Annotated in this window: 421 protein-coding genes, 4 tRNA genes and 7 pseudogenes (2 of these 432 running past the window's edge); 232 read left to right on the top strand and 200 right to left on the bottom strand. The window is 68.3% G+C overall.

What is annotated here, in order from left to right; translation table 11 throughout:
- Positions 1-2,542 carry the 5' portion of an ATP-dependent RNA helicase HrpA gene (hrpA, locus tag NMI01S_RS18015; RefSeq protein WP_062998571.1) on the bottom strand. The gene continues 1,565 nt to the left of window position 1, outside the view, so 2,542 of the gene's 4,107 nt are visible here — the first part of the coding sequence; its start codon is at positions 2,540-2,542; its stop codon lies off the left edge, out of view.
- 138 nt (positions 2,543-2,680) lie between these two features.
- Between hrpA and NMI01S_RS34935 the strand changes: the two genes are divergently transcribed.
- From NMI01S_RS34935 to NMI01S_RS18000, 4 genes are all read left to right on the top strand, one after another.
- Complete coding sequence (locus NMI01S_RS34935; RefSeq protein ID WP_157126236.1) at positions 2,681-2,860, top strand: hypothetical protein; 180 nt, start codon at positions 2,681-2,683, stop codon at positions 2,858-2,860.
- Between the two features lie 125 nt (positions 2,861-2,985).
- Positions 2,986-3,618, top strand: coding sequence for a Pr6Pr family membrane protein (locus NMI01S_RS18010; RefSeq protein WP_157126235.1), 633 nt, complete (start codon positions 2,986-2,988; stop codon positions 3,616-3,618).
- A gap of 127 nt (positions 3,619-3,745) precedes the next feature.
- The gene (locus tag NMI01S_RS18005) at positions 3,746-4,969 is read left to right on the top strand and encodes an aminotransferase family protein (RefSeq protein ID WP_062998569.1); all 1,224 of its coding nucleotides are present in this window, start codon (positions 3,746-3,748) and stop codon (positions 4,967-4,969) included.
- Between the two features lie 125 nt (positions 4,970-5,094).
- Positions 5,095-5,745: a DUF5134 domain-containing protein gene (locus NMI01S_RS18000; RefSeq protein WP_157126234.1), complete on the top strand. Its 651-nt coding sequence runs from the start codon at positions 5,095-5,097 to the stop codon at positions 5,743-5,745.
- A 10-nt stretch (positions 5,746-5,755) separates the two neighbouring features.
- On the opposite strand, the gene NMI01S_RS17995 is transcribed toward NMI01S_RS18000, so the two are convergent.
- The 3 genes from NMI01S_RS17995 to NMI01S_RS17985 all read right to left on the bottom strand — a co-directional run bounded on the left by NMI01S_RS17995 (position 5,756) and on the right by NMI01S_RS17985 (position 7,688).
- Complete coding sequence (locus NMI01S_RS17995; protein ID WP_062998565.1) at positions 5,756-6,451, bottom strand: PhzF family phenazine biosynthesis protein; 696 nt, start codon at positions 6,449-6,451, stop codon at positions 5,756-5,758.
- A gap of 85 nt (positions 6,452-6,536) precedes the next feature.
- On the bottom strand, positions 6,537-7,076 hold the full coding sequence (gene ahpD, locus NMI01S_RS17990; RefSeq protein WP_036503144.1) for an alkylhydroperoxidase, AhpD family: 540 nt from the start codon (positions 7,074-7,076) through the stop codon (positions 6,537-6,539).
- Positions 7,077-7,100: 24 nt separating this feature from the next.
- The gene (locus NMI01S_RS17985) at positions 7,101-7,688 is read right to left on the bottom strand and encodes a peroxiredoxin (RefSeq protein WP_030517257.1); all 588 of its coding nucleotides are present in this window, start codon (positions 7,686-7,688) and stop codon (positions 7,101-7,103) included.
- A gap of 134 nt (positions 7,689-7,822) precedes the next feature.
- Here NMI01S_RS17985 and NMI01S_RS17980 point away from each other — a divergent pair, with 134 nt between their 5' ends.
- The 3 genes from NMI01S_RS17980 (at position 7,823) to NMI01S_RS17970 (ending at position 10,246) form a co-directional block, all read left to right on the top strand.
- The gene (locus tag NMI01S_RS17980) at positions 7,823-8,731 is read left to right on the top strand and encodes a hydrogen peroxide-inducible genes activator (protein ID WP_062998563.1); all 909 of its coding nucleotides are present in this window, start codon (positions 7,823-7,825) and stop codon (positions 8,729-8,731) included.
- 60 nt (positions 8,732-8,791) lie between these two features.
- Positions 8,792-9,586: an MBL fold metallo-hydrolase gene (locus NMI01S_RS17975; protein ID WP_062998561.1), complete on the top strand. Its 795-nt coding sequence runs from the start codon at positions 8,792-8,794 to the stop codon at positions 9,584-9,586.
- 207 nt (positions 9,587-9,793) lie between these two features.
- Entirely contained in the window at positions 9,794-10,246 is a 453-nt protein-coding gene (locus NMI01S_RS17970) for a gamma-glutamylcyclotransferase family protein (protein WP_062998559.1), read from the top strand.
- 164 nt (positions 10,247-10,410) lie between these two features.
- Here the strand turns inward: NMI01S_RS17970 and speD are convergent, their stop codons facing one another.
- The 4 genes from speD to NMI01S_RS17950 all read right to left on the bottom strand — a co-directional run bounded on the left by speD (position 10,411) and on the right by NMI01S_RS17950 (position 16,516).
- Positions 10,411-11,628, bottom strand: coding sequence for an adenosylmethionine decarboxylase (gene speD, locus NMI01S_RS17965; protein ID WP_062998557.1), 1,218 nt, complete (start codon positions 11,626-11,628; stop codon positions 10,411-10,413).
- A gap of 8 nt (positions 11,629-11,636) precedes the next feature.
- Entirely contained in the window at positions 11,637-12,698 is a 1,062-nt protein-coding gene (locus NMI01S_RS17960; RefSeq protein WP_062998555.1) for a type III PLP-dependent enzyme, read from the bottom strand.
- Between the two features lie 287 nt (positions 12,699-12,985).
- Positions 12,986-15,493 (bottom strand): DEAD/DEAH box helicase, encoded by a 2,508-nt coding sequence (locus tag NMI01S_RS17955; RefSeq protein ID WP_062998553.1) that lies wholly within the window; start codon positions 15,491-15,493, stop codon positions 12,986-12,988.
- 90 nt (positions 15,494-15,583) lie between these two features.
- A complete protein-coding gene (locus tag NMI01S_RS17950) occupies positions 15,584-16,516 on the bottom strand; it encodes a PAC2 family protein (RefSeq protein ID WP_036503134.1) in 933 nt (310 codons plus the stop codon).
- A 322-nt stretch (positions 16,517-16,838) separates the two neighbouring features.
- Between NMI01S_RS17950 and NMI01S_RS17945 the strand changes: the two genes are divergently transcribed.
- A complete protein-coding gene (locus NMI01S_RS17945) occupies positions 16,839-17,552 on the top strand; it encodes a DUF5642 family protein (protein ID WP_062998550.1) in 714 nt (237 codons plus the stop codon).
- Between the two features lie 1,025 nt (positions 17,553-18,577).
- Entirely contained in the window at positions 18,578-19,753 is a 1,176-nt protein-coding gene (locus tag NMI01S_RS34930; RefSeq protein WP_157126233.1) for a DUF4192 domain-containing protein, read from the top strand.
- Positions 19,754-19,788: 35 nt separating this feature from the next.
- Here the strand turns inward: NMI01S_RS34930 and galE (NMI01S_RS17935) are convergent, their stop codons facing one another.
- Together galE (NMI01S_RS17935) and NMI01S_RS17930 are read right to left on the bottom strand one after the other, a co-directional pair.
- A complete protein-coding gene (gene galE, locus NMI01S_RS17935) occupies positions 19,789-20,769 on the bottom strand; it encodes a UDP-glucose 4-epimerase GalE (RefSeq protein WP_062998546.1) in 981 nt (326 codons plus the stop codon).
- A 3-nt stretch (positions 20,770-20,772) separates the two neighbouring features.
- Positions 20,773-21,459: an iron-dependent transcriptional repressor DtxR gene (locus NMI01S_RS17930; RefSeq protein ID WP_036503122.1), complete on the bottom strand. Its 687-nt coding sequence runs from the start codon at positions 21,457-21,459 to the stop codon at positions 20,773-20,775.
- Positions 21,460-21,711: 252 nt separating this feature from the next.
- Between NMI01S_RS17930 and NMI01S_RS17925 the strand changes: the two genes are divergently transcribed.
- The 3 genes from NMI01S_RS17925 to ppc all read left to right on the top strand — a co-directional run bounded on the left by NMI01S_RS17925 (position 21,712) and on the right by ppc (position 28,503).
- On the top strand, positions 21,712-22,944 hold the full coding sequence (locus NMI01S_RS17925; RefSeq protein WP_062998544.1) for an acetoin utilization protein AcuC: 1,233 nt from the start codon (positions 21,712-21,714) through the stop codon (positions 22,942-22,944).
- The gene (locus NMI01S_RS17920; protein ID WP_062998542.1) at positions 22,937-25,636 is read left to right on the top strand and encodes a bifunctional acetate--CoA ligase family protein/GNAT family N-acetyltransferase; all 2,700 of its coding nucleotides are present in this window, start codon (positions 22,937-22,939) and stop codon (positions 25,634-25,636) included. Before NMI01S_RS17925 ends, NMI01S_RS17920 begins: the two co-directional genes overlap by 8 nt.
- An 80-nt stretch (positions 25,637-25,716) precedes the next feature.
- Positions 25,717-28,503: a phosphoenolpyruvate carboxylase gene (gene ppc / locus NMI01S_RS17915; protein ID WP_062998540.1), complete on the top strand. Its 2,787-nt coding sequence runs from the start codon at positions 25,717-25,719 to the stop codon at positions 28,501-28,503.
- A 187-nt stretch (positions 28,504-28,690) separates the two neighbouring features.
- Here ppc and NMI01S_RS17910 read toward each other — a convergent pair whose 3' ends face one another.
- From NMI01S_RS17910 to NMI01S_RS35930, 3 genes are all read right to left on the bottom strand, one after another.
- The gene (locus NMI01S_RS17910; protein WP_030517242.1) at positions 28,691-29,659 is read right to left on the bottom strand and encodes a sigma-70 family RNA polymerase sigma factor; all 969 of its coding nucleotides are present in this window, start codon (positions 29,657-29,659) and stop codon (positions 28,691-28,693) included.
- A 123-nt stretch (positions 29,660-29,782) separates the two neighbouring features.
- Positions 29,783-31,357 carry a DUF7782 domain-containing protein gene (locus NMI01S_RS17905; protein WP_245716912.1) on the bottom strand — a complete coding sequence of 525 codons (1,575 nt, stop codon included), beginning with the start codon at positions 31,355-31,357 and terminating at the stop codon, positions 29,783-29,785.
- Between the two features lie 66 nt (positions 31,358-31,423).
- A complete protein-coding gene (locus tag NMI01S_RS35930) occupies positions 31,424-31,780 on the bottom strand; it encodes a DUF3099 domain-containing protein (protein ID WP_062998797.1) in 357 nt (118 codons plus the stop codon).
- Between the two features lie 337 nt (positions 31,781-32,117).
- On the opposite strand from NMI01S_RS35930, the gene NMI01S_RS17895 reads away from it, so the two are divergent.
- Complete coding sequence (locus tag NMI01S_RS17895) at positions 32,118-32,351, top strand: DUF3039 domain-containing protein (RefSeq protein ID WP_030517239.1); 234 nt, start codon at positions 32,118-32,120, stop codon at positions 32,349-32,351.
- 99 nt (positions 32,352-32,450) lie between these two features.
- Here the strand turns inward: NMI01S_RS17895 and NMI01S_RS17890 are convergent, their stop codons facing one another.
- Entirely contained in the window at positions 32,451-33,650 is a 1,200-nt protein-coding gene (locus NMI01S_RS17890; protein ID WP_084513056.1) for a YihY/virulence factor BrkB family protein, read from the bottom strand.
- 182 nt (positions 33,651-33,832) lie between these two features.
- On the opposite strand from NMI01S_RS17890, the gene NMI01S_RS17885 reads away from it, so the two are divergent.
- On the top strand, positions 33,833-35,554 hold the full coding sequence (locus tag NMI01S_RS17885) for a DEAD/DEAH box helicase (RefSeq protein WP_245716911.1): 1,722 nt from the start codon (positions 33,833-33,835) through the stop codon (positions 35,552-35,554).
- 60 nt (positions 35,555-35,614) lie between these two features.
- On the opposite strand, the gene NMI01S_RS17880 is transcribed toward NMI01S_RS17885, so the two are convergent.
- Positions 35,615-36,229 carry a TetR/AcrR family transcriptional regulator gene (locus NMI01S_RS17880; protein WP_062998538.1) on the bottom strand — a complete coding sequence of 205 codons (615 nt, stop codon included), beginning with the start codon at positions 36,227-36,229 and terminating at the stop codon, positions 35,615-35,617.
- 102 nt (positions 36,230-36,331) lie between these two features.
- Here NMI01S_RS17880 and NMI01S_RS17875 point away from each other — a divergent pair, with 102 nt between their 5' ends.
- Positions 36,332-37,069, top strand: coding sequence for an SDR family oxidoreductase (locus NMI01S_RS17875; protein ID WP_062998536.1), 738 nt, complete (start codon positions 36,332-36,334; stop codon positions 37,067-37,069).
- Positions 37,070-37,139: 70 nt separating this feature from the next.
- Here NMI01S_RS17875 and NMI01S_RS17870 read toward each other — a convergent pair whose 3' ends face one another.
- Both NMI01S_RS17870 and NMI01S_RS17865 read right to left on the bottom strand, forming a co-directional pair.
- The gene (locus NMI01S_RS17870; RefSeq protein WP_062998534.1) at positions 37,140-37,730 is read right to left on the bottom strand and encodes an SWIM zinc finger family protein; all 591 of its coding nucleotides are present in this window, start codon (positions 37,728-37,730) and stop codon (positions 37,140-37,142) included.
- Between the two features lies 1 nt (position 37,731).
- Positions 37,732-39,528, bottom strand: coding sequence for a DEAD/DEAH box helicase (locus tag NMI01S_RS17865; RefSeq protein ID WP_062998532.1), 1,797 nt, complete (start codon positions 39,526-39,528; stop codon positions 37,732-37,734).
- A gap of 41 nt (positions 39,529-39,569) precedes the next feature.
- On the opposite strand from NMI01S_RS17865, the gene NMI01S_RS17860 reads away from it, so the two are divergent.
- Entirely contained in the window at positions 39,570-40,340 is a 771-nt protein-coding gene (locus NMI01S_RS17860) for a TetR/AcrR family transcriptional regulator (RefSeq protein WP_062998530.1), read from the top strand.
- A gap of 64 nt (positions 40,341-40,404) precedes the next feature.
- Here NMI01S_RS17860 and NMI01S_RS35925 read toward each other — a convergent pair whose 3' ends face one another.
- A complete protein-coding gene (locus NMI01S_RS35925) occupies positions 40,405-40,599 on the bottom strand; it encodes a DUF7455 domain-containing protein (RefSeq protein WP_030517230.1) in 195 nt (64 codons plus the stop codon).
- A 430-nt stretch (positions 40,600-41,029) separates the two neighbouring features.
- Here NMI01S_RS35925 and NMI01S_RS17850 point away from each other — a divergent pair, with 430 nt between their 5' ends.
- Genes NMI01S_RS17850 through NMI01S_RS17840 form a run of 3 tightly spaced genes read left to right on the top strand, consistent with a single transcriptional unit; the run spans position 41,030 to position 43,085 of the window.
- Positions 41,030-41,404, top strand: coding sequence for a DUF952 domain-containing protein (locus tag NMI01S_RS17850; RefSeq protein ID WP_062998794.1), 375 nt, complete (start codon positions 41,030-41,032; stop codon positions 41,402-41,404).
- 15 nt (positions 41,405-41,419) lie between these two features.
- Positions 41,420-41,902 (top strand): cation:proton antiporter regulatory subunit, encoded by a 483-nt coding sequence (locus NMI01S_RS17845; protein WP_062998528.1) that lies wholly within the window; start codon positions 41,420-41,422, stop codon positions 41,900-41,902.
- Positions 41,903-41,906: 4 nt separating this feature from the next.
- Positions 41,907-43,085, top strand: coding sequence for a cation:proton antiporter (locus tag NMI01S_RS17840; RefSeq protein WP_062998526.1), 1,179 nt, complete (start codon positions 41,907-41,909; stop codon positions 43,083-43,085).
- Here NMI01S_RS17840 and NMI01S_RS17835 read toward each other — a convergent pair.
- From NMI01S_RS17835 to ppgK, 5 genes are all read right to left on the bottom strand, one after another.
- Positions 43,050-44,039 carry a rhomboid-like protein gene (locus NMI01S_RS17835; RefSeq protein WP_174554531.1) on the bottom strand — a complete coding sequence of 330 codons (990 nt, stop codon included), beginning with the start codon at positions 44,037-44,039 and terminating at the stop codon, positions 43,050-43,052. The genes NMI01S_RS17840 and NMI01S_RS17835 overlap by 36 nt on opposite strands.
- 10 nt (positions 44,040-44,049) lie before the next feature.
- Entirely contained in the window at positions 44,050-44,901 is an 852-nt protein-coding gene (locus tag NMI01S_RS17830) for an MHYT domain-containing protein (protein ID WP_063920764.1), read from the bottom strand.
- 220 nt (positions 44,902-45,121) lie between these two features.
- Positions 45,122-46,711 carry a Na+/H+ antiporter gene (locus NMI01S_RS17825; RefSeq protein WP_062998525.1) on the bottom strand — a complete coding sequence of 530 codons (1,590 nt, stop codon included), beginning with the start codon at positions 46,709-46,711 and terminating at the stop codon, positions 45,122-45,124.
- Positions 46,712-46,807: 96 nt separating this feature from the next.
- Positions 46,808-48,190: an RNA polymerase sigma factor gene (locus tag NMI01S_RS17820; RefSeq protein WP_062998524.1), complete on the bottom strand. Its 1,383-nt coding sequence runs from the start codon at positions 48,188-48,190 to the stop codon at positions 46,808-46,810.
- A gap of 152 nt (positions 48,191-48,342) precedes the next feature.
- The gene (gene ppgK, locus NMI01S_RS17815) at positions 48,343-49,101 is read right to left on the bottom strand and encodes a polyphosphate--glucose phosphotransferase (RefSeq protein ID WP_062998523.1); all 759 of its coding nucleotides are present in this window, start codon (positions 49,099-49,101) and stop codon (positions 48,343-48,345) included.
- A gap of 118 nt (positions 49,102-49,219) precedes the next feature.
- On the opposite strand from ppgK, the gene NMI01S_RS17810 reads away from it, so the two are divergent.
- Positions 49,220-50,131 (top strand): inositol monophosphatase family protein, encoded by a 912-nt coding sequence (locus NMI01S_RS17810; protein WP_062998522.1) that lies wholly within the window; start codon positions 49,220-49,222, stop codon positions 50,129-50,131.
- A gap of 7 nt (positions 50,132-50,138) precedes the next feature.
- Here the strand turns inward: NMI01S_RS17810 and cei are convergent, their stop codons facing one another.
- Complete coding sequence (gene cei / locus NMI01S_RS17805; RefSeq protein ID WP_062998792.1) at positions 50,139-50,816, bottom strand: envelope integrity protein Cei; 678 nt, start codon at positions 50,814-50,816, stop codon at positions 50,139-50,141.
- Between the two features lie 548 nt (positions 50,817-51,364).
- Here cei and NMI01S_RS17800 point away from each other — a divergent pair.
- Positions 51,365-51,667, top strand: coding sequence for a DUF4193 domain-containing protein (locus NMI01S_RS17800; RefSeq protein ID WP_025351469.1), 303 nt, complete (start codon positions 51,365-51,367; stop codon positions 51,665-51,667).
- A gap of 77 nt (positions 51,668-51,744) precedes the next feature.
- Here NMI01S_RS17800 and NMI01S_RS17795 read toward each other — a convergent pair whose 3' ends face one another.
- Positions 51,745-52,188, bottom strand: a complete 444-nt coding sequence (locus NMI01S_RS17795; protein ID WP_039779414.1) for a DUF3093 domain-containing protein — start codon at positions 52,186-52,188, stop codon at positions 51,745-51,747.
- A gap of 228 nt (positions 52,189-52,416) precedes the next feature.
- Here NMI01S_RS17795 and dut point away from each other — a divergent pair, with 228 nt between their 5' ends.
- Entirely contained in the window at positions 52,417-52,914 is a 498-nt protein-coding gene (dut, locus tag NMI01S_RS17790) for a dUTP diphosphatase (protein ID WP_062998790.1), read from the top strand.
- A gap of 1,487 nt (positions 52,915-54,401) precedes the next feature.
- A pseudogene (locus NMI01S_RS34925) lies at positions 54,402-55,232 on the top strand (DUF3710 domain-containing protein); the annotation flags it as partial.
- 42 nt (positions 55,233-55,274) lie between these two features.
- Here NMI01S_RS34925 and NMI01S_RS17780 read toward each other — a convergent pair.
- Complete coding sequence (locus NMI01S_RS17780; protein WP_062998520.1) at positions 55,275-56,003, bottom strand: alpha/beta fold hydrolase; 729 nt, start codon at positions 56,001-56,003, stop codon at positions 55,275-55,277.
- A 266-nt stretch (positions 56,004-56,269) separates the two neighbouring features.
- Between NMI01S_RS17780 and NMI01S_RS17775 the strand changes: the two genes are divergently transcribed.
- From NMI01S_RS17775 to NMI01S_RS17765, 3 genes are all read left to right on the top strand, one after another.
- A complete protein-coding gene (locus NMI01S_RS17775; RefSeq protein WP_051756768.1) occupies positions 56,270-56,692 on the top strand; it encodes an OB-fold nucleic acid binding domain-containing protein in 423 nt (140 codons plus the stop codon).
- A 3-nt stretch (positions 56,693-56,695) separates the two neighbouring features.
- Positions 56,696-57,481 (top strand): DUF3159 domain-containing protein, encoded by a 786-nt coding sequence (locus NMI01S_RS17770; protein WP_439956269.1) that lies wholly within the window; start codon positions 56,696-56,698, stop codon positions 57,479-57,481.
- A gap of 173 nt (positions 57,482-57,654) precedes the next feature.
- Positions 57,655-58,314, top strand: a complete 660-nt coding sequence (locus tag NMI01S_RS17765) for a sigma-70 family RNA polymerase sigma factor (protein ID WP_369689915.1) — start codon at positions 57,655-57,657, stop codon at positions 58,312-58,314.
- A gap of 7 nt (positions 58,315-58,321) precedes the next feature.
- Here the strand turns inward: NMI01S_RS17765 and NMI01S_RS17760 are convergent, their stop codons facing one another.
- Together NMI01S_RS17760 and NMI01S_RS17755 are read right to left on the bottom strand one after the other, a co-directional pair.
- Positions 58,322-59,026 (bottom strand): potassium channel family protein, encoded by a 705-nt coding sequence (locus NMI01S_RS17760; RefSeq protein WP_062998518.1) that lies wholly within the window; start codon positions 59,024-59,026, stop codon positions 58,322-58,324.
- Positions 59,023-59,694 (bottom strand): potassium channel family protein, encoded by a 672-nt coding sequence (locus NMI01S_RS17755; RefSeq protein WP_062998516.1) that lies wholly within the window; start codon positions 59,692-59,694, stop codon positions 59,023-59,025. Before NMI01S_RS17755 ends, NMI01S_RS17760 begins: the two co-directional genes overlap by 4 nt.
- A 168-nt stretch (positions 59,695-59,862) precedes the next feature.
- Here NMI01S_RS17755 and NMI01S_RS17750 point away from each other — a divergent pair, with 168 nt between their 5' ends.
- Together NMI01S_RS17750 and NMI01S_RS17745 are read left to right on the top strand one after the other, a co-directional pair.
- Entirely contained in the window at positions 59,863-61,851 is a 1,989-nt protein-coding gene (locus NMI01S_RS17750; protein WP_062998783.1) for an APC family permease, read from the top strand.
- Positions 61,848-63,170: a class I SAM-dependent RNA methyltransferase gene (locus tag NMI01S_RS17745; RefSeq protein ID WP_062998514.1), complete on the top strand. Its 1,323-nt coding sequence runs from the start codon at positions 61,848-61,850 to the stop codon at positions 63,168-63,170. The genes NMI01S_RS17750 and NMI01S_RS17745 overlap by 4 nt, the downstream gene beginning before the upstream one ends.
- A 45-nt stretch (positions 63,171-63,215) precedes the next feature.
- Here the strand turns inward: NMI01S_RS17745 and NMI01S_RS17740 are convergent, their stop codons facing one another.
- Positions 63,216-63,956, bottom strand: coding sequence for an SIMPL domain-containing protein (locus tag NMI01S_RS17740; RefSeq protein ID WP_062998512.1), 741 nt, complete (start codon positions 63,954-63,956; stop codon positions 63,216-63,218).
- A gap of 174 nt (positions 63,957-64,130) precedes the next feature.
- Here NMI01S_RS17740 and dxs point away from each other — a divergent pair, with 174 nt between their 5' ends.
- Both dxs and NMI01S_RS17730 read left to right on the top strand, forming a co-directional pair.
- Positions 64,131-66,026 carry a 1-deoxy-D-xylulose-5-phosphate synthase gene (gene dxs, locus NMI01S_RS17735; protein ID WP_062998510.1) on the top strand — a complete coding sequence of 632 codons (1,896 nt, stop codon included), beginning with the start codon at positions 64,131-64,133 and terminating at the stop codon, positions 66,024-66,026.
- 43 nt (positions 66,027-66,069) lie between these two features.
- The gene (locus tag NMI01S_RS17730) at positions 66,070-66,873 is read left to right on the top strand and encodes an enoyl-CoA hydratase (protein ID WP_062998508.1); all 804 of its coding nucleotides are present in this window, start codon (positions 66,070-66,072) and stop codon (positions 66,871-66,873) included.
- On the opposite strand, the gene NMI01S_RS17725 is transcribed toward NMI01S_RS17730, so the two are convergent.
- Positions 66,861-68,174 (bottom strand): HRDC domain-containing protein, encoded by a 1,314-nt coding sequence (locus NMI01S_RS17725; protein WP_084513030.1) that lies wholly within the window; start codon positions 68,172-68,174, stop codon positions 66,861-66,863. The two genes, NMI01S_RS17730 and NMI01S_RS17725, sit on opposite strands and share 13 nt — an antisense overlap.
- A gap of 21 nt (positions 68,175-68,195) precedes the next feature.
- Complete coding sequence (locus tag NMI01S_RS17720) at positions 68,196-68,834, bottom strand: DUF3000 domain-containing protein (RefSeq protein WP_081879712.1); 639 nt, start codon at positions 68,832-68,834, stop codon at positions 68,196-68,198.
- A gap of 119 nt (positions 68,835-68,953) precedes the next feature.
- On the opposite strand from NMI01S_RS17720, the gene hemE reads away from it, so the two are divergent.
- The gene (gene hemE / locus NMI01S_RS17715; RefSeq protein ID WP_062998506.1) at positions 68,954-70,021 is read left to right on the top strand and encodes a uroporphyrinogen decarboxylase; all 1,068 of its coding nucleotides are present in this window, start codon (positions 68,954-68,956) and stop codon (positions 70,019-70,021) included.
- Between the two features lie 41 nt (positions 70,022-70,062).
- On the opposite strand, the gene NMI01S_RS17710 is transcribed toward hemE, so the two are convergent.
- Positions 70,063-70,425 carry a hypothetical protein gene (locus NMI01S_RS17710; RefSeq protein ID WP_062998504.1) on the bottom strand — a complete coding sequence of 121 codons (363 nt, stop codon included), beginning with the start codon at positions 70,423-70,425 and terminating at the stop codon, positions 70,063-70,065.
- Between the two features lie 166 nt (positions 70,426-70,591).
- Between NMI01S_RS17710 and NMI01S_RS17705 the strand changes: the two genes are divergently transcribed.
- Positions 70,592-71,932, top strand: a complete 1,341-nt coding sequence (locus NMI01S_RS17705; RefSeq protein WP_062998502.1) for a protoporphyrinogen oxidase — start codon at positions 70,592-70,594, stop codon at positions 71,930-71,932.
- A 219-nt stretch (positions 71,933-72,151) separates the two neighbouring features.
- Positions 72,152-72,847, top strand: a complete 696-nt coding sequence (gene hemQ, locus NMI01S_RS17700; RefSeq protein ID WP_062998500.1) for a hydrogen peroxide-dependent heme synthase — start codon at positions 72,152-72,154, stop codon at positions 72,845-72,847.
- A 186-nt stretch (positions 72,848-73,033) separates the two neighbouring features.
- Here hemQ and msrB read toward each other — a convergent pair whose 3' ends face one another.
- The 4 genes from msrB to NMI01S_RS17680 form a co-directional block, all read right to left on the bottom strand.
- The gene (gene msrB / locus NMI01S_RS17695) at positions 73,034-73,489 is read right to left on the bottom strand and encodes a peptide-methionine (R)-S-oxide reductase MsrB (protein ID WP_062998498.1); all 456 of its coding nucleotides are present in this window, start codon (positions 73,487-73,489) and stop codon (positions 73,034-73,036) included.
- 57 nt (positions 73,490-73,546) lie between these two features.
- Entirely contained in the window at positions 73,547-74,881 is a 1,335-nt protein-coding gene (locus NMI01S_RS17690; protein WP_245716909.1) for a glycosyltransferase family 87 protein, read from the bottom strand.
- 118 nt (positions 74,882-74,999) lie between these two features.
- On the bottom strand, positions 75,000-76,565 hold the full coding sequence (locus tag NMI01S_RS17685) for an alpha/beta hydrolase (protein WP_062998496.1): 1,566 nt from the start codon (positions 76,563-76,565) through the stop codon (positions 75,000-75,002).
- A gap of 32 nt (positions 76,566-76,597) precedes the next feature.
- Positions 76,598-77,389, bottom strand: coding sequence for a pyrimidine reductase family protein (locus NMI01S_RS17680; protein ID WP_062998494.1), 792 nt, complete (start codon positions 77,387-77,389; stop codon positions 76,598-76,600).
- A gap of 35 nt (positions 77,390-77,424) precedes the next feature.
- Here NMI01S_RS17680 and zapE point away from each other — a divergent pair, with 35 nt between their 5' ends.
- The gene (gene zapE / locus NMI01S_RS17675; protein ID WP_062998492.1) at positions 77,425-78,444 is read left to right on the top strand and encodes a cell division protein ZapE; all 1,020 of its coding nucleotides are present in this window, start codon (positions 77,425-77,427) and stop codon (positions 78,442-78,444) included.
- Positions 78,445-78,523: 79 nt separating this feature from the next.
- The gene (locus NMI01S_RS17670; protein WP_062998490.1) at positions 78,524-79,330 is read left to right on the top strand and encodes a tyrosine-protein phosphatase; all 807 of its coding nucleotides are present in this window, start codon (positions 78,524-78,526) and stop codon (positions 79,328-79,330) included.
- Between the two features lie 48 nt (positions 79,331-79,378).
- Here the strand turns inward: NMI01S_RS17670 and NMI01S_RS17665 are convergent, their stop codons facing one another.
- Both NMI01S_RS17665 and NMI01S_RS17660 read right to left on the bottom strand, forming a co-directional pair.
- A complete protein-coding gene (locus tag NMI01S_RS17665) occupies positions 79,379-79,918 on the bottom strand; it encodes a GNAT family N-acetyltransferase (protein ID WP_062998488.1) in 540 nt (179 codons plus the stop codon).
- A complete protein-coding gene (locus tag NMI01S_RS17660) occupies positions 79,915-81,153 on the bottom strand; it encodes an MFS transporter (RefSeq protein ID WP_062998486.1) in 1,239 nt (412 codons plus the stop codon). The genes NMI01S_RS17665 and NMI01S_RS17660 overlap by 4 nt, the downstream gene beginning before the upstream one ends.
- 268 nt (positions 81,154-81,421) lie before the next feature.
- Between NMI01S_RS17660 and NMI01S_RS17655 the strand changes: the two genes are divergently transcribed.
- Positions 81,422-82,363, top strand: coding sequence for a hypothetical protein (locus tag NMI01S_RS17655; RefSeq protein WP_157126232.1), 942 nt, complete (start codon positions 81,422-81,424; stop codon positions 82,361-82,363).
- Between the two features lie 6 nt (positions 82,364-82,369).
- On the opposite strand, the gene NMI01S_RS17650 is transcribed toward NMI01S_RS17655, so the two are convergent.
- The 3 genes from NMI01S_RS17650 to NMI01S_RS17640 all read right to left on the bottom strand — a co-directional run bounded on the left by NMI01S_RS17650 (position 82,370) and on the right by NMI01S_RS17640 (position 85,439).
- Positions 82,370-83,554: a hypothetical protein gene (locus NMI01S_RS17650; RefSeq protein ID WP_063920781.1), complete on the bottom strand. Its 1,185-nt coding sequence runs from the start codon at positions 83,552-83,554 to the stop codon at positions 82,370-82,372.
- Between the two features lie 102 nt (positions 83,555-83,656).
- The gene (locus tag NMI01S_RS17645; protein WP_063920763.1) at positions 83,657-85,072 is read right to left on the bottom strand and encodes an MFS transporter; all 1,416 of its coding nucleotides are present in this window, start codon (positions 85,070-85,072) and stop codon (positions 83,657-83,659) included.
- Between the two features lie 121 nt (positions 85,073-85,193).
- Entirely contained in the window at positions 85,194-85,439 is a 246-nt protein-coding gene (locus tag NMI01S_RS17640; RefSeq protein WP_157126231.1) for a hypothetical protein, read from the bottom strand.
- A 149-nt stretch (positions 85,440-85,588) separates the two neighbouring features.
- Between NMI01S_RS17640 and NMI01S_RS17635 the strand changes: the two genes are divergently transcribed.
- Positions 85,589-86,356 carry an ArsR/SmtB family transcription factor gene (locus tag NMI01S_RS17635; RefSeq protein WP_062998480.1) on the top strand — a complete coding sequence of 256 codons (768 nt, stop codon included), beginning with the start codon at positions 85,589-85,591 and terminating at the stop codon, positions 86,354-86,356.
- 11 nt (positions 86,357-86,367) lie between these two features.
- On the opposite strand, the gene NMI01S_RS17630 is transcribed toward NMI01S_RS17635, so the two are convergent.
- From NMI01S_RS17630 to NMI01S_RS17615, 4 genes are all read right to left on the bottom strand, one after another.
- On the bottom strand, positions 86,368-86,826 hold the full coding sequence (locus NMI01S_RS17630) for an SRPBCC family protein (protein WP_157126230.1): 459 nt from the start codon (positions 86,824-86,826) through the stop codon (positions 86,368-86,370).
- A gap of 126 nt (positions 86,827-86,952) precedes the next feature.
- Positions 86,953-87,027 (bottom strand) — tRNA-Val (locus tag NMI01S_RS17625).
- A gap of 17 nt (positions 87,028-87,044) precedes the next feature.
- Positions 87,045-87,115, bottom strand: a tRNA-Cys gene (locus tag NMI01S_RS17620).
- Positions 87,116-87,138: 23 nt separating this feature from the next.
- Positions 87,139-87,211, bottom strand: a tRNA-Gly gene (locus NMI01S_RS17615).
- 548 nt (positions 87,212-87,759) lie between these two features.
- Between NMI01S_RS17615 and NMI01S_RS17610 the strand changes: the two genes are divergently transcribed.
- Positions 87,760-87,831, top strand: a tRNA-Val gene (locus NMI01S_RS17610).
- 545 nt (positions 87,832-88,376) lie between these two features.
- Here the strand turns inward: NMI01S_RS17610 and NMI01S_RS17605 are convergent.
- The 3 genes from NMI01S_RS17605 to NMI01S_RS17595 form a co-directional block, all read right to left on the bottom strand.
- Positions 88,377-89,723: an NAD(P)/FAD-dependent oxidoreductase gene (locus NMI01S_RS17605; protein WP_062998478.1), complete on the bottom strand. Its 1,347-nt coding sequence runs from the start codon at positions 89,721-89,723 to the stop codon at positions 88,377-88,379.
- A 48-nt stretch (positions 89,724-89,771) separates the two neighbouring features.
- A complete protein-coding gene (locus NMI01S_RS17600; RefSeq protein WP_062998773.1) occupies positions 89,772-91,241 on the bottom strand; it encodes an MFS transporter in 1,470 nt (489 codons plus the stop codon).
- A gap of 187 nt (positions 91,242-91,428) precedes the next feature.
- Complete coding sequence (locus NMI01S_RS17595; protein ID WP_245716908.1) at positions 91,429-92,271, bottom strand: alpha/beta hydrolase; 843 nt, start codon at positions 92,269-92,271, stop codon at positions 91,429-91,431.
- Positions 92,272-92,575: 304 nt separating this feature from the next.
- Here NMI01S_RS17595 and NMI01S_RS17590 point away from each other — a divergent pair, with 304 nt between their 5' ends.
- From NMI01S_RS17590 to NMI01S_RS17580, 3 genes are read left to right on the top strand one after another with little or no spacing between them, the layout of a single operon-like run.
- A complete protein-coding gene (locus NMI01S_RS17590) occupies positions 92,576-93,244 on the top strand; it encodes a hypothetical protein (RefSeq protein WP_062998474.1) in 669 nt (222 codons plus the stop codon).
- Complete coding sequence (locus tag NMI01S_RS17585) at positions 93,237-94,604, top strand: glutamine synthetase family protein (protein ID WP_062998472.1); 1,368 nt, start codon at positions 93,237-93,239, stop codon at positions 94,602-94,604. The genes NMI01S_RS17590 and NMI01S_RS17585 overlap by 8 nt, the downstream gene beginning before the upstream one ends.
- Positions 94,601-95,392: a gamma-glutamyl-gamma-aminobutyrate hydrolase family protein gene (locus NMI01S_RS17580; RefSeq protein ID WP_062998470.1), complete on the top strand. Its 792-nt coding sequence runs from the start codon at positions 94,601-94,603 to the stop codon at positions 95,390-95,392. The genes NMI01S_RS17585 and NMI01S_RS17580 overlap by 4 nt, the downstream gene beginning before the upstream one ends.
- A 144-nt stretch (positions 95,393-95,536) precedes the next feature.
- Here NMI01S_RS17580 and NMI01S_RS17575 read toward each other — a convergent pair whose 3' ends face one another.
- Positions 95,537-96,217 (bottom strand): TetR/AcrR family transcriptional regulator, encoded by a 681-nt coding sequence (locus NMI01S_RS17575; RefSeq protein WP_062998468.1) that lies wholly within the window; start codon positions 96,215-96,217, stop codon positions 95,537-95,539.
- Positions 96,218-96,394: 177 nt separating this feature from the next.
- Between NMI01S_RS17575 and NMI01S_RS17570 the strand changes: the two genes are divergently transcribed.
- The 4 genes from NMI01S_RS17570 to NMI01S_RS17555 all read left to right on the top strand — a co-directional run bounded on the left by NMI01S_RS17570 (position 96,395) and on the right by NMI01S_RS17555 (position 101,443).
- Positions 96,395-98,017: a class I adenylate-forming enzyme family protein gene (locus tag NMI01S_RS17570; RefSeq protein ID WP_245716907.1), complete on the top strand. Its 1,623-nt coding sequence runs from the start codon at positions 96,395-96,397 to the stop codon at positions 98,015-98,017.
- An 86-nt stretch (positions 98,018-98,103) separates the two neighbouring features.
- Positions 98,104-98,820, top strand: coding sequence for an enoyl-CoA hydratase/isomerase family protein (locus NMI01S_RS17565; RefSeq protein WP_245716906.1), 717 nt, complete (start codon positions 98,104-98,106; stop codon positions 98,818-98,820).
- Between the two features lie 8 nt (positions 98,821-98,828).
- Positions 98,829-99,926 (top strand): Zn-dependent alcohol dehydrogenase, encoded by a 1,098-nt coding sequence (locus tag NMI01S_RS17560; protein ID WP_062998464.1) that lies wholly within the window; start codon positions 98,829-98,831, stop codon positions 99,924-99,926.
- 53 nt (positions 99,927-99,979) lie between these two features.
- Positions 99,980-101,443: an aldehyde dehydrogenase family protein gene (locus NMI01S_RS17555; protein WP_062998462.1), complete on the top strand. Its 1,464-nt coding sequence runs from the start codon at positions 99,980-99,982 to the stop codon at positions 101,441-101,443.
- 160 nt (positions 101,444-101,603) lie between these two features.
- On the opposite strand, the gene NMI01S_RS17550 is transcribed toward NMI01S_RS17555, so the two are convergent.
- Complete coding sequence (locus tag NMI01S_RS17550) at positions 101,604-102,320, bottom strand: DUF8020 domain-containing protein (protein WP_062998460.1); 717 nt, start codon at positions 102,318-102,320, stop codon at positions 101,604-101,606.
- A gap of 410 nt (positions 102,321-102,730) precedes the next feature.
- Here NMI01S_RS17550 and NMI01S_RS17545 point away from each other — a divergent pair, with 410 nt between their 5' ends.
- The 25 genes from NMI01S_RS17545 to NMI01S_RS17430 all read left to right on the top strand — a co-directional run bounded on the left by NMI01S_RS17545 (position 102,731) and on the right by NMI01S_RS17430 (position 126,389).
- The gene (locus NMI01S_RS17545) at positions 102,731-104,404 is read left to right on the top strand and encodes a flavin-containing monooxygenase (RefSeq protein ID WP_062998458.1); all 1,674 of its coding nucleotides are present in this window, start codon (positions 102,731-102,733) and stop codon (positions 104,402-104,404) included.
- Positions 104,401-104,775, top strand: a complete 375-nt coding sequence (kal, locus tag NMI01S_RS17540; RefSeq protein WP_062998456.1) for a 3-aminobutyryl-CoA ammonia lyase — start codon at positions 104,401-104,403, stop codon at positions 104,773-104,775. Before NMI01S_RS17545 ends, kal begins: the two co-directional genes overlap by 4 nt.
- Positions 104,776-104,833: 58 nt before the next feature.
- Complete coding sequence (locus NMI01S_RS17535) at positions 104,834-105,535, top strand: hypothetical protein (RefSeq protein ID WP_062998454.1); 702 nt, start codon at positions 104,834-104,836, stop codon at positions 105,533-105,535.
- Positions 105,536-105,620: 85 nt separating this feature from the next.
- Entirely contained in the window at positions 105,621-106,979 is a 1,359-nt protein-coding gene (locus NMI01S_RS17530; protein ID WP_062998452.1) for a flavin monoamine oxidase family protein, read from the top strand.
- 738 nt (positions 106,980-107,717) lie between these two features.
- Entirely contained in the window at positions 107,718-108,092 is a 375-nt protein-coding gene (locus tag NMI01S_RS17525) for a hypothetical protein (RefSeq protein WP_157126228.1), read from the top strand.
- Positions 108,093-108,628: 536 nt separating this feature from the next.
- The gene (locus NMI01S_RS17520; RefSeq protein ID WP_062998448.1) at positions 108,629-109,813 is read left to right on the top strand and encodes an LLM class flavin-dependent oxidoreductase; all 1,185 of its coding nucleotides are present in this window, start codon (positions 108,629-108,631) and stop codon (positions 109,811-109,813) included.
- Positions 109,814-109,888: 75 nt separating this feature from the next.
- Entirely contained in the window at positions 109,889-110,746 is an 858-nt protein-coding gene (locus tag NMI01S_RS17515) for a mycofactocin-coupled SDR family oxidoreductase (protein WP_062998446.1), read from the top strand.
- 87 nt (positions 110,747-110,833) lie between these two features.
- Positions 110,834-111,667: a mycofactocin-coupled SDR family oxidoreductase gene (locus NMI01S_RS17510; protein ID WP_062998444.1), complete on the top strand. Its 834-nt coding sequence runs from the start codon at positions 110,834-110,836 to the stop codon at positions 111,665-111,667.
- A 7-nt stretch (positions 111,668-111,674) separates the two neighbouring features.
- Entirely contained in the window at positions 111,675-112,199 is a 525-nt protein-coding gene (locus tag NMI01S_RS17505) for a flavin reductase family protein (RefSeq protein ID WP_369689914.1), read from the top strand.
- Positions 112,192-113,433: a bifunctional 3,4-dihydroxy-2-butanone-4-phosphate synthase/GTP cyclohydrolase II gene (locus NMI01S_RS17500; protein WP_062998442.1), complete on the top strand. Its 1,242-nt coding sequence runs from the start codon at positions 112,192-112,194 to the stop codon at positions 113,431-113,433. The genes NMI01S_RS17505 and NMI01S_RS17500 overlap by 8 nt, the downstream gene beginning before the upstream one ends.
- 92 nt (positions 113,434-113,525) lie before the next feature.
- A complete protein-coding gene (locus tag NMI01S_RS17495; RefSeq protein ID WP_062998440.1) occupies positions 113,526-115,262 on the top strand; it encodes a sigma-54-dependent Fis family transcriptional regulator in 1,737 nt (578 codons plus the stop codon).
- A 184-nt stretch (positions 115,263-115,446) separates the two neighbouring features.
- On the top strand, positions 115,447-116,268 hold the full coding sequence (locus NMI01S_RS17490; RefSeq protein ID WP_062998438.1) for an N-acyl homoserine lactonase family protein: 822 nt from the start codon (positions 115,447-115,449) through the stop codon (positions 116,266-116,268).
- On the top strand, positions 116,261-116,614 hold the full coding sequence (locus NMI01S_RS17485) for a VOC family protein (RefSeq protein WP_062998436.1): 354 nt from the start codon (positions 116,261-116,263) through the stop codon (positions 116,612-116,614). Before NMI01S_RS17490 ends, NMI01S_RS17485 begins: the two co-directional genes overlap by 8 nt.
- A gap of 28 nt (positions 116,615-116,642) precedes the next feature.
- Positions 116,643-118,127 carry an MmgE/PrpD family protein gene (locus NMI01S_RS17480; protein WP_157126227.1) on the top strand — a complete coding sequence of 495 codons (1,485 nt, stop codon included), beginning with the start codon at positions 116,643-116,645 and terminating at the stop codon, positions 118,125-118,127.
- The gene (locus NMI01S_RS35340; protein WP_062998433.1) at positions 118,117-119,034 is read left to right on the top strand and encodes a DUF6282 family protein; all 918 of its coding nucleotides are present in this window, start codon (positions 118,117-118,119) and stop codon (positions 119,032-119,034) included. Before NMI01S_RS17480 ends, NMI01S_RS35340 begins: the two co-directional genes overlap by 11 nt.
- Complete coding sequence (locus tag NMI01S_RS17470) at positions 119,031-120,401, top strand: MmgE/PrpD family protein (RefSeq protein WP_062998431.1); 1,371 nt, start codon at positions 119,031-119,033, stop codon at positions 120,399-120,401. Before NMI01S_RS35340 ends, NMI01S_RS17470 begins: the two co-directional genes overlap by 4 nt.
- Positions 120,402-120,482: 81 nt before the next feature.
- A complete protein-coding gene (locus NMI01S_RS17465) occupies positions 120,483-121,241 on the top strand; it encodes an SDR family NAD(P)-dependent oxidoreductase (protein WP_062998429.1) in 759 nt (252 codons plus the stop codon).
- 13 nt (positions 121,242-121,254) lie between these two features.
- Entirely contained in the window at positions 121,255-122,163 is a 909-nt protein-coding gene (gene prpB, locus NMI01S_RS17460; protein ID WP_062998767.1) for a methylisocitrate lyase, read from the top strand.
- A gap of 88 nt (positions 122,164-122,251) precedes the next feature.
- Entirely contained in the window at positions 122,252-123,163 is a 912-nt protein-coding gene (locus NMI01S_RS17455) for an NAD(P)-dependent oxidoreductase (protein ID WP_062998427.1), read from the top strand.
- Positions 123,160-123,954: an N-acyl homoserine lactonase family protein gene (locus NMI01S_RS17450; protein ID WP_062998425.1), complete on the top strand. Its 795-nt coding sequence runs from the start codon at positions 123,160-123,162 to the stop codon at positions 123,952-123,954. Before NMI01S_RS17455 ends, NMI01S_RS17450 begins: the two co-directional genes overlap by 4 nt.
- A 258-nt stretch (positions 123,955-124,212) precedes the next feature.
- Positions 124,213-124,731, top strand: coding sequence for a hypothetical protein (locus tag NMI01S_RS17445; RefSeq protein ID WP_062998423.1), 519 nt, complete (start codon positions 124,213-124,215; stop codon positions 124,729-124,731).
- Entirely contained in the window at positions 124,732-125,526 is a 795-nt protein-coding gene (locus NMI01S_RS17440) for a 2,3-bisphosphoglycerate-dependent phosphoglycerate mutase (protein WP_062998422.1), read from the top strand.
- The gene (locus NMI01S_RS34920; RefSeq protein WP_157126226.1) at positions 125,492-125,914 is read left to right on the top strand and encodes a hypothetical protein; all 423 of its coding nucleotides are present in this window, start codon (positions 125,492-125,494) and stop codon (positions 125,912-125,914) included. Before NMI01S_RS17440 ends, NMI01S_RS34920 begins: the two co-directional genes overlap by 35 nt.
- Positions 125,914-126,141, top strand: coding sequence for a hypothetical protein (locus NMI01S_RS34915; protein ID WP_157126225.1), 228 nt, complete (start codon positions 125,914-125,916; stop codon positions 126,139-126,141). The genes NMI01S_RS34920 and NMI01S_RS34915 overlap by 1 nt, the downstream gene beginning before the upstream one ends.
- Before the next feature lie 29 nt (positions 126,142-126,170).
- Positions 126,171-126,389 (top strand): SNIPE associated domain-containing protein, encoded by a 219-nt coding sequence (locus NMI01S_RS17430; protein WP_157126224.1) that lies wholly within the window; start codon positions 126,171-126,173, stop codon positions 126,387-126,389.
- A gap of 89 nt (positions 126,390-126,478) precedes the next feature.
- On the opposite strand, the gene NMI01S_RS17425 is transcribed toward NMI01S_RS17430, so the two are convergent.
- A complete protein-coding gene (locus NMI01S_RS17425) occupies positions 126,479-126,844 on the bottom strand; it encodes a hypothetical protein (RefSeq protein ID WP_157126223.1) in 366 nt (121 codons plus the stop codon).
- Between the two features lie 421 nt (positions 126,845-127,265).
- Here NMI01S_RS17425 and NMI01S_RS36550 point away from each other — a divergent pair.
- The 10 genes and pseudogenes from NMI01S_RS36550 to NMI01S_RS17390 all read left to right on the top strand — a co-directional run.
- Positions 127,266-127,669 (top strand): annotated as a pseudogene (locus NMI01S_RS36550) (acetyl-CoA C-acyltransferase); the annotation flags it as partial.
- 21 nt (positions 127,670-127,690) lie between these two features.
- On the top strand, positions 127,691-128,050 hold the full coding sequence (locus NMI01S_RS36545) for a site-specific integrase (protein ID WP_439956276.1): 360 nt from the start codon (positions 127,691-127,693) through the stop codon (positions 128,048-128,050).
- Between the two features lie 334 nt (positions 128,051-128,384).
- Positions 128,385-129,512 carry a DegT/DnrJ/EryC1/StrS family aminotransferase gene (locus NMI01S_RS17420; RefSeq protein ID WP_062998418.1) on the top strand — a complete coding sequence of 376 codons (1,128 nt, stop codon included), beginning with the start codon at positions 128,385-128,387 and terminating at the stop codon, positions 129,510-129,512.
- 19 nt (positions 129,513-129,531) lie between these two features.
- Positions 129,532-130,470 carry an NAD-dependent epimerase/dehydratase family protein gene (locus tag NMI01S_RS17415; RefSeq protein ID WP_218021037.1) on the top strand — a complete coding sequence of 313 codons (939 nt, stop codon included), beginning with the start codon at positions 129,532-129,534 and terminating at the stop codon, positions 130,468-130,470.
- A gap of 2 nt (positions 130,471-130,472) precedes the next feature.
- The gene (locus NMI01S_RS17410) at positions 130,473-131,585 is read left to right on the top strand and encodes a glycosyltransferase family protein (protein WP_062998415.1); all 1,113 of its coding nucleotides are present in this window, start codon (positions 130,473-130,475) and stop codon (positions 131,583-131,585) included.
- On the top strand, positions 131,582-132,499 hold the full coding sequence (locus tag NMI01S_RS17405) for a DMT family transporter (protein ID WP_062998413.1): 918 nt from the start codon (positions 131,582-131,584) through the stop codon (positions 132,497-132,499). Before NMI01S_RS17410 ends, NMI01S_RS17405 begins: the two co-directional genes overlap by 4 nt.
- Entirely contained in the window at positions 132,496-133,482 is a 987-nt protein-coding gene (galE, locus tag NMI01S_RS17400) for a UDP-glucose 4-epimerase GalE (RefSeq protein ID WP_062998411.1), read from the top strand. The genes NMI01S_RS17405 and galE (NMI01S_RS17400) overlap by 4 nt, the downstream gene beginning before the upstream one ends.
- Entirely contained in the window at positions 133,437-134,246 is an 810-nt protein-coding gene (locus NMI01S_RS17395; RefSeq protein ID WP_369689913.1) for a polysaccharide deacetylase family protein, read from the top strand. Before galE (NMI01S_RS17400) ends, NMI01S_RS17395 begins: the two co-directional genes overlap by 46 nt.
- Positions 134,219-134,352 (top strand): annotated as a pseudogene (locus NMI01S_RS34910) (acyl-CoA desaturase); the annotation flags it as partial. The gene NMI01S_RS17395 and the pseudogene NMI01S_RS34910, both read left to right, overlap by 28 nt.
- Positions 134,353-134,666: 314 nt before the next feature.
- The gene (locus NMI01S_RS17390) at positions 134,667-136,391 is read left to right on the top strand and encodes a serine/threonine-protein kinase PknD (RefSeq protein WP_439956268.1); all 1,725 of its coding nucleotides are present in this window, start codon (positions 134,667-134,669) and stop codon (positions 136,389-136,391) included.
- A gap of 512 nt (positions 136,392-136,903) precedes the next feature.
- On the opposite strand, the gene NMI01S_RS17385 is transcribed toward NMI01S_RS17390, so the two are convergent.
- Both NMI01S_RS17385 and NMI01S_RS17380 read right to left on the bottom strand, forming a co-directional pair.
- The gene (locus NMI01S_RS17385) at positions 136,904-137,284 is read right to left on the bottom strand and encodes a hypothetical protein (RefSeq protein ID WP_062998765.1); all 381 of its coding nucleotides are present in this window, start codon (positions 137,282-137,284) and stop codon (positions 136,904-136,906) included.
- Between the two features lie 53 nt (positions 137,285-137,337).
- Positions 137,338-139,659: an FdhF/YdeP family oxidoreductase gene (locus NMI01S_RS17380; protein WP_062998407.1), complete on the bottom strand. Its 2,322-nt coding sequence runs from the start codon at positions 139,657-139,659 to the stop codon at positions 137,338-137,340.
- 425 nt (positions 139,660-140,084) lie between these two features.
- On the opposite strand from NMI01S_RS17380, the gene NMI01S_RS17375 reads away from it, so the two are divergent.
- From NMI01S_RS17375 to NMI01S_RS17340, 9 genes and pseudogenes are all read left to right on the top strand, one after another.
- Positions 140,085-140,984, top strand: coding sequence for an alpha/beta fold hydrolase (locus tag NMI01S_RS17375; protein WP_062998405.1), 900 nt, complete (start codon positions 140,085-140,087; stop codon positions 140,982-140,984).
- A gap of 28 nt (positions 140,985-141,012) precedes the next feature.
- On the top strand, positions 141,013-141,444 hold the full coding sequence (locus NMI01S_RS17370) for a pyridoxamine 5'-phosphate oxidase family protein (protein ID WP_062998403.1): 432 nt from the start codon (positions 141,013-141,015) through the stop codon (positions 141,442-141,444).
- 332 nt (positions 141,445-141,776) lie between these two features.
- The gene (locus tag NMI01S_RS17365) at positions 141,777-142,229 is read left to right on the top strand and encodes an SRPBCC family protein (protein WP_062998401.1); all 453 of its coding nucleotides are present in this window, start codon (positions 141,777-141,779) and stop codon (positions 142,227-142,229) included.
- A 217-nt stretch (positions 142,230-142,446) separates the two neighbouring features.
- Positions 142,447-142,799 (top strand): annotated as a pseudogene (locus NMI01S_RS34180) (helix-turn-helix domain-containing protein); the annotation flags it as partial.
- Positions 142,800-143,408: 609 nt separating this feature from the next.
- Entirely contained in the window at positions 143,409-143,864 is a 456-nt protein-coding gene (locus tag NMI01S_RS17360) for a pyridoxamine 5'-phosphate oxidase family protein (RefSeq protein WP_062998399.1), read from the top strand.
- 57 nt (positions 143,865-143,921) lie between these two features.
- Positions 143,922-144,917, top strand: coding sequence for an NADPH:quinone reductase (locus NMI01S_RS17355; protein WP_084513025.1), 996 nt, complete (start codon positions 143,922-143,924; stop codon positions 144,915-144,917).
- A 252-nt stretch (positions 144,918-145,169) separates the two neighbouring features.
- A complete protein-coding gene (locus NMI01S_RS17350; RefSeq protein WP_062998397.1) occupies positions 145,170-148,205 on the top strand; it encodes an ATP-binding protein in 3,036 nt (1,011 codons plus the stop codon).
- Between the two features lie 45 nt (positions 148,206-148,250).
- Positions 148,251-149,462 (top strand): FAD-dependent monooxygenase, encoded by a 1,212-nt coding sequence (locus tag NMI01S_RS17345; protein WP_062998395.1) that lies wholly within the window; start codon positions 148,251-148,253, stop codon positions 149,460-149,462.
- Between the two features lie 60 nt (positions 149,463-149,522).
- A complete protein-coding gene (locus NMI01S_RS17340) occupies positions 149,523-150,032 on the top strand; it encodes a VOC family protein (protein ID WP_062998393.1) in 510 nt (169 codons plus the stop codon).
- Between the two features lie 157 nt (positions 150,033-150,189).
- Here NMI01S_RS17340 and NMI01S_RS17335 read toward each other — a convergent pair whose 3' ends face one another.
- On the bottom strand, positions 150,190-150,495 hold the full coding sequence (locus NMI01S_RS17335; RefSeq protein WP_062998391.1) for a hypothetical protein: 306 nt from the start codon (positions 150,493-150,495) through the stop codon (positions 150,190-150,192).
- A gap of 333 nt (positions 150,496-150,828) precedes the next feature.
- Between NMI01S_RS17335 and NMI01S_RS17330 the strand changes: the two genes are divergently transcribed.
- A complete protein-coding gene (locus NMI01S_RS17330; RefSeq protein ID WP_062998389.1) occupies positions 150,829-151,353 on the top strand; it encodes a hypothetical protein in 525 nt (174 codons plus the stop codon).
- 340 nt (positions 151,354-151,693) lie between these two features.
- Here NMI01S_RS17330 and NMI01S_RS17325 read toward each other — a convergent pair whose 3' ends face one another.
- Entirely contained in the window at positions 151,694-153,115 is a 1,422-nt protein-coding gene (locus NMI01S_RS17325) for an amidase (protein ID WP_062998387.1), read from the bottom strand.
- Positions 153,116-153,196: 81 nt separating this feature from the next.
- Between NMI01S_RS17325 and NMI01S_RS17320 the strand changes: the two genes are divergently transcribed.
- From NMI01S_RS17320 to NMI01S_RS17310, 3 genes are all read left to right on the top strand, one after another.
- Entirely contained in the window at positions 153,197-153,877 is a 681-nt protein-coding gene (locus NMI01S_RS17320) for a TetR/AcrR family transcriptional regulator (RefSeq protein ID WP_062998384.1), read from the top strand.
- Between the two features lie 246 nt (positions 153,878-154,123).
- Entirely contained in the window at positions 154,124-155,197 is a 1,074-nt protein-coding gene (locus NMI01S_RS17315; RefSeq protein WP_062998382.1) for an oxygenase MpaB family protein, read from the top strand.
- A gap of 18 nt (positions 155,198-155,215) precedes the next feature.
- Entirely contained in the window at positions 155,216-155,443 is a 228-nt protein-coding gene (locus NMI01S_RS17310; RefSeq protein WP_369689912.1) for a hypothetical protein, read from the top strand.
- A gap of 74 nt (positions 155,444-155,517) precedes the next feature.
- Here NMI01S_RS17310 and NMI01S_RS17305 read toward each other — a convergent pair whose 3' ends face one another.
- From NMI01S_RS17305 to NMI01S_RS17265, 9 genes are read right to left on the bottom strand one after another with little or no spacing between them, the layout of a single operon-like run.
- On the bottom strand, positions 155,518-156,090 hold the full coding sequence (locus tag NMI01S_RS17305) for an Rv1363c family protein (RefSeq protein WP_062998380.1): 573 nt from the start codon (positions 156,088-156,090) through the stop codon (positions 155,518-155,520).
- 31 nt (positions 156,091-156,121) lie between these two features.
- Complete coding sequence (locus tag NMI01S_RS17300; protein ID WP_084513024.1) at positions 156,122-157,378, bottom strand: MCE family protein; 1,257 nt, start codon at positions 157,376-157,378, stop codon at positions 156,122-156,124.
- A complete protein-coding gene (locus NMI01S_RS17295) occupies positions 157,375-158,457 on the bottom strand; it encodes an MCE family protein (RefSeq protein ID WP_062998378.1) in 1,083 nt (360 codons plus the stop codon). Before NMI01S_RS17295 ends, NMI01S_RS17300 begins: the two co-directional genes overlap by 4 nt.
- Positions 158,454-159,551 (bottom strand): MCE family protein, encoded by a 1,098-nt coding sequence (locus NMI01S_RS17290; RefSeq protein WP_062998757.1) that lies wholly within the window; start codon positions 159,549-159,551, stop codon positions 158,454-158,456. Before NMI01S_RS17290 ends, NMI01S_RS17295 begins: the two co-directional genes overlap by 4 nt.
- Positions 159,551-160,645 (bottom strand): MlaD family protein, encoded by a 1,095-nt coding sequence (locus NMI01S_RS17285; RefSeq protein WP_439956267.1) that lies wholly within the window; start codon positions 160,643-160,645, stop codon positions 159,551-159,553. Before NMI01S_RS17285 ends, NMI01S_RS17290 begins: the two co-directional genes overlap by 1 nt.
- Positions 160,636-161,658: an MCE family protein gene (locus tag NMI01S_RS17280; RefSeq protein ID WP_062998376.1), complete on the bottom strand. Its 1,023-nt coding sequence runs from the start codon at positions 161,656-161,658 to the stop codon at positions 160,636-160,638. Before NMI01S_RS17280 ends, NMI01S_RS17285 begins: the two co-directional genes overlap by 10 nt.
- A gap of 1 nt (position 161,659) precedes the next feature.
- A complete protein-coding gene (locus NMI01S_RS17275; protein ID WP_062998374.1) occupies positions 161,660-163,057 on the bottom strand; it encodes an MlaD family protein in 1,398 nt (465 codons plus the stop codon).
- Positions 163,058-163,065: 8 nt separating this feature from the next.
- Complete coding sequence (locus tag NMI01S_RS17270; RefSeq protein ID WP_062998371.1) at positions 163,066-163,926, bottom strand: ABC transporter permease; 861 nt, start codon at positions 163,924-163,926, stop codon at positions 163,066-163,068.
- A gap of 1 nt (position 163,927) precedes the next feature.
- Complete coding sequence (locus NMI01S_RS17265; protein ID WP_084513023.1) at positions 163,928-164,806, bottom strand: MlaE family ABC transporter permease; 879 nt, start codon at positions 164,804-164,806, stop codon at positions 163,928-163,930.
- A gap of 160 nt (positions 164,807-164,966) precedes the next feature.
- On the opposite strand from NMI01S_RS17265, the gene NMI01S_RS17260 reads away from it, so the two are divergent.
- Entirely contained in the window at positions 164,967-165,644 is a 678-nt protein-coding gene (locus NMI01S_RS17260; protein ID WP_245716905.1) for a TetR/AcrR family transcriptional regulator, read from the top strand.
- A 44-nt stretch (positions 165,645-165,688) separates the two neighbouring features.
- Here the strand turns inward: NMI01S_RS17260 and NMI01S_RS17255 are convergent, their stop codons facing one another.
- Positions 165,689-166,324 carry a TetR/AcrR family transcriptional regulator gene (locus NMI01S_RS17255; protein ID WP_063920760.1) on the bottom strand — a complete coding sequence of 212 codons (636 nt, stop codon included), beginning with the start codon at positions 166,322-166,324 and terminating at the stop codon, positions 165,689-165,691.
- A gap of 131 nt (positions 166,325-166,455) precedes the next feature.
- Here NMI01S_RS17255 and NMI01S_RS17250 point away from each other — a divergent pair, with 131 nt between their 5' ends.
- Both NMI01S_RS17250 and NMI01S_RS17240 read left to right on the top strand, forming a co-directional pair.
- Positions 166,456-167,190, top strand: a complete 735-nt coding sequence (locus NMI01S_RS17250) for a nuclear transport factor 2 family protein (RefSeq protein WP_062998751.1) — start codon at positions 166,456-166,458, stop codon at positions 167,188-167,190.
- Positions 167,191-167,892: 702 nt separating this feature from the next.
- Positions 167,893-168,477 (top strand): TetR/AcrR family transcriptional regulator, encoded by a 585-nt coding sequence (locus tag NMI01S_RS17240; RefSeq protein ID WP_062998363.1) that lies wholly within the window; start codon positions 167,893-167,895, stop codon positions 168,475-168,477.
- A 12-nt stretch (positions 168,478-168,489) separates the two neighbouring features.
- On the opposite strand, the gene NMI01S_RS17235 is transcribed toward NMI01S_RS17240, so the two are convergent.
- Genes NMI01S_RS17235 through NMI01S_RS17220 form a run of 4 tightly spaced genes read right to left on the bottom strand, consistent with a single transcriptional unit; the run spans position 168,490 to position 172,841 of the window.
- Positions 168,490-169,197 (bottom strand): type 1 glutamine amidotransferase domain-containing protein, encoded by a 708-nt coding sequence (locus NMI01S_RS17235; RefSeq protein WP_062998361.1) that lies wholly within the window; start codon positions 169,195-169,197, stop codon positions 168,490-168,492.
- A gap of 40 nt (positions 169,198-169,237) precedes the next feature.
- Positions 169,238-169,978, bottom strand: coding sequence for an alpha/beta fold hydrolase (locus NMI01S_RS17230; RefSeq protein ID WP_062998359.1), 741 nt, complete (start codon positions 169,976-169,978; stop codon positions 169,238-169,240).
- Positions 169,975-171,492, bottom strand: coding sequence for a flavin-containing monooxygenase (locus NMI01S_RS17225; RefSeq protein ID WP_062998357.1), 1,518 nt, complete (start codon positions 171,490-171,492; stop codon positions 169,975-169,977). The genes NMI01S_RS17230 and NMI01S_RS17225 overlap by 4 nt, the downstream gene beginning before the upstream one ends.
- Before the next feature lie 56 nt (positions 171,493-171,548).
- The gene (locus tag NMI01S_RS17220) at positions 171,549-172,841 is read right to left on the bottom strand and encodes an NADH:flavin oxidoreductase/NADH oxidase family protein (protein WP_062998355.1); all 1,293 of its coding nucleotides are present in this window, start codon (positions 172,839-172,841) and stop codon (positions 171,549-171,551) included.
- 104 nt (positions 172,842-172,945) lie between these two features.
- Here NMI01S_RS17220 and NMI01S_RS17215 point away from each other — a divergent pair, with 104 nt between their 5' ends.
- The 3 genes from NMI01S_RS17215 to NMI01S_RS17205 all read left to right on the top strand — a co-directional run bounded on the left by NMI01S_RS17215 (position 172,946) and on the right by NMI01S_RS17205 (position 175,077).
- Complete coding sequence (locus NMI01S_RS17215) at positions 172,946-173,518, top strand: TetR/AcrR family transcriptional regulator (protein WP_062998353.1); 573 nt, start codon at positions 172,946-172,948, stop codon at positions 173,516-173,518.
- A 141-nt stretch (positions 173,519-173,659) separates the two neighbouring features.
- Positions 173,660-174,106, top strand: coding sequence for a nitroreductase family deazaflavin-dependent oxidoreductase (locus tag NMI01S_RS17210; RefSeq protein ID WP_245716904.1), 447 nt, complete (start codon positions 173,660-173,662; stop codon positions 174,104-174,106).
- Between the two features lie 122 nt (positions 174,107-174,228).
- The gene (locus NMI01S_RS17205) at positions 174,229-175,077 is read left to right on the top strand and encodes an SDR family NAD(P)-dependent oxidoreductase (RefSeq protein ID WP_062998351.1); all 849 of its coding nucleotides are present in this window, start codon (positions 174,229-174,231) and stop codon (positions 175,075-175,077) included.
- A 133-nt stretch (positions 175,078-175,210) separates the two neighbouring features.
- On the opposite strand, the gene NMI01S_RS17200 is transcribed toward NMI01S_RS17205, so the two are convergent.
- Positions 175,211-175,534, bottom strand: coding sequence for a hypothetical protein (locus NMI01S_RS17200; protein WP_062998349.1), 324 nt, complete (start codon positions 175,532-175,534; stop codon positions 175,211-175,213).
- A 256-nt stretch (positions 175,535-175,790) separates the two neighbouring features.
- On the opposite strand from NMI01S_RS17200, the gene NMI01S_RS17195 reads away from it, so the two are divergent.
- From NMI01S_RS17195 to NMI01S_RS17180, 4 genes are all read left to right on the top strand, one after another.
- Positions 175,791-176,423, top strand: a complete 633-nt coding sequence (locus NMI01S_RS17195; RefSeq protein ID WP_062998347.1) for a helix-turn-helix domain-containing protein — start codon at positions 175,791-175,793, stop codon at positions 176,421-176,423.
- A complete protein-coding gene (gene cutA, locus NMI01S_RS17190) occupies positions 176,402-176,734 on the top strand; it encodes a divalent-cation tolerance protein CutA (RefSeq protein ID WP_062998345.1) in 333 nt (110 codons plus the stop codon). Before NMI01S_RS17195 ends, cutA begins: the two co-directional genes overlap by 22 nt.
- Before the next feature lie 357 nt (positions 176,735-177,091).
- Positions 177,092-177,670 carry a hemerythrin domain-containing protein gene (locus tag NMI01S_RS17185; RefSeq protein WP_062998343.1) on the top strand — a complete coding sequence of 193 codons (579 nt, stop codon included), beginning with the start codon at positions 177,092-177,094 and terminating at the stop codon, positions 177,668-177,670.
- Between the two features lie 139 nt (positions 177,671-177,809).
- Complete coding sequence (locus tag NMI01S_RS17180) at positions 177,810-178,859, top strand: FAD-dependent oxidoreductase (protein WP_157126222.1); 1,050 nt, start codon at positions 177,810-177,812, stop codon at positions 178,857-178,859.
- A gap of 115 nt (positions 178,860-178,974) precedes the next feature.
- Here the strand turns inward: NMI01S_RS17180 and NMI01S_RS17175 are convergent, their stop codons facing one another.
- Complete coding sequence (locus tag NMI01S_RS17175; protein WP_157126221.1) at positions 178,975-179,919, bottom strand: alpha/beta fold hydrolase; 945 nt, start codon at positions 179,917-179,919, stop codon at positions 178,975-178,977.
- Positions 179,920-180,095: 176 nt separating this feature from the next.
- On the opposite strand from NMI01S_RS17175, the gene NMI01S_RS17170 reads away from it, so the two are divergent.
- Positions 180,096-180,938 carry an HpcH/HpaI aldolase/citrate lyase family protein gene (locus tag NMI01S_RS17170; protein ID WP_062998337.1) on the top strand — a complete coding sequence of 281 codons (843 nt, stop codon included), beginning with the start codon at positions 180,096-180,098 and terminating at the stop codon, positions 180,936-180,938.
- Here the strand turns inward: NMI01S_RS17170 and NMI01S_RS17165 are convergent.
- Both NMI01S_RS17165 and NMI01S_RS17160 read right to left on the bottom strand, forming a co-directional pair.
- A complete protein-coding gene (locus NMI01S_RS17165) occupies positions 180,921-181,664 on the bottom strand; it encodes a maleate cis-trans isomerase family protein (RefSeq protein WP_062998335.1) in 744 nt (247 codons plus the stop codon). The two genes, NMI01S_RS17170 and NMI01S_RS17165, sit on opposite strands and share 18 nt — an antisense overlap.
- A 34-nt stretch (positions 181,665-181,698) precedes the next feature.
- A complete protein-coding gene (locus NMI01S_RS17160; protein WP_062998333.1) occupies positions 181,699-182,265 on the bottom strand; it encodes a TetR/AcrR family transcriptional regulator in 567 nt (188 codons plus the stop codon).
- Between the two features lie 81 nt (positions 182,266-182,346).
- Here NMI01S_RS17160 and NMI01S_RS17155 point away from each other — a divergent pair, with 81 nt between their 5' ends.
- On the top strand, positions 182,347-183,240 hold the full coding sequence (locus tag NMI01S_RS17155) for a DUF4437 domain-containing protein (RefSeq protein ID WP_062998331.1): 894 nt from the start codon (positions 182,347-182,349) through the stop codon (positions 183,238-183,240).
- Between the two features lie 45 nt (positions 183,241-183,285).
- Here NMI01S_RS17155 and NMI01S_RS17150 read toward each other — a convergent pair whose 3' ends face one another.
- The 8 genes from NMI01S_RS17150 to NMI01S_RS17115 are packed head-to-tail and all read right to left on the bottom strand — an operon-like array spanning position 183,286 to position 190,988.
- Entirely contained in the window at positions 183,286-184,029 is a 744-nt protein-coding gene (locus NMI01S_RS17150) for a maleate cis-trans isomerase family protein (protein ID WP_062998329.1), read from the bottom strand.
- A gap of 24 nt (positions 184,030-184,053) precedes the next feature.
- Positions 184,054-184,821 (bottom strand): SDR family oxidoreductase, encoded by a 768-nt coding sequence (locus NMI01S_RS17145; RefSeq protein WP_062998327.1) that lies wholly within the window; start codon positions 184,819-184,821, stop codon positions 184,054-184,056.
- The gene (locus NMI01S_RS17140; RefSeq protein WP_062998325.1) at positions 184,818-185,732 is read right to left on the bottom strand and encodes a hypothetical protein; all 915 of its coding nucleotides are present in this window, start codon (positions 185,730-185,732) and stop codon (positions 184,818-184,820) included. The genes NMI01S_RS17145 and NMI01S_RS17140 overlap by 4 nt, the downstream gene beginning before the upstream one ends.
- The gene (locus NMI01S_RS17135; protein ID WP_062998323.1) at positions 185,729-186,418 is read right to left on the bottom strand and encodes a hypothetical protein; all 690 of its coding nucleotides are present in this window, start codon (positions 186,416-186,418) and stop codon (positions 185,729-185,731) included. Before NMI01S_RS17135 ends, NMI01S_RS17140 begins: the two co-directional genes overlap by 4 nt.
- Positions 186,415-187,536, bottom strand: a complete 1,122-nt coding sequence (locus tag NMI01S_RS17130) for an aromatic ring-hydroxylating dioxygenase subunit alpha (protein WP_062998321.1) — start codon at positions 187,534-187,536, stop codon at positions 186,415-186,417. The genes NMI01S_RS17135 and NMI01S_RS17130 overlap by 4 nt, the downstream gene beginning before the upstream one ends.
- Positions 187,537-187,546: 10 nt before the next feature.
- A complete protein-coding gene (locus NMI01S_RS17125; RefSeq protein WP_062998319.1) occupies positions 187,547-188,488 on the bottom strand; it encodes an alpha/beta hydrolase family protein in 942 nt (313 codons plus the stop codon).
- Between the two features lie 2 nt (positions 188,489-188,490).
- Positions 188,491-189,300 carry an oxidoreductase gene (locus NMI01S_RS17120; protein WP_062998317.1) on the bottom strand — a complete coding sequence of 270 codons (810 nt, stop codon included), beginning with the start codon at positions 189,298-189,300 and terminating at the stop codon, positions 188,491-188,493.
- Positions 189,297-190,988 (bottom strand): carbon-nitrogen hydrolase family protein, encoded by a 1,692-nt coding sequence (locus NMI01S_RS17115; RefSeq protein ID WP_062998316.1) that lies wholly within the window; start codon positions 190,986-190,988, stop codon positions 189,297-189,299. The genes NMI01S_RS17120 and NMI01S_RS17115 overlap by 4 nt, the downstream gene beginning before the upstream one ends.
- A gap of 254 nt (positions 190,989-191,242) precedes the next feature.
- Between NMI01S_RS17115 and NMI01S_RS17110 the strand changes: the two genes are divergently transcribed.
- The 4 genes from NMI01S_RS17110 to NMI01S_RS17095 are packed head-to-tail and all read left to right on the top strand — an operon-like array spanning position 191,243 to position 194,043.
- Positions 191,243-192,454 (top strand): hypothetical protein, encoded by a 1,212-nt coding sequence (locus NMI01S_RS17110; RefSeq protein ID WP_157126220.1) that lies wholly within the window; start codon positions 191,243-191,245, stop codon positions 192,452-192,454.
- The gene (locus NMI01S_RS17105; protein WP_062998311.1) at positions 192,451-193,029 is read left to right on the top strand and encodes a neocarzinostatin apoprotein domain-containing protein; all 579 of its coding nucleotides are present in this window, start codon (positions 192,451-192,453) and stop codon (positions 193,027-193,029) included. The genes NMI01S_RS17110 and NMI01S_RS17105 overlap by 4 nt, the downstream gene beginning before the upstream one ends.
- Before the next feature lie 18 nt (positions 193,030-193,047).
- A complete protein-coding gene (locus NMI01S_RS17100; protein ID WP_084513021.1) occupies positions 193,048-193,455 on the top strand; it encodes a neocarzinostatin apoprotein domain-containing protein in 408 nt (135 codons plus the stop codon).
- 9 nt (positions 193,456-193,464) lie between these two features.
- A complete protein-coding gene (locus tag NMI01S_RS17095; RefSeq protein WP_062998307.1) occupies positions 193,465-194,043 on the top strand; it encodes a neocarzinostatin apoprotein domain-containing protein in 579 nt (192 codons plus the stop codon).
- A gap of 57 nt (positions 194,044-194,100) precedes the next feature.
- Here the strand turns inward: NMI01S_RS17095 and NMI01S_RS17090 are convergent, their stop codons facing one another.
- Genes NMI01S_RS17090 through NMI01S_RS17070 form a run of 5 tightly spaced genes read right to left on the bottom strand, consistent with a single transcriptional unit; the run spans position 194,101 to position 199,778 of the window.
- Positions 194,101-195,507 carry an aldehyde dehydrogenase family protein gene (locus tag NMI01S_RS17090; protein WP_062998305.1) on the bottom strand — a complete coding sequence of 469 codons (1,407 nt, stop codon included), beginning with the start codon at positions 195,505-195,507 and terminating at the stop codon, positions 194,101-194,103.
- A complete protein-coding gene (locus NMI01S_RS17085; RefSeq protein WP_062998303.1) occupies positions 195,504-196,646 on the bottom strand; it encodes an FAD-dependent oxidoreductase in 1,143 nt (380 codons plus the stop codon). The genes NMI01S_RS17090 and NMI01S_RS17085 overlap by 4 nt, the downstream gene beginning before the upstream one ends.
- Entirely contained in the window at positions 196,643-198,031 is a 1,389-nt protein-coding gene (locus NMI01S_RS17080; RefSeq protein WP_062998301.1) for an aldehyde dehydrogenase family protein, read from the bottom strand. The genes NMI01S_RS17085 and NMI01S_RS17080 overlap by 4 nt, the downstream gene beginning before the upstream one ends.
- On the bottom strand, positions 198,028-199,302 hold the full coding sequence (locus NMI01S_RS17075; protein ID WP_245716903.1) for an acyl-CoA dehydrogenase family protein: 1,275 nt from the start codon (positions 199,300-199,302) through the stop codon (positions 198,028-198,030). Before NMI01S_RS17075 ends, NMI01S_RS17080 begins: the two co-directional genes overlap by 4 nt.
- Positions 199,299-199,778: a flavin reductase family protein gene (locus NMI01S_RS17070; protein WP_062998299.1), complete on the bottom strand. Its 480-nt coding sequence runs from the start codon at positions 199,776-199,778 to the stop codon at positions 199,299-199,301. Before NMI01S_RS17070 ends, NMI01S_RS17075 begins: the two co-directional genes overlap by 4 nt.
- Positions 199,779-199,902: 124 nt before the next feature.
- Between NMI01S_RS17070 and NMI01S_RS17065 the strand changes: the two genes are divergently transcribed.
- The gene (locus tag NMI01S_RS17065; protein WP_063920759.1) at positions 199,903-200,688 is read left to right on the top strand and encodes an IclR family transcriptional regulator; all 786 of its coding nucleotides are present in this window, start codon (positions 199,903-199,905) and stop codon (positions 200,686-200,688) included.
- On the opposite strand, the gene NMI01S_RS17060 is transcribed toward NMI01S_RS17065, so the two are convergent.
- From NMI01S_RS17060 to NMI01S_RS17050, 3 genes are read right to left on the bottom strand one after another with little or no spacing between them, the layout of a single operon-like run.
- Positions 200,685-201,392, bottom strand: a complete 708-nt coding sequence (locus tag NMI01S_RS17060) for a hypothetical protein (RefSeq protein WP_062998295.1) — start codon at positions 201,390-201,392, stop codon at positions 200,685-200,687. The two genes, NMI01S_RS17065 and NMI01S_RS17060, sit on opposite strands and share 4 nt — an antisense overlap.
- A 45-nt stretch (positions 201,393-201,437) precedes the next feature.
- On the bottom strand, positions 201,438-202,064 hold the full coding sequence (locus NMI01S_RS17055; protein ID WP_062998293.1) for an isochorismatase family protein: 627 nt from the start codon (positions 202,062-202,064) through the stop codon (positions 201,438-201,440).
- An 11-nt stretch (positions 202,065-202,075) separates the two neighbouring features.
- Complete coding sequence (locus NMI01S_RS17050) at positions 202,076-203,287, bottom strand: CaiB/BaiF CoA transferase family protein (protein ID WP_062998291.1); 1,212 nt, start codon at positions 203,285-203,287, stop codon at positions 202,076-202,078.
- Between the two features lie 68 nt (positions 203,288-203,355).
- Between NMI01S_RS17050 and NMI01S_RS17045 the strand changes: the two genes are divergently transcribed.
- A complete protein-coding gene (locus tag NMI01S_RS17045; protein WP_062998289.1) occupies positions 203,356-204,309 on the top strand; it encodes a hydroxymethylglutaryl-CoA lyase in 954 nt (317 codons plus the stop codon).
- Between the two features lie 126 nt (positions 204,310-204,435).
- On the opposite strand, the gene NMI01S_RS17040 is transcribed toward NMI01S_RS17045, so the two are convergent.
- Genes NMI01S_RS17040 through NMI01S_RS17030 form a run of 3 tightly spaced genes read right to left on the bottom strand, consistent with a single transcriptional unit; the run spans position 204,436 to position 207,865 of the window.
- Positions 204,436-205,866, bottom strand: a complete 1,431-nt coding sequence (locus tag NMI01S_RS17040) for an MmgE/PrpD family protein (protein ID WP_062998287.1) — start codon at positions 205,864-205,866, stop codon at positions 204,436-204,438.
- On the bottom strand, positions 205,863-206,681 hold the full coding sequence (locus NMI01S_RS17035; protein WP_062998285.1) for a cyclase family protein: 819 nt from the start codon (positions 206,679-206,681) through the stop codon (positions 205,863-205,865). The genes NMI01S_RS17040 and NMI01S_RS17035 overlap by 4 nt, the downstream gene beginning before the upstream one ends.
- Positions 206,678-207,865, bottom strand: coding sequence for a CaiB/BaiF CoA transferase family protein (locus NMI01S_RS17030; RefSeq protein ID WP_062998283.1), 1,188 nt, complete (start codon positions 207,863-207,865; stop codon positions 206,678-206,680). Before NMI01S_RS17030 ends, NMI01S_RS17035 begins: the two co-directional genes overlap by 4 nt.
- Positions 207,866-207,963: 98 nt before the next feature.
- Between NMI01S_RS17030 and NMI01S_RS17025 the strand changes: the two genes are divergently transcribed.
- Complete coding sequence (locus NMI01S_RS17025) at positions 207,964-209,475, top strand: dihydroorotase (RefSeq protein ID WP_245716901.1); 1,512 nt, start codon at positions 207,964-207,966, stop codon at positions 209,473-209,475.
- A 123-nt stretch (positions 209,476-209,598) separates the two neighbouring features.
- The gene (locus NMI01S_RS17020; RefSeq protein ID WP_062998281.1) at positions 209,599-210,150 is read left to right on the top strand and encodes a dihydrofolate reductase family protein; all 552 of its coding nucleotides are present in this window, start codon (positions 209,599-209,601) and stop codon (positions 210,148-210,150) included.
- Between the two features lie 27 nt (positions 210,151-210,177).
- On the opposite strand, the gene NMI01S_RS34905 is transcribed toward NMI01S_RS17020, so the two are convergent.
- Positions 210,178-210,327, bottom strand: a complete 150-nt coding sequence (locus NMI01S_RS34905) for a VOC family protein (RefSeq protein WP_218021035.1) — start codon at positions 210,325-210,327, stop codon at positions 210,178-210,180.
- 202 nt (positions 210,328-210,529) lie between these two features.
- On the opposite strand from NMI01S_RS34905, the gene NMI01S_RS17015 reads away from it, so the two are divergent.
- Positions 210,530-211,381 carry an SDR family oxidoreductase gene (locus tag NMI01S_RS17015; RefSeq protein WP_062998279.1) on the top strand — a complete coding sequence of 284 codons (852 nt, stop codon included), beginning with the start codon at positions 210,530-210,532 and terminating at the stop codon, positions 211,379-211,381.
- A 12-nt stretch (positions 211,382-211,393) separates the two neighbouring features.
- On the opposite strand, the gene NMI01S_RS17010 is transcribed toward NMI01S_RS17015, so the two are convergent.
- Both NMI01S_RS17010 and NMI01S_RS17005 read right to left on the bottom strand, forming a co-directional pair.
- Positions 211,394-212,752 carry a flavin monoamine oxidase family protein gene (locus tag NMI01S_RS17010; protein ID WP_062998278.1) on the bottom strand — a complete coding sequence of 453 codons (1,359 nt, stop codon included), beginning with the start codon at positions 212,750-212,752 and terminating at the stop codon, positions 211,394-211,396.
- A gap of 159 nt (positions 212,753-212,911) precedes the next feature.
- On the bottom strand, positions 212,912-214,279 hold the full coding sequence (locus NMI01S_RS17005; RefSeq protein WP_245716900.1) for an MFS transporter: 1,368 nt from the start codon (positions 214,277-214,279) through the stop codon (positions 212,912-212,914).
- Between the two features lie 279 nt (positions 214,280-214,558).
- On the opposite strand from NMI01S_RS17005, the gene NMI01S_RS17000 reads away from it, so the two are divergent.
- Positions 214,559-216,553 carry an APC family permease gene (locus NMI01S_RS17000; protein WP_062998277.1) on the top strand — a complete coding sequence of 665 codons (1,995 nt, stop codon included), beginning with the start codon at positions 214,559-214,561 and terminating at the stop codon, positions 216,551-216,553.
- A 19-nt stretch (positions 216,554-216,572) separates the two neighbouring features.
- Here the strand turns inward: NMI01S_RS17000 and NMI01S_RS16995 are convergent.
- The 4 genes and pseudogenes from NMI01S_RS16995 to NMI01S_RS16980 form a co-directional block, all read right to left on the bottom strand.
- Positions 216,573-217,831, bottom strand: a pseudogene (locus NMI01S_RS16995) (cytochrome P450).
- Positions 217,832-217,844: 13 nt separating this feature from the next.
- Complete coding sequence (locus NMI01S_RS16990) at positions 217,845-219,236, bottom strand: NAD(P)/FAD-dependent oxidoreductase (protein WP_062998276.1); 1,392 nt, start codon at positions 219,234-219,236, stop codon at positions 217,845-217,847.
- On the bottom strand, positions 219,233-219,451 hold the full coding sequence (locus tag NMI01S_RS16985) for a ferredoxin (protein ID WP_062998274.1): 219 nt from the start codon (positions 219,449-219,451) through the stop codon (positions 219,233-219,235). The genes NMI01S_RS16990 and NMI01S_RS16985 overlap by 4 nt, the downstream gene beginning before the upstream one ends.
- A gap of 179 nt (positions 219,452-219,630) precedes the next feature.
- Positions 219,631-220,128, bottom strand: a complete 498-nt coding sequence (locus tag NMI01S_RS16980; RefSeq protein WP_062998272.1) for a MarR family winged helix-turn-helix transcriptional regulator — start codon at positions 220,126-220,128, stop codon at positions 219,631-219,633.
- Between the two features lie 116 nt (positions 220,129-220,244).
- On the opposite strand from NMI01S_RS16980, the gene NMI01S_RS16975 reads away from it, so the two are divergent.
- Positions 220,245-221,189: an NADP-dependent oxidoreductase gene (locus tag NMI01S_RS16975; RefSeq protein ID WP_062998270.1), complete on the top strand. Its 945-nt coding sequence runs from the start codon at positions 220,245-220,247 to the stop codon at positions 221,187-221,189.
- Positions 221,190-221,235: 46 nt separating this feature from the next.
- Here the strand turns inward: NMI01S_RS16975 and NMI01S_RS16970 are convergent, their stop codons facing one another.
- Positions 221,236-222,039 (bottom strand): SAM-dependent methyltransferase, encoded by an 804-nt coding sequence (locus tag NMI01S_RS16970; RefSeq protein WP_062998268.1) that lies wholly within the window; start codon positions 222,037-222,039, stop codon positions 221,236-221,238.
- Positions 222,040-222,254: 215 nt separating this feature from the next.
- On the opposite strand from NMI01S_RS16970, the gene NMI01S_RS16965 reads away from it, so the two are divergent.
- On the top strand, positions 222,255-223,067 hold the full coding sequence (locus NMI01S_RS16965; RefSeq protein WP_062998266.1) for an alpha/beta fold hydrolase: 813 nt from the start codon (positions 222,255-222,257) through the stop codon (positions 223,065-223,067).
- A gap of 74 nt (positions 223,068-223,141) precedes the next feature.
- Entirely contained in the window at positions 223,142-224,308 is a 1,167-nt protein-coding gene (locus NMI01S_RS16960; RefSeq protein WP_062998745.1) for a PP2C family protein-serine/threonine phosphatase, read from the top strand.
- Positions 224,309-224,353: 45 nt separating this feature from the next.
- Here the strand turns inward: NMI01S_RS16960 and NMI01S_RS16955 are convergent.
- Positions 224,354-224,629, bottom strand: a pseudogene (locus NMI01S_RS16955) (aldo/keto reductase); the annotation flags it as partial.
- 242 nt (positions 224,630-224,871) lie between these two features.
- On the opposite strand from NMI01S_RS16955, the gene NMI01S_RS16950 reads away from it, so the two are divergent.
- Positions 224,872-227,073 (top strand): acyl-CoA dehydrogenase family protein, encoded by a 2,202-nt coding sequence (locus NMI01S_RS16950; protein WP_063920758.1) that lies wholly within the window; start codon positions 224,872-224,874, stop codon positions 227,071-227,073.
- Between the two features lie 10 nt (positions 227,074-227,083).
- Here NMI01S_RS16950 and NMI01S_RS16945 read toward each other — a convergent pair whose 3' ends face one another.
- Entirely contained in the window at positions 227,084-228,427 is a 1,344-nt protein-coding gene (locus tag NMI01S_RS16945) for a cytochrome P450 (protein ID WP_062998263.1), read from the bottom strand.
- Positions 228,428-228,526: 99 nt separating this feature from the next.
- Here NMI01S_RS16945 and NMI01S_RS16940 point away from each other — a divergent pair, with 99 nt between their 5' ends.
- Positions 228,527-229,138 carry a TetR/AcrR family transcriptional regulator gene (locus NMI01S_RS16940; protein ID WP_062998261.1) on the top strand — a complete coding sequence of 204 codons (612 nt, stop codon included), beginning with the start codon at positions 228,527-228,529 and terminating at the stop codon, positions 229,136-229,138.
- Here NMI01S_RS16940 and NMI01S_RS16935 read toward each other — a convergent pair.
- Positions 229,129-229,713, bottom strand: coding sequence for a TetR/AcrR family transcriptional regulator (locus tag NMI01S_RS16935; RefSeq protein ID WP_062998259.1), 585 nt, complete (start codon positions 229,711-229,713; stop codon positions 229,129-229,131). The two genes, NMI01S_RS16940 and NMI01S_RS16935, sit on opposite strands and share 10 nt — an antisense overlap.
- Positions 229,714-229,812: 99 nt before the next feature.
- On the opposite strand from NMI01S_RS16935, the gene NMI01S_RS16930 reads away from it, so the two are divergent.
- Entirely contained in the window at positions 229,813-230,952 is a 1,140-nt protein-coding gene (locus NMI01S_RS16930) for an acyl-CoA dehydrogenase family protein (RefSeq protein ID WP_062998257.1), read from the top strand.
- Between the two features lie 195 nt (positions 230,953-231,147).
- The gene (locus NMI01S_RS16925) at positions 231,148-231,765 is read left to right on the top strand and encodes a DUF1345 domain-containing protein (protein ID WP_063920777.1); all 618 of its coding nucleotides are present in this window, start codon (positions 231,148-231,150) and stop codon (positions 231,763-231,765) included.
- Between the two features lie 20 nt (positions 231,766-231,785).
- On the opposite strand, the gene NMI01S_RS16920 is transcribed toward NMI01S_RS16925, so the two are convergent.
- The 3 genes from NMI01S_RS16920 to NMI01S_RS16910 all read right to left on the bottom strand — a co-directional run bounded on the left by NMI01S_RS16920 (position 231,786) and on the right by NMI01S_RS16910 (position 234,465).
- Positions 231,786-232,289 carry a nuclear transport factor 2 family protein gene (locus tag NMI01S_RS16920; RefSeq protein WP_167669912.1) on the bottom strand — a complete coding sequence of 168 codons (504 nt, stop codon included), beginning with the start codon at positions 232,287-232,289 and terminating at the stop codon, positions 231,786-231,788.
- A gap of 29 nt (positions 232,290-232,318) precedes the next feature.
- Positions 232,319-233,692, bottom strand: coding sequence for a flavin monoamine oxidase family protein (locus tag NMI01S_RS16915; protein WP_062998251.1), 1,374 nt, complete (start codon positions 233,690-233,692; stop codon positions 232,319-232,321).
- Between the two features lie 122 nt (positions 233,693-233,814).
- Complete coding sequence (locus NMI01S_RS16910; protein ID WP_062998249.1) at positions 233,815-234,465, bottom strand: TetR/AcrR family transcriptional regulator; 651 nt, start codon at positions 234,463-234,465, stop codon at positions 233,815-233,817.
- Positions 234,466-234,572: 107 nt separating this feature from the next.
- Between NMI01S_RS16910 and NMI01S_RS16905 the strand changes: the two genes are divergently transcribed.
- The gene (locus NMI01S_RS16905; protein ID WP_062998247.1) at positions 234,573-235,928 is read left to right on the top strand and encodes a flavin monoamine oxidase family protein; all 1,356 of its coding nucleotides are present in this window, start codon (positions 234,573-234,575) and stop codon (positions 235,926-235,928) included.
- A gap of 13 nt (positions 235,929-235,941) precedes the next feature.
- Here the strand turns inward: NMI01S_RS16905 and NMI01S_RS16900 are convergent, their stop codons facing one another.
- The gene (locus NMI01S_RS16900) at positions 235,942-236,685 is read right to left on the bottom strand and encodes a patatin-like phospholipase family protein (RefSeq protein WP_062998246.1); all 744 of its coding nucleotides are present in this window, start codon (positions 236,683-236,685) and stop codon (positions 235,942-235,944) included.
- A gap of 224 nt (positions 236,686-236,909) precedes the next feature.
- Here NMI01S_RS16900 and NMI01S_RS16895 point away from each other — a divergent pair, with 224 nt between their 5' ends.
- From NMI01S_RS16895 to NMI01S_RS16820, 17 genes are all read left to right on the top strand, one after another.
- On the top strand, positions 236,910-237,287 hold the full coding sequence (locus tag NMI01S_RS16895) for a hydrogenase maturation nickel metallochaperone HypA/HybF (RefSeq protein WP_062998244.1): 378 nt from the start codon (positions 236,910-236,912) through the stop codon (positions 237,285-237,287).
- On the top strand, positions 237,242-238,174 hold the full coding sequence (hypB, locus tag NMI01S_RS16890) for a hydrogenase nickel incorporation protein HypB (protein WP_062998242.1): 933 nt from the start codon (positions 237,242-237,244) through the stop codon (positions 238,172-238,174). Before NMI01S_RS16895 ends, hypB begins: the two co-directional genes overlap by 46 nt.
- A gap of 82 nt (positions 238,175-238,256) precedes the next feature.
- Complete coding sequence (locus tag NMI01S_RS16885) at positions 238,257-239,312, top strand: NADH-quinone oxidoreductase subunit B family protein (protein ID WP_062998240.1); 1,056 nt, start codon at positions 238,257-238,259, stop codon at positions 239,310-239,312.
- Positions 239,313-239,324: 12 nt separating this feature from the next.
- On the top strand, positions 239,325-241,121 hold the full coding sequence (locus NMI01S_RS16880; RefSeq protein WP_062998238.1) for a nickel-dependent hydrogenase large subunit: 1,797 nt from the start codon (positions 239,325-239,327) through the stop codon (positions 241,119-241,121).
- Between the two features lie 32 nt (positions 241,122-241,153).
- Complete coding sequence (locus tag NMI01S_RS16875; RefSeq protein ID WP_062998236.1) at positions 241,154-242,053, top strand: NifU family protein; 900 nt, start codon at positions 241,154-241,156, stop codon at positions 242,051-242,053.
- Positions 242,050-242,694, top strand: a complete 645-nt coding sequence (locus tag NMI01S_RS16870; protein ID WP_062998234.1) for a DUF5947 family protein — start codon at positions 242,050-242,052, stop codon at positions 242,692-242,694. Before NMI01S_RS16875 ends, NMI01S_RS16870 begins: the two co-directional genes overlap by 4 nt.
- Complete coding sequence (locus NMI01S_RS16865) at positions 242,691-243,338, top strand: DUF6084 family protein (protein WP_062998232.1); 648 nt, start codon at positions 242,691-242,693, stop codon at positions 243,336-243,338. The genes NMI01S_RS16870 and NMI01S_RS16865 overlap by 4 nt, the downstream gene beginning before the upstream one ends.
- A complete protein-coding gene (locus tag NMI01S_RS16860; protein ID WP_062998230.1) occupies positions 243,335-244,666 on the top strand; it encodes a hypothetical protein in 1,332 nt (443 codons plus the stop codon). The genes NMI01S_RS16865 and NMI01S_RS16860 overlap by 4 nt, the downstream gene beginning before the upstream one ends.
- Before the next feature lie 26 nt (positions 244,667-244,692).
- Entirely contained in the window at positions 244,693-244,812 is a 120-nt protein-coding gene (locus NMI01S_RS36540; RefSeq protein WP_373862256.1) for a DUF6893 family small protein, read from the top strand.
- Positions 244,809-245,285 carry a hydrogenase maturation protease gene (locus NMI01S_RS16855; protein ID WP_062998228.1) on the top strand — a complete coding sequence of 159 codons (477 nt, stop codon included), beginning with the start codon at positions 244,809-244,811 and terminating at the stop codon, positions 245,283-245,285. Before NMI01S_RS36540 ends, NMI01S_RS16855 begins: the two co-directional genes overlap by 4 nt.
- A gap of 2 nt (positions 245,286-245,287) precedes the next feature.
- Positions 245,288-245,527, top strand: a complete 240-nt coding sequence (locus NMI01S_RS16850) for a HypC/HybG/HupF family hydrogenase formation chaperone (protein WP_062998744.1) — start codon at positions 245,288-245,290, stop codon at positions 245,525-245,527.
- A 65-nt stretch (positions 245,528-245,592) separates the two neighbouring features.
- The gene (gene hypF / locus NMI01S_RS16845; RefSeq protein WP_062998743.1) at positions 245,593-247,869 is read left to right on the top strand and encodes a carbamoyltransferase HypF; all 2,277 of its coding nucleotides are present in this window, start codon (positions 245,593-245,595) and stop codon (positions 247,867-247,869) included.
- 20 nt (positions 247,870-247,889) lie between these two features.
- Positions 247,890-248,225, top strand: coding sequence for a HypC/HybG/HupF family hydrogenase formation chaperone (locus NMI01S_RS16840; protein ID WP_036510658.1), 336 nt, complete (start codon positions 247,890-247,892; stop codon positions 248,223-248,225).
- Entirely contained in the window at positions 248,222-249,334 is a 1,113-nt protein-coding gene (hypD, locus tag NMI01S_RS16835; protein WP_062998226.1) for a hydrogenase formation protein HypD, read from the top strand. Before NMI01S_RS16840 ends, hypD begins: the two co-directional genes overlap by 4 nt.
- Positions 249,327-250,412: a hydrogenase expression/formation protein HypE gene (gene hypE, locus NMI01S_RS16830; RefSeq protein ID WP_062998224.1), complete on the top strand. Its 1,086-nt coding sequence runs from the start codon at positions 249,327-249,329 to the stop codon at positions 250,410-250,412. Before hypD ends, hypE begins: the two co-directional genes overlap by 8 nt.
- A gap of 43 nt (positions 250,413-250,455) precedes the next feature.
- Positions 250,456-251,517 carry a Nickel transporter NicT gene (gene nicT, locus NMI01S_RS16825; RefSeq protein ID WP_218021034.1) on the top strand — a complete coding sequence of 354 codons (1,062 nt, stop codon included), beginning with the start codon at positions 250,456-250,458 and terminating at the stop codon, positions 251,515-251,517.
- A complete protein-coding gene (locus NMI01S_RS16820; RefSeq protein WP_062998222.1) occupies positions 251,514-252,269 on the top strand; it encodes a DUF6390 family protein in 756 nt (251 codons plus the stop codon). The genes nicT and NMI01S_RS16820 overlap by 4 nt, the downstream gene beginning before the upstream one ends.
- A gap of 12 nt (positions 252,270-252,281) precedes the next feature.
- Here NMI01S_RS16820 and NMI01S_RS16815 read toward each other — a convergent pair whose 3' ends face one another.
- Together NMI01S_RS16815 and NMI01S_RS16810 are read right to left on the bottom strand one after the other, a co-directional pair.
- The gene (locus tag NMI01S_RS16815; RefSeq protein WP_062998739.1) at positions 252,282-253,112 is read right to left on the bottom strand and encodes a YihY/virulence factor BrkB family protein; all 831 of its coding nucleotides are present in this window, start codon (positions 253,110-253,112) and stop codon (positions 252,282-252,284) included.
- Positions 253,113-253,390: 278 nt separating this feature from the next.
- Positions 253,391-255,331 carry a serine/threonine-protein kinase gene (locus NMI01S_RS16810; RefSeq protein ID WP_084513018.1) on the bottom strand — a complete coding sequence of 647 codons (1,941 nt, stop codon included), beginning with the start codon at positions 255,329-255,331 and terminating at the stop codon, positions 253,391-253,393.
- Between the two features lie 273 nt (positions 255,332-255,604).
- Here NMI01S_RS16810 and NMI01S_RS16805 point away from each other — a divergent pair, with 273 nt between their 5' ends.
- The gene (locus NMI01S_RS16805) at positions 255,605-256,546 is read left to right on the top strand and encodes a pentapeptide repeat-containing protein (RefSeq protein WP_218021032.1); all 942 of its coding nucleotides are present in this window, start codon (positions 255,605-255,607) and stop codon (positions 256,544-256,546) included.
- 115 nt (positions 256,547-256,661) lie between these two features.
- A complete protein-coding gene (locus tag NMI01S_RS16800; protein WP_062998218.1) occupies positions 256,662-261,284 on the top strand; it encodes a cation-translocating P-type ATPase in 4,623 nt (1,540 codons plus the stop codon).
- A 15-nt stretch (positions 261,285-261,299) separates the two neighbouring features.
- Here the strand turns inward: NMI01S_RS16800 and NMI01S_RS16795 are convergent, their stop codons facing one another.
- From NMI01S_RS16795 to NMI01S_RS16780, 4 genes are all read right to left on the bottom strand, one after another.
- Positions 261,300-261,791 (bottom strand): DUF2231 domain-containing protein, encoded by a 492-nt coding sequence (locus NMI01S_RS16795; protein ID WP_062998216.1) that lies wholly within the window; start codon positions 261,789-261,791, stop codon positions 261,300-261,302.
- A gap of 106 nt (positions 261,792-261,897) precedes the next feature.
- Positions 261,898-262,116 carry a hypothetical protein gene (locus tag NMI01S_RS16790; protein ID WP_062998214.1) on the bottom strand — a complete coding sequence of 73 codons (219 nt, stop codon included), beginning with the start codon at positions 262,114-262,116 and terminating at the stop codon, positions 261,898-261,900.
- 243 nt (positions 262,117-262,359) lie between these two features.
- The gene (locus NMI01S_RS16785) at positions 262,360-262,566 is read right to left on the bottom strand and encodes an Rv3202a family protein (RefSeq protein ID WP_062998212.1); all 207 of its coding nucleotides are present in this window, start codon (positions 262,564-262,566) and stop codon (positions 262,360-262,362) included.
- A 190-nt stretch (positions 262,567-262,756) separates the two neighbouring features.
- Positions 262,757-263,194: an Hsp20/alpha crystallin family protein gene (locus tag NMI01S_RS16780; RefSeq protein ID WP_157126216.1), complete on the bottom strand. Its 438-nt coding sequence runs from the start codon at positions 263,192-263,194 to the stop codon at positions 262,757-262,759.
- A gap of 133 nt (positions 263,195-263,327) precedes the next feature.
- On the opposite strand from NMI01S_RS16780, the gene NMI01S_RS16775 reads away from it, so the two are divergent.
- On the top strand, positions 263,328-263,681 hold the full coding sequence (locus NMI01S_RS16775) for a MerR family transcriptional regulator (protein ID WP_062998210.1): 354 nt from the start codon (positions 263,328-263,330) through the stop codon (positions 263,679-263,681).
- 20 nt (positions 263,682-263,701) lie between these two features.
- Here NMI01S_RS16775 and NMI01S_RS16770 read toward each other — a convergent pair whose 3' ends face one another.
- Positions 263,702-264,316 (bottom strand): hypothetical protein, encoded by a 615-nt coding sequence (locus NMI01S_RS16770; protein WP_062998208.1) that lies wholly within the window; start codon positions 264,314-264,316, stop codon positions 263,702-263,704.
- 269 nt (positions 264,317-264,585) lie between these two features.
- Between NMI01S_RS16770 and NMI01S_RS16765 the strand changes: the two genes are divergently transcribed.
- From NMI01S_RS16765 to NMI01S_RS16745, 5 genes are all read left to right on the top strand, one after another.
- Complete coding sequence (locus NMI01S_RS16765; protein WP_369689911.1) at positions 264,586-265,632, top strand: RNA polymerase subunit sigma-70; 1,047 nt, start codon at positions 264,586-264,588, stop codon at positions 265,630-265,632.
- The gene (locus NMI01S_RS16760) at positions 265,632-265,889 is read left to right on the top strand and encodes a hypothetical protein (protein ID WP_062998204.1); all 258 of its coding nucleotides are present in this window, start codon (positions 265,632-265,634) and stop codon (positions 265,887-265,889) included. The genes NMI01S_RS16765 and NMI01S_RS16760 overlap by 1 nt, the downstream gene beginning before the upstream one ends.
- Positions 265,890-265,951: 62 nt before the next feature.
- Entirely contained in the window at positions 265,952-266,689 is a 738-nt protein-coding gene (locus tag NMI01S_RS16755; RefSeq protein WP_062998202.1) for an SDR family NAD(P)-dependent oxidoreductase, read from the top strand.
- Between the two features lie 17 nt (positions 266,690-266,706).
- Entirely contained in the window at positions 266,707-267,420 is a 714-nt protein-coding gene (locus NMI01S_RS16750) for an SDR family NAD(P)-dependent oxidoreductase (RefSeq protein WP_062998201.1), read from the top strand.
- 42 nt (positions 267,421-267,462) lie between these two features.
- The gene (locus tag NMI01S_RS16745) at positions 267,463-268,038 is read left to right on the top strand and encodes a dihydrofolate reductase family protein (RefSeq protein ID WP_062998199.1); all 576 of its coding nucleotides are present in this window, start codon (positions 267,463-267,465) and stop codon (positions 268,036-268,038) included.
- Between the two features lie 62 nt (positions 268,039-268,100).
- Here NMI01S_RS16745 and NMI01S_RS16740 read toward each other — a convergent pair whose 3' ends face one another.
- Positions 268,101-269,342: a fatty acid desaturase family protein gene (locus NMI01S_RS16740; protein ID WP_062998197.1), complete on the bottom strand. Its 1,242-nt coding sequence runs from the start codon at positions 269,340-269,342 to the stop codon at positions 268,101-268,103.
- An 8-nt stretch (positions 269,343-269,350) separates the two neighbouring features.
- Positions 269,351-270,463, bottom strand: a complete 1,113-nt coding sequence (locus tag NMI01S_RS16735) for a ferredoxin reductase (RefSeq protein WP_062998195.1) — start codon at positions 270,461-270,463, stop codon at positions 269,351-269,353.
- Between the two features lie 256 nt (positions 270,464-270,719).
- On the opposite strand from NMI01S_RS16735, the gene ilvD reads away from it, so the two are divergent.
- Both ilvD and NMI01S_RS16725 read left to right on the top strand, forming a co-directional pair.
- Entirely contained in the window at positions 270,720-272,411 is a 1,692-nt protein-coding gene (gene ilvD, locus NMI01S_RS16730) for a dihydroxy-acid dehydratase (protein ID WP_062998193.1), read from the top strand.
- A gap of 86 nt (positions 272,412-272,497) precedes the next feature.
- Positions 272,498-273,292, top strand: coding sequence for a PIG-L family deacetylase (locus NMI01S_RS16725; RefSeq protein WP_062998191.1), 795 nt, complete (start codon positions 272,498-272,500; stop codon positions 273,290-273,292).
- A gap of 134 nt (positions 273,293-273,426) precedes the next feature.
- On the opposite strand, the gene NMI01S_RS16720 is transcribed toward NMI01S_RS16725, so the two are convergent.
- Positions 273,427-275,073, bottom strand: a complete 1,647-nt coding sequence (locus tag NMI01S_RS16720) for a flavin-containing monooxygenase (protein ID WP_062998189.1) — start codon at positions 275,071-275,073, stop codon at positions 273,427-273,429.
- Positions 275,074-275,400: 327 nt separating this feature from the next.
- Here NMI01S_RS16720 and NMI01S_RS35335 point away from each other — a divergent pair, with 327 nt between their 5' ends.
- Entirely contained in the window at positions 275,401-275,556 is a 156-nt protein-coding gene (locus NMI01S_RS35335; protein ID WP_167669911.1) for a DUF6131 family protein, read from the top strand.
- Between the two features lie 136 nt (positions 275,557-275,692).
- Here NMI01S_RS35335 and NMI01S_RS36395 read toward each other — a convergent pair whose 3' ends face one another.
- Together NMI01S_RS36395 and NMI01S_RS16710 are read right to left on the bottom strand one after the other, a co-directional pair.
- The gene (locus NMI01S_RS36395; protein WP_218021030.1) at positions 275,693-276,133 is read right to left on the bottom strand and encodes a pentapeptide repeat-containing protein; all 441 of its coding nucleotides are present in this window, start codon (positions 276,131-276,133) and stop codon (positions 275,693-275,695) included.
- A gap of 42 nt (positions 276,134-276,175) precedes the next feature.
- Positions 276,176-276,664 (bottom strand): hypothetical protein, encoded by a 489-nt coding sequence (locus tag NMI01S_RS16710; RefSeq protein WP_062998187.1) that lies wholly within the window; start codon positions 276,662-276,664, stop codon positions 276,176-276,178.
- A gap of 190 nt (positions 276,665-276,854) precedes the next feature.
- Between NMI01S_RS16710 and NMI01S_RS16705 the strand changes: the two genes are divergently transcribed.
- The 6 genes from NMI01S_RS16705 to NMI01S_RS16680 all read left to right on the top strand — a co-directional run bounded on the left by NMI01S_RS16705 (position 276,855) and on the right by NMI01S_RS16680 (position 283,064).
- Entirely contained in the window at positions 276,855-278,801 is a 1,947-nt protein-coding gene (locus NMI01S_RS16705; protein ID WP_063920756.1) for a glycoside hydrolase family 15 protein, read from the top strand.
- A 9-nt stretch (positions 278,802-278,810) separates the two neighbouring features.
- Positions 278,811-279,182 carry a DUF4186 domain-containing protein gene (locus tag NMI01S_RS16700; RefSeq protein WP_245716896.1) on the top strand — a complete coding sequence of 124 codons (372 nt, stop codon included), beginning with the start codon at positions 278,811-278,813 and terminating at the stop codon, positions 279,180-279,182.
- Between the two features lie 54 nt (positions 279,183-279,236).
- Positions 279,237-280,568, top strand: a complete 1,332-nt coding sequence (locus NMI01S_RS16695; RefSeq protein WP_062998731.1) for an APC family permease — start codon at positions 279,237-279,239, stop codon at positions 280,566-280,568.
- Between the two features lie 155 nt (positions 280,569-280,723).
- The gene (locus tag NMI01S_RS16690; RefSeq protein ID WP_062998185.1) at positions 280,724-281,215 is read left to right on the top strand and encodes a beta-class carbonic anhydrase; all 492 of its coding nucleotides are present in this window, start codon (positions 280,724-280,726) and stop codon (positions 281,213-281,215) included.
- Positions 281,216-281,287: 72 nt separating this feature from the next.
- A complete protein-coding gene (locus NMI01S_RS16685; protein WP_084513017.1) occupies positions 281,288-282,124 on the top strand; it encodes a helix-turn-helix domain-containing protein in 837 nt (278 codons plus the stop codon).
- A 124-nt stretch (positions 282,125-282,248) separates the two neighbouring features.
- Positions 282,249-283,064, top strand: a complete 816-nt coding sequence (locus tag NMI01S_RS16680) for a sterol desaturase family protein (protein WP_084513046.1) — start codon at positions 282,249-282,251, stop codon at positions 283,062-283,064.
- 11 nt (positions 283,065-283,075) lie between these two features.
- On the opposite strand, the gene NMI01S_RS16675 is transcribed toward NMI01S_RS16680, so the two are convergent.
- From NMI01S_RS16675 to NMI01S_RS16665, 3 genes are all read right to left on the bottom strand, one after another.
- The gene (locus NMI01S_RS16675) at positions 283,076-283,504 is read right to left on the bottom strand and encodes a DUF427 domain-containing protein (protein ID WP_062998181.1); all 429 of its coding nucleotides are present in this window, start codon (positions 283,502-283,504) and stop codon (positions 283,076-283,078) included.
- Between the two features lie 37 nt (positions 283,505-283,541).
- Positions 283,542-284,450: an acyl-CoA thioesterase gene (locus NMI01S_RS16670; RefSeq protein ID WP_084513016.1), complete on the bottom strand. Its 909-nt coding sequence runs from the start codon at positions 284,448-284,450 to the stop codon at positions 283,542-283,544.
- Positions 284,451-284,516: 66 nt separating this feature from the next.
- On the bottom strand, positions 284,517-286,025 hold the full coding sequence (locus NMI01S_RS16665; RefSeq protein WP_062998177.1) for a WS/DGAT/MGAT family O-acyltransferase: 1,509 nt from the start codon (positions 286,023-286,025) through the stop codon (positions 284,517-284,519).
- Positions 286,026-286,324: 299 nt separating this feature from the next.
- Between NMI01S_RS16665 and NMI01S_RS16660 the strand changes: the two genes are divergently transcribed.
- Complete coding sequence (locus tag NMI01S_RS16660) at positions 286,325-287,359, top strand: hypothetical protein (protein WP_062998175.1); 1,035 nt, start codon at positions 286,325-286,327, stop codon at positions 287,357-287,359.
- Positions 287,360-287,374: 15 nt separating this feature from the next.
- Here NMI01S_RS16660 and NMI01S_RS16655 read toward each other — a convergent pair whose 3' ends face one another.
- Both NMI01S_RS16655 and NMI01S_RS16650 read right to left on the bottom strand, forming a co-directional pair.
- Positions 287,375-287,713, bottom strand: a complete 339-nt coding sequence (locus NMI01S_RS16655; protein ID WP_062998173.1) for a histone-like nucleoid-structuring protein Lsr2 — start codon at positions 287,711-287,713, stop codon at positions 287,375-287,377.
- A gap of 712 nt (positions 287,714-288,425) precedes the next feature.
- A complete protein-coding gene (locus tag NMI01S_RS16650; RefSeq protein WP_245716895.1) occupies positions 288,426-289,208 on the bottom strand; it encodes a hypothetical protein in 783 nt (260 codons plus the stop codon).
- Positions 289,209-289,345: 137 nt separating this feature from the next.
- Here NMI01S_RS16650 and NMI01S_RS16645 point away from each other — a divergent pair, with 137 nt between their 5' ends.
- Both NMI01S_RS16645 and NMI01S_RS16640 read left to right on the top strand, forming a co-directional pair.
- A complete protein-coding gene (locus NMI01S_RS16645) occupies positions 289,346-289,792 on the top strand; it encodes a Zn-ribbon domain-containing OB-fold protein (protein ID WP_439956266.1) in 447 nt (148 codons plus the stop codon).
- Positions 289,785-290,984, top strand: coding sequence for a lipid-transfer protein (locus NMI01S_RS16640; protein ID WP_062998170.1), 1,200 nt, complete (start codon positions 289,785-289,787; stop codon positions 290,982-290,984). Before NMI01S_RS16645 ends, NMI01S_RS16640 begins: the two co-directional genes overlap by 8 nt.
- Before the next feature lie 87 nt (positions 290,985-291,071).
- Here the strand turns inward: NMI01S_RS16640 and NMI01S_RS16635 are convergent, their stop codons facing one another.
- A complete protein-coding gene (locus tag NMI01S_RS16635) occupies positions 291,072-291,422 on the bottom strand; it encodes a hypothetical protein (RefSeq protein WP_062998168.1) in 351 nt (116 codons plus the stop codon).
- Positions 291,423-291,572: 150 nt separating this feature from the next.
- On the opposite strand from NMI01S_RS16635, the gene NMI01S_RS34900 reads away from it, so the two are divergent.
- Positions 291,573-291,734 (top strand): hypothetical protein, encoded by a 162-nt coding sequence (locus tag NMI01S_RS34900; RefSeq protein ID WP_157121778.1) that lies wholly within the window; start codon positions 291,573-291,575, stop codon positions 291,732-291,734.
- A 92-nt stretch (positions 291,735-291,826) separates the two neighbouring features.
- Here the strand turns inward: NMI01S_RS34900 and NMI01S_RS16630 are convergent, their stop codons facing one another.
- The 10 genes from NMI01S_RS16630 to NMI01S_RS16585 all read right to left on the bottom strand — a co-directional run bounded on the left by NMI01S_RS16630 (position 291,827) and on the right by NMI01S_RS16585 (position 300,675).
- A complete protein-coding gene (locus tag NMI01S_RS16630) occupies positions 291,827-292,513 on the bottom strand; it encodes a hypothetical protein (protein WP_062998166.1) in 687 nt (228 codons plus the stop codon).
- Complete coding sequence (locus NMI01S_RS36535; protein ID WP_305793869.1) at positions 292,510-292,920, bottom strand: cold shock domain-containing protein; 411 nt, start codon at positions 292,918-292,920, stop codon at positions 292,510-292,512. The genes NMI01S_RS16630 and NMI01S_RS36535 overlap by 4 nt, the downstream gene beginning before the upstream one ends.
- An 88-nt stretch (positions 292,921-293,008) precedes the next feature.
- A complete protein-coding gene (locus tag NMI01S_RS16620; protein ID WP_062998164.1) occupies positions 293,009-293,956 on the bottom strand; it encodes an ABC transporter substrate-binding protein in 948 nt (315 codons plus the stop codon).
- Between the two features lie 35 nt (positions 293,957-293,991).
- Complete coding sequence (locus NMI01S_RS16615; RefSeq protein ID WP_062998162.1) at positions 293,992-294,699, bottom strand: class II aldolase/adducin family protein; 708 nt, start codon at positions 294,697-294,699, stop codon at positions 293,992-293,994.
- Between the two features lie 7 nt (positions 294,700-294,706).
- Positions 294,707-295,876, bottom strand: coding sequence for an LLM class flavin-dependent oxidoreductase (locus NMI01S_RS16610; RefSeq protein WP_062998160.1), 1,170 nt, complete (start codon positions 295,874-295,876; stop codon positions 294,707-294,709).
- Positions 295,873-297,003 carry an LLM class flavin-dependent oxidoreductase gene (locus NMI01S_RS16605; RefSeq protein ID WP_062998158.1) on the bottom strand — a complete coding sequence of 377 codons (1,131 nt, stop codon included), beginning with the start codon at positions 297,001-297,003 and terminating at the stop codon, positions 295,873-295,875. Before NMI01S_RS16605 ends, NMI01S_RS16610 begins: the two co-directional genes overlap by 4 nt.
- The gene (locus tag NMI01S_RS16600) at positions 297,000-298,025 is read right to left on the bottom strand and encodes an ABC transporter substrate-binding protein (RefSeq protein ID WP_062998156.1); all 1,026 of its coding nucleotides are present in this window, start codon (positions 298,023-298,025) and stop codon (positions 297,000-297,002) included. The genes NMI01S_RS16605 and NMI01S_RS16600 overlap by 4 nt, the downstream gene beginning before the upstream one ends.
- Positions 298,026-298,041: 16 nt before the next feature.
- The gene (locus NMI01S_RS16595; RefSeq protein ID WP_062998725.1) at positions 298,042-298,794 is read right to left on the bottom strand and encodes an ABC transporter ATP-binding protein; all 753 of its coding nucleotides are present in this window, start codon (positions 298,792-298,794) and stop codon (positions 298,042-298,044) included.
- Positions 298,791-299,630 (bottom strand): ABC transporter permease, encoded by an 840-nt coding sequence (locus NMI01S_RS16590; RefSeq protein ID WP_062998154.1) that lies wholly within the window; start codon positions 299,628-299,630, stop codon positions 298,791-298,793. The genes NMI01S_RS16595 and NMI01S_RS16590 overlap by 4 nt, the downstream gene beginning before the upstream one ends.
- Position 299,631: 1 nt before the next feature.
- Positions 299,632-300,675 (bottom strand): NrtA/SsuA/CpmA family ABC transporter substrate-binding protein, encoded by a 1,044-nt coding sequence (locus tag NMI01S_RS16585; RefSeq protein ID WP_062998152.1) that lies wholly within the window; start codon positions 300,673-300,675, stop codon positions 299,632-299,634.
- 281 nt (positions 300,676-300,956) lie between these two features.
- On the opposite strand from NMI01S_RS16585, the gene NMI01S_RS16580 reads away from it, so the two are divergent.
- Positions 300,957-301,703, top strand: coding sequence for an IclR family transcriptional regulator (locus NMI01S_RS16580; RefSeq protein WP_062998150.1), 747 nt, complete (start codon positions 300,957-300,959; stop codon positions 301,701-301,703).
- Between the two features lie 125 nt (positions 301,704-301,828).
- Positions 301,829-302,638 carry an alpha/beta fold hydrolase gene (locus tag NMI01S_RS16575; RefSeq protein ID WP_062998724.1) on the top strand — a complete coding sequence of 270 codons (810 nt, stop codon included), beginning with the start codon at positions 301,829-301,831 and terminating at the stop codon, positions 302,636-302,638.
- Positions 302,639-302,641: 3 nt separating this feature from the next.
- Here NMI01S_RS16575 and NMI01S_RS16570 read toward each other — a convergent pair whose 3' ends face one another.
- On the bottom strand, positions 302,642-303,619 hold the full coding sequence (locus NMI01S_RS16570; RefSeq protein WP_062998723.1) for an adenylate/guanylate cyclase domain-containing protein: 978 nt from the start codon (positions 303,617-303,619) through the stop codon (positions 302,642-302,644).
- Positions 303,620-303,755: 136 nt separating this feature from the next.
- Here NMI01S_RS16570 and NMI01S_RS16565 point away from each other — a divergent pair, with 136 nt between their 5' ends.
- Both NMI01S_RS16565 and NMI01S_RS16560 read left to right on the top strand, forming a co-directional pair.
- On the top strand, positions 303,756-304,607 hold the full coding sequence (locus NMI01S_RS16565; RefSeq protein ID WP_062998722.1) for a SigB/SigF/SigG family RNA polymerase sigma factor: 852 nt from the start codon (positions 303,756-303,758) through the stop codon (positions 304,605-304,607).
- A gap of 129 nt (positions 304,608-304,736) precedes the next feature.
- A complete protein-coding gene (locus NMI01S_RS16560; protein ID WP_062998148.1) occupies positions 304,737-305,219 on the top strand; it encodes a hypothetical protein in 483 nt (160 codons plus the stop codon).
- On the opposite strand, the gene NMI01S_RS16555 is transcribed toward NMI01S_RS16560, so the two are convergent.
- A complete protein-coding gene (locus NMI01S_RS16555) occupies positions 305,195-305,992 on the bottom strand; it encodes a hypothetical protein (RefSeq protein ID WP_062998721.1) in 798 nt (265 codons plus the stop codon). The two genes, NMI01S_RS16560 and NMI01S_RS16555, sit on opposite strands and share 25 nt — an antisense overlap.
- Positions 305,993-306,081: 89 nt before the next feature.
- Between NMI01S_RS16555 and NMI01S_RS16550 the strand changes: the two genes are divergently transcribed.
- The 4 genes from NMI01S_RS16550 to NMI01S_RS16535 all read left to right on the top strand — a co-directional run bounded on the left by NMI01S_RS16550 (position 306,082) and on the right by NMI01S_RS16535 (position 309,212).
- The gene (locus tag NMI01S_RS16550; RefSeq protein ID WP_062998146.1) at positions 306,082-306,684 is read left to right on the top strand and encodes a DUF4232 domain-containing protein; all 603 of its coding nucleotides are present in this window, start codon (positions 306,082-306,084) and stop codon (positions 306,682-306,684) included.
- Positions 306,685-306,841: 157 nt separating this feature from the next.
- A complete protein-coding gene (locus NMI01S_RS36385; RefSeq protein WP_369689910.1) occupies positions 306,842-307,792 on the top strand; it encodes a hypothetical protein in 951 nt (316 codons plus the stop codon).
- A gap of 21 nt (positions 307,793-307,813) precedes the next feature.
- On the top strand, positions 307,814-308,149 hold the full coding sequence (locus tag NMI01S_RS16540) for a PQQ-binding-like beta-propeller repeat protein (protein WP_062998144.1): 336 nt from the start codon (positions 307,814-307,816) through the stop codon (positions 308,147-308,149).
- A 7-nt stretch (positions 308,150-308,156) separates the two neighbouring features.
- Entirely contained in the window at positions 308,157-309,212 is a 1,056-nt protein-coding gene (locus NMI01S_RS16535) for a glycoside hydrolase family 183 protein (protein ID WP_062998142.1), read from the top strand.
- On the opposite strand, the gene NMI01S_RS33750 is transcribed toward NMI01S_RS16535, so the two are convergent.
- The 3 genes from NMI01S_RS33750 to NMI01S_RS16525 are packed head-to-tail and all read right to left on the bottom strand — an operon-like array spanning position 309,140 to position 311,262.
- Positions 309,140-309,361, bottom strand: a complete 222-nt coding sequence (locus NMI01S_RS33750) for a hypothetical protein (protein WP_063920755.1) — start codon at positions 309,359-309,361, stop codon at positions 309,140-309,142. The genes NMI01S_RS16535 and NMI01S_RS33750 overlap by 73 nt on opposite strands.
- Before the next feature lie 34 nt (positions 309,362-309,395).
- Positions 309,396-310,355, bottom strand: a complete 960-nt coding sequence (locus tag NMI01S_RS16530) for a DUF5996 family protein (RefSeq protein WP_062998140.1) — start codon at positions 310,353-310,355, stop codon at positions 309,396-309,398.
- Positions 310,356-310,389: 34 nt separating this feature from the next.
- The gene (locus NMI01S_RS16525) at positions 310,390-311,262 is read right to left on the bottom strand and encodes an NmrA/HSCARG family protein (protein WP_062998138.1); all 873 of its coding nucleotides are present in this window, start codon (positions 311,260-311,262) and stop codon (positions 310,390-310,392) included.
- Between the two features lie 145 nt (positions 311,263-311,407).
- Here NMI01S_RS16525 and NMI01S_RS16520 point away from each other — a divergent pair, with 145 nt between their 5' ends.
- Positions 311,408-311,944, top strand: a complete 537-nt coding sequence (locus tag NMI01S_RS16520; RefSeq protein WP_062998136.1) for an NUDIX domain-containing protein — start codon at positions 311,408-311,410, stop codon at positions 311,942-311,944.
- Here NMI01S_RS16520 and NMI01S_RS16515 read toward each other — a convergent pair.
- Positions 311,928-313,292 (bottom strand): NsdA family TPR-like regulatory protein, encoded by a 1,365-nt coding sequence (locus NMI01S_RS16515; protein WP_062998720.1) that lies wholly within the window; start codon positions 313,290-313,292, stop codon positions 311,928-311,930. The two genes, NMI01S_RS16520 and NMI01S_RS16515, sit on opposite strands and share 17 nt — an antisense overlap.
- 101 nt (positions 313,293-313,393) lie before the next feature.
- Here NMI01S_RS16515 and NMI01S_RS34895 point away from each other — a divergent pair, with 101 nt between their 5' ends.
- From NMI01S_RS34895 to NMI01S_RS16510, 3 genes are read left to right on the top strand one after another with little or no spacing between them, the layout of a single operon-like run.
- Positions 313,394-313,726: a hypothetical protein gene (locus NMI01S_RS34895; protein ID WP_157126215.1), complete on the top strand. Its 333-nt coding sequence runs from the start codon at positions 313,394-313,396 to the stop codon at positions 313,724-313,726.
- Positions 313,723-313,869 carry a hypothetical protein gene (locus tag NMI01S_RS34890; RefSeq protein ID WP_157126214.1) on the top strand — a complete coding sequence of 49 codons (147 nt, stop codon included), beginning with the start codon at positions 313,723-313,725 and terminating at the stop codon, positions 313,867-313,869. Before NMI01S_RS34895 ends, NMI01S_RS34890 begins: the two co-directional genes overlap by 4 nt.
- Positions 313,870-313,886: 17 nt before the next feature.
- Positions 313,887-314,252, top strand: a complete 366-nt coding sequence (locus NMI01S_RS16510) for a hypothetical protein (RefSeq protein ID WP_062998134.1) — start codon at positions 313,887-313,889, stop codon at positions 314,250-314,252.
- 151 nt (positions 314,253-314,403) lie between these two features.
- On the opposite strand, the gene NMI01S_RS34885 is transcribed toward NMI01S_RS16510, so the two are convergent.
- The 5 genes from NMI01S_RS34885 to mftA all read right to left on the bottom strand — a co-directional run bounded on the left by NMI01S_RS34885 (position 314,404) and on the right by mftA (position 318,037).
- Positions 314,404-315,192, bottom strand: a complete 789-nt coding sequence (locus tag NMI01S_RS34885; RefSeq protein WP_062998132.1) for a mycofactocin-coupled SDR family oxidoreductase — start codon at positions 315,190-315,192, stop codon at positions 314,404-314,406.
- On the bottom strand, positions 315,192-316,364 hold the full coding sequence (gene mftD / locus NMI01S_RS34880; protein ID WP_062998130.1) for a pre-mycofactocin synthase MftD: 1,173 nt from the start codon (positions 316,362-316,364) through the stop codon (positions 315,192-315,194). Before mftD ends, NMI01S_RS34885 begins: the two co-directional genes overlap by 1 nt.
- 92 nt (positions 316,365-316,456) lie before the next feature.
- Positions 316,457-317,635: a mycofactocin radical SAM maturase gene (gene mftC / locus NMI01S_RS16495; RefSeq protein ID WP_062998128.1), complete on the bottom strand. Its 1,179-nt coding sequence runs from the start codon at positions 317,633-317,635 to the stop codon at positions 316,457-316,459.
- A complete protein-coding gene (gene mftB, locus NMI01S_RS16490) occupies positions 317,632-317,937 on the bottom strand; it encodes a mycofactocin biosynthesis chaperone MftB (RefSeq protein WP_245716894.1) in 306 nt (101 codons plus the stop codon). Before mftB ends, mftC begins: the two co-directional genes overlap by 4 nt.
- Positions 317,927-318,037 (bottom strand): mycofactocin precursor MftA, encoded by a 111-nt coding sequence (gene mftA, locus NMI01S_RS34165; protein ID WP_081879272.1) that lies wholly within the window; start codon positions 318,035-318,037, stop codon positions 317,927-317,929. Before mftA ends, mftB begins: the two co-directional genes overlap by 11 nt.
- Before the next feature lie 50 nt (positions 318,038-318,087).
- Between mftA and mftR the strand changes: the two genes are divergently transcribed.
- The 4 genes from mftR (at position 318,088) to NMI01S_RS16470 (ending at position 345,116) form a co-directional block, all read left to right on the top strand.
- A complete protein-coding gene (gene mftR / locus NMI01S_RS16485; RefSeq protein WP_369689917.1) occupies positions 318,088-318,735 on the top strand; it encodes a mycofactocin system transcriptional regulator MftR in 648 nt (215 codons plus the stop codon).
- A gap of 109 nt (positions 318,736-318,844) precedes the next feature.
- The gene (locus NMI01S_RS34875) at positions 318,845-319,171 is read left to right on the top strand and encodes a hypothetical protein (RefSeq protein WP_157126212.1); all 327 of its coding nucleotides are present in this window, start codon (positions 318,845-318,847) and stop codon (positions 319,169-319,171) included.
- Positions 319,172-319,938: 767 nt separating this feature from the next.
- Positions 319,939-344,331: a non-ribosomal peptide synthetase gene (locus NMI01S_RS16475; RefSeq protein ID WP_157126211.1), complete on the top strand. Its 24,393-nt coding sequence runs from the start codon at positions 319,939-319,941 to the stop codon at positions 344,329-344,331.
- Positions 344,325-345,116 (top strand): FkbM family methyltransferase, encoded by a 792-nt coding sequence (locus NMI01S_RS16470; RefSeq protein ID WP_062998120.1) that lies wholly within the window; start codon positions 344,325-344,327, stop codon positions 345,114-345,116. The genes NMI01S_RS16475 and NMI01S_RS16470 overlap by 7 nt, the downstream gene beginning before the upstream one ends.
- Positions 345,117-345,120: 4 nt before the next feature.
- On the opposite strand, the gene NMI01S_RS16465 is transcribed toward NMI01S_RS16470, so the two are convergent.
- The gene (locus tag NMI01S_RS16465) at positions 345,121-345,606 is read right to left on the bottom strand and encodes a DinB family protein (protein ID WP_062998118.1); all 486 of its coding nucleotides are present in this window, start codon (positions 345,604-345,606) and stop codon (positions 345,121-345,123) included.
- 99 nt (positions 345,607-345,705) lie between these two features.
- On the opposite strand from NMI01S_RS16465, the gene NMI01S_RS16460 reads away from it, so the two are divergent.
- A complete protein-coding gene (locus tag NMI01S_RS16460; RefSeq protein ID WP_062998718.1) occupies positions 345,706-346,305 on the top strand; it encodes a helix-turn-helix domain-containing protein in 600 nt (199 codons plus the stop codon).
- A 128-nt stretch (positions 346,306-346,433) separates the two neighbouring features.
- Complete coding sequence (locus NMI01S_RS16455) at positions 346,434-347,288, top strand: DUF5995 family protein (protein WP_245716892.1); 855 nt, start codon at positions 346,434-346,436, stop codon at positions 347,286-347,288.
- Between the two features lie 24 nt (positions 347,289-347,312).
- Here NMI01S_RS16455 and NMI01S_RS16450 read toward each other — a convergent pair whose 3' ends face one another.
- Together NMI01S_RS16450 and NMI01S_RS16445 are read right to left on the bottom strand one after the other, a co-directional pair.
- Positions 347,313-347,915: a maleylpyruvate isomerase family mycothiol-dependent enzyme gene (locus NMI01S_RS16450; RefSeq protein ID WP_062998717.1), complete on the bottom strand. Its 603-nt coding sequence runs from the start codon at positions 347,913-347,915 to the stop codon at positions 347,313-347,315.
- A 38-nt stretch (positions 347,916-347,953) separates the two neighbouring features.
- Complete coding sequence (locus NMI01S_RS16445) at positions 347,954-348,976, bottom strand: RNA polymerase subunit sigma-70 (protein WP_245716891.1); 1,023 nt, start codon at positions 348,974-348,976, stop codon at positions 347,954-347,956.
- Between the two features lie 63 nt (positions 348,977-349,039).
- On the opposite strand from NMI01S_RS16445, the gene NMI01S_RS16440 reads away from it, so the two are divergent.
- On the top strand, positions 349,040-349,825 hold the full coding sequence (locus NMI01S_RS16440; RefSeq protein ID WP_062998114.1) for an alpha/beta fold hydrolase: 786 nt from the start codon (positions 349,040-349,042) through the stop codon (positions 349,823-349,825).
- A gap of 352 nt (positions 349,826-350,177) precedes the next feature.
- Positions 350,178-351,170, top strand: a complete 993-nt coding sequence (locus NMI01S_RS16435; RefSeq protein ID WP_062998112.1) for an LLM class F420-dependent oxidoreductase — start codon at positions 350,178-350,180, stop codon at positions 351,168-351,170.
- 10 nt (positions 351,171-351,180) lie between these two features.
- Here the strand turns inward: NMI01S_RS16435 and NMI01S_RS16430 are convergent, their stop codons facing one another.
- Entirely contained in the window at positions 351,181-351,552 is a 372-nt protein-coding gene (locus NMI01S_RS16430) for a nuclear transport factor 2 family protein (protein ID WP_062998110.1), read from the bottom strand.
- A gap of 160 nt (positions 351,553-351,712) precedes the next feature.
- Between NMI01S_RS16430 and msrC the strand changes: the two genes are divergently transcribed.
- Positions 351,713-352,213 carry a free L-methionine (R)-S-oxide reductase MsrC gene (gene msrC / locus NMI01S_RS16425; RefSeq protein WP_062998108.1) on the top strand — a complete coding sequence of 167 codons (501 nt, stop codon included), beginning with the start codon at positions 351,713-351,715 and terminating at the stop codon, positions 352,211-352,213.
- Positions 352,214-352,282: 69 nt separating this feature from the next.
- Here msrC and NMI01S_RS16420 read toward each other — a convergent pair whose 3' ends face one another.
- Positions 352,283-352,531, bottom strand: a complete 249-nt coding sequence (locus tag NMI01S_RS16420) for a hypothetical protein (protein ID WP_062998106.1) — start codon at positions 352,529-352,531, stop codon at positions 352,283-352,285.
- Between the two features lie 312 nt (positions 352,532-352,843).
- Here NMI01S_RS16420 and NMI01S_RS16415 point away from each other — a divergent pair, with 312 nt between their 5' ends.
- Both NMI01S_RS16415 and NMI01S_RS16410 read left to right on the top strand, forming a co-directional pair.
- Positions 352,844-353,329, top strand: coding sequence for a GAF domain-containing protein (locus tag NMI01S_RS16415; RefSeq protein ID WP_062998104.1), 486 nt, complete (start codon positions 352,844-352,846; stop codon positions 353,327-353,329).
- A gap of 183 nt (positions 353,330-353,512) precedes the next feature.
- Entirely contained in the window at positions 353,513-354,949 is a 1,437-nt protein-coding gene (locus NMI01S_RS16410) for a glyceraldehyde-3-phosphate dehydrogenase (RefSeq protein WP_439956275.1), read from the top strand.
- Positions 354,950-354,959: 10 nt separating this feature from the next.
- Here NMI01S_RS16410 and NMI01S_RS16405 read toward each other — a convergent pair whose 3' ends face one another.
- Complete coding sequence (locus NMI01S_RS16405) at positions 354,960-355,496, bottom strand: hypothetical protein (RefSeq protein WP_062998100.1); 537 nt, start codon at positions 355,494-355,496, stop codon at positions 354,960-354,962.
- A 333-nt stretch (positions 355,497-355,829) separates the two neighbouring features.
- Between NMI01S_RS16405 and NMI01S_RS16400 the strand changes: the two genes are divergently transcribed.
- The gene (locus tag NMI01S_RS16400) at positions 355,830-356,186 is read left to right on the top strand and encodes a hypothetical protein (protein ID WP_157126210.1); all 357 of its coding nucleotides are present in this window, start codon (positions 355,830-355,832) and stop codon (positions 356,184-356,186) included.
- 19 nt (positions 356,187-356,205) lie between these two features.
- On the opposite strand, the gene NMI01S_RS16395 is transcribed toward NMI01S_RS16400, so the two are convergent.
- The 3 genes from NMI01S_RS16395 to NMI01S_RS16385 all read right to left on the bottom strand — a co-directional run bounded on the left by NMI01S_RS16395 (position 356,206) and on the right by NMI01S_RS16385 (position 360,086).
- Complete coding sequence (locus tag NMI01S_RS16395) at positions 356,206-357,744, bottom strand: acyl-CoA synthetase (protein WP_062998096.1); 1,539 nt, start codon at positions 357,742-357,744, stop codon at positions 356,206-356,208.
- An 82-nt stretch (positions 357,745-357,826) separates the two neighbouring features.
- The gene (locus NMI01S_RS16390; protein ID WP_062998094.1) at positions 357,827-358,897 is read right to left on the bottom strand and encodes an alcohol dehydrogenase catalytic domain-containing protein; all 1,071 of its coding nucleotides are present in this window, start codon (positions 358,895-358,897) and stop codon (positions 357,827-357,829) included.
- Positions 358,898-358,901: 4 nt separating this feature from the next.
- Entirely contained in the window at positions 358,902-360,086 is a 1,185-nt protein-coding gene (locus NMI01S_RS16385; protein WP_062998713.1) for an LLM class flavin-dependent oxidoreductase, read from the bottom strand.
- 198 nt (positions 360,087-360,284) lie between these two features.
- On the opposite strand from NMI01S_RS16385, the gene NMI01S_RS16380 reads away from it, so the two are divergent.
- From NMI01S_RS16380 to NMI01S_RS16365, 4 genes are all read left to right on the top strand, one after another.
- On the top strand, positions 360,285-360,929 hold the full coding sequence (locus NMI01S_RS16380) for a TetR/AcrR family transcriptional regulator (RefSeq protein ID WP_062998092.1): 645 nt from the start codon (positions 360,285-360,287) through the stop codon (positions 360,927-360,929).
- Between the two features lie 112 nt (positions 360,930-361,041).
- On the top strand, positions 361,042-361,353 hold the full coding sequence (locus NMI01S_RS16375; RefSeq protein WP_063920754.1) for a carboxymuconolactone decarboxylase family protein: 312 nt from the start codon (positions 361,042-361,044) through the stop codon (positions 361,351-361,353).
- Complete coding sequence (locus tag NMI01S_RS16370; RefSeq protein ID WP_062998090.1) at positions 361,353-361,934, top strand: carboxymuconolactone decarboxylase family protein; 582 nt, start codon at positions 361,353-361,355, stop codon at positions 361,932-361,934. Before NMI01S_RS16375 ends, NMI01S_RS16370 begins: the two co-directional genes overlap by 1 nt.
- A 188-nt stretch (positions 361,935-362,122) precedes the next feature.
- Positions 362,123-363,658: an aldehyde dehydrogenase family protein gene (locus NMI01S_RS16365; RefSeq protein WP_062998709.1), complete on the top strand. Its 1,536-nt coding sequence runs from the start codon at positions 362,123-362,125 to the stop codon at positions 363,656-363,658.
- Between the two features lie 9 nt (positions 363,659-363,667).
- Here the strand turns inward: NMI01S_RS16365 and NMI01S_RS16360 are convergent, their stop codons facing one another.
- Positions 363,668-364,561 carry a LysR family transcriptional regulator gene (locus NMI01S_RS16360; RefSeq protein ID WP_062998088.1) on the bottom strand — a complete coding sequence of 298 codons (894 nt, stop codon included), beginning with the start codon at positions 364,559-364,561 and terminating at the stop codon, positions 363,668-363,670.
- An 82-nt stretch (positions 364,562-364,643) separates the two neighbouring features.
- On the opposite strand from NMI01S_RS16360, the gene NMI01S_RS16355 reads away from it, so the two are divergent.
- Positions 364,644-365,129 carry a GNAT family N-acetyltransferase gene (locus NMI01S_RS16355; protein ID WP_218021026.1) on the top strand — a complete coding sequence of 162 codons (486 nt, stop codon included), beginning with the start codon at positions 364,644-364,646 and terminating at the stop codon, positions 365,127-365,129.
- Positions 365,130-365,144: 15 nt separating this feature from the next.
- On the opposite strand, the gene NMI01S_RS36380 is transcribed toward NMI01S_RS16355, so the two are convergent.
- A complete protein-coding gene (locus NMI01S_RS36380; RefSeq protein ID WP_439956274.1) occupies positions 365,145-365,357 on the bottom strand; it encodes an LppP/LprE family lipoprotein in 213 nt (70 codons plus the stop codon).
- Between the two features lie 317 nt (positions 365,358-365,674).
- Between NMI01S_RS36380 and NMI01S_RS35910 the strand changes: the two genes are divergently transcribed.
- Positions 365,675-365,980 carry a response regulator transcription factor gene (locus tag NMI01S_RS35910; protein WP_439956265.1) on the top strand — a complete coding sequence of 102 codons (306 nt, stop codon included), beginning with the start codon at positions 365,675-365,677 and terminating at the stop codon, positions 365,978-365,980.
- A 15-nt stretch (positions 365,981-365,995) separates the two neighbouring features.
- Here the strand turns inward: NMI01S_RS35910 and NMI01S_RS16345 are convergent, their stop codons facing one another.
- The 3 genes from NMI01S_RS16345 to NMI01S_RS16335 are packed head-to-tail and all read right to left on the bottom strand — an operon-like array spanning position 365,996 to position 368,891.
- Positions 365,996-366,988, bottom strand: a complete 993-nt coding sequence (locus NMI01S_RS16345; protein WP_063920773.1) for a DUF8320 family protein — start codon at positions 366,986-366,988, stop codon at positions 365,996-365,998.
- A 44-nt stretch (positions 366,989-367,032) separates the two neighbouring features.
- Positions 367,033-368,253 carry a sensor histidine kinase gene (locus tag NMI01S_RS16340; RefSeq protein WP_062998084.1) on the bottom strand — a complete coding sequence of 407 codons (1,221 nt, stop codon included), beginning with the start codon at positions 368,251-368,253 and terminating at the stop codon, positions 367,033-367,035.
- On the bottom strand, positions 368,223-368,891 hold the full coding sequence (locus NMI01S_RS16335) for a response regulator transcription factor (protein ID WP_062998081.1): 669 nt from the start codon (positions 368,889-368,891) through the stop codon (positions 368,223-368,225). The genes NMI01S_RS16340 and NMI01S_RS16335 overlap by 31 nt, the downstream gene beginning before the upstream one ends.
- 239 nt (positions 368,892-369,130) lie before the next feature.
- Here NMI01S_RS16335 and NMI01S_RS16330 point away from each other — a divergent pair, with 239 nt between their 5' ends.
- A complete protein-coding gene (locus NMI01S_RS16330; protein ID WP_157126209.1) occupies positions 369,131-369,523 on the top strand; it encodes a hypothetical protein in 393 nt (130 codons plus the stop codon).
- A 29-nt stretch (positions 369,524-369,552) separates the two neighbouring features.
- Here NMI01S_RS16330 and NMI01S_RS16325 read toward each other — a convergent pair whose 3' ends face one another.
- The 3 genes from NMI01S_RS16325 to NMI01S_RS16315 form a co-directional block, all read right to left on the bottom strand.
- Positions 369,553-370,989: a lipase family protein gene (locus NMI01S_RS16325; protein ID WP_157126208.1), complete on the bottom strand. Its 1,437-nt coding sequence runs from the start codon at positions 370,987-370,989 to the stop codon at positions 369,553-369,555.
- 88 nt (positions 370,990-371,077) lie between these two features.
- Positions 371,078-372,235: a PucR family transcriptional regulator gene (locus tag NMI01S_RS16320; protein ID WP_062998077.1), complete on the bottom strand. Its 1,158-nt coding sequence runs from the start codon at positions 372,233-372,235 to the stop codon at positions 371,078-371,080.
- Positions 372,236-372,379: 144 nt separating this feature from the next.
- Complete coding sequence (locus NMI01S_RS16315) at positions 372,380-373,588, bottom strand: erythromycin esterase family protein (protein WP_062998700.1); 1,209 nt, start codon at positions 373,586-373,588, stop codon at positions 372,380-372,382.
- A gap of 114 nt (positions 373,589-373,702) precedes the next feature.
- Here NMI01S_RS16315 and NMI01S_RS16310 point away from each other — a divergent pair, with 114 nt between their 5' ends.
- Both NMI01S_RS16310 and NMI01S_RS16305 read left to right on the top strand, forming a co-directional pair.
- Positions 373,703-374,398 carry a MerR family transcriptional regulator gene (locus NMI01S_RS16310; RefSeq protein WP_062998698.1) on the top strand — a complete coding sequence of 232 codons (696 nt, stop codon included), beginning with the start codon at positions 373,703-373,705 and terminating at the stop codon, positions 374,396-374,398.
- Positions 374,399-374,485: 87 nt separating this feature from the next.
- Positions 374,486-374,956 carry a hypothetical protein gene (locus NMI01S_RS16305; RefSeq protein WP_245716890.1) on the top strand — a complete coding sequence of 157 codons (471 nt, stop codon included), beginning with the start codon at positions 374,486-374,488 and terminating at the stop codon, positions 374,954-374,956.
- Between the two features lie 87 nt (positions 374,957-375,043).
- On the opposite strand, the gene NMI01S_RS16300 is transcribed toward NMI01S_RS16305, so the two are convergent.
- The 3 genes and pseudogenes from NMI01S_RS16300 to NMI01S_RS35900 all read right to left on the bottom strand — a co-directional run.
- The gene (locus NMI01S_RS16300) at positions 375,044-375,379 is read right to left on the bottom strand and encodes a hypothetical protein (RefSeq protein ID WP_062998075.1); all 336 of its coding nucleotides are present in this window, start codon (positions 375,377-375,379) and stop codon (positions 375,044-375,046) included.
- 412 nt (positions 375,380-375,791) lie between these two features.
- Entirely contained in the window at positions 375,792-376,625 is an 834-nt protein-coding gene (locus tag NMI01S_RS35905; RefSeq protein ID WP_245716917.1) for an MSCRAMM family protein, read from the bottom strand.
- 144 nt (positions 376,626-376,769) lie between these two features.
- Positions 376,770-378,488, bottom strand: a pseudogene (locus tag NMI01S_RS35900) (MFS transporter); the annotation flags it as partial.
- Positions 378,489-378,775: 287 nt separating this feature from the next.
- On the opposite strand from NMI01S_RS35900, the gene NMI01S_RS16290 reads away from it, so the two are divergent.
- The gene (locus tag NMI01S_RS16290; RefSeq protein ID WP_062998073.1) at positions 378,776-379,738 is read left to right on the top strand and encodes an acyl-ACP desaturase; all 963 of its coding nucleotides are present in this window, start codon (positions 378,776-378,778) and stop codon (positions 379,736-379,738) included.
- Between the two features lie 12 nt (positions 379,739-379,750).
- Here NMI01S_RS16290 and NMI01S_RS16285 read toward each other — a convergent pair whose 3' ends face one another.
- The 13 genes from NMI01S_RS16285 to NMI01S_RS16220 form a co-directional block, all read right to left on the bottom strand.
- Entirely contained in the window at positions 379,751-380,455 is a 705-nt protein-coding gene (locus tag NMI01S_RS16285) for an MBL fold metallo-hydrolase (protein ID WP_062998071.1), read from the bottom strand.
- Between the two features lie 265 nt (positions 380,456-380,720).
- A complete protein-coding gene (locus NMI01S_RS16275; RefSeq protein ID WP_157126207.1) occupies positions 380,721-383,021 on the bottom strand; it encodes a glycoside hydrolase family 65 protein in 2,301 nt (766 codons plus the stop codon).
- 86 nt (positions 383,022-383,107) lie between these two features.
- A complete protein-coding gene (locus tag NMI01S_RS16270; protein WP_062998064.1) occupies positions 383,108-383,911 on the bottom strand; it encodes an acyl-CoA thioesterase domain-containing protein in 804 nt (267 codons plus the stop codon).
- Positions 383,912-383,953: 42 nt separating this feature from the next.
- On the bottom strand, positions 383,954-384,586 hold the full coding sequence (locus NMI01S_RS16265; protein WP_063920753.1) for a hypothetical protein: 633 nt from the start codon (positions 384,584-384,586) through the stop codon (positions 383,954-383,956).
- Between the two features lie 40 nt (positions 384,587-384,626).
- Positions 384,627-385,583 (bottom strand): MlaD family protein, encoded by a 957-nt coding sequence (locus NMI01S_RS16260; RefSeq protein WP_062998062.1) that lies wholly within the window; start codon positions 385,581-385,583, stop codon positions 384,627-384,629.
- Positions 385,580-386,677, bottom strand: coding sequence for an MlaD family protein (locus tag NMI01S_RS16255; protein WP_063920752.1), 1,098 nt, complete (start codon positions 386,675-386,677; stop codon positions 385,580-385,582). Before NMI01S_RS16255 ends, NMI01S_RS16260 begins: the two co-directional genes overlap by 4 nt.
- The gene (locus tag NMI01S_RS16250; RefSeq protein WP_062998061.1) at positions 386,674-387,777 is read right to left on the bottom strand and encodes an MlaD family protein; all 1,104 of its coding nucleotides are present in this window, start codon (positions 387,775-387,777) and stop codon (positions 386,674-386,676) included. The genes NMI01S_RS16255 and NMI01S_RS16250 overlap by 4 nt, the downstream gene beginning before the upstream one ends.
- A complete protein-coding gene (locus NMI01S_RS16245) occupies positions 387,777-388,820 on the bottom strand; it encodes an MlaD family protein (protein WP_245716889.1) in 1,044 nt (347 codons plus the stop codon). Before NMI01S_RS16245 ends, NMI01S_RS16250 begins: the two co-directional genes overlap by 1 nt.
- A complete protein-coding gene (locus tag NMI01S_RS16240) occupies positions 388,808-389,812 on the bottom strand; it encodes an MlaD family protein (RefSeq protein WP_062998059.1) in 1,005 nt (334 codons plus the stop codon). The genes NMI01S_RS16245 and NMI01S_RS16240 overlap by 13 nt, the downstream gene beginning before the upstream one ends.
- Complete coding sequence (locus tag NMI01S_RS16235) at positions 389,813-390,871, bottom strand: MlaD family protein (protein WP_062998057.1); 1,059 nt, start codon at positions 390,869-390,871, stop codon at positions 389,813-389,815. It abuts the gene before it with no gap.
- Between the two features lie 4 nt (positions 390,872-390,875).
- A complete protein-coding gene (locus NMI01S_RS16230; protein WP_062998056.1) occupies positions 390,876-391,739 on the bottom strand; it encodes an ABC transporter permease in 864 nt (287 codons plus the stop codon).
- The gene (locus tag NMI01S_RS16225) at positions 391,739-392,596 is read right to left on the bottom strand and encodes an MlaE family ABC transporter permease (RefSeq protein WP_062998687.1); all 858 of its coding nucleotides are present in this window, start codon (positions 392,594-392,596) and stop codon (positions 391,739-391,741) included. Before NMI01S_RS16225 ends, NMI01S_RS16230 begins: the two co-directional genes overlap by 1 nt.
- Positions 392,597-392,744: 148 nt before the next feature.
- Complete coding sequence (locus NMI01S_RS16220; protein ID WP_063920751.1) at positions 392,745-393,644, bottom strand: phosphotransferase family protein; 900 nt, start codon at positions 393,642-393,644, stop codon at positions 392,745-392,747.
- 207 nt (positions 393,645-393,851) lie between these two features.
- On the opposite strand from NMI01S_RS16220, the gene NMI01S_RS33745 reads away from it, so the two are divergent.
- The gene (locus NMI01S_RS33745; RefSeq protein WP_063920750.1) at positions 393,852-396,161 is read left to right on the top strand and encodes an MFS transporter; all 2,310 of its coding nucleotides are present in this window, start codon (positions 393,852-393,854) and stop codon (positions 396,159-396,161) included.
- A 1-nt stretch (position 396,162) separates the two neighbouring features.
- Here the strand turns inward: NMI01S_RS33745 and NMI01S_RS16210 are convergent, their stop codons facing one another.
- The 7 genes from NMI01S_RS16210 to NMI01S_RS16185 form a co-directional block, all read right to left on the bottom strand.
- A complete protein-coding gene (locus tag NMI01S_RS16210; protein WP_062998054.1) occupies positions 396,163-398,103 on the bottom strand; it encodes a YhgE/Pip family protein in 1,941 nt (646 codons plus the stop codon).
- 3 nt (positions 398,104-398,106) lie between these two features.
- Positions 398,107-398,784 carry an ATP-binding cassette domain-containing protein gene (locus tag NMI01S_RS16205; protein WP_062998052.1) on the bottom strand — a complete coding sequence of 226 codons (678 nt, stop codon included), beginning with the start codon at positions 398,782-398,784 and terminating at the stop codon, positions 398,107-398,109.
- A 56-nt stretch (positions 398,785-398,840) separates the two neighbouring features.
- Positions 398,841-399,005 carry a hypothetical protein gene (locus NMI01S_RS34870; RefSeq protein ID WP_157126206.1) on the bottom strand — a complete coding sequence of 55 codons (165 nt, stop codon included), beginning with the start codon at positions 399,003-399,005 and terminating at the stop codon, positions 398,841-398,843.
- Between the two features lie 66 nt (positions 399,006-399,071).
- The gene (locus NMI01S_RS16200) at positions 399,072-399,770 is read right to left on the bottom strand and encodes a PAS and ANTAR domain-containing protein (protein ID WP_439956273.1); all 699 of its coding nucleotides are present in this window, start codon (positions 399,768-399,770) and stop codon (positions 399,072-399,074) included.
- Positions 399,771-399,882: 112 nt separating this feature from the next.
- The gene (locus NMI01S_RS16195) at positions 399,883-400,830 is read right to left on the bottom strand and encodes a helix-turn-helix transcriptional regulator (RefSeq protein WP_062998048.1); all 948 of its coding nucleotides are present in this window, start codon (positions 400,828-400,830) and stop codon (positions 399,883-399,885) included.
- A 173-nt stretch (positions 400,831-401,003) separates the two neighbouring features.
- On the bottom strand, positions 401,004-401,672 hold the full coding sequence (locus NMI01S_RS16190; RefSeq protein WP_245716888.1) for an HAD family hydrolase: 669 nt from the start codon (positions 401,670-401,672) through the stop codon (positions 401,004-401,006).
- A 132-nt stretch (positions 401,673-401,804) separates the two neighbouring features.
- On the bottom strand, positions 401,805-404,024 hold the full coding sequence (locus tag NMI01S_RS16185; protein ID WP_062998045.1) for an MMPL family transporter: 2,220 nt from the start codon (positions 404,022-404,024) through the stop codon (positions 401,805-401,807).
- 543 nt (positions 404,025-404,567) lie between these two features.
- Here NMI01S_RS16185 and NMI01S_RS16180 point away from each other — a divergent pair.
- From NMI01S_RS16180 to NMI01S_RS16130, 10 genes are all read left to right on the top strand, one after another.
- Positions 404,568-411,011 carry a type I polyketide synthase gene (locus tag NMI01S_RS16180; protein ID WP_062998044.1) on the top strand — a complete coding sequence of 2,148 codons (6,444 nt, stop codon included), beginning with the start codon at positions 404,568-404,570 and terminating at the stop codon, positions 411,009-411,011.
- 42 nt (positions 411,012-411,053) lie between these two features.
- On the top strand, positions 411,054-412,460 hold the full coding sequence (locus tag NMI01S_RS16175) for a condensation domain-containing protein (protein ID WP_062998043.1): 1,407 nt from the start codon (positions 411,054-411,056) through the stop codon (positions 412,458-412,460).
- 15 nt (positions 412,461-412,475) lie between these two features.
- Positions 412,476-413,177, top strand: coding sequence for a hypothetical protein (locus NMI01S_RS16170; RefSeq protein ID WP_245716887.1), 702 nt, complete (start codon positions 412,476-412,478; stop codon positions 413,175-413,177).
- Complete coding sequence (locus tag NMI01S_RS16165; protein WP_084513008.1) at positions 413,174-414,700, top strand: MFS transporter; 1,527 nt, start codon at positions 413,174-413,176, stop codon at positions 414,698-414,700. The genes NMI01S_RS16170 and NMI01S_RS16165 overlap by 4 nt, the downstream gene beginning before the upstream one ends.
- Before the next feature lie 109 nt (positions 414,701-414,809).
- Positions 414,810-415,754 (top strand): ADP-ribosylglycohydrolase family protein, encoded by a 945-nt coding sequence (locus NMI01S_RS16160; protein ID WP_062998040.1) that lies wholly within the window; start codon positions 414,810-414,812, stop codon positions 415,752-415,754.
- Between the two features lie 1,198 nt (positions 415,755-416,952).
- Positions 416,953-418,296 (top strand): lipase family protein, encoded by a 1,344-nt coding sequence (locus NMI01S_RS16150; protein WP_245716885.1) that lies wholly within the window; start codon positions 416,953-416,955, stop codon positions 418,294-418,296.
- 189 nt (positions 418,297-418,485) lie between these two features.
- Complete coding sequence (locus tag NMI01S_RS16145) at positions 418,486-419,670, top strand: NAD(P)/FAD-dependent oxidoreductase (protein WP_062998034.1); 1,185 nt, start codon at positions 418,486-418,488, stop codon at positions 419,668-419,670.
- A gap of 187 nt (positions 419,671-419,857) precedes the next feature.
- Positions 419,858-420,682, top strand: coding sequence for a DUF1684 domain-containing protein (locus tag NMI01S_RS16140; protein ID WP_062998033.1), 825 nt, complete (start codon positions 419,858-419,860; stop codon positions 420,680-420,682).
- The gene (locus tag NMI01S_RS16135; RefSeq protein ID WP_062998031.1) at positions 420,679-421,701 is read left to right on the top strand and encodes an LLM class flavin-dependent oxidoreductase; all 1,023 of its coding nucleotides are present in this window, start codon (positions 420,679-420,681) and stop codon (positions 421,699-421,701) included. The genes NMI01S_RS16140 and NMI01S_RS16135 overlap by 4 nt, the downstream gene beginning before the upstream one ends.
- Positions 421,702-421,899: 198 nt before the next feature.
- The gene (locus tag NMI01S_RS16130; RefSeq protein ID WP_157126205.1) at positions 421,900-422,310 is read left to right on the top strand and encodes a hypothetical protein; all 411 of its coding nucleotides are present in this window, start codon (positions 421,900-421,902) and stop codon (positions 422,308-422,310) included.
- On the opposite strand, the gene NMI01S_RS16125 is transcribed toward NMI01S_RS16130, so the two are convergent.
- Together NMI01S_RS16125 and NMI01S_RS16120 are read right to left on the bottom strand one after the other, a co-directional pair.
- Positions 422,297-422,908 carry an MATE family efflux transporter gene (locus tag NMI01S_RS16125; RefSeq protein ID WP_167669910.1) on the bottom strand — a complete coding sequence of 204 codons (612 nt, stop codon included), beginning with the start codon at positions 422,906-422,908 and terminating at the stop codon, positions 422,297-422,299. The genes NMI01S_RS16130 and NMI01S_RS16125 overlap by 14 nt on opposite strands.
- Before the next feature lie 86 nt (positions 422,909-422,994).
- Entirely contained in the window at positions 422,995-423,612 is a 618-nt protein-coding gene (locus NMI01S_RS16120) for an MATE family efflux transporter (protein WP_084513006.1), read from the bottom strand.
- A gap of 240 nt (positions 423,613-423,852) precedes the next feature.
- Between NMI01S_RS16120 and NMI01S_RS16115 the strand changes: the two genes are divergently transcribed.
- Positions 423,853-424,281 (top strand): GtrA family protein, encoded by a 429-nt coding sequence (locus NMI01S_RS16115; protein ID WP_084513041.1) that lies wholly within the window; start codon positions 423,853-423,855, stop codon positions 424,279-424,281.
- A gap of 192 nt (positions 424,282-424,473) precedes the next feature.
- Here NMI01S_RS16115 and mug read toward each other — a convergent pair whose 3' ends face one another.
- Positions 424,474-425,037 carry a G/U mismatch-specific DNA glycosylase gene (gene mug / locus NMI01S_RS16110; protein WP_062998024.1) on the bottom strand — a complete coding sequence of 188 codons (564 nt, stop codon included), beginning with the start codon at positions 425,035-425,037 and terminating at the stop codon, positions 424,474-424,476.
- Between mug and NMI01S_RS16105 the strand changes: the two genes are divergently transcribed.
- From NMI01S_RS16105 to NMI01S_RS16070, 8 genes are all read left to right on the top strand, one after another.
- Complete coding sequence (locus tag NMI01S_RS16105; protein ID WP_439956264.1) at positions 425,031-425,924, top strand: alpha/beta hydrolase fold domain-containing protein; 894 nt, start codon at positions 425,031-425,033, stop codon at positions 425,922-425,924. The two genes, mug and NMI01S_RS16105, sit on opposite strands and share 7 nt — an antisense overlap.
- A 161-nt stretch (positions 425,925-426,085) precedes the next feature.
- A complete protein-coding gene (locus NMI01S_RS16100) occupies positions 426,086-427,432 on the top strand; it encodes a family 1 glycosylhydrolase (protein ID WP_062998020.1) in 1,347 nt (448 codons plus the stop codon).
- 99 nt (positions 427,433-427,531) lie between these two features.
- Complete coding sequence (locus tag NMI01S_RS16095) at positions 427,532-428,371, top strand: SAM-dependent methyltransferase (protein WP_218021025.1); 840 nt, start codon at positions 427,532-427,534, stop codon at positions 428,369-428,371.
- Positions 428,372-428,463: 92 nt separating this feature from the next.
- Positions 428,464-429,033 carry a dihydrofolate reductase family protein gene (locus NMI01S_RS16090; RefSeq protein ID WP_062998018.1) on the top strand — a complete coding sequence of 190 codons (570 nt, stop codon included), beginning with the start codon at positions 428,464-428,466 and terminating at the stop codon, positions 429,031-429,033.
- Positions 429,034-429,047: 14 nt separating this feature from the next.
- A complete protein-coding gene (locus tag NMI01S_RS16085; protein WP_062998679.1) occupies positions 429,048-429,404 on the top strand; it encodes a YciI family protein in 357 nt (118 codons plus the stop codon).
- A gap of 4 nt (positions 429,405-429,408) precedes the next feature.
- Complete coding sequence (locus NMI01S_RS16080; protein ID WP_062998016.1) at positions 429,409-430,707, top strand: RNA polymerase sigma factor; 1,299 nt, start codon at positions 429,409-429,411, stop codon at positions 430,705-430,707.
- Positions 430,708-430,964: 257 nt separating this feature from the next.
- On the top strand, positions 430,965-432,173 hold the full coding sequence (locus NMI01S_RS16075) for a Cmx/CmrA family chloramphenicol efflux MFS transporter (protein ID WP_062998677.1): 1,209 nt from the start codon (positions 430,965-430,967) through the stop codon (positions 432,171-432,173).
- A gap of 107 nt (positions 432,174-432,280) precedes the next feature.
- Positions 432,281-433,129 (top strand): 3-hydroxybutyryl-CoA dehydrogenase, encoded by an 849-nt coding sequence (locus tag NMI01S_RS16070; RefSeq protein WP_062998675.1) that lies wholly within the window; start codon positions 432,281-432,283, stop codon positions 433,127-433,129.
- Between the two features lie 147 nt (positions 433,130-433,276).
- Here the strand turns inward: NMI01S_RS16070 and NMI01S_RS34865 are convergent, their stop codons facing one another.
- Entirely contained in the window at positions 433,277-433,432 is a 156-nt protein-coding gene (locus NMI01S_RS34865; RefSeq protein ID WP_157126203.1) for a hypothetical protein, read from the bottom strand.
- Between the two features lie 393 nt (positions 433,433-433,825).
- Here NMI01S_RS34865 and NMI01S_RS16065 point away from each other — a divergent pair, with 393 nt between their 5' ends.
- Both NMI01S_RS16065 and NMI01S_RS16060 read left to right on the top strand, forming a co-directional pair.
- Positions 433,826-434,743, top strand: a complete 918-nt coding sequence (locus NMI01S_RS16065; RefSeq protein WP_084513004.1) for a cutinase family protein — start codon at positions 433,826-433,828, stop codon at positions 434,741-434,743.
- A 7-nt stretch (positions 434,744-434,750) separates the two neighbouring features.
- Positions 434,751-435,185: a hypothetical protein gene (locus NMI01S_RS16060; RefSeq protein WP_157126202.1), complete on the top strand. Its 435-nt coding sequence runs from the start codon at positions 434,751-434,753 to the stop codon at positions 435,183-435,185.
- On the opposite strand, the gene NMI01S_RS16055 is transcribed toward NMI01S_RS16060, so the two are convergent.
- Positions 435,182-436,828, bottom strand: coding sequence for an acyl-CoA synthetase (locus NMI01S_RS16055; RefSeq protein WP_245716884.1), 1,647 nt, complete (start codon positions 436,826-436,828; stop codon positions 435,182-435,184). The two genes, NMI01S_RS16060 and NMI01S_RS16055, sit on opposite strands and share 4 nt — an antisense overlap.
- A gap of 176 nt (positions 436,829-437,004) precedes the next feature.
- On the opposite strand from NMI01S_RS16055, the gene NMI01S_RS16050 reads away from it, so the two are divergent.
- Positions 437,005-437,865 carry an oxygenase MpaB family protein gene (locus tag NMI01S_RS16050; protein ID WP_084513002.1) on the top strand — a complete coding sequence of 287 codons (861 nt, stop codon included), beginning with the start codon at positions 437,005-437,007 and terminating at the stop codon, positions 437,863-437,865.
- 47 nt (positions 437,866-437,912) lie between these two features.
- On the top strand, positions 437,913-438,086 hold the full coding sequence (locus NMI01S_RS16045) for a hypothetical protein (RefSeq protein WP_157126201.1): 174 nt from the start codon (positions 437,913-437,915) through the stop codon (positions 438,084-438,086).
- Between the two features lie 190 nt (positions 438,087-438,276).
- Here the strand turns inward: NMI01S_RS16045 and NMI01S_RS16040 are convergent, their stop codons facing one another.
- Positions 438,277-438,504 carry a hypothetical protein gene (locus NMI01S_RS16040; protein ID WP_157126200.1) on the bottom strand — a complete coding sequence of 76 codons (228 nt, stop codon included), beginning with the start codon at positions 438,502-438,504 and terminating at the stop codon, positions 438,277-438,279.
- Between the two features lie 166 nt (positions 438,505-438,670).
- On the opposite strand from NMI01S_RS16040, the gene NMI01S_RS16035 reads away from it, so the two are divergent.
- The gene (locus tag NMI01S_RS16035; RefSeq protein WP_062998005.1) at positions 438,671-439,432 is read left to right on the top strand and encodes a hypothetical protein; all 762 of its coding nucleotides are present in this window, start codon (positions 438,671-438,673) and stop codon (positions 439,430-439,432) included.
- On the top strand, positions 439,416-439,889 hold the full coding sequence (locus NMI01S_RS16030; protein WP_062998004.1) for an NUDIX domain-containing protein: 474 nt from the start codon (positions 439,416-439,418) through the stop codon (positions 439,887-439,889). Before NMI01S_RS16035 ends, NMI01S_RS16030 begins: the two co-directional genes overlap by 17 nt.
- A gap of 57 nt (positions 439,890-439,946) precedes the next feature.
- Here NMI01S_RS16030 and NMI01S_RS16025 read toward each other — a convergent pair whose 3' ends face one another.
- From NMI01S_RS16025 to NMI01S_RS16015, 3 genes are all read right to left on the bottom strand, one after another.
- Positions 439,947-440,507 carry an NUDIX hydrolase gene (locus tag NMI01S_RS16025; protein WP_062998002.1) on the bottom strand — a complete coding sequence of 187 codons (561 nt, stop codon included), beginning with the start codon at positions 440,505-440,507 and terminating at the stop codon, positions 439,947-439,949.
- A 39-nt stretch (positions 440,508-440,546) separates the two neighbouring features.
- Complete coding sequence (locus tag NMI01S_RS16020) at positions 440,547-441,473, bottom strand: endonuclease/exonuclease/phosphatase family protein (protein WP_062998667.1); 927 nt, start codon at positions 441,471-441,473, stop codon at positions 440,547-440,549.
- Positions 441,474-441,745: 272 nt separating this feature from the next.
- Entirely contained in the window at positions 441,746-442,321 is a 576-nt protein-coding gene (locus NMI01S_RS16015) for a TetR/AcrR family transcriptional regulator (protein ID WP_245716915.1), read from the bottom strand.
- A 163-nt stretch (positions 442,322-442,484) separates the two neighbouring features.
- Between NMI01S_RS16015 and NMI01S_RS16010 the strand changes: the two genes are divergently transcribed.
- The 6 genes from NMI01S_RS16010 to NMI01S_RS15985 all read left to right on the top strand — a co-directional run bounded on the left by NMI01S_RS16010 (position 442,485) and on the right by NMI01S_RS15985 (position 447,296).
- Positions 442,485-443,219, top strand: coding sequence for an SDR family oxidoreductase (locus NMI01S_RS16010; RefSeq protein ID WP_062997998.1), 735 nt, complete (start codon positions 442,485-442,487; stop codon positions 443,217-443,219).
- Positions 443,220-443,315: 96 nt separating this feature from the next.
- Entirely contained in the window at positions 443,316-443,594 is a 279-nt protein-coding gene (locus NMI01S_RS36530) for a hypothetical protein (RefSeq protein WP_062997996.1), read from the top strand.
- Between the two features lie 90 nt (positions 443,595-443,684).
- Positions 443,685-445,361, top strand: coding sequence for a steroid-22-oyl-CoA synthetase (gene casI, locus NMI01S_RS16000; RefSeq protein ID WP_062998665.1), 1,677 nt, complete (start codon positions 443,685-443,687; stop codon positions 445,359-445,361).
- Positions 445,362-445,492: 131 nt separating this feature from the next.
- Positions 445,493-446,107, top strand: coding sequence for a DUF4203 domain-containing protein (locus tag NMI01S_RS15995; RefSeq protein ID WP_062997994.1), 615 nt, complete (start codon positions 445,493-445,495; stop codon positions 446,105-446,107).
- 99 nt (positions 446,108-446,206) lie between these two features.
- The gene (locus NMI01S_RS15990; RefSeq protein WP_062997992.1) at positions 446,207-446,629 is read left to right on the top strand and encodes a DUF7144 family membrane protein; all 423 of its coding nucleotides are present in this window, start codon (positions 446,207-446,209) and stop codon (positions 446,627-446,629) included.
- 7 nt (positions 446,630-446,636) lie between these two features.
- Positions 446,637-447,296 carry a GAP family protein gene (locus NMI01S_RS15985; protein ID WP_062997990.1) on the top strand — a complete coding sequence of 220 codons (660 nt, stop codon included), beginning with the start codon at positions 446,637-446,639 and terminating at the stop codon, positions 447,294-447,296.
- Positions 447,297-447,310: 14 nt separating this feature from the next.
- Here the strand turns inward: NMI01S_RS15985 and NMI01S_RS15980 are convergent, their stop codons facing one another.
- Positions 447,311-447,535 (bottom strand): LapA family protein, encoded by a 225-nt coding sequence (locus tag NMI01S_RS15980; protein WP_062997988.1) that lies wholly within the window; start codon positions 447,533-447,535, stop codon positions 447,311-447,313.
- 190 nt (positions 447,536-447,725) lie between these two features.
- On the opposite strand from NMI01S_RS15980, the gene NMI01S_RS15975 reads away from it, so the two are divergent.
- On the top strand, positions 447,726-449,621 hold the full coding sequence (locus tag NMI01S_RS15975; RefSeq protein WP_084513000.1) for an alkyl/aryl-sulfatase: 1,896 nt from the start codon (positions 447,726-447,728) through the stop codon (positions 449,619-449,621).
- Positions 449,622-449,654: 33 nt separating this feature from the next.
- Here the strand turns inward: NMI01S_RS15975 and NMI01S_RS15970 are convergent, their stop codons facing one another.
- The 3 genes from NMI01S_RS15970 to NMI01S_RS15965 form a co-directional block, all read right to left on the bottom strand.
- Positions 449,655-451,121, bottom strand: coding sequence for an FAD-dependent oxidoreductase (locus NMI01S_RS15970; RefSeq protein ID WP_062997985.1), 1,467 nt, complete (start codon positions 451,119-451,121; stop codon positions 449,655-449,657).
- A 37-nt stretch (positions 451,122-451,158) separates the two neighbouring features.
- Complete coding sequence (locus NMI01S_RS36275) at positions 451,159-451,281, bottom strand: hypothetical protein (protein WP_281186711.1); 123 nt, start codon at positions 451,279-451,281, stop codon at positions 451,159-451,161.
- Between the two features lie 173 nt (positions 451,282-451,454).
- The gene (locus NMI01S_RS15965) at positions 451,455-452,393 is read right to left on the bottom strand and encodes a GlxA family transcriptional regulator (protein WP_062997983.1); all 939 of its coding nucleotides are present in this window, start codon (positions 452,391-452,393) and stop codon (positions 451,455-451,457) included.
- A 201-nt stretch (positions 452,394-452,594) separates the two neighbouring features.
- Here NMI01S_RS15965 and NMI01S_RS15960 point away from each other — a divergent pair, with 201 nt between their 5' ends.
- From NMI01S_RS15960 to NMI01S_RS15945, 4 genes are all read left to right on the top strand, one after another.
- A complete protein-coding gene (locus NMI01S_RS15960) occupies positions 452,595-453,287 on the top strand; it encodes a DJ-1/PfpI family protein (RefSeq protein ID WP_062997981.1) in 693 nt (230 codons plus the stop codon).
- A 43-nt stretch (positions 453,288-453,330) separates the two neighbouring features.
- Positions 453,331-453,648, top strand: a complete 318-nt coding sequence (locus NMI01S_RS15955; RefSeq protein ID WP_062997979.1) for a hypothetical protein — start codon at positions 453,331-453,333, stop codon at positions 453,646-453,648.
- Entirely contained in the window at positions 453,645-454,094 is a 450-nt protein-coding gene (locus tag NMI01S_RS15950) for a hypothetical protein (protein ID WP_062997977.1), read from the top strand. The genes NMI01S_RS15955 and NMI01S_RS15950 overlap by 4 nt, the downstream gene beginning before the upstream one ends.
- Before the next feature lie 82 nt (positions 454,095-454,176).
- Positions 454,177-454,659 (top strand): hypothetical protein, encoded by a 483-nt coding sequence (locus tag NMI01S_RS15945; RefSeq protein WP_062997976.1) that lies wholly within the window; start codon positions 454,177-454,179, stop codon positions 454,657-454,659.
- A gap of 336 nt (positions 454,660-454,995) precedes the next feature.
- Here the strand turns inward: NMI01S_RS15945 and NMI01S_RS15940 are convergent, their stop codons facing one another.
- On the bottom strand, positions 454,996-455,487 hold the 3' portion of the coding sequence (locus NMI01S_RS15940) for an SAM-dependent methyltransferase (protein ID WP_062998661.1). The gene runs 387 nt beyond the window's last position; the window shows 492 of its 879 coding nt (coding positions 388-879); its start codon lies beyond the right edge, outside the window — the gene reads right to left on this strand; it ends in the stop codon at positions 454,996-454,998.

The raw sequence follows: 455,487 nt of genomic DNA, 5'->3' as shown, positions 1-455,487 counted from the left end.
CGCGCCGGCGCGCCCGATGCTCCAGGTCGGCCACGTCGTCGAGCAGTTCGCGGTTGCGGTGGAAGAACCCGTGCCGGGTCTGCCATTCGCCCTGGACCAGTGCGTGCCGGATGAACAGTTCCCGCGACAGCTGCGCATCGATGCGGCCGAAGTCGACGCGGCGCTGGGTGACCAGCGGAATGCCGTAGAGGGTGACCCGCTCATAGGCCATCGCCGCGCCGCGCCGGGAGGACCAGTGCGGTTCCGAGTAGTTGCGTTTGACCAGGTCACCGGCGAGCCGTTCGGCCCATTCGGGCTCGATCCGCGCGGCCATCCGGCCCCACAGCCGCGAAGTCTCCACCAGTTCGGCCGCCATCACCCAGCGCGGCGGCTTCTTCGCCAGGGCCGATCCGGGGAAGATCATGAACTTCGCGCCGCGGGCGCCGAGGAACTCCCGCGATTCCGCCTCGCGCACACCGATATGCGACAGCATGCCCGCCAGCAGCGCGCGATGGATCCCCTCGCCGTCCCACGGCAGCGCTTCCGGATTCTGTTGCGGGGCGATCGATTCCGCGGCGGACCAGCCGAGGCTCTTGGTGATGGTGCGCAGCTGCCCCTGCAGATCCTGCCATTCCCGGATGCGCAGATAGTGCAGGAACTCGTCGCGGCACAGCCGCCGGAACTGATTGGACGACAACGATTTCCGTTGAGCGCGCAGGTAGTCCCACAGTCGCAGATAGGCGAGGAAATCCGAGCCCTCGACGGTGAACCGGGCGTGTTTGGTATCGGCGGCCTGCTGGAATTCGGCCGGCCGCTCCCGCACGTCCTGGATCGACAGTGCCGCGACGATGACCAGCACCTCGGACAGGCAGCCATTGGCCTCGGCGGCGACGAGCATGCGCGCCATCCGCGGATCGACCGGGAGCTGGGCCATCTGCCGCCCCACCGCGGTGAGTGCGAGTTCGTCTCCGCTCTCCGGCGCGCGCACATGACCCCCGGCGGCGTCGCTGCCGCGTCCGCGGCGCCGGCGAGCACCGCGTGCGGGCGCGGGCGTCTCGCCGGGGCGCCCGAGTGCGCCGAGTTCCAGCAGCAACGCGATACCGTCGCGGATCGCCCGCCGGTCCGGTGCCTCCACGAACGGAAAGCTCTCGATGTCGCCGAGCCCCAGCGCGGTCATCTGCAGGATGACCGCGGCCAGGTTGGTGCGCAGGATTTCCGGTTCGGTGAACGCCGGGCGGGACTCGAAGTCCTCCTCGGAGTAGAGCCGGATGCAGATACCGTCGGCCACACGTCCGCAGCGCCCGGACCGTTGCCGTGCGGAGGCCTGTGAGATCGGCTCGATCGGCAGGCGCTGCACCTTGGTGCGCATCGAATAGCGGGAGATGCGCGCGGTGCCCGGATCGACCACGTAGCGGATGCCCGGCACGGTGAGCGAGGTCTCGGCGACGTTGGTGGCCAGCACCACACGACGGCCGGTGTGCGGCTGGAAGACCCGATGCTGTTCGGCCGCGGACAGTCGCGCGTACAGCGGAACGATCTCGGTCCGTGGCAGTTTCAGCTCGCGCAGGGTGTCGGCGGTGTCGCGGATCTCGCGTTCGCCGGACAGGAAGACCAGCACGTCGCCGTCGCCTTCGGCGAGCAGTTCGCGCACCGCGTCGCCGATGGCATCGGTCTGGTCGCGAGCGTCCTCGGCGGTGGCGCGTCCGCTCGGCCGGCCGCGCCGCGGCGCCGGCTCCTCCTCGAACTCGGCCTCGTCGTCGGTGTCGGTCATCTCGGGAGCCAGCGGGCGATACCGGATTTCGACCGGATAGGACCGCCCCGACACCTCGACGATCGGCGCGGGCTCCCCGGAGACCGGATCGGCGAAATGGCGGGCGAACAGCTCCGGGTCGATGGTCGCCGAGGTGATGATCACCTTGAGGTCCGGACGCTTCGGCAGCAGCGACCTCAGGTAGCCGAGCAGGAAGTCGATGTTGAGGCTGCGCTCGTGCGCCTCGTCGATGATGATCGTGTCGTAGCGGCGCAGCAGCCGATCGCGCTGGATTTCGGCCAGCAGGATGCCGTCGGTCATCAATTTGATCAGGGTGCGATCGGAGGCCTGATCGGTGAAGCGCACGGTGTAGCCGACGACGTCGCCGAGTTCGGTATCGAGTTCGGCCGCAATGCGTTCGGCCACCGTCCGCGCCGCCAGCCGCCGAGGCTGGGTGTGCCCGATGGTGCCGCGGATCCCGCGCCCGAGTTCCAGGCAGATCTTCGGGATCTGCGTGGTCTTACCCGAGCCCGTCTCCCCGGCGATCACCACGACCTGATGGGCGGCGATCGCGGCGGCGATATCGTCGCGATGGGCGGACACGGGCAGTTGTTCGGGATAGCGAATGGCCGGGACGGCGGCGCGGCGGGACTCGATACGGGCCTGCGCGGCGGTTATCTCGCGCTCCAGCCGCTCGATCTCACCGTCGTTGCCGTGGGCCTTGTCCAGCCGTCGGCGCAGCCGGTGTTCGTCGCGGAGGGAGAGGTCGGCCAGGCGAGCGCGCAGCTCGCGGGTGGTGGCAGTCGAGGTCATTGCATCGACCAGCGTAGCGAAACCGGCCGTCCGGCCCGTTCCCGCGCTGGTCGGGACGCCGAATCGTGAAGATAACCGAATCGTTGCTATTGGATGATCTTGGTTCCCGGCCGGGGCCGGATATGTCACCATCGGGCCATGACTGCTGGTTCCGGAACGCCGATGTGGGTCCGTGGACTGCGCGTGGTGTCGGTGCTGCTGGGCATTGCCGCACTGGTTCGCGAGGGCGTGCACGCGGTCGCGACGACCGCGTCGCACACGCTGCGCCGGCCGGTGGCGGAGGCCGCGACGAGGCAGCGCACCTCGCCGATCGGATAGGCCTAGGCCCGGAGAACTTCTCGTGTCACCGGATGACGCCGGTGGCAGAGGTCGTCGTCTGCCCGCGGCCCCGGTGCCGGTGATGAAATCGCCTCGCCGGCCGACCGGTATGCGAGGATCGTACGATGATGGCCCGTGCGGGGACGCCGATCTGGATCCGGATCCTGCGGATCGCCGTCGGCGTGCTGGGAATTGTTGCACTGCTGTGGATTCCGCTCCGCGACCACGGATCGCCGGGCTTCTCCCTCGGTAACTACCTCAGCTACTTCACCATCGAATCCAATATCGCCGGCGTCCTGGTTCTGCTGGGCGGCGGCCTGCTGGATCCGGCCGCGCGGCGCTGGCAGGTGGTGCGCGGCGCGGCGACGCTGTATCTGCTGATCACCGCGGTGATCTACGCGGTGCTGCTGGCGAACGTCGATGTGATGCTCACCGACAAGTGGATCAACGACACACTGCATCGGGTGCTGCCGATCGTGGTGGTCGCCGACTGGATTCTGGTGTCGGCGCGGCTGCGGGTCTCGGCCGCGCTCATCGGCGGGTGGCTGGTCTATCCGATCGTCTACTGCGGCTACAGCCTGATCCGCGGCGAGATCGTGGACTGGTATCCCTACCCGTTCCTGGATCCGCGAGTGCAGGGCTACCCGTCGCTGCTGATCGGGGTGGTGGTGCTGGCCGCGGTGATCACGCTGCTGGCGATCGCGGTGGCGTGGCTCGGGTCGCTGCACCACCGTCGCGACGCTCCCGTACCGGTCTGATCACGCAGTTGCCGGTGGATTGCGGGGGTTCGGCGACCAGGCCCGCTCGGGCGCGGCGCGGGTAGTCTGACGGCGCGGGCGATCGGGTGTTCCCATCGCCACCGGACGACGGGGAGAGGAGCCGAGCATGGGCTCGCTGTGGCACGGGTTCGCGGATATGGGCGCGGTGGAGCGCGACGGCGCCTTCGTGGTCGCCCGCGGTGAGGGCGCCTACATCTGGGACGAGGCCGGGCGGCGCTATCTCGATGCGACGGCGGGGCTGTGGTTCACCAACGTCGGTCACGGCCGCCGCGAGATCGCCGACGCGGTCGCGGCGCAATTGTCGACGCTGGCCCACTATTCGAACTTCGGCGACCTGACCGCGCCGGTGACGCAACGGCTGGCCGAGCGGTTGTCGGAGCTGGCGCCGGTACCGGGCAGCAAGATCATGTTCACCTCCGGCGGGTCCGATTCGGTCGACACCGCCGCGAAACTCGCCCGCCGGTTCTGGCGTGAACAGGGCCGTCCGGACAAGACGCTGCTGGTCGGCCGCCGGCTGGCCTATCACGGAATGCACGTCGCCGGAACGGCGCTGGCCGGCATCGAGGTCAATCACGAAGGCTACGGCGAGCTGATGGCCGATACCCGCACGGTGGAATTCGACCAGTCGCAGGCGCTGCGGACGCTGATCGACGAGGTGGGCGCCGACCGCATCGCGGCGTTCTTCTGCGAGCCGATCATCGGGGCGGGCGGGGTGTATCTGCCGCCGGAGGGATATCTCACCGAGGTGCGCCGCCTCTGCCGCGACAACGACATCCTGTTCGTCGCCGACGAGGTCGTCACCGGCTTCGGGCGGATCGGCGGATCCTGGTTCGCCTCCACCCGATTCGGGCTCGAACCGGATCTGATGACCACCGCGAAGGGCCTGACCTCCGGCTATCTGCCGATGGGCGCGGTCTTCGTGGCGCCGCGGGTGGCCGAACCGTTCTTCGGTGGCGGGGTGTGGTTCCGGCACGGCTACACCTACGGTGGCCACGCCGGATCGGCCGCCGCCGCGATGGCCAATCTCGACATCATCGAACGCGAGCATCTGCTCGACGCCAGCAAGAACATCGAATCGCTGCTGCACGAACACCTCGCGCCGCTGGCCGGACATCCCCGCGTGGCGCAGGTACGCAGTGGGCTGGGCGCGGTGGCCGGGGTCCAGCTCGCCGATCCGTCCGAAGGACCGGCCATGGTGAAAGCGCTCCGCGCCGAAGGGGTTTCCACCCGGTCGGCCGGGCAGGGCGCGCTGCAGATCTCGCCCGCGTTCGTCATCACCGGCGAGCAGATCGCCGAGCTCGCGGCGGCGATAGGCCGCGCGCTGGGCTAGTACGCGCTCTGCCCGTCAGCTGCCTCTTCGATGCCCCCGGCCGCCCGGACAGCGGTGCCCGATGCCTCGCCGTGCGAGCATGGTGTGCGAAGGCGGACACGCCGCGCGTCGGAAGGTGGTGGGGTGTGGGCTCTTTCGTGACCGAGCACGAGGTGTTGCGCTGGGGCGTGATCGTGGCGTTCGTCGCCGCGGCGGGCATCGTCCTCGTGCGGCACGTGGCGGTGCCGGTGGCGCCGGGAGGATCGGGTGGACCACGGCCGGGGACGTGGCCGATCGGAGTCGACGAGCACGAATCCGATGCGGCTCATCTGCTGATGTGCCTGGTCATGCTCGCGATGTTGCTGTTCCCCGCGGCTGCCGCGCCCGATGCGATCCGCGCGGTGCTCATCGCGATGATCGTCGTGTACGCGGGCCTGTCGATCGTGCGCATCGCGCACTGGCGGATCACATCCGGGGACGGCGGCGCCGAATTCCGCCTTCCGGCGGTGGTCTATCACCTGGTCGCGGCCGCGGCGATGCTGTGGGTGATGGCCGGGCATCACCACGGTATGGGGCATGCGGAGATGCGCGGGACGGGTGGCCCGCCCGTCGTGCCCGTCGCGATCGTGGCCGCCCTGTTCGCGCTCGACGGTCTCCTGCTGCTGTTCCCGCGGACGAGAACCGCACTGCGGCACAGTATTTCGCATCCAGCCGGTGCGCCGGGCGCGATCGGCGCCATCCCGCACGTGGTGATGGACCTCGGCACCGCGTACATGTTGATCGCCGCCGTCGCCTGAGCTCGTCTCCTCAGAGGAGCACGGGGTGGTCGGCCACGACCCGCCCGCCCAGGCGCACCCAGCCGTCGGAATCCCATTCGGTGAACAGTTGCGAGCCCGCGCCCTGAGTGATGATCAGGCTGCGGCGCAGCTTCGCGGTGAGTGCGATCGCGGCCGCGCCCGTCGCCTCGTCCTCGGCGATTCCCAAGGCGGGAGCGAACATTCGCGCGTGGACGGCACCGCGCGCCTCGTTCGTCCAGGCCCATACGTAGTGCTGGCCGTCGGTGAAGTGGCGGGGGTCGACCGTGTCGAGAAAGGCGGCATCGGAGAATTCGTCGAACGTGAATTCGGGTGCCCACTCGGCGCGGGCACGAATCCAGACCAGTCCGTCGTCGAGCATCTGGATTTCGACGGGACCGGCGGGGACGTCGATGATCTTCACGGGATGCCCCTGATCGGCCAGCCACCATGCCGCCCCGACCGTCGGATGTCCCGCGAACGGCAGCTCCCGCGCCGGGGTGTAGATGCGCATCCGGGTGCGGCCGGATACCGGATCGTCGAGGACCACCGTCTCGCTGTGACCGATGCGGGCTGCCAGCAACTGATGATCGACCTCGGTCACCGCGTCCGCGCGCACGATGCCCAGTGGGTTACCGAGCCTGCCGCTGACGTCGGTGAAGACCCGAACCACCTCGACCTGCGTGCCGTCGCTTTCCCATTGGCTCATGCTGTCCCAGCGTACCCGTAGCAACACCCACGATGCCCCGCCCCGATGGACGGGACGGGGCATCGTGAGAGAGGCGTTTCGAGTGTCAGACCGCGGCGGCGGCCAGGGTCTCGCTGGCCTGAACGGCCTGGCCGACGCCGGCGACGATCGCGGCCACGCGCAGGGCCTCGAAGATCACCTCGCGCGACACACCGGCCTCACGCAGCGTGTGCTCGTGGGCCTCCAGGCAGTGCTGGCAGCCGTTGATCGACGACACCGCGAACGACCACAGCTCGAAATCGGCCTTGTCGACGCCCGGATTGCCGATGATCTGCATGCGCAGTCCGGCCCGCAGGTCGTCGTAGCGACCCTCGAGGAACGCCCGGCCCCGGTAGAACACGTTGTTCATGCCCATGATCGAGGCCGCACCCAGTGCCGCGTTGTAGGCCTCCGCGGACAGCGTGTCGGCGGCCTCCTCGCCGATCTCGCGCAGGGTGGTGGCCGACCGGGTGGCGGCCGCCGCGGCGAGCAGGGTGCCCCACAGCTGCTGTTCGTTCAGCACGGTCGACCGCGCGATGGACGACAGGTTGAGCTTGAGGTCCTTGGCGTATTCGGGAAGCGAATTCTTCAGGTTTTCAACAGACACGGGCAGGCACTTCCTTTTCGGTGATCAGACGCTCGCGGACAGCAGTTCACCGGCGTCGATGGTCGGGTCGCCCTTCTTCCAGTTGCAGGCGCACAGCTCGTCGGACTGCAGCGCGTCGAGCACGCGCAGCACCTCGTCGACGTTGCGGCCGACCGAACCGGCGGTGACGGAGACGAACTGGACCTCGTTGTTCGGGTCGACGATGAAGGTCGCGCGGTCGGCGACACCGTCGGCGTTCAGCACGCCGGTCGCGGTGACGAGCTCACGCTTGAGGTCGCTCAGCATCGGGAAGGGGAGGGTCTTGAGGTCCTCGTGCTGGGCGCGCCACTGGAAGTGCACGAACTCGTTGTCGACCGACACACCCAGGACCTGGGCGTCGCGATCGGCGAACTCTTCGTTCAGCTTGCCGAAGGCGGCGATCTCGGTCGGGCACACGAAGGTGAAGTCCTTCGGCCAGAAGAAGACGATGCGCCACTTGCCGGCGTAGTCGTCACTCGAGACCTGGGTGAAGTAGTCGTCGGGCTGCTGCGCGTTCACCTTCGACAGGTCACCGCCGATGACCGCTGTCAGGTTGTAGGCGGGGAACTGGTCGCCGATGGTCAGCAGAGCCATGTTGTCTCCTTCGTCGTAGTGGGGCACGGGTGACGGGTCGCCCTGGTGCGGGACACCGTCGAAGCATTTCGCTGTCGATCATGCCCAAAACCCAGTAAAAGGTAAAGGTGATCAGTTGCACTATACTGATAGGCGTGACTGATCAGACTTATCAGCCCACCCTGTCACAGCTGCGTGCGTTCGTGGCGATTGCGGAATATCGCCACTTCGGGACCGCTGCGGCTCACCTGAATGTGAGCCAACCCACGTTATCGCAGGCGCTGGCATCACTGGAAAACGGACTGGGCCTGCAGCTGATCGAGCGCAGCACCCGCCGGGTCTTGGTGACCGCCGCGGGGAAAAGGCTTTTGCCGCAGGCGATGGCGACCCTCGAGGCCGCCGATCGCTTCGTCGCCACCGCGGCCGGCGACGGCCTCGGCGGCACCCTGCGTATGGGCATCATCCCCACCGTCGCGCCCTATGTGCTGCCCGCGTTGCTGCCCGAGCTGCGCCGGCGGCTGCCCGCCCTGGTGCCGCACGTCATCGAGGATCAGACCGCGCGGCTGCTCGACGGATTGCGCAGCGGCGTCCTCGACGTGGCGATGATGGCGTTGCCGTCCGAGGCCACCGGCATGGTCGAAATCCCGCTCTACACCGAGGAATTCGTGCTGGTCACGCCCCTCGGGCACGAATTGGCCGGGCGGGGCGACATCGCGCCCGCGGCTCTGGACGAGTTGCCGCTGCTGTTGCTCGACGAGGGGCATTGCCTGCGGGACCAGACGCTGGATCTGTGCCGGTCGCAGGACGTGCGTCCGGGACCGGTCGGCGATACCCGCGCGGCCTCACTGACGACGGTGGTGCAGTGTGTGGGCGGTGGGCTCGGGGTGACGCTGATTCCCGAGATGGCCGTGACGGCCGAAACCTCCCGTGGCACATTGGATATCGCCCGTTTCGCGGCGCCGGCGCCGGGGCGCACCCTCGGCCTGGTGTTCCGGGGTTCGACCGCGCGCGTGGAGGACTACGAACAGCTGGCGGAAATCATTCGGGCACAACGCCCGATATGAGAAATTCCATGGTCTCCCATCCCAATTGACCGGCCGGTGGGCGTCTGGAACGCTCGTCGCGTGCGGATTCATCACCTCAACTGCGGCACCATGGCCATGGGCATGGTGGACCACTGCCTGCTCATCGAGACCAGGACCGGGTTGGTGCTGGTGGATACCGGATTCGGGCTCGACTGCGTGCGCGATCCCGGCCGCTTCGTCGGACCGGGCCGCTTTCTGCTGGGCATCCGCCCCGCCGAGCACCACACCGCGATCCGGCAGATCCAGGCGCTGGGCTACGACCCCGCCGACGTGCGCCACATCATCCTCACCCATCTCGATCTCGACCATGCCGCGGGACTGGCGGATTTCCCGGAGGCCACGATTCACGTGCACGGCCCCGAATTTCGCGCGGCGACCGCCGGCCGGACGCTGTCGGAGCGGCTGCGCTACCGCGCGGCCCAGTGGTCGCACGGTCCGCGCTGGATGGTCAACGAACTCGACGGCACCGACGAGTGGTTCGGTTTCCGCGCGGTACGCGACCTGCCGGGCCTGCCGCCGGAAATCCTGGTCGTCCCGTTGCCCGGCCATACACGCGGCCACGTCGGGGTCGCCGTCGACACGGGATCGGGCTGGCTGCTGCACGCCGGTGACGCGTTCTACGTCGCGAGCGAGATCGACCCGGCCGGGCCGAAGACGCCGCTGTTCTGGTGGTCGTTCGAGCTGGGCTCGATCGTGCGCGGCGCGTATCTGGAGAACCGCCGGCGACTGGTGGAACTGGGCCGCGCGCACGGCCACGCGATCACCATCGTCAACTCCCACGACGCGGACCTGTTCGCCCGGGTCACCGGGAATTCGGTGCGGCCCGTCGGATAGCTTCTCCCGGCATGGCCACTTCTCGGCAACCGTGACCAGCGAGGACGCGCTGTGATGTAGGCCATGTTTACCCGGTGGGAGACGCCGCCCGCGCATTCGGCACAGTGGAGGGATGCGAAACGGGTGTGCGAGTAGGAACGGATGGTTCGACGTAACGACGGATAGGCGCGCGGAAGGCGGCGCCGGAGATACCGGGCGGGTGATCCGATGACCGCGGCGAAGAAGCCCGCGCCGCAACGGCGCGCGCGCCCCGACGATCCCGGCCCGGACCTGTTCGCCTACGGCACCTTGCAATTCGGTCCCGTGCTGGAGGTGCTGCTGGGCCGCACTCCCGACATGGATGTCGCGGTCGCGCGAGGCTGGCGGGTCGCGGCCCTGCCGCAGCGGCTCTATCCGGGGCTGGTGGCCGAGCCCGGGCGAATGGCGGGCGGGCTGGTCCTGCGCGGCCTGACCGCGGCCGACTGGCGGATCATCGAAGCCTTCGAGGATCCGGAATACGATCTGCGCCCGATCGAGCTCATCGGATGTGAGGAGCCCGTGCGGACCTTCGTCTGGTCGTCGGCGGTCACCGGCAACGACTGGTTGCCCGAAGTGTTCGTCTCCCACCACCTCGACCGCTACGTCGAACGCGCCGCCCAGTGGCGCCAGGAGCGCGCCTGAGCGCCGGTGGTCGTCCACCGAGCGTCAGACGCCCAGGGGGCTGCGCGGCCGTTCGGTGGCACCGGTTACCGAGACGCGGACCGCCCGGGACGGTTGTCCCGGGCGGTCCTTCTCGTATTCGATTGCCGCGCAAGACGATCCCCGCGCGGTGCATGCCGGCCGGGTCAGGCGCGAGCGGCGATCTCCCGCAGTGCGTACGGTTCGACGGCGCCGCGCACCAGCGCGCGTTCGTCGACAGTCTCCGCACGGTAGGGCAGCTTCGGCAGCTTCTCGCACATCACCGCGACCGGATCGTCGATCCGCTCGGCGACACCGAACAGGAACGTCCACTCGTGCTCGTCGCTGCCGTAGGGCACCACGGTGTCGAACAGATCGGTGAACCGCTGCCACGACCGCTTCAGCGTCTCGTTGCGCCACATCGTCGGGCAACCGGCCTGAGCGGCCAGCACGCCGCCCTCGGCCAGCAACGCCTTACATCGGGTGAGGAACTCCTCCTCGTAGAGGCGGTTGTGCTGGGCGTCCTCGACCCGCTCGTCGGGCAGGTCGATGACGATCACGTCGTAGCGCACACCGGCGGATTCGGCCTCGGCCAGGAAATCCCAGCCGTCGGCGTAGTGCATCCGGATCGCGCCGTCACCGCCGACCGCGGCCTCCAGATCGGCCGGGGTGTACCCGTAGGGCAGATGCCGGGCGCACAGCTCGACCTCCATCCGGTCGATATCGACGTGGTCGACCCGGGTCGCGCCCGCGGCCACCGACATCTGGCTGGCCACACCCTCGCCGGAACCGATGATGAGGACGTTGTCGAGCTTGGCCGCCAGCGCGTAGGCCGGGACCAGCATCGCCTCGTGATAGGTCAGCTGGGAGAACTCGGTGGACTGCCGATCGTCGTCGGAGAACAGCGACACACCTTGCGCGGTGCGCGCGATCACCATGTGCTGGAACGGAGTTCGCGCATCGACGATCACCTCGGACAGATCCCAGACGCGCGTCAGGCCCTCGCCGACCGGCTCGTGCACCCGGCGTGCGTGATGCCCGCGCTGCACGACCTCCATGTGCACCGATTCCGGCTGCAGCGCATCCTGCAGCAACTCGACCGCCTTGGTGGCGCCGGCGCCGATGCTGCCGCAGGTGAACACGTCGACGAAGATGTCGCCGGACTCCGGATAGGTGTGGATCGACGCGTGCGATTCCGACAGCAGCGCCAGCACCGTCACCCCGTGTGGCTCGAACTTCTTGTGCACCACCTCGCAGATCGTCACTCCCGCGGCGAGCAACGATTGTCGAAGCGCTGTTTCGAGTCGTTCGAGATCGTCGCAGAGGGCTACGTCGACACCACCGAACTCGGCCAGCACGTGCCAGCCGGTGAATTCTGCCGTCATGGGCAAACTCACTCTCGCTCAGCGCCGATGACATGCACAGTCAAAGGCGGAAAACCGTTGAAGGACACCGACGAATAGCTCGCCGTATAAGCGCCGGTATCGAGGATCCGAACGGGATCACCGGCTCGCAGCGTGGTCGGCAGAAGGACTCGCGTGCGTTGATACAGTACATCGTCTCCATCGCAGGTCGGGCCCGCGATCACCGCCTCGTCGGCGGGGTCACCGTCGCGGTCGGTTTCGATCCGGTAGGCGATGTACTCGTTCTCGGTCTCGGCCATACCGTTGTAGCGGCCGATGTCGAGATACACCCAGCGCCGCCCGTCCGGCGCGATGCGCACATTCACGACCTCGGCGTGGATCACACCGGCATTGCCCACCAGGGCGCGGCCGGGTTCCACCACCAGGTCGGTGTGCTCGGGAAGGTGCCGCGTCGCCGACTCGGCGATCACGACACCCAGGTCGGCCAGCTCCGGCGCCGGATCGGCGTACGAAATCGGCAGGCCCCCACCGATATTCACCGACGCCACCGGGATGTCCTTGACCGCCAGCGCTTCCGTGATGGCCGCGGCCTGCTCGATGCCGATCTGCCACGCCACCGGATCCAGCTGCTGGGAGCCCACGTGGAAGTAGGGGCCGGCCACCCGCAGGCCCAGGTCGCGGGCGCGCACCAGCAGTCGCACCGCCTCACCGGGCGCGCAGCCGAATTTGGTGCCGAACGGGGTCTGTGACTGCGGCGCCGAGGCCAGGAACCGGCACTCCACCTCCGAGCCCGGCGCGAGTTCGGCGATCCGCTCCAAGTCGTCCTCGGTGTCGAAGGCGAACCGGCGGACGCCCGCGGCGTAGGCGGCGGCGATGTGGGCGGCCTTCTTGATCGGGTTGCCGTAGCACAGCGCTGCCGGGTCGACGCCCAGCGCCACACACATCTCGATCTCGCCGATACTGGCGACGTCGAATTCGGCGCCCTCGCAATCGAGCAGCCGGATGATCTCCGGCATCGGAGATGCTTTGACAGCGAAGCGAATTCGTGCCGACGGGAAGGCCGCACGGAAAGCGTGGAAGTTGCCGCGCACCCGATCGAGGTCGATGACGAGACAGGGCGACTCGGGCGCGTTTGTACCGGTCAATCTAAGGGAACTCTCTTTCTTCTGGGCAGCCTCCCGCTGCAGGCAGCGAGCGAGAGAGTATCAGCGCGAGGGCACGGGAAACGAACCGGAACGAGGGTCGGCTTGATCACGCTCGAGTGAGCGGGGCCCGCACCGGGGACGGTGGCCGGATCAGATCAGCGCGTCGGCACCGGGTTTTCGGCGGCGTACGAGCGTCGTGGCGGGATCGCGGCGGAGGTCGAGGACGATCGTGCTCATCCGGCACGCACCGTCATCTCGTCGAAGACCACCTCGCCGGCGGCATCGGATTCGGCCAGATCGACGACGGCCTCGAGCGCCCAGCCGTGATCACCGGCCGGGTCGTCGAGCACCTGGCGCACTCGCCAGAAGCCCGGTCGGGTCTCCACGGCGAACAGGGCCGGGCCGCGCGCGTCCGGGCCGGTGCCGATCGCGCCGTATTCGTCGAAGTACGGGGCCAGATCGTCGGCCCAGTCCGGACCGTCGTCGAATTCGGCGAGTTCGTCCCAGCGCTGCCGGGCGGCCAGCTCGACCCGGCGAAACATACTGTTGCGCACCATGACCCGGAACGCGCGTTCGTTCGCGGTGATCGGCCGCACGGTGTCGGCGCCGAAGGCGAGTTGATCGTCGTCGGTCTCGGCGCCCGGATTGGTGAGTTGTTCCCATTCGTCGAGCAGGCTCGAATCGACTTGGCGGACAAGCTCACCCAGCCATTCGGTGATGTCCTCGAGTTCCTCGGTGCGCGCCGACTCGGGGACGGTCCGGCGTAGTGCGCGATAGGCGTCGGCGAGATAGCGCAGCACCAGGCCCTCCGAGCGCGCCAGCTCGTACTGGGACACCAGTTCGGCGAAAGTCAGTGAGCGCTCGATCATTTCGCGCACCACGGCCTTGGGGGAGGGGGTGAATTCCGAGACCCACGGATGGCCGGCGCGATAGGTTTCGAAGGCCGGTTCGATCAGCTCGGCCAGCGGTTTCGTCCAGGTGATCTCCTCGATCAGCTCCATGCGCTCGTCGTATTCGATGCCGTCGGCCTTCATCTCGGCGATCGCCGCGCCCCGCGCCCGGTGCTGCTGGGCGAGCAGCAACTGGCGCGGATCCTCCAGTGTGGATTCGATGATCGACACCACATCCAGTGTGTAGCTGGGAGCCGACTTGTCAAGCAGCTCCAGCGCGGCCAGCGCGAACGGCGACAGCGGCTGGTCGAGCGCGAAGTCGCGCTGCAGGTCGACGGTGAGCCGGGCCCGGCGGCCGGTGGCATCCGGTTCGTCGAGTTGCTGGACCACTCCCGCATCGCGCAGCGCGCGGTAGAGCCGGATCGCCTTCAGGATGTGTTTGCGCTGCGCAGGCCGGGGTTCGTGATTGTCCTCGAGCAGATGACGCATCGCGTCGAAGCAGTTACCGGGCCGGGCGATGACATTGAGCAGCATCGAATTGGTGACCCGGAACCGCGACACCATCGGTTCCGGCTGTGCGGCGACGAGCCGGTCGAAGGTGTCCTCGGACCAGGACACGAAACCCTCCGGCGGTTTACGCCGCTGGATTTTGCGCAGCTTCTTCGGATCGTCGCCGGCCTTGGCGACCAGCCGGGCGTTCTCCACTTCGTGCTCGGGCGCCTGGACCACCACGGTGCCGACGGTGTCGTATCCGGCGCGCCCGGCCCGGCCCGCGATCTGATGGAATTCGCGCGCCTTCAAACGCCGGGTGCGCACCCCGTCGAATTTCGTCAACCCGGTGAGCAGCACCGTGCGGATCGGCACGTTGATGCCCACGCCGAGGGTGTCGGTGCCGCAGACGACCTTCAGCAGCCCGTCCTGGGCCAGCCGCTCCACCAGACGCCGGTACTTCGGCAACATCCCGGCGTGATGGACGCCGATGCCGTGGCGGATCAGCCGTGACAGTGTTTTGCCGAAGCCGGTCGCGAACCGGAAACCACCCAGCGCCTGGGCGATCGCGTCCTTCTCCGCCTTGGACGCGAAGTTCACACTCGTCAGCGCCTGGGCGCGCTCCAATGCGGCGGCCTGGGTGAAGTGCACGACGTAGACCGGGGCCTGGCTGGTGGTCACCAGGTCTTCCAAGGTTTCCGTGATGGGGGTGCGGACATAGGAGAACAGCAGCGGCACCGGGCGCTCGGACCCGGTGACGATCGCGGTGGGTCGTCCGGTGCGCCGTTCCAGATCCCGCGCGAAATGGTCCACCTCACCCAAAGTGGCCGACATCAGCAGGAATTGGGCGCGCGGCAGTTCCAGCAGCGGCACCTGCCAGGCCCAGCCGCGATCGGGATCGGCGTAGAAATGGAATTCGTCCATCACCACCTGGCCGATATCGGCGTCCGCGCCCTCCCGCAGCGCGAGATTCGCGAGGATCTCGGCGGTGGCGCAGATAATGGGGGCCGTCGGATTCACCGCGGCGTCGCCGGTGACCATGCCGACCTTGTCGGCGCCGAACACCTCGCACAACGCGAAGAACTTCTCGCTGACCAGTGCCTTGATCGGCGCGGTGTAGTAGCTGCGCTCACCCCGGTTCAACGCGGCGAAGTGCGCGCCGACGGCGACCATCGATTTTCCCGAGCCGGTGGGTGTGGCGAGGATGACGTTCGCGCCGGTCATCAGCTCGATCAACGCCTCTTCCTGCGCCGGATACAGCGTCAGCCCCTGGGCGGAGGCCCATTCGGCGAAGGTTTCGTACAGCCAGTCGGCATCCACGTCGGGCACGGCACGGTCGGGAACCAGTTCGGACAGCTGCACGTGCGTCCACGTTACCGACGAACCGTCGCGGGTACCGCATCGCCCGGCGGCACGGCGGTGAGCCGTGCGCGCCGGGCGATGGGGTGCGGGTCAGTCCCGGGGTTCGTCGCCGTCGCCGAATTCGGTCTGCTCGGCGAGGAAGCGCTCGAACTCCGCGCCCAGTTCCTCACCGGTCGGCAGGTCGGCCTCTCCGGCGAGCAGGCTGGAGCGGCGCTCCTGCGCGGTGACGAAGCTGTCGTACTGACGCTCGAGCGCCTGGACGACCGTCTCCACCTCGGCATTTCCGGCGATGTGCTCGTTGACCTGTTCGCGTACGCGGGCCGCGGCTTCACCGAGCGCCGCCAGCGGAAGTTCCAGGCCGGCGTTGTCGGCGACGTTCTCGAGCAGCGTCTGCGCGGCCTCCGGATACGCGGTCTGCGCCAGATAGTGCGGGACGTGCACCGAGAATCCGATGGATTCGTGACCGTGCTGTCCCATGCGGTACTCCAGCAGCGACGACGCGCTGCCCGGCACCTGCAGCTCGCCGGGCCAGCGCTGATGTTCACCGATCAGATCGCGGTCGCTGGCGTGGGCGGTGATACCCAGCGGGCGGGTGTGCGGAATCGCCATCGGGATGGCGCTCAGGCCGATGCTGCGGCGCACGCCGAGCTGTTCGGCCAGCAGGCGCACGGCCGTCACGAACTTCTCCCAGCGCAGGTCCGGTTCGATGCCGGACAGCAGCAGGAACGGGGTACCGGCGGTGTCGCGCAGCGCCCACAGGTTCAGTTCCGGATCGGCGTAGTCCGAGAAATGGTCGGTCTTGAAGGTCATCAGCGGCCGCCGCGAGCGATAGTCGAGCAATTCGTCGACGTCGAACGAGGCGACGAGCTCGGATTCGAGGCTTTCGCGCAGATGGGTCGTCGCCAGCCGTACCGCGTGGCCCGCGTCGGTGAAACCTTCCAGGCCGTGCACCAGCACCGGACCCTCGCCGTCGGCCGAGGACAGCTGCGGAGCGGGGAACTCCAGCTCGTACATACTGCTCATTTGCCAAACTCCCTGGTCAAGCCCTGTCCGCCTCAGTCGTTTTCAGTAGTGGTCCGGTGCCGGATCTCGCCACCTCGCCACCGTCCAGGATACGCGCGGGGGTGTCGCGTACCGGTCGGCGTGCGGGCGGTGACATCCGACGGAAACCGCCGGTCCACCGGGGGATGTAACCCCCGCAGAGTAGCGGTCGCGGAGCGTACCCGGCGGAGGTAGGCCACGCTCATGCCCTACCGGAGAACACAACTCCGGATCGGCGCCGGGTATTCCCGCCGGGTCGGCGTGGCAGATTCGCAGGGACGGCGGCATCGGCCATAGTGGGGGAGTGAGCGTCCCGAATCCGCCGGCCTCGCGGAAGCGCCGCGGGTTCGGCCACACCGTCGGGTACGCGGCCTTGAGTTGTCTGCTCGCCGCGTGCGGTTCCACGGTGTCGGGGCATCCGACGGCGATGCGGCAGAGCGTGGTCACCCGGCATATCGACGGCGATCTGACGGCGATGCTGCCCGGTCAGGACCGATTCCCGGCGGGATATACCACCGTCGTCGCCTCCGGTGATCGCGCCGCGGCGGCGGCCGCGGACCTCACCGCGATTCCGCCGGGGGCGCAGATCGATCCGCCCGGCTGCGCACCCGCCCCGCCCGATCCCACCGGGATCGCGGCGACGGTCGGGACCGACGACCGGACCCGAGCCACGATCACCGTGGTGCTGAGCCGTACGAACGAGCCGTTGTCCTCTCTGGGAGACCAGCTTTCGCGCTGCCCCACGGTGCACGCCCGGCACGCCGCGATCGATCGCACGATCAGCACGCGGCTCCTGCCGCCCCCGCCGGTCGATGCCGACGAGACCCTGGCCTTCGGCCGGACGGTGACCGGCGCTCCGCCCGGCACCTCCGCCGATCCAGCCCTGCGCACGCTGCTCGGGCAGGTCGGTGACATCCGAATCGAAACCACGGCAATGACTTTCGGTGCCGCCGCACCGGATACGACCGGCCTCGACCAGGTCTTCACGGCCTCGGTCGCCAAGGTCCGCGCCCGCTGAGCCCTCTGGCGACTGTGCTCTCCCCGGCGCAACCGTAACAGCAGCCACCGACATCCTCGCCCGGTTCCACCGCGTGTCGCGGCCGCGATCCCCAGTTCTCGGCGGGCTCCCCAGACGAAATGAAAGCCCAGCTCAGCCCGGTGGGCCTGTGGTGATGCCCGGGCAGGGTGAATGCCATGACCACGCACACGGACCCCAGCCTGCCCAGCACCGACCGCCCCGATGCCGTGCGGACGCCCTCGCCCTCGCCCTCGCCCTCGCGCGCTGCCGCGCATCCAGACGCGGCCTCACCGGAGGCGGACACGATACGAGTCGTGACCGGCCCCGGCACCCCGCCCCCGCCCGAGTCGGCGGTGCGGGAGGGCACGCCGGGCCGGGAGGGCCGCTCTGCCACCGCGGGCCATGTGCCGAAGGCGGTGGAGGCTTCGGAAGCCGCGCAGGCCGTGGCGGACGACGCCGCTACCGACAGTGAGTGCGGCACGGTGTCGTCGCCTTCTTCGCGGCGCACCGCCGCGCGCGCGAACCGGATCTGTCGCTCACAGGTCGGAGGCACTCGCGCGGCGGGTGGAGCGACGGGCACCAGGCCGGCGGCCGGGGCGGGGTCAGTTTCGTTGCACTGCGGCGCTTTTCGTAGGGACACACGGGTGGACGCGCCGCGAGACACGTGTGCCGGCACCCGATGCGCGGCTGTGCGCCAATGCGTCGGCGCCGCATACGGATGCGGCGACTCGACGGGGCGGGAGCGTCGTGGGCGTTGTGAGGCCGCCCAGGTGTTGCGGCCACGTGCGGATATCCGCGGAAGCGACAGCGATGACGAGGAGTGCGGTGCTGTGCACAACGCGGACGAGAGGGTGGACCCCGGTGGTGATAGGTCGAAACCGCTGCCGCCGCAGGGTGGTACGCCGCCGGAGCCCACGGAAAGCGTGGCGGACGCCCAGATCCCCGGACCCGGTTCGACACCGCCCGGCAAGGATTGTCTCGAGAGCGGGGCCGAACCGGGTTTGCCCGGCGCGGGCGGCGATGGCATGTCCAGGGAGGGGGGCGAAGACGTGGTGAACCATGCGGGGGCACAAGGCGCCGAACAGCTGTGGACGGCGAAGGCGTTGACCATGAACGCGCCGGCGGAGTTCATCGCGGCCGTGCCCGCACTGCTGGGATTTCGCCCGCAGCGTTCGCTGGTGGCGTGCCTGCTGCTGCGGTCGCAGAAGTATCCGGGCGCGGTCTATCTCGGCGCGGTGGCCCGGCACGATCTCGATGTGGCCGGATGCGGGGCGTGGGTGCGGCTGGCCGCGCAACTGGCCGCCATCTGCGGGCAGGAGCAAGCCGTCGGTGTGGTGGCGCTGATCGTCGACGATCGTGCGACGGCGCCGCGGGCGGGACGGGCCGGGCGACGCGCGGCCCGGCACCGCGAGCTGGTGCGGGTGCTCGACGGCGCGCTGCAGGGCCAGGACGTGCTTCTCGCGGAGGCATGGGCCGTGGGCGAAATCACCCCGGGCGCCGACTGGTGGAGCGTGCTCGATACCGGCAGTGCCGGTACGCAAGCGGATCCGGCGGCCTCACCGGTCGCGCTCGCGCAGGTTCTCGACGGCCGTCCCATCCGCGGCTCGCGCACCGAGCTCACCGCCGCGGTGGCAGAGAACACACCGCTGCGTGTCCAGGTCGACGCGGCGATCGGCAACGCCGCGGAGGCCGCCAGGCAGCGGTTCCGGCGCGCACTGCGCGCCGGGGAGCCGCGCTCCTACAGCCGCGCGGCCCTGGACATGGTGTTGTGGCAGATCAGCACGGTCGAATCGGGCGATGATCTCGATCCACGCGAACTCGCGGATCTGGCCGTCGCCGTGCGCGACACCGCGGTGCGTGATTCCCTGTTCGCGGTGGCACTGGGTGCTCACGCCGCGGCGGCCGAGGCGCTGTGGTCTCGCGCCTGCCGCAGCCTCACCGGCCCCGACCGGGCCGAGCTGGCCACCCTCTTCGGCTACAGCGCCTACACCCGCGGCGATGGACCGCTGGCCGGTGTCGCGTTCGAGGCGGCGTTGCAGGCCGACCCGGCTCACCGCATCGCACGACTCCTGGATGCAGCGCTACGCACCGGCATGCGCCCCGACGATGTGCGCAAACTCGCCGTCAGCGGCCGTGATATCGCCGCAGGTCTGGGTGTCGACCTCGTCATCGCCGATCCCGGCGAACCGGAGTCGCGATGACAGCGACCCGATCACGGGCCGGGAGACCGCGCGTATCAGCGAGCGCTGTGCGCGCGGTCGCCGAGCGAGGTGAGGAATTCCCAGGCGTCGGAGACGATTTCGTCGAGATCGTTGTGTTCGGGCTGCCAGCCGAGCTCGTCGATCGCCTTCGCGCTCGACGCGATCAGCACCGCCGGATCACCGGCGCGCCGGGGCGCGTCCACCGCCGGAATCGGCCGGCCCACGACGCGCTCACAGGCCGAGATCACTTCGCGCACCGAGAAACCCGTACCGCTACCGAGATTGAAGATGCGATGTTCGCCGGGCCGCGACTGCGCCAGTGCCAATACATGCGCGTGGGCGAGATCACGGATGTGGATGTAGTCCCGCACCGCGGTGCCGTCCGGCGTCGGATAGTCGGTGCCGAACACGGAAATCGAATCCCGATGCCCCAGAGCCGTTTGCAGGATCAGCGGGATGAGATGGGTTTCCACCACGCGGTTCTCGCCGAGCCCTCCGTACGCGCCGGCGACGTTGAAATACCGCAAACTCGTGGCGGCCAGACCGTGCGCGACCGCGTACGAGGTGATCGCGTGGTCGATCGCGAGCTTGGAGGCGCCGTAGGGGTTGGTCGGGCGGGGCGGCGCGGACTCGAGAATCGGAACCTGTTCCGGCTCACCGTAGACCGCCGCGGTCGAGGAGAACACCAGCCGCGGGGTCTGCGTGCGGCGGATCGCCTCCAGCAGCGCCAGCGTCTTCACCACATTGCCGTACCAGTACTTCTCGGGCTGCTGCACCGATTCGCCGACCAGCGACTGCGCCGCGAAATGCAGGACGCCGTCGAAGGATTCGGATTCGATCAGCTCGACGCCGGTGGTCGCGATATCCCCGTCGACGAATTTCGCCCCGGCCGGCACACCCTCGGCGTTACCGGTGGACAGATCGTCGACCACCACGACCTCGTGGCCGTCCTGAACCAGTACCTGGGCGCAGACTCCGCCGACATATCCGGCACCGCCGGTCACCAGAAGTTTCATCCGTCAGGCCAGCCTGACCTGGACGGCGTGAGCCATCTCGTCGGACAGTTCGAAACCGACGTGCCCGGGCACGGAGATGATCACCACCCCGGGCTTGGTCTCGACGGTCACGCGGGCATCGGGAACCACCCCGGCCTCCCGCAGCTGACCGATCACGTCCGGATCGGCCTGAATATGTTCCGACAACCGGCGCACCACGACCGCCGACACCTGGCCGGGCGGCAGATCGGAGAGCCGGACCAGGGTCTCCTCGCCGGAATTGATGGAGTTGACGCCGAGTTCGTCCAATCCGGGGATGGGGTTGCCGTAGGGCGAGGTGGTGGGGTGATTGAGCACCTCGAGCAGACGCAGTTCCACCTCCTCGCTCATCACGTGCTCCCAGCGGCAGGCTTCGGCGTGCACGTTCTGCCAGTCCAGCCCGATCACGTCGACCAGCAACCGTTCGGCCAGCCGGTGCTTGCGCATGACCGCCACGGCCATCGCGCGGCCCTTGTCGGTGAGTTCGAGGTGGCGGTCGCCGGCGACCATCAGCAGACCGTCGCGCTCCATCCGCGCGACCGTCTGACTCACCGTCGGGCCGCTCTGCTCGAGGCGCTCGGCGATACGCGCCCGCAACGGCACCACGCCCTCCTCCTCGAGGTCGTAGATGGTACGGAGATACATCTCCGTGGTGTCGACCAGATCCTTCACCTGTTACCCCTTCGTCGGCACGAATTCTACCCACGCCCGGCTGCACAATCGGCGTCAGCATATTTCGCACGTCCTGCACGAACCTCGCCGATACCTGCGCGCGCGACCGGATGCGCGCGGGCGACAGGCGCGCCCGGTGTCGTCTTGCATTTCTACTGCATGACAACGACAACGCGGGTGGTCTGCTTCCCGTGTCCCCGCCGGTGCGAGCAACGCCACGGCGACGGGCCGCGGTGGGCTAGCGTGACCGTTATGGCAGACGACGCCGCCGTGGTGTGGACCGACCGCTTCCTCGACTACACCTGGACCCCGGAACATCCGATGAAACCGGCCCGGCTCCGATTCACGATGGCGCTCGCGCGCGGTCTGGGTTTGCTCGACGGCATCGAGACCCTCGCCCCCGGCCCGGCCGGTGACGATGAGTTGCTGCGCATCCACACCGCCGCTTACCTCGAGGCCGTGCGTCACGCCGTCCCCGCACCTCCCGGCACGACACCACCGGCCGCACCTCCGCACGGACTCGGTTCGATGGACAATCCCGTCTTCCCCCATATGCACGAGGCGGCCTCGGTGATCGTCGGCGGAACCCTCGCCGCCGCCGCGGAAATCGCGGCGGGCCGCGCCCGGCGGGCGGTCAGCATCGGGGGTGGTATGCATCACGCGATGCCCGACGCGGCATCCGGGTTCTGCGTCTACAACGATGTGGCGGTGGCCATTTCGTGGCTACTGGACAACGGCTTCGACCGCATCGCCTACGTCGACGTCGACGTGCACCACGGCGACGGCGTGCAGCGCGCCTTCTACGACGATCCGCGTGTGCTGACGATCTCGCTGCATCAGCATCCGGCGACGTTGTGGCCGAACACCGGCTGGCCCGAGGAGATCGGCGCGGGCCCCGCGGAGGGCACCGCGATCAATCTCGCGGTGCTGCCCGGCACCCGGGATGCGCAGTGGCTGCGCGGTTTTCACGCCGTCGTGCCCGGAGCGCTGGCCGCGTTCCGGCCGCAGCTGGTGGTGAGTCAGTGCGGGGTCGACAGCCATCGCGAGGACCCCCTCGCCGACCTCGAACTCACCGTCGACGGCCAGCGCGCGGCGTTTCGTGCCATGCGTGAACTCGCGGACCGGTACGCCGAAGGACGCTGGCTCGCGGTGGGCGGCGGCGGTTACGGACTGGTCCGGGTGGTGCCGCGCGCGTGGACCCACCTGCTGGCGACGGCGCTGGATCGCGAGATCGATCCGGGCACCGCCGTTCCCGAGGACTGGCGTGAGCTGGTGCGCGGCTACGCCCCGACCGTGCCGGCGCCGACCACGATGGGCGACGGCGGCGACACCACCTACATCCCCTGGGAGGGGCCGGGCGGCGCGCTCGACACCGGCGACGCCCATCTCGACCGCGCGCAACGCGCGATCGACACCTCGGTGCTCGCCACCCGCCGCGCGACCTACGGATTGCTGGGCTTGGACCCGGAGGACCCCCGTGACTGAATCATCCGCCCCCGCACCGGACGCCGAGAACACTCCCGCCGATCCGCCGCCGCCCCCGCAGCATTGGTTCGCCGATGTGCTCGCCGCCGACGGCGGTGTGGTCCGGCTGCGGCCGATCACCCCCGACGATGCGGAGCCGATGCAGGCCTTCCACGCGGCGCTGTCCGATCGGACCCGGTATCTGCGATATTTCGGCCCGTACCCACGGATGACACCGAAGGACCTGTACCGCACCACCCACGTGGACTACCACAACCGGGTGGGGCTGGTCGTCGAACTCGGGTCGGTGATCATCGCGGTCGGCCGCTACGAACTGCTCAGCGATCGCGAAGGTCCGCGCGCGGCGGAAGTGGCGTTCGTCGTCGCCGACGAACATCAGGGCCGCGGGCTGGGGTCGATCCTGCTCGAACATCTGGCCGGTGCGGCCGCCGAGAACGATATCGACACCTTCGTCGCCGAGGTACTCGCCGAGAACCACACCATGGTGACGGTCTTCCGGGAGGCCGGATACCAGGTGCAACGCAGCCGCGACGGGTCCGTGCTGCACCTCGAATTCGCCATCGACCCCACCGAAGCGCTGCTGTCGGTGCGGGATTCGCGGGAGCGGGCCTCGGAGGCACGCAGTGTCGGCAATCTGCTGGCTCCGCGGTCGATCGCGGTCATCGGCGCCACCCCGGCGGCGAGCCGGGTCGGCGGGGCGGTGCTGGCGAATCTGCTGTCCGGCGTGTTCCAGGGCCCGGTGTATCCGGTGAATCCGAACCGCACCTCCGTGCGCGGTGTGCGCGCCTATCCGACCGTGCACGACATCCCCGACGAACTGGATCTGGCGGTTGTCGCCGTCCCGGCCGAGGAGATCAAATCCGTCCTCGACGACTGTATGGCCAAGGGGGTCAAAGGTCTGGTCGTGCTGACCGCCGGATTCTCCGAAACCGGTCCGGCGGGCTTCCGCGCCGAGCGCGATCTGGTAGACGCCGCGCGCGGCCACGGCATGCGCGTGGTGGGACCGAGCGCGCTCGGGATCGCGAACAGCGATCCGGCGGTCTCGCTGAACGCGACGCTGGCGCCGGTGCTGCCGGGCCGCGGCCGGGTCGGATTCTTCTGCCAGTCCGGGCCGCTGGGCGCGGCCATCCTGGCGGAAGCGGCGGCGCGCAAGCTCGGTCTGTCGACCTTCGTCTCGGCCGGCAATCGTGCCGATGTGTCGGGTAACGACCTGCTGCAGTACTGGGATACCGATGCCGACACCGACGTCGTGCTGCTGTATCTCGAGACCTTCGGCAATCCGCGCAAGTTCTCCCGCATCGCCCGCCGGGTGGCTCGCACCAAACCGGTGGTGGCGGTGAGCAGCGGCCGCAACGCCGCCAACGTGCCGGTCAGCGGTCTGGAACGTTCGGTGGAGCGCGATCTGTTCGCCCAGGCCGGAATCGTGCAGGTCGACACGATCGCCGAACTGTTCGACTGCGCCATGCTGCTGGCCTACCAGCCGCTCCCGGACGGCCCGCGTCTCGCGGTGATCGGCAACAGTGCCGCCCTGGGCTGGCTGGCGGTGGACGCGGCGCGCGGTGAGGGGCTGGAGGTCGGGGAGCCGACCGATCTGGGGCCGCAGGCCGAACCCGCCGACTACCTGACCGCCGTCGCGAGTGCGATGGATTCGCCGCAGGTCGACGCTGTCATCGTCATCTTCGCGCCGCCGGTGCCCACAGCGGTCACCGCCTTCGCCGAGGCGATCCGGGCCGGCGCGCAGGATGCGGTCAAACCCGTGCTCACCACCTTCGTCGCCGATCACGGCATGCCGAATCTGCTCACCGTGCGCGGTGCCGGCGGCATCGTCGACCGCGGTTCCATTCCGTCCTACCCCGATCCGGAACGTGCGGCGCGAGCGCTGGCGCGGGTGCGGCGATACGCGGCGTGGCGGACCCGCCCGGCGTCCCTGGTCGTGCGCCCGGACGGCCTCGAGGTCGGGCGCGCGCGAGAACTGGTGGAGCAGTGGATGTCTCGCAGTCCCGACGGGGACTGGCTCGGCGATCTCGAGGCCGCGGACCTGCTCGCCTGCTACGGCATTCGCGTGGTGGAGTTCCGGGAAGCCCGTGATCCCGACGCCGCCGTCGCGGCGGCTGCCGAACTGGGATATCCCGTCGCCGCCAAGGCCACCGGCGAAATGTGGCGCAGCCGACCGGATTTCACCGGTGTCCGCCTCGACCTGTGGCGCGATACCGCGGTCCGGCGTGCCTACACCGATCTGGCGGAACTGACCGGCAACGCGGTGGTCCATATCCAGAAGATGGCGACCAAGGGCGTGGGGTGTGTGCTGCGGGTGCAGGACGACCCGTCGTTCGGATCCGTCATCGGGTTCGGTCTCTCCGGAACCATCATCGACCTGCTCGGCGACCGCGCCTACCGGGCGTTGCCGCTGACCCAGGCCGAGGCGGTCGAACTGATCGACGCCCCGCGCGCGGCCCCGCTGCTCGACGGGCAGGCCGGATCGGGTCGCACCATCGGCGAACCGGTGGACAAGAAGGCGCTGGCCACACTGGCACAACGCATTTCGGCTCTCTGCGACGATCTGCCGGAGGTACGGGAACTGTCGGTGGAACCGATACTGGCCTCACCGGAGGGGGCCGCGATCCTATACGTGCGCGTGCGGATCGGCCCGGAACCGAGCCGCTTCGACAACGGTCCGCGCCGCCTGGTGTGAGCCCGTCCGTGCCCGGCCCGCCATACCGTGGTGACCAGCGCCACCGCGGCGGGTCCGCGGTCATGGTCGATACTGGCGGTATGCGCGAAGATCAGATCGAGAGCGCTACGGCGCCCCTGCGGGACGATATCCGGTTTCTCGGCGCGATCCTGGGCGAGACGATCCGCGACCACGAGGGTCCCGAGGTGTTCGACCTCGTCGAACGGGTGCGGGTCGAGGCCTTCCGGGTGCGGCGTTCGGAAGTGGAGCGTAGCGCCGTCGCGGAAATGCTGCGCGATACCGAGCTGCCGGTGGCGATCCCGCTGATCCGGGCGTTCAGCCATTTCCTGCTGCTGGCCAACCTCGCCGAGGATCTGCAGCGCGACCGCCGTCGCGCGGTGCACGTCGCCGCCGGTGAGCCGCCCCAGGAATCCAGTCTGGCCGCGACGTATCGGGCGCTCGACCACGCTCGCGTCGACGGCGCGCTCGCCGCGGAGGTGCTCGAGGACGCGCTGGTCTCGCCGGTGATCACCGCCCATCCCACCGAGACGCGCCGCCGCACCGTCTTCGACGTTCAGGCCCGCATCACCGAACTGATGCGCCGGCGGGCCCGCTACCGCGAGGACGAACCCGAGTACGCCACCATCGACCACGACCTCCGCCGCCAGATCCTCACCCTGTGGCGCACCGCCCTGATCCGCCTCGCGCGGTTGCGGATCTCCGACGAGATCGAGGTCGGGCTGCGCTACTACGACCTCACCCTGCTCGAGGTGATTCCGCGGATCAACGCCGAGGTGCGTCAAGCGCTGCGGGCCCGGTGGCCCGGACACGATCTGCTCGCCCGCCCGATCCTGCGGCCCGGCTCATGGATCGGCGGCGACCGCGACGGCAACCCGAACGTGACGGGCGAGGTCGTCGAACGCGCCACCCGCCGGGCCGCCACAGTGATCTTCGGCCACTATCTGAAAGAGCTCGTCGCCCTGGAGAAGTCGCTGTCGCAGTCGATCCGACTGGTCGCGATCACCCCGGAACTGTCCCGGCTGGCCGACGCCGCGGGTGACGATTCACCACAGCGCGCCGACGAACCGTATCGTCGCGCGATCCGCGGCATTCGCCTGCGCCTCGCCGCGACCGCGCAGCGTGCGCTCGGGTCGGCCGCCGAATTCCCGTCGGTGTTCGAGCTGTCCGGTGAGCAACTCGCCCGCGTCTCGCCGTACGAGGGTCCGGACCAGCTGCTGGACGATCTGAACATCGTCGACGCTTCCATGCGCGAATCGGGTGACGGTCTGCTGGCCGACGACCGCCTGGCCGCGCTGCGTGGCGCGGTGGAGACCTTCGGGTTCCACCTGCAGGGCTTGGACATGCGCCAGAACTCGGAGGTGCACGAACAGGTCGTGGCCGAATTGCTGGCCTGGTCGGGTGTGCACGCGGACTATCGCAGCCTGTCCGAACCGGAGCGCGTCGACCTGCTCGCAGCGGAATTGAGTACGCGACGGCCGCTGCTGGGCCCGCACGCCCAGCTCAGCGATCTCGCCACCAAGGAGCTGGGTGTGGTGCGTGCGGCCCGCGCCGCGATCGACGCGCTGGGGCCCGATACCGTGCCCAACTACATCATCAGCATGTGCACCTCGGTGAGCGACATGCTCGAAGCGGCGCTGCTGCTGAAAGAGGCGGGAATTCTCGACCCCGGCGACGATCAGACGCCGCCGCACTCCCCGGTCGGGGTGGTTCCGCTGTTCGAGACGATCGACGATCTGCGCGGCGGTGCGGCGACATTGGCCGCGGCACTGGAGGTTCCGGCCTACCGCCGGCTGGTCGCCGCCCGCGCGATGGCGCAGGAGGTGATGCTCGGCTATTCCGACTCCAACAAGGACGGCGGATATCTGGCGGCGAACTGGGCGTTGTACCGCGCCGAACTCGACCTGGTGGAAACCGCCCGGAAAACCGGAATCCGGTTGCGGCTGTTCCACGGTCGGGGCGGGACCGTCGGCCGCGGCGGCGGGCGCAGTTACGACGCGATCCTCGCCCAACCGGCGGGTGCGGTGCGCGGTTCGCTGCGACTGACCGAGCAGGGCGAGGTGATCTCCACCAAGTACGCCGAATCCGGGTCCGCCCACCGCAATCTGGAATCGCTGGTCGCGGGCACACTGGAATCGTCGCTGCTGGATGTCGAAGGTCTGGGCTCCGGCGCCGAGGCGGCCTACGAGGTGTTCGAGGAGCTCGCGGACGCGGCGCGCGAGGCCTATGCGCGGCTGGTGCATCGGACGCCCGGCTTCGTCGACTACTTCCGCGCCTCCACGCCCATCGCGGAGGTCGCCGACCTCAATCTCGGCAGCCGGCCCGCCTCGCGCAAACCCACCAGTTCGGTATCGGATCTGCGGGCGATTCCCTGGGTGATGGCGTGGAGCCAGTCACGAGTGATGCTGCCGGGCTGGTACGGCACCGGCAGTGCCATCCAGGAGTGGGCCGGTACCGACTCCGAGCGCTGGCAGACGCTGCGCGACCTGTATCGGCGGTGGCCGTTCTTCCGGACCGTGATGTCCAACCTGGCGCAGGTGATGGCCAAGGCGGATATGGATATCGCCGCCAGTTACGCCGAACTGGTCGAGGATGCGACGTTGCGCACCACCATCTTCGGCATGATCCGCGACGAGTTCGACCGCACCGTGCAGGTGCATGCGGCGATCACCGGCAGCGATCAGTTGCTCTCGGACAATCCGGCGCTGGCCGAGTCCATCCGCAACCGCTTCCCGTATCTGGAACCGTTGAACCAGATGCAGGTGGACCTGTTGCGGCGCAGGCGCGCCGGGGACGAATCGGAATTGGTCGAGCGCGGCATCCTGCTCACCATGAACGGCTTGGCGACGGCCCTGCGCAATTCGGGGTAGCCACGCAATTCGGAGTCGCGGCAACGGGATTCGCGACCGGCCGATCGATACAGCACGCCGGCCGACGGATGTGCCCCGGAGGGGAAAAGGGCACAGCGGCGTCGGCCGGCGCAGCGGAGGTGACCACGCTATCCGGTCACCGGGATGGTGCTGGGCCGGATTCCGGGCGGCCCAGCGTCTGTGTGACCTAGCTGGCGTAGGCGCGCAGGCGATCCGCCCGCTCACCCTTGCGGAGCTTGGCCATGACTTCGCGCTCGATCTGGCGCACGCGTTCACGCGAGAGACCGAACAGCTTGCCGATCTGGTCGAGGGTGCGCGGCTGGCCGTCGTCGAGGCCGAAGCGCAGCCGGATGACCTGCTGTTCGCGCTCGTCGAGGGTGGCCAGCACGCTGCGCACATCGCGGTGCATGAGCCCGGCGATGACGGCGCTCTCGGCGGAGGTCGCCTCCGAATCCTCGATGAAGTCGCCCAGCGGGGCTTCCTCGTCATTGCCGACCGGCATGTCCAAGCTCACCGGGTCGCGGCTGTGGTCGAGCAGATCGGCGATCTTCTCCACCGGAATACCCGATTCGGCCGACAGTTCCTCGTCGCTGGCCTCGCGGCCGAGCTGCTGATGCAGTTCGCGCTTGATCCGGGCCAGCTTGTTGACCTGTTCCACCAGATGCACGGGGAGGCGGATGGTGCGGCTCTGGTCGGCCATACCGCGGGTGATGGCCTGCCGGATCCACCAGGTGGCGTAGGTGGAGAACTTGAAACCCTTGGCGTAGTCGAACTTCTCCATCGCGCGGATCAGACCCAGGTTGCCTTCCTGGATCAGATCCAGCAGCGGCATACCGCGGCCGGTGTAGCGCTTGGCCAGCGATACGACCAGGCGGAGGTTGGCCTCCAACAGATGCTGACGGGCGGCCTGACCGTCGCGGACCAGGATCGCCAGGTCCCGCTTGCGGGTCGCCGAGAGCCGCTTGCCGGTCTCCAACAGGTGTTGGGCATAGAGGCCCGCCTCGATGCGCTTGGCCAATTCGACCTCGTCGGCGGCCGTCAGCAGCGCGGTCTTACCGATCCCATTCAGGTACACACGTACCAGGTCGGCTGCCGGGCTCTGGGCGTCGAGGTCCGAATCGATGGCGCGCACTCCAGTGGTGGCGGGGCTTGTCATGACTTGCCTCCTGTCGGTGGTGTCTCACTCCGAACAACGGACCCGACACTGGGAAAGTTCCCCGCCTTGGCGCCGATAAACCGTGCTGAGCTGCGGCTTTCACATCCTCCGTCTGAGAAGTTCTTAAGAAGGGAACTTCGAGGACACGGGGGTACGCGCGGCGTCGGTCGGAGTCGCGTCGAGTTCGTCCGGTGTGATCAGTCCGTGCCGGACCAATCCGGTGACCGCCGACAACGCCTCGGCTCGGAATTGCGGCGTGGCGGTGGTTCCGGTGTGGCCGATTGCGAGCAATTCGACCAGCTCTTCCAACGGCAGTCCGTCGGGCCGCATTCCCGCGAGCAACGCCGCCAGAGTGTCATCGATCTCGTGCTGCCAGCGGGGGCCGTCACCGCGATGCAACCGGACCACGCGCTCCTGCCAGCCCTCGGCGCCCGGCAGCAGGACGCGTTCCAGTGCGGTCGCGGCGTCGACGGTGAATCGCGCACGCCAGGCGACCTCGTTGTCCGCCAGAACCGTCCGCAGCCACGCCGAACGGCGGAAGTAGGCCGGCGCCTCCGCGCCGAGCGGGTCGTCGAAACCGTGGGTGAGATCCTCGGCGAGCACCTCGGTGGGCCCGTCGATCGCGCGCAGATAGACGAAGCCGAAGCCGATGCCTTCGACCCGCGCCGCGTCGAAGGCGGCCAGCCACTGCTCGGCCCGCCGCTGCGCCTCGGTATCGCGCGGATCCAGTCCGGCATCGCGCAGCCACGTGCCGACGTACAGTGCCGGATCGGCCACATCGCGCTGCACGATCCACGCGTCGACCCCGTGATCGGGCAGCCAGCTCGCCACCCGGCTCCGCCAGTCGGCCTCGTCGGCGTGCACCCAGGAGGCGAGCATCGCGGCGGTACCGCCCGGATTCAGCAGACCGGGCGCCTGCGAGACGACCAGTTCGCTGGCACCGTCGAGCGCCAGGCCGGAATCGCGGTAGGTGTGCTCGATCCGGGCCGGTCCGACCACGAACGGAGGATTGGCCACCACCTGATCGAATCGGCGCCCGGCGACCGGCTCGAACCACGAGCCCTCGACGAATTCGATGTCGAGGTCGTTGAGCGCGGCGGTCGCCTCGGCCAGCCACAACGCGCGGCTGCTGACATCGGTGCCGGTCACCGTCTTCGCGTAGCCCGCGGCGTGCACCGCCTGCACACCGCAGCCGGTGCCGAGATCCAGAACGGATCCGACGGGATCGGTCGGCGTCGCGCGCAGCAGCGACAGCGACGCCTGGCCCACGCCCAGGACATGGTCGGCGCTGAGGGTGCGCCGCCGCATCGAGTCGTCGAGATCCGACAGCACCCAGCGCGTGCCCGACCCCAGATCCAGGGGCCGCAGGTCCAGCGCGGCGCGGATCGAGTCGCCGTCGCGCTCGAGCAGACCCGCGGCGACGGCCCGGTCGACGTCGAGCGGGGCGAAGGCCGCGGCCACCTCCCGTTCGGGCAGGGCGTCGCCGAGCAGCAGCAGCCGGATCAGCGTGCCGAGCTCACCGGCGTCGCGCGCGGCCCGGCGCACCGGTACCGGTTCGGAACGTCCCAGGGCGGCGTGGGCGTCGGCGCCGATGGCCTCGAGCACGGTGTCGGCGTCGTAACGGACCCGGATCAGCGCGGCGCGCAGCGCGGGTGCGAGGGCGGTGAGCAGGGAGGTGGTGGTCCGGTCGGCAGGCACACGAGAACTCTGCCACCTGGTACGGGAGGCCATGCGCGCCGGGGCCGGTCAGCTCGGGCGTGTCGTTCAGCCGTCGATGGAACGGTGCTGTCCCGATTCGAGCGCTTTCGCCGCGCGGCGCTCGTCCCAGCGGCTGGGCTCGTCCTTGCTGCGTGGTGGCCGGTCGTTCGCGATGAGTACGGCGATCCAGGGCAGCGGGATGGAAACGCCGATGATGGCCAGCGAGATCAGCGCATTGCTCCACAGGCCGTACGCGGCCGCCGCCAGCACCAGGCAGGGAATGCGGAAACCCATCAGGATCATGTAGCGCTTCACGCGGGCGCGGTGCTGCTGGTCCAGGGAGGGAGCGGCCTCGGTGATCAACACCGGATGTTTGTCATCACCGGGGAAATAACCGGTCGAAGCGCGGGCGGGGCGGGGGATCGATCCGGGTGGCCGGCGCTCGAACGTCGCGCCCGAAGGCCGCGGATCGTCCGGCGCCACCGAGATGTCCGGAGCCTCGGCGGTATTCGCGGAGCCGCCGGGTTCGCCCGCGCGTGCGTCGTCGCGCTCCGAACCGACCCGTCCCGGGCCCGACGTCCGGGACTCGGGCGGTAGGTCGGAGGAGTCGCCGTCACGCTGCATACGTCGAGTCTTCCACTCCGCATGATCGAATGCACACGCGCCCGCCACCGCGCAAGCACCGCCGAACCGCGGGGTGTTCGATGAGGTTGGCGACACCCGCTCACCCCCCTCGCGCGCCGATGGCAGAATCGATGGGGTGAGCACCGACACCCTGGTTCGTCCGGATACGACCACCGACGAGACGACCGACAGCGATACTCCCAAATTCTTCCACTACGTGAAGAAGGACAAGATCGCCGAAAGTGCCGTCATGGGCACCCATGTCGTGGCGCTGTGCGGCGAGGTGTTCCCGGTGACGCGCTCGGCCAAGCCCGGCTCGCCGGTCTGCCCGGATTGCAAACGCATCTACGAAATGATGAAGAAGGACTGAGCTCGGCGGACGGATCGAGCGGCCGTTCCGGGCCGTCTCGTCCGTCTGCACCCGCACCCGCCTCGCTTGTGTGAGGCGCAGGCTCGAATTGGTCGCCGGTTATCCGGCGGGGCGGATCCGGCCCTGGTCGAGAACCGACGGTGGGTGGGCCTCGGCGCGGTGGGCGGAACCACCGGCGGGATCGTCGGGCCGGTCGGCCGGCGGCGGGCCGCCCGGGTGTGGCGGATCCGCGGTTTCCGGGTCACCTGTTCGTGTCCACGGCAGATCCGAGGGTTGTTCGTCGTCTGTCCGCGCGGTCTCGTCCTCGTCGTCGCGGCCGTCGTGCCGGTGCTTGCGCCGGGCCCACCACTGCTTGAACTGTTCGAACCGGGTCGCCCGGGCCGGCCAGAACTCCTGCACGGTGGCATTGAATTCCGCGCCCAGAATCACCGCGAACGCCAGGAAGAACGTGAAGAGCAGGAAGGCGATCGGTGTCGCCAGCGCCCCGTAGCTGACGCCGGCCCGCGCCGCGTAGGTCAGATAGCGGCGCAGGACGTCGCTGGCCGCCATGAAGAAGATGCCGGCCACCAGCGCCCCGCCGAAGAGCCGATGCCACGGCAGCGACCGGTGCAGGGCCAGTTTGTACAACGTGGTCAGGCCGACGATGAGCAGCAGCCCGGCCGCCGGATAGTAGAACGTGTCGATCAGGCGCAGCCCGGGTTCGCGCCAGCCCGGTGGCAGCGTGCGCCCGATCAGGGTCGGGCCCAAGGCCACCAGCGGCAGCACGAATACGGCTGCCACCAGGAACAGTAGATACAACCCGAGCGCGAAGATCCGCTGCCAGACCGGATGGCGGGCATCGGCCTGCCCGTGCGCGGCGACGATGGAGTCGACGAAGGTCGCCATCGCCGAGGATCCCGCCCACAGTGACAGCACGAAACCGACCGACACCACCGCGCCGCGCCCGCGTTGCAGTACGTCGCGCACGGTCGGCGCGATCATCTCGTCGACGATGTTGGCGCTGAACAGATTGCGGCTGAAGCTGACGATCTTGCCCTCGACGATATGGACGGTGTCGGGGCCGAACAGCCCGCCGACGTACCCGATGCTGCCCAGCAGTCCGAGCAGCAGTGGCGCCAGCGAGAGGGTCTGCCAGAACGCAGCTGCGGCCGATTTGGCGAAGATCGAATCTCCCCACGCCTTCTCCGCGACTCGCGCGATCACCTGCCAGATCCGCCGCAGCGCGGCCACCACTCGACCGCGCAGCCGCTGCCAGGAGCGCGCTGCGCCGGACGTCGAGGCCGGTCGGTCGGAACACATGGTGAGTACAGCATTGCCCACCGCGGGCGCCACGGCAGCAACGGGCCGCGAACGTGTCGTCAGTGTTCTGCCGCACAGGCCCGCCGTGATCTGCGAGGTGAGCCGGGCCGTCGCCGGATTCGTGGCAGATCACGTGGTGTCGAATTGGCTAGGTGTCGGTGCCGGTCGCTACTGTCTGTCGAGTGACTTCGGGTGGTGGCGGTTCGTTACGAGCATGGCAGCGCAGAGCACTCACCAGATATCTGACGACCAAACCACGTGACTTCCTGGCTGTGGCGACGCCCGGCGCGGGTAAGACCACGTTCGCGTTGCGGCTGGCGACCGAGCTGCTCACCGACCGCACCGTCGACCAGGTCACCGTGGTCGCGCCCACCGAACACCTCAAACATCAGTGGTCGGCGGCGGCGGCGCGCCTCGGCATCCAGCTGGATTCGAACTTCTCCAACAGCACCGGCGGCACCTCCGGCGACTTCCACGGCGTCGTGGTCACCTACGCCCAGGTCGCCTCGCATCCGTTCAAGCACCGGGTGCGGACCGAGAATCGCCGGACCCTGGTGATTCTCGACGAGATCCACCATGCCGGTGACGCCAAGAGCTGGGGCGATGCGGTCGCCGAGGCGTTCGGTGACGCCACTCGCCGCTTGGCGCTGACCGGTACTCCCTTCCGCAGCGACGATTCGCAGATTCCGTTCGTCAACTACGAACCGGACGAGTCCGGCTTTCCGCGGTCGAGCGCCGACTACACCTACGGCTATTCCGAGGCCCTCGCCGACGGCGTGGTCCGGCCGGTGGTCTTCCTCGCCTATTCCGGTGAGGCGCAGTGGCGCGACAGCGCGGGTGAGGAGTATTCCGCCCGGTTGGGTGAACCGCTGAGCGCCGAACAGACCGCGCGCGCGTGGCGCACCGCCCTCGATCCGGCGGGCGACTGGATGTCGAAGGTGCTGACCGCCGCCGATACCCGGTTGCGGCAGCTGCGCGCCACCGGCATGCCCGACGCCGGCGGCCTGGTGATCGCGACCGACCAGGAGAAGGCCCGCGATTACGCCGAACTGCTGGAACATATTTCGGGCAGCAAACCGGCCGTGGTCCTCTCCGACGACCCCACCTCCTCCCAGCGGATCGGGGAGTTCAGCAACAGCACCGATCCGTGGATGGTCGCCGTGCGCATGGTGTCCGAAGGTGTGGACGTGCCGCGTCTGGCCGTCGGCGTCTATGCCACCAGCGCCTCGACCCCGCTGTATTTCGCCCAGGCCATCGGCCGTTTCGTGCGTGCGCGGCGGACGGGGGAGACCGCGAGCGTCTTCCTGCCGTCGGTGCCGGTGCTGCTCGATCTCGCCGCCCAGCTCGAAGTGCAGCGCGACCACGTCATCGGCAAACCGCATCGGGAGAAGAACGCTCTCGACGACGAACTGCTGATCGACGCCAACAAGCAGAAGGACGAGCCGGGCGAGGAGGAACGCGCCTTCGTCGCGCTGGCGGCCGACGCCGAACTGGATCAGGTGATCTACGACGGCGATTCGTTCGGTACCGCGACCTTCTCCGGCAGCGACGAGGAGGCCGACTACCTCGGCATTCCGGGCCTGCTGGACGCCGACCAGATGCGGGCCCTGCTGCGCGACCGCCAGACTCGCCAGATCCGCGAACGCAGCGCCGCCGTCTCGGTGGCCGAGGCGCCCGACGCCGGACCCTCCGCGGCGGCCGCGGCCGAGCGCGTCGCGACCGCCGACCGGCTGGGGGAGTTGCGGCGCGAGCTCAACTCGCTGGTCGCCATGCATCATCACCGCACCGGGAAACCGCACGGGGTGATCCACGGCGAGCTGCGGCGCGAATGCGGCGGACCGCCGACGGCACTGGCGACCGCCGACCAGTTGTCCCAGCGCATCGCGGCGTTGCGGCGTATGTAGCGGCCGCCGCGACGCTGCGGCGAAAAGCCTTGGCTCGCAGTGTTTCCGGTAGCCGGGGCGTCAGCCTTGCGCGGCGGGCATGGATTCCGGCCAGGCCTGCAGTGCCCGGTCGATGGTCCGGCCGAGTCGATGCAGGTCCATTCCGTCACCGGCCTGCACCGACAGGCCGAACAGCACGGCGGTGTAGAAGTCGGCGAGCCCCTCGATGTCGGCATCGGCCCGCAGATCGCCGTCGTGGATGCCGCGTTCCAGTCGCTGCCGCACCGCTTCGGTGGTGTAGCGGCGGCGCTCGGCGAGCAGATCGCGGACGGCGCCGTGGCGAGGGCCCGCCGTATTTCCCGCGACCACCACCAGACAGCCGCGCGGCGTGGCGGGGTCACAGTAGGCGGCGGCGTTGTCGCGCAGCATCGCCTCGACGGCCGCGCGAGCGGTCGGTGCGGTCTCGAGCGCGCGGACGGTGTACCCGCCCTCGGTGCGTCCGTAGAGCTCGACGGCCTCGCGGAACAGCTGCTCCTTACATTCGAAGGCGGCGTACAGGCTGGGGGAATTGATCCCCATCGCGGACGTCAGATCGCTCATCGCGGCGCCCTCGTAGCCATGCACCCAGAACACTTCCATCGCGCGCCGCAGCGCGATATCGCGATCGAATCCGCGCGGTCGTCCGCGTTCGGCCATCGAATCCTCTTTCTGTGTCGATCACTAAATATATCTCTTGACGCCTGCGGGTTCGACCTGCTTGTCTATTTCTGTATTGATCGACACAGAAATGGAGTGCAGATGAGCGAGTCGACCACCGTGGCCCTCGTGACCGGAGGCAGCCGGGGCATCGGCGCCGCGATCGCGCGGCGGCTGGCCGCCGACGGTGTGAACGTGGCGCTGACCTATCGCGGCGCCGCCGAAGCGGCCGAGGCGGTGGCCGCCGATATCCGTGCCCTCGGGCGGCGCGCGATCGCGGTGCGCGCCGACAGTGCCGATGCCGGGCAGGTCGTCGCGGCGGTCCATCGCACCGCCGCGGAACTGGGCGGGGTCGACATCCTGGTCAACAACGCGGGTATCTTCCCGGCCAAGCCGTTCACCGATTTCACCGTCGCCGAGATCGACGAGGCGCTGCACATCCACGCCCGCGCGGCTTTCGTCGCGGCGCAGGCCGCACTCGCGTACATGGGCCGCGGCGGGCGCATCATCAGCATCGGCTCGAATCTGTCCGAGCGCGCGCTGTTCGAGGGGTTGACGCTCTACAACCTCAGCAAATCCGCACTCAACGGATTCACTCGTGCCCTCGCCCGGGAACTGGGCCCACGCGCGATCACGGTCAACCTGGTCCAGCCGGGCTCCACCGACACCGAGATGAATCCGGCCGCGTCCTCCCACGCCGAGAACCAGTTGCGGCATTCGGCGCTCGGCCGCTTCGGCGAGGCCGACGACATCGCGGGTGTCGTCGCCTTCCTCGCCGGCCCGTCCGGCGCCCGGCTGACCGGGGCGACCCTCACCGTCGACGGCGGTACCAACGCCTGAAGTCCGCGCCGGTCCGACCGTTCAGGCCTGCGAGACGGCTGCCACCCGAGCCGGGCGGCAGCCGCGGCGCTCAACCGGCAGAGTGTCGCCGCACCGGTTCAGCCGTCGCCATGCCGGTGAAAAACGTTGCGGGGTCGAGGGAATCGAGCGGTGTCCATCGCGGGGGCCGGGCGTCCGCCGCTCCGGTCTCCGGTGTGCCACCGGACCGGTAGCCCTGCAGATCCAACGACAGCCAAGGGTTTTCGTCCACCGCCCGGGCGAGGGCGTAGCAGGCCGCCAGCAGATGCAGGCAACGGGGATTGCGGGCCGAACACGAGCAGTCGGTCGCGCCGAGCCGCGGTATCGGGGCCAGGCCGGCGGCGGTGAGGACGGCGTGCACCTCGTCGGTGAGTTGGACCAGGTGCGCGGGGATGTGCGCGGCCATGGCGGTCACGACGGACGCCGGCAGCGGTGCGATCTCCAGCAGTGTCACCGATGCCTGTCCGCCGCGATGGATATGCGCCGAGACCGTCGTGCCGTCGACATCCAGGCGGACGCCGCCGTTGCGGGCGATACTGCGGGCCCGGGGCAGCAGCGGCTCGGGACGTGCGGTCCGGATCGGCTCGGCCAGCCGTACCCAGCCCATACCCCACGGCGTATAGCCGAATTCGTTGTCGGGCATGTCAATTGCCTCGCTTCCGGCGCAGCACCGCCAGCAGATGGTCGTCGTCCAATCGGGCCAGCCGCGCTACCGCCGACCGTCCGTCACCGGCGCCGAGTCCGGCCAGCGCGGATTTGCGATCGTGCATGCCGGCGATATGTTCCTCGACGGTGGTGGCGCTGGTCAGTGTGGTGATCGTGACCGGGCGGGTCTGCCCGATGCGGTGTGCGCGGTCGGACGCCTGCGCCTCGACCGCGGGATTCCACCAGCGGTCGTAGTGCACCACGTCCGCGGCGCGGGTCAGGGTCAGGCCGGTTCCGGCGGCGCGCAGGCTCAGGACCAGGATCGGCGGGCCGTCGGGGCTCTGGAATGCCGTGACTATCGCGTCGCGCTCGGCCTGTGACAGGCCGCCGTGGAATACCGGCGCCGCCACACCGAATCGCTCGGCGCAGTGTCGTGCCAGCAACTCGCCGGTGCGCCGATACTGGGTGAAAACCAATGTCGGACAGTCCAGTTCGAGGTTGTTGGCGAGGATGTCGGAGCAGACGTCGAACTTTCCGCTGCGTCCGGTGAGTTCGTCGAGATCGCCGGTGACCAGCCCGGGATGGTTGCAGACCTGCTTCAGGGCGGTCAGCGCGGCCAGCACGCGCGCACTGCGTTCGGCGCCCACGCCGAATCCGTCGGCCTCGGCGCGGTCGAGCAGCTCGTCGTAGAGGCGCTGCTGCTCCGTGGTCAGATCGCAGACCAGATCGGTGTGGATCTTCGGCGGCAAGGTCGCGGCGACCTGAAGTTTCCTGCGGGCCAGCACGATCGGCTCGATGGTGTCGTGCAGTCGCCGCACGGCGGCGGTGGAGCCCTCCTCGATGGGCCGGACGAAGCGTCGCCGGAACTGCGCCTTGTGGGTGAACGCGGCGGGCGTGACCAGATTGAGCAGCGCCCACAATTCGTCGAGATGGTTCTCCACGGGCGTACCGGTCAACGCGACCCGCGCTCGTGCGGACACGCCCCGCGCCGCCCGCGAGACCTGCGTGCGAGGATTCTTCAGCACTTGCGCCTCGTCGAAAATCGCGGTGGCCCACTCGATATCGGCCAATGCCGGCCCATAGCCGCGCAGCGTCGGATATCCGGTGACGATCACCGCATCGGATGCGAGATCGCCGAACTCCCCGCCGCGCCACGCGATCGGGCGCAGTCCGGGCGCGAAGCGGCTGATCTCGTGCACCCAGTTGCCGACCAGCGAGGTCGGGCAGACCACCAGTTGCGGGCCGGCGTCGGCGCGACCGAGCAGAAAGCCGATGGCCTGCACGGTCTTTCCCAGGCCCATCTCGTCGGCGAGCACCGCGCCGCCATATTCGGCGGTCGTCCGGTGCAGCCAGGAGATACCGCGCGCCTGATAGGGCCGCAACCGCGCGCGCAGGGGTTCGCGCAACGCCCGTGCGATCTCCTCGGTCTCGCGGTAGGCCCGCACCGCCCGGTCGGCGGAGACGATAGCCGTGGCGGCGGCGTTGGGTACGGCGTGGCCGGCGGCGGGCAGCAGCTCGGGCCCGCCCGCCTCCCGCGCGACGCGCTGCCAGGCCGCCAGCGACGAACCGGCGCGGTCCACCTCGACCTCTTCGAGCCGGTCGGCGTCGACCACGGTGCAGGCGACCTCACTCACCTCGATCGCGGCGCCGTCGGGCTCCGGCACGGCGAGCCGGACGGTGTCGTGTGCGCCGTGCGGCGGGGGTTCGGTCACCCGGCCGGCCCAGTTCCACAGGGCGAACGCATGGCGGTCGGGCAGATAGGTGGCATGTGTGGTGTGCAGAGGACCCTCGCTCATCTACGTATAGCGTACGGAGTAGTATAACCCCGTACGGTGTAATGAGATTCCCGAGGAGTGTCGTGGCACAGAAATCCGCGTCCGACCGGGCGCGACAGGTGGTCGCACTGCTGTGGCGCCGCGAACTCCCGGCCCGGCCGGTGCTCCGCGGGCCGAAGCAGACGGTCGAGGTGGACGAGGTGATTCGCACCGCGGTCCGCATCGCCGACCGCGACGGCTACGGCGCGGTGTCCATCCGCGCGGTGGCCACGGCGCTCGGACTGGGACCGATGAGTCTCTACACCTACGTCCCGGACAAGCAGGCGCTGATCATCGCGATGGTCGACTGGGTGGCCGGCGAGGATACGCCGATCGACCCGGCCGCGCCCCTGCGGGAGCGTCTGGCCGCGGTCGCTCGCGGGGTGCGCGCGGAACTGCTCGCCCATCCGTGGCTGCTGGAGGTGCCGCCGTGGCGGCTGGATCTGGGCCCGGGGCGGCTGCGGCGTTACGAGCGCCAGTTGAGCGCGCTCGAAGAATCGGGACTGACCGACGTCGAGATGGATCGCACCATCGCCGTGCTGTCGGATTTCGCGACCGGCAATGCGCGCACGGCGGTCGCGGCCCGGCGTGAAGCCGAGGAGATGAGTGATGCGCGGTGGTGGGAGGTGTACGGGCCGCTGCTCACCGACGCCATGGCGGGCCGGTCGTTTCCGCTCGCGGAGCGGGTGGGTACCGCGGTGGGGGAGCAGTATCAGGCGCCCGGAGATCCCGACGGCGCCTTCGAGTTCGGGCTGGTTCGCCTGCTGGACGGGCTCGCACCCGGGCCGGTGTGACCGGAGACACGAAAAGGGCGGCCCGAAGGCCGCCCTTGGCTGACAGGGGACGTGAGGAGCCGGCCTATAGTGCCGGTGCCGACTCTGTATCGATGACTGCCTCCAGCTCGCGCAGGCGCTCCATGTGCTCGTTCGCGTGGTGTTGGCAGAAGAGCAACTCGCCGCCGGCGGGAAGTGTCGCGCGCACGCGCGCGGCCGCCCCGCAACGGTCGCAACGATCGACCGCGGTCAGTGGGGTGCTTGTCAGTGTTCCTGGCATGACTCCTCCGTCCTGGCTCCCGGCGCAGAAAGCCGTTCGCCTGGTGTGGGGCCCGCGGTCCCTTCCGCGGGCTCGCTACCGCTACTTCCCAGCAGTGGCTGATGACTACTCTGTCAGACGTTCGGGACGGGGGCTTTGTTCCCGAAGATGTTTGTATGTGTTTTCCCTAACATGACCAGGTATTTCGCTGTGGGCGAACACCATGGCCATCCTTGGGAACCCGGGTTCACCACCTGTGGTTCAACACTTCGGAAAAAGGCCGATCCAGTTGTCTGATCGCAGATTACCCGCGCCCACCGACAATCAACCGCGCAATCAAACGTCCGCTTCGTTCCTTTCGGCGGGTCGCGCGCGCCACGCTGGGTATGGTGCTGCCGTGACTGCCGACAACGTTGCCCACGCCGCCGACACCGAGAACGTCAACGGGCGCATGCTGGTTCACCTCTGCACCCCCGCGGAGTGGGAGCAGGCGCAGCGGATCGGCGAACGCGTGGCACCCTCGCTGGAGAGCGAGGGGTTTCTTCATCTGTCCGCGCCGCACCAGGTGCACCTGCCGGCGAACCGGCTGTTCGCCGGCCGCGACGATATGCTGCTGCTCTGGATCGATGTCACCCGCCTGACCGCGCCGCTGCGCTGGGAGCCGGGCGTGGCCGGCGATCCGGGTTCGATGCGGTTTCCGCACCTCTACGGCCCACTTCCCGTTACGGCGGTGGTGCGCACCAGTTACTATGGCCTGGATGAAAAAGGGACATTTCCGGCACTCACCGCTGATCCGGATCAGTGGCCTGCCTCTCGAAGTGCTTGATCTAGGCTGGATTTCGTGAACGTCGATGTGACACAACTGCCCGGAATTGGCGTCCGGAAGGACTTCGAGGCGCGGTCCGGTCGCCGGATCGGAGTGGTCGCGCATCGCGACGGTGGCATCGATCTCATCGTCTCCAAACACGACGATCCCGACGACTGCGCGGCCCAGGTACCGCTCACCGTCGACGAGGCGGCCGTGCTCGCGAATCTGCTCGGCGCACCGCAGTTGGTGGAGAAGCTCAAGGACGATCACCGCGATCTGCCGGGAATCACCACTCGCCAGCTCCCCATCGGCGACGAATCGCCGTATTCGGGGCGGGCGCTCGGCGACACCCGCATGCGTACCCGCACCAAGGCATCGATCGTGGCCGTGATGCGGGCCGGGCAGATCTATCCCTCGCCCGGTCCGGACTTCGTGCTCGTCGCGGGCGATCTGCTGGTCGTGGTCGGAACCCCGCACGGCCTCGACGAGGCGCTCGAGATTCTGACCGGCGGGTGAGCCGGTGGAGTCGACCGCACTAGCCCTGTTCGAGCTCGGAGCGGTCCTGTTCGCCCTCGGTGTCCTGGGGCGCGTCGCAGGGCGTTTCGGCATGTCCCCGATCCCCCTCTATCTGCTCGGCGGCCTGGCCTTCGGCGACGGCGGTGTGCTGAACGTCAAAGCGGCCTCCGAATTCGGCCATCTCGCAGGCGAAATCGGCGTCGTCCTGTTGCTGTTGCTGCTGGGCCTGGAATACACCGCACCGGAACTGGTGTCGGGAATGCGCAAATCCTGGCTGGCGGGCCTGCTCGACATCGTGCTCAACGCCACGCCCGGCGCCGCGGTGGCGCTGCTGCTCGGCTGGGGGCCGACCGGCGCGATCACCCTGGCCGGCGTCACCTACATCTCGTCCTCCGGCATCGCGGCGAAGGTACTCAACGACCTCGGCCGGCTCGGTAACCGGGAGACGCCGGTCGTCTTGTCGGTCCTGGTGTTCGAGGATCTGGCGATGGCGATCTACCTGCCGATCCTGACCACCATCCTGGCCGGTGTCGGCTGGATGGCAGGGCTGCGGTCGCTGGCGCTCGCCCTGCTCGTGATCGCGATCGTGCTGGTGATCGCGCTGCGCTACGGGCGCTTCGTGTCCGCGATCGTGGACAGCAAGGATCGCGAGGTGTTCCTGCTGCAGCTGCTGGGTGCGGCGCTGCTGGTCGCGGGCATCGCCTCCGGGCTGAACGTGTCGGCCGCGGTCGGTGCGTTCCTGCTGGGCATCGCGATTTCCGGGTCCACCGCGCAGAGCGCCGCCAAACTGCTGGAACCGCTGCGAGATCTGTTTGCCGCCATCTTCTTCGTGGCCTTCGGCCTCAACACCGATCCGCAGAAGATCCCGCAGGTCCTCGGCTGGGCGGTGTTGCTGGCCGTGATCACCACGCTGACCAAGATCGCGACCGGCTGGTTCGCGGCCAAGCGGCAGGGCATCGGGCGCCTGGGTCGTGCCCGCGCCGGTGCCGCCCTGGTGGCCCGCGGTGAATTCTCGATCGTCATTGCGGGACTTGCCGTTTCGGTGGGGGCGGTGCCGGGCAAGCTGGCGGCGCTGGCCTCCGCCTACGTCCTGCTGATGGCGATCCTCGGACCGGTCGCGGCGCGGGTGGTGGAACCGGTGGTGCGCTCAATGCAGCGTCGATTCGCTCCGGCCGTCGGCTGAGGGCTGGTTCTCCGGCACCAGCGCGTCCGCCGCCGGCGGCGGATCGAACGGCCCGGTCCCGGTGCCGCCCGGCGGGCGGCGCGTGCCCGCAGACCGCTGGTCGCGGATCCGCTCGAGCCGCCGCGACAACGCCACCGCGGCCGCCCCGACCGCGAAGCCGATGCACAGCGCCGTCAGGTGTCCGTAGTCGGTGAACGTGCGCCCGTGCCAGGCGGCGAAACCGAACCAGGCCAGCAACCCCGCCGCCCATACGGCTCGGGGCGTGCCGCGTAGATGGAAGCCCAATGCGGCCAGCACCGCGGTGAAGCCGTAAGAGGACCCCACGTCGGAGGCCACCGCGATGCGCAACGGGATCAGGTCGTGATGCACCGCGAAGGCGATGCCGGTGACCACGATCATCGAGGCGCCGACATGGCCGCAGGCGAACACCATGATCCAGCGCAACGTGCCCAGCCAGCGTTCGGCGAAGGCCATCACGGTCAGGAAACCGAGGATGATCACCCACGGAAATCCGCCGTCGGTCCAGAACGCCGAAGCGACCAGCACCTGCACCGGCTCACGGCGCATATTGTGCAGATTGGTCGAGGCCGACAGGATCAGCCGATGCCCGGCGAAATCGCTGATCCCGCGCAGCGTCCACCAGGTGACGAACAGCGTGAACGCGTAGGCGCACGAGGCGGGCGCACCGGCCAGATGGTCGTGAACCGCCTTCCCGGCGCGGTAGATCCGGTCCGGGCCGTGCCACCAGTCCAGCAGGTGCCGCCGCCCGGCGTCGAGGTCGAGAGGCCGGGTCCACGGGGACCGGTAGTGATTCAATGCGGAGGGCGCCACGTATGCCAGTGTCGCCCGCGCCGGGCCGCTCCGCCCACCGACCCGCGTAATCCGGTGCCGCGGGTTCGCCTCGCGGCGGATTCCGGCGAGCCGCTGTGCGATCACCGGATTGCGCGGGTTCACGCCGCGGTCGTTATCGGCGGTGCCGATGTGTGTCGTCGCCGGGGTACTCCTCGCGGGCGAACGGCTCTGCCGCGGGAGCCTGGGCCTCGGCGCTGCTGGGCCAGTACCGGCTCGCGCGCTGCCCACGGATACGCGACAGATCCGGTTCATGGATATCGGTGATACCGACCTGCAGGAACAGCAGCAGCGTCACCATGCTCACGCCGATGATCAGCGGGGTCAGCAGCTCATTGGCCTGGGCGCCCGACGGTGTCTGCATATGGTCGGCCATATGGGCCTGCATGGCGTACATGCCGGTGTAGTGCATACCGCAGACCGCGACGCCCATGATCATCGCCGAACCGATGGTGGCGGGCAGCCCCTCCACGTGCAGCGCGAACCACAGCGCCGCGGTGGCCGCCACCACCGCGATCACGATGGAGACGATGACCGGCCAGGGGTCGTAGTGCATCGCGACATCGGTCTTCATCGCGTACATGCCGGCGTAGTGCATCGCGGCCACACCCAGCCCGGTGACCGCCCCACCGGTCAGCAGGGCGGAGGTGTCGCCCTGCCGGCGGATCACCAGCGACAGACCGATCCACACCACGACCACCGCGATCACGGCGCTGATCAACGTGATCGGGATGTTGTAGCGAATGGTCGCCCCGCGGACCGAGAAGCCCAGCATCGCGATGAAGTGCATCACCCAGACGCCCGTGCCGCCCAGGGCGACCGCCGCGGTGACGATCCATCCGCGGTGCCCGGGATTGGCTCGCGCGCGCACCATGCAGCGCAGCGCGAGCAACGAACCGATGACGGACATGACGTAGGCCAGTGTGGGTGTCAACCACCCGTAGGTGAACTGGTCGATCTGAAGCATGCGGACTCCTTGCCGAAAGTGCGTCACCGCATCCCCATGCCGGTGACCGTCCGCACATTAGCGAGATACTCGCAGGTAGTAAATTTCCCGAACGTTAGTCCTGGAAAATAGCTGATGTTTGCCGGAGCTCGACCCCAGTTCGCATCGGCGGTTCGCCCGCCCGGCCGCCGATCGCCGCCACGTGTTCAGGGGACTCGACCGCGCCGCGGGCCCCGCAATCTCACAGCAGCGGCGGCGGGCGCAGATCCAATCGGCGCATCACCCGGTCCACCAGATCCGGCGGCATTCCCGGTTCGCGCCGGGCCGCCAAGGCCTCACCGCGCCCGGCGTCGAGGACGTCGTTGCTGATGGTGCGCAATTTGCCGGTCAGTCGCATGGCGTGCTCGACGGCCTTGCTGCCGTCGGCGGCCTCCGCTGCTTCCGGATCGGCGCGCATCAACCGGCGTTCCACGGTGTCGCGCAGCCGCTGATACACCTCGTCGGGCAGATCCTCGTTGTCGGCGATCTCCTCCAGCCGGGCCAGTTCCGCGCGCAGGATCCGCGTCCACAACCGCCGCTCCATGGCGCGCTCGACCTCGGTATCGGCCTTCACTCCGGTCCAGCGGGCCACCAGGGGCAGCGTGGGACCCTGGAGCAGCAGCGTGAACAGCACGACGACGAACGCGATGAACAAGACCTCGGTGCGGCCGGGGAAGTCCGCCCCCGAATCGGTGGTCAGCGGCAACGCCAGCGCCAGTGCGACGGTCACCACCCCGCGCATCCCTGCCCACCAGGTGACCACGGTTTCACGCCAGGTGTAGGGCTCGTCCACGCGCCGGCGGCGCCACCATCCGCGGAACAGCCCGGTACTGGCGAGCAGCCAGACCAGCCGCAGGGCGACCACCACGCCGACCACCGCCGCCGCCCCGCCGAGCAGACGCGGCCAGTTCGGCCCGGTGGTGGCGAGCACCGTGCTCAGTTCCAGGCCCACCAATCCGAAGGCGAATCCGGTGACCAGCATGTCGATCACGTCCCAGAACGAATCGCCGACGATCCGATATCCGACATCGCTGAAATCCGTTGCGGCATCGGTCAGATACAGCGCGCACACCAGTACCGCGAGCACCGCCGAACCGTGTGCGGCCTCGGCCAGCCCGTAGGCGGCGAACGGGAGCAGCAAGCCGAGGGCCACCTGCCACGGCGCTTCGGTCAGCCGCCGCATCATGGCACTGCCGGCCCAGCCGAGCGCGAGTCCGACCGCTACCGCCACCACCGCGGAGACCACGAAGTCGATCGCCGTCCGCCAGGCCGAGAATTGCCCGGTCACCACCGCGTGCACCGCGACGTCGTAGATCACCACCGCGGTCACGTCGTTGAACAGGCCCTCACCTTCCAGCACCGCCACCAGACGCCGCGGCAGTCCCAGCCGGTCCGCCACCGCGCTCACCGCCACCGGATCCGGCGGCGCCACCACCGCACCCAGTGCGAACGCCGTGCCCACCGGCAGCGCCGGATACCAGAGGTGGAAGATCGCCGCGACCGCGGCCGCGGTGGCCACCACGAGGCCGACCGCGCGCAACAGGATCGCCCCCGCGTTGGAGGCGAACTGCTGCCAGGAGGTGCGCCGGGCCGAGGCGTACAGCAGCGGCGGCAGGACCAGCGGGAGGATGAGGTCGGGCGCCAGCGCGATATCGGGCACGAACGGCAGGACCGCCATGACGAGTCCGAAGACCGTCATCAGCACCGCGGGCGCCAACCCGATGCGCCGGCCCAGCGGCTGCGCCAGGATCGTCGCGAACGCCAGCACGAAAACCAACACCAACTGATCCACGACAGCCCACCCTATGGGGCCGTCGCGGCAATACGCCGGACATAACGACGATGCCGCCGAGGCGGAACCTCGGCGGCATCGTCGGTGGCGTGAATATCAGTCCAGGTAGTCGCGCAGCACCTGGGAGCGGCTGGGGTGGCGCAGCTTGCTCATGGTCTTCGACTCGATCTGGCGGATGCGCTCACGGGTGACCCCGTAGACCTGGCCGATCTCGTCGAGGGTGCGCGGCTGGCCGTCGGTGAGGCCGAAGCGCAGCCGGACCACGCCCGCCTCGCGCTCGGACAGCGTCTCCAGCACCGACTGCAGCTGATCCTGCAGCAGCGTGAAACTCACCGCGTCGACCGCGACGACCGCCTCGGAGTCCTCGATGAAGTCGCCGAGCTGGGAATCACCCTCGTCGCCGATGGTCTGGTCCAGCGAGATGGGCTCACGCGCGTACTGCTGGATCTCGAGGACCTTCTCCGGCGTGATGTCCATTTCCTTGGCGAGCTCTTCGGGCGTGGGCTCACGGCCCAGGTCCTGCAGCAGCTCGCGCTGGATCCGGCCCAGCTTGTTGATGACCTCGACCATGTGCACCGGAATACGGATGGTGCGGGCCTGGTCGGCCATCGCGCGGGTGATGGCCTGGCGGATCCACCAGGTGGCGTACGTGGAGAACTTGTAGCCCTTGGTGTAGTCGAACTTCTCCACCGCGCGGATCAGACCCAGGTTGCCTTCCTGGATCAGGTCCAGAAACGCCATGCCGCGGCCGGTGTAGCGCTTGGCCAGCGAGACGACCAGCCGCAGGTTGGCCTCGAGCAGGTGGTTCTTGGCGCGATTGCCGTCGCGCATGATCCACTGCAGATCGCGGCGGGTGGCCACCGGCAGTTTCTCGCCCTTGTCGGCGAATTCGCGCAGCTTCTCGGTGGCGTAGAGACCGGCCTCGATCCGCTTGGCGAGTTCGACCTCCTCCTCCGCGTTCAGCAGCGCGACCTTGCCGATCTGCTTGAGGTAGGCGCGCACCGAGTCCGCGGAGGCGGTGAGCTCGGCGTCCTTGCGAGCCTGGCGCAGGGCCTCGGATTCCTCTTCGTCCCAGACGAAGTCACCGGAGGCCTTGTCCTTCTCCGAGGGTTCCTCGTCCTCGGCTTCGGCCTCTTCGTCCTCGGCGGTCTCTTCGACCAGATCTTCGCCGTCGTCGCTCAGATCGTCCTCGGAGACCTCCAGATCACCGAGGTCGTCGAGTTCCAGCGACTCGTCGTCGAGGTGCTCGTCGGATTCGTTGTCCGCACCGGGGGCCGCCTTCTTCGTGGTGGCCTTCTTGGCGGGCGCTTTCTTCGCAGCCTTGGCTCCCGCCTTCTTGGCCGGGGCCTTCTTCGCGGCGACCTTCTTGGCCGGGGCCTTCTTCGCGGCAGCCTTGCGGACCGGCCGTGCTGCGGTGCCTTCTGCGGAGTCGGCAGCTTCGGCCGATTCGGCGGTCTGTCGGGTATTCGTGGCTACCACGTACGCCCTTTCGTGACGGTCTCGTGCGGCGTCACGCCAGAGTAATCATCCGGCGGAGCGGTTCTGTCGGGGTTGAACCCGGCTCTACGTGCCGGGGTTGTTTTCCGGCTCACCGCCGGTCTCGTTCCATTGTAACTATCGGCAACGAGTGCTCACGGCGCGATCCCGCTATCCACGGCCATCGCGGCGCCCACGATACCCGCGGTATTGCGCAGATGGGCGGCCGCGACCGGAGTCCGATTGGCCAGCAATGGGATCCAGTGCTCGGCATCGCGGCTGATCCCGCCGCCGGCGACGAACACCGTCGGCCAGAACAGGTCCTCCAGGGTGACCAGTACCTTGGTCACCTCGGCGGCCCACTCCTTGTACGACAGATTCTTTCGTTCCTTCACCGACGACGCGGCCCGATGTTCGGCCTCCTTGCCGTGCACCTCGAGGTGGCCCAGTTCGGTGTTGGGAACCAGGACGCCGTGGTTCAGCAGCGCCGAGCCGATGCCGGTGCCGAACGTCAGCAGCATCACCAGGCCGTCGATGTTGCGGGCCGCGCCGTAGCGGTCCTCGGCCAGGCCCGCCGCGTCCGCGTCGTTGAGCACCACGACCTCGCGTCCGCCCAGTGCCAGCGAGAACAGTTGACGCGCGTCGGTATCGATCCAGCTCTTGTCGATGTTGGCGGCGGTGCGGGCGATGCCGTTGACCACGACGCTGGGCAGGGTGAGGCCGACCGGGCCGTCCCAGCCGGCCTGGGTGACGAGTTTGGCGACGGTTTCGGCGATGGCGTTGGGGGTGGCCGGGTGGGGCGTGGAGATCTTGATCCGTTCGTGGGCGAGGTCGCCGGTGGCGAGGTCGACGACCGCGCCCTTCACCCCGCTGCCCCCGATATCGATACCGAATGCTTGCCCCCGAGCGGACATCGCGAACTCCTCGTTCCCTGTGGTCTAGGCCGATGAAGGTGCCAGCGGCACGTTACACCGCGCGACGCGCCCACGGCTGCGACCGCGCAGATGCGAGTCCGGGCGGATCTGTGGTCGGATGGAAACCGTGCCCGAGACGAATTCACCCGCCGATATCGCGGAAGCGCCCGTCCTCGATCCTGCCGAAATCGCCGAATTACGCCGTGTCTCAGTCTATCTGGCCGAGACCGCGGCCGCACACGTCCGCCGCCGCCGGCCCGAGGTCTTCGGCCCCGGGCGGACCGAGGGCGGCTCGGTCCGTACCAAATCGACGCCCACCGACCCCGTCACCGTGGTCGACACGGAGACCGAGCGGCTGATCCGCTCGCTGCTGGCCGAGGCCCGCCCGGGGGAGTCGGTCCTCGGTGAGGAGGGCGGCGGCAGCCTCGGAGCCGGCGGCGAGATCGTGTGGGTGGTCGATCCGATCGACGGCACGGTCAACTTCGTATACGGCATCCCGGCCTATGCGGTATCGGTGGCCGCGATGCGCGGTGGCCGCTCCCTGGCCGGTGCGGTCGTCGACGTGGCCGGGAAGGTCACCTACAGCGCCGGACTGGGCGCGGGCGCCACCGTGGCCGGCGGCGACGCCGAGCCGATCGCGTTGCGCTGCAACGATATCGACTCGGTCCGGCTGGCCCTGGTGGCCACCGGCTTCGGCTACGGCGCGGCCCGACGGGAACGGCAGGGCGAACTGGTGGCGCGGTTGCTGCCGAGAGTCCGCGACATCCGCCGGATCGGCTCGGCCGCCCTCGACCTGTGCATGGTGGCGGCGGGCCGCGTGGACGCCCACTACGAGCACGGCCTCAATCCCTGGGACTGGGCCGCCGGAGCGCTGATCGCGGCCGAGGCGGGCGCGGTGCTGCGGCTGCCCGGCGCGGACTCCACCGGCGCGCAGGGGGCGCTGACCGTGGCCGCCGCGGCGGGCATCGCCGACGAACTCGCCGAACTCTTCGACCGGCTCGGCGTCGCGGCCCCCATCCCGGAGGAGTGAGCGCGGATCAGCAGCGGGCGGTGCGGGCCGCCTGCAGCAGCGCCGAATCGACGTCCGGGCCGTTCGGGGCCGGGTTCTTCAGGGCGCGCAGCACTTCCTCGGCATCGGTGCTCGGCTGCAGATCGTTGCCGAACAGCGTGCCCAGGGCCAGGTCGACCGTGTCGTCGGTGCGCTGGTCCTCGATCAGTTCGGCGCACGGCGCGACGAGCTGTACCGCGGCCGCGGCGGGGCGCCCGCTCACGCCGTAGCGGATCTGGCCGGTGCACACCAGGTCGCCGCTCAGGTAGACCGGATCGTTGCCGAAGACCGGGGCCGGCGGGCTGGCGAAGCCGTAGTCACCGAGTTTCGACGCGATGTGCTCGGCCAGGCCGCGCTGGCCGGAACCGTTGAGCACCCGCACCTTCGCCTGAGCCAGCGGCGCCGGCTCCACATCGTGCAGCCGCGACGGGGAGACCACCTCGCCCAGCGGCGCGGGCTGCGGGGCGTTCGGATCCGACACGGGAGCCGGCGAATTGCAGGCCATGGCGGTATGGGTGGCGTCGGCGGTGGTCAGCGCCTTGATCCACACGATTGCGCAGATGAGGGCGAGAACCGCGATGAGTGCGACCCACGGCTGGTAGCGGCGCCGCAGGAACGGACGGCCCTTGTCGTCGACCGCGCTGCCTTCGGTGATCAGTGAAACCACACGCACACCTTACGAGTTGGCGGGCCGCGGTCGCGCACGCGGACACCTGCGCGCCGATTGCCAGGGCAACCACGGCGGCAACGGACCGCTATCGCGGTGGTGGAAATCGGCAGCTACGGCCACGGTGGATATCGGGATCGTAACGATCGGCGGGGCCGCTCGGATCGCGATCGGATCACGGGCCGGGGAATCACCGGGCACGAAGCGGTGGCGTATCGCCACAGCCGTGCGGTCGCAGTGACGATTACCCGTCGGTTTCGACTCGCTCGAGTTTTGATTGCGACTTTTGCCCCGGCGTCCGCTATTGTCTGGCGGCCCGATACGAATCGGCTGATGTGAATCAGGGAAGCGATTTCGGGAACAACCAGGGCATGTCCTGCGTTGACCGAGCGCGATCCGGTATGGGTCAGGGTGATCCGGCCGGGCGGCGAGCGGTGTACACGTGACGTACACCACGGCGGGGCGGCATCGCCGGGCGATTCCGACAGGGATCGACGGTCGGCGGAGCCGGTCCGGGATATACGGAGTAAGGACGAGGGGAAGACGACATGGCAACCGACTATGACGCACCTAGGCGCAGTGAATCCGACGAAGTGTCGGAGGACTCGCTCGAGGAGCTGAAGGCTCGTCGCAACGAGGCCGCGTCCGCCGTCGTGGATATCGACGAATCCGATACCGCGGAGTCGTTCGAGCTTCCCGGCGCGGATCTGTCCGAGGAGGTGCTCTCGGTCCGGGTGATCCCGAAACAGGCCGACGAGTTCACCTGCTCGAGCTGCTTCCTGGTTCATCACCGCAGCAGACTCGCCAGTGAGGCCGGCGGGCAGATGATCTGCATGGATTGCGCTGCCTGAGCGGATCCGTGCGGCCGCAGCGGATTCGTTCCGCGGGTAGCAAGAAGAAACGACGACAAACAGCCCGGCAGGTCTCGTCAGCCCGCGCTCGGCACGCCGAGCGCGGCCAGTACCTGCTCGGGTTTACGCGTACTGATCAGCCAGTACGGAGCGGGGTCGTCCGGATCGTCGAGGACGAGCAGGACCATGGGCCCGATCCACGGACGATGCTGGACGAATGCGGCCGGGTCGAGCTGACGACCCAGTGCCGCGCTTTTCGCGCTGGCCGGCACCGCCACCGCCCGGGATACATACGTTACCGGTAGGTGGGCCCGGTCCGCGCGCAATTCGAGGATGCCGTCGGCATCCGGCGCCACCTCCACCCGGTGGCGGCTCACCCATATCAGCGCCCAGACGGGCACCGGGAACAGCAGCACGTACGGCAGCCACGCCCGGATTCCCGGCGCGCCCATATGGATTTCGGCGGCCAGCAGACCGGTCACCGCCAACGCCACCGGCCACCACCACAGCGGGACCCACAACCGTTCGGAGTAGACCGCGGCGGGGGCGTCGGCGTGCGCGCGCGCCGGAGACTCGTGGGGAGGTACTGCGTGGGACTGGTCGGACACCACATCATGCTAGGTCAGGCCGACATATTCGCTGTCGGCGGGAGCCGCTGCGCGCCGTCGGCGACCGCCGTCGATCGTTGCCGCCAGATCGGGGCCCGGCGCTCCCACGGCCCGGCCGCCGGACGCGTAGGCTCGCTGGACGTGACCGGACTTGCACCCATACCTCTGCTGCGGCTCGATCCCGGCGTCCCGGTGCCCACGCGTGCGCACCCGGGCGATGCCGGAGTGGATTTGTGCACCACCGAAGACGTCATCCTGGAGCCGGGCGAGCGGGTGCTCGTCGGCACCGGAATCGCCGTCGCGTTGCCGGTGGGCACCGTCGGCCTCATTCATCCCCGGTCGGGGCTGGCCGCCAAGACGGGTCTGTCCGTCGTCAACACGCCCGGCACGGTCGATGCCGGCTACCGGGGTGAGATCAAGGTCTGCCTGATCAATCACGACCCGCGTACGGCGATTCAGTTGCGTCGCGGCGATCGGATCGCACAATTGCTGGTGCAGCGTGTGGAACTGGTGGATTTCGTGGAGGTCGACCAGCTCGACGACACAACGCGCGGCGCAGGCGGTTACGGGTCGAGCGGCGGACACCACAGTCTGTCGCCACAATCCGGCGGGGTGGGCCGCGCCGGAGGGGAGGTATGAACATGTTCGGCCGTGGAGATCATCGATCCGATCATGACTCCGAGCGGGACGACACCGACTACGGCGATTCCTATTACGGCGAGGGATACGCCGAGGGCGGTTACCGGACCGGGACCCATCGGGCACCGGATCTGGGGGACGGGGGAGAGTACGGCGAATCCGGCTACGCCACCGGCTATTCCGAGCCGGAGTACCCGGCCGGGCGCACCGGGGGCCGGCACGGCCGCGCGGAGCCGGACCACGAGATGACTCCGCCCGGATACGGTTCGCCCGGCCGATCGGTGCCTCCTCCATATCCCGGCGGGCGACCGGACCCGTACGAGACGGGCACGCACGCACGAGTTCCGGCGCGCCCCGGTACTCCGCCGCGCGGTGAGGCGGCGGCCCGTCCGCCGCGGCGAGCGCCGGGCGGACCGCGGCAGGATCTGCCGCCGGCGCACGGAGATATGGACGACACCGGGCCGATTCCGCGGATTCCGCCCGGCCCGCTGCCGCCGCGGCAGGCGGGCGGCACGGGTGCGCTCCCGCGTATCCCCGGCGGCCCGGCGGGTACGGGCGCGATGCCACGGGTTCCCGGCGGTCCGGGCGGCACCGGTGCGACGCCGCGTGTTCCCGGCGGCCCGGTCGGTAGCGGGGCGACCCGGCGTGTTCCCGGCGGGCCGGCGGGAACCGGTGCGACGCCGCGGATTCCGGGTGGACCGGCCGGCACCGGGGCCACGCCGCGTGTTCCCGGCGGCCCGCGCGACACCGGTGCGGTGCCGCGCCATCCCGGCCCTCCGGCCGGTACGGGCCCGACCTGGCGCAATCCTCCGGGGCCGGAAGGCACGGGTGCGGTGCCGCGGCTTCCCGGCGCAGCGCCCGGACCGGCCGGGCCGGTGACGGGAGCGGTCCGGCGGATTCCGCCCGGACCGAACCCGGCAGGCCCCCCGACGGGCTCGGTCCCACGCCTTCCCGCTGGTCCCGGACCGGGACGCCCGGCGCCGGGCCCGGGTGCGCTGCCGGGCGGGAGGCCGGCCCCGGCGAGCCCGCCCGCAGGAACTCCGCTTCCGCCGCGACGCAGGCAGGAGCCGATGGGGGCGCCCGCGCCGACGGCTACCGGCCGGCATCCCGTTGTGCCCGCACACCAGCGCCCGGATTCCGGTGACGCCGACTACGGCCACCCGCAGCGAGGGCGCCATCGCCCCGTGGATGTCGACGCCGGCTATCGCGAGCCCGCGCAGCCGCGTGCGGCGGTGCCGGACCCCTACGCCGACCACGGTTACGATCCCGCCGAATCCGGCCCGGCCACAGGCGGTTTCGCTGTTGCCGACCCCTACCGGCAGCCGGCCGGGGCGCACCCGGGCGACGCGTACGCCGAAACTCCCGGTTACGCCGATGCCTACGCCGAGGAGCCCGCTGCGACATCCGGCTACGCGGGTGATTCCGGATATGCCGGTGCGCAGGCGTACGCCGAGGACGACGGCTACGACGCCGAACCCCTCGACCACGACGCCGACGCCGGCGACTCCGACTACGCCGACGAGTACGACGACGAATACGACACCGACGAATACGACGACGAATACGACTCCGGCGACTACGACGACGAGGACGGCGAGGCCGAGGATTCCGCACCGCGGACCGGGCCCTTCGATTACGAAGAGGTGTCCGAGATCCTGGCCGAGATCTCCGATCAGCATCTCGATCTGGGGTCGGTACTGCTCCCCGTCCCCGACGGCGGTCAGTTGCAGGTGGAGATGACACCGGACGGCACGCCGCAGGCGGTCCATCTGGCGACCCCACACGGACGTCTCACCGTGGCTGCCTACGCGGCACCCAAGTCGCCGGGCCAGTGGCGGACCGTCGCCGCGGACCTGGCCGATTCGCTGCGGGCCGACGGCGCGCAGGTCTCGGTGCAGACCGGGCCGTGGGGCCGTGAGCTGCACGCGGTGACCGAGGGCGCCGATCTGCGTTTCATCGGTGTCGACGGCTATCGCTGGATGGTCCGGCTGGTGGCGGCGGGGCCGTCGGGCGCCGCCGACGAGGGCGGTCCGCTGGTCGAGGCGGCCCGCGCGATCCTCGCCGAAACCGTCGTGCGTCGCGGCGACGAGCCGATGCCGGTGCGGGAACCGCTGCCGGTGGTGCTGCCGCAGGAACTCGCCGACCAGTTGATCGCCGCGCATCAGCAGCAGGTCGAGGCGCAGCAGCAGGCGCTGGCCGCGCAGGCGGCCGCGGCCGAGGCGGCCGCGACGGGCACGTTCCCCGTGGTCACCGCCGAACAGCAGGGACCGCGCCGCGGCGCCGAGGGGTCGGCGATGCAGCAACTCGGTCGCAACTGATCGGCGCTGGGCGCCCGCGGTAGCGCGGGCGCCCAGCGGCCGTCACGCCTGCGGTCGGGGCGGGATCAGGCCGGGGATGCCCCGGGCGCCGAGAATCCCCGGATCGGCGCCGAGTTCGTCGAGGGTGATGCGGTGGATGCGCGCCCGCGGGATCAGTTCGTACCACTGTTCGGCGACGGTCAGTGGATGCACCGGATCGTCGATCGCGCCCACGATCGCGGTCGGAACCCGCAGTGCCGCAAGCAATTCCGTGTCCGGCCAAGCGTAGGTGGCGGCCTCTTCCAGTGCCGAGGGCAGATCGGGCCAGTGGGTGCGCCACGACTGGGTCAGCGCCCGTCCCAGCCAGGCCGGGCTGCCCGCCCGCATCCGCTCGATGACCGGCTCCAGGCCGTCGGCGCGCAGCTGAGCCGCCGTCGCCGCCGCGCTCAGGGCCGCCGGGCACCCCGTGATGTCGGAGCCGGTCCACGCCGGCAGGGCCGCGACCACGCCGAACGCCGATTCCGGGTGGACAGCGGCCCATTCCACCGCGATCGCGGCGCCCAGCGAGATTCCGGCGGCGAGCACCGGCCCGGTGCGGGCCGCCTCGTCGAGGGCCGCCCGGCAGCTCGCGACCACCGTCCGCGGATCCGGTTCCACCGCGAGGAACGGCAGATCCATTGCGGCACAAGCGGATTCGAACGCACGCCGGGCGAAGTCGGCGTCGGATCCGGTCCCCGGCAGGGCGACGACGACGGCCGGGCCCGGGCCGCCGGAACGGGGTAGCTCTGACACGGGCCGCAGCCTAGCCGGTGGGCCGGGCGAGCCCGCCTCGCGAGGCCCGGAAAACGTGTTGTCGACCACTCGAATCCGAGGGTTCGCGCGCGGATCGGCGGGGAACCCAGCAAACGGTGCGGTCAGCGCCGTCTCGGTGGTGCCGGGCTCCCGTAGCGAGGGCGTCCGGGTGCATCTACAGTGGCGGTGTACGGCCCATCAGCCGTTCGTGTGGGAAACCGACGACGTGTGACCCACGCCGTCTGTAGTGCAGGAAGTGTTGCAAGATGCCTTTCACAGGCGGAAACAAGGCGGGTTCCGGTGCCGCGGGCAAGGTAGGCCCCGACAGCGGTTATTTCCGGCGTCTGGGGCGTCGTCTGACGGCCGATCTCGACGTGCTCGATGCGGAGGAGCTGGCGGAGACCTCCGAAGCCTCGGGCGCGTGCAGGGCGGCGGAATGCCGACGTGGCGAAGAGGTCACCATGCTGGGGCGATTGCGCAGTGTGGAGGCCTGTCCGAAATCGGCCAGCGCTTCGGTGGAGGCCGAATTCTTCGACGGCACCGATGCGGTGACGCTGGTGTGGATCGGCAGGCGCCGCATACCCGGTGTCGAATCGGGACGCCGTATCCTGGTCCGTGGTCGCATCGGTGAACGCGATGGCGCCAAGGTGATGTTCAACCCCTACTACGAACTCCGCGAGAATTCCTGACGTATGCCCATACCCCACAACGACGAGGGCGCCGACCCGGCCGCCGTGGCCGGACTCCGCGCGAAACCTGTTGCGGGGCGCGGACGTCACCGGCTTCGTGAGTCCGGCGGTGAATCTCCGGCACGCCATCCGGCCGCCGGCGATGACGACCATGCCTACACCGGCGAGGACCGCGAAGAGGAGATCCAGCAGACGCTGCTCGAGCAACTCGGCGGTATCAGCGGACTGATCTATTCCACGTTGCCGGTGGTGGTATTCGTCCCCGCGAACACGCTGTGGGGTCTGACGGCCGCCATCTGGACGGCGCTGGCCACCGCCGCCGGTGTCCTGGTCTGGCGGCTGATCCGCCGTTCGCCGATCCAGCCCGCGATCTCCGGATTCATCGGGGTCGCGGTCTGTGCCTTCATCGCCCACCGCACCGGCGCGGCGAAGGGATACTTCCTCTTCGGTATCTGGGCGAGCCTGGTCTACGCCGGGGTCTTCCTGGTGTCGCTGCTGGTGCGCTGGCCGCTGGCCGGGGTGATCTGGGGAGTCCTCAACGGCCACGGCCACAGCTGGCGGTCGGATCGGCGCGCGATGCGACTCTACGATCTGGCCACGGTGGTGTGGGTGATCGTCTTCGGCGCCCGCTACCTGGTGCAGAACCATTTCTACGACACCGACAGCACCGGCTGGCTCGCCGCCGCCCGTATCGCGATGGGCTGGCCGTTGACCGCGGTCGCCCTGCTGGTGACGGTGTGGGCGGTGCGCCGCGCCGGCCATATGCCGGTCTCCTCGGCCACCGAATAGCTCTCCGGACGTTCGCCCGGCGGACCGAACCGACTCGAAGTCGGCTTGACGCCAACAATTCTGGGGGCACGCAACGATGGGGTGGGGTGAACCCACCCCTGGGGTATCTATTCCGCGAACCGGTTTCGGCGCACGATCGTGTTAGTCAGTAGCGATCGGCGAGAGGATCCCCGGTGGATACCGAGAACGACACGGTGACGGCGCCCGGTCCGGCGAAGGGTGCGGGAGTGCGGTCACCGAGATCGGCGCCCGCGGGTTCCGACAGCCGCCGCGCCGCCGCCGAACTGGACCGCCTGATCGGGCCGGCCGCCGCGGGCGATCAGCGCGCGGTCACCGAGATCATCCGCATCGTGCATCCGCTGGTACGCCGCTATTGCGCCGCGCGCGTCGGAAGCAGCAACAACCCGCACGTCACCGCCGACGATATCGCGCAGGAGATCTGCATCGCGACCGTCACCGCGATTCCCCGCTACCGCGATCAGGGAAAATCGTTTCTGGCCTTCGTCTACGGCATCTCCGCGAACAAGGTGGCCGACGCGTTCCGCCGCGCCCAGCAGCACCCGTCGTATCCGGTGGCCGAATTCCCCGACAGCGCCTCCACCGCGCCGGGCCCCGAGGAGCTGGCGCTCAATCTGGAACGCCGCCAGGCCACCCGCGAGCTGATGAAGATCCTCGCGCCCGCCCATCGTGAGGTGCTGGTGATGCGGATCGTGCTCGGCTGGACGGCCGCGCAGACCGCCGAGGCGATCGGCACGAGCCCCGGCGTGGTCCGGGTGATGCAGCATCGCGCGCTGACCAAACTGCGCGCGCAGCTCGTCCCCGAAAGCGCCTGAGCGAGGCTCAGATCGAGGCGGGCGGCTCCGCGCCGGCGGGCGCCGCGCCCGCCGGTTCCGTGGCCAGGCTGCGCCGCAGTTCGTCCTCGGCCTCCACCGTGGACACGAACAGCAGCTCGTCCTCGCCCTCCAGCGGATCGTCGGGCTGCGGGACGATCACCCGGCCGCCGCGCAGGATCGTCACCAGGGCGACGTCGCGCGGCAGCGACAGCGTACGGACCGCGCGGCCGGCCAGCGCGGTGTCGGTGGGCAGGGTGATCTCGACCAGATTCGCCTGGCCCTGACGCAGCGTCATCAGCCGGACCAGGTCGCCGACCGAGACCGCCTCCTCGGCCAGCGAGGCCAGCAGCCGCGGTGTCGAGACGGCGACGTCCACGCCCCAGGAACCGTCGAACAGCCACTCGTTGCGCGGATCGTTGACCCGTGCGACCACCCGGCGCACCCCGAATTCGGTCTTGGCGAGCAGGCTGAACACGAGATTCGCCTTGTCGTCGCCGGTGGCCGCGATCACCACCTCGTAGTCCTGCAGGCCCGCTTCCTCGAGCAGTTCGAGTTCGCACGCGTCGCCGTGCATCCAGGTGGCCGAGGGTGCGACAGTCGGGTCGATATGGTCGAGCCGCCGCTCGAGCAGGGTCACCCGATGCCCGCCCCGCAGCAATTCCTGGGCGATGGAGCGGCCGACGGCGCCTGCTCCCGCGATCGCTACGTTCACGACTTGTCCTCGCTCGAAGGTGCGGTGGCGGCGACGGCGACGGCCTCGCCGACCTTGTCGGAGACGGCGGCGATGTAGACCGTGTCGTCGGCCTGCAGCACCGTTTTGCTGGTGGGCAGCAGCGCTTGTCCGAAGCGGACCAGGAAGGCCACCCGCACCGGCACCGCGTCCTCCAGATCACGCACGGTACGCCCGTACCAGTCCTCGTGCAGGACGAGTTCGGTGACCGAGCCGGTACCGGTGGGATCGCGCCAGGTGGCGGTGGTTTCGTCGCCGGTGAGCGTGCGCAGGAACCGGTCGGTGGTCCACGGCACGGTGGCGATGGTCGGGATGCCGAGCCGCTCGTAGACCGCCGCGCGTTTGGCGTCGTAGATGCGGGCCACCACCCGTTCCACGCCGAAGGTCTCGCGGGCGACGCGCGCGGAGATGATGTTGGAGTTGTCGCCGTTGGACACCGCGGCGAACGCCCCGGCGCGCTCGATGCCCGCGCGGGTCAGCACCCCCCGATCGAAGCCGACGCCGGTGACTCGCTCACCGGGAAAGTCCTTGCCCAGCCGCAGGAATGCGCCCGGATCCCGGTCGATCACGGCTACCTCGTGGCCGATCCGGACCAGGGCGCGCGCCAATGCGGAGCCGACTCGGCCGCACCCCATGATCACTACGTACACCGTGTCAACCCCAATTCCGCCGAAAACCGTGGTGTGCGGTCTGGTTCCCTCTCGGGGGAACCGTACCCGTTGACGGTTCCCCGCAGCACGTTCCCCCATTCGCCGGCACCGAAACGCGAGTGAACCGCCCGCTATGCCCCTCGAGGCCATGCCCTTATGCTGTGCCGAGTGTCCAAGTTGACGACGGCCGTCAAGCGTATGGTGGTCGGCCGCCCTTTCCGTAGCGATTCCCTGGGACATACCCTGCTGCCCAAGCGGATCGCGCTGCCCGTCTTCGCCTCCGACGCCCTGTCGTCGGTGGCGTACGCGCCCGAGGAGATCTTCCTCGTGCTCTCCACGGCCGGCCTGTCCGCCTACGTCTACACGCCGTGGATCGGGCTGGCGGTCGCTGCCGTGATGGCGGTCGTGGTGGCCAGTTACCGCCAGAACGTGCACGCCTATCCGTCCGGTGGCGGCGACTACGAGGTCGCCACCGTCAATCTCGGCCCGATGGCCGGGCTCACCGTGGGCAGCGCGCTGCTCGTCGACTATGTGCTCACCGTCGCGGTCTCCATTTCCTCGGCGGCGTCGAACATCGGTTCCGCGGTGCCGTTCGTGGCCACCCACAAGGTGCTGTTCGCGGTGGCGGCGATCGTCCTGCTGACCGCGGTGAATCTGCGCGGCGTGCGGGAATCGGGCACCGCGTTCTCGATTCCCACCTACGGCTTCATGATCGGTGTCTTCCTGATGCTGGCCTGGGGCGTGGTGCGGATCTTCGTCTTCGGCGACGATCTGCATGCCGAATCGTCCGGATTCAGCCTCAACGGCAACGAGTCACATCTGCAGGGCATCGCCTTCGCCTTCCTGATAGCGCGCGCGTTCTCCTCCGGATGTGCGGCGTTGACCGGTGTGGAGGCGATCAGCAACGGCGTGCCGGCCTTCCGCAAACCGAAATCCCGCAACGCCGCCACCACACTGCTGATGCTCGGCGCCATCGCGGTCACCCTGTTGATGGGGATCATCCTCATGGCGCGCAAACTCGGCGTCGTCTTCGCCGCGGACAGGGCGGATCTGGTGGGCGCGCCCCCCGGCTACGAGCAGAAGACCCTCATCGCGCAGCTCGCCGACTCGATCTTCTCCGGCTTCCCGGTCGGCTTCTTCTACATCACCATCGTCACCGCGCTGATCCTGGTGCTGGCCGCCAATACCGCTTTCAACGGTTTCCCGGTGCTCGGCTCGATTCTCGCGCAGGACCGGTTCCTGCCCCGGCAGCTGCACACCCGCGGCGACCGGCTGGCGTTCAGCAACGGCATCCTGTTCCTGTCCGGCGCCGCGATCGCGTTCGTGGTGCTGTTCGGCGCCGAGGTGACCCGGCTGATCCAGCTCTACATCGTCGGCGTCTTCGTCTCGTTCGTGCTGAGCCAGACCGGCATGCTGCGGCACTGGACGCGGCTGCTGCGCACCGAAACCGATCCGGCCGTGCGCCGGCGGATGCTGCGCTCACGAGTGATCAACGCCATCGGCCTGACCATGACCGGCGCCGTGCTGATCATCGTGCTCATCACGAAGTTCCTGGCGGGCGCGTGGATCGCGATCGTCACCATGGCCGCGATCTTCGGCCTGATGCGGCTGATCCGCCGCCACTACGACACGGTCGGGCGCGAACTCGAGGAGCAGGAGTTCACCGGCGTCCTGCCCAGCCGCACCCATTCGATCGTGCTGGTGTCGAAATTGCATCTGCCGACGCGCCGCGCGCTCGCCTATGCCCGGGCGACCCGGCCGGACACGTTGGAGGCGGTCACCGTCAACGTCGACGAACCCGACACCCGGGCGCTGGTCCGGGAGTGGGCCGACAGCGATATTCCGGTGCCGCTCAAGGTGATCGAATCGCCGTACCGCGAAATCACCAAGCCCGTGGTGGATTACGTCAAGCGGGTGCGCAAGGATTCGCCGCGCGACGTGGTGACGGTGTTCATCCCCGAATACGTGGTCGGCCACTGGTGGGAGCAGTTGCTGCACAACCAGAGTGCGCTGCGGCTCAAGGGCCGGCTGCTGTTCGAGCCGGGTGTGATGGTGACGAGTGTGCCGTGGCAGTTGAGTTCGTCGGCCAAGGCACGCCGTCCCGAAGTGGTCAACGCACCCGGCGCGGTTCGCCGCGGCTACGAGGATCGTTCGTGAGTGCCGGGCCGGAGTGGTCCGGTCGCACACTGCGGGTGCGGCTGGGGCCACCCGGCCACGGTGGTTTCTGTATCGCCCGGCACGAGGGCCGGGTGCTGTTCGTCCGCCACGGCCTGCCCGGTGAGCTGGTGCGCGCCCGGGTGACCGAGGACCGCGGCGGCTCGTTCTGCCGCGCCGAGGCGATCGAGATCCTGGAGGCGTCCGCGGACCGGGTGGCGCCGAACTGCCCGGTTTCCGGTCCCGGCGGCGCCGGCTGCTGCGATATCGCCTTCGCCACGCCCGAAGCTCAGCGCGGCCTGAAGGCGGCGGTGGTGCGCGAGCAGTTGCGGCGTCTCGCGCACTGGGACACCGACATCGTCGTGGAACCACTGCCGCAGGGACCCGGCGACGAGACGCTCGCGGGAGGAGCGGCTCCCGAGCGATCCGGCGAAGTGCCCGAAACGGGGTGGCGGACCCGGGTCCGGTTGGTGGTCGACGCCGAAGGCCGGGCGGGCGTCCATCGCTATCGCAGCAGTGACGTGATCGCGGATCTGCGCTGCCCGCAACCGGTTTCGGGTGCGGTGGACGGCATCGCCGAGAGCAGATGGACGCCCGGTGCGGAACTGGTGATCGCGGTGGACGCCGACGGTATGCGGCACGTGGTGGAACTCGCCGCGCCGTCCACGCCGCCGCGCCGAGGAGGCGACCGTCGCGCCACCGCCGCTCGTCGTGCCGCGGCCCATGCCCGCCGCCGCGAGCGGGTGATGTCCGGCAGCGGACGGGCCGTCCAATACGTGGCGGGCCGGCGCTGGGACGTCTCGGCGACGGGCTTCTGGCAGCCGCATCGCGATGCGGCGCAACGCTATTCCGATGTGGTGGCCGACTGGGCAGGCCTCGATCCGGGCGCCACCGCCTGGGATTTATATTGCGGCGTAGGCGTTTTCGCCGCCCGGCTGGCCGAACAGGCGGGACCGCGCGGATCGGTGCTCGGTATCGAATCGGCTCGCTCGGCGGTCGCGGACGGTGCCGCCGCGCTGCGCGATCTCCCCGCCGTCGACCTGCGCGCCGATCGGGTGGAACGCTGGATCGCCACCCAGGACCGGGCCCCGCAGGTCGTCGTCCTCGACCCGCCCCGTGCGGGCGCCGGGAAGCAGGTCGTCACCCCGCTCACTGCCGCCGCGCCCGCGCGCATCGTTCATATCGGTTGCGACCCAGCCGCTTTCGCCCGCGACGTGGGCCTGTACCGCGAGGCGGGGTACCGGGTGCGCGAACTGCGCGCGTTCGACGCCTTTCCCGCAACACACCATGTGGAGTGTCTGGCCCTGCTCGAACGGGCGTGACGGGAACGCGGGCGGTAACCGGCTTCCGGTGACAATCGTTGCTGCTCAGGCCAAGTGCCAGGTGGCTCGCAGGTCGGCTGTGACCTCGTGTTCGCCGTATTCGACGGGGACCGGGGCGCCGGGGGCGGCCGAACGGGCGGCGACGAAACGGATGTCGCCTCGGGGTTCCGGTGTGCCCGCGGCGTTTTCGGTGATCTCGAGCACCGATCCGAGGCTGCGGCCGGCCCGCGCGGCGTAGCGGCGGGCGCGGTCGAGGGCGTCGTCCCATGCCGCCTCGCGGGCTCGGATCAGCAGGTCGGCGCGGTCGGCGACCGCGAGGTTCAACCCGCCCAGGCGTACGTCGTCGCCCCCGGCCTCGACGGCACGGGCGATGACGGCGGCGGGATCGGCCGGTGCGGTCGCGTCGGAGCGGGCCGTGTTCGCGGTACCGAGATCGGCGGTGGGAGCGCCGGGGATGTGCAGGTTGACCGTCAGCGACGTGGTCGCGACGTAACCGGTGATGCGGGTGCCCTCGTTCTCGGTCCAGATCGTCTCGGTCCGTACGGACAAGCCGGTGGTGGCGATATCGCTCGCGGCCACCCCGTCGGCGCGCAGGGCGCCGGTGACCGCGGCGGTGCGTTCGCCGGCCCGGCCGTAGGCGACGGCCACCGCCTCGGCGCGGGTTTCGATCGAGATCGATACCTGCATCCGGTCGGGCGTCGCGGTCGCCACACCGTGTCCGAATGTGGTGACGGTGGCATGTCGCTGCCGCGCCGACGAGTCGGCTCGTTGCTGCTCGACAGTCATATCGTCCTTCCTGCGGGCGGGACGGGCAGTCACCCACTGTAATGCGGTCGATCTATGTCGAGCCTCACACCGATATCGGATGTCGCAGCTCGCCGGTCGTTCCCGTCGTCGGGCGCGGATGCGGCTCCGTAGACTGTTCGAGACAGATGAGCCATCGGAGAGGGAGCGAGAACGGTGGGAGTTCTTTCCCGGGTCGATACGCCCGAGGACCTGCGCCGGCTGACGGTGCCGCAGCTGCGCGAACTGGCCGAGGAGATTCGGGAGTTCCTGGTCCGCAAAGTAGCGGTCACCGGCGGCCATCTGGGTCCGAACCTGGGGGTGGTGGAATTGACCATCGCCCTGCACCGGGTCTTCGACTCGCCGGCCGATCCGATCATCTTCGACACCGGGCACCAGGCCTACGTGCACAAGATCCTCACCGGCCGCAAGGACGGATTCGATCGGCTGCGCAAACACGGCGGCCTGTCCGGATACCCGAGCCGCGCCGAGAGCGAGCACGACTGGGTGGAGTCCTCCCATGCCTCGGCCTCGCTGTCGTATGCCGACGGTCTGGCCAAGGCCTTCGCGCTGACCGGACAGGATCGCCACGTGGTCGCGGTCGTCGGTGACGGTGCGCTCACCGGCGGTATGTGCTGGGAGGCGCTGAACAATATCGCCGCCGGTCCGGATCGGTCACTGATCGTCGTGGTGAACGACAACGGCCGCTCGTATTCGCCGACCATCGGCGGATTGGCCGACCGGCTGACCGCGCTGCGCATGCAACCCGCCTACGAACAGGCGCTCGACGCCACCAAACGGTTCGTGCAGGGCATTCCGCGCGTGGGCAGCTCGGCCTATTCGATGCTGCACGCGCTCAAGGCCGGTATCAAGGACGCGGTCGCCCCGCAGGAGCTGTTCAGCGATCTGGGACTCAAATACGTCGGCCCGGTGGACGGGCACGATCCGGTGGCGCTCGAGGCCGCGTTGCGGCGCGCCAAGGATTTCGGCGGTCCGGTCGTGGTGCACGCGGTGACGCTCAAGGGCCGTGGATATCAGCCCGCGGTCGACCACGTCGCCGACCAGATGCATTCCATCGGCGCCATCGACCCCGAGACCGGACGGCCGACCGGCGGCAAGACCGTGGGGTGGACGTCGGTGTTCTCCGAGGAACTGATACGCCACGGGGAACAGCGCGACGACATCGTCGCCCTCACCGCCGCCATGTCGGGTCCGACCGGGCTGGCGCCGTTCGGTGAGCGGTTCCCCGACCGGTTGTTCGATGTGGGTATCGCCGAACAGCATGCGATGACCTCCGCCGCCGGATTGGCGCTGGGCGGCCTGCATCCGGTGGTCGCGATCTATTCGACCTTCCTCAACCGCGCCTTCGATCAACTGCTGATGGATGTGGCGCTGCTGAAACTGCCGGTGACCCTGGTGCTCGACCGCGCCGGTATCACCGGCGACGACGGCGCCAGCCACAACGGCATGTGGGATCTGTCGGTACTGGGCATCGTGCCCGGTATTCGCGTCGCCGCCCCGCGCGATGCGGTGACCCTGCGCGAGGAGCTGGCCGAGGCGCTGGCCGTCGCCGACGGGCCGACCGCGCTGCGTTTCCCGAAAGGACCTGTCGTCGAAGAGGTTTCGGCGCTGGAACGGCTCGACGGCGTCGACGTGCTGCGGATGCCGGAGGGCTCCTCGGCGCAGGCGGTGCGCGGTGACGTCCTGCTCGTGGCCGTCGGCGCGCTCGGCGCCACCGCGGTCGCCGCGGCGGATCTGCTGGCGGACCGAGGAGTTTCGGTGACGGTGGTGGACCCGCGCTGGGTGCTGCCGGTCTCCGACACGGTGGTCAAACTGGCCGAGAACTATCGCATGGTGGTCACCGTGGAGGACGGTGGCCTGCACGGCGGTATCGGCTGCACCGTCTCGGCGCGGCTGCGCGATTCCGGACTCGACGTGCCGACCCGCGAACTCGGTGTGCCGCAGCAGTTCCTCGAGCACAGCTCGCGGGCCCAGATCCATCAGGAGCTGGGCCTGACGGCCGAGCACATCGCCGAGCGCGTTACCCGGTGGCTGACCGGTGGAGCGGTGTAGATTCTGAAACCGGTTACAGTTTTCGCCGCCGGTAGGAGTCCGCATGTCGTTCGTGCTCGTCGAGAAGCCTCGTCCGCAGATCGCGCTGGTCACCCTGAACCGGCCCGAACGCATGAACGCCATGGCGTTCGACGTCATGATCCCGCTGCGGGAAACGCTCGAGTCGGTGGCCGCCGACAACGACGTCCGCGTCGTCGTGCTCACCGGAGCGGGTCACGGCTTCTGCTCCGGCGCCGATCTGCAGGGCGCCGGCCGGGTGCCGAATATCGAGGGCCTCACCCGCACCACCGTGGCGCGGCGTTCGATGGACCTGCTCGACAATGTGATGACCGCACTGCGGCGCATGCATCAGCCGGTGATCGCGGCGATCAACGGGGCCGCGATCGGCGGTGGGTTCTGCCTGAGCATGGCCACCGATATCCGCATCGCGTCGGAACAGGCCTATTTCCGTTCCGCCGGCATCAACAACGGCCTGACCTCCGCCGAACTCGGCATCAGCTATCTGTTGCCGCGGGCGATCGGCGCCTCCCGGGCCTTCGAGATCATGTTGTCGGGCCGCGATATCGACGCCGCCGAGGCCGAGCGGATCGGCCTGGTGTCGCGCACGGTCGCCGCCGACAAACTCCTCGACACGTGTTACGAACTGGCCGAACGCATCATCGGCTACAGCCGCGTGGGCACCGAACTCACCAAGCGCATGCTGTGGAGCGGGATGGAGGCCGGCAGCCTGGAATCGCATATGCAGCACGAGGGTACGGCGCAACTGTATGTGCGGCTGACGACCGAGAATTTCGACGAGGCCATCCGCGCCCGCCGCGACCGGCGCACCCCGGTCTACGAGGACTGATCCGGCCCCGGGAACAACGCCGCGGTCAGCTCGGGAACCGCCAGTTCACGCTGCCAGGTCCGGGCGCCGCCGGCCTCGAGATATTTGCCGATCGCGGCCGCCGGGTCCGACGGCGTTGCGCCGGTACGGAATTCGGGCAGGCCGTCCCAGCAGAGCCGGCGCAGTAGATCCGGGGTCAGCAGATTCTCCACCGGCACCGCGTGTCGTTCCGACAACCGGTTCATCGCGGCCCGGGCGGCGGCCAGACGAGCCGCCGCGACCGGATCGCGGCGCTCCCAGCGATTGACCGGCGGCGGGCCGTCGAACGGTTGCGACATCGGCGGCAACTGCGAATCCGGTAGCGCGCGAGCACGTTCCACCGCGTTGAGCCACTCCCGCGAATATCTCCGCTGCCGCGGTCCGCCGAAGACCGGCAGCGTGCGCAACTGCGGCACGGTCTTCGGGTCCGCCTGCGCCGCGGCGATGATCGCCGAATCCGGCAGAATCCGCGCCGGCGCCACATCGCGTTGGCGTGCGATACCGTCACGGGCCGTCCACAATTCGCGCACGGTCGCGAGCTGTCGCGCCCGCCGCAGCGTGTGGATGCCCGAGGTGCGCCGCCAGCGATCCGGCTTCGGCGGGGCGGGGCGAGCGGTGCGCACATGGTCGAATTCCTGTGCGGCCCAGTCGGATTTACCCTGTTCGGACAGCACGGCCGCGACCTCGTCGCGCAGCTCGACCAGCAGTTCCACGTCCAGGGCCGCGTAGTTGAGCCAGTCCTGCGGCAGCGGCCGGGTCGACCAGTCGGCGGCGCCGTGCCCCTTGCGCAGTTCCCGGCCCAGCAGCCGCGCCACCATCGCGGCCAAGCCGACCCGCTCGAATCCGGCCAACCGGCCACCCAGTTCGGTGTCGAACAGCCGGGCCGGTCGCAGCCCCAACTCGGCCAGGCACGGCAGGTCCTGGTCGGCGGAATGCAGCACCCATTCCAGGTCGTTGATCACCGCCGCCAACGCGTCCACCGCGGCCGGATCCGGAATCGGATCGATGAGGAAGGTTCCGCTGCCGCGTCGGCGCAACTGGATCAGATAGGCCCGGTTGGAGTAGCGGAATCCGGAGGCGCGTTCGGCGTCGACGGCCAGCGGGCCGGAACCGGCGGCCAGCGCGGTGGCCGCGTCCGCGATCTCACGGGCGGAATCGAGAACCGGGGGGATGCCGTCGGCCGGGGCGAGCAGAGGAACCGCGCTGTCCGCTTCGTGCTGCGCGGGCTGCTGCGGTGGCGGTGATGTCCTCGCGATGGTGTCGGACTCGTCGGCTTCGGGCATAGCCCGAACTCTACGTGTCGCTCAGAACTGGTCGTCGGCAATCTGCGGATGCGGCCGCAAATGGGTGATGCCGGCCGGCGGCAGTCCCGCGGCGTAGGCGAGCACCTCACAGAACGCCTCGACGTGCGGGGCCAGCTGGGGCGAGCCGACCGTCCACGACGCACGCAACTCCAGTTGATAGGCGCGCGGCGGCCCGGCGATATCGCCGTAGCGGACCGAACTCGTCGAGGTCACGGTGCCACCCAGGGCCGTGAATTCCTCGCCGCGCGATTCCAGGGCGTCGACAAGCCAGCTCCATGCCACCTCCGGCAGCAGCGGATCGCCGGCCAGCGCGGCGTCGATATCGGCCTGGATGTAGGCCACCAACCGGAAGACCCCGTGCCAGGCCTCGTGCCCGTTCGGGTCGTGCAGCAGGATCAGGCGGCCGAAGGCGTCGTCGTCGGAATCGACCGGGATGACATTGGTGTCGGGATGTTTGACCTCGGCTCCGATGGCGTACGAATAGGGTGCCAGGCGTTGTGGGGGCCGGATCGGTGCGAGCTCGATCCGAGGATGGACGGATGCGGTGCCCATCGCATCGACCGCGGCGCGAAACTGGGCTGGTTCGCTGTCAGGGCCCGGGGTCGGTGCGGCGCCGTCGCGGAAGTCGAGCGGTGTCACGACTGTGAACGGTAGACCTCTCCGGTGTCCGGCACGCGGAGGCGCGCCGCTATGGGCGCCGTGACCGGGCGGGGACGGCCGCGCGGGTAGGCGCTCGGCGGCGGCATACGATAGCGGGGATGAGCACACCAACCCGCCGCCGCTTGCCCGATGCGCCGTTCCTCGCCGCCGCCACCGGCGCCGGACCCGGCCGCCGTCCCGTCTGGTTCATGCGGCAGGCCGGCCGGTCGCTGCCCGAATACCGCGAACTGCGCGCGGGCATCGGGATGCTGGAGTCGTGTTTCGACCCGGAGCTGGTGTGCGAGATCACCATGCAGCCGGTCCGCCGTCACGGTGTGGACGCGGCAATCCTGTTCTCCGACATCGTCGTTCCGCTCAAGGCGGCCGGCATCAATCTCGATATCGTGCCCGGCGTGGGGCCGGTCATCGCGAATCCGGTGCGTTCGGTCGACGACGTGCGCGCGCTGCCGCGGCTGCGACGCGAAGAGGTCGGCGCGGTCACCGACGGTGTGCGGCTGTTGCTCGACGAACTCGGCGAGACGCCGCTCATCGGATTCGCCGGTGCCCCTTTCACTCTCGCGTCGTATCTGGTGGAGGGCGGGCCGAGCCGCCACCACGAGCGGACCAAGGCGCTCATGCTCGGCGATCCGCAGACCTGGCACGCGCTGCTCGGTGTGCTCACCGACATCACCGTGGAATTCCTCCGCGCCCAGATCACGGCCGGCGTGGACGCGGTGCAATTGTTCGACTCGTGGGCGGGAGCGCTGTCGCTGGCGCAGTACCGGGAATTCGTTCTGCCGCATTCGGAACGGGTCTTCGCCGAGATCGGGCAAGCCGGTGTGCCGCGCATCCATTTCGGAGTGGGCACCGGTGAACTGCTGGGCGTGATGGGGGAGGCCGGAGCCGATGTCGTCGGCGTCGACTGGCGGGTGCCGCTGACCGCCGCGGCGCGCCGGGTCGGACCCGGAAAAGCGTTGCAGGGCAATCTCGATCCGGCTGTTCTGTTCGCCGGTAGCGAGGTCGTCGACCGGGAGATCCGCCGCATCGCCCACGAGGCCGACGAGGCGATCACCCTCGGCGCCACCGGCCACATCTTCAACCTGGGCCACGGCGTGCTGCCCGACACCGACCCCGGCGCGATCACCGCGGCGGTCGAGCTGATCCACGACCTGCCCACACCGTTGTAACCGAATCCGGTGCCGGACAGTGGGTTACGTCTCCGGCGTGCTCACCACTGCCCGGTGTCGCGTATGTCCCAGGCCAGGCTTATCGCCGGTCGAGTGCGCAGGACAAGCGGCCGGCTCGAGACGGCCGGGGCCCACAGCCGCAGACCCTCGCCTCCGGATCGGTCCCGCGTGATCGTCAGCCGGTCCACGGTGCGGATCCGCCCGAGGTGGGCGACCTCCTGCTCGTCGGCGAAGAGCGTGACGGCGACCTCGCCGGCGAGCGGATCGAGGGCGAACCGCACGGTGATCCGTCCGCGTGTCAACCGGAAGGTGTGCCTGCCGACCGGCCAGTCCAGGTCGTCGTATTCGGTGGTCGGTGCGTCCTCGAACAGCGAGATCAGTTCGGCGAGGTCGGGTACCTCCATGGCGGGATCGTAGCGGTCGGCGATGATCCGGTGCCGACGTCGGGTAACGCGCGACGTGGGTCGGCAGGGGTAGCGCACGAGGCGGTGACCGGGCGCTGGTCTCCGGGCGGGTACGTTGCAGAGGCGCGGTGCGGCGCCGACGCGCTCGACGAGTGAGGAGCAGGCTATGCGGGTCGTGGTGGTCGGGGGCGGGATCAGTGGTCTGGTCGCGGCGTATCGGCTGCGGACGGCCCTCGGCTCGGAGCTCGAACTGGTGTTGCTGGAGCGGCGCGACCGGCTCGGTGGCATTCTGCACACCGCCGAGCTGGCGGGCGAGCCGGTGGATCTGGGGGCGGAGGCGTTCGTGGGCCGCCGCCCCGAAATCCCCGCGCTGCTCGCGGAATTGGACCTGACCGAGCAGTTGGTGCACCCGGCCGGTCGGCGACCGCTGATCTGGTCCGGCGGCGCCGCCCACCCCCTGCCGGAACGCACCCTGATGGGCATTCCCGCCGGGCCCGAGGCCGTGGCGGGCCTCGTCGACGCCGACACCCTGGAGCGCATCGCCACCGAGCCCACCCGGCCGCTGCGCTGGGAACGCGGCGGTGATGTCTCGGTCGCCGAACTGGTCGGGGACCGCTTCGGCGCGCAGGTGGTGCGGCGCAGTGTCGATCCGCTGCTGGGCGGGGTGTACGCCGGGCGGGCGGAGTCGATCGGGGTGCGGGCGGCGCTGCCGACCCTGGCCGCCGCCCTCGATGCCGGGGCCCCGAATCTCACTCGCGCGGTCGCCGACGCCCTGCCGCCGCCGTCCACTGCCCCGGTCTTCGGCGGCCTGCGCGACGGATATCGCGTACTCCTCGACGCCCTGCGCGAGGCCGCCGCGCCGAAGGTCGAAACCGGTACCGCGGCAACGGGTCTGACACGGACGGCCACGGGCTGGCGGGTCGACCCCATCGGTGAGGTGGATGCGGTGATCGTGGCCACCCCGGCCCCGGTCACCGCGGCGCTGCTGGGCGCGGTCGCTCCCGAAGCCGCCGCGGTCGCGGCCACCATCGAACTGTCGTCGTCGGCCGTGGTGGCGCTCGGACTTCCCGCCGACACACCCTTGCCCGACAATTCCGGCATCCTGGTCGCCACGGGAGAATCGTTGCGCGCCAAGGCGTTCACTCTCTCCAGCCGCAAATGGCCGCATCTGGCCGAACGCGATGTGGCGCTGGTGCGCGCATCCTTCGGTCGTTTCGGTGACGACACCCCGCTCAACTGGTCGGACGGGGATCTCGTCGCAGCCGCGGTGGCCGATCTGTCCACCGTCACCGGACTGCCGATCCGGCCGGAAACCGCCCTCGTGCAGCGCTGGCGCGGTGGCCTGCCGCAGTACGCGCCGGGCCACACCACTCGCATCGCGGAGCTCGAATCGGCGGTCGCGGCACTGCCCGGCCTGGCGGTCGCCGGGGCCTACCTGCACGGCGTCGGCGTCCCGGCCTGCGCTGCCTCGGGAACCGCTGCGGCGCAACGCATTCTGTCGGCCTGAGAGCGCGTTGCTTGCACGGGCGGACGGGGGCCGGCACCAGACTCGCCGCCGCTCCGCCGCTCGTTCGGTCGCCGCGTTCCAGCGGGGTGGCTCGGCCCGTTCCGAGTGCTCCGTGCGACGGCGACCGGCGGATCCGCGTGACCCCACGACCGTTGTCGTGCCGCAGAACACGGGGTCCGGCCGTCCGGTCTGACAGCGCTCAGTGGCACGATGGACGCTATGGCGCGACTCGATTACCAAGCTCTCAATTCGACCATCCGGTATCTGATGTTCTCGGTGTTCCAGGTCAAACCCGGAGTGCTGGGAGATCAGCGCGACACCGTGGTCAAGCAGGCGCGGGAGTTCTTCGACTCGCTCGAGGAGCGCGGCGTGGTGGTCCGCGGTCTCTACGACGTGGCGGGCCTGCGCGCCGACGCCGATTTCATGATCTGGTGGCATGCCGAGCGGATCGAGGATCTGCAGGCGGCCTACGCCGATTTCCGCCGCACCACCGATCTGGGCCGTGCGAGCACGCCGGTGTGGAGCAACGCCGCTCTGCACCGCCCGGCGGAGTTCAACAAGAGCCACATCCCGGCCTTTCTGGCCGGGGAGGATCCGGGCAACTACATCTGCGTCTACCCGTTCGTGCGCTCCTACGACTGGTACCTGCTGCCCGACGAGGAGCGTCGCCGCATGCTCGCCGACCACGGCAAGCAGGCCCGCTCCTATCCGGACGTGCGGGCCAATACGGTGGCCTCGTTCGCCCTCGGCGACTACGAGTGGATCCTCGCCTTCGAGGCCCCGGAACTGCACCGCATCGTCGACCTGATGCGCGATCTGCGTGCCACCGACGCCCGCAACCACGTGCGCGAGGAGATTCCGTTCTTCAGCGGCCCGCGCGTGGACGTCGAACAGCTGGTGAACGCCCTGCCCTGAGCCGCGAGATCCGCCGGTGCCCCCGGAACTCGGGGCGTGCCCGGCAGGCGGCCGAGCCGTACAGTCTTCCCGTCAGCTCGGTCGCGCGCCTGCTCGGCGCGCGATCCGCAGCGGTCGGCGGATCGCATCCGGTATTCGGACAGTGGGTTCGAACCCCGGCGGGCTCGAACCCTCCATCTGTCGCGATCAGCCCGCCGTGTCGTCCGAGGGGTGCAGGCGCAGCGCGATCGAGTTGATGCAATACCGCTTGTCGGTCGGTGTCGGATAACCCTCGCCCTCGAAGACGTGCCCGAGGTGGCTGTGGCAGTTGGCGCACAACACCTCGACCCGGCGCATCCCCAGCGAATCGTCGGCCCGCAGAATCACCGCATCGGAATCGGCCGGATCGAAGAAGGACGGCCATCCGCAGTGCGAATGAAACTTCTCGGTGCTGCGGAACAATTCCGCGCCGCAGGCCCGGCAGCTGTAGACTCCCGTGGTTTCGGTATCGGTGTATTCACCGGTGAAGGCGCGTTCGGTGCCCGCTTCGCGCAGCACCGCGTACTCCTGCGGGGTCAGCCGCGCCCGCCATTGCTGCGGACTCAGCTCGATCTTGGGTGCCGGAAGCGATGAGGTCGCGGGCGAACCATCCTGTGAGCTCATGACGCGAGTCTAGTGGCGCCGCCCGACCACTACCGGGCCGCGCCGGATCATCGCAGGTCAGCGCAGTGCGCCCGCCTCGGACTGAGGCGCCGGATCCAGCGTCTCGTCATCGGGCACCGGTTCGTGGCGCTCGATCCGCGGCGCCGGCTCGGCGGGAGCGGCGGGAGTCGTGGTCGCCTCCGGCAGCAGGAACGCCGGCTCGATGCCCGAATCCAGCCGGCCCTCGCGCCGCGCCGTGAGGTACCGGTCGCCGAGGACGCAGAACGTCACGATCAGCAACAGCGCCCAGCCGAAGGTGACTCGCAGGTACTCGAACGCGCGCCCGGTGCTCTGCCAGTGGTCGAGCAACCATTTGTCGTAGGTCATGAACCCGAAGATCGCCAGCCAGGCCGGCCAGTTCCGCAGCACGGAATTACGCAGCACCACGGTCATCAGGAACGGGAACAGCATCATCGAGTAGTACTGCTGTCCCAGACCCGACAGCAGCCAGGACGCGATCAGAATGATGCCGGCGGTGGTACAGGCGAAGAACAGCTCGTCGTCGAGGCAGTACCGGTACAGCAGCCACAGCGAGATCAGCACCAGCACACCGAGCACGATGCGCATACTCCAGGTGAGCCACACCGGCAGTCCGTAGTACTCGGCATTGCCCACGATCGCGCTGTTGAAGTAGTCGCGCGATTTGAGCAGATAGGGCAGCGTGCGGTGGACGAAGTCCATCGGATCCTTGGTCAGCGGCCACGCGACCGCCATCAGCACCGCGGGCACGCCGAGTGCGGTGATGAAGACCTGCCACTGGCGACGTGCCAGCGGTATCAGGAGCATCGGGGCCAGCGTCGGCTTGACCGCGATCGTGAGTCCCATGACCAGTCCGGCCAGCAGGTCGCGCCGCTGCAACAGCAAATGGATGAACAGCACCTCGCCCAGCAGCAGGCAGCCGTTGACATTGCCGAAACCCAGTGTGTTCATGACGGTTTCGGAGGCGAACATCAGCAACAGCAGCAGCGGCGCGGCCACCGATCTCGTCGAATACTTGAACAGCCGCAGCAGCAGATACCAGGCCAGGATGATCGCCACCGCGTTGAGCGCGATGAAGCACCAGCGCGATTTCTCCGGGTCGATCAGCGCCAGCGGCGCGATCAGCAGGGTGCCGCTGGGCGGGTACAGGTAGTGCGGGTCGACCAGGTCGAAGTTCTCGCCGTAGATGGCGCGTCCGTTGAGGAAGGCCAGCGAGGCCTTGTAGACCGGCGCGAAATCGTCGGTGATGGAGAAGTTGGTCCCTTTGACGATGACCTGATGCAGCACTGTGAGGATCGCAAACGGCCACAGTGCGAAGTTGAACACTTCGGCGGTGGTGCGAGCGGTGCGCGGCTCGAGCTGACGAAGGAACACTGGGGCACGGTACACCGGAAACCTGGACGATGGTTGCGCGGACCCGCCGTCGGCCGCGCCGGAGACCGCTTTCGCCGGGTGTGTGCCGCGCCACTTCGTGCGCCCCCGCACGATCACCTCAGGCCGGGCAGGCGGTGCCGTCGGCGGGCAGCGTGCCGTCCTTCAGGTAGCCGACGATGTTCTGCTGCGCGCAGCCCGAATGGGTGAACACCGGATGCCCCCAGCCCTGCCACTGCACGGTGGACGTGCGTGCACCGGCCGCACCCAGCGCGCCGGTGACCGAGGACCGCCCGTCCCCGCCGACGACGGGATCGGCGGTCGTGCCCAGCACCAGCACGGGCAGCGTGAATTTGTCCGGCAGTCGCGGCGCCTGCGCCACGGGCCACGCCGAACATTCCATCAGCCCGGCCGCCGCGGTCTTACCGAAGGCGGGATATTTGGCGGCCCAGTCGATTTCGAGCTGCTTGGCGCGGTCGGGGGTGGCGGGCTGCTGGTCGTCGCTACACCGGGAGACGAACTGTCCGTCGGCTCCCACCGCTGCCGCCTCCCGGGTGACCAGAGCCTGCAAAGCTCCCTGATCGCCGCGTCCGGCCGCCGACAGCGCGTCGGCGAGTTCGCTGGTGTGCGCGGCCTGATCCGCGCGCGGATCGCCGAGGAACGCGGTGATCGTGGTGGTCAGCGCCGAGGCCGAGACTGTGCCGAGTTGTCCCGCTCCCGCCCGGTTGATCAGATCGGTGATCGCGGCGCGCGGATCCGCGCCGAGCGAGCATCGGAGATCGGCGCAGCGGCGGGCGAACCCGGTCAGCGCCGCTTCCGCGCCCTTGATCTGCTGTTCGGTCCGGGTCACCGCGTCGGTGTTCGCCGGTTCCGGCGAATCGAGCACCAGCCGGGCCAGCCGGTCACCGAATTTGGCGGCGTAACTCAGCGCCACCCGCGTGCCGTTCCCGGTGCCCAGTAGATCGATGTGGTCGACCTGCCACTGCTTGCGCAGCTGTTCGATGTCGTCGGCGGCGTGCGGGGCGTCGAAGGTGCCCTGATAGGGCTGCAGGAAGTCCTGGCAGGCGATGGTGGCGTTCTGGCTCAGTGTCGCCACCGCGTCCACCCGGTCGCCGCCGCCGGGCGCGAACTGTGCGTTGTCGGCCAGTCCCTGCCGGGTGTCGTCGGGCAGGCAGTCGATGGGCTGTGAGCTGCCGATGCCGCGCCGGTCCACCCCCACCACCGGCCGGCTCGCCAGAATCGCCGCACCCGGTCCGGACACCAGGCCCGCGACGGTCGCGGTGGAGGAACGGTCACCGCCGGAGGTCACCACCAGCGGCGCGGCGTCGGCGGGCGTCTGCGGTGTGCGCGCGCGGACCGCGGCGATCCGGAAGGTGCCCAGGACGGTGCCACCGGAATCGATCGGCGCCGAGAACTCCGCGCAATCGAGTTCGACTCCGGCCGGTGGAGCCCCGGTCCCCAGGAGGGCGAAGGTGGGTGCCGCGCAATCGTGCCAGGCGAGATCGGTTTTGGGGACCTGTGCCTGCGGTGGCGGCGCCGGCGCGGCGCTGGTGCTGGGGGCCGGACCCGAGCCGCCGTGCGGCTGTTCCACCGCGACGCCCGGCCGCTGCGACGGCCCGGCACCACAGGCGGTGGTCAGCAGAATCGTCAGCGACGATGCCAGCAGAGCGGCGCGAGTCCAACGCATGCGCTACAGCCTGCCAGGTCCGGTGCGCCGTTTCAGCCTCGGGTGCGGCTGCGTTCCCACCGCGTCAGCACCGTGCCGTCGTCGTCGATCAGCGCGTGGCGCAGGCTCATCGGGGTCGGCAAGGCGGTGGGCGACACCGCGATTCGGCCCGCCGTACCGCCGACCAGCAGCGGCGAGACGGTCAGGCACAACTCGTCGACCGCGCTCGCGCCGATCAGTTCACCGAACAGCGACGGCCCGCCCTCGCACAGCACCCGCAGCAGTCCGCGCTCGCCGAGCACCCGGCGGATGTCGGCGGCGGTGACGGTGCTCTGCCCGGCCTCGATCACCTCGGCGCCGGTCTCGGCGAGCAGGTGTTTGCGTTCGCCGTCGGCCGCGGCGGTGGTGAGGATCATCGGCGGGCGCTGGGTGTCGGTGAACAGCCGGCTCGCCGGATCCAGCGCCGCGCTGGCGGTCACGACCGCGATCGGCGGCGGCGCACCGTCGCGCGCGCCGCCCAGCCCGTGATGATGCAAGCGCATCCGGCGCCGGGAGTCGGTGCGCGCACCGCCGTAGTTCTCCACGCGCGCGGTTCCGGCGCCGACCACGATCACGTCGGCCAGATCGCGCAGGATGGCGAAGACGGTGGCGTCGGCGGGCCGGCCCAGGGCGCCGGAGCGGTCGTCGACGGTGACCGCGCCGTCGAGGCTGGCGATGAAGTTGACCCGGATCCACGGCCGCTCCAGGGCCGCCGGATAGGTGTAGAGCTGAACCAGGTCGGTGATCTCGCCGGCACCGTCGGTGGTCAGTGCTGTGAACTGGATCGCATCGGGGACACGCTGCATAAGGTCCGATCACACCACGTCAGTACGCTACGAGCGTGCAACAACGCCTCGTCGATCGTCATCCGGAGGTTCCGGCCGATCAACTCATCGCCCAGATGGTGCCCCCGCCCACCTTCGACGAGGTGAGTTTTGCCTCCTACATTCCCGACCCCAAGGAGCCGAGCCAGGCCGCCGCCGTGCGCGCGGCCGAGGATTTCTCCGCGCGGGTCGGCAAGATCCACGCGGCCGCCGGTAAGAAATCCCTGTTCGGGAAGAAGAAGCAGGTCGACGGCGCCGGGCTGTATCTCGACGGCGGATTCGGCGTCGGCAAGACGCACCTGCTGGCCTCGATCTTCCATGCTTCGCCCGGTCCGAAGTCGTTCGGAACCTTCGGCGAGGTCACCAATCTGGTGGGCGCGCTGGGCTTCACGAACGCGGTGGAACGCCTGGGCGGCAACAGCGTGCTGTGCATCGACGAATTCGAACTCGACGATCCGGGCGACACGATGCTCGTGTCGCGACTGCTCACCGAATTGACCGCCCGTGGCGTGTCGGTGGCGGCGACGTCGAACACGCTGCCCGATCAGCTGGGCGAGGGCCGGTTCGCCGCCCAGGACTTCCTGCGCGAGATCCGCAAGCTGGGTTCGCTGTTCGACGCCGTCCGCGTCGACGGTCCGGACTACCGACACCGGGATCTGCCGCCCGCGCCGGAGCCGACCGATCCGGGGCTGCTGTCCGAAAAGGCCGCGGCCACACCGAATTCCACGCTCGACGACTTCGACGCGCTGCTCGCCCACCTGAGCACGCTGCATCCGTCGAAGTACGGTTCGCTGATCGCCGGGGTGTCGTCGGTCTATATCTCGGCGGTGCACACCATCACCGATCAGGCGGTGGCGCTGCGGATGGTGGTGCTGGCCGACCGGCTCTACGACGCCGGCACGCCGGTCACCGTGTCGGGCGCGCCGCTGGACAAAATCTTTTCCGAGGAGATGCTCGGCGGCGGCTACCGCAAGAAGTACCTGCGCGCGATCTCGCGCCTGCTGGCGCTGTCGCGATTCGAGGTCCCGGCGGGCTGAGCCCGGTTCGTACGGCGTACTGTCGGGAGGCGAATTTCCCCATGGACGACTGTCCAGTTTCCCTCTGAACGGAGCTGACATGGCCCATCGTTCGATTCGCCTCGCCGCCACCGTCGCCGCCGGCGCCCTGATCGCGACCGGTCCGGCATTCGGTGTTGCGGTCGCCGCCGACCCGCCCGCGGTCCCCTCGTCGGTCTCGGTGAACACCGAGAAGCGGTCACTGCATCTGGCGAGTGTGCAGAATGCCCGCGATATCGGCGGATACCGCACCACCGACGGCCGCGTCGTCCGGACCGGCCTGGTGTTGCGTACCGCCGACCTGAGCAAACTGTCCGACGCGGATTCCGCCGCGCTGTCCGCGCGCGGGCTGCGGGTCGTCGACGATCTGCGTACGAGCTACGAGCGCGCGCTGGGTCCGGACCGGGTGCCGGTGGGGGCGGCGCTGAACATCCGCGATGTGATCGGCCAAGCGCCGCCGCAGGTCGTGGCGTCGACGCTGAGCGCCGGCAGCGACCTGTACCGCGCGTTCATCACGGCCCCCGGTGCGAGCGAGGCGTTCGCCGGAGTCCTGCACGACATCGCCGGCAGCGATGGTCCGGTGTTGTTCCACTGCTCGGCCGGTAAGGATCGCACCGGCTGGACTGCCGCCGTGCTGCTGACGATCCTCGGCGTCGATCGTGACACCGTGAACTACGACTTCCTGCTGTCGAACTACTACCGCGACGCCGCTGCGGGCGACGCGGTCAACGGGGTCGTGCAGTCGGCGCTGGATTCCGCCTTCGATCAGGTGGATCAGAGCTACGGCAGTTTCGACAACTATGTGCACGACGGATTGAAGCTGACCGACGGCGATGTCGCGACATTGAAGGCGAAACTGCTGTCCTGACCGGAGATTTCGGCACGCGAATCAAATTCGGTTGCGGGACAGCCGGATTCACAACTCTCGCTGCATCACGAAGTCGTGGCACAACTGGTCGCCGACGGTGAAGGTCTTGGTGCCGATCCGGCGGAAGCCGTGCTTGCCGTAGAAGCGCTGGGCCCGCTCGTTGCGCTGGTTCACACCGAGCCAGATCACCGGATATCCGCCACGGCGGGCGTAATCCACCGCCGCGTTCATCAGAGCGGTCGAGACGCCCTTGCCGTGATGGCCGGGCATCACGTACATCTTGCTGATCTCGAGCGCGGGGCGGGCTTCGATCAGGGCGGCGACGGCGGGATCGACCGGTTCGCCGGAGATGAGCATGGCGTAGCCCACGATGTCGCCGCCGAGGACGGCCTTGAGCACGATCCGCTGCGGATCGCTCAGATAGTCGCCGAAGCGCTCGTCGGACAGCACCTCGGCGATGAAGGTGTCGATGTTCTCCTCGGTCAGCTCCGGCGGGCAGGCCAGGGGAAACGTCGCGGTGGCGACGTCGCTCAATTCCTCGGCGTCCCAGAGTCCGGCGCGGTCGACGACGACTTCCTGCTCGGTCATGGGTCCAGTACAACATGTCCGGTGCGCGTCGCCGACAGGTCGCCGGGCGCCGGACGCGGCCGGAAGAAGCGCGCGGTCGCGATGAGGACGAGCGCGAACAGCAGCGGGATCACGAACCCGATCCGCAGACTCGACGCGGCGGCGACCGCACCGACCACGCCGCCGCCGATCAGCGTGCCCGCGTAATTGAACAGGTTGAGCCGGGCGATCACCGCGTCCAGCCCGCGGCCTTCGGTGAGTCGACCGGCCTCACTGAAACACAGCGGCGCGATCACGGGCAGACCGAGGCCCGCGATGAGGAATCCGGCCAGCGCGGTGCCCGGTCCGGGCGCGGCCACCACGAGCGTCAGTCCGAGCACGCCGATCCCGGCCGCCACCCGCACCACCGCCCGTGCGCCGTAGCGCCGCACCCACCAGTCGCCGCTGAGCCGGGTGAGCAGCGAGGCGCCCTGGTAGGCCGCCAGTGCCAGGGCCGCAGTCGCCGACGAGGACAGCAGATCGTCGGTGAGGTAGAGCGCCGACCAGTTGCCCACCGCCAGATCGATCGCGAACACCAGCGCCATCGCGATTCCGAGGGCGAGATAGGCCCGCAGGGCAACGGCCGCAACGGGTTCCGGGGTAAGGCCCGAGTCGGTGGGCCCGGCCTCGGCCTGGCCGGCGCCGAGCAGTCGCGGCCCGAACACCAGACTCGCCACCGCGACCACCACGGCGGCGATGGTGACCGCGTAGGGCAGCGTGATTCCGACCTTCTCGCACCCGGAGACGAACAGTGCGCCCAGAATCGAGCCGGCACTCCACGCGGCGTAGAACGACGACAGCACGAACCGCCCGTACCCGTGCTGGATGAAGACCGCTTGCATATTCGTGCCCGCGTCGACCATGCCGACCGCGACCCCGTAGCAGCCGAGCGCGATCAGATCGACGACGATATTCGGAGCGACCGCGATCGCGAGCCCGCTCACCGCGATCAGCGTCAGCCCGGCCCGCAGCGCCACCCGGCTCGACCAGCGCACCGCCACCCGCTCGGCGAGCAGGCTGCCGCCGGCGGCCAGGCCGGAGATCATCACGACCGCGACCAGGATGACGGTGTCGGTGAGCCCGAGCCGATCCCGCTGTTGCGGCAGTTCGGTGAGCACGACCGCGAGGAAGAAGCCCTGGAGCGCGAAGGCCACCGAATTGGCGGTGCGGGCGGCCCCCAGGGTGGTCGATACAGGAATGTATCCGCGGTCGAACATCTGCGCAGCCTACTGGGTGAGTGCCCGGCGGCGGTAGCTGAGAGCTCGCGCCACCCGGGCGGCAACGGACGTTCCGGCTTCGCAACGTCGCGATTACGCCGTTGTCCGACGGCGGGCGATTCCGCAGTTCACCGGACTCGATGATCACGTCGGGCTCCCGGTTGGATAACGAAACCGGTCACGGGCACGTGTAGCCCCCTGGCCGGTGCGGCACTCTGGATACAGCGGGCCGCACGGCCCGCTGGTGCACGGGTAGGGGAGTGGTCGCGTGAGTACGACAGAACGGGCCGAAGCGAGGCAGCAGACGACGACGCTGGCTCCCCTGGAGCCGGTGAAACTGCCTGTGGTGGAGCCGAATCCGCGTGGACATCAGGCGGGCGACCGGTGTCGCGAACCCGGATGTGGCGACTGTCACTGGGATGTGCAGCGGCTCAAGTACTGGTTGCGCGGCAGGCTGCTGGCGGCGGGCGCCGACGATGCCGAGGTGGACAAACCGCTGGGTGCGCAGACACCGGGTCTGCTGTGGCGGCGTGGGAACCGGTTGTGCGCTATCGAGGTGCGCAGCGCGCCGGTCTCGATCGAGCACGCGCGAAAACGCACGGCCCGGTTGAAGGCGGTGGGTTGTGACGAGGTGTTGTGGCTGTGCCCGACCGGATACTGGATCGGTCAGATACCGGCGCTGGGCGTGGACGATTTCGCCGCCGCCGGCTGTGAGTACCGGGCGTTGTCGGGTGGGCTGGTCGTCGACTCCGACGGTATCCTCAGCCCCAGGCAAACCCCGTGGGGAATAAGGGAATTCATCGATGGTTGGGTCGCTGGCACGTTGGCCTGCGGGTATCTGGACGAGGACACGAGAGGGTGGGCGACGGTGAGCGATTGGGAGGCCCACACCCACGCGCAGGCGATGATGATCGCGCAGCAGCGGCAGGAACTGCTCGACCAGCGCACCGAATTGGCGTTGGCGCGCAGGGCGACTCGTGACAAAGCCAAACAGATGCACAAGATGATGCACCGGCTCGAACGCGCCGAACTCGTCGCCGGGGAATTGGATGCGGTCAAACGCCGGCTGTCCGACCGCGACCGTCTGGAGGCCGGCCTGCGGGTGCGGATCGCGCGTCAGCGCGAGGCGGTGCTGCACTGGCAGCTGATGACCTGTTTCGCGATGCTGGTGATCGTGACGTTCATCGTGGCGGGATTCATGCTGAAGTAGGACTGGTCAGGACGCGCTCAGCCGGAACGGGGCACGATCCCAGCGCCAGCCGTGGCGCAGGACGAGCGCGATCAGGTCCACCGGCTCCAGGCCGGTCTCGTCGACCAGGCCGCGGAACTCGGACCAGTGCACGGCGCCGGTGGCGATCCGGTTGCGGAGGATGTTCTCCGAACGAGCGGACACGGTGTGCCGCAACAGATCCGGCTCTCCGAGCCGGCTACCGGTGAACACCAGCCAGCCCCACCCGCGGGTGTGCGCTTGCGCCCGGGCCGCCGCGAGCCGTACCCGGTTGGCGTGTAATCCCACCTGCCCCAACGCGACCACGTCGATCAGCAGTACCCGCCCGTCGGTCAGTCGCGCGCCGACGGTGGGGCAGTAGGAGTCCGCGACGCCGTCGACGGTGAAGTCGACAGCCGTGGGCCGCTCGGTGTAGCTGTCGACCTGTTCACCGTCGTCGAGCATGCGCAGCAGCCGGGCCTGCAGCGCGGTGTCGAATGTGGTTTCGCGGCCGAGCTTCTCGGCGAACATATGGCCGCGGGCGTCGTCGTCGGCATCGACCGTCGTGATGGGCAACTCGGGCAGGTCGTCGGGATCGCCGCTCGGCCATTCCACCCGCCGCAGCAGCGGAAGCAGTTGCCCGGCAGCGGGTTCGGCCGCACGAGGGCGATCGAGATGCCACCGGCCGCGCTGCTGCCATCCCGCGATGCGCTGATAGACGAAGCCGGCCACACGCTTGGCGTCGATCAGCGAATGCCCGGCCAGCCGCAGCTTCAGATATGCCAGATCCTGGGCGGCGATATCGCAATCGCCGACGTAGGTTTCGATGAGCAGTGTGCGCGTCAGCCGCTGATCGCCCCAGCCGACCGGATACTGTCCGGCGAAGAAGGCGGGGTCGGGGTGGCCGGTGGCCTGTACTCGCCGCAGCAGCTGCCCCGCCGCCCGCGTGTAGAGCTGGCGCACCCGGTCGCGGGAGAGTTCGAAACGGGCGCCCAGCAGCGTCAAGGTCTCCGGCCGCGCACCGTCGAGCCCGAGCCGGCGGGTGAGCAGCTCGCCGTCGCGAGGGCGTTCCTCGGCCTGGGCCGCGACCATGTCCGCCAGCGTGTCGGCCATCTGCTCGGAGGTGAAGGAGATGTTGTCGCGCAGGTCGTCGAGCAGCCCGGCCTGTATCTCCTCGATCCGGTTGGTCGTCACCACATGCCTTTCGCTGTCTCGCACGTCCTTTCGAAAGCCTATGCCCTCGTGCGGGTTCCGGGTGCTCGCGCGCGGGCGTGTCCGCCGATGTGGTGACCGGATTCAGCGGCGGGCCGCGTCGGTGAGGCTGTGTCGGCTCGCTTCGGCCGTTCGCGACCCGTCGCCTTCGATGGCGAACACGGTGATCAGCAGCGCCACCACCCACGCGAGCGCAGATCCGATCCCCAGCGCGTGGATGGCGCCGACGAAGCCCGCGCCGGTCGGCGATCCGGCAACCGCACCGAATATCGCTACCCCGCAAGCGGTTCCGACCTGCCGGGCGGTATTGGACACACCCGTCGCCAGCCCGGACCGGTCCGCCGGTGTGGCGCGTACCGTCGCCGCGACCACCGATGTGGTGATGAGGCCGGATCCGCAGCCGAGCACGGTGAAACTCAGCAGCAGTCCGCCGCTTCCACCGCCGCCGTCGAGTGTCAGCAGCATCGCCGAACCGCAGGCCGCGAGGGCACAGCCGATCGCGATCGCCGGGCGCGGCCCGTACCGGGCGGTCGAACGCCCCGATACCGGCGCCAGCAGTACCAGCGGCAAGGCCAGCGGCAGCACGCTCACGCCGGCCGCGACGGGGGAGCGCCCCAGCGTGTCCTGCAGATACAGCATGCCGATGAAAAGGATGCCGTTGAAGATCAGGTTCATCATCAGGGCCACGACATTGGGAGCGAGAAAATCCTTGTGCCGCAACAGGTCCACCGGCAGGAACGGATGGGTGCTGCGCCGCGCCGAGCCGTAGGCGCCCGCCAGAGCGCCCACCGCGACCACCGCCGCGGTGCCGACGACCGCGGTCCCCGCGTGGTGGCCCGCGGAGATGATGGCGAACACCAGCGCGCTCAGGCCGAGGACGAACCCGGTCAGCCCCGCCATATCGACACGCCCGCCACGCCGTGCTGGCGCGGCCGGTACCACGGCCCGCGCCGCGACGGTCGCCGCGATCGTCAGCGGCACCGCGATCCAGAACACCGGCCGCCACCCGAAACGGTCCACGAGTATTCCGCCGACCAGCGGCCCCGCCGGCAGCGCCAGCGATGAGACCGCCGCCCACGTACCCAACGCCTTCGCCTGTCGGGCCCGATCCGGATAGACGTCCACGATGACGGCCATGGTGCTGGGCAACAGCAGCGCGCCGCCCACGCCTTGGACCACCCGCGCCGCGATCAGCACGCCGATCGCCGGAGCCAGTGCGCACGCCAGCGACGCCAGCCCGAAGACCGTGAATCCGGCCAGCAGCATCCGGCGATGACCGATCCGATCGCCGACGGTCCCCGCCGCCAGCAGCAGTCCCGCGATCGCGACCACATATCCGTCCACCACCCACTGCAGCGATGCGACGTCCGTATGCAGACCGCGCCCGATCGCGGGCAGCGCGACATTCACGATGGTCACATCCAGCAACACCAGAAACATTCCGGCGCACATCACCGTGAGGATGACGGCCGGGTTGCGCACCCGTGGAGTCGAAGTCATATCCGCAGTGTGGGTGCGGAACCCTTCGGTTCGGACCGAAGTATCGGCGACGGAGCAGCTTGTGACGACGAACAGGCTTCTCCCGCGGCTTCTTTCGCTCTTCGCCCGTGGCGGCGCGGAGTCAGGTCCGGCGGTGGAACCATCGCCGGCGGCGACTCCGGCGATACACGACGGCGGTGACCCGCGCGCCCAGGGAGTCGGTGACGTGGAAGTACTCGCCACCGAGGTCGGCAGCGGCATACGCGATCTCGTCGATCGAGCCGTGGATATCGCCGGCGCCGAACGCGCTCAGCGTCATCTCGACCGTTCCGATCGGATCGAAACCCTCGGTCGGCGGCGCATCGAGTTCCTCCGCACGCACACGCACCACCTCAATGTCGGCCGAACCAGGACGGTAGTCAAGGTCGCGGAGCCGGCGCCGCCCGCCCGCCGGGGACCGGTCGGCGGATGTCGTCGTGTCCTGCGGTCGACGATGATTCGGTGGGCACCGAAGTGTAGTCGCGGCAGACTCGGGTCATGACCAATCGCCGACCTCTCCACGGGTACGCCGATATCGCCGCTGTCGGCGCCCTGCTGGCCGACGCCACCCGGGCCCGCATGATGATCGGCCTGGCGGACGGGCGCGCGCTGCCCGCGTCGGTGCTGGCCGCCGAATCCGGCGTCGCGGCGTCCACGGCCAGTGAGCATCTGGCCCGGTTGGTGGAGGGCGGACTGCTCACCGTCGAGCGATCCGGCCGGCACCGGTACTACCGCATCGCGAATTCCCGGGTCGGCGCCGCGATCGAAGCGCTGGCCGTGCTGGCGCCGACGCGGCCCGTGCGCTCCCCGCGGGAATCCACTCGCGCGGCGGCGCTGCGCCGGGCCCGCAGCTGCTACGACCACCTCGCCGGGCAACTGGGCGTCGCGGTCACCGAGGCGCTACTCGATCGGCAGGCCTTGACCCGGACCGACGGTGTCGCGGGAACCGCGCGCGCACAGGGAGATCCGATCTCGGCGCCGATGACCGATCACCCGTACCGCCTGGGACCGAATGCCGAGCCCCTGTTCGCCGAGCTGGGCGTCGATCTGGACGCGGCGCGTGACCGGCGCCGCCCGCTGCTGCGTTTCTGCGTCGACTGGAGCGAGCAACGCCATCATCTGAGCGGCGCGCTCGGCGCCGCGGTCCTGACCCGCATGGAAACCGCGGGCTGGGTGGAACGCGCCGGCGCCCGCCGCACGCTGCGGTTGACCGACAGCGGAGCGCGGGTACTGGATCGGGTGCTGGGTGTCGATCTCGCCGGATAGCCGGACCGGCTTCAGCCGTGCTCGACCGCGATCTTCATCCGGTTGAGCGTGGTGGCCATGTCGTTGTGGTTGCGCCGGCCGCGCGCCCACCCGAGCGCCGTCCAGTACAGCCGCAACGGCGCGATCGCCGCCAGTTCGAACGACTCGGTGACATCGGTGCCACCGTCGCGCGGTTCGAGCCGGTAACTCCACCTGTTGATACTCATTCCGCCGGGCCCGAGGACGGTGAAGGCGAATTCGCGGTCGGGCTCGCACACCTCGACCCGGCAGGTGGTCCAGTACACCGGCCCCACCTGGTTGCGCCGCACATGCCCCCGGAACTTCGCCCCCACCGCGGGACCCGTTGCCCCGCCGACCCATTCGGCCTCGAACGTCTCCGGACTGAACTCGCCGATCCGGGTGACATCGCTGACCAGCGCCCACACCTGCGCCGGCGGCGCGGCCATGTGGACGGTTACCGAATCGCGCACGACATCTCTCCTTGCCGCTCGGCTTGTTGTTCGACCGTATCCCAGTCGATGGGACGGCGGACGCGTTCGTTTCTGGTCCGGATACAAGAAAGCCCCGGTCGAAACCGGGGCTGACCTGTTCTTCGTTGGTGCGCGATACTGGGATTGAACCAGTGACCTCTTCCGTGTCAGGGAAGCGCTCTCCCGCTGAGCTAATCGCGCGTGGTTCGCCTACTCAGAGGCGGCGACGGGAATCGAACCCGTGTGCACGGCTTTGCAGGCCGTTGCCTCACCACTCGGCCACACCGCCAACCAAGGCCGGGTTGGCCTTCGAGCGGATGACGGGATTCGAACCCGCGACCCTCACCTTGGCAAGGTGATGCGCTACCAACTGCGCTACATCCGCACGCTGCGTCTCCGGGGCTTTTCGGCCCCTTCCGGCTGCGAGAGAGAACATTAGCCCACAACCCGCACGCTCAACAAATCGCCTGGTAGATGGGGGTAAAAGTGAATAACAAGGGTGTGTTTTCCGGGGTGTGCGTGCCAGTGCCTCCCATAGGGCGACGCCGGTGGGGTGAACACAGGCGCGGTGTCCTTCCGGCGCCGCTGACGGCCCACGGCCACAGGGCATCCGCTCGGTGCGGCGACTGCACCCCCGCTGGCGGCCGGGCAGTCCGGTCGGTTCTCTCTACGCCCCTCCCTCCGGGGCGCAGGCAACCGCAACTGCGGCCCGGCGGACGGTGTTCCAGCCACTGTCCGCAGTGCTTCACGCCGACAGAGGGCGCCGACCGTGCGGCGATCGGCTCACCCGAGACCTTCTGCGCCCGTTCACGTTCCGTCCATCGCGGATCGACTGAAACGTCCAGGTCAGGCCCCGATTTGGTGTGACCCCAGGGATGCGTGTTAAGGTTCCTTCTCGTTCGGAACGGCACTCCAGCCGCCCCGAAATATCCCGGTCCCATAGCTCAGCGGGAGAGCGCTCGCCTCACACGCGAGAGGTCGCTGGTTCGAAACCAGCTGGGACCACAATTCTTATACTGTCTGGTCAGAGCCCTTTCTGGGTTCTGCCCCTTCGTTGTGTCCGGGTTGGCTTTTGGCCTGTGCAGCCGTCTGATCTGCGGAAATATGGACGTTTTCCTGTTTCGAACCGAGCTGGGTGTTTTGTGCCTTTTGACGCAGGTGTGACAAATGTGTTTTCCGTGGTCATTGGGTTCGGTAGGCGCTCCTGTCGTTGGGTGGATGCTTCGTTGAGCTAGCTACTCCTGGTTGGTCCATCGTCAGGTGTCGAGATCGGGCGGATGGTGGGGGCCGGTGGATCGCTTGGTCGCAGGGGCATGCTGGCCGTGACGGTTCAGATTTGCAAACGAGCATGGCAACCACTCGAAAGCGTTTACGTCGCCTTCCAGGGGGATAGAGCCGAGGCCCACTCGGCCGGACGTCGGAGAGTCCGCAGCGACGCCGGCTGAGTGGGCGCGGACGCACGGAAAGGGCTGGCCGCCTGCCGGCAGTCGGCAGCCGCGAACCGGACCGCTCTATCGCGGGCCTATGAACTGGGCCCTTGTTGCGCTCGCTCAGCTCACCGGTGTGGAGCCCCGCCTTGCGTTACGTCGGCTCCCGTTCACTAGATCGTTGAACCGATCGACGGCCCAGATGGTGCGTAATCCCCACGGGCCCATCATCATCGGGGGTGGGAACTTCGGCTTTTGCTGCCACAGCGCCTGCAGATCCTCGTGCGGCTTCCCGTCGATGATCAGGTCCGCCATCAGCGATCCGAGGTAGGGCGCCTGGGCCAATCCGTGGCCGTTGCAGGCGATCGAGTAGAGGATGTTGTCGTCGATCCGACCGGCGAGTGGCAGCCACGAGGAGGTGATTGCGATCCAGCCTCCCCACGCCCGAGCGACCGCGACGTCGGACAGTGCCGGGAATCGTGTGGCGAAGGCGTGGGCCAGTTCGGCGACGAGCCCTGGATCCGGTTGCTTGGTGGGCAGCGGGCCAGGCTTTCCTCGTTCGATCCGGCGAACACCGAAAACGATTGTGTTGCGCGGGGTGAGCCGGTAGTTCTCCATCAAGTTGTGCTGGGTGATCAGTCCGGCGCGGCTGGTCCACCCCAGCGCGGCCAGACGAGCGGGGTCGATCGGCTCGGTCTCCACCTCGACCACCCAGATGGGCGCGGACAGGTGCTTGGGGGTGATTGCCAACTCGCCGCCGTACGCATTCGTCGCGAGGACGACCGTGTCGGCGCGCACCACACCGCCGGGCGTACGGATGACGGCGTGCTTGCCTTCTCGCGTGACATCGGCGACCCGGGTCTGTTCGAAAACCCGTGCGCTGGAGGAAAGGACGGCTCGCCGCACACCCCTGGTGAACTCTCCCGGATTCATCGTTCCGCCGGTGGCCTCGCGCATCCCGCCGAGAAATCCGCGAGGGATGCCCAACTCCGTGCTCGTACCGAACTCCGCCTTGGCGCCGGCCCGCTGCAGAATCCTGGCCACGCGGCGCGCGCGTCCCAGCTGTCCTCGCGAAACCGCCACTGCGACATTGCCGGTCGCTTCGAACTCACACTCGATGTCGTACGCCCTGATCAGATCTTCGACGTGATGCTCGGCGTGATCCGCGAACCGCACGACGTGCGGCAGCTTCTTCGGGTAGAGGAAATTCAGAAGCTGGATGTCGCCTCCGGGGGCACCCGGCAGTTGGCCCGCATTGCGGGAACTGGCTCCGTGCCCGCAGAATTCGGCTTCCAGCAAGACCACGTCCCGGCCACGCTCGGCCAGCCGCAACGCCGTCGACATCCCGTTCAAGCCGCCGCCCACGACTGCTACCGCGCAGGTGATGTCGTCGGTCAATTCCGGGCGGACATCGTCGGGCGGTTCGATCCACCCGGTGAAGGTGATGTATTCCACGTTGTCCGTGTTCATTTCGCTGATCCTCGTTTCGGAACCGTCATGGTCGGAAGTGTTCGGCGTTCAGGCCACGGCGACTGCGGCGCGTCGGCGAGCACGGGCACGGGAGATCAGGACAGTCACCGGAACAAGTGCAGCGAAGGCGGCCGAGATCCAGTAACTCGTGCCGTACAAGCTCTCTCGTGCGACACCGACGTCCGTTCCGAGAACGTGAACGACTGAAGCGCTGAGGACACCGGTGATCAGTGCCGTGCCGAACGCGAAACCGACAGCCATGGACGTACCCGCGACGCCGGCGGCCATTCCGGCCTTCTCTTCGGGTACCGCGATCTGCACCACGGTGAAGCCCGCGGCGTAGCCCATGCTGCAGCCCAGTCCGACGACGCCGGCGCCCACGAGGTACTGCCACGGGCGGTCGTGGGCGAGCGCCAGCCAGGCGAGTCCGGCGACACAGACGAGTGCTCCGACCACGAAGATACGGGCGGCGTGTCCCTTGGCGATCGGCCCCTCGGCCACGCGGCCTCCGACCCGGAACAGCACGGCGAACGGCACCATGAGTAGTCCGGTGTGCAGCGCGGAGAGTCCGAGCCCATACGCGTCCGAGGGGGCGAGAGAATCGGGATCGACCTGGCTGTAGGTGCTGAGCAGCAACAGGAATGCCGCGTTCACTGCGGCGAACAAGGTGATCGACACACTTGCCGCGGCGACGAAGGGCGCTTTCAGCATGGCGACGTCGAATACCGCTGCCGAGGATCTACGTTCGACGCGCACCCACACGGCGCCACCGACGACACCCGCGGCCAGGGGGATGAGCGCCCCGGCACCCCACACCAATCCTTGGGTCAAAGCCAGCAGCAGAGCGGCCACCCACGCGATCATCCACACCGTACCCAGCGCGCCGATCCGACCGGAAGGCTCCGCGGGCGGCGAGTGTGGGATGACGACGAACGACACGACCGTCGTCGCCGCGAAGGCGGCAGTGAGGATGCAGAAGAAGCTACGCAGGGACAGGTTCTCGACGATCAGGCCGCCGCCGATCATGCCGACGACGATGCCTATCCCGGTGGCGACAACCAGAACCTTGACTGCCGTCGCGACTCCGTTGTCGGCCAGGTTCCGTCGCAGAAATCCCAAGGGCAGCAGCTGAGCTGCCCCGCCGATCCCCATCAGGGCGGCACCGATAAGAAGGGCGGGGTACGAATCGCCGAGGGCGGGGACGAGCGCTCCCAGCGTGAGGCATCCGGCGGCGAACACGGTCGCGTTACGGTCGCCGAATACGTCGGCGAGCCGCGGCAGCAGAATGAAGCCGGCCCCGCCGCCGAGCGTGAGAACGGTGTAGATCCATGTGGTTTCGGAGACCGTGGCGAGTCCGTACTGCGCCTGAATGATCGGCAGCAGCGGCGGCAGGACGAAGATGATCGCGTTGGTCAGGGTGACCAGCAGGGCGCCGACTCCGATCAGCACCCCTCTCGGCGGGGTAGCCCCGGCGGTCGAATTCCGGCCGGGGCCGGTCGTTTCATTGATCTCAGTCATGGTTCGTTCTCCGTAGAAACCGGCGGCCTCATCCGCGCACTTGCGGGCAGTCACCGCGCCGAGTTGTGATCCGCGCCATACGGTAGAAGGAACGTAGTCATGTGATCAAGGTATTTGACCAACTCTTCGCAAATAAAGGGCGGTCTGCTGGTTGTCTGGCAGCTCCACCTGCCAGTTTTCTAGTTGATCAAATGACAATGTTCGGAAGTGTGCCCCCGTTGTGCTGCCGTCGAGCCCAGCCGCGCAGGTACGCGCACACGTCCTCGATGGCCTGTTCCGTCTTCGCGAAGACGCCCACTTCGGTGAAGAATCCGTGGAACACGCCCGGGTAGCGGATCGTCGTGACCGCAACGCCGTTCCGGCGCAAACGCGCGGCGTAGGCCTCCGCATCGTCGCGGATCGGGTCGACTTCCGCGGTGAGAATCAATGCCGGCGGCAAGCCGTGGAGCGACTTCGCGCGCATCGGTGCGGCCAGCGGGTCGGTATGGTCCCGGTAGTCGTAGCCGCGGTACTGCTCGATGAGCCATTTGGCGTCTGCGCTGGTCAGCAGCGGCGCGTCGGCGAACTCTGTCCACGACGAGGTGGCGAAGGAGTCATCGACCGGCGGGTATGCCAGCACCTGCGACATCGGCAGCGGCTGCTCGCTGTCGCGGAGCGCAAGGCAGAGTCCGGCCGCGAGGGCCCCGCCCGCGGAATCGCCGCCCACCGCGATGAAGTCGGGCTCGATGCCGAGGTCGCGCGCATGCTCGCGGAGCCACAAGTAGGTGTCGAGGCAGTCGTCGAGCGCCGCGGGATACGGATTCTCGGGAGCCAGCCGATAGGCCAGTGAGACGACGACGAAACCCGAACGAGCCGCGATGACCCGGCAGAGCTCATCGACGCCGTCCAGAGTGCCGAGGATGAACCCGCCACCGTGCATGTAGAGCAGAGCGGGGGCGTCCGTCGCGGCGGTATCCCGATATATCCGCGCGGCCAAAGTTCCTGCTCTGGAGGGAATTTCGCGATTCTCGACGCTACCGACGGTGTTCATGGGCTGTGGCTGCGGTGGTGTCGCCAGGAGCTCCCGGGCGGTTTCGGGTCCGAGCTCACGGAGCGGCTTCGGGAGTGCGGCCGCAATGGCCCGCGCAGCCATTTGTGCGTCTGCATCCAGCAGTTCCCAGTACGTGGGTGGCGATATGTGCATCGGCGTTCCTATTCGAGTGTTTGACAACGAGTGACCTGTGCCTCACGATCATAGTCACGTGACCCAGACAACAGACTATGACGGTCACGTTCTATTCGAGGTCTGCAGCAGCGCGCGCCACACGATCTCGCGGAGTCGAAAGGACTGGAAGATGACCGAAACCACGATCGACCGCGTGGTGCCGAGCGCCGCCGCGGCCGGAGGTATCGACATACGGATCGAGGAGGACGCCACACCGATCGTCCGGCTGATCGGCCGGACGTTGCGAGATTCCGCCCGCGCCGGCCACGCCTTGCCGGCGCTGCGGCGAGCCGCTGCGACGGTGGCGATCCGCTCACACGACACGCCGCAATCCGCGACGATCGTCTTCGACGGTGACGGGGTCGTCGAGGTGTCGAGCGGGGCCCTGAACGACGCCGACGCCATCGCCACCGTCGACCTGAACGCAAGGTTCGCCCCGGTCGGCGACCCGATCGGTGACCAGGAACCGGCCGCCGACGCCTTGACTGCGTTGAGCCCGCCGCTACCCGATTGGCGCACAGCCGCCGAGCACTTCTGGACCGTATCGCGTTCGGTGCCCGGCGTCCCGGACGTCCTCATTGCTGTCACCGAGGGGCCCGAGGGAGTGGAACAGGCTGTCTGCGGTGAGGGGGAGACCCACTATGTGATCGCCGGCGCGCCCGACACGCTGGCCGGCGTCTTCTCCGGTGCCGACGATCTGTTCGCGACCCTCGCTACCGGTGCCCTCGGGGTCCAAGGCACCCTCTCTCAGCTGTCCGTCATGATCGGCGCATCGTGGAAGGCTCGTTTCGATGTCTGAAATCTCCACCGCTGCTTCGGAATTCGGTGTCCGCGGCCGCGACGTCCGGGCCGTGCGGCTCGAGGCCACCAACCACGAGGGATGCTTCCTCGGTAAGAACGTCTCCCCGAAGAAGTTCGATTCGAGCGCTCCGGCGGGATTCAATTTCGCCGACCTGCTGTTCGGCCTCGACCTCGGCAATGCCCCCAGCATGGGCTTCGCCTATCCGGGGTGGCGCGGTCATCTCGACGATGTCAGCTTCAAACCCGATATGGCGACGCTGGTCGAGTGGGAGCCGGGGCTGGAATCGGTGATCGGTGACTACTGGCTGAAAGACGGCACGCCGGTACCCATCTGTCCGCGAAATCTGCTGCGCAAGATGGTCGATCGGTTGGCGACGTCGGGATACATCGCGACCATCGCCGTCGAGATCGAGGCGACCCTGTTCGAGGAATCGATCCATGATGCACGGGCCAAGGGCTACCGCGATCTGACTCCCCTCGGCGGGACTGCGGGCACCGCCTACCACCTCGCGAAGTCGAAGGACTGGATCGACTACATGACGGCGGTGTCGCGGCGCCTCGACGAACTCGGGATCGAGTGGGAGGCGTGGAGCGATGAGGATGCCGCCGGGCAGGTGGAGCTCAATCTTGTTCCGGGCGAACCGATTGCGGTGTGCGATGCCTGGGCGCGGGCGCGGCAGGTGATGCGTGAAGTCGCATTCGAGCAGGGACATTCGGTCACGTTCATGGCCAAACCCACCGCAGGATACGGACAGGCGTCGCACATCAACCTCTCGCTGCAGCGCGACGGCGTGAACGCGTTCTACGCCGAGGGCGGTCCCTCGGAGACGATGCGCCACGTTATCGGCGGACTGCTCGCGACGCTGGAGGGCAACACCTCGATCGTGTTGCCGCAGATCATTTCCTACCGGCGGCTGGTGGATCTCAGCGGTCCGCCGGTCACCGTGAGCTGGGGCATCAGCAACAAGACCACCGCTGTCCGTGCCGTGTGCGGGCACCGTACCTACGCCCGGCTCGAGTATCGTCTCCCGGGTGCCGACGCGAACCTCTATCTCGCGACCGCGGGGGTGCTGGCCGGTGTGATCGCCGGACTCGAGCGCGAAATCGAGCCCCCGGAGCCTGTATCCGACATGGCCTGGTGCATGCCGCCAGGAATCAAGCGCCTGCCGGACACCATTACCAAGGCGGCCGACGCCCTCGATGCGGACCCCCTTCTCCGCGAACTGCTCGGCGACGAGTTCATCGACTACTGGATCGGAACCCGACGATGGGAGTGGATGCAATTCCACACCGGCGGCGGTGACCCGTTCGCTGAACTCTCGGAATGGGAGTCCGCGCGCTACTTCGAGTTCCCGTGACCGCGGTACGCGAGACCGCGACCGCCGTGCGACCGCTCATCGGCATCACCGGCCGACGGTTCCGGTTGGGACTGATCAACGGGCTGGACTCCCGATACGCGGACCGTCTCACCGACGCGTTCATGTCCGACTTCTCGGACCGCATCGCGCGTGCGGGCGGGATCCCGGTGTTACTGCCCTACGACGCCGACCCTGTCGCGGCCTGCCATTGGCTGAGCGGAGTGGTCATCACTGGCGGGCAGGACGTGCATCCCGGTTGCTGGGGCGGTGATCTGTCGGTGGTGCGTGCGATCGATGCGCGGTCGGATCCGATGGTGCACGACCCTGAACGGGACGCCTACGAATCGGCGCTCGTGCGCGCGGCGATCGAGAGCGATACCCCGGTGCTCGGGGTGTGCCGCGGCCTGCAGATTCTGAATGTGGCGCGAGGTGGCACGCTGATCCCCGATCTCCCGGCCGGACCGGTACAGCATCTGTCGGAGCGGTCCGCGCTCACCGACGGTGGCCCCGATCATGTGGTGTCGTTCCAGCCCGGATCGATCGCGCAGGCCCTCTTCGGAGACCACGCCGTCACCAACTCCTGGCATCACCAAGCCGTCGACGAATGCGGCGACGGCTTGGTGGTCACGGGCCGGACCGTGGACGGCGTCGTGGAATCGATCGAGCTCCCCGGTGCTCCCGTGCTGGGGGTGCAATGGCATCCGGAGTGGATGGAGCGGGACGACCGGGCACTGAGTTGGGTCGTCGGAGCAGCGGCCGAGCGGCTGTGCGTCGGCCGGCCCAGCTAGACCCTGCGGCGTCGGATTATGGACAGCACGCCTTCTGTCGCAAGCGGAATGCCGGGCCGGCACAAGCCTTTCGGGGCGCCGGCCCGGTCTGCCCGGAGACGCCGAGCGGGCGGTGGTAGCCGAGGGCTGCGACGATCGGTGCTCTCAGCCGACGTTCACCCAGGAGACCAACGAGCTCAGTCCGGTCTTCTGCTCGACCTCAGGTCCGGGGGTCGGCGGCGTGGCCGAGGCCGGCGGCGCGAGCTTCGCGGCCAGCCACGAGTCGAGGACGGCGATGCTCAACTCCATTCGCCGGGCTTCTTCCTCGGGAGTGCCGAAGTGGAGGCAGTTGAGCGCGAATCCGTCGGAGAGCGCGGCGACGACATAGCTGATGTCATCGATCGTCTCGGCGGACAGCGCCCCGTCGCTGTTCGCCTCTCCGAGGATGGAGCGCAGGACGGCATAGGCCTGGTTGTAGACGATGCTTGCGGGGTTTCCCTCTTGACGTTGTGCCCAGCTGATGAGCTCGATGGTTGCGGCGCTGAATTCCTTCGAATCCAAATACCAGCCCATGATTCCACGCAGCAGTTCCCTGGCGGTGGTCGTCACATCGCCGTGCACGTCGCTGCCGACGATCACCTCTTGGTACCGGGCGGCTACTCGCTCGAACACCGCCGCGAACAGAACCTCCTTGGAGTCGAAGCAGTAGTGCAGGGTCGCCAGCGGTGCATCGGCTTGTTCGGCGATACGGCGGGTGGTGGCGCCGTCGACGCCGTGGGTGGCGATCACCTGGATGGCTGCGTTGACGAGGTCGTTGCGTCGTTCGGTCGCAGGGATCCGTGGCACTGCTGCCTCCTGAAAGAGTTGGGCGATTGATCAAGTCTAACTCGAACATATCACTGTCCATGACCGTCCGATCATGGTCGGCGGGGCGGGTGCACCCCAGAAGTTGGCCATTTGGCTGGGTCAAATGACTATGTTTTGGCTACGGTTATGGCCGGCATCACACTGCGAGGAGAAACTGTGAACGCAATCGAATCGACCCGAGACGCGGTCCGCCGGCCGGTGATCGTCCGGAATCGCCTTGGGGACGATCCGGCGTCGGCGACGTTGGTCGAACTCTTGACCACGCGTGCCCGGATATCACCGGATCGCGAGTTCCTCCGGGTCGGGGACGAGTCGTGGACGTTCGGTCGTATCGACGCCTGGACCTCGCGCCTGGCCCGTCGACTCATCGAGGTCGACGGCATAGCACCCGGTGACCGGGTCGCGATCATGCTGCCCAATCTCGTGCAGTGGCCGGTGATCTGGTTGGCGACGCTCAAGGCCGGCGCCGTGACGGTGCCGGTGAACAGCTCCTATCGCAGGGCGGATCTGGCCTTCGTCCTGCGCGACTCGGGGGCCCGCGTCGTCTTCTCGGAAGGGGAGAAGCTGGAGCTGCTGCGCGACGTGGCGCACGCCGAGCGTGATCTGTCGGATCTACGCATTATCGATATCGCCGCCGACGGCTCCGAGGATTTCCCCGACCGGGCCCCCGATGTGCCGGTCACCGGCGACACTCTCGCGAATCTGCAGTACACCTCCGGAACCACCGGGTTCCCCAAGGCGTGCATGCTGACTCACGACTACTGGGTCCGGCTGGGCTGGATCTGCGCGGCGGCCGCCGGCCTGCACGCGGACGACGTTCTGCTCACCGCCCAGCCGTTCTCCTACATCGACCCACAGTGGAATACCGCTCTGGCCTTGACGATCGGGGCGCCGCTGGTGGTACTGCCGAGGTTCTCCGCCTCGGGGTTCTTCGCCGACGTCCGACGCCATCGGGCGACGTTCACCTACGTTCTCGGCGCCATGCCCACCCTCCTGTTCAAACAGCCACCACGCTCCGACGACCGGGACAACGACCTGCGGCTGATCATGTGCTCGGGGATCCCGACGGGACTGCATCGACAGCTGGAGGAGCGGTGGGGTGCGCCGTGGCGGGAGATCTACGGTCTGACGGAGTCGGGTTGCGACCTGGTCAGCCTTCCGGAAGATACCGGCGACGTGGGAAGCGGGAACCTCGGGCGGCCGGTGCCCACGAAGCGGGCGCGCGTGGTGAACGCGGACGGCATCGACGTGGCTGACGGCGAACCCGGTGAGCTGATCCTGTCGGGTAGACCGATGATGCTGGGCTACTGGAACCGCGCCGAGGCCACCGGACGCACCCTGCGCGACGGCTGGCTGCACACCGGCGACGTCGTCGTTCGCAGCTGCGACGGCCGCTACCGCCTCGTCGGCCGGATCAAGGACATGGTTCGGCGGGGAGGAGAGAACATCGCGAGTGCCGAGGTCGAGGCCGTCCTGGAAAAGGACGCCGCGGTCGTATCGGCAGCCGTCCTCGGCGAACCCGACGATATCTTGGGAGAAGAGGTCAAGGCCTACATCCGGCTGGCTACCGGCATCCCGGCCGAGCGTGCGACCGCTGCCCGCATCATCGAGCGAGCGCGCCAGGAGCTGGCCCGCTTCAAAGTCCCGCGCTACGTCGAATTCGTCGATGATTTCCCGCGAACCCCGTCCGAGCGAGTGTCGAAGCCGGCGCTGGCGGCGCGTGCCGCCGAAAGCCCGGGAATCGTTTACGACCTGCGCGAGAACGGAACTCGCGGATGAGCGCCCCGTCGGCACACTCCCTCGACATCCGGATCGAACGCGATGTCGCCGTCCTGACCCTGCATCGGCCGGAAAAGCTGAACGCGATGAACGTCGACACCAGGCTGCGCCTGGCGAGCGCAATCCGGAACTTCGGAACGGGCGACGACGTGCGGGGAATCGTCCTGACCGGGAAAGGGCGAGCCTTCTCCGCGGGCGAAGACCTCACGACACCACCGACGTCGTACGCGGACCTGCGCGCAGCCGTCGCCACATTCCACGACATCACCCGCGCGATCCTGCAGACGAAGGTTCCCGTCGTCGCGGCTGTCAACGGTCTCGCCGTGGGCGGTGCATCGGAAATCACCCTGTGCTGCGATGCCCGGATCGGGACGCCGGCGACCGAATACTTCCAACCGGAGAACAGTCGCGGAATCGCCATCTCCAACGCCTCGAGCGTGCTGCTGACCCGTCTCGTCGGTAACCACGCGATGCGCATGGTCCTCGGATCGCCCCGGGTCGCCGCCACGGAGGCGCTGGAGATCGGGCTCCTCGACGAAATCGTCGAACCCGAGCGGCTGCTCGCGCGCGCGGTCGATCTGGTCGTCGAGTGGACCCCGGAAAACAACACGACCGCACTTCACCTCGCCCTGCTGCGCCCGGCGCTGGACGTGATCGAGTCGGCCTTTGCCCGCGAGGACATCGCGGCGCAAAAAGCTTGGGAGAGCGGTGTTTTCAGGGCCGGTATCACGAAGTTTCACGACGCTCGGGGTGATCGGAGCCGGGAAGACGCGCCACCTCGTGCACACAAGAACGACAGATAGGACAGACCATGATCAACACGGAAGCCGCGGTGCTCACCGCGATCGACGAACCATTGGAACTCACCACGATCCAGGTGGACGACCCCGAACCGAACGAGGTGCGCGTCGCGGTCTCGAATGTGGGCTTGTGCCATAGCGATCTGCACTATATGACCGGGACCGTGCAGACCGAGCTACCGGTGGTCGTGGGCCACGAGGTGGCGGGTGTGGTCGAGGCGGTCGGTTCGGCGGTGTCCGGATTGCTGCCGGGGGACCGGGTCGTCGGCGCCCTCACGCCGTCCTGCGGCCGTTGCGTCAACTGCGAAGCAGGCCGCTCGACACAGTGTCAGCGTGTCGACGAAATCCGTCGCCGTCCCCGGCCCGCCTACCAGCTGCCCAGTGGACAGCCGGTCGAACGGCTCGGCGATGTGGGCGCATTCTCACGGCACATCCTGATGCGGGAGAACGCGCTGGTGAAGGTGCCCGACGCGGTGCCGCTCCACGTGGGATGCCTCCTGTCGTGCTGCGTCATCACCGGCGTCGGGGCGGTGTTCCGAGGAGCGCAGGTTCGTCCGGGCAGTACGGTTGCGGTAATCGGTTGCGGCGGAGTCGGTTCGGCCATCATCCAGGGCGCACGCCTGGCCGGTGCTTCCGCTGTCGTCGCGGTCGATCTGGACGAGGCCCGGCTGGCGGCGGCGCGCGGCTACGGAGCAACCCATGTGGTCGACGGTGGTGTCGCCGACGTGGCTGCCGAGATCCGGAATGTGCTGGGCGATGGGGTCGACTATTCCTTCGAAGCAGTCGGTTCCGCCCGTACCGCGGCCACCGCGCTGGCGGTGCTGCGGCCGACCGGCACCGCCTGTCTGGTGGGCATCGCGCCGGACGGCACGCAGCTGACGCTGCCCGCGTCGGACTTCTTCTTCGGCGAGAAGCGCGTGATCGGCTCGTATATGGGGTCGGGGCAGGCACGGCAAGACATCGCGCAGTTCGCCCAGCTGTATCTGCAGGGGCGGCTGCTGCTCGACGAGATGGTGACGCAGGTGATCCCTTTCGGCGAGATCAACAAGGGCTTCGAGGCGATGCGATCCGGCGACGTGACCCGCGTCGTGGTCGATATGGAGCAGTAGCGGCCTGAATCCCCTTGTACCGAAACCTATCCCGAATGTAGAGGTGTTATCGAATGACGAATCCGACGATGTCGATCCCCGAGCCGGTCAACTACATCGCCGACAGCTGGATCGAATGCGACACGATCGCGGGCGAATGGAACCTCGACCCCAATACCCGCGAGCATCTGCACCGATCCGTCACCACCAGCGACCGTGATGTGGAACGAGCACTTGCCCACGCCGAGCGTTCCTACCTCGGTGGATGCTGGAACGATGCGGCTCGCGAGGAGCGCGCCGAAATCCTGGAGCGTGTTGCCGACCTGATCGAAGGGCGTGTGGAGGACATCGCGCGCACCGACGCCATGACCAGCGGAGTACCGATCGGTGACACCCGCAAGGCGGCGGCCTTCCTGCCCGCGCGCATCCGGGCCACCGCGACGGACCTGCGAACCATCCCGCGGGTGCGCGCCTTGGCCGCCGGCGGCCGAGACGTTCGCCTGCACAAGATCCCGTGGGGTCCGGCGGCGATCCTCACGCCGTGGAACGGTCCCAGTTTCATTCCCGCGGCCAAGATGGTCAGCGCGGTGGCGGCCGGATGCCCGGTCATCCTGAAGCCCTCGGAACACGCACCGAGCAGCGCGCAGATCGTCGTCGAGTGCTTTGTCGAAGCCGGATTGCCAAGCGGCACTGTGCAACTCGTACATGGGCGCGGTGAGGTCGGGGCCGCGATCACCGGAGACCCACGAGTGAAGATCGTGTCGTTCACCGGCGGCCCGCATGCCGGGCGCGCCATCGCACGCGCGGCGGCCGAGGATTTCAAGGTCCTGCAATTGGAGCTCGGCGGCAACAATCCGGCGCTGGTCCTCGATGATGCCGATATCGACGTCGCGGCCGACGGCATCTTCGAGGGGATGACCAAGCTCAACGGCCAGTGGTGTGAAGGACCGGGCAAGGTTCTGGCGCACCGGAGTCTGGTGCAACCCCTGGTGGAAGCGCTGAACGAGCGGATCGCGAAAATCGCGATAGGCCATTCATTGGACGACAGCGTCGAGCTCGGCCCGATCTCGAATGCGCCTCATTTCGCGACCTTGCAGCACCGGATCGGTGAGCTCCGAGCCAAGGGTGCGAGCATTCACCAGGCGGCTCGGCTGCCCGAACTCGGGGGATTCTTCCTTTCCCCGACCATCGCCACCGGAATCGAGGGGGCCGAGGCCACCTCGGAACTGTTCGGTCCGGTCGTGACCCTGCACGCCGTCGACTCCGACGAGGAGGCGCTGCACGTGGCCAACGCGAACCCGTCCGGCCTGGATGCCTATGTCTTCGGGGGTAACACCGACCGAGCCATCGACGTCGGCGCGCGAATCCTGTCCGGCGAGGTGCGGATCAACGGCGCCAAGGTCGCCGATCTCGGCGACGACTCCGCGCAGAGTTTCTGGGGATCGGCGGGCATCGGTGGCCACGGCCCTGCGGAATCGGTGCGAGTCTTCTGCGGTGACCGGGTGGTCGGCGTCGATTCGCCGGATCTTCCACTCTGAATCAGGTTGGAACACAACTGCATTCGCGGGAGTGAATCGCTGTGGCGGCGTGCTGGATCGGTACCGGCTCCATGGCGTGCCGATTGGGTGCTGATCCGGATAATTGCGAGCCCCGGGACGAAACCCTCCCGCCCCGGGGCCTGCCAATGCCGTCCGGGCCTCAGATGTCGCCGGCAGCATGCAGCGAGTTGGACATCTGAACCGCGCTGGCGACGCCGACCGGAATTCCGAGCAGCGCGGCACCTGTCACCCCGCCGATCCCGGCGCCCAGCGAGGCGCCCATGACGCAGCCCAGTGCCGCTGCCGGCGCGGCGATCGGCCCCGTCGGAATAGCGAGGAAGCCGCCGGTCAGCGCCCCTCCTACGCAACCGAGCCCCATACCGACCACACCGCCCGCCAGCGTGCCCACGCCGGTGGCTAGACCGAATTGCACGGCGGCCTGACCCAACGCCGCGTTGAAATCGGCGCTCGCGTCGATCTGCCGATTCGGTTCCGGGACAGCAGAAGTCGGCGGTGAGGATGTCACATCATCGGCACTGTAGTCGTCCTGCTGCGGCCGGGCCGCCAACGGCCATTGTGCAGGGTCGACCCCACGGGTCAGTGGTTGTCCGGCGACGTACCCGCCGAGCTGGTCGAGTACCTGGAACTGGTTCCCCCTCGTTGTCAGCGAGCCGAACGGTGTGGTAACGAAAACCGAACTGTCGTCGGCATTTCCGGTGTAGTCGATGCCGGGCGCCGGGGTTGTATGCAGGGATGCGGCAGGCTCGATCGGTTGGGGGGCGTCGGGCCGATCGGAAGTGGCATGGGCCGTTCCGCACGCGAGGCCGACGACCGCTGTCCCGCTGGCAATGGACGCGGCAATTCGTGTGTAGTTCATGCGAATTCGCTTTCTCCGGGAATGACTTCGACAACGGCTCGATGAACCCGCGGTGAAAGGGGCGCCCTGTCGAAGAAGGAGCCGCAGGAAGGTCGTGACCGAGTGAGAGGTGGTCCCTGCGGGAAACTCGACGAGTACTCGTCGAGTTCCGTGAAGTGTGACCGTCATTACATGCCCGTGTCAAGAGCGCGGGCGGGTCGGTGACTTGATCGCCTGGTGCAGGGCGAATTCGATTCGAGGTCGTATGACGGAGTCATATGACCAACTTGCCGGGAGTTGCAACGTCGCAGGTGGGAAAATCGCTTCGAATGCTATCCAACCACTTGACTGTGACTGGCACCACTGCTCTACTAGCATCTGAGTCAATTGACCGGGACATATGACTACTTCGGATGAAAGCAGCAATTTCCATGAACCCCTCCACTCCCACTGCCGCCTCGGCCGCCGAAATTGTCGACGTACTCTGCGTGGGCGCCGGCTTCAGTGGCCTTTACCTTTCGCACCGGCTCACGACCGCCGGGTGGACCTTCGCGGGCTTCGAGGCCGGCCCCGGTGTCGGCGGCACGTGGTTCTGGAACACCTATCCCGGTGCCCGCTGCGACGTGGAGAGCATCTATTACTCGTACTCGTTCGACGAAGCGCTGCAACAGGAATGGACTTGGAGCGAGCGGTTCGCTCCGCAGGCGGAGATCCTCAGGTATCTGGAGCACGTCGCCGATCGTTTCGACCTGCGCAAGTACTTCACGTTCGACACGCGTGTGGTCGGTGCTACGTGGAACGCGGGCGACCGACTGTGGGAAGTGCGGCTGGACAACGGCGAGACGCGTCGCGGCCGATACCTGATCTCGGGCGCGGGCGGCCTGTCCGCTCCTAAGGACTTCGATGTGCCGGGGCTGGAGAACTTCACCGGGCTGCGAGTGTCGACCAGCCGGTGGAACATCTCGCTCGACGACCTCGCCGGCAAGCGCGTGGCCGTGATCGGCACCGGATCGTCCGGCGTGCAAGCGATTCCGTTGATCGCGGAAGTCGCCGAGCATCTCACGGTGTTTCAGCGCACTCCGAACTATGTGATGCCGGCCCGCAACGGTGTACTCGCCCCCGACCAGGTCGCCGCTGTCAAAGACGACTATGTGGCGATCCGTGAGGAGTGCCGACATTCCCCCGGCGGAATTCCCGATCGGCCGGTCACCGACAAAGCCTTCGACGTCTCCGACGAGGAACGTCGGCGGCGCTACGAGGAAGCTTACGAACGCAGCGGATTTCTGGGGGTCGGCGCCGAATTCGTCGACCTGCTCACCGATGCCGAGGCCAATCGGACCGCGTCGGAGTTCATCCATGACAAGATCCGCGAGATCGTGAAGGATCCGGCCACGGCCGAACTGCTGGTACCGAAATATCACCCGCTGGGCGCCAAGCGCAGCGTGTTCGGTACCGACTACTACGAGACCTACAACCGCCCGAACGTGTCGTTGGTGTCGCTGCGGGACGAGCCGATCGAGACGATGACCGAGAACGCGATCGTCACCTCCCGGGGCGCCTACGAGGTGGACGCCATCGTGCTGGCCATCGGGTTCGACGCCTTCACCGGACCGCTGTACGGACTCGACCTCACCGGCGCGTCCGGCGCGAAACTGCAGGACGCGTGGCGCGACGGCATCCGGTCCTACCTCGGCATCATGGCCGCCGACTTCCCCAATTTCTTCATGGTGGCCGGCCCGTTGAGCCCCGCACTGGTGAGCAACGTGGTGGTGACGATCGAGCAGGCCGTCGACTGGATCGCCGACCTGCTCGAGCACGCCCGCGACACCGGCGCCACGATGATCGAGGCGACTCCCGAGGCCGAGAACGAGTGGGTGGAGATCACTGAAGGGACCGTCGCCCAAACCCTCTACGCCACCACCGAATCCTGGTACCGCGGATCGAATATCGACGGCAAACCCAACACCTTCCTGGGGTACGTGGGCGGTGTGGGCAAGTACCGCCGCATGTGCACCGAGATCGCCAAACGCGGTTATCCCGGCGTCGAGATCGACGGTGAAGCGCGCTCTCGCACCATCGGCCCGATCCACTCGGAAATCGCATGAGTCGCGTGATCCATCGGCGCTACGTCGCCTTTTCCGACGCGCACTACGCAGGCAACCTCGTCGACGGCGCCTACGCACTGAAACTGTTCGGAGACGTCGGCACGAATCTGTCGATCGAATTGGACGGCCACGAGGGCTTGTTCGCCGGATATTCGTCCGTCGAGTTTCTCGCCCCGGTCCGAGGCGGCGATGTCGTCGAAGCCGAGGCGACGCTGGTCGCGAAGGGAAACCGCAGTCGCACAGTCGAGTTCGAACTTCGGGTGCTCTGCCGCGGCCGTGATGACACCGGCCGCGCGCAGGTTCTGCAGCCCCCCGTGATCGCGGTACGCGCTCGCGGCACCGCCGTCGTCCCAGCGGGCGAAACGACATGAAAGAGCCATCGCCGCCGGTCGGCTGATGTCAGCTTCCACACAACCTACGGAGAAATACATGTCCATCAGAGAGCTGCTGTTCGCAGTGTCGGACATCTGGATGATCGCTGTCGGATTCAGCTGCGGGATCGCATTCATCCGGAACTACAAGAACTACCTGCTCGGTATCGAGTGGATGATCGTGGCGACCTCGGGAACGAACTTCCTGATCTACGGTCTCATCCAAGCGGGTCACGACAGCCCGATGTACCACTTCGCCTACTTTCTCGACGCCTTCTCCCGGTCCGTCGGCATCACGCTGATTCTGGTCCTGGGGCTGATGAAGGTCACCCACCGATACAAGCCGTCCGTCGCGGTCGACATCGGCGCCTTCGCGCTCGCCGCCGTGGTGGGCTTCGTTCTCAGCACGTTCGCCGACCATATCGGCGCCCCGGGCAAGATCTTCTACATCGTCGTGAATGTGCTCACCACGATCTTCCTGATCTATTTCGTCAAGCGCCTGTGGAATATCGGCGAGCGGCGCCACGCGGTCTGGGCCGGCATCGCCACCGCCTGCGCGTTTTTCATCGCCGCGATCTACGACTTCGTGCACATCCCGGGTGACGATTCCGAGCACACGATTTTCTACATTCTCGCGCTGTCGACGTGGGGCCTGCAGATGTTCACGTACTACCGCGCCTATCGGGCCTTCGACGCGCACAACAAGCGCGTCGACGCCCAGCTCGGCGGTGCCGGCGCTGCGGTCACCGCCCGACCTTGACCCGGGTGCCGATCGCCGCGACGGCCCACGTGGGCCGTCGGCGGTGCACCGGATCCTCACGAAAGCTTCACGGTAAGGAGTCACCATGCAAACCCACGATGTCGTGGAAGAAACCACCGACGTAGTCGTCGTCGGCGCCGGAATGGCGGGATTGACCGCGGCGACCACGCTCGGACAACACACCGACACCGTTGTCCTCGAATCCACCGATCGCACCGGTGGCCGCGTCGACACCGTTCGGCAGGGCGACTATTGGATCAACGTCGGTACCCAGTTCACCGAGGGCACCGGCACTTTGATCGATGCACTCGACCGGCACGGCATCGAGATGGGGTCGCTCGCGGGTAAGAGCATCGCGCTGCACCTCAACGGCGCGACGGTCGACACCTCGAACCCGTTCGCGCTCATGTTCCGCACCCGGATGACCATGCTGGACCGTTTCGGCCTGGCCCTCGTCGGCTCGCGCATCCTGGCGGTGACGCCGTTCCTCGAATCGGAAAGCTCTGTCGCCCAACGAGTTCGCGCCCGGCTCGACACCAAGCTCGCGTCATATCTGCTGAAGGGAGTGCGTTCGGAACTGGCTCGCTCGGTCGTCCGATCATGGTCGGCGCAGTGGATGGGATGCGATCTGCACGAGACGGCCGCCACCCAATTCGTCACCTCGGTCGGTTTGGCACTCGCCGACCCCGAGAAGATCCCCAACTTCTCCCTTCCCGCCGGTGGCAATCAGACCCTGACCGACGTGCTGACCGAAGATCTCGGGGAACGAATCAGGCTGAACTCCGTGGTGCAATCGGTGCGCAGCGACGGTGACGGCGTCGTCGTCGACTATCTCGCCGGCGATCGCCCGGCCCGGTTGCGAGCCCGGCGAGCGATCGTGACCGCGCCCGCGGACGTCTGCGAGCGGATCATCCCGGACCTTCCGCAGCGGTACCGCAACGCGTTCAACGACATCACCTACGGGCGGTACGTCGTTGTCGGCTTCTTCACCGATGAAGCCGGGCCGCAGCGCTGGGACGAGTACTTCGCCATTTCCACACCCCAGCTGTCCTTCCAGGCGGTGTTCAATCACGCCGCGGCGCTGCGCACCGGCAGCGACCGCAAGCCTGGCGGGGCGCTGGCTTGTTTCGCAGGCGGCGGTAAGGCCGACGCATTGCTCGACCTGCCCGACGAGGAGATCGTCGCCCGATTCACCGACGACCTGCTCACGGTCCTGCCCGAGCTGGAAGGGAAATTGGGGGAGGGCATACTGCGCCGGCACCACCGCGTCGTTCCGTTCTGGGCGCCCGGGCGTCGCACGACGCTCCCGACCCTGCGCGACCCGCTCGAAAGCATCTATTTCGCTGGCGATTACCAGCTCGACCTGCCGTCGCTCGCCGACGCGGCCACCTCCGGCGAGCGCGCCGCGAAGGCGGTCTCGGCGAGCCTGGGGCTTCCGAGTTAGGTCGGTGGAGCACCTGCCGGTCGGCATTCGGATGCCCTTTGCCTGCACTGTGGTGGCGCCATCTCGGCGGTAACGGCGCCGGGAAACCTTCAGGTCGAGGCGCCGTGACGCGGTACCCCGGCGTAGCGCGTGTTGTCCGACTGCGACAGCAGAACGACGAAGCAGCTCGCGCTCGACGGGTCGATCCGGCCGGCGGGTGCCGACGATGGCGAGGGAGTAAGTCCGCACTTCCAGGGCGATGTGGCTGCCATCGGCGAAGAGCACGCGGACATCGCTGCGACGTTCGCGGCCCGGTAACGCGACCTCGTTTCGGACTTCGAGCACACCAGAGTGTGTCCTTGCCCATTCGGGGGGCTGGCTGGTCAAGTGCCACAACCGGTCACGCGGTGAACCGACCCACGGGTCCTGTCGATCGCGGCGACGACCGGCTTGCTCACACCTCCGGCGTGGCGTGTCGCGCGGTAAGGCGGCCGCGGCCGCGTTGCTTGCGTTCGCTGGCCAGGTTCGCACCTACGGGACACTGCTGAATATTCGCTAGCGCCGTCGAATTGGTGACTTGTTCGGGCGTGTCGACGCCGGGTGTCAGGGTCGTTGATGGTTGTTAGGGTTGCCGCCGGCGGGGCGCATGGGGGTGCCGCGGGTGTGGAGTGCGTCTTTGATCGTGCTGGCGGGTGTCCGGTCAGTCGGCTGCAGGATGCGAGGGAGTGTCCGGCGAGGTAGAGGCGTTCGAGGTGGTCGATGTCGGTGTCGTTGAGTGGTTGGTGCCGGCGGGTGATGCCTTCTCTGGTGAGTAGGTTCAGCACCGCGGTTTTGGAGATGATGTATCGGCGGGCGAGTTCGAAGGGTAGTTGCGCCGTCGCGGTAGGCGTGGACGAGTTCGTCGATGGTGTGGCGGGGGAGTCGGCGTTGGATGTTCCGGGCTGGCTCGGCCTGCGCCGGTGTGGCTGTTTTCCGCTGCCGTTGCCTCGATTCAGGGTTGTCGGATTGGATTCCGGCGGTGAGGTTTTCGAGTTTCCGCAGGTCATCCCGTTTCGCGTAACGCTCAGCCAGGTCCACAATTCTGATAATGCCTGGTCAGGGTCTTTATGGGTTCTGGCCATTCGCTGTCTGTGAGTTGGCTTTCGGTCCTGTAGCGCTTCTATCTGCGGAAATGTCGCTGCTTTCCTGGTTCGAATCCAGCTGGGTGTTGTGACTGTTGGGGCTGCTGGGGCAAGAGTGATGTCGGGGCGGTAGCCAATGAAACAGCGGATGAGGGTTTCGTTGAAGCCGGGGAACGCATGAGACTCGCTTGGGCGTGGTCCCATCGCTCAGATCCCTCGTCCCGGTCGCTCGTGCGCGGCGTATGAGCTGTCGCGGTCGGAGTGTATGGACTGTCTCAACTTGGTACGCATGCGACCTACATCACCGCCTTATGGTCGATTCATGCTTCCAAGCAATGTCCTCCCCAGTCTGGACCTCAGGCCGGTACTGCGGGAGTGCCGCACCGCAGTGTGCGGCAACTCGCGGTACCGAGCGCTCAGGCGGCTGCGGTTCGGGGTGTCTGGGAGCAGGCGGCGGCCCCTGACGCCCTCGCATAAAAGACCGTAAACGATCACCTAGTGCCGATGAAATGCTGAGGCTTCGGCGCGTCTACAGGAGCGTAATTCGCGATGAAAGATATTCTCTTCCACCTGCCTGTCGTGGGTAGTTACGATCAGTTGAAGCGTGGTTTCGCCGGCGTCAACGACCGGAACTACCAGAATATGCTGTGGCAGATTTCCGAGCAGTCGAAACTGGCTGACGCGCTCGGCTTCTGGGGTGTCGCCTTCACCGAGCACCATTTTCATATCGAGGGTTTCGAGGAATCGAACAACCCGATTCTTCTGGATCTCTACATCGGTATGCAGACCGAGCGCCTGCGGGTGGGTCAGCTGGCGAACGTGCTGCCGTTCCAGAATCCTATTCGGCTCGCCGAAGACATCGCGATGTTGGACCACATGACTCGTGGCCGGGCATTCACCGGTATCGCTCGCGGGTACCAGAAGCGCTGGGCCGATGTGCTGGGCCAGGGGTATCACGTCGGCGCGACCGCGTCGGACAAGTCGGCGCAGGATCAGGCCAACCGGGCCCGGTTCGTCGAGCACTGGGAAATCATGAAGAAGCTCTGGACCGAGCGCACTGTGTCGATCCAGACCGAAAACTGGCAAATCCCACCGGCGAATGTGGAGTTCGGCCACGAGGCGGTGAACCTGTACGGCACCGGGCTCGACGAGAACGGCATCGTCAAGGAAGTCGGGATCGCTCCCAAACCGTATCAGTCGCCGTATCCGCCGGTTTTCCAGCCGTTCAGCTTCAGTGAGGAGTCGTTCCGCTTCTGCGCGCGTGAGGGCATCGTCCCGATCCTGATGAACACCGATGAGACGATGATCAGCCGGTTGATGGACGTGTACCAGGAAGAAGCGGAGGCATCGGGCCATGGTTCCCTCAAACGAGGGGAACGGATCGGTATCTTCCGCGATGTTCTCGTCGCCCGCGATGCCGACGAGGCGCACTACTGGGCTGAAAGGGGCAACGGTTTCGTCTTCCCGGCTTGGTTCGGGCCTGTCGGGTTCTCCGAGGTTTTCCGCCGCCAGGGCGAGACCGGTTCGATCGGTTCGGACTACGCGACTCTGCGTGAGCGCGGGTTCGAGTTCGTCGGTACGCCCGACGACGTCAACCGGCACATCGAGAAGATGGTCAGCCAGCACGGTCCCGAATATCTGGTGCACTTCCAGCACTCCGGTCCCAAGCCGCACGACGTGCAGATGCGCAGTCACGAGCTCTACATGACCGAGGTCGCACCCAACTGGATCTGAGCGAGTTCGCCACGCACCGGTATTCGTGCCACGCACTGAAAAGCCTCGCGCCGAGGGGTATTTGAAGGAGACAGCATGGGCAGGATGAGCGGCAAGACCGTCTTGGTCACCGGCGCCGCACGGGGACAGGGGCGATCACATGCGCTGACTCTGGCCCAGCACGGAGCCGACGTGGTCGCGATCGATATCGCCGACAACCTCGAGCATGTGCCGTATCCCCTGGGACGCGCCGAAGAATTGGAGTCGCTTCGTGCGGAGATCCAGGCGCTGGATCGGCGAGTGACGACTTTCGCTTGTGATGTCCGGTCCTCGGAGATGCTGGCGCAGGTGGTCGAGGAAACGGTCGCCGAATTCGGGCAACTCGATGTCGTGGTGGCGAATGCCGGTGTATGGAATCTCGGGCGGTTCTGGGAAATCGCCGATGGGGAGTGGCAGGACATTCTCGATGTCAATCTCACCGGCGCGTGGCGGACAATTAAAGCGGTAGCACCGCACATGATCGCGCGGAGAACCGGATCCATCGTGCTGGTCTCCTCGATCAACGGCTTGGAGGGCGGTGTGGGATATGCCCATTACACCGCCGCCAAGCACGGTGTCCTGGGGTTGATGAAGTCCGCGGCGTTGGAGCTCGCACCCCACAATGTGCGCTGCAACGCGATCTGCCCCGGAATCATCGGCACCGAAATGAACAACTGGCAGGGTGCGCGCAACTTCATGGCTGGGCACGATCACGGCACGGCCGAGGACCGTCGTTCGGGCGCAGCCCACTGGTCTGCCCTGGCCGGTCGCAGTTTGCTGTCGTCGCAGTCGACAAGTAACGCAGTCCTGTGGCTCGCCTCTGACGAAGCCTGTGATGTCACTGGAATCGCAGTGCCCGTGGACGGTGGACATTTGGTGCTGCCCGGCATGAATCCCGATCGCACATCTTATTGAGGCGGATACGCCGAATCTCTTCTGGCAGAGAGGTTTCGGCCGTTCGCTTCCACCTGATCGCAAGTAATCAATCGGAAGGATTTACCCATGCGCCGTCTGGAGGGCAAAGTCGCCTTCGTCACCGGGGCAGCGCGAGGCCAGGGCCGCAGTCACGCCGTTCGCCTCGCCGAAGAAGGCGCCGACATTATCGCCGTCGACCTGTGCGGTCCCGTGCCATCGGTGACCTGTTACCCGCCTGCGACCGCGGATGATCTGAAGCAGACCGTGGCCGAGGTCGAGTTCTACGGCCGCAAAATCGTTCCAGTTCAGGTAGATGTCCGCGATGCGGACGCGTTGAACGGGGCTGTCGCCGAGGGGGTCGACGTCTTGGGGCGCCTCGATATCGTTGTGGCCAACGCCGGAATCCTCGAGCTCGATCCGGTCACGTCGGTCGGTGCCGACAGCTGGCGCGACATCATCGATATCAATCTCACCGGCGTCTGGAACACGGTTCAGGCGGCTCTGCCTCATATGACGAGCCAGGGATCGGGCGGTTCCATCGTGCTGATCAGTTCGACCGCCGGCTTGAAGGGTCTGGCGAACGCCGCGCCTTACACCGCCTCTAAACACGGGGTCGTCGGGCTGATGAAGACACTGGCCAAGGAACTCGGCGACTACTGGATCCGGGTGAACACGGTCAATCCCACCAATGTGAACACCGACATGATCCAGAACGACCGCGTATGGGGCCTGTTCCAACCGGCTAATCCGAATCCGACGCTCGAGTCGGCCAAGGCGGCCTTCACTTCCGTCAGCGTGTTGCCGACCCCATGGGTCGAACCTGTCGATGTCAGCAATGCGGTGGTCTTCCTGGCCTCGGACGAGGCCAGGTATATCACCGGAGTCAGTCTGCCCGTCGATTCCGGATTCCTGATCAAATGAGCGCCGCATGGGAGGTTTGTGCGAGATGAGCGCGAAAGTACCGATCACCGATACACGATTTCGAGCTGTCATGGGGTCGATACCGACGCCCGTGGCGGTGGTGTCGACCTTCGACGGGGATCGGCCGCACGGAACGACAGTGAGTGCATTCATGTCGCTGTCCATCGCTCCACCGATGGTCGTGGTGTCTCTCGACCGATCCTCGGACCTGTTGCGCCACATCACCGAATCGCGACGGTTCGCCATCAACGTGCTGGCAGCGCATCAGTCGGCCATCGCGGCGGCGTTCGCGAAGAAGGGCACCGACAAAATGCAGATCAGTGATACAGCCTGGCACGTCGATTCCGGACTTCCTCGTATCGACGAGGCGAGCGGGTGGGTGGCCTGCCACGTGGCGAGCATGGTCGAAGGGGGCGACCACATCATCGTGCTCGGGCATGTCGCGGCGTTGGATCACCTGCCGGTGCCCCCGCTCGTCTACCACCAGGGCACCTTCGGATTGCACGCCCCGATGGCGGAGAACAATGGTTGAGGCAGCAACGGGATCCGGAACCCGGCAGCCGGACGGAGCACTGGCACGCGCGCTGACTGCCCTCGCCCGTGGCGAGATGGTGGTGGTCATGGACGACGCGAATCGCGAAAACGAAGCCGACCTGGTGATGGCGGCATCGGCGGCCACGGAATCCCGCGTCGCATTCATGGTCGCGCACACGACGGGAATCCTCTGCTGCCCGATGCGCGGAGATCGCCTGGACGCATTGGAACTGCCGCTCATGGTTGAGGACAACACCGACAGTCACCAGACGGCCTTCACCGTGAGCGTCGATCACGTCGAAACGTCGACCGGGGTGTCCGCGGCGGACCGCGCGCGCACGATTCGATCCCTCGGTGATCCCAGCACGCGAGGGGAGCAGCTGCGGCGGCCGGGTCATGTGTTTCCCCTGCGTTATCGCGAAGGCGGGGTGTTGCGCCGCGCCGGCCACACGGAAGCGACGATCGACCTGTTGCGGATGGCGGGAATGCCGGAGACCGGCCTGATCAGTGAACTGGTCGACCCCTCCGGTGCGATGATGCGCGGCGGCAGCGCGCGGGCGTTCGCGCAAAGGCACGGGCTGGAACTGGTGACGGTAGCCGACATCGTGCACTATCGCCGGCAGGTGCTCGGCGAGGCTCTCGTCGAGGTAGCCGGTGAATCGATGTTGCCGACCGAATTCGGGGTGTTCCGGGCTTATGCCTTCCGTAGCACGGAAACGGCGATCGAGCACTTGGTCCTGGTCCGTGGTGATCCGTCCACCGCGACGGAACCGGTGCTGGCACGGCTGCACAGCGAGTGCGCTACCGGCGACATCATGTGTTCGCTGCGCTGTGATTGCGGCTCTCAACTGCGCGACGCGCTGCGTATGATCGACGCTGAAGGCGTCGGCGTACTGGTCTACATGCGCGGTCACGAGGGCCGCGGTATCGGCCTCGGCCGGAAACTACAGGCCTATGCCCTGCAGGACACCGGGCTCGATACCGTCGATGCCAACCTCGCCCTCGGGCTACCGATCGATTCGCGTGATTACGGTGTGGGAGCGGCCATCTTGACTCATCTGGGTGTCGGCGCAGTCGACCTGATCACCAACAATCTCGCGAAATGTGCCGGATTGTCCGAGCACGGAATCACCGTGGCGAATCGGGTTGCGCTTCCGACGAAGGCCACCGAGCACAACCTGTCGTATCTGCGAACCAAACGCGATCGGCTCGGGCACTCGATCGCATGTTGACGTACGCGCACTCGTCGATTCCTACCGCCCGGGCTGTCCCGGACCGGCGTATCGAAACGTAGCCCCAAGCGAGCTCAGAGTGGAGTTCTCCGATGTCACGCCCCATCCAGTCGATTGAAATTCCCGATTCGGTCCCGGACCGTATCGCGGTCTCATGGCATCGATCCTCGGCCTGCGGTCTGCAGCGGACCAGCCGGAAAGAACTGCCTTACTCTGCTGACGGTCTGGACGACCGGCCGCTCGTGCGGGCGGCGCAGCCGGTTCTCGACCGGCTCGGGCAAGCATTGTCCGGCGCGCCGGCGAGTCTGATGCTCGCCGATGAGAACGGCTGCATCGTGGACCAGCGCATCGGCGATGTCCAGACACTGCACAAGGCTCTGCGAATATCGGGAGCGGCTCCGGGTGTCTGGTTCACCGAAGAGTTCGCGGGGACCAACGGCATCGGCACCACGTTGGAAGACGCGTCGGTCACGACCGTGCACGGAGACCAGCACTTCGTCGAATACATGCAGCACCTGTCGTGTGTCGGCGCGCCGATCCGGCATCCGATCACGAGTGCACTGCGTGGCGTGCTGGATTTGACCACGCTCGTCGGCGACTACAACCCGCTGATGGCGCCCTTGGTGCTGGAGGCGGTGAAGCATATCGAAACTCGCTTGACGCATTTCTCCAGCGCCCATGAGATCGCTCTGATGGAGGAGTTCCGGCGTGCGTCGACCAAATGCCACGGACCGGTGGTCGCGATCGCCGCGAACATCTTCTTGAGCAATACCGCCGCGACGGGGGTGATCCAGCCGTACGACCACACCGTGCTGTGGGAATTCGCGACGTCGAAGACAACGACCGGTGAGTTCGTCGCCACGATCCAGTTGGGTGCGGGGCCGTGCATGGTCACCTGCACGCCGGTGACGCCCACCCTCGGTAAGGAGCGCGGCTATGTCATGCGCCTGGACTACATCGCTGCGCCGGGTGGCGCCAGGCGGCGCAGCGCGGCCGCTACGGCGAGCGCAGTCGATCTGCCCGGCCGCAGTGCGCTGTGGCGGCGCGCTGTTGATGAACTCAGGCGGCAGGTGAACAAGCCCGAGCCGGTCGTGATCTTCGGAGAGGAAGGGCTCGGCAAGATCACGCTGGCTCGACAGGTACAGAGCATCGGTTCCGAGCGCGGCAAGACGCATGTTGTCGAATCGAGTGATTACGTGGCCGACGAAATCATCCGAACCTTGACGCAGGGGAGGGGGGTCATCCTGCGCTGCACCGGGCCAACACCCGCCGGCGAGCTGTCGGATCTGGTGAGCCGAGCGGCAATGTGTGCGGATTCCGATAAGCGGGCCGGCCGCCTGATCGTGACCGTCCGTGTGCCGGATGCGTTGGATGGGGAGCTGGAGCGGAGCCTGACTGGTACAGCCTGCTCGGTACATCTGCCGCCCGTGCGCCGCCGCCCCGAGGACCTCACCGACATCGTGCCCGCACTGCTCGGTTCGCAACCAGGAGGGCGGGGCCTGCGATGCTCGTCGAGCGCGATGCAGATGCTCATGAAGAACCGCTGGCCGGACAATGTGGCGGGATTGGAGCGGGCGCTCCGCTCCGCCTCCGCGGCCGTCCGTGGTGGGGAGATCCAGCCGGGTGATCTTCCCGATTGGCTGGTCAAGGAATCGGGCGGGCGCAGTTTGTCGACCTACGAACGGGTCGAACGTGAATTGATCATCGAAACGCTTCGCGATGTGGGTAACAATCGAACGCAGGCGGCGAGAATACTCGGAATAGGCAGAGCCACTTTGTACCGGAAGATGCGCACGTTCGGGATCCCAATCTCCGGTCGCCATACCTGACAACTTCAATCGCTGGAAAGCTGCGACCGCTGATCGGCGCGGGGTCGAGCGTGCCCTCGCATCGGTCGTCGTCTCCGGTTGTCATCCAATGTGTCGAAAAGGGGCTCCGACGCGGAGTTCGCCATCGAAGGTCGAAAGTAAATTCTCTTTATCGAAGGGGCTGTGTAGAATGCCGCGCTCAGTCATGCCCGAATGGGACGTGATACAGGTGAAGTACGGGGAGAGGAAGACGCTGCTCAGTCAAGCCTTTCCGGACTTCGCCTCGTACGGGGAACCGGACCAGGAAATCCGAGTCGACTACAATTTTTGGGTGATCCGACGTGCCGAAGAAATGCTGCTGCTCGATACAGGTTACGACATCCCGCGGGGCGATTGGCTCGACGAGTCCCAAACGATCAGTCCGCCGGAAGCTCTCGCTGTCTTGGATGTCGATCCCCTGAGGGTCTCGACTGTTATAGCGTCGCACTTCCACTACGACCATATCGGATTTCTCAACCTCTTTGCTCACGCCCGGGTGATTGCAGCACGCGCGGAATACAATCATTGGTTTGCGCTTCGCCGATCCGGCGTCGCGCTCGCGGACCATTTCGCCGCGCCCCGGGACCTCGACGAGATCGAACGAGCGCATTCCGAAGGGCGCCTGCAATTGGTTGGCGAAGGAGTAACCGAAGTCGGGCCGGGCATCAGCGTCCAGCCTGTCGGCGGCCATACTGCGGGGCAACTGATCACGCTGGTCCAGGGGAGTAGCGGGCCGATCGTTCTGACCTCCGATGCCGCGCACCTGTACGAGCAGATCCACCACGGCTGGCCCTTCTTCGCGCACTCCGATCTATCGCAGGTCAAGAGCGCCTACGAAATGATCGGCGATCTCGCGAAACGAACGGGAGCCGAGGTCATCCCCGGCCACGACAGCCGCGTCCGCAACCACTTCCCACCCTATCCGGGACCGGCGGGCACGTTCGCGACCCACTTGACACCCGGCGAAAAGGAGCATCCGAATGAATGACCACGATACGAAAATCGGCAATGTTCTCCACCCCGTCACCGATGTCGCCGCAGCGACGCGGTTCTACAGCGAATGCCTCGGTCTGACGGTAAAATTTTCCGACGGTGACCGTTATGCGGCATTGAACGCGGTATCGACCGTGCTCGCCCTGGCCGGCCCGGACGAAAATATTGCTGACGTGGCGGCGGTCTCGTTCAAAGTCTCGGATCTGAGTGCGACCGTGCAGGCAGTCCTCGATCGAGGTGGGGTCGTCGTGCGATCGGCCGAAGCCGGACCCCACGAACTACGTGCAGTCGTACGGGACCCGTGGGACAACACCTTTGTGCTTTATTCATCCCTCGATTGACTCCTCCTGGTTCGAGCACTGTCTCAACGTGATACGGATTCGAACGGGTTCGGCGGCATACGGTCTGAATCGATGCCGAAGTAGCAACCAATCCTCGGCAATCGGAGCGCCGACCCTAACTGATAGATGTCAGGCGACCGGATCGTTTATACGAAAGGGAAATTCAATGACAGCTGCCGACGAACTCGCTGTGCATTTTGCCACCGTCTCCGCCGAATCGTTGCCGGAGGCGCCGATGCACGAGATGCGCCGGCTTCTGCTGGATTACCTCGGTGTCGCGCTGTCGGGAAGTCGCACGGAATCCGGCCGTATCGCCGGCGAGGTCATGGCCGGGCTCGGGGGAGCGACCCAGGCCACCATCCTGGGGCACGGCGACAAGGTGCCTGCCGTACACGCCGCTTTCGCCAACGCCGTCTCCGAGCATTCCATCGAAATGGACGATGTCGACGACCTCGCGCTGTTCCACCACGGGCCGCCCGTCGTCTCGGCTGCTCTCGCCGTCGCGGAATGGACCGACAGCTCCGGACGCGACTTGCTGGCCGCGATGCTGTGTGGCTGCGAAATGATGAACCGCCTGAGCCTGGCCACCAACCCTGCGCTGCGTGACCGCGGCTACCACACCACGCCGGCCACCGGCGTTTTCGGTGCGACGGTCGCCGCAGCCCGCTTGCTGGGCTTGGATCACACCCAGCTCGTCAACGCGCTCGGGCTGGCCGGTGCGCAGGCTTCGGGCCTGATGGAGATGTACGGGCCATCGATGCAGAAGCGCATCAACCCCGGACCGGCCGCACGCAACGGCATTACCGCGGCCATGCTGGCGAAAGCCGGATTCACCGGCGCGGACACGATTTTCGAGGGCGAACGCGGATTCGGTAAGGCGTTCGCCGACGGGATTGACGTGAAGGTACTGCTCGAGGATCTGGGCACCACCGTCCCGGTCGCGGTCGAGTACAAGGCCTACTCCGCTGCGCGCCCGATCCACAACGCCATCGACGCGGCCCTGCGGCTTCGCGACCGAGGCGTATCCGCAGCGGACATCGAGCACCTGGTGGTGTTCCGGCACCCCGACTGGTCGGACTACCACCGGAATTTCGCACCGGCCACCTACCACGAGGCCCAAGTGAGTTTGCCGTACTCGGTGGCGGTCGCGCTGATCGACGGTGCCGCCCTGCCCGCCCAGTACACCGACGACCAAGTCCACCGCGCCGATCTCGTTTCCTTCATGAAAAAGATCAGCATCGAGACCGATCCGAGCCTCCCCCGTGGTGTCTCGTGTCGACTCGAGGCCGGCCGTAGCGACGGCGGCACCGTCGTCGCACAGATCGATGACGCGAAGGGCTCGCTGGGCAACCCGATGACCGACGCGGATCTGGAAGCCAAGTTCGCGCGGCTGGCCGGTCCGGTGCTCCCGGACGGCGCTGCGGGCAAGGTCGTCCAGGCCGTCGGCGATACCTGCACGGCTACGGAGCTGATCGCGCTGTGCGCAGTGGAGGGGGCCGACGATGCAGCGTGAGGACCGGCTCCTCGAGGGAGCGTTCGACACCCATGCACACGGGCATCCGGAGTTCACGCTCGGTATGCCGCCGCGAGTGGACAACGTCGAGTGGGCGCGTCTGGCTGCCTCGGCCGGTATGCGAGGTTTCGTCGTGAAGTCCCACATCTTCCCGACCACCAACGTGGCGCACATGCTGCGGGGGCTGGAGCCCGGCCTCGACATCGTCGGCGGGATCTCGTGCAATCCGTCCTCGGGCGGACTGAACCCGTTGACGGTGGAACTGGCCGCGCAGACCGGCGGCCGCATCGTGTGGATGCCCACCTGGTCGGCACGGCAGGAGCCACCGAAGCCAAGCATCTTCAGGGAGCGGATGAAACCCTGGATCCGCACCCTGACCACCGACCCGGATTTCGTCCCCGATCTCGGGATTCTGGCGCCCGACGGCACATTGCTTCCCGAAGTCGCGCGCATCGTCGAGCTGTGCAGGGACTACGACATGGTGCTGGCCACCGGCCATCTCCCGATTCAAGCCAGCTTGATCCTGGCCGAGGAAACCGAGGCCAAGGGCGTTCGGCTGCTGCTCACTCACCCGTTGTCGGGTTCTGTCGGCGCGACGATCGACGAGCAGCGCACAGTGGTGCGCCACGGCGGCACCATCGAACACGTCTTCATCGGCTGCATGCCGATGCACCAGCGAATGGACCCGAAACGCATCGTCGAGGCCATCGAGGCCGTGGGCCCGGAGCACTGCGTCATGGCCAGCGACGCCATCGAAGCATGGAACCCGCCGGCACCGGAGGTACTGCGGATGTTCATCGCCACCATGCTCGCTCTGGGAGTTCCGGAGGGTGCTGTGCACCGGATGACCCACGAGAACCCGGAACGGCTATTCAACCTGGACGCACGCCCGGAGGTGGACTCATGACTTCGACGGATTCTCTCGCGGCTTTCGTCGCAAACACTGCGCCGGCCGATATCCCGGCAGAGGTAGTCGACCACGCCAAACTGTGTCTGCTCGACACCCTCGGATGCGGGTTGTACGGATCCACCACTCCGCAGGCATCGATCGTGCGTGACATGCTGGCCGAGTCGGGCGCGGGTAAGGCCCTGGTACTGGGCTCCGATGTCGGCCTGGGCCCTGCGGATGCGGCACTTGCGAACGGCACCGCTGTCCACGCCTTCGAACTCGACGACCTGCATCCGCGCTCGATCGTGCATCCCGGCTCGGTAGTTGCCACCGCAGCACTCGCGGCGGCAGCACTGCGCGAAGAGACAACAGGCCGGGAGTTTCTGACGGCGATGGTCCTGGGCTACGAAGTGGCGGCACGCGTGGGCTCGACCATGGGTGCGGCGCACTTGCTCGCCGGCTGGCACCCGACGGGTACCCACGGCACCCTCGGGGCCGCGGCCGCCGCCGGCTCCGTACTCGGCCTGGACACCGACCAGCTGGCCGACGCCTTGGGCGCGGCCGGTTCGCAGTCTGCCGGCCTGATGGCCGCCCAATACGAATCCATGGTGAAGCGTTTCCACGCGGGCCGAGCCGCGCAGAGCGGACTGTATGCGGCGCTGCTCGGACAGCGCGGATACACCGGAATCCGCGACCTGTTCGGCGCCGAGTACGGCGGGTACCTGTCTACTTTCTCTCCCCGAGCCGATCCCACGCTCCTGACAAGCGGACTCGGCGACCGATGGGAGACACTCGCGGTGGGCTTCAAGCCCTATTCCACCAACGGTAGCTGCCACCCCTCGATCGACTGCTTGCGCGAGATGTACCACCAGCGCGGGGTCCACGCCGACGATGTGGAGAGCGTCACGATCTCGGTATCCACCGCGACCGTCAAACACGTGGGCTGGCCCTACCATCCCGATACCGTGACCACCGCGCAGATGAATCTGCCATACATCACCGCGGTGGTACTCACCGACGGAGAGGCATTCGTCGACCAGTTCACCCCGGAGCGCATCGCCGACCCCACTTTGGTGGCGCTGACGCGTCGTGTCCAGGTAGTCGCAGACCCGGAAATCGATGCGCTCGGTGACACGGCCCGGCACAAGACACGCCTGAGGGTGGTTCTCCGTGACGGCACCATGCTGGACGCTGCCCGTGATCACGCCCACGGCAGCTCGAAGGACCCGATGACCGTCGACGAGGTGCGCGCGAAATTCCGTCTCCTCGCCGGAACCGTATACCCCCCACATCATGTCGCAGCACTGGAACAGGCCGTCGACACCCTCGACGCCGCCTCGCGCCTGACCGATCTGCTCGAACTGTTGGGCGGCCGACATGAATGACTCGGTGCACCAACCTATTCCGCAACAACACGACGCTGCGATGAACACCCCCGCACAACGGCGGCCGGAAGGAGAAAGACGATGCTGACCTTCGATATCGCGGAAAAGCACGCGGTGATCACCGGTGGCGGCGGCGGAATAGGCAGCGCGACAGCCATCGCTATGGCCGAACTGGGCGCCACCGTCACCGTCCTGGATCGAGATCCGGCCCTCGCGCAAAACGTGGTCGACAAGATCAACGCTGCGGGAGGCAGTGCGCACGCCGCGGTCCTCGACATCTCCGATGTCGCCCAGGTACGCGCCGCGTTCGATGCACTCAACCGGCCTTGCGACATCCTGGTCAACACCGCGGGGTTGATCAAATACACATCTGTACTGGAACAGGACGAGGACAGCTTCGATCAACTCCTGGCGGTGAACCTGCGTGGAAACTTCTTCTGTCTGCAGGAGGCCGCGAAGCAGATGACCGCCGGAGAAGGCGGCGCCATCGTCAACCTCGCGTCCACCGCGGCATTCGTGGCCGCCCGCCTGCCCGCCACCGCGTACGCCATGACGAAAGCCGGTATCCGCCAACTCACCACCGCGGCGTCGACCGAACTCGCTCCTCTGGGTGTTCGAGTGAACGCCGTCGCGCCGGCGACGATCGAAACACCGTTCGTCAAGGGCACGCTCGACACTCCCGAACAGCGCACGGCCACCGCGGCCAAATCTCCACTCGGGCGGATCGGACAGCCGGCCGATGTGGTCGGAGCCATCGTGTTCCTGGCCTCCCCGCTGGCCAGCTTCATTACCGGTCACACGCTGGTCATCGACGGTGGCCGGCTCGGACGCGCGAGCTGAGGAGGCCATACCGATGCTCTACGCCACCATTGGCGCCGCACAGAAACGGGCCGACTTCCGCGCTCGCCTGTCTGGGCCGGACATTCTGCGTATGCCGGGAGCGTTCAACCCACTGAGCGCAAAGCTGATCGAAGAGAAGGGTTTCGAAGGGGTCTATGTCTCCGGCGCGGTGTTGAGTGCCGACCTTGGATTTCCCGATATCGGACTTACCAGCGTCACCGAGGTAGCTCAGCGAGGCGGCCAGATCGCAGGAATGACAGCGCTGCCGACCTTGATCGACGCCGACACCGGATTCGGTGAGCCGATGAACCTAGCCCGTACCGTGCAAATCCTCGAAGATGCGGGCCTGGCGGGGATGCACATCGAGGATCAGGTCAACCCCAAACGCTGCGGCCACCTGGACGGCAAAGACGTTGTGGACGAGACCACCGCGATCCGGCGCGTCAAAGCCGCGGTGCAGGCGCGCCGCGACGCCAATTTCCTGATCATGGCCCGCACCGACATGCGGGGCGTCGCTGACCTGCCCGCTGCGATCGACCGCGCAAAAGCACTTGTCGATGCCGGCGCCGACGCCCTGTTTCCGGAAGCGATGCGCTCCCTGGAGGAGTTCGCTGCGATCAGGGCCGCAGTGAATGTGCCGATTTTGGCGAATATGACCGAGTTCGGCAAAAGCGAGCTGTTCACCGTGCGGCAGCTCGCGAATGTCGGCGTCGATGTGGTGATCTACCCGGTTTCGCTGTTGCGGTTGGCCATGGGCGCCGCCGAGCGCGGGCTGGACACGCTGGCCGCCGAGGGCTCGCTGCAGTCGAAGGTGCCGGAAATGCAGACGCGCACGCGTCTGTACGACCTCTTGGACTACAAGAGCTACTCGGTATTCGACGACCAGGTCTTCACCTTCGACCTCGGCACGAATCAGCAGTGATTCCGGATTCGGGCGCGCCCGCAGAAGAAAAGGATTGAAAGACAATGCGATTCGAACTACAGCTCAACTCGACCCTCGGGGCGCACTCATGAACGGAACCGGCTTCGGAACCGTCGGGTTCATCGGACTGGGGGTGATGGGCGGCCCGGAATGCGCAAACATCGTCGCGAAATCCGGGGCGAAAGTAACTGTCTTCGATACCGACTCTGCAAAGATCGCCGCGCTCGTACAACGAGGCGCCCTCGCCGCGAACGCAATTCGCGACATCGCCGAATCATCGGAGGTCATTCTTCTGTCGCTGCCCGGACGACCGCAAGTCGAGGCGGTTGTCAATGGGCCAGACGGCCTAGCCGAGCAGCTGCGGCCCGGCCAGATAGTCATCGACCTCAGCACCTCGCCGGTAGAACTTACCCAAGAGCTGGGGCGTGAACTGGCTGCGCGAGGAGTGCTGTTCGTAGACGCTCCGGTGGCCAGGACACGGCAGGCCGCGGTCGAGGGAACGTTGAGCATCATGGTCGGTGCACCCACGGAGGAGGACTTCCGTCGGGTGGAGCCACTGCTGCGCTGTATGGCGACAGAAGTCACCCATTGCGGTCCGACGGGCGCGGGCGCGATGGTCAAGGTCCTCAACAACATGGTTGTCTTCGAAACAGTGGTTGCCCTGTCCGAAGCCTTCAGCGTTGCGCGGCGATCGGGGTTGGTCGCCCCGGACAGACTCTTCTCAACCTTCGCCGCCGGCTCGGCGGACAGCTTCGCCCTCCGCCATCACGGGATGAAGGCGATCCTGCCCGACGACCATGGCCTCGGGATCTTTTCCTCGCGCTACATGCTCAAAGACCTCATCTATGCGATGGAAGCCGCGACCGCCGCCGGACTCGACCTCCCCGCCGCCCGGCTCGCGAGCGGTCTGCTCCAGGCGGCGATCGAAATGGGCTACGGAGACAACTATCACACCGCCGTCGTGCGCGCGATCGACCGATCCGGAACGGAACGGGCATGACCACACCGACATACGAGGTGTACGCGGTGAAATTCGCTCAGCACCGGCGGGGCCGGCGGGCGGACTTCTTCCACGGCGCCGCCGCCGAACCGCTCAACGATTCGCTGGGTATCGACTACTTCGTCTGGCTCCTGCGCTCACCAGGGGCCGATATCGTCGTCGACGCCGGGTACACCCCGGAGGTCGCCCGCAAGCGCAATCGGCCCGACTACTTCCGGACGCCCACAGAGGCTCTCGAGCTCCTCGGCGTCGAGCTCTCGACAGTGCCTTACGTCATTCTGTCGCATCTGCATTACGACCATGCGGGCGATCTCGAGCCGTTCACGACCGCCAAAATCGTTGTGCAAGATCAAGAGTTGCAATTCTGGACCGGTCGCCACGCCCACCGCCACGAATTGCGCCGGTATGTCGAGACCGAGGACGTCGTCCGGCTTGTGCAGCTGAGCCATGCCGGACGGGTGCAATTCGTCGACGGCAGTAAGGAGATCGTCCCGGGAGTCACCGTGTATCGGCTGGGCGGGCACACCCCGGGCATGCAGGTGGTGCGGGTCGATACCGCTGATGGGCCGATCGTGCTCGCGGGCGACGCATCACACCTGCAGGACAACCTCTGCCGTGACGCGCCGACAGCGGTATTCACCGACCTGCCCATGGTCTACGAGGGTTTCGACCGGATGGTGGACCTCGCCGACGGCGACATTGGCCGCGTCATCGCAGGACACGACGACACGTTGCTCGACCGCATACCAGCGGTACCCGGCCTCGACGGCATCGCCGGCCGCGTCGCGTGACGGCGAACAGGCTAGTGCTGCAATACATTTCGAACACTCTCCACTGATTTCAACCATCAAAGGAAAGCAATGAACCGCACTGTGACAACGACGGGCTTCGCAGCGGTCAGCCTGACAATCGCCGCGCTTGCTACCGGAACTGCCAGCGCCCAGCCTGCAGAAGCTGACAACACGGTGACCGTGGAGATTCTGCCCGGGGTTCGATACACCGGAAACGCCTCTACTCAGACGGCCCGGATCACAACGGCTATCGGCAGCATGACGACCGACGCCGGTAGCTACGAAATGCAGAATATTCACGGGGACAACGTATTCGGATCCATGATGCCAGGGACGCTACCGGGTTCGTCGAACACCGCGCCGGCGCCGCCGGCGTTGGCTGTGGCCCGCGATACGTCGTCGCCGACTGCGGGACCGTCGGCCGATGTCGCGGCCGCGGGGGAGGCGGCGCCTCGCGACCGTGAGGCGGACATCAACGCGGCTGTGGGAGTTGTTGCCACGAACTTCGGCCTGGCGACCGGTGTCGGCGCCATGGCAGGCGGAGTCACAGGCGCCGCGATCGGCTGCGGCGTCGGTGCCGTCACCGGTGGGCTGGCCGCGGTACCAACCACTCTCGCTACATTGTCGCTGCCCGCTGCCGCGTTGGGATGCCTGATCGGAGCCGGCACGATCGGCGGTGTCGGAGCGGTCGTCGGCGGCGCTGTCGTCGGCGCTCCCGTTGGCATCGCCACCGCGGTGAACCAATACAACAAACTGCACGCGCAAGGCGATCTGTAGGTGAGGGCGTCTCGCACGCTGGTGTTGCTGAGGCACGGCCAGAGCGTGTGGAACGCGGAGGGACGATTCGCAGGCTGGATCGATGTCCCACTGTCGCCGCACGGCCGAGACCAAGCTCGCCGATGCGCCCGATTGCTGGCGGACGCGGATCTGCGGCCCGACATCGTGCACACGTCCGTTCTCAGTCGCGCCACGCTGACCGCGGACCTCGTTCTCGACGCGCTGAACACGCGGTGGGTTCCGGTCCGTCGCAGTTGGCGGTTGAACGAGCGCCACTATGGCGCCCTCCAAGGGCGGATCAAGGCGGAAATCCGCGCCGAGTACGGCAACCATTGTTTCGCTCGCTGGCGGCGGGCGTATGACGGGCGACCACCTGAGCTCACCGAAAACTCGACACGGTCGAGCGGTCCGGCCACGACTGGAAAGGTGATACCCCGCGCGGAGTCACTGCGCGATGTCTTCACACGGTTGTTGCCGTATTGGAAACACGCCATCGTCCCGAGGCTCGCTCCTGGAAGTACGACACTTATTGTGGCACATAGCAATTCGTTACGAGCTCTGGTCAAGCATGTGGATCGGCTCTCGGACGACGGGATCATGGCAGTGAACATTCCGACCGGGATTCCGCTGCGATACGACCTGGACGACGATCTGAATCCGATTGTCGGTCGTGGTCGATATCTGGACGCGGCGGCTGCAGCCGCCGCGATTGAAATCGTAGCTTCGGAAGGCTCCTCAGCCGAAACTCTAGGAACACATCATGAAATTGCAGAAACCGCAACGAACCAGGAATAGCCCCAGTCGAAGAACGCTCTCGTCGTCCAGACGGGCACCACGTTCCCAAGCGGGGACGGAGCCGCCGACGGCGGCAGATATCAACGCGCAGTGGGTTCGGTCCTCGCTCAGCCAGCTCGAGTTTCTCTGTGTGGCCGGGGTTGTCGACTTGGACATCGCGCCGATGATCGAATTCGCCATCCGGTGGGCTCCGTTCGGAGGGGCCTGCTCGGGTGACTTGCTGGTCGCATTCGGTACCAGCCGAGAGCGTTTCGAGGGGATGATCGGTTTCGGCTTGCGTCCCCACCGGAAGGACGATCGGGAAACTCGCTGGCTGAAGCGATCCCTGCTGGAGGCACTGACTTCATCCTGGCAGTGGGAGAAAATGCCCTGGGCAGCCTCGGCCTGATGGCGACACCTACCGAGCAGTGGCTGCCGGATGGTGGCGATGTGCACGTCCGTATCTGGTTGCGTGGTATGGCTTTCGATTACCGCGCCACTATAGCCGCAGCCGAGAACCTGATCCGCGATTGGCGGCGAAGGCGTTGGTGCGCAATCGAACTCATTCGCTCCGCCGTCGGCCGCTCGTTGCCGGAAGTCCGCCTGCCGAATGAACGATTGTTTCTAGGACCGTAGCCGGGTAACGCGACGGGCATCGCCGTCATATGGTGAGAGGTGAACCTCCGGCCGCCCCGTCGGTGATGCGCGACGACGAGCTCGATCGCGTGCAGGCGGAGATCAACGATATGGTGCGTGCCGAGCGGGCTATCTCGGCGACGACGACCTTCACCTTCGACGACTCTGGCGCCAAAGGCCGCAAGTTCGTCTCCGACATGTCCCGGATCATGCTGCGCCCCTACAACGCCGCGGAACCGAGGGTGTAACCACTGTCCGTGCCGGCTGGCGGTGTCTCGATCGGTCTGTGCTCGCGACGCCGGACAAGCCGAGATCTGTAGGCACGTATTCGAATTCGTCACTGCCCGGGGATGCGGCAACGATCGGTCTTGACGTCCAGCTGGCCGTTGATGATGTTCTGGTGGATGAACACCGTGCCGTTGCAGATGTAGGCGAGGTCGCTGTCTCTGGGCTGGATGAGAGTCGCTTCCTCGACCTTCCCGCTGGTGGGCGTGCCCTGGTCGGCCTGGCAGTTCTGCCCCGTGATGGCCCTGGTTCCGTCGAGTTCCGTCACACCGAACCCTTGCTCCGCGACGTCGCAGGTGTAGACCGGCAGCGGACCGAGCGGCTCGGCTGAGGCCGTCGGCGCCCACACTGTCACCGCGGCCGCGGCGGCGAGGAAGGCGGTGGGCACAAGGGGCCGGGCACAACGAGCATCACGCATTTTCGACCTCCTGGGGTGTCGTACCGATCCGGTCGTGCCGCCACGAGGCCGGCTTCTCCCCGCGACAGCGCAAGAAACTTGCTGGACAAGCTGATCGAGCTGATCGACAGGCCGGCCGCGCTCACGCGCGGCGCCGGGCAGACAACCCGACGCGACCACGGTAGGCGCACCGCCTGCACCGGCCGACACGTCCGCTCATCCCGGCGTGTCTGGCTCCCGAACCTGTGCACCTGCAGAGTCGGACATGGTGTGGCTCGAGGCCGAACGGGTCGCTTCGGCATTGGATCGACCAGACGACGGCGAGCCGTGGAATTCCTCGCTCACTTGCCACGTCGCGTCGGTACGGGATCGTCGGATTGGATTTCGGTCGTGAGGTTTTCGAGTTTTCCGCAGGTCCTCCCGTTTCGCGGAACGCCCAGCCAGGTCCGGCCTCGCCGAGGACGGCCCTATCACCGCGGGGTCGGCGTCGCAGATCTCCGACGGCGCGGCCTCGGTGGTCGTGATGAGCGCCGCGGTGGTCGTGATGAGCAAGGAAAGGCGCAAGCGCTGGGGCTGAGCTGGATCGTCGAGATCGGGGCCGCGGGTGTGGTGGCCGGTCCCGACTCCACGCTGCGGGAGCAGCCGGCCAGCGCGATCGCGAAAGCCTGTGCGAAAGAGAGTATTTCGCCGACGGATTCGGATCTGGTGGAGATCACGACGGCGACATGCACCTTCGAACCTGGCTGGGTCCGCCAGTCGACAAGGACGTCACAAGTAGGTCATCCCCTGCGAGGCGTTGGGTCGGTCCGGATCACGGCACTCGTCCAGGGCCTATCGCGACGTCGATCGCGGCCTGACCGGGTTCGGCTGTATCGGCGCCCGCCCGCCGCGCGGCCGAGCCTCCCGCCTCTGTTCCTGGCGGAATCACGGCGTCCTCGGGGTGAGCCGTTGAGTCTGTGGATGTGGCCGAAAGTGGTGCGGCGCATCGCAGTCGACGCCGGGGTCGCGCAGTTCTCGACGCACACGACCCGGCACTTGTGCTTGACGGATCTGGCGCGGATGGGATGGGACGTCCACGCGATCGCCGCGTTCGCTGGCCAGCGGCACACCGACTCCACACTTCGGTATATCCATCTGTCCGGCCGGGATCGCCCCGTGAGGTCGGCGCAGCAGGCGCCATCCACCTGCAGATCGTCGGGTCCGCCACGGAAACCCTCACAAACTTGACATTTCAGATTCCACAGAAAGACTGGAAATCCGACACTCCCCGCCGACACGCATCGCTCAGAGGTGAGCTGTGAGAGGCTCCGAGGTGAGGATGAGGACGCTTACCGTGTTACGGATCGGACCGAATAATCGCTGGTAGCGGCGCCTGTCCGTGTAAGATTCGTCCTGCTTGGTCGAAATGAATAGTGCCGCGGCTGGAGCCGGTGGGTATTCGACCTGCCGCGTCCATGCGTAGCCCGGTTGTAGTGACAGTACGGCGGCGCATTTCGAGTGGGGCCGATCGCCGTCCGCAGTAGCCGACAAATGGATATTTCGCTGACGAGGAAAGGCTCGCATGCAGATTCCGGCCGCGCGAATCCTGTTCACCGACGATGATCGAGACGAAATCGCCCGTCGTGTCACCACCGCGCTGAGCACCGGGGCACTCACTCTCGGGCCCAACACACGAGAGTTCGAATCCGATTTCGCCGCCGCCCACAGCGCCCCCTATGCGGTCGCCGTCAGCAGCGGAACCGCCGCGCTGGAGATCATCCTGCGCAGCGTCGGCGTTGCCGGACGTGACGTCGTCGTGCCGGCGAATACCTTCGCCGCCACCGGATTTTCGGTGCTGCGCGCGGGCGGCAACCCGGTCTTCGCCGACGTCGATCGCGATACGTTCGCGCTGTCACCCGCTACCGTGGAGGCGGCGCTCGGACCCGACACGGCGGCCGTCGTGCTCGTCCATATCGGCGGATTGGTCTCGCCCGACGCGCCGGCCCTGCGGGAGCTGTGCGACGAGCGGGGGATCGTGCTCGTCGAGGATGCGGCGCATGCCCACGGCTGTAGCTACGGTGGGCGGTTCGCGGGCTCCTTCGGCGTCGCGGGTGCTTTCTCGTTCTATCCGACGAAGGTGCTGACCAGCGGCGAGGGCGGAATGATCGTGACCGCCGACGAGCGTATCCGCGACGAAGCCGTGATCTACCGAGACCAGGGCAAGGCCGGCTTCCTCGGAAACGTGCACATCCGCGAGGGGTATGCCTGGCGGATGAGTGAACTGCACGCCGCGGTCGGCCTGGTTCACCTGCGTCACCTTCCCGAATTTCTGCGGGTGCGCCAGGCCGCGGCACACCGCTACGACGCGGCGATCGACGCCATGGACGGATTCGATCGGCTCGTCATCGCTCCCGAAGCGCGCAGCAACTATTACAAGTACATCGTGTTGCCCACCGACGACATCGACCGGGCACAGTTCAAGAAGGCGGTCAAGGAACGGTTCGAGGTTGCGCTGAGCGGTGAGGTGTACGAGGCGCCGCTGCATCGGCAACCGGTGTTCGAGCGCTTCGGCGGCCGCCGGCTCGAGGTTGCCGACGATATCTGTGCCCGGCACATCTGCCTGCCGTTGCATTCGGACATGACCGATGCGGAGGTCGATCATGTGCTGGCGGCGCTTCGCGAGGTCCGTGACACACTGATGGGAGGCTGAACAAGATATGCGGATCGGAGTGACAGGCGGTTCCGGCTTCATCGGAGCCCACGTGATTCGCCGGCTCGCCGAGTCCGGACACACCGTCTACGCCCTGGATACGGTCGCCCCATCGAGTCCGGACCCCCGGGCGCGATTCCGCCGGCTGGATGTGCTCGACTCGTCCGCGGTCGTCGGCGCCTCGGCGGATCTCGAGGTGATCTTCCATTTGGCCGGCATGTCGAATGTCGATGTGGCGCATCGTGATCCGCTGCGGACGGTGCGATTGAACGTGGACGGCACCGCCAACATTCTGGACGCGGCCCGTGTCCACGGCCTGCGCCGAGTTGTCTTCGCCAGCACCGTGTGGGTGTACGGGGCCGCCTTCGACGTCTCGGGTGGGACGCGGCCGCTGACGGAGGCGGCGCCGATGGCGTCGGCCAAGGCCGGCCACATCTACACCTCGACGAAGATCGCCGCGGAGATGCTGATCCACAGCTACGCCGAGACCTACGAGGTGCCGTTCACGATTTTGCGCTACGGCGTGCCGTATGGGCCCGGCATGAGAGACGAACTCGTTTTGGCCCGATTCGTTCGCAAAGCCATCGCGGGTGAGCCGCTGACTGTGGCCGGAGACGGCAAACAATTCCGGAACTACGTTTTCGTCGAGGACCTCGCCGATGCGCATGCCCGGGTGCTCGACAACGCTGCCGAGAACCAGGTGATCGCGCTCGAAGGCAGCGAGCGGGTGAGTGTGCTCGATATGGCGGAGGCCGTACAGGCGCGTTTCCCCGGTACCCCTATCGAGCATGTTCCGGCGCGGCCGGGTGATTTCCGGGGCATCGACGTATCGAACGCCTTGGCCGAGAAGCTGATCGGGTGGCGACCCACGACCTCGTTCCAGGACGGCGTCCGGCGATACGTCGAGTGGTATCTGGCGGAGCATCCGGACACGGCCGCGGCCCGCGGGAACGGATAGCGATGTCGACTCCCTCCGCGCTGCTGCTGTCCGGCTCGCTCGGTATGGGACACGATGTGATGGCCGACGCGTGCGCGGTGTCGCTGCGCCGGCGCGGCTGGACGACCGACACCGTCGACAGCATGCGGATGATGGGGAACCGTCGAGGTGGACTCGGCGAGAAGGTGTTTCGCGGCATGCTCGCCGTGCCCGGCCTGTACGACGCCTTCCACTTCGGGCCACTGCGCTCCGGAGGCCGGCTGGCCCGGTTCATCGACGCGGCCTCCTGCCGCTACCTGGTTCCCGCCCTGGACGCGCGGCTGCGCGCCAGGCCGGTGCAGTTGCTGGTGTCGGTGTTCGCCACCGGCGCCGCCGCGGCCAGTCGGATCAAGGATCGTCATCCCGATGTGGTGAATGCGGTGTTCTGCACCGACACCTGCCCGCATCGGTTGTGGGTGCATCCCAACACCGATCTCTACCTGGTCACCTCGGCCCCGGCGGCCCGCTACATCCGGCGCTTCGAACCCGACGCGGAGATCGCGGTGGTACCGGCGCCGGTACGCCCGCAGTTCTACGCGGCGCCGCCGCAAGCCGAGGCGCGGGACGCGCTGGGTGTGCCCCGAAACGCGAAATGCGTGCTGCTCATATCGGGGGCGTGGGGTGTCGGTCCGCTGGCCGAGGCGGCCGACCTGATCGCGCGCGCAGGCGTTCACGTGCTGGTGGTCGCGGGCCGCAATGCCGGACTGGAAGCCCGGCTGCGGTCGATGGCCGCTGGCACGGAGCGGATCGTCCCCTTCGGTTTCACCGACGAGATCCCCGTGCTGATGTCCGCCGCCGACCTCGTCATCACCTCGTCGGGGGATACCTGCGCTGAGGCGAGAGTGATCGGCCGCGACTTGCTCCTGCTCGACGTCGTGCCCGGACACGGTAGAGACAACCTCCATCAGGAGCTCGTGCGCGGCGCTGCCGCGGTGACGTCCGCGCAACCGGAGGCGATCCGGCGTTGCGTTCTGGCTTGTCTGGAGCGGGTCGAACCACCGCCGACTCGAATTGCCGTCGAACCCGAGGCGTGGGAAGAGGCGTTCGGCGCCACACTGGACCGGGTCGGGCTGGGCGGCCGGGCGTCGGCGCCGTGAATCAGTCGCTGGCTTACGGGTTGCCGGCGGTGGTCGTCGCCGCCGCGTTGTACGGGTGCGCGCCGGCGATCCAGGCCACGGCGGCGCGGCGAACCGCGCACGGCGGCGGCCTGGGACTGCTGTTGCTGGCGCGGCTCGCCGTGCGGCCGCTGTGGCTGTTCGGATTGGCTTGTGAGATCGGCGGTTTCGCGGCCGAGGCATACGCGTTCTCGGTGGCGCCGGCGACTCTGGTCGCGCCCTTGCTGACCCTGGACATGCTGTTTCTCGTTGTGATTGCCCGCCGCGGTCTCGATGAACGGCTGGCGGCGGTGGGGCGCTACGGGATCGTCGCGATGGTGCTCGGCACCGGACTGATGGCGTATGCGTTCAACGACGAATCGGCACTCGGTTCGCCCGCGTCGAACGCACAGATGCTCCTGTTCCTCGTTGGCGGCCTAGCGGCCGCCGCGGCCGGGGCGGTCGCGGGAGACCTCGGTGCCAGGACCCCACGACCATGGGTCGCGGCGCTCGGGTTCGGCACCGCTGCGGGAATCGCCTACGGCATCGCAACGGTAGCGACACGCCAGGTCGGACTCACCTTCGAGGTAGACCATCCCTGGACGATGCTCGCCACGCCGACACCCTATGTGCTCGCGGTATGTTCGGTGCTCGGGATCAGCCTGCTGCAGCGCGGTCTGCAGGCGGGCGCCGCGGTCCTCACGTTTCCGGTCACCAGCTTTCTGTCCTCGTTCGTTCCCGTCGTGCTCGGTGTCACCGTGCTCGGTGACGAGATCCCCGGAGGCGGCGCGGGCGCCGCCTTCGTCCTCGCGTTGCTGGCGGTATCCGTCGGTGTGACATGTCTCGGCCGCGATCGCGCGTCGGCCGCGCGCAGGCTCGAGGCGGAGACCGGCCCGACCCCGAGGAGGGTAGGGTGAGCTGGCTGGTGACCGGTGGTGGCGGTTATATCGGATCGCACGTGGTGCGCGCGCTCCGCGCGACCGGCCGGTCCGTGGTCGTCCTCGACGATTTCTCGACCGGTCGCCGCGCCGCGATACCCGATGATGTCGCGACGGTCGCGGCGTCGGTCACCGACTTCGCGGCCATGACCGCCGCACTGCGGAACCACGAAATCACCGGAGTCGCCCACCTCGCCGGCCGGAAATCGGCAGTGGATTCGATGTCCCACCCGCTCGAGTACTACGAGCAGAACACCGGCGGAACCCGCACCTTGCTCGCCGCGATGCGCGCTACCGGCGTCGAACATCTCGTATTCTCCTCCAGCGCAGCGATATACGGATCACAGGTCGGAAACGGGTCGGTACCCGAACAGACACCGGCGCACCCGATAAACCCGTACGGGCGCAGCAAGCTCGCATGCGAGTGGATCGTCGCCGACGCCGCCGCGGCGTTCGGCGCGCTGAGCTCGACCGTACTGCGCTATTTCAACGTCGCGGGGGCGGGCGGCCCGGGGCTCGGGGATCGAAACGCGACCGGCTTGATTCCCAATGTGCTGCAAGCGATTTCGACCGGCCAGCCGCCGGTCGTCTTCGGTGCGGACTACCCGACGCCGGACGGATCCTGCGTCCGCGACTTCGTGCACGTGCTCGATGTCGCGAACGCACACGTCAGCGCTGTCGAACGGCTCGAGTGCGGTGGGACGGGGAATTCGGTGTACAACGTCGGCACCGGGCGCGGGTACTCGGTATTCGAAATTCTCGATGCCGCCCGCGCGGTGACCGGCGAGCGGTTCCGATACGAGGTCGGCGACCGGCGGCCCGGCGACCCGCCCCGCGTGATCGCCGACATCGCCAGAATCGGTCGGGAACTGGGGTGGCACGCGCAGCTGGGACTGGCGGACATGCTGGGCAGCGAATGGGAAGCGCGAAACGCCGTGCGACGCGGGCGAACGAGCGCGTGAAATCCGCTGTCGCGCAGGCGATGATCGCCGCTACCGGTGCCGTGATGCTGAACGCGCTCCCCTCGGTCACGGCGATCTCCACCGTTCGCGAGCACCTGACCCCTCGCCTGTCCGGATCCGCGGACGCCGGCACGGTCGCATTGACCTTCGACGACGGCCCGGACCCCGCGTCGACACCGGCCATCCTGGACGCGCTGGCCACCGCTCGCGTGCACGCGACGTTCTTCCTCCTCGGATCGATGCTCGAGCGGGCACCTGCGCTCGGCGCGCGGATCGTCGCGGAAGGTCACGAGGTGGCGCTGCACGGCTGGAGTCACCGCTGCCTGCTGGCGCGCGGGCCGGTGTCGACGTACCACGACATCGCGCGCGCGTACGGCCTGATCGTGGAGACGACTGGTAGCAGACCGCTGCACTACCGACCGCCTTACGGGATACTCTCGGCCGCGGCGCTGACCACGGCCCGGCGCCTGGAAATGACGCCCGTGCTGTGGACCGCGTGCGGGAAGGACTGGACGCGGACCGCAACGCCGGACACGGTGGCACGCCGAGTGATCCGCGAACTCCGCCCCGGGGGCACCATCCTGCTGCACGACTCCGACTGCACATCGGCACGCGGCTCGTGGCGCGCGACGCTAGCGGCGCTACCGCGAATTTTGACCGAGTGCGCCGAGCGTCAGCTGCTTGTCGGCTCTCTGGTGGAGCGGACCTGGAACCAGGGGTATGAGGCCGACAGCCGCGGGCGGGCCCAGTCATGGCGTTCATGAGCGGCAACCTCTGCTACCAGATCGAGCACCGGCGCTGCCGGACCGCTTCCTGCGGCGGACCGCCGACGATGCCCCCGAGACTTCTTCCGAACGCAAATTCGCTGGACCGTCGCGGTAGCCGCCGCGCAGGTCGGTGACGTGGTCGTGTGGCTGGCAGACACTGGCTACACCGGTTCCGGGCGGTTGAATCAAGAGCGAGAGGTACGCTTGAGTCGCGACAGGTTTGTGGTTGGATAGCGCCGACTCTCGACTGTCTGGCCTGGCTGAATCAACTGGGGTGGGGTACCAGCTGGGGCGGGGATGGGACGCAGGCATGTACACCTTTCGCCAGTCGGATGGTCACGGGACGACACAATGGATGACACGTCAGTTGGTGGCGGGGACACGATCTCAGCGGAGGCGTTCGGGCGATATCGGCTGTTGACGCTGCTGGGTCAGGGTGGCATGGGCCAGGTGTGGCGGGCGCATGATTCGCTGACCAACCGGGTGGTAGCGCTCAAGGTGTTGCCGGAGCGCTTTGCCGATGACGAACAGCTGCGCGAGAGGTTCCGCCGGGAGTGCCGGGCGGTGGCGCAGTTGACCGAGCCGCATGTCATCCCCATCCACGACTTCGGCGATATCGACGGTAGGCTCTATCTGAATATGCGCTTGATCGAGGGCACCGACCTGCGCAAGGTGATCACGCGAGAAGGGGCCTTGTCGCCGGGGCGGGCGGTGTCGATCATCACACAGGTGGCCGGCGCGCTACAGGCGGCCCACGATGTCGGGCTGGTACACCGCGATGTCAAACCCACCAACATCCTGCTGGGGGCCGATGAGTTCGCCTCCCTGATCGACTTCGGGATCGCCCACGCCGCCGACGACCGTACGCTGACCTCGATCGGTGAGACCATCGGCACCGTCGCCTACATGGCGCCGGAGGAGATCAGCGCGGAGGTCAAGGCCGATGCCCGAGTGGACGTGTACGCGTTGACGTGCGTGCTGTATGAGTGCCTGACCGGTCGAGCACCGTTTGCGAGCGCAGCGGGGCTGCAGGGTGTGATCGCCCATCACCTGCACACTCCGCCGCCGCGTCCCAGCACCACAACACCCGATGTACCGACTGCGTTCGATACTGTCATCGCCAAGGGCATGGCCAAAAACCCCGAGGAGCGTTACCAGACCGTGCGCGAGCTGGCGGCGGCGGCCAACGCCGCGCTGGGCGATTCCGCGGTCGGCACCGCTGGGGCTGCGCGCCGTGGGCGGCGAATCAGATTGTCGCCCAAGACCGCCGGGCTGCTCGCCGCCGCGGTCGCGGTTACGGTGGTGGCCGCCGTAGCTGTCGTCATCGGTGTTCAACGGCAATCGGGCGGCGGTGGCAGCTCGCCCCCGCCTATCAACTCGGCCTACTCGGCCCAGACTCCGCTGCCGTTCACCGGCGTCAGCTTGCCCACTGATGTGGCTGTCGACGCGGCTGGCAACGTATATGTCACCGACATGGGTAACGATCGGGTGGTGAAGTTGGCGGCGGGTGCGTCGGCGGCGACCCCGCTGCCGTTCGCCGGGCTGAGTAATCCCCAGGGGGTGGCGGCCGACACGGCAGGCAACGTTTACGTCACCGACACGAGTAACAATCGGGTGGTGAAGTTGGGAGCGGGTGCGTCGACGGCGACCCCGCTGCCGTTCACCGGGCTCAAGGATCCTCAGGGGGTGGCGGTCGATACGGCGGGAGATGTGTACGTCAGCGACCGGGGCAACGATCGGGTGGTGAGGTTGGCGGCGGGTGCGTCGACGCCGACGACGCTGCCGTTCACGGGGCTCCAAGATCCCCACGGGGTCGCGGTCGACGCTGCGCACAACGTATATGTGACCGAATTGAGTACCGAGCGGGTCGTGAGGTTGGCGGCGGGTGCGTCGACGCCGACCACGTTGCCGTTCACCGGGCTGAAGGATCCTCAGGGCGTGGCGGTCGACAAGGCGGGAGACTTGTACGTCGTCGACTGGGGTAATCAATGGGTGGTGAGGTTGGCGACGGGCGCGTCGACGCCGACCCCGCTGCCGTTCACCGGCCTGAAGAATCCCCAGGGTGTGGCAGTCGACACGGCGGGCAACGTTTATATCACCGACCTGGGCGCCGATCCGGTGGTGAAACTCCCGGTAGGCTGAGGCCTGTTCCGCGTAATTCGGTGGTGGTGTTCCACCCGGTTCTACGGAGTCGGATTGCTCGGCTTCCGGGAATGTCCCCGAGTTTGGTCGACTCGCGCGTTCGGTCTTTCAGGCCGCGAGTGCGGGCCGGTTTATCGTCTCGAACTCGATCGGAGTGAGTCGGCCGAGCCGGCGTTGCCGACGGGTGCGGTGGTAGGTCTTTTCGATCCAGACCACGATCGCCACACGGAGTTCGTCGCGGCTCGTCCACCATTGACCGACAACGCATTCACGAACTTCCGCGAGCGAAAATGACTGCCCGGATGCCGCGGGCGGGTAGTTCGTCGGCGACCCGACTCCGTGGGGCTGAAACTAGCGCAGGCGGCGCTCCTCTTCCTCGGTGAGGCGTTCGCGCTCCTTCTCGCGCTGCTCCTCTTCCTTCTCGATCTTCTCTTCACGTTCGTTCTTGTCGCTCATGGTTCTCCGATCGGCGGGCTGGTTACCTGTGCCGCAATGGTTTTCGCCGGGCTCGCTCAGCGGGCGAGGTGGGGGTTGTCCGGTCGGACCCGGCACTGGAACATGGTCTCCGCGGCGTTGTCGGGGTCCATCATCGCCTGCTCGATATCGAGGTGGGTCGCAGGCCGGACGACCGTGCCGGCACCGCATCCGAGCCAGGTGACGGTGACTCCCTGCGGGGTGCGATGTTCGGGCACGACCGTGCCCTCGCACGCCCGCTCGGGCGGAGTCACGTGGTAGGTGCGGATATCGCCGGACTCGTTGTCGACGCTGGTCACGTCGAAAGCGAAGATCGCCACGCGTTCCCCGTCGGCAGGATGCCCGGATGCCCACGGATTGTTGTCGACCCCCTCGGGATTTCCGATCGTCTTCGCGATGATGGTCGTGGAATCGTCCATGTCGCTCCTCGTGTGGAATGAGCCGTGGTTGCGGTTGCCGGCGGGAACGGATGTCACTGAGACCGTTCGATCGTGACCTTCAGGTTCTTCACGATCGGCTGATCGCTCTGGGTGCTGTAGTCGCCGATCGCGCACAGCACATTCAGCTCCGGCATGTATCCGGCGGCGCACCCGCGCGGGATGTCGTAGGGAATCGCCTTGTACCGCTGCACCGATCGGGTGCTGCCGTCGCGCGCGATGCTGGTGATGTCGACCTCGTCGAACAGTTCCAGGCCGCGCTCGCGCATGTCCTGCTCGTTCATGAACACCAGGGTGCGCAGATTCTTCACACCGCGATAGCGGTCGTTGTCGGAATAGATGGTGGTGTTCCACTGATCGTGCGAGCGAATGGTGGCCAGCGTCAGCGTGCCCGGCTCCCGTGTGAGGTCGGGCAGGTCCGCGGCGGAGAATTCCGCCCGGCCGGACGGAGTGAGGAACACCAGTTCGCGGGCCGGTTGCTTGATCCGGAAACCGAGCGGCAGCCGCACACGGCGGTTGAAGTCCTCGAAACCGACCAGAACCCGGGCCATCGTGTCCCGGATCCGGTCGTAGTCCTCGACGTAATAGTCCCAGGGCGTTGTGCTTTGCGGCAGCGCGGCTTTGGCGATACCGGCGATGATGGCCGGTTCCGACAGCAGATGACGCGAGGCCGGCTTCTTCATCCCCTTGGACAGGTGCACCATCGCCATCGAATCCTCGACAGAGGTCCGCTGCAGGCCGCCGCGCTGTTCGTCGCGTTCGGTGCGGCCCAGGCAGGGCAGGATCAGCGCGTGGGCCCCGTGCACCAGGTGGCTGCGATTGAGTTTCGTGCTGACCTGCACGGTCAGCTCGCATTTGCGCAAAGCGTCGAAGGTGTAGGCGCTGTCGGGCGCGGCGAGGGCGAAGTTGCCGCCCATCCCCACGAACACCCGCACCGCACCGGCGTGCATGGCTTCGATGGTGGCGACGGTGTCGAGCCCGTGTGCGCGGGGCGGGTCGATCTCGCACACCTCCGCGAGGCGGTCGAGGAATTCCGGTGTCGGCCGATGGTCGATGCCGCAGGTCCGGTTGCCCTGCACATTGCTGTGACCCCGGACCGGTGATGGCCCGGCGCCCTCGCGGCCCAGATTGCCGCGCAGCAGGAGCAGATTCACGATCTCGCGCACGGTGTCCACGCCGTGCTCGTGCTGGGTGATGCCCAGACACCAGCTGATGATCGACCGGTCGGCGTCGCAGTAGACGCGCGCCGCCTTGCGGATCTCCGCTTCGGTCAGCGCGGACTGCTCCTCGATCTGCGCCCACGACGTGGCCTCCACCTTCGCGCGGTAGGCGTCGAAACCGGTGGTGTAGCGCTCGATGAACTCGTGGTCGAGGGCCTTGGGATCGGTGCGGGATTCCTCGAGCACGGCCTTGGCCATACCGCGCAGGACCGCGAAGTCGCCGCCGATGCGGGTCTGCAGGTTCATGGTGCCGACGGGGGTGGCGTGGAAGGTCGCCATCGCCAGGAATTCGTGCGGAATGATGGTGCGCCGCGAACCCGCCTCGATCAGCGGGTTGATGTGCACGATCTGTGCGCCCCGCCGATCCGCCTCGGCCAGTGCGGTGAGCATGCGCGGGGCGTTGGAGGCGGCATTGACACCCATGATGAACAGCGCGTCCGTGGTCTCCCAGTCCCCGAGGTCGCAGGTACCCTTACCGGTGCCGAGTGCGGCCTGCAGCGCGCGGCCGCTGGCCTCGTGGCACATGTTGGAGCAGTCCGGCAGATTATTGGTGCCCAGTTCGCGTGCCAGGAGCTGATAGAGGAACGTGGCCTCGTTGCCGAGGCGGCCGGAGGTGTAGAACGCGGCCCGATTCGGATCGTCCAGTTCGCGCAGGGCTCGGCCGACCATCTCGAACGCCGCCGGCCAGCCGATCGGCACATAGGTGTCGGTGTCCGGGTCGTAGGTCAGCGGCTCGGTGAGCCGGCCTTGGTCCTCGAGGTCGTGATCGCTCCAGGTCGACAGTTCGCTCACGGTGTGCGCGGCGAAGAACTCGCGTCCGACGCGTTTGTGCGTCATCTCCCAGGTGACGTGCTTGATCCCGTTTTCGCAGATGTCGAGATGGATGCCCTTGATCGAATCCGGCCAGGCACAGCCGGGGCAGTCGAACCCGTCGTTCTCGTGGTTCATCTTGATGATCGCCCGGGGGCCGAGGATCGGCTCCTTCTCCTGGCCGATCATGAAATCGGTGACCGATCGGGCCGCACCCCAGCCGGCGGCCGGATGATCGTACGGATGGAACTCCGGCACCACGCGCGCGTCCTTCGGACCGCTGGGCCCGGCATCCTCGCCGGATCGGTTGGTGAAATCCATGGCCATCACAGATCCCTTCGACGAAGTGCCTGTGCCCCGTGGTGGGGTGCGCTCCGGCCATGAGTTCGAGGCCGGTCCGCGCCGGTTCTGTAAGTCTTGCCCGGAGTTCGCTGGTTGGGAACCCCTGCTGAACAGCCAGTGTGCTGACCGCTCGGCGGAACGTTGCGAGCGGTGGCGGCGTTCGACGCCGCGCTGATGGTTCGATTGTCGAATTGTACTGCTGCACAGAAGAATTGAATTGTGGAGCGAACAGTCGGAGTTTGCTGTTCCCCGGCTCGGGATGGCCCCCGGCGGCTTTCGCATGTCAGCGCCGATCCGTCTCGGGCATGCCGGGACCGGGTGGTCGGGATCGAGAACACCATTTTTGCGCCACCGGTGGCGTACACCTGCCGATATGGTCCGAGGAGCGGGCCCGGGCGAAGGAGGCGGCGATGGCAGTGACGGCGGAGGCGGATGTCGCGGCGCCGGGATGGTTTACGCAGGCCATTGCGGAACTGCCCGAACATCGCGAGGTCGACGTCGACGGGGGTGTCGTTCACCTGCGGTGCTGGGGCCGGGCGGGGACGGCCGGTGTGGTGCTGGTGCACGGCGGATCGGCGCATTCGGGCTGGTGGGACCACATCGCTCCGCTGTTGGCGGGTACGTATCGTGTGGTGGCGCTGGATTTGTCCGGTCACGGTGACAGCGCCGTGCGATCCCGGTATCCGATCGAGGGCTGGGCGGATGAGGTGATGGCCGCTGCCGAGGCCGGCGGGATAGCCGGACGGCCATACGTCATCGGGCACAGCATGGGTGGGCGAGTGAGCGCCGTGTCCGCTGCTCGGCATCGGGAATCGCTCGCGGGTCTGGTCGTCATCGATTCTCCGTTTCAGGAGCCGTCGGAAGAGTCCATCATCGCGCAGTTGCTCCACCGGCCCAAGACGTACTCGACGCGGGCTGAGATCTGTGGCCGGTTTAGAACCGTCCCGGACCAGGCGGTTGTGCTTCCTTACGTCGCACGGCACGTGGCGGAGGAATCGGTGCGAGACACCGGTGCCGGGTGGGGCTGGAAGTTCGATCCCGAGATGTTGCGCAAGCGCCTCGAAGACGGGCGTATCCCACCGCTGGGCTCACTGCGAGCCGTGGACGCATCCGTGCTCTACATCCGATGCGAACGCGGTTTGGTGACCCGGGAGCGGGCGCTGGAGATCGCGAACTTGTTCGGGCGACCCGCGACGGTGGTCGAATTGGCCGAGGCCGGTCATCACCCGATGATGGATCAACCGCTTGCGCTGGTGGCGACCTTGCGGACCGTCCTCGCCCAGTGGGATTCGCGTTCTCGACCGGAATAACGGCGCGGCCCGCTCCGTTCGACGTCTTATGCCGAAACCTTTCTCGGAAGCCGAGCGTCAAGAGTTCCTGGCGGGCAAGCACATCGGAGTGCTGTCGGTCGCGGCTACCGACGGCCGTCCGCCCGCCACCGCACCGATCTGGTACGACTACACCCCCGGCGGCAATATTCGCATCAACACCGGCGCGGCGCGACGTAAGGCCAGGCTGGTGCGGGAAGCCGGCGTGGTGACACTGACGGTGCAGCGCGAAGAGTTGCCCTATCAGTACGTCATCGTCGAGGGCACGGTCGTCGAGGCCGTCACCCCCTCGCCTCGGGAGGCGCGGGTGAGTATCGCCAGCCGCTATCTCGGTCCGGAGGAGGGCCGCGCCTTCGCGGACCGGATGGACGGCAACGACTCCGTACTGTTCACCATCCGCCCCGACCGCTGGATCAGCCAGGACTACTCGGGTGATCTCTGACAGCACTGTTCGGGCGTCCGGTCGGCGAAATAGTGTGCTCGACACGAGCAGGTCCAGTTGGTGGCGGTGGCCCGGTCGTTCCCGATCCGCCGGTGGGGCGTGAAGATCGATTCAGCATCAGCGACTGCGCACGCGCCGGGTCCAGTACGCCAGCATTCATTTACGTTTCATGCACCACTCCTGCAATGTGCGGGCAGCTGTTTGCTGGTGTCCCCGGATAGGGCGCATGGCCTGGCGTGATGGCGGCCGGTCACCCGCGGTGTGATCCGGCGGGCCTCGGGTCGAGGAATCGGGCAACGTCCGCGGCGCGCCCGAGGAACTACCATCGACGTGTGCCCGTGGATGTCACCACCACGATCGAGATCGGGCGGGATCGGCAGCAGGTCGCCGACTACGCGATGGACCCGGCCAACGCCACCGCGTGGTATCGGAACATCGACTCGGCCCGGCTGCTCACGCCCGGTCCGCTGGCGGTCGGTTCGGCCATGGCTTTCGAAGCTCGTTTCCTCGGGCGATCCCTTGCCTACACCTACACCGTCGTCGTTCTGGAGCCGGGCAGGCGGCTCGTGATGGCGTCCGCCGACGGCCCGTTTCCCATGGAGACGACATACGCGTTCGAGGACACCCCGACCGGCTCGACGATCATGACACTGCGCAATCGTGGCGAGCCCGCCGGATTCTCCGGGCTCGTCGCCCCGCTGATGGCACCGGCGATGAGGTCTGCGAACCGCAAAGATCTGCAGCAGCTGAAGGCGGTCATCGAGGCCGCGCAACCGGGGAGCTGAGAAGCGCGCACTCAAGGTCGTAGCCTCCCTCCCGCTCGGCCGCGGAGATTCGCCGGTGAGCGCCCGCTGATCGCCGCAGCTCTCGACGTCGAGGCGGTGCGCGTCGACCATGCCGGTTCGACCTCGATCCCGCAGGCCCGGTACAGAATTCGCGCGCGTCAGCGGCCGAGCATCGACTCGAACTGTTCGGGGACGCGCGCACCCTCGACTTGCGCGGCAGGGTCTGCGTCGCGAGGAGATGGCGTTACTGGCGGGGGTATCGGTCGACTACTACGTGCGCATGGAGCGAGGCAGCCTCGCCGGTGCCTCCGATGGTGTGCTCGACGCGATGGCTTCTGCGTTGCGACTCGACGAGGTGAGCGCGACCACCTGTTCCACCTCGCCCGCCGATCCGGAGCGTCCAACGGGCCGCGCCGGCGCAGGCCTGCCGTGGCGGTGCGCTCGACGTTGCAGCAGGTACTCGACGCCATCTCCGATGCGCCGGCCTGGATCTGTAACGGACGTTATGACGTGCTCGCGATGAATCGACTTGCCCGCGCGCTGTTTTCACCGGTGCTGGCCACCGCTCGGTTGCAGGAATATAGGGAGTCATGCGAGCCTGTTCATCCGTGGGGATCGGACAGCGGCTTCGCTGGCAGACGCCGGGCGTAGAGCCGCAATCGAACAAGTCTGCGTCGGCGGCAGATGCGCCTGTGGCATGGCACGACGTGCTCGGTGCCCTCGACCGCCTCGCGCCCGAAATCGCGGCAACCTGCCGCGCGCGGCAAGTCCCGTCCCCCGAGCGGTCACTGCTGACGGGGCGGGGGTGGCTTCTCGACTTCTATCCCAGTGCGCGGCTGCAGTTGCGAGTCGATTGGACTGGCGGCTGGGCGTTCATGCACCGCCCCATCCCTCGGCCCGGCGCATACCGGGCTCTTCCCGGGCATGGAGCGAAGAAGATCTCGACAAACGATGCTCGTCTGCATTGGGAGAGCCGAGTAGCCGGCGACCCCAGCGCCCGCTCGGCGTTCACAGAACCCGCTCTTCGTGAAAGTTTCCGGAATCAGCTCGCACGTCTGTCTCCGGCCGGAACGCGGTGAGCGACTTGCTGTGAAGCCGGCCGAGGCGCGCCCGTCATGGCGCAGATCATGACGAGTGCTGGCTAGGATTCGCCGGGAGGTCCGGGGGTAGGCAGGGGGCATGGGTGTCATCGACGAGGACATGCGCTCGATCGTGGACAGCGCCAAACTGGGATTCGTCGCCACGGTGTGCGCGGACGGATCACCGAACCTTTCCCCGAAGGGAACGGTGCGGGTGTACGACGACGACCATCTGGTGTTCCTGAATCAGGCATCGCCGGGCACGGTCGCCAACTTGCGGCGTGATTCCCGGCTGGAGATCAACGTCGTCGACTTCCTCAAACGCCGCGGGTACCGGTTCAAGGGCACCGCCGAATTCCATGGACCCGGCAGCCCGGTGTTCGAGTGGATTCACGACTGGTTGCTCGCCACGCAGGGACCGGGATATCCCGCGATCGAAGCGGTACTGGTAACGGTCGACCGCGCCCTGCCGGTGGACTCGCCGGCCTACCAGTTCGGGCATGCCACGGAGTCCGAGCTGCGGGCGGCCTGGGCCGAAACGTACGGGGTCCGGTAAGTCCCCAGGCCGTGACCGGCGTGCGGCGCCTCATCGGCCGAAAGGAGGCAGGCCACGATGGCCGGGATTCCGGACGTGATGTACGCGGCCTACGTGGCGGCGCTCGGCCCGGCCGATGCGATCCACTACGGGCGGTTGCCCGTACCGCAGATCGGACCCACCGATGTGCTGGTGGCCGTCCACGCGGTCACGGTCGACCCGGTGGACACGTTCGTGCGGTCGGGGGCGTATGCGACGCCGACTCCTTTCCCGTTCGTCATCGGCCGCGACCTGGTCGGAAACGTCGCGGCGGTCGGCAACGGTGTAGCTGGTCATGCGGTCGGGGACGCGGTGTGGTGCAACAGTCTGGGCCACGGTGGCCGGCAGGGCTCGTTCGCGCAGTACGCGGTTGTCCCGGTCGACCGGCTGTACCACCTGCCCGACGGGGTGGACCCGGTCCAGGCGGTCGGTGTCGCACATCCGGGCGCCACGGCATGGCTGGGGTTGTTCCGGCACGCTCGGCTCGGGCTGGGGGACGTCGTATATATCGGCGGCGGTGCCGGGAACGTCGGCGATGCCGCGGTCCGCCTGGCGCACGCGGCCGGCGCCCGGGTGATCGCGTCCGCCTCCGGGAACGGACTCGAGCGTGCCCGGGATGCGGGGGCCGCCGCGGTGGTCGACTACCGGGACCCCGATATGGTCGACCGGATCCGGGCGGCGGCGCCCCAGGGGTTGGACGTGTATTGGGACACCTCGGGCCACCACGACATCGACGTCGCGGTCGCATTGCTGGCCCGCGGGGGCCGGCTCCTGCTGACAGCGGCCGGACCACAGGCGCGGGTGCCGCTACCCGTCGACCGCGCCTACACCCACGACGTCACTGTGGCTGGGTTCGCGATCAGCAACGCCACCGTCACCGACCTGGCCGCCGCGGCGACCGTGCTCAACCAGAAGCTCGCCGACCGGACCCTGACCGCGCGAATCGCCGACACGATGCCCTTGGCGCGAGCAGCCGAAGCACACCACCGTCTCGAAAAGGGCGGCGTGCACGGGCGGCTCATCCTGATGCCCTGACCACAGACCAGACCGGCGGTCGATGCGTCGCATCGCAGGATCATCGTCGACGAGGTATCTGCCGGGGGGAAGAAGCCGTGACCGTTCGAGTGCCCGCCGGCTCGGTGCGTGGGGGTGCGGCCGGAACCTGACGGGCCGGTGTTCCCTCTGTCGGGCCGAGCCCGCGCGCCCGGTGTTGGGCATACTTGCGGTCGTGCAGATCGGGATTCTGGGTCCGGTGGAGATGCGCCGGGCCGGGGGAGTCCGGTCGCGGTGGGTGGTCCGCAGCTGCGGATGGTGCTGGCACTGTTGGCCTCGGAGGCCGGTTCGCTGGTGTCGCGGGATCGGGTGATCGACGACCTGTACGGGCGGCAACCGCCGGCCGACGCCAAACATGCGTTGCAGTCGCAGATTTCGCGCTTGCGGCGGGCGTTGCGGGCTGCCGGTGCCGAGGAGTGCCTGGAGTCGACGGCAGCCGGTTATCGCCTCGCGATCGACCCGGAAGCGGTGGATGCGCATCGATTCACCCGGTTGGCCGGCGATGCTCGCGGCGCCCTGCGCGACCGGGACCCGGCGGCCGCCGCCGCGTTGCTCGACGAAGCCGAGCGGATGTGGCGGGGCGCCGCCCTGGCCGACATCTCCGACGCCCCGTTCGCGGCCGCCGTGGCCACCCGCCTGACCGACATACGGTGGGCCGCCCGGGAGGATCGCGCCGAAGCCGCGCTGATGCTCGGTGACCATCGCGGCGCGGTCGCCGTGCTGACGGAACTGGTTGCCGCGCAACCACTCCGGGAGCGAGCGCGAGCGCTGTTGATGCGTGGGCTGTCGGGCACCGGCCGCCGTGGTGAAGCGCTCGAACTGTTCGAACAGGGCAGGCGGCTGCTGGCCGACGAACTCGGTGTCGATCCCTCGCCGGAACTCTCGCAGGCGCACGTGGACATCTTGCGGGCGGAAGCCGGGACGGCCCGGACCCGCCGCTGGCCGGCGCCACTCACCAGCTTCGTCGGACGTGACGATGAGCTGACACAGATTTCGGTGTTACTTGCCCGGTCCCGGCTGGTGACGCTGACCGGCCCCGGTGGCACCGGCAAAACGCGGCTGGCGCTGGAGGCCGGGGCGCGGGCACTGGGTGAGGTGTTCTTCGTTGACTTGTCGCCGCTGTCGGCCGGTGGGCAGATCGCCCGGGAGATCTCGGCGGTACTGGGTGGTCGCGCGGGCACCGAGCACGACGACGCGGAGGGTGAGCTGACGGCCCTGCTCGCCGAACGAACGGTGCTGATCGTGCTCGACAATTGCGAGCACCTGGTGGACGACGTGGCTCGGCTGGTGCATCGGTTGCTGCGCGACTGCCCGGGCGTCCGGGTGCTGGCCACCAGCCGGGAATCGCTGCGCCTCACCGGTGAAACGGTCCTCGTGGTCGGACAGCTGCCGGTCGCGGACGCCGAGGCGCCCCTGGCCGAACAGCTCGGCGGAGCCGCGGTACGGCTGTTCGCCGATCGGGCCGCCGCAGCGCGGCCGGGATTCACCGTCGACGCGGGCACGATCGCGCTCGTGCGGCGCATCTGTGCGCGACTGGACGGGCTGCCGCTCGCACTGGAGCTGGCCGCCGCGCGGCTGCGCACGCTGGATACCGCCGAGATCGATGCCCGGCTCGCCGACCGGTTCCGATTGCTGACGCGGGGAGACCGCACCGCCGAACCTCGGCACCGAACTCTGCAGGCAGTGGTGCAGTGGAGCTGGGAGTTGCTGGATCCCGGCGAGCGTCTGCTGGCCCGGCGCTTCGCGGTGTTCGCCGGCGCGGTCACCCCGGCCACTGCGGCGTCCGTCTGTGAACTCGACGACGCCGACGAACTGCTCTCGAGTTTGGCCGAGAAATCTCTGGTGGAGGTACGCCGGGGCCGTTACCGGATGTTGGAGACGATCCGCGCCTTCTGCCTGGCCCGGCTGGTCGAATCCGGTGAGCACGAGCAGCTGCGCGGCGCCTTTGCCCGCTACTACACGGAACTGGCCGAGCGGGCGGATCATCTGCTGCGTGGCCCGGATCAGTTGCGTTGGCTGGCGCTGCTGTCCGAGGAACACGACAATCTGCAAGCAGCGTTGCGCTGGGCCGTGAGCGCCGATCCCGCACTGGCGCAACGGCTCATCGCCGCCCAGGCATGGTATTGGTGGCTCAGCGGTCGCCCCGGCGACGCGGTCGAGCTGGCGGGTACGCTGCTGCCCCTTCTGGATCCGGACGCGAGCGTCGAGGAATACGCGCTGTGTGTGGCCGTGGCCGCGCGAGGGGAGCCGGGTCCGTCGGCGGCGGTCGGCGTGGCCGTCGCGGCGCTGTCACAGGTGGACAAGCCTTTGCGGCGACCACATCTGGTGTTTCTGCTGGCGACCGTGGGCGGGCTACCGCGCCCGGAGACCGAGCGCCTGGATCGATTGTTCGGTCCCGACCCGTGGGCGCGGGCCTTTCGCCGACTCGGAGAGGGACTGCGCCTGCTCATGTCCGGGCAACCTCGGCGCGCCGAACCCGAATTGTGTTGTGCGCTGGCGGACTTCCGCGCCGCCGGCGATCGCTGGGCGATAGCGACGACGCTGGACAAACTCGCTGTCGTCGCCGAATGGCGCGGTGAGCGCGGCGCAGCCCTCGAATCGATCGACGAGGCAGTGCTCTTGCTCGCCGAACTGGGTGTCGGCGACGAGGCCGCCGATCTGCTCAACCGCCGCGGCGACCTGCTGGCGCACAACCCGGCGCGCGCTGATGACGTCGCCGACGCCGAGGTCGCCTACCGGCGCGCGGCCGACATGGCCCGGGACGCGGGCGCGATGGATATCCATGCCAACGCGTTGCGTGGGCTCGGTGACCTGGCCCGGACCGCCGGACAGCGGGCCGAGGCGCGACGGTACTACGCCGCCGCCTTCGAGTCGCCCGACAACGGATCGGTCGGCATGGCCGAAGCCCGGGCCCGCAGCCTCATCGGAATGGGGTGGGTGGCGCTGACGGAAGGCGACATCGAGGCCGGCCTCGCGGCGCCCCGCGAGGCGTTCGCGTTGTCGCAGCGCGTCTCCCGGCCGGTGGCCGCCGAGGCCGTCGAAGCGGTGGCGGGGTTCGCGGCCGCGCTCGGCGATCCGGAACGGGGTGCGGTGTTGCTCGGCGCGGCCGAGGCGTTGCGCGGAATGTCCGCGGCCGGACGCGGTGAGGTCGCCGACATCGCCGCCCGGTGCCGCGCGGAGCTGGGTGAACACGGTTTCGGGGCCGCATACGCCCGCGGTGCCGGAGCCACAATCGAGGAGGTGGCGGCGCTGCTCGGTGACTGGCGGTGAGCCGGCGGTGAGGGCGCGGTGAGTGCCGCACCCGACGCTGTGTCCATGACAACGCAGCGATTCACCAACAAGACGGTTCTCATCTCCGGCGCCAGCGTCGCCGGGCCGGCCCTGGCCTACTGGCTGACCCGGTACGGGTTCGCCGTCACCGTCGTCGAACAGGCGCCGACGCTGCGGGAGGGTGGCTACAAGGTCGACATTCGCGGTGTGGCGATGGACGTCGTCGACCGGATGGGTGTGTCGCAGGCGGTTCGCGAGGCTTCCACCGCGATCCGGGGCGGGGCGTGGGTCGACAGCAGCGGCAAAGCTCTGGCCACGGTGGGACCCGACTTGATCGGACTGCGTTCCCCTGGCGACGACGAGGTCCTGCGCGGAGACCTGTCCAGAATTCTCTTCGACGCCACCAAGGACGAGGTCGAATACCTGTACGGTGACTCGATCGTCGAGCTGGCAGAACACGCCGAAGGAATGTGCGTTCGCTTCCGCAATGCCGCGCCACGGGTGTTCGATCTGGTGATCGGCGCCGACGGCATGCATTCGGCGGTGCGCCGGTTGGCGTTCGGCACCGAGGAGCAGTTCGCCCGGCACACCGGTATGGCGGCCTGTGTGGTCTCGGTCCCGAATTTTCTGGAACTCGACCACTGGGAGTTGATACACCCCACCCCCGGCAAGGTGGTGCAGGTGTACGCGACTCAGGCAGGTGTGGCCAAGGCGCAGTTCATCTTCCGGGTTCCCGAGCAGTTGCCCGACCGTCGCGACCGCGCCGCTCAGCAACAGGTGGTGGCCGGTGCGTTCGCCGATGCGGGCTGGCAGACACCCGCCTTGCTCGACGCCATGCCGCACTCTCCCGACTTCTACTTCGACACCGTCAGCCAGATCCACCTCGATCGCTGGTCGCGCGGGCGCGTCGCGGTGGTCGGTGACGCCGCATGGTGCCCGTCGCCGCTGTCCGGGCAGGGCACGAGCATGGCTTTGGTCGGCGCGTATGTCCTTGCCGGAGAATTGAAAGCGGCCGCCGGTGACCACACCGTCGCGTTCGATCGCTACCATGCCGTGCTGCACGACTACGTCACCGAAAATCTGAGCCTGGGCTGGAACAACGCCACCCAGATGGTCGCGGCGGATCGGCGCGCGATCCGCCTGCAGACCACCATGCTGCGGATGCTGCGGCACATGCCGTGGAAGGGTGTGGCGTTGCGACCGATCATCAAGCCGCTCGAGCGCGCCGCCAACGCCATTCGGCTCACCGACTACTGAACCCGTTCCTGCCCACCACTTTTCACCCGACAGCATTCGCGATTCATCGAGGAGTACCGCATGAATATCGTCACCGGCCCGATCTTCCAGCTGGCGTGGGTGGTCCACGACCTCGACGCCGCCGAGCGAGAATTCGGGGAGCACTACGGCGTCGAGACCTGGATGCGCATGCCCAGCATGCATTTCGGTCCCGATCAGGCGCGCTACCGGGGGGCGCCGGCCGACTATACGGTCGACACCTCCCTCGGTTACGCCGGCGGCCAGCAACTCGAACTGATCGCCCCGGTGTCGGGGGAGAACCTGTACACCGAACAACTGGCGCGCTCCGGTCCCGGACTCAATCACATCGCTTATGTCCCCGAGGATTTCGACGCATCCCTCGACCGGGCGCGCGCCCGCGGGATCGAGGTGGTCCAGCACTGCACGGTCGCCGAGCTCGGAATGGAATTCGCCTACCTGACCGGCGGACCTCTCGGCGCCCACGTCGAACTGCTGCGCCTCCCGGACGGCGCTCGGGCCCTGTTCGACAGCATGATTCCCGTGGGCTACCGCAACCCGTGGAATCGCTGATCGGCGAATCCGGGCGAGGACGCGTGGGATCGCCGGGGCGGTTTCCGCAAGTCCCGGCTTGTCCGGTGTCGGTAGCTCGGAAATGAAGCAGGCGGTCCCGGAGGACCGGTGATGTCGGTGGCTGCCGGGCCGCTCGCGGCATGGAGCGCGACCGGTGTTACGGCACGTCGTGGTGTTCGTCAGCGGTCGGTGGGCGCGCGTACATGTGGCCGTCGCGGATGCCGAATTCGATGCGGCAGGGGAAGCTCGGGACTGCGGCGTCGGCGCGGTGATGATGGGTGACGAGCATGGCCATGGCCCAGTCGCGCAGCGGCGCGGGCAGGGTGACCGTGGTTCCGTCGCGTAGTCGTAGGTGGGGTTCGCCGCCGCCGAGGGGGTCGGCGATGGTGATGCCGACGATGTCGAGAATCAGGCCGGTATCGGTCGCGGAGGCGACCACGGGTGGGTCGAGCGCGAGAACCATATCGGCAACTTAGCCGCCGATTCCGTCGCGATCACGGTGTGCGGGCTCGTGTCGGCGGCGCGTTTTCCCGGCCCGTCCTACCAGCTGTGACCAGCATCGTTGCCGACGCGAGGATGTGCGTGCACTATCGAAATCGGCCGATCAAGGATGCTCGTGCAGGACCGAGCGGGCCCGGCCGCCGGATGCGTGAAATCCCTTGGCGACTCGTCACTCTCACATCGTCGACGGTGAGCCCCGCTCCCGGCCGCGGCGCGGCTGGTGGTCCGCACCGGCCTCGGCAGACCTTGGCGGCGGTAGCAGCGAACGAAATCGTCGCGGAGAGGAGCGAATGCGATGACAGACACCCTGACCGATATCCCCACCGCACCCCTTCGGCTCGCCCGGCCCGTCCCGGTCGCGCGGGCGACGTCGGCCCGTCCGGTCCCGATGACCGGGCCCGCGGGCGAGTGGCAGGAGGCGAAGACTGTGCTCGTCACCCGCGTCGCCGGCCCGAAGCAGTTGGTGACCGTGCCGCGGCTGGTCGTCCCTATCGGGTTGGGCCAGTTGGCGTTTCGCGTTTCGTCGCAGGCTCCGGAAGCCGACGATTTGATGCGTGACGGCCGGGTGCTGGTCCAGGCCGGTGATCGGCGCGGACGTCCGGCGCTGGGATCGCACCAGCGTCAGGGCCACGCGCAGGTCGTGACCGCGGGCACGCTGGTGTCGTACGTTCAGGCCGAGATCGAGGCCAAGTATCGGTGGCGAATTCCGCTGGCGAAGTTCGGTCACCGGCTGGCGCGGGGAAACGCCCCCTACGGCGACGTCGTCGTTCTCGTCACGGTTCAGGATTCTCCGTATCGGATGCTGCCCCCGTCGCCCTGACCGACGCCTGACTCGTGTCGCCGAACGAAGCGATGCCGCCGGGGTGGCGATCGGCCCGGCGGCATCGCAACGACTTTCACGCAGCCCGTCATGCCTTCGGCCTACGCGCGGGCCGGCGCCGGGCAGGACGTCGGCCTCACCTCTCTGTTACCCGCTCCGCTACTGGCAGCAAACATTCAGCGCTCGGATTCGGGTCACAATCGTTTGCGGTGCGGAAGTGTTCGATCGACGTTTCCCTCCACGTCACCGTGGCGGCATCGAGTCGACGAACGGCATTCCTCCGTCGCGCGCCGTGGGTTTGCTGCCGCGGGTCGCTGTGAGGCGGGGAACGATCGTGGCGTCAGCGAGGTGAGGAGTTCGTGGTCCGCTCCTGGATGCGGGGGAAGGGCTGCTCGGCTTCGAGGAGGTAGGCCAGTTCGATCAGCGTGCGTTCGTCGCCGTATGCGGCCGACAGTTGCACGCCGACCGGCAAGCCGTCGGGAGTGCGGCCCAAGGGCAGCGAGATCGCCGGGGTACCGGCGATGTTGTTCAGCGGCGTATAGCTGACGTAGCGGGTGAGCCGGTCGATGAGTTCGGGGAAGGGAACGGTCGGAGCGATCTGGCCCAGCGGCGGAGTGGTGTGCGAGAGTACCGGCGACACAACGACTTCCAGCCGGGCGAACATTCGTGCGTAGGTGGCCGGGATGCCGCGCAATCGGCGCAGTGCCGCCGGTGTCCGGTGCAGGTTGCGCCGGTGATGGGCGCGCAATCCGCGCGTGAGTCCGTCGGTGGCGGCCGCGTCGAACGAGCGATCCAGGATGAGCTTGCCCGTGCTCACCGCGAGATCGGCCAGCAGCGCCCAGTATTGGACGAAATCGGCGGCGAACTGCTCGGTGACCGGGAGTGCGATCGGTTCGACGACGTGCCCGGCCTTCTCCAGCAGCGTGGCGGTGTGCTCGACCGCGGCCCGGGTGGGTGCGTCGACCTCGGCGCCGGTGACGCTGTGCATGAGCAGCCCGACTCGCAGCCGTCGTTGCGCCGGTCCTCGGACTTCGCCGATGGGGGCGAGTTTCGGGTTGCGCCAGACGTTCTCGGCCGCGGCGACGAATGCTGCGGTGTCGCGCACGGTGCGGGTGAGCACGCCCTCGGAGATCATGTGGATCGGCACGTGCCGCACCTGTTCGCCGTCGATGTGGCGGCCGCGGCTCGGCTTGAGCCCGACGAGTCCGCCGCATGCGGCGGGGATGCGGATGGATCCGCCGCCGTCGTTGGCGTGCGCGATCGGAACCACGCCCGCGGCGACGAGTGCGGCCGATCCGCCGGACGAGGCGCCGATCGAGCGGGCCAGATCCCACGGGTTGCGCGCGGGCGGTTCGGTCATGAATTCGGTGGTGGCGTTGAAGCCGAACTCCGGTAGTCGCGATTTGCCGAGCAACGTCAGCCCGGTGCCGAGGAACTGGTCGGTGTAGGCGCCGTTCTTCGCGGCGGGCCGCGCCCGGAACGCCTCGCTGCCGTGGTTGGTCGGCAAGCCCGCGACGTCGGAGTTGTCCTTGACGAAGGTCGGCACGCCGTAGAGGGCGGTCTCGGAGCGCGAGTGGTAGCGCGGGGCGTCGTAGATCGCGCAGGCGACGGCGTCGAGTTGCGGGTCGACCGCGCGCGCCCGCTCGGTGGCGGCGGCGGCGAGCTCCTGCGGGCTGACCGAGCCGTCGCGAACCAGTTCGGCGAGGGCGACCGCGTCGTGCTCGGCGAGCGCATCGTCGCGAAATGCGTGAAGAGACGTCATGGCGGCTGAGTCTAGAAGAATTTACAGACTCTGCCCAGAGGAAACTGTAAGTAGTTACAGAGATGGCCTAAGGTTGGCCGCGTGACCCCGCGCCGCCATCGTCCGAGCGCCCAGGCTCGACGCGAAGCCCTGCTCGCGGCCGCTGTCGAGGTCACCGCGGCCGTGGGCGTGGCAGGAGTGACCCATCGCGCGGTCACCGAGAAAGCGGGCTTGCCGCTCACCACGGTCGGCTACTTCTTCGACTCGATCGACGCGCTGACCGAGGAAGCGCTGCGCGTCTACACCGACGCCGACGCCGATACCCAGGTCGCGCTCGCCGAGGCGCTGGCCCAGGCGCACAGCACGCCCGACGAGATCGCCGCGGCGCTGTCGTCGGCCGCGACCCCGCGCTCGCCGGAGACGCCGGCGTTGTTCGAGGCCTATCTGCATGCCGCGCGGCACCCGGAGTTCCGCGACGCCGCCGCGCGGGCGCTGGATGCCGCCCGACGGGCCGCCGCCGCGGGCGTTCGCGCGGCCGGATCGCCGGAACCCGACACGGCCGCACCGGCGTTCACGGCCCTGGCGCACGGGCTGGCGCTGCACGAAATGGCCGTGCCGGGCGCGCTGCCGCCGGATTCGGTACACGCGGCGTTCCGCGCGTTGTTTCTGGGGTTTCTGCTCGACAACGGACATGTCGAGCTGGCTCTGCGACTGCGGCGCCAAGGGGCGGTGGACGACGATCCGGCCGACGGTGAGGGGCGATCCGCCGAACCCGGTGCCTGACAAAGGTTTCCGATCACGGGTGCGCCCCTCGGGGAGGATGCCGATTTCGCTCGACGCCGAATGCCGCCAGGTGCATACCTGACCGCGTTCGAGTTGACGGGGCGACGTCCGACGTGCGCCTCGGCGAACTGCTTCCGAGCGAATGGCCCACCCCCTCATACACCTATTGACGTCGCGGAATGCCACACCTAGCATTCCTACGCAAGCGTAGAAAACACTCTACGCGACCGTAGAATAGGAGCTGTGATGGCGACGCTGCGTGAATGGCTGTTTCTGCCCGAGGTGGAACCGCCGGAGGATTACGGCTTCTTCGGGCCCGACTCCGTCGCATGGAAGGTGTGGAGTTATCCGACGAGTTTGTCGCTCGGATTCCAGCGAGCCGTGGTGATCGAAGAGCTCGATCCGGCGCTCATCGCGGCGGTGGACAAGACCAGTGCCATCTACAGTAGGCCGCGAACTCGCTACGACCGGACGCTGCGGTATTTCGCCATGGTCTTGTTCGGTGACAGCCGGTCGACGGCGAAGGCGGCCGACGTGCTCGTCAAGGTGCATTCGAAGGCGGTGGGCGTCGATCCGGTGACGGGCGGCATCTACGACGCCAACGATCCGCAGTCGCAGTTGTGGATTCATCTGACCGCATGGCATTCGATCTTGGTCACCTACGAGAAGTACGGCCCGGGGCGGCTGTCGGAGGCCGAGGAGAATCAGTTCTGGGAGGAGTGCGCTCGCGCTGCCGAGTTGCAGACGTGCGACCCCGCCGACGTACCGCGAACCCGGGAGGGTGTCCGGAAATATTTCGAGCAGATGCGGCCGCAGCTGATCGGTTCCGACATCGCGCGAAAGGCGATGCGGCACCTGCTGCGAGCCGATGTGATGCTGCCGCCGATGCCGTTCGTCTTCCGGCCGTTCTTCGCGATCGTCGCGGCCTTCTTGCGGCGCGCGACGCTGGCCACGATGCCGCGGTGGATGCGGAAGATGGCGGGCTTGCCGACCAACCCGGTGCTGGATCTGCTGATCGTTCCACCGATCAGCGCGATCGTCACCCTGATCAGCATGAACGTCTGGCTCCAGATCGTGCTCCTGCGGTTCTTGTCGCCGATGACGGTCGATGTGGCGGCGCCCGTGTTGATGAAGGTCCCTCCGGTCACGCCGATGACGACGACTCCCCGGGAGGCGCAGAGACACTATGGGTATGCCATTCCCAGTGAGGCGCATCATGATCTGCGCGCCAAGCAGCGCAACCGGGTGTTGAACAAAGGGCTGGCACCCGGCGACGAGGGGCTCATCGAATCCGAACCCATCCTCGGCCGGATGGCCTGAAGGCGGGGGGAGTAAAGCGTGTTGAAAGAATTTCTCGATCGGCAACTGAGTTTCCGTCAGATGCTGTATCTCGCGATCATGGCAGCTGTCGTGGTCGGCATTCCGTACTTCGGCATCGGACTGATCTGGCTGTGGACACATCACGATCATCTGGGTGAGCTGCACGGGTTCGACGAACTCTTTTCCGTGATCGGAGAAATAATCGCGTGGCCGCCGTTGGTGATTTCTGATATCAGCCTGAGGTGACCAGAGGAAACGGCTCGAGATATGAATAGCCCGGTGGCACTGTGCCGCCGGGCCGTTCGAGTGTTGCGTGGTCGTCAGGGTTGCAGGGCGGGGGAGTCGAGTTTGTCGATCAGCCAACGGTTTCCGCTCTTCCGCAGGGTCAGTGTGAGGGCGAGCTGTCCGCGGCGGGGTTGGCCCTGGGTGCCGACGCTCGTGATCGATTGGTCGATGATGACGATCGCCTCGGCGGTGGTGTCGGTGGTGGATCCGATCGCACAGTGGACGGTTCCCGCTGTCGCGACCACGTGGCCCTGGGTGAGGACGTCGCGGAGATCTTTGCTGGTGGCGGCGAATTCCTTTTTCCACTCACCGGTGGCGTGGTCGAGCACGGCGGCGAAGTACGCATCGATCGTCGTGGAGTCGTAGGTGGCCAGGATGGGGCCGAAAGCGCACGCCGCCCGGTGTGCCTGATCGCGGGCTTCGGCGTGGGCATCGGCATGTTCGTATTTCGTGCCGAATACCACCGCGCAGGCCACGGCCGCGACGGCGCCCGTGACCGAGAGGGTGGATGCGCTGCGGCGCAACCACTTTCCGCGGCGCCCGGCAGCGGTGGATTCGCTCTCCGCGGGTTCTGTGGGGGTGGTCGTCTGCTCGGAGTCCGAGGTCATCGTTGGTCCTTCGTGTGATGGGGTGTCCTGCTCATTTCGGCAGCAGGGGCGGAGTCTGTGCGTCGGGGTCGGCGCCCGGCGGCGCCGCGGTGGCCCCGGCATCCGGGCGCGGGGCGTTGGCGCTGCCGCGGATCTGCATGCCGGGATCGGTGGTGACGCAGTAGTTGTAGAGGCGGACCCTGCCGTCGCTGAGCCGCACCGGAGACACGGGGATGCTGTCGTATTCACACGTGGGACGGGGCCAGATGTCCATCAATGTGTGAAAGGCGTTGTCGTGCACGGGGATACCCATGGCGCCCGTGCCGGCCCGCAGCGCCGGGAAAAGTGCTCGCAGGGCGGGGGTGCGCAGCCGGGCGGCGCGGGTGATGGCGAGGAAGTTGGTGACCAGGTTGGTGACGGGGTCGGTGGTCTCGGCGACCACCCCGCCCAGGGTCGCGAGCCGGCCGGGCCCGACGTCGAGCAGTCGCTTCAGTTCGTCGTCGGCGTCGCTGAATTGCCTGAACAGTTCGCTCGAACCCGCGACGAGTGTGGCCAGGTCGGGTTGGGCGTGCGAGGTGGTCTCGGCGATCACCTCGAGATGTTCGATCAGGCTGCGGGTCTGGGGCAGCAGGTCGGTCAGGCCGGCCATGGCGTGACTGAGACCGCTGATCACCGCGCGGAGCCGGTCGGGGCCGCCGGCGAGGGCCTTGTCGAGTTCGCCGACGATGCCGTCGAGGCGCTGCGGATTGAGTCCCGAGACGAATGCGCTGGTGTTGCCCAGGAATTCGTTGATCGTGACCGGTGTCGAGGTGGCGGTGACGTCGACGACCGCGCCGTCGCGCAGGTAGGGCGCGCCGTCGGTAACGGGCCGGAAGTCGAGGTACTGCTCTCCCGCCGCCGACAGCCGTGCCACCGCCACCGTACCGCCGGCGGGAATGCGGACCGAGGAATCGATGTCGGCGAGGGCGACGACCCCGGCTCCGGCCGGTTCGACGGCGTGGACGGTGCCGACCCGTACCCCACGGAAGGTGACGTCGTTGCGGGGCAACAGACCTCCGGACTCGGCCAGTTGCACCCGCACGGTGTAGCCCTGACGCAGCGGGTTGGCGCCGACCACGCCCACGGCGAGATATCCGGTGCCGGCCATCAGCAGCGCGATCAGCCCGGCGGTGGAGAAGGCCACGGTGTGGCGGCGGGCCCACTGCGCGAGGCGCACGAGAATCCAGGCACCCAGGTCGAGCAGTTCGTCGAGATCGCAGACTGCGCGGATCGCCGCGTTCGTGACCCGCGTACGCACCGAGGGCTTCATCGAGGGCCTCCCTGCAGCCGGCCGAGCACGCGTTGCAGAACCTGAGCGAGACTGCCGGCGAATGCGCCCAGATCGGATCCGTCGGGCAGCTTGCTGCCCTGCGGATCGGTGAGCGCACCGAGATCCAGATACGACACGGTGGCTCCGACCGCGAGCGCGTTGCCGCGGGTGGAGCCGAGCAGGCCGGGCTGGATCGCATGGAGGCGGTCCAGGGCACCGGCGAGATTGTCGCCCATGCCGGTGAAGCCGTCCATCAGTCGTTGCACGCTGTCGAACAGATTCACGAAACGTGGTCCCGTGGTCGAGGTGAAGTCGCCGAGCGCGGCCATGGTCGTCGATACCTTCGCGGTGAGATCGGTTATGGCGCGGTTGTTTTCGGCGATCACCCCGATCAGCGGCGGGAAGGTGTCGGCGGTCTGTCCGAGCTCGGTCTTCCGCTGCGCCAGGGTGGTGGTGAGGCCGTCGAGTCCTCGGAGCACGCTGTCGATCTGGCCGGTGCGCTGATCCAAGGCGGTCAGCGTCGCCGTCAATTCGGTGAGCAGGTGCGCCAGTTGCGGGCCGCGGCCGGCGAACATGGAGTTCATCTCGCTGGTGATGCGGGCGACCTGTTCGAGAGCGCCGCCGCCGAGCAACATCGAGACCGCGGTCATCAGTTCCTCGACCGACGCGCCGGCCGAGGTGTGCGCGCGATCGATGGTGTCGCCGTTGTGCAGCATCACCGCGCCGGGCTGTTGCTCCGGCAGGATGACCGCGACGAAGATGTCACCCAGTGGCGTGGGCTGGCGCAATTCGGCTCGGGTGCCACGCGGCAACTGGATGTCGGCGCGGATGTCGAGGTCCACGGCGGCCAGGAAGTCGGTGGTATCGATGTGGGTGACCACCCCGATATCGGAGCCGCCGATCCGCACTCGTGCCCGTTCGGGCAGGTTGAGGGCGTCGCCGAAGATCGCACGCAGGTGGTAGGTGGGCCCGTCGACCCCGGGTTTCGGTAAGGGGACGTTGTCGACGGTGACCGCGCACCCGCTGATCGACACTGTCGCGGTGGCGGCGGCCAGGAGGCGGGCGGTGCGGGCCCTCATCGGGTCAGCCCCAGCAGCGCGCCGGCCAAGCCGAGGTCCGGTCCGAAGTCGGTGAGTTTGCCGGTGCGGCAGCCGTCGGCGCGCAGCTGTACGCGTTCGCACAGCAGCGACAGGGCTTCACCGTCGAACAGGGATTTGTCGGTGAGCAGATGCAGCCGGACCGAACCGGTCTGCACGCTCATGGCTTCGGCGAAGTTCTGGAAGAACAGCGGCGCCACATCGGTGATTTCGATGAGATCTGTTCCGTGGCCGCGCATGTGGGTGGTGATGGTGGTCAGCCGGTTGAGCGCGTCGATGAGTGGCTGCCGATTCTCGGCCACCACGGAGCTGGTGTTCGCGACGAAATCGTCGAGCTGGGTGAGAACGGCGCGCAGGCCGGGCGCTTGATCCTTCATGAGTGTCACCAGCTCGGTGAGGCGGGCGCTGAATTCGCGCACGGTCCGGTCGTTGTCGGCGACGACCTGAGTGAGGTCGTTGAGCCGGATGACGGCATCGGAGATCTGGTCCTTGTTCGCGAGGGTGGTCCGGAAGGCCTTCGACAGGGCATCGAGGGTCTCGCGGATGCGATCGCCGTTACCGTCGAGCAAGGGGAACAGCACCCTGCTCGCCATCGGCCCGCCCGTATTGTCCCCGGCCAGGGATTTGCCGAGGTCGTCGAAGGTGCGCAGGATGCGGTCGAGTTCCACCGGTGTGCGGGTGTGCTCGAGCGGAATGTGGGCGCCGTCGCGGAGGGTGGGTCCGCGCCCCGGGTAGGCAGGTGTCAGCTCGATGTGGCGGTTGGTGATCAATTGTGGTGAGACCAGTGCGGCGATGGCGTCGGCCGGAATCGTCACGCCGTCGTCGACGGTCATCGCGACCTCCACGTAGTGTCCGCGCGGGATGACCGAATCGACTTGGCCGACAGGGAGTCCGAGCACCGAGACCTCGTTGCCGGGGTAGAGTCCGGCGACGTTGTCGAAGTCTGCGGTCAGGTGAATTTGCCTGCCCAGCAGCCGATTCGGCGTCGACGTCAGACTGTGCGGGAGGGCGCATCCGGCCAGCATCAGCGTGACGGCACTGACGATGGCTACGCGCACGATGGTCGTGATTCGCATCAGCGACACCCCGCGACGGCCTGGGTGGCGCACAGCCAGTTGTCGGGGAACAGCCCCCAGGGGAGGTAGACCTCGCCGTACGGCCCGTTGCCGAAGGTGTTGTTGACCTGCCGTAACGCTACGGGCATCGTTTGATAGAGACGGTCGAGGTTGTCTCGGTTCTGCTGCAGGCCTTGCGACATGGTGTCGAGGCTGCGGATCAGCGGGCCGAGTTGTCCGTTGTTGCCGTCGCCGATCTGCTGCAGGCTTTTCGATATCGTGGCGATGTTGTCGAGGAGGCTTTTCACCAGGTCTTGACGCTGTGCCACCGCGTCCCCGATCGCTCGGCCCCGGGTGAGCAGCAGCAGTACGCCGTTGCGGTTCTCATCGACCAAGGTGGCGACAGAGTCGATGTTCTTCAGTAGTGTGTCGACTTCGTCGCGGCGGTCGCTGATCACCCCGGCCAGCACACCGACCGAGTCGAGGGCAGCGGCGGTGAGCTGTGGCGAGTCCCCCATCTGACGGGCCACGGCGTCGAGGGAGGCCCGCAGGGCCGCGGGGTCGAGTTTCTCGAGGTGTTCGAAGGAATTCGTGTATTTCGGGTCGTTGACGACCTTGTCCAGATTATAGGGAACTTCGGTGTGGTCGAGTCGAATCACATTGCCGGGCAATCCCTTTCCGTTGCCGGGGTGAAGTTCGACGTGCATCTTGCCGAGAATCGTGCTCATCTTGATCGCGGCGGTGGCGTCGGGGCCCAGACGGACCTCGGGTCGTATCTTCAGTTCGGCGACGATGCGATCACCGGCCAGGTGTGCGGAGGCGACGGTGCCGACGTCGATCCCGGCCACGTCCACGCTGTTGCCCGGCCGCAGTCCCGCGGCCTGTGCGAACTCGGCGCGCACGGTCCGGTGGCCGAGGTCGAGGCCGGTGACGAAGACGACGCCGGACACGAGCGCGATCACCGCGGTCCCGGCGCCGATGCCGAGCCAGAAGTGCCGGTTCTGCCGGTAGGACGGGATCGCGTCCCACATCTCGGGGAGAGTGGGGAGTTGGAATCGGTCCAGCAGCCAGTTGATTCTGCGGAACCGGTTGAGGAATCGGTGCACTATCGACACACCTCCGAGTGCGAGTTGCCGCCGACCTGGGAGAACAACCCCGGAGGGAACAACACGCCCCACAGGGAGACGTCCAAGCCGCAGACGTAGGAGTTGATGTAGGTACCGTTACCGCTGATCCGAGCCAGTCCGGCCAGCAGCAGTGGCAGTTCGACCGCGGCGCGGTCGAGTCGGGAACCGTTGGCCAGCAACAGATTCACCCCCGAGGTGGCCGACTGCTGCGCGTGCGCGATACCGGGTTCGATCGCGCCGATGAGACCGCTGAGCTGCCCGGTCGCTCCGGCGGCACGGTCGACGGCCCCTTTGAGGGTTTCGCCTTCTTCGTACAGCCCGGTGACGAGCGTGCGCGCCTGAGTGATCAGCGTTTCCAGCTCCGATGCGCGGTTGGCGAGTCCGGCGACGACGCCGCTGAGGTTGGTGACGACCCGGCCCAGGATCTCGTCGCGGTCGCGGAACGTATTCGCCAGCCCCGCTGCCCGGGTGATCAGAGCGCTGAGTGAGACGCCGTCGCCCTGCAGCGCTTGGACGAGAGTCTGCGACAGCGAATTGACCTCATCGGGTTGCAGCACGCTGAACAACGGCTCGAATCCGGACAGGACCGTCGATACGTCGAAGGACGATTCGGTGTGTTCGATCGGAATCGAGCCTCCCGGTGGTAGCGGCTCGGCCGGGCCGGAGCCCGGCGCCAGGGCGATGTAGCGCTGTCCGATGAGGTTCTGATATCGGATCAGTGCCTTGGTCGTGGTGAACAGGTGCTGGCGGGAACGGATGCGGAATCCGACGCGGGCGCGCTGATCATCGAGTTCGATGGAGTCGACGCGCCCCACACGAACCCCGGCCATCCGCACGTCGTCACCCACGCGCAGTCCGAGAACGTCGCCGAAAGTCGCCTGGTAGCGGTTGGTGTCGCCGGACACCGACCGTTGCAAGGTGGAATAGACCGTCCAGCTCGCGACCAGCGCGAGGACGACGAAGACCGTGAAGCCGAGTGCGGCTGTGCGAGTGGTGATCATGTCAACGTCCGCCGTTCGAGAGTGGTGAGGTGCGCACTGTGACAGTGCCGTCGGCGAGCACCGGTCGCAGCAGCAACAGCTGGGCGGGGTTCGGCTCGCGCCCGAGGAGGGCGGTGATCGCCGCGTTCCCGGTATAGGAGGCAGGAGCTGCGGCACCGGGCGTCGTCGGTGCCGGCGGCCCCTCCGCCGCCGGGCCTGCGGGTGCGGTGAGACCGGGGATGGGCGGTAGCCCCGGAAGCCAGGGCAGAGGCGGCCCGGCCGGGGTGTTCGTTCCGGGAACTGCCGGGCCGATCCGCCCCGGCAGCAGCGGAGGCGGAAACTCCTGTGGCGCAGGAGAGTCGGGTACCGCGTCGCATCGGGGACCGACGAGCTGCCCGTAGTGTGGGCAGTCGGCGGCGGTATAGGGGCGAAACGGTGTGAAGGTCACGTCGATGGCCCATCGCATCTGCTGATGTGGTCCCCAGGTGAAGATGGTGGCGTAGGCGCTCAGCGCCTGATTCAGATTCGCGACCGAGGCGCCGATCGCATCCGGATCGGCGGCCACGGCGCCGAAGACGTCGTCGAGCCCGGATACCAATTCCTTTCCGGCGTCGGGGTTTCGGGCGAACAGCCCGTTGGTGGCCGCCACGGCAGACCCGGCGTCGGTGAGAAGGGCGACCAGTTTCGCTCGCCGTTCGGTGAAGGTGCGCGCCGCGGTCACCGAGTCGCCGAGCGCCTCGATCAGCTCCGGTGCCGAGCGGTTCACCGCCGTCGCGGCGGCACCGAGGTTCCCCAGCATGTCTCCGATACCCGGGATCGCTCGCACCTGTGTGGTCCAGGTGTCGAGTCGTTCGATGGTCGAGCCGGGGACACGGGCGCCGGCATCCAGCGCGTCGGCGAGGGCCCCCAGGACGCGAGCCAACCTCTGCGGCTGGATCGCTTCCAGGACGGTGCGCAGTGTGGTCAACGTGGCCTGTAGCTGGGCGGTGGCAGCGCTGGTGTCCTGGCGGATCGTCGTGCCGGTGCGCAGACCGTCGCGGCCCGGCCCGTTGTCGACCAGCTCGAGAGCGGTGACGCCGAACAGGTTCGCCGGAACCACCCGTGCGGTCACGGTCGCTGGAATCCGCTGCGCCACCGACGGTTTCAGGCGCAGTCGAACCAGCTGGCGCTGCCCCTCGGCGGCGATGTCCACATCGGCGACGGAGCCCACGATCATGCCGCGGAACTTCACATCGGCGTGTGGTGGCATACCGTCGCCCGTGCTCGTCATCTCGGCGGTGACGGCGACCGTGTCGGCGAATGCGCCGGTATAGCGCAGGCCCAGCAGATATATCCCCGCGGCCAGGGCGCCGACCATGGTGACGCCGATGACGCCCAGTCGCAGGGCGCCGGGGCCGCGGCCACTCGGATCGATGATCATCGCGACTCCTAGCCCGAGATCCGGATACCGGGGTCGATACCCCAGATCGCCAAGGTGAGAAGAAGATTGGCGAAGACGACCACGATGATGGTCATCTTGATCGCGCGACCGGCCGCCACGCCCACCCCCTCGGGCCCGCCCGCGGCGACGAAACCGTAGTAGCACTGGATGAAGGAGGCGATCACCACGAACACGACGATTTTCAGCACCGAGTAGACGATGTCGACCGGGTCGAGGAACTGATGGAAGTAGTGGTCGTAGGTGCCCAGAGTTGTTCCGCCCAGAAGCAATACGGCCAGCCTGGTGCTCACGTAGGCGATCGCCAGGCCGACGGTGTAGAGCGGAACGACGGCGACCGCCGCGGCCAGCATCCGAGTGGTGATCAGATACGGAAGCGGCCGAATCGCAATCGATTCCAGTGCGTCGATCTCCTCCGAGATCCGCATGGAGCCGAGTTGTGCGGTGAATCGGCAGCCGGCTTGGGCGCCGAATGCGATCGTCGCCAGCAGCGGTGCCAGTTCGCGGGTGGTCGCGAAGCCGGATATCGCACCGGTGAGCGGGCTCATCGTCAGCAGATCGAGCGCGCTGTGGGCCTCCATGCCGACGGTGATGCCGCCGAATCCGCACAGGATCACGATCACGCCCACCGTGCCGCCGCCCACCACCAGAGAACCGTTTCCCCACGTCACATCCGTGATGAGGCGCAGCAACTCTTTTCGGTAGTGACGCAGCACGAACGGAACGGCGGTCAGCGCCTCGGCGAAGACCAGCCCCTGGTGACCGAGGCGGACATGCAGGCCGACGGGAATGCGCACCGCGACCCCGGCCCGGCGGAGCGGACGTAGCAGCGGGGGGACGTAGGTGGCCATCTCACAGCACTTTCGAGGGGGAGAGGGTGTTGTAGATCTGGGTGATGAGGATGTTGATGCCGAACAGGACGATGGCGGAGTTCACCACCGCCGAGTTCACGGCGTCGGCGACTCCGGCCGGTCCGCCACGGGTATGTAATCCGGTGTCGCAGGCGATGATTGCCGCCAGCGCACCGAAGATCGCGGCCTTGAGCATGGCCACCACCAGATCGGTGGCGACCGCGAACGAGGCGAAGGTGCGGATATAGGAGCCGGGTGTGCCCGCCTGCATGTAGACGTTGAAGGCGTAACCGGTTGCGAAACCGACGAAGACCACCAACCCGCACAACAGGGTGCTGACGAGGACGGCCGCGGCGAGCCGGGGAGCGACCAGGCGCCGGATCGGGTCGACGCCCATCACCGTCATGGCGTCGATTTCCTCCCGGATCGTGCGGGAACCGAGATCGGCGCAGATGGCGGACCCGACGGCGCCCGCGATCATCAGCGAGGTCACCAGGGGAGCGCCCTGGCGAATGATGCCCAGCCCGTTCACCGCGCCGATGAACGTCGTGGCGCCGACCTGGCTCACCAGCGATCCGACCTGGATCGAGACGACCACCGCGATCGGCACCGCGACCAGCAGTGTCGGGGTGGCCGACACACTCGCCATGAAGGCGCACTGTTTGATGAACTCCTGCCACGGAAATCGCCGCCGGAACACCGCGGTGACCAGCTCGAGCGTCGCGCGCCCCGTCATCGAGACCTGGCGGCCCGCGGTCTCCACCGAGCGCTGCGGATGGTCACGCCAGTAGCCGACGCCGAATCCGATGACGCGTCGACGGTCGGAAGCCGCCGCTGCTCCGCCCGAACGCACCCTCCCGTGCGTGCCCTGCGCTGACATCTGCACCCCTTCATCGGTCCATCGACGACACGCCTCGCTACCAGCGCGTAGCCAAGGGTTAAGTACGCTTGAGTAGAGTTATTTCTACGGCTGCGTAGTAATGAGGAGAGACGTTAGCAAGGGGGTTCGCGACCGCGCTGGCGTTTGAGAGGATTCGTGGGTGGCTATCGAAGAGAAACTCCCCGGTGTGTGGCAGGTCTCCCCCCGGCGGCCCGGGGGGAAGACCGGTAGACGCAACGGTCCGCGGCTCCCGCTGCCCGAGCGCCGGGAGCAGTTGCTCGATGCCGCATTCCAGGTGGTCGGCCGGGACGGGCTGTCCGGCCTCACGATGCAGGCGGTAGCCAAGCAGGCCGGTGTCGCCAAGCCGGTGCTCTACGCGGTGTATCCCACCGCACCCGAACTCGTCGCCGGCCTTCTGCATCGCGAGCACGCGCGTGGTATCCGCCAGGTGATGGACACGTTGCCCGACAACCTTCGCGAGATCGACCCCGATACGGCCTACGCCGATTCGGTCATGGCCTTCTTGCGTGCGGTGCAATCGGACCCGGTGCGCTGGCGGCTGATCCTGACCCACGCGGACGGAGCGCCCGCCGACTACACCGAACTGTTGTCGGCTGCGCGCGAGAAGATCGTCGAGCGGCTGATCCAGCTCCTCGAAGCCGGGATCGAGCTGCGCGGAGGGCCCGCCAACGCCGACCCCGAACTCGTCGGTTACGTCATGCTCGGATTCATCGAAACCCTCGGCCGCATGGTCATTTCCGATCCCGACCGATTCCCGCCGGAACGACTACAGACCACCGTGCGTGCACTCGCCCGCACGTTGCCCAAAGGTCCCTGACCCGACGTCTCGCACCGACGACGCCTCCGGGGCGCCGGGTGGGCTCAGTGAGTGCGTGGGCCGAGGGTGAGTCCGAGTAGTGCGGCGACGATGCCGGTGCAGGTGTCGACGAGCCGGTCACGCTCGATGGTGAGGTGCCCGTCGGACCATTCCAGGTACACCGACGTCAACGCTCCGGCCAGCGCGGTGCCGATGGTGGCGAGCGCGGCATCACTGCTGGCGAACAGATCCCCGGCGCCCTCGCCCAGCAGCGGGGCCAGAGCCCGGATCACCGCCGGGGTGCGGCGGGTGATGTGCGCCCGTAAATCGTCGTCGGCCAACGGTTCACGCAGCAGCACCCGCGCCCGCCGCGGGTCCTCGTCGAAGAAATCGGCGCAGGTGTGCAGCGCCGACCGTATCGCCGCATACGGGTCGGGGCCCGCGGCGATCACCGACAGCCGTTCGCGCAACGCCGCTTCCACCCGGTCGTAGACGGCGAGGACCAGCGCTTCGCGGCCTTCGAAACTTTCGTAGAAATAGCGCGGGCTCAGATTCGCCCGTCGCGTCACCGCTCGCATCGTGACCGCCCCGGCTCCCGCTGTCCCGAGCAGGTCGAAAGCGCAATCCAGCAACAGCTCACGGCGTTCGCCGGAACGGTCCTGCAGCGTCTGGCCTCGCCAGAGTTTGGGTGCGGTGCTCACGCGATCATCCTCGCATCCCGTCCGCACACCGCATTGACATCACCTGATTCTACATGAATCATGTGATTCACATTGAGGCGCGCAGCTCCGGCATCGTGGCCGGTCGCGCCGATCGTGTGAAGGGGTCACTCATGTTCGACGAAGAACAGTTCCAGCAGGCGCTGCGGCAGCCTCGGTTGTCGAAACCGGTACCGGAATTCCTGAATTCCAATCGCGCCGTACCGATCCGGGCCATCCCCGAAGCCGAACTGCAGGCCGGCACCCTCGAGTGGTTCGGCGAGTTCGAACGCAAACTCGAGCTCTACGGCAAACTCGGTGCCGATCTGAGCTGGGTCATGGAATGGGCCAAGAAGTACTGGTGGAGCTTTCTGGTCCGGGATATGAGCCTCAACCACGAGCTCTACGCACCCGACATCCGCTACACCGACGTCACGACGTTCGGGCGCACCATCGTCGGCATCGACGAATTCGTGAAATACAACTTCGCCTTCTTCGACGCCATCCCGGACTGGCGCTACGACCCGCTGCCGAACCAGGTGTATCTGGACGTGACGCCGGAAGGCATGGTGCGCACCGTGATCCGCTACATCGGCAGCGGACACTGGACCGGCCCGCTGCGCCTATACCCCTACGACGAGTCCGCGCCCGTGATCTACGGCAACGGACGCTTCATCCAGTGCCCGGCGGTCGACCGCTACCACTTCAACGCCGACGGACTCATGGAAGAAGGCGAAACCCTGTACGACTTCCTCGACGCCACTCAGCGCGGCGGCGTTCTGCCCCGCGACGACAGCTGGCAGTTCCGCGCACTCATGGCAGCCTCCAAACTCCCCGCACTCCTGGCCCGGATCGGGGCAGCGCGGTAGCGGGTGGCGCCTTCCATGACGAGCGCCGTGAGACCTATCTGTCTACTGATATATGCGCATCTATTTATTAGAGTCGGCGAGTAGGTGGCATGTCACGCAGCCTGATCCGGGCCTCCGCACCGGACCGCGGGAAGGTAGCCGCGGAATTCGAGTAGCGGTCTACTCGGGTCGGCCGGCCCGTCGGTCCATACGCTGACAGCAACGTAGAAAGTTGATCGCTCGGCGTGGCTCGAACGGATGAAAGTAACGACGTCACCGCCGCAGATGGATATCCGGGTTTCGGTGCTGCTCAGCGCATTACGGTGTCGGCGAGCGTAACGGTGCCCCCGGTTTCGCGGCGGCGGTGCGGCTCGGCTTATCGCCGCACAGCACCGCCGGCGACCCACCACACCGGTACCGTCGGTCGGCGTCCGCCGTGCAGCCACTCGTCGTGCCTGGCAATGTATTCCGGTACGAGGTCCGTCCGGTCGATGCCCGGCAGGTCTTCTCCGATCGCGTACCGGCCATCGTCGGCGTCGGGGCAAGGTGCCGACATCGATCTCGATCCGATGGCGCAGGCCGTGGAAGACCTCGTCGCCGCACTCAGCGGTGGCGGGTCGACACGACCGCCGGCAGCGCTGGTGCCCGACAGCCCGTACGGCGGCCGCGGCTACTGTGGAGGTTCTCGAGATCGATGACTGATACCTGTTGAGGTTGGTTGTGATGGCAACGTCGGCAACGCCATATCACCATGGTGATCTGCCCAATGCGCTGGTGCGTGCAGCGATCGAGCTGCTCGAGGAAGGTGGGGCGTCGGAGCTGTCGCTGCGTGGCGCGGCGCGGCGGGCCGGCGTGTCCACTGCCGCGCCCTATCGCCATTTCGCCGACCGTGATGCCTTGTTGTCCGCGGTCGCGGCGGTGGGGTACCGCGATCTGGCCGCGCATCTGGCCGCCGTGCACCCGGAGCAGGTGGGCACCGGCAGCCTCGGCGACATCGCGGTCGCCTATGTCCGATTCGCGCTGACCCGGCCCGGCATGTTCCGGGTGATGTTCACAGAGTCCTGCGATGCGACCAGCCCGGAGCGGGCCGCCGCGGTGGAGGCCATCCATCGATACCTGGAATCGCTTGTGCGACAGATCTTCCCGGACGCCGACCCGGAGCCCACCGCGACCGCGATGTGGGCGTTGGTCCACGGTTTGGCTTTCCTGCATCTGGACGGGAAGCTCGACGCCTCCTCCGAGGAGGTTGTCGACGAGCGGGTGCGAGCGGCGGTGTCGGCGGTCCTCGATATTTCGCGGCTCGGCTGAGATTTCGTCCTTTTACGCCGAGGCGCCGACGTCTGCGAGCAATCGCTGGGCCAGTTTCTCCGACGACTGGGGATTCTGGCCGGTGTACAGGTTCCGGTCGACGACTACGTGTGGGCGCAACGGCAGCAGGCCCTTGGAGTATTCGACTCCGGTCTCCTTCAATTTGTCCTCGAGCAGCCAGGGCGCCTTTTTCGCAAACCGGTTCAACAGTTCCTCGCGGTTGGACAGTCCGGTCATCCGGTAGCCGGCGAAGGGGGAGTTCCCGTCGGGTGGCGTCGCGGCCAGAATGGCGGCCGGGGCATGGCACAGCAGGGCGAGGGGTTTGCCGGAGGCGAGCCGCTCGGTCAGCAGCGCCCCGGAGGTCGCGTCGTAGGCGAGATCTTCCATCGGACCGTGACCGCCGGGGTAGAACACGACATCGAAGGCGTCCGGATCGACGGTGTCCAGTGCCACCGGATGGGCGAGGGCGTTGTCGATGCTGTCGAGATACTGCTTCACGTCGCGGCGTTTCCAGGGCAGGCCGCCGGAGATTCCGAGACTCAGCCGATCCAGTGTCGGGGCCTTTCCGCCCGGCGTCGCGAGGGTGATGTCCCAGCCCGCCTCGGAGAAGATGCGGTGCGGCACCGCCACCTCTTCGGCCCAATAACCCGAAGGGTGTATTTCGCCGTCGTTCAACGTCCAGCGGTCCGCGGCAGAGATGACGAACAGGACTTTCGGCATTTCGCTTACCTCCTGTGGTTGTGGAAAGTTTACGCGACGGCTAGGACGCCGTCGTCGGCAACGACCGGGCGATCAGATCCGCGACGGCCTCCGGCGCCTCCCACGGCGGGGTATGCCCGACCGCTCGAAACGTCGTCGATATCGACCCGTCGAATTCCACGGTAGGCGCCTGAATTCGTGCGTCGAGTTCGCCGAAGGCCAACCGGGCCGGTTGTGGCAGGCGGGCCAGCCGATCGGGCAGTGCCGCCGCGGCGAGGTAGGTGTCGATGGCGCGGGTGCTGGTGGCGAAGTTGCGCCGGCCGCGCCGGCGTGCGTCGGTGACGAACCGGTCCGGTATCGGGGCGCCCGGGGCGAAGGCACTGCGCTGTGCGTCGCGTTGCCGTTCCTCGGAGGCGAAGGCCCACAACAGATCTCCGATACCGGGCAGTGTGAGGGCCCGCTCGACCGGTCCGCGTGCGGACTTCCGGCTCGCCTGCGACCAGGGCGGGCAGAGCAGTATCAGCGACGAGACGAGATCGGGGCGACGTTCGGCGAGAGCGGTCGCGACCAGCCCGCCGCGCGAGTGGCCGACCACGATCGACGGCGAGTCGAGCAGCTGCGCGGTATCGTCGGCGTCGTCTTCGATGGTTCCTGCCGAATCCAGATGCACCGCAACGATATTCGCGCGATCCGCGAGCATCGGCACGACCCGGTCCCACACCCGGTACGAGCTCGCGAGGCCGTGGATCAATACGACCGTGGGTGCGCCGGGCGTTGCGGTGACCGATGCCCCGGCGCTCATGCCACCACCTCGCCGGTGCGGCGATGCAACAGATGACGGGTGGGATCGAAACGCAGGGTGCGACGGCGGAAGTCGAATGTCGATCCGGGCCAGATGTTGGTGTTTCGGCCGTTGTCGTTGAGATACCAGCTCGTGCAGCCACCGGCGGTCCACACGGTGCCCTCACCGAGGCGCTCGACGTCCTCGGTGAATGCCCGCTGGGCGGCGGCGGTGGGTTCGATGGCGTCGAGGTCGTGGTCGCGGGCATAGCCGAGGGCGCCGGCGATGTAGTTGGCCTGGGATTCGAACATGTGGATCACCGAGGTGTGGCCGAGGCCGATGTTCGGACCGTGGATGAGATACATGTTCGGGAATCCGGAGACGGAGGTGCCGAGGTAGGCGGTCGGGTTGCCGTCCCACACTTCGGCCATGGTCCGGCCGTCGGGTCCGTAGGTCCGGTCGGTCAGCGGCAGGTGCGAGGTGCGGAAGCCGGTGCCGTAGATGATGGCGTCGACCTCGTGCGGGGTGCCGGTGTTGTCGATAAGGCCGGTCTCGGTGATCGAACCGATCCCGTGGGTGTTCACGGTGACATTGGGGCGGTCGAGTGCGCGCAGATAGTCGTCGGAGATCAGGACGCGCTTGCAGCCCAGCCGGAAGTCGGGAAGCAGCCGTTCCCGCAACCGTTCGTCGGTGACCTGGGACTCGAGGTGGCGCCGGGCGCCGCGTTCGGGCAGAGCCATCAGCGCGGGGTTACGGAAGGCGACGACCTGCCATTCGCGGCGCAGATACACCCGCAGGCGCTCGAGCCGTTGCAGCACCGGCATTCTGCGATACGCGGCGCGGGTCAGCGCGGTCGTCGGGCGGTCGTGGCGGGGCACGACCCAGGCGGGAGTCCGCTGGAAGACGGTCAGCCGCGCGACGCCGGGCTGGATGGCGGGAACGAACTGGACGGCCGAGGGGCCGGTGCCGATGACCGCGACGCGTTTGCCGGTCAGGTCGTAGTCGTGATTCCAGCGCGCGGAATGGAAACTCACACCCTCGAATCGGTCGATCCCGGGAATCGCGGGCAGCAGCGGATCGGCGAGGGCGCCGGTCGCCAGCACCACGTGGGCGGCTGTCCGCGGACCGAGGGTGGTGTCGATGCGCCACAGGTAGGCGGTCGGATCCCATGCCAGGCGCTCGACCGTGCATCCGAGTCTCAGACGGGAGCGCAGCCCCTGCGCATCGGTGACTTTTCTCAGGTAGTCGAACAATTCGGGCTGGGTGGCAAACGTGTTGCGCCAGCGCGGGTTCGGTGCGAAGGAGAACGAGTACAGATTGCTCTGCACGTCGACGGCGGCGCCGGGGTAGTCGTTGTCGCGCCACACCCCGCCGACCTCATCGGCGCGTTCGAGCATCACGAAGTCGGAGAATCCCGCGCGGTGCAACCGCACCGCGGTCGCGATGCCGCCGAAACCGCTGCCGATGATCGCGACATGGGAATGCGGGACGGTGCCCGCCGGTGTGCCGTGCGGCGCTGTCGTACTCGTGGACATGATTCCTTCGAGGGGGCGACGACGAGCCGTGCTCGCCGAGGGCGGATGGTCAGGATTCACTGCGCCGTGACGCGGGAAGCCGGTGACGCGGCTCGTTCGCGCCGCGTCGATGCCAGCCATCGTGAGTAGCGGCGCAGCGCGCGCGACTTCTCTCGCTGGTCCGCGAGGAGAGCGAGCGCGGGCCGGATGCCGAGGGCGGGGTCCTTTCCGGCGGCCATCCGTCGCATCTGGTAGCGGACCTGCGCCATCTGGGCCAGGGATGCGAGGGGTTTGTCCGACCAGGTCACCGGTTTCAAGGCGCCGGCCGCGCCCAGGCCCTCGCGCCAGCGGTTGGGCAGATCCGGGGTGACGGCAAGTGCGGTGCCCATGCCGACGACGGCGACATTCTTCGCGAGCACGCGCTCGGCGGTATCGCTGCGCGTGATGCCGCCGGTCAGCATCAGCGGAATCGGGCTGGTCTCGGCCAGTTCGGCGGCCAACTCCAGGAAGTAGGCCTCCCGTGCCGCCGTGCGTCCGTCGGTGGGCCGCCCGGACATGGCGGGGCTTTCGTAGCTGCCGCCCGACACCTCGACCAGATCCGCACCGAGACCGGCGAGCATGCCGATGACCTTGTGCGCGTCGTCGGCGTCGAATCCGCCGCGCTGGAAGTCGGCGGAGTTCAGTTTGACCGCGACCGCGAATTCGGGCGACACCACCGAACGGACGGCGCGCACGATGTCCAGAAGTATCCGCGCGCGGTTGGCGAGGGAACCGCCCCATTCGTCGGTGCGGTCGTTCACCAGCGGAGACAGGAACTGTGACAGCAGATACCCGTGTGCCGCATGGATTTCCACGCCGTCGAAGCCCGCGAGTTCGGCCCGCTCGGCGGTGGTCGCGAAGCGGGTGACGGTCTCGTGGATCTGCTCGGCGGTCATGGCGACCGGGCGGCCGAACCGCTTGGAATGCCGGCCCAGGTCGACGGCGATATCGGACGGGCCCCAGACGACTCCGGGCATATTCGCCTGCACCTGGCGACCGGGGTGGCTGATCTGCATCCACATCGCGGCTCCGCCGGCCTTTCCGGCCCGGGCCCACGCCGCGAACGGCTCGAGCGGGGAATCGGCGTCCAGGACGATGCCACCGGGCCCGGTCAGCGCCTCGGCATGCACCATCACATTTCCCGTGATCAGCAGCCCCGCGCCGCCGGCACCCCACCGCCGGTACAACGCGATCAGCCGATCGTCGGGCAGTTGGGCCTTCCCGGCCAAGCCTTCCTCCATGGCGGCCTTCGCGATGCGATTGCGCAGAATCTGCCCTGACCGTAGTTCCACCGGCGAGAACAACGTGTCTCGTGTCGAAGCGCTGGGCACGGGGACCTCCCTTCCCGAGGTATGTTTGCGGTGTTCACATTGCGTGGACAGTGCTAACATAGAGGAGAATGTAAGCGTCGTCAACAATGGTCGGGTGGTGAGGTATGGCACTGTCGACCGCGTCGTATCACCACGGGGATCTACCCAATGCGTTGGTCTGTGCGGCGGTGGAGCTGCTGGAGGAGGGCGGTGCGTCGGAGCTGTCGCTGCGGGCGGCCGCGCGGCGGGCGGGTGTCTCCACGGCGGCGCCCTATCGGCACTTCGCCGACCGTGAGGCGCTGCTCTCGGCGGTCGCCGCCGTGGGGTATGCGGATCTGGCCGGGCAACTGGCCGCGGCGCACCCCGAGCCGGCGACGCCCGAGGGGCTGGCGGCTGTGGCCGAAACCTATGTTCGATTCGCTCTGACGCGGCCGGGGATGTTCCGGGTGATGTTCGCCGAACCCTGCGGTTCGGCCGATGCCGAGCGGGTCGCGGCGGAGGCGATCAAGGGCTTCGTCGAAAACGTTGTGCGGCAGGCGTTTCCTCGCGCCGACCCGAACGCCGCGGCCACCGCGGTGTGGGCGCTGGTGCACGGCTTGGCCTTCCTGCATCTCGACGGCAAGCTCGATGCGTCGTCACCGGAAGTCGTTGCGGCCACGGTGCATTCGACGGTGTTCGCCGCGCTCGGTGCCGGATGATGCCCGAGATTCGATCGTTCGCGGACTTCATATGTTGACGACGCTCACACGTCTGCTAATGTATGCGCCGCTAACTCGCTCTGGTGGCCAGGCGGACCGAATGTGAACCGCCACGACGAGATATCCGACAAGGGGTACGTGGTGAACACGAACACGATGAAAGACGCCGGGGCCAAGCTGATGAACATCGCGCACCGGCTGGTCCTCACAATCAGCGGAAATCGGCTGCTGGCCAAGCCGTTCGGAATGCCGGTGGTCGAATTGCACACCGTCGGCCGTACATCCGGTCTGCCGCGATCCTGCTACCTCACCTCGCCGGTGCACGACGAGGACCGCGTGATACTGGTGGCGTCCAAGGGCGGTGACGACCGCCATCCCGACTGGTACCGCAACCTGCAGGCGCACCCCGATGCCGAACTCGTGATCGACGGACGCCGCCGGAAGATCCACGCCCGCACCGCGAATCCCGAGGAGCGCGCACAGCTGTGGCCGCGGATCACCGAGGCCTACCGGGGGTACGCGAACTACCAGACGCGGACCACGCGGGAGATCCCGGTGGTCATCTGCGAGCTGGAGGGCGCACGATGACCGTGGCGTCGGCCGGGTCGTAAGCTGGTGGCAGACGGAGGGCGCGGTCACGTCGTACGACACCACAATCCCATGACAGCTCGCGCGGCTGTACGCCACGCATCCACCGACTGGAGACCCCGGTGACAGACAGCAGATCAGCCTCGAATTCGCGACGCACGATCGTCATCACCGGTGCCAGCGACGGCATCGGCGCGGTGACCGCGCGGGCGCTGGCCGCTCCCGACGTCGACCTCGTCATCGTCGGCAGGTCGGCGCGCAAACTCGCCGCCGTGACCGCCGACACCGGTGCCACCGCCTTCACGGCCGATTTCGCCGTCCTCGACGATGTGCGCGGTCTCGCCGAGCGGATCGGTGAACACGCCGGCGCGATCGACGTGCTGCTCAACAACGCGGGCGGCCTCTTCGAGCCGCGGCAGCGGACCGTCGATGGGCACGAACCCAACTTCCAGATCAACCACCTGGCCCCGTTCCTGCTCACCAATCTGCTGCACGACAAACTCGCCGCCCACGGCGCCCTCGTACTGAACACCGCGAGCGTCGGCAACCTCTTCGGGCGTGTCGACATCTCCGACCTCGACTACCGGCGCCGCCGCGCCTTCGGATGGCGCGCCTACGGGACGAGCAAGCTGATGAACATCATGTTCACCCGCGGTATCGCGGAGCGCTGGACATCGGACGGAATCGTCTCCGCCGCAGTCCATCCCGGTCCGGTGGCCTCGAGTTTCGGCCGCGATTCCCGCGCCGTCGGCCTGCTCTACCGCACCCCCCTGCGCCACGTCGGCACCATCACTCCCGCCCGTGGCGCCGAACCCCTGATCGACCTGGCCCGCCGCGGCGCCGACCCGGAAATCAACGGCGTCTACTTCCACCGCCACCGAGCGAAAGGCCCCGAGTCGCCCCAGGCCCACAACCGCCGCCTCATCGACGAACTATGGTCCGTCTCAGCCGATCTCGTCGGACTGGATTGACGTCGAGCTTCGCCCGGCGCGCCGATGGCCGCGCGTAGGTCCTTCCCCTTGTCGGCCGAGCGCGGCTTGCGCTGCCGTGGCGGCCAGTACAACACCGCGTAGTAGACGGCGACCGACAGCAGGCATACGACGATCAGAAGACCGAGCACCCGAATCCTTTCCGCTGCTTGATTTCTGGCCATTTCGCGAATGACAAACGCGGCGATACGGTCTCGACGTCTGCCAGCGCCATGACGGCGTTGAGTGTGAGCGCGTCCATGTGCTCCGGCGACGGGGTGAGCACGGCATCGACGTCGGCGTCCCGTACGAGATCCGGCAGTGGCACGAGACTCGCTTCAGGCCACACGAGGGTGTAGCCGAGATGCCGCGCCAGCCTCCTCAGTTGCGCTGCGTGCCATTGCGCTGTCTCGCTGACCTCGTCTGCGATCCATGCGAGCGCCGTGGGCTCAGCTCTCATCGACGCCGCCTTCGGCGATATACGGCGCGAACATGTCGAGCATCGCGGATTTCGTCTCGTTTCCCTCAACACTCATCGACAGGCGCTCCCCGGTTCGAAGGGTTTCCGGTATCGCATCCGGCGCCGGAGAGGCTGTCTCGACCCGGCGCCGGGGCGTATCGCAATGATGCACTCGATAGGCGAATCTGTCTAGTCTAGACGCATGAGTCTAGCTATAGAATCGGCCACGTAGGCCAACCGACGAGAGGCATTACCAGTGAGCGTGACGGGCGACGTCATCCGGCAACGGAGAAAGGTCCTTGGCTACTCACAGACCCAGCTTGCGAAGTTGGTCGACGCGGACCAGAAGACCGTGTCTCGTTGGGAGACAGGTGAATCCGAACCGGTGGTGTCGGACCTCGTCCGACTCTCCGAGGTGTTGGACGTGTCGCTGAACACGCTCGCGGGCAAGACCGCCGCCGGGCTCGATTTCTCCGGTGACTGGTGGTACTCGGGGCAGGCATTCGGCGACGCCGGGGAACGGATCGACACGCTCGAACTGCATATCGAGCAAGACGGGTTGTGGCTCCAACTTGCTGGGGCGCGGGCACGGCCGGTGTCGGAAGGCTCCTACGCGTGGACAGGTGAAATGAGACTCTACGATTCCGAGGCGTTCATGGGTTGGTATGTCGCTGCTGACGGAAATGTGCGATCGAAGGGAACGCTGTATTTCGAGCTTCACCCGCACGGCCAGATGATGAGAGGCGGATGGGTCGGTCAGTCGTATGTCGCACCGGTTGTGCAAGGTTGGTGCGCGGTCGCGCGGGAACGTTGGGTCGCGGAGGCCCTCGTCCGTGACATGGCCCGAACTGAGGGACAATTGAAGGCATGGCCGACACTGAAACCGTAGTAGACGTTTCGATTACTGCCAGCGACCCGGAATTTCTCGCCGGGCTGGTCCGCGAACTAGTCGAAGCCGGATACGTGGCCTGCGGCAACATCGTTCCCGGAATCCGCAGCATCTACCGGTGGGACGGCGCAGTGCAAGACGACCGGGAGTCGTTGGCCATCCTGCACACTCGGCGATCGCGGGTCGACGACATTCTGGCGTTCCTGAAAGACAAGCATCCGGACGAGACACCGCAGGTGATAGCCACGGAAGCAGTCCAGACGCATCCGGGATATCGGGAGTGGGTGTTGGACACCACCCGACCGCGCTAGCCCTAGGGCGGAGACGCGGCAACTGAGCGGGCGTCCGTCGGAGGGCCGGGCTTGCGGCGCGGACGAGGACATCGGATCGGAGTCCGATCGAAGGCGTGGCTTGCCGGGAACTGTTGGTGCGCAGGCAGACGATGGGCGTGGTTAGTAGGTTGTGGTTGCTGCGGGTTTCGGTGCGATACGCCTCCGAGTCGGGATATGCACCGCCGTAGAGGGGCTAGGGGATCTCGGACTGAGTGTGTGACCTCGCGCGGTTGCTCCGGCCTAGTACATTGTCGTCAGGTTCCCAGCAGGTTTCCGGCTGAGGCAGTCGGTCGTCGAGTTCCGTGCTTACCAGCGATGCGGCGTCAGGGAGGAAATGTGGATATCACCCAGTTGATCCTCGATGACCATCACGAGCAGCGGCGGTTGTTCGCGATTCTGGAGCAGATCGATCGGGGCGACACCGGTGCGCTGGGGGCGATCTGGGACAGGTTGGCTGCGTTTCTCGAATTGCATGCGCAGGCCGAGGAGGAGATTTTCTATCCCGCGCTGCTGCAGGTGGGGATCGCGGCTCGGCGGGCGAGCGGGGCGGAGGACGAGACGCTCGACGCGATCGGTGACCACAACGAGATCAGGGACGCGGTCGCCGAAGTAGGGCGGCACCAGGTCGGCACCGACGAGTGGTACGCGGCGGTCGCGGCGGCGAATCTGGCCAACAGCGATCATATGGCCGAGGAAGAGCGTGAGGGGCTCACCGACTTCCGCCGCCTGGCCGGGTTGCAGCGCCGGCATCACCTCGCCGTGGCCTTCGCCGCGTACGAGGCGCGCAACTACGCCGGTGTCGTGTCCGTCGACAAGGACCCTGCCGGCTATGTCCGCGCGGCGGAGGCGGCGTTGCGGACCGGGGTCGATGGATCGCTCAGCGTGGGTAGTTTGAAGCGAGTTCCGCCCGGCTGAGCACCTCATGGCGGGCTCGAAGGGCGGCGTCATTCGCTGATCGGGTTCTCGGCGAATAATCCCGTGGGCGTGGCACTCTGGACACGTGCCGCTCCCGGCGGGCGGCCGCCGGCACGACGACGCTAGGAGGTCGCAGGACATGGTGAGCGTTATCGGTGGTGGGATCGCGGGCAGTTGCCTGGCCGGTGGTCTCGCACGGCGCGGGCATCGGGTAGCGGTGTACGAACAACAGCGCCCGGGGCCCGGGGCCGGGGCGTTTCTGTTCATCGACGGGCGCGGACACGACGCGATGGAGGCGATGGGCGTCGATCGTGCATCGCTGCACGAGGTTTCGTATCCGCTGGCGGGACTCGACTACGAGGACAGCCGCGGGCGGCGCAGCGCGATGCCCAGTCGAGGCCATCGTTTCTGGTTGCGCCGCAACCTCATGGGCGTGCTGTCGCAGTTCGTCGCGGACTCCGGCGCCGAGCTGCGCTACGGCGAGCCGATCACCGGCGTGATCGTGGGCGAGGACAACCACACGATCCGGCGCGGCTCCGAAGTCGTCGCCGCCGAAGGACTGCTGATCGGCGCCGACGGTATCGATTCCGTGGTCCGCGCGGCCCTGGAACCCGAGCGCACCCCGGTATACGCCGGTGACGTCGTGCTGTACGGAATGACCGGCACGCCACTGGACCCGCCGCCGCCAACTACCCCCGCGGTCCTCCACTTCTTCGCCGAGGTCGCCGAAGACGGCAGTGCCGGAAGTACTTTCGGCCACATCTGGCGTCCCGAGGATCCGGCGGCACTGTGGTTCGTGCGGATCCCGCGCGATCCGCTCCCCGGTACCCGCGACGACATCGGGCTGCGACCGGCCGGCGAGTGGGCCGAAACCGTCTTGGCCGCAACGCCTTCCAGTCGCGCGCTGGTGTCGGCCTTCCTGTCGCGGACGCGATCGGTGCACGTCAGCAACGCTCGCAACGTCCCCCTGGAAGGCGCACGGGTACCGCAGGATTCGGTCATCCTCATCGGTGACGCCGACCACGCCATCACTCCGGCCGCCGGAGTGGGCGCCCGCGACGCGCTCGAGGACGCCCGCGCGGTCTTCGACGCGATCGTCGGCACCGCCTCACCCGCCGAAGCGATGACGCAACGCCGCAAGCAGATCGTCACCGACCGCGAAGCGGCCCAGCGGGCGCGGCGCCGATGACGGCGCCACGCTGGAGCCCGCGACCGTCGATGTCATGATCGGTGAATGGCAGGGCGGCGAGTTCGAATGGTCTGATCCGTCGTCGGCGCCGAGCGGCGGCGGTGACCCGTAGCCGCTACGAACCGGCGAGGGTTTCGACGTTCGGAGCGGTGGCCGGCGAGGTCACCGAATAGTCGGTGGTGCCGGTGAAGTAGGCGCGGGTCCATGCCGTGGTGGTCCGTTCGAGCACGGCCCAATTGGCGGGTTGGGGTGTGCCGCAGAATAGTTCGCCCAGTGCATCGGTGGAAGGACCTTCGGCGTCGGTGTGTTCGCCGACGGTGAGGCGGATGCCGACGAACGGCCGGTGCAGATGTGTTTGGAGGGCGGCGGTGCCGCTGGCGAAGTTGTTACACAGACCGGGCGGGCCGGACACCGTGAGGACCGGCAGGGTGGTGTGGTCCAGATCGGCCAGAGCCGTGTCGGTATTGGTGCCGAGGAAGGATTTCACCGGATCCAGCAGGATCAGTCCGCGCAGCTGCGGCCAGGCCTGCGGAGCGCTGGTGTGCAGGCGATGGGCGACGTACTCGACTGCCTCGGCCCCGGCCGAATGGCCGATGAACACGAATTGTCGCGGCAGGGCGGGCGCGGTGACGCCGGCCTGTTCGGCGGCGGTGGCGAGCGCGGTGGCCAGGGGGCCGGTGGGATCGGTCGCGGTGGAGAACAATCGGGCCACCTGATCCAGGAACGCCGTATTGTCACCGAGGTTCTGCAACGTGCAGCCCGACAGGTTCATGAACGGCAGGCTCGGCGCGAAGACGAGGTTGCCGGTACCGGCCAAACGAGCGGCGAGCGCGGCGACATTGCCGTCGGCGCGGGCGAATCCGTGCTGCAACCACACCAGTCCTCGCGGTGTGCCGGCGGGCAGATACCAGTCGGCATGTTGCGCGAGGGGCGCCCCGGCGCCGCACGGCAGCGCGATCGTCCCCGGTAAACCCGGCGAGTCGGCGGCCGCCGGGGCGAATCCGAGAGCGGCGACGCATGCCGCGGCCATGACGGTGAGGGCCGAAGGTCGAAAGCCCATCGCGACTCCCTGTGCCGGGCAGCCGGTTTCGGCGCGGTGAGCCGATCGCGAGAGATTCCTGAGAACCCCGACGGGTGGACAGCTGCACGCCGAGACCGCTATGTTTCATTCACCGAAACGGTGTTTCTTACAAGGGAATAGTACTGCGATTCCCGAGCCGGTGCGAGGTGTAGTTGATGAGATCGGCGCTCTATGTTCCGGGGAACCGTCCGGCGCTGTTCGGTAAGGCGTTGGCGGGTCCCGCCGACGTGGTCCTGCTGGACCTCGAGGACTCGGTCCCGCCAGGGGAGAAGGCCCGCGCCCGTGACCTGGTGTCGGCGTGGTTGGGCGGGCTCTCGGCGGCGAGCCGCGAACGCGTCTGGGTGCGGGTCAATTTCGAGGACGAAGCCGATCTGTGCGCGGTGGCGGCCGGCGGCCCCGCCGCGGTGTGCCTGGCGAAAACCGAATCGGCCGAACAAGTCCGCGCGGCGGCGGGCGTGCTGAGCGACCATGAGCCCGCACCAGGCGTTGTCGGCATCTGCCCGCTGCTCGAAAGCGCGGCGGCGGTGCTCGCCGCCCGCGAGATCGCCGCGGCCCCGCGGGTGTCGCGACTGCAGCTGGGGGAGGCGGATCTGTGTGCCGATATCGGGATGGCGCCGGGCCCCGACCGCGGGGAACTGCTGGCGATCCGCACTCGGCTGGTGCTGGTCAGCGTGGCCGCGGGTCTCGAACCGCCGCCGGCTCCGGTCAGCACCGACTTCCGCGATCTCGCCGCACTCCGAGAGAGTACCGAAGCGTTGGCGCGCTTGGGGTTTCGCGGCCGAACCTGTATCCATCCCGCCCAGCTGCCGGTTGTGAACGCGGTGTTCACCCCGTCTGCCGAGGAGCTGACGCGCGCCCGGGATCTGGTGGCGCGCTTCGCCGCCGGGGCCGGTGGCGTCGTGCTGGACGCCGACGGCCGCATGGTCGATCTCGCTGTCGTCCGCCGCGCCCGGCGGCTGCTGGCCGAAGCGGGCGACCGGTCACTGTTCGCGCAGTAGTCGTCCGGCGCCTTCGACCCGATCGCCGATCCCGTGCTCTCGCAACGCATGCCACAGCGTGGCGGCATTGATCGCGATCACCGGTTTGCCGAGTTCGCGTTCCAGTTCGTCGGCCGTCGCCACGAAGGACAGATTCGTGCCCACCTGCACGATCGCCTCCACCTGCGGTCCGTCCAGTTCCGCGACCACAGCGCGCAGCCGGTCGGGCCGGACCTTGGCGATATCCAGGGCGGTCGGGCAGCGCAGACCGGTGATCGCGGCGACCTCGAAGCCGGCCTCGGTGAAGAACCGGCCCACTTCCTTGTCGGCGATCGGCTGATACGGCGAGAACACCGCGATCCGCCGGCATCCCAGGGCGTGCAGCGCCGCCCGGCACGAACTCGCCCCCGTCGTCACCGGCAGGCCGGTGCGTTCACGCAGCCGCCGTTCGAAGGCCGCGTTGCCTTCGACCCCGCCCCAGAACGTTTCCGCGGACATGCCCATGACCATGCGGTCCGGTTCGGCGGTGAGCACATCGCGCACGGCGGTATCGATGGAGGCGCGGATCTGGCCCAGCAGGGCCCGGAAATCGTCGTCGTCGCCCATGACCGGATCGGGAATGTACATCGAACCGGCCCGGTAGCTGATTCCCGGCAGCCCGGCCCGCCAATAGTCGTGTTCGACAACGGTATTCGTGCTGGGCACGATGACGCCGAACACGGCGCGGGGTCCCACGGCATTGGTCATCTCGAGGTCTCCTCGCTCGCTGCGATCGGCCGCCTCAACGACGGCCGGAACTGTGTTCCATTGCCCGATCGACCGCCCGGTGTGCGCGGTCCCGGTCGACGGGGCCGTCCAGCAGCAGGACGTCCACGAGCAGCGGCGCCACGATGGACAGCGCGATCTCCTCGATCACCGCGCGCTCCCGCACTCCGGCCCGGCGCACCGCGGCGCGGAACGGCGCGAGCAGGTCGCTGACGTATCGATGGCGCAATTCGGCGCAGTCGGGATCTGCGACCGAGGCGGTCATCAGGGCGCGAAGGAATGCGGCAACGGGCTTGTCGCGCAGTCGATCACAGAGTGAGTCGACCTCGCCGTGCAGATCCGCGACCGGATCGCCGGTCGGCTCGGGGGAGGGATGGGGTGCGACGGTGATGAGTGCGGCGAGGAAGTCCTTGGGCGCGGGCCAATGGCGGTAGATGGTGGTGCGGGCCACGCCCGTCATGGCGTGCAGCCGGCGGGGTGTCAGCGCCGCCGCGCCCTCGGTGAGGACCAGTTCCAGTGCGGCGGTGAGCACGATCTGCGCGGTGTCGGTGGCCGGTCCGGAAGGACGTCCGGGTCTGTTCACGGTAATAAACGATACATCTTGTTTTGCTTATTGATAAGCACTACATTTTGTATCGGAAAATCAGCTCCCGGAGGAGGACCCATGCGTCCACATGTAGAGCTCATCGATGAGAAAGATCTGATCTGGCACCGCGCCGAGTTCCAGCGCGCCACGGGCAGTGCCGAACAACGCAACCTCAGCTATGACGAGGAGGACGGCTCGGCCTCGCTGAAGGTTCGGTTCATCAGCGACTGGTCCCGGCCGGCAGGCGTGCACGTGGCCGACACCGAATGGTTCGTACTGTCCGGACGAATAACCGTGGGTGACGTCGAACTCGGCCCCGAGGGCTACTGGACGGCGCCGGCCGGGGTGTGGACGCCGTCGATCCGGGTAGCGGCCGGTACGGAAATTCTGCTGTTCCGGGAGCGCGGCGGCTGGGGGTTCGACCTGGCGGACGGTGATCGCGAATTCGTGCGTCCCGACCAGGAACTCGTCGTCCTGAAGACCGCGTCGATGCCGTGGATCGACGTGAAGGACGGCAGTCCGATGCGGTTCGATCTGGGCGGGACCCCCGTGCCCGGCCTCTATATCAAACTGCTGCACCGCGACGCGAAGACCGGCTTCTACACCCGCCTGATCAAGGCGAAGCCGGGATGGCGAGAGGTGCCGCTGGCGCACCATCCGTGCAGTGAGGAAGCCTATTGTCTCGACGGCGGTTTCGAGTACAACTTCGGCACCATGTGGCCGGGCACCTACTTCTGGCGTCCGGCGTTCATCCGGCACGGTGACTTCACCGCCGACGTGGAGCGCGGCTGCACCTGGATCATCCGCTCGGACGCGGACCTGGCGGACTGGTACACCGAGAATGCGAGCGTGTCGATGGCGGGTGATGCCACCAATTGGGGGCCGGACTTCCCGGAGACGGCGGCGCCGCGGTTCATCGAACCGGTCCGGTCGAAATCCGTCGGCGCGTGGGCGAATCCGAGCTACCAGTAGGTCGCGGCTCCGTGCCTCTCCGTGTCGCCGGAGGGGCACGGGGCGTCAGTGGTCGCGCAGCAGTGATCCCGCGCCCTCGACGCGATCGGTGAACCCGTTGTCGCGTAACGCCATCCACCAGGTCGCCGCATTGATCGCCAGCACGGGTTTGCCCAGCCATCGTTCGGCCTCGTCGGCCAACCGCACCATCGACAGGTTGGTTCCGCACTGCACCAGCGCGTCCACGCCGTCACCGTCGACCTCGCGCAGGGCGGAGCGCAGCTCGCCCTCGGTGACGTGGGCGATGGAAACGGCTGTGGGGCAGCGCAATCCCTTGATCGCCCGCACCTCGAAACCCAGCTCGCCGAAGAATCGCACCACATTCTCGTCACCCACGGGTTGATAGGGCGTGACCACGCCGATGCGGCGCGCACCGTAGAGCGCCAGTGCGCGCCGGCACGCCTCGGCACCGGTGGCGACCTCGAGTCCGGTCACTTCGTGGATCTGGCGCACGAATCGGCGGTTGCCCTCGACGCCGCCCCAGAACGTCTCGGCCGACATTCCCATGACCATGTAATCGGGGTCGCAGGTCAGCACCCGCTCGCACGCGGCGACGATTTCGTCGCGGATCTGCTCGAGCAGCCGGCCCATTCCGGCGTCGTCGCTCATATCCTGGTCGCGGATGTGGATGCGGCCGAAATGCGCGGTCACCCCGGGCACCCCCAGGCGGGCGAAATCGGGCTCTACCACGGTATTGGTGGACGGGGCCAGGACCCCGAACTTGGCTCGCCAGCCGAGGACGTCGGGCATCGAACCAGCTCCTTCTGCAATCGGTTACGCGACGAACGGGTCGCGGGTGCGAAACGGTGCCGCGGCGAAGCGGCGGATCACCTTGCCCGTGGTAAGCCACTCGACCCGGGCACCGTTGCGGGTGCGAGTGACTGCCCGCTCGGCCAGCCAGGGCGCGACGGTGTCCACCGGGTCGGCGAGAATGGTGAAGATCCTGCGGGCCTTGGCCAATTCGTCCGGGTCGGTGTATCCGTGGGTGAGCAGATCGGTGGTGACCAGGCCGGGGCTGAGTACACCGACCGAGACGCCGGGCGGAACCTCCTCGGCGAGCGCCACGGTGAGGTAGCGGACCGCACGCTTGCTGGCTCCGTAGACGCCGAGTCCGGGTACGGTGCGTCCGTCGCTGCCCAACCCCTCCATATTCCAGATGTGGCCGCCGTGCTCGGACATGCCGGCAATCGCGACCGCGCAGCCGTTGAGGACGCCGATCAGATTGGTATCGATCACCTTTCGCACCACGGCGTCCGGTAGCTCCCACATCGGCGCGCGGGTCTGGGAGACGCCGGCGTTGTTGATCCAGATGTCCACGGCGCCGAATCGTTGTGCCGTCGCATCCCACAGCCTGCGCAGATCGTCGCGATCGGTGGTGTCGGCGGCCAGCACAACGGCCGCCTCCCCGAGTTCGGCGCGTGCCGATTCGATCCGCCGCGGGTCGGTGCCGCAGACCGCGACTCGATGGCCGCGGGCCAGTAGCGCCCGGGCCATCCCCAATCCGATACCCCGGGTGCCGCCGGTGATGACCACGCTGCTCATTGCCGCTCCAGAACGCCGTGCATGATCACCGACAGCCGGTTGTGTTCGAACAGTTGATAGGCGACCGCGACAGTGGACCCCGCGCCCATTCCCGGTTCGGCGTCCATCATGAATTCCCGGCCGATCAGCCGGCGGCCGTCACTGTGGTGCAGACGCACGAAATTGGCGCGGCCGCAGGCCAATCCGTTGCCGAACGCATCGGGGCCCTCGTGGAAACTGCGTGCGCCGTCGCGACGGACGACGACATCGCTCTCGGCTCCGAGCGGCCCCGCGAACTCGAGCCGATGCGATGCGGTGAGCAGATCGAGGGGCGCGACGGTGCGGGTCAGCCGAGTTGTGCCGAGGCTACGCTGCTCCGCCGACCACAGTTCCAGATCGCCGGCATAGCAACTGTCGTCCTTGGTGGGGAAGGTGAATGTGACTTCGCCGCACCGTGTTTCGGTATTCACTCGCTCCTCGGCGAGCGCCGGATCGCGGGTGTAGAGCCCGGTGAACACGCCGACCATCGCCGGGCCCTGATACAGCACCGACGAATACACCTGGGTGTCCTCGATCGTCTGATTCCACGTGTTCAGTGAGACCTGCCAGCCGGGGCTGTAGTAGTGGGCGTCGACGAATCCGCCGTAGGGCTGCCCGGAACCGTAGAAGTCGGGCCCGGTGTAGATGCGATCGCCGTCGGAGTCCAGAACACCGAATTCGAACGGGGCGCCCAGGGCGAACCGCCCGGCCAGCCGCCCGCCGCCGGTGAGCCCGCCGTCCATGTAGTAGGTGGTCGTGCCGTCCTCGAACACCGAGGACCGGCGGATATCCTCGAATCCCAGCCAGACGCCCTCGGCGTCGAACAGCGAGGGCCGCCCCACCCATTCGCCCGCGATGCGTTGCTGCCAGCGGCTCGGCTCGGCGCTGCTCATCCTCGCAACTCCCGGCGCACCTGTTCGGATTGCTCGGCGCCCAGCAGGCGGGTCACCTGATGCCACACCGGGTCGACCTCGGGGCTGAACAGGTTGGCGCGGTTCGCGCGGTCGCGGGCCGGCAGATCGGCATCCGGGGCCGGAACGCCCTTGTCCAGCAGGGTGAGCCAATGCCGCAGGTATGCGTCGACGGTCTCGGTGAGCTGCTCGAATGCCGGTGCGCTCGCCCGGCACACCACCATCCACGGCGACATCAGCGCCCGCTGCCGGGGACCGATGGCGGCCGGTGAGACGCCGTCGAGCTGCCAGGCCGCATCCAGCAGCGGTGTCAACGGAAGATATGCGGCGTCCAGATAGTCCAGATTCACCGCCAGATCGGCACGCGGAATCAGGTCGAGATGCATGGCGTAGTACTCGCCGCCGTAGACCGCGTCGAGCGTGAAATGCGGCACCGCGGAATCGGCCGCGGTGAACGCGAAGATCATATGGCTGTCCAGGCCGATGGGCGGCACCACCAGATCGACGGTCACCACCTTGTCGATCGGACCGCCACGCGACACCCGCAGCCTGCCCACCGGTTCGGGTGACAGGGGACCGGTCAGCACTCTGTCTTCGACGACGGTCGAACCCGTTGCGCTGGAGAGTGTTTCGAGAGTTCGGGTACTCAGCGTGGTGGGCAGGCTCATCGTGGGTCTCCTCCCTGGCGGGCCTTGTGCACCCAGGCGGCGGCGAGTTCGGGATCGTCCAGGCGTGCGGGCGAGGCGATGACGGTGGCCCTGCGCCGCGGCGCATCGCCGGTGATCACATCGTCGCCACCGAGCCACCAGCCGTCCTTGATCAACTGGGCGCGGCGCCGGCGGTAGGCGACCTGCAGGGCATCGCTGCGCACATGCAGCTCGTCGGACAGGTCGAACGGAAGCAGCTCCGGGCGTTGGGATTCCACCACCGGCCGGTCCTGCAGCAGGATCTTCTCGATGCGTTTGCGGGCGTTGCCGTCGGCCCAGGAGCCGGTGAAGAAGTTGCGGAAGCCGAGAATCTTGATCAGTGTGCGGTCCTGCGAGAGCGGAATGTTGAAGTCGTAGAGCATCAGATCGCCGATCGGCAGCCGCACATGCAGTTTCACGATATTCGGCAGATACCAGGCATTCGTGACGGTCACGTACTCCGGCATCGCCCTGCCGCGAAACAGCAGGCCCCACAGCCCCTTCGGTGGTGGTGGGCTCAGGGGGATATCCGCCTCCGCCGACCAGTCCGTCTGCCGCACCCGGAAATCCGGGATCTGTGGCTTGTCCGGGTTGCCGAACGCGGTGCCGTGCACGAAGGGCGTGTGCGAGGCATCCACCACGTTCTCGAAGGCGCGTTCGTAATTGGCGTCGATGACCATCTCGTACTGGACGGCCCGAAACCCCGGATCCTCCCACTGCGGAATCTCCGGAATCGGAGGCCGCTGCGCCTCGGGCAGATCGCCGAGAAACGCCCACACCATGCCATAGCGCTCCACCGCCGGATAGGCGTCCACTCGCGCCTTGCGGGGGATGGCCCGTCCGGGCGCGTTGGCGGGGATGCGGACGCACACGCCCCCGGAGTCGTATTGCCAGCCGTGGTATGGGCAGGTGATGCAGTCCCCGCTCACCGTTCCCAGCGACAAGGCGCCGCCGCGGTGCACGCACAGATCCGACAGGCAGACCGGCGCGCCGGACTCGGTGCGGTAGAGCACGAAGTCCTGGCCCAGGCAGGTCGCCCGGCGCGGTGTCGGCCCGACCTTGTCCGCGAATTCCAGTGCGTACCAAAAGTTTTTGAGCACCGTGATCTCCTCAGTGCCGCTTCAGCAGCATTCCGTCGTCGAAACCCGATAATTCGTCGCGAGCGCTCGCTGAAGCCTTCAGATGAGTGTTCAGAAACAGCGTGGTCAGCCGCGCGAACCGGGGCAGGGCATCGGACTCCGCAGGGCCGTCGAGGAAGGCGCGGGCCGCGGTCGGATCGGCGTCGGCGATGCCGAAATGATTGGCGCCGGGCACGATCGCGAGCAGATGATCGCCGTCGGGCAGTGCCTCGGCGAAGGTGCGGGCCACCGGATCCGGGCGATCCTCGCCCTCGCCGTAGCGGTCGGCGCTGCCCTTGATCACGCCGTCGTTGCCGCCGACACCCAGCAGCACCGGGCAGCTCACCTGCGCCGGGAGCACCGTACCCGGGTCCCAGCCCAGCATGGTGGCGACCATGGTGTGCGCACCCCACGCGAAAACCGCGCGCACGCAAGGGAAGTACCGCGCCGATTGCAACACCACGGTGCCGCCCGCCGAATGCCCGCCCAGTGCGACGCGCTCCAGATCGAGTGCGCCGCGCAACGGTTCGGTGGTGTTCAGTTCGGCCAGCGCGTCCAGCACCGCCGGGATGGTCGGGCAGGTGGGCCTGGTGCCATAGGTGTCGGGTCGCGCGGCCGCCAGATCGACGCCGGGCGTGAGCCCGCGCTGCCCACCGAACAGATCGGCGACGCGATCGAAGGTGACCACCACATAACCGGATTCGGCGATCGCGGTCGCGAATCGGCGATAGCTGTCCTGCCCGACATTGACGCCGGACAGGAAGACCACCACCGGATAGGGCGCGCCGGCCGGATCGGGAGCGAAGACGCCGGTGAGCCGCTCGGCATCGTCGCCGGAGGCGACGGCGGGGTAGTAGAGCTTGAGGTGGGCGGTGTCGAAGGGCGCGTCGCCGTCGGTGCGCGCGGACCACCACAGGGAGCGGATCAAGCTCATGTTCACCCCACCGGCCGCGGCAGCACCCGGTCGCCGCCCCAGAGGGCGCGCACCAGTCGCTGGGTGAGGTCGGGGCCGAACATGCGCTCGCCCATGACGTTCGCGGGATCGCGTTCGGCGATGTTGCGGCGGATCCGCAGATCCCGGGCCGCGAGGCCGGCGCGTTCGTCGTCGGGCACCGCTTCGGCGGCGTCCACCCATCCCAGCCACTGGTCGACCTTGGCGGTGAGCAGTTCGGCCACCGTGTCGAGATTGGGCCGGGTGGGCGGGAAGGAATAGCAGTAGGCGACCGGTGAGAGGCTGGTGCGGATGAATCCGGTGCGGCTGGTGAACCAGGTGAAGTCGGGGTGGTCCGCCTTGAACGCCAGCCACGGCTCGTCGGCCTCGGCGTAGTAGCGGTCGTAATAGTCGCCGTCGCCCACCAGATCACCGCGCGGCACCGCATCCACGTAGAACCAGCCCTGCGGCCACAGCAGCAGCGCCGACGCCAGATGAGGAACCCGTACCTGCGGCCCGAGCCACGCGGTGAGGTGCATGTTCACGAAACCGGTGCGGGGATCGCCGATCCAGGAATGCACCAGCCAGTCGATCTCGGGTCCGGTGTAGGCGGCGAGGCGGCCGGAGGGCCCTGTCGCCGCGTCACCGTAGGAGTCGAGGTCGGCGGTGCTCGGGTCGCGGGTCAGTTCGAAGCGGCCGGCGATCCTGGCCTGCAGTCCGGCCAGCAGCTCCTGCCATTCCGAAAATATCTCGGTGACATCGGTTCTGGGGTTCTCGTCGACCATCTGCTCGACATGTTGCACGGTTTCACTCATGGCAGCTCCGGTTCGGTTGTCGCGGTGGCGGGTTCGCGCAGGAGGGCGGACACGGCGGCGGCGGGACGGCCCGCGACCAGATCGGTGCCCCGGGATACGGCGCGGTTCACGGCCTGGGCCGGTCGGATGTCGGCCTGCACCCGGTTCGCGCCGGCCGGGGCGGAGGTCACCTGCGGGACGCTGATCACGCCGGTGAACGGCCCGCTCCAGGACGTCCACAAGGTGAAATCCGCGCTCAGCGCGTAGATCGAACCGGCCAGCGCCCCGGTCGAATCCTCGGCGGCGGCAACGATGTTGAGCCGATTCTCCGCCGCGCGTTCCGGCAGGCCGAGCCGCGTTTCCCAGGGTTCGCCGAGAACGTGTGGCACCGCCACCACATCGGCGTCCCGGACCGCGGCCAGGCGGAAGGTCTCGGGAAACAGTGCATCGTCACCTACCACGAGAGCCAATCGGCCCCAAGGCATTTCGAAGATCTCCAGGGCGGAGCCCAGATCCGACAGCCACGAGTGGCGTTCGGTGCGGTGCAGCTGGCGCTGACATCCGACCACGCCCTCCGCGTTCACCAGCACTCCGGCATGGGCGTCGCCGTCGCGCAGGGATACCACGACATGCGCTGTCGTCCCCCGCAGCGCCGCCGCCACCTCCGGAATGGACACCGTCGCGGATGGGGACTCGGCCGCCAATGCTGTTCCCGGTGCGGCATCGCCTCGGCCGGTCAGCGCCGGCAGCACGATCACTGCGGCGCCGCTGCGGGCGGTATCGGCGATGAGGCCGAGATCGGCGAGGGCCGCGGCCACGGGAAGGGTTGGCGCACCGGCAGGGGCGCGCCGGTGCGAGATGTCGAGCATCGGGGCGTAGAGCCGCGGGCGGCGAGCGGCGAGCACATCGGTTCCGTCCGGGCGTCGTTTGTCGTCGGCGAGACCGATATCGATATCCGCCACGACCACGGCCTCACCGTGTACCGGCGCGCGCGCCACCGTTGTCCCGTCCGGTGCGACGATCTGGCTCTCGCCGGCGCCGTGCAACCGATCCGGCGGCACCCCCAGCCTGGACGCGATCGAGGGCAGCTCGTCGTCGGGCAGCAGCGGCCCGACCTTGTTGGCCGCCACCACCCAGACCTTGTTCTCCGCCGCACGCACCGGGATGTGCAGGCTCGCCTCGTCGACGGCGAAGGAGTTGAGGCTGTTGAGCAGCAGTTGCGCCCCTCGTACCGCGAGCGACCGGGTCACCTCGCAGATGACGCCTTCCATGCAGGCGTACAGGCCGATGCGGCCCAGCGGGGTGTCGACGATCTCGGAATCGGAGTCGCCGGGGTCGAGGTGATCGTTCTCGGCGCCCATCAGAATCTGCTTGTCGGACTGGGCGAGCAGTGCGCCGTCGGGGCCGAACAGCAGGCCGGTGCCGGTGGTGCGGCCGTCGTCTCGGGCCAGCGTGACCCCGATCTTGACGTACATCCGATGCCGTGCGGCGCGTTCGGCGATCGCGCTCAGGAATCGATCTCCGATGCGGCATGCCATTCGGTGCGCGTGGTCGCGGTCGGCGTACCACGATAGGTGGTTACAGAACTCGGGCAGGACGACCAGGTCCGGCGCGTGCGCTGCGGCGTCGTCGATGAGGCGCAGGCAGGTGGCGAGGTTGACCGCGACATCGGTGCCGGCGGCGAGCTGGACGGCGGCGACTCGCGTCATGAGCGCGCACCTCCTTATCGAACCCGTTTCGTAGAACGAAACGCTGTTTCCAACAGTTGCGATTCTGTACCGGTGCCGCGCATCTGTCCAGTGGTCGGTCGAGATTTGTGCCGCAATCCTCGCCGGATCGCGAAAATCGGCTGTTTCCACGCCGTTACGTGCTTGTTCTCGCTTGACAGCCATCGTCGCCGACGGTTCAATATGGCAACTGCGAAACCGTGTTTCTTTCTGCGAAACGCGGGCGGAGGTGAGAAATGACGACACCACCGGCGGGAGCGCGGCCCGGGTCCGGAGCCACGCCAGCTGAACTGCCCCCCGCGAGCCGGACCGGAATGTGGCTGCTCGCCATCGCCGCGGCGGCGACCGGGCCGATGGCGGGTATCGAGATCGTCTTGCTGAGCAAACCGCTCGGTGGTGTGGTCGGGCTGCCCGGCGCGGTCGTGGGGTACATCGCCCTGAGCGCGGGTGTGCTCGGGGGTCTGACGGTGGTGCCGGGCGTGCGGCTCCGGTTCACCGCGTCGAGTCGCCGCGCCGGCGCGCTCGCCGTCGCCGGTGGCGTGGGAATGCTTGTCGCAGCCCTGTTTTCGTCGATGCCCGCCTTGCTGGGTGGTGTCGTGGTGGCCGGTGTGGTGGCGGGACCGCTGCTCGTCACCGCTCGGGCCGTGGCCGGTGTCCGAGTCTGCTACGCAGCGGTGACGGCCGCGTTGCTCGCGGGTGCGGTGCTGGCCGGCGCGTGCGGCCGGCAACCGGGCGAGGCGCTGTTCGTGGCCGGGAGTGTGGTGATCGCGGCCGGATTGTCGGTGTCGGTGCGGAACACATCCTTCGGCGGTGTCGCGGGCGGCCCTCGCCTGGCCGGTACCGCGCTGCGCGGAGCGACGGGATATGGCGCAGTCGGATTCGCACTGGGGGCGACGGTGCTGCCGGCCCTGCATCTGCTGCTGTTTCGCTGGGAGGTGCTCGACCCCGATCAGCCCGCGCGCCTGGCCGTCGCGATGGTGCCGGCGGTGCTCGTGGTCGCCGCGCGCGAATACCGGCTCGATGCGGTGCCGCCGCTGCTGATTCTCGCCGCCGGCGGCCCGGTGCTGGTGGCGATCGCGCCGGGCGCGTGGCAGTCGATGGTCGGTGTCGCGGTTACCGCCGCGGCGGGGATCCGTTGCCTCTCGGTGATGGATCACCAGCTGCGACAGCGACTTCCGGGCAGCGAGCAGTGGTGGAGTGCCGTGACCGGCCTGGTCGTCGCGGTCGGTGGGATCTGTGGCCTGGGCGCCGCCGTCGCCTGCGGGCGGCTGTGGGGGACCGGCTCCGCGCTCACCCTGGCCGGCGTGCCGGTGTTGCTGGCCGCGCTGGCGGTCGCGCGCACGCCGGTGCCCGGCGGCGGCCGAACCAGGACCGTCGACCGCCGCGCCGACGCGCATCCCACCGCCACCCAGTCCAGCGAGATCGCCGTCGAAGGAGGCGCCCGATGACACGCGCACTACTACGGGGCGGACTGGGCCTCGTGTTCGCCGCCGCGATCGCGGCGCCCGTCGCGGCCGATACGCCCGCCACCCTGCATATCGACGCCGCAACGGACCTGCGGGAGGGGCAGCGAGTCACGGTGGGCGGCAGCGGTTTCCAGCCGGGCCTGGCGGCGGTTGCCGTGGGGCTGTGTAAACAGGGCTATACCAACGGGTTGAACGATTGCGATCTCGACGGCGGCGCCACCTTCGTCAATATCGCGTCCGATGGGACCTTTCCGGCGCTCGTGCTCACTCTGCATCCGCAGTTCGAGAATATCGATTGCCTGCGGCAGCAGTGCGTGATCGCGGCCGCGCCGCTGCCCGGTACCGAACCCGCCGGAGTCATCGCCGCCAATTCCGCCGTGATCCCCGTGGTTTTCGCGGGCTCGAGCCTCCCACCGCCCGCGGCTGTGCCGGTGGCGGGCACGGTGGTGGCGGGCTCCACCGACACCCACGGCCCGTCCGCGGTGCTGTGGTCGCTGACGGCGGCACTGCTGGTCGTCGTCGCCGCAATCGCCCTCGCCGACCGGCGGCGGCTCTAGGAAATCCAGGAGGAGCACATGTTTCGAACCAGAAACCTGGTGAGCGCGGTATTCGCGGGTCTCACCGCGGTCGCGATGTTCGGTGGGGCGCCCGCACAGGCGGCCACGGTCGCGGTGAGCCAGTCCGGAGGTGTCGCGGTCGGGCAGAGCATCAGCGTCTCGGTGAGCGGACTGGCGCCCGATCTGGCCTCGGTCGCGGTCGGGCAGTGCACGGCGAACATCTCCGGACCCTCGGACTGCAATCTTTCCGGCTCACTGCTGGGCACAGCCGACGGGCAGGGCAATTGGGAGGCCGGCAGTATCGCCCTGGTCGGGTCGGTCGGTGGCGTGGACTGCACGGCGGCGGCGGGAGCGTGCACGATCGCGGTCACCAGCCTCACCGATCCGACCAATATCCTCGCCTCGATTCCCCTCAGTTTCGGATGAGGTGAAGCCGTGAGACGCAACATCTTTCGCTGTACCGCCGGCGCGGCGGCAACTGCCGTCGCGTTACTGGCGACGGCCCCGCTCGCCGCGGCCGCACCCACCCTGCATCCCTCGCCGACCGGTGATGTCACCGTCGGTGAGGTCGTCACCGTCGCCGTGGACGGGCTGCCACCCAATCTGGCTCAGGTGGCGGTCGGCCAGTGTAAACCGCAGGTGGTCGCGCCCACCGACTGCAATCTCGGCGCCTCGCTGCTCGGCTCCGCCGACGCGCAGGGGGCCTGGCAGCCCGGAATGCGCGGCGACACCATCACGCTGACCGCGTCGGTCGGTGCGGTGGACTGCACAGCGGCGTCCGGCGCCTGCACCCTGGCCGTCACAAGCCTCACCGACCCCGGCCATATCCTCGCCTCGGTGCCGCTGACGTTCGGCCATGCACCCGCGGTCGCGACGACGACACCGAAAGCCGCCGCGGCGGACAGTGGTTCATCGGATTCGCATACGACGGCGATCGTCGTCGCCGTCGTGGTCATCGTCGTTGTGGTGCTCGCGGTGGCCGCGTTGCTGGTGCGGCGTCGTCGTCGTACCTGAACCGGTGGGTGCTCGCCCCTGTGCGGGTATCGGCGCAGGGGCGAGCACGTGGGCGGATCAGTGCGGGTAGGCACGAGCGGACAGCCCCGCACCACCGGCGCGGAACGCTGCGGGCAGGTGGGTGACGGTGGTCTGCACGTATTCGCGCAGTCCCTCGTCGCCGTATTCCCGGCCGTATCCGCTGCGTTTGGTCCCGCCGAACGGGGCGCGCAGTGCCATTCCGGTGCGGTTGTGTGTGTTGACGAAGGTGAAGCCGGCTTCCAGTCGGGCGGCGAAGTCGAAGGCGCGCTCCTCGTCGGCCGACCACACCGACGCCGCGAGTCCGAGCGCGGAATCGTTGGCGCGAGCCCGGACTTCGTCCTGCGTGCGGTAGGTGAGCAGCGGGACCGCGGGCCCGAACTGTTCGGTGCGCACGAGCGGGGCATCGTCGGGCAGATCCAGGACGATCACGGGGTCGACGAAATAGCCTTCTCCCACCAGACCTTTCGCCAACGGGATCACACGTCCACGGCTGCCCGCCTCCGCGATCAACGCCCGAAGTCGTCCGGCGGCGTCGCGGGTCACCACCGGGCCCATGGTCACACCCTCGTCGACCGGATCCCCGACCCGCAGAATCCGCTGGGCCGCAGCGGTATACGCCTCCAAGAACTCCGCCGCCCGGTGTTCGGGCACGTAGAGCCGCTTGGCGGCCATGCACACCTGTCCGGAGGTGGCGAAGGAGGCCAGCACCAGGCGCTCGTAATCGTCCGGTGAGAGCGCGAAATCATCGAGGAAGACCGCCGGATCGTTGCCGCCGAGTTCGAGCACCACCGGCGTCAGCGCCCGCCCGGCCGCGGCGGCGATACTGCGCCCGGCGCTCTCACCGCCGGTGAAGGCGACCTTCCCCACGGCGGGATGGGCGATCAGCGCCCGCACCAGCTCCGGCCCGCCGTGCACCACGGTGGTCTCCGGCAGCGCGTCGGCGACCGCCGACACCGCGAGCGGCGCCAGCGGTGAGGGCTTGAGCACCACCGTATTTCCGGCGGCCAAGGCGGGACCGAGCTTCACCACCGCCAGAATGATCGGAGCGTTCCACGGTGTGATCGCGGCGATCACCCCGAACGGGCGAGGCGTGATCCGCAACCGGCCTTGTGCATCATCGATCTCGGTGTCGGCGAAGATCACCGGCGCCCGATCGCAGAGCCAGCGCAGATACGTGACCGCGAAACCGATTTCGCCCCGGCAGTCGGCGATGGGCTTGCCGGACTCCCGGGCGAGCAGGAGCGCGAGCGCCTCCCGATCCGCCGCGATGCCGTCGGCGGCGGTGCGGATTCGGTCCAGCCGTTCGTCCAACGGCCGTCGCGACCAGTCACGGAAACTCCGTTCCGCTTGCCGCACAAGCGCATCCACCTGCTCGGGTGCGGTGACCCGGACGGAACCGACGATCTCGGCGGGACGGGCCGGATTCTCGCGCTCGATCCTCACGCCGTCGGCTCCAGGCTGTCCATCAGGCAGGCGCGGCGCAGATAGGCGCGGGCTGCTGCCGGATCGGCCGCCAATTCCCGCAGACCACGGCGGTATTCGGCATCATGGGTGCGCAAGCTCGTCCAGTTGGCCCGGCTCGTGCGCTGCACATGGTCGACCGCCACCCTCCGGCGCTGCCGGACCGCCTGCTCCAGCACCTCATCGGGCGCACCCGCCAGCACGTCGGCGAGAGCGGACGCCATCCGCACCGCGTCGTGAATGCCGCTGTTCATCCCCAGCCCACCGAGCGGATTGTTCACGTGCGCGGCATCGCCCATCAGCAACACCCGGCCGTAGCGGAACTGTGGCGCGACCCGCTCGTGCACGTGATACAGCGAGGCATGCGCGATGCGCCACGGCCGGCCGAGGTCGGCGACCTGCGCCAAACGTTCGGGGAGACGGCGCAATTCGAGATCGTCGGCGGTGTCCGCGGCCGTCGGCAGCAGCACCCGCCAGTGGTCGGGAGTGCGCAGCAGTACCAGCCACTCGTCCGGGTCGAACACGTAGTTGATCGGGGCGATACCGGGCAGCGCCGCGTCGAGTTGTTCGTCGACCGAGGCGACCAGGAACCGCTCCGGATAGGTACTGCCCGCGAACTCCGCGCCGATCCCATGCCGGACCGCCGAATGCGCCCCGTCCGCGCCGATCAGCCAGTCGCACCGCACCGGACCGCCCGAGGCGGACACCCGCACGCCGTGGGGTCCCGCCTCGACGCCGTCGACGGTGTGGCCGAACCGCACGCGCACCGCATCGGGCAGCGCGTCGAGCAGGACCGGGGTGAGTTTGCTCTGCTCGCACTGCACCCGGAACGGGTATTCGGTATCACCGGCCAGCACTCCGAGGTCGAGGGTGGCCACCGGCTCGCCGCCGCGTTCACGGTATTGAAAGGTGCTCGCTATCAGTCCTTTTCCCAGCAGAGCGTCGACGACGCCGAGATCGCGCAGCATCTCCAGCGTCGGCGGATGGAAGGTCGACGCGCGCGATTCACCCGCCAGTCCCGCACCCTGCTCGAGGACGATGACCTCCACTCCGCGCCGGGCCAGCACGAGCGCGGCGGTGAGCCCCACGGGCCCGGCCCCGGCGATCGCCACCGTAGTCATGACGTGTGCAGGGCGAAGCGCCCCTCGACGCCGACAACCCGTGCGCCGGTGAAGAACCGCAAGGTCTCGGCCGTTCCCTCTTCGCCGAGTCCCGATATGCCCCAGGCGGGACGCGGGGTCATCAGATGCAGGCTCATGATCGAGGAGCCGTTCACCTTCACCTCACCGGCTCGGATCCGGCGCGCGATCGCGAGCGCGAATTCGGTGTCCGTCCCGCACACGTAGCCCTCCAAGCCGTAGGGCACGGCATTCGCGATGGTCACCACATCCTCGACACGGTCGTAGGTGACGACCCCGGCCGCCGGGCCGAAGATCTCCTCGGGCGAGTCACCGTCGAGAAGAGCTGGGGCACAATAGTTTCCCACGTCGGGAACGACGCCGTACACGTGGTGTTCGCGACCGTCCAACGCGGCGCGGACCGCGGCCACATGCCGTGAGTGCACGAGCGGGCCCAGATCGGTGCCGGGATCCAGTGGTGGACCGATGGACAGCGTCGCGAGCCGTTTACCGATGGCCTCCGTCAACTCCTCGGCGCGGTTCGCGGGCACGATCAGCCGCCCCAGCGCTCGGCACCATTGCCCGTTGAGGGTGGTGAGCAATTCGGCGGCCATCCGCGCCGCGGTCTCGGTGTCGGCGTCGGGAAGGACGACCAGGGGATTGTTCCCGCCCAATTCCAGCTGGCACGGTCGCAACAGCGGCGCCGACGCGCCCGCCACAGCACGCCCGCCCGCCACGCCACCGGTGAACGACACCGCCTTGATCCGGGCATCGGCGGTGAGCCGGGCGCCGGTGTCCGCATCGCCGTGCACCAGCTGGAACATCCCGGCCGGTACCCATTCGGCGATCGCCTCGGCCAGTATCACCGCACTGTAGGGAGCCGATTCGCTCACCTTCAGGATCACCGGGCAGCCGGCGGCGAGGGCGTTGGCGACCTTGTGCGCGGCCATCGGGGCGGGTGCGTTCCACGGCACCAGGCACAGCGCCGGCCCCAGCGCCAGCCGGTGTACTTCCACGCCGTCACGATCCGCGTGTAGCGCACCGCCGCGAATCCGGTCGGCGGCCAGGCGAAACGAACCGGCGACAATCGCACCGAGCGGCCGGGTCTGCCGCAGCGGTACCCCCGTCGCGAAGGCATCGAGTTCGGCGATTCGTTCCAGACTCGGTTCGAGGTCGTCGGCGATCGCCTCGAGGGTTTCGGGCTCGATGCGTCCGGCGGCGTTGTCGGCCACCGCGAGTGCGCGCTCGAGCCGGTCGGCGGTGGTGGCGACAGTACGGCTCAGTACCTGCCCGGTGGCCGGATCCTCCAGCGTCCCATCGAGTTCCGTGCCGGGGGCAGCCCAGGTGTCGTCGATCAGATCGCGAATCGCGGGCAGGCGCACCGTCATTTCGCGGCCTCCGCCGGTGCGGTGGCGAACAGGTCGTGGGCGCGCGCGTCGGTGACGATCCGGGCCACCTCGAGGAGTCCGCGTTCGGCCGGGAAGGTCATGACCAGCCCCATGGCCAGATCGCGCAGGGCGCGGCCGGCGATACCGTTCATCGACGCCGCCGATGTTCCGCCCGCCTTCAGTGCGCCCAGTGCCACCTGGAAGCACGCCTCGGTGACCGCGCCCTTGCCCAGGCGCCACTGCGCGAACACCTCCTGCTTAGGCTTGAACGGCACCTGCGCGGTCTCCACCGCGAGCTGATAGCGCAACCACAGGTACGCGGTCTCCAGCTGGCGGGTCATCTCACCGAACAACACCTGATGCACCGGTGAGGACGCGATGGGCTCGCCGGTGTCGGCGAAGGTCTTCGTCGTTGTCGCGCTGAGGATTTCGTCGTACACCCGCTGTGCGCATCCGGTGTAGACCGCGGCGATGGCGAGCTGATTGCCGACGAAACTGCCGCGGCTCATGGTCAGCATCTTGGTGAAGGCCCCCGGCACACCGAGCGCTTCGTCGTCGGGGATGAACACGTTGTCGAGCCGGATGCCGTTGTTGGCGGTCGCGCGCATCCCCAGACCGTCCCACGGCGCCCGCACACTCACCCCGTCGGCGGCGCGTGGCACGAAGAAGGTGGCCAGCCCCTCCGCGGTGTCGTAACCTTCCAGTTTCGCGGAGGTCAGATAGTAGTCGGCGACGCCGGTCGCGCAGCCGAAAGACTTCTCTCCGTTGAGAATCCAGCCGCCGTCGACTTCGGTCGCGGTCGTCGCGATGGTGATGTTGGCGGCGGAGGTCTTCACCGATTCGGAGGCGAAATTGGCCAGCCACGCCCCCTCGGCCATCCGCGTGAGCACCTTCTCGGCGAAGGCGCGCACCACCGGAACCTCCGCCTCGTCGAACAGCCCGGCATCGATGGCCTCCAACGGCAGCAGCCCGCGCGAGGCGCTGGTGTTGTGGAAGAAGTAGGCCAGTGCGGTGGACGGACAGGCGGTGCCCATGGCATAGGTGGCGGCGGCGAGATCACGCAGGGTCCCGCCGAGGCCGCCGAATTTCTCCGGCACCACCAGTCCCAGCAATCCGGCGTCGCGGAGCAGCGCGATATGCGAGACCGGGAAGGTACCGGTACGGTCGGCCTCCTCGGCCGCCGCGCGCAGTGCCGGTAGCACGGATTCCACACGGCGGGCGCGTTCGCGCTCCGCGGCGGTCATCTGTTCGACGAGTCGTTCTCCGATCATCGGGCAATCCCCTCGTGGTAGCAGCGGTCGTGGTAGATGAGCGGCGCGGCGGGACGCGGGGTGGCCGCATCCTGGACCAGGCCCAGGATGATGGTGTGATCGCCGGCCGGATAACGCGCCGCGACAACGCAATCCACCCATGCGACCGCATCGGCGAGCACGGCCGCGCCGGTGGCCGAGGTCTGCCAGTGTCCGGTCGCGAAGCGGTCGCCCGGTGCCGGGGCGGAGAATCGGCGGCCGATCTCCTCGTGATCGCTGCCGAGCATGTTGACCGCGAAAACGCCGCTGTCGTGGATCATCCGGCAGGTGGTGCCCTGCGATGCCACACAGATCGAGACGAGCGGCGGATCGAGCGCCACACTGGTGAAGGAACTGGCGGTCATGCCGTGTCGTCCACCGCCGGCGGCGGGGGTGGTGATCACCACGACCCCGCTCGCCCACTGGGCCAGCACCGTACGGAGATACTGCGAATCCATCTCGACTCCGTTTCGGTAGTGGAAACGCTGTAACGCACAAGGTAACGCTATGGCTCTGGTCGCGCAAGAGGAACGAATGGGGATGGTGTTTCCCATGGGGAAATCCGCCGCCTAGACTGGCCGGGTGACCGTTACCGAATCCGACAGTCAGAGCCGGTCCATCGCCGCGGTCGAACGCGCTATGGACGTGCTACTGCTCTTCGGCCGCAGCGGCCGGCCCGATCTCGGCGTCACCGAGATCGCCAACGAACTCGGCATCACCAAGGCCGCTGTCCACCGCATTCTCACCGCGCTGCGCACCCGCGACCTGATCACGCTGGAGCCGACCACCCGCCGTTACGCGCTCGGGCATGCCGCGATGGCGCTGGGGCGGGCGTATCTGGCGCGCACCGATCTGCGGGTGATGGCCGGTCCGGAGTTGCGGCGGCTGGCGACGCTGACGGGGGAGACCGCGACCCTGTCCATCCGGCGCGGCGACACGCGGATGTACGTGGACCAGGTGGTGCCGGATCAGGAATTGCGGATGGAAGTGGCGCTGGGACAGCCGTATCCGTTGCATGCCGGCAGCTCCTCGAAGGTGATTCTGGCGCATCTGCGTAAGCAGGAGATCGACGACTATCTCGAACGGCACGAGCTGACCGCGCTCACCGACGCCACGGTGACCTCGCAGCGCAAACTGCGCGCCGAGCTGACCGCGATCCGGAAACGCGGCTACGCGGTATCGCTGGGGGAGCGGCAGGTCGGCGCGGCATCGATCGCCGCGCCGATTCTCGACCACGACGGCGGGGTAGTGGCGGCCATCAGTGTGTGCGGGCCACTGTCGCGTTTCGAGCCGCGCATGGACGAATGTGTGCCGATGCTGCTCAAGGCATCCGGGGCGCTCTCGACCCAATTGGGTTATTCGGGTTAGAGATTCGCGCCCGGTTTGAACACCCCGAGCGCCGCGGCCGCCAGCACGCTGCCCCAGATCACCCAGACATAGGGCAGGCAGCCGTTCACGCTGCGGCGCAGCACCGACTCGAGGCCCGGGCTCGAACCTTCGGACTGTAGCCGGCCGAAGGCGGGCCCGAAGGCGCGCAACGTCATTCGGATACCGAGGCCCGCGGCGACGGCGGCGGTGTAGAGCAGGATCTTCGCGCCCAGCCATCGCGGATTGGTGCTGACGCCGAACGGATCCTCGGCGAACAGGGTGTAGGCGCCGGCGACGGCCGCCGCGGCGATCACCGCGATCCGGATGGTCAGATCGGCGCGGTGGACGACGACGATGCGGCCGTGTGTGCGGTGGGCGGTGATCGCCAGCGCCAGCCATCCCGCCGCGAACAACCAGACCAGCACCACGAACCACCACGGAAACAGGGCGATCGCGAACAGGGTGGCGCCGTGTGGATCCAGCGCCATGAGGGTGATACCGCTCGGCAGGAACAGGATCAGGCAGATCTTCGGTCCGAGATCCAGACCGCTCATGATGGCGAGGGCGGTGGCGCGGGCCGGTGGGGTGCGCTCGGGATCGATGACGAAGCGGCTGGAGTAGAAGACGCCGAGATCACCGCCCAGCCAGAAGACGAACAGCACCAGATGCAGCAGTATCCACCAGCCGTGCGGATGCGGACCCATGGCGTTCCTCACGATCGAGTCGAAAAGTGATGTGACAGTAGATGTTCAGCGGGGGATGTCGAGAATCGACAGTGCGCCGGCGAGGTCGACGACGTCGGCGTACTTGGCATCCAGATCGAGCAGATTGGCCTCGTGCAGACGCCGATCGCGATCACCGCAGGCATCGGCGACCACCAGCGGCCGGAAGCCGTGCTGCAGCGCGTCGGTGGCGGTGGCGCGCACACAGCCGCTGGTGGTCAGGCCGGTGATCACGACGGTGTCCACGCGTTGCGCGGTGAGGGTCGCCGCCAGCGAGGTGCCGTGGAAGGCACTCGCATACTGTTTGGTGACGACCACCTCCCCGGGCGCCGGTGCCGGGGTGTCGAGGAATGCGCCGAGTGGATTACCTTCCTCGAAGGCGTCGAGCGCCGGCACTTTCCGGCGGAACAGGCCGCCGTCCGCGCTGCCGGGGCGATAGCGCACGCGGGTGAAGATGACGGGGTGTGCGGCGGCGCGAGCGTGCGTGACCACAAGGTCCGCGGCCGCCACGGCCGCTTCCACCGGTGCGCGCAGCGGTGAGCCGTCGGTCAGGTACGCCGCGCAGATGTCGACGACCAGCACCGCGGGCCGCTCGCCCGCGCCGAGGCGGGCGGCGAATCCGTGCCGGCGATAGTCCTCGGCGAGGTCGGACATGGGAGAACCCTTCAGACGATGCCGTTTTCGGCCAGCCGGCTCAGTTCGTCCGAGCCGATGCCGAGCAGCCGCTCGTATACCTCGGCGGTGTGCTGACCCAGTTCGGGCCCGGTATGGCGCACGCCGCCCGGAGTTTCGCTCAGTTTCGGAAACACGTTCTGCATGGGAATCTCGCCGAGTTCGGGATGAGCCAGGCGCACGATCGCCTCGCGGGCGGCGAAATGGGGATCGGCGAACATGTCGCGGGCCGTGTAGATCCGCCCGGCCGGCACACCGGCGGCGTGCAGGCGGTCCAGAAGTTCGTTCGCCGGCACGGTGCGGGTCCACTCGCCGATGATGCGGTCGAGCTCGGCCATGTTCTCCCCGCGGGTCGAATGGGTGGCGAACCGGTCGGTCGTGGCGAGTTCGGGGCGGCCCATAACCGACCCCAGCCGTCCGAACACCGTGTCCTGATTGGCCGCGATGAGGACCAGATCGCCGTCGGCGGCGGAATACACATTGCTGGGCGCCACGTTGGGCAGCACCGGACCGGTGCGTTCGCGTTGGTAATGAGTGATATCCCATTCGGGCAGAAGCGATTCCATCATCGCCAGCACCGCCTCGTAGATCGCGGAATCCACCAGCTGACCGCGCCCGGTGCGCTCCCGGTGGTGCAGTGCGGCCAGCGTGCCGATGGTCGCGAAGACCGCGGCCAGGGAATCGCCGAGGGAGATACCGGTTCTGGCGGGCGGATGACCGGGATCTCCGGTGGTGTAACGGATTCCGCCCATCGCCTCGCCGATCGAACCGTATCCGGCGCGCGGTGCGTAGGGGCCGGTCTGCCCGTAGCCGGTGACCCGGGTGAGAATCAGCCCGGGATTGCCGGCGCGCAGGGTGTCGAAGTCCAGACCCCACCGCTCGAGGGTGCCGGGGCGGAAATTCTCGACGACGATATCGGCCTGCGCGATGAGATCGCGGGCCAGCGCCTGTCCCTGCGCCGTGCGCAGATCGCAGGTCACCGACTTCTTGTTGCGCGCCACCACCGGCCACCACAGCGATCGGCCGTAGGGCTTCTCCCGGCCCCACTCCCGCATCGGATCGCCGCGGCCCGGAGATTCGAGTTTGATCACCTCGGCCCCGAAATCGCCCAGTAGCTGACCGCAGAACGGGCCCGCCAGCAACTGTCCCATTTCGATGACCCGCAGGTCGGCCAGCGGACCCGCCGCGGCGTGATGGTTTGGCATCGGGTCAACTCCTTCTGTCGGTGCGCCGCGGGCGAATTCGGCCGCGCGTTCCCGTGAGAATGGATACAATGTATCCCGTAGCGAAACGCTCGGCAAGATCGGGAAACGGAGGAGCCGTGGAGATCACGCTGGTCGACGTCGCGCCGCGGGACGGATTGCAGAACGAGCCGGAGCCGATCGCGACGGCCGACAAGATCGAGCTCGTTCGCCGGTCGGTCGAGGCCGGGCTGCGCCGCATCGAGGCGGTGAGTTTCGTGCATCCCGACCGGGTGCCCCGAATGGCCGATGCCGAAGCAGTGCTGGCCGGTGTACCGCGCGACGGTGAAACATCCTATGCCGGACTGATTTTCAACGACCGTGGACTGGACCGCGCCCTCGCCGCTGGCGTCGACGAGATCAATGTGGTGGTGGTCGCGACCGATACCTTCAGCCGTCGCAACCAGGGCTGCGACACCGAGGAGGGTATTGCCCGCTGGGCGCGGTTGGCGGCCCGCGCCGCCGAGGCCGGACTGTGGCGCACCGTCACCATCGCGGCCGCCTTCGGCTGCCCGTTCGAGGGGGAGGTGCCGGAGCCACACGTGCTCGACCTCGTCTCCCGTGTCGCCGAATCCCGCCCCGATGAAATCGCTCTGGCCGACACCATCGGCGTCGGCACCCCGGACCGCGTGCGACGCCTGGTCTCCGGCTTGCGCCGCCGGGCGCCCGAGGCCGTGCCTCGCTGCCATTTTCACAACACTCGAAACACCGGCTACGCCAATGCGATAGCGGCGCTCGACGCCGGCGTGCAAGTTCTCGACGCCAGCACCGGCGGTATCGGCGGTTGTCCCTTCGCCCCCGCCGCCACCGGCAACATCGCCACCGAGGATCTGCTGTACACCCTCGACCGCATGGGCGTCACCACCGGCGTCCGCATCGAGCCGGTCATCGAGACGGCGAACTGGCTCGGCGGGATCTTGGGCGCGCCGGTGCCCGCCCTGCTCGGCCGAGCCGGAGTCTTCCCCGGCGCATCCGCAGCGTCCTGAGCGCGATGCCCGAGAACGCCGGGGATCCGCCCGGCGCCGGCCGATGCCCGCCGGATCCGTGGACAACTCCTGCGGCGGCTCGGGGGCAGTGATGGTCAGGCGGCATCCGTTGCCGCACAACGGCGTTCATCGGGTGTCGGGCGCGGAGGCGATCGTGCGCAGGGGGCCCAGCAGCGCGTCGAGGGTCGCGGCTCGGGCAAGATGGTAGGCGGTGTCACTGAGGAGGTCCGCTGCCGTGGGGGAGAGCACTCGCTCGGTGTTGAGCCGGAATTTGAGGGCCAATTCTTCCGGGGTGAGCGGATTGCCGGGGCCTCCCCGGTTGGATTCGACGCGTTCGGTGAGGGCGCGGCCGTCGTGCAGGCGCGCGGTGAGGACCGCGGGGAACTGCGTGGGAAAGATGTCGTCGCAGCGGGGATCGGGAACGCAGCGCACCCGGGCGGCCAAGCCCACACGGGCAGGGTCGCGGGCGGCGGTGTCGGTGAAATCCTCATGGAACACCCCGAGCCCGCCGCCGCCGGTGAGGGCCGCGGCGACGGTATAAGGCCCGGAAAAGGCGGCGTGATAACCGGATTCGGGACGAGCCTTCAGTTCCGGTGGATGGCCGATGGTGCGCAGTGCTGCGGCGGGGGCGCCCAATTCCAGTTCCGCGATGTCGTCGGGCCGCACACCCTGCGCGCGCAGACGCAGTGCCGCGTCGATGCCGGCATGGGTGAAGTGATTGCAGGGGTAGGGCTTGAAGCACACCTCGGGTAGCCGCCACCGGTCGCCGAGCCCGTCGACCAGTGCGCCGGGATCGGCCTGATCGCCGCAGAAGGCGTGCAGCAGACCGAATCTGCCTTCGAAGACCGTCGGGGGGCCGGTGAGCCCGGCGCGTGCCAGCCCCGCCGCGGCCACCGCGGCATGCGCCGCCCATCCGCAGTGCACGCGCTTGACGGTGCCACCGGTGCGATTGGCCTCCAGCAGACCCGAGCCCATACTCGCCGCGATCGCCATGGCATGGGCGATGCCGTCGGCCTCGAGTCCGCAGAGCACCGCCGCGGCCGCCGCACCGCCGACGGCGCCGCAGATGGCGGTGGCATGCAATCCGCGTTCGAAGAACACCGAATTGCGCAGCGCCGCATCGTATCCCGCCATTCCGGCGCGCACCGTGATCTCGATTCCCACCGCCACCGCGTCGAGCAGGGCGGCACCGCTCGCGCCACGGGATTCGGCGACGGCGAGCGCCGCGGGCACCACCGACGCCGACGGATGCAGCACCGACGGCAGGTGGGTGTCGTCGAAATCCAGAGCGTGCGCGAGCGTGCCACCCAGCAGTGCGGCGCTGGGCGGCGGATATCCGCCCTCCAGTCCGAGCGCGGTCGCACCGGTGTGGCCACCCCACTCGGTTATCACCGCGCGCACCGCCACCGCGGGCGGGGTGTCCAGCGCCGCAATGCTGTTACCGAGCACATCCAGCACTCGGCGCGACGTATCGGCGCGCAGTTCGGCTCCGACTCCGGTGGCTCGCGCGGCCGCTGCGAAGTCGGCGAGCCGGGCGAGAATCGTCTGCTCGGTCATCGGCTCACCGCCGCGAGCGGGCGCACCGGTGATCCGGTGCCGCCGACGATGCGCAACGGCGCCGACAAGAAGACGAATTCCGGAAGCTTCTCGGCGGCAAGCTCTTCCAGGGCCAGATGCTCCATGATGTAGATCCCCGACTCCACCAGCAGAACGCGGTGCACCGGCAGCACCCTGTGCCCCGCGCCCGGCCGGATGCATTCGTAGGCGGTGGTGTCGCAGCCGGTGGCCACCACCCCGTGGCCGGCCAGCCAGCGCGCCGCCTCGACCCCCACGCCCGGCACGCCGGTGGCCGCACCGAGGTAGGCGTCGGCCTCATCGAACAATCGCGCCCATCCCGTCCGGATCAGCGCGACGTCACCGGGCTGCGGTTGCGATCCGATCGCGTTCGCCGCCCGCCGCAGATCCTCGACCGTGATCTCGTACCCGCCCGGCAGTGTCGGCACCCCGTGCAGGGCAGCCACGTCGAGCAACACCCCACGCCGCAGCAGTCCCGGCAGGTTCTCCGCCCCGAGTTCGCGGAAGAGGCCGCCGCGCTGCGCCTGTGCGGCATCCACCCCGCCGTGCAGCAACCCGTCGTGGCTGACGTGGCTGAGCGCATCGATATGTGTGCCGACATGCCCACCGGTGACGATGATCTCGTTGGCGGCCGAACCACCGTCGGGGCGCGTCATGTCACCGTGGCGGCGGATGAGGGTCATGCGGAAACCGGGGTGATTCGGCGAACACGGCATCCCGGTGAAGAACGGCTGCCCCAATTCGATGAGTCGCACTCCGCCGGAGACCGCCGCCGTCAACGGATCCCGCGCGCTCATCGGATCACCCCCGCTGAACGCAGCCGGGCCAGATGCGCCTCGCCGACCCCGTAGGAGCCCAGGACCTCCTCGGTATGTGCCCCCAGCGGGGGTCCGGTCCAGCGGATGCGGCCGGGGGTGCCGGAGAGCCGGAACAGCACGTTCTGCATCCGCAGCGCACCGAGTTCCGGATCGTCGAGGGTGATGATCGATTCCAGCGCACGGAACTGCGGGTCGGCGAGGATGTCGGCGGCGGTGTAGATCGGCGCGACCGCGGCCTCGGCCTTCTCGAACGCGCGCACCACCTCATCTATGTCGCGGTGGGAAATCCATTGCCCGACAGCGGCATCCAGCTCGTCGGCGTGTGCGGCGCGACCGGTGCCGGTGGCGAACCACGGCTGTTCGATGTAGTCGGGCCGTTCGACCAGGCGCATCACCCGTTCGGCGATGGATTGCGCGCTGGTCGACACCGCGACCCAGCCGCCGTCGGCGGTGCGATAGGTATTGCGTGGCGCGTTGTTGGTGGAACGATTGCCGGTGCGCGGCGCGATCTCCCCGAGCTGATCGTAGGCGAGGATGTGCGGGCCGAGCAGGGTGAGGATCGGCTCGATGATGGCCAGATCGATCTGCTGGCCGTGGCCGTCGCGATCGCGCGCCCGCAGTGCGGACATGATCGCGAAAGACGCAGCGAGAGCGGCGATCCCATCGGCCAAGCCGAAGGGCGGCAGCGTGGGTGGGCCGTCGGGTTCGCCGGTCATCGCCGCGAAGCCGCTCATCGCCTCGGCCAAGGTGCCGAATCCGGGCCGGCGAGCATATGGCCCCACCTGCCCGAACCCGGTCACTCGCGCCAGCACGAGGCCCGGATTGTGTTCCCGCAGTGCGGAATAGCCCAATCCCCACCGTTCCAGGGTGCCGGGCCGGAAGTTCTCGATCACCACGTCGGCGTCGGAGGCCATTCGCCGGAACAACTCCTGCCCCTCGGCCGACCCGAGATACAAGGTCACCGACTTCTTTCCGCGCCCGAGCATCTTCCACCACAGGCCGACACCGTCGCGCTGGGCGCCGTGCCCGCGCACCGGATCGCCATCCGGATGTTCGATCTTGATCACCTCGGCGCCGAAGTCGGCGAGCAGCGTCGCCGCGAGCGGGCCCGCGAACAGCGTCGCCGCATCGAGGACCCGGATTCCCGACAGTGGTCCCGCCATGGCTGAACTCCTCATCGATCGAATGTTTCCCAGAGCGAAACATATACAGTCGCCGCACGGTTTGACTACCTGCGAATAGTACTGCGATGATCGCTGTGATGGTACGTATGTTTCGCAGGACGAAACTGGAGAAGGTTGTGGCGGAGATCGAGCTGCTGATCCGGAATGCCCGTGTGGTTCACCCCGATGGCGACGCGGAAGTGCCTGAGCCCGTGGACATCGCCGTCGCCGGGGGAGTGGTCCGCCACATCGCCCGCGACGTCCCGGCCGGGCCGGCGACCGACGTTGTCGATGCCCGCGGGCTGCTGGCCTTTCCGGGGGTGGTCGACGCGCATCAGCACTGGGGCATCTATTCCGACCTGGCCGCGGACACCGAATCCGAGAGCCGGGCGTGTGCGCAGGGTGGGGTGACCACGTCGTTGAGCTATCTGCGCACCGGCCGCTACTACCTCAACCGCGGCGGCCCCTACCGCGACTTCGTCCCCGACGCGCTCGACCATATGTCCGGGCGTTCATATGTGGACTTCGGTGTCCACCTGGCACCGATGACCCGGGAGCACATCGGCGAAATCCCCGCACTGGTCGCGAATTTCGGTATCACGTCGTTCAAGATCTTCATGTTCTACGGCGGTCACGGATTACACGGACGCTCCGGCGACCAGGCCGAATTTCTGATGATCGGCCCGGACGAACGCTACGACCTGGCGCATTTCGAGTTCGTCATGCGCGGGCTCGCCGAGGCACGGGAACGCTACGGCGATGTCATCACGCTGTCGCTGCATTGCGAAACCGCCGAAATCATGGCCGCCTATACCGAACTCGTCCAACGCGAGGGCACACTCAGCGGGCTGCGCGCCTACAGCGCCTCCCGCCCGCGGCATTCGGAAGGACTGGCCATCACGATGGCCGCCTATCTCGCCCACGAAACCGGTTTTCCCACAATCAATCTGCTGCACCTGTCGTCGGCGAAAGCGGTGGATGCCGCGCTGCGGATGGCGAAGGCGTTTCCGCACATCGATTTTCGCCGCGAGGTGACCATCGGGCATCTGCTCGCCGACGTCGACACCGCGCACGGTATCGGCGGCAAGGTGAATCCGCCCCTGCGCGAACGTCGCGACGTCGAGGCGCTGTGGCAGCATCTGCTGGCCGGCGATATCGACTGGGTGGTCAGCGATCACGCCTGCTGCCGCGACGAACAGAAGTTCGCCACCGACCGCACCGACGTCTTCGGCGCCAAATCCGGATTCGGCGGCGCGGAGTACCTCCTGCCCGGCCTGGTGAGCGAGGGAACCAAACGCGGATTACCGCTGGCCCGGGTCGCCGCCCTCACTGCCACCGAACCCGCCCGCCGCTACGGCCTCACGCGCAAGGGGCGAATCGCACCCGGCTACGACGCCGACATCGCCCTCGTCGACCTCGGCGCCCGCTGGACCGTCCACGCCGAATCCTCCGAATCGGCCCAGGAATACACCCCTTTCGAAGGATTCGAGATGTCCGCCCGCGTCACCGACGTTTTCCTGCGCGGTCGCCGAATCCTGCGCGACGGAGCAGTCTGCGGACCGCCGCGCGGTGAATACCTCCGTCGCACAGCGCCCGGCGCGCTGCGGTAGGAATCGAAATCTGTGGTGTGGCCGAGGCAATTCGGTCGGCCGATTCGCCATGCCATCGTCCTCCAGGGATATCCGCTCGCAATTCGCCGATGAATTTCGGGCGCGCACGACGTCTATCCCGTCATGAGGAGACTGAGCTACGGGATCAGCATGTCCCTGGACGGTTACATCAACGACCGCGACGGCAGCATCGACTGGTCGAATCCGGACGACGAGTTGCACCAGTTCCACAACGATCGGTATCGGGACATCGAGATTTCCCTGCACGGTCGGCGCCTCTACGAGTTGATGGCCGAGTACTGGCCGCACGTGCCCGAGGACGCGCCGCCCATTCAGCGTGAATTCGGCAGGTTGTGGACGGAGAAGCCGAAGTTCGTCTTTTCCCGGACGTTGACCGAGGTGAACTGGAACAGCACGCTGGTCGGCGAGAACGCGGTCGAGCAGGTGCGCAGGCTGAAGGCCGAGGGTGACGGCGTCATGGAGGTCGGGGGCGCGGGTCTCGCGGCGTCGCTGATTCCGCACGGGCTCATCGACGAGTATCAGGTGTTCGTCCTGCCCGTCGTGCTCGGCGGCGGTACACCGATGTTTCCCCTGCTGGACGAGCGTATTCCGCTGCGGCTGGCGGAGACGAGGCATTTCGATACGGCGGTCATGCTGCGCTATGTCCTCGACTGAGCGGCCCCGAGGCGGCGCTTCGTACTTTCAGCCGGTGGTCCGGGCGGCGATCCGGTAGATGTTCCCGAACGGGTCGCGGACCATGGCACAGCGGTCACCGTGGGGCGTGCCGAGCGGTGCTTCCAGCGTGACCGCGCCCGCGGCCATCGCTCGTCGACAGGCGGAAGCCGCGGCCACGGCACGAGTGTGGCACGCAATCCTCGCCCGGGATGCCATGTCGGCGGGAAACATTCGCGGACCTGCCCTGTGGCTCCCGTTCGGCTCGGTCGCCATTGTGCGCGCCCCCTTCCTCGGGCACAGTTCGGTACGGCGGTGACAGGCTCGCCCGCCGCCGGGTGACGATGGTTCGAGGCTCGGGTAGCGGAAAGCAGGCGATGCGGTGGGTGTGTACGTGGTGACCGGGGCGGCGTCCGGAATGGGACGGGCCGCGGCGGAGAAGTTGCGCGAGCGGGGCCATACGGTGGTCGGGGTCGATCTGCGGGACGCGCAGGTGGTCGCGGATCTGTCGACTCCGGCCGGGCGCCGCACCGCGATCGACGGGGTGCTCGCGGAGGTGGACGGGCATCTCGACGGCGCGATCCTGGCCGCGGGAGTGGGGCCGGCGCCCGGCGCGGACCGGCCGCGACTGATCTTCGAGGTGAATTATCGCGGCGTCGTCGACCTGCTCGACGGCTGGCGCTCGGCGCTGGCGCGTGCGGACGAGGCGAAAGTCGTTGTGTTCGGCAGCAATTCGACGACCACCACTCCGCTGGTGCCGCGGCGGGCGATTCGTGCGCTGCTGGCGGGTGACACCGCGAAGGCGCTGCGGGCGTTGCGGATCTTCGGCAGGAACGCGCCGTCGATCGCGTACGGGACGTCGAAGATCGCGGTGAGTCACTGGGTGCGCCGCCAGGCGACGACTCCGCAATGGGCCGGGGCGGGGATCCGGCTCAACGCCCTGGCGCCCGGCGCGGTGCTGACTCCGCTGCTGGAGAAGCAGCTCGCGACTCCGGCCGAGGCCCAGAATATCGAGCGTTTCCCGGTTCCGATCGGCGGATTCGGCGATCCGGGCGACCTGGCCGAGTGGGCGGTGTTCATGCTGTCGCCGGCGGCGCGTTTCCTGTGCGGCAGTATCGTTTTCGTCGACGGCGGCAGTGACGCCTACTTCCGTGCCGACGACTGGCCGCGCGCTGTCCCGCTGCGCAAGCTGCCCGGGTATCTGTGGCGATTCTTCGGCTCGGGACCGCGCTGAACGCTTCGCGATTCAGACTGCGGCGAGTTCGTGCCGCAGCACCTCGCTCGCGGCGTGTTCGCCCGAGCGAACCGCTCCGTCGACCCACCCGCACATGACGGCCGAACTCTCGGTTCCGGCCCAGTGGATGCGCCCGCACGGTGCGCGCAGCGCACGGCCGAACTGAGTGAGCACCCCGGTCGGGAGGTGGCTGAGCATTCCGCCGCCGGAATAGCGTTCGGCACTCCAGTCCTGCTCGACGTAGTCGATGGGGGCACCGGCTTTGTTGCCGAACCTGGTAACCAGTTCACGCAGTATCGCCGTCCTGCGTTCGGTGGCGTCGAGCCGGCCGATGCGCCGTGCGGTGGGCCCCTCCGTAATCACGCACAGCACTCCGGGCCGCGCGGTATCGGTGCAGGCGTCGATGGTGACGGTGGCCGGTGACCCCGGCGCGGCCGACTGGCCCGACAATCCGTCGTGCCGCCAGAACGGCTCGTCGTAGACGACGGAGGTTTTGATGATCGAGCCACTCGGCACGCGCTGATGCAGGAACGCGCGATCGACCGGCAGCATCGGCTCGTACCGGATCTGACCGGCGACCGCGAGCGGGACGGCGACGATCGCCCGATGAGCGCGCAGCGTCGACGATCCGGCATGCACGGTCACCCCCGCCTCGTCCTGCTCGATGCCGTGCACCGGCTGCGACAGGTGAACGGAGTCGCCGACCCGGTCCGCCATCGCACCGTAGATCGCGCCCATACCGCCCACGGGCCGCGAGTCCTGGGAGCCGCCGCGAACGCTGAACATGAAGTTCGGCCCGCCCCCGGACGCCATCTGATACAGCGCGAAAAGCATCGACACTTCCGAAGCGGCGGAGGTGTAGCTGCCCGCGATGGCGGTCTCGAGCAGATCGTGGGCGGTCTTCGACCGGATGCGATTCAGCCACTGCGCCACCGTGATCCGATCCCATTTCTCGGCTTTGCGGGCGTCCCACGGCGCCTCGAGCGGGATCGACTTGCACAGGTGGGCGAGTTCGGCGAAGCCGGCCCCGAGGTTGATCGAGGCCCACGGACTCATCGTCCACGGGATCGTGCCGGTGTAGCGGTACTGCTCGCCGTCGACGACCATCATCGCCTCGCCGTCGGTGTACTGCCGGTAACTCCCGATCCCGAATTCGCCCATCAGGGCACGGACGCGGTCCTGTCCGGGCCCGATCCAGGCGCCGCCGCGATCGATCCAGCAACCGTCCGGACGCACCTCGGTGAACGTGCGGCCGCCGAGCCGGTCACGCGCTTCGAGCAGCGCCACCGATCGACCTGCCTGCTTCAGTCGCAGCGCGGCGGTCAATCCGGCGAATCCGCCACCGATCACGCAACAGTCCACGTCTGTCATCGAGAGCCGCCTTCGTGTCGACGTTCTCCGGGCCACCATCGGGCCTCGGCACCGCTCGCATCCACGACTTCGTCGCTACGAACCACTTCGGTCGGATCGACATCGCAAGTGGGCAATCTTACGGCAAACCATGGGGATGACGGACCGGAAACCCGGCGCCTATCCCAGCCGACCGGTCGAGGCGGCTGCCCGGGACCCATCGCGGGGAACGAGCGCGATGCGCCTGCCCGAGATCTGTAGCCGCAGACCGGCGGCACGGGCGAGGATCACACCGATCAGCGCCGCCGATGCCGCCGAGACCGCCCCGCAGGCGAACAGCCCGAGCCGGGGGCCGAACTCCTCGGTGAGCCACCCGACGATCGGGCCGCCGATAGGAGTGCCGCCGGTGAAGACCATCATGTACAGCGACATCACCCGCCCCCGCATGGCGGGGTCGGTCTCCAGTTGCACCATCGAGTTGCCGGACGTGTTGAAGGTGAGTCCGAGCAGACCCACCACCGCCAGCAGGACGGTGAAGAGCCAATAGTCCGGTGCGAAGGCGGTGACCGCCTCGAGTGCGCCGAAGCCGACGGCGGTGGCTACCAGCATGCGCATCCGAACCCGCCCGCGGCGGCTGGCCAGCAGCGCACCCGCGAGCGAACCCACCGCCAGTGCGGTGTTGAGCAGCCCGTACTTGCCGGCATCGACATCGAAGACGTGGTAGGCGAACCCCGACAGCACGGTGGGGAAGTTGTAGCCGAAGGTGCCGATGAAGCCCACCATGACGATCGGCCAGAGCAGCTGCGGATGTGCTCTCACATAGCGGAGACCGTCGCGCAGTTGCCCTTTCCGCCGGGGCAGGCGCGGCACGGGTGTCAGCTCCGACGGTCGCATGGCCAGCAGGCCGGCGATGACGGCGGCGAAGGAGCAGGCGTTGATCGCGAAGGCCCAGCCGGATCCGACGGCGGCGATCAACGCTCCGGCGACCGCCGGCCCGACCAGTCGCGCGGCCTGGAAATTCGCGGAGTTCAGGCTGACGGCATTGCGCAGTCGCTGCCGGCCGACGATCTCCGGGACGAACGACTGACGGGTCGGGTTGTCGACTACGGTCACCATGCCCAGCAGCAGCGCCAGCAGGTAGACGTGCCACACCTCGACCGTGCCGGTCAGTGTCAGGACCGCGAGTACGGCGGCGAGCACGCCCATGGTGGCCTGGGTGAGGACCAGCAGCCCTCGCTTGGGAAAGCGGTCGGCGATGACGCCGCCGTAGAGACCGAACAGCAGCATCGGCAGGAACTGCATGGCGGTGGTGATGCCGACGGCGAACGAGCTACCGGTGAGGCCGAGCACCAGCCAGTCCTGCGCGATCCGCTGCATCCAGGTGCCGGTATTCGAAACCACCTGGCCCGCAAAGTAGTAGCGATAGTTCGGGACCGTGAGGGAGGCGAACATCCCGCCCGCGCCCTCCGGCGGTGGCGGTGCGGGCAGATCGGGCGGAAGCGAATCGGGGGTGGTGGTCTGGTAGTCGTCGGTGCGGATCGCGGTCACAACGGCCTTTCCTGCGTTCAGCTCCTTGTTCGGTGAGAGCAGCGTTCGGTTGCTGCGGATGGGCCGGGGTGGAATGCGGGGTGGGGCCCCGATCGGCCGAGCGGGTCACGACCGCCGATCCACGTTGCTTAGCCTATCTAATCAATTATACTGCGCGGGGTCCCGCTACCGGCCGGCGATTTCTGTGCGGTTGGCGACACGACGGCGGCGGATTCTTTACGTTTTCCCTACGCCTCGCGGCCGCCGGGTTCGGGTTTGCCGGATTTAGGCTGATTAATCGTGGTTTCACCGATCGACGTCGCGAAACGAGTTGTGCTGGGACGACCGTTTCGCAGCGATCGGCTCGGTGAGACGCTGTTGCCCAAGCGGCTGGCATTGCCGATATTCGCCAGCGATCCGCTGTCCTCGGTGGCGTACGCGACCCAGGAAATTCTGCTCATCCTGACTTTGGGCGGCCTCAGCTACCTGTATCTGACACCGTGGGTGGCCGCCGGAGTCGTGGTGCTGCTGGCGGTGGTCGCGTTGTCGTATCGCCAAGTCGTGCGCGCCTATCCCTCGGGCGGCGGATCCTACGAGGTCGTCGCCGAAAACCTCGGTGCGATACCGGGTTTGGTGGTGGCGGCGGCGCTGCTGGTCGACTACGTCATGACCGTGGCCGTATCGGTCGCGGCGGGGGTGGACAACATCATCTCCGCCGCGCCGGCGTTGAATCCGCATCGGGTGCTGATCGATATCGGGTTCATCGTGGCGTTGACCGCGATGAACCTGCGCGGGGTGCGAGAATCCGGCCGCGCGTTCGCCGTGCCGACCTACGGATTCGTCGCCGGCGTCATGGTGATGATCTCGATCGGCCTGATCGAGACACTGATCGGACACCCACCGGTCGCCGAGAGCGCGCACTACCAGATCCACGCCGCGCACGCCGGCCTCGGTACGGCCGCGGTCGCGTTTCTCGCGCTGCGGGCGTTTTCCTCGGGATGCACGGCACTGACGGGCGCCGAAGCGATCTCCAACGGGGTACCGGCGTTCCGGAAACCGAAGTCGCTCAACGCGGCCCGGACGATGACCGCGATGGGTGTGCTGGCGATCGCCATGTTCACCGGTGTCACCGCGCTGGCCATGATCACCCACACGCGCGTCGCCGAGAACACCTGCGATCTGATCGGATTTGCCGGGGATTGCCGTACCGATTCCCAGAAAACCGTGATCGCGCAGATCGCGGGGGCGGTGTTCGGCGACACCAGCCCGGGCTTCTACTACCTGATGGTCACCACCGCGCTGATCCTGATCCTCGCCGCGAACACCGCCTACAACGGGTTCCCGCTGCTGACCTCGATCCTGGCTCAGCATCGCTACCTGCCGCGCCAATTGCACACTCGCGGCGACCGGCTCGCCTACTCCAACGGCATCGTCCTGCTGGCGGCGGTCGCCGCCGGGTTGATCTACGCCTTCGACGGGCAGACCACCAGGCTCATCCAGCTCTACATCGTCGGCGTGTTCACCTCGTTCACGCTGTGCCAGACCGGGATGGTCCGGCACTGGAATCGCGAGTTACGCGGCGTGACGGGCTCGGCGCAACGACAACGCATCCACCGAGCCCGGGCGATCAACGCGTTCGGCGCCTGCTTCACCGGCGTCGTGCTGGTCGTGGTCATGATCACCAAATTCGGCCACGGCGCCTATCTCGTGGTCATCGCGATGCCGTTGCTGGTGCTGATGATGTACCTCATCCACACCCACTATTCGGCCGTGCGCGCCGAACTCGACATCGACCCCGGCGAGGAGACGACGCTGCCCGGGCGCGTGCACGCGATCGTCCTGGTTTCGGACTGGCACAAAGCCACTCGGCGAGCGGTTCAGTTCGCGCGCGCCACCCGTCCCGACACCCTCACCGCGATCACGGTCAACGTCGACGACAGTGACACGCGGGCACTGACCCGATCCTGGGAGAGCCACGATGTCACCATCCCGCTGAAGGTCGTGGAGTCGCCTTACCGCGAAATCACCCGCCCCGTCATCGAATACATCAAACGGGTCCGCCGCTCCCGCCCCCGCGACGTCGTCAGTGTCTACATTCCGGAGTACGTCGTCGGGCACTGGTGGGAAAACCTGCTCCACAACCAGAGTTCGCTGCGGCTCAAGGCGCGCCTGCTGTTCGAACCGGGTGTGATGGTCACCAGCGTGCCCTATCAGTTGCGCTCCTCGCGAAACCGCAAGCCGCCCACCGTCACACCGAGCCCCGGGCAGATCCGCCGCGGAATCGTCGCCCCCTGATTCGTGACCTCCGTCGCGATCAGCGATCGGCGCGGGCGGTGACGGCGTCGACATCGACGAGCAGATGGCGTGGCCCCCGGAAGATCTGGCTGCGCCGATACGGTGGCGGATCGACCACCAGTCGTGGGGTCGCCACGCGGCGCAGGAAGATCTCCAGCGCGAGATTGACTTCCAGTCGGGCCAGCGGGCCGCCCGGACAGGTGTGAATGCCACTGCCCCAGCCGAAATGCTCGTTGTCGGGGCGCTGGAGGTCGAATCGGTTCGGATCGGCGAACCGATTCGGGTCGCGGTTGGCGGCGGCGTAGACCAGATGCACCGCGGCCCCTTCCGGGATGACGGTGCCGGCGATCTCGATATCGGCGGTGACGCTGCGGCTGGGGAAGAACTGCACCGCCGCCTGCAACCGCTGGACCTCTTCGATCGCGCGGGGGATCAGCTGCGGTCGATCGCGTAGCTGGTCGTAGGCGCCGGGGTTGCGCAGGAGCGTCATCACACAGTTGGCGATGGTGTTGACCGTCGAGTCGTGACCGGCGATCAACAGCAGTACCGCATTGGCCAATACCTCCTCGGCCGGCATCGGGCCGTCGGGGCCGTCGTCGTGCAGTAGTCGCGACAGCAAACCCGGCCCGGGCTCGCGCTGAAGCTGTTCGATCAGATCCGCCAGATATCGGGTCAGAGAGTCACGGCCGGCGTGGGCCTTGCCGGCGCGAATTCTGCCGTCTTCGGTTTCCGCATCCGGCCCCAGATCGGTGCCGGTGAGCATGTCGTAGATCCAGGCATGGAACCGGGGCTCGTCCGCGAGCGGGATGCCGAGGATCGTGCTGATCACCGTCACCGGTACCGGATAGGCGTACTCGTCGACCACGTCCAGCCGCGTCTTGCCGCTTGCCTCGAAGTCGTCGAGCAGCTTGTCGCACAACCGGACGATGACGGGTTCCATGCCGGGGAGTGCGGTGGGCCGAAGTGGCGCATCACCTGGCGGCGTGCCCGATCGTGTGCGGGAGGATCCGAGGCGATGATGCTCTGCGGGCGAGTGTGCGGCGGCGGTGTGCTCGCCGCGTCGGTGCCCGCCAGGGGATTGCCCAGCGGGCTGCGGCTGATATCGGAGCTGACCCGGGGGTCGTGCGCCAGGGTCAGCAGTTCCTGATATCCCGTCACCACGTACAGGTCGTCGGCCACGCGCGCGACCGGGGTCCGGCGCAGCTGGTCGAAGTACGGGTACGGGTCGGCGCGGTGTTCGTATTTCATCGCCTCGGCCCAGGCGGTCGCCGCGGTCATAATGCCTCCTGGCTCAGTGGAACTCGGCGCCTCGTGACGTGGGGTCGTGGCCGGTCAGCACCACGTCGGGAATGCCGGTCGGCACGCGCGGGTCGGGAAAGCGCGACGGTATGGGCGCCGGATCGGCGGCTCGGTCGTAGCCCGGCGGTGGCGGCGGAAACGGCGCCGAACGTTCGATCATCGCCGTGTAGTAGGGGAGCCATTTGCCGTGGTCGAACGTCACCGCGCCGACGATGCGACCGCGCCGGCCGTAGACGGCGGCGAACCGAAAGTCCTCGGGACAGCCTTGGGTGAACGCGATCTCGTCGCCGAACGAGCAGACCCCCGCCCCTTTGATGTTCACCCCGAATTGGGCCGACCAGAACGACGGCAGCGGCAGATGCGGTCGGCGTTCGGTCTCGAGGCTGATCATGTTGTTCGCGGCGACCTGCGCACCGCACACCGCGTTGTCCCAATGCTCCATCGAGATGAACTGATACTCGTACAGCACGTGCGGCTGCCGGGCGACGTCGCCGGCCACGAAGATATTGTCGGTCACCACCCCGTTGATGTCGAAGGCACGACAGCCCGCATCACATCCGACGCCCCAGAAACCGGCGGCCAGCCCGGCACCCTGCAACCATTCGATATTGCGGATCGACCCCAGTGACGCGACCACCACATCGACGTCCAGTGTGGTTCCGTCCGAGAGGCGGGCCCGGCGCACCCGTCCGCCGGAGTCGCCGTCGAGGGACCGGACGGACACACCGGTGCGCAGGTCGACCCCTGCGCCGCGCTGCATCCGTGCGGCGATATCACCGATCACCCCACCGAGGGGGCCGATCAGTGGTCCGCCGCCGCGTTCGGCGACGGTCACCGGCACGCCGCGCTCGCGGCACACCGAGGCCAGCTCCGAGCCGATGAATCCCGAGCCGACGACCAGGACGCGCCGCGGATTCGCGTTCAGCGCTGCCTGGAGCCCCGCCGCGTCTTCGCGGGTGCGCACCGTGAACACCCCGCGCAGGGCGCCCTCGGCCGGGTTCGGCCACGGCCGGGCCCGAACGCCGGTGGCGATGAGCAGCCGGTCGTAGGGCACCGTGTCGCCGGTGGCCAGCAGGACCCGCCGGTTCACTCGGTCCAGACCGGTGGCGGCCACCCCCAGCCGCCATTGCGCGTCGACGGCCCGCATCCGCGGCAGTGCGGTGTGATCGGCGCCGACCCATCCCTGCAGGACCTGTTTCGACAGCGGCGGACGGTCGTACGGTTCGTGCGGCTCGTCGCCGATGAGGGTCAGGCTTCCGTGAAAGCCTCTCTCCCGCAACGCTTCCGCCGCGCGCAGTCCGGCCAGCGAGGCGCCCACGATGACGATGCGGCCTTCCGCCCGGAATGTTTCGACGAGGTTCGCCATCAGCGAGGCGGTCCTCATGTCGTGGGCTCCGCGTCGTCGGGAGTGTGGGTTTCCACCAGGATGGCCTGGACCGGGCACGCCGCCGCCGCCCGCAAGACCCGGTGGCGCTGTTCGTCGTCCGGGTTGGGGTCGTAGGTCAGCGCCTCGTCGCCCAGTAATCGAAGCACTTGCGGTGCCAGCGGAACGCACTGCGCGTATCCCTGGCACTTGTTCAGATCGACCACGATGCGCATGCCCTCAGCTCCTCATTCGAACCGAGTCCCGATGGGCCGGACGGCCCTGCAAACCGCCGCGGGCCGACCAGTGCTGTCACCCGCGAGGGTCGACGTGAACTCCCGAAGGAGAACACGTCCCGAATGCCGGATGCCGTACGGGCATCTCACAAAGGATTCGTAGCGGCCGGGCCGGCGGGTTATCGCCGCCGGCGAGGTGCTGCCGAGCGGGGTGGCGCCGCACGCATATGGTCGCGCACCGGAGACAGCAGATCGGCCAGCGCCGTGGTGTCCTCGCGGGACAACGGCTCGAAAAGTTGCTGGTTCACGACCTCGGTGTGGCCGGGCAGCACCTCGGCGAGCAACGCCCGGCCGGCATCGGTGATCGTGACCGTGACGCCGCGCTCGTCGTCCGCGGAGGGCGCGCGCGTGACCAGGCCCGCCTTTTCGAGCAGACCTGCCTGATAGGTCAAGCCGCTGCGGCTGTAGACGACTCCGTCGGCCAGGTCGGTCATGCGCTCACTGCCGGTGGGGGAGTCGAGGCCGAGCCGCGCCAGAAGCTGGAACTGCACGTAGCTCAGATCGCCGGCGTCTCGCAGCTGTTGCTCGACAGCGTGCCGCAGCAGGCCGGCCACCTCCATGAGGGCGAAGTACGCGCCCAGTTGGGCGGCGTCCAAGGGGCGCGGGGTGTCGGACATGGTACGACGGTACCACTTGCTTCGATTTCGAAACTCTTGCTTCGAATTCAAAGCACTGCTACCGTGGTCGAGTGCTTCGAGTTCGAAGCACATCACATCGAGAGTGAGGCACCACGATGAAGGCGGTTCGATTTCACGAGTACGGCGATCCCGACGTTCTGCGCTACGAGGACGTCGACCGGCCCGCTCCCGGTCCCGGACAGGTGCGGGTGCGCGTCGCGGCGACCTCGTTCAACTCCGTCGACGGCAATATTCGGGCGGGATTCATGCAGGGCCCGATGCCGCTGAGCCTGCCGCACATTCCCGGCCTGGACGTCGCGGGAACCGTCGACGCACTCGGCGAGGGGGTCGCCGAGTGGACGGTCGGTGAGCGGGTCGTCGGCTTCCTGCCGTTCACCGACGACGGCGCTGCGGCGGAGTACGTCCTCGCGCCCGCGCGGATTCTGGCGGCGGCGCCGGCGAGTATCCCGCTCGCCGATGCGGCCGCGCTACCGGTGGTCGGTCTCACGGCGTGGCAGGCGCTGTTCGACCACGCCGAACTGAAGCCCGGCCAGCGGATTCTGATCAGCGGCGCCGGCGGAGCCGTAGGTGGTTATGCGCTACAGCTGGCCAAGGCGGCCGGCGCCTATGTGATCGCCACCGGCAGCCCCCGCAGCCGCGAGCGCGTCGCGGCGCGGGGTGCCGACGAGGTCGTCGACCACACCACCACCGAGGTGGCCGCCGCGGTGACCGAGCCGGTCGACGTCCTGCTCAACCTCGCGCCGATCAGTCCGGGCGAGTTCGCGGCGCTGGCCGGACTGGTCCGCGACGGCGGCGTCGTGGTCGGTACCACCGTGTGGATGCCCGCTCCGGCGGACGAGGCACGCGGTGTGCGCGCGGTCGACGTCTACGTCCGCAGCGATGCGCGGCAACTGGCGGAACTCGTTGCGCGCGTGGATCTTCGCGAGCTGATCGTGGACGTCGACGAGCGTGCTCCGCTGGCCGAGCTGGCGTCGGTGCACACCCGGGCGGCGGCGGGGACATTGCCGGGCAAGGTCGTCGTCCTCCCGGCCGCGGACTGATTCGCCGCTGCCGCATGCGGCCGCAAGCCCCGTTCGCGGAGACCGGCTACTTGCGTGCGACGGCCGCGTAGGCGGACACCTGCACGTCCATCTTCTTCGCGGGTGCGACACCGTCGGGGCGCCAGCGGTGCGGTACCTCGATACCCGGGTCGATCAGCTCCATGCCGTCGAAGAAGCGCGCGAACTCCTCGCGGCTGCGGACCTGGCACGGCAGGCCGCTGCGGCGGTAGATCTCGACCACGGCCGCTATCGCCGCCGGATCGAAGTCCGGGGTGACGTGTGTCATCACCAGGTACGAGCCGGGCACGAACCGCTTCATCAGCGTCTCGATGATGCCGTAGGCGTCCTGTTCGTCGGGGACGAAATGCATCAGCGCGTTGAGGCTGACCGCGACCGGCTGGGTCAGGTCCAGCGTCTCGTGCAATCCCGGGGCGTCGAGAATCGCTTCGGGCGTGGTGACGTCGGCGGAGATGTAATCGGTGCGTCCCTCCGGGGAACTGATCATCAACGCCCGGGCGTGGACGAGCACGATCGGATCGTTGTCGACGTAGACCACCCGGGCGTCGGGGGCGACCTCCTGGGCCACCTGATGCAGATTCGGCTCGGTCGGGATACCCGTTCCGATGTCGAGGAATTGGCGTACCCCCGCGTGTGCCAGGAATCGGGTCACGCGGTGGATGAAGGCCCTGTTCTGCTGCGCGGCCGTCCGCACTCCGGGCCAGATCGCCACGACCTTTTCGGCAGCTTCCGCATCCGCGCTGTAGTGGTCCTGGCCGCCGAGGTAGTAGTCGTACATGCGGGCGGTGTGGGGCTGGTTCTGTCGCAGGTCGACAGGGGCGCCGGATTCCACGGTCGCAGTCCTTTCCGAGACGAAGTGGCCCTGGCGAATGCGGTGCGCCGGGTCAAACGTGTTGCGAGCAACGGGAATCGGCGATCCGTCCGATTCCCGCACGCGGGGCGAGTCTACCCGGCTACCGGGTCATCGGCGCGCAGATCCGCGACCGGGGCGGCAGGGGAGGAACCGAGGAAAACGCCGGTCCGGCGCGGGCGTGGTAAGCATGTCGGATGGGTGTGCGTGAGAGAAACAACGTGGTCGTCTTCGGCTCGGCGGACGGGCCGACGGTGCTGCTCGCGCACGGATTCGGCTGTGACCAGAACATGTGGCGCCTGGTCGCCCCGAGTCTGGCACGGCGTTTCCGAGTGGTGCTGTTCGATCATGTCGGCTCGGGCCGCTCGGACGTCTCGGCGTGGTCGGCCCAGCGGTACGGCGACCTGCACGCGTATGCCGAGGACATCGTCGAGATCTGTGCCGAACTGAATCTGCGGGACGTGGTGCTGGTCGGCCATTCGGTGTCGGCGACGATCGCGGTGCTGGCGGCCAATCGGGCGCCGGAGTGGTTCGCGAAGCTGGTGCTGGTGACGCCGTCACCGCGGTATATCGACGAGGGTGACTACCGTGGCGGATTCAGCCGCGCCGATATCGAGGAATTGCTCGACGCGCTCGAGGCCAACTATCTGGGCTGGTCGGCGTCCATGGCTCCGGTGATCATGGGCAATCCGGACCGGCCCGAATTGGGCGCCGAGCTGACCGAGAGTTTCTGCCGGATGGATCCGGCGATCGCTCGGGTTTTCGCGCGCGCGACGTTTCTGTCCGACAATCGCGCCGATCTGCGGCAGGTGAGTGTGCCGACGCTGATCCTGGAAACCGCGCAGGATCCGATCGCCCCGCGCGAGGTCGGCCGATTCGTCCGCGAGCAGATCGCGGGAAGTGAACTGGTCACCCTCGATGCCACCGGGCACTGCCCGCAGCTGAGCGCCCCCGAACTCACCGCCGCCGCCATCGAGGCGTTCGTCACCCAGTCCTCGATGAGCCGATGATGATGTGCCGGCCGGGTGAGGCGGACCATTGCGACAGCGAGCGGCCGCCGCGCACCGATCCTGTCTTCTCGGCGATGCTGGAAGACAGCGCCGAAGACCTCTACGACCACGCGCCCTGTGGTTATCTGTCCACCCTGATGGACGGCACGATCGCCAAAATCAACAGCACCCTGGTGGGCTGGCTGGGTTACGAGCAGTCCGAGCTGATCGGGCGCCGCACATTCACCGATCTGCTCGCGGTGGGCGCGCGCATCTACTACGAGACCCATATGGCGCCGATGCTGGCCATGCACGGTCAAGTCAACGGCCTGGCGCTGGATCTGCGGTGCGCCGACGGGACCAGACTGCCGGTGCTGGTGACATCGGTGGTTAAACGTGGTTCCGACGGCACCGCGCAGCTGATCCGCACCACGATCTTCGATGCCCGCGAACGCCGCGCCTACGAGCAGGAACTCCTGCGCGCTCGCCAGGTCGCCGAGCGTGAACGCGAACGGGCCCTCACACTGGCCGCGACCTTGCAGCGCAGCCTGTTGCCGTCCGAACTCCCGGCGGTGCCGGGAATGCAGGTCGCCGCCTACTACCATCCGGCGTCCGTCGACGAGGTCGGCGGTGACTTCTACGACCTGTTTCCGCTCACGCCCGATACCTGGGGATTCTTCCTCGGCGACGTCTGCGGTAAGGGCGCCGACGCCGCGGTGGTGACGTCCTCGGCGCGGTACACGATGCGCGCCGCGGCGGTCCACGACCCGGACCCGCCGGCTGTGCTGGCGCATCTCAATACGGTGCTGTGCCGCGAATTCCACACGGGCACATCACGTTTCTGCACCGTGGTCTACGGCTTCGCGCGGCCGGCCGCCACCGGCGCCACGCTCACCCTGGCCGCCGGCGGACATCCACCTCCGGTGCTGATCCGTGCGGACGGCACCACCGAGGTGCTCGAGACGCCGGGCGGCATGCTGGTCGGAGCGCTTCCCGACGCTGTATTCGCGAGCCGCACACTGCATCTCGGCCCCGGCGACACGGTCCTGCTCTACAGCGACGGCCTCACCGAGGCCCGCGTCCGCGGCCGCGAACGCCTCGGTGAGGAACGCCTCCGCGAGTTCATCGACGCCCTCGGCCCGGTCACCGCGCCCGCGCTGGTCGCCGCGTTGACCGAGATGCTCGCCGGATTCGACGGCGTCGACGACGACACCGCCCTGCTCGCGCTCGGCGTCCCGCCGACCACGGCTCGGCCGGCGTAGACGCGTTTTGCCGAGGCATACCGAGTTTCAGCGAGGCGGTCTCGGCTACTTGCCACTGAAGACCGGGAACGTGCCGGAGTCGCCGTAATCCCGGATCTGTTCCATGTTCCGCAACGTGCGCATGTCGTCGTCGGAAATCACGAAGTCGACCTGAGCGTTGCTTCGCATGTGTTCCGGATTCGCCGTTTTCGGCAGTGGAAGAGTGCCGAGCTGCAAGGTGTAGCGGATGCACAGCTGGGGCACGGTCACCACGTAGCGGTCCGCCATCGCGGCGATCTCCTGGTTGTTCAGTATCTCCCCGTGTGCGATGGGGGAGAGCGCGCGCCACGCCTCGCGGTTGCCGTCCGCCGTCAGCAGCAGGACAGTCCGGATCGGCGTATAGGCGGCGACTGCCCACTACAGCCCGGCTACACCGCCACCGACGCAGTAGCCCGGTGAATGGATGCGGGGGACAGCGCCACAGCGTCGTCGCGGTGAACGGCTCCGCAATTCGATGCAACCTGTTCTAATCGGGGTGTCCGGGCCGGAACCCGGACCGTATCGACGCCGAGCGGAGTGAGATCGTGCCCCTAGCTCTGACCGCGGATCAGGCGGCGCTGGCGCAGGCCGTCAGCGGATTCGCCGACCGCCACCACACCCGTGAATACACCCGCAAGCACACCGATCGCCTCGCCGCCGGCGAACTGCCCAGCTTCTGGGCCGACCTGGTCGCGCTGGGACTACCCGGTGTGCATCTGCCGGACGAGGTGGGCGGGCAGGGCGGAACGCTCGACGAGATGGCGGTGGTGCTCGCCGAAGCCGGGCGGGCGCTGCTACCCGGGCCGCTGCTGCCCTCGGTGATCACGAGCGCCATCGCCGCGTCGGCGGAATCCGTTGCGGTGGTGCGTGATACGTTGCGGCGTTTCGCCGCGGGCGCGACCGGCGCGACCGTGGACGCCGGACACGGGGTGCGGTTCGCCGAGGGCGGCTCGAGCGGTGAGACCGGCCCGGTGCTGGGCGCCGCCGCGGCCGACGTGCTGCTGGTGGCCGCGGCCGACGGCGACCGCACCCGCTGGCTCCTGGTGGAACGTGACGCCCAGGGCGTGCGGATCGAGGCGTGTGCCGGATCGGATCTGGGCCGCGACCTCGCCGTCGTCCGCTTGCACGAGGTCGCCGGAATCGAGCTCACCGGCATCGATACCGGCTACGCCGAGGCGGTCGCCACCGCGTTCATGGCCGCCGAAGCCGCCGGAGTGATCCGCTGGTGTTCGGACACGGCCACCGAATACATCAAGGCGCGCAAGCAGTTCGGCCGTCCCGTCGGTTCCTTTCAGGCCGTGCAGCACCGCGCCGCGCAACTGCTGATCACCAGTGAACTCGCCACCTCGGCGGCCTGGGACGCCGTGCGCGGTCTCGCCGACGAACCGGCGCAGCGCACGCACGCCGCGGCCGGCGCCGCGCTCACCACCCTCGGCAACGCCGTGCACGCGGCCGTGGAATGTCTGTGCCTGCACGGCGCGATCGGTTTCACCTGGGAGCACGACCTGCACCTGTACTGGCGGCGGGCCATCTCCCTGGCCGGTCTCGGCGGCTCCGCGGAGAGCTGGGAACGCCGGCTCGGCGAAGTCGCGCTCGGTGGTCCGCGCACGTTCGCGGTACCCCTGCCGGAAACCGATTCCTCGTTCCGCGCCTGGGTGTCGGAGATTCTGGATCGTGCCGCCGCCCTGGACAACCCGACTCCCGGCAAGATCGGTGACCACGACGCCACCAATACCGGTCCTCGTCGTACGCTGCTCGCCGACTCCGGCCTGGTCTCCCCGCCGATGCCGAAACCGTGGGGGATCGAGGCGGGCCCATTGGAGCAGTTGATCCTGCAGGACGAATACGACCGGCACGCAATCGCACAGCCCTCCATGGGAATCGGCCAGTGGGTGGTGCCGATCGTGCTGCAGCGCGGCACCCCCGGACAACTCGCCCGGCTGGCCGCGCCGGCACTGCGGGGCGAGGAGATCTGGTGTCAGCTGATGAGCGAACCGGAAGCGGGTTCGGATGTCGCGTCGCTGAGCCTGCCCGCCACCAGGGACGGTGACGGCTGGCGGCTCAACGGCCAGAAGATCTGGACCACGCTGGCGCATCGCTGCGACTGGGGACTGCTGCTGGCCCGCACCGACCCCGAGGCCGAACGCCATCGCGGCCTCACCATGTTCCTGGTCGACATGCACGGTGCGGGTGTGACGGTCCGCCCGATCACCCAGTCCAGCGGTCAGGCCGAATTCAACGAGGTGTTCTTCGACGACGCCTTCGTCGGAGACGACATGGTCCTCGGCGAGGTCGGGCAGGGCTGGGCGCTGACGCTGGAAACCCTTGCCCAGGAACGGCTTTTCATCGGAGGCGTTCGCGACCCGGGACACAACTCCCGCATCGTCGGCATCATCGAACGCGCGGAGTACGCGGGCAGCCGGGAGAACGCCCTGCGCGTGCTGGGCCGGATCAGTGCGCGCGGAGCCGCCATCTCGGCGATGAACCTGCGCGAGACGATCCGCCGCCTCGGCGGTCACGGAATCGGCCCGGCCACCAGTGTGTCCAAGGCCGCGGCCTCGATGCTGCACACCGACGCCGCGGCCGCCGCTCTCGAACTCATCGGCCCCGCCGCGGCGCTGAACGAGAAGGACTGCGAGGTCGTCCTCCACGAACTCGACATCCCGAGCTGGGTGATCGGCGGCGGGACCCTGGAAATCCAGCTCAACACCATCGCCACCCTGGTCATGGGTTTGCCGCGGAAATAGCGGTGCGCGCTCAGTTGCGCACGAAGGTGATGGGCAGGCCGTCCTTGGGATAGGGCAGGGAGTGATAGTCCAGGGGCGGGACGTAGGCGGGGTCCACCCGCCAGTGGTAGTCGCGCAGCAGGCGGTGCATGATCGACTTCACTTCCAATCCGCCGAAATGCATGCCGATACATTTGTGCGCGCCGCCGCCGAAGGGCTCCCACGCGAAGCGATGCGATTTGTCCTCGCGGCGTTCGGGGCCGAAGCGGTCGGGGTCGAAGGTGTGTGGGTCGGTCCAGTACTGCGGCATCAGGTGGGTGAACTGTATTCCGATGACGACATCGGTGTCGGCCGGAATCCGAACCCCTTGGATCACAGTGTCTTTCACCGCGTAGCGGACCAGGACCGGGACCGGGGCGCGCAGTCGCAGCGCCTCGCGCATCACCAGATCGATCGACTCCAGCCGCTCGAGTTCGGCCATCGACGGTGCCGGCCCCAGCTCCGACGCCTCACTGCGGCACCGTTGCTGCCATTCCGGATGCTGACCCAGATACTGCAGGATCGTCGAGGTGGTGATGGTGGAGGTGTCGTGGGCGGCCATCATCAAGAAGATCATGTGGTTGACCACGTCGTCGTCGCTGAAGCGGGCGCCGTCCTCGTCTTCGATGTGGCACAGCACCGAGAAGATGTCGTCGGTCTGTTCGGCGCGTTTCGCGGGCAGGTAGTGGCGCAGGAAATCTTCGAGCACCTTTCGGCCGCGGTAGGCCTTACCCCAGCGGGTGAACGGCACATTGCCGCGCACGATTCCGGCCGCGGCCTGCACACATGCGATGAACGCCTTGTTGATTCGGTCCATCTGCGCCGGTGTGGTGTCCGCGGCGCCGCCCATGAACAGATCGGCGGCGATATCGAGGGTGAGCTGCTTGAGTTTCCAGTAGGCGGGGAAGGATTCGCTCTCGTCCCAGTGCGCGACACCCTGTTCGATCGCCGGATGCAGCCGCTCGGTATAGGCCTGCAGGCGGGGACGGGTGAACGCCTGCTGCATGATCCGCCGATGCCGCTTGTGCTCGTCGAAGTCGATGAGCATGAGCCCGCCGTGGAAGAACGGGCCGACCAGCCGCGACCAGGCGGGTTCGTTGGCCAGCGCCCCGTCCTTGTTCAGCAGCGCCTCCCCGCAGGCGTCGGGTCCGAGCAGCAGGGCCGCGGTCCGGCCGAGGGAATACATCGGAGCGACGGGCCCGTAGTGATCCCATTCCCGTTGGAACAGTGCCAGCGGGTCCTGGGCGTATTGCAGCAGTTGCCCGAGCACGGGATAGCCGCGATCCTCCCGCCGCTGGGTCGGGAGAGGCCTGGTCTCCAGGGCGTCAGCCGTCATCGCACACCTCGTCTCTGTGATGCCGCTCACGTCACAGCCTGATTCAGGAAGGGCGTCCTGTCAACCTTGATCGCGAAGTCGCTGTGGCATGATGGGGCCATGGCCGTGCAATCAGGGGTCTATCGCGGAGCGACCGCCGCCGAACGGGCCACCGAACGCCGGTCGCGCCTGCTGGACGCGGGTCTCACGGTGTGGGCCGGTGCGGGAACCCGGACGACGATGACCGCGGTCTGCGCCGAGGCCGGACTCAGCGAGCGCTACTTCTACGAGAGTTTCAGCGGACTCGACGCGCTGCTCGAAGCCGTCCTGAACGAGATCGCGGTCGAAATCGAGGACAACAGCCGCAGCGCCGCCGATTCCGCCGGAGACGATCCGGAAGCGCGCATGCGGGCATCGATCGGCGCGTTCGTGCGGCTGCTGGTCGAGGATCCGCGCAAGGGCCGGGTAGCGATCGTCGAATCCGTGGCATTTCCGCACTTGCGCAGGCGCCGTACCGAATTGCTCCGCCACCTTGCGCACGAGTCGGCCGTCGAAGTACGAACGTGGCTCGGCGATTCCGGCCGCAGCCGGGCCGCCGACGAGACCTCGGGGCTCCTGTTCATCGGCGGTATGGCCGAACTGGTCACCGCCTGGCTCGACGGCGCCCTCGAGGTGACCGCGGAGGAGATGGTCGAGGCCGCGTGCCGGGCATTGCGCGGTCTCTATCGCTGAATGCCGGTGGTGAGGATGGTCGCGAGTTCGCGATAGGCGTCGGCGTCGTCGAGGCCGGTTTCGGTGCGGACGCCGCCCTGCTGGATGCGGACCATCATGGTCGCGGCGAGGTCGGCGGCGAACGCGGCGTGGACTTCCCGGAATTCGCCGGCCGCGACACCGTCGTCGACGAGTTCGCGGACCCGTCCGGCGGCGAGGCGGGTGTTCTGCTCGTACACCTCCCGGGCCGGCGCGAAGGCATCCAGGTCGGTCATGAACTGCTCGGATGCGGCGCCGAGCACCGCTCCGACGGCCGACAGGTAGGCGATGATGCGTTCGCGGGCCCCGGTCGTGGTGGCGATGCGCTGCTCGACCTCGTCGGTGGCGCGCCGGAAGAAGTGCACGGTGGCGGCGCGGACCAGCTGTTCTTTACTGCCGGCCAGCGTGTAGAGCGTGCTCTTGGAACACCGCAGCCGCGAGGCGATCTCGTCGAGGGTCAGATGCGCGAAGCCCTCGGTCAGGAAGAGATCGAGCAGCGCGTCGAACAGTTCGGTACGCCGCCGGGTGCCGAAACCGCCACGAGTCCTCTGCGTCATGGGTGAATAGTACTCAAACGAGTCTTGCAGTACTGTTCGACGGACAGTACTCTAGCCGATAACCGAGTACTGCCATGCGTGGCCAAGAGGGAGGATGCCGTGGCTGTCGATCGATTGCTGCCCACCGACGAGGCGCACGAGCTGATCCAGCTCACCCGTGACATCGCGGACAAGGCGCTCGCGCCGATCGTCGATGAGCACGAGCGGTCGGAGTCGTATCCGCGCGGTGTCTTCGCCACGCTCGGCGAGGCGGGGTTGCTGAGTCTGCCGTATCCGCAGGAGTGGGGCGGTGGGGGTCAGCCCTACGAGGTGTATCTGCAGGTGCTCGAGGAGATCGCGGCGCGGTGGGCGGCGGTCGCGGTCGCGGTGAGCGTGCACAGCCTCGCGTGCCATCCGCTGATGATGTTCGGGACCGAGGAACAGCGGCGTCGCTGGTTGCCGGAGATGCTGGGCGGCACCACGATCGGTGCCTACAGCCTGTCCGAGCCGCAAGCCGGATCGGACGCCGCGGCGGTGGCGTGCAAGGCCGTGCCCGCCGACGGCGGGTACCGGCTCAACGGCACCAAGGCGTGGATCACGCATGGCGGGATCGCCGATTTCTACAACGTGTTCGCACGGACCGGTGAAGGCTCGCGCGGGATTTCGTGCTTCCTGGTGCCGAAGGACCTCGAGGGCCTGAGTTTCGGCAAGCCCGAGGAGAAGATGGGCCTGCATGCGGTGCCGACGACCACCGCGCACTACGACGACGCGTACCTGCCTGCCGAGCGGCGGATCGGCACCGAGGGACAAGGTCTGCAGATCGCGTTGAGCGCACTGGATTCCGGGCGTCTGGGGATCGCGGCGGTCGCGACGGGGTTGGCGCAGGCCGCCCTCGACGAGGCGGTCGGTTACGCGAAGGAGCGCAGCGCCTTCGGTAAGAAGATCATCGATCATCAGGGCCTGGGTTTTCTGCTCGCCGATATGGCCGCCGCCGTCGACTCGGCCCGGGCCACCTACCTCGACGCCGCGCGCCGTCGCGATGCCGGATTGCCCTATTCGCGGCAGGCGTCGGTCGCCAAGCTGGTGGCCACCGACGCCGCGATGAAGGTGACCACCGACGCGGTGCAGGTCTTCGGAGGTTACGGCTACACCCGCGACTTCCGCGTCGAGCGGTACATGCGTGAAGCCAAGATCACCCAGATCTTCGAGGGCACCAACCAGATTCAGCGTCTGGTCATCAGCCGCTCGCTCGCGAAGTAGCAGCCGCGGACTGGGTCGGCGCTATCTTCCGGCGAAGAACTGCCAGATGACGGTGGCGGCGTCGAAGTGACGGCTGACCTTGCCGCTACCCGAGTCGGGGTCTACCCGGTCGGCTCCGACGAGAGCTGGAACGACGCGGTGCTCGCCCGACGGCACCTGCGGCAATCGAGCGCCGACTGCGACGATGATCGGATCATGATCAGGCCGAAAGTGATTGTCAGCCGGGCGATGGAGGCAGGGCTCGTGGTGGTGGGGCTGGCCGTGTTGTGGGCCGGCGCGCCGAACGACTGGCTCGTGGTCTGGGACGTTCTGGCGGCCGTGTACGTCGTGATCTGGGCGGTGCGGCTGCTGCGGAACCGGCGCGAGGACGACCCCGGGGAATGGCTCGGCGAGGTTCAGGGCAACTGGGCGGTGTTGCTGGCGATCGGCTTGGCCAGCGCGGTCGGGCTGGTCGCGGTCGTATCGATGATCGCGGATGTCGACGAGAAATTCGGCGCCGCCGCGAAAGCCGTTGCGGCCGTCGCGGCCCTGCTGGCCTGGTTTCTGCTGCACCTGGGCTTCGCCGAACAGTATGCGCGGACCTATTACGCGCTGCTGCCGGACCGCGCGCTGGCGTTCCCGGGATCGGAACAACCGAATCTCCTGGATTTCGCCTACTTCGCCTTCACGATCGGAGTTTCCTTCGCGGTTTCCGATGTCGAGACCCACCATCGTGACATCCGCGTACAGGTTCTGGTGCATTCGGTGCTCGGCTTCTTCTACAACGCCGCGGTCATCGGGGTCGCGGTCGGAGTGGTGACCGGTGGGCGGTGAGCACGCCGGCCGCACGAATCTCAGCTGTGCAGCAAAGTGTGGTTGCGCCGGCGATATTTCAGCAGGGCGGCAACAACTTTCGGTGACACCGTCAGCAGTCTGAGGCCGGCGAGTGGTGAGGTGCCGGCGCGGACGTCGAGGTAGGAGTACATCTGCTGACGGACGACGAGACCGTCGCGGAAGGTCCAGATCTCGGTGCCGAATTGGCGGTCGCTCGCGCCGAAGCCGCCGGTCCAGGTCAGCACGATGGTGTCTCGGTCGGCGCACCGGACGGTTTTGCGGACATGCAGTCCCAGTGCCGTGCCGACGGCGACGAGCTCGGTCGTCGCCGCGCGGATGGCCGCGATGCCGTGATGGCGATCGTGGGCGCCGTCCATGATCCAGTCGGCGACCGCGTCCGGGGCGAACAGGGCGAGCAGTTCGTCGACGAGGCCTTCGTTGGTGATGCGTTCGATATCGGCGGCGAACGCCGAGACGTCCGGCGGTCGGTGGAGGGGGGAGGTGGCGTTCTCGACCGGTGTCATGGTGTGCTCCTTCGGAAACGGGGATCTGGTCACGAATGTGCCGGCGATCCGGGCGCGGCGCCGTTCCGGGGCCATATGCCCTCGAGCGCCGCGAGGACCTCACGGGCGGCACGCTCGCCGGACTCGATGGCGCCCTCGATGTAACCGGCGTGCTCACCGGCGGTTTCGGTTCCCGCCCAATGGATATGGCCCACCGGTTCGGCGCCGATCGGGAAGTATCCGTCCTCGTGGCCGATGTTCGGCAGCGCCGAATAGCCGCCACCGACATGACGGTCCTGGTGCCATGCCTTCTCGTGCCAGCCCCGGGGCTCGAGTATGCCGGGGCCGAGGTGCGCGGCGATCGGGCCCAGAATCGCCGCGCGGCGGGCGTTGTCGTCGAGCCCGTCGAGATCGCGTGCTTCTGGCCCGGCGATCAGAACGCACAGGTGGCCCGGCCCCTGCGGCGGCGAGGTGTCGAAGACGGCCATTCCCGGGTCGGTGAGCAGCACCGATTCGGCGTCCGCACACTCGCGCCAGAACGGCCGGTCGTAGACCGCGATCGCCTTGTACACCGAGCCCATATACGTGTTGTCCTGCAAGCTGATTCGCGCGGCGGGCAGCGCCGGCCGATGCTCGATGCCGGCCGCCGTCGGCGGCGGGACGGTCACGATCACCTCGGTGGCGCGGTACGTACCGGAGGCGGAACGGATCGTGACACCGTCCTCGTCGCGATGCAGGGCGGTGACCGCACTGTCGAGCACGACCCGTCCGTCCAGTTCGGCGGCGAGCCGTTCGGCCAGCGTGCCCGCTCCCTCGGCGACGATGCTCTCCTGCGCGCCGCCCGCGGTGGACAGCATCGCCGTCAGTCCGCCCTGGTAGCGGACCGTGTCGAGGAAGGCGTGCATCGAGAATCGGTCGAGGTCCGCGGTGGTGGACACCGAGACGAGGACTTCCAGCAGTCGTCGCGCGCGGCGATTCGGCACGTGCCGCAGCCACGCTTGGACGCTCTGCTTCCGCCACGATCGAGGCGCCCCGAGCCGGGCCGTCATGTCCCAGACCAGCAGGGTGGCGTTGGCGACCATGGCGGCCAGGCCCGCAGGTGCGACCGCGGTCTCGCCGTCGATGATCGCGGGCCGGCGGGGCGTCTGCATGGCGAAGGCCGTGGCGCCGAGTTCGGCCGTCAGCGCTTCGAACCGATGGTGCCCGTGCCCGATCCACTGGCCGCCCAGATCGACGCGCGAGCCGAGCACCGTCGTCTCGGCCATCACCCGCCCGCCCGGCCGCGACGCGGATTCGAGCACGACGACGTCGACGCCCTGCCGGTGCACTTCCCGGGCCGCGACGAGGCCGGCCATACCGGCGCCGATCACGGCGACGGTGACGCTTCGCGGCTCGGGTAGGTCGGTGGGTTGGTACTGGGTCATCTCGTCACACTCCGATGGGTGAACTATGAGCCGAACTCATTAAGTCAGTCGTATGTATGAGTTACGATAGATCGGCTGTGACCCAGGGCGCAATAGCGGGAGAGGCGAGGTGGCGGGAGACGCTAGTCGGCGTCGGTGAGCGCCGCGGCCCGTCGCCGCGTCGCCCTGCGGGCCACCGGCTGCGGATCGGCGAACAGGATCAGCATGTCCAGCGCCTGTCGCAGGTCGGCGCGAGCGCGCGCGCCGTCGGGCTTGGCGATGTACTGCAGGATCAGCCCGTCGACCTGGGCGAGCGCGAGGCGCCCGAGGGTGTCGAAGCCGACGGCGCAGCGCTCGCCCGCGGACTGGGCGGCCTGCTCGCAGAACCGGGTGACGACCGAGCTGTAGCTCTCGTATTGCAGTTGTGCCAGGTTGCCGGCCTCGTTACGCATGGAGTAGGTCATCAACTCGTACTGCATGATCTGCAATCCCACCCGGTTGTCGACCAGCTTCTCCCAGAAACCGGATACGCCCTGCCGCAGGGCGTGCTCCACGCCCTTGTCGAGTTCGACCTGTGCCCGCAGGGCCTCGGAGATGTCACGGATGACCCGGGTGATAACCGCGCGAAGCAGCTGGTCCTTGGTGGGGAAGACGTATTGCAGCGTCCCCAGCGGGACGCCCGCCTCGGCGGCGACCGCTCGCAACGTCGTCGCCGGTACGCCTACGTCGCTGAGGACGGTGACGGCCGCCGCGATGATCTGGTCCTCGCGCTCGGACGCTTTGACGTAAACCACGGGTTCTCCTCGCTCCGCCGGCAGACGAACTTCGTCACAACTGTTGCACAGTGCCCCGCCGTGACCTACCTTACAGTCATACAACCGACTGACTTGAGGGACCGGACATGAACGATGTCGATGTAGTGGTGATAGGTGCCGGTCTCGCCGGCCTGTCCGCGGCCAGAGCGCTCGTCGCGGCGGGCCGCAACGTGCGCGTCCTGGAGGCGCGCGATCGGGTGGCGGGACGCAACCTCGGCGGCACCCTGTCGAACGGTGTGCCCGTGGAGATGGGCGGGCAGTGGATCGGCCGGACACAAACCGAAATCCTGAAGCTCGTCGAGGAATTCGGGTTGCCGACGTTCGCCACCTACGACGACGGCGAGGCGGTGACCCTCTACAAGGGCAACCTGACCCGCTACGGTGACGAAACATTCGGCTTGTCGGATGCCGCGGCCGCGGAGGTGGGCCGCGTGCAGGCCGAACTCGAGGCGATAGCCGCAACGGTGTCGCTGTCGTCGCCGTGGACCTCGGACCGCGCGGCCGAGTTGGATCGCCGGACGGTCGACGAGTGGTTGCGCGCGAACACCGACGATCAAGAGGCGCTGGCGTTCTGGGCCGCGGTCGTGCCGGCACTGTTCTCCGCCGAGGCGTCGGAGATGTCGCTGCTGCACTTCCTGTTCTACGTCAAGTCCGCGGGCATGCTCGACATCCTCGTCGGCGTCACCGGTGGTGCGCAGGAACTGCGCGTCGTCGGCGGCGCGCACCGGATCTCCGAGCGGCTCGCCGCCGAACTGGGCGACGACGTCATCGGGCTCAACTGCGCCGTGCACTCGATTTCCCACGACGACAACGGCGTTCGGGTGGGCCACTCCGGTGCGACGCTGTCGGCCGCGTATGCGATCGTGGCCATTCCGCCCACCTTGGCGGGGCGGCTGCACTACCGACCGGCGATGCCCGCCACCCGCGACGGACTCACCCAGCAGATCCCGATGGGATCGGTGATCAAGATCCAGATCGCCTATCCGTCGCCGTTCTGGCGAGAGGCGGGGCTCAATGGTTTCGCGTTCAGTCTCGACGACCCGCTGAGCGTCACTCTGGACAACTCCCCGCCCGACGGATCCTGCGGTGTGATCGTCGGCTTCTTCGAAGGAGCGCACGCCCGAACCGCCGCGCGCTGGAGTTCCGGCGAACGCCGGGCAGCCGCCGTGGCGACCTTGACCAAGCTCTTCGGGGCGCAGGCCGCGACACCGATTGACTACATCGAGCAGAACTGGATGGAGGAGGAATACACCCGCGGTTGCTACGGCGGCCGCCTGGGCGCCGGCGTCTGGACCCAGTACGGCGCGGCGTTGTCGGAACCGGTCGGCCGCATCCACTGGGCGGGCGCGGAGACCTCCGATGTGTGGAACGGCTATATGGACGGCGCCGTGCGATCGGGCCACCGCGCCGCAGCCGAAGTCCTGGACCGCCTCGATTCCTGAGGTTCTACGGCCCCTACGCCGCCGGCCAGACTTCACGCAGTCGGGCGGCGGCGCCCGCGCTCTGGCGCAGGCCTGCCTCGTAGGCGGGGCGGAGGGCCGCCGGATCGAAGACGTCCGCGCCCGTGGCGGCGATGGCTTGGGCGTCGGGGGACAGGGAAACCGTTGTGGCCGAGGCGAGTTCGTGGTCGGTGTCGGCTCGTGGGTAGAGGTGGGCGCCCGGTTCCAGGATCACGATCGTCTCGGCGCCGGCCGCGAGGTCGGCATTGATCGGGGAGCGTGCGCCGCCGTCGGCGTAGCGGCCGCCGTCGATGGGGATCGGCGGGAACACTCCCGGCACCGCCGTGCTCGCCGCGACCGCCTCCGCCACCGACGCCGGGCCGGTTCGGGTCCACGCCCGCAGGTCCCCGGACTCGGCGTCGACCGACGTGATGACCAGATCGCGGTGCGGCCAGTGCGGGATCGCCAGCAGTGCGTCCATTCGCGCGACGTGTTCGGCGGCGTCGGCGGGAACGGCCGGGGAGGGTTCCTGTCCCGGCTCGGGCGGGGTGAGCAGGCGGGCGACGTCGCCGCCGTCGGCGAGTACCGCGGCGACGACCGCCCCGGCCGAGGTGCCGACGATGCGGTCTGCTCGCGCGAGGTCGATCCCGGCTTCCCGCAGGCCGGCCAGCAGCCCGACCGTCCACACGGTGCCGACCGTTCCACCTCCGCCCAGCACGAGCGCGGAGCGAAAACCGTTGGGCGCCAGAGCGGAAGTCACGCGTCGAGCCTACCGGCGATCCGGAGGGCGGTGCTCCCACAGCCGGGGCCGGTGGCGGCGTGCTGAGAGCGGCGGGCGTGGCGGACAGCGTTCGCCACCGCGAACGCCGGGGTCGCCGAGACGCGTGAATGGTCCTGGTGAGCGGGTTGTGCGGGAAATTTGCCGGAGTACGCTGAGTGGGTCGGCCTTCGATGAATCGGCCTCTCGATGAATCGAGACAACTCATGCACGAGCTGGCAATCGCGCAGGGGATCGTGAGCGGCGCGTGTGAACACGCTGCCGGGCGGCGGGTGTACCGCGTGACCGTTGCGATCGGGATGCTCTGCGCGGTGGTTCCGGATTCCCTGCATTTCTGTTTCGGCCTCGCGGCCGAAGGGACCCTCGCCGAGGGCGCCGAACTCGTGATCGAGGAAGTTCCGGGCCGGGCGCGCTGCCGCACCTGTGGCGACGAGTTCGGTCTGCCCGATCTGATCCCGCTGTGCGCGTGCGGCAGCGCCGACGTCGACATCCGCGCCGGGCGGGAGCTGCGAATCCGCTCCATGGAGGTGAGTGACACATGTGCGCAACCTGCGGATGCGGCGGCGACGACACCCAGGCGGTGATCACCGGTCCGCACGAGCACGACCATCCGCACGACGGCGGTCACGGCCACGACCACTCGCACGCCGACGGTCACGGCCACTCGCACGCCGACGGCCACGACCACGACCATCCGCACGACGGCAGCCACCCGCACGAGCACGGCCCCCGCCGAGGCGACGGGCACGACCACGATTCCGGGCACGAGCACGGCGGCCCGCCGACCGAGACGGTGACTCTGGAACAGAAGGTGCTGGCCAAGAACGACCAACTGGCACAGGAGAATCGGCGCTGGCTGGCCGAGCGGGGCATCCTCGCGCTGAACCTCACCAGTTCCCCGGGCGCGGGCAAGACGACACTGCTCGAACGCACCATCCGGGAATGCCCGGGCATGCCGGTCGCGGTCGTCGAGGGTGATCAGGAGACCCTGCTGGACGCGCGGCGGATCGAATCTACCGGGTGCCCCGTGGTGCAGATCAACACCGGCGCCGGCTGTCATCTCGACGCGCAGATGACCCGCGGCGCCCTCGACTCACTGGACCCGGCGCGCGAGAGCGTGGTCCTGATCGAGAACGTCGGCAATCTGGTGTGCCCCGCCCTGTTCGACCTCGGCGAGCGCGCGAAAGTCGTCATCGTCTCGGTGACCGAGGGAACCGACAAGCCGTTGAAGTACCCCCACATGTTCGCCGCGGCCGGCCTCGTGCTGATCAACAAGATCGACCTGCTGCCGTATGTCGATTTCGATCTCGCCACCTGCACGCGCTACATCCACGCGATCAATTCGGGCGTCGCGGTCTTCCCGGTGTCGGCGACCACCGGCGCGGGCCTGGCCCACTGGTACGGCTGGCTGGCCGAACAGCGAGGAGCGGGCACGGCCGCACCCATTGAGGTTCATTTGGCGCAAGACTAAGCTCGGTGTGGTCTGTATCACAGATTGAGACGGCTTCGAGCCGGATCGGCCAGCCCCCGCCCGGCTCGGGAAGGCGGCGTTCATGCCCACCCAGGAAGCAGTTCGGGCCGAAGAGACGCTGATACACGTCCTGTGGATCAACGCGGGCCTCAGTTGTGACGGCGATTCGGTGGCGTTGACTGCCGCCACCCAGCCCAGTGTCGAGGAAATCGCTCTCGGAGCGCTTCCCGGCCTCCCCAAGATCGCCGTACATTGGCCGCTGATCGATTTCGAATGCGGCCCGAACGGGGGAGCCGACGACTTCCTCGAATGGTTCTTCAAGGCCGACCGCGGCGAACTCGAACCCTTCGTTCTGGTGGTCGAAGGCTCGATTCCGAACGAGCAATTGCACGGCGACGGTTACTGGTGCGGTTTCGGCAACAACCCGGAGACGAATCAGCCGATGACCACCAGCGAATGGCTCGACCGGCTGGCGCCCAAGGCCACCGCGGTCGTGGCCGTCGGTACCTGCGCCACGTACGGCGGCATTCACGCGATGGCCGGCAACCCCACCGGCGCGATGGGAGTGCCGGATTACCTCGGCTGGGACTGGAAGTCCAAGGCCGATATTCCGATCGTCTGTGTGCCGGGATGCCCGATTCAGCCGGACAATCTCTCCGAGACCCTGACGTATCTGCTGTACATGGCGACCGGCCAGGCGCCGATGATTCCGCTCGACGAGGCGCTGCGCCCGAAGTGGTTGTTCGGGGCGACCGTGCACGAGGGTTGCGATCGTGCCGGATACTACGAACAGGGTGACTTCGCCGAGGAGTACGGTTCGCCGAAGTGCATCGTGAAATTGGGCTGCTGGGGCCCGGTCGTGAAATGCAATGTGCCCAAACGTGGTTGGCTCAACGGTGTCGGCGGCTGCCCGAACGTCGGCGGTATCTGCATCGGCTGCACCATGCCGGGATTCCCGGACAAATTCATGCCGTTCATGGATGAACCGCCGGGCGGCAAGATCTCGTCCAGCGCTTCGGGGCTGTACGGATCGGTGATCCGCAGTCTGCGGCACATCACCGGCCGCACCGTCGACAAGGAGCCGCACTGGCGGCACAAGGGGGAGAAACTCGATACGGGCGCGACTCGCACCTGGTAGGAGGATCTCGCGATGACACAGATCATCCCGGAGGCGTCGCACAAGAAGATCGAGCCGGATTCGCTCGTCGAAATGGCGTGGGACCCGATCACCCGGATCGTGGGCAGCCTCGGTATCTACACGAAGATCGATTTCGAGAATCGCGAAGTGGTCGAATGTCACAGCACCTCGTCCATCTTCCGCGGATATTCGATATTCATGCGCGGCAAGGATCCGCGCGACGCGCACTTCATCACCAGCCGCATCTGCGGAATCTGCGGTGACAACCACGCCACGTGTTCGTGCTACTGCCAGAACATGGCCTACGGGGTGAAGCCGCCGCATCTGGGCGAGTGGATCGTCAATCTCGGCGAGGCCGCGGAATACATGTTCGACCACAACATCTTCCAGGAGAATCTGGTCGGGGTGGACTTCTGCGAGAAAATGGTCGCCGAGACCAATCCGAGTGTCCTCGACGCCGCCCGCAAGGCCGAGGCGCCGCACGCCGCGATGCACGGTTATCGCACCGTCGGCGACATCATGGAAGCGCTCAATCCCTTCACCGGCGAGTTCTACCGCGAGGCGCTGCAGGTGAGCCGGTACACGCGAGAGATGTTCTGCCTCATGGAAGGCCGGCACGTGCATCCCTCGACGCTGTATCCCGGCGGCGTCGGCACCGTCGCCACGGTCCAGTTGATGACCGACTACATGTCGCGACTGATGCGATACGTCGAATTCATGAAGAAGGTCGTGCCGATGCACGACGATCTGTTCGACTTCTTCTACACCGCGGTGCCCGGATACGAGCGGGTCGGCCTGCGGCGCACGTTACTGGGCTGCTGGGGTTCGTTCCAGGATCCGGAGTCCTGCAATTTCGAGTACAAGGATATGGAGGACTGGGGCCGGCGGATGTTCGTGACGCCGGGTGTGGTGGTGGACGGCAAACTCGTCACCACCTCGCTGCTCGACATCAATCTCGGCATCCGAATCCTTTTGGGCAGTTCGTATTACGACGACTGGACCGATCAGGAGATGTTCGTGAAGACCGATCCGCTGGGCAATCCGGTGGACCGGCGCCATCCGTGGAATCAGCACACCAATCCGAAGCCGCAGAAACGCGACCTCGACGACAAGTACAGCTGGGTGATGTCACCGCGCTGGTTCGACGGCAAGGACCACCTGGCCCTCGACACCGGCGGCGGGCCGCTGGCCCGGTTGTGGTCGACGGCGCTGGCGGGGCTGGTCGACATCGGCTATGTCCGTTCGACCGGGCACAGTGTGCAGATCAACCTGCCCAAGACCGCCTTGAAGGGGCCGGTCGAACTGGAATGGAAGATTCCGGAGTACGGGAGCAACACCATCGAACGCGATCGTGCCCGCACCTACTTCCAGGCCTACGCGGCCGCGTGCGCACTGCATTTCGCCGAGCAGGCGCTCACCGAGATCCGGGCCGGGCGGACCAAGACGTGGGAGCACTTCGACGTGCCCGACGAGGGGATCGGCTGCGGTTTCACCGAGGCCGTGCGCGGCGTGCTGTCGCATCACATGGTGATCCGCGACGGCAAGATCGCCAACTACCACCCCTATCCGCCGACCCCGTGGAACGCCAACCCGCGCGACAGCTTCGGCACGCCGGGGCCCTACGAGGACGCGGTTCAGGGACAGCCGATCTTCGAGGAGAACGACCGCGAGCACTTCAAGGGCATCGACATCATGCGCACGGTGCGCAGCTTCGATCCCTGCCTGCCCTGCGGCGTGCACATGTATCTCGGGAAGGGCACGACCCTGGACCTGGTGCATTCACCCGCCCAGATATCGACCGGCGAATAGCCGGAGATCCGGCCCAGCCGCAGAAGGAGGCGATGTCCACGCTTCCCGACGACGAGTCCGCCACAACGGTCGACGACGACCGGTGGCGAGACGCGGGCGATCGCATCGAGACATTGCTCGATGCGAGCTCGGCGGGTGGGGCGGCGGCCCGGGAACGGGCCGAGGCGCTGGTCGGTGAGGTGGTCGATCTCTACGGCGCCGGATTGCGCCGCATCCTGGCCTGCCTGGACGACGTCGCGGTGCGACGGCTGCTCGACGACGATCTGGTCGCCAGTCTGCTGCTCGTGCACGGACTGCACCCGCACGACGTGCGAACCAGGGTCGCCGCCGCGCTCGACAGCGTGCGGCCGTATCTGGGATCGCACGGCGGCGATGTGCGGCTGCTCGAGGTCACCGGCGACGGGGTGGTCCGGCTGGAGCTGACCGGAAGCTGCCGTAGCTGCCCCTCCTCGTCGGTGACCTTGGAACTGGCCGTCGAGGATGCCGTGCGCGCGGCCGCACCGGAGATCACCGCGATCGACGTCGTCACCGCCGAACCGGCCGCCGATGCGGCGGTGATCGCACCGGACACGCTGTTCTCGCACGTGCGGACCGGCGGAAACTGGGTCGGCGCACCGGAATTGGCGCAGCTGTCCGCCAATGAGGTGGGCGGGTTCGCGCTGGCCGGACTGCCGGTGCTCGCCTGCCGGGTCGGTGACGAGATCTACGTCTACCGCGACCACTGCCCGGCCTGTGATCGATCGCTGGCCGGTGCGGCTCTGCACCGCGGCGTCCACGGGGATCCGGTACTGCGCTGTCCCGGCTGCCACGCCCATTTCGACGTGGTCCACGCCGGCGCGCGCCTGGACGGCGCGGGACATCTCGAACCGCTGCCGGTGCTGGTACGCGACGGCGAACTGTCGGTGGCGGTTCCGGTGGGGGTGGGCGGATGAATCCGACCGTGCGGGCACTGCGCCGCCTCGCCACCGATCGCCGGCCGGCACCGGTGGCGGGGGAACGCTGCGAGATGTGCGCCGAACCGATCGCCGGGGACCATCAGCACGTCGTCGACACCGAGAGCCGGCACATGCTCTGCGTGTGCCGGGGCTGTTATCTGCTGTTCACCGAGCGCGGCGCGGCGCTGCGTTACCGGGCGGTCCCGCGCCGGTACGTCTCGTTCCCGCGATTCCGGATGAGCCTGCCGGAATGGGACGGCCTCGAGATCCCGGTCGGACTCGCCTTCTTCTTCCACAGCTCGGCAGCCGGGCGGACGGTCGCCTTCTATCCGGGACCGGCAGGAGCCACAGAATCCGAACTGCCCCTTGATAATTGGCGATCGTTCACCGAGCGGCATCCGGAATTCGGCGATCTCGCCGACGATGTGGAGGCGCTGCTGATCCGCATACCCGACCGCGACGCCGCCGCCTCGCGTTGCCTGCTGCTGCCGATCGACGCCTGCTACGAGTTCGTGGGCCGGATTCGCCTGCTGTGGCGCGGGTTCGACGGCGGTGCGGACGTGCGCGACTACGTGACGGAGTTCTTCACCACCATGACCGCGCGAGCGCGGCCGTTCGATGCGGGGGAACCGGTATGAGCCCCGCCTACGCCACCACCTTCGCGGTCCTCGGGATGAAGCCCGAGCCGTACGCGGTCACCCCGATCCTGTCCGCGCGGATCGGCATCGCGTCGGTCGGTGACGAACCCGTCCACGCCATCGCGTTGCGCGCACAGGTTCGCATCGAACCGAACCGCCGCTCCTACACCGACGCCGAGAGCGCGGGCCTGCTGGATCTGTTCGGACCGCGCGAACGCTGGGACCACACTCAGCGCTCGTTCCTGTGGATGCACTGCGCCACAACGGTTCCCGGGTTCACCGGCGGTGCCGAGGTGGATCTGCCGATGCCGTGCACCTACGACTTCGAGGTCGCCGGATCGAAATATCTGCACTCGCTGCGCGAGGGCAGCGTGCCGCTGCTGTTCCTGTTCAGCGGCACGGTCTTCATCCGCGGCAGCCACGGATTCGCGGTGCAGCAGATCCCCTGGGACCGCGAGGACCGCTACGAGATGCCGGTCTCGGTCTGGCGCGAGCTGATGGCCGCGCAGTTCCCGGGCGCCGGCTGGGTGCGCTTGCACGAGGACACCTTGGCAGCACTGGCCGCCTACAAGGGCGAGCACGGGATGCTGGGATTCGACGAGACGGTCGGGCGGCTGCTCGCCGGTGCGCAGGAGTCGGCGTGAGTACCGCGGAGTCGAGCCGAGCCCGGGCCCGCGCGGTTGCCGACGCGGTGCTCTACGAGGGCTATCTGCTGTACCCGTACCGGGCCGACGCTCGAAAGAACCGCTGCCGGTGGCAGTTCGGCGTGCTCGGACCGCCCCGCGCGCACGCGGACGGACTGGGCGAGGACTGCGATCTGGCCGGGGAGATGGTGGTGGACCCCGGCGCCGACCCGACCGTGCGGTTCACGCTTCGATTCCTGCAGCTGCAACACCGCGGTGTGCGCGACGCCGCCGGAGCCGCGGTCGCGGAAACGACGGTGGCGGGTCGGACCTGGCCGGATTGGGACGAGGCGGTGGAGCGGGAGGTCGCCGTGGGGCCGATCCGCCCGGCCGCGACCACGGTGCCGTTCGACGTCCCGGGCGGCGCCGAAACCGAACCCCTCGACGACGGGGCGACGGGGCCGGCCGGTGCGATCGTGCGCACCCGGTGGCCGCTGCACGGCGAAGTGGACCTGAATGTCGTTGCGGAGCATGGATATCTGCGCCTGCGCGTGACCGTGCGCAATACCGGCGAACCCGCCGCGGACAAGCGTGATGCCCTCGCCCGGTCGCTGATCGGTGCGCATGTGATCGCGGAGGTCGCCGATGGACGGTTCGTCTCGCTGCTGGAACCGCCGCCGGAGGCCGAGGCCACGGTCGCGCGCTGTACCCAGCGCCGCTGCTTCCCGGTGCTCGCCGGACCGCCCGGCGATCACAGCCTGATGCTGGTCTCTCCGATCATCCTCTACGACCATCCCGAAATCGCCGAGCAGAGCCAGGAATCGCTGTACGACGCCACCGAGATCGACGAGATCCTGACGTTGCGTGTGATGGCGATGACCGACGAGGAGAAGGCCGCCGCGCGCGCCACCGATCCGCGTGCGGCCCGCATCGTCGAGAGCTGTGACGCGATGACCGCCGAGCAGATGGCCCGCCTGCACGGTGTGCTGCGCGACCCGCACGAGGGAGCGGACCGGCTGGTGCCGGAGGTCCCGCCGGGGACGGACTGGTGGGATCCCGCCGCCGACGGCGCGGTGCGGCCGGATTCGGATGCCGTGCCGATCGCCGGGACGCTGGTGCGCAAGGGGAGCAGGGTGCGGCTGCATCCGGCCCGGCGCGCCGATATCCACGACATGTTCTTCGACGGCCGGGACGCGCGGGTCACCTCGGTGCACGCCGACGTCGACGGGCGCACCCACGTCGGTGTGGTCATCGCCGACGATCCCGGAGCCGATCTGCACGAATGGTACGGGCGTTACCTGTATTTCGATCCCGACGAACTGGAGCCACTGGACGGACCGGGCGAGTAGCGCGGCCGGAGGAAAGGACGAATGTCATGGAGACGGTGGGAATGGTGGCCACGGGAGTCGTCGCGGCGGCGGTTGTCGTCCTGGCGCTGATCGGAATCCGCTCGATTCCGGATATGCGCCGCTACCTGCGAATGCGGCGCATGTGAACAGCCGGGTGCTCGTCGCCGGAATCGGCAACATCTTTCTCGGCGACGACGGATTCGGCCCCGAGGTGGTGCGGCGGATACCGCCGGACCGCGACGGGGACGTGCGGGTGGTCGACTACGGCATCCGCGGCATGCATCTGGCCTACGACCTGCTCGATGAATGGGATGCGCTGGTCCTCGTCGACGCGATCCCGAATCGGGGCGCGGCGGGGCGCATCGAGGTGATGCGGGCCGAACCGGGTCAGGAGGCACCGGCCGGTCTGGACGCCCACGGAATGGATCCGGCGGCGGTGTTCGCGGGGGTCCGGGCACTGGGCGGGGTCGTCCCACCCACCGTGGTCGTCGGCTGCCAGGCGCTGTCGACCGACGAGGGAATCGGCCTGTCCGCACCCGTGGCGGCCGCCGTGGACGAGGGCGCCGCGACCGTGGCGCGGGTGATCGCGCAGCTGCGGATGTCGCGAACGGAGGTGTGATCATGTGCCTCGGAATTCCGGGCCGGGTCGTGCAGATCGTGGACGGCTACGGCGGTCAGCTGGCGCTCGTCGACGTCTCCGGCGCCGAGCGCAAGGTGAATATCGGCCTGCTGGAAGACGATCCGGTGGCACCCGGCGACTGGGTGATCATCCACATGGGTCTCGCGGTCGAGCGTACCGACGAGGCGGGCGCCCGCGAGGCGCTGGCCGGACTGCGACTGCTGAGCCGAGGCGAACCGTGAGTACCGAGGCGGGCCGGGTTCTGGGTACCGAGGCGGGCCGAGCGGTGGGCACCGAGGCGGGCCGAGTGGCAGGCGGCGGGCGCGCTCGTTGCCGGTTGGTGGTGCGCGGTGTGGTGCAGGGCGTCGGGTTCCGCCCCTTCGTCTACAGCACCGCCGCCGAACTCGCACTGACCGGCAGTGTCTGCAACGACAGCGACGGGGTGATCGTCGACATCGAGGGAACGCCGCGGGCGCTGGCCGAATTCGCCGAACGGGTGCGCCGCGACCCGCCGCCGCTGGCGGTGGTCGACTCCGTCGAGCGCACCGATCTTCCGGTGCGCGGTGGCACCGGATTCCACATCGCCGGCACGACCCGCGGCGGCGGACGCACCCTGGCCTCGCCCGATGTGGCGATCTGCGCCGACTGTGCGCGGGAGCTGGCCGATCCGGCCGACCGCCGCTACCGGCATCCGTTCATCACCTGCACCAATTGCGGCCCCCGCTTCACGATCATCGCGAGTCTGCCCTACGACCGTGAGCGGACCTCGATGGCCGATTTCGCCATGTGCGAGCGCTGCGCGCGCGAGTATCACGATCCCGCCGACCGCCGTTTCCACGCCCAGCCGATCGCCTGCCCCGACTGCGGGCCCACCCTGCGCTACTCCGGTCCCGGAACCGGCGACCCGGTGGCCGCCGCGCGAAAGATGTTGCGCGAGGGCGGAATCGTCGCGGTCAAGGGCATCGGCGGCTATCACCTCGCCTGCGCCGCCGACGACGAGGACGCGGTGGCGCGACTGCGCGCCCGCAAACGGCGCGGCGCGAAACCTTTCGCCGTCATGGTCGCCGATCTCGCCGCGGCCCGCACCCTCGCGCGGGTCGACGCGGCCGCCGCGGCGATGCTGAGCGGACCACAGCGGCCGATCGTGCTGCTGCCGCGCGGTGAGCGAACACCGGCGGAATCGGTGGCCCCGGGGCTTCGCGAGCTCGGGGTGATGCTGGCCTACACCCCGCTGCATCTCCTGCTGTTCGGACTGCCCGGCGACCCGCCCGGACCGGTCGCGCTGGTCATGACCTCGGCCAATCTCGGCGGCGAGCCCCTGTGCTACACCGACGAGGACGCCGAACGACGGCTGCCGGAACTGGCCGACGCGGTGCTGGACCACGACCGCCGCATCCTGGTGCCCTGCGACGATTCGGTGGTCCGGCTGGTCGACGGGACCGAAATGCCGATCCGCCGCTCCCGCGGGTACGCGCCGCTGCCGCTGGCGCTGCCGCAGGAGTCGGCGCCCGTCCTCGCGGTCGGCGCCGATGTGAAGAACACCTGCGCGGTCGCCGAGGGCCGGTACGCGTGGCTGAGTCAGCACATCGGCGATATGGACGATCTGGCCACGCTGCGCGCCTTCGGCGCCGCCGAACAGCATCTGGAGGAACTGACCGGCGTGCACCCTGCGCAGCTGGCAGTCGACGCCCATCCCGGCTATCGCTCCAGCGCCTGGGCGCGTCGCGCCGCGGCCGGGCGGCCGGTACACACCGTGCAGCATCACCACGCCCACATCGCGGCGGTGATGGGGGAGCACGGCCTGCCCGGATCGTCGACCGTCCTCGGAATCGCTTTCGACGGAACGGGTTTCGGCCCGGACGGGGCGATCTGGGGCGGTGAGGTGCTGGCCGCCGGCTACAAGGGATTCCGTCGCCTGGCACATCTGGCCTACGTCCCCCTACCGGGCGGTGACGCCAGTGTGCACCGGCCCTACCGGATGGCGCTGGCCCATCTGCACGCCGCCGGCATTGCGTGGGGCGAGTCCATCGCCTCGGTCGCGGCCTGCCCGCCCGCCGAGCGCCGGATCCTCGCGCATCAACTCGGCACCGGGCTGGGCTGCGTCCCGACCTCTAGCATGGGGCGGCTGTTCGACGCGGTGGCCTCGCTGGCGGGTGTGCGCCACGTGGTCGACTACGAGGCGCAGGCCGCCATCGAACTGGAGGCCCGCTCGCGGGACGCGAACCCCGGGCACGGCTACCGATTCACGCTCGGCGCCGCGGATCCGGACGGGGCCGTGCGAATGGACCCGGCTCCGGTGCTGGCCGCCGTACTCGCCGACATCGCGGCAGGGGCCGGTGCCGACCTCGTCGGCGCGCGCTTCCACGTCGCGGTCGCCGAACTCGTGGCCGCACTGGCGCGCCGATTCGGCGAACCGGGTGTGCCGGTGGCCCTGTCCGGTGGCGTGTTCCAGAACGCGCTGCTGCTCTCGCTCTCGCGAAACCGGCTGCGAGAGGAGGGTTTTCAGGTCATCACTCATCACAGAGTGCCACCCAACGACGGCGGCCTGGCATTCGGGCAGCTGCTCGCCGCCGGGGCTCGATGAGCGAAAGGAAGGAACCGATCATGTGCCTGGCAGTCCCGGGGAAGGTGCTCGACCTGTACGAGCGCGACGGCACGCTGATGTCGGTGGTCGACTTCGGCGGTGTCCACAAAGACGTATGCCTGCAATATATTCCGGACGCCGCGGTCGGCGACTACGTCGTCGTGCACGTCGGATTCGCCATTCAGCGCCTCGACGAGGAATCGGCGCTGGCCACCCTGGCCGAATTCGAACACCTCGGTGTACTGAACGAGGAATTCGGTGACGGCTTCGCCATCGCCGCCCGGCAGTCCGGTCTTCCCGATCCCACCTCCGGCGCGCCGTCGGAGCCCGCCCGTGACGACGAGGTGAACCGATGAAATATCTGGACGAATTCAGCAATCCCGACCTGGCTCAGCGTCTGCTCGAACGCATCCGGGCCGCCACCTCGCGGCGCTGGTCGATCATGGAAGTCTGTGGCGGCCAGACGCATTCGATCATCCGGCACGGTATAGACCAGCTGCTGCCCGATACCATCGAGATGATTCACGGCCCCGGCTGCCCGGTCTGTGTCACGCCTCTGGAAGTGATCGACAAGGCACTCGAGATCGCCGGCCGCCCGGAGGTCATCTTCTGCTCCTTCGGCGACATGCTGCGTGTGCCGGGAAGTTCCAAGGATCTGTTCCGGGTCAAGAGTGAGGGCGGCGACGTGCGCGTGGTGTATTCGCCGCTGGACGCGCTGACCCTCGCGAAACAGAATCCCGACCGGCAGGTGGTGTTCTTCGGGATCGGCTTCGAGACCACCGCCCCGGCCAACGCCATGACGGTCTATCAGGCCCGGCGCCTGGGCATCGAGAACTTCTCGCTGCTGGTCTCACACGTCCTGGTCCCGCCGGCGATCGCCGCCATCATGGAATCGCCGGACTGCCGGGTCCAGGCCTTCCTGGCCGCCGGTCACGTGTGCTCGGTGATGGGTATCCGCGAATACCCGCCGCTGGCGCGGAAATATCGAGTTCCCATGGTGGTCACCGGATTCGAGCCGCTCGACATCCTCGAGGGGATCCGCCGCACGGTGATCCAGCTCGAACAGGGCCGCTGCGAGGTCGAGAACGCCTACCCGCGTGCGGTACCGGCCGAGGGCAATCCGGCCGCGAAGGCCATGTTGGAGGACGTCTTCGAGGTCACCGATCGCGCCTGGCGCGGGATCGGCGTCATTCCGCGCAGCGGGTGGCGGCTCTCGCCGCGCTATCGCGACTACGACGCCGAATATCGATTCAGCGTGGGCGATATCCACACCGCCGAATCGTCGGTCTGCCGCTCCGGAGAGGTCCTGCAGGGGCTGATCAAGCCGACCGATTGCGCGGCGTTCGGCACCCGCTGCACACCGCGTAACCCGCTGGGCGCCACGATGGTGTCCTCCGAGGGCGCCTGCGCCGCCTACTACCTGTATCGCCGCCTGGACCTGCCGGCGGAGGTAGCTCATGCTTGACCACGCCGAAACCTCCACTCCGCCACCGGTATTCGATGCCCAGAGCTGGGTGTGCCCACTGCCGCTGCGGGATTCGCCGACGATCGTGATGGCGCACGGCGGCGGAGGCGCGATGTCGGGCGAGCTGATCGAGCACCTGTTCCTGCCCGCGTTCGGCGCCGCCGCCGACGCCGCGCTCGGCGATGCGGCGGTGGTCGAGGTCGGTAGCACGAGGCTGGCGTTCTCCACCGATTCGTTCGTGGTGAAACCACTCGTCTTCCCCGGCGGCACGATCGGCGAGCTGGCGGTCAACGGCACCGTGAACGACCTGGCCATGGCCGGTGCGCAGCCGTTGGTGCTGTCGACGGCGTTCATTCTGGAAGAGGGCACCGAGCTGGCCGAGATCGCCCGGGTCGCCGAGGCCATGGGCGAGGCCGCCGGCACGGCCGGGGTGAAGCTGGTGACCGGCGATACGAAAGTGGTCGACGCCGGTCACGGAGACGGCATCTTCGTCAACACCGCGGGCATCGGGCTGGTGCCCGCGGGGGTCGACATCCGTCCCGAGCGCGCCCGGCCCGGAGATGTCGTGCTGGTCAGCGGCGACATCGGTGTGCACGGGGTGGCGGTGATGAGCTGCCGCGAGGGCCTGGAGTTCGGCACGACCGTGCGCAGCGACACCGCGGCGCTGAACGGTCTGGTCGCCGCCGTCCTCGCCACCGGCGCCGATGTCCACACACTGCGTGACCCCACCCGCGGCGGGGTCGCGGCGACATTGAACGAGATCGCGAAAGCCGCGAATATCGGAGTGCGACTGGACGAGCGCGCGCTGCCGATCCCCGACGCGGTCCGCGATGCGTGCGGACTGCTGGGACTGGATCCGCTGTATGTGGCCAACGAGGGGAAGGCGGTCGCCTTCGTCGCCGCCGAGGACGCGGACCGCGCGCTGGCGGCCATGCGGGCGCATCCGCTCGGCGCGCGGGCCTGCGCGATCGGCGTCTGCGTCGACGAACATCCCGGGATGGTGGTCGCGCGCACCGCCCTCGGCGGTACCCGCGTGGTGGATCTGCCTGCCGGCGAACAGCTTCCGCGGATCTGCTGAGAGCGTTGCGGGGTCGCGGGCGGCAGATACGATGCAGCCGACGATGACGGTGTCGCCCCCTCGGGAGCGGGCGCGAGAACAGCGCGCCCGGCGCCGCGGCGTGACCGGCATGGCCGTGACGGTGGCCGCGCTGCACGTCGCGGGCTGGGGGCTGCTGGTCGCCCTGGTCGTACCGAACCACTACGCGGTGGGCAATGTGGTGTTCGGTGCCGGCCTGGGCGTGACCGCGTACACGCTGGGGATGCGGCACGCCTTCGACGTCGACCACATCGCCGCCATCGACAACACCACCCGCAAGCTGGTGGGCGAGCGCAAGACACCGGTGTCGGTCGGATTCTGGTTCTCGCTCGGGCATTCCACCGTCGTTTTCGTCATGGTCGGCGCGCTGGCACTGGGCGCGCGGGTGCTGGCGTCCGGTGTCGAGGACGACGGGTCCGGGCTGCGGCGCTGGACCGGCACCTTCGGCAGCGGCGTCTCGGGAACCTTCCTGCTGCTCATCGGTCTGCTGAACCTGGTGTCGCTCATCGGTATCGGGCGGGCACTGCGCGCGGTGCGCCGAGGCGAGGGTGACGAGCGGGAACTGGATTCCCGGCTGCACGCGCGCGGAGCGCTGAACCGGGTGCTCGCGCCGCTGGTCCGTGCGGTGCGCCGGCCGGGGCAGATGTATCCGATCGGCGTGCTGTTCGGGCTGGGATTCGACACGGTGACCGAGGTGAGTCTGCTGGTGCTCGCGGGGGGCGCGGCGGCCGACACCGATCTGCCCTGGTACGCGATCGTGGTGCTGCCGCTGCTGTTCTCGGCCGGTATGACCCTGTTCGACTCGCTGGACGGGGCGTGTATGAACGCGGCCTACGGCTGGGCCTGCGCCGTCCCGGCCCGCAAGATCTACTACAACCTGCTGGTGACCGGGCTGTCGGTCGCGGTGGCCCTGCTGATCGGCGCCCAGGAGATCGTCTCCGTGGTCACCGGCGCACTGGGCATCACCTCCGGCCCGCTGGCCTGGATCGGCGGTCTCGATCTGGGGACGATGGGATTCGTCGTGGTGGCGCTGTTCGTCGCGACCTGGCTGCTGGCGCTGATCCTGTGGCGACGGGAGGAGACATGAGCGGGCCGCAGATGTTCGCGCGCTACGCCTACGCGCCGAATGCGCTGGGCTACTGCGGACCCGCCGACGCACCCGCGCTGGCCGGCGGGACCGATGCCGAGATCCGGGCCGTGGCACGGCGCTTCTCCGGAGCCTGGCCGTACTTGCTGGTGCTGTCGTCGATGACCGGAATCGCCGATCCGCTCGACCCGCGTCTGGTCGAATCCTATTGGCTCGGTGGAGGAGTCGGCGCCCGGATCGACAGGACGGAGTTCCTGTCGCGGCTGTTGTCGGTGATCGGCCCGATCGCCGGCGGGTACTGGCGTCACCTGGGTCCCGAGCTGGCCGAGGAGAGCGCGGCCAATCACAACTTCCACGTCTTCGGCATCTACCCGTGGACCCGCCTGCTCGGGCGGGGTCCCGCGGATCTGCCGCTGCGTGTGCTCGACAACTGCCGGATCACGTGGGCACGGGTCTGCGCGCGCGACGCCACCACCGCGACGGTGCGCGCGCGGCGGCTGTGCTGGAGCGATTCCCGGCTCTCGCTGTCGGCGGAGACGTCGCGCCGCATCGAACTGGCCGGTGCGGGCATCGACGCCGCCGATATCGAGGTGGGCGACCATCTCGCGCTGCACTGGGAGCACATCTGCGCCCGGCTCGACCGCGCCCGGCTCGATCGGCTCACTTCCGCGACGGCCTGGCAGCTGGCGGCCACGAACCGCCGGCTGGACCCGAACTCCGCGAGTGCGGCCGGGCGCTCACGGGCCTCGTGACTGCGATAGCGGTTACCGCTCCGGGTGCTCGCGCAACGTTCGTTCCCGGGTGATCTGGGCGTCGACCACCGCGCCGAGCAGGATCGCGAAGTTGGTGAGCCACAGCCACATCAGCAGGACGATCGCCGCGGTCAACGATCCGTACACGCGATCGAGCGAGTCGAAATGGGCGGCGTAGAGCGCCAGTCCGGCCGATCCCGCGATCCAGATGCCCACGGCGATCACGCTTCCGGAGGTCAGCCAGCGCAACCGCTGGCCCTCGGTGTTCGGCGCGACCCAATACAGCAGCGCCAGTGCGATACTCACCAGCAGGGCCAGCAGCGGCCACTTCACGATCGACCAGACGAGCAGGCCCGCCGAACCCATCCCGATCCGGTTGCCGGCGTGTTCGGCCAGGCCCGGGGTGATGGCGAAGCCGAGCACGGTGACGACCACGGCGACCACCAGCATCAGACCCAATGCGAATCGCAGTGGCAGTGTGCGCCACAGTGATCGGCTCTCCCGCACCCCGTAGAGGTCGTTGGCCGCGCGGATGAACGCCCCCAGGTAGGTGGATACGGTCCAGAACGCCGACAGCAGGCCCACGACCGCCATCGGACCGGACAGCGATTTGACCGACTGCAGGTGGTGGATCGAGTCGGAGATCAGTGACGTGCCGCCGCCGGGTCCCAGCCGACCGGCCGCGCCCGCGAGCGAGTCGGCGGGGGCGGGTCCGGCGATACTCAGCACCACGATGGCGATCAGCAGGGCCGGAAACAGCGACAACATGCTGTAGTACGTCAATGCCGCCGCCCAGTCGGACAATTCGTCCGACCACGCCGCGCGCACGGTACGCAGGAGCACTCTCACCTCGGCCCGGCGAAACACCCGGTACCGGAGCGCCGGCTCCGATCCGACCGCCACAGTGTGTACCTCCCAGCAGATTTCGATCCGCGCACAGTCGGATCGACGGCGCACGTGTTCGGAATACCACTACCGCATCCCGCCACGCGCGGCCGATGCGGTTTCCTTTCGGTGACGATGTCGCTCGCGTGAAAGGCGGGTGCGCACGGTACATTCCGGCGCCCCGGGGGTGCCGGGGTTTGCTGTCCTGACATGACCGACCGGAGTCCCGCGTGCGCCTACTCGCCGCCCGCGTCCGTGGTGGATGCGGCGGCGACGCTTTCGAGCGCGCGGAGATCCTTCTCGATGACTCCGTAGAGCAGGTAGGCGAGGATGAAACCGATGATGCCGCCGACGCAGAGGATGCGGACCGCCCAGATGATGGACTCGATGTCCGGCGCCGGCAGGAACGTGATCCCGGTGACGCCGACCAGCGGTACTGCGGCGGCCGCGGTGAGGTAGATGCCGGTGCGCCGGGCGAGCCGGCGCAGGTGTTCGACGTCGGCGGCGTCGGATCGGCCGTGTGCGAGGAAGATCGGATACAGGAATCGGACCACGTACCAGGTGATCGCGAAGTACGGATAGGCCAGTGCGACCGCACCGCAGACGACCAGCGACAGCAGGAAATGCGCGTAGGTGCCGCGCGGAACGGCGCCGGCGACGAGATTCAGCATCACCGGAAACAGCACGCCGCCGGAGAACCAGAAGACGAAGGCGATGGCGGCCACCCGGTTGCCGAGCCGCAACGCATCGATGCGGGCGCCGGTGAGGACCCTGTCGGGATAGCTACGCCCGTTGTGCAGTCCGATGGATATCTCGATGAGGTGGCGCGCGATGTAGAGGATCAGCAGGGTGGCCACGACGATGGCCAGCGGATACAGCACTCGGGCCACATCGTGGAAGGACTGCTGCACCTCGGGTGTGAGTTTGCCGACGATCAACGTCCTGTTGTAGTAGTAGTTGTACCAAGCGGCGGCCAGGTTCGGCACGGCGATCGCGATCGCGAGAATCGGTATCGGCCACAGCGGCCCGCGCGGCTGGTGGCTGCGTGGCGGTGCGTCGACGAGATCGCGGGCCCGCGGGTCGAGGCAGAGCTCGAATTGCTGGGCCAGCTCGGTGCCGTTGCTCCAGCGGTCGGTGCGCTGCGGTGCCAGGCAGGTCAGCAGCACGCGGCGCAGTGAGGCCGGGCAGTCGGCGGGAAGGTCGTCGAGGAATTGTGGCGCTATCGGGCGGCGGCGCGTCTCCAGCAGCTGCTCGACCGAGCCCTGGGAATCCTTCGCCTCGGTCGGGGGAAACGGCCGGCGCCCGGTCAGCAGCTCCCACAGCATGACCCCGAGTGCGTAGATGTCGCTGCGTGTGTCGAGGTCGTCCACCGTGCCGGGTAGCTCCGGGTGGCTGGCTTCGAGATGTTCGGGGGACATGTAGGCCAGCGATCCGCCGAAGTAGGCCACCGGACTGCTGCCCGCGAGGTGGTCGCTGAAACTGATGTTGAAATCGGCCAGTTTGGGTGCGGCGTCCGCGGCGAGCAGGACGTTCGCCGGTTTGATATCGCGGTGCAGTACACCGCACCGTTCGGCGTATGCGAGGGCTTCGGCGAGCCCGCGTCCGAGCCAGGCCACGGTTTCCGGCCAGGACAGGGCGGCGATCTCCTCCCGTGCGCGACTGCTCGACATCGGGATGTCGCCCTTGTCCTCCAATGCCTCGTCGACGGCGTCCAGCAGCAGCCGGCCGCTGCGTCGCTCCGGTGCCGTCGCGCGGACCCGCGTCAGCACCGACGCCAGTGTTCCGCCCGGAACGTATTGCATATACAGCAGTTTCAGACCCAGGTCCGGCAGCACCCGCTGGTCATAGACCCGGACGATGAATTCGTGATCCAGCTGGGCGAGGGTCTGGGGTTCGGTGCCGTGGTCGGCGGAGATCTTCACCGCCACCAGGCGCTGCATCGACCGCTGCCGCGCCAGGAACACCTTGGCGAAGGCGCCGTGCCCCAATTCCAGCAGCAGATCGAAATCGTCGATCCGGTCGCCGGGTTCGAGGCCGGCGCCCGGCGCGGGCGCGGTCGGCGGCCCGACCGTGCCGGTGGATTCCTCGCTGCCGGCGGGTTGCCGGGCAGTGTTCACCGTCCGATCGGCCCACGGGTCGAAGGCGGCGGTGGCATCGCCTTCCGGTCGAGCGCCCATGTGCTGGTCACTCCGGGATCAGACGTCGAGACATGATGAATTTTATCGCGCTCCGGCTCTCGAACCGGGGTCTCGCAGCGGGTGGGCGCGACGGTTATCCGACAGCGATTTTCCCGCATCTCGAGGGTTCGGATCCCGCGCAGGTCGACCGGCGCGCCGTGGCCGGTCGATTACTTTTCGGTGACGATTGTTATGGCGGATGTCGACCGGTTATACCGTCGTTACAGCGAGTGAAGAGCTTTTCTGGGCGTTGCAGGCGTTTAGGAGGTTCGAATGGTCGTGCTCGTACAACGCCGACCGGCACCGGTGGCCGCGGCGGCGAATCTATTGCTCGACAGCGAAGCGAATTCGGTAGATTCCGTTCGACGCAAGCGTTTTCGGTGGCCGTGGCAACTGGCCGACATGTTCGTTTCCGCGGCGGCGCAACTGTATGTCGGTGAGGGAAGATCGCAAGTGTCCGCCGTGCGCACGCTGGCCGATATCGCCGACGCCGCCACGTCCACACCACGCCAGCAATGCGTGGACGTACTCTGCGGTTATCTTCGACTGCCTCGCGCGACCGGACGGCTCGGCGGCGACGATCGGACGGTCCGCCGGACCATTGCGGCCGTCATCGCCGACCACCTCCGCCGCGGCGCGCGGCGCAGCTGGTCGCGCGCCACATTCGATTTCCGCAACGCCCGGCTCGACGACGCCGATTTCACCGACGCGGTTTTCGGCGGCCCCGCGATATTCGAGGGTGCGAATCTGGCGGGTATCACCCGATTCGACCGCGCGACATTCTCCGCGGACACCCATTTTCAGAATGCGGCCTTCGAGACCGCGTGGTTCCGGGAGGCGGTGTTCACCGATTCCGCCAGATTCTTCGGCGCCCGATTCGCGCGGGCCCGGTTCGACGGAACGACCTTCCGCGGCAGCGCCCAATTTCCGCTGGCCGTCTTCGCCGGCGACGCTCGATTCCATCGGGCGGCATTTCGTGGCGGGGCGTACTTCGACAGCGCGCAGTTTCGCGGCAATGCCGACTTCGGCGCGGCGGGCTTCACGGGACCGGCTCGATTCGACGGGGCCGCGTTCACCGTCGACGGCTCGTTCGAACGCGCCCGGTTCCACGACCCGATCCCCTCGGAACAAACGCCGGCCGACGCGGCCGGGTGGTTCACCGCACCGGCCCCGCACAGGGTCGCCGACCTAGTTGCCGTGGCCGCATGCCGGTAACCGCGCCGCGGCGGCGGAAACAATCGGACCCGCTCAGGCTGCCGGATTCGCGGTTGGCCGCCGCAATCCTGGGTAGTAGCTCGGACGACGGTACTTCTGCGGGCTTGGAGGTCCGGTGTTCCAGGCGTTGATCGGTGTGGTGTCGGAGGTCTCCCGGACGGGGACGGCTCTCATCGGCGGCTCTGCGCGGCTGCCCGTGCGGGCGGTGGCCGCGGGGCAGGCCGCACTGCGTCTGACCGAGGTCGCCGACGATATCGCCGGCCAGTTGCAGCGCGAGGTGCGGTCGCTGCTGAACCCGGCGCTGCGCCGGGACAGGAGGCGGATCGCCGCCGTCGAGGACCGGGTGGTCGTCGAAGTGCGGGGCCTGTGTTCGGAGCGGAGCGAGCAGGTCGCTGAGGCCGTGCACCGGCGAGTGGGCTCGCTGCCGGGTGTGCGCTGGATGCGGGTGAACGCCGTGACCGGGGACGTAATCGCCGCGGTCCGCGACGATGCGGCGGTGCCCGGACTGGTCGACGCGATTGCCGCCGCCGAGCAGGACGCCGGTGTCGCCGATACCGTCTGGGACCCGAGTGCCGAACATCCCGCCGATCTGGAACCCGTTGTGTCGGCGGCGATTTCGCTGGCCGGGGACATGCTGTCCGCCGGCGTCACCTTCGTCGGAGCAGCCATTCCCGGCCGCAACGGCGTGGAGACGCTGCAGTCGCTGGTCGCGCTGGCCGACTCTCAGCCCCGCATCCGGCGGTTGCTGGAACAGCGTCTCGGCCGGGCCCGCACCGATCTGCTGCTCACCACCGCGAACGCGCTGGCCCAGGCCGCCGGCGACAGCCCCGCGAACGTTTTGGTCGATGCGCTGCATCGGGCGTTGGCCGTCACCGAACACGGTGTGCGCCATGCCCGTTGGCGGTTGTGGGAGATCGAACACGGTCACCGCCGGGCCCGCGACATCCTGCAGTCCCCGCCACATCGGGAGCGTCCGGTCGAACTGCCGCCCGGCCCGATCGAGCGGTGCGCGGACGAGGCCTCGGCCGCCGCGGCCGCCGGAGCCGCGGCCGTGGCCGCCGGGCAGGGTTTGTCGTCGGTGGGGCGGGCGTTGTCGCTCGCGGCGCCGAAGGCCGCGCGGGCGAGCCGGGAGAGTTTCGCGGCGATCGTATCGACGCTGCTGGCGACGTCCGGCGTGCTGACGATGGATCCCTCGGTGTGGCGGCGGCTGGATCGATTGAGCGCCTTGGTGATCGACGGGGCCGTGCTGTACGGAAGCGGACGCTTGGTGCTCGATGCCGAAACCCGCGAATCCGACTCGGGGAATGCCGAGAAGTCCGCGTCGGACCGGACCACGGCCCAGGTGTGGAACGCCGCTCAGCGATTGTTGTGGTCGGGACCCGACGCCGCCGCGTCGACGCCGGATACCGGCGACCTCCGGCTGCGGCCGGACCCGGACCGCAATCCCCGCGACTCGATTCCCGGGTGGTACGACGTCTGTGACGGAACGGACGTGCTGGGCCGGGTCCTGGTCGGCCGCGAACTCGATCCGCGCGCGCGGACCCTGATGCTCACCGCCCGGGCCTCGGGCCTGAGGGTGGTGGTGCGCGGGCAGCGTGACGCGTTCGAATTGCGTTCGCTGGCAGATGAATTCGTTGAACGAGAAGGATCGGCGGCGGAACTGGTCCGCCGGTTGCAGTCCGACGGACATGCGGTAGGGCTGGTCGCCACCGATTCCGCCGGGGATCTGAACTGCGCGGATGTGGCCATCGGTGTGAGCCGGATCAGCGCCGCCGAGGTCGAGGCGATGCCGTGGGCGGCCGATGTGGTCTGTGGCGATCTCGATCAGGTCATGCGGGTGCTGCTGACGGTGGCTCCCGCCCGCCAGGTCAGTGAACGCGGCCGCGTCCTGGCGCTGTCGGCGTGTTCGCTAGCGGGCCTGCTGCTGGCCGCCGGCCGCTCACGCGACGCGTGGCCGGTGACCGCGGCGCAGGCCAGCGGCCTGTTGCAGGGTACGTGGGCGGGCGTACAGGCCGCACGCGGCCGGCTCCCGGAGTCGGGCGCACCGCTGGTTCCCTGGCACAGTCTCGAACCCGACGAAGTGCTGACCCGGTTGCCCGAGCCCGAACGCGGCGAACCGGCTCCGCCGCGGTCGTGGACCGCGCCGCTCACCCGCATTCCCGCGCAGCTGTCCCCGGCGACGCGCTTCCTCGCCACCGTGCGCCGCGAGCTGGCCGATCCGCTCACCCCGATTCTCGGTGTCGGGGCCGCGGCCTCCGCCGTGCTGGGGTCGCCCGGCGACGCGGCGCTGGTGGCCGGCGTGGTGGCGGTCAACGCCGTGGTGTCGGCATTGCAGCGCCAGCGCGCCGAGAACGCGCTGCGCGACCTGATCGCGCACGAGCGGATCACCGGCCGCCGCGTCGAGCGCGCCGCGCTCGACCACGATCCCGAGCCGCCGAGCGAATCGGTGCCCGGTACGGCCCTGGCGGTCGGTGACGTGATCGCGCTGCGCACCGGCGATGTCGTCCCGGCGGATGCGCGGCTGCTGCGAGCCGAAGACCTGGAAGTCGACGAATCAGCCCTGACCGGCGAATCGGTCACGGTGCCCAAGGACAGCCCCGCCACGCCCGGTGCGGACCTCAATCACCGGCATTGCATGGTGTACGAGGCCAGCACGATCGTCAACGGCGCCGCGGTGGCCGTGGTGGTCGCGGTGGGATCCGACACCGAGACCAACCGCGCCGCCGCGGTCGCGGTGCCGCCGCGCCTGGGGGGAGTGCAGGCGCAGCTGCGTGCGCTCAGCGATCAGGCGCTGCCGCTGACACTGGGCGGTGGATCGCTGGTCACGACGCTGGGATGGTTGCGAGGCCAGCGCATCCGCGCCGCCATCGCCGACGGCGTCGCGGTCGCGACCGCCGCTGTGCCGGAAGGACTTCCGCTCGTCGCGACGGTGGCGCAGCTGGCCGTCGCCCGGCGCCTGTCGCGCCACGGCCTGCTGGTGCGGGCCAGCCGGACGGTGGAGGCCCTGGGCCGGGTGAACACCATCTGCTTCGACAAGACCGGCACCCTCACCTTCGGCCGCCTGCGGCTGACCACCCTGGCCGACCTCGAGCATCAATGGTCGCCCGAGGACGACGACCCGCGTGCCCGCCGGTTGTTGCGGGCCGCGGCCCACGCCTGTCCCGATCCGGACGACGGCCCGATCGTGCACGCCACCGATCAGGCGGTGCTCGACGCCGCCGAGCGGCTCGACCGGGACGAGCGCTGGGATACGGTCGAGGAACTGCCCTTCGAATCGAATCGCGGTTATGCCGCGACGCTGGGGCAGACGCGGCGGCGGCACTGGCGGCTGATCGTGAAGGGTGCGCCGGAGATCGTGCTCGCCCGCTGCACCGCGATCCGGACCCGGCGCGACGGTGCCGACCACGACGAACCGATGTCGGCCGACCATCGCCGGGCGGCCGACCGCATGATTCATCGCATGGCCGAACGCGGGCTGCGGGTGCTGGTCGTCGCCCGCCGCGATCTGTCCGCGGCGCCGGGGGATGTGGTGAGCGCGGTGGAGAAACTCACCCTGCTCGGCTTCATCGGGCTCGCCGACACCGCGCGTCCGCAGGCGCGCCCACTCGTCGGCGCGTTGCAGCGCAACGACATTCGTGTACGGATGATCACCGGCGACCATCCGGTCACCGCCGCCGCGATCGCCGCCGATCTGGGCATCGACGCCGATCCTGTGGTCACGGGAAGCGATCTGGCCGAACTCGACGATGCCGCGCAGTCGGAGCTCATCGCGCGCAGCGGCGTCTTCGCGCGCGTCAGCCCGCAGCAGAAGGTTCGCATCGTCACCACTCTGCAGCGGCGCGGCGAGGTGGTGGCGATGGCCGGTGACGGCGGCAACGACGCGGCCGCGATCCGCACCGCCGACGTCGGCATCGGGCTCACCGCGCAGGGGTCGACCGCCGCCCGCAATGCCGCCGACCTGGTGCTGACCGATCCCGACCCGCTGGTGCTGCTGCACGCGCTGATCGAGGGGCGCGGCATGTGGCGGCGCGTCAGCGATGCGGTCGGCATCCTGGTCGGCGGCAATGCCGGTGAGGTCGCGTTCACGGTCCTGGGTACCGCGCTCGCGGGCCGGGCCCCGTTGGGCACCAGGCAGTTCCTGCTGGTCAACATGCTCACCGACATGTTCCCGGCGATGGCCGTCGCGCTGTCGACCGAGCGGTCCGGCGACGAGGAGCCCACCGGCCACCAGGAACGCGCCGATCTGCTGGCCGAACAGCTCGCCGCGCGGCCGCGCACCGATATCGCCGCGGATCTGCGCCGCACGATCGTGATCCGCGGCTCCACCACCGCGGCGGCCTCGACCGTGGCGTGGTCGATCGCCCGCTGGACCGGTACCGAACGCCGGGCGGCGACCGTCGCCCTGGTCGCACTGGTGGGCACACAGCTCGGGCAGACGGTGCTGGCCGCCCGCCACAGCCCGCAGGTCTGGCTCACCGCGGCCGGCAGCGCGGCCTTCCTGGGCACCGTCGTCATGACGCCCGGACTGTCGACCTACTTCGGTTGCCGCCCCCTCGGGCCGGTCGGCTGGGCCACCGCGCTCACCTCGGCGGCGACCGCGACCGCCGCCGGCGCGCTCCTGCCCTCCCGCCGCCCGACCGAACCGGGACAGCCCACTGTCGCCCCGCAAGACGGCGAATACGTCGAGGACGGCGAGTCCCCGCCGAGCATCGAACGCGTTGATGTGCGATCGAATTGACAGGGTCGGCGTCGCTCAGTCGCCGCGGTTCTTCTGCAGGTGTGCGATCTCGTCGCCCCACACCGATTGCGACCCGGCATCGCCGACGCGGTAGGTCTGCACGATCGATGCGATGCCGACGACCACGGCGAGGACGGCGACCCCCACCGTGACGAGCGTGCGCAGATCGGCGTCGCGGCGTTCGGCGAGGTGGAGGCCGGTCAACGCCACCGCGACGACCAGCAGGGCGATGGCGAAGTAGAGCATCGTCTCGCCGCGTTCGGCGTGTTCGCGCAGGATCTCGTCGGGATTGCGACGCAGGTTGTACAGCCACTGTCCGGCGTGAATGGTGATCGGGGTCAGCACCATGACGATCACCGCCAGCACCAGCGTCAGCCAGACCAGAAGGCCGCGGCGCGCGGCCGGCCACACCGCGCACAGGATTTCCAGGATCGCGGTCAACGGCACCAGCACGACGATGAAATGAACGAACAGCACGTGCGCGGGCAGGTTGTGGATGACGGTCACCGGGGCTCCTCGGTCACTCGCGATGGTCACGGTGCCGACGACCGCCCCGGACCCGTCGGCACCACAGTCGAACCGAGCATAGCCAGCGCGGCTGCGGTTTCGACGGTTATTCGGGGCCCGGTCGATGCACCGCCGCGGAGCGCCCCGATCGGGTGCGGGGAAGGCCGCGCCGGGCCGCACCGTCGATATCGTGTACCGGGTCCGCGCCCGAGCCGGGCTGGGAAGCGCGCATCTCCCACCAGTAGGTCGCCGCGACGGTGAGATAGGCGACGGCGACGGCTGCGGCGATGCCGGCGCCACCGGTCAGCGCGAGCGCCACCGGCATGAGAGCTCCCTCCTCTCGGCGGCGGAGGCCCCGCGGGAGGGCCGCATGACGGTGTCCCACCACGATTGCAGCGGGCTGGGGTCGGGCCAGTGCACGACCGCTTCCGGATCGGAAGAGTCTGTTGCGCAATGATTGCCGGGCTGCCTCGATTCGTCCGGATCGCGGCGGTGCGGCCGGATGATCAATGGTGCCGCCGTCTCGGACCGCCCTGGACGGTGTGGCGAAGTGCGGGCAGCGGTGTGGTCAGTAGGCGAGGCAGTCGTAGTCGTCATCGGCATGGGGAAGAGTCCAGGATTGATCGATGCGGTCGGCGGTGTCGAAAGCGTCGCGAATGCGTTCGGCCAGGGGGTGTACCCCGGTGAAGTCCGGGCCGGTGTCGCGGTCGCGGATGTCGGCCAGGGTCTGCTGTTCGGCGTGGTCGGCGTCGCTGCCTGCGGGAAATGCGGTCATCACGGACTCCTTCTGCGAGCGATCACCGGCGTCGGGCGGCGCCGGTGCGGATCGGAAAAGGGGCCGGATGGGCCCGGAAGCCGGAGCTGACCGGGCCCACCCGTGGATATACAGGTTCTGGTTCAGAGGTTGCGATGTGTGAGTCGACAGGCATCACCTCACCCTCATCGATTCCGTCCGGCCGACCGGATCAGACCGCGATCGCCTGCCGGTCGCTGTCGACCCGGTCCACGCTGATCTTGCGTGGTTTGGCCTTGTCCGCCACCGGGATTCGCAACCGGAGTACGCCGTCGCGGTAGTCGGCGCGAATGCGATCGGTGTCGAGGCTGTCACCCAGCATCACCTGACGCCGGAACACTCCGCGAACGCGTTCGGCCGCGATCATCGACCTGCCCGAGTCGATTCCGGGGCGCGACGCCCGCACGGTGACCACGTTGCGTTCGATGTCCACATCCAGCGAATCGGCGTCGATGCCGGGTAGATCGAACTCCACGACGAACTCGTCACCCTCGCGCCAGGCGTCCATCGGCATCGCTACCGGTCGAGCCTGCGTGCCGAACACCTGCTGCGTCGAACGGTCCAGATCGCGAAGCGGATCGGTGCGCATCAGCATGGTCGCCACCTCCAGTTCACTCCTTATATCACTCGAAGGAACCTCAGATAACCTCTGTTACCTGACACAGATTTATTTAGCACTCCCGTGAGGAGAGTGCAAGAAGTCGCGGGAGATAAACTGATTGCCGCACGGAGAAGGGAGCAGGATGGGTTCGGATCGGCGCGAGGGACATCTGCCGGGATCGGGTCGGGCGGTGTACCCGATATCGGTCGCTGCCGAGCTGACCGGCATCGAAATCCACACCCTGCGCCTCTACGAGCAGCACGGCCTGATCACGCCCGCCCGCAGCGCGGGCGGCACCCGGCGCTACAGCGGCGACGACTTGGCCCGGCTTCAGCGCATCACCGCCCTCACCCGGCAGGGGATCCATCTCTCGGCCATCGCGCGGATCCTCGACCTCGAAGACGACAACAGCGCTCTGCGCGCCCACAACACCGCTTTGACCGCCGAACGTGACCATCTGCGCGACACGATCACCGACCGGCAAGCACCGCACTGACCGCGGCGGCGGCGTCCGTGTCAGAACCCGGCCGGGTAGGCGGCGATCGCGTCCTTGCCGTGCGGTGGCAGCGGTGCCGTCCAGGAGACCCGGCCACCGGGGAAGACCCGGCAGCATCCGCCGACGTCGCGGGCGCGTGCGTGCACGGCCGACACCACTGCCGTCGGCAGGGTGTCGGCCGTGGTGGTGCCGGTCGGGTCGAGGGTGTCGATGGTGACGGTGAGCACGTCGGCCACGGTGACGGTGACGACGATCGCCGCGACGCCCGCTCGCGCGGCGGCAGCGGAGGCGGTGTCGGCGACGACTGCTTCGACATGGTCGGCCAGGGCATCCGGCACCTGCTGCGCCGGGCCCGTCACCGCGACGATGCTGCGCAGCTGGGTATGCCCGATGCGGCGCTGCACCGCTCGCTCGACGCGCTGGAGCAGACCGGCGCCGCGCGTGAACGCGATGATGCCGTCGCCCGTCGCTCGCTGGGGAGTGATGGATGCCGCGTCGCCGCTGGGGGATTGCGGGCCCGCGTAATCGGATTGCAGCATCGCGTCGACCAGTTCGAAGGCCTGCGACAACGCATTCCGCACCGCGACGTGGGCGGTTGGATCGCTGTCGTTGCGGCCAGTGGGGATGAAAGCCATGGATGGCGTGAACCTCTTCGTACCGACTCACAACGAACCGACCCTGCGTGTAGAGCCGATAACGTTTTCTCCAGAGTGACCGCTATCGGCGCGGCTAAACGGAGGCGGCCGATTCGAATCGTGAGGTATCGGACACAGTGCGCCACCACTCACCTGGTCGATTGTCCGAGTGGTTGCGCGGCGCAGTCGATTTCGTCTCGCCGAGGTCCGGCGCGCTGGTCCGTCTCCGGTAGCCGACGAGGCGGAAGGGGTTGGTCGTTTCCGGACCGATGACCGATCGGGCCCGGATGCGTCATACAGATATGGATCAGCGAGTGGAGGCAGCGCGCGACGGCGACCAGGTCGCGTTCGCGCATCTGGTCGAGCCGGTGCGGCGCGAGCTGCAGGTGCATTGCTATCGCATGCTCGGCTCGGTCGAAGACGCCGAGGACGCCGTGCAGGAGACGCTGTTGCGGGCGTGGTCACGGCTGGACACCTACGCCGGGCGCGCCCCGCTGCGCGCGTGGTTGTACGGGATCGCGACCCATACCTGCCTGGACGCGCTGCGGCGGCGCAAGGCCCGGGCGTGGCCGGTCGATCTGGCCGGCCCGGCGGACCCGCATCGCTACGAGCTGGGCACGGTGGATGTGCCGTGGCTGCAGCCGTATCCCGATCGGCTGCTGGACGTGGCCGCCGCGGGAGAGGACCCGGAGGCGGTCGTCACCGCGCGGGAGACGATCGAGCTGGCGTTCCTGGCCGCGATCCAGCGGCTGCCCGCGCGTCAGCGCGCCGTGCTGATCCTGCGAGACACGCTGGACTGGTCGGTCGCCGACACCGCCGCCGCACTGGGGGTCAGCCGGGCGGCGGTCAACAGCGCGTTGCAGCGTGCCCATGCCACCCTGTCGGAACATCTTCCCGCACAACGAGATCGGTGGCATCCGGTGTCGACGGCGTCCGAACGCCGGGCGCTGGCGAGGTTGATCGGCGCGTGGGAGAGCGCCGACCCGGCCGCACTGGTCGCATTGCTGCGCGACGACGCGACGCTGATCATGCCGCCGGGGACGGTGTGGTTCGCAGGTCGCCGCGACATCGGCACATTCTTCGCCGACCACGTCTTCGGTGAGATGGGCGGCGGCTGGCGGCTACGTCCGACGGGCGCCAACCGGCAACCGGCGTTCGGGCTGTACTGGCGCGAGCCCGGCGCGGACGCGTTCGACGCGTTCGCGATCGGAGTGCTGACCGTCGACGGCGATGCGCTCGCCGAGATCGCGCTGTTCCATCAGCCGGAGTTGTTCGCCGCGTTCGCGCTGCCGCCGGCGTTGCCGTCCCAGAACTGATGGACGCTCGGCGCGTGCGGCGCTGGCGGGTGGTGCTGCAGCCGGGGGCCGCGCTCGATTACGTCGCCGCCGACTGGACCGACACTCTCGTCGTGGTGACCAGTGGCGAACTGGAGCTGGAATGCCGCAGCGGCAGACGGGCTCGATTCGCCGCCGGAGCGGTCATCGCCCCCGCCGCCGTACCGGTGCGACGGCTCCTCAATCCCGGCCCCGAGCCCCTGGTGCTGTCCGCGGTCGCGCGACGACCCCACCGATGACGGACCGACCCCGCGTGCGTCACACAGGTGAAGACATCGAATTCACCGAGTAGGAGCACAACATGTCCGTCTCAACCACAGCGGCCGGCAAGGCAATACTCGTCACGGGCGCCGGACGCGGCCTCGGGAGCGCGCTCGTCGACGAGGCGCTGCGCCGCGGAGCGCACCGGGTCTACGCCGCAGCCCGGCGACCGGTCGACCATCCGGATCCGCGCGTCACCGCCATACGGCTCGACATCACCGATCCCGGCCAGGTCCGCGCGGCCGCTGAACTCGTCGGCTCGCTCGACGTCCTGGTGAACAATGCCGGCGTCTCCACACCGGACGATCTGACCGACTCGGAAGCCATCGAGGCCCATCTGGCGGTCAACCTGTTCGGCACGTATCGGGTCACCCACGCCTTCCTGCCGCGATTGCGCGAATCCCGCGGGGCGGTCGTGAACGTGCTTTCGCTGGCCGCGCTGGCGACCGTGCCCGTCACGCCGGCGTACGCCATCTCCAAGGCCGCCGCCTTCTCGATGACGCAGTCGCTGCGGTTCCTGTCGGCCGCGCACGGTGTCGGCGTGCACGCCGTCCTGCCCGGTCCGGTGGATACCGACATGATCCGCGGCTGGGACATTCCCAAAGCCGAGCCGGGGGCGGTGGCCCGCGCGATCCTGTCCGGGCTCGCGGACGGCCGGGAGGAGATCTTCCCGGATCCGATGTCCGCATCACTCGCGACCGCGTGGGACGACGGGGTCGTCAAGAGCCTGGAGCGCGCGAATGCCGCCGCCGTACAAGCAGTGGCGGTGGCGTCGTGAACGGCTCCCGGCCGACGATGGTAGTCGGCGGCAGCCGCGGGCTGGGCCGGGGGATCGCGGTCGCGTTCGCGCGCGCCGGTGCTGCGGTCGTCGCCGTGGCGCGCACGGAGTCCGCACTGCGGGAACTGGCCGCCGAGACACCCGGCATCGACATCGAGGTCGCCGACGCGGCCGATCCGACCGTGCCGGGGGCGCTGCTCGACCGCCACCGGCCGGACACTCTGATCATCGTCGCGGGTGCACCACCGCTGCTGCGGCCGCTGCACCATCACACCTGGGAGACGTTCTCGGCGAACTGGAATACGGACGTGCGCATCGCCTTTCACTGGTTGCGCGAAGCGCTGCTGACACCGCTGCCGCCCGGCGCTCGCGTGATCGTCGTCAGCAGCGGCGCCGCCGTCCACGGTTCACCGCTCAGCGGCGGATATGCCGGGGCCAAGGCGACGCAGCGGTTCATCACCGGCTACGCCCAGGACGAGGCCCGGCGCGCCGGCTCGGACATCACCTTCACGACGGTGCTGCCGCGGCTCACTCCCGCCACGAGCCTCGGCCTGCCCGCTGTGCGCGCCTACGCGGCCCGTGCCGGGCGGAGCGTGCGGGAATACATCGAGCAGGCGGGTGAGCCGCTCACTCCCGAGATCGCCGGCGCCGCATTGCTCGAACTCGCCTCCGCGGCCGAACCCCCGGGGTCCTGTCAACTCACCGCCGACGGCCTGACGGCCCTGCCCTGATCGGCGGCGTTCGCCGTTCGACCGACGAAAGCAGAGGAACGGATGCGCAAGCTCATCGCAGCGATGAAGATCTCGGTGGACGGGAAATACGAAGGGGCACAAGGGTATGCGGACTGGGTGCACGGCTGGTCCGATGATTACGGTGTGACGCCGCAGATCGACGCCTGTGTGCTCGGAGGCCGGATGTACGACGGCTACGAAGCGTATTGGACCGCGATCGGCGACCACCCGGGCAAACCCCTGCCCCAGACCGGCGCGGCGCCGACGCCGGGCGAGCTCGAATGGGTCGAATTCGCCCGGCGCACACCGCATTACGTCGTCTCCGCAACGAAACGTACGGCCGCATGGCCGAATACGCGATTCCTGCGCGGCCTCGATGACGTCGCGGCACTGAAAGCGCGACCCGGAAAGGACATCTACCTCATGGGCGGCGCCACCCTCACCGGCGCCGCGCTCGACGCGGGCTTGGTGGACGAGATCCGACTCATCGTCTACCCACTCATCGCGGGAAACGGGCCGTTCCTGTTCGCGACCACGAGTATTCGCCATCCACTCGCGCTCCGGAAGTTCGAGCAATGGCCCGACGGCCGACTGAGCTACGTCTACGACATCGGCTGACCGGCACCGAACGCCGGCCCGCCACCGAGTGGCGGGCCGGCGTTCGATGTGGGTTCCCGCGTTCAGGATGCCGTGCGCACCGGCGCCTGCTTCAGTTCGCGCAGCGCCGTGCGCAGCCCCCGGCGCTTGCCGGTCTCCGGGTCGACACCGAAATGCGCACGCATCCCGTCGCGAATCGCGAACCGCAACTCGGAAGCGGTCTCCGGGGCGTCATCGGAGGTCGCGGTGAGCAGGGCATTGGGCAGGGCCAGCTTCGCGATCGTCCGGAACGACTGCAGATACTGGCGGCCGAGCGAACCGGTCGTGTACGGCAGGTCGTATTTCTCGCACAGTTCCCGGACCCGGACGCCGATCTCCTCGTACCGGTTACTGGGCAGGTCGGGGAACAGATGGTGTTCGATCTGGTGGCTGAGGTTACCGCTCATGAAGCGCATGAGCGGCCCGGCGCGGAAGTTGGCCGACCCCAGCATCTGTCGCAGATACCAGCGGGGCTGATCCTCCTCCGCGAGCTCCTCGGTCGTGAATTTCTCCGCGCCGTCGGGGAAGTGGCCGCAGAAGATCACCATGTAGGCCCAGTAGTTGCGGATGAGATTGGCGGTGGCGTCGGCGGTCAGCGTCGTCTTCCAGTTGCGCCCCGCCAACGCCGGGTAGATCAGATAATCCTTGGCCGCCTGTTTGCCGACCTTCGTTCCGATGATGCGCAGGTCCCGGAACGCCTGGCGCCAGGTCTTGTCCTTGCGGCGAATCTTCTCCACCTCGAGGTGGTGCAGCGCGACGCCCCATTCGAACAACGTTCCCAATGTCAGGTTGTACACCGGATTTCCGATGTTCCACCACTCCCACCGCTGGTCGCGGGTCACTCGCAGAATTCCGTAGCCGACGTCGTCGTCCATGCCGACGACGTTCGTGTACTTGTGATGGACGAAATTGTGCGAATGCTTCCATTGCACGCTGGGGCAGGTGGTATCCCATTCCCAGGACGAGGAGTGGATTTCCGGATCGTTCATCCAATCCCATTGCCCGTGCATCACATTGTGGCCGAGCTCCATGTTCTCGATGATCTTGGCCAGCCCGAGCATCGCCGTGCCGGCGAGCCATGCGGCCTTGCGATTGCTGAACATCAGCGTGACCCGGCCGCCTGCCGCCAGGGCCCGCTGCAGGGCGATGGTGCGATGGATGTAACGGGCGTCCCGCTCACCGCGGGACTCCTCGATATCGCGGCGGATGGTGTCCAGTTCGTCGCCGAGCGCCTCGATGTCCTCGGGAGTCAGGTGGGCGTAGGCGTCGATATCGGTGATGGCCATAGGGGCTCCTACAGATCGAGGGTGCATTCTCCGGACACGCTGCTGATGCATGTCTGGATTCGTTCTCCTTCGCGCCGCTCCGCGCCGGTGCGCAGATCGCGCACATATCCCCCCGCCAGCGGGACGACACAGGTTTGGCAGATTCCCATCCGGCAGCCGAAGGGCATTCCGATGCCCAGCTCTTCTCCCGCTTCGAGAAGTGTTGTGGCGCCGTCGATCTCCGCCTTCTTCCCGGACGCGGCGAAGTACACCGTTCCGCCCTCGCCGCCGTGGTCGGTGCGGGCGATGGTGAATCGCTCGGTATGCAGCCGGCGGCGCAGTCCGCCGGCCTCGTAATGCGCTTCCATCTCGTCCAGCAGCGCCGGCGGGCCACACGCCCAGCAGTGGCGCTCGCGCCAATCGGGCACCCATTCGTCGAGCCGTGCCGCGTCGAAATTCCCCATCTCCCTGGTGAGTTGGAGCGTCAGGTCGTAGCGGGGGGAGTCCGCGGCCCGGCTTTGCATCTCGTCCAGGAAGATGACGGCGTCGCGGGTGGGTGCCGAATGCACGTGGCAGATGTCGGGCTCCTGCCCATGGGCCTCGAGCGCGCGCAACATCGCGATCACCGGCGTGATCCCACTGCCGGCGGTGACGAACAACAGTTTGTCCGGCACCGGCTCCGGCAGATGGAAATCGCCCTTCGGCGCCGCCAGCCGGATGACGGTGCCCGGCACGACACCGTCGACCAGATGTGTCGACAGGAACCCGTCGGGATTCGCCTTCACCGTGATCGAGATGGTCTTGTCGTCGTCCCCGCCGATCGAGGTCAGCGAATACGAGCGCCAATGCCAGCGCCCGCCGATCTGCAGTCCGATGCCGACGTACTGTCCCGGCGTGTACGTGGTCGGAAAGCCCCAGCCGGGCCGGATGGTGACGGTGGCCGAATCGGCGGTCTCCTTGACGACGTCGACGACCTTGCCGCGCAGTTCGCGGGCGGTCCACAGCGGGTTGACGAGGCGGAGGTAGTCGTCGGGAAGCAGTGGCGTGGTGGCCCGCGCCACCAGCCCCCGCACGATGTTGACTCGCGGCTTCTTGGCGCTGACATCGGCGGCAGGCCGTTTACTCCATTTCAACAGATCCATGGAAGCCCTCACTTCCGTGTACATCCGTACACTCGAAATGCCTGTGCCTACCTGCGCTGGTATACCACCGTCGCGCGCCGGTACACACGATTCTCGAAGTTCGTCGGAATCCACCCGCGGTATCGCCGCGAGTCGCACCGTCGCCAGGTCTGCTCGCTCGTTGAGTGGACGACTGTGCGCCGAACCGCCTCGCCACGCCACGCGCCGAAGACCGACCAACCCGCTCCGGGGTTTGCGCCGGTCGTAGGCTTGCCCCATGGCACACGATCGCGACACGGCGCACGACATCAAGCCTCGCTCCCGGGATGTCACCGACGGGCTGGAGAAGACCGCCGCCCGCGGCATGCTCCGCGCCGTCGGCATGGGCGACGACGACTGGGGCAAGCCGCAGATCGGCGTCGCCTCCAGCTGGAACGAGATCACCCCGTGCAATCTGTCGCTCGATCGCCTGGCCAAGGCGGTCAAGGAGGGCGTGCACGCCGGCGGCGGCTACCCGCTCGAATTCGGCACGATCTCGGTCTCGGACGGAATTTCGATGGGCCACGAGGGGATGCACTTCTCCCTGGTGAGCCGCGAGATCATCGCCGACTCCGTCGAGACCGTCATGATGGCCGAACGGCTCGACGGATCGGTCCTGCTCGCCGGCTGCGACAAGAGCCTGCCGGGCATGCTGATGGCCGCGGCGCGCCTGGATCTGGCGAGTGTGTTCCTCTACGCCGGTTCCACGCTGCCGGGCAACGTCGACGGCCGTGATGTCACGATCATCGACGCGTTCGAGGCGGTGGGCGCCTGTATGAAGGGGTTGATCAGCCGCGAGGACGTCGACCGGATCGAGCGCGCGATCTGTCCGGGCGAAGGCGCCTGCGGCGGTATGTACACCGCCAACACCATGGCCTCGGCCGCCGAAGCGCTGGGCATGAGCCTGCCCGGTTCGGCCGCGCCCCCCGCGCCCGACCGGCGCCGCGACGACTACGCCCGCAAGTCCGGCGAGGCCGTGGTCGGACTGCTCCGCAGTGGCATCACCGCCCGCGACATCCTGACCCGCGAGGCGTTCGAGAACGCCATCACCGTCGTCATGGCGCTCGGTGGTTCCACCAACGCCGTCCTGCATCTGCTGGCCATCGCGCGGGAGGCCGAAGTCGAGCTGACCCTGGCCGACTTCAACCGGGTCGGCGACAAGGTGCCACATCTGGGTGACCTCAAGCCTTTCGGCCGCTACGTCATGAACGATGTCGACCGGGTCGGCGGCATCCCGGTCGTGATGAAGGCCCTGCTCGACGCGGGGCTGCTGCACGGCGATGTGCTGACAGTGACCGGCGCGACCATGGCCGAGAATCTGGCGCACATCGAGCTGGGCCTCGACGGTGACGTGATCCGCCCCCTGGATCGCCCCATCCACAAGACCGGCGGCCTGACCATCCTGCACGGCACCCTCGCGCCCGAGGGCGCTGTGGTCAAGAGCGCCGGATTCGACTCCGACGTCTTCCGCGGTACCGCGCGGGTCTTCGACGGAGAGCGCGCCGCGATGGACGCGCTCGAGGACGGCACGATCGGCGCGGGCGATGTGGTGGTGATCCGCTACGAAGGCCCCAAGGGCGGACCCGGTATGCGTGAGATGCTCGCCATCACCGGGGCGATCAAAGGCGCGGGCCTGGGCAAGGACGTCCTGCTGCTCACCGACGGCCGATTCTCCGGCGGCACCACCGGTTTGTGCGTCGGTCACGTCGCGCCCGAGGCCGTGGACGGCGGGCCGATCGCCTTCGTCGCCGACGGCGATCCCATCGTTCTCGACGTCGCCAACCGCATTCTCGACGTCGAGATCGACGAGGCCGAACTGGCCGCGCGCAAGGTCGGCTGGGAGCCGCTTGCTCCGAAGTACACCTCGGGAGTGCTGGCCAAGTACCGCAAGCTGGTCAGCTCCGCCGCCCACGGAGCCGTGACCGGCTGAGATCTCGGGGCCGTGACCCGGCTGAGCTCTCGGAGCCGTGACCGGGTGAGGCCGACAAGGCCGTGGCCGTGCCGTAGCGTTGCGCCATGGCAACGTTGGTCAGTTTCCACGCCCATCCCGACGACGAGGCGATCACCTGTGGCGGGGTGATGCGCAAGGCGTACGAGCAGGGGCACCGAGTGGTTCTCGTGGTCGCGACACGCGGCGAGCACGGCGAGGTGCCGGACGGATTCCTCGACGAAGGCGAGCCGTTGTGGCAGCGGCGGGTGCGCGAAACCCACGCTGCCGCAGAGATTCTCGGCGTCGCGCGGGTGGAGTTCCTCGGTTACGTCGACTCGGGGATGATGGGGACGCCCACCAACGACGCGGCCGGATCGTTCTGGACCGTTCCCGTCGAGGATGCCGCGCGGCGGCTGGCCGCCATCCTCGCCGAGGAGGACGCCGAGGTACTCACCGTCTACGACGACAACGGCGGATACGGTCATCCCGACCATATTCAGGTCCACCGTGTCGGGATGCGGGCCGCCGAATTGGCCGGTACCCCACGGGTTTTCCAGAGCACCATGAACCGCGACGAGGTCGTGCGCGGTATGAAGGAGATCGCCGAGCAGGCCGGGGAGACGGGAATCGAGGCGCCCGATATCAGCGAGGTCGCCGAATTCGGGAAGCCGGAATCGATGCTGACCACGGCGGTCGACGTCTCCGCCTATCTCGGCCACAAGCGCGAAGCCATGCGGGCGCACCGGAGCCAGATCGACGAGCAGTCCTTCTTTCTCGCGCTGCCGGATCCGGCGTTCGCCCGGGCGTTCGGCACCGAATGGTTCATCCGCAGCGGCGCGCGACCGGACCTTCTCGAAACGGATCTGTTCGCCTCTCGGTGACATCGCGCGGACCGGTCGCGATTGCGCCGGGCCGCAAGCCGATCCGGGGCTTTCGGTGGGACGCAATGCCGTACCACGGTATCGGTCCCGCGGTCCGGATCCGGACCGCGGGACCTACTGTGGGACCTCTTCGATTACGTCCGGTCCGAGGGGACGTCGAGGACGTCGAAACCCTTGTAGTCGGCCGCGGCCACCTCGGCGATGATCTCGCCGTACACGCCGAACCCGCCGACGAAGGGCATGAACACCCGAGGCTTACCCGGCACGTTCGCGCCGAGGTACCACGAATTGGCTTGCGGCATCAGAGTTTTCGCCGCCCGCTCGGCGCATTCGGCGACCCAGGCCGACACCGCGTCCGGTCGCGCCTCGAGAGCGGCCGCGCCGCGGCGTTCCAGGAAGTCGATCGCGTCGGCCACCCAGTCCACGTGCAGTTCCGAATGCAGCACCATATTGGCCAGGACCGAGGGACTGCCGGGCCCGGTGAGGTTGAACAAATTCGGGAAGCCGCTGATGCCCAGGCCCAGATAGGTTTTCGGGCCCTCGCGCCACGCCTCGTTCAGCGTTTCGCCGCCGCGGCCGACGATATTCATCTTCGCGACCGATCCGGTCATCGCGTCGAAGCCGGTGGCCAGGACGAGGGTGTCGAGCGCGTAGTGCGCGTCGGTGGTGTGCACGCCCGCGGCGTCGATCCGCTGGATCGGTGTGGTGCGCAGGTCCACCAGTTCGACGTTGCCGCGGTTGTAGGTCTCGTAGTAGTTCGTATCGGTGCAGATCCGTTTGGCGCCGATCGGATGGTCGCGCGGGATCAGCAGGTCGGCGACGCGTGGGTCGTCGATCACCGCGCGCACCTTCTGCTCCCAGAACAGGCGCGCCGGCTCGTTCGCCTCGGCGGTCACCATCTGATCCGGGAACGTCTTGCTGAACAGCACACCGCCGAGCTGCCAGCGCTTCTCGTAGGCGTCGCGGCGCTCCTGCTCGGAAACCTCGAGGGTGTTCTTCGGATGCGGCCGGTGCGGTGAACCGCCACCGCTGGCCATCGACAGCCGCCGCCGCTCCGGATAGCCGGCCTTCTGCTCGCGGCGCGTCTGCTCGTCCAGCGGCGTATTACCCGCGGGCACACTGTAATTGGGTGTGCGCTGGAAGACGTACAGCCGTTCCGCCTGCTCGGCCAGATGCGGAATGGCTTGGATGCCCGAGGATCCGGTGCCGATGACACCGACCCGCTGACCGGTGAAGTCGACACCGTCGGCGGGCCAGCTGGAAGTGTGCAGCAGCCGGCCGGCGAAGGTCGGCAGCCCGTCGATGGCCGGGGTGTTGGCATTGGACAGCGGACCGGTGGCCAGCACGACGAACCGCGCCGTCACCTCGGCGCCGCTGTCGACGCGGACCCGCCAGCGCAGCGTGGTCTCGTCGAGCACGATATCGGTTACCCGCGTGCCGAATTCGATGTCGCGGCGCAGATCGAAACGGTCGGCGACATGTTCGAGATAGGACAGGATCTCGGGCTGGGTGGCGTACTTCTCGCTCCAGTTCCATTCCTGCTGCAGGGCGTCGTCGAACGAGTACGAGTAGTCGACGCTCTCGACGTCGCAGCGCGCGCCCGGGTAGCGGTTCCAATACCACACGCCGCCCACGCCGTCGCCGGCCTCGAACGCCCGCACGCGCAGACCCTGCCCGCGCAGCCGGTGGATCGCGTAGAGCCCTGCGATGCCTGCGCCGACGATCACCACATCGACGCCGGTACGGATATTCCCAGTGGACGATGTCGTCTCGGGGGTCACAGTCGGATACCTTTCGCCGGAGACCTGTTTCTCCGCCTTCGACGCTAAGAAGGGGTACGGCGCTCGAGCAGATCTCGTCCCGCTGACCGGCGCTCACGGCGATACGGTTCCCGATAACCGGGACGCGCGCTGCGCCGTGCGTCGGCACCGGGACCACCGGGGCCGGCGCGGCCGCACATCGGGCGGCGGGCAGTAGCCCGACACCGTTGACACGGTGCGTTCGCGGTGGTTGAGTGGTTTTTAGCGTGTAGCCAGCGGGTAGCTTTGCAGACTGTCGAAGTGCCCGGTGCAGGCCTGCCGCTTCATTCACCGAATCAGGTATCGACCATGATCATTCTCGGAATCATTCTCCTCGTCGTCGGTTTTCTGCTGAAGATCCACATCATCTGGATCATCGGAATCGTGGTCCTCGTCATCGGTTTGGTGCTGCTGGCTCTGGGCTCGATGGGGCGTGCCGTCGGCGGGCGACGCCACTACTACTGACGCCGGTGCGGCCGCACGCCGGAACGCCCGAGCGAATTCGAGGAGTCGAGATGAGTACCACCACGATCGTCGTGATCGTTGTTGTCGTGGTTGTGGCGATCCTGGTCATCGCCGCGCTTGCCCGGGTGGCCGTGGTTCAACGTAAGGAACATCGTCGCGCCGAGGCCGCGGAGATCCGTGAGAAGGCGACCGAGCGTTCCCACGAGGTCGGTCGTCGCCAAGCGCTGGCCGACGAAACCGCGGCGAAGGCCCGAGCGGCGTCGGCCGAGGCCGATATCAAGGCGGCGCAGGCGGCAGGTCTGAAGGAACAGGCAGCCGCCCACCACAACGAGGCCGCGACCTCGCGCGACGAACTCTCCCAGGAATTCCGCCGCGCCGACAAGGTCGATCCGGACGCGCGGACCCGCGAGCCGGGGAAGGACGCCGAGGGCGGTCGCACGTCCGGAGCCGATGCTCCGCGAAACGATGCTCCGCGAAACGATGCTCCGCGAAACGATGCTCCGCGAAGCGATGTTCCGCGAAGCGATGTTCCGCGAAGCGATGTTCCGCGAAACGACGTCCCGAGAAACAACCCCACCGAGGGACGCTGACCCCTGCCCGCGTCACCGCGGGACCGCGCTCACCGTCCCCGCAGCGCGCGGTGGGCGCGCGGCCAGAACTCGAATCCGGCGGTGGCCAGACCGCCGAGACCGATCACCAGCACCGCCGCGTCGACGCTGGTACGCCCTTCGCGTGCCCAGTAGACGTCCTCGAGATCCAGCAGCAGTGCCAGTTCGTCGACGATCAGCGCCGAACCGGCGCCGTAGGAGGTGGCCACCACCGGATGGCGGCGGGCGCGCTCGGTGCCGCGCAGCGCCACCATCCCCACCGCCGCGAGCGTCGCGATCCCGATGTTGTAGTGGTGAAAATGCTTGCCGCCCAGGCTGATTCCGCCACCGCTGGGTCCGTGTCCGGCGCGGATCCAGTGTGTGAGGGCCCGTGTGGTCCCGAAGGTGGCCGTGAACGCGGCCCACGCCCACACCGCCGACCGCTCGCCGGGCCCCAGCGTCTCGAGCCACGCCCGTCGCACCTCGTGGCCGCGATGCTGGGCGGTGGCCAGGGCGCGCATGCCGTCTCGGTCGGTCACCCTCCCATGGTCGTCCGGCGAAGCGGTCCCCCATGCGGTATTTGGCAAATTTCCAGAGAACACGGTTGATGTACGCATCGGCTGGTCCGTGCCGGTAGAAACCACGCACCGGCGGACATACGATCGAAGCAGTGCCCGAGCGGGCCGAGCAGGTGACGAATGGGAGCACCGCATGAACGACCATCCGGAACACACGCCCCGGGTCACCGCTTTCCCGCGCATCGACGACTATGCGTTCATCTCCGATTCCGAGGTCACAGCCCTGATCGGGCCCAGTGGCGCCATCGAATGGATGTGCTTGCCCCGTATGGATTCCCCCAGCGTCTTCGGCGCGATCCTCGATCGCTCCGCCGGGTCGTTCCGCTTCGCGCCCGACGACATCGCGGCTCCGGCCGATCGCCGCTACATCCCCGGCACGATGGTCATGGAGACGAGCTGGCGCAGTGGCGAAGGATGGGCAACCGTTCGCGACGTCCTGCTCGTCGGCCCGTGGCGGCACCAGCAACCCGGTCGCAGCGCGCACCGCCGTGCGCCCACCGACTACGACGCCGAACACATCCTGCTGCGCATCGTGCACTGCGAGACCGGGCAGATCCAGTTCGTGCTGGACTGTCAGCCCGCATACGACTACGGGCGAGCGCGAGCCGCCTGGGAATACCTCGACAGCTACCACCTGGCCCAGGCCGGCGCCGACGGTGTCGATCTGCCGTTGCGGCTGACCACCGATCTGCGCCTGGGTATCGAGGGCTCGCGCGCGGTGGCCCGCACCCTGCTCAAGAGCGGCGATACCCGCTTCTGTGCGCTGTCGTGGGGCAGCCGGGAGGCTCCCGAAACCGTCGAAGAGGCCAATCGGCGCCTGGTCGGGACCGTCCATCACTGGCGGCACTGGCTGGCCGGCGGCCGGTTCCCGGACCATCCCTGGAGCGCCCAGCTCACGCGCAGCGCGCTGACCCTGAAGGGCCTCACCTTCGCCCCGACCGGCGCCATCGTCGCCGCGCCGACCACCTCGCTACCGGAAACCCCTGGCGGAGAACGTAATTGGGACTATCGCTACACCTGGGTCCGGGATTCGGCCTTCGCGCTGTGGGGGCTGTACACATTGGGCTTCAACTGGGAAGCCAACGACTACTTCTCCCACATCATCAATCTGGCCGAGAACGCCCAGGACATGCAGATCGTCTACGGCATCGGCGGCGAAACCGACCTGCGCGAACACACCCTGGACAACCTGCGGGGCTACGAGAACGCCTCCCCGGTGCGAGTCGGCAACGACGCGTATCGCCAACGCCAGCACGATGTCTGGGGCGCGGCGCTGGACTCGGTCTACCTCTACGCCCGCCATCAGGATCAGATCGACGCGCGCACCTGGCCGCTGCTGCGCTGGGCGGTCAAAAGCGCGCTCGCGGTGTGGCGCGAACCCGACCACGGTATCTGGGAAGTGCGCGGCAAGCCGCAGCACTTCACCTCCAGCAAGGTCATGTGCTGGGTCGCCGCCGATCGTGGCGCGCGACTGGCCCGCATCCACCAGGACTTCGAACGCGCCGCCCGCTGGCAGCGTGCGGCCGACGAGATCCGCGCCGACGTCTGCGCCAACGCCGTCGACTCGCGGGGTGTGTTCACCCAGTACTACGGCAGCACGGCGCTGGACGCCTCGACACTGCTCATCCCGCTGGTCCGGTTCCTTCCTCCCGACGACGAACGCGTCCGTAAAACGGTGCTCGCCATCGCCGACGAACTGACCAGTGACGGACTCGTCCTGCGCTATCGCACCGACGAAACCGACGACGGGTTCGCCGGGGCCGAAGGCACGTTCACGATCTGCTCGTTCTGGCTGGTGTCCGCACTCTCGGAAATCGGTGAAAATCACCGCGCCAAACAGTTGTGCGAGAAATTGCTCGGCTACGCCAGCCCGCTGGGCCTCTACGCCGAGGAGATCGACCCGGTGACGGGCCGGCACTGGGGCAACTATCCCCAGGCGTTCACGCACCTGGCGTTGATCAATGCCGTCATGCACGTCGTCCGGGACGAGCAGATCGAGCTGCGCACCGCGCTCGGGGGAGAGTCCATCGCCCCGCGCCTCGACGACGGCATGCTCACCGGCGGATACATCCATATCTAGGGTGGTGTGGTGCGGCTGGACCACACCACCCTCGACGCTCGCCTCGACGCCATCGCCCGGCAGCCGTTCCGGGCGAAGTTCCACCTGCGCGCGCCCGAGGTGGAGTTCGTCGCGCTGCGCGGCATGACGGTGGTGCGGGAACACGCTGCCGACCTCATCGGCACGCGGCTCGCACCTGCTCATCCAGCCAAGGACGGGAAGCAGACTCCCTGGGGCGGGCATCCGGTCTTTCGTGCTCAGCACGCCACCGCCACGTGCTGTCGCAGCTGTCTGCAGCGCACGCACGGCATCGCCAAGGGCCGCGAACTGACCACGCGGGAGCGTGAATACGTCGTGGACCTCATCTGCCGCTGGATCGAGGTGGAGTGCGCTCGCCGGTAGGGCCGCGAACGCCACCGTCCGGTTCGATGCGCGCTGGGCGGGTACGTGGCCGGTATGCCCCATTCCTTGAAGCGCGCCGTCAGTACGCCTCTGCTGTACTTCTTCATCCTGGGCGACGTGCTCGGAGCCGGGGTCTACGTGCTGATCGGTTCCGTCGCTCAGGCGTCGGGCGGTGCGGTGTGGTTACCGCTGGCCGTCGCGCTCGGCATGGCCACCCTCACCGCGGCGTCGTATGCCGAACTGGCGACGAAGTATCCGCGGGCGGGCGGCTCCGCGCACTATGCGACGCGGGCGCTGGGACCGGCCGCCGGCTCACTGGTCGGCTTCTGCATGCTCGCCGCGGGCGTGGTGTCGGTGGGAGCGCTGGCCCGGGCGTTCGCCGGTGACTATCTCCAGGCGATCGTGTCCGCGCCGACCGCGGTCGTCATCGTCGTCTTCCTGGTCGCGCTGGCGGCGCTCAACATCCGCGGGATCAAGGAATCGTTGCGCGCCAATGTGGCGGCGAGCCTGGTCGAGCTCAGCGGGCTGGTGCTGATCATCGGCCTGGGCGCGTGGATCCTGCTGCGCGGTGACGCCGATCCCGGCAGGCTCACCGAGATCGGCACCGCGGAACACGGTCCGGTCGCGGCGGTGCTCGCGGGTACCGTGCTGGCTTTCTACTCCTTCGTGGGTTTCGAGACCTCGGTGAATCTCGCTGAGGAGGTGCGTGATCCGCGGCGCTCGTACCCGATCGCGCTGTTCGGCGCCCTGCTCACCGCCGGAGTGGTGTACGTGCTGGTCGGTGTGGTCGCCAGCGCCGCCGTGCCCACCGATGAACTGGCGCGGTCGAGCGGTCCGCTGCTCGAGGTGGTGCGCCGGGCCGGCGGCGTGCCCGACCGGTTGTTCAGTGTCATCGCGTTGGTCGCCGTCGCCAACGGTGCCTTGCTGACCGGCATCATGGCCTCGCGGCTCGCCTACGGCATGGCTCGCGACGGACTGCTGCCGGCGGTGCTCACCCGCCTGCTTCCCGGCCGCCGCACTCCCTGGGTGGCGGTGGTGGTGACCTCGGGAGCATCCATCGCCCTCGCGCTCACCGGCGAGGTCGCGGTGCTGGCCGAAACCCTGGTCCTGCTTCTGCTCGTCGTCTTCGCGGCGGTCAACTGCTCGGTTCTGCTCGAGCGCCGCCATCCCGTCGACACCGACCACTTCCGTGTCCCTGCGCTCGTTCCCTGGCTGGCGCTGGCCTCCTGCCTCTACCTGTTCACCCGCATCGACGCCGAGATCTGGGCGCGCGGCCTGATCCTGGTCGGTTTGGGCGCCGTGCTCGCGCTGGTGAACGGCCTGCGCACCCGCCGCGCCCACCCGGAATCCCGCATCACGCAGGCGGTGAAGACGATGCGTCCGTGATCCCGGCCCGGTGGCAGCCGATCGCGGCGTTCATGTCACATGATCGGCAACCGTTGACTTCACGCTGAGCGAATACCTGGTGTTCGCGGCTGCCGGCAGGCATGATCCATGCGCACATGTGAATGTCCGCACTTACCCCGACGAAGGGCGCGATCATGACTGTGACAGATGAGCTCTTGGCCAACAATGCCGACTACGCGGCACAGTTCAGCGGACCGCTTCCGCTGCCGCCGAGTAAGCACGTCGCCGTGGTGGCGTGCATGGATGCGCGGCTCGACGTCTACCGCATCCTCGGACTCCAGGAGGGTGAGGCCCATGTCATCCGCAACGCGGGCGGGGTGGTGACCGACGACGAGATCCGTTCGCTGGCCATCAGTCAGCGGTTGCTGGGCACTACGGAGATCATCCTCATCCATCACACCGACTGCGGCATGCTGACCTTCACCGACGACGAGTTCAAACGCGGAATCCAGGACGAGACCGGCCTGAAGCCCGCCTGGGCGGCGGAGGCCTTCGACGATCTGGATGTGGATGTGCGCCAGTCGATCCGGCGCATCGAGGCCAGCCCGTTCGTGACGAAGACGACCTCACTGCGCGGATTCGTGTTCGACGTCGCCACCGGCAAACTTCAGGAGGTCCTCGCCTGATCTCGATCCGGCGGTCGTTGCGCCGGTGTGCGGGGACGGGCGTGGCGCGCGTGCCGCCCTATGGTTCGAGGCATGCCGAGTGACGTCTGCGATGCCGAAGGCTCGTTCCCGGGCGAGGGTGCCGACGCGGCGCTCCATCGTCCGACACCCGCTGTGGCGTCGAATGTTCCGGGTCCGGGACGGTGGTCCGGCGCGGCCCTGCTGTTGCCGGGCGTGCTGGCGTACGCGGGCGCCATCGGACCGACCGAGCGGCATGCCCACCATGCGGTGCAGCTGATGGTCGCGGCGGGGGAACTGCGGGTGGTCGACGACCACGGGCGCGTGCACACCGGAGGCCGGATGGGGATTCCCTCCGATACCGGACATGCGATCACGGCCGGTGCGCAGCCGGCCGTCGCGCTGTTCATCGATCCCGAATCCGCGCTGGGTAGCGCGGTGGAAAATCGTCTCGGTGCGTCCTGGGCGGACACCGACGTGCTGGCCGGTCTCGATCCCGCGAGCGGCGATCCGCGCGCCGCGGTGTCGGCGCTGACCAGGTCGGTGGGCGCCGGGGCCGTGCGGCCGGCGCGGCACCCCGGTGTCAGCGCCGCGCTCGAACTGCTGCCGGAGCTGATCGCGCAGGGCCCGGTGCGCACCGGCACACTCGCCGAGCGGGTGGGGATCTCGACGAGCCGGCTGACACATGTGTTCACCGATCAGGTCGGATTGCCGCTGCGCCGGTACGTGCTGTGGTTGCGGGTCATGACCGCCGTCGCGCGGACGGCCGCCGGCGACGACGTGACCGCGGCGGCGCATGCGGCCGGATTCGCCGACAGCGCGCATCTGTCGCGGACCTGTCGCGCCACCTTCGGCCTGCCGCCGTCCGCGCTGAGTCGCACTGTCCGCGTGGAGATCGGTTCCGCGATCTAGCCGAATCGTTCAATCGCATCCGCGGCGGTTCCTCCAGGCTGGAACGGTGACCGATACAACCCCTGCGAATACTGCGAAACACACTGTCTCGCAGCGGATTCTGAGTTATGTCTACGTGCCGTTCATGGTCTCGGGTGTCGACGGTGCCGCGATCGCGCTGTCGGCCGCCGGCGTTGCGGAGGTGTGGTTGTTACCCCTGCTGGTGATCGCAGTCGTGGCCTCGTTCCTCGCCGAGCGGGTCATCCCGTACGAGCGGTCGTGGAACACCGACCACGACGACACCCGCCGCGACCGTATCCATGCCGCGGTGAACGAAACGATGATCCTGGCCGGTGTGGCGGTGATTCCGCTGCTGGCGTCCGTGGTCCCGGCCCCGGATCTCTGGCCGCGGCACTGGCCGTTCCTCGCTCAGGTCCTGGTGGCGATCCTGGTCGCCGATTTCGGCATCACGACCACGCATCTGGCCAGCCACAAGCTCGGTGTCCTGTGGCGATTCCATGCCGTGCACCACAGCGTCACCCGGTTCTACGGACTCAACGGCCTGATGAAACACCCTCTGCACCAGGCGATCGAAACGGCCGCGGGGGTGGCGCCGTTGATCCTGGTCGGCCTGCCGGTCTCCGTCGCCGGCGTGCTGGCTCTGGCCGTCGCCGTGCAACTGCTGCTCCAGCATTCCAATGCCGACTACCGCGTCGGCCCCGCGACCTACGTGCTCGCCCTCAACGCGGGACACCGCTTCCACCACCTCAGATGGGCCGGTGTCGGGGACGTGAACTTCGGGCTCTTCACGCTGATCTGGGACCACCTCTACCGGACCTACTTCTACGATCCGGCGCGCCGATTCAGCTCCGCCGAACTCGGTATGGCGGCGAAACCGCACTATCCCACCGCCTATTCGGCACAGTTGCGCCATCCCTTCACCCCGGACGGAGGATGCTGAGGGCCGGTGGGTTACCCGGCGTGCGGTGGCCGGCCGGATTCGGGTCGGTGCCGCAGTCCGGACACGGCCGGATCCGCCACACCGATCTCGAGGCGGACGCGATCCTGATAGAAGCCGATGTGGTCCCGGATCAACGCCACCTCCGGATAGGGCTCGTGATACTCCCACGCGATGGGCTCGTCGCTGTCGTTCGGGCGCCAATACCGGGCCCAGCCCTTGAAGGGGCAGCGGGAGGTGAGCTGTTCGTCCAGGGTGAGCAGGTCGAAGCGGATATCGGCGACCGGTATGTAGAACACGATCCCGTGGTCCTGTTCGGCGACGAGCAGGCTCGCGGTGGTCTCGGCCAGTACCCGATCCTCGTGCAGGACGCGGACCAGATTGCGAATTCGCCGCACGTCGATGCGATAGTCGGGCCAATCGGCGAAGCCGGACGATTCCATGTGTTCCTCCGAGATGTGTTCCCCCGATGGCCGGTGGTCAGAGTACGGTGCCGGAGCGGGTGCGGGCGGCGGTATCGGCGGGCCGGAACGCTCGCACCATCGCGTGCACGCTGTAGGACGCCATCAGTCGTCCGTCGGCGGCGTGTACCTGTCCTTCGCTCTGGGCGTGGCCGCGTCCGGCGTAGATGACGCGGGTGCTGTACAGCAGCCACTGTGTCACATCCGCCTCGTCGTGAAAGGTGATGGTGGCCATGGTGATTCCGGTCGAGATCGCGGAATGGGCCATCGATTCACCGTAGGCGGGATGCGGGCGCAATGCGGCGGCCACCGTCCAGTGGGCACACGAGTGCGCCAGCAGTGCCGCATGCAGACAGCCGGCCTCGGGCGTGTCGCGGTATCGCGTCCACACGAACAGTTCCGGAGGACCGACGTGTCCGGGGTCGGGACTGTACCCGTCGCCGGCTACGCGCATGTCCCGGCCGTCCACCTCCGTGCCCGGAATATCCAGCGCCGCCAGCTTTTCCGGCGGTTCGACCTTCGGCATCGGCGCCGCCGAACGGATCAGATCGGGTGCGCCGGCGTCCAGCAGTACGGTGCCCGCGCACCGCAGGGTGCCGTCCTGCCGGATCCGGACGTGTGCCGTGCTGTAGGTGCGACCCGAGTGCAGCACCTCGACCTCGACGTCCAGCGGCGCGTCGTGGGCGGCGACCCGCGAGAAGATCATCGACGCCGACACCACGCGCTGCCCGGGTACCTCCTTGGCGGCCGCCACGATCGCGTCGCCGAGCATCTGGCCGGCCTCGACGACGTTACGGACGGTCGGACCATGTGCGGGGGCGACGTAATGGCCTGCGCCACAGGGACGTACGTCCATGAGGCGCGACAGCTCGGCTTGGCTCCAGGGTGGCCCGCCCGGGCCCGCTCCGGCATGCGGATCGTCGGCCATCGGCCCCCTTGTGTATATGACATTCTCTCTATAAGAGAGTCATATTACCAAAGGGTGGGCGCCGCATCACAAGCTCCGCTGCAACTCCGCCAGCGCGTCCGCCAAATGGGTGGTGATCTCCCAGACATCGGGAACCGCCTCCGGGCAGGCGACGATACCGAAATCGAGGTGCCCGTCGTAGGACATCACGGTGATGTTCAGGCCGCCGGACAACTCGGTGAGCACCGAGACCGGATAGCTGGCCAGCACGCGGATACCGTGGAGATACAGCGGAATCTGCGGTCCCGGGACATTCGAGACGATCAGGTTGACCAGAGGGAGGGTGCGGGCGGCGGCACGTAGCAGCGCTCGGGTCGGCAGGCCGTGCAGGGCCGGTGTGAGCAGTGTGGTCAGTTCGTGCAGCAGCGTCGGTGGCTGTTTGCCGAACCGGTCCTTGGCCACGAGCAGATTGTTGTGCAGCAGTTTCAGCCGGGCGTGCGCATCGTGCTCACCGATCGGCAGCGGGGACAGCATGAGCGAGAACTGATTACCCGCGGTGCCCAACTGTTCGGGCGTGCGCACCGAAACCGGGATCGCGGCCAGCAGCGGCCGGTCGATGGGGATTTCGCGGTCGAGCATCCAGTTGCGCAGCGCCGAGGTGCACAGTGCCATCACCACATCGTTGACCGTGCCGTCGATCGACTTCTTGATCGCCTTGACCGCATCCAGGGGCAGCGAGGTGTAGGCGACGCTGCGGGTCGTGGTGAGCGGGTGGTTGAACGGAACGTCGTCGTGTTTGGCGCGGAAGGCGTCCCGGGTGCGTAGCAGTGTCGGGACCGCGTCGAGCGCCGCGCGCGTGCGGGCCGATTGGCGGGTCACCGCCTTGGGAGCGCTGCGGGCCAGCATCCCGATCATCGACGGCGTGCGGTCGCGGCGGATACCGCCCTCGGGAGGCGGTGTGGCCGTGGGGGTTTCGGAGACGTCGAGGATCGCCCCCATGATCTCCGCCGCGGACACACCGTCGATCACCGCGTGGTGCACCTTCGTGTAGACCGCCTGGCGGCCGTCCGAGAGTCCGGAGACGAGGTGGCATTCCCACAGCGGGCGGGATCGGTCGAGCGGCTGGGCATGGCGGCGTGCGACATAGTCGGCGAGGTCGGCGTCGGTCGCCCCGTCGGGCAGTCGCACCTCGCGCACGTGGAAACCGAGATCGACGGTGGCGCAATCGTCCCAGTACGGCTCGTCGAGGCCCAGTGGCACGGTGCGTACCCGGCGGCGCAGCGGGGCCACCAGGTGCAGCCGCGCGGCGAACAGCCGCCGCAGTGCGCCGACATCCAGCGCGCCGCGCGGCGAGCGGCCCGAATCGAGCAGCATGACGGCGCCGATATGCATCGGCGCCGAGGCGGTTTCGCTGTCCAGCAGATGCAGGTCCAGGGCGCTCAACTGCCGCGGCGGTCCGAATTCCGCCGCGGTGGGGATCGTCGCCGACGGCGGCGTCGCCGCGCGCTGCGGTCCGGTGGCGAACGATTCGCCCGGCGTCCGGAGGTGGACGGTGGTCCCTTCCGCGTGCGAGACGGTGCTGTGCGAGACGGCCATCGTTACCTCCCGGGGGACGGTCCGGGGCGGTTCACCGGCAGACGGTGCACCGGATCGAGCCCGGACAGCTGGGTGGCGCCTCGGCGAGGCGCGGGACGGTGTTCGCGCGGCGCTGGTCGAACGTCGAGTCGTCTCGATGTCCGAGACGTGGCTGCGAGTCTAGGGGCGATCGCTGCCGCCCGCGCTTCGCCGAGAATTCGAGCCCGTAAATTGTGTGCAAACACCCGATGTGGATCGGCCCGCCCGCCCGCGCCTCTCGATGCATCCCGCAGCGTCGGCCTGGCGGGTACGATGGGTAAATGCCTTCGCGCAGCGTGCATTTCGTGGGGAGCTTCCCTGCCACGAGTACGGATGAGGCGATGCGGGCGATGGCCGACAGTGCCGGGCCGCTGTTACACACCCTGCCCACCGGTGAGACCCGCCGGTACGAGTATTACGTCCGGCCGATCCTGGAAGACCTGGTTGCTCAGGGCGCGCTCGAGGTCACCCGGGCGGGGGAGTGGCGGACTCGCCGCGATCGACCTCGATACCGTGTACCGGAGGGCCGGAAGGCGACCGGGGACGGGATGGATCTCGGATATTCCGGAGAAACCGCCGAGGCGCTGCCGATCTTCTCCGCCGTGCGCGCCGACCTGGGCCGGCCCGAACTCGCGTTGCAGATCGGCATGCCGACCGATCTCACCCTGGCGTTCGTCGCATTGGGGCCCAGGGGAATTCGCTCCGAACGCACCGCGTTCACCGAGGCCACCACGCGAGAGATCGCCGCCATCGCGCGCAGGGGCGGAAACGACGTCGTCATCCAGCTGGAGGCCACCGCGGAGCTGGTGGCGATGGCGCTGAGCCAGCCCGCGCACCGCGTGGTGGAGCGACTGCTGGGCTCGGGCCGGGGAATCGCGGCGCTCGCCGCGGCGGCGCCGGAAGGCTCCCGGCTCGGCGTGCACCTGTGCCTGGGCAGTCTGCACAACAGGGGCGTGCCGCTGCGCACCGCACGGCCGTTCGTCGACCTGGCCAATTCCGTTGCGCGGCAATGGCCCTCCGGGCGCACCCTGGAGTATGTCCATGTTCCGTTCGCCGCTGGCGACAGACCGCCGGCTGCGGAGTCCCGGTTCTACGCGCCCCTCGCCGATCTGTCCCTGCCCGCGGGCACCCGCTTCTACGCGGGTGTCGTCCACGACGTGCCTACCGAGGAGCAGCAGCGAAAGACGCTGCACACCATCGAGAATGCGCTGGGGCGCCGCGTCGACGGCGTCGCCTGCGCCTGCGGGCTCGGCCGTCGTCCCCGTGCCGTCGCGGACGCGCTCATGGCGCGTGCCGTGACACTGGCAGGTTCGTGACGGGCGGACCGTCGTCTAACCGGCTTTGTTGTACGCCTCGACGATGTCCTTGTGGATGCGGCCGCGGCTCGAGATCTCGTAGCCGTTGTTACGCGCCCACTCCCGGATGGCGGCGGTCTGCTCGCGGTCCGGGGTCGTGCGAGGAGCGCCGGACTTGACGGCGCCCTTGCGGTTTCGGCCGACCTTGCGGGCGGACTCGGTCCACTGCTCGAAGATCTTGCGCAGTTTCTCGGCGTTCTTTGTCGACAGGTCGATTTCGTATTCGATCCCGTCGATGCCGAAGTGCACCGTCTGGTCGGCATCGGACTTGCCGTCGTAGTCGTCCACCAGCTCGACGATGACCTTCTTGGCCATGAAAACCCACCCTCCACTCAGCTCGTATGTGACGCGGCGAAAATGCTAATCGAGTTGGCGAGAGCGCCGTTGAGCAGGGGGAGGCCAGTGCGTCGCGGCTCGGCCGGACATATCGTGCGTCGGCTCGTCACCGAGGGAAGATCGCGCGCCCACGCCTTTCTCGTTCGGTCGGCCGTGTCGTACCCGCGCAACCGCCACCGCCGCGGCCTTCCGGCAGGCGAGTGTCGCTGTGGCGCGGCAGGTTTCGAGCCACAGGAGGTGTTTGGCAGCGAGCCGTCGAGCGCCGGTGTGAACGGCGATTGCCGGAAGGTCGCGGAGTGTTCACGACGGTCTCGTTCGCAACTTTTCCGGCTGGTAGGGTTTTGCTTCACGGGGTCGCCACCACCGGTTCCGGATCGGCCGAGGGGCCATGAGTCCCACCGAATTTTCCGAAATGTCTTTCTTTCACAAGGTTGCTGAGCTAGGTTCTCCGCTACGCCGGACACTCGGCGGATGAGAAAGTCGGAGGACACCGTGGAATTTCTTGGCTCTGTCGCTGGCATCCTGCAGATGGTGATCGGCACCATCCTTGCCAACACCGGTTCGGGTGGCTCCGGCTCCGGTTGGTGAACGTCACCGATTCGGCTCGCTACCCGCGAGCCGAATCCACCGTGCGGGTGCCGTCGGCGTCGCCGAGTCGTTCCTCGGCCGAATCGGTTGTCGGTCGAGCCGGTTATTGGTCGAGGACGTGCTCCGGTTGGCAGACGTGCATCGGTGATGGCAGGTAGCGGACCATCGCGTCCAGTAGTGCGGCGGTGTCGTCGGTGCGCGGCGAGGTATCGCACAGGACGGGCACGACGTCGCCGATCCGGGTGAGGCGGCGGATCCGGTCGTACAACTGTTCCGGCGGCAACTTCCCGGTGCTCGGCACGCGGGGTCGCGCGGTGTCCTGGGCCAGCACCGCGTCGACGAGTTCGTGATATCGCTGTTCGGCGACCGGCCAGTGGCTGCCGAAGAATTCGGCGGCCATCGGTTCGAGTGCCCCCATCGGGATCAGATCGATGACTCCCTCGAATCCGGCCCCGATACCGAGTGGAATCTGCACCGTCAGCGGCACCGCTCCGCGCGTGGCGGCGACGGTGCGCACGCAGCGGCCGAAATCCGCGGCGCGATGGTCGAGTCCGTGCACCAGGCACAGGCGGGCGACCTGATGGTCGTCGGCCACCCGCAGCACCGCCTCGAGTCGCGCAACGCTCACCGCGGCCGCGTTCATCAGCGCGACCACCCCGTCGGCCGTCCGCACGGCCCGTTCGAGTTCCGCGATCGGCGCATGGCTCGACAGTTCGGTGAGGCGAACCGTGTGCTCGACCCGGTCGGTCACCCAGTCGACGGTGACCGCTGAGTGGGACCCGTTTCCGGCGGGCCGGCGGCACAGCCGGCCGAGGAGCGCCGCCGTCTCCCCGGGTTCCCCGACGATCGTGACGTTGCGAATCGACTGCGGGTCAATGATTTTCATGCCCATCTCGGTGTGGTACTCCAGATCCCCTCGAGGGTGGGGGCCATCCTCGATCCGGTCACACCGTACCCGGGCGCGCGCATCGGCGGAGCGGATTTCCTCGCCAAAATAGAACGTGTTCCTATATCGTCGGCGCTGTGCAGAAAGAACAACGCCCCGCCGTGGAAGGCTGGTTCACTGCGGACGACGGCACCGTACGTCTCCAGGGAAGTCGCTGCGAGGTCTGCGGCACACCGTACTTCCCGCGGAACACGCTGGCCTGCCGCAACCCGCAGTGCGCGAGCCCGAAGGACGGATCCGAGCTGGTCGAGTACCTGTTCTCCACGCGAGGCCGGATCTGGTCGTACGCGGACGCCCGCTACAAACCGCCCGCGCCCTACGTCTCGCCGGATCCGTTCGAGCCGTACGTCGTGGCGGCGGTGGAGCTCGAGGAAGAGCAGATGGTGATTCTCGGGCAGGTCGTACGCGGCCTCACCGTGGACGACCTGGCCGTCGGCATGCCGGTCGAGCTGGCGCTGGGCGTGCTGTACGAGGACGAGGAAGCGGAGCACACGGTGTGGATGTGGAGGCCGGTCGATGCCTGACAACGATCGCGATATCGCCGTCCTCGGTGCGGGTATGCACCAGTGGGGCAAATGGGGACGCAATTTCGTCGAATACGGCTTGGTGGCCGCGCGGGCGGCGCTGGCCGATGCCGGAGTCGACCACCGCGACGTCGGCTACATCGCCGGCGCGGACACGATCCGCAACGGCTACCCCGGATTCGTGTCGGGTGCGACGTTCGCGCAGGCGCTCGGCTGGTCCGGCGCCCGGATCTCGAGCAGTTACGCCGCCTGCGCCTCCGGCGCCCAGGCCATCGCCAACGCGCGGGCCCAGATCCTGGCCGGGCTGACCGATGTGGCGCTCGTGGTCGGTGCGGATGCCGCCCCGAAGGGATTCTTCCAGCCCGTCGGCGGCGAACGCCGCGACGATCCGGACTGGTTGCGTTTCCATCTGCTCGGCGCCACCAACCCCATCTACTTCGCCTTGTACGCGCGCCGGCGGATGGCGCTGCACGGGGCCACGCTCGACGATTTCGCCGCCGTCAAGGTGAAGAACGCCAAGCACGGCCTGAACAACCCTTACGCGCGCTACCGCAAAGAGGTGGCGGCCGAGGAGGTCGCGGCCTCGGCGATCGTCTCCGATCCGTTGCGGCTGCTCGACATCTGCGCCACCAGTGACGGCGGCGCCGCGCTGGTGCTGACGTCGATGGACTACGCCCGCCGCCACGGCATCGCCGATCCGGTCCGCATCCGGGCGCTGTCGACGGTCACGCCGACCTTCCCGAAAACCGTTCTCGATCTGCCGGATTTCGCGACCGACTCCGCGGTGGCCTTCGATGTGCCCTCGCGGTCGTTCCGGTCCGCGATCGCGGATGCCGCCTACGAGGAGGCCGGACTCGGTCCCGCCGACCTGTCCTTCGCGGAGGTCTACGACCTGTCCACCGCGCTGGAGCTGGACTGGTACGAAGATATCGGGTTGTGCGAGATCGGCGGCGCCGAGGAGCTGTTGCGCAGCGGCGCAACCACTTTGGGAGGACGCGTGCCGGTGAATCCCAGCGGTGGCCTGGCCTGCTTCGGTGAGGCCATCCCGGCGCAGGCGATCGCCCAGATCTGCGAACTCACCTGGCAGTTGCGCGGCCGAGCCGACGGGCGGCAGGTGGAGAACGCCCGCGCCGGCATCGCCGTGAACCAGGGCCTGTTCGGCCACGGTTCGGCCATCATCGCCACCCGCTGAACCGGCCGTGCTCACGAAAACCCGGGCTGTGCCCGGGTTTTCGTGTATTCGGGGCGCGAATCGTCGCCTCGGCAGCGACCGGTCCGCTCAACCCCAGGCGGCCTGGTCCGGAACGGTGGACGTGAAGATCACGTAGAAGTGCTGGCCCGGCAGCAGTTCGTTGATGTCGTGCCAGCTGCCGGCGGGATCGCGCTGGTAGTAGCGCTCGATGCCGGTGCCGTCGTCGTAGCAGACGATGCCGGCGGTGCCGAACGGGCTCCAATACACCTCGGTGCCCGGTCGCGGCGGTTCCAGCGGGGTGCGGAACTGCTGGCTGCACGGGGTGATCACCGGGTGATAGATCGTGGGTTGGGCGGCCGCGCCCGGGGCGAGCGCGGCCAGCCCCGCGGTCGAGATCGCGGCGGCGGTGACGACACGGCGGAAGGTGAAATTCGGCAATTCTGCTCCTTGCTGGGCGGAAAAGAGTTCACTGGCCTGTGTCGGCAACCCTACGGTCTCCGTCGCGTGATGAAAAAAAGTGGTTTAGCGGGCCGGGATCGGGGTTTTCGGTAGTCAGCTGTGATCTTGGGGGAACGAGGAGTGAGCCGCATGCCGAGTAACAGAGATTCCGTATTCGTCGACGATGAAGCCGTGGCCTCGATGCCCGCCGAACAACCGGCCGCGGTGAGCTGGCCGGACCCCAGCCCCCTCGATTCGTGGTGGAACGACATCATGGGCCTGTCGGCCGACCCGCCCCGCCCGAACGCTTAGCCTGTTCTGGCCCACCATCTTTCGCGGAGCCTCGGCTGCGGCGAGGCACTGCTGAGCGCGGTGCGACGACGACAGTGCGAACGAATGAATCCTCAGGGGTTGGGGCCGGGTGACGGCTCTGCGCCGCGTCCCTCGCGGCTGCCCCGGTAGGCGCTGCGCCGGAGACGAGTGACGAATCGTGGGGCGAGTGCGACGCCGGGCGGGTGGTGCAGGGTCGGGTCGACGGCGTCGTCAGGAGGTGGCGCCACGGTTGCGGCGGTGAGCCGCAGGTCCGCGAACGGCTCGTCGGGTCCGTTCAGTCGCCGCGCGGTGAGTGTGAAACCGAGGCCGTGGGTGGTCGCGTAGTCGCGCAGCGTCGCGAGGGAGGCATCGGCGGGTTGATCGGGGTCCGGCCGGGCGAATATCCACTGCGGGGCGCCGCTGTCGAACCGGTAGGCCATCAGCGTCCCGTAGGTCGCGCGGCGCCACGACGGGACGGGTATCGCGAAGAATCGGGTCAGTGTGCCGGTGGGTGTGGACGCCAGGGCGAGGTCCCAGCGCCCGCCGGGGGTCCGCACGCGCAGACCGATTCCCACGGCATCGGGCAGGCGTCCCGGCATGCCGAGGGCTTTGGACAGACGGACCTCGACGTCGCGTTCTCCGTCCCCGAAGTACTTCTCGAACGCCGGGGCGGGGTGCAGGTGTCCGCTGAACCAGAGTCCGCGCGGATGGAAGACGCGGGCGCGCCGGACGCGGGCGACCAGCTCGAAGGATTCCTCGACCAGGCGTTCGGCTTTCACAACTCGTCGCCGGTGCGGGGGAAGGGGAGAACCTGGGTGGCCTCGGGGCCGCCGCAGGTGTGGGTCAGTGTGAACACCACCGCTTGCCCGGGGCTGAGGGTCTTGTAGCCGGGCATGTCGATCGTGCGGTAGTCGACGAAGACCGCGTCGCCGGTGGCGCTGGTGAGGTAGCCGAACCCCTTTTCGGCGTTGAACCACGCCACCTGCCCCCGCTGCCAGTCGGGCAGCTTCTCGTCGACCTGCGTGAGGTGCGGATCCGGATGGGTGCGATGCTCGGCGGGAACAACGGCGGGGGTCCAGGTCACGGTCATGCGCATACTCGTTCCGGTCGCGGTGCGGGTGGGCAACTGGCGGGCGGCCGGTTTCCCGGCGCCGCCACCCGCGATACCCGCCCGTCCCGAGACCAAACAATCACCTCGGTCCGTGCGTGCGCGCCGGCGGCGACCGGAGCGCCGACGCGTACCCCCGCGCCGGCGGTCCGTCGAGGTGACTACGTCAGCCGGCCGGTGCCGGTTCGGGTGCGGTGAGGAACTCCGTGATCGCGGGATCGACCGCGTCGCGGACCCGGATCTTCTTGGGTAGCAGGCCGTTTGCGTGCAGCAGGTCGGCGGCGTGCTGTTGTTCGTCGAGGAATTGCTCGGTGACCGGGCCGAGGCCGAACGGGCGGCCGCGCAGCGCGGCTTCCCAGGTGTCGAGGTCGGCGGTGCCGCCGCGGGCGAGGATATCGTCGACGAAGTATTGCGCTGCGGCGCGTGGGTTTTCGGCGATCCAGGCGTCGGACTCCCGCAAGGCGGTGATGATCGCTTCCAGCGCCGGGCGGTGGGCTTCGGCGAAGTCGCGGCGGGTGAACCACAGCGAGGGGTGGCTGAAGACGGATTCGGTGTCGACGAGGGTGTGCAACGGGGTGGCGGCCTCCACGGCGGCCAGGCCGGGGTAGGCGCCGACCCAGGCGTCGAGGCTGCCGTCGAGCAGCAGGGCGCCGCCGTCGTGCACGTCGGTGTCGACCGGCTCGATGTCGCCCCAGCCCAGACCCGACCGCTCCAAGGCGAACAGCAGCAGCGTGGTCTGCCAGGAACCGTGCGCGATGCCGACCCGCTTACCCGCCAGATCGGCCACCGACTCGATACCGTTGCCCGCCTTGGTGACCAGCCGGCCGTTCTCGATGCGCGGTCCGGAGATGCCGACGTAGACGATGTCGCGGTCGTTGCCGAGCGCGGTGATCGGCGGGGTGAAGCCGGTGCCGATGAAGTCGTAGCCGGTCGCGTCGAACAGGTAGTCCGAATGCAGCGACGGCAGTGCGGTTTTCACGTCGGCGCGGGGCGGCTGCGGAAGGGCCCGCAGGTCCACCCACTCCACGTCGGGCAGTGCGCGTTCCAGGATGCCGCGGTGACGCAGGACGAACAGCGAATTGTTGTGCGGGAAGTAGCCGACACGAACGGTCATGGGGATTGCTCCTCGAGAAGGTACGGAAGTAGGGGTCAGATCAGCCCGCGGCGGCGGGCCTCGTCCGCGAGCCCGGTGCGCCCCCACTGCACCGCGAGATTGGACTTGTCGAATTCGACGGAGCCGCCGAGGGTTTCGGCGATCGCCTGATACTGTGCGCCCTCTTCGAGCAACACGACCAGCTTCGCCAGCTCCAGCAGTCCGGCACGCCCGATGACGTTCGCGCCGCCGTTGGCCTCGAAGATCGCGATGAGGTCGGGGTCGCGGGACAGCCGGTCGAGGATGAAGTCGCCCGCGCCGATGCTTCGATCGATGTGCGGCGGGATCTCCCGCGACAGGGTCAGCCGCTGCACGGCGGCGTAGCGGATCGGGAAGACGCGGTGGGTCTGCGCCCAGCCACCCAGCCAGGGGCTGTGCACGTGCACCACGGAAGTGATCTCCGGATGCGCGCGGAACACCGCGGCGTAACCGGTGACGAAGCCGGCGGAACCGGTGCCGGACAGTACTTCTCCGTCGAAATCGGCGACCACGGGTCGCACGGTGCGGTCGTCGGCCCAGGGGCCGGGCTCGTTGAGCGCTACCGCGATGTCGTGGCCGGGTACGCGTTCGACGAAATTGACGGTCCCGTTGCCTGCGACGGTGCCGGTTTCGCGGAACACCCGGAACGCCTTCTCGGCGTCGCGGGTGGCGGCGGCGACGAATTCGGTGACGGTGTCGTCGAGCCGGATTTCGGTGGTGGTCACGATTCTCCTAGTGGGCGTGCGTCAGTGCGGGGGTGGTGTCGGGTGCGGTCAGGCGGGAGCGGCCGAGCAGCGGCAGCACTTCTTCCCCGACCCGGTAGGCCTCCTCCAGATGCGGGTTTCCGGCGAGGATGAAGGCGTCTACACCGAGGTCGATCAGCTCGTCGAGGCGCTGGGCGACCTGTTCGTAGCTGCCGACCAGCCCGAAGGCGGGTCCGCCGCGGATCAGGCTGAAACCGCACCAGACGTTGGGTTGCACCTCCAGGTCCCGGTAGCCGGTGATGGTTTCGGGGACCCAGCCCTTGATCCGTGCCGCTCCCACCGAATCGCCCTGGGCGGCGCGGTTGGCGGCCTCGCGGTCGACGAAGGCCCAGCCCTTGCGGATCTCGTCCCACGCGGCCTCTTCGGTGTGCCGGGCCAGGATGTCGATGCGGACCGCGAATTTCGGTGTGCGGCCGATCTTTTCGGCGTGCGCGCGCACGCCGTCGAATTTGGCGCGCAGGTCGGCGAAGGGCTCCAGCCAGGACAGGTAGTAGTCGGCGTGGCGTCCGGCGGCCTGCACCGCGGCGCCGGAGGACCCGGAGAAGTACACCTCCGGGAACGGTTGCCCGGCCAGGCCCGGCGGCAGGGCGGCCGCCTCGGTGTGGAAGAACCGGCCGTCGTGGGTGTACGGCCGCCCGTCCCACACCCCGCGCAGCACGTCGAGGAATTCGCTGGTGCGGGCGTAGCGGTCGTCGTGGGAAACCTTGTCGCCCCACCACAATTGGGCCGGGCCGCCGCCACCGCTGATGATGTTGTAGACGAGCCGCCCGCCGGTGGCGCGCTGCAGACTTGCCGACATGCGCGCGGCCTGCACCGGGTGCAGGAAGCCGGGCTGGAAGGCGACCATGAAGCGGTAGGTGGTGGTTTCGCGGGCCAGCGCGGCGGCGAAGGCCCACGGATCCTCGGTGACCGGGAACGAGGGCAGCAGCCCGCCCAGGAATCCCGCGGATTCGCTCGCTCGGGCGACGGCGGCGACGTGATCGATATAGCTGTACCCGTCGAGTTCACCGCCGCGCACGGCCGGGGCGATATTGCCCGGACCGTAGCCGCCGGCGTTGCCGCGGTTGTAGCGGCGCGGCGTGCGCAGCGAGGCGTGGTCGCCCTCCATGCCGATGCGCCAGTAGATGTCGATCGTCACAGCGCGACCTCCTTCAGAGTGCGCCCCGCCGGGTCGGCCAGGAACAGCAGATGCTCACCGGCGCGGTGCACCTCCTCGATGTGCGGGTGCCCGGAGAGCACGATGGTGTCGAAACCTGTTGCGGTGTAGACCTGTAGCTGCCGGGCCACCTGTTCGTAACTGCCGACCAGGCCGATGGCCTGCGGGTAGCCGAGCAGGTCGAATCCGGCCCAGCGGCCGTCGCCCAGGGCCAGCGATCGCGCGCCCGGGCCGTCCGGGCGCACCTCACGCCATTGCCGTTCCGCACGCGCCCACGCCTCGTCCTCGGTCTCGCGCGCGATGACCGGGATCTCGAGTCCGGCGCGCACGGTACGACCGGTCTCGCCGGTGCGGGCGCGCAACGCGGCCAGTTGTTCGCCCGGGCCGTCGGGGGATTCGGTGAACACGTGCACATCACCGTGCCGCGCCGACAGGTCCAGGGCCTCGGGGGAGGTGCCGGACAGGTACACGGCCGGGAAGGGCAGCCCCGACAGTACGCCGCGGAAACCGCCGTCGATCACGTCGTAGTAGTCGCCCGCGACATCGAATCCGGTGCCCCGGAACCCGGCCGCCGGCACCGGTTCGCGGTTCCACACACCACGGGCGACGGTGAGGAATTCCGCGGCGCGCCGGTAGCGGTCGGCACCGGACACCCGGTCGCCGCGCGAGCGCGCCTCCGCCTCGTCGGTGTCGACCGCCAGTCGCCAGCCCAGCCGCCCCGCCGACAGGCGCTGCAACGTGACCGACATCTTCGCCGCGTAGACGGGAGTGCCGAAGGCGGGCTGGAATTCGACGATCACCCGGCTGTGCCGGGTGGCGCGCAGGGCACCGCCGGCGACGATCCACGATTCCTCACCCAGCGGGTCGTAGGGTGCGAGCACACCGTCGAGTCCGGCCAGTTCGGCGGCGTCGATCACCTGGTGCAGGTCGTCGAAGGGGCCGAAGCGGCCGGGCCGCACATCGGTGGGTTCGCGATCGGGCACACGATTACCGGTGTGCCCGCTCGCCGGGGTGGGCACCGAAGCGCCGAAACCACCGCGATGCCGCAGCTCCGGGCGTGCCCGGCGGCCGTCACCGCGGCTGGGCAGCCGCCACAGGTATTCGGTCATGCCGCCGCCCGTCCGGCCGCGACCAGCTCCCGTGCCCGGGCCAGGGGTTCCGGCGCGACCCACGATTCGAGATCGAAGTCGGTGGCGAGGAAGCCGTGGGTGTAGAGGAACTGTTTCTGCACGCCCAGCAACTCCAGCCGTTCTTCGTCCAGGCTGGGATGCAGGCTGCGATGGAAGTCCTCCCCGTAGGCGGCCACGACTCCGTCGGGGCCGGAAAGGGTTTCGCGTTGCAGCACCGCGCGGACGCCGTCGAGATTGTCGCCGGCCCAGTCGGCGGCGCGCAGACTCTGTGCGAGGAAGTCGACCACCACCTCGGGCCGGGTGTCGAGCAGGTGCTGATGCACGGTGATGGGGCGCGGGGTGCCGTTGTTGACGCGCAGCCGCTTGCTGTCGGTGGCGTCGAGGTCCACCGCCACCCGCAGGCCGTGCTCGGCGGCGACCTCCTGGGCCCGGGCGCCCTTGACGTAGATCGCGTCCACCTCGCCGCGCAGCAACTCCTCGGCGCCCCAGGTGACGCGGCGAGCGCGCTGCTGAACATCGGTGCGCACCTGCGGATCTCGTTCCACGGCGAGTTCGGCCACGGTGACGTCGGCGAGGGTCAGACCGCCCAGCCGCAGCGCGTTGGCGAAGCCGTGCAACGCCATGGCGCGCGGGAAGCTGCGGGCCTGATCCTGTGCCCAGGCCGGAATACCGATGCGCAGACCGGCCAGGTCGGCGGGGGAGGCGACCGGGGAATCCGGGCCGACCAGGATGGCCTGCGATTCGTCGATCCAGGTGAGGCCGATGAGCCGGCTGGGCGAGCCGGCGGCGCGGGCCGCCAGGGCGGGCACGTTGCCGCCCTCGCGCACCAGGCCGGCCAGCCCGTGGTCGAAGTGGAATCCGGCCAGTTCGGGTCCGGCGTCCTGCAGGACGCCGAAGGTGAGGCCGCCGCGCTGCGCGGCGTCGTCGAGCCAGCCCAGGCTGTGCGCCAGACCGCTGGCGGTCGGGACGGGGCAACGGGTGTACCAGAGGGTGTCGGTCATGAAAAGCTCCGTGGGTTCAAGGAATCCGGTGGTGGTCGGTGGTGTGGCCGACGCCGAGTTCGGCGAGCAGAGCCGCCTGGTAGCGCAGGGCGGCGGGGTCGGTCCGGTCGCGCGGGCGAGGCAGATCGATATCGATGTCGACGGCGAAGCGGCCCCGGTTCAGGACGAGGACCCGGTCGGCCAGCCGGACCGCCTCGTCCACGTCGTGGGTGACCATCAGCACCGCCGGGCGATGCCGCTCCACCAGGTCGCCGACGAGGTCCTGCATCTGCAACCGGGTCAGGGCGTCCAGCGCGGCGAACGGCTCGTCCAGCAGCAGCAGTTCGGGCTCCCGGACCAGTGCGCGCGCGAGTGCGGCGCGCTGGGCTTCGCCGCCGGACAGGGTGGCGGGCCACTGCCGCGCCTTCTCGTCGAGTCCGACCTCGGCGAGGGCGCGCAGGCCCGCCGCCCGCACCGGCTTGGAACGGCGTTGCCCGACAACGACATTCGCCAGCACACGTTTGGACGGGATGAGCCGGGGCTCCTGGTAGACGGTGGTGCGGACGGCCGGAACCAGCACGTCGCCCGCGTCCGGAACCTCCAGGCCGGTGAGCAGTCGCAGCAGCGTCGTCTTACCGGTGCCGCTGGGCCCGAGCAGGACGACGAACTCACCGCGGCGGATGCTCAGATCCACTCCGTCGAGAACGACATTGTCGCCGAAGGCTTTTCGCAATCCGGTGATCTGCACGGCCAGCGGTGCGGCGGTGCGCGGTTCGTCCACGGCGGTCATCGGATCGCCACCTGTCCGCGCCACGGCATCGCGAAGCGTTCGATCAGCCGCACCGCGCCGTCGAACACCAGGCCCAGGACGGCGTAGAGCACGACGCACAGCACCATGTAGTCGGTGCGGTTGTATTCCTGCGCGAGGGTGACCAGGTAGCCCACGCCCTTGCTGGTGCCGACCTGTTCGGCGGCGATCAGGCCGGTGATGCTGATGGACAGGCAGACCCGCAGCGCCATGAGGATGCCGGGCAGCGCCGCCGGCAGGATCACCTCGAGCACCAGTCGCGGGCCGGTCAGCCCGAAGCCGCGGGCGGCCTCCACCACCTTGCGATCGACATTGCGTACGCCGAGATAGGTGTAGGCGTACATGGGTGCGACGGTGGCGACCGCGATGAGCAGCACCTTGTACAACTCGTCGATCCCGAACCAGGCGATGAACAACGGCACCAGCGCGAGGAAGGGGACGGCGCGCACGATCTGCATCGTCGAATCGACCAGTTCCTCACCGAGACTCGATAATCCGGCCGCCAAGCCGAGGAACAATCCGGCCGACACTCCGAGCCCCACCCCCAGCCCCGCGCGGACGAAGGAGGCGAGCGCGAAATCGACCAGCTGGCCATTGTGCACCAGTTCGGTGAACGCCGACCAGACCTTCGGCGGCCCGGCCAGCACCTCCGGCGACAGCGCGCCGGTGGCCGACCCGATCCACCAGCCGGCGAAGATCAGTACCGGGAGCAGGAAGCGCAGGGGCACCGACAGCCATGCGGGTCTGCGTTTCTCGACCCGGCTGCGCGGCGGCGCGAGCCGGCCCGTCGACGCGGGGGCAGCGATGACGGCGGTCATGTCATCGCCCCGTTTTCAGCGCGGCCAGCTGGTCGGGGGTGAGCTTGGCCTTCAGGTCGTAGAAGATGTCGGCGGCGGTGATCTTGCGGCTGATCACGCCGTTACCGGCGAACAGGTCGACCACGTCGGCGAGGTCGGCGGCATCGGATTCCAGCGGCAGGCGCGGCACGGTGGCTTCGCTGTCCACCCGGATCGCGTCGGCGAGGCGGGCGCCGGTCAGCGCGCGCGGGCCGGTCTGTTCGAAGACGTTCTCGAACGCCGACGGATTGTCGTGCTGCGCAACGGTCAGCCCCTGCAGCACCTCCAGGTATTTGGCGGCGATCTCCGGGCGCTTGTCGAGGATCTCGGTGCGGAAGACCACCACCGTGTTGTCCTTGGAGCCGATGCTCTGCTCGGTCGCGATCTCCACGCCGCCGTTGGCCTTGGCCTCCTGATAGGGCACCAGGAACGAGGCCCAGGCGTCGACCTTGCCGGTGGCGAAGGCCGAGGCGGCGTCCTTCTGCTGCAACGGCACTCGCGTCACCTTGTCGGCCGGCACGCCCGCCTGGGCGAGGGCCTTCAGCAGGATGTATTCGCCCTTGCCGGCCGGATTCACCGCGACGCGCTTGCCGACCAGTTCGGCCACCGAGTGGATGCCCGATTCTTTGGTGGCGATGATGCCGCTCTGGTCCTTACCGGCCGGATCCTGCACCGCCACGATGCGGACCGCGACATCCTTCGACAGCGCACCCACGACCGGGCTGAACGCGGCCCCGGAGATATCGAGTTGCCTGGTGTTGAACAGCTTGAGCATGGAGCTGAAACCCGGTGTGGTGTTGACCCATTCGACCTTGGCCCCCAGCGGGGCCAGGGCCTTGTCGAACGTGCCGTCCCGTTTGGCCACCGCGAGTGGCCCCGCGTTGCCCGGATCGGCCACCTTCAACACCAGCTGTGATCCGGCGCCGGATTCGGTCGCGGATCCGGAGCCACACGCCGCGACCAGAGCGACGACGGGGGCGAGCGCGAGCGCGAGTCGCCAACCGTGTGGCCTGCGCGTGCGGAACATCGTGGAGCACCTCTTCCGAATCGGGGACCGAAGTCGAGTGATATCCAGCGACAGTAGGGACGGACGGACCTCGTTACGAGGTAATGCTTTCCGAGGATCGGAAGGCTTGACGAAACATTGGCTCCGGGTGTATTCCGGCGCACGAGTCCTCTGTACTGGCCAATCAGCTTGATCGACCGTGCTTTTCGCGCAGCGTGATCCGAACTCGGTGCGAGTTCGCTTTCCGAATAGTGGAATGAACGAGGCGGTGCGAGCCTCCTTCCTGTGTTACCGTCCCCGGCGTGGAAGCCTCCGGAGTGCAGACCGTCACCCGCGCGCTGTCGGTCCTCGACTGTTTCCGCGACGGCGACGAACGCGGCGTATCGGAAGTCGCCCGTCAGCAGGGCCTGGCGGTGAGCACCACTCACCGCCTGCTCACCGCGCTGGTGCAGGCGGGCTTCCTGGAGAAGGACGAGGCCTCGAGCCGCTATCGCATGGGCGGCGCGCTCGCCGAATACGGTCAGATCGCCTACCGCCAGCACCGTATCTACCTCGCCGAGCCGAGCCTGGAACAGCTCGCGGCCACCACGGGCGCGAGCGCGTCGGTCGCGATCCGCCACAGCATTCATGCCGTCCTGCTCGGCACCAGCCGCTGGCGGGAGACCGACGGACATCGGCTGATGGGAGTCCGCCTGCCCCTGCACGCGAGCGCGCTGGGCAAGGCCCTGCTCGCCTGGTCCGGCGCCTCCGACGAGGTCCTGGCCACCCTCACCTACGACGAGGGCACCGCCCGGTCGGTCTCCTCCCCGGCCGAACTTCGCGCCGAACTCGATCGCACGCTCACGCGCGGGTACGCCTACAACGACGAGGAACTGGATCCCGGATTCCGGACCATCGGCCTGCCGATCCTCACCCGGGGCGGCGACTGCCGCTTCGCGCTCGGACTGCGCGGGCCCACGGCGCTGATGATCCCCGAGCGACTCCCGCTGTTCGTCGAACTCGCCAAGGTGACCGCCGCCGATATCGCCACCCGCTTCGAGGCCGGCTGAGCGGATCTTCCCCGAACCGCTGCCCGTGCGTGTCGAGAGCGCTATCGTCGCTGCCAGGTCGCCTTTGCCCATTGATTGCCGGTCGTGTGCATCTGCCCGCCGGCGCAGCGATGAAGGGACACGCCATGAGATTCACCCGTTTCGCGCAAGCCGTGTCGATCGTGTTCGCGCTGATCGCCGGTTTCGTCGTGGCGGCAGTCGGACCCGCGAATGCCCAGACCATGCCGACGATCGTGCTGGTGCACGGGGCGTTCGCCGACACCACCAGCTGGGATGCTGTCGCCGGGAATTTGCGGGCGCGGGGATACCCGGTGGTGGTGCCCGAGAATCCGCTGCGCGGACCCGCCTACGACTCCGCGGCCGTCGAGAAGACCGTCGCCGGAATCTCCGGCCCGGTGGTCCTGGTCGGCCATTCCTACGGCGGGGCGGTGATCACCAACATCCACAATCCGAACGTGCGGGCTCTGGTGTACGTGGCGGCGTTCGCGCCGGCGCAGGGTGAGCCGGTGGCGCTGGCGCTGGATCCGATCCGCTTTCCCGGCAGCCAATTACTGCCGCCCGCACTGCAGATGAAGATCGTCGACGATTCGACCAACGCCCTCGGCCGCAACCTCGACGCCTACATCGCCGACGCGTCGTTCCATCAGGTGTTCGCCCCCGACGTCAGCGACGCGACGGCGGCCACCATGCTCGCCCACCAGAAGTCCCTGGCAGTGGCGGCGAATATCGAGCCGTCCGGGGCGCCTTCGTGGTCGAGCACGCCGAGCTGGTATCTGGTCTCCGCGAACGACACCGTGATTCCGCCCGCCGCGCAGCGGTGGATGGCCGGCCGGATCGGCGCGCACACCAGCGAGGTACAGGCATCGCATGTCGCGCTCGTCTCACAGCCCGCCGCGGTAGCCGATGTGATCGCGTCGGCGGCCTCGGCGACCTGAGGATCAGCGTTGTCTGCGCTGTCGCTCCCGCAGCACATGGGAACGCAGGCGGGAGAATCCCTTGACGCGCACGCTGCGTAGGTGACGCAGGGAGAATTCGGTGTCGCCGGCCAGGGCCGCGGCCGCGCCGTCGTCCACGAGCACCGTTCCGGGACGGGCGACGCCGGTCAGCCGGGCGGCGATGTTGACCACCGTGCCGTAGAGGTCGCCGAAGCGGGTCAGCACCGGCCCGTAGGCGAGGCCCACCCGGATCTGGGGCATCTCCGAAATCGTCTGCGCCGCCCGGCCGATCGCCACGTGCAGAGCCAGCGCGATGCGCGCGCCCCGGTGCGGATCGTCGACGGCGAACATCACCTCGTCGCCCACGTTCTTGATCACCCAGCCGCCGTGGGCGGTGATCGCCTCGGTGGTGGCGGTTTCGAACGCTTCCAGCAGATCGGTCAGCTCGTCGGGGTCCAGGTGCCGCGACAGCCGGGTGTAGCCGGCCATATCGGCGAATCCGACGAGTAATTGCCGTGCGGCGCCGTCGGATTCGAGGGATCGGCTCAGCGCCGCGGCCAGATGCCGCCGCCACGCGTACTGCTGCAGATCGGTGAGCACCTCGATGGCGTGGGCGGTGGCCGCGGCGTCGGTGCCGGCGCCGAGTTCGCGGGTGATCAGGTCCGCCTGCCATTCGGCCAGTCGCGCCATCGACTGCCCGAGGGTGCGGGCGGCGGCAATCTGGTTCTGCTCGTTCACATTCGAGGTGGGGCCCAGCGCGCAGAAGGTGCGGACGGCGGCGACATCGGCGTCGGTGAACGCCGCCTCGTCGTCGCTCGCCGCGGCCGGGAACCCCAAGGCGATCCACAGTTTGCGGGCATTGTCGACCGAGACACCGGACAGCTCGGCCACCTGAGCGCGGGTGTAGCGGCGAGGACCACCGAGGAGAGTTGTTTCCACCACCGCGTCGACCACGTCGGTCGACTCACCAGACTCGCTCACCCGGCAAGTACAGCACATCGCGGCACGGATGCCACCGCCGTCGCCCGCGACGGATTCGACCGAAATTTCTTGTTTGAGCCTCCGAGTCGCGGATACCCAGGGCGGCATGGTTCATACGGAAGCTGCGGAGACGATCATGAGCACCGATACCACTGCTGCCTCGACCCGTTCCGCCACCGCTCGCGACGACGGTGGCCGCAATTCCTATGACGGGATCGAAGATTCCTTCCGTGCGCTGGCCGAACTCGATGCCACCGATCCGCGCCGCGCCCGGCTGCGGGAGCAGATCATCGCCGACTGCATGCCGCTGGCCGCCCACATCGCCCGCCGGTACGAGGGACGCGGACAGTCGCGGGAAGATCTGCAGCAGGTCGCGAACCTCGCACTGGTGCTCTCGGTGGACCGGTACGACGTGTCCCGGGGCGCACCGTTCCTGGGCTTCGCCGTGCCGACGATCATGGGGGAGGTGCGCCGGTATTTCCGCGACAGCGGGTGGGCGGTGAAGGTCCCGCGCCGCATGAAGGAGCTGCGCGCCCGTATCTCCCAGCACAGCCTGGTGCTGTCCCAGCAACTCGGTCGCGAGCCCAGCAGCCATGAGCTCGCCCGCGCCCTCGACGTCCCGGTCGAGGAGGTCGTGCAGGCAACGGTGGCGGCCAACAGCTACCTGTGCGACTCGCTCGACGAAACCCAGTCCGCAGAAAGCGACAGCCCCACGCCGCTGGGTGCCCGGCTGGCGGTCGATGAACCGCGCTACGAGTTCACCGAGGACGCGATCACGGTGAAACCGCTGATCGAGGCCCTGCCCGAGCAGGAACGCAAGATCTTGATCCAGCGCTTCTACGAGAGCAAGACCCAGTCCGAGATCGCTGCGCTGCACGGCATCTCGCAGATGCAGGTTTCGCGGATCCTGAGCCGGGTGCTCAGCGGTCTGCGCGAACAGGCCCTCGCCGAGCCCGCGCGGACTCGCCATCTCCGCGCGGTCGCCTGATCGGTTCCGTCGCTCGAATTCGCCGGTTCGTGCCCGAATGTCCGGCCCGGCGGCCATTATTGGGAAGGCGTGCCGACTCTAGACCGCAGGGTCGGTTCGTTTTCTCGGCGAGAGAGGTCCGGCCGATCGATGGCTGATACTCCCGCGGTCACCACCGCCCCGTGCGCTGTCGGCGCTTCCGGACTGTTGGTGCGCATCGACGAGGTGATGCGCCGCCACCTCGGTCACACCATGCTCCGCATCGTCACCGCGGTCACCGGTCCGGTGCACGTGGTCCCGGACTATCTGACTCTCCACGCCGCAGCGGTGGTCGACGAGGCCGTGCGGCACATCGCCGCCCACCCCGGCGCCGACACCGTGGTCGTGACGGCGTCGGTCACGACCACGGTGACGGTGGTCGTCGAAGCCGCCGGCCCGGTCGGCCTCCTGCTGCCTCCGCTGCTCGGCTCGAGCGCCCGGGCGCGGTTACTGGGCGGGCGGTGCGATATCGAGCGGGGCACCCGCCTCGTCTGGTCGGTTCCCCTGCCCGCCACCGAGTACCACGCGCGCCCGCCCGCCGGCCCGGCACGCCGGCGAATTGCCCGGCCCTACGCGAAATTCTCCGTGATGTAGTTCGCCGCTGCGGTCGTCCACGTCACGTCGGTGCCCGGCATGTCGTGGGCCGGATACAGCACGTGCTGACCGTCGGGATACGGGGTGAGGTAGCCGATCACACCATTGATGGTGATGGCGAAGCGTTGCAGGTTGGCCACCGGATTCGACATCAGGAACTGCATCAGCTGCGCGAAGATGAGATAGCTCGCGTTGCCGAAACGCGCGCCCTCGACGAAGGAGAACGGCGAGATACCCACGTCGATGATGCGCAGCGGCGAGTCGGCCGGGGAGGCGGTGATGATGTCGCCGGGATTCGCGTACTCCCGGGTCGCGACCGCCGCGGGCCAGGTGCCGTGCTGGCCGTGCAGCCCGAAGGTCGTGGGCGGGCAGAGGTTGTTCACCGAGTCGCCGGCCTTGCGCAGCGGGTTGGCGATGAAGACGGCGAAGGCGATCTCGAGCGGGCTGCCGTCGGTGTTGGTGTACTCGCCCCGGGCCACCCCCTCGAGTATCCGGCTCGCACAGATGCCGCCGAGCGAATAGCTCAGCAGCGCACAGACATTCGGCGATTGCTGGATCGCCTCGACGCCCGCGGCGACGCCCAGCCGGACCGAGGTGTCCAGCGACGGCCCCCACAGATTCGGATCCGGCCCGACGGAGGCGGGCCAGTCGGGTTCGAAGAAGCTGAAGCTGTCGGTCGAGAGCAGATCGGTGACCGCGGCCAGCATGCCCGCAGGGCTGCCGTCCGCGTTCCGGGGCTCTCCGGTTCCTCGCAACGTGATGATGTCGATCATCGGGTTCTCCTTGCCCGCGACGAACTTCGACGGATCTTCCACGGCCGGCCCCGAACCGAGTACGGTCGGGAGTTGTGAAAAGAAGGCGGATGGCGTGGTGGTCGCTCACCGCGGCCGCGGCTGTGACCGTCGCGGGCTGCGGATCGGACCAGTCGGCGCCGGACACTCCGAATACGAGCGCGGCCCCGGCCTTACACGTGGGTTCGGTACCTTCGAACGATGGTACTCCGCCCGTCCGGGATACGAATGCCGTTGCGCCACAATGCCGGACATCCGATCTCGCGGCCGCGCTGGGGCCCTCGAACGCCGCCGCCGGAACTGTCGCATTTCCGATCGTGTTCACCAACAACGGCTCCGGCTCGTGCGTTCTGGAGGGTTTTCCGGGTGTCTCCTATGCCGCCGGCCCCGACAGCTCGCCCGTCGGCGCCCCGGCCGTCCGCGACGGAGGCGCGTCCGGACCGGTGCAACTGGCGCCCGGCGGTCAGGCGTCGGCGCTCGTGTTCGCGGTCGACGTGCACAACATTCCGGCCGAGCAGTGCGGACCGGTCGAGGTGCCGGGGCTGCGAATCTACCCGCCCGACAACACCGCATCGCTGTATCTCGACCGTGCGGCGACGGCGTGCGGTAACGGACAAATGACTACGCATCAGCTGCGGGTCCGTGCCCTCGTGCCGGGCGCCGAGGGGCGGTAATTCGATCATCGACGGGTTTCGTTGGGGGAACGTCGATTACGACGCGGTCACGAGAACCGCACTATCGATGACGGGACAGGCGTAGCCTCGGACAATGAGATAGCCACCCACTCGAAACCCGGTCCTGCCGAGGACCGGTCGACTCTTGGAGGGGAATATGGTCGATTCCCTTTTCGCCGACGTGTCCGAGTTCCAAGTGCCGGTCGACGACTCTTATCCGTATCAGCTCTTCTCGTTCCGCTCCAACGACGGGACCTACCAGGACCACAACTTCTATTCGAACTATTCGTGGGCGTCCCGGGCCGCCGATTCCGGGCGCATCGCCTGCTTCATCGTCTACTTCTACTGGCGGCCGAACTGGCTCGATACCGTCGACACCCACCGGAGCATGGTCGGTCAGGCGGGTGGTCCGCATCCGAAGATGATCACGATGATCGACGTGGAATCCGGCGGCAATCCCGGTGGGGATCAATCGGACGGCATCAACCGCGCGTACTGGCGGCTGGCCGATTGGCTCGGTTCGACCCGGCGCGTCATCGGCTACGCCAACCGCCCGGATTTCGACAGTATGTGGCCGGTGCGCCCGGACGGCCTGAACATGATCGGCGCCGGTTACGGCAGAAATCCCAATCTGCCCGGCCAGATCGCGCACCAGTACACCGACGGCCAGGGGTACGGCGGCGGCCTGCCCGAGGGCGCCTCGCCCTTCGGCAACTGCGATATGAACTCCGCCGACGGATTCTCACCGGAGGATTTCGCCAACCAGGTCGGGGTCGGCACGGTGGCAACGGACCCGGTGACCGACATGTGGATTCAGTTCATGGGCATCGGCGGCAACGGCTGGCCGCAACTGGGCGGCCACACGCTCGTCGACGGTGTCGCCAGCGTGGGGCAGAGCCTCGGCCTGCCGGGCTTCGCGGCGCCGCCGGGGCCCACCCAGGTGCCGCTGCCGCGTGACTCCGACGGCCGCATCCGCGACGAGTGGATCCAGATGCGCGGACTGCAGGGCACCGGCTGGCCGCAACTGGGCGGCTGGTCCCTGGTCGACGCGATCGCGGCCATCGGGCAGAAACTCGATATCGCCGGCTTCCAGCCTCCCAACCCGTAACGTCTCCGACGGAGTATTCGCATGCCGACAATCGCCAGCACGGACGGCCGCTTCTTCGTGATCACCGACTGTGTGCCCCAGGTCCGGGCGGCGGCGGCGGCCGCCGCCGCGGGCGGAACCCTGGCCGCCCTCACCACCGCCACGGCCGCCGAGATCACGTTCCCGGAAGGGGCTTTCGCCGACGTGGCAGCCTGCGCCACACCGCAGGACGGGCCGACGGCCTGGTTCGCCACCTTCAACGGCGGGGTCCCCGACGGCTGCGTCTATGCCATCGACCTCACCACCGGAAAGGTGTGCACCGACAACGCCAACCGAGCCGCGGCATGGACGCGATTCGTCCTCGCCGCCCCGGCATGAGCCGGCGATGGCCACGCACTGGGGGACGCCGCTCACCGGATTCGCCGGAAGTACGGCGAGACAGTTCGGAGTAGGTGGCACCGATCTCGGAATCCCTTACGGCCGAGATCGTTTCGCGCCCGGCGGGTCGGGCTTCGTCTTCGGTGACACCTTCACCGGTGACAGTCAGGGGTCGGGCACGTGGCTCGGATCGCCCGTGTTGCTGTTCAGCTCCGACCTCCCGGACGCCACCACCACCTTTTCCGCGACCCCCGGTGGCGCGCCGGCGCGACAGGCCCTCACCTACCACCACAATGCCGACAATGGTTACGGGTTCGAGGTCAGCAGAATTCCCAACGACGCGTTCGTCGATCCGAACGGGCGAACGTGGCTGACCTACACCAGTGTTCACGACTGGGGCGTCCCCGATGATCGCTACGGTGCGCTGTTCTGCGGGCTGGCCTACTCCGACGACGACGGCGCCACCTGGACCGACTATGCGGCCGTCTGGCTCAACGACGGCAGTGACGGCTACGGCGGCTGGAGTCCGTTCATGATGCAGTCGTTCGCCGGCATCGGGAACAACAACGGCGACGGCTATCTCTACATCGTCTCGAAGGAGTGGGGGCGCAGCCACAATCGCAACGGCCCGATCCTGATGCGCGTGCCGTGGCAGCAGATCGCCGTCCGCGCCGACTACGAATACTGGGGCTACAACGGTTCGGCCTGGCAGTGGGGCAGTCCCACTCCCACGCCGCTGTTCGGCGGTATGGGCCCGATCGGCGAGCTGAGCGTGAAGAACATCGCCGGGACGTGGGTCATGTCCTACTTCGACGTCGCCGGCGCCTGCATCTCGACCCGCACCGCACCGGCCATCGATCGCGTCTGGACGGCGCCGAAACGGCAGGTCGTCGCCTCCGCGCCATGGTGGCAGTTCTGGGTCCGTACCTTCCCTCAACTCTACGGCGGCTACATCCACCCTCGGTCGAGCTCCCTCACGGACATCACTCTCTATGTCTCCCAATGGAATACCACCACGAACAGCCCGTACTGGGTGATGCAGTTCGACGGCATCACACCGTAGCCGCCGGGGTCAGCGACCTTCGACATCGACGCCGCATCCGGATCGGACCAGCCGACCGCGACCATATCGGGCCGGCCGGCGGCGCGGAATCCCTCGCGCCGCTGGGCGATCTCGGTGCGCAGGCCGGGATCCGACTGCGCCTGCAGCATGAAGGCCTCGGTGCCGCTGTGTCTTTCGCGTCCGTCAGCGCAGGGACCAGGGGGCCGCCGCTCGTTTCTCGGACCACCGATGCGGATCGCATTCGAGATCGGCGCGATCCCATTGGCCCAATTCGGCTGCCGCAGCGTAGGTTTCACGTAGAAAGGCGGCCACGACGGCGTTCGGATCCTCGGCCGTCCGCACCGTTTCGTACGGAAGAACGAATTCCCCCAGCGCGGTGTCGTAGCCCGCCCCTGGCACCTGAAGCTGCCGCTCGCGGTAGCCCTCCGGTTCGGGATACGCGTAGGCGTAGAACGCGCCTTCCTCGCCGCCGCCGGGCCAGAATCCGCAACTGCTGAGTTCGTGGGAATAACCCTCCACCATGACCCAATCGGCACAGTGCGGCGCACCGCCGCCGTGTTCCGGCGCGCTTCGCCCCGAGAACCGGGTGTAGGCCAGATCCATTGCGCCCCAGAAGAAATGCACCGGACTGGACTTGCCGATATACCCCGCCCGGAACTCGTTGAGCGCGCGATCCGCATGCACGAGTTGCCGCCAGAACGCCCGTGCGGACTCCGGATCGTAGGAGGCGTGCCGGGTGTCCTCGGCGAAGGGGATGGACGGGTCGACCTCGTTGGGGCGCGCCTGGATTCGCGTCCGCAATCCCAGCTCGTCGAGCGCCCGCATCGTTTCGGCGTAGAACTGCGCCACCGACTTGGGCTCGAGCGCCACAGTGCGCATATCGCCGGTGTCGGCACGGATAACCAACCGCTCCGCGAGAAAGTCGAATTCGATATCGAACAGCCGATCACCGTAAGGTATCGCCGGCGTCATCAGCCCCAGCGGACTCACGAAAAGCGTCACCTGCCACCAATGATTCAACAGCGGCGCGTGCGCGAGCCGGACCTTTCCGACCACCTGCATCCACATATGCAGCGTCTCCCGCGTCTCCGCCCACTCCGCGACCCGCAACCGCGGCCACGTGGTGGAATTCGTCTCCGGCATATCGGGGTCCCTTCGTTGTCGATGTCGATGCGAGTCACGGATTGCGGGGAGATTCCGCCTTCACCGCGGGAAGGGTCCGTAGCGCCCAGTCACGAAACGACGTCCACTCGACCTCGGGCGTCGCGCGATGCAGAGCCTCGATGTCGACGCGGTAGCCGCCGGCGTCGAGGAATGCCCACATGGCGTGCATATCCGGATTGCCGATGGCGTCGAGCGAGGTCTGCCGATGAACGACCGGCCGGCCCAGCGCGTCACCGATGGCGGCGGCCATATCGGCGGGCGTGGGTGCGTCGCCGGCCAGTTCGACGCGCTCGCCGAGATAGCGGTCCGGCTCGCGCAGGACAAGAGCGACGAACTGCCCGAGATCTTCTCGCGCGAGCTGCTGTAGCGGGCGATCGGAAGGTAGGGGTAGCTCCAGCACACCGTCGAGAAGCTCCCGGCGGCCACCGAGCGCGTTGTCGAAGAAATACGTCGGTGCGACGACGGTCGCCGGCAGACCACTGGCCGTGAGTTCCTGCTCGATCACCGCCTTGCTCTCGAAATGCGGAACCATCGTGTTCTGATCCGCCGACGCCACGGAACTGAACACCAGATGCGGCACCCCCGCATCGCCGGCCGCCCCGATGATCGCCCGCCCCTGCCGGACCTCCGCATCGGCACCCGCCTCGAACGGTGTGGTCAGCGCGAACACGCCCGCGACATTCGCCATCGCCGCCGCGAGCGCGGCCCGGTCGTCCAGCGACCCGCCCACCAGTTCAGCGCCGCGCTCACCGAGCCGCCGCGCCCCACGCCCCTGCGGATCGCGCACCATCGCGCGCACCGCCACCCCGCGCGAGAGCAATGCGTCGGCAACAGCGCCGCCTTGTCCCCCCGTAGCTCCGAGTACCAGTACTGGAGGATGTGTCACAGCACTCCAATCCGATCAATTGGTCAGAAGTACCGCCAGGCTACGTCAGCGCAATCGAGAGTGGTGATCGTTCTCTCCCGTGCGGTCGGGGGAATTCGCCCCGAGGCGGCCGCGCCCGGATACGAGTTCGCGATACCGTCGGGATGTGACGCGTACCCAGTGGACCATCCTCGGCGAGACCTTGGTCGACGAAAACCGGCACATACGGCTGTCGACGGTCGACGTGGAGTTGCCGGACGGCGTGAGGTTCACTCAGTACGTCGCCCGCATGCCGAGATGTGCGATGACAGTAGTGCTCAACGACAGCCGCGAAATCCTGCTCATGTACCGGCACCGATTCATCATCGATCGATGGGTGTGGGAATTGCCCGGAGGGTATGTCGACGGAGCCGAAGACGTCGCGGCCGCGGCGGCTCGGGAAGTGGAGGAGGAAACCGGGTGGCGGCCTAAGTCGATGCGGCATCTGGTTACCTACCAGCCCGCGATCGGCACCCTCGACCACCCACAAGAGGTCTACTTGTCCCAAGGTGCCGAACTGACCGACACCGCACCGGATGTCAACGAAGCGGAGGACATTCGTTGGATTCCGTTGGATGAGGCCGCGAAGATGATCGAGCGTGGCGAAATCGTCGGTGCCGCCACGGTGATCGGTGTGTACCGCGCGCTCAGTACGGTCGTGTAGTAAGAATGTGCACCTCGTGCTGGAAGTCGGCAACTTCTGGGAGGCCCTTGTGCCGATCGAGCCGGCGGCGCAGCTCACGTAGATACGCGTAGCTGCGTTGCGAGGAGATCGCGGACACGAGTTCGACTGCCTCGCGACCGACGCGCACCGCCTCGAGTGGATCCTCGGCTGTTCGAGCAGACGCCAGCAGGGTCAGGTTGAAGGCGCGACCTCGCTGGTAGCCGGACGACATCTGGAGAGACTGTTCGGCGAAGCGAGCGGCACGTGCGTCGTCGCCCAGTTCGCGAAAACAATGTGCCGTCTTGGCTGACATGTATGCGGCGTCGAAATACGACAGCCATTCCGGGCAACCTGTTCGGTCGCCCTTCTCGAACGATCGCTCTGCTGCGCTCAATGACGCGGCACACGAGGAGTTGTCCTGCCGAGCCGCGTGACCGTGCGCCTCGGCCAAATGACATTCCGACTCCAAGGCAGCGGAACTTGTGGCTCGGGCCGTCATGCGGGCCGCGCGAGCCAGGTCGATGGCGTCGCCCGGGCGACCCACGTAGGTCGCCTGATGGCTCATAGCGGCCAATATCTCAGCGCCCAGACCGCGATCGTTCGCCGCTCGGGCGAGTCGGAGAGCCTGAATCAGGTAGCGCTGTGCGAGACCGTGCTCCTCTTGGTCGTACGCCGCCCATCCGGCGATTTTCGTCAATTCGGCAGCCGCCGAGAACAGTGGTCGCCCAATGGTTTCGGCATAGCTCCCGCGCAGCAATGGAGCTACCGAACTGTGGAGATAGTGCACGATCGTCGACCGCACCCTGCCCCCTCCGGCTCGATTGTCGAGGTCCCGGAATGTTCTCGTCATGGCGAGAACGCCTTCGACATCGACACTTCCCACTCGACGGCGACCGGCAGAGACGGGATGGTCGGGTCCGAGCATCGTCAACCAGCGCATCGATGCCGCGGGATAGACAGCTACGGCGTATGAAGCGTCGAGCAGGTACCGGCGTCGCTCGGTGTCAGCGCGCCACAGCGTTGTTACGGAGCCCAACGCCTCGGACAAACTCAGCGAGAATTCCAAACCGAGGTCGCCGGAACCGGAACTTGCGGACATGCCGCAGTCCGCGGGCACAATTCGTCGACCCAGGATCTCCGAGAATGCAGCCGCAATCAGTTGAGGTGCCGGGGGATTCGGCTGTTCACCGCTCAACCATCGCCCGACCGATGTGTGATCGTATGAGAGATCGAGGCCGACAGCTTTTCCCGCATCGTTGATTCGCCTTGCGAGGCCGCCTCGGCTGATCGCCCCTTCGTTCAGGAGCTCCGTGAGTTCGAGGTTGGGTTGTTTGGGCTTACGTCCCATGATCGGAGTGTGGCACGCGTAATCAACGCTTTCCAACAACATTCGGCAATCACACACCCCCTGCGCACACGCCCACCCCCGCTGCATTCCGCGTACATCCTGTGACGACATCTGCCCGGCTCGCGCGTGTTCCGGCCGCTGCCTCATTTCGTGTGTTCTCGGTTCATGGATGCGATTCGAAGGCCGATGCGATGGTGGGACTGCCGATGAAGCCGAAAATGAACAGATCGGATTCTGTGGTGCTGTCGCTGCTGGCACCCGGTGGTCTGTTGACCACCGGGCAAATTCGCCGGGATGCGGCATCGGCGGGGTGGCGTGTACGCGTCGCGCTTACTCGCCTGTCAACGCGCGGATTCGTTGTTTTCAGCAGTTCACGGGCGCGGTGGCAGATCAGCGAACGCGGTCGCCGGGCGCTGGAGGAAAGGCAGTCATGACCGGATGGGCTTTGTGCGGCTTCGCCGTCTGCATCGGTCTACCGCTGGTCGTTCTGGTTGCTACCTTGTTTGTCCCGCAGCGCATTCCGAAGGACCGCAAGGTCGACGCCATTCGCCGGCGGATCGAGAACGAAGACCGATGACTTCGCAAGGCGATGCGATGGACGATGAAATCTCCGCACAAGCAATGGGTTACGTCTGTGTGGACCTCGTGAAAACCGCGCACCGGTTCGATCTGCCGATGCGGGCAGTCGCCCGACGGCTCGGCTATGTCTACATCGGGCTGACCGAGAGCGGCAGCCTGATCGTTCCGGAGGCCCTGCTCGATCACCTGTCGGCCCATCGGATCGAGCTGCTGATCGTGCCCGACCTCGGACATCTCCGTGGGCGGGTTCCGCCGGAACTGGCGGATATCACCGATATTCACGACCTTTCCGGTCGGTCCACGTACGAGCGGGGCGGCGGTTATGCGCCGGACCATGGTGCGGTGAATCCGCTCGCCCCGGACCCGCCGGCGGGCCGGTAGTACGGCACGGGCGGCGGCGAAACAAGATCCCTCTACGCACTCTGCGGACTGACCGTGGCCACACTCGCCCACGACTCGGGGCTGGGAATCGCTGCGCCGGAATGGATGTGAGCGGCCGCGACCGCTGGTCGGTCACCGGGGAGCTCGGCGGTCACGACACGAATCCCCCGTCGGCGTGCACCACACTTCCGGTGACGGCGGCGGAGTCGGGGGTGCACAGCCATGCGATGGTGGCGGCGACCTCGTCCGGTTCGAGGATGCGGTCGAGGAGTTGATGGGAGGCGAAGTCGTCGACGGTGTCGAGGTGGTAGAGGCGGGCGGTTTCGGTGAGCAGGGCGGTGCGGGTGGAGCCGGGGGAGACGGCGGTGGCGGTGATGCCGGTGCCGCGCAGGTCGTGGGCGAGTCCTTTGATCAGGCCGACGACGGCGTGTTTGGCCGCGTTGTAACCGGAGAGGTGCCACATGCCGTGGTGGGCGGCCGCGGAGGCGAGGGCGATGAAGCGGCCGGTGCGAGGTTCGGGTCGGGCGAGCATGGCGGGGATGGCGACCCGGGCGAGGTTGGCGGTGCCGTGGACGCCGATGTCGAACATCGGCGCCCAGTCGGCGTGGCTGGTTTCCCAGAGCGGGCGGCCGCCGGTCATGACGGCTGCGGCGGCGACGGCCGCGTCGAGCCGTCCGAAACTGTCCATCGCGAGTTCCACTGTGCGATCGAGGCTTTCGATATCGCGCACATCCGATTCGACGTCGAGGACTGTCCCCGCATGCGCGGCGGCCACCGCCGCGAGCTGATCGCGGGTGCCGAGCGGATAGCCGAGAACGGGGTCGTCGCGGCAGATGTCCACGGCCACGACACGCCAGCCCGCGGCGGCGAGCCGGTGGACGGTGGCGGCGCCGATGCCCCGCGCGGCACCGGTGACGATGGCGACCGGGGCGGGGGCCACTACATGCCCCGGGTGAAACCGTCGGGGACGATGACGTCGTCGGGGGTGAGGTCGTGGATGGAGGAGTGGCCGAGTCCGTAGAGCGCGGAGTCGATGCCCTGGCGGATGACTTCGAGGACGTTGTGGACGCCGCGGTCCCCGGCGGCGGCCATGCCCCACAGGTACGGCCGGCCGATCATGACCGCGTCGGCTCCGAGGGCGAGCGCCTTCACGACGTCGCTGCCGCGGCGCACACCACCGTCGAGCAGGATCTCGACCTGACCGCCGACAGCCTGAACGACGCTGGGCAGCATGCGAATCGCGGCCGGGGTGGTGTCGAGATTGTTGCCGCCGTGGTTGGAGACGGACAGGGCGGTGGCGCCGATGTCGACGGCGCGTTTGGCATCGTCGGGGCGGCCGATGCCCTTGATGAGAAACGGCCCGTCCCATTGCTGCCGCAGCCAGGCCAGGTCGTCCCAGGTGACCGGCGGGGTGCCCATCCATTCGCCGTAGGCGCCGAAGAACGTCGGGCCCTGCTGCCCGCGCGGGACGAGGTTGGGGGTGGTGAGGTCGGGGAGTTTTCCGGTGCGGGCGAAGCGCCACAGCCAGCCGGGTTTGGTGACGACCTGGGGTGCGAAGCGTACGGCGGTCTTCAGATCGACGCGTTCGGGGAGCGCTGGACTGCCCCAGTCGCGGGCGGTGGCGAAGACCCAGTCGAGGGTGACGATGATCCCCTTGGCGCCTGCTTCACGCGCACGGTCGAGGCGGGCGACCATTTCGTCTTTGGTTCCGAGCCAATAGATTTGGAAGAAGGTCTTGTCGTTGGCGGCGACGACCTCCTCGATCGGCTTGGATCCGAACGAGGACAGGCCGAGCGCGGTGCCCGACATCGCGGCCCCGCGTGCGACGCCGACCTCACCGGCGGGGTCGACCGCCTGGACGCCGGTGGGGGAGCAGATCACCGGCATCGAAATATCTTGTCCGAGAACGGTGGTGCTCAGGTCGCGGGTGGCGGGCAGGTCGGCGATGTGGGGATGCAGGCCGAGTTCGGTGAAGGCGGCGGCGTTGTCGTCGAGGGTGGCGCCGGCTTCGGAGCCGGCCAGCAGGGCCAGGTAGACGGGTTTGGGGACGCGCTTCTTCGCGCGGCGCTGGGCCTCGGCGACCGATTCGAACCAGTCACGGGTGCTTGCCATGAGAATCCTTGTCCTATAATTGATTTCTTTTGAGCAGGGCTGAACGCCGTTGAAACGTGCAGAGTTTCAACGGTTTGTCGCAGCGGCTTCTGTCAGGTGAGCCCGGCGAGCGGGCTGGTGTCGCAGGCTCGATCAGGCGCGGTGCTCCGGCTGCGGGTGGGGATGCCGAGGGCGACCGTGCGCCGCGGCGCGCTACGCGAGTGGTTCTTGTCCGGCTGGGGTTTGGCGCCGACGCCGGCGAGGGCGAGTTCGGCGTTGCCCTTCACGCATTCGGGGTCGGGGCCGTCGAGGGGGAGTCCGGTGAAGAATTTCGCGGCCATGCATCCGCCCTGGCAGGTGTCGTAGGCCGAACACGAGATGCACGCGCCGCCGGTTTGTGGTTGCCGCAGCCGCGCGAACAGATCCGATGTGCGCCAGACGCTGTCGAATCCGCCGGTGTCGCGGACGTTGCCGGCGAGGAATTCGTCGTGGATGGCGAACGGGCAGGCGTAGACGTCGCCGACCGGATCGACCAGGCACACCACCCGCCCGGCCCCGCACAGGTTCAGCCCGGCGATCGGGGTGGAGCCGAGCGCGTTGAGGTGGAAGAACGAGTCCCCGGTCAGCACCCCCTCGCCGTGGGCGACGAGCCAGTCGTAGATCTGCAACTGCTGGTCGGTGGTCGGGTGCAGCTCGTTCCACACGTCGGCACCCCGCCCCGAGGGACGCAACCGCGTGATGCGCAGCTGGGCGCCGAACCGGTCGGCGATGGCCTTGAACTCGTCGAGTTGATCCACGTTGTGGCGGGTCATCACCACCGAGATCTTGAAGTTCTCGAATCCGGCGTCGGCGAGGTTGCCCATGGCCCGCATCGCGGTATCGAAGGATCCCGGACCGCGCACCGCGTCGTTGACCTCGGCGGTGGCGCCGTCGATGGAGATCTGCACGTCGACGTAATCGGTCGCGGCCAGCTGCCGGGCCCGTTCCGGGGTGAGCCGAACTCCGTTGGTGGAGAACTTGACCCCGACGTGGTGGGCGACCGCGTAGTCGAGTAGTTCCCAGAAGTCGCTGCGGACGGTGGGTTCGCCGCCGCCGATGTTGACGTAGAAGACCTGCATGCGTTCGAGGTCGTCGATGAATGCCTTGCATTCGGCGGTGGACAGTTCGCGCGGGTCGCGCCGGCCCGACGACGACAGGCAGTGTTCGCAGGCCAGGTTGCAGGCGTAGGTGAGTTCCCAGGTCAGGCAGATCGGGGCGTCGAGGCCGTGTTTGAAATGTTCGACCAGCTTCATCGGTGATCCTGTTCGTCCGGGCCGGCGGGACGCGGCGTGATGGTGCCCGCCTCGAGCAGATCGGCGAGCGCGCTCAGATAGCGGGGATGTTCGGCGTCGGCGACCCCCGCGGCCGCCACGGCAGCGGCCGCGGAAGGATGTTCGGCCAGCCCCTGCACGACCGCCACCAGCTGCTTGGTCTTCAGGAACGACAGCCGCCGCGTGGTGAAGTCGTAGACCAGCGCTCCGAACGGCTCGGGCCGCAGCGAGATCGAGGGCGCGAGCCGATAGGAGCCGGCCGGATCGAAGCCGTCAGTAGACACCGCACATGCCATCGATCGAGACATCCTCGACGAGCAGGTCGTCTTCGACGAGCGCGTCCTCGGCGGGGACTACTGTCTGGCTGGTGATGGGTTCGTTCATGACCGCTCCTAGGGGATGGGATCGGGATAACGGGTGTGAGGCACAGCATAATGTCACCGGGTGACAAAATGGAAGGGGTGACGGCGGAAAAGTCTGTCGCACCGCGCGCCAGGGCGGGTCGCAGGCCCTCTACCAGCGCGGACGAGTTGGAACGGGTCGCATTCGAGCTGTTCGAACAGCGCGGATTCGACGACACCACGGTCGAGGACATCGCGGCCGCCGTCGGGGTCAGCAAGCGGACCTTCTTCCGCTACTTCGAATCCAAGAACGACGTGGTGTGGGGCAACTTCAGCGAACAACTACAGGCGATGCGCGAACTGTTCGATCGATGCCCGCCCGATCAGCCGGTCGCCGACGCGGTGCGCGGTGTGGTGGTCGAGTTCAACCGCTTCGACCCGGCTCAGGTGCCGTGGCATCGCAAGCGCATGGAGCTGATTTTGAAAGTTCCCGCGCTGCAGGCGCATTCGACGCTGCGCTATCAGGAGTGGCGCAACGTGGTCGCCGAATTCGTGGCCGACCGGCTGGGTATCGGCACGCGTGATCTGCTCGCTCAGGTCGCCGGACACTGCGCCCTCGGCGTCGCGATCGCGGGATACGAACACTGGCTCGACCATCCCGACCAGGAGCTCACCGACATTCTCGACCGCGCGCTGCGGAGTTGGGGTTCCGGATTCGGCGCGGAGCCGGCGACCACGTAGGGACGACCGCGGGAAAGGTGTCGACTACGGAGAAGACGCCGCGGAGGGCCACGGCTACGTAGAAAAGTACGTAGTTCTACGGTCGCCGATCGCCTGCGTGGGAGGAAGGGTGGACCGGAGTCAGCCGGCACTACCGCTCGGGAACGAAGATGAACGCAGAGAATCGGCAGCGGCGCTGCTGCGGCAGCGCGACCTCGGCCCTCAGGGTGCTGTGCTGAGGCCCGGCAGCGGGGACGCGGTGCGCAACGATGTGCACGTGCGTATCTGGCTGGGCGGAACGGCCTTCGATTACCGGGCCGCCGCCGCGGCAGTGGACAATATCGTCCGGGACTGGCGGCGCAAGCGCTGGTGCACGCTCGAATTCATACTCGGCACCATCGACGGCCGCCTCCCGGAGAACCGCTTGCCGAACGAGCGACTGTTTCTCGGTCCGTAATCCACCGCCGACCGGTATGGATGCCGCCGGGCGAAGCTTTCGCGGTGTCCTTGTCGGTGTCGGTCGAATCGGAAGGTTATGCTCGGAGCTCGCCGAATTTCACGGCGAGTACGGGACAGCAAAGCCGCTGTTCAGTAGTATCGGCTAGGTGCGGTGCAACGGTTTTCCGCACAGCATGGACCGCAATAGGTCACTCCGCGCGGCATCGTCGCGTGGAGCGGTGAAACAATGCTCGCCGGGGTGTTTTACCCGGGTCGGACACAATGCCGACGCAAGCTTTCGAAACCGTGGCGCGGCGGGGGGTTCGACCCGCTCGACAATAAGCTATCCACTTTGATACGGACAAATCGCTCGTAGTTCCAACCCGCTCGACAGGGCCTTCATTTGCCTTGTGCGAGTGGGGCTTTCGAGCCGCCCGGAGGTCGTGGCGGCATGTTGATAATCCGGCGAAGAGTTGTCGCACAGTGCTCGCCAAGCTCGGCGAGAGGGGGTCTTCAGCTACGCAGGGCAGGCGCACGATCCACATAACGCCCCCAATCGGACAATGCCTCTTCTCGACTCCGATTGGGGTGACGTCGTGTGCGTCGAACCGCCCGTGATCGAAAGGGGGTTACGGGCGCTCGGGTGTATTCGGGAATCCGGCAGCTCGGGGAATCGCAAATGTAATTGCATTCGCAATTGATGGTACCGCAACGGGTAATTCCGCGCACGGAAACAGGCGGTGGTGTGCGTGCTCCGTGTCTCGGAATTCGAGGAGGGGTTAAACGATGAGTCCGGATTCAGCCATGCCTGCCGACCGTAATCCTGATTTGATTCCGCTTTCCAGGGCGCAATACGGAATGTGGCTGGCGGACAACCTACCCGGCGGACCGAACGTCAACATCGCTCACTACGTCGAGATCGAGGGGCCTATCGACTACGCCGCCTTCACCGAGGCGATGAACAACGCCGCGCACGAGAGCGAGTCGCTCATCGTCCGGGTGGTCGAAGTCGGCGGTCGTCCGTATCAGTACGTCGATCGCAGCATCGTCTACGACGAGCCGCTGCTGGATCTCTGCGATTCCGCCGACCCGCACGCGGCGGCGATGGACTGGATGCGCCGCGACTACGGCACCAAGGCCGTCGATCCGGCCCGGGACCGGCTCACCGCGACCCAGCTCATCCGGATCGGCGAGGACCGGTACCTGTGGTACGCGCGCGCTCATCACCTCGTCGTCGACGGCTACGGCGCGTTCAACCTCATCAACCGCGTGGCCGAGCACTACAACGCGCTGATCGAGGGCAGGGCACCGGCGCCGCTGGCGGTGCCCGGGCTGACCGAGCTCATCGCCGCGGAGCACGACTATCGGACGAGCCGGCGGTTCGAGACCGACCGGGCGTACTGGCTGGACAAGGTTGCCGGCCTGCCGCCTGCGGCTAGTTTGGCAGGGCGCTCCGCCAAATGGAGCGAGGACGACCGCTTCGCCGGGCGCACGCTGCCGTCAGCGCTGACCGCGCGGCTCGACCGTTTCGCCGCCGACCTGCACGCCTCGACGGCGCAGGTGGTGGTGGCCGCGTTCGCCGCCTTCCTCGCGCGCATGACCGGTACCGACGAGGTCGTCCTGTCGCTGCCGGTGTCCGGGCGGGTGACCAGGCGATTGCGCAATGCGGCCGCGATGCTGGCCAATATGGTGCCGATCCGATTCACCGTGGATCCGGCGACCACGGTGGAGGACCTGATCCGCGCATCGGTGTCCGAACTCGTGCTGGCCATGCGGCATCAGCTCTACCGGTTCGAGGATCTGCGCCGCGAGTCCGATGCCCTCGACGCGGCGGCGACCTCGTTCGGCCCGATCGTCAACATCCTGTTCTTCGATTCCGAGATCCGCCTCGGCGAGGCGACCGGGCATTACCGCGCGCTGACCTCCGGGGCGCTGGACGACCTGCAACTCAACATGTACCGCGCCGGTGCCGACGCACCGCTGGCGGTCGAACTGCACGGCAACGCCAACCTGTACGGGCAGGACGAACTCGACGCCCACGCCGGCCGATTCGTCGACTTCCTCGATCGCATGTCGAACTCGCCCGCCGAGGCCCTGCTGGTCGACATCCCGCTGGCCGGTCCCGCCGAACAGCGGAGGGTGCTCGGCGAACTCGCGGGGCGCGAAGGGACGGCCACAGCGGCGACGCTCGCCGACCTCGTCACGCGGCGCGCGGCGTTCTCGCCGTCCGACGTCGCCGTCGACGACGGGACGACCGCGCTGACCTATCGCCAGCTCGACGAACGCTCCAACCGGTTCGCGCGCAGGCTCATCGCCCTCGGGGCCGGGCCCGAAACGCTGGTGGCGATCGCGCTGCCACGCGATGCCGATCTGATCGTGGCGGCACTGGCTGTCGTCAAGTCCGGCGCCGGATATCTGCCGCTGGATCGCGCACATCCGCTCGAGCGCCTCGACCATGTGCTGCGCGACGCCGCACCGATCGCCGTGGTGACGAGCCGGAGCATGTCCGATCGGCTGCCCGAGACGGGCCGCGTCGTGCTGTTCGACGACGACGCCACCGAGAGTGGCGAACCGATCACGGACGCCGACCGGGTGCGTCCACTGCGTCCCGGCAACATCGCCTATGTCATCTACACCTCGGGATCGACGGGGCGGCCGAAGGGCGTGTCGATCACGCACGGCGCGGTCGCCGCCTACGTGACCGATGCGACGGCCGAAATCGGGGTGCGCGCCGGTGACGTGTGGACGTTGTTCCATTCGTTCGCATTCGACTATTCGGTCTGGGAGATCTTCGGCGCGCTGGTTACCGGCGGCCGGATCGTGGTGGTGGACGGGCCTGTCACGCGCTCACCGGACGAGATGGTCCGCCTCGCCGCGCGGGAGAAGGTGACCGTTCTCAGTCAGACACCGTCGGCGTTCCATCAGTTCGCGGCCGCGCGACAGCGCTATGTGGACGCCGGGCAACCCGATGGTGAGCTCGCGCTGCGCCTCGTCGTGCTCTCGGGTGAAGCGCTGGATCCGGCGAGTCTGTCCGACTGGTACGCGCGGAATCCGGATCTGCCCGTGCTGGCCAACAGCTACGGCATCACCGAAACCACGGTTTTCGTCACCTACACCCCGTTGGCGGCCGAGTCTGCCGTGCCGGGCGCGCCCAGCATCATCGGAACGCCGCTGCCGGGCCTGCGGGTGTACGTCCTGGACGAGCGTCTGCGGCCGGTGCCGCTGGGCGCCTGGGGCGAAATCTACGTCGCCGGAGCGCAACTCGCCCGCGGTTATGTCGGCCGCCCCGGGGTGACCGCGGGACGCTTCGTCGCCGACCCGTTCGGCGCGCCGGGTGCGCGGCTGTACCGCAGCGGTGACATCGCACGCCGGAACATCAAGGGCGAGTTGGAGTATCGAGGCCGCGCCGATCGACAGGTGCAGCTGCGCGGGTTCCGGATCGAACTCGACGAGATCCGCGCCGCGCTCATCGGCCACAGTTCGGTGTCGGCGGCGGTCGTCGTGGTGCATCTGCCCGGTACCGAGGCGGCCCGGCTGCTGGCCTACGTGGTGCCGGCCTCCGGCGCGGTCTGCGCGGCCGACGAGCTGCGCACGCATGTGCGCTCGATCCTGCCGGACTACATGGTCCCGGCCCACGTCGTCGTTCTCGACGCGCTGCCGCTGACGGTCAACGGCAAGGTGGACCATCGGGCCCTGCCGGAGCCGGCCCCGGATTCGGCGGCGGCCTACGTCGCGCCGCGCACGGCCGTGGAGGAGACCATCACGGGCATCTTCGCCGAGGTCCTGGGCGTCGCCCGGGTCGGTGTGCTGGCCGACTTCTTCGAGCTGGGCGGCAACTCGCTGACGGCCACGGGAGCCGCCGTGCGCATCGCCGAATCGACCCGGTGCGAGGTGTCGGTGCGCGAGCTGTTCGAGAAGCCGACCGCGGCCCAGCTCGCCGCCCATATCGACGGTGCCCGCCGGTCCGCTCGGCCCGCGCTGCGGCCACAACCGCGCGTCGACCACATCCCGCTGGCACCGGCGCAGACCCGGATCTGGCTGATCAATCAGATCGAGCCCGAATCGGGGGCGTACAACATTCCGCTGGTGCTGCGGCTGTCCGGACGTCTCGACACTGCCGCCCTGCGCGCGGGCCTCGCCGATGTGATCGAACGGCACGAATCCTTGCGCACGATGTATCCGGCCGTGAACGGCCGAGGCACACAGGTGATTCTGCCGCCCGAGGATGTGGTCGCGGAGTTGGATGTGACACCGCGGCGCATCGGCGCCGACGAACTCGACCACCGGATCGGTGAGCTGGTGTCGACCGGAACCGATGTGCGTCACCGGCCGCCGATCCGGGTGGCACTGTTGGCCACCGGCGATCACGGGCACGTCCTGGTGGTCGTGCTGCACCACATCTGCTGCGACGGATCGTCGCTGCCGCCACTCGCGGCCGATTTCGCCACCGCCTACCGCGCGCGGGCGCAGGGGCACGCCCCCGGCTGGCAGCCACTGCCGGTGCAATACGCCGATTACAGCATCCGGCAGCACATGTTACTGGGCGACGACACCGATCCGGAGTCGCTCGCCTCTCGCCAATTGCACTACTGGACAGCGCAATTGGCGGATATGGCGCGGCCGCTGGAACTCCCGGTCGACCGCCGGCGCCCGGACCGCCGGTCCCTGCTCGCCGATGTCGTCGACACCGCGATCACCGCCGAGACCTACGCCGGGATCGAGCAACTGGCGCGCACGGCGAAGGTCACCACCTTCATGGTCGTGCACGCCGCGCTGGCCGTGCTGCTGGCCCGGCTGTCGGGTTCGGCGGATATCACCGTCGGCACGCCGGTCGCGGGCCGCGGCGAACGCGTGCTGGAGCCGTTGATCGGCATGTTCGTCAATACCGTCCCGTTGCGGACGGGAGTACGTGACGACGAAACGTTCGCGGAGTTCCTCGCGCGGGTCGAGGACATCGACGTCGGCGCGCTCGCCCACAGCGACCTGCCCTACGAACGGGTCGCCGAAGCGGTCGAGCCCATGACGGCGGCGGCGCAGGACCCGCTGTGCCGGGTATATCTGGCATTCGACAATATGGAGCGCCCGACCCTCGAATTGGCGGGCGTCACCGCCGAGGTCCTGGATCCGGGACCGCAGCCGGCGAAGGTCGATCTGATCGTCACCGTCGCCGAGAACGCCCGGGCTGCAGGCGATCTCCCGATGCGGATCAACTACGCGGCCGACCTGTTCGACCGAGGCACGGTCGAGGAGTTCGCCGCACGCCTGCATCGGATTCTCGAATCGGTCGTGCGAGATCCCGGGCAGCGGGTCGGCGCGGTCGATGTGCTGTCGGCCGGCGAGCGCGCCGCGCTGGTGCCCGCATCCGGTGGCGGTGCCGACGCGCCCCTCGTGCTGGCCGAGCTGCTGACGGTCCGGGATCCGGAGGCGGTGGCAATCGTATCGGGCGGGCACACCCTGACCTACGGGGAGTTGGACGCCCGATCGAACCAGCTGGCGCGAGTGCTGATCGAGTACGGGATCGGAGCCGACGACCGGGTCGCGCTGATGCTCTCGCGGTCGGTGGAACTCGTGGTGGGAATGTGGGCGGTGGCCAAGACGGGGGCGGCCTTCGTTCCCGTGGATCCGCGCAATCCGGCCGAGCGGGTGGCGGTGATGCTCGCGAACGTCCGGGTCGCGGTCGCCGTGATCGCGACGCGGGATCTGGTGCCGCACACCACCGAGCGGGTGGTTCTCGACGAGCCGCGCACCGAGGCCCGCATCACGTGCCGCTCCGCGTCCCCGGTGACCGACCGCGACCGGATTCGCCCGTGCCGGGTGTCGAATACGGCGTACGTGGTCTACACGTCGGGTTCGACCGGCGAGCCGAAGGGCGTCGCCGTGACGCACGCGGGTGTGGCGAATTTCGCTGCCGAACAACGGGAACGGTATCGGATCGGCGATTCCGCGCGAGTGCTGCAGGTGGCGGCTCCGGGCTTCGACGCGCTGGTGCTGGAACTGCTGATGGCACACCCGCACGGTGCGGCGCTCGTGGTCTCCCCGCCGGAGGTCTTCGCCGGTGAACCGCTGACGGAATTGATTCGCAGGCAACGGATCTCACATGCGTTTCTCACGCCCAGCGTGCTGGCGACGATGTCGCCCGCCGACATCGGGTCGTTGCGAGTGCTGGTGGCCGGTGGGGAGGCGGTCTCGGCCGACACCGTCGCGGTGTGGGGTCCCGGCCGCCGGTTGCACAACGGCTACGGACCGACCGAGACCACGATCATGGTGGCGATCAGCGATCCGCTCGGACCCGGCGACCGGGTGACGATCGGCGGTCCGATCCGCGGTGTGCGGGCGCTGGTTCTGGACGAGCGGCTACGGCCGGTGCCGGTCGGGGTGACAGGACAGCTGTACATCTCCGGCATCCATCTCGCCCGCGGATATCTCGATCGGCCCGCGGACACGGCGGCGGCGTTCGTCGCCGAGCCGTTCGGCGCGGCGGGGGAGCGGATGTACCGCACCGGCGATCTGGCCCGCTGGACCCCCGAACGCACCCTCGAATACGCCGGGCGTACCGACTTCCAGGTGAAGATTCGCGGGCAGCGCATCGAACTCGGTGAGATCGAGGCCGTCCTGGCCGGTCATCCGGACGTCGCCGCCGCGGTCGCGGTGAGCGTCGCGACCGAGGGTGGAATGCGGCTCGCCGCCTATCTCGCGTCCGTCGACGACGTCGTCGACGTGGCCGCCGTAACGTCCTATGCCGCGCGCCACCTGCCCGCGCATATGGTTCCCGAGTCCGTGACGGTACTCGACGCCCTCCCGCTGACCTCGGTGGGCAAGGTCGACCGCGCCGCCTTACCCGATCCGGTATTCGACAGTGCGCGAGCAGCTTTCGTCTCGCCGCGCGATGCGGCCGAACAACTCGTCGCCGATGTGTGCGGCGCCGTGCTGGGTATCGACCGGGTCGGCGCCGCGGACGACTTCTTCGCCCTCGGCGGCAACTCGCTGTCGGCGACGCGGCTGGTCGCGCGGCTGAGTGCCGCGTTCGGTGTCGAGGTGTCGTTGCGCACCGTCTTCGACGCGCCGACGGTCGCGGCGCTCGCCGCGGCGCTGCGCACCATCGACACACCCGGGCGGGAACCGTTGCTCCCGCAACCGCGACCGGCGCGCATTCCGCTCTCGCCGGCCCAGGCCCGGATGTGGTTTCTCAACCAGTTCGACACCGACTCCGCGCTCTACAACATCGCCCTGGTGATGGGTATGTCCGGCCCCCTCGACGTGGCGGCCCTGCGCGCGACCGTCGCCGATGTGCTCGACCGGCACGAGGCGTTGCGCACCGTGCATCCCGACAGTGATACCGGGCCGCATCAGGTGATTGTGCCGGTGCGTGAGGCGCTGGCGGCGCTGGAGCCGGTGACCGTTCCCGCGGCCGATCTCGAGGCGCGCATCGCCGCGACGGCGGCCGCGGGATTCGACGTCACCCGCGACATTCCGTTCCGGATCACCCTGCTGCGCACCGCCCCCGAGCAACACACGCTGGTCCTCGTCGTCCATCACATCAGCTTCGACGGATCCTCGCTCGCGCCACTGGCCGCCGACCTGATGACCGCCTACGAGGCACGCCGCCGGCAGCAGGCACCGCGATGGGATCCGCTGCCCGTGCAGTACGCGGACTACGCACTGTGGCAAGGGAAACGGCTCGGCACCGAAGACGATCCGAGCGCTCCGGCCGCCGTGCAGGTCGACTACTGGCGCACGGCGCTGGCCGATCTGCCCGAAGTGCTGGATCTGCCCACCGATCGCCCGCGCCCGGCGCGGCAGAGCTTCCGCGGTGCGACAGTGTCCTACACCCTGCCGTCCGATCTCGGGCGTGCGCTCATCGCACTCGGCCGCTCGAGCGATGCGACGGTTTTCATGGTGCTGCACGCGGCGTACGCCGCCCTGCTGGCACGCCTGTCGGGCAGCGCGGACATCGCGGTCGGCACGCCGGTCGCCGGGCGCGGCGAACCCGGGCTCGAACACCTGATCGGCATGTTCGTCAACACGCTGGTGTTGCGCACCCGCATCGACCCCGGCGCTTGCTTCCGCCGGATTCTGGAGCAGGTCCGCGCGACCGATCTGGCCGCCTTCGACCATGCCGACATCCCGTTCGAACGTCTCGTCGAGGTGCTGAATCCGCCTCGCTCCACCGCCCATGCGCCGCTGACCCAGGTGGGTTTCGCATTCCACAACATCGACATTCCGGCGGTGCGGTTCGAAGGTTTGACCGTCGACGCCCGGACCGCCGACCCGAGCGTGGCCAAATACGATCTGCACCTCAATCTCGTCGACACCGCGCGCCGCGACGGTGAACCGGGTGGGATGGCCCTCGAATTCGGTTATGCGACAGACCTGTTCGACGAATCCACGATCCGCTCGATGATCGACCGATTCGTGCTGCTGCTGCGCGCGGTGGTCGACCGGCCCGACCGCGCGATCGGCGATATCGACCTGCTGACCGGCGAAGAGGCGCGCGAGCTGGCTGTTCGCGAAACGGGCGGGACCATGGCGCCGTCCTCGGCGACCATCGCCGAACTCTTCGCGGCCCAGGCCGCCGCGACACCGCGGGCGAGCGCCGTACTCGACGCCGAGCACGGCACGCGACTCGACTACGGCGAGTTCGCGGCCCGGGTGAACGCACTCGCGCGGACGTTGATCGACCGAGGCGTCGGCCCGGACACCGTGGTGGCCGTGGCGATGCGCCGCTCGATCGACCTGCTGACCGCCCTCTACGCGATCCATGCGGCCGGTGGGGCGTATCTGCCGCTGAATCCGGAACATCCACTCGATCGGGTGCGCGCCGTGCTCAGCGCGGCACGGCCCCGGGCGGTACTCACCCGCCGATCCGACGAGGCGAACCTGCCCGGCGACCTCCCGGTCTGGGACCTCGCCGAACTCGGCGGCCGATCGCGCGACGGCGCGCCGGTGACCGACCGCGACCGGCTCGGGCCGCTGCGACCGGAGAACCTCGCGTACGTCATCTACACCTCCGGCTCGACCGGGGTGCCGAAGGGCGTGGCGGTATCGCATGCCGCGGTGGTCAATCAGCTGCGCTGGCTGCGCGAGCACTACCGGCTCGGTGACGACGTCATGCTGTTGCGGACCCCGGTCACCTTCGACCTGTCGGTGTGGGAACTGTTCTGCGCCTTGACCTGTGGCGCCGAGTTGGTGGTCGCCGGCCCGGGTGCGGGCGCCGATCCGGAGGCGGTCGCGCGGCTGATCGCCGACCATCACATCACCACGGCCGACTTCGTGCCCTCGCTGCTCTCGGCGTTCGAGGAGGCGGCGGCCGGTCACCGCTTCCCCGACCTGCGGCGCGTGCTGTGCATCGGCGAAACGCTGCCGGCCGACACCGTCCGCCGCTTCCGGCAACTCAGCGACGCCCGCCTGGACAACCTGTACGGGCCGACCGAGGCCGCGGTCAGCGTCACCGCCTACCACGTCGACGGTATCGACGGCGGAACCGTGCCGATCGGTACGCCGGAGCCGAATGTCGTGGTCCACGTGCTGGATTCGCGTCTGCACCCGGTACCGGCGGGTGTGACCGGTGAGTTGTATCTGGGCGGGGTCCAGCTCGCCCGCGGCTATCACCGGCGCACGGACCTCACCGCCGCGACATTCGTGGCCGACCCTCTCGGCAGCGCACCCGGGTCGCGCATGTACCGCACCGGTGATCTGGTTCGCTGGGAGAAGGGCGGCGTCCTGAGCTACGTCGGGCGCGCCGACGATCAGGTCAAGATTCGCGGGCTGCGCATCGAACCGGGCGATATCGAGGCGGCACTGCTCGCGCAGGACGAGGTGAGTGCGGCGGTGGCACGCGTCTACACGGCCCGCGGCGAGCAACGCCTGATCGCCTACGTGGTCGCACCGGAAACCATGGACGCCAGGCGGATTCGGTGCCGGCTGCTGGAACGCCTGCCGGCCTATATGGTGCCGTCCGCCGTCATCCGGATCGACAGGGTGCCGCTCACGGCGAACGGGAAGATCGACTACCGGGCCCTGCCGGTCCCGGACTCGATCGGGCAGACGGAATACCGTGCACCCCAGGGGATCGTGGAACAGACCGTCGCCCAGGTCTTCACCGAACTGCTCGGCGTGCCCGTCGTGGGCGCGGACGACGACTTCTTCGATCTGGGCGGCAATTCACTCGTCGCCACGCGCGCTCTGAGCCGGATCGGCGCCACACTCGATGCGGCCGTGCCGGTACGGATGATCTTCGAAGCGCCCACCGTCGCCGAACTCGCCGAGCGCATCACCCGGCTGCGGGGCGTGCCCGCGCTGCCCGCCCCGGCACCCGGACCGCGACCGGATCGCCTGCCGTTGTCGACGGCGCAGACCCGGATGTGGTTCCTCAACCAGTACGACCCGCAGGCGCCGGGATACATTGTGCCGCTGGCGGTCCGGCTCGAAGGTGGCCTCGACGCGGACGCGCTCACGGCAGCCGTCGGCGACGTGGTCGAACGGCACGAGAGCCTGCGCACCGTGTACCCGGCGGTCGACGGCGTGCCCGCGCAGGTGGTGCTGGACGCGGCCGCCGTCGTCGCGGACTGGGATCTGACACCGCGGCGGATCGGCGAGCATGAGCTGGCCGGCCGGTTGGCCGCGCTGTCGACCACCGGATTCGACGTGGCCGAGGCGGTGCCGGTGCGGGTCGCGCTGTATCAGCTGTCGGACACCGTCCGGGTGATCGCGATCGCGGTGCACCACATCAGCTGCGACGGCTATTCGGTGGCGCCGCTGGCCGCCGATCTCGTGGCGGCGTATCGGGCACGGGCCGGTGCCCACCCGTCGGATCGTCCGCCGCTGCCGGTGCAGTTCGCCGATTACGCGCTGTGGCAGCGCGCGGTGCTCGGCTCGCCCGACGATCCCGAATCGCCGGTGGCCCGCGATATCGCCTACTGGCGAACGCGACTGGCCGGCATACCCGAGCTGGTCGAACTGCCCGCCGACCGGCCGCGACCGGTCGACCAGAGCCACCGCGGCGCACTGATCCACGCCCACATCCCGGCGGAACTGCAGAGCCGGGTGGAATCGCTGGCCCAGCGCACGCGAGCCACGACCTTCATGGTGGTGCACACGGCGCTCGCGGTCCTGCTGTCGGGCCTGTCCGGCAGCGACGACGTCACCGTCGGCGTACCGCATGCCGGCCGCGGCCACCGGGTGCTCGACGACCTGGTCGGCATGTTCGTCAACACCTTGGTGCTGCGCACGCGCGTCACGCTCGACCGGACGTTCACCGGATTGCTGGACGCGGTGCGCCGCAACGATATCGAGGCCTTCGACCACGCGACCGTGCCGTTCGAGCAACTGGTCGACGCGCTGCGTCCGGCCCGCTCGACCGCGCACTCACCGCTGTTCCAGGTGATGCTCGCCTACCAGAACATGGTGCGCGCGCGTGTGGAACTTCCGGACCTCATCGTCGAAACCATCGATCCCGGTGACAGTTCCGCGATCTACGACCTGCTCTTCATGGTGACGGAGGAGCACGGCCCCGGCGGTGAGCCGGCGGGCATGACGCTGCGGCTGACCTACGCGACCGACCTGTTCGACGCGGAATCGGCACAGCGTTTCGCGGACCGGTTCGTCCGCCTGCTCGACGCGCTCACGACCGACGCCGACGCGCCGCTCGGCGAGCTCGACCTGCTCGATGCCGACGAACGGCAGCTGGTGCTCAAACGCTGGAACGACACCGGCGACCCGATGTCGGTGGGGCGAACCCTCGTGGACGGCTTCGGCGAACAGGTGCGCCGCACCCCGCACGCTCCGGCGATCCTGCCCGCCGACGGCGACGCGCTGACCTATCGGGACTTCGCCGACCGTGTCCACCGGCTGGCCCGATGGCTGATCGCGCGCGGTGCGCGCACGGAAACCACTGTGGCCGTGGCAGTTCGACGCTCGGCCGATCTCGTGACAGCGTTGTACGCGGTGCTGAACTCGGGTGCGGCCTTCGTCCCGATCGATCCGCAGCAGCCGAGCCGGCGCATCGCCGACGTGCTGGACGCGGCACGACCGCTCCTGGTTCTCACGACCTCGGCCGACGGCGACGGCATCCCGCCTGATTATCCGCGGGTGGATCTCGATCGGCTCGATCTGTCCACGCTGTCCGGCGACGCGATCACCGATGCACATCGCCTGGCGCCACTGCGGCCGGACAACGTGGCCTACGTCCTGTTCACCTCCGGCTCCACCGGCGTGCCCAAGGGGGTGGCGCTGACCCACGCCGCCACCGCGAGTCAGCTGGCCTGGGCGCAGCGGCAGTGGCCGCACGGCGCCGGCGATACGGTCCTGTACAAGACGCCCGTCACCTTCGACATCGCGGTGTGGGAGCTGTTCTGGCCGTTGCAGACCGGTGCGCACATCGTGATCGCCGAACCCGACGGGCATCGCGACCCGGCCTATCTCGCGGACTGCATCGCGACCCGGGAAATCACGACCGTGCATTTCGTCCCGTCGATGCTCGACGTTCTTCTCGAAACCGTCGGCGACTCGGAATTGCCCTCGGTGCGAAGGGTATTCGTCGCCGGGGAGGCGCTGCCGCAAGCCACTGTCGATGCCGCGGCGCGGGTGTTCACCGCCGCGGAGGTGGTGAACTGGTACGGCCCGGCCGAAGCGGAGGTGGTGACCTCCGCGCGATGCCTGCCCGGCGCGACGATTCCCGCGACGGTCCCGATCGGGGCGCCGGTCTCCGGCATGCGGGTGTACGTGCTGGACCGGAGACTGCGTGCGGTGCCGGTCGGCGTCGTCGGCGACCTCTACGTCTCCGGTGTGCAAGTGGCGCGCGGCTACCACGGCCGCGCCGATCTGACCTGCGCGGCCTTCGTCGCGCATCCGTTCGGCGCACCGGGCGAGCGGCTGTACCGCACCGGAGATCTGGTGCGCTGGACCAGATCCGGCGAACTGGACTTCCTGGGCCGCAGCGATTTCCAGGTGAAGGTGCACGGCCAGCGCGTCGAGCCGGGGGATATCGAGGCGGCGGCGTGCGCGGTTCCGGAGGTCGCGCGCGCGGTCGCGGTCGCGACCGCGGAGCGCATCGTGGCCTATGTGACGCTCAGGCCGGGCGCGGTGATCGACGGGCGGGCGATCAGGGACCGGCTCGCTCGGCTGCTGCCGTCGTATCTGGTTCCGGGTCGCGTCGAGGTGCTCGACCGGATGCCGCTCACCGCGAACGGCAAACTCGACCGCGCCGCACTCCCGCAACCGGAGTTCGACGATCCGGCGGAATTCGTGCCGGCGCGTACCGATCACGAAGCGGCACTGGCCGATATCGTCGCCACGCTCACCGGCGGAGAGCGAGTGAGTGTCGTGGCGAACCTGTTCGAGTTCGGTGTCGACTCGCTGTCGGCCGCCCGGCTGGCCGCGCGCGCGGAGACGGCGCTCGGGATCCGGGTGGGAATCCGGGACATCTTCCAGGAGCCGACGATCGCCGGACTGGCGGCCCGTCTCGCACAGCGCACATCGTCGGCGCCGATCCCGCTCGCGCCGCGGCCACGTCCGGCCACGGTCCCGCTGGCGGCGGCACAGCGACGGCTGTGGTTCATCAACCAGTTCGATCCCGACTCGGCGGCCTACAACATCGGCTTCGCGGCGCGGTTGACCGGCGCCCTGGATCCGGGCGCCTTGCGCGCGGCGTTCGAGGACGTCGTAGGACGTCACGAACCCCTGCGCACCTTCTATCCCACGGTGGCCGGCGAACCCTGCCAGGTGGTGCGGGAAGGGGCAGCCGTCGCCGCGCAGCTGGCACCGGATGCGGAGCCGGCCGACGAGGACACGCTTCCGGAGCGGATCCGGCAGACCGTCGCGGCGGGCTTCGACGTCGCGGCCGAGGTCCCGGTGCGCGCGCGGGTGTATCGCACCGGGCCGGCGCAGCACATGCTGGTGCTGGTCGTCCATCACATCGCCGCCGACGGCTCGTCGATGGCACCGCTGGCCCGCGACATCTTCACCGCCTACGCGGCACGCGTGAAAGATGAAGCACCGCAATGGAAACCGTTGACCGTCCAGTACGCCGACTACACCCTGTGGCAGCGAGACGTGCTCGGCGCCGAGGAGGATCCGGAATCGGTGACGGCACGCCAGGCCGCTTACTGGACGGCGGCTCTGGCCGACGCGCCGGAGCTGCTGGATCTGCCGGCCGATCATCCACGGCCCGCGACCATGTCGATGACCGGTGGCAGTGTTCGATTCGGCATACCGGCGCGACTGCACCACGCGATCGTCGAGCTGGCCCACCGCGAGGGCGTCACCGTCTTCGTCGTGCTGCATTCCGCGCTGGCGCTCGTGCTGGCTCGTACCGCGCACACCGGCGACATATCGATCGGCACCCCCGTGGCAGGGCGCGGGACGGCGGCGCTGGACGATCTGGTCGGCATGTTCGTCAACACCGTCGTGCTGCGCACACCGGTCCGCGACGACGTGTCGTTCGCCGAGCTCGTCGCGCAGGTGCGCGGCATCGACCTCGAGGCGCTCGCGCACGCCGATCTGCCCTACGAGCGGCTGGTCGATCTGCTCGACCGGCCCCGGTCCACGGCCTACACGCCGCTGTATCAGGTGCTGTTCGGATTGCAGCACACCCCGGCGGACCGATTCCGGCTGCCCGACGTCGAGGTGGAACTGGTCGATCCCGGTGTCGCCCAGGCCAAGACCGATCTCACCGTCCTGCTGACCGATGACCCCGGCCGTGCCGGGGCCACCGGAATGGACGGCGAAATCATCTACGCCACCGATCTTTTCGTCGAATCCACCGCCCGCGCGCTGGCTGACCGGTTCGTTCGCGTACTCGACGCGGTGGTCCACGATCCGGCCCGGCCGGTGGGCGACATCGCGCTGCTCGACGCCGACGAGGCCGAGCGGCTGGTGCCCGCGCGGGGCGGCGCCGCACCCGCAGCGCGGCTGCTTCCGGAGCTGCTCGCCGCAGCGGTGACGACCGCTCCCGAGGCGATCGCGCTGATCGACGGCACTCGCACCCTCACCTACCGAGAGCTCGACGCGCGCGCGGAAGAGCTTGCCGCCCGGTTGTTCTCGGCAGGTGCGAAACCAGGGGTGTGCGCGGCGCTGGCCGTGCCACGCTCGGCGGACTATCACATCGCCATGTGGGCGATCGCGAAGACCGGCGCCACCTTCGTGCCGCTGGACCTGCGCTATCCGCCGGAGCGGATCGCCTATCTGCTGCGCGACTCCGGCGCCGGCCTCGGCATCACGACGACCGCCGCGCGCGCCGCGCTGCCCCGCGATGTGCGCTGGCTGATGCTCGGCGAACCCCTGTCCCTGGGCGAGGTCGCGGTGAAACGTCCACGCGCACCGCGGCTCCGGGATGCGGCCTATGTGATCTACACGTCCGGATCGACCGGGACGCCGAAGGGCGTGATGGTCACCCACGAGGGGCTCGCCGCCTTCGCGGAGGAGCAGCGCGATCGCTATCGAGTCGAGCGCGGCTCGCGCATCGTGCAGGTCGCGTCCCCGGCCTTCGATGCCGTTCTGCTCGAAGCGCTGATGGCGCACGCCGCCGGCGCGGCGCTCGTGGTGGCGCCCCCGGAGGTGGTCGGGGGCGCGGACCTGGCCGCACTGATGGCGGCGCATCGGGTGACGCATGCGTTCCTGACGCCGAGTGTGCTGGCGACGATGTCACCCGCCGAGGTCGATTCGGTGCGGGTGCTCGCGGTCGGTGGCGAGAAGGTGGCACCCGATCTGATCGCGGCGTGGGCGGCTGGGCGGCGGCTGCACCACATCTACGGCCCGACCGAGACGACGATCGTGATCACGATCAGCGATCCGGTGGGTCCGCACGAAGTCCTCACCATCGGCGGGCCGATCCGCGGCGCCGAGGCGGTGGTGCTGGACGCGCGGCTGCGCCCGGTACCGATCGGCGTGCCGGGGGAGCTGTACCTCGCCGGGGCCGCGCTGGCACGCGGATATATGAATCGCCCTGCCGTCACGGCGGCATCGTTCGCGGCGAATCCATACGGACCGCCCGGGAGCCGGATGTACCGCACCGGCGATATCGTGCGCTGGACCGAGCAGGCCACGCTGCAGTACGTCGGCCGGCTCGATTTTCAGGTCAAGATCCGAGGTCAGCGGGTCGAGCTGGGCGAGATCGATGCCGCATTGCTCGCACATCCGGCCGTCACCACCGCGGTCACCGTGACTCGCACCGGCCCCGGCGGAAGGACCGTGCTCGCCGCCTATGTCACCCTCGGTTCCACCGCGACCGCCGCACCGGGCGAGATCCTCGATCGGCTCGCGGTCGCCCTGCCCGCGCATATGGTGCCGGCGACGATCACCGTCCTGGACCGGTTGCCGCTCACCTCGACCGGCAAAGTGGATCGAAAAGCGTTGCCGGAACCGGACTTCGACGTCGGTCCCGAGGGGGCGGCGACCCTCGCCGACGAACTCGAGCGGACCGTGGCCGCCGCCTTCACCGATGTGCTGGGTGTGAGCGGCGTCGGCGCGACCACCTCCTTCTTCGCGCTGGGTGGCGATTCCATCATGTCGATCCAGCTGGCGTCGCGATTGCGGGCCGTCGGGATCGGTGTGACGGCGCGAGATATCTTCGAGCGCAAGACCGTTCGCGGATTGGCGCAGGTCGCGCAGGCGCCGGCGCGGGCGGCGCTCGAGGAACTGCCCGGCGGCGGGGTGGGCGAGGTCGCGCTCACGCCGATCGTGGCCTGGTTCGTCGAGCATCTCGGAGCGCCGGCGCGGTTCGCGCAGTCCATGCTGGTGCGGTTGCCGCGCGACGCGCGGGTCGAGGACGTGTGTGCGACCGTACGGGCGGTCGTCGAACGCCACGACGTGCTGCGCTCCCGGCTCCGGGCGGGCCGCTGGGATGTGCTGCCGCCGAGCGCATCCGAGGCCGCCGGATCGGTGTCGGTGCGCACCTTCGGCGCCGGCGAACGGCCCGGCTCGCCGGGCTTCACCGCCGTGGTGGAGGCGGCGTCGGCCGCGGCGGCCGACCGGCTCGACCCGGCGACCGGTGCCATGATGCACGTCGTCTGCCTGCTGCCCGAGCCGCGGGTGGACGCGGAGGCACGCGCACTCATCGTGATCCATCACCTGGCCGTCGACGCGGTGTCGTGGCGCATTCTGCTGCCCGACTTCGCCACCGCGTGGCAGCGGATCGTCGCCGGACGGGCCGTCGAGCCGGCCACCCCCGGCACCTCGATGCGGCGCTGGGCCGACGCGCTGGTCGAAACCGCCGCCGCGCGCGCCGAGGAGTTCCCACTGTGGCAACACCTGTGCTCCATTCCGGACCCGGTGCTCGGACGCGCGAAGGCCGATCCCGCGCTGGACACCCAGTCGACGGTGCGCCACCTGACCGTCACACTGCCGGTGGACGTGACCTCGGCGTTGCTGCGCGCGGTGCCCGCGGCCGTCCACGGCGCCGTCGACGATGCGCTGCTGGCCGCGCTGGCCATGGCGGTGCGACGCTGGCGCGAGCGCCGCGGCATCGACTGTGCGACGACGAGTGTCATGCTCGAGGGACACGGGCGCGAGGAAGGGATCGTGGAAGGGGCGGACCTTTCCCGGACGGTCGGCTGGTTCACCACTCGGTATCCGGTGGTCCTCGACCTCGACGGGACCGACTCCGCCGACGTGCCTGCCGCCGTGAAATCGGTCAAGGATCAGTTGCGTGAAATCCCCGACAAGGGAGTCGGTTACGGACTCCTGCGCTTCCTGAATCCCGCGACCGCCCAGCGATTCGCCGAGCTGCCGGAACCGCAGATCGCCTTCAACAACCTCGGGCGCACCGGTGTCGATCGCGCGGACCCTGTGGATCCGGCGTGGGTTCCGTCCGGCGAAACCTTCGATCAGCGTGCGGCGTTCGAGCCGGATATGCCGGTGGCGGCGGTGCTCACCATCGATGTGACCGTGTTCGATACGGCCGCCGGACCGCAACTGTCGGCATACGTCGGCTACGCCTCCCGGCTGCTCGACCACGACGAGGTCGCCGAACTCACCGGCGAATGGGTCGAGGCGCTCACCGCCGTCGCGGCCGCCGCCGATCGGGACTGGGGGCTCAGCCGCGCCGATGTGCCGCTCGTCGACGTCACCCGCAGCGATCTCGACGCGTTCGCCCACCGCTACGGACGCCTCGACGACGTGTGGCCGTTGGCGCCGCTGCAGGCCGGCCTGCTCTTCCATGCCGAGATCGCCGCGGGCGACCTGGACGTCTATCTGGCCCAATCCGTGCTCACCCTCTCCGGCGAGGTCGACGGCGCCCGGTTCCTGCGTGCCGCGCATGCCCTGCTCGACCGGTACCCGAATCTGCGTGCCGCATTCGCGCGTACCGCCGAAGGTGTTGCGGTGCAGGTGATTCCGGAGCGCGTCGAGGTGCCGTGGCGGCAGGTCACGCTCTCCGGCGTCGCAACCGAGACCGCGGCCCTGCTCGATGCCGAGCGGGCGTCGTTCTTCGATCCGGCGCAACCGCCGCTGCTGCGATTCGTGCTCGCCACGGTGGGGCCGGGCGATTTCCGGCTGATCCTGACCGCCCACCACCTCCTGCTCGACGGATGGTCGCTGCCGCTGCTGTGGCGGGAACTGATCGGCCTGTACGCGGTGGACGCACAACCCGAGCTGCTACCGGACGCGGCGTCCTACCGCGACTATCTGGAATGGCTGGCTCGCCGCGATCGTGCCGCGAGCGAGGCGGTGTGGCGCGACGCGCTGCGCGATGTCACCGAACCGACCCTGGTCGCCGATCCGCACGCCGATGCGGCCGCGACCATGCCGATCGATCTGCCGGTGGAGGTCGACGGTGAGATGAGCGCCGAGCTGGCGGACTTCACGCGGTCCCGCGCGGTGACGATGGCGACGATCGTCCAGTTCGCCTGGGCGGTGGTCGTGGGCAATCTGCTCGGCTCCGAGCGTGTCGTCTTCGGCAGTACGGTATCCGGCCGGCCCGCCGACCTGGCCGGGGTGGAGTCGATGATCGGACTGTTCATCAACACGATTCCGGTCGTCGCCGACGTGCGCCGCGAGGACACACTCGAGCAGGCCCTGACTCGGCTGCAGGCCGGCAACACCGGCCTGCTCGACCATCACTACCTGGAACTACCACGGATACTGTCGGCGGTCGACACGGTGACGCTGTTCGACACGCTGGTGGTGTTCGAGTCCTATCCGGTCGACAGCAGCGGACTGGGCGCCGCCGACATCGACGGCATGCGGGTGGACGCGGCGGACGGGCGCGACGCCGCGCACTACCCGATCACCGTCCAGGCCCACCACACCGACCGGCTGCACATCCGGTTGCGCTACCGGCGGGACCGGATCACCGACGCGACGGCGTCGGCGCTTGCCGACCGGCTGGCGATGGTGTTGCGAGCGATCACGAACGATCCCGGGGCGCAGCTGATGTCACTGGATCTGCTGCACCGGGCCGATCGCGCCGCCGTCGTCCCCGCCACCGGAGGCGTGGCGGTCGCGCCGCAACGCGCGGACCGGTTGCTCGCCGCCGGCATGTGGTTGAATCCCGCTGCGCCGGCGGTGATTTCGGGCCGGCAGACGATGTCCTACGCCGAACTCGACGCCCGCTCGAACCGGTTGGCGCGATCGTTGATCGAGCAGGGGATCGGTCCCGGTGAGCAGGTCGCGCTGGTGCTGCCGCGGTCGGCGGAACTCGTCGTCGGACTGTGGGCGACGGCCAAGACGGGCGCGGCGTTCCTGCCGGTCGACCCGCGCAATCCGGCCGACCGCGTTGCCCACATGCTCGCGGATTCCGCTGTGCGAGTGGCGCTCACGGTCTCGCAGGTGCGGGACCTGCTACCCGATGCGGTGTTCCCGCTGATCCTCGACGACCCGCGGACCGAGACCGCGATCGCCGCGAAGTCCGCGGCCACGATCACCGAGACGGAACGCGTGCGCACACCACGAACCGCGGACGCGGCCTACGTGATCTACACCTCGGGATCCACCGGAGTGCCGAAGGGGGTCGTGGTCACCCATGAGGGGCTGGCGAACCTCGCCGCGGTGGTGCGCGACCGCTTCGGCATCGACACCGGTTCACGGGTGCTGCACGCGGCGGGCCCGGGCTTCGACGCGATGGTCCTCGAGATACTGCTGGCCCATACCGGCGGCGCGGTGCTGGTCGTCGCGGGGCCGGACGCCTATGCCGGGGAAGACTTGACCGACGTTGTCCGGGCCCACCGGGTAACGCACGCCTTCCTCACCCCGAGCGTGCTGGCCACCCTGTCCCCGGACGGTATGGACTCGTTGCGGGTACTCGTGGCGGGCGGGGAGGCGGTGACACCGGAGCTGGTCGCGGTGTGGGCGCCGGGCCGGCGGCTGCTGAACGGGTACGGACCGACCGAGGCCACCATTTTCGCCGGCATCAGCCCGGCGCTGGCGCCGGGCGAGGTGGTGACCGTCGGCCGCCCGATCCGCGGTATGGAGGCCGTCGTGCTCGACCCGTGGCTGCGTCCGGTGCCGGTCGGGGTGGCGGGGGAGTTGTACCTGGCGGGCCCGCAACTGGCTCGCGGCTACGCGAACCGGCCCGCGGCGACCGCGACCGCGTTCGTCGCGAATCCGTTCGGCCCGGCAGGTTCTCGCCTGTACCGCACCGGCGACCTGGCCCGCTGGACACCGGAGTACGCGGTGGAATATCTCGGCCGCCGCGACTTCCAGGTCAAGATCCGCGGGCAGCGCATAGAACTCGGCGAGATCGAGGCCGTGCTGGCCGAGCACCCCGGTGTCGAGCGGGTGGCGGTGGCGGTGCGCGCCGACGAGCGCGGCACCTCGCGACTGGCCGCGTATCTGGTCGGCGACGCCGACATCGATCCGGACGAGGTCACCGCCGCCGCCCGCCGCCGTCTGCCCGCGCAGATGGTGCCAGATGTCGTGCTGCGCATCCCCGAGCTCCCGCTGACCGCGACCGGCAAACTGGACCGATCGGCGCTGCCGGCACCGGATTTCGCAGTGCGGCGACGCCGGATCGCTCCCGGCACCGACACCGAACAACGCATCGCGGACGTCTTCGGTGACGTCCTGGGCGTCGCCGACGTCGGTGCGACCGACAACTTCTTCGAACTCGGCGGCACGTCGCTGTCGGCCACCCGGGCGGTGGCCCGCGTGCGCACGGCCCTGGGTGTGCACGTCGGCATCCGGGATCTGTTCGACGCCCCGACGGTCGCCGAACTGGCCGCGCGTCTGGCCGACGCCGACCGGGCCGTCGCGGCGCGGCCGGTCGCGCGGACCCGCCCCGACCGGATCCCGCTCTCGCCCGCACAGCAACGGATGTGGTTCCTCAACCGCTTCGACACCTCGGTCGGCGCGTACAACATCCCGCTGGTGATCCGGCTGCGGGGCGACCTCGATGTCGACGCGCTGCGGCGGGCGTGCGCGCTGGTCATCGACCGGCACGAATCGCTGCGGACCCGATTCCCGATGATCGACGGAGCCCCCTGCCAGGTCGTGATCGGCGCCGACGAGGTCGCGCCCGCCCTGATCCCGATCCCGGCCGACGAACGGCAGATCCTCGAGCGAGCGGCGGCGGTGGTGTCCGCGGGCTTCGACGTCACCCGGGAGGCGCCGGTACGCGCCGAACTGTTCGCCCTCGGCGACCGTGATCACGTGCTGGTGATCGGCGTCCACCACATCTGCGCCGACGGACAGTCGATGATGCCGCTCGCCCGCGACGTCGCGCTCGCCTATGAGGCGAGCCGGCAAGGAACACAACCGAATTGGCCGCCACTGCCCCTGCAGTACGCCGACTACGCACTCTGGCAGCGCGAGATGCTCGGCGACGAGACGGACCCGGACTCACTGGTCTCCCGGCAGCTGCGATTCTGGACCGGTACCCTCGCCGGATTGCCCGAACTTCTCGAACTGCCGACCGACCGGCCCCGCCCGCCCGTGGCGTCCATGCACGGCAGCACCCTCGATTTCGAGCTGTCCGCCGAACTGCACGCCCGCATCGATGCCCTCGCCCGGGCGGCCGACGCGACGGTGTTCATGGTGTTGCATGCCGGGCTGGCGGTCCTGCTGTCGAAGCTGGCCGCGGTTGGCGATATCGCGATCGGCACCCCGGTGGCCGGCCGTGGCGACCGCGAACTCGACGATCTGATCGGCATGTTCGTCAACACCCTGGTGTTGCGGACCCGGGTAACGTCGCCGCGGGCGTTCGAGGAACTGCTCGCCGCGGTCCGGGACACGGATCTGGCGGCCTTCGCGCACGCCGACGTGCCCTTCGAAGAGATCGTGGAGGAGCTGAATCCGCGGCGCTCGACCGCGCACATGCCGCTCTACCAGGTGACCCTCGACGTGCAGGATCTCAATGCCGCCACGCTGGAGTTGGCGGGACTCACCGTCGAACCTCTCGAGGAGGTCTTCGATCAGGCACGCGCGGATCTCAACGTCAAACTCGTCCCGCGACCCGGACCCGACGGCCGGCCGGGCGGAATGGCCGGCCGGCTCACCTTCGCCACCGACCTGTACGTCGAAGAGACGATGCGGCGATTCACCCAGGCGCTCGTCCGCGTCCTCGAGCAGGCGACCGCGAATCCCGCTGTCGCCGTGGGGGATATCGATATCGTCGAGCCCGGCGAGCGCCGCCGGATACTGGCGGCCGCCGGGACCGGCGGTACCGCGGTGGCGGAACTGACCCTGTCCGAGCTGCTTTCCGCCCGCGTCGCGGCGCAGCCCGACGCGATCGCGGTGAGCGACGGTACGGCACAGCTCACCTATGCGGAACTGGATCGACGCGCGACCCGGCTCGCCGCCCGTCTAGCCGCGCACGGCGCACGACCGGAAACGCTGGTGGCGGTGGCGCTGCCGCGGTCGGTCGACCTGATCGTCGGACTGCTCGCCGTCGTGCGCGCGGGCGCGGGATACCTGCCGCTGGACACCGCGAATCCGCCGCGTCGCCTGCGTTTCGTCATCGACGACGCACGGCCCGTCGTGGTGCTGACCTCGGCCGATATGGCCGCGCAGGTGCCGAGGTGCGCGACGCCGATGGTGTCGATCGACGATGCGGAGACCGAATTCGACGCCGGTAGCGCGCGGGCGCCGGTGGCCGCGCGGCCGGACAACCTGGCCTACGTCATCTACACCTCCGGATCGACCGGCACCCCCAAGGGCGTCGCGGTCACCCACCGCGACGCCGTCACGCTGCTGACCCACGCCGCCGAACGATTCGACGTCCACCCCGGCGACGTGTGGACGATGTTCCATTCCTACGCATTCGATTTCGCGGTGTGGGAGATGTGGGGTGCGCTGCTGACCGGCGGCAGACTGGTCGTCGTCGACCACGACACCGCCCGCTCGCCCGACGCACTGGTGGAACTGGTTGCACGCGAGCGCGTCACGATCCTGAGCCAAACCCCCTCCGCCTTCTACGGTTTCGCCGACGCCGAACGCAGATATCGCGAAACCGACCGTGCCCATAGTGATCTCGCGCTCCGCTACGTCGTCTTCGGCGGCGAGGCCCTGGACGCGGCGCGATTGTCGGGATGGTTCGCCGCCCACGAGCCCGGTTCACCGCGGTTGGTCAACATGTACGGGATCACCGAAACGACGGTGCATGTGACCTTCGCCGAGGTCGGCGGCCCGGGCGCGGACCGGATCGGGGTACCGCTGCCGGGACTGCGAGCCTATGTGCTCGACGACCGGCTGCGGCCCGTGCCGATCGGGGTGCGCGGTGAAATCTGCATCGCCGGAGCGCAACTCGCGCGCGGATACCTGCGCGCACCCGCGGCGACGGCCGGCCGTTTCGTGGCGAATCCGTTCGACCCGGACGGCGCCCGGCTGTATCGCACCGGCGACCTCGGCCGCTGGCGTGAGACCGGCGCCGGGCTGGAACTGGCCTATGCGGGTCGTGGTGACGCCCAGGTTCAGCTGCGCGGATACCGGATCGAGCTGGGGGAGGTCGAGTCGGCGTTGCTGCGGCATCCGTCGGTCGCGCGGGCCGCGGCGGCCGTACATCGTCACGAGCGCGAGGTCGACCAGCTGATCGGATACGTGGTCGCCGCCGACGGACAGCGTCTCGATCCGGGGCAGGTGCGGGCGGCCGCCGCCGAGGTGCTGACGAGTTACATGGTGCCCTCGATGGTGATGGAGCTCGACGATCTGCCGCTGACGGTCAACGGCAAACTGGACCGGAAAGCCCTGCCCGCACCCGATTTCGACGCGGCCGCGCAACGGTTCGTCGCACCGCGCACCCACACCGAGAAGGTGATCGGCGAGGTATACGAGCAGATCCTGGGCGCCGCGCGCGTCGGGGCGACCGACGGCTTCTTCGATCTGGGCGGCAACTCGCTGCTGGCCACCATGGCGGTGACCGAACTGCACACGCGCGGTGTGACGATCGAATTGCCGTGGATGTTCGAGGATGCGACACCGCGGACGCTGGCCCGCCGCGCCGACGAGTACGACGGCGCGTCGGGGCTGAGGGTGCTGCTTCCGTTGCGCGCGAACGGATCCGAGCCGGCCGTGTTCGCCGTGCATCCGGCGGGGGGCCTGGCGTGGTTCTACGGCGGGCTCATCGAACATCTGCATCCGGATCGGCCGGTCTACGGCCTGCAGGATCCGCACGTCGTCGCCGGTGAACCCGCCGCCACCTCCGTCGACGAATTGGCCGACCGCTACGTGACCGAGATCCGCCGAGTGCAGCCCACGGGCCCCTACCACCTGCTGGGGTGGTCGCTCGGCGGGCAGATCGCGCACGCGATGGCGGTGCGGTTGCGCCGCGACGGCGCCCGCGTCGGCATCGTGGCGCTGCTCGACAGCGCGGCCGGCGCGCTCCCGCAACCCGTTGCCGACGAACCCGCACCCGGACGACTGATGACCGATCTGCTCGGCGGCTGGCGCGAACTGTTCGACCTGGGCGACGAACTGGTGGTGAGCACGCACGAGCAAGCGTGGGAGGTCATCCGCGAGCAGGTGATCGCGACCGGACTGTTCACCGCCGAACAGACCGATCGGGTCATGGCGAGCTTCCGCACCGCCGGCGATATCTCCACCGGCCATCGGCCCGAAGTCTTCGACGGTGACCTGCTCCTGTTCACCGCCGGACAGGATCACCCCGACCACGACGCTCTCGCCACTACCTGGCGGCCCTACGTGGGCGGCGACATCCACAACGTCGTCGTCGACGCCCGCCATCTCGAATTGAGCCATCCCCATGCGCTGGCAGTCGTCGGCCCCGTCCTCGAAAGGTTCATGGAACAATGCTGACCACTCTGCAACACGTGCGACTCGATGACGGCAGAACGGTGACCTGCACCAGCCCTGCCGAAGCCAGAATGCTGTGGGGGGAGACGACCGCGGCCGACGGGTTCTACCGGCACGCGGCCGAATTCCTCAGTCCCGGCGAGGTCGTGCTCGACATCGGCGCCAATATCGGCCTGAGCGCGATGATGTTCGCCGACACCTGCCCCGGCACCCGCGTCATCGCGGTCGAACCGGTGCCGATGACCTTCCGATGCCTGGACCGCAATATCGCGGCGCATGTTCCCGGCGGGATATCGCTGCGGACCGCGGTCGGTGCGACGCCGGGGACCCGGCCGTTCACCTGGTATCCGCGCGCGACGGCGAATTCCGGCTTCTTCGCCGATCGCGCGGCCGACGACGAAGCGACCGCCACCTATCTGCGCAACAACGGGCTGGACGACCGCGCCATCGCGGTCATCACGCAGGGGCTGCACGACGGCGTACAGCTGGAGGTCGGAGTCACCACCGTATCGGCGATCCTGGACCAGCACTGCCGAGGATGCGAGATCGGCTTGCTCAAGGTCGACGTCGAACGCGCGGAATGGGATGTGCTGCTCGGCATCACCGCCGCGGACTGGCGGCGCATCCACGTCGTCGTGGCCGAGGTCCACGATCGCGACGGCCGTCTGCGCGAGGTCTGCGACCTGCTCACGCGGCAGGGCATGTCGGCGCAGACCCGCCAGGACCCGCGTCTGGTCGGCACCGAAATGCACGAGGTCTTCGCCGTCCGGCCGCGCATCGATCGGTGAATTCTCAGCGCCCGGTCGCGCCGTCGATCAGTTCGCGGAGGATATCGGCGTGACCGGCGTGGCGGCCGGTCTCCTCGATCATGTGGGTCAGAGCCCAGCGGACGCTGGGGCCCGGGCGTCCCCGCCGCGGCAGGGGCGCGGCGGGATCGGTGCATCCGTCGAGCACCTCGTTCGCGCGTGCGACCGCGTCGCGGTAGCGGGCGACCACCTCGGCCACGTCGTCGTCCGGCGCGGCCCGGAACGTCGCCTGCCAGTCGGTCACCCTGTCGCCGAGGAACATCGAGCGTTCGACGGCCGTGAGGTGGACGAGCAGACCGAGCAGATTGGTGCCCGACGGTACCGCGGCCGCTCGGACCCGCGGCTCGGGTGCGCCCTCGACCTTCACGGCGACGCCGGTGCGCAGATAGTCGAGGAACCCGCGCAGCACCGCGAGCTCATCGGTTCCGGTCCGCGGCGGTGGGGTGTCCTTCCGGCGGGCGGCGGCAGGCATGACGGCTCCTTCGCGATCGGTGTGCGGTCGTACCCGTTCAGCCTCGCCGCCGCCGTGGTGAATCGGCACGAAATCTTGCTGTTCCGGCAAGATGGCCCCATGCGTGACGAAACGGACGAGGTACTCGGCGCGGTCGGTCCGCGGTTGCGCACGTTGCGCCGCGAGCGCGGGATCACCCTCGCCGACCTCGCGGCGAGCACCGGGGTGTCGGAAAGTACGTTGTCGCGCTTGGAGAGTGGGCAGCGGCGGGCGACGCTGGAACTGCTGCTGCCGCTGTCGCGCACCTACAACGTCCCGCTCGACGACCTGGTCGGCGCTCCGCGCACCGGCGACCCGCGCATCCACCTGAAACCGATCCGGCGATACGGCATGACGTTCGTGCCGCTGTCCCGGCGGCCCGGCGGCGTGCAGGCGTTCAAGATGATCATCCCCGCGCGACCCGAACCGCAGGAGCCGACACCGCAGACGCACGAGGGTTTCGAATGGCTCTACGTGCTCAACGGCCGGCTGCGTCTGGTGCTCGGCGACCGCGACCTGACCCTGCCGCCCGGCGAGGCGGCGGAATTCGACACATCGGTACCGCACTGGCTGGGCAGCGCCGACGGCGGCGTGGTCGAATTGCTCATCCTGTTCGGCCCCCAGGGCATGCGCGCGCACGTGCGCCCGAGTGCGCCTGCCGAGGGGGAGAGCCGATCGTGAGAGCGAACCGACGACATCGCCGACGCCGCTCACACCGCCTCCGGCCGAACAGCAGTACCGTATCGGCAACACCGCCGTACGTCACCGGACAGGATGGTCACCGTATGCTCCGTGTCGCGTCGATCGTTGTGGCTCTTGCTTTTTCGACTCTGGTCGCTGCCGCGCCGCAGGCCGAGGCCGTGGCCGGCACCCGGTGCGGCACACCGCTGTCGCCCGCGGAGATCCGGACCGTCGCCGAGCTGTCGGACACCACGACCATCGGCGCGGGGTCCACCCTCGACCGATTCGGCGAGGCGGTGGCGCGCAATCATCGGATCACCGAAATCCTTACCGCCCATCATGATCGGCGGGGCCTGTTCGACGTGGGGCTCGACGCCGTCGAGCAGGACCCGGTGCTGCCGTTGCAGCACGATCCCACCGCGTTCGTCGATCCGGAATACGCTCACGCGATCAGTTACGAACTGCTGCGCCGGTTCCTGGTGAACCTGCACGCCGAGTTCACCGACGGCACGCCGGAGCCCCACTGGGCCTGGTATTTCCAGCTGGCCGGGCAATGCGACCAGTCGCCCGCGCGGGTCGCGATGGCCGGATACAACGCGCACCTGACGGTCGACCTGGCCTATGCGGTCGCCGCGGTGGGCAGTAGACCCGAGAACGCGCCGGACTTCTTCCGCATCGTCGACGCCATCGCCCGCAGCGGCGATCTGATCGTCGATCGCACCGAGCAGGTGTACAACGCCGACCTCGGGCCGCTGTGGCGCTTCTATTTCGTCGGCGAAGGACTCGATCGCCTGTTCGGCCAGGGCGTGGCCACCGGGCCGCTGCTCGAGGTCGCCGACCTGGGCTACAACGTGGTGGTCTGGACCAATGGGCTGGCGTTGCAGAACCCCGCCACCGCCGAGGCCACGCGCGCGGAGATCACTGCGCTGTGGTCGGCCGACGATGCGGCCTTCGCCGTGCTCGCACGCCTCGGCGGCCTGTGAGCACGGCGGTCTCGGCCGGCTCCGTCAGTCGGCTCGCAGCGGGCGGCGGCCGGTGACGGTGAGCAGAATGTCCTTGGCGCACATCGTGATCGGCGTGCCCGACCCCAGCGTGACCGGTACGTCGGATGCGCGCAGTTGCCGGCCGGTCAGATCGACGCCGAAGTAGCGCAGCGACTTCGGGCTCGCCTGGTCGAGCACGAGGGCGATCCGCTCCGGCGGGGCGGGCGGCAACCCGAGGGGTTCGGTGATGTCCAGGCCGTGGATCACGTCGTGGCTCAGCGCGCCCACCGCACCACCGCCCGGCGGACGCCACGGGTGTTCGATGTTGTCGCGCAGCGACGCGAGCAGTTCCGCATCGCTCATCCGCGCGGTGTCCGCGCGCGCGGCCCGGTCGGCGTAGCGGTGGAACGAGAAGCGCGCACCGGCCAGCCCGCGCACGAACGACCACGTGGATGCGCGGTAGGGCATCGTCATATGGGCGAGCACCTCACGGACTCGCCAGCCCTCGCACAGCGAGGGCGCGGCCCACTGCTCCGGTGCCAGGCCGGCGAGCAGCTCCGCGAGGCGTCGGCGCTCGGCCACGGTGTGCTTGCGCAGGACGGTGGTGTCGGTGTCGGTCGAGGTCATGACTCCGTCGTTTCGGTCGTAGGGAGTGGTCACCTCTGCTACGAACCCGACGGCGAGAATTCATCGGTGGATACGCGGAGAATCGGCGGAAGCCCGAATTCGGCGAACCGATCACCACTGCCCAGGTAGGTCACCTGCCGCGCTATCAGCCCCGACCGCGCCTGGATCGCGAGCAGTGCGAAGGGGCGCAGCACACCGTCGGTGTCGGGGCGGTACTGACCGAATCCCACCGAACCGTTCATCCGCACCGGAATCAGCCGATCGTCGGCGCACGCGTCGCCCGCCGCGAACACCGAGACGATGAGGTCGCGCCCGCTCAGTCGCCAGGCGAACGGCGGCATACCGGATTCGGCGTCCTCGCACAGCAGCGCGGCGAGACCGTCGACATCGTGGCTCTCGAAGGCCGCGACGTAGCGGCGGACCAGGTCGCGGTCGTCCGGATCGTCGGGATCGAGCGGATCGGTGGCGGAGGGCCGGACCGCGGCCAGGGTGGTGCGCGCGCGTTGCAGCGCGCTGTTGACCGCGGCCGGGCTGACCTCGAGCATGGTCGCGGTTTCGGCGGCACTGAACGCCAGCACCTCGCGCAGGACCAGCACCGCCCGCTGGCGTGGCGGCAGATGTTGCAGTGCCGCGACGAAGGCCAACCGCACCGATTCGCGGCGGACGACCCGGTCGGCCGGGTCGAGCACCCGCGCGTCGGCGACCGGGTCGAGCCACCGGTCGGCGGGCACGACCGCATCCGGGTCGAAACCGGTGGATACCGGGCCTTCCCACACCAGCATCCGGCGGCGCGCCGAGCGCAGCATGTCCAGGCAGATATTGGTGGCGATGGCATGCACCCACGTCGAGAGCCGGCCGCGCCCGGGGTCGAAACTGTCGAACCGGGTGTAGGCGCGGATCAGCGTCTCCTGCGCCGCGTCGTCGGCATCGGCCGACGAACCGAGCAGGCGGTAGCAATAGCCGGTCAGCGGGATCCGCAGCGCTTCGAGCGCCTCGGACCCCGAAGCGCCGGACTCCGGCCCCTCGGATTCCGGCGGCGGTTCACTCGCGGACACACTCACCGTCTCATGCTCGCACCTCCGTGTCACCGCCGACAGCGGGACCGGCCGGGTAGCTTGCGGGTCATGGAGCTGCGTGCGGGCGAGGTCGTTTTTCATTACGTGGAGCACGGCACGGGCCGCCCGGTGGTGGTGCTGCACGGCGCCGGTGTCGATCACCGCGAGGCCGAGGCGTGCTTCGAACCGGTTCTCGGCGACGCCACCGGGTTGCGGCGGATCTACCCCGACCTGCCCGGTGCGGGACACACCGCCGCGCCCGCCACACTGCGCAACGCCGACGATGTGCTCGCCGCGCTGCTGTACTTCTCGGACGCGGTCACCGGCGGTGATTTCCTGCTCGTCGGCCATTCGGCGGGCGGGTACTACGCGCAGGCGATGGCCGCGCGGCGCGCCACCCGGGTGGCCGGCCTGGCGCTGGTCTGCCCGCTGTTGCCGGGAGTGCGCGACCTTCCGGCGCATCGCGTCGTGGCCGGGCCGGGCGATCTCGGCGACGACGATTTTCGCGGCTACTTCGTCGTCCGGACACCCGCCATGCTCGACCGCTACGAGCGTGTCGTCGCACCGGCCGCCGAGCTGGTCGATCGGGCCGCGGCGCGGCGCATCGGTGAGCGGTGGCAGCTGAGCCCGGACGGCGCACCGCCCTATCCGGGACCGACCACGATCGTGGCCGGGCGCCTGGATTCGACGGTCGGTTACGCGGCGGCGACCGACCTGTTCGAGCGTTGTCCGCACGCCTCGCTCGTCGTGGTCGACGAGGCCGGACACGCTCTGCCGCACGAGCAACCGGAACTGCTGCGCGCCCTGCTGGCCGAGTGGCTCACGCGCGTGGCGCGCGCCGGCGATCGATCGTGACGCTCACCTGCGCCCACGCCGGCACAGGTCGGACCAATCCGACATGTGCGTCGACATCGAATACTTCGTGGTTTGCCAACGGAACGCTGGGAGAAAGGAACGCTGTGATCAGCGGAATCATCGCGGTTGTCGGAGCTCTGGCCTCGGGTCTCGGATCGATCCTCACCGGTTTGATCGGCGTTTTGCTCTGACGAAGTCCCCCCAGACCCGGTGAACCGATCCCGGTTTCGCCGGGTCTGCGCATATCCGGGCCGCGGAGAAGTTCGGCGCGCCGAGCGCCGAACTCTTGCCCGCGGGCGCATCGGTGGGAAAAGTGACCGGCGGATCTGTTCTCTCGACGAGGAGGCGCGGCGTGCGTTTCGGCATCTTCATTCCCCAGGGCTGGCGGCTGGACCTGGTCGGCATCGAACCGGGGGCGCAATGGGGTGTGATGCGGGATCTGGCGCAGCGTGCCGACGCCGCGGAAGTCTGGGAATCGCTGTGGGTCTACGACCATTTCCACACCGTGCCGGTTCCCACCGAGGAAGCGACTCACGAGGCGTGGACGCTCATGTCGGCCTTCGCCGCCACCACGACGCGCATCCGGCTCGGGCAGATGTGCACGGCGATCAGCTACCGGAATCCGGCCTACCTCGCCAAGGTCGCCGCGACCGTGGATCTCGTATCGGGCGGCCGGGTCGAGATGGGTATCGGCGGCGGCTGGTACGAGCACGAGTGGCGCGCCTACGGGTACGGATTCCCTTCCGCGGGTGAGCGTTTGGGCCGCCTCGACGAGGGAGTGCAGATCTTCCGTCAAGCGTGGACCACCGGCACCGCCACCTTGGACGGCAAGTACTACCAGGTCGACGGCGCCCGGGTGTATCCGTTGCCGCTCCAGGAGGGCGGCATTCCGATCTGGGTCGCGGGCGGGGGCGAAAAGGTCACGCTGCGCATCGCCGCGCAATACGCGCAGTACACCAACTTCGCCGGCGATCCCGAAACCTTCACCCACAAGTCCGAGCTGCTGCGCGACCATTGCGCCGCCGTCGGAACCGATTTCGACGCGATCACCCGCAGCTCCAACTTCAACACCGTGATCGGCGCCACCGAGGCGGAGGTGCGTGAACGGCTGGACGCACTCGCCTCGCGGCTGGCCCCCGCGCTCGGGGCGGACGCCGCGCGGGACTGGGTCACCAAGCTCTACGCCGATTCCCCTGCGGTCGGCACACCGGAACAGATCATCGAAAACCTGTCCCGGGTCCGCGATCTCGGCTTGTCGTACGCGATCCACAACTTCCCCGAGTCGGCCTACGACCTGTCCGGGGTGGAGTTGTTCGAGCGCGAGGTCATTGCCGCGCTGCGATGACCCACGGCACTCAGTCGACGCGTACGTCCTCCGGCGACCAGAACGCTCGCATACCGGTGATGCGCGCGTCCTCGTCGAAGGTCATCACATCGATCGGTTCGATCGTCGTGGTGCGAGAGCCGGTCTCGGTCACCACCCGGAACCGGAACGCCGCCGCGCCGCCCGCGATCCGCAGGTCGAGCAGCTCGGTACGCATATGCGCGGAATCCAGTGCGCCGTAGAACTTTTCGATCGCGGCCCGGCCGACGTGCGGCGGCGAGCCGAACGGATCCTCCACGGTGGCGTCCTCGCTGTAACATGCCGCCACCTCGGCGGCGGTCCCCGAGCCCACCGCCTCGAGATACCGGTGCACCGTTGCTCGAATCCGTTCCGCTGAAGCCATGGGACAACGAAAACACGGATCCGCCGTGGCGCCGCCTGCCGGTCCCGCCTGCCGGGACGGAAGGGGGTGGCCCGCTGAGGCGTCCGAATGACCGTGACCGTCGAGAGAGGGAACATCGACTCGTGAACTACGAAGTACTCGTGAACTACGCAGGTGCGGCATGAGCGCCGCCGGCATCCGCGCCGACCACGCGGACGAACAGCGCTATCGGGAGCTCGCGGCATCCGCCCGTTCGCTCGTGGCCGGCGAACACGATCGGATTGCCAACGCCGCCAACCTTTCCGCGCTGGTCTATCACGGTCTTCCCGGTCTGAACTGGGTGGGATTCTATTTTTACGACGGGAAGGAACTGGTGGTCGGCCCGTTCCAGGGCCGCCCGGCCTGCGTGCGCATCGCACTGGACCGCGGTGTGTGCGGTGCGGCGGCGCGGACCCGCCGGACGCAACGCGTTGCCGACGTGCACGCGGTGCCCGACCATATCGCCTGTGATCCGGCGAGCAGGTCCGAACTGGTGGTGCCGTTGATTCACGAGGACACCGTGATCGGCGTGTTCGACCTGGACAGTCCCGAACTCGGCCGATTCGGTCCGGTCGATCAGCGTGGGCTCGAGGAGATCGCGTCGATCTATCTCGACTCGCTGATCGCGGACGACCGGGGCTGAGCGGACGACCGGCTCGAAACGAATTGTGCCGCAACCGAAACCAGGCACACTCGGCGTGTGGCCGGTCGGCTACGAGGCGGCCGGTATCGCCGGCCGGAATGCCTGCGGATTCGGCCGCCCCAATGTCCACCTGGCCGCCGCCAGTGCCTCCGCGCACGACGCTTTGAGACGTAGATGCTGGGGCCGGGGATAGCCGGCGGCGTCGACTTCTGCGCGCAGACCCACGATTCGACGCTCCAGCAGGCGTGCGTCCGCGGTCTTCAGCCCGCGCCGCGCGGATGTCAGCGCGGTCAGCACTCTGCGCTGGAGATCGTCCATACAGCACACCTCCTGTGGTGACGGGGCCCTCGGCCGGTGACGAAGTCGTTCCGAGTGCGGATTGTCGATGGGTACCCCGGTGGCGCGCCGCGAAACGGTGGCCTCGCGTACTCGGCGCAATGACGCAAACGGCTTGTACCGGACGAACATTCGGCCGGCGTGTGCCGACGGGCCGAATCCGGCGAGCCCGGACGAGGTTTGCCGTGAGGGGCAGCGGGTTACTCGAAGACTGGTCGTCATACCTCGACCCGGTTCTGCCGGTGCGGTATGCCACCTCTCACGTTGACTCGTCGCGTCGGATCGAGGTCCGTTATGCACAGTGACCCGCCCGGTCGCGCCGGTGTGTCGCCTGTCTCGGCGGCCGGAGTCGCCGCGCTGCTGCGTGCCCTGCCGGGGTCGCCGATGGCGGGGGTCACCGCGCACGGCGGAACGGTACTAGAGATCGTCGCGGCGACGACGCACCGCGCGCGCATGGTGGAGGAGGCGCAGCTGCTGCACCCCGACAGCCCCGCTCGCGAGGTGGCGGCGACTGGCGTCCCGATCGTGATCACCGATCTCGCCGGCATCTCCCGGTGGCCGGGGTGCGGCGCCGAACTGCGGTTGTGGGGAGTGCAAGCGGTGCAGTGCCAGCCGCTGTCCGACGACGACGGTGCGGTGGTCGGAGTGCTGAGCGTCTACACCCCGGCCGCGAACGTCCTCACCGAGGAACTCGCCGACGCTCTGCATCCGGTGTGCCGCTGTGCCACCGACCTGTTGCAGATCCGCCGCCGCAATCCGCCGCGGCTGCGGCGAGAGTGAGGGCGGTGCGCCGCTGCGGTGTGCGCTCCGCCACTCGAAAACCTCACCGTCAGGGATCCGCCGTCGGTGAAATCCAGGCCCTCACTAGCATCGATGTGGCGTACCCGTCGAGGAAACCGAGGACCTGCGTTGACTACCGAACAACTTGACCGCTGGAACGCCCAGGAAGCCGCCGCGGAGGCGATGATCCCCATCATCGGCACGTTGTATCGGGCGAAGGGTGTGACCGTGCTGCTGCACAGCCGGTCGCTGGTGAACCGGTCGGTGATCAGCATTCTGCGGACGCACCGGTTCGCGCGCCAGATCGAGGGCGAAGAGCTGTCGGTGGACGAGACGCTGCCGTTCCTGCGCGTCCTGGACGAACTGGACCTCGGCCCGTGCAAGATCGATCTCGGTCAGCTGGTCGTGGCCTATCGCGCCGACGATCGCGGGCTGTCGGTTCGTGAGTTCACCGAGGTCGTCCTGGCCGAGGTGATCGGCGGCAACAAGGCGCAGTCGCCGGGTCCGCGCGATGTCGTGCTGTACGGCTTCGGCCGGATCGGCCGGCTGGTGACCCGTCTGCTGATCGAGAAGGTCGGCTCCGGCAACGGACTGAACCTGCGTGCGGTGGTGGTTCGCCGCGGCGGTGACGGTGATCTGGCCAAGCGCGCGTCGCTGCTGCGCCGGGATTCGGTGCACGGGCACTTCAACGGCACCATCAAGGTCGACGCCGACAACGACACGATCATCGCCAACGGCAACGTCATCAAGTTCATCTACAGCGACGATCCGACGACGATCGACTACACCGACTACGGAATCTCCGACGCGATTCTGATCGACAACACCGGCAAATGGCGCGATCGTGACGGGCTGTCGCAGCATCTGCGTCCCGGCATCGCGAAGGTGGTCCTCACCGCGCCCGGTAAGGGCGACGTCCCGAATATCGTGCACGGCGTCAACCACCGCGATCTGGATCTGACGCAGCGGATCTTCTCGTGCGCCTCGTGCACCACCAACGCGATCGTGCCGCCGCTCAAGGCGATGGACGACGAATTCGGCATCACCCGCGGCCATGTGGAGACCGTGCACTCGTTCACCAACGACCAGAACCTGCTGGACAATTATCACAAGGCGGACCGTCGCGGCCGTTCCGCGCCGTTCAACCTGGTTCTCACCGAAACCGGCGCCGCCTCCGCCGTCGCCAAGGCGATGCCGGACTTCAAGGCCAAGATCACCGGCAACTCGATCCGCGTGCCCACCCCGGACGTGTCCGTCGCCATCCTGAACCTGCAGCTCGAGCGGGAGACGACGAAAGCGGAGGTGCTCGACTACCTGCGGCAGGTGTCGCTCGCCGGTCCGCTGAGCCGCAATCTCGACTACACCGCCGCCACCGATGTGGTGTCCAGCGATTTCATCGGCTCGCGCGCGGCCTCGATCATCGACGCCAACGCCACCATCGTCGAGGGCGACACCGCGATCCTGTACTGCTGGTACGACAACGAATTCGGGTACTCGTCCCAGGTGGTCCGGACGGTGCAGTACATCTCGGGTATCGAATACCCCACCTATCCGCAGTTCGCGGACCGGTCGCAGGATGCCGCCGATGTGCGCGCACTGGCCGGAGTCGAGGCGGGGTAGCCGGCCGCGCTCAGTGGGTGAGGACGATCTTGACGACGACCACCGTCGTCGCGACGGCGGTCAGCAGCAGTGCCGTGAGGATGGTCGAGCGGCCGGGCCGGGCGCCTTTGAGCCGTTCGATCACGAAGACGATGCCGCCGATCCGGATGAGCATGGCCACCTCGGCGACGATCTGTGCGGTACGTGGTGCGAGCCAGTCGAAGGCGGCGCACGCCAGGATGATCGACGGCAGCACCGCGGAGCTGAGAATCGGCACCGAATCGCGCAGATCCTCCCACCGCTGTCGCGGCGTGAGCGCGCGATTCTCCCGCACGGCCTGGCCGACGCCCTCGGCGAAGGCGTGCGCGACGAAGGTCGACAGCGCGGTGCCGATGACCACCAGGATCCCGACATGTTCCGCGGTGGTGGTCACCGGGATCAATGCGGCGAGAATGAGGATGTTGCCGTAGACGTAGGCACTGATCCGGCTGGCGGCATTGCCGCGGTCCAGCGGATTCCGGCGGGAGAACAGGGGACCGTGGAGCAGTGCGTTGCGGCTGCCGTCCATATGTCTCCCGTTTCTGATCGTCCGCTGCGGGGTGCGGCCTCGGGTCGGGCACGGGTGGGGCAGGTGGGCCGCCGCGAACAAACCCTAGGACATCGGTGATCACCCGGACCATCGATCGGCCGCCGCGTCGACCGCCCGATTCGGGCGCCCGCGACATCGGACGTACGGTTGTGCCCGGTGCCGGTCCAGCCGGCGGTGGGGCGCGGTCGTCTGGTTTGCTCCGGCAGAGCCGGGCATTCGGGCCCGGCGCGTGCGCGAGTACCCGGCGACAGGTGAAACGCGAGGTCAGGTATGGGGTTCGGGGACAGTGGTCCGGCGGGGGAGCCGCGCGGCGTGACTGGGGTGGCTCTGTGGGTCGGCGTGCTGTGGGGTGCGCTGGCGGCGGTGCTCACCACTCCGGTTGCCGCGGCGATGGTGGCGAGCGTCTATCGGTTTCCGATTCCGTTCGGCGAGTACGCCGTAGGACCGCACGAGGCGGTGAACGCGGCGCTGGCCGTGGTGTTCTATCTCGTGATGGGCGGCGGCATGCTGCTGGCCGCGCTCGGTGGTGCGGCGGGACTGATGATCGTGCGCGCGCACGGCCGGCGGCTGGGGCGGGCGCTGGCGCTCACCACCGCGGCGGGGTTCGGGCTGGCGGTGGTGGGCGCGTTCGCGCTGGCCCTGCTCGAGCATGTCATCGGGCCTTGGTGATCGAGCGCTTGGTGATCGCTCAGTCCGCGCTCGTCATCGGTTCGCGCAGTTCGCGTTTGAGTAGTTTTCCGCTCTGGTTGCGGGGGAGCGCCTCGGCGAAGCGAATGCTCTTGGGCACCTTGAACGGTGCGATCAGATCCTTGACGTGTGCGATCAGCGCATCGGCGGTCGTCTCGCGGCCGTCGTGCAGGACGACGACGGCGGTGACGGCCTCGATCCACTTCTCGTCCGGGATGCCGACGACCGCGACTTCGGCGACGGCGGGATGGGTGTAGAGAGCGTCCTCGACCTCGCGGGAGGCCACCAGGATGCCGCCGGTGTTGATGACGTCCTTGATCCGGTCGACGACGGTGATGTAGCCGTCGGCATCCCGCGTCACCAGGTCGCCGGAGTGGAACCATCCGTCACGGAACGCCTCTTTGGTCGCGTCCGGATTGTCCCAGTACCCGCGGCACAGCTGTGGCGAACGGTAGAGGACTTCCCCCGGCTCGCCGGGGCCGACATCGTTGCCGTCGGAGTCGACGACGCGAGTTTCCACGAAGAACACCGGCCGTCCGCACGACGACGACCGTTCGGCATGTTCCTCCGGGCGCAGCACGGTGGCGAGCGGTCCGATCTCCGATTGCCCGAAGCAGTTGTAGAAGCCCAGGCCGGGATACCGCTCTCGCAGCCGGTTCAGCACGGTCACCGGCATGATCGAGGCGCCGTACTGCGCCTTGCGCAGCGAAGACAGGTCGCGGCGGTCGAGGTCGGGATGGTTCGACAGCGGCACCCAGACGGTCGGGGCGAGGAACAGCGAACCGATCCGGTCCTGTTCGACGCGACGCAGAATCTCCGGGATGTCCGGAGTGGCCATCAGGTGCACGGTCGCGCCGACCGACAGGTAGGGCAGCATGAACACGTGCATGCCCGCCGAGTGGTACAGCGGCATGGCGACGAGCGGATTGTCGTCGGGACGCAGGTCGAGCGCGATCACCGACGAGACGTACTCGTAGACGAGCGCCTCGTGAGTCATCATGGCGCCCTTGGGTTTCGACGTCGTTCCCGAGGTGTAGAGCAGTTGGGCGAGGTCGGTCGCGGCGGCCCGGGACGAGAAATCGGCGACCTCGCCCGCCGCGTCGGCGACGGCTCGCAGCGATCCGTCGGCATCGCGCAGCGGTACGACGTACTCGACCGAGGTGAGTTCGCCGCGCACTCGGTCGAGGGTGTCGATCAGCGCGGGGTCGGCCAGGACGGCCCGCGCACCCGATTGCGCGACGAGATAACTCAGCTCCCCGCCCTTCAGGGCGTAGTTCACCGGAACGTGCACCAGGCCGGCCCGGGCGCAGGCCAGGAATCCGATCACGTACGCGTCGGAATTGGTGCCGTAGGCGGCGACCCGATCGCCCGCGGCCAGGCCGAGGTCGAGCAGATGGGTCGCCGCCCGGGTGACCGCGGTGTCGAATCCCCGGTAGGTGTAGCTCCGGCCGTCGAATGTCAGCGCGGTGCGGCCGGGAACCTTCGCCGCCGAACGGCGCAGCACCCCGTCGATGGTGTGCGTGCGGGGATCGAGACTCATACGCGAGAGATTATAGGACGTCCAACTAGTTTGGCGGGGAATTCGCGAGGCCGGCGGGCGGCCGGACTTCCCCGCCGCGCCGTCATCGTCGCTCCGGCAGGACCAGGATCTTCACGTGCTCGTCGGGTGCGCGCAGGGCGGTGAACGCGTCGGCGACCCCGTCGAGTCCCACGCGGCCGGTGATGATCGCCTCGGCGTCGATCTCCCCCGACGCCAGGCGCCGCAGCGTGATGTCGTAGGCGTCCTCGTAGGCACCGTGCCCGAAATTGACGGCGATGCGGCGGAACTGGCCCACCACCGGAACGATCGTCTCGGTGGCGAATCCCGCGGCCAGCACCTGGATGCGCGAATTGAACGGCAACCCGTGCATGAGGGTGTCGAGCATGCCCGGCCGGCCGCTGCATTCGTAGGCGATCAGCGTGCCGGCGGCGCCCGGATCGACGAGCGAATTACGCTCCGCGACAAGGGCATTCCACACCTGTATCGGATCCTGTTCGGTGGGGTCGACGGCGACGTCCGCGCCCACCGCGAGCGCCAGGGCACGGCGCTTGGGAGACGGCTCGGAAGCGACGACCACACCGGCGCCGTGCGCCTTGGCGGCGATGATCGCTCCCAGGCCGATGGCGCCGCAGCCGATCACGAGGGCCGAATCGCCGGCTCGCAGACCGGATTGCTGCACGTGCATCTCGCCGACGTGCAGCGGTTCGGCCAGCGTGGCATGCTCCAGCGACAGCCCGTCCGGTACGTGCCGGACCCAGACGCTGTCCACCACGATGTGCTCGCCGAACGCACCGTGATAGTCGTTGGAATAGCCGATGATCGTCGGGATGCCGGTGCCGGCGTCGGTGGCCAGCCCGATGCCGGCCACCCGGTCGCCGACCGCGAAATCTGTGACGCCCGAACCTGTTTCGACGATCGTCCCGGCGTATTCGTGTCCCAATACCACCGGTCGTGCGATGTCGAAGGTGGCCAGCGGATAACCGCTGTCCGCGGCGACCTGCACGAACCGCCCGGCGTCCTTGGCCATCGACAGGTCGCTGCCGCAGATACCGCAGGCGGCGACCGCGATGCGCACCTGTCCCGGGCCGGGAGCCGGTGGATCGGCAACCTCGGTGACAGTGAATTCTCCGTCGAGATATCCCACGGCACGCATCGATTCACGCTCCTGTCGCGGCGGATTCGCCGTAGTAGTCGGTGTGGGCCTTGGTGATCGCGGTGACCAGCCCCCCGATGAGGCGGTCGCGGTGATCCTCGGCGTACTGCAGGCTCGCCTCGCGGCCGAGGTTGCGCCGCCGGAAGTGCGGAATCACCTCCGAGGCGAACAGTTCGTAGCTGCGTTTGGTGTCCTCCCAGTCGGCCATGTCGACATGCAGGATCAGCAGGGTGCCGAAGCCGCCGGTCTTGTCGAGCAGCCGCTCGATCTGTGCGATCGCCTCGTCCGGTGTCCCGATGACGGCCTGGCCGAATTCGCCGAGGCTGTCGTGACGCCAGTGGTCGATGATCCCCCTTCCGGATTCGGCCCACTCGGGTCGCTGTCCGGTCTGGCGGTTCACATACGCCGCCATCGATCCGATCCGGCGCGCGACGGCGCGCTCGGCGTCGGCCCGGGTTTCGGCGAGGAACATCGGATTGACCAGCCGCCACCGCGATCGGTCCGCGCTGTGGCCGTGCTCGGCGCACACCGTGTCGTAGATTCCCCAGTTGCGGTCCAGCACATCGAAACCCGCCGGTGAGCTGGCGGCGAGCGACAGCAGTGACAGACCGTGGGTGCCGGCGAGCACCGAACCGTTGGGGGAGACGGTGGAGGCGGTGGCGATCTCGATCCCGGCCGGGTCGTAGGTGGGGAGCTGGGCGCGAGCGTCGCGCAGGGTGAACCAATCGGTGGACATGTTCACCACGTCGCCGCGCAGCAGCGCCAGGATCGCCTCGAGCGCCTCGCCCTGGCGTCGCCGCTGGTCGGAGGGGTCGATGCCCATCATGTGCGCGTCGAGCGGGATCTTGCCCGGTCCGGTGCCGAAGATCAGCCGCCCCCGGGTCTGCAGATCGAGCTGGGTGATGCGGTCGACGGTGACCAGCGGATGATGGTAGGGCAATGACACCACGCCGGTGCCGAAGCGCAGCCGATGCGTCCGTTCGGCCGCGGCCGCGATGAAAACGTCGGGCGCGGGCACGATTTCGGCACCGGTGGAATGGTGCTCACCCATCCATGCCTCGTCGAATCCGAGATGGTCGAGGTGTTCCATCAGATCGATATCGCGCCGCAACTGCAGGGCGGGGTCGGCGTTCAGTGGATGGTACGGGGCGAGGAAGGCCCCGAATCGTAAGGATTCGGACGTGTGCACGGAGTCTCCTTCGAACGGCGCGCCTGTGATCTGCTTCACCGCGCTGTGTTCTGCTTAACATGGATCAGTTGATCCAAAAGTTTCGTGTCTCGGTGACCGAGATGGCTCGAGAAACTCTGCACCGCAATACTTTCCATGTGTGTATGAGATAGGCTTCCCGGAAGATCGGATCGATCGAACCAGTACGGAGGTGATCCCGTGTCCGCTCCAGCGACCAACCGCCAGGGCAACGCGACCCGCGTCCGGCTCGTCAAGACGGCCGAGCGTCTGTTCGCCGCGCACGGGGTCGACGCGGTGTCGGTGCGCGCGGTGAACGCGGCCGCGGGCCTGGGGCCGGCCTCGGTCAACTATCACTTCGGCACCAAGGACGACCTGATCGCGGCGGTGCTGCTGGATCTCGGCGCCCCGGTGCGCGACCGCATTCGCGCCAATACCGACCGGCTCGCCGCGCGGGACGAGGCGCCGACCACCGAGGAGGTGGTGCGCGCCGTCACCGAGCCCTACCGCGATCTGCTCCTGCGGCACCGCACCCGCGGTATGCGGTGGGTCAGAATCGTCACCCAGGTCTCGGCGCGCGACCATCCCGCCCTGCGTGTGGTGGAGGAGAACCTGCGCGAGCACCTGCACGTCCAGTTGCGCCGCAGTTTTCCCGAGGCCGATCCCACTCGCCTGGAATCGCGCTGGGCCATCGCCCTCATGGGATTTCTCCAGGCGCTCGCGCGTGCGGGGGACTGGCACGCCCACCCCGATCCCCTGCCTGCCGATGTGCTGACCGCCTTCTACGAGGATCAGGTCGTCTTCGTCTCCGGAGGCCTCGACCGCCTGCTTCGCGAGACGGACTGAACTCGCACCGATTTCGCTGGTGGAGCGTGCGGCCCCGGCTTCCGGAGGTACATTCGTGTCCGTGGCGCCTGCCGTCACGGCTCGCGTCGGGAACCGGCTGTGAGGAGGCGAGATGGTGCAGGACAAACGCACGATATTCCGGGATCTGGTGGATCGGGTGCTCGACGGCGACGGCAGAACGCCGCGGGAACAGCGGGCGCAAGCCTTCGGAAACACCGGACCGGCCCCGGTGCGTGAACTGGTCGACAAGGTGGCTACCCGGCCGACCGAGGTGACCGATGCCGACTTCGCGACGGCGCGGGCCGCGGGGTTCGGCGAGGACGAACTCGTCGAATTGGTGATCGCGGCCGCGGTCGGACAGTCCGCACGGCAGTACGACGCGGGACGCGCCGCGCTCGCCGAGGCGACCCGGGAGCGTGGCTGATGCGACCGGACGTCCTGAACCACGGCTATCGGCCCGGAACCAAACTGCTGTTCAGGGCCGTTCGCTTGTTCTCCGGTCAGCCGCTGCCCGATGCCGCGAAGCTGGTGTTCTACCGGCCCGATTTCTACGGCGCGCGAGCGAAGGAGTTCACCCACGCGGCGATGCGCGGCCCCTCCGGGTGGTCGGTCGCCGATCGGGAGCTGATGGCGGCGTACGTGTCGACGGTCAACGCCTCCGCGTTCTGCATCGGTGCGCACAGCGCGACCGCGGGACAGGCCTATGCCGACGAGGCGAAAGTTCGTGCGGTGCTCGATGATCCGGAATCCGCGCCGATCGGTGCGGGACTGCGCGAGACGCTGCTACTGCTGGGCAAGCTGTCCCGTGACGGAGAGATCACCGCCGACGACGTCCGCAAGGTGCTGTCTGCCGGGGTATCGCCGGACCAGGTCGAGGACGCCTTGGCGGTGTGCGCGGCCTTCAACACGACCAACCGGCTCGCCGATGCCTTCGGATTCGACGTGCTGAGTCCGGAGGGTTTCGGTGCGGGGGCGAAGTACCTGCTGAAGCGGGGCTATCGGTAGCGCGAGAGTGGCCCGCACATCTCTGCCCGGCGGAAATCTAGAACAAGTTCTCGCAATGGGTAGACAGTTTTGGTAAGTTGTCTACCAGGTCACGAGGGCCGTCCGCCGTGCGATCGATTCGGTTGCGACAACCCTTGTGTGACAACCGAAATCGCACTGGAATGCCAGTTCCGACCGAGGGGAAGATCATGGCCATCGTCCACCCACTGCCGACGACCGAGGGCGACCGGCGCACGCTGGCGCTGGACAGTCCGGTGGATCGCCGGCGCATCGGCGAACTCGAGGTGGACACCACCGCCGAGGTACGGAGCGCGGTCGCGCGTGCCCGTGCCGCTCAACCGGCCTGGGCCGCGCGCAGCATCGCCGAGCGCGCCGAGATCCTGCGTGCCGCCGTCGGTGTGATCGTCGCCCGGCGCGCGGAGATCGCCGAGACCATCCGCACCGAGACCGGTAAGCCCGAGGCCGAGGCGCTCGGCGTCGAGATCGTGCCCGCCTGCGACTTCCTCAACTACTGGACCGGACGTGCCCGGCGTGATCTGCGCTCACACCGGCAGCGGCTGCACGGCTATCTGAAGCCGCTCAAGAAGCTGTACATGCAGTATCAGCCGCTGGGCGTGGTCGGTGTCGTGACGCCGTGGAACGCCCCGTTCGTGCTGTCGCTCAATCCGGTGGTGCAGGCACTGGTCGCCGGCAACACCGTGGTGTTCAAACCGTCCGAGGTGACGCCGCGATCGGGTGAATGGGTGGCACGGGTACTGCATGAGGCCGGGGTGCCGGAGGATGTCGTGCAGGTACTGCACGGCGACGGCGAAACCGGTGCGGCACTGGTCGATTCGGAAATCGACAAGGTGTGCTTCACCGGCAGCGTCGGCACCGGCCGCAAGATCGCGGCCGCCTGCGCGACCCGGTTGCTGCCGTGCACCCTGGAACTGGGTGGCAAGGACGCGATGATCGTCTGCGCGGACGCCGATCTCGAGCGCGCCGCCGCCGGTGCGGTGTATCTGTCGATGTTCAACACCGGCCAGGTCTGCATGAGCGTGGAACGCATCTATGTGGTCGACAGTGTCGCGGACGAATTCATCCGGCTGGTCACCGAGAAGGCCGCGGCGGTCACCTACGGTCCCGGTGACACCGATATGGGCCCGCTGTTCTGGGATCGCCAGCGCGACATCGTGATCCGGCACATCGACGATGCGAAGGCCAAGGGCGCCGACATCGTGGTCGGCGGCGCCGCGGACACCGGTGACGGCCTGTACTTCCAGCCCACCGTCGTCGTCGGCGCGCATCACGACATGGACCTGATGACCGAGGAAACCTTCGGTCCGGTCACCGCCGTGATGCGCGTCCGTGACGAGGACGAAGCCATCCGGCTGGCCAACGACTGCAAATACGGGCTGAGCGGCTCGGTGTTCACCAAGGACGCCGCCAAGGCCCGGCGCATCGCGGCCCAGCTCACCACCGGTTCCGTCGTGCACAACGATGCGGCCGTCATCTACGGGGTGCCCGAGGCGCCTTTCGGCGGACGCAAGGACAGCGGTGTCGGCCAGGTCAACGGCCCGGGAGCGCTGCGCGGCTTCACCCACGCCCAGCCGGTCCTGATCGATCGCTGGCAGCCCAAGCAGGAAAGCATCTGGTATCCGTACTCGGAGAAGACCGTTCGCAACCTCGACGGTCTCATCCGCTACGGCTTCGGTAACAAGATCATGCGCAAACTGCTGTCCTGACGAGCGCGCTCACACCGTGCCCGGGCCGGGCAGCAGGGCGAGCAGATTGTGGACCAGCGCTCGCTCGTCGCCGGTGCGGTGCGCGGTGTAAATGGTTGTGTCGGCATCGGTTTCGGTCAGCGCGATGATGCGCGCCGAGGCCGGTGCCGTGAAGGTCGCGCTGCGCGGTGCGACCGTGATACCGAGCCCCGCGGCCACCAGATAGAGAATGATTGTCCAGTTGGTGGCCTCCTGCACGATGCGGGGCCGGCGGCCCGATCGCAGCAGGGGCGCCAGGTTCCGGTCGTGGGCCAGCGAGCCGGCGGCGCGGGGGAAGAAGACCATCGGGTGGTCGACCAGATCGGCGCCGGTGACGGTCGCGCGCGCGGCGAGCGGATGGTCGTCGGGCACCACCGCGACGAACGGCTCGGTCATGAGCGGTGTGGTGGTGGTCCCCGGCTGCGGGTCGGGATCGCGCACGATCGCGAGGTCGAGGGCGCCGTGGGCGAGTCGTTCCATCAGATGGCTGGTGAATCCCTCGACCAGGTCGACCTCGACCAACGGGTAGCGGTCGCGGAACGCGCGGACCCCGCGCAGTGGTTCGAGCGGCAGTACCGACGGCACGAAGCCCAGATAGAGCGTCCCCTGCCCGCCCTGCCCGATGCGGGACACCTCGGCCAGATCGCGCTGCGCATGCCCCAGCAGGGCCTCGGCCCGCTCACGCAGGACGACGCCGGCCGCGGTCAGAGCCACGGTGCGCGAGGTGCGATCGAACAGGCGGGCGCCGAGCAGCGTCTCGAGCCGCCGGATCTGCTGGGTCAGTGCGGGCTGGGCGATGTGGAGACGGGCGGCCGCGCGTCCGAAATGCAGTTCCTCCGCGACGGCCAGGAAATAGCGCAGGTGCCGCAGCTCTACCCCGTCCATCCGCCACCATCCATAAGTTCAAGATATCAATCGGAGCTATCGAATATTGGACGCTATGGGTTCCGGCGCGCATCCTGGTGAAGTGATTCTCGTCGAACCGATGTCCGGGGCCGCCGACGCCGCCGCCTTCAAAGAACTCAATCTGGAATGGATCACCGCTCTGTTCGGCGTCGAACCGGCCGATCTCGCGACACTGGACAACCCGCAGCGGATCGTGGCGGACGGCGGGCAGGTGCTGATCGCGCGCGACGGTGACGACCGCGTGGGGTGCGTCGCCCTCGTCGCGGAGGATCCGGGTGTTTTCGAGATCTCGAAAATGGCGGTCGCGCCGCGGACCCGGGGCCGGGGGATCGGCCGCCTGCTGCTGAACGCCGCCATCGACCACGCTCGCGCGTCCGGCGCGACCTCGCTGTTCCTGGCGAGCAACGGGCGCCTGGCCGATGCCGTGCACCTGTACGAATCGGTGGGATTCGTCCACGTGCCGCCGGAGGAACTGCGGCCGATTCCCTACGATCGTGCCGACGTCTTCATGAAATTCGATCTGGCGCACCAGGTTTCGGCCATCTGACTCTTACCGGGACGATCAGTTCATCGGCGGACGTCCCTGCGTGTCCACACCCGAGCCGTTCCAATGGAACGACACCGTCGTAGAGGTTCCGTCGGGGCAGGCGTTGCAGCTACCCGGCGTCTGGTAGGTCAGCACGACGGTGTCGTCGGTACCGGCCCGGGTGTCGACGGTGGTGAATGCCTGGGCTTTCGGCGTGGCGGTGCCGACGTAGTCGCCCTGGTGGAACAGCAGTGCGTGCTCCGGGGAACTCGCGGTGGCGGGGCGGTTTCGCGGCGAGAGCCACGCCGGCGACCACCGGCAGCCAAGCCCTCCGGAGTGGTCGCCGTGGGATGTGAGGGGCGGCGGAGCGTCGCGCGGCGACGGTCATCTGTCGAGTGTGGCGGATGGGCCCGGTGAGGTCTTTCGTTTTCCGAGCGAACGGTGACCCCAGTTTTCGTGTCAAGCAACTGGAACCTGCCGGGCGGCCCGGCACCTGCGTAGCGTTCGACGGACACGTCGCCCGGGGAACGGCGACGCCGTCGGCTTCTGCAGAACAGGAAGACATCGTGTCCGAATTGTCGCCGGTTCCGGCCTGTCTCGCCCACACGATCGCCGATCGCACATCGCTCGCGGCCGTCCCGGAGCCACGACCGCAACTCAGCGCCCGGGAAGTGGAAGTACTGCTCGCGTGGATTCTCGGCGAGACCAAAGGCGAGGTTTGTCGCACCCTGTTCATCGCGCCCGGAACGGTCAACACTCACCTCGCCCGGATCCGGGAGAAGTACCGCGCCGCGGGCAGGCCGGCGCCGACGAAGGCCGCCCTCCTGGCGCGCGCCCTGCAGGACGGGTATCTGAATCTCGACGACATCTGACGTCGCGGTGGCGAATCAGCCCGGGGCGCCGGGGTGCGGTCCGGGTGTGTCGATTTCGATCCGGCGGATGCCGGAGCCGGGATCGTTGACGACGACCGTGGCCAGAATCGCCCTGTGCGGCGGCAGAATTCGAACATAAACCGTTCCGGCGGCAGTGGTGCCCAACTCCGCGGCGACGGTGCCCAGTACCCGGCGGCGAGTGGTCGCGGGCAGGTCGTCCAGGCCGTGGTCGTCGATCAGGACGACGTCGACGCCACGCAACCGGGCCTCGCGCGCCGCCGTCGTGACCGGTTCGGCGGCGAGGACGGGGGCGCGCAGCGTATCGCGCAGATGCGCCTCGATCAGGCGGCAGTCGTCGCGGGTGCGCTCGTCGAGCGGCTGCGGTCCGGCGATGCGTTCCAGAATCGGGCGAACCATATCGTCCAGGCGCTGGATCTGGGCGCGGCGTTCGTCGAGTGCGGCGGCCGCGGCGGCTTCCGAGCCCGCCCGCCGGGTCGATTCCTCCCGCAACCGGAAGATGGCGCGCGCCGCGGGACGCAGGGTGTAGGCGAAGAAGGTCGCCATCATCAGCGGGCCCAGATTGATCGCCGAAATCGCGACGCCGTGACCGAAGCCCTGCCCGCTGCGCCACGACCATACGGCGGAGGTGGCGATCATCGACAGCAGACCGGCCCATGCGGCGCCCGTCCGCCCGCGCACGCACATGAAGGTCGCGGTCACCGTCCCGCACCCGAACGACCACAGTTGCGCGACCGAGGTCGGGGGAATCGGCAGGTTGAACAGGGTCAGCGCCGCGGTCGCCGGAATCGAGACGGCCAGGGCGGCGGTCGCGGGAAGGGGCAGCGGATCGGGCCGGATGCGCAGCAGTGCCGCGGTCGCGGCGGCGGTGACGCCGAGTCCGGTGAGCACCGGCCACAGGTGACGAGTCTGCTGTGCGGACGAAAGGCTCAGTGCCGCTTCCGAAAACAGGTAGAAGGCCGCGATCAGCCAGGCGGGCCGGGTATCCATGCCCAGGAGGGTGCGAGCGTCGCGGACGGGTCCGGTGGCCGCGCTCACCGCTCGACCGCCCGCCACGACAGGTGAATCCTGGTGCCGGCGCCCGGACGGCTCCGCACCTCGACCTCGCCGCCGGGCAGGCGGCCCACCCGTTCCACGATGCTGACGGCCAGGCCGAGGCGGTGGGAGGGGACCTTCGCCGGATCGAATCCGCGGCCGTCGTCGGTGACGACGACCTCGATCCGCCCCTCGTCGAATCGCAGGCCCACCGTGCGCGCGGCGTGCGCTCCGGCGTGAATAACGCTGTTGCGCACGGCTTCCGCGACGGCGGCGCCCAGGACCTGTATCGGCTCGGCGGGAAAGTAGCGGTCGCCGCCGTCGTCCGGGTCCTCGTGCACCGTGACCGGCAGCCGGTCGTCGACGTCGGCAACCGCGGTGCGGATGTGCGCGGCCGCCGTCGCGGCCGTAAAACCCTGTGCGCCTTCGGAACCCACGTCGTCCAGCTTGTTCAGTGCCAGTTCGGCCTGGTGACGTACCTCCGACCGCTGGGTTCCGCGCGCGGCCGCCAGCAGGGTGGACATCACCCAGTCGTGCAGCAGTGCGTTGAACCGGGCGCGTTGGACGGTGCGCGCGCTAGCCGCCGCGGCGGCGGCCGCGGCCTCGTGAGCTTCGGTCCGGGTCGCGTCCAGAATTCGTCCGGTGCGCATGGCCATCAGCCCGGCCGCGACGAAGAGCAGGCAGAAGCTGATCGCGAACATGAGGTCCGGGACGAAGCGGCCGTTGTGTCCGGGCGCCCGGCAGAAATGGTTGATGAGCTGGACCGGGATCACCGCCGCGAGCAGTACGGCCACGGTGCGGCCCGCAGGCCAGACCAGTGCCGCCGCCAATCCGGCCAAGCCGGGAATGGTGGAGATCCACGCGTCGGCGCGCAGCAGTTCGCCGTTCCACGCTACGGGCCACAGGGCGGCCGCGACCACGAAACCCAGGGCGGTGAGGGCGGCGGTCGCGCGGACCCACCGGAGGTCGGGATGAAACGAGAGCAGCCCCATCACCACCGCCGGGCCGTAGACGACGCCCACCGCGAGTACGGTCCACCAGAGGGCGAGGTCGTCGGCCTGGCTGATGATGGTCGCGGCCATCAGGAACAGATAGGCGACGTAACCGGAGGACAGGAAGCGGGCGAACAACCGGGTGATGCGGTCCTCGGCCGGGCCGACCGTGGTCCGTGCGTGACCGGCGGCCGGATCTACCGGCGTCGACGTGGTATCGGCAGCCACCCGTCCTCCAGAGCGCGTTTGAACAGTTCGGTTTTGGTGCGCGACGGCCGCCCCGCCTCCGCATATTTCTGCCGGATCCGGGCCAGGTAGGCGTTGACCGTGTCTTCGGTCAGGCCGGTGAGCCGCGCGACGCGGGCCGCCGGTTCTCCCGAGGCGTACAGGGCCAGGACATCGCGCTGGCGGGGGCTGAGCGTGACGGTGGCGAAGTCCTCGTCGGAGTCGATGGCGACCGCCCACTCCGCCGTCGGCACCTGTCGGCCGGCCGCGGCGTCGCGCACGGCGGCGGCGACCACCTCGTCGCGTTCCGACTTCCGCACCACGCCGAGAACGCCGGCCCGGGCGGCCGCGCGCACCAGGAACGGTTCGTCGCCGGAGGTGAACACCAGGGTTTCGATGCCGGCGGCCCGCAGGTGCTCGATATTGGTGGCGGGGGAGGATCCGTCGGGGAGCCGCAGGTCGAGCACGACGAGTGCCAGATCCGTTGTGATGGAAAGCAATTCGGTCACCGATGCGGCCGTGGCCGCGATGGTGACGGTGGGCTCGTCGACGAGGATCTGGCGCAGGCCGGCGATGGTGACCTGGTGATCCTCGACGACGCCGATGCGATACCGGTCCCCGGCCGCGACATTCTCCCGCACCCTGCCCCCTCCTGTGCCGACCGTGCCCGGCGGCGCCCGTCTCGGCGCGCGAATCCGGCAACGAATGATGATTGTTATTCACTCCTCCGGGGTCATTCATTACGTCCGGCCGCTCGAGCGTTCACGGACAGTTGTCCAGTTGTCGTGCGAAACGCCGACTGACGCACTCGCCGAGGCGGGGCAGACTGAGCGGTATGGGATGGCAGCGCCCCAGGTCCGAGGAAGGAGGCGTGGGTGTCGTGACGGCAGAACCGCGCCACGTGCCCACGGTGACGGTGGATTTCGACGATCTCGCCGAACTGATCCTCGCCGTGCATACCGTGGTCACCGATGTGCCGCGCCGGCTACGCCGCCGGCACGACAACGTCGTCGACATCGTCGCGGCGACGGTCAGCGATATCCGGCCCACGGACGCGGGACGCCGACATCGTCTGCTGCGCACCCCGGCAGTGGCCTTCGCGGTCACCCAGCGCGGCGAGACGATCGACGTCGTCGTCGAGCACGGCGATACCGTGGCCTGTGCCGGCTTCTTCGATCAAACGGCTTCGGCCCACACGGATTTCGCCGCCTGGCTCGCCGAGCACACCCACGATGCGCTCCGGGACCGCCACATCCACTCGATCCTGTCCTGAGCGTGGCGCCGAGGCCCCCGCCTGATCCGTTATTGCCCAACGGGTTTGCCGAACAGGTTCAGCATGAACGGGGCGATCTGCGGCAGCAGGGTGGTCCACAATTCCGGGGCGAGCAGGACCGAGCCGGCGTCTTCGGTGTGGCAGCCTGCGGGCGCGGGTGCGCCGTCGAAGCGGTCGGCGAGGAATCTGATCATCAGCGGGATGGCGAAGGTGTCGAGGGTGAGATGTTCGCTGAAATGGTCACGCAGATAACGGATGCGGGCGGTGGGGTCGGCGCAATAGGTCGCGACCAGATCGTTGACCGGCCCGACGGGGAGTAGCCAGTCGGGGTTGGCGTGCAGCATGAACATCGGCATATCGGGCACGTGGCGGCCCATCTTGATCTGGTCCATCACCGCCACGGCGCGCGGGTCGTCGAGCGGGTGCGGGATCGTGAAGAGGCTGTCGTAATCGACGAACGGCACGACCAGGGAGGTCGGGACCTGGCAGAGGTTCTGTTTGGCTGCCACGATCGCCCGGCCGGCGGGAGTGAGGTACTTGTCGAAAAGGTCTGCCAATTCCGGATATTCGCGGCTCGCACCGACAGCGCCGGCGAAGACGATGCCCGCGCCGGCGTTCGTGCTCGCCATTTTCAGCGCCGCGCCGACATCGGCGGGGATACCGCCTTCGGCGGCGCCGACGATGGTCAGCTCCGGGGCGTAGTCGCGATGCAGTTCGGCGGCGTGGCCGGTGGCGAGTGCACCGCCGGAATACCCCATCATGCCCACCCGGGTGCGGGGCCCGTCCAAGTGCATCGGCTCGAAGTTCTCGGCGGCGCGGATACCGTCGAGGGTGATCCAGCCTTCCAGCGGTCCCGCGCCGAAGGCCTGGTCGGGGCCCTCGGTATCGGTGACGACCACTGCCCATCCCATCTGCGCGGCGGCGATCGGGACCGCGAACAGGCTGCTGGTTTCGGCGGAACCGGCGAGCGGGCCGAGTGAGCCCACCTGGCTCAGATACGAAGGGCGGCAATACTGTCCGAGCGAGTCCTCGGCGAACTGATACGACAGCAGGGGGCGAGGGGCCGGGCTGTCGGCGTGCGGTCTCATCACCGTGGTGACCGCGGGAATCGCGCGGCCGCGGGTGTCGGTCGAGCGGAACGACAGCTGCCAGGCATCGATGGTGAAGGGCAGGACACCGAGGTAGGCGAGATGGACCTGCCGGGCCGCGATGATCTCGCCCGGCTGCTTACCGTCCACGATCGACTGGTCCGGGTGATAGAACTGCGGGTCGAGTTCGGGTGGCAGCGGCGGAACCGGAAAGGGCAGTGGCGGTGTCACCGGTACCGAGGGCTGCGGATCCGGGGGCGGGGCCGCCGTCGAGACCCCGGCGACCGTCAGAACGGTGGCCACGGCGAGGGCCACCACGCCCAATGCGTGCCGGCGCCGGGACGGGAGGATGCTGTGCGCGGTGACGTCGTTGTCCACCCTGTCAGCACACCGCACCGCCGGAACCCGCGGTACCGGCAATCCGACAGCGGGTGGCCGCGCCGTTTGGAAAAGTGCCCAAACGTGGTCAGGGCGCGAAGTGGTGTGCCTGCAGCCGCTGTGCGGTGAGGGCGGCAGCCACGGTCATCGCCTCGGTGGGGTTCTGCGGATCCACACCGATGAGATCCCGGATCCGGCACAGGCGGTAGTTGACGGTGTTGCGGTGGATGTCGAGGCGGCGAGCGGTGGCCAGCTGGTTCAGGCCGGTCGCCAGAAACAGCTCGAGGGTCCGGGCCAGGACGGGTCGCGTCTCGAGCGGTGCCAGCACCGCCGCCAGTCCGGGCCGGGCGGCGTCGCCGGCCGCGACGGTGTATTCGAACTGCAGATCCGCTCTGCGGCAGATGTTTTCGGCCCGTTCGAGGCAGCGACCGAGTTCGGCGAGGATCCGGGCCTCGGCGTACCCCGACGGGATGTCGGGCCGGGGCGCGGTCGCCGTGCCCACCCAGTACGCCGGTGCGGTCCGGGGCAGGCGGGTGCGCAGCCGTGCCGTCGTGTCGCGTCCGTCGTCGCCCGGTGGAAGCGGAATCAGCGCGACCCACCCCGAAATGTCCATCCGCACAAGGACTCCCGGCAGCGATTCGACGCGGTGCCGCAGATCGGCCGCCGCGTCGCCGATGTCGGGGCCCAGCCGGAAGACCGTGATCAGGTAGCGCTCGGCGAGCCGGACGGGGGCCCGCCCCGGCCAGTGCTGCGGATCACGGCCGGTGAGCAGGGCATCGGTGACCGCGCGCCGATGTTCCATGAGCTCATAGCGGGGATCGTGCGCGCGGTCGGTCGCGGCCGCCACGATGCGCTGGGTGAGCAGCCCGAGGTAGCGCATCAGCGGCGCGGCCGCCGTCAGCAGCAGTTCGCGGTCGCTCGCCGTCGCCGAGTCGAGCAGGCGATCCCAGACGAAACTCGCGCCGAGCCGGTAGCGGTCGAGGACGTCGGTGACCGCCGCGCCGTCGCGGACGCGTTCGACCGCGAGCCGCACCATATCGGCGGTGTCGTCCTCATCGGGTTCGATTCCGGTGCGCAGGTAGCGGAAGAACAGGTCGACGTTGAGTTTCACCCCGTGCGCGAAATCGGCGGCCACCAGCGATTCCGGGAGCCGTGGATACGGCGGCACCACCCCGTAGAACCCGTCCACCATCGCCACGACGCTGCGGTGCAGCTCCTCGATTCCCGGCCCCGTGGACGGTGTCACGGCAGCCCTCCGTCCCGCGCGGCGACGACATTCGCTCGATGGTATCGGTCCCGTACCGGGGTGGTAGGCGGTTCGGCGGGCGAGGCGAATCGACTCCGGCGATCCCCCGGCAGAACCACGCCCGGGTCGAACCCGCGCGGGCCGTTACCAGTACCGGACCTGCTTCCCGTCGGTGTCGGTGATGAAGACGAGCGCGTCGGCGGTGTCGAGATCCGCCCGGCGCTGCGGGATGTGGCCCAGGACCATCGGTTCGCCCGTGGCGATCGCCGCAGGTAGCGAGTCGCGCAATTCGCTTGCGGGAAACAGGGTCCGGCGTGTCGTCGCCTGCGCCAGCACGCCCTGCAAGGTGGCCGGATCGCATGCGGTGGCGCCGTCGGTCGTCACCACCGTATAGCGGTCTCCGAGAGCGAGGGCGACGAGCGCCCCGGCTCCACCCCAGCCGGGCGTTTCCTCGCCGGGGGAGTGCGCGCGCTGGAGGTGGGCGTTGTGCGCGAAGACCAGACTCGGCCCGCGGTGCCGCTCCCGCTCGACGATCGCCAGCAGATTGTCTGCCATCATCTCGGCCCGCACGCTCAGCAGAGCGGCGAGGCGATCGGCGGCCGGAGTCGCCATGGCCGCGTGGTAACGCAGCAGGCCCTGCGCGATACGCGCCTGAGCGACCACCCGGTCGTAGCCGATCGGATCGGCCGGGCGCAGGCCGGGACCCGCGCGGTGCAGCGCGCCGGCGAGGTCGTCGGCGACGACGCGCAGGGCACGGGCACGGTCGGAATTGCCGACGGAGGCGGCCGGATCGAACATGGCCGCCTCGTTCGTCCACTCGGCATCCGCACCGAGCAGGGCATCGAGGTCACGTGCCGACTCCGGCCGCAGCGCCGCGGGAAGATAGTCGGTGACCGCCGACAGCATGCAGCGCGGACTCGGCGCGGCGGAGATCTCCACCGGCGCGTCGAATCCATAGCAGTGCACGCGATCTCGCGGCGACCGACCGGTGTTGTAGGCGCGCAGCCACTCGACGAGTTCGCGGTTGCCCGGGATGGCGCCGAAGCCGTGGCTGAATCCGGTGGCGAGCACCGCGTCGATATCCGCGGTGGCGCCGCGGACGTAGTCGTCGACGCGGGTGGCGGCGAAGAGATCGATCTCCAGCGCGATCGACCGGAATCCCCGCTCCACGAGGTGGGCCAGAATGTCGTTGCGCAGCAGCGGGAATGCCGCGATTCCGTGCGTCGGCTCGCCGAGACCGAGCAGCGCCGGAGCTTCGGGGCGCGCGGCGAGCAGTTCGTCGAGCGCGCGGCCCAGGCTCACCGGGTCGCCGAGTGGGCGGCCGATGGCACGCAGGGTGGTGGCAGTGGACATGGATACCCCTTTCCGGCAGCGAATACCTTCGACACTATCGTTGAAGATTCGAGTGAAACTTCTGCGAAATCGATCTGGGAAAACACCGGAGGAAGTCTCAAACGGAGGTACACCCTGCGACCCGTCGATCTCGCCCGCGAACACGGATTGTCCCCGCAGGCGATCCGCAATTACGACGATGCGGGCATCCTGCCGCCGACCGAACGCACCGAGACCGGTTACCGGCGCTACACCCCGCGACACGCTCTGGCGCTGCGCGCCTTCCTCGCCCTTCGCGCCGGGCACGGGCATCGGCAGGCCGCGGAGATCATGCGCGCGATCCATCGCGACGACCTCGAATCCGCCTACCGGCTCATCGACGCCGCACACGTCGCACTACTGACCGAACGTGGGACTCGCACCGAAGTCGCGGCGGCCCTGAGCGGCCTGTCCGCCGCACCCGCACCGGTGCCCGGCCCGCCGCTGACCGTGGGCGAACTCGCGCGCCGGATCGGGGTGCATCCGGCGACCCTGCGCACCTGGGAAACCCACGGCATCCTGCGTCCCGATCGCGACCGCGCGACGGGGTACCGCCGCTACGGCCCGGACTGCGTGCGCGATGCCGAGATCGCCAGGCAACTGCGCCGCGGGGGCTACCTGCTACCGCAGGTGGCGCAGTTCCTGGAGTCGTTGCGCGAGGCGGGCGGCGCGGCGGCGCTGAGTGTCTTTCTCGAGGTGTGGCAGCAACGTTTGATCACCCGCAGTCGCCACCTCCTGGCCGGGGCCGCCCGGCTCGACGAGTACCTGACGCGGACGGACCCGGCCCGGTAGCCGGTTCAGGGGCGCGCGAACTCGTAATGGGTTGTGGCGGTTGGCCGATGGGTATGACAGGGACATCATCACACCGAAGGAGACAGCGTGAAACGATGGATCGTGCGTACGTTGGCGATGGCCGGTGCGGCAGCGCCGCTGGCGTTCGGCGGCGTGGCCAACGCCGACACTCCCGGGCCGGTGTACTTCTCCGCCGGGACCTTGAACTGCTCGATCGCCGACGACGGCAGCGTGGGATGTGACCTCGCCACACCGACGTGGATGTCCATCCAACTCGGCAACAACGTCTCGGTGCCGGTGCCCTTCCCGATCCGCCAGGTCGTCATCGACGTGCCGTGGGCGCCCGCGCATCCCGGGTTCGACGCCGGGACTCCGCACACCCTGCCCGGCGGCAACCCCGATATCTCGACCTACGGCCAGAGCGCCGGGTCCGGGCCGACCGCCGGCCCCGCGGTCTCCCACGCCGGATCCACGTGCGCGGTCGGCTTCCACGGCAGCTTCTCCTGTGATGCGAAGGGCCACCACTTCTTCTACTACGAGCAGATCACCGGCAGCTGAGCCGGCCGGCGGAAACCTGTCGCGCACCTCGGCGGTCCTTCGATCGATGGATCCGGACGAATTGCGCGACAGGCTTTTCCGGGCCGGTCACGTACCGTTCAATTCGGGCAGTTCGTCGCTGGCCCAGCGCGCATAGGTGTGCTCGGGGGTCACCGTGACGACGTCGGTGATCGCGAGCAGGTCGGCGGGGATCACCCGGTCGGCGAAGTGGTCGAGGCTCGGAACGACGACGGCCTCGGCGTCGAGTCGCACCACCGCGTCGATCAGCTGCTGGATCGGATCGCAGGTGCGATTGCTCAATGCCACGGTCTTACATAGGTTGTAACCCAAACGCCCTGCCAGCCAGCGTATTTGGGACTCGTCCCAATGCTGGTGCCGTCGCGACACATCTCTGCGTAGATATCCGAGGGCAAGGAAGGTCATGTCGGTCCATCCTCGAGTCGACTGCACGCGGGCGAACTCGTTGGCCAGGGAGCTTCTCTCGCAGCATCTTTCTGGCAAACTCCAGCTTAACGGTGTTTTTCGTGCCGTGACAACCAGTGGCCGGGGGACCGGCAGCCGGGTGTCCGGTCGAGTTTGCTGAGTGGGACACCGATTTGCGCAGGTAGCTGCCATTTTTATGCGGCCGGGGCCCTGCGCCGAAGATCAACGGGGACAGGCGTTCAGGGCACTTTCATCGCCGCCGTATGCCCTCTGCCCGGCCCGCGTCCGGGAACCGAACCTGGGAACCCGCTGCGCGCGAGGCATTTACCCGATCTGCGCCGAAAACACGCGTGGCCCCAGCACCACACTGTGCTGGAGCCACGCGAAGGCCGACGATATCGGCCGGTCTCGATCAGTCCCGGTCGAATGCCGGTTCCGACGTGTCCGGCTCGGCGGCCTCGCTGCCGGCGGAGAGGTCGTAGCCGAGCCGCACGTCGTGTTCGACGGCACCTCCGGCCACCTCGACCCGGGCCTCGCGCGGCGGATAGCCGCGGACCACGACGGTGTGGGTGCCCTCGGTCAGGTCGGTCACGCTGTAGCGGCCCTCGCCGTCGGTGCGGGCAGTGCCGAGTACCGCGCCGGTCTCGTCGAGAACCGTGACCAGCGCGTCGGGTACCGCCCGATCGCCGGCCCGGACCGAGCCGGTGAGCACCGCCAGCGGGAACAGCTCCACATCGTGGTGCAGTACGCCGCTGTCGGGCACGGTCAGGGTCATGGCGGCCGGGCGCAGATGGGCGGCCACCGCGACGAGCGTGTAGGTGCCGCCGACGACACCCGAGCACAGGTATCCGCCGTCGGCATCGGTGACCGCGGCGCCGACGACCTGGCCGCGCAGATCGGTGAGGGTGACGGTGGCGTCGGCAACCGCCCGGCCCGCCGCCCGGACGAATCCGGACAGCTCGCCCGAACCGTGCAACGTGACGTCGAGGCGCTGCGGCCGCCCGTCGACCGCGACGGTGACCGCGGTCGGCTGCTGTCCCCGCGCCGAGACGATCAGTACGTAGCTGCCGGGAGCCGGCGGATCGATCACGTACCCGCCCCGCGGGTCGCCGGTGGCACGCGAAACCTGATGTCCCTGCTGGTCGATCAGCGTCAGTGCCACCCCGTCGAGCGGCCGGCCGTCGGTGCGCAGCACATGTCCGCTGATCGAACGCTCCGACCGGGCGGGCGGTGCCGCGGCGGGCATCACCGCGGTGGCCGCGAGAGCGTGGCGTCCCGCGGGCACGGCCTGTCCGTTGGTGGCCGGCCGCCCGGTTTCGGCCTCGGCGTCCGCGCCCGTGACCAGGCCGGCGCCGGCCGCTTCGGCCAGTTCCTGCGCCTCGTGCTCGACGTAGTCGCCGCGGGCGAACCAGGAGGCGATCGAACCGAGCAGCATCATCACCGCGGCGGCGAGGAACACCACCACCAGGCCCGAATGGAACGGATCGGAGATCAGGTGCGGGAAGAATTCCTGGCCGGTCAGCACATCGGAATGCACGCCCGGCTTGTCCAGCGTGCCGCTCGGGCCGAGCAACTCCTTGAACGGGTTGTAGCCGAGGAAGGTCGCGAACAGGCTGCCGACCGGCGGCATATCCGCGATCTGTCCCGCGACGTCGGCGGGAACGCCCTGGTTCTTCAGTCCGGAATTCATCGCGCCGGGCAACGTGCCGGACAGGCCGACGATCATCAGCGAGAAGAAGATGCCGATCGACAGTGCCATACCGCCGTTCATCAGCGTCGCGCGCATACCGGAGGCGACACCGCGCTGCGAGGCCGGAACCGCGGACATGACCTCGGCGGTGTTCGGCGAGGTGAAGATGCCCATGCCGAGGCCGTTGAGCAGGATGATCAGCGCGAACAGCCAGTAGTTGAAGTTCACCGGGATCACGATCAGCAGGACGAAGGTGATCGCGGCGAGCAACAGGCCGCCGGTGGCGAACAACCGCCCGCCGAAGCGGTCGCTCAGATATCCGGACAGCGGTCCCGAGACCAGGAAGCCGATGGTCAGCGGCAGCATGTAGATACCGGCCCACAGCGGCGTCGATTCGAAGTCGAAGCCGTGCAGCGGCAGCCAGATGCCCTGCAGCCAGATGATGAGCATGAACTGCAGGCCGCCGCGACTGATCGAGGCCATGAGGCTCGCGAAACTGCCCAGCGCGAAGGTCCGGTTGCGGAACAGGCTCAGGTGGAACATGGGCTGGCGCGACTTCGCCTCGATGACGCAGAACAGCACGAGCAGCACGATGCCGCCGATGACGCCGGTCAGCACCCACGGGTTCCCCCAGCCGGTCTTGGAATCGCCGTAGGGCTGGATGCCGTAGGTGATACCGGCCAGCAGCGCCGTGAGGCCGAGCGCGAAGGTGACGGTGCCGGGGAGGTCGAGCGATCCGGGCGTGCGCGCGCCGTTGTCGTGCAGCGACTTGTAGGACCAGATGGTGCCGAGGATGCCGAACGGCACGCTGACCCAGAAGATGGCCTTCCAGTCCCATTCGGCGAGCAGACCGCCGATCAGCAGACCCAGGAACGAACCCGCGACCGCCGCGACCTGGTTGATGCCCAGCGCCATACCGCGCTGCCTGGCGGGGAAGGCGTCGGTGAGGATGGCCGTCGAGTTGGCCATCAGCATGGCGCCGCCGATACCTTGCGCGACGCGCCAGGCGATCAGCCATATCGCGCCGCCACCGAGATCGAACGGATCGAACGACAGCGCTATCGCGCAGACGGTGAATATGACGAAGCCGAGGTTGTAGATGCGGACGCGGCCGAACATGTCGCCGAGGCGGCCGAACATCACCACGAGCACCGCGGAGGTGAGCATGAAGCCCATCAGCATCCACAGCAGGTAGCTGACGTTGGCGGGTTCGAGCGGGTTGAGGTGGATCCCGCGGAAGATCGCCGGCAGGGAGATGATCACGATCGACGAGTTGATCGTGACCATCAACATGCCGAGGGTCGTGTTCGACAGTGCCACCCACTTGTAGTTCGGGTGGTCGTGATCTACCCGGAGCCGGCGGCCGATGGTCTGGATGTCGGAGGCGTCCAGGTCCTCGGCGGGTTGGGCGGAAGCCAAGTTCTCTCCCTCATCGACAGGAAAACGGAATGGGTCTCCAAATAATATAGTTGCGATGGCTAACTAATTGAAGAGGAGTATGTCACGTCCGAATTGTCCGGACTTGAGGTTTGATTCACCGGGCATGCAATGAGAGCGCGACGTGATCAGGGTTCTCGAACGGGGGACACAACGGCCGAAACTTCCGGCAACCGCTGGCCGGCGGGTAGCGTATCGCCGCGCAACACTGCTCTCGGATCGCCCTCGCGTGTCGTAAACCCGATGGTCACCTTTTCGAAAGGAATTGCATGCCAAAGGATTTGACGCAGTTGCAGTTGCTCACCGAACTCGAGCCGGTCGTCGCGAACCAACTCGATCGGCATCTGGCCACCGCCAGGGAATGGCACCCGCACGATTACGTGCCGTGGGACGAAGGCCGCAATTTCGCGGCACTCGGTGGCCTCGATTGGGATCCCGAACAGTCCCGCCTGTCGGAAGTGGCGAAGGTCGCCATGATGACCAATCTGCTCACCGAGGACAATCTGCCCTCCTACCACCGGACCATCAGCGAACATTTCTCCCGCGACGGCGCCTGGGGCACCTGGGTCGGGCGCTGGACGGCCGAGGAGAACCGCCATGCCATCGCCATGCGCGACTATCTGGTGGTCACTCGCGGTGTCGACCCGGTGGCGCTGGAGCAGGACCGGATGGTGCACATGACGCGCGGAGTGCACGCGCCGGATTATTTCCACGGCATGCTCGACCAGGTCGCCTACGTGACGTTCCAGGAGTTGGCCACCCGCATCAGCCACCGCGCCACCGGCCGGGTGTGCAACGACCCGATCGCCGACGCCATGCTCGCGCGGATCGCGGCCGACGAGAACCTGCACATGATCTTCTACCGGTCGCTCGCGGCGGCGGCGTTCGATCTGGCGCCGGATCAGGCGATGGAATCGGTCACCAAGATCGCGAAGAGTTTCGCGATGCCCGGCACCGGGATGCCGAACTGGCGGCGCAACGGCGTGCTGATGGTCAAGCACGGCATCTACGATCTGCGCCAGCATCTCGACGAGGTGCTGAATCCGGTGCTGCGGCATTGGAACGTCTTCGGCCGCACCGATTTCACCGAGCGGGGCGAGCGCGCCCGCCAGGAGCTCGCCGACTATCTCGACAAACTCGGGCGCGACGTCGTGCGGTTCGAGGAGCAGCGGGCGCGCATCCTGGCCCGCGAAGCCGCCAAAGCCGAGGCCCTGGACCCCGCCGGGGTGTGACCGGGCGGGAGATCAGCCGGCCATGGGTTTGCCGTGGCCCGGTATCAGCAGCCGTGGACGTCGTGCGATCAGCGATTCCGCGGTGGTGTGGGTCTGTGCCTCGTCGTGGTTGAAGACCTCGGGTAGTGCTTGGAGTCCGGTGTCGGGCAGCAGTGGATGACCGGTGACCAGTGCGTCGCCGCTGAAGAGGATGCCCTCCTCGGGCATGAGGTAGGCGGTGTGGCCGGTGGTGTGGCCCGGTGTGGGGACGGCCACGATACCGCCGGGCAGCCGGCGCAGGGTGTTCTCGTCGCAGGTGGTGGCGGTGGGAACGCTCATACGGACATGGCCGCCCAGCGCGCGCAGCGTCTGGAACACCCACCGCGGTCCCCCGGGAGTGCGGAGCTGGCGGGCCATCTCGGCGGGAGTGATCTGCTGCAGATACTCCCGGCGGGCGTGTGCGGCCTCGTCCGCTCCCGTGTAGACCGGCACACCGGTGCGTTCGACCAGGGTCGGGATGGCGCCGATGTGGTCGAGATGGGCGTGCGTGAGCAGAATCGCCGCCAGGTCGGCCGGTTCGTGACCGATCTGGCGCAGGGAATCGAGTACCGCGCCGGTATCGCGCGGATAGCCGGCATCGACGAGGACCACGCCGGAGTCGCCGGTGATCAGCGACCAGTTGACGTTCGTCCCGGCTACCACGTACACCGAATCGGCGACCTGCTCGATGGCGCTCATGCGACAGCCTCCGGACGCTCGAACCGATCGCATGACGCCGGAGGAGTCACCTGCGCCGCGAACGAGCGGGGAGGGACGAGGCCGCCGGCGCGGGCCGCGGCCCGGCCGAGGAGGGACCGGTGCTGCCGGTCGCCGAGGTTGACGTGGTTCTGCACACCGGCGATCGTGGTGCCGGTGGCCGCATCGCGCAACCCGCACCGCACTCGGCTCGACGATCCGTCGCGACGGACCGGCCGGTGGCGCGTCGGCGATCCCCGCGTGCGGCTCAGCACGCGGCGCGGGTGGGGATCGAAAGTGGTTGTCCGGGAACCACTTCGGCGGGACCGCTCGGCGTCCGCAGGGTGATCGGGCCGCCCGAGGTCAGGGTCACCGTGGTGGTCGCCGGTGCGATGTGGACGGTCAGGCGGGCGGCACCGACGGCCAGTTCGCGCACGGTCAGGCCGGCGGGGAAGCCGCTGGGCAGCATCGGATCGATGGCCGGGCCGCTGTCGGTCCAGCGCCATCCGAGGGGTGCGTAGAGCAATCCCTGCACGAATCCCGCGGCGCCGGTGACGAAGATCCACGCCGATTGTCCCTGCGCGTTGGCCCCCGACCGGTCACCGCGTGCCTCGGCCTGGAATTCGTACGGTTCGCGGGCGTAGGGCTGCACGGATCGGTCCAGGTATTCCTGGGTGCGGCAGGGGTCGTAGCGGGCGCTGAGGATCGCGCCGGCGCTGTTGCTCATATTCGGGCCGTCCGGATCGGTGCGGTCGAAGTAGTACCGCATGGTCGCGGCCGGCGAATAGCCGGGCGCCGCGTAGGTGAACGGATAGCTGAGCAGCACCGTATCGGCCTGTTTGATCGGGCCGCCGCTGTAGCCGAGATATTCGGCGGGCACCCCGGGAGCGATATCGGGGGGCATCGCCATATGCGCTCCGATATCGGCCCAGCGCGGGTCGACGGGAAGTCCGGACAGTCCGGCCGCTCGGGCGGCGATGTCCATCGTGTTGCGCACACCGCCGTTGGTGAGGGCATTGTCGATCGAGAAGGCGACATACTCGTCGGATCCGGCGGCCGGGGCGAAATGGTAGGCGCCGTCGGGCAGTTTCGGCCCGATCCGCGCGGTCAGATAGTCGGCGATCGCGGTGATCACCGGGGCGCCGCGGGTACGTAGCCACTCGCGATCACCGGTGGCCAGGTAGTACTGCCATTGGGCCAGAGCGATCTCGTTGTGCAGATGTTCCTCGGTGAGGCCACAGCCGATCGGGGACGCACAACGCTGGGCGGGCCCGTCGTCCCACGGATACAGCGCGCCGGGCAGGCCGTAGCCGCGGGCGTTGGCCCGGGCGGCGGGCAGCGCGGCGGCACGGAAATCGACCACCGTGCGGGCCAGGTCCGGATACAGCGCCAGCAGCGTCGGGAAGATCCAGGTCTCGGCGTCCCAGAACGTCATGCCGCCGTAGTCGTCGGACGACAGGCCCGCCGGTTGGACCGACCAGCGCTCGCCCGCGCGGACGCTGGCCAGAACGGAATACAGTGCGGCGCGGATCCATCGGGCGTAGTCGGTGCGGCCCGGAATCTCGAGGGCGGGCCGCCACAGCCGGTCCCACTGCGCGGCGTGGGCGGAATGCGCGGCGTCGAAGCCCTGGGCGCGACCCGATTCGGCCGCGGCGGTGGCGGCGGCCAGGGGATCGGGCCCGTAGTCGGTGGAGGAGATGCCGGTGTACGCGGTGAAGGTGTAGCTGTCGTTCCCGGTGGCGGGCAGAACGTATCGGAGGCCGTCGCCTCCGGGCAGTGCGGTGCCGGCGGCCTGTGGCGGAGAGTCGACGGACGACACCACGAACGCGGTGTCGGCGGTCCCGTCCGCGCGGACTCCCGCCACCGTGCGTCCGGTGCTCGGATCGGCCGTCGCCGTCACCGGGACGACCCGCCGCGCCGCCGCGCCGTCGATCCGGTCGACGACCGCGACCTCACCGGGGCGATCGGGTGTGACGGTCAGTTTCTGCACCGCGAGGTCCGGCCGGTCGCGGGAGACGAAGGTGTCGTAGCGAAGCCGCAGCCGGTGCTGCGGGTCCGGTGTCCAGTCGGCCCGGGTGGTGACCGTCGCGGTGCGGTAGTCCAGCGTCTGCCGGTATTCGTGCACCGTCGCCGGATCCACGTCCGCGTCGTATCGGTGACCGCCGATCTCGACGGTGAGCCCCGACCACGCGGGCAGCGCGGCGATCACCTGGGTGTACTGCGGTGACCGGAGGTACTCCGGCGTCGGCGCGGCCTGCGCGTAGAAGCCCGCCAGATATGTTCCGGTGTAACGGGATTGCTGCAGCGGGAACGAGGTGCGCACCGCATCGCCGTAGTCGTGGTACCCACCGCCGCTGGGGGGCAGTACGGTTCCGATCCGGCCGTTGCCCAGATAGGGCGCGGCGTGGAAATCGCCGGGGGCGAACGATTCCGACGTCGCGGACCACAGTTCGTCCGCCGGGGTCGCGGTCGCCACCGGCGGCGGTGCGGCGACCACACCGAGGACGACGATCACAACCGGCCACAGGCGCCGACGCCGCGCATCGGGCGTCCTTCGGATCGGGCTCACCCCGACGATCGTCGGAACATGCCGCCGCGTGGTCAACCCGACACGCTCGGTGCCGCGATATCGGGACGCGAATATCGCCCGGCGCCTCAGTTTTCGGAGAAGTCGATCCCGTTACCGGAGAAGTCGATCTGGGCGGCCGCATTGCCGACCGCGGTCACCATGCCGGTGCCGATCGGCCCGCGCGAATCGAAAAGGGTTGCGGTGCCGACGGATACACCGTTGCCGGTGAGATGGGTTTCGGCTCGCAGCCCGATCCGGTCACCGACCGGCAAGCGGTCGAGTGCGACGGTGAGATCGGCGTTGATATATCCGATGCCCTGCGATCCCCAGTTGGTCACCAGGCTCGTCGACTCGGCGGCGACCACGGCCTGCACGAACGCGCTGCGCTCCTCGCCCTCGACCGCGCCCAGCGGGACCGCCCACAGGCTCTTGCGGCCGGAGTTCTGATGGTCGCCCATCGAGGTCGACCAGTCGTTGTCGCTGCGGTACCACCAGTCCACTCCGGCGTCGGTGGGTGGATCGAACGGATGCTCGGAATGCCACTCCTCGCCCGGAGGAGCGTCGGTGGCGCGCAACTGGACGAGCCGCGCCTCGGCGACCTCGACCTCACCCTGGCGGACCGTGGCCGAGGCGATGTGGATCCGGCGACCGGCGCGGATCACCTCGGTGTGCACCTCGAGGGGCTGTCCCTTCGCTGCCTTGAACAGATCGATGGTGAACCGAGCCGGGACGAAACCGGGCAGCCCGTGTTCCCGTTCGAGGGTGCGCGCGGCGGCCGCGCAGACGGCGGGGCCGCTGAGCATGTCCGCACCCCAGCGGCCGTACGCCCACTTGCGGGGCAGGTACCGACCGTCGTCGTCGACGGTGAACATGGCAGGCATATCGGTCATCAGCCCATAGTGTCCTATCGCTTCCGGCGGCCCGCGGCCGACTCACTTGGTGGGCAGGGCGTTCTGTAACCCGCCGACGTCGGTGATCTTCCAGTCCGCGTTGCGGTCGATGGTGAGCGAGTAGGTCACGGTGGTGCGGCCGCCGTCGGGTGTCTGCGCGCTGGTCGACGTCACGTCCAGATAGGCGTTGACCTTGTAGATGCCGTCGGATTCGGAGGTCACCGCGGCGGACAGTGGCGTCGCCTTCGAGGTCCACTGCAGCGGCAGCAGGATCTGCTCGAGTTGCGGGGCGGTCGCGTCGAACTTCGCCGCCAGCTGGGTCGTGGTGCCGGCCTTCAACCGCTCGATCCAGCTCTTCACATCGTGGTAGTCGATGGTCGAGGCGCCGACGGCGTACTTCGAGGCGATGTCCGCGGCGTGCCGGTCGTCGGCGGCCGCGGTATCGCGATCGGACAGGGTGGAGCGCGCCGAGAAGTACAGATGTCCGAACACGACGCTCACCGCCAGCAAGGCGACGATCAGCGCGGTGGTCAATACGGTGGAGAGCCGGACGGCGATCGTCAGCGCGGCTCGTCGCTCACCGGTTCGCTCGGAAACCGTTGTGGCATCGGTATTTTCGTGCTTGCCCGCCTCCGCGGCGGCCGGGGTGTCCTTCTCGTCTACTGCTGTGCTCATCGGTTGGTTCCTCCTGCCGGTCGGGCTGGGTGGTACTCGGCTATTTGACGGCGATCCGGAAATGCAGCGTCCCGTCGGGATCGACGCCCTGCAGTGCCTGGCTGATCAACGCGCTGACGTCGATAGGGGGCGAGGAGTGGACGGCCTCGGTGAGCACCGGCTGCAAGGCGGGGCCCAGTGGTGCGACGGCCGGTCCGATCTTGTTCAGCAGCTCGGTCAATTGCCCGAGAAACGGGACCAGCCCGTCGCCGGTGTAGTAGTTGTCGACGGGTTGTTTGTTCGACAGCACGGACCCGCCCTCGACGATCGCGATCAGCATGGTGCCGAATCGGCCGAGTTGCGGTCCGGCGGTTTCCAGGGAGGGGCCCAGCCAGTCCATATTGCCGCCGACGGCCTGCATATCGGCGAACAGCTGCCGGATGGCGTCGGTGCGGCTCAGCAGGGTGGCCGCCAGCAGGTCGGACGAGTGCTGCAGGGTGCGCATCGCCTGATCGGTACCCGTCAGCGCGGTGTCGAAGGTGTCGACCAGTCGCGCCACCGTCTCCGGATGGATCTGCTCGAGCAGCGCCACCGCCCGGGTCGACAGCGCCGTGATGTTCATCGGCAGATGCACCCGCTCGGTCGAGATCGTCTGCCCGTCACGCAGATACGGCCCACTCGGGCTCGTCGAGGCGAATTCGATATACGGTTCGCCGAGCGCCGACAGCTGTTCGATGTGGATGTCGCTGGCGGCCGGGATGTGGTACTCGTCGTCGATCCGCAGCCGGACGAGCACGCCGGAGGCCTGTTTGCGCACCGTCTCCGCCTTGCCGACCGCGACCCCGTCGAACAGCACCGGCGAATTCGGGCCCAGCCCACCGGATTCGGCGAGCCGGAGATCGGCGGTGAAGGTGGACTTGCGCGGATCGAGGTGCAGCACACCCACCGTCATGTAGACGATGCCGAAGACGAGGACGGCGGCGATCGCCGTGAGCGAGACGATCGATCGAATTCTCATCGCACCGCTCCGATCATCCGCAGCGTGTCGACGATGCGGGTGGTCTGTTCCTCGGGGCTCGCGCCGGAGGCCGGAGACGGCGATACCGTGACGCCGACCAGGTCGATCTTCGGGCCGCGCTCGGCGAACGGAATGATCCGGGACTGCAGCAGATCCGTCAGTCTCGCCATATTCGACGGGGAGCCGGTGTCGAGCGGCGCACTGCCGAACAGCATCGGCACCACCGCGCGGGCGGCGGCCGTGGTCGAATCCAGCACCGGCCCCAGCCAGGTCGTCGACGGCGCGAACGGGCCGAGGGCGGTGAGGACGAAGACCACGCCGATTTCGGCGCGGATCACATCGGTGGTGTGCTGCACGCCGTCCGGGGTGAGCAGGGGATCCCACGTCGAGGTGTGATCGAGCAGGCCCTCGTCGACCGTGGCCTGAATGCCGCTGACCAGCTGGTGAATCGAATCAGTATGTGAGGCAAGGTCGTTCAGGTCCGAACCGAGCACGTCGGAGATCCGTGCGGTCACCGCCGGATCCGCGGGCATGATCCCGTTCACGGTGTGCGTGATGTTCTGGATGTCGTGCACCGCGCCGCTGCCGACGAAGGTGGCCAGCTGGGCGAGGATGTCCTCGATGGGCAGTTGCGGGCGTGTGTCGGAGAGAGGGATCGTCGCGTCCGGGCGGATCTCGCCGGCCGCGGGGTGGGCCGGTTCGGTGAGCGCGATGTGGACGTCGCCGAGCGGTGTGGCCTGCCGCAGCTGGGCGGTGGTGCCGACCGGTAGCCGGACCGAGGTGCGGATGGCGACGTCGGCGATCACATAGCCCTTGCGCGCCGCGGCCGTGCCGGTGGCCGGTGCCGGGTCGACGACGGTGATGTGGGTGAGCTGCCCGATTCGCACCCCGTTCGCGATGACCTTGGCGCCCTGCGGGAGATTGAGGACATCGGCGAACTCGATGCGCAGACGGTAGGTCGGTCCGCCGACGCCGGTGCCCGGCAGGGGGATGTCGGCGGGCTGGAAACCGCAGGCCGTGGCCGATGCGGCGAGGGTGGCGGCGGCCAGCGCGCAGGCGCAGATCCGGCGCAGGTTCGCGGTGCGTCGGGTCATTTCGCGCTCACCGCCGACAGGAGTACCGGCAGCGCCGGCACGGTCACCGTGCCGTCGCCGGCGGTCCCGCACTGCTGTCCCGCGACCGCGCGCAGCGCCGCGCAGATCTGATCGGTCTGCGGTTGGGGCAGCGCCAGTTTCGGTGGCGCGTACCCGATGGTGAACTCGCCACTGACCGGATCGACCGCATCGGTGAAGCCGGTGGCGAGGGCCGGAGTCATGCGGATGATCTCGGCGAGCGAGCCCACTCCCGAGGCGATCAGCTTCGACAGACCGGGGACGTTGTTCAGCGCGCGCAGTGCGGGGGAGCCGAGCTTCACGACCACCTCGTTGAGTTCCGGGAGCAGCCCGGCCAGCGCCGTCACCAGATCGGCCACGGGCGGGAAGGCGAGGGTGTTGATATCGGAGAACGTCTCGGTCAGCCGCGGCACGATGTTCTCGAGTTCCGGCCATCCGTTGCGGGCGCGATGGGCCAGTGCGGCCAGATCGTCCATGAGCTGACCGAGATGCCCGATCGCCGCGTCGGGGGAGGCGAGCGCCCGGCTCAGTTGCTCGATGAGCGCGTTGAGCTGCTCTCCGGTACCGGATGTCGCCCGGTCGAGGGCGTCGAGACCGTCACCGACGGCGGTGCGCTGTGCGGGATCTGCGGACGCGTTCAGCTGATCGGAGAGTTTCGCCAGGGCGTCGAAGGTTTCCGACATGCTCTTGGGCGTCAGGGTTTTGGTGATGCATCGGCCCGGATCCCAACCGGCTCCGGCGGGTTCGGCGCCGATGAGTGCCAGATCGCGGTCGGCCAAAATGGTGTGGCTGACCGTCACCGCGCCGACATCCGGCGGGAGGGTGCGGTCGGCGCGCACTGTGAACCGCACCTTGGCGGCACCGTTGTCGGGTTCGATGGCGGTGACCTTGCCGACCTGAACACCCATGACGGTGACGGCGCTGTCGGGGTAGAGGCCGATGCTGTCGGGCATTTCCGCGCAGTAGCTGCGCATCGCCGGTTCGGATCCGGTCATCTTCACGCCGAATCCCGCGGCCAGCACGAGCACCAGCACGACCGCGGCCGACATCAGGCCGCGCGATCCGAGCATCTTCGTCAGCATCAGCAACCCCCTCCGGGAACCGGAACGCAGATACCGGTGATCGTGGCGGCGGACTGGTCGACGCTCACTCCGCCGCCCGGCTGGACCAGCGGCGTCAGGCGCTGCTCGAAGGTGTGCAGGGAATCGAGCAGCACGCCCATGCGATCCCCGAGTTCCCGCAATTTCGGAATCGCGTCGACGAGCGGCTGCGCCTGATCGCGCAGCGAGTCGTCCCAGATCCGGCCGAGCGGGACCAGCTTCTGCACCAGCTGGGCCAGGCCGTGCAGCGCCCAGCTGAGCTGTTCCCGGTTGTCGGCGACGACGTTCTCGAGTGTGCCGAAGGTCCGCATCAGGGTGACGAGGGTGTCGGAATTCTTGTTCAGCGCCGTCAGATACTCGTCGGTCAGCGCCAGCGTGTGCGAGACGTCCGCGTTCTGCCGGTCCATGATGGCGACGATGTCGGCGACCGCGCGGCCGGCGTGCCGGAGCGCGTCCGGACTCTTGTCGATCGCGCCGGACAGCGCGGCGAGGTCCCGGCGGACGGCGTCGCCGTCGGTCCGTTGCACGGGCTCGACGGCGTCCTGGAACGCCTGGGTGAGGTTGTAGGGCAGAATGACGCGCTGTGCGGGAATAACGGTGTGGCCCAACGGGTTCGATCCCGCCGGCTGTACGGCCAGATAGTAGCCGCCGACGAGGGTCAGCATCCGCACTGCCAGGGTGGTCTGATCTCCGATGGCGACACCGTCCTGCACGGTGAACGTCATCCGCACCCGGTCGGGCAGGAGCCGCAGCGCTGTCACCTTGCCGACCGGGATTCCCGCGATCCGGACATCGTCGCCCGTGCGTATCGAACCGGCCTCGGCGATATCCGCGGAATACGTACGCTCCGGCGTTGTTCCGACGATATCGATCACGCCGATGGCGGCCACCAGCACGAGGACGGCGACGATTCCGCCGATGCCCCAGCGCAATTGGGTGGCGCGTTCGTCGGGGCCGGTGAACATCGCGCGGCGGGCGGTGCGCACGGCGGTGGCGATCGACGAGGGTGTGATTACCGGTGACACAGCGTGATCCTCTGTCCGGCGATCAGGACGGCCAGCGGTGCGGGCGCCGCCGCGATACCGTGGGAGCAGGTCATATTCGCGTCGGGTCCGGTCGGGGGAACGGTCGCCGCCATGGTCTGGATCAAGCCGGGGAGCCGTCCCAGTACGTCGGCGGCCTGGCGCGGGTCGGGAAGGACCCGATGCAGGAGTGCGTCCAGGTCGCGGTTCTTCTCGCCGGTGACGCCCAGGACATCCAGCAGGTCCAGCAGCGGGCGTAACATCGGCGGAATTTCCATCGCGAATTGCACCAGGCCGGGCAATTTGTCGGTGATGGTGACGAACAGTTCGGTCAGATTCGTCATCAACTGCATTGCGTTTCCGGACTTTCCGGCCATATGCGCGGAAACCTGGGCGAAATTGTTCACCAGGATCGACAGCACTTGTGCGCGGTCCGACGCGTACCGGCTCAGCATGTCGATGGCGTCGAGCGCCGGCCCGATGCCGTTGCCGTCGCCCTGGACGACGGCGAGCATACTGCTCGCGAACCGGTTCAGATCGTCGGGTGACAGCTGCGCCAGCACCGGCTGCAACCCGTTGAACAATGTGGTGATGTCGAAGGCCGGAATCGTATGCGCCGTATCGAAGGCCGACGCCGAGGCGCGGCTGGCGCCGGGTTGATCCGGCTGCCGGATCTCCAGGTACCGGAAGCCGGTGAGGTTCTGATAGCGCACGGCCACATGGGTTTCGGTGTAGAGAGGATGGCCCTGTGTCACCGTGAAACGCACGCGCGCCAGGGCCCCGTCCAGTTCGACGGCGCGCACCTTTCCGACCTGCACCCCGTAGAGCCGGACATCGTCGCCGGTTCGCAGTCCGTTCGCATCGGTGAACATCGCGGTATAGGTGTCGGTGTCACCGTCGACCGGCCGCTCGATCAGCCGGAACACTCCGGCGAGCACGACGGCCATGGCCAGCACGGACAGGGCGACGCGAATCAACAACGCACGTGTCGACACTCAGTGGCCTCCTGCGCCGGGCTGGTGGGACAGCAGCGCCGCCAGCGGCGTCGCCAAACCCGGAACGGTGGTGAGGTCGACGCGTGCGTTCAGCACCGGCCCCGCCGGTGAGTCGTGGAAGCCGGCGCCGAGACGGTCGAGCAGTTCCCGCAATTCGCCCTCCGATCGCTGTGGGTCCGAGACCGAACCGGCGATCTGGTCGAGCATCGTGACGGCGATCGGCAGGAGGCCCCCGAAATTGCGCTGCGCGGTGGAGAGGGTTTCCGTTGCCACCGGGAGCATCTCGTTCTGAACGCGGTTGAACATCTCCGAGAAGCGATCGACGTTCTCCTTCGTCGCGAGCTGCTGGTTCGTCAGATCCGCGTGCAACAACTCGGCCGCACCGGCGAGCAGTGCCGGTACGCCGTGCAGGGCCGAGCCGAACTCGCCGAGCACCGATGACGGCGGGAGTTGCTGGGTTTCGGTGAACGAACGCGCGGTCGTGCCGATCGCCTGCAGCAGCGGGGTGAAGGCGCCGATGTCGTGCGAGGTCGTGCGCAGCACCTCGGTGAGTTTCGGGGTCAGCACGTCGTCGGTGAGCCGGCCCGTGGATTCCAGCAGCGCGGCGAGGGTCGCATCGCGCACCCGGTCCGCGTCGCGATCGCTGAGGTCCACCGTCGAGCCGTCCCGCAACTGTGTGCCGCCCGAGATCGGATTCAGTTGCAGCGCAGTGATTCCGAAGAGATTGCCGGGCGCGTAGTCGACGGTCAGCGCGTCGGTGAGGCCGAACAGTTGCGACCGGCGCAGGGCCAATTCGACGCGCTGGCGGCCGGCTCCGGCCATGGCGACCGCGGTGACCGACCCGACCCGGACACCGTCGAGCCGGACGTCGGTTCCGGGGCCGACGCCCTCGCCGACCTGTGCGGTGACGAGGTCGACGCGGATATCGTCGGCCGGTCGGCTGTCGGGCAGCAGCCGCCAGCCGATGACGATCACCGCGGCGAGGGCGACCGCCCCGATGCCGAGGATCCGGGCGCGGCGGGGCCCGACCTCGGTGCCGGGCAGGGCATAAGGAGGCATGGCGTCATCCGGTGAACGTGATGGGGGACTGGAATCCCCAGAGGACGATGGTGGTGAGCATGTCGAGCGCGATGATCGAGACGAGGCTGGCCCGGATCGCGCGCCCCGACCCGATGCCGACGCCCTCCGGGCCGCCGGTCGCGAAAAAACCTTGGTAGCAATGGATCAGGACGACCGCGACGGCGAAGACCATCACCTTCACGGTCGCGGCGATGACGTCCCAGCCCAGGACGAACTGATCGAAATAGTGGTTGTAGGTGCCGGCCGGTGTGCCGTGGATGGTGGTGACGATCAGCGCGCAGGACAGGTAGCTGAGTATCAGGGCGACCACGAAAGCCGGTGCGACGGCGATGATTCCGGCGATGACACGGGTGGTCACCACGAACGGCACCGACCGCACGCCGAGCGATTCGAGCGCGTCGATCTCCTCGGAGATGCGCATCGAGCCGATCTCCGCGGTCATCCGGCAGCCGGCCTGCGCCGCGAAGCCGACACCCGCCGCGATCGGCGCCAATTCCCGGGTCACCCCGAATGCGGAGATCAGGCCGCTGAGCTGGCCCAGTGCGAGCAGGTTGAGCGCGCTGAACGCCTCGATGCCGATGGAGGCGCCCATCGCCGCCCCGAGCAGCAACATCAGCGGGACCACTCCGCCGCCGATGACGACCGAACCGCGGCCCCAGGTCATATCGGTGATCACCACGACCGTCTGGCGTCGGTAGTGCCGCAGTGTGTACGGCAGCGACGACACCACCTGCCAGCCGAATCCGAGTGCGAAGCCGATCGATTCGAACGGCCGCAGCGGATGGGCGCGGCGTCCGAGGCGATGCACCCACCGCAGGCCCGCGGGCGCGTACGGGGTCGCGGTCATCAGGCCATCCTCACCGGGAAGAACATGGTGACCACCTGCGTGATCGCGGTATTGAGCACGGTGACCGCGGCGATCGACATGACCACGGCCGCGTTCACGCCGTCGGCCACACCGCGCGGGCCGCCCCCGGCTTCCAGTCCGCGCTGGCAGGCGATGATCACGACCAGGAACCCGAAGATCAGCGCCTTGATCAGCGACACCCAGATATCGAGGGTGGTGGTGAAGGCGCCGAAGGACTGCCAGTAACTGCCCGGCGTCACCCCGAGCGCGGCGACCGCGACGGCGAATCCGGAGGCGATACCGACCGCGATGATCAGGATGTTGAGCAGGGGAGCGACCAGCATCATCGCCGCGATGCGCGGCACGACCAGGCGCTGCACCGGATCGATGCCCATGACCCGCATGGCGTCGACCTCTTCGCGCACGGTCCGCGCGCCCAGATCGGAGGCGATGGCCGCCGAACCGGCGCCGCCGAGCATCATCGCGGCCGCCATCGGCGCGCCCTGTTTGATCACCCCCAGCCCGCCGGCCGCGCCGATCATCGAATCCGCGCCGAGTTGCGACACGATATTGCCGACCTGGGTGGAGACGATGACGCCGAACGGAATCGCCATCAGCACACTGGGAATCGCGGTGACCTTGATCAGAAACCATGCCTGCGTGAGGGTTTCGCGCGTCTGAAAGCGCATCCGCACCGTGTCGGCGAGGCCTACCCCGATCGCGTGGGAGCCCATCTGCAGCGCCCGGCCGAGCGTGGCGAGACTCGACAGCACCGTGTCGGAGAAGTTCCGGCGCAGTACCTGCGCCGCCCTGGGTTCCCGTCCCCCGAGGTGTGCATCCAGATCAGTGGTCGACATCGAACCTCCGTCCGCCGAACCATGCGGCAGAACGTACCATATGATCTGGACCACATTCCAGACACCAATCCAGATGGGTGCTCTGATCTGTGGGCAAGGGTCGGCAATCCGTCGGTGAAGGGGAAAACCGTGTGCTGTCCAGGCGGTTTCAGTGCAGGGGCAGCCAGCCCGGCCACTGCCGCGGACCTTCGTCGCCGCGGATGCAGCCCAGCCGCCACCGCGCCTGGTCGCGGTGAACGGGGTCCGCGACGGCGGCGCGGACCGCATCCATCGTCATCCGGAGCTCGAGGATGTCGCGCAGCAGGAAGAACCCCGGCCACCGGATGACGTCCAGATGGTAGGCGTCGCAGAACTGGGCGTACTGCGCGCTGGTGATCCAGCCCAGTGAGGCGTAGGCGATCGCGGTCGGCACCAGATCCCATTCCGGCGGGCCGATCGACAGGTTCTCCAGATTCAGCATCAGCACGTCGTCGTCGACGGTGGCGGCGAAATCGCGGCCCCATGCCTCGCCGTGGATGACGCACCACTGCATCCCGTTCGGCAGATCCGCCCACCGCCCGCGCAATTCGGTGAGATGGTCGTGCAGCCAGCGACGGTCCTCGCCGGTGAGCAGATCGGCGGTGTCGATCAATTCGGCGATTCCGCGAAACGGCTGCAGCTGGCCGAGGGTGAACGTCGTCGGCGGTGCCAGGCTGTGCAATCGGAGCAGCGCCGTGGCCATATCGTCCACGGCGCCGTGGTGGTACAGCGGCGGAACCTGCCAGAAGGTCACCGTCCGGCCCTGTATCTCGAGCGGTTGACGCACGTCGGGCAGGGTTCGCAGCGCGGCGACACCGGATGTGGTGAGCCAGCGGGCGGCCTCGATCTCCCGGCGCGCCTCGGGGCGATGATCCGGGTGGCTGATGCGCACCACGACCCCACTGGGCAACCGGTAACCGGTGCCGGCACCGAAGCGCACCTCCTGTGCGCCACCCGCTTCCATCCCGGCGCTCAAACACGCGGCGCGCAGAACGGACAGATTCCCGTTTCCAGCCAACTGTGTGGTCATGCGGTACCCGAGTTTCTGCCGACTCCCTCATCCTTGCCCTCATTGTGATCGATCGGGGGAGCGCCCGACGCGAATTCGAGCAACATCGTGGCTACCGATTGCTGAGGTCGAGATCACGTTCGCCCGGTCGGAGACTGCCTCACATGCCTGTTAAGGTTTCTAACCGGAGATTCACTCCGCTTCCGTCTCGTGGGGAGGAAACCACCCGTGGCGCGCGTCAAATCCCGCCCGCACTACAACGTCGTCTTCGCGGTGCTGCTGCTCGGCATCTCGGCGTACGCATTGCTGCAGTCGATGATCGTGCCGGTACTGGCCCTGCTGATCCCGGCCCTGCACACCACGCAGAGCACCGCGACCTGGTTGATGACCGGATATCTGCTCTCGGCCTCGGTGGCGACGCCGATTCTCGGGCGGATCGGCGACAAGGTCGGCAAGGAACGCATGCTCGTCGTCACCCTGGTCGCGCTGACGATCGGTTCGCTGATCGCGGCGTTGACCGAATCGGTCGGCGTGATGATCGTGGCGCGGGTGATCCAGGGCCTGGGTGGCGGCGTGATTCCGTTGGCGTTCGGCATCATTCGCGACGAGTTCCCGGCGAAGAAGCTGCACGGCGCGGTGGGGATCGCCTCCTCGCTCATCGCCGTCGGGTCCGGGCTGGGCCTGGTGCTGGCGGGCCCGATCGTCGAGCATCTGAATTACCACTGGCTGTTCTGGGTGCCGATGATCATCACCGCGATCGCCGCGGTGGCCGCGGTCGTGTTCGTGCCGGAATCGCCGGTGCGCAGTCCGGGCGATATCAATTGGGGCGCGGCGATTCTGCTGTCGGCCTGGCTGGTGGCGCTGCTGCTGGCGGTGAGCAAGGGCCCGTCGTGGGGCTGGGGCTCGGCGCTGACGCTGGGCCTGTTCGCGCTGGCAGTGCTGGCGGCGGCCGCCTGGATCGTGGTCGAGCTGAAATCGACCACGCCGCTGATCGATATGCGCACGATGCGGATTCCGGCGGTGTGGACGACGAATCTGGTGGCCGTGCTGACCGGCGCCGGAATGTACGCGATGATGACCTTCCTGCCACAGTTGCTGCAGACGCCGAAATCGGTGGCGGGATACGGGCTGAGCGCCGGCATCACCCAATCCGGGCTGTACATGCTGCCGTTGTCGGTGGCGATGTTCGTGATCGGCCTGTCGATCGGGCCGCTGGCGGCGCGGATCGGTCCCAAGGCGATCGTGCTGATCGGCAGTGTCATCGCCGTTCCGGCGTTCGTGATGCTCGCGGTCGGACACGACCACGGCTGGGAGATCTATCTGGCCGGTGCGCTGCTGGGTATCGGTATCGGACTGGCCTTCTCGTCGATGCCGGCCATCATCGTCGCCGCGGTGCCGCCCGCTCAGACCGGTGCGGCCACCGGGATGAACGCCAACGTCCGCACCGTCGGCGGTGCGATCGGCAGCGCGGTCTCGGCCGTGCTGCTGACCTCGGGCGCCACCACCGCGCACGGTCTGCCCGCGGATTCCGGGTATTCCCGGGTCTTCTGGTTCCTGGCCGGTGTATCCGTGCTCGCCGCGCTGGCGGCCCTGATCATTCCGTCGGTGCGCGCGCACGCGCCGCGGGCCGCCGCGGAGGGATCGGGCCGTGCGGAGCAGCCGGAACTCTCGGAACCGGAACTCGTTGCCGCGCACGACGGTAATGCGGTGGTCGCGGGAATCGCCGGTGTGTCGGCGCCGCAGGCGGTGGATATGGCGGGCGACGACCGGGCGATCGGCGGCAGCATCCGGCGGGAGAACGGCGGGCCGGTGCCGGACGTCGCGTTGACGCTGATCGACCAACGCGGACACCAGGTTTCACGCGCCACCGGTGGATCCGACGGTAGTTACCGCCTCCCCGCCCCGGCGCCCGGCGGTTATGTGCTGATCGCTTCCGCCGCCGCGCATCGCCCGGTCGCCGTCACCGTCGTCGTCGGCGCGGTGGCCCAGACCGTGGATCTGACGCTGCCGAGTTCCGGTGAGCTCACCGGCACCGTCCGCCGCGCCGGCGACGGGAAACCCGTTGCGGGAGCGACGGTTACCCTCACCGATCCGCGCGGGGAGGTGATCGGGGCGGCGGTCACCGGCGGCGACGGCGGCTACCGCTGCGGCGGTGTCGCGTCGGGCACCCACACCCTCGTCGTGGTCGCCGACCGGATGCACCCCGCCGCCGTCACCCTCACCATCCCCGACAGCGGACTGCTCCACCACGACGTCGACCTGGAACCGATGGCGACCCTGGCCGGGGCCGTGGAGGCGCACGGTAAGGCGGTCGCCAACGCGGAGGTGACCGTCCTGGACGCGAGCGGCGGCCGGATCTCCACCGCCCGCACCGACGGCAACGGCCGCTATGTGGTCTCCGACCTGCCGGCCGGTCACTACACCGTGGTGGCACGCGGATATCCGTCGGTGAGCAGCACCGTCACCGTCGGCGCGGGCCGGATCACCCACGATGTGGAACTCGGCTACGACGAGGCGGCATCTGTCGGCTGCGGCTGAATCAGGCCTCGATCTGCGGGTGCAGCCGGTTCACCGACCACACTCGTTGTCTGCGGACGACGAGTGTGGTCGCGCCCAGGAAGAGGACGAGGAATCCGGCCAGCACGACCAGGTCGCGAACGAGGTTGCCGGTGAGCCCGCCGGAGATGCCGACGCGCAGACCGTCGACGACATAGGTCATCGGGATGAGCGGATGGACGGCCCGGAACGGGGCCGGGGTGGTTTCGATCGGATAGAGGCCACCGCAGGCGGTGAGCTGAATGATCAACAGCGCCAACGACAGTGCCTCACCGATCGCGCCGAGCGCGACGCGCAGGAAGTGATCGATCGCCACGAATGCCGCCGCGGCCAGGATCAGCAGTCCGCCCACCCAGACCGGATGCAGCGGATCGAGTCCGAGCCCCAGTTGCACGACGAGGTAGAGCAGCAGCCCACCGGCCGCGGCGATGAGGGCGACCGGAAGCCATCCGGCCGCGGCGACGGTGAGCGCGCCGACGCGCCCGGCCAGTGCGCGCAGGTTGAGCGGACGGATGAACAGGTAGGCGAGCAGGCCGACCACCCACAGCGCGATCGCGAAGAAGAACGGTGCGAATCCGCGCCCGTACACACCGGCGGGATGCAGGTTGTCCATGGTGATGCCGACCGGTGAGCCGAGTACGTCGGCGGCCGCGGCCGTCTGCTCGGGGCTGGTGTCCGGGATCTTGGTGACGGCGCCGTCGACCACCCGGGTGATGTCGGCGGCGCCGGAATTGAGCTGATCCGCACCCGTCTGCAGCGTCCGGCTGCCCGCCTCGAGCGCCCCGAGCCCGGCGCCGATATGGGCAGCCCCGCCGCCGATGGTGCGCGACGCCGCCGTCAGTGCCTGCAGTGGTGCCGCGGCCCCGGCGACAGCTTGGCCGACTGTTCCTGCGCTGCTCTGTAATTCGCTCGCCTGCGCGGCGGCCTGCTGCGCGGAGGTCTGTGCCTGGTCCGCGGTGGTGTTCGCGGTGGTGGCGGTCTGGGCGAGAGTCTGCGCGTTGCGGCGGGCGGTGCCCAGCAGGGGATCGAGCGCGAATTCCGGGTGGGCGGAGGCGAATTGGTCCAGCGCGGTCGAGCCGTCGGTGGCGGTCCGGCTGACGATGCCGGTGGCATCGCGGACCAGACTCAAACTCTGCGCGGCGGCCGAGGTGGCGTTGGCGACCGTGCCCGTCGCGGCGGGCAGTGTGGCCACACCCGCGTTCGTGATCGCGGTGATCGCCTGATCGGCGCGGGTGCCGGCGTCGGCGAGCTGCTGTACGCCCTCGGTGATCGATGCGGCGCCGGTCTGTGCGGCGGTGATGCCCTGGGTCAGCGCGGCGCTGCCCTGTTGTGCGAGCACCGTCGCGTCGAGCAGTTTGTGCGCGCCGGCCGAGGCGATCTGCAATTGCTGTTTCACCTGGGACAGATCGCCGTAGATGGCGGTGGCGTAGGCGGCGTGGGCGGCGGTGTCGATCTGGCTCTGCAGTTCGGTTTTCGCGGTTTGCGCGACGATGCCCACGATGTAGTTGTTCGCGTCGTTGAGCGTGATTCCCATGGTGGCGCGTTCGGGGATCGGGTTCTGCGCGGTGGCCAGTTTGTGGCTGAAGTCCGGCGGCACGGTGATCGTGAAGTAGTAGCGGCCGTGGCGCAGACCGTCCAGCGCCTCGTCGGCATCGACGAAATTCCAGGCGAAGGCTCCCGACGCCTGCAGTTGTTGCGTGAATTGCTTTCCGGCGTCGATCATCTGGCCGTTGGCCACGGCGGGCCGGTCCTGGTTCACCACCGCGACCGGGATCTGATCGGTGCGCCCGTAAGGGTCCCAGTTCGACCACAGATACAGCGCCCCGTACAGCAGCGGAATCATCGCCAGCCCGATCGGGACCAGTCGGCGCATCGGTGCCCGGAAGCGGCGAAATTCCAACAGGGCCAGGCGAACCGCGGTCATCGCTCACTCCTCCGGCAGGGGGATCTGGTCTCGCTGGGTCGGGTGCGGCAGGTCGATCACCGCGGCGGAGTCGTCGAGGGACGGTGGCGGAATCGTCGTCGTCGCGACCACGGTGCAGCCCAGTCCGGTGAGAGTGCGCAAGGCATCCCAGATACGTTCGGCGTCCGTGTCGTCGCAGCCGCGCTCGACGTCGTCGACGACGATCGCGCCCGGTTGTTCGGCCGCCGCCAACGCCACGGCGAGCAGGGTCTGCTCACGCGGCGGCAGTTCCGCCACGGTCGCCGTCGCGGGCGCGTCGACGCCGAGCAACGTCAGGGCATCACGGATGCCGGCCTTTCCGATTCGCGGCCCGCCGATCATCATCCGCTCGGTGACGATATCGCCCACGCGCAGTTCGTCGTCGAGGCCGACCGCCGGCTCCGCCCGTGCCACCGCGACGAGTTGCCGGACCCGTGCGCCGTCGGCGGGCAACCGGTAACCACCCACTGCGACACTGCCGGCCACCAATCGCATCCGTCCCGCCACCGCCAGCAGCAGCGAGGTCCGGCCGGATCCCGAGGGCCCGGCCACCACACCCAGCCGGCCGGCCGCGACATCCACCGACACCCCCGCGAACGCGCATCCCCGTGCTCCGCGAGCCGTGATGCCGCGCGCGATGATCTCTACACCGTGAAAAGCCATCGGGGCGAGACTAACCCGTGCACCCTGGCCCCCGTCCGCAGCGACATCCCCGCGGTTCAGCCCAGCACCGCGAACAGCACCACGATGACGACCAGCACGATGACCATGGTGACGATCAGCAGGAGCGGGCTCTTGCGGTTGGTCACGGGCGAGTCGCTGAGCGAGATGTCCTCGCGCTCCGGATTCGCGGGCCGGCTCTGATCATCGAATCGTTCGGACATCGAGCACCTCCGGGTCTGCGAGCGGTCGCTGCGTAATACCCGGCCGGTGCGTCGGCAAACTCGCCGCTAGCCGCCGACCTTCGACCTCGGGATGCGGGTGTGCACGGTGAGCAGCAGGTGATCGAAGGCGGTGATGGTTTCCGGGGCCGGCGGCGCGACGAGGGGAAGTTCCTCGATGATCTGGGCGGCGAGGTCGCGCAGTTTGGTGTTGGTTTCCTGCGAGCGCCACGCCAGCACCTTGAAGGCCTGCTCGGCGTTGATGCGGTACATCCGCATCAGCACGCCCTTGGCCTGTTCGATCACCGCGCGGTTCTCGATCACGTCGGGCAGAGTGGCCGACAGTGTTTCGCGCTCGTTCTCGGCAAGGGTGTCGGTGAGGTCGATGTAGAAGCCGGCGGTGGCGGCGACCTGTCCGGCGTCGTCGTAGATCCGGTCGGCGACGACCATCACGTTGTGCACCGCACCCGCCGTGTCGACGAAACGATGCCGGCTGGAGAACGATTCGCCCAGTTCGATCGCGCGGGCGATCGTTTTGGCGACTTCCTCGCGATCGTCGGGATGCTTGTGTGCGAGGAGCAGTTCCGTCGTCGGCACTACTCCGCCGGGCGTATAGCCGTGCATGCGATACACCTCTTCCGACCACTCCCAGCGGCGGGTGGCGAACCAGAACCGGAACGACCCCACTCTCGGCATATTGCCGGCGGTGTCCGAGCGGGGCTCGGGTGCCGCATGGTCGCGAAGGGAGTCGGTTCTATGCACAAGCATCATTATGTTCACGGGATGGGCCCGCTGCCGTTGTTCGAACGCACAGTGGACTGAACCGTTCGTTTTCCGTCCTGAGGCGGCCCAGCGCCGGAATATGCCCCGGTCCCAGCGCTCAGCCGGCGAGCGCGGTGGCGGGGGAGCGTCCGTAGTGCCGGCGGTAGAGCGCGGCGAAACGACCGGGGTGGCCGAAGCCCCAGGTGGCGGCGATGGCGGCGACGCTGTCGCCGTCGTGGGCACTGCCCGCGATCAGGTCTTCGTGGGCTCCGCGCAGCCGCATGCGCTTCAGATACGCCGTGGGTGTCGTGTCGAGGTGGCGGCGGAAGGCGATCTGCAACGCCCGCACGGTCACGTAGGCAGCCGCGGCGATGTCGGTGACGGCGATGTCGTCGTGGATATGGGATTCCATGTAGGCCACCGCGCGGCGCACCGTCAGCGGATGCGCGTCCCGGCGATCGAGGGGGCTCGCCTCCAGGCCGGCGGTGGTCGGAAACGTGTGCAGCACGGTCGCCGCCAGGTATTGCGACGCCGTGGCCGCCACCAGCGGTGGCACGTCACCGTCGTACGACGCGGCGAGCTGGTGCATATGGGTGATCACCGCGGTGAGTCGGTGACCTGCCTCCGGGGTCACGGCGCGATGGCCCGCGAGAGCTACCTCTCCGTCCTCGGGCCGATTCGGGGAGGCGACGCGAGTGAGCAGTGCGGGATCGAACATCGTGATCGTGTAGCGAGCCTGGTGGATGATTCCGGAATACGGCAGATCCGGCGGGGTCAGAACTCCGATTTCGCCCGGCCCGAAGGTATCGGTGCCGACGTCGACGTAGTTCTCCTCGACAGATCCGGATTCGACACCGACCAGGCAGATCTTGTTCAAGGGATCAGCGTCGTAGCTCATGTCGAATCCGAGTTCGAGCCGGTCGAGACTCACCCCGCCCAGCGTCTCGCGCGCGATCCGGCTGCGGACCGGCGCCTCGGTGGTATTGCCGATCTCCATGGTCGTGTAGTTCCGATTCAGGAACTGCTCGGTCGCGGCCAAGCTGTCGCTGTCGAACTCTACTGTCATCGGTCGGTGATCCTCCGCTGTGCCACTGCCACTGCTCCGGGCACGGTCGCCTGGTCCAGGCCGCGCCGTGCGGACTACGAAGCCTACTTGTCCATGGTGTTGCGGCGCCGCGCGTCGTGTCATCCGGTGGTGACATGTTTCTCGAGGCGGTAACGAATTCGCGCCGGAAACGATCAGAGAAGGGACGCCAGCGGGCTGCGGTGCAGGTCACGGCGCAGGTGCGCGACGTCGTCGCAGACGAACGCCGCGCCGTCGGCCTCGAGCTCGCCGCGGGAGATACCGCCGCTCAGGACACCGATCGCGGGAACGCCGAGCTTCGTGCAGGCGCGCATGTCCCAGACCGTATCGCCGACGAACACCGCTCGCTGCGGCGTGACACCGGCCCGGTCCAGGGCCACCTGGACGATGGTCGGATCGGGTTTGGCCGTCTCCACGTCTTCGGCCCCGGTCACCGCGTACAACACCGACTCGCTGTCGAGCAGATCGCGCAGCCGGGCCAATTCGTCCGGCGGTGCGGATGTGGCGAGGACGACGCGCAGGCCCGCATCGTGCAGATGGCGCAGGATCTCGCGGGCGCCGGGCAGCAGGGTCAGTTCGCCGGCGCGCTCGAGGTAGTAACGGCTGTGCAGGTCGCTGGCGGTGTCGGCGGTCTCGCTGTCGAGATCGGGGGCGAGGGTGCGCAGCAGTTCGTCGCCGTCCATGCCGATACCGCGGTGGATCCGCCAGGTCGGCACCTCCGCGTCGACCTCGCGGAAGGCACGATGCCAGGTCACGGCATGCAGATAGTTGGAGTCGACGAGCGTGCCGTCGATGTCGAAGAGTACGGCTGCGGGTTCGGGCACGGCATCTCCTTCTCTCCGGTACAAGCCTGCGCGACGAGCCATTCGAGAGCAGAAGCCACTGTACTCACGAGGCGCCGCTGCGGCGTGCGGCTCGGTTCGACGGTCTCTGCCCGGAGGCGTCCCCCGACGAGCTCACCGAGTGCCGCCCACCGCCGCGGGCACACTGTCCGTGTCCGCGAAAGGCGCTGTCCTGTCGCCGTTTTCGTGTTCCGTGCTCGACCCCGGTACGCGGCGCAACCAGCGCGGTGCCCACCAGCAGACATCGCCGAGCAGGCGCATCGTCGCCGGAACCAGCAGCACTCGCAGAATGGTGGCGTCGATGAGCAGGGCGGCGACCATGCCGAATGCGATGTACTGCATCATCACCAGGTCCGACAGCGCGAAGGCGCCGGTGACGACCAGCAGGATCAGGGCGGCGGCGGTGATGATGCGCCCGGTGTGGGCGACCCCGGCGCGAATCGCCTCGTGGGTGGACGCGCCCGCGGCCCGGGCCTCGACCATGCGCGAGAGCAGGAATATCTCGTAGTCGGTGGACAGCCCGTAGATCACCGACACGATCACCACCAGCACCAGCGACATGATCGGCTGCGGGGTGAAGCCGAGCGGTCCGGCGCCGTGCCCGTCGATGAAGATCCAGGTGAGGATTCCGACCGTGGACCCGAGCCCGAGCAGATTCAACGCGGCCGCCTTCAACGGCAGCACCAGCGAGCGGAAACTCCATGCCATCAGGGCGGTGGTGGCGAGGAAGACGAGGGCGACCACCAGCGGTATCCGGTCGACGAGTGCGTCGATACTGTCCTTCTCGATGGCGGGCTGACCGCCGACGAGCAGGGTGGCGCCCTTCGGCAGTGGCATCGAGTGCAGGTAATCGATCGCCGCATCCTTGTCGGCGGTGGATGCGAGCACCGTTTGCGTGGTGAACACGCTCGACTGCGCCGGCCGCTGCAGCCAGGTCGGGAAGGGCGCCGCGAGACCCGGGGCGTGGCCGGCCTCGGCGAGCACGGTCTCCTTGGCGGCGGGATCGTAGGTGATCAGCACCAGATCGATCGGGTTGATGCGGCGCAGCGGGAAGATCTCGTCGAAGTGCTGCTGCGCCAGTCGGGTCGGATGATCCGGTGGCAGGAAGCGTTCGTTGATGGCGCCGAAGGCCAGGTCCCGGATCGGCGCGATCAGCACCAGCAGTCCGATGACCACCGAAACCGCCACGAACAGCGGTCTTTTCATGACGCGGTCGGCGATCCGTCCCCAGAGATTGTCCGGAACCCGGCCCGGCGGTGTGGTCCGGCGGAACCAGGACACGCCGAAGCGGTCCACCCGGTGGCCGAGCACCGCCAGCATCGCGGGCAGCAAGGTGATCGTGGTGAACGCGGCCAGCGAGATAGTGATGATGGCGCCGTAGGCGAACGAACGCAGAAAGCCCTGCGGGAATACGAGTATTCCGGCGGCGGCCACGGCCACGATGGTCGCGGAGAACACCACCGTGTGGCCCGCGGTCGCCACGGAACGCCGGACCGCGTTGTCGACGTCACGACCGTCGGCGAGTTCATCGCGGAACCGGCTCAGCACGAACAGCCCGTAATCGATGGCCAGGCCCAGCCCGACCATCGAAACCACCGGCGAGACGAAGGAATTGACCTCGGTGACGGTGGTCAGCAGCCGGATGAGGCCCCAGGCGCCGAGCACGGTGAGCCCGCCGACGATCAACGGCAGCGCCGCCGCCACCACCCCGCCGAAGAGGAAGAACAGCAGCACCGCCACCGCGGGAATCGCGAACAACTCCATGCGCTGCTGATCGTGGGCCATGGTGTCGTTCAGCGCGCCGGCCACCGCCTGCCCGCCGGCGACCTCCATATCGACGCCGGGAACATCGAAGGCGTGCGCGACGGCGCGGAAGTTGCGCATCTGCTCGGTGGGGTCGTCGCCGTGGATGGCGATGGAGGCGAAGGCGTGCTCACGGTCCGCGGAGCCGAACATATCCGGAACCGCCACACCCGTTGTGGTGGGCCAATATGCGGCGTTCACCCGATCGATCTGCCCGGGGAAGCGCTCCGGCAGACTGTCGAGGGCGGCGACGATCGGCGCGGCGAAGGCCGGATCGTCGATCGTCGTGCCGGGCGGGGCGTGATACAGCACGACCACATCGGCACTGTGGTCGCGACCGAAGATCTCCTCGTGCACGTGCGCGGCTCGCACCGATTCCGAGGACGGATCGTCCCAGCCGCTGGAGCTCAGATGTCCGCCGAGGCCGAGGCCGTACCAACCCAGGGCGAGCAGGCCGGTCACCAGCACGCCGATCACCGTGAACCGCCGGCGCAGCACGAGATCGGCCCAGTGATTCGATTCGGCGGACAAGTGCCGGCTCCCAACTGTTTGCGCGGATCGGTTCGGCTGTCGTTTCGCGACGCTCGTCGCGAGACCGGGCCTGCGGTTTCGACGGAATTTCCGGAAATTAACCGCCGCGTTGTCGTGGGGACGGCCGACAGCTGCCTCGAGAAATGAGCGTTCGAGGAAAGATAGGACGCTTTACGCGCGAATTCGGCCGGCGTACAGCAATTTTCCGACGGATCATAATCGCGGTGCGGCAGTCTTGTGAGCGGTGAGCAGAGCCCGCGGCCGCACCAGGCCGCAACGCCGGGAATTGTACCGAATATCGTTGCGTCCTAACGATTTCAGAGACCGAGTGGTCGGCGTGGAACACGGCGGGACGGCGGCTGGGCGGGTTCACAAAACCGCCGCACGCGGTTGGTTGGAGGGTCCAAAAGTGGAGTGAATCTCTTCCATCTCCGATCACGGTCAATAGCGTGGGCGCCATCGGTCAATGCCCAGGACCGCAGAGAGACGAGTGAGTCGCCGAGATCAGCCGGTGGCCTCTGAACGCGAGACCGGAGGATATTCGTGTCGGATATTGCAATTGTGGGTATCGGCTGTCGATTCGCGGGCGGAATCGACTCGCCCGAGACATTCTGGGACTTCGTGGTCGACAAGCGCGACGGCGTGGTCGAGATGCCGGCGGATCGATGGGACTACCGCAGGTACTACGACCCCGAACCCCGCACCCCGGGCCGCAGCTACACCAAGCGCGGCGCCTTCATGACCGCCGACCCGTGGCAGTTCGACCCCGACTTCTTCGGGATCTCCCCGCGCGAGGCGACGGTGCTGGACCCGCAGCAACGCCTCATGCTGGAGGTGACGTGGGAGGCGCTCGACGACGCGGGGATGGCCGGGCGCGCGGCCGGTTCCTCGGTCGGCGTGTACGTCGGCGGATTCGTGGTCGACCAGTCCGTGATCGGCGTGGTCGGGCCGGCGCTGTTCCACACCGATATGCACACCCCGGCGAGCGCGTCCTACACGATGCTGTCGAATCGAATCGCCTACGCGCTCAATCTGGTCGGGCCCGCGCTCACCGTCGACACCGCCTGCTCGTCGTCACTGGTCGCGTTCCATCTGGCCTGCCAGGCCCTGGACAACGACGACTGCCGGGTGGCCCTGGCGGGCGGCGTGAACGTGATGCTGCAGCCGGAGACCTTCGTGCTGATGTGCAAGGGCGGCTTCCTCGCCGCCGACGGCCGCTGCAAATCCTTCGACGCCTCCGCCGACGGATACGGCCGCGGCGAGGGCGCCGGCATGGTGGTGCTGAAGAAGCTCGACGACGCCGTGCGCGACGGCGACCGCATCTACGCGGTGGTCAAGGCCACCGGCTCGAATCAGGACGGGCGCACCACCGCCATCACGGTGCCGAATGTCGATTCCCAGGAGGCGCTGGCCCGCACCGTCTGCGAACGGTCGGGCCTGGCGCCGCAGTCGATCACCTACCTCGAGGCGCACGGCACCGGAACCCTCGTCGGCGACCCGGTCGAATTGCGCGCGCTCGGAAAGGTTTTCGGCGCACCTGCCGGACGTACCGAGTCGGTCGGCGTGGGATCGGTGAAGGCGACGATCGGCCACACCGAGGCCGCCGCCGGAGTCGCCAGCGTGATCAAGGCGGCGCTGGCCATCACACACCGCACCTTGCCCCCGCAGGGCTGGCTGGACAAGCCGAATCCCGACATCCCCTTCGAGGAACTGGGCCTGCACGTGCAGACCGAGGCGCAACCGCTGCCTGCCGACGCCGGCCCGATGTCGGTGGCGGTCAACGGTTTCGGCTACGGCGGAACCAACGCGCACGCGATTCTGCAGGAGTACGCCGGTCCCGCACCGGCGTCCGCCGGACCCCACCGCCACCTCGGCATTCTGCCCATCTCGGCTCGCAGCACCGCGGCGGCCCGCGCGCTGGCCGGACGATTCGCCGATCTGATCGCCGCGGGGGCCGACCCCGATCATCTCGCCGAGGCCGCATGGACGCGGATGGCGCACCACGCGTTCCGCACGGGCGTGCTGATCGGTGACTCCACCGAGGAGTTGGTGCGCGAGCTGCGCGGCTACGCGGCGGGCGAGGGGCGCGACGCCTCGCGCACCATCGTCTCGCGCGCGCCCGAACCGGTGTTCGTGTTCTCCGGAATGGGCCCCCAGCACTGGCGCATGGGGCGGGAACTGCTCGCGGCCGGTGGCGTGTTCGCCGCCACCGCGGCCGAGATCGATGCCGAGTTCCACGCCCTCGCGGGGTGGTCGATCGTCGAGGAACTGCGCAAACCGGAGGACGAATCCCGGGTCACCAGTACCGAAGTCGCGCAACCGGCCAACTTCCTCGTCCAGGTCGGCCTCGTGCGCGAGCTGGAGCAGTACGGCATCACGCCGGCCGCCATCGTGGGCCACAGCGTGGGCGAGGTGTCGGCGGCGTATGTGAGCGGGATGCTGTCGCTGCGCGACGCCGTGCGCGTGGCCTACCATCGCGCCCGCCTCCAGGCGACCACCGCGGGCACCGGCGGCATGCTCGCGGTGGGACTGCCGAAGGACAGGGCCCTCGAATTGATCGGCGACGATCCGGGCATCGATATCGCCGCGGTCAACAGCCCCAGCGCCGTCACCCTCTCCGGCGATGTCGAACGGCTGGACCTACTGGCCGAAAAGCTCACCGAGGAGGGCGTTTTCGCTCGCCGCCTGCGCGTCGAGGTGCCCTACCACAGCCGCCTGATGGAACCGATCGAAGCCGAATTGCGGTCGGTGCTGGCCGATCTCGCGCCGCAGACCCCGACCGTGCCGCTGTATTCCACGGTGACCGGTATGCGGGTCTCCGAGGCCGATTGGGACGCGTCCTACTGGTGGTCGAATGTGCGGCAGCCGGTCCGGTTCTTCGATGCCGTCGGCGCCCTGGTCGGTGCGGGTCACCGGATCTTCCTCGAGGTGGGGCCGCATCCGGTGCTCTCGGGCAATATTCGCGAAGCCCTGCTCGGCGCCGATGTGCAGGGGACGACGGTGCCGACGCTGGACCGCGAACAATCCGACGCCGACAGTCTGCGCCGCACCCTGATCGGCCTGCACGCCGCGGGCGTCCTCGACCGCGATCTGCTGTTCCCGCCCGATCGCCCGGCCACCCCGCACCTGCCTCTGCCGCGCTACCCGTGGCAGCGCACCCGCCTGCACTCGGCACTGCCGCTGTTCGAACAGGCCCGCCTCGGCACGCCCGGCGGGTACGCCATGCTCGGCGATCCCGATGTCGAAGGCCGGCCGGAATGGCTGCTGCAGGTCGGCACCGAATTGCTGCCGTGGCTGTCGGATCACGTGGTCAACGGCATCAAGATCATGCCCGGCGCCGCGTATCTGGACGCGGCGCTGAGTGCCACCAAGTCACGGATCGGCTCGGAACAGGTTGCGCTGGAGGGAGTTCGGTTCGTCGCGCCGCTGATCATGGGCGCTCCGGACGTGCCGCTGGTGGCGCTGAGTATCGAGGAGGCCAGCGGCCGGTTCCTGATCAGGTCGCGCAGTGCCACCGGCACCGCGTGGACGGTGCACGCCTCCGGGCGCACCCTCACCGGCAGCCACGAGCAGACCACGGTCGCCGTTCCGGAGATCGAGGTCGGCATCGACGTCGATCCCGCGATGTTCTACACCGGCCTGGCCGCGGCCGGACTGCAGTACGGGCCGTCGTTCCGGCGGGTCACCTCGGTGCGCGTCGGCCGTGATGTGGTGGTGGCGACCGTCGACGGCACGATCGCCGCGGACTCCGGCCATCTGGCGCATCCGGCGGTCGTGGACGCCGCCATGCAGTGTGCGGCCATGCTGTTCGCCGACGAACGCATCGACGAGGGCGTGATGGTTCCGGTGGGCGTCGGCGCGGTGCGGTTGCTCGCGGCGCTGCCCGAGACGGTGACGGTGGTCGCCCGGCGCGATCCGAACGCTCGGTTGCGCGCCGATGTGGATCTGCTCGACGCCGACCACAGATTGGTCGTCCGCCTGTCCGGCCTGCAGATCGGCGCGCTGCGGCCCGGCGACGATCCGCTGCACCGGATGGCCGACTTCTACTACACCGAGACCTTCGAGGAACGCGATCCGATCGACCCGGCCGCGCTGGCCGAGGCCGGGTCGGTGAGTACCGTGGTGGTCCGCCTGGGGGAGACCGCCCGGGCCGACCGGTTGGTAGCCGCACTGGCGAATTCCCGTCTGCACGTGGTGGATTCGACCGGCCCCGAACTGGAATCGGCGCTCGTCGAGCAGTTGCGCGCGGCCCGGGACGAACCCGCTCGGCGGTTGCACATCTGTGTGGTGGCCGGTGCTGTCGCCGACGACGTGGCCGACTTGTGGACGCTCAAGCGCATCGCGGTAGCGATCGCCGACTTCGTCGAGCCGCCCAGCGAAAACGGCACGCCACAAACGATTTTCGGCGACGGCCTGGTGCACTGCACGCTGGTCACCGAATCCGCCTTCGCCCTGCCGGGCAGTCCCGTCCCGCCCGACACCGGACAGGCCGCACTGGCCGGCGCCCGGCGGGTGCTGCTCAACGAGCAGACCGCCCTGCGATGGCGGCTCGTCGACATCGAACCCGCCACCCCGATCGCCGATCTCGTGGCGGAGCTGGCGGTGCCCGGCGCCTTCTCCCTCGACAACAGCGACGAGGTCCTGCTGCGCGACGGTAAACGCTGGGCGACGGTGATCACCAAACCGCTGCCCGAGCGCCTGGAAGCCTTGGAAACCTCGGCGCCGCTGACCGATCCGGACGCCAACTTCGAACTCGACATGCCGCGTACCCGGCTGCTGTCGGCACTGGCGTGGCGGGAATGCCCGCGGGTGGCGCCGGGCCCCGGCGAGATCGAGATCCGCATGCAGGTCATCGGTTTGAACTACAAGGATCCGCTGAAGGTCATCGGGCTGCTCGGCGAACGGGAGCTCGCACCCACGTATTTCGGCACGGTGCCCGGTATGGAGGGCGTCGGCACCGTGGTCCGGGTCGGGCCCGGCGTCGAGGGCGTCAGCGAAGGTGATCTGGTCGGTGTGGCCGCCAAGGGCATGATGCGCCGCTTCGCGGTCGTGGACCGGCAGCTCGCGGTCGTCCTGCCCGAGGGCACCGATCCCGGGCACTGCACCAGCATCATCGCCTTCGGCACCGCCGAATACGCCCTGCTGGATCTGGCCCGGCTGGAACCGGGGGAGACGGTGCTCGTGCACGGCGCGGCCGGTGGTGTCGGCACCGCCGCGATCCAGGTCGCCAAGGCGCGCGGCGCCACCATCATCGGCACCGCCAGCACCCCGGAGCGGCGCGCGCACGTACTGGCGATGGGCGCGGACTACGCGGTGAATTCACGCTCGCTGAACTTCGTCGACGAGGTCGCCGCGATCACCGGCGGCGCGGGCGCGGATGTGATCGTCAGCAGCGCACCCGGTGAGATTCTGCGCCAGAACTTCAACGCCGCAGCCGAATTCGGCCGCATCGTCGAGGTCGGCAAGGCCGACATCTACACCGGCGGGCTGCTGGAACTGGCCAATTTCGACAAGAACCTGTCGTACTTCTCGATGGACCTGGACCGCCTCGTCAAAGTGAAGCCACAACGACTCGCGGCTCTGCTGCAACGCGTGTTCGAGAAGGTCACCGAGGGCACCTACCGGCCCCTGCCGTACCACATGTTCGACACCGCCGAGGTGAGCAAGGCGTTCGAGGAGACGCTGCGCTCGTCGCGGCCGGCGCGCATCGCGCTGCGCATGGACGCACCCGAACCGCCGGTGCGCCCGCATCTGCCCGATGTCGAGATCAGCGACACCGCAACGTATCTGATCACCGGCGGCTTCGGTGGTTTCGGTCTGGCGATCGGCCGCTGGCTGACCTTGCGCGGTGCGCGGCGGCTCGTGCTGGCCGGGCGGCGGGGCGCGACCACGGAGGAGGCGCGTCGTCAGCTCGAGGCGTGGCGCGCGATCGGGATCGAGATCGTCGAGGAACTGCTCGACGTGACCGAGCCCGGCGCGGTCGCCGATGCCGTCGAGCGCATCCACACCGCGGACCATCCGCTGCGCGGGGTGTTCCACGCCGCGGGCGCGGTCGCCGACAACAACCTCGCCAAGATGGAACGCGGCCAGCTCGAACAGGTCTATCTGCCGAAAGTGCTGGGCGCGCAGGTCGTGCACCGGGCCGTCGCCGAGGCGGGTATCGATCTCGACATGTTCGTGCTGTGCTCCTCGGGCGGGTCGATGTACGGCATCTACGGCCAATACAGTTACTGCGCGGCCAATGTCGCGGTCGAATCGCTGGCGCTGCGCTGGTCGGCCGCGGGGGAGCGGGCGTTGTGCGTCGGCTGGGGTCACCTGTCCGGTGCCGGCGGTATGGCGGCGAACGAGACCTCCGAGAAATATCTCGACCTGGTCGGATTCGGCCCGATCGATATGGGCGACGCCACCGCCTACCTGGAGCAGACCCTGCGCCTGGGCGCGACGCGGGTCGCGATCATCCCGACCGACTGGGCCAAGCTCACCGGCACGTTCCCGCAGCTGGCGCGCACCGGTCGCACCGCCGCACTGGCCCGGGCCTCGGCGAAGGACACCTCCGAGCTGGCCCGGCTGCGCGAGGAGCTGGCCGCGATGGAGGAATCCAAGCGCGGACCGCATATCGCCCGGCTGATGGCCGGCGAACTGGCCGTCGTCATGGGCGTGGACGTCGACACCATCGATATGACGATCCCGGTGCCGGAGCTGGGCCTGGATTCGCTGATGGCGGTCGAACTCGGCGCCCGGGTCACCAAGACGCTCGGCATCGACCTGATGTCGCTGCAGATGGGGCGCTCGTTCAGCCTGGAACAGGCCGGGCCGAAAGTGGCCGAACTGATCCTGGCGCACGAACCCGGCGGCGCCCAACCGGATCCGGCGGCCTTGGCCGCGGCGGTGGACGACGCCGCTCCGAACGGTTCCCAGCCCGCGCCCGAGTCGAACGCGCACGCCGCGCCGGCCGATGCGGTCGCGGAGATGGCGGGGGTCAGCTGATGGCCCGCCGTTTCGGTGCCCGCCGGTGGAAGTGAGATAACCGTGGTCGATTTCGGACTCATCGACGAATGGTCACCGCCGCCGGGGCGGATGGTCACCTGGGTCGCGTCACCGGAAGCGGTGGCGCGGGCCCGGACCGCCCCGGTGCATCCGGCGCCGCCGTCGCTACAACAGGAACAGTATCTGCGCCAAGCGGATCGGCACGCCGCCGCCGACTTCCGGTTCTCCGGACTGTGCCTGGCCACCGCGCAGATCCCGACCGGTGGCCTGGACCGGGAGGCGATGACGCGGATCGTCAACACCTTCCTGTTGCGTCACGACACCTTCCGGACCTGGTTCGACATCGGCGCCGACGGCACCGTGCGACGGCATCTGGTGCCCGAGGACGTCGTGGACTTCATTCCGATCGATTACGGGTGGATCGACGATCCGGCCGCGATCCGCCGGCACGTCGAGAAGACGACTCCCGATCCGTTCCAGTGGGATTGCTTCACCTTCGGCGCCATCGAACACGGTGACGCGACCACGGTCTACCTCGCCGTCGACCACCTGCACACCGACGGTCTCGGGCAGTACCTGTCGGCGTCCGATTTCGCTCAGCTGTATCTGTCCGAACTGAGCGGTGAGGCCGAACCGCTGCCACCGGCGGCCAGCTATCTGGACTACTGCCTCACCGAGCGCGGCTACAGCGATATGCTGACGCTGTCCTCGCCGGGTGTACAGAAGTGGTTACAGTTGTTGCGCGGCAACGACAATCGGCTGCCGTCGTTTCCGCTGGACCTCGGCAAGCGCTCCGACGGCTACCACCGCAGCGCCCACCGCACCGTCACCCTGCTCGACGAACACCAGGCGCTGGCCTTCGAAGAGATCTGCCGGGCCAACGACGCGGAATTCGTGGGCGGAGTCTTCGCGGCCGCGGCTTTGGCGGAACGCGATCTCACCGATTCCGACTACTACTTCGGAATGACGCCGGTGAGTACCAGAACCTCTGCGGCGGAGGGCAATTCGGTCGGCTGGTACGTGACATTGGTGCCGGTGGCCTTCCCGCTGGGCCCCGGCACCCCCGTCACCCGCACCCTGAAACTGGCCCAGCGCGCCTACGAGAACGGGCTGCGCCTGGCGCCCACCTCGTTCCATCGGGTGCTGGAACTACTGCCCGCCGACTCGGAGATCAAGGCCGAACCCGGCTGGGTCACACCGATGATTTCGTTCATCGATGCCCGCGACTTCCTCGGCCACGAATTCTTCGACGAGGTGACGGCCGGCGTCTACGCCAACCGCGCCGCGTCGGAGGAGGCCCTGATCTGGGTCAACCGGCTGCCGTCGGCGACGACGCTGAGCGTCATCTACCCCGACACCGCGGCCGCCCACGACTCGGTCGAGCGCTACATCGCGGCGATGCGGACGGTTTTCGCGTCGATCATCCATCGCGGCGCGGAAACGAACTGAACTACAGGAGGTTTCGTGGTGTCGCAAGGCCCCGTGCCCATGCTCTTTCGCGACCCCGGCATACCCGACGGTGAAAAATGCCGGTACACGGTCGGAACCGACGGCCGCAGTTCGGGTTTCGAACTGACCAGCGTCGTCACCCACGAGAACGGCGGCTACCGGACGCTGCTCGAGGCGTCCAGCGGCGACGGGGAACTGGAACTGACCATCGACCAGCGTTTCGGCCGGGTCGACGGATTCCTGCGCGCCGAGGACTACCGCGCCGAAACCCGCTCTCGCGGTGTGGTCGTCTCCCGCGAGGAAGCGCATTTCATCGACACCGTCCACCTCCCGATCGGCGGCGCACCCGTCCCGTTCCCCACCGACATCATGCCGATCGTCGGCGGCATGACCCTGCTGCGCGGCCTCGACCTCACCGAGGGGGCGATGCAGTCGATCGATACGTGGCTGGCCTTCTCGGTGCATTGGCCCCTGGTCGCCCGCGTGGACAAACGCACGGTCGTGACAGTCGGAGCGGGCGAGATCGAATGCCGCCAGGTGCGCCTGCGACCAGGCTTCGGCCAGGTGAACATGTTGCTGGACAAGATGATCGGCGGATTGCTGCCCCCGTTCGTGGCGCATATCGAGGTGGAACCACCACATCGTCTGGTGCGCTTGAGTTTTCCGACCGAACTGGCGCTGTCCGCGCCGCGCAGCGTGATCGAGTTGGCCGGATGACGGGTGGAACCGGCAGCGAACACGCCGTGCGTGACGATGGGGCAGTGGTCGAGGGGCGCGTGGTCATCGGTGAGTCACCCCTGATCGCAGACCAGGCACGTGGGGGGAAGCCGGAAGGCGTTGGCCCGGTCGGCGAATCGTCCCCCTCCGAATTGGCGGCATGGCTGGCCTTCGCCGGTTGCCTGATCGCGGTGTTCATGCAGATGATCGATGTGACGATCGTGAATACGGCCCTGCCGAAGATGACCTCTGACCTCGGCGCCTCCCGTTCGGCGGAACTGCTCGTGATCTCGGGCTATTCGCTGGCTTTTGCCTGCACGCTGCTCAGCGCCGCCCGCCTCGGCGCCGTTGCCGGCCGCCGCGCCATGTTCCTGACGTCGGTGGTCGCGTTCACCGCCGCCTCGGTGTGGTGCGGAGTGTGCACGGGTGCAATCGAATTGGTAGCGGCCCGGATAGTTCAAGGCGCGGCGGGCGCGGGCATGGCAGCCCAAACCATCGCCATCCTGATCGCCAGCTTCCCTCGCGAACGCCACTCCCTGGTCTTCGCGATGTACGGCGGCGTCGCCGGTTTCGCGGGCATGCTCGGGCCCATCCTCGGCGGCGCCCTGCTGACCCTCGACATCGGCGGCTGGGGTTGGCGCACGGTCTTTCTGATCAACCTTCCCATCGGCATGGTCGCCTTCACCCTCGCCTGGCGCTACCTGCGCATAGGCCGTCCGCCGTCACCGGACCGCCTCGACCTGGGCGGCGCGGCGCTGTCCGGAGTCGGCCTGCTCCTGGTCGTCTACGCCCTGGCTCTGGTCCAGCAACACGGCTGGCAAGCCCAGCCGATCGCCCTCGGCCTGGCCGGAGTGGTGGTGTGCGCCCTGTTCGTGGCCCATCAGATCAGGCGCTCCTCCCGCGGAGCCGGCCCTTTGATGCGCCTGGACCTATTCTCCGACAAGGGGTTCCGCATCGGCTCCATCCTGGTCTGCCTGTTCTTCGGTCTGTTCACCGCGTTCGTCTTCGCCGCCTCCATCACCATGCAGGACATCCTCGGCTACACGCCCTGGCACACAGCGATCGTCATGACGCTGTTCGCACTGGGCGCCGGCGCCGGAGCGATCGCCTCCCTGTTCCTGGTCCGCCGGTGGGGAATCCTGGTCCTGGCCGCGGGCGTAACCCTCTACGGTGGCTGCATGGGCGGCGGCGCCATCTACCTCCACCTGACCAGTGGCATCGCCAACCCCCTCATCGCCGCCCCCGCCGTCTGCGCAGCCGGTTTCGGAGTGGGAATCTTCGCGGTCCAAATACAGCCGATCATGCTGTCGGGCCTGAACGCCGACCACATGTCGGAGACGTCCGGTGTGGTCCCGACCATCGAACAGATCGGCAACGCACTGGGTTTGGCGGTTCTGACCACCCTGTTCTTCCGCTCCCGCACCCTCGACGGCGCGCTGACCATGATGCTGGCTTTGGCCGTGGTGTCGTTCGGATTGGGTGCATTGACGTTGGCCTTGCCGCGAGCGCGGAACACGAACTGAGATTCCCGGCGTGCGTGCCGGGGCCATCCGGTATCCGGCCGGCACACCGTGATGTCGGCTCGAACCGAGTCTTGCGGTGGTTGGCTTTTGTTGGCACGCTTGTTCGCGCATGCCGAACTCCGATACCGCATATGACAGCCTCATGGGCTTGTCCGTGGGCGATGCGCTGGGTGCGCAGTTCTTCGTTCCCGGACGGTCCGTATCCGATCTTCACGCCGGGCGAGCGCCCGTGCCTCCGTGGCAGTGGACCGACGACACCGAGATGGCCTGTTCGGTGTACACGGAGATCCTCGACCGCGGCCGGATCGACCGCGATGCGCTCGCGGCCGTGTTCGCCGAACGATGTGAGCCCTACCGTGGTTACGGGCCGGGCACAGTCGTTGTGCTGCACGAGATTCGCGACGGCATGCCCTGGGCCGACGCGGCAGGCGCGGTGTTCGGCGGGAACGGGTCGTGGGGGAACGGCGCCGCGATGCGGGTCGCTCCGCTCGGGGCCTATTTCGCCGGAGATCCGGACCGGGCGGCGGCGCAGGCGGCGCGCTCCGCCGAGATCACCCACCGTCATCCGGAGGCGATCGTCGGCGCCATGGCGGTCGCCGTCGCGGCCGGCCATGCCGCATCGGTACGTGGAAAAGACTGTGCGCCCGGCGAATTGCTGGATGCGGTGGAACCGTACCTGGTCGACGGGCGCACCGCGGACGGTATCCGTCGAGCCCGGGAATTGATCGGCCGATCCGTGGCCGAAGCGGCCTACGAACTCGGCAACGGCGCCCGGGTCAGCGCGCAGGATACGGTGCCGTTCACCCTGTGGGCGGCCGCGACCTTCCTCGGCGACTATCCGGCTGCGGTCACCGCCTGCGTCGAGGCGGGCGGGGACGCGGACACCACAGCTGCGATCGTCGGCGGAATCGTGGCCGCGTACACCGGAGTCGGCTCCCGAGGTTCGATACGCGGAATACCTGAGGAGTGGCTGTCGGCGCGTGAACCACTGCCCGCGTGGGCGCTGGAGCGACACCGCCCCGGTGAACTTCCATCATCCGGAGGCGGGCGCTAGCGTTCCGCCCCGACTTGAGACATGGTGGTCCGGCTGCCGCTGTCACACCGCGCGTTGTGCGAATGAGCTCCCGTCGATGCCGCGTGGCGGCGTTGTCTCGGTCCGCCAGGGCAGGAGGGCCGAGCCGCCGAGGAGGGCGGCAGCCGCGCAACCGATCGCCACCCGTGGGCTCGTCGCGCCCGCTATGAGACCACCCAGGGCGATGAACACGGGCTGGACGCTCTTCGAGCTGATCGACCATGCGGTGCGGACGCGGCTCATGTGATCGTCGGTGGTGCAGTCGCGATTCGCCGGGCACGAACCGACGTCGCTACATCTCGAACACCGGCAACGGCGGAATGCCGCGCACCGGCATGGGTGAGATGCCGCGGGAGGCGGTTCCGACGGCGAGGTTGCCGCAGCAGAGGCTGGTGCCGGGTACAGGCCGCTCGAGGACACGAGGTGGTGTGCCGTCGCAGATCCCCCGAAGTGTGCTGGTCCGGGGGTATCTTTCGGAAGTTGGTGCGGTGTCGGCCGCTGCCGACGTGCGCCCCTTGTGTGCCGGATTTGCCGGGACTGTTCCACTTCTGCACGACCTTCGGTTCGAGTACAACTCTGACAGGGCGGGTGTGTTGTCGTGAAATGTCTGCGGAGCGTCGCGGTTACGCTGGCGATCGGGTGCGCAGTGGTGTGGGGGCCGGCCGCCGCGCTCGCCGACCCGCCGTCGCCTACCCCGGCACCGTCCACTACCGGCCCGACAGCTCCGTCGGCATCGAGCCCGGGCGAGCCGTCCACCCCTGAGCGAGCTGTTCCTTCAGCGCTCAGTCCAGGCGAGCCGCCCGGACCCGATAGTGCCGCGCCTTCCGCCTCGGCCCCGGCCGCGCCGTCAACCTCCGACCGGCCCGCGCAGTCCGCGACGAGCCCTGCTGCGCCGGCGGCCGCTGATAGTGCCGTGCCGTCCGGGGCCGTTCCGGCTGCACCGCCAACTATCGATCGGCCTGTGCCGTCCGGGGCCGGTCCTGCGTCGCCGTCGGCCGCTGATTCTGCTGTGCCGTCCGGGGCCGGTCCGGCTGCGCCGTCGACCTCCGATCGATCTGAGCCGTCGGCGGCCGATCCGGGCACTGCGGCATCCGAGCCGAAACCTCCGGTCGCCCAACACGATCCAGGTCCTTCGGCATTTCAGAAATGGCTCGACGACACCATTCCCGCGCCGACGTCGGTGCTGCCCGGAATCGGGTCTGCTGCCGCCGATCCGGGCGGGTCGTCGGATCCGCAGGCGCTGTGGAAGGCGATTCAATCCAGTCCGACGGGGGATCCGTTCTTCGACGAGGCACCGGCGGATCTCGCGCATTACGCACCCGGCGACGTCATCGAATCGCGGGATGTCAGCTGGCCGGGGGTGCCGATGGTTTTCCTGACGGTGCTCACGCCGGTTCAGCGGGCGATACAGGTGAAATTCCGGACTACGAACTCCTCCGGTGCGCCCTCCTTCGGGACCGCGACGCTGCTGTTGCCCTTCGGCCGGTGGACCGGACCGGGAAGCCGGCCGGTGCTGCTGAACGCGCCGCCGATCAACGCGCTCAACCGGCGCTGCACTCCCGGCTACGTGTTCTCCCACGGATTCGACATCACGACCGGCGGCACCGGCAACGATTTCGTCCCGTCACCCACGATGTGGGCGGCGAGCCGGAACTACGCGGTGGTGATCCCCGACCACGAGGGGCCCTTGATGGCCTATGCCGAGCCGACCGTGGCCGGCCACATCATGCTCGACACCGTGCGGGCGGTACGCCATCTGATGCCGGAGGAGTTCGGCGAGAGCCGTTTCGCGATGACCGGCTATTCCGGCGGTGCCATCGCCAGCTATGCCGCCGCGATGCTCGCGCACGAATACGCTCCGGAACTGACTCCCCACCTGGCCGGGGCCGCGATGGGCGGCCTGCCCGTCGACTACGAATCCTTCGCGAAGACCTTCGACGGCACCTACGCCTCGGGACTGATGCTGACCGTGACGCTCGCGCTGGCCCGCGAACATCCCGAAATCCTCAGCCGCATGAATCATCTGGCGCAATGGGCGGCCATTTCCCCGCTCAAGGATGTGTGCAGTTCGACCATGGCGGACATCGGAGTGTTCGTACCCTATGCGGCCGTGGCGAATATGGCCGACCCACTTCACACCGAGTTCGCCGACACGATGTTCCGGCGATTGAGCCTGAAGGGCCGGAAGGCCGGCATGCCGATCTATGTCTACAACGGCGTGCACGATCCCTGGATGCCGGTCGCGAAGGCCGAGGCGTTCTATGCCGAACAGTGCGCTCTGGGAGTTCCGGCCACGAAGAGCGTCGTGGGCGGGGAACATATCCTCGGCTACTTCGACGGCTTTCTCGGGTCGACGCGGTGGCTGGGCGAACGGTTGTCCGGTGTCCCGGCGCCGAATGCCTGCGAAGTGGCGCCACGCGCGGCGCCCAGCGATGTTCCCGAGGCCGAGAAACCCTCCGCGGCACCGGCACGTGCAGTAACGGCACCGCCGAGCCGAGCCTCGGGTCCGAGTCCGGATCGCTGACGTCCGTCAGCGGCCGGCCCGGGTCGCAGCGGCCCGCCTGGGTTGGTTGTGAACCGGCGGGGTTCCGGCGAATCGGCGATCAGCCGGCCACGACCCGATCCGGGTTTTCGTGATCCACCTCACGCGCTGTCACAGCTGCGGGGGATGCGGCGTCTTATGCCCGACCCCCTCAGCAAACGGAGGAAGACAATGAAGAACAACGAAGTCCTCGTAGTCGGTGGCGGATACGCCGGGGTGATGGCGGCCAACCGCCTCACGCGGCGTGACGACGTGCGGGTGACGGTGATCAACCCCCGCCGGGTCTTCGTTCCGCGGCTGCGGTTGCACCAGCTGGTGGGCGCGACACACGAGGCGGTCGTCGATTACCCGGATGTCCTGGCCGAGAAGGTGCGGCTGGTCGTCGACAGCGTGACGCGGATCGACGCGGCGAAACACACGGTGCAGCTGGCCGGCGGCGACAGCATCGGCTACGACTATCTGATCTACGCGGTGGGCAGTGGCATCCCCGCGCCGCAGGTGCCCGGGGCGGCCGAATTCGCCTATCCGATAGCGACGTTGGAGGCTGCGCAGCGGCTGCGCGCGGTCCTTTTCGATACGCCCTCGTCGGCCGCGGTGACGGTGATCGGCGGCGGGCCGACCGGGATCGAGACCGCCGCCGAGCTGGCCGGACAAGGGCGCGCGGTCACCCTGGTGTGCGGCAGCGTTCTCGGTCCGTATCTGCATCCCAAGGCGCGGCGCACGGCACACAAATATCTCGCGAAACTCGGAGTGAAGGTCGTCGAAGGATCTGATGCGACCGTCACCGCGATCGCGCGAGACGCTGTGGTACTCCGCGACGGCCGGACCCTGGCCAGTGCCGTGACGATCTGGGCGGCGGGCTTCGGCGTACCGGAGCTGGCCGGTCGCAGCGGACTGAGCGTTGATGCCGCCGGGCGGCTGCTCACCGACGAGACACTGACCAGCGTCGACGACGAACGCATCGTCGCGGCGGGTGATTCGTCGGCACCCTCGGATCTGCCGTTCCGCATGAGCGCCTACACGGCGTACTGCCTGGGCGCGCACGCCGCCGACACCGTCCTGCACCGCATCGCGGGCGAACAGCCCTCGGCGATCGACCTCGCCTTCCCCGCCATGTGCCTCAGCTTCGGCCGGGACGCCGGGATCTATCAGCTCGGTCACAAGGACGAGACCGCCATGCGGCTGTACTTCGGCGGGTTCGCGGGTAAGAAGCTCAAGGAGTTCGCGTGCGAGGCGGGGATCAAGCATCTGGCGACCGAGGCCCGCAAACCGGGCTCGCACCACTGGTTCTCCGACGGCAAGCACCGCCCGGCGCAGCTGCGGGCCCGGCAGGACGACACTGTTCCGGTTGCCTAGGGTAGAGGTAGTTTCGCGCGATTTCGCCGAGGTTTGCACGAACAGTTCAGCCGATTCCCACGCTCGTACCCGGTTACCGGCCGCGCACACGACCATCTCCGGTCCCGGTCGCCGACCGGCACTCGAATTGTGTTCGGGCTGAGCGGAAGCCTGTGCGCGGGTCGAGGCATCCGCTTACATCGAAACCATGGCAACACCGGCACCGTCGCCCACCGACGCGGACACTTTCACCGCCGAGTGGCAGGAATGGCATCGGCGGCAGGAAGCGCACCTGTCCGACCGGCACGGCTTTCTCGCCATCACGAGTCTGCACTGGCTCACCGAGAACCCGCAGCGCTTCGATGATGCCCCCGGTGCTTGGTCGACCGGGGCCGACGGCGTGGTGGTCGTGCTCGACGAGGACGAAGAGTTGGTCGTCGACGGCGAGCCGGTGCGTGGCCGCTACGGGTTCGGCGTCATCCCGGAGCGCGGTGGGGTGAACGCCGTCTGGGCAGACGCGGTGATCGAGGTCGCCAAGCGAGGTGGCCACGACATCGTGCGCCCTCGGCACCCGAACACCCCGCTGCGCACCTCTTTTCGCGGCACTCCGGCGTTCGTACCGGACCCGGAGTGGGCGGTCACAGGACGGTATGTGGCCTTCGAGGAGCCGCGGCCGACGACGGTCGGCGCTGCGGTGGAAGGACTCGAGCACGTCTACGATGCGCCGGGGCAGGTCGAATTCGAGATCGACGGTAAGCCGTTGCGCCTCACCGCTTTTCCCGGCAAGAACCCCGGCGATCTATCGGTGTTGTTCACCGACGCCACGTCCGGAGTCACCACCTACGCCGCGAATCGGGTGCTGCAGGTGCCGGCGCCGGATGCCGACGGAACGGTGGTGCTCGACTTCAACCGTGCGGTGAATCTGCCGTGCGCGTACACCGATCTGGCGACCTGCCCGCTGCCGCCGGCGGAGAACCGGCTGCCGATCGCGGTCGAGGCGGGGGAGAAGATTCCCTACGAGCGTCAGGGATGAGCGCGCCGCGGATCGGTTCGCTGGCGTTTCTGACCCCGGGCAATTATCTCGACGACGATCCGTACACCGGCCTCGAGGACACGCTGCAACTGTTCGAATACGGCGAGCGACTGGGGTTCGACGGCGCATGGATCCGGCAGCGGCATCTCGAGCACGGAGTCGGTTCGGCAGCGGTCTTCCTGGCCGCGGCCGCCCAGCGTACGAGCCGAGTGGAGTTGGGCGCGGCGGTGATTCCGATCGGGTACGAGAGCCCGTTCCGGCTGGCCGAGGACTTGTCATTGGCCGACGTGCTGTCCGAGGGACGTTTGCAGCCGGGTTTCAGCGCGGGGACGCCACCGCACGCCGATCTGATCGGTGATCTGGTCTTCGACGGCGACTGGCGCAGCTTCGACCTGTCCTACGGCCGGGTGGCCCGGCTGATCGACAACCTGCGCGGCCGCTACCTGGGCGACGCCGACACGGTCATCCACTCGCCGGGGAACACCCAGCGCCCTCGGCTGCAGCCGCACAGCCCCGGCCTGGCCGACCGCGTCTGGTACGGAGGTGGGAGTACCCGCTCGGTGCGCTGGGCGGCGGAGAACGGACTGAATCTGCTGAGCGGGAATATCGTATTCGGTGACCGCAGTGACGATTTCGTGACCGCCCAGCTCGGACTCATCGAGGACTACCGCGAGCGCATCGATCCGTCGCGACCGGCGCGCGTCGCGATAGGCCGGGTGATCGTCCCGTTCGACAGCGCCGACCGCGCGACCCGGGCGCGGTACCGCGCCTATGCCGCCGGCCGCCACGAACGCACCCTCGGCCCGCAGGGTGAGCGGCGGGTGCTGTTCGCCCCGGACGTCGTCGGCACCGCCGAGCAGATTCTGGAACAGCTGCGGGCCGATCCGGTCCTCGCGCAGACCGGCGAACTGCGTCTGGAGCTGCCCTACGAGTTCCATCGCGCGGACTACGAGCAGATCCTGCACGACACGGTGGAGCTGATCGCTCCGCAGCTGGGGTGGAAACCCGCGCTCGCCTAGGTCGGCGCGAGCTCGCTGTGGCCGAGCGCGGCGTCGCGCATCCACCGATCAGGCCGCGAGTTTGAACTCGTGCTTCCGGGTATCCACACCATTGCTCGATAACGGTGTCGCCGCGTCCGCTGATCCGCGTTGCGACACCCGGTGTTCCACCCCTATTCGGTATCACCGTTCGTACTACGAGCCAGGAGGACGAGATCGATGATGACCGGCCGGAACTACCGAAGCTCAGCTCTTGTCGTCACCGCCCTGGCAGGGATGGGGCTGGCCGCTGTATCGACGGCCGCTCCAGCGCTCGCCGCCAACACCATCGACATCAAAGGGGTAGGGCCGGCCAATGTCGGGGTCGACTACTCCTGTGATGCCAATTCCGGCACGTCCGCGGTCAAGGTCATGGTGGGCGATCCCAACGCCGACGCACCGTCCGCGATGGGTACCCAACCGCAGGTCACGTGCAACGGGCAAACGCAGAGCACCGTTGTCGAGCTGACCGGGCCCGACGGGTCGCCCGCCCAATTGCAGCAGGGCCAGACCGTGCAGGTCCGGGTGGCGTTGGTGGATCCTCAGGACACCGTGGTCTCCGGAAAGGCCAACGTGTTCAAGCTGGGGTAACGGCGGCGCGAGCTCGCCAACACCGGCGGGTGGCCGCGGCGCGCGCGGTCCAGCCCGCCACGATCCCGAGATAGACACCCGGCAGCCCCCAGTGCAGCACCGCGACCGCGAGCCACACCGTGGGCAGGGTGACGCAGACGACCGAGAACACGGACGCGGACATGACCGCTTTCGTGTTCCCGGCCGCGCGCAGCTGGGCGGCGTAGACCATGCCGATCGACATGACCGGCGCCAGCACGGGCAACGACCACACCACCCCGCGCCCGGTCGCGCTCACCGCGGCGTCACCGGTGAAGAGCCGGAACACCACCGGTGACAGCGCGGTGAGCAGCAGCGCGACCGCGCCCGAGGTGCCGACCATCAGCACCGCGCCGGCCCGCACGACAGCGCGGCGCTCGCGATCGTCGCCGGCGCCGAGGCACTGGCCCGCCAGAACCGCCACCGCCACACCGATTCCGAACACGAGCATCCACACCAGCGATACCGCCAGGCTCATCACCCGGTGCGCGGCCAGGCTCACCGTCCCCGCTCGCGCCACCACTGCCGCGATCACGGCGTCACTGCCGTAGCCGACGACTCCGAATACGACATCCGGCACCGCGAGCCCGGTTACTGCGTGCCATACCGTGCGGTCCGCGCGAACCCGGATGGTTGCGAGGCCGAGGGCCCGGCGAACGCGTGGGATCAGGGCGACCGTGCCTGCCGCGACGGCGGTGGTCGAACCGACCGCGGACCCGCCGGCCCCCACCCCGCGACGAAGATCAGGATCCACGACACCATCACGTTCAGTACGGCCACCGCCACCGCGACCCGGGCGCCGGATCGCGTGTCACCGATGCCGGCGAGTACACCACGCAGATGAGCCGTGACGGCCGTGAACGGCAACCCGCACAACAGAATCCACAACATGACCGTCGCTTCACGCCGATCCGGGCCCGTCGGCGCGGTCACCGCCACGATCACGGGTGCGGCCGCCGCCGCGGCCACCGCGACCGTCACACCGACCGCGGCGGCGCCCGAAAGCCCGGTCGATGCCACGGTCCGAACCGCGTCGACGTCCCCGCCGCCGTGCCGGCGGGCGACCAGTATCTGGGTGGCCGACCCCCACGGCACCACCAGCGCGGTACAGCAGATCCATACCGGCAGGACCAGTGTGGCGACGCCGAGCGCTCCGAGCGAGTGGTGTCCCAGCAGCGCGGTATCGGTCACGCCCAGCACCAGCGTCGTCGCGGAGGTGAGAACGACGGGCGCCGCCAGTCCGCTCACCTGACGAAGTCGCGCGAGCCGCGCTTGCCTCCCCATGGAGGGACTCTAATAGTGCTCCCGCCCAAGCTCTTCCAATGGTGCGAAAAACTCCAGTTACACGCGTCGGAGCCCGTGTAAGGACCGTGTCAGCGCTGCGTCAGTCCGGTGACAGTGGCGTGGAAGAGAGTTCTTTCCATGAACAGCGGAGCACTCGCCACGGTCGGAGCCCGGAATGCCGTGTGGGACACGACGCTCGCCGGTCGTTTCGATCCGGCTCTCGGTATCGGACTCCCGCCGATGCTGCGCTCGCAGTGGTTCGACCGCGCCCGGCGGTATCTGCGCAGTGATCACGCCTTCGCCCAGTTGATCCGTTTCGCGCTGGTCGGTGGGGCGAGCAATATCGCCTACGCGCTGCTGTTCGTGGTCATGAGCGGGGTCGGACCGCTCGTCGCGAATATCGTGGGCTCGCTGGTCAGTACGGCGATCGCGAACGAGCTGCACCGCCGGCTCACCTTCCGGGCGGCCGGGCGCATCGGCTGGTTCACCGCGCAATGGGAAGGCGGCGGCCTCGCGTTCCTCGGTGTGGTGATCAGCACGGCCGCGCTCGCGGGTCTCCGTTTCTGGGCGCCCGGCCTCGGCGACCTCGCTCAGGCGATCGCCGTCCTCACCGTCACGGGCGCGGTCGGCGGTCTGCGGTTCCTGGCTCTGCGTGGATTCGTCTTCTGAGCAGATTCCCGAATTCCCTTGTGGCTGCGGATACGCGAGTTCGCCGTACCGCCCACCATAATCGAGACCGGAGAACGCGAAAAGCACTGCAGTAGACCGTCTTTCTACACCTCGTCGTCCGCACCGCACCGGCCCGGCCGCCCGGATGGGCACGGGTCGTTCGGATCGGATGACAGCGGTCTTCGTCGGCCGTCAGCCGGGTTCCGTCGCTTCCCGCAGTATGCGGAATTCGGCGGCCAGGGCGTCGAGGGTGTAGTGGGCGTTGAGGCCGCTCGGGTTGGGTAGCACCCAGATTTCGGTGGCGCCGAGGGTTTCGGCCTGGCGTCCGACGGTGGTGCGCGGCCGGCCGAAGGCGGTGCGGTAGGCGCCCAGACCGAGGACGGCAAGGACACGGGGTCGGTAGTGCCGGACTCGCTCGGCTAGCGCCCGGCCGCCGTCGCGCAATTCCGCCGCGGTCAGCTCGTCGGCCTTCGCCGTCGTTCGCGCGGCGACGTTGGTGATGCCGAGCCCGAGGGCGAGCAGTTCCTTCTGCTCATCGGGACGGAACAGGCGGGGAGTGAAGCCGGACCGGAACAGCGCGGGCCAGAAGCGGTTTCCGGGCCGCGCGAAATGGTGGCCGGTCGCGCCCGACCACAGGCCCGGATTGATCCCGCAGAACAGCACCCGCAGATCGGGTGCCACCAGATCGGGAATGGTCCGGTCCTTCGCGGCGGCCAGATCCGCCGGGGTGGGGCGGTACGCGGCGGAATGTGCCATCCGCCCAGTCTGCCGGACCGGGCGCCGCGCCCGCCCACCGTGGGGTCGTCACCGGCGCGCAGTGCCCGCAGGTCGGCCGGTGGGTCCGGGCGAGGCAGGCCGCGTCCCGGCCGCCGTCGGGTCCCCGGGCCGTCCAGCAGATGGCCGAAGCCGGCGGTCGTCGAGTTCCTGTGCGGGTCACCGTTCCCCGGGAGACCGAGATGCGGGGCGTCTATCTCGATATTCACGCGGGCGGGTTCTATATCGGTTCGGCGGCCAGTGGTGATGCGCGCAATGCGGTGCTGGCCGACGCTCTCGCAGTGGCGGTGGTGAGCGTCGACTATCGACTGGCACCCGAGGATCCTTGGCCCGCGGCACCCGACGATTGCGAAACCGCGGCGGTGTGGCTGGTGGAGTGTGCGCAATCGTTGTTCGGCACATCGGCATTCGTCGTGGGCGGGGCATCGGCGGGAGCCACCCTGGCCCTGACCACCCTGCCGCGTCTGCGAGATCGAGGCCTGGCCGATCGGTTCGCCGGCGCCGTCCTGCAGTACGGCGCCTACGACCTGAGCGGGCGATCTCCCGGTGGCCGGCTGTACGCCGACGAGTACTTCATCGAGGCCTACGCCGGGCACGTCGCGGACCGCACCGACCCCGACATCTCTCCCCTCTACGGCAACCTCGCCGACCTACCGCCGGCCCTGCTGGTGGTAGGGCAACGCGACATCCTCCTCGAAGACAATCTGGCGCTGGCCGCCCGACTCGCCGTGGCGGGAAACGATGTCGACGTCCGCGTCTATCCCGAATCCACCCACGCCTTCACCTTCCGCCCGACCGGCATGGCCACCGCCGCTCTCCGGGAGATCGACATGTGGGTCGCGGACCGACTGCGGGAGAAAACGATCTGACCAGCGCAGAGCCGGGCGGCTGTCCGTCGTCCGGTGCGATGCGACCCGTCGGAGGCTGCGATGCTCGCGGGTCGCTGGTGCCGCGACGGATCCCATTGCGACGGTGACGTAGTGGTGACCGATCACCAGCGAGGAGCGGGTCCATTCGTTACCCTGGCTTGATGCGATCCCGGTTTCTGCGCAATGTCTCGGCCGTGTTCGTCGCTGTTGCGTCGGTGTTGCTGAGCGGCACTCCGGCCCTGGCCGGCCCACCGATGCGGGCCGCGGGGCTCGCTTCGCTGGACTCCGGATTCCTCTGGGGTGTGGCGAGTTCGGGCTTCCAGTCCGAAGGCCGAACGCCCGACAGCAACTGGACTCGTTACATCGCGCACAACCCCGGGTACGAACCACTGCGGGATTCGGTCGACTTCGCCGATCGCTACGACTCCGACATCCGGCTGGCCGCCGATATGGGAATGCGGGTGTTCCGGGTCGGGATCGAGTGGGCGCGGCTGCAACCCGAGCCCGGGAAGTGGGACGAGAACGCGTTCCGCTTCTACGATTCGGTGGTCGACAGCATCGTGCGCGCCGGGATGCGGCCGATGATCACCCTCGATCACTGGGTGTATCCGGGCTGGGAGGCAGACCGGGGCGGCTGGCGCAATCCGGGCATGGTGGGCGATTGGCTGGCCGACATGCGTGCCGTCGTGGACCGCTATTCCTCGCGGAACCCGTTGTGGGTCACAGTGAACGAACCTGTCGCCTACATCCAGAACGAGGTTCGCGAGGCCGGCGCCGACGCCAGTACCATGCTGACCGGGGTCGTCGACGTGCACAACGCCAGCTACGACTACATCCATCAGAAGCAGCCCGGAGCTCAGGTCACCGCCAACGTCGGATACGTCGCGGGCGCGGAGGATCAGGTCAACGGTGAGTTGATGGACCGGATCGGCGCCCGCCTCGACTACGTGGGCGTCGACTACTACTTCGGATTCGACCCGGCGCAGTCGCTGTACAGTGCGATCGGCCGGGCCACCGGCTCGTCGCTGCCGAATCTGCCCGGCCCGCGCATCTGGGACATGCCGCTGCGCACCGAGGGCATCTACTACGCGTTGCAGCACTATTCGCGCCGGTTCCCCGGTAAGCCGCTGTATATCGTCGAGAACGGGATGCCCACCGAGAACGGTCTGCCCCGCGGCGACGGCTACACCCGCAGCGATCACCTCCGCGACACCGTCTACTGGCTGCAGCGCGCCAAGGCCGACGGTATGAACGTGATGGGCTACAACTACTGGAGCCTCACCGACAACTACGAATGGGGCAGCTACACACCGCGTTTCGGCCTCTACACCGTCGACGTCCGCACCGATCCGTCGCTCACCCGTCGCCCCACCGACGCCGTCGGCACCTACGCGCAGATCGTCGCCGCCGGTGGCGTCCCCGGCGGCTACCGTCCCACCCGCGCCCCGGCCCTGTGTATCTTCGTCGACCCGCCGGCCAGCTGCCTCAGCCCGGTCGCGGGGCCGTAGGCGCTCCCGGAGCCATCCAGCTGCCTTCGACGCCGTGGTGTGCGCGCGGCGTGCAGTGGTTAACTCCTCTGCGACAACACAAGTGGAGAGGAGCGGGTCGTGGCCGACGACGGCGGTGTGGTGGATCTCGGACAGGACCGGGCGCACAGTGCCCGCATCTACGACTACTACCTCGGTGGACGTGACAATTACGAGGCCGATCGGGTGGCGGCGGCAGCGATCGAGCAGGCGATTCCGTCGGTGCGGACGGTGGCACGAGGTAATCGGTCGTTCATGGTGCGCGCGGTCCGGCATCTGAGTGCCGACCTCGGCGTCCGTCAGTTTCTCGACATCGGCACCGGAATCCCGACCGAGCCGAACCTGCATCAGGTCGCACAGGAGGCGGCACCCGATGCGCGGGTGGTGTACGTCGACAACGATCCGATCGTGCTGGCCCACGCGCGGGCACTGCTGACCGGGACTCCGGAGGGTGTCACCCGATACGTCGAGGCGGATGTACACGATCCGGCCAGGATTCTGTCCGCGCCCGAAGTGGAAGCGACACTGGACTTTTCGAAGCCGGTGGCGCTGAGTCTGATAGCGCTGTGTCACTTCGTACCGGGAGACGGGGTGTACGACATCATCGATACCCTGCTGGCGCCGCTGGCCCCCGGATCGTTTCTGGTGATGACACACCTGAGCCCCGACTTCGATCCGGCCATGGTCGAGGGCACGGTCGCGGCCTATCGCCAGAGCGGGATCGAGATGGAAGCTCGTTCCTACGCCGGCGTCGCGCGATTCTTCCGGGATATGGACCTGATCGAGCCCGGCATCGTGGCGATCGACGATTGGCACGCCGGAGGGGTGACCCCGGACTTGCCCGAGGGTGTCAGCGCTCTGGACACCGCCGCGTCAGCGCCCCCGGCCGCCGGGTACGCCGCGGTGGGCCGCAAGCGGTGAAACTTTTTTTCGGGTGATGTCGATTCCGGGGGTGCCCCGTTCGAGGGGTAGGTGAGGGGCTGAGAGGCAGCCCACCCTGGAAGGACAGAACCATGCGCACACTGGTGGCTTTCGAACACATGACCCTGGACGGTTATGCCTCCTCCGGACAAGATCTGGGATTCGAGTTCACGTTCCGCGCCTACGACGACGAACTGCAGGCCTACGCCGAGCACATCCAGGCCGACTTCGACACCGCGATCTATGGCCGCGAAACCTACCTGGGGATGTTCGGGCACTGGTCGCAGCAGCCGAACGCCGAAAGTTCCCCGGGTGAGCGCCGGCACGCCGAATGGGTCAACGCCGTGGACAAGATCGTCTGTTCCACCACGCTGGAGTCCGCGGAGTGGAACAACACCCGGCTGATCAGCAGCGACGTCGCCGCGCAGATCGAGGCGCTGAAGCGCGAGGAGGGCGGCGTGATCGCGATCTACGCCAGTCCGAAGCTGGTGCATTCGTTCATCGATATGGGTCTCGTCGACGAGTTCCGCATCGTCGTCCATCCGGTCACGCTCGGCTCGGGCATCCCGGTGTTTCACGACAAGGCGAAACTGGATCTCGACCTGCTGGAGTCGAAGGCATTCGGTTCGGGCGCGGTGTATCTCCGCTACCAAGTGCGATGAGGAAGGATGCGGATATGCGTTATCTGATGCTGATCCGTCTCGATCCCGCGGCCGCGTCGGTGCAGGGTCCCGACCCCGCCATGGCCGAGGAGATGGGCACATTGCTCGAGGAGATGACCAAGGCCGGCGTGCTGCTCGACACGGCGGGACTGCGACCGGTCGACGAGGGCGTGCGGGTTCGCCAGACCGGCGGCAAACAGACCCTGCTCGACGGCCCGTTCAGCGAGTCCAAGGAGGTCATCGGCGGATACTGCCTGCTGCAGACCCGCTCGCAGGACGAGGCGACGGAATGGGGTGCGCGATTTCTGCGGCTGCACGGGCCGGAATGGGATATCGAACTGGAGATTCGCCAGCTCGACGACCAGGCTTGACGCTATGTCGTTACCCGAGGTGAGTGGCCGTCCGCACGCAGGTGCCGACGGCCGCTCACCGGCGGCTCGGGCCGTGGAGGCGGCCTGGCGCATCGAATGGCCGAAACTGGTGGCCGGACTCACCCGGCTGGTCGGTGATATCGCCACCGCCGAAGAGTTCGCACAGGACGCGCACCTGGCCGCCCTGGAACAGTGGCCGCGCGACGGGATTCCGCCGAATCCGGGCGGCTGGCTGATGCTCACCGCGAAACACCGTGCCATCGACCGGATCCGCCGCGACGCCACCTTCGCCCGGAAACTGCCGATGCTCGGGCACGACCTGCTCACCGAACACACCGGCGCGCAACCGGAGACGGACGATATCGAGGACGACCTGCTGCGCATGGTGTTCACCGCCTGCCATCCGGTGTTGTCGCAGCCCGCTCGGGTGGCGTTGACGCTGCGCATGGTCGGCGGCCTCACGACCGACGAGATCGCGCGCGCGTATCTCGTGCCGGAAACCACGGTGGCCCAACGGATCGTGCGCGCCAAACGGGCCATCGCCGAGAAGAAGGTGCCCTACGAGGTTCCGTCGGGCCCGCAGCTGGCCGAGCGACTGGAGTCCGTGCTGGAGGTCGTCTACCTGATCTTCAACGAGGGGTATGCGGCCACCTCCGGCGAGAACTGGGTGCGCGCCGAACTGTGCGACGACGCACTGCGTTTGGCGCGAATCCTAGCCGGGCTGATGCCCCGGGAACCGGAAGTGTTCGGCCTCGCGGCCCTGCTGGAATTGCAGGCCTCCCGCACCGGCGCACGCAGCGACGCGACGAAACAGCTTGTCCTGCTTCCCGATCAGGACCGCAGCCGCTGGGATCAACTGTCCATCCGCCGCGGCTTCGCCGCCCTCGGCCGGGCGCACAACCTGGCCGTGCGTCGCGGTGTTCCGCCCGGTCGCTACGCCCTGCAAGGGGCCATCGCCGCCGCGCACGCCATGGCCGCCACCTCGGACGACACCGATTGGCGACGTATCGCCGGCCTGTATGCCGTTCTCGCCGAACGCTTTCCGTCGCCGGTCGTCGAGGTGAACCGCGCCGTCGCGGTGGCCATGGTGCACGGCCCGGCCGCGGGCCTCGATCTCGTCGACGCGGTGGCCGCGACCGGCGCGCTCGATTCCTATCACCTGCTACACGCCGTTCGCGCGCACTTCCTCACGCAGCTGGACCGCCCGGCCGACGCTCGCGCCGCCTACCTGCGCGCCGCCGATCTCACCGCCAACGCTGCCGAACAAGCGTTGTTGCGCGACCGTGCGGCCCGGCTGGACTGAGCCGAGTGTGTCCGGGCCCCTGCGGCTTTCGGAGGCGCGGTCTTCCCCGCCGATACGCGTTGTTAGGGTGGGGGTGTGAGTTCTCCGGAGGCATCCGAACGGTAGCCGCTCGGCCTGTGGGCCGGGCGGCGTTGTGAGTGGGGTTCCCGCCGATCGCTGAGCGACCGGTGTGGTTGGCGTATCTCGCAGCGCCCGATGAGGCCGGTTTCCTTCCCTGGGCGCCGTATGCGGCGCCCTGTCTCCTGGAGTACATACTCATGCCCCTTGTGGTTGTCGTGCTGGCTGTCGCGGTTTTCGCGCAGGGCACATCGGAGTTCATGGTGTCGGGACTGCTGCGGCAGATCGCCGACGATCTCGGCGTCTCGCTCGGCGCCGCCGGTCTGCTGACCTCGCTGTTCGCGGCGGGAATGGTGGTGGGAGCGCCGACGATGGCGATGGCGGCGGGCCGTGTGCCGGTTCGGTATTCGGCCACGGCGTTTCTCGGGGTGTTTTGTGTCGCTCACGTGATCGGCGCTACCACAACCGGTTTCGCGCCGTTGCTGGCGACGCGGGGTGTCGCGGCGATCGCCGATGCCGGATTCCTCGCGGTCGTGCTGGCCGCCCTTCCGCGGCTGGTCGGTCCGGCGATGATCGGACGCGCGACCGCCGTGGTGGTCTCCGGGGTGACGGTGGCCTGTATCGCCGGGGTACCCGCGGGCACCGTGCTGGGTCAGGTGTGGGGCTGGCGTTCGGCGTTCTGGGCTGTCGCCGTCCTCAGCGTGGTGGCGCTCGTGCCGGTGTGGACGATGCTGGGCCGGCGGGTACGGGACGGCGATGTGCCGAGTGGGCCCGCCCCGTCGATGCGGCGCGAATGGTCGGTGCTGAAGCAGTGGCCGGTCCTGATCGCCGTCGTGGCCGCACTCCTGGTCAACGGCGCGACGTTCGCCGCATTCACCTATCTGGGCACCATCACCACCGCCGTCGCCGGAAATGGGTGGGTTCCCGTGGTGCTGGCCCTCTTCGGTGCCGGTTCGTTTCTCGGCGTGACCGTCACCGGTCGTTACAGTGACCGCCATCAGCGGTGGATCGTCCTCGCCGGAACGGTTCTCCTCGTGGGAATCTGGCTCGCCGCCGCGGTGGCCGCGCACGTGCTGATCGGGGTGGTGGTCATGTCGGTGGTGGCGGGCGCGGTCGCGTTCGGCGTCGGTTCGACGCTGATCGCGACGATCGTGCGGACCGCGACACCGGTTGCTCCCCGCATCGCCGGCGCGCTGGCGACCACGGCGTTGAATATGGGCGCTGTGCTCGGCCCGGCCGCCGCCGGTCCGGTGGTCGACCTCACCGGTCACCCGGCCACCGCGTTGTGGTGCAGCGCCGCCTTCACCACCGCCGCGGTGGGTGTCGTCGTGCTGGGCCGGGGGCGGCCCGCCGCGAGCCGGTCGAGCAGTGGGATCGCCGATCGCCCGGCGGCGCGGCGCGGCCGGTGAGGAAGCGCCCGGTGGGGACCGGAGTTTGCCCGCAACCTGTTCCAACTACCCGAACAGCGATAATGGGCGCGCAAGTGTTCGGAACCGAGATGGTGGGAGAGACGACTGTGAAGCTGATCGGTGTGATCGGTGGCGGAACCATGGGTGCGGGAATCGCCGAGGTATGCGCGAAGGCCGGGAGCGAGGTTCTCGTACTGGAGACGACGCCGGAGTTCGCCGAGGCGGCGCACAAGCGCATCGAATCGTCGATCTCGCGGGGCGTGACGAAGGGCAAGATCACCCAGGACGAGGCCGACGCCGTGCTCGCCCGGGTACGGGTAACCCTCGACATCGAGGAGTTCGCCGACCGCGACCTGGTCATCGAGGCCGCGCCGGAGATCGAATCGCTGAAGTACGAGATCTTCGGCAAGCTGGACAAGATCGTGAAGCCGACCGGCATCCTCGCCACCAACACCTCCTCGATCCCGGTGATCAAGGTGGCCGGTGCCACGCAGCGTCCCGAACAGGTCGTCGGCCTCCACTTCTTCAACCCGGTGCCGGTGATGCCCCTGGTGGAGGTGATCTCGACGCTGGTCACCTCGCCGGAGACCGCCGCCGCCGTGACCGACTACGCCAAGAACACCCTGCACAAGACGACCGTGCAGGCCGGTGACCGCTCCGGATTCATCGTCAACGCGCTGCTGATCCCGTACCTGTGCCAGGCGGTGCGGATGCTGGAGTCGGGCTACGCCAGCGCCGAGGACATCGACGCCGCGATGAAGGGCGGCTGCGGTTACCCGATGGGCCCGCTCACCCTGCTCGACACCGTCGGCCTCGACATCGCCCTCGCCGCCGCCGAATCGCTGTACGGCGAATTCGCCGAGCCGCACTACGCACCCCCGGCGCTGCTGCGTCGTATGGTCGACGCCGGCCGGCTGGGCCGCAAGACCGGTCGCGGATTCTACGAGTACAGCTGATCGCGCCGCCCCGCGTTCCCGGCCGGATATCGCTTTCCGCGGTATCACCGGGAACGCGGGGCGGACCCGTGTGGTCCTTCGTTGACCGCGCTGCGACGGTGCACCGTCGAAACGCCTGACCGCCACCGGGTTTCGCGCCGGCACCTGTCAGGTGTCCGGGTCTTCTTCCTGGTCGCGGGCGGGCCCGGGGCCGGCCAGTGTGCCGGAGGTCTCCGGCGGCGCGTCGACTGTGCGCTTGCCCTGGGTTTCCTGGTCGTCCTGTTCGGCATCGGTGTGCGCGTCGGTGTTCTCGGGGTGGTTCATGCCGTGCGCGTACCCGTTCGGCAGCTGGCGAATCGCCGGCCCGCGTCGATGAGTCGGTCTGCTCGGTGGTGCGGAACGAAACCGCAACATGCGTCGGATAGGCGTCAAGTTACTGACAGTTCTCGCTGGCCGTCACATGCCGTGCAGGGTGTGCCCACGAACTGCACATAGGCCCCGGCGGCAGTCGTATGCCGCTGTCGGCGATCCTCCTCCAATGCCGCTGTCGTGGAGATCTTTCCGGACTTCGGACGTGTGGATCTCCTGCGGGCCAATTCGCGCAAATCCGGCCCCACTTGGCCAACGAGAGTGATAAGTTATCTATCATTCTCTCAATTACGACACCGCTCGCGCGGATGTCGCGGCAAAGCTGCCGAGTGATTCGGAGGTGTCACCGTGTCTCCGTATACACGCTGGAAATCCCTCGCGGCCGCCGGTCTGGTGGCGGTGACGTACGGCCTGGCGCAGCTCGGCGGGGGCGCGCCCGCGCATGCGACGCCGGCCTGTCCCGGCCTGTATGTGCTCGCCGTTCCCGGCACCTGGGAAACCTCCGACGACGACCCGCGCAAAGGGATGCTCGCGGCGAGTGTGGACGCACTCCCGGGCGACGTCGGGGTCGGCTATGTCGCCTACCCCGCGACGGCGTTCCCGTGGGAGGGCGAGGTGTACGGCCGTTCCAAGCACGAAGCCGTCGACAAGGCCCGCGCCGCGGTCGCCGCGGTGGCACAGGCGTGCGCCGCGACCCGCATCGCGATCCTCGGCTACAGCCAGGGCGCCGACGCCGCGGGTGATCTCGCGGCCGAGATCGGCACCGGCCACGGTGTGGTGGCGCCCGACCGAATCGCGTTGGCGGGCTTGGTTTCCGATCCCCGCCGCGCACCCACCGATACACTCATCGGCCCGCCGGTCGCCGGTGCCGGCGCGGGCGGACCGCGCCCCGGCGGGTTCGGCCTGCTCGCTGCGCGCACCTACACGTTCTGTGCCGCCGGAGACCTGTATTGCGCGATGCCCGAAGGAGATTTCGCGGGCCGCATCGCGGGATTCTTCGTGGAGATCTCGAATCCCGATCCGGCGCTGTTCGACCGGTACTCCCGGGACGCGGCCGATCTTCTCGATTCGGCGCTGGCCGCGGGAGGTCTCGGGTTGCTGGCCGGTCAGCTCGACGCGAGCGCCGTGGACGAGCGCAAGGCTCAGATCGCGGAGTTCGTGAATTCCGGTGTCCACCAGAGCTATCCGTTCTACATCGTCGGGCCGGGCGGTGAGACGGCCCTGTCCTGGCTGCGCCGGCAACTGGTGGATCTGATAGGCAGGTGAGGTGGGTATGCGGGAAACGGCCGATCGTGGTGCGGTGGCGATCGTCGGTGCGGACGGGCCGCTCGGAAGTGTGATCGACCGCGTCTGCGAGCAGCAATCGGTGGCGGTGGTCGGCCGGGTGACCCGCAGAGGCTGGGTGATCGACGGACCGCCCACCGTGGTCATCGATGTCGGCTCGGCCGAAAACCTCTGGGACAGTGCCGAATTCTGTCAGCGGTGGGGTAGCGCCCTGCTGTACTGCGCGGCGAACCGGGATCCCGACGGCTTCACCCGGTTGCGCGAGTTGAGTGCCGCCGTGCCGGTGGGGCTGGTCACGACCCTCGCCCGGCCGCAGACGCGGCTCGAGCTGGTGGCCGCGCAATTGCTCGGTGTCGCCGGGGAACTCGCGTCGGCGGCCCCCGGCTGGTATCCGATGGCGGATCGGTTCCGCGAAGCGAACTAGTCGGCGGGCGCGACGCGTTCGGTTTCCAGCTGGCGCCGCAGCAATTTCCCGGTCGCGTTGCGCGGCAGTTCGTCGACGAAGACGACATCGCGCGGAACCTTGTGGCGGGCGAGATTCGCCTTGACGTAGTCGCGAATCTCCTCGGCGTCGACACTCGCTCCGGCGGTGCGGACGACGAAGGCGCGCAGCCGCTTTCCGAAATCGCGGTCGTCCACCCCGACCACCGCGGCCTCCGCGACGTCGGCCCGGTTCACCAGCAGGTTCTCGACCTCCAAGGGGTAGACGTTCTCGCCGCCGGAGACGATCATGTCGTCGTCGCGGCCGTCGACGAACAGCCGGCCGTCGGCGTCGAAATGCCCGACGTCGCCGCTGCACAACAACCCGTCCACGATCTCCTTGTGCTGCCCGTCGGTGTATCCGGTGAAGCTGAGGCCACTGGAGACGAAGATCGTGCCGACCACGCCGGGGGTGGTCACCGGATTGCGGTCGGAGTCGTAGATCGCGACCCGGCATCCGACCGGCGGACGGCCGACCGTCCCCGGCGCCTCGCGCATGTCCTGCGGAGTCGCCACCGCCGCCACCGCGACCTCGGTGGAGGCGTACAGGTTGTAGAGCACCTCGCCGAAAACGTCCGCGGTGCGGCGGCTCAGATCAGGGGACACGGACGAGCCGGCGGCGAAGATCACCTCCAGCGACGACGTGTCGTACTGCCGCAACACCGATTCGTCGAGATCGACGATGCGCTGCAACATCGTCGGCACCAGCACGAGGGTCGCGGCGCGGTAGTCGGCCACCGCGGCGAGCGTGCGAGCCGGATCGAATTTGCGCTGCCGGAAGATGATTCGATTGCCCAGCGCCCAGCCCAGCGTGCACTGGGACAGTCCGGTTCCGTGGAAGATGGGGGCGGCCATCACCATCGTCGCCTCGCGCGGCAGTGGGATCCGGTCGAGGAACTGCGCCGACTGCAGTGGGGAAACCTTGTCTCGCGGAGCGCCTTTCGGAGTTCCGGTGGTGCCGCTGGTGAGAATCACGAGCCCGCCGGGGCGCGGAGGCGCCGCAACGGGGTCGGTGGAGTGCGGCTCGGCCTGCGCGTAGATGGTGGTGATGCCGGAGGTGCCCTCGTCGTCCCAGGTGAGCAGCCGGGGAATGTCGGCGGGGACGGCTCGGGCGCGGTCGGCGAATTCGCTGTCCAGCAGCAGCGCGTCGACCTTCTCGCGGGCGACGACCTCGGCGAGCTGGGGGCCGGCGGATCCGGTATTGAGCAGCACCACCCGGGCACCCAGCTTGCCCGCGGCCAGCAGGCTCAGAACCATGCCGCGGTGATCGCGGCACAGCACCGCGAGGACGGATCCCGGCCCGAAACCGTGGGCGGCCAGCCCGCGGGTGAGTGCGTTGGATTCGCGGTCGAGCTCGTCGAAGGTGAGGGTGCCGCGTTCGTCGACCAGCGCCGGCGCGGTCGGTGTGCGGCGCGCGGCGTGGGCGAGCACCGTGACGAACGGGCCGTAGGTGCCCGCGTCGCGCGCGGTCCGGACGATATCGAGCGGATGCCACGGGTCGAACATGCCGCGCCGCCGCAACACCGATGCCGCGGCGAACGCGTCACCGACGGACCGGACCAGCTCGCCCGCAGAACTCGACAGCACCACACAGACCTCGATCCACCTCGGCCGGCGAACACTTCCGTATCGCTTCGCCGGATCAGTGTCAGAATACACATTCACATATTCGAGATGTGCCGTTCGGTGAAGCATTGCCGCCGACAGTCATGTGGTGAGAAGATGAGACGTCTGACACCTCATTAACCCTCGGAGTGATACGCATGAATCGAGCCGCCCGAACCGTTGCCGCGGCCCCGGCGCCGGATGCCGGACTCGCCCGCCGGCGGCAGTACATGGCCGGGCCCGCGGCATTGCTGGGCGGGCCCGCGAATGTGGTGATGCAGCTCGGGTTGCCGCCCGTCGGGCGCGGGGTCGTGGAAAGTACCGTGGAAAGCGGTCAGTACGCACGGCATCCGCGCAAGCGTGGCCGCACGACGCTGACCTATCTGGCGGTGGCGATGCTCGGGACCGAGGAGGACCGCGTCGCCTACCGTGCCGCCGTCGACACCTCGCATCGGCAGGTGCGTTCGCGTCCCGGGAGCCCGGTCCGCTACAACGCCTTCGATCCGCAACTTCAACTGTGGGTGGCCGCCTGCATCTATCGCGGTGTCGATGATTCGACCAGGTTCTTCTATGGCAGAATTGACGATAACTTAGCCGATGAGTTCTATCGTGAGTCCGCGCGTTTCGGCACGACGTTGCAGATGCCGGAGCGGCTGTGGCCGCCGGATCGGGCGGCCTTCGACGAGTACTGGAACGCCAAACTGGACGAGATCTCGTTCGACGACGAGGTCCGCCGCTATCTGCTGGACCAGGTCATCGGCCTGCGGCCGTACAGCCGAGCCCAGCGAATCGCCTTCGCGCGGGTCAACCGCTTCTTCACCACCGGATTCCTGCCCCAGCAGTTCCGCGACGCCCTGGGGCTCGGATGGGGACCGCGCCGGCAGCGCACCTTCGAGATCGTGATGCGAACCATCGGAACGGTGCTGAAGCGCCTGCCCGAACACTGGCGCAGCTACCCGTTCGGCGGGTACATCGACGATATGCGGCGGCGACAGGCGCTCGGAAAGTCATTGGTATAACTGGCGCTCCGGGGCGTTTTCCGCTGACGAGGGATACCGTGGATGTCATGCCTTTCCGCGTATACACGACAGCGAGTGGGCCGGACCACGAACAGTCTTTCCCCGACCCGGAGGACAACTTCAAGTTCCTCGAGGGGGGAGTGCTGGCGGTGTACACCGCGACGAAGTACACCTATTACGCCCCCGGCCACTGGACCCACCTCGAGGAACACAAACCCTGAGCGGTTCTCGGTCGACACCCTGGGGAACGCGTACCCCGTACCGCGATAGGTACGGGGTGCGTCACATGCTGACCAGTAGGCGAACCTCGGAACAGTGGAATCCGTGTGGTTCAGTCTCGATACGGCCTGACAGCCCAGAGCGCTACCCCCAACGGCAGCCCGACAACAACGATCCAACCGAGTGCTTGCATCACAGTCTCCGCAGCGACCGGAGCACCCGCTCGCACTTCTCGGTGTCGGCCGGCTCGATCGTTCGGATAGGTGGCGGCACGTCGGCAGTGCCCGAAATACGTTGCGGCAGTGAGTTGATGCGGAACTCGATATAGAATCCGCCGCACTCGTCGTCGCCGTAGTCGGCTGTTTCGAGCACACCGCCCGGAAACACGTAAAGCCTTGTACGCCTTGGCTTCGCATCCATGTTGGCTCCATCGTCGTTTGGTAGGGCACCCGGCACCGGGGAAGTCGGTTTCGACCCGGCGCCGGGGCTACCGCAACGGTATTTATGCAGGTCGGACACCTGAACTTCGTCGGGGACGTTCTCGTGGACACTTTCTCGAGCTCGAAACGTCCCCTAAAGTTCTGGTATGAGTCATCGCCTGCAATCGGCAATGCTTCGCGCACAGCTCGATTCGGCCGCACTGGCGGCAGCGGTACGCGTAGATACGAAGACCGTCAACCGGTGGCTAGCGGGAAGAGTGCCGCACCGACGTACCCGCGCGGAGGTGGCGCGGATACTCCACGAACCCGAAGACGCACTATGGCCGCAGACCCGGCCGGACCAAAGCGCCGGAGCGCCGGCAACAGCCGAAGTCGTCGGAGCATACGCACACCGAGCGGACATCCCTACTGATCTGTGGGTTCAGCTACTACACAAAGCGACGAAGCAGATCGACATCATCGGGTACGCCTACCCGTTCGTGTTCGAACTGTTGCCGAACGCATCAGACCTCGTCGTGAAGAAGTGCCGAGCCGGCGCACGAGTCCGGTTGGCGTTCGCCGACCCGGATTGCGACCACGTCTTGGAGCGAGACTCGCTCGAACAGATGGGAGGGACCCTTCCGGGGCGGATACGGAATGCCTTGTCGATGCTCGGAACGCTGACAGATGCCCCCGGATGCGCGGTCGGCCTGCACTCCACACACCTGTACAACTCGGTGTTCAGGTTCGATGACGAGATGATCGTTACGCCGTACCTATTCCGTGCCCGCGGCTACCAGCACACCGCGCTACACCTGCGGAAGTTGTCTCCGCACGGAATATTCGAGTCGTTCGCTGATCAGGTAGAACAGATCTGGGAGACGACCACCGGCTACTCAGAAGGGGTTCGGGATGGGCTCACGCCGTGACTACTATCGCGATCCGGACGCACCTACGCCGAACTCGTTGGTTCCCGGCGGCTCCGCGCTGGTAGTCGACACCGACGGCTCGATCCTGATGCAGCGCCGAAGCGACTCCGGTAACTGGTCGCTTCCCGGTGGAGTGATGGAAATCGGTGAAACACTCGAACAGTGCGTGGTCCGCGAGACCAGAGAAGAATCCGGTCTGGACATCGAGATAACGGGACTACTGGGGATATACACCGATCCGGCGCACGTCATCGCCTACGAAGACGGGGAAGTCCGGCAGGAATTCAACATCACGTACTACGGTCGGGTTGTCGGCGGCCGTATCGCGGTCAGCACCGAATCGACCGAAGTCCGATTCATTCGGCCGGACGAACTCCCTGAGATACCGGTGCACGACACTGTTCGTCTACGGCTGAAGCACCATGTAGAGCAGCGCACCGAGCCGTATCTGGGCTGAATGAAGCATCCGGCCCGAGACCGGAACTCTGTAGCTCGCAGGGATGTCGCAGAGACGCTACGCGGCCAGCGCGGTGCGCAGTTTGGTGAGGAATCGGCTCATGTGCGGGTCGGATTCGGGGAGGGCGTCGCGATCGATCTCCCACCAGCGGCCGCCGGCGAATTCTCGTGGGTCGAGGGTGAAGGGGTGGTCGAGGTGGCCGCGGATCACGTACCAGAGGGAGACGTCGCGGTGGGGGTGAGTTCCGACGGTTCGGGTGCTGGTGAGGAACAAGGGGCTTTCGCCGACGACGGTGAAATCGGCATCCGTTCCGAGCTCTTCGGCGGCTTCTCGTCGGGCGGTCTGCAGCGGGTCTTCCCCCGGATCCACATGACCGCCCATGGGCAGGTGTAGTCCGGACTTGCGGTGGGCGCCGAGTAGTACGCCGCGGGCATCCGGATCGACGACCACCACATACGACACCAGGTGCTGTGGCGGTGTGGCCGGAGGTTCCCGGCGGAAGATGTCGTCGGTGCCGGCGAGCCAGGCCAGTGTCTCCCGGATGTGCTCCTGCTCCAGGCGGTCCAGCGGGGCGATCGCTGCGACGATGTCCGCGACGACCGCGGTGGCGGGGTGCATGGGCCGACGATAGCGGCGGGTACCGACAATCGATCCGGGCTACGCGGGGGGCTGTTGCGGGCGGGCGAGGCGCAGTTGCGCGATCAGCGCCTTGTGATCGGCACCGGGCAGGCGGATCGTGTCGACGGTGTCCGCGTGGCCGTCGGCGACCAGGATGTGGTCGATGCCGACCAATGGTGGCCAGCGTTTGTCTGTGGGATAGGTGACGAGGTGGCCGGCGCCCTCCTGTTCGGCGGCGTCGTGGAACCGGTCCGAGAGCATCGCGCGGAATTGGGCATGGTCGAAGGTCGCGTTGAAATCGCCGCCGACGATCACCGGCCGATCCGCGGGCGAGCGGGCGAGAATGGCTCGTAGCCGGGACAATTCGTCGGCCCACAGGTGCGTTCCGGAGATCGGAGGTACCGGATGGAAGGCATAGACGCTGACCGGTCCGACTCCCGGGACGGTGGCGGTCGCGGAGAGCTGGTTCAGGACGAATCCGTCGTATTCGACAGTGTCCGAGAGGGGATGGACGCTCCAGATTCCGGTACCGGTGGCGGTGCGCCCAGGTGACAGATATCGATGCGGCAGCAACCGGTCCAGGCCCACGCCCTCGAGGGCGTGCACCGCGGCCGGAGTCAGTTCCTCGACGGTCAGAATGTCGACCTTGCGTTCGCGCACCTGCTCGATCAGCGCGTGCGGATCGGCGCCGTCGAAGAGCAGATTGGCCTGCATCACCGTCACCGGTGTGCCGTGATCGCCGGGGGAGCGGCCGACATACAGCGGAGCCTGCGTCCAGATCGCCACGCCCACAACGGCAATGGCCACCGCGACGCCGGCCCACCGCTTCGCGGCGGCGAACAACGCCACCCCGAGCAGCGCGGCACACATCAGATACGGCGCACCCGACGCCGCCAGAATCAGCCACCGGGACTCGGTTCGATTGAAATGCAGCGCCACACCGGCGGCGCCTACCAGGGTCGCCACCGCCGCAAACGATTCGAGCGCGATCCGCCCCCACGCCGCCTTCACGCTCCCGGCCCCCGCACCCCGGATCCGGTGATCGCCCGCCGCGCCGCCTCGTTCGTCGTCGGCGTATCCCGCAGGCAGGAGGCCGGGAGGCAAGTCCTTTCGGCTGTCGTCCGCCGGGGATTGTAGTGCTCGTCGCCGACTGTGCGGATCCCGTGCGCGCGGCTCGGGCGGGGGAAACGGCACGGCACTCCCATCGATCGATCGGCTCGCGGATGTGGTGAGTGTATTCAGTCCTCTCGGACGGATTTTCGGCCGTCCGACGGTGTGGCCGTGCCGTACAGGACGTTGGTGACCAGGGTGGTGGCGAAATTCTCGCCGACCGGCAGATTCGGTAGCAGCAGGCGGTGGTAGCAGGCGCCCCACAGTTGGTCCACGACGCTCTCCGGATCGATATCGGCGCGCAGTTGCCCGCGCCGCTGTGCGCGGAGCATGGCCTCCACGGCCAGCCGGCGGCGCGGTCCCGAATAGCGTTCGAGCAAGGCGGCAGACAGGTCCGGATCGGTTTGGGCCTGACCTATGAGTTCGGCGATCACCCGTCCGGCGCGCGTGTGGGTGAGGACGTGAACGAACGAGCGGAGCTGGGCGGTCAGATCGGCCTCGATATCGCCGGTATCCGGGAAGGTGAGCGCGGATTCGACGGCATGGAAGTATCCGTCGAGCGCGAGCGCGCCCTTCGACGGCCACCATTTGTACAGCGTCGTCTTGCTGACACCGGCCTTCTCGGCGACCGCCTCGATGGTGAACGCGCCCATCCCCGATTCGAGGAGCAGCGTGCCGGCGGCGGCGAGCGCTTCGGCGCGCACTTCGGCAGCCGGACGGCGGCCCCGGCCTCGTCGCTTCGGCCCCACCTCGTCCTGTTCGAGCATCCTCGACCTCCATTTCCGAACTTCTACAGCGTGACATATGGACGCAACGTTCACAATTTGATTATATGGACTAGTAGTTCATAAATCCGAGGGAGGCATCATGGCTGAACACACGCGCGTCGCACTGGTGACGGGAGCATCGGGCGGCATCGGTCGCGCCGTCGTCCGGCGTCTCGCGGCCGACGGGATGGCCGTCGGCGTCCACTACGCCGGAAACAAGACCGCGGCCGACGAGCTCGTGGCCGAACTCGAAGGACGCGGCGGGCGAGCCCTGGCGGTCGGCGGCGACGTGGCCGACGAACACGCGATGGCTGTCGCGTTCGACGCGGTGGAGGCCGGCTTCGGTGGGATCGACGTCGTCGTCAACACGGCCGGGACAATGACGCTGGGACCGATTGCCGACTTCGATCTCGACGCACTGGATCGCATGCACCGCACCAACATTCGAGGTACCTTCGTCGTCGCCCAGCAGGCCGCGCGGCGGGTGCGTTCGGGCGGCGCCCTCATCACGTTCTCCACCTCGGTGACCCGCCTGGCCCCTCCCGGTTACGCCGCCTATGCGGCGAGCAAGGGGGCGGTCGAGGCGATGACTCTGATCCTGGCCCGCGAGCTGCGGGGTCGCGACATCACCGTGAACGCGGTCGCCCCGGGCCCCACGGCCACGCCCCTGTTCCTCGACGGCAAGGATCAGGAGGCCGTCGACCGCCTCGCCGCGCAGTCCCCGCTGGAACGGCTCGGCACCCCCGACGACATCGCCGAAGCGGTCGCCTTCCTGGCCGGTCCGGGTCGCTGGATCAACGGTCAGGTGATCTTCGCCAACGGCGCCATCGCCTGACCGCCCACCCAGCGGGAGTATTCGCCGGAATCGTCCGGAGAGTGGTCACACTCTTGCCATTCTGAGCGGATATCTCGCCGGAGCGGAGGTGGGCGAATGGACGATCCGGGTGCCGGGGCGCCGCGACTGCGCGAACTCGGCGCGGACCCGGACGCCGTGTTGCGGCTGATCCGATACTTCGACGGTTTCGACGAATCCGACACCAACGCGGATACGGTGGTCCGGGCCGCGGCGTTGCTGGCCGAATGCCCGGCGGCCGCGAGCTGGCCGTCCGGCACGGTGATCCGCTACGACCGTTGTGGCCCGTCGACGCCGAGGGCCGGATCGTCGGTGAGGACTCCTACCACTGCGGACCGGTGGAGATCCGCGCATTGACTGTCGACGAATTGCCCAGCGCATACGTCGAACTCGTGCACTCGAAGGCGTGAGAACGGCCAGACTCGGCTGATGGAAGGCGATACGGAAATGACCGAACCATCCCCTGCGACCGCCGACGTGCGCCGGGCGGATGTCGCGACCCTGCTGCTCGACCGGCTCGGTGACGAGCGGCTCGGACTGCGCACTCGTGATCGGGATTGGACCTGGGACGCGGTGGTCCGGGAATCGGCCGCCCGTGCGGATCTGGCGCACTCGCTGCGCCGCGAGGGGCCCTTCCATATCGGGGTCCTGCTGGACAATGTTCCCGACTTCGTCTTCTGGCTGGGGGCGGCGGCCTTGGCGGGGGCCGCGGTCGCCGGCCTGAACCCCACCCGCGGTGACGCTCAGCTGGCGGCGGACATCCGATATGTCGACTGCCAGCTGATCGTCACCGACGCGGCCGGGATGGCGCGCCTGCGCGAACTGGATCTCGACCTTCCCGACGACCGGTACCTGCTGGTCGACGACCCCGGCTATGCCAGACTCGTCGATTCCCATCGGGTCGAACCGGCGGCCGCGGGCGGCCCGGACGCGCTGATGCTGTTGCTGTTCACCTCCGGCACCACCGGAACCTCGAAAGCGGTCAAATGCAGTCAACGCCGTTTGGCGACGGTCGCGTACGCGGCGCGGGACAAATACGGTCATGTGCGCGACGATGTCGACTACTGCTGTATGCCGCTGTTCCACGGCAATGCCATCATGGCGTTGTGGGCGCCGGCGCTGACGGTCGGCGCGACGGTATGCCTGACGCCGAAATTCTCGGCCTCCCAATTCCTTCCGGACATCCGCTATTTCGGCGCGACCTTCTTCACCTATGTCGGCAAGGCGCTGGGATATCTGCTCGCCACACCCGAAACACCGCGCGACGGTGACAACGACCTGGTACGCGGTTTCGGCACCGAGGCGTCGGTGGCCGATCAGGCGGAATTCCGGCGCCGCTTCGGCGCCGAATTGTTCGAGGGCTACGGCTCCAGCGAGGGCGCGACCCTGGCGGCGCTGGATCCGAACGCCCCACCCGCGGCGCTCGGCCGCCCCGCGCACGCCGGTGTCGCGGTGGTGAATCCGGATACGCTGCGCGACTGTGTGCGCGCCGAACTCGACGAATTCGGCCGGGTCCGCAATCCCGACGAGGCGATCGGCGAGATGATCGACAAGGCCGGCGCGCCGGCCTTCGAGGGCTATTACAAGAACGACGCCGCCGATGCCGAACGCATTCGCAACGGCTGGTACTGGACCGGAGATCTCGGCTACATCGATACCGAGGGTTTCCTGTATTTCGCAGGCCGCAAGGGAGATTGGATTCGCGTCGACGGGGAGAACACCTCCGCCCTGATGATCGAACAGGTACTGCGCCGCCACCCCGCGGTCATCGCCGCGGCCGCGTTCGGCGTCCCCGACCCGCGATCCGGTGACCAGGTGATGGCCGCTGTGGAGGTCGCCGACCCGGAGTCGTTCGATGTGCGCGAATTCGCCGAATTCCTCACCGCGCAAAGGGATCTCGGCACGAAGGGAACACCGCGACTGCTTCGGGTGTCGGCGAATCTGCCGGTCACCGGCTCCAACAAGGTGCTCAAACGCCAACTACAGGAGCAGGCGTGGCGCACCGACGAGCCTGTCCATCGGTGGATCGGCCGCGGCAAACCCGAATACGAACCCATGACGGCGGCGGACAAGAAGGCATGGGAGGCCGAATTCGCGACCTACGGCCGGGAGCGCCTGTTGTAACCGCACAGCGCCGGCGGTGTTCGCGGAGGCCGCAACTGCCTCGCGCATTCGCCGTCCTCGGCGATAACTGGGCGGTTACTGTGAGACTGCGGCACCGTCGCACATGCGGTTCACGGTCGGAAGGGGTCGTGATGAACGGCATCGTGGTTGCGCTCGTGGGAGCTCTGCTGTGCTTCTACGGAATCAGATCGGTTCACCTGGGGATCCTGGCGATCGGATTCGGCGTCGGCTGGCTGATCGCGGATCTGTTCACCCCGTCGTTCCTGTGGCTGCTGCTGTTCGGAGCGATCGGTGCGCTCTCCTCGTGGGTGGTGACCTCCCTGATCTTCCGTTTCGCGGCGTATGTCATCGGCGGGCTGACCGGCGCGATGGTCGGTGCCAAACTGGCGTCGGTGCTGCAGCCGGGCGACAAGAACTGGGCGCTCAGCATGATCGTGATCCTGGCGGTCGGGGTGGCCGGCGGTTTCCTCGCCGACCGCTTCCGGGCCCGCGCACTGCTGTGGCTGACCTCGATCGGCGGTGCGAGCATGGTGCTGAGCGGCATCGGGCGCATGAACGAGCACCTGTCGTTCCTGCGGGCGCCGGATTCCACGTGGCAGCAGATCTTCTCGGCGCTGGCCTGGATCGCCCTCTCGGCGGCGGGCTGGATCGTGCAACGCCATCTGTTCGCCGAGAAACTCGGTATCGACCATCTCGCCGGGCGGGACAAACACAACGGCGGCGGCGCCGTCGCCACCGAGCACTGATACCGGCATCCCACCGTCACTTCATCCGATTCGGGTGAGGTGGGCCGGCCTCACCCGCGGCACAGTCGTCACCGAACCCCCGCTCGGAAGGAGTCGGAGATGGCAACCTCGTCGCAGCACCGGGCGCCGGCCCACAGTCACCCCGTGCGGCAGGGTTTCGCCGCCGGTACCTCGATCGGCGCCGCGATCCTGCTCGTCACGGTCGGCATTCTGTCGATCCTGCAAGGGATTTCGGCCGTGGCCGACGACACGCTGTTCGTGGCCGGGCGCGATTACGTCTACAAGGTCGACCTGACCACGTGGGGCTGGGTCCACATCGGACTCGGGATCGTGCTCGTGTTGTGCGCGCTGGGTCTGATGGCCGGAACGGCGTGGGGTCGTGGTGCGGCGATCGGCATCGCGGCGCTGTCGATCATCGCGAATTTCCTCTGGTTGCCCTGGTACCCGTGGTGGTCGCTGATCGTGATCGCCCTCGACGTCGTGGTCATCTGGGCCGTCGCCACGTGGCGCCCGCAGATGTGATGCGGACATGGGTGCTGTCCTCGGTGATCTGCTGCCCCTGGCGGTCGGTGTCGCGATCTCACCGATACCGATCGTGGCCGCCATTCTGATCATCCTCTCGGCGAACGCCGCCCGCGCCGGAACCGGCTTCGCGATCGGCTGGGTGCTCGGAATCATCGCCGTCACAACCATTTTCGTCGTGCTGTCCGGAACGCTGTCGGATTCGCAGGACAAGCATTCGTCGACAGCGACGGCGTGGACGAAGATCGTGCTGGGCATCGTGCTGCTGGGACTGGCCGCGATGCAGTGGCGCTCGCGCGCCGACACCGGCGTACCCGGGTGGATGCGCGCGATCGATACGTTGAGCGCGGTCGGCGCGGTCGGCCTGGGTGCGCTGCTCTCGGCGGTGAATCCGAAGAATCTGCTGCTCTGCGTCTCGGCCGGGGTGGCCATCGGCACGAGTGGAATCGGCGGCGGCCCGCAGGTGATCGCCGTGCTGGTGTTCACGGTGATCGCGGCCGCCGGCGTGCTGGTGGTGGTGATCGGATATCTGGTGGCCGCCGAACGGCTGCGGGAACCGCTCGATCGCGCCCGGCGGTGGTTACAGGCGAACAACCACGTCGTGATGGCGATCGTGCTGCTGGTGATGGGCGCCGTCGTCCTGGGAAAGGGAATCGGCGGACTGTGACCGGTCCGCGCGGGTCAGCGCCGGGCACGCCGGGTGAACAGGCCCACGATCCAGCCGACGACGAACATGATCAGCAGCACCAGCCACAGCGGCGACCGGATGGTCACGGTGAGGATGTTGATATCGACGCGATGATGATTCTGCGCGACGAAGATGACGGCCAGGATCGCCAGCACGATCGCCACCCACTGCCGCGCCGAGATGCGGGACAGCAGGGAAGGTTTAGCGGCCCGATCCATGGTCTCCTCCTGTGGTTCGCCGGTGCCACGGGCAGCGCCGACCGGCAGCGCCGAATGCCGTCGAGCCGATGATCCGCCGGACGAGCCGCGCCCACTTCACCCGTCTCGGGTGAGGTCGTCACCCCAGCGAGCTGGGAATGTCGCGGGCGAGTCGACACAACCAGCCTTCGTGCAGAGTGGGGTGCGTGCTATGACCGGCCAGGGCGACGTTTCCGAGAGTGTGCGGACACAGAACGAGGAGGCGACCGGGGCCCTGCCCTTCGGGGACGATCAGGATTTCGCGGACGCGCGGCGCGGATTCATCGCGGCGCTGGAACCCGGTGTGGTCGAGAACGCGGCCGGCGACGTGGTGTGGGACAGCGACGGTTACGCCTTCCTCGACGCGGAATGCCCGCCCACGGTCCATCCCAGCCTGTGGCGGCAGTCGAAATTGTGTGCCATCCAGGGGTTGTTCGAGGTAACCGAGGGGATTTATCAGATTCGCGGGCTCGATCTGTCGAATATGACCGTGGTCGAGGGCGATACCGGTGTGATCGTGATCGATCCGCTGATCTCCCGGGAAACCGCCGCCGCGGGACTCGCGCTGTATCGCACGCATCGTGGTGACCGGCCGGTGACCGGGGTGATCTATTCGCATTCGCATATCGATCATTTCGGCGGCGTCAAAGGCGTGACCACGCCGGAGGATGTCGCGGCGGGCCGCTGCCCGATTCTCGCGCCCGCCGGATTCGCCGAACATGCCGTCGAGGAGAACGTCTACGCCGGCACGGCCATGGCTCGCCGCGCCGCCTACATGTACGGCGCCGCCCTGGCGCGGGGGCCGAAGGGCGCGGTCGGCGCCGGATTGGGGCCGACCACCTCGACCGGAACCCCCACCCTCATCACGCCCACGACCGACATCACCCACACCGGGCAGACGGAGGTCGTCGACGGCGTGCGCATCGAGTTCCAGATGACTCCGGGCACCGAAGCTCCGTCGGAGATGAATTTCTATTTTCCCGACAAGCGCGCACTGTGTATGGCGGAGAACGCGACCCACACCTTGCACAATCTGCTCACACTGCGCGGTGCCCTGGTGCGCGACCCGCATGTGTGGTCGAAATATCTGACCGAATCGATCAATCGTTATGCCGCACAGGCGGACGTGCTGTTCGCCTCGCATCACTGGCCGACCTGGGGAACCGAGAGGCTCACGGAATTCCTTGCGCTGCAACGTGATCTGTACGGGTATCTGCACGACCAGACGTTGCGGGCGCTGAACAAGGGCGCCGTCGGCATCGAGATCGCCGAGTCCATCGAACTGCCCCCGGCCCTCGCCGCGGCCTGGCACACGCACGGCTATTACGGTTCGGTCAGCCACAATGTGAAGGCGATCTATCAGCGCTACATGGGCTGGTTCGAAGGGAACCCGGCCACCCTGTGGGAGCATCCGCCGACCGAATCGGCCAAGCGGCACGTCGACTTCATGGGCGGCGCCGAGCAGGTGCTCGAGAAGGCGCGCGACTCGTTCGCCGCCGGCGATTTCCGTTGGGTGGCACAGGTTCTCAATTACGTGATATTCGCCGACCCCGGCAATCGCGAGGCGCGGGCGCTGCAGGCCGACACCTTCGAACAACTCGGCTACGGTTCGGAGAACGGCACCTGGCGCAACTTCTTCCTGATGGGCGCCTACGAGTTGCGTAACGGATCGGTCGGCACGCCGACCGCCGCGGACGCCCCCGATATCGCCGCCGCGCTCACGGTGGAACAGCTCTTCGACGCCATCGCGCTGCGGATCGACGGTCCCAAGGCGTGGTCGGCCGACATCACCATCGACTGGAAAGTCTCCGACCTGGATCTCGTGCATCGCACCCGGCTGCGCAACGGCGTCCTCGTCCACTACGACGTGAGCGCCGATATGCCCGCGCCGGACGTCACGTTCACCCTGTCCGACGCCGATCTGCACGCGGCCCTGCTCGGCGCGGCGGATATGCAGCAGCTGATCGCCGGCGGCGCGGTCACCGTCGACGGCGAGGTGTCGAAGCTGATCGAACTGGTCGGCTATCTCGACGCGCCCGACCCCGACTTCGCGATCGTGACGCCTTAGCGGGCGTCCGCGACTCCCGCTGTCACCGGCCGGTCACAGCTGTTCCAGATCGCGAGTCGCCGGTCCCTCCAACAGTTTTCCGTCGTGGGTGAATCGCGAGCCGTGCAGCGGGCAATCCCACGAACGCTCGGCGTCGTTCCAGTTCAGAATGCCGTACAGGTGAGGGCACACCGGCGACACGGTCGAGGTGGTGCCGTCGACTGTGCAGACTCCGACGGGGCGGATGCCGCGACGCTCCACCCGGCCCTCGCCCTCGGCGGGGGTGTCACCACCGCCGAACGCCGCGCTCAGCCAGCCGGTCGTCAGATGCCGTGCGACGCGGATATTCATCGACACGGCCTTCGCCAGCCCGGTCACTTCGCTGCCGCGCCAGGTGCGATAGGCCTGCGCCCACGGCTGATGGCCGCCGAGCACGGTGCCGGCCAGCGCGAGACCGGCCGCCACCGCGTTGGTCATACCCCACTTCGCGTAGCCGGTGGCGACGAGGATGTGATCGCTGCCCGGAAGCAGCGGCCCGGCGTAGGGCAGTTGGTCGATGGCCGAATAATCCTGGGCCGACCAGCGGTGGGTCAGCTCGGCATCGAGGAAGTGCGTGCGCGTCCAGTTGTACATGTCGGCGACATGGGCCATCGCCGATCGGGTACGGCCCACGACGTGCCCGCTGCCGCCGACGAGCAGCAGATCCTCGCCGCCGCGTGGGGCGTACCGCAGCGACCGAGTGGGCTGGTCGGCGGACAGATACATGTCGTGCGGGAATTCGCCGGGCACCCGGAACGCGGCCGCGTAGGAGCGATGGGGCTCGAGCCGCGCGAAGTATCCGCCGCGATCCAGAATCGGTGTGCCCGTGGCCAAGACGACGGTCCCGGCGCGGATATCGCCGCGGTCGGTCGACACCGTATCGCCGTGAACGGCGTGGACGCGGGTGTGTTCGAAGATCGTCGCACCGTGGCGGCAGGCCTGCAGGGTCAGCCCCTCCAGGACGTCCATCGGGTCGAACTGAGCCTGGTCCGCCAGGCGCACGGCGCCGTAGGTGTGGAACGGCAGCGCGGTCTCCTCGGACCGGACGACGTCGAGCCCGGCCTGCTCGCAGGCGCGAAACTCCTTGCGCACCAAGTCGGTTCCGTCCTCGGTGCCGGCGTAGGTGATCGCGTCCGCGTGCTGGGTGGCGATGTCGTTCTCGGCGCAGAACCGCAGCAGCCATTGCTGGCCCTCCAGGTTCGCGTCGACGTATTTGCGCACCGTGCTCGCCGAATGCTTCGCGGTGATCGCCGAGAGGTGGGTGCCCTGCAGCAAGCTGAGCTTGCCGGTGGTGTTGCCGGTCGCGACCGCGCCGATCGTGCGGCCCTCGAGGACCGCGACCGTGCGCCCGGCGCGGGCGAACAGCAGGGCGGTCACCATGCCGGTGAGTCCGGCGCCGACGACGACGCAGTCGTACTCCCCGCCGGGTTCCGGGGTCACCGGGACCGAGACGGGCGCTCGATCGAGCCACAGAGATGTCACCGAACCAGCCTCCTGTCGTTGCGCGTGTTCCGCCTCGTCACCGCAGGTTGCCCTCTTTGTCCGGCGGCTCCGTCCGGCCCGACCGGCGATTGTGAATCGTGCGGTACAGCAGCACCGCGGCGACCAGGACGACCAGGCCGACGATCACCAGTAGCTCCATACCGAGCCCTTACCCGGGATGGTCGCCTTCAACCCCGTGTCATCGGATCCGCCGTAGCGACAGCGCCAGGGCGCGGGTGTCGGCCCTCTCTGAAAGCCCAGCTTGCGGAGTGAGGCTGGGTGCCGGCTGGGTGTCGGCGATGAGTTGCCGAGGCGGCGACCGTGAGCCGAAGATCAGCTGAAACTGCGGCGATAACTGTGCGGGCTGACGCCGGTGGTGCGTTTGAAACGCTCGCGGAAGGCGGTGGGCGAGCCGAAGCCGACCTGGGCGCCGATGCGTTCGACGGAATGGGCGGTGGATTCCAGCAGATGCTGGGCGCGGCGGATGCGGGCGCGATGCAGCCACTGCAGCGGCGTGGTGCCGGTGTGCTCGCGGAACCGGCGAATGAGGGTGCGGGTACTGACGCCGGCGCGTGCGGCGATCTCGTCGAGGGTCAGGTCGGCGGCGAGGTTGGTTTCCAGCCAGTTCAGCAGCGGCTCGAGGTCGGATCCGCGGGGCGTGGGCGCGAAGCCGTGGACGATGAATTGTGCTTGGCCGCCTTCGCGTTCCAGCGGCATCACCGAGAGCCGGGCGGTGTCGGCGGCCACCGCGGAACCGTAGTCGCGGCGGATCATGTGCAGGCACAGGTCCAGTGCCGCGGCGGCACCGGCCGAGGTGAGGATCTGACCGTTGTCGACGTAGAGCACATCCGGGTCGACCTCGACGGCCGGATACGCGGCCGCCAGCTCGGTGGCGGCGATCCAGTGCGTGGTGGCGCGCAGCCCGTCGAGGAGTCCGGTGGCGGCCAGCGGGAAGGTGCCCGAGCAGATGGAGGCGATGCGTGTTCCGTTCGCGGCGGCGGTGCGCAGCGCGTCGCGGACGGCCGGCGAAATCGGCGCGGTCGGGTCGGCGGTGCCGGGCACCATGATGGTGTCGGCGTCCGCGAGTCCGGCCAGCCCCCAGGGCGCGCGCAGGGTGAACGCTCCGGCGTCGACCTCCGGTTGTTCGGCGCAGACCCGCACCTGATAGCCGGGGCGGCCGTCGGGCAACCGGGTCCGTGTGAAGGCCTCGATCGGGGCGGCGAGGTCGAACGAGACCACCCCGTCCAAGGCGAGAACGGCGACGGTGTGCATGGCAGGAACATACCTTGTCGCCGCCTGTGATGTTCGCCATAATGCCCCGGGAATCACTCTCTTCACCCAGGTGGTGATGCCTTTTTCGCGGTATGTCGTTTTCCCGTCGCAATCTGTCGAAAACGCCACTGGGAACGGCGGACCCGCCCGAATACCGTCGGGCCGTGCCCGGGCCGGCCGGGCGGATTCGAAGGGATTCCCATGCATGTTCAGATCGTCCTGTTCGACGGGTTCGATCCGCTGGACGTCATCGCCCCGTACGAGGTGCTCCATGCCGGCGGGACCGCATCCGGTGGTGCCGTGAGCGTCGAACTGGTCTCGGCGGAAGGGCCGCGAGAGGTGGTGAGCGGCACCGGCGGGCTGGAGTTGCGCGCCACCGCGGCACTCGATCCGACGCGACCCGGTGTGGTGCTGATCCCCGGCGCCTCGGGCCGTATCGGTGAGCCGGGAGAGGCGCCGGACCAGGAGGCCGGGTCCGCCGGCGAGTGGCGTCGCGACGAGTCGATCCCGGTTCTACTCGGCCGCACGCTGACCACCGGACTGCCCGAGTTGCTCCGCGCGGCGATGGACAACCCGCGGATCACGGTCGCCGGCGTCTGCGGTGGGTCGCTGATTCTCGCCATGGCGGGATTGCTGGAGGGGCGCCCGGCGACCACTCATCACCTGGGACTGGATCTGCTCGATGCCACAGGCGTGCAGGCCGTCGACGCGCGCGTGGTCGACGACGGCGATCTCGTCACCGGCGCCGGTGTCACGTCCGGGCTCGATCTCGGGCTCCATTTGCTCGAACGCGAGATCGGGCCGCGCATCGCTCACGCGGTCGAGCGGCTGTTCGCTTATGAACGTCGCGGCATCGTCTGGCGTCGCCAGGGACCCGTTCCCGCCACCGTCTGATCCGATTTGCTCCCCCACGACCCATCCGAGGAACAACTGCGTCATGTCCGCCGAAGGTATTTGGGATCTGTCCATCTCCACCCCGATCGGCAGGATTGCCGTCGAACTCGAGCTCCATCGCGAGGGCGGCACCCTCGTCGGCACGGCAAGCGGTGCGGGCGAACGGGTTTCGCTTCGCGACGTCGTACTCGACGGTGATCGGCTCACCTGGAATCAGGCCGTCACGTCACCGATGCGATTGAATCTCGCCTTCGCGGTCACCGTGGCGGACGACACTCTCACCGGCACCGCCAAGGCCGGCCGCCTGCCCGCATCGAAGGTCACCGGCGTTCGCCGTGGCGGAGCGGAGCGCGTCCGGTGACGAAAGTGCTGCTGTCGCTGCATGTTCTGGCCGCGGTGATCGCGATCGGTCCGGTTGCCGTCGCCGCGAGTATGTTTCCCTCGGCCCTGCGCCGCGCCGCGGAAACGATCGAATCGAGCGCGAATCTGCGTGTCCTGCATCGTATTTGCCGAGTGTATGCCGCCGTCGGCCTCGCGGTCCCGATCTTCGGGCTGGCCACCGGCGCCGCCCTGGGTGTACTCGGGACCGGATGGTTGATCACATCGATCGCTCTCACCGCCGCGGCCGCGGCGATCCTGGCCACGATGATTCTTCCGGACCAGCGCGCCGCCCTCACATCCCTCGCGCCCGGCCGCGTCGATGCCACGGCCGCACGCCTGGCCATGTCGGCCGGCATCTTCAACCTGCTGTGGGCGACCGTCGCGGTGCTGATGGTGGTGCGCCCCGGATCGACCACCGGCGCCTGAACCCTCGGCGTGTCCGGTCGCGACACGACGAGGATTCCGCTGGGTCGGTGCATTGCGGCGCCGGCCGGAATACCGTGGACGTATGCGCGCTGTCGTCCATCTGGTGCTGTTCGCCTGTGGGGTCGTGATGGCGGTCGGAGCGTTCGGGCCGTTCGTCGGGGTCGTGCAGGCCCGCCACATCCGGCTCGTCGATATCCGCGACGGTTTCGTGACCGGGATTCCGCTGGACGGGGTGCAAGCCCAGTCGCCGCAGTTGCGCGCGTCCTACACGGTGGTGTTGCTGCTCGTCGCCCTGGTGATGCTGCTGGCCGGGCTGTTCGGCTCGCGGATCCTGGGATGGCTCGCGGTGCTGGCCGGAATCGCGGCGCTCGTGGTGCCGGCCTGGCGATTGGATCAGCGGTTCGACAGCCGGTTGCGCGACGACTATCAGCATCTGCTCACCGGTACCTGGGGGCTGTATCTGTTCGGCGGCGCGGTGGTGGTCGCCATCCTGGCGCTGCTCGTGCCGGGTGAGCGGCCCCGGCGCCGGGCTACCGTAGGTGCGGGGGAGAAGCAGGCCCGCTAGGCGATCATCACAACCTCACTGCTCGCTCCCAGGCGGCTGTGGAGCTGCACGGGCTGACTAGGTCGGGCTGATCGGTGGCCTGGCGGGCAGTGCGGCCTACTCGTCCGCGACCGTCGCGACCGCGCACTCCGGTGGTGGGCCCACGGTCGGCCCGGCGCAGGCGAACGGGTGTGGCGGCTTCGGCCAGATTGGATCACCGCCACCTTCCCCGCGCAGCACATCGGCAACGCCACGGTGTACGACCTGAGCGGTTACCGAGGCTGGGACGGCGTCGAAACGGATGGCGGGCAACGTATCCCGTTGCCCGCCAAGTCCTGTTCGTATCACACACGCGCGTCACGGACGGGTGACGGTCACCAGACTGATCAGCGACTGCTGGCGGCCCTCGGGGCCTTCGGGTGTGTAACCGAGGCTGCGGATGTAGTCGGGAAGGTAGATGCGTTCGCCGGTCCATCCGCGGTCGGTGAACCAGGTGGTGGCGTCGCTGCGCGGCTCGTTGTAGATCAGCTTCACCCACTCCGAGCCGGATTCTCCGTCGGCTGCCAGGGCTTCGGCGGCCTCGGCGGGCAGGGGATCCATCTGTTCGACGGCGGCTCGGCTGCCGGGTGCGCTGAGCGAATCGACGGTGTCGAACAGCTGGTCCTGGGCGGCGGGTGTCAAATAGATCAGCAGCCCCTCGATCAACCAGGCGGTCGGCCTATCGGGATCGAAGCCGCTGTCGCGCAAGGCTTTCGGCCAGTCGCCCCGCAGATCGACCGCCACCTCCCGGCGATCCGCGATCGGTTCGCGCCCGGCCTGCGCGAGGGTCTCGCGCTTGTAGTCGAGGAC

Source organism: Nocardia mikamii NBRC 108933 (genome assembly GCF_001613505.1).
Taxonomy (GTDB): Bacteria; Actinomycetota; Actinomycetes; order Mycobacteriales; family Mycobacteriaceae; genus Nocardia; species Nocardia mikamii.
Note: the sequence above shows the minus strand (reverse complement) of the source record. Positions and strands in the feature narration are given on the sequence as shown.

What these genes read in the sequence shown, in the direction of transcription:
- NMI01S_RS17950 (WP_036503134.1), bottom strand. Translation starts at nt 16,516, where the DNA reads ATGAGCAGTATGTACGAGCTGGAGTTCCCCGCTCCGCAGCTGTCCTCG.
- NMI01S_RS16960 (WP_062998745.1), top strand. Translation starts at nt 223,142, where the DNA reads ATGCTGGAAGACAGCGCCGAAGACCTCTACGACCACGCGCCCTGTGGT.
- NMI01S_RS36530 (WP_062997996.1), top strand. Translation starts at nt 443,316, where the DNA reads ATGGACGATCCGGGTGCCGGGGCGCCGCGACTGCGCGAACTCGGCGCG.
- NMI01S_RS16465 (WP_062998118.1), bottom strand. Translation starts at nt 345,606, where the DNA reads ATGCCTGCCGCCGCCCGCCGGAAGGACACCCCACCGCCGCGGACCGGA.
- NMI01S_RS16975 (WP_062998270.1), top strand. Translation starts at nt 220,245, where the DNA reads ATGAAGGCGGTTCGATTTCACGAGTACGGCGATCCCGACGTTCTGCGC.
- NMI01S_RS16865 (WP_062998232.1), top strand. Translation starts at nt 242,691, where the DNA reads ATGAGCCCCGCCTACGCCACCACCTTCGCGGTCCTCGGGATGAAGCCC.
- NMI01S_RS15945 (WP_062997976.1), top strand. Translation starts at nt 454,177, where the DNA reads ATGCGCGCTGTCGTCCATCTGGTGCTGTTCGCCTGTGGGGTCGTGATG.
- NMI01S_RS16090 (WP_062998018.1), top strand. Translation starts at nt 428,464, where the DNA reads ATGCGCACACTGGTGGCTTTCGAACACATGACCCTGGACGGTTATGCC.
- NMI01S_RS35335 (WP_167669911.1), top strand. Translation starts at nt 275,401, where the DNA reads ATGATCATTCTCGGAATCATTCTCCTCGTCGTCGGTTTTCTGCTGAAG.
- NMI01S_RS17375 (WP_062998405.1), top strand. Translation starts at nt 140,085, where the DNA reads ATGGCAGTGACGGCGGAGGCGGATGTCGCGGCGCCGGGATGGTTTACG.
- NMI01S_RS17370 (WP_062998403.1), top strand. Translation starts at nt 141,013, where the DNA reads ATGCCGAAACCTTTCTCGGAAGCCGAGCGTCAAGAGTTCCTGGCGGGC.
- NMI01S_RS16230 (WP_062998056.1), bottom strand. Translation starts at nt 391,739, where the DNA reads ATGACCGCGACCCCGTACGCGCCCGCGGGCCTGCGGTGGGTGCATCGC.
- NMI01S_RS16565 (WP_062998722.1), top strand. Translation starts at nt 303,756, where the DNA reads ATGAGCACCGATACCACTGCTGCCTCGACCCGTTCCGCCACCGCTCGC.
- NMI01S_RS17250 (WP_062998751.1), top strand. Translation starts at nt 166,456, where the DNA reads ATGTTCGACGAAGAACAGTTCCAGCAGGCGCTGCGGCAGCCTCGGTTG.
- NMI01S_RS16130 (WP_157126205.1), top strand. Translation starts at nt 421,900, where the DNA reads ATGATGACCGGCCGGAACTACCGAAGCTCAGCTCTTGTCGTCACCGCC.
- mftR (WP_369689917.1), top strand. Translation starts at nt 318,088, where the DNA reads ATGTCACCGGGTGACAAAATGGAAGGGGTGACGGCGGAAAAGTCTGTC.
- NMI01S_RS17590 (WP_062998474.1), top strand. Translation starts at nt 92,576, where the DNA reads ATGACCGAAACCACGATCGACCGCGTGGTGCCGAGCGCCGCCGCGGCC.
- NMI01S_RS17295 (WP_062998378.1), bottom strand. Translation starts at nt 158,457, where the DNA reads ATGAGGGCCCGCACCGCCCGCCTCCTGGCCGCCGCCACCGCGACAGTG.
- NMI01S_RS17140 (WP_062998325.1), bottom strand. Translation starts at nt 185,732, where the DNA reads ATGAGCAGCGCCGAGCCGAGCCGCTGGCAGCAACGCATCGCGGGCGAA.
- NMI01S_RS17070 (WP_062998299.1), bottom strand. Translation starts at nt 199,778, where the DNA reads ATGGATTCGCAGTATCTCCGTACGGTGCTGGCCCAGTGGGCGAGCGGG.
- NMI01S_RS34915 (WP_157126225.1), top strand. Translation starts at nt 125,914, where the DNA reads ATGGCGACACCTACCGAGCAGTGGCTGCCGGATGGTGGCGATGTGCAC.
- NMI01S_RS16685 (WP_084513017.1), top strand. Translation starts at nt 281,288, where the DNA reads ATGCCGAGTGACGTCTGCGATGCCGAAGGCTCGTTCCCGGGCGAGGGT.
- NMI01S_RS17360 (WP_062998399.1), top strand. Translation starts at nt 143,409, where the DNA reads ATGGGTGTCATCGACGAGGACATGCGCTCGATCGTGGACAGCGCCAAA.
- NMI01S_RS16925 (WP_063920777.1), top strand. Translation starts at nt 231,148, where the DNA reads ATGATCAGGCCGAAAGTGATTGTCAGCCGGGCGATGGAGGCAGGGCTC.
- NMI01S_RS17890 (WP_084513056.1), bottom strand. Translation starts at nt 33,650, where the DNA reads ATGTGTTCCGACCGACCGGCCTCGACGTCCGGCGCAGCGCGCTCCTGG.
- NMI01S_RS17100 (WP_084513021.1), top strand. Translation starts at nt 193,048, where the DNA reads ATGTTTCGAACCAGAAACCTGGTGAGCGCGGTATTCGCGGGTCTCACC.
- NMI01S_RS17225 (WP_062998357.1), bottom strand. Translation starts at nt 171,492, where the DNA reads ATGTCCACGAGTACGACAGCGCCGCACGGCACACCGGCGGGCACCGTC.
- casI (WP_062998665.1), top strand. Translation starts at nt 443,685, where the DNA reads ATGACCGAACCATCCCCTGCGACCGCCGACGTGCGCCGGGCGGATGTC.
- NMI01S_RS16515 (WP_062998720.1), bottom strand. Translation starts at nt 313,292, where the DNA reads ATGGGACGTAAGCCCAAACAACCCAACCTCGAACTCACGGAGCTCCTG.
- NMI01S_RS16820 (WP_062998222.1), top strand. Translation starts at nt 251,514, where the DNA reads ATGAGCGGGCCGCAGATGTTCGCGCGCTACGCCTACGCGCCGAATGCG.
- NMI01S_RS16345 (WP_063920773.1), bottom strand. Translation starts at nt 366,988, where the DNA reads ATGGATACCCGGCCCGCCTGGCTGATCGCGGCCTTCTACCTGTTTTCG.
- NMI01S_RS17520 (WP_062998448.1), top strand. Translation starts at nt 108,629, where the DNA reads ATGAAAGATATTCTCTTCCACCTGCCTGTCGTGGGTAGTTACGATCAG.
- NMI01S_RS17875 (WP_062998536.1), top strand. Translation starts at nt 36,332, where the DNA reads ATGAGCGAGTCGACCACCGTGGCCCTCGTGACCGGAGGCAGCCGGGGC.
- msrB (WP_062998498.1), bottom strand. Translation starts at nt 73,489, where the DNA reads ATGAGCTCACAGGATGGTTCGCCCGCGACCTCATCGCTTCCGGCACCC.
- NMI01S_RS18005 (WP_062998569.1), top strand. Translation starts at nt 3,746, where the DNA reads ATGGGCTCGCTGTGGCACGGGTTCGCGGATATGGGCGCGGTGGAGCGC.
- NMI01S_RS17025 (WP_245716901.1), top strand. Translation starts at nt 207,964, where the DNA reads ATGGTACGTATGTTTCGCAGGACGAAACTGGAGAAGGTTGTGGCGGAG.
- NMI01S_RS16085 (WP_062998679.1), top strand. Translation starts at nt 429,048, where the DNA reads ATGCGTTATCTGATGCTGATCCGTCTCGATCCCGCGGCCGCGTCGGTG.
- NMI01S_RS16695 (WP_062998731.1), top strand. Translation starts at nt 279,237, where the DNA reads ATGCCCCATTCCTTGAAGCGCGCCGTCAGTACGCCTCTGCTGTACTTC.
- NMI01S_RS17120 (WP_062998317.1), bottom strand. Translation starts at nt 189,300, where the DNA reads ATGAGTGAAACCGTGCAACATGTCGAGCAGATGGTCGACGAGAACCCC.
- NMI01S_RS16880 (WP_062998238.1), top strand. Translation starts at nt 239,325, where the DNA reads ATGACACAGATCATCCCGGAGGCGTCGCACAAGAAGATCGAGCCGGAT.
- NMI01S_RS16250 (WP_062998061.1), bottom strand. Translation starts at nt 387,777, where the DNA reads ATGCTGACGAAGATGCTCGGATCGCGCGGCCTGATGTCGGCCGCGGTC.
- NMI01S_RS17500 (WP_062998442.1), top strand. Translation starts at nt 112,192, where the DNA reads ATGGTTGAGGCAGCAACGGGATCCGGAACCCGGCAGCCGGACGGAGCA.
- NMI01S_RS16535 (WP_062998142.1), top strand. Translation starts at nt 308,157, where the DNA reads ATGGCCACGCACTGGGGGACGCCGCTCACCGGATTCGCCGGAAGTACG.
- NMI01S_RS17230 (WP_062998359.1), bottom strand. Translation starts at nt 169,978, where the DNA reads ATGAGCGCCGGGGCATCGGTCACCGCAACGCCCGGCGCACCCACGGTC.
- NMI01S_RS16265 (WP_063920753.1), bottom strand. Translation starts at nt 384,586, where the DNA reads ATGAGCACAGCAGTAGACGAGAAGGACACCCCGGCCGCCGCGGAGGCG.
- NMI01S_RS16940 (WP_062998261.1), top strand. Translation starts at nt 228,527, where the DNA reads ATGGCCGTGCAATCAGGGGTCTATCGCGGAGCGACCGCCGCCGAACGG.
- ilvD (WP_062998193.1), top strand. Translation starts at nt 270,720, where the DNA reads ATGGCACACGATCGCGACACGGCGCACGACATCAAGCCTCGCTCCCGG.
- NMI01S_RS17075 (WP_245716903.1), bottom strand. Translation starts at nt 199,302, where the DNA reads ATGATCGGAGAACGACTCGTCGAACAGATGACCGCCGCGGAGCGCGAA.
- NMI01S_RS17470 (WP_062998431.1), top strand. Translation starts at nt 119,031, where the DNA reads ATGACTTCGACGGATTCTCTCGCGGCTTTCGTCGCAAACACTGCGCCG.
- NMI01S_RS17180 (WP_157126222.1), top strand. Translation starts at nt 177,810, where the DNA reads ATGGTGAGCGTTATCGGTGGTGGGATCGCGGGCAGTTGCCTGGCCGGT.
- NMI01S_RS16660 (WP_062998175.1), top strand. Translation starts at nt 286,325, where the DNA reads ATGCCTTCGCGCAGCGTGCATTTCGTGGGGAGCTTCCCTGCCACGAGT.
- NMI01S_RS15995 (WP_062997994.1), top strand. Translation starts at nt 445,493, where the DNA reads ATGAACGGCATCGTGGTTGCGCTCGTGGGAGCTCTGCTGTGCTTCTAC.
- NMI01S_RS16740 (WP_062998197.1), bottom strand. Translation starts at nt 269,342, where the DNA reads ATGGCCATCACCGATATCGACGCCTACGCCCACCTGACTCCCGAGGAC.
- NMI01S_RS17105 (WP_062998311.1), top strand. Translation starts at nt 192,451, where the DNA reads ATGACACGCGCACTACTACGGGGCGGACTGGGCCTCGTGTTCGCCGCC.
- NMI01S_RS16665 (WP_062998177.1), bottom strand. Translation starts at nt 286,025, where the DNA reads ATGGCCGTCTCGCACAGCACCGTCTCGCACGCGGAAGGGACCACCGTC.
- NMI01S_RS17865 (WP_062998532.1), bottom strand. Translation starts at nt 39,528, where the DNA reads ATGAGCGAGGGTCCTCTGCACACCACACATGCCACCTATCTGCCCGAC.
- hypE (WP_062998224.1), top strand. Translation starts at nt 249,327, where the DNA reads ATGCTTGACCACGCCGAAACCTCCACTCCGCCACCGGTATTCGATGCC.
- NMI01S_RS16290 (WP_062998073.1), top strand. Translation starts at nt 378,776, where the DNA reads ATGCCAAAGGATTTGACGCAGTTGCAGTTGCTCACCGAACTCGAGCCG.
- NMI01S_RS17040 (WP_062998287.1), bottom strand. Translation starts at nt 205,866, where the DNA reads ATGACCGAGCAGACGATTCTCGCCCGGCTCGCCGACTTCGCAGCGGCC.
- NMI01S_RS15975 (WP_084513000.1), top strand. Translation starts at nt 447,726, where the DNA reads ATGACCGGCCAGGGCGACGTTTCCGAGAGTGTGCGGACACAGAACGAG.
- NMI01S_RS16115 (WP_084513041.1), top strand. Translation starts at nt 423,853, where the DNA reads ATGCTGCGCTCGCAGTGGTTCGACCGCGCCCGGCGGTATCTGCGCAGT.
- NMI01S_RS16510 (WP_062998134.1), top strand. Translation starts at nt 313,887, where the DNA reads ATGGACGATGAAATCTCCGCACAAGCAATGGGTTACGTCTGTGTGGAC.
- NMI01S_RS16360 (WP_062998088.1), bottom strand. Translation starts at nt 364,561, where the DNA reads ATGGACGGGGTAGAGCTGCGGCACCTGCGCTATTTCCTGGCCGTCGCG.
- NMI01S_RS16420 (WP_062998106.1), bottom strand. Translation starts at nt 352,531, where the DNA reads ATGGACGATCTCCAGCGCAGAGTGCTGACCGCGCTGACATCCGCGCGG.
- NMI01S_RS35340 (WP_062998433.1), top strand. Translation starts at nt 118,117, where the DNA reads ATGCAGCGTGAGGACCGGCTCCTCGAGGGAGCGTTCGACACCCATGCA.
- NMI01S_RS17010 (WP_062998278.1), bottom strand. Translation starts at nt 212,752, where the DNA reads ATGACAGACGTGGACTGTTGCGTGATCGGTGGCGGATTCGCCGGATTG.
- NMI01S_RS16135 (WP_062998031.1), top strand. Translation starts at nt 420,679, where the DNA reads ATGAGCGCGCCGCGGATCGGTTCGCTGGCGTTTCTGACCCCGGGCAAT.
- NMI01S_RS36275 (WP_281186711.1), bottom strand. Translation starts at nt 451,281, where the DNA reads ATGGAGCTACTGGTGATCGTCGGCCTGGTCGTCCTGGTCGCCGCGGTG.
- NMI01S_RS16605 (WP_062998158.1), bottom strand. Translation starts at nt 297,003, where the DNA reads ATGACCGAATACCTGTGGCGGCTGCCCAGCCGCGGTGACGGCCGCCGG.
- NMI01S_RS16375 (WP_063920754.1), top strand. Translation starts at nt 361,042, where the DNA reads ATGGTGCAGGACAAACGCACGATATTCCGGGATCTGGTGGATCGGGTG.
- NMI01S_RS16850 (WP_062998744.1), top strand. Translation starts at nt 245,288, where the DNA reads ATGTGCCTCGGAATTCCGGGCCGGGTCGTGCAGATCGTGGACGGCTAC.
- NMI01S_RS17680 (WP_062998494.1), bottom strand. Translation starts at nt 77,389, where the DNA reads ATGCAGCGTGTCCCCGATGCGATCCAGTTCACAGCACTGACCACCGAC.
- NMI01S_RS17150 (WP_062998329.1), bottom strand. Translation starts at nt 184,029, where the DNA reads ATGCCCGACGTCCTCGGCTGGCGAGCCAAGTTCGGGGTCCTGGCCCCG.
- prpB (WP_062998767.1), top strand. Translation starts at nt 121,255, where the DNA reads ATGCTCTACGCCACCATTGGCGCCGCACAGAAACGGGCCGACTTCCGC.
- NMI01S_RS17560 (WP_062998464.1), top strand. Translation starts at nt 98,829, where the DNA reads ATGATCAACACGGAAGCCGCGGTGCTCACCGCGATCGACGAACCATTG.
- mug (WP_062998024.1), bottom strand. Translation starts at nt 425,037, where the DNA reads ATGGCACATTCCGCCGCGTACCGCCCCACCCCGGCGGATCTGGCCGCC.
- NMI01S_RS17565 (WP_245716906.1), top strand. Translation starts at nt 98,104, where the DNA reads ATGAACGTCGACACCAGGCTGCGCCTGGCGAGCGCAATCCGGAACTTC.
- NMI01S_RS16045 (WP_157126201.1), top strand. Translation starts at nt 437,913, where the DNA reads ATGCCTTTCCGCGTATACACGACAGCGAGTGGGCCGGACCACGAACAG.
- NMI01S_RS16775 (WP_062998210.1), top strand. Translation starts at nt 263,328, where the DNA reads ATGGGTTCGGATCGGCGCGAGGGACATCTGCCGGGATCGGGTCGGGCG.
- NMI01S_RS16690 (WP_062998185.1), top strand. Translation starts at nt 280,724, where the DNA reads ATGACTGTGACAGATGAGCTCTTGGCCAACAATGCCGACTACGCGGCA.
- NMI01S_RS17240 (WP_062998363.1), top strand. Translation starts at nt 167,893, where the DNA reads ATGGCAACGTCGGCAACGCCATATCACCATGGTGATCTGCCCAATGCG.
- nicT (WP_218021034.1), top strand. Translation starts at nt 250,456, where the DNA reads ATGACGGTGTCGCCCCCTCGGGAGCGGGCGCGAGAACAGCGCGCCCGG.
- NMI01S_RS34870 (WP_157126206.1), bottom strand. Translation starts at nt 399,005, where the DNA reads ATGTCCGAACGATTCGATGATCAGAGCCGGCCCGCGAATCCGGAGCGC.
- NMI01S_RS17325 (WP_062998387.1), bottom strand. Translation starts at nt 153,115, where the DNA reads ATGACGTCTCTTCACGCATTTCGCGACGATGCGCTCGCCGAGCACGAC.
- NMI01S_RS34930 (WP_157126233.1), top strand. Translation starts at nt 18,578, where the DNA reads ATGTCCAGGGAGGGGGGCGAAGACGTGGTGAACCATGCGGGGGCACAA.
- NMI01S_RS16840 (WP_036510658.1), top strand. Translation starts at nt 247,890, where the DNA reads ATGTGCCTGGCAGTCCCGGGGAAGGTGCTCGACCTGTACGAGCGCGAC.
- NMI01S_RS16675 (WP_062998181.1), bottom strand. Translation starts at nt 283,504, where the DNA reads ATGGAATCGTCCGGCTTCGCCGATTGGCCCGACTATCGCATCGACGTG.
- NMI01S_RS16285 (WP_062998071.1), bottom strand. Translation starts at nt 380,455, where the DNA reads ATGAGCGCCATCGAGCAGGTCGCCGATTCGGTGTACGTGGTAGCCGGG.
- NMI01S_RS16060 (WP_157126202.1), top strand. Translation starts at nt 434,751, where the DNA reads ATGCGGGAAACGGCCGATCGTGGTGCGGTGGCGATCGTCGGTGCGGAC.
- NMI01S_RS17730 (WP_062998508.1), top strand. Translation starts at nt 66,070, where the DNA reads ATGTCGTTCGTGCTCGTCGAGAAGCCTCGTCCGCAGATCGCGCTGGTC.
- NMI01S_RS17330 (WP_062998389.1), top strand. Translation starts at nt 150,829, where the DNA reads ATGACAGACACCCTGACCGATATCCCCACCGCACCCCTTCGGCTCGCC.
- NMI01S_RS16160 (WP_062998040.1), top strand. Translation starts at nt 414,810, where the DNA reads ATGCCGAACTCCGATACCGCATATGACAGCCTCATGGGCTTGTCCGTG.
- NMI01S_RS17385 (WP_062998765.1), bottom strand. Translation starts at nt 137,284, where the DNA reads ATGGACGATTCCACGACCATCATCGCGAAGACGATCGGAAATCCCGAG.
- NMI01S_RS17315 (WP_062998382.1), top strand. Translation starts at nt 154,124, where the DNA reads ATGGCGACGCTGCGTGAATGGCTGTTTCTGCCCGAGGTGGAACCGCCG.
- NMI01S_RS17600 (WP_062998773.1), bottom strand. Translation starts at nt 91,241, where the DNA reads ATGACTGAGATCAATGAAACGACCGGCCCCGGCCGGAATTCGACCGCC.
- NMI01S_RS16670 (WP_084513016.1), bottom strand. Translation starts at nt 284,450, where the DNA reads ATGGCCGACGATCCGCATGCCGGAGCGGGCCCGGGCGGGCCACCCTGG.
- NMI01S_RS17200 (WP_062998349.1), bottom strand. Translation starts at nt 175,534, where the DNA reads ATGAGAGCTGAGCCCACGGCGCTCGCATGGATCGCAGACGAGGTCAGC.
- NMI01S_RS16555 (WP_062998721.1), bottom strand. Translation starts at nt 305,992, where the DNA reads ATGATCGACATCATCACGTTGCGAGGAACCGGAGAGCCCCGGAACGCG.
- NMI01S_RS17280 (WP_062998376.1), bottom strand. Translation starts at nt 161,658, where the DNA reads ATGATCACCACTCGCACAGCCGCACTCGGCTTCACGGTCTTCGTCGTC.
- NMI01S_RS17425 (WP_157126223.1), bottom strand. Translation starts at nt 126,844, where the DNA reads ATGCGTGATGCTCGTTGTGCCCGGCCCCTTGTGCCCACCGCCTTCCTC.
- NMI01S_RS17555 (WP_062998462.1), top strand. Translation starts at nt 99,980, where the DNA reads ATGACGAATCCGACGATGTCGATCCCCGAGCCGGTCAACTACATCGCC.
- NMI01S_RS16260 (WP_062998062.1), bottom strand. Translation starts at nt 385,583, where the DNA reads ATGAGAATTCGATCGATCGTCTCGCTCACGGCGATCGCCGCCGTCCTC.
- NMI01S_RS17545 (WP_062998458.1), top strand. Translation starts at nt 102,731, where the DNA reads ATGAACCCCTCCACTCCCACTGCCGCCTCGGCCGCCGAAATTGTCGAC.
- NMI01S_RS16255 (WP_063920752.1), bottom strand. Translation starts at nt 386,677, where the DNA reads ATGACCCGACGCACCGCGAACCTGCGCCGGATCTGCGCCTGCGCGCTG.
- NMI01S_RS17995 (WP_062998565.1), bottom strand. Translation starts at nt 6,451, where the DNA reads ATGAGCCAATGGGAAAGCGACGGCACGCAGGTCGAGGTGGTTCGGGTC.
- NMI01S_RS17050 (WP_062998291.1), bottom strand. Translation starts at nt 203,287, where the DNA reads ATGCCAAACCATCACGCCGCGGCGGGTCCGCTGGCCGACCTGCGGGTC.
- NMI01S_RS16470 (WP_062998120.1), top strand. Translation starts at nt 344,325, where the DNA reads ATGCTGACCACTCTGCAACACGTGCGACTCGATGACGGCAGAACGGTG.
- NMI01S_RS16560 (WP_062998148.1), top strand. Translation starts at nt 304,737, where the DNA reads ATGGCTGATACTCCCGCGGTCACCACCGCCCCGTGCGCTGTCGGCGCT.
- NMI01S_RS16440 (WP_062998114.1), top strand. Translation starts at nt 349,040, where the DNA reads ATGGAGCTGCGTGCGGGCGAGGTCGTTTTTCATTACGTGGAGCACGGC.
- NMI01S_RS16025 (WP_062998002.1), bottom strand. Translation starts at nt 440,507, where the DNA reads ATGCACCCCGCCACCGCGGTCGTCGCGGACATCGTCGCAGCGATCGCC.
- hemE (WP_062998506.1), top strand. Translation starts at nt 68,954, where the DNA reads ATGAGCACACCAACCCGCCGCCGCTTGCCCGATGCGCCGTTCCTCGCC.
- NMI01S_RS16760 (WP_062998204.1), top strand. Translation starts at nt 265,632, where the DNA reads ATGGACGCTCGGCGCGTGCGGCGCTGGCGGGTGGTGCTGCAGCCGGGG.
- NMI01S_RS17340 (WP_062998393.1), top strand. Translation starts at nt 149,523, where the DNA reads ATGAATATCGTCACCGGCCCGATCTTCCAGCTGGCGTGGGTGGTCCAC.
- NMI01S_RS16920 (WP_167669912.1), bottom strand. Translation starts at nt 232,289, where the DNA reads ATGACACCGGTCGAGAACGCCACCTCCCCCCTCCACCGACCGCCGGAC.
- NMI01S_RS18010 (WP_157126235.1), top strand. Translation starts at nt 2,986, where the DNA reads ATGATGGCCCGTGCGGGGACGCCGATCTGGATCCGGATCCTGCGGATC.
- NMI01S_RS16300 (WP_062998075.1), bottom strand. Translation starts at nt 375,379, where the DNA reads ATGACCTTCCTTGCCCTCGGATATCTACGCAGAGATGTGTCGCGACGG.
- mftD (WP_062998130.1), bottom strand. Translation starts at nt 316,364, where the DNA reads ATGGCAAGCACCCGTGACTGGTTCGAATCGGTCGCCGAGGCCCAGCGC.
- NMI01S_RS15985 (WP_062997990.1), top strand. Translation starts at nt 446,637, where the DNA reads ATGGGTGCTGTCCTCGGTGATCTGCTGCCCCTGGCGGTCGGTGTCGCG.
- NMI01S_RS16210 (WP_062998054.1), bottom strand. Translation starts at nt 398,103, where the DNA reads ATGACCGCGGTTCGCCTGGCCCTGTTGGAATTTCGCCGCTTCCGGGCA.
- NMI01S_RS16640 (WP_062998170.1), top strand. Translation starts at nt 289,785, where the DNA reads ATGCCTGACAACGATCGCGATATCGCCGTCCTCGGTGCGGGTATGCAC.
- NMI01S_RS17465 (WP_062998429.1), top strand. Translation starts at nt 120,483, where the DNA reads ATGCTGACCTTCGATATCGCGGAAAAGCACGCGGTGATCACCGGTGGC.
- NMI01S_RS35925 (WP_030517230.1), bottom strand. Translation starts at nt 40,599, where the DNA reads ATGCCAGGAACACTGACAAGCACCCCACTGACCGCGGTCGATCGTTGC.
- NMI01S_RS17605 (WP_062998478.1), bottom strand. Translation starts at nt 89,723, where the DNA reads ATGAACACGGACAACGTGGAATACATCACCTTCACCGGGTGGATCGAA.
- NMI01S_RS17970 (WP_062998559.1), top strand. Translation starts at nt 9,794, where the DNA reads ATGACCGCGGCGAAGAAGCCCGCGCCGCAACGGCGCGCGCGCCCCGAC.
- mftA (WP_081879272.1), bottom strand. Translation starts at nt 318,037, where the DNA reads ATGAACGAACCCATCACCAGCCAGACAGTAGTCCCCGCCGAGGACGCG.
- NMI01S_RS16710 (WP_062998187.1), bottom strand. Translation starts at nt 276,664, where the DNA reads ATGCGCGCCCTGGCCACCGCCCAGCATCGCGGCCACGAGGTGCGACGG.
- NMI01S_RS16945 (WP_062998263.1), bottom strand. Translation starts at nt 228,427, where the DNA reads ATGACGGCTGACGCCCTGGAGACCAGGCCTCTCCCGACCCAGCGGCGG.
- ppc (WP_062998540.1), top strand. Translation starts at nt 25,717, where the DNA reads ATGCGCGAAGATCAGATCGAGAGCGCTACGGCGCCCCTGCGGGACGAT.
- speD (WP_062998557.1), bottom strand. Translation starts at nt 11,628, where the DNA reads ATGACGGCAGAATTCACCGGCTGGCACGTGCTGGCCGAGTTCGGTGGT.
- NMI01S_RS17420 (WP_062998418.1), top strand. Translation starts at nt 128,385, where the DNA reads ATGCAGATTCCGGCCGCGCGAATCCTGTTCACCGACGATGATCGAGAC.
- NMI01S_RS16010 (WP_062997998.1), top strand. Translation starts at nt 442,485, where the DNA reads ATGGCTGAACACACGCGCGTCGCACTGGTGACGGGAGCATCGGGCGGC.
- NMI01S_RS17035 (WP_062998285.1), bottom strand. Translation starts at nt 206,681, where the DNA reads ATGAGCGCGCGGGATCCGTTGACGGCGGCGGTCTCCGGCGGAGTGCGA.
- NMI01S_RS16390 (WP_062998094.1), bottom strand. Translation starts at nt 358,897, where the DNA reads ATGCGTGCCGTGGGATATCTCGACGGAGAATTCACTGTCACCGAGGTT.
- NMI01S_RS17925 (WP_062998544.1), top strand. Translation starts at nt 21,712, where the DNA reads ATGGCAGACGACGCCGCCGTGGTGTGGACCGACCGCTTCCTCGACTAC.
- ppgK (WP_062998523.1), bottom strand. Translation starts at nt 49,101, where the DNA reads ATGTCCGCTCGGGGGCAAGCATTCGGTATCGATATCGGGGGCAGCGGG.
- NMI01S_RS16165 (WP_084513008.1), top strand. Translation starts at nt 413,174, where the DNA reads ATGACGGGTGGAACCGGCAGCGAACACGCCGTGCGTGACGATGGGGCA.
- NMI01S_RS16770 (WP_062998208.1), bottom strand. Translation starts at nt 264,316, where the DNA reads ATGGCTTTCATCCCCACTGGCCGCAACGACAGCGATCCAACCGCCCAC.
- NMI01S_RS17800 (WP_025351469.1), top strand. Translation starts at nt 51,365, where the DNA reads ATGGCAACCGACTATGACGCACCTAGGCGCAGTGAATCCGACGAAGTG.
- NMI01S_RS16410 (WP_439956275.1), top strand. Translation starts at nt 353,513, where the DNA reads ATGATCCCCATCATCGGCACGTTGTATCGGGCGAAGGGTGTGACCGTG.
- NMI01S_RS17910 (WP_030517242.1), bottom strand. Translation starts at nt 29,659, where the DNA reads ATGACAAGCCCCGCCACCACTGGAGTGCGCGCCATCGATTCGGACCTC.
- NMI01S_RS34920 (WP_157126226.1), top strand. Translation starts at nt 125,492, where the DNA reads ATGAAATTGCAGAAACCGCAACGAACCAGGAATAGCCCCAGTCGAAGA.
- NMI01S_RS16985 (WP_062998274.1), bottom strand. Translation starts at nt 219,451, where the DNA reads ATGCGCATCGTGGTCGATCTGAACAAGTGCCAGGGATACGCGCAGTGC.
- NMI01S_RS16075 (WP_062998677.1), top strand. Translation starts at nt 430,965, where the DNA reads ATGCCCCTTGTGGTTGTCGTGCTGGCTGTCGCGGTTTTCGCGCAGGGC.
- NMI01S_RS17495 (WP_062998440.1), top strand. Translation starts at nt 113,526, where the DNA reads ATGTCACGCCCCATCCAGTCGATTGAAATTCCCGATTCGGTCCCGGAC.
- NMI01S_RS16895 (WP_062998244.1), top strand. Translation starts at nt 236,910, where the DNA reads ATGCACGAGCTGGCAATCGCGCAGGGGATCGTGAGCGGCGCGTGTGAA.
- NMI01S_RS17265 (WP_084513023.1), bottom strand. Translation starts at nt 164,806, where the DNA reads ATGTCAGCGCAGGGCACGCACGGGAGGGTGCGTTCGGGCGGAGCAGCG.
- galE (WP_062998546.1), bottom strand. Translation starts at nt 20,769, where the DNA reads ATGAAACTTCTGGTGACCGGCGGTGCCGGATATGTCGGCGGAGTCTGC.
- NMI01S_RS16805 (WP_218021032.1), top strand. Translation starts at nt 255,605, where the DNA reads ATGGTCGTGCTCGTACAACGCCGACCGGCACCGGTGGCCGCGGCGGCG.
- NMI01S_RS34900 (WP_157121778.1), top strand. Translation starts at nt 291,573, where the DNA reads ATGCCGAGTAACAGAGATTCCGTATTCGTCGACGATGAAGCCGTGGCC.
- NMI01S_RS16220 (WP_063920751.1), bottom strand. Translation starts at nt 393,644, where the DNA reads ATGACCACACAGTTGGCTGGAAACGGGAATCTGTCCGTTCTGCGCGCC.
- NMI01S_RS17110 (WP_157126220.1), top strand. Translation starts at nt 191,243, where the DNA reads ATGACGACACCACCGGCGGGAGCGCGGCCCGGGTCCGGAGCCACGCCA.
- NMI01S_RS16935 (WP_062998259.1), bottom strand. Translation starts at nt 229,713, where the DNA reads ATGACGCAGAGGACTCGTGGCGGTTTCGGCACCCGGCGGCGTACCGAA.
- NMI01S_RS17045 (WP_062998289.1), top strand. Translation starts at nt 203,356, where the DNA reads ATGTATCCCGTAGCGAAACGCTCGGCAAGATCGGGAAACGGAGGAGCC.
- NMI01S_RS16140 (WP_062998033.1), top strand. Translation starts at nt 419,858, where the DNA reads ATGGCAACACCGGCACCGTCGCCCACCGACGCGGACACTTTCACCGCC.
- NMI01S_RS16750 (WP_062998201.1), top strand. Translation starts at nt 266,707, where the DNA reads ATGGTAGTCGGCGGCAGCCGCGGGCTGGGCCGGGGGATCGCGGTCGCG.
- NMI01S_RS16145 (WP_062998034.1), top strand. Translation starts at nt 418,486, where the DNA reads ATGAAGAACAACGAAGTCCTCGTAGTCGGTGGCGGATACGCCGGGGTG.
- NMI01S_RS17585 (WP_062998472.1), top strand. Translation starts at nt 93,237, where the DNA reads ATGTCTGAAATCTCCACCGCTGCTTCGGAATTCGGTGTCCGCGGCCGC.
- NMI01S_RS17445 (WP_062998423.1), top strand. Translation starts at nt 124,213, where the DNA reads ATGACGACCGACGCCGGTAGCTACGAAATGCAGAATATTCACGGGGAC.
- NMI01S_RS16785 (WP_062998212.1), bottom strand. Translation starts at nt 262,566, where the DNA reads ATGACCGCATTTCCCGCAGGCAGCGACGCCGACCACGCCGAACAGCAG.
- NMI01S_RS17060 (WP_062998295.1), bottom strand. Translation starts at nt 201,392, where the DNA reads ATGGGTCCGCATCCGCACGGCTGGTGGATACTGCTGCATCTGGTGCTG.
- hemQ (WP_062998500.1), top strand. Translation starts at nt 72,152, where the DNA reads ATGGCGCGACTCGATTACCAAGCTCTCAATTCGACCATCCGGTATCTG.
- NMI01S_RS17530 (WP_062998452.1), top strand. Translation starts at nt 105,621, where the DNA reads ATGCAAACCCACGATGTCGTGGAAGAAACCACCGACGTAGTCGTCGTC.
- NMI01S_RS16080 (WP_062998016.1), top strand. Translation starts at nt 429,409, where the DNA reads ATGTCGTTACCCGAGGTGAGTGGCCGTCCGCACGCAGGTGCCGACGGC.
- NMI01S_RS15955 (WP_062997979.1), top strand. Translation starts at nt 453,331, where the DNA reads ATGTCCGCCGAAGGTATTTGGGATCTGTCCATCTCCACCCCGATCGGC.
- NMI01S_RS16915 (WP_062998251.1), bottom strand. Translation starts at nt 233,692, where the DNA reads ATGACCCAGTACCAACCCACCGACCTACCCGAGCCGCGAAGCGTCACC.
- NMI01S_RS17770 (WP_439956269.1), top strand. Translation starts at nt 56,696, where the DNA reads ATGCCCATACCCCACAACGACGAGGGCGCCGACCCGGCCGCCGTGGCC.
- NMI01S_RS16990 (WP_062998276.1), bottom strand. Translation starts at nt 219,236, where the DNA reads ATGAGGACCGCCTCGCTGATGGCGAACCTCGTCGAAACATTCCGGGCG.
- NMI01S_RS17215 (WP_062998353.1), top strand. Translation starts at nt 172,946, where the DNA reads ATGGCACTGTCGACCGCGTCGTATCACCACGGGGATCTACCCAATGCG.
- NMI01S_RS16050 (WP_084513002.1), top strand. Translation starts at nt 437,005, where the DNA reads ATGAATCGAGCCGCCCGAACCGTTGCCGCGGCCCCGGCGCCGGATGCC.
- NMI01S_RS16745 (WP_062998199.1), top strand. Translation starts at nt 267,463, where the DNA reads ATGCGCAAGCTCATCGCAGCGATGAAGATCTCGGTGGACGGGAAATAC.
- NMI01S_RS16395 (WP_062998096.1), bottom strand. Translation starts at nt 357,744, where the DNA reads ATGAGTCTCGATCCCCGCACGCACACCATCGACGGGGTGCTGCGCCGT.
- NMI01S_RS16655 (WP_062998173.1), bottom strand. Translation starts at nt 287,713, where the DNA reads ATGGCCAAGAAGGTCATCGTCGAGCTGGTGGACGACTACGACGGCAAG.
- NMI01S_RS17175 (WP_157126221.1), bottom strand. Translation starts at nt 179,919, where the DNA reads ATGGGCTTTCGACCTTCGGCCCTCACCGTCATGGCCGCGGCATGCGTC.
- NMI01S_RS17870 (WP_062998534.1), bottom strand. Translation starts at nt 37,730, where the DNA reads ATGCCCGACAACGAATTCGGCTATACGCCGTGGGGTATGGGCTGGGTA.
- NMI01S_RS17135 (WP_062998323.1), bottom strand. Translation starts at nt 186,418, where the DNA reads ATGAGCCTGCCCACCACGCTGAGTACCCGAACTCTCGAAACACTCTCC.
- NMI01S_RS16980 (WP_062998272.1), bottom strand. Translation starts at nt 220,128, where the DNA reads ATGTCCGACACCCCGCGCCCCTTGGACGCCGCCCAACTGGGCGCGTAC.
- NMI01S_RS17455 (WP_062998427.1), top strand. Translation starts at nt 122,252, where the DNA reads ATGAACGGAACCGGCTTCGGAACCGTCGGGTTCATCGGACTGGGGGTG.
- NMI01S_RS17660 (WP_062998486.1), bottom strand. Translation starts at nt 81,153, where the DNA reads ATGTTCGACCGCGGATACATTCCTGTATCGACCACCCTGGGGGCCGCC.
- NMI01S_RS17985 (WP_030517257.1), bottom strand. Translation starts at nt 7,688, where the DNA reads ATGGCTCTGCTGACCATCGGCGACCAGTTCCCCGCCTACAACCTGACA.
- NMI01S_RS17595 (WP_245716908.1), bottom strand. Translation starts at nt 92,271, where the DNA reads ATGAACACCGTCGGTAGCGTCGAGAATCGCGAAATTCCCTCCAGAGCA.
- NMI01S_RS17860 (WP_062998530.1), top strand. Translation starts at nt 39,570, where the DNA reads ATGAGATTCCCGAGGAGTGTCGTGGCACAGAAATCCGCGTCCGACCGG.
- kal (WP_062998456.1), top strand. Translation starts at nt 104,401, where the DNA reads ATGAGTCGCGTGATCCATCGGCGCTACGTCGCCTTTTCCGACGCGCAC.
- NMI01S_RS16475 (WP_157126211.1), top strand. Translation starts at nt 319,939, where the DNA reads ATGAGTCCGGATTCAGCCATGCCTGCCGACCGTAATCCTGATTTGATT.
- NMI01S_RS17705 (WP_062998502.1), top strand. Translation starts at nt 70,592, where the DNA reads ATGCGGGTCGTGGTGGTCGGGGGCGGGATCAGTGGTCTGGTCGCGGCG.
- NMI01S_RS17450 (WP_062998425.1), top strand. Translation starts at nt 123,160, where the DNA reads ATGACCACACCGACATACGAGGTGTACGCGGTGAAATTCGCTCAGCAC.
- NMI01S_RS17165 (WP_062998335.1), bottom strand. Translation starts at nt 181,664, where the DNA reads ATGACCAATGCCGTGGGACCCCGCGCCGTGTTCGGCGTCATCGTGCCC.
- NMI01S_RS34935 (WP_157126236.1), top strand. Translation starts at nt 2,681, where the DNA reads ATGACTGCTGGTTCCGGAACGCCGATGTGGGTCCGTGGACTGCGCGTG.
- NMI01S_RS17335 (WP_062998391.1), bottom strand. Translation starts at nt 150,495, where the DNA reads ATGGTTCTCGCGCTCGACCCACCCGTGGTCGCCTCCGCGACCGATACC.
- NMI01S_RS16875 (WP_062998236.1), top strand. Translation starts at nt 241,154, where the DNA reads ATGTCCACGCTTCCCGACGACGAGTCCGCCACAACGGTCGACGACGAC.
- NMI01S_RS16595 (WP_062998725.1), bottom strand. Translation starts at nt 298,794, where the DNA reads ATGACCGCCGTGGACGAACCGCGCACCGCCGCACCGCTGGCCGTGCAG.
- NMI01S_RS17670 (WP_062998490.1), top strand. Translation starts at nt 78,524, where the DNA reads ATGGCCCATCGTTCGATTCGCCTCGCCGCCACCGTCGCCGCCGGCGCC.
- NMI01S_RS16755 (WP_062998202.1), top strand. Translation starts at nt 265,952, where the DNA reads ATGTCCGTCTCAACCACAGCGGCCGGCAAGGCAATACTCGTCACGGGC.
- NMI01S_RS16315 (WP_062998700.1), bottom strand. Translation starts at nt 373,588, where the DNA reads ATGTCCACTGCCACCACCCTGCGTGCCATCGGCCGCCCACTCGGCGAC.
- NMI01S_RS17115 (WP_062998316.1), bottom strand. Translation starts at nt 190,988, where the DNA reads ATGACGCGAGTCGCCGCCGTCCAGCTCGCCGCCGGCACCGATGTCGCG.
- NMI01S_RS16680 (WP_084513046.1), top strand. Translation starts at nt 282,249, where the DNA reads ATGGTCTCGGGTGTCGACGGTGCCGCGATCGCGCTGTCGGCCGCCGGC.
- mftC (WP_062998128.1), bottom strand. Translation starts at nt 317,635, where the DNA reads ATGAAGCTGGTCGAACATTTCAAACACGGCCTCGACGCCCCGATCTGC.
- NMI01S_RS17145 (WP_062998327.1), bottom strand. Translation starts at nt 184,821, where the DNA reads ATGAGCAGCGTGGTCATCACCGGCGGCACCCGGGGTATCGGATTGGGG.
- NMI01S_RS16205 (WP_062998052.1), bottom strand. Translation starts at nt 398,784, where the DNA reads ATGGCTTTTCACGGTGTAGAGATCATCGCGCGCGGCATCACGGCTCGC.
- NMI01S_RS16620 (WP_062998164.1), bottom strand. Translation starts at nt 293,956, where the DNA reads ATGACCGTTCGTGTCGGCTACTTCCCGCACAACAATTCGCTGTTCGTC.
- NMI01S_RS16415 (WP_062998104.1), top strand. Translation starts at nt 352,844, where the DNA reads ATGCACAGTGACCCGCCCGGTCGCGCCGGTGTGTCGCCTGTCTCGGCG.
- NMI01S_RS17725 (WP_084513030.1), bottom strand. Translation starts at nt 68,174, where the DNA reads ATGCCCGAAGCCGACGAGTCCGACACCATCGCGAGGACATCACCGCCA.
- cutA (WP_062998345.1), top strand. Translation starts at nt 176,402, where the DNA reads ATGGCCGACACTGAAACCGTAGTAGACGTTTCGATTACTGCCAGCGAC.
- NMI01S_RS17170 (WP_062998337.1), top strand. Translation starts at nt 180,096, where the DNA reads ATGAGATCGGCGCTCTATGTTCCGGGGAACCGTCCGGCGCTGTTCGGT.
- hypB (WP_062998242.1), top strand. Translation starts at nt 237,242, where the DNA reads ATGTGCGCAACCTGCGGATGCGGCGGCGACGACACCCAGGCGGTGATC.
- NMI01S_RS17235 (WP_062998361.1), bottom strand. Translation starts at nt 169,197, where the DNA reads ATGCCGAAAGTCCTGTTCGTCATCTCTGCCGCGGACCGCTGGACGTTG.
- NMI01S_RS16195 (WP_062998048.1), bottom strand. Translation starts at nt 400,830, where the DNA reads ATGACAGTAGAGTTCGACAGCGACAGCTTGGCCGCGACCGAGCAGTTC.
- NMI01S_RS16030 (WP_062998004.1), top strand. Translation starts at nt 439,416, where the DNA reads ATGGGCTCACGCCGTGACTACTATCGCGATCCGGACGCACCTACGCCG.
- NMI01S_RS16035 (WP_062998005.1), top strand. Translation starts at nt 438,671, where the DNA reads ATGAGTCATCGCCTGCAATCGGCAATGCTTCGCGCACAGCTCGATTCG.
- NMI01S_RS17505 (WP_369689914.1), top strand. Translation starts at nt 111,675, where the DNA reads ATGGGAGGTTTGTGCGAGATGAGCGCGAAAGTACCGATCACCGATACA.
- NMI01S_RS17395 (WP_369689913.1), top strand. Translation starts at nt 133,437, where the DNA reads ATGGGAAGCGCGAAACGCCGTGCGACGCGGGCGAACGAGCGCGTGAAA.
- NMI01S_RS17290 (WP_062998757.1), bottom strand. Translation starts at nt 159,551, where the DNA reads ATGCGAATCACGACCATCGTGCGCGTAGCCATCGTCAGTGCCGTCACG.
- NMI01S_RS16650 (WP_245716895.1), bottom strand. Translation starts at nt 289,208, where the DNA reads ATGAAAATCATTGACCCGCAGTCGATTCGCAACGTCACGATCGTCGGG.
- NMI01S_RS17080 (WP_062998301.1), bottom strand. Translation starts at nt 198,031, where the DNA reads ATGACGGTGCGCCTGCCCGCGATTCGCGATCTGATCGACGACACCTGG.
- NMI01S_RS17830 (WP_063920764.1), bottom strand. Translation starts at nt 44,901, where the DNA reads ATGCTTCAGATCGACCAGTTCACCTACGGGTGGTTGACACCCACACTG.
- NMI01S_RS16225 (WP_062998687.1), bottom strand. Translation starts at nt 392,596, where the DNA reads ATGTCGACCACTGATCTGGATGCACACCTCGGGGGACGGGAACCCAGG.
- NMI01S_RS34865 (WP_157126203.1), bottom strand. Translation starts at nt 433,432, where the DNA reads ATGAACCACCCCGAGAACACCGACGCGCACACCGATGCCGAACAGGAC.
- NMI01S_RS17030 (WP_062998283.1), bottom strand. Translation starts at nt 207,865, where the DNA reads ATGGCGGGACCACTGTCGGGAATCCGGGTCCTCGATGCGGCGACGCTG.
- NMI01S_RS17810 (WP_062998522.1), top strand. Translation starts at nt 49,220, where the DNA reads ATGGAAACCGTGCCCGAGACGAATTCACCCGCCGATATCGCGGAAGCG.
- NMI01S_RS16705 (WP_063920756.1), top strand. Translation starts at nt 276,855, where the DNA reads ATGAACGACCATCCGGAACACACGCCCCGGGTCACCGCTTTCCCGCGC.
- NMI01S_RS16450 (WP_062998717.1), bottom strand. Translation starts at nt 347,915, where the DNA reads ATGACCTCGACCGACACCGACACCACCGTCCTGCGCAAGCACACCGTG.
- NMI01S_RS17775 (WP_051756768.1), top strand. Translation starts at nt 56,270, where the DNA reads ATGCCTTTCACAGGCGGAAACAAGGCGGGTTCCGGTGCCGCGGGCAAG.
- NMI01S_RS17345 (WP_062998395.1), top strand. Translation starts at nt 148,251, where the DNA reads ATGACAACGCAGCGATTCACCAACAAGACGGTTCTCATCTCCGGCGCC.
- NMI01S_RS17850 (WP_062998794.1), top strand. Translation starts at nt 41,030, where the DNA reads ATGCTGGTTCACCTCTGCACCCCCGCGGAGTGGGAGCAGGCGCAGCGG.
- NMI01S_RS16790 (WP_062998214.1), bottom strand. Translation starts at nt 262,116, where the DNA reads ATGCCGGTGGCGCTCGCGCTGACCGGTGGCGCCGGCATCGCCGCAGCC.
- NMI01S_RS17880 (WP_062998538.1), bottom strand. Translation starts at nt 36,229, where the DNA reads ATGGCCGAACGCGGACGACCGCGCGGATTCGATCGCGATATCGCGCTG.
- NMI01S_RS16590 (WP_062998154.1), bottom strand. Translation starts at nt 299,630, where the DNA reads ATGACCGCCGTCATCGCTGCCCCCGCGTCGACGGGCCGGCTCGCGCCG.
- NMI01S_RS16905 (WP_062998247.1), top strand. Translation starts at nt 234,573, where the DNA reads ATGAACGATGTCGATGTAGTGGTGATAGGTGCCGGTCTCGCCGGCCTG.
- NMI01S_RS16550 (WP_062998146.1), top strand. Translation starts at nt 306,082, where the DNA reads ATGGCGTGGTGGTCGCTCACCGCGGCCGCGGCTGTGACCGTCGCGGGC.
- NMI01S_RS34890 (WP_157126214.1), top strand. Translation starts at nt 313,723, where the DNA reads ATGACCGGATGGGCTTTGTGCGGCTTCGCCGTCTGCATCGGTCTACCG.
- NMI01S_RS17510 (WP_062998444.1), top strand. Translation starts at nt 110,834, where the DNA reads ATGCGCCGTCTGGAGGGCAAAGTCGCCTTCGTCACCGGGGCAGCGCGA.
- NMI01S_RS16810 (WP_084513018.1), bottom strand. Translation starts at nt 255,331, where the DNA reads ATGGGCGCTCGACCGGAAGGCGATGCCACCGCCGCCTTCGACCCGTGG.
- NMI01S_RS16530 (WP_062998140.1), bottom strand. Translation starts at nt 310,355, where the DNA reads ATGCCGGAGACGAATTCCACCACGTGGCCGCGGTTGCGGGTCGCGGAG.
- NMI01S_RS17275 (WP_062998374.1), bottom strand. Translation starts at nt 163,057, where the DNA reads ATGATCATCGATCCGAGTGGCCGCGGCCCCGGCGCCCTGCGACTGGGC.
- NMI01S_RS17485 (WP_062998436.1), top strand. Translation starts at nt 116,261, where the DNA reads ATGAATGACCACGATACGAAAATCGGCAATGTTCTCCACCCCGTCACC.
- msrC (WP_062998108.1), top strand. Translation starts at nt 351,713, where the DNA reads ATGAGCGCCGCCGGCATCCGCGCCGACCACGCGGACGAACAGCGCTAT.
- NMI01S_RS17430 (WP_157126224.1), top strand. Translation starts at nt 126,171, where the DNA reads ATGGTGAGAGGTGAACCTCCGGCCGCCCCGTCGGTGATGCGCGACGAC.
- NMI01S_RS16540 (WP_062998144.1), top strand. Translation starts at nt 307,814, where the DNA reads ATGCCGACAATCGCCAGCACGGACGGCCGCTTCTTCGTGATCACCGAC.
- NMI01S_RS17710 (WP_062998504.1), bottom strand. Translation starts at nt 70,425, where the DNA reads ATGGAGGTACCCGACCTCGCCGAACTGATCTCGCTGTTCGAGGACGCA.
- NMI01S_RS16735 (WP_062998195.1), bottom strand. Translation starts at nt 270,463, where the DNA reads ATGGATCTGTTGAAATGGAGTAAACGGCCTGCCGCCGATGTCAGCGCC.
- NMI01S_RS16600 (WP_062998156.1), bottom strand. Translation starts at nt 298,025, where the DNA reads ATGACCGACACCCTCTGGTACACCCGTTGCCCCGTCCCGACCGCCAGC.
- NMI01S_RS16870 (WP_062998234.1), top strand. Translation starts at nt 242,050, where the DNA reads ATGAATCCGACCGTGCGGGCACTGCGCCGCCTCGCCACCGATCGCCGG.
- NMI01S_RS17125 (WP_062998319.1), bottom strand. Translation starts at nt 188,488, where the DNA reads ATGAGCTTGATCCGCTCCCTGTGGTGGTCCGCGCGCACCGACGGCGAC.
- NMI01S_RS16585 (WP_062998152.1), bottom strand. Translation starts at nt 300,675, where the DNA reads ATGTTCCGCACGCGCAGGCCACACGGTTGGCGACTCGCGCTCGCGCTC.
- NMI01S_RS15960 (WP_062997981.1), top strand. Translation starts at nt 452,595, where the DNA reads ATGCATGTTCAGATCGTCCTGTTCGACGGGTTCGATCCGCTGGACGTC.
- NMI01S_RS16235 (WP_062998057.1), bottom strand. Translation starts at nt 390,871, where the DNA reads ATGCCTCCTTATGCCCTGCCCGGCACCGAGGTCGGGCCCCGCCGCGCC.
- NMI01S_RS16725 (WP_062998191.1), top strand. Translation starts at nt 272,498, where the DNA reads ATGGCAACGTTGGTCAGTTTCCACGCCCATCCCGACGACGAGGCGATC.
- NMI01S_RS33750 (WP_063920755.1), bottom strand. Translation starts at nt 309,361, where the DNA reads ATGCTGCAGGCGCAGTCGGATCCCGGCCTGCGCACCGAGATCGCCCAG.
- NMI01S_RS16765 (WP_369689911.1), top strand. Translation starts at nt 264,586, where the DNA reads ATGACCGATCGGGCCCGGATGCGTCATACAGATATGGATCAGCGAGTG.
- NMI01S_RS16885 (WP_062998240.1), top strand. Translation starts at nt 238,257, where the DNA reads ATGCCCACCCAGGAAGCAGTTCGGGCCGAAGAGACGCTGATACACGTC.
- NMI01S_RS16575 (WP_062998724.1), top strand. Translation starts at nt 301,829, where the DNA reads ATGAGATTCACCCGTTTCGCGCAAGCCGTGTCGATCGTGTTCGCGCTG.
- NMI01S_RS36540 (WP_373862256.1), top strand. Translation starts at nt 244,693, where the DNA reads ATGGAGACGGTGGGAATGGTGGCCACGGGAGTCGTCGCGGCGGCGGTT.
- NMI01S_RS17270 (WP_062998371.1), bottom strand. Translation starts at nt 163,926, where the DNA reads ATGGCCACCTACGTCCCCCCGCTGCTACGTCCGCTCCGCCGGGCCGGG.
- NMI01S_RS16365 (WP_062998709.1), top strand. Translation starts at nt 362,123, where the DNA reads ATGGCCATCGTCCACCCACTGCCGACGACCGAGGGCGACCGGCGCACG.
- NMI01S_RS17525 (WP_157126228.1), top strand. Translation starts at nt 107,718, where the DNA reads ATGTCGGTGTCGTTGAGTGGTTGGTGCCGGCGGGTGATGCCTTCTCTG.
- NMI01S_RS17380 (WP_062998407.1), bottom strand. Translation starts at nt 139,659, where the DNA reads ATGGCCATGGATTTCACCAACCGATCCGGCGAGGATGCCGGGCCCAGC.
- NMI01S_RS16120 (WP_084513006.1), bottom strand. Translation starts at nt 423,612, where the DNA reads ATGGGGAGGCAAGCGCGGCTCGCGCGACTTCGTCAGGTGAGCGGACTG.
- NMI01S_RS15980 (WP_062997988.1), bottom strand. Translation starts at nt 447,535, where the DNA reads ATGGATCGGGCCGCTAAACCTTCCCTGCTGTCCCGCATCTCGGCGCGG.
- NMI01S_RS17020 (WP_062998281.1), top strand. Translation starts at nt 209,599, where the DNA reads ATGAGGAGACTGAGCTACGGGATCAGCATGTCCCTGGACGGTTACATC.
- NMI01S_RS17055 (WP_062998293.1), bottom strand. Translation starts at nt 202,064, where the DNA reads ATGTCCGACCTCGCCGAGGACTATCGCCGGCACGGATTCGCCGCCCGC.
- NMI01S_RS17740 (WP_062998512.1), bottom strand. Translation starts at nt 63,956, where the DNA reads ATGACTGTCGAGCAGCAACGAGCCGACTCGTCGGCGCGGCAGCGACAT.
- hypD (WP_062998226.1), top strand. Translation starts at nt 248,222, where the DNA reads ATGAAATATCTGGACGAATTCAGCAATCCCGACCTGGCTCAGCGTCTG.
- NMI01S_RS17665 (WP_062998488.1), bottom strand. Translation starts at nt 79,918, where the DNA reads ATGACCGAGCAGGAAGTCGTCGTCGACCGCGCCGGACTCTGGGACGCC.
- NMI01S_RS17355 (WP_084513025.1), top strand. Translation starts at nt 143,922, where the DNA reads ATGGCCGGGATTCCGGACGTGATGTACGCGGCCTACGTGGCGGCGCTC.
- NMI01S_RS15990 (WP_062997992.1), top strand. Translation starts at nt 446,207, where the DNA reads ATGGCAACCTCGTCGCAGCACCGGGCGCCGGCCCACAGTCACCCCGTG.
- NMI01S_RS17155 (WP_062998331.1), top strand. Translation starts at nt 182,347, where the DNA reads ATGCGTCCACATGTAGAGCTCATCGATGAGAAAGATCTGATCTGGCAC.
- NMI01S_RS16200 (WP_439956273.1), bottom strand. Translation starts at nt 399,770, where the DNA reads ATGCTTGTGCATAGAACCGACTCCCTTCGCGACCATGCGGCACCCGAG.
- NMI01S_RS16965 (WP_062998266.1), top strand. Translation starts at nt 222,255, where the DNA reads ATGGGTGTGCGTGAGAGAAACAACGTGGTCGTCTTCGGCTCGGCGGAC.
- NMI01S_RS17550 (WP_062998460.1), bottom strand. Translation starts at nt 102,320, where the DNA reads ATGAACTACACACGAATTGCCGCGTCCATTGCCAGCGGGACAGCGGTC.
- NMI01S_RS17085 (WP_062998303.1), bottom strand. Translation starts at nt 196,646, where the DNA reads ATGACTACGGTGGCGATCGCCGGGGCCGGGCCCGTGGGGCTCACCGCC.
- NMI01S_RS36385 (WP_369689910.1), top strand. Translation starts at nt 306,842, where the DNA reads ATGGTCGATTCCCTTTTCGCCGACGTGTCCGAGTTCCAAGTGCCGGTC.
- NMI01S_RS15965 (WP_062997983.1), bottom strand. Translation starts at nt 452,393, where the DNA reads ATGCACACCGTCGCCGTTCTCGCCTTGGACGGGGTGGTCTCGTTCGAC.
- NMI01S_RS17515 (WP_062998446.1), top strand. Translation starts at nt 109,889, where the DNA reads ATGGGCAGGATGAGCGGCAAGACCGTCTTGGTCACCGGCGCCGCACGG.
- NMI01S_RS16100 (WP_062998020.1), top strand. Translation starts at nt 426,086, where the DNA reads ATGCGATCCCGGTTTCTGCGCAATGTCTCGGCCGTGTTCGTCGCTGTT.
- NMI01S_RS16405 (WP_062998100.1), bottom strand. Translation starts at nt 355,496, where the DNA reads ATGGACGGCAGCCGCAACGCACTGCTCCACGGTCCCCTGTTCTCCCGC.
- NMI01S_RS17305 (WP_062998380.1), bottom strand. Translation starts at nt 156,090, where the DNA reads ATGACCTCGGACTCCGAGCAGACGACCACCCCCACAGAACCCGCGGAG.
- NMI01S_RS17300 (WP_084513024.1), bottom strand. Translation starts at nt 157,378, where the DNA reads ATGAAGCCCTCGGTGCGTACGCGGGTCACGAACGCGGCGATCCGCGCA.
- NMI01S_RS16040 (WP_157126200.1), bottom strand. Translation starts at nt 438,504, where the DNA reads ATGGATGCGAAGCCAAGGCGTACAAGGCTTTACGTGTTTCCGGGCGGT.
- NMI01S_RS17645 (WP_063920763.1), bottom strand. Translation starts at nt 85,072, where the DNA reads ATGACTTCGACTCCACGGGTGCGCAACCCGGCCGTCATCCTCACGGTG.
- NMI01S_RS17490 (WP_062998438.1), top strand. Translation starts at nt 115,447, where the DNA reads ATGCCCGAATGGGACGTGATACAGGTGAAGTACGGGGAGAGGAAGACG.
- NMI01S_RS16370 (WP_062998090.1), top strand. Translation starts at nt 361,353, where the DNA reads ATGCGACCGGACGTCCTGAACCACGGCTATCGGCCCGGAACCAAACTG.
- NMI01S_RS17635 (WP_062998480.1), top strand. Translation starts at nt 85,589, where the DNA reads ATGACCAATCGCCGACCTCTCCACGGGTACGCCGATATCGCCGCTGTC.
- NMI01S_RS16430 (WP_062998110.1), bottom strand. Translation starts at nt 351,552, where the DNA reads ATGGCTTCAGCGGAACGGATTCGAGCAACGGTGCACCGGTATCTCGAG.
- NMI01S_RS35905 (WP_245716917.1), bottom strand. Translation starts at nt 376,625, where the DNA reads ATGCCCGCCGCGGCACCGCCCGCCCGGTCGGAGCGTTCGATCAGCGGA.
- NMI01S_RS17410 (WP_062998415.1), top strand. Translation starts at nt 130,473, where the DNA reads ATGTCGACTCCCTCCGCGCTGCTGCTGTCCGGCTCGCTCGGTATGGGA.
- NMI01S_RS17535 (WP_062998454.1), top strand. Translation starts at nt 104,834, where the DNA reads ATGTCCATCAGAGAGCTGCTGTTCGCAGTGTCGGACATCTGGATGATC.
- NMI01S_RS17685 (WP_062998496.1), bottom strand. Translation starts at nt 76,565, where the DNA reads ATGCGTTGGACTCGCGCCGCTCTGCTGGCATCGTCGCTGACGATTCTG.
- NMI01S_RS16460 (WP_062998718.1), top strand. Translation starts at nt 345,706, where the DNA reads ATGCGTGACGAAACGGACGAGGTACTCGGCGCGGTCGGTCCGCGGTTG.
- NMI01S_RS16270 (WP_062998064.1), bottom strand. Translation starts at nt 383,911, where the DNA reads ATGACCGATATGCCTGCCATGTTCACCGTCGACGACGACGGTCGGTAC.